Source organism: Nonomuraea sp. NPDC052116, assembly GCF_040680035.1.
GTDB classification, from domain to species: domain Bacteria; phylum Actinomycetota; class Actinomycetes; order Streptosporangiales; family Streptosporangiaceae; genus Nonomuraea; species Nonomuraea angiospora_A.
Map to the genome: position 1 here is coordinate 56,530 of NZ_JBFAWA010000001.1, position 451,963 is coordinate 508,492.

General features: G+C 71.2%; 411 protein-coding genes, 4 pseudogenes and 1 riboswitch (2 of these 416 running past the window's edge). Of the genes and pseudogenes, 178 read left to right on the plus strand and 237 right to left on the minus strand.

The genetic code is table 11. The features are described 5' to 3' along the window. Both AB0L65_RS00280 and AB0L65_RS00285 read right to left on the minus strand, forming a co-directional pair. Positions 1–715: the 5' portion of a lyase family protein gene (locus AB0L65_RS00280; RefSeq protein WP_364239044.1), read on the minus strand. Its footprint begins 551 nt before the window's first position; the window shows 715 of its 1,266 coding nt (coding positions 1–715); it begins with the start codon at positions 713–715; the stop codon falls past the left edge of the window. A gap of 29 nt (positions 716–744) precedes the next feature. Then, positions 745–1,899, minus strand: coding sequence for a 4-hydroxybenzoate 3-monooxygenase (locus AB0L65_RS00285; protein WP_364239045.1), 1,155 nt, complete (start codon positions 1,897–1,899; stop codon positions 745–747). An 80-nt stretch (positions 1,900–1,979) separates the two neighbouring features. Between AB0L65_RS00285 and AB0L65_RS00290 the strand changes: the two genes are divergently transcribed. Further along, complete coding sequence (locus AB0L65_RS00290) at positions 1,980–2,747, plus strand: IclR family transcriptional regulator (RefSeq protein WP_364239046.1); 768 nt, start codon at positions 1,980–1,982, stop codon at positions 2,745–2,747. Here AB0L65_RS00290 and AB0L65_RS00295 read toward each other — a convergent pair. Beyond that, a complete protein-coding gene (locus tag AB0L65_RS00295) occupies positions 2,716–4,476 on the minus strand; it encodes a thiamine pyrophosphate-dependent enzyme (protein ID WP_364239047.1) in 1,761 nt (586 codons plus the stop codon). The two genes, AB0L65_RS00290 and AB0L65_RS00295, sit on opposite strands and share 32 nt — an antisense overlap. 87 nt (positions 4,477–4,563) lie before the next feature. Here AB0L65_RS00295 and AB0L65_RS00300 point away from each other — a divergent pair, with 87 nt between their 5' ends. The 7 genes from AB0L65_RS00300 (at position 4,564) to AB0L65_RS00330 (ending at position 11,484) form a co-directional block, all read left to right on the plus strand. After that, a complete protein-coding gene (locus AB0L65_RS00300) occupies positions 4,564–5,457 on the plus strand; it encodes an NAD(P)H-binding protein (RefSeq protein WP_364239048.1) in 894 nt (297 codons plus the stop codon). 112 nt (positions 5,458–5,569) lie between these two features. After that, on the plus strand, positions 5,570–6,148 hold the full coding sequence (locus AB0L65_RS00305; RefSeq protein ID WP_319711353.1) for a cupin domain-containing protein: 579 nt from the start codon (positions 5,570–5,572) through the stop codon (positions 6,146–6,148). A gap of 33 nt (positions 6,149–6,181) precedes the next feature. After that, positions 6,182–7,300, plus strand: coding sequence for an ABC transporter substrate-binding protein (locus AB0L65_RS00310; RefSeq protein ID WP_364239049.1), 1,119 nt, complete (start codon positions 6,182–6,184; stop codon positions 7,298–7,300). A gap of 6 nt (positions 7,301–7,306) precedes the next feature. Further along, a complete protein-coding gene (locus tag AB0L65_RS00315) occupies positions 7,307–8,182 on the plus strand; it encodes an ABC transporter permease (protein ID WP_364239050.1) in 876 nt (291 codons plus the stop codon). Next, positions 8,179–8,973 (plus strand): ABC transporter permease, encoded by a 795-nt coding sequence (locus tag AB0L65_RS00320; RefSeq protein ID WP_364239051.1) that lies wholly within the window; start codon positions 8,179–8,181, stop codon positions 8,971–8,973. Before AB0L65_RS00315 ends, AB0L65_RS00320 begins: the two co-directional genes overlap by 4 nt. Further along, positions 8,960–10,069, plus strand: coding sequence for an ABC transporter ATP-binding protein (locus AB0L65_RS00325; protein ID WP_364239052.1), 1,110 nt, complete (start codon positions 8,960–8,962; stop codon positions 10,067–10,069). The genes AB0L65_RS00320 and AB0L65_RS00325 overlap by 14 nt, the downstream gene beginning before the upstream one ends. Beyond that, positions 10,066–11,484: an FAD-binding oxidoreductase gene (locus AB0L65_RS00330; protein ID WP_364239053.1), complete on the plus strand. Its 1,419-nt coding sequence runs from the start codon at positions 10,066–10,068 to the stop codon at positions 11,482–11,484. Before AB0L65_RS00325 ends, AB0L65_RS00330 begins: the two co-directional genes overlap by 4 nt. Positions 11,485–11,559: 75 nt before the next feature. On the opposite strand, the gene ligD (AB0L65_RS00335) is transcribed toward AB0L65_RS00330, so the two are convergent. Then, a complete protein-coding gene (gene ligD, locus AB0L65_RS00335; RefSeq protein WP_364239054.1) occupies positions 11,560–12,762 on the minus strand; it encodes a non-homologous end-joining DNA ligase in 1,203 nt (400 codons plus the stop codon). A gap of 62 nt (positions 12,763–12,824) precedes the next feature. Then, positions 12,825–16,007, minus strand: coding sequence for a BTAD domain-containing putative transcriptional regulator (locus AB0L65_RS00340; protein ID WP_364239055.1), 3,183 nt, complete (start codon positions 16,005–16,007; stop codon positions 12,825–12,827). Between the two features lie 54 nt (positions 16,008–16,061). On the opposite strand from AB0L65_RS00340, the gene AB0L65_RS00345 reads away from it, so the two are divergent. Continuing rightward, positions 16,062–17,342, plus strand: a complete 1,281-nt coding sequence (locus tag AB0L65_RS00345; protein ID WP_364239056.1) for an FAD-binding protein — start codon at positions 16,062–16,064, stop codon at positions 17,340–17,342. Between the two features lie 16 nt (positions 17,343–17,358). On the opposite strand, the gene AB0L65_RS00350 is transcribed toward AB0L65_RS00345, so the two are convergent. The 7 genes from AB0L65_RS00350 to AB0L65_RS00380 all read right to left on the minus strand — a co-directional run bounded on the left by AB0L65_RS00350 (position 17,359) and on the right by AB0L65_RS00380 (position 23,370). After that, positions 17,359–19,776 (minus strand): DUF4132 domain-containing protein, encoded by a 2,418-nt coding sequence (locus AB0L65_RS00350; RefSeq protein WP_364239057.1) that lies wholly within the window; start codon positions 19,774–19,776, stop codon positions 17,359–17,361. Position 19,777: 1 nt separating this feature from the next. Beyond that, a complete protein-coding gene (locus AB0L65_RS00355) occupies positions 19,778–19,933 on the minus strand; it encodes a hypothetical protein (RefSeq protein ID WP_364239058.1) in 156 nt (51 codons plus the stop codon). Between the two features lie 189 nt (positions 19,934–20,122). After that, a complete protein-coding gene (locus AB0L65_RS00360; RefSeq protein ID WP_364239059.1) occupies positions 20,123–20,872 on the minus strand; it encodes a crotonase/enoyl-CoA hydratase family protein in 750 nt (249 codons plus the stop codon). A 56-nt stretch (positions 20,873–20,928) separates the two neighbouring features. Further along, positions 20,929–21,492 carry a nuclease-related domain-containing protein gene (locus AB0L65_RS00365; RefSeq protein WP_364239060.1) on the minus strand — a complete coding sequence of 188 codons (564 nt, stop codon included), beginning with the start codon at positions 21,490–21,492 and terminating at the stop codon, positions 20,929–20,931. Between the two features lie 3 nt (positions 21,493–21,495). Then, entirely contained in the window at positions 21,496–21,984 is a 489-nt protein-coding gene (locus AB0L65_RS00370) for a hypothetical protein (RefSeq protein ID WP_364239061.1), read from the minus strand. Further along, positions 21,917–22,585, minus strand: a complete 669-nt coding sequence (locus tag AB0L65_RS00375) for a DUF433 domain-containing protein (RefSeq protein WP_364239062.1) — start codon at positions 22,583–22,585, stop codon at positions 21,917–21,919. Before AB0L65_RS00375 ends, AB0L65_RS00370 begins: the two co-directional genes overlap by 68 nt. A 284-nt stretch (positions 22,586–22,869) precedes the next feature. Next, positions 22,870–23,370 carry an ATP-binding protein gene (locus AB0L65_RS00380; RefSeq protein WP_364239063.1) on the minus strand — a complete coding sequence of 167 codons (501 nt, stop codon included), beginning with the start codon at positions 23,368–23,370 and terminating at the stop codon, positions 22,870–22,872. A 246-nt stretch (positions 23,371–23,616) separates the two neighbouring features. Here AB0L65_RS00380 and AB0L65_RS00385 point away from each other — a divergent pair, with 246 nt between their 5' ends. The 4 genes from AB0L65_RS00385 (at position 23,617) to AB0L65_RS00400 (ending at position 26,729) form a co-directional block, all read left to right on the plus strand. Next, a complete protein-coding gene (locus AB0L65_RS00385) occupies positions 23,617–23,883 on the plus strand; it encodes a GntR family transcriptional regulator (RefSeq protein WP_364239064.1) in 267 nt (88 codons plus the stop codon). A 169-nt stretch (positions 23,884–24,052) separates the two neighbouring features. Further along, positions 24,053–24,484: a hypothetical protein gene (locus AB0L65_RS00390; protein WP_364239065.1), complete on the plus strand. Its 432-nt coding sequence runs from the start codon at positions 24,053–24,055 to the stop codon at positions 24,482–24,484. Between the two features lie 61 nt (positions 24,485–24,545). Further along, complete coding sequence (locus AB0L65_RS00395) at positions 24,546–24,779, plus strand: hypothetical protein (protein WP_364239066.1); 234 nt, start codon at positions 24,546–24,548, stop codon at positions 24,777–24,779. A gap of 477 nt (positions 24,780–25,256) precedes the next feature. After that, positions 25,257–26,729: a hypothetical protein gene (locus AB0L65_RS00400; RefSeq protein ID WP_364239067.1), complete on the plus strand. Its 1,473-nt coding sequence runs from the start codon at positions 25,257–25,259 to the stop codon at positions 26,727–26,729. Between the two features lie 470 nt (positions 26,730–27,199). Here the strand turns inward: AB0L65_RS00400 and AB0L65_RS00405 are convergent, their stop codons facing one another. Next, positions 27,200–28,855, minus strand: a complete 1,656-nt coding sequence (locus tag AB0L65_RS00405) for an acyl-CoA dehydrogenase family protein (RefSeq protein ID WP_364239068.1) — start codon at positions 28,853–28,855, stop codon at positions 27,200–27,202. 31 nt (positions 28,856–28,886) lie between these two features. On the opposite strand from AB0L65_RS00405, the gene AB0L65_RS00410 reads away from it, so the two are divergent. Further along, positions 28,887–29,615: a PaaX family transcriptional regulator C-terminal domain-containing protein gene (locus tag AB0L65_RS00410; protein WP_364239069.1), complete on the plus strand. Its 729-nt coding sequence runs from the start codon at positions 28,887–28,889 to the stop codon at positions 29,613–29,615. Positions 29,616–29,621: 6 nt separating this feature from the next. On the opposite strand, the gene AB0L65_RS00415 is transcribed toward AB0L65_RS00410, so the two are convergent. The 3 genes from AB0L65_RS00415 to AB0L65_RS00425 all read right to left on the minus strand — a co-directional run bounded on the left by AB0L65_RS00415 (position 29,622) and on the right by AB0L65_RS00425 (position 32,857). Further along, positions 29,622–30,605: a hypothetical protein gene (locus AB0L65_RS00415; RefSeq protein WP_364239070.1), complete on the minus strand. Its 984-nt coding sequence runs from the start codon at positions 30,603–30,605 to the stop codon at positions 29,622–29,624. A 108-nt stretch (positions 30,606–30,713) separates the two neighbouring features. Continuing rightward, positions 30,714–32,111 carry a glutamate--cysteine ligase gene (locus tag AB0L65_RS00420; protein ID WP_364239071.1) on the minus strand — a complete coding sequence of 466 codons (1,398 nt, stop codon included), beginning with the start codon at positions 32,109–32,111 and terminating at the stop codon, positions 30,714–30,716. Between the two features lie 35 nt (positions 32,112–32,146). Then, the gene (locus tag AB0L65_RS00425) at positions 32,147–32,857 is read right to left on the minus strand and encodes an SDR family oxidoreductase (RefSeq protein ID WP_350722111.1); all 711 of its coding nucleotides are present in this window, start codon (positions 32,855–32,857) and stop codon (positions 32,147–32,149) included. Positions 32,858–32,960: 103 nt separating this feature from the next. Here AB0L65_RS00425 and AB0L65_RS00430 point away from each other — a divergent pair, with 103 nt between their 5' ends. Further along, positions 32,961–33,791, plus strand: coding sequence for a helix-turn-helix transcriptional regulator (locus AB0L65_RS00430; RefSeq protein WP_364239072.1), 831 nt, complete (start codon positions 32,961–32,963; stop codon positions 33,789–33,791). A 1-nt stretch (position 33,792) separates the two neighbouring features. Then, complete coding sequence (locus tag AB0L65_RS00435) at positions 33,793–34,830, plus strand: zinc-dependent alcohol dehydrogenase family protein (protein ID WP_364239073.1); 1,038 nt, start codon at positions 33,793–33,795, stop codon at positions 34,828–34,830. Here the strand turns inward: AB0L65_RS00435 and AB0L65_RS00440 are convergent. After that, on the minus strand, positions 34,808–35,302 hold the full coding sequence (locus AB0L65_RS00440) for a carboxymuconolactone decarboxylase family protein (protein ID WP_363965269.1): 495 nt from the start codon (positions 35,300–35,302) through the stop codon (positions 34,808–34,810). The genes AB0L65_RS00435 and AB0L65_RS00440 overlap by 23 nt on opposite strands. A 125-nt stretch (positions 35,303–35,427) precedes the next feature. Here AB0L65_RS00440 and AB0L65_RS00445 point away from each other — a divergent pair, with 125 nt between their 5' ends. After that, the gene (locus tag AB0L65_RS00445) at positions 35,428–36,033 is read left to right on the plus strand and encodes a response regulator transcription factor (RefSeq protein WP_350723215.1); all 606 of its coding nucleotides are present in this window, start codon (positions 35,428–35,430) and stop codon (positions 36,031–36,033) included. Here the strand turns inward: AB0L65_RS00445 and AB0L65_RS00450 are convergent. From AB0L65_RS00450 to AB0L65_RS00475, 6 genes are all read right to left on the minus strand, one after another. Next, positions 36,019–37,980 carry a prolyl oligopeptidase family serine peptidase gene (locus tag AB0L65_RS00450; RefSeq protein ID WP_364239074.1) on the minus strand — a complete coding sequence of 654 codons (1,962 nt, stop codon included), beginning with the start codon at positions 37,978–37,980 and terminating at the stop codon, positions 36,019–36,021. The genes AB0L65_RS00445 and AB0L65_RS00450 overlap by 15 nt on opposite strands. Further along, positions 37,977–39,689: an ABC transporter ATP-binding protein gene (locus AB0L65_RS00455; protein WP_364239075.1), complete on the minus strand. Its 1,713-nt coding sequence runs from the start codon at positions 39,687–39,689 to the stop codon at positions 37,977–37,979. Before AB0L65_RS00455 ends, AB0L65_RS00450 begins: the two co-directional genes overlap by 4 nt. Continuing rightward, positions 39,686–41,347 carry an ABC transporter ATP-binding protein gene (locus tag AB0L65_RS00460; protein WP_364239076.1) on the minus strand — a complete coding sequence of 554 codons (1,662 nt, stop codon included), beginning with the start codon at positions 41,345–41,347 and terminating at the stop codon, positions 39,686–39,688. The genes AB0L65_RS00455 and AB0L65_RS00460 overlap by 4 nt, the downstream gene beginning before the upstream one ends. Positions 41,348–41,411: 64 nt before the next feature. Then, positions 41,412–41,543, minus strand: coding sequence for a SapB/AmfS family lanthipeptide (locus AB0L65_RS00465; RefSeq protein WP_355195039.1), 132 nt, complete (start codon positions 41,541–41,543; stop codon positions 41,412–41,414). Between the two features lie 3 nt (positions 41,544–41,546). Next, positions 41,547–44,060 (minus strand): class III lanthionine synthetase LanKC, encoded by a 2,514-nt coding sequence (gene lanKC / locus AB0L65_RS00470; protein ID WP_364239077.1) that lies wholly within the window; start codon positions 44,058–44,060, stop codon positions 41,547–41,549. A 125-nt stretch (positions 44,061–44,185) separates the two neighbouring features. Next, positions 44,186–45,307 (minus strand): histidine kinase, encoded by a 1,122-nt coding sequence (locus tag AB0L65_RS00475; RefSeq protein ID WP_364239078.1) that lies wholly within the window; start codon positions 45,305–45,307, stop codon positions 44,186–44,188. Between the two features lie 226 nt (positions 45,308–45,533). Here AB0L65_RS00475 and AB0L65_RS00480 point away from each other — a divergent pair, with 226 nt between their 5' ends. The 5 genes and pseudogenes from AB0L65_RS00480 (at position 45,534) to AB0L65_RS00500 (ending at position 50,699) form a co-directional block, all read left to right on the plus strand. After that, positions 45,534–46,502 (plus strand): aldo/keto reductase, encoded by a 969-nt coding sequence (locus AB0L65_RS00480; RefSeq protein ID WP_364239079.1) that lies wholly within the window; start codon positions 45,534–45,536, stop codon positions 46,500–46,502. A 39-nt stretch (positions 46,503–46,541) separates the two neighbouring features. Continuing rightward, the gene (gene polX, locus AB0L65_RS00485; RefSeq protein WP_364239080.1) at positions 46,542–48,221 is read left to right on the plus strand and encodes a DNA polymerase/3'-5' exonuclease PolX; all 1,680 of its coding nucleotides are present in this window, start codon (positions 46,542–46,544) and stop codon (positions 48,219–48,221) included. Positions 48,222–48,283: 62 nt separating this feature from the next. After that, positions 48,284–48,834 (plus strand): annotated as a pseudogene (locus tag AB0L65_RS00490) (methyltransferase domain-containing protein); the annotation flags it as partial. Positions 48,835–49,045: 211 nt separating this feature from the next. Beyond that, a pseudogene (locus AB0L65_RS00495) lies at positions 49,046–49,461 on the plus strand (YciI family protein). Beyond that, complete coding sequence (locus AB0L65_RS00500) at positions 49,461–50,699, plus strand: DUF6596 domain-containing protein (RefSeq protein WP_364239081.1); 1,239 nt, start codon at positions 49,461–49,463, stop codon at positions 50,697–50,699. Before AB0L65_RS00495 ends, AB0L65_RS00500 begins: the two are co-directional and overlap by 1 nt. 56 nt (positions 50,700–50,755) lie before the next feature. Here the strand turns inward: AB0L65_RS00500 and AB0L65_RS00505 are convergent, their stop codons facing one another. The 3 genes from AB0L65_RS00505 to AB0L65_RS00515 form a co-directional block, all read right to left on the minus strand. Continuing rightward, positions 50,756–51,796 (minus strand): PP2C family protein-serine/threonine phosphatase, encoded by a 1,041-nt coding sequence (locus tag AB0L65_RS00505; protein WP_364239082.1) that lies wholly within the window; start codon positions 51,794–51,796, stop codon positions 50,756–50,758. A gap of 257 nt (positions 51,797–52,053) precedes the next feature. Then, the gene (locus AB0L65_RS00510; RefSeq protein ID WP_364239083.1) at positions 52,054–52,674 is read right to left on the minus strand and encodes an L-threonylcarbamoyladenylate synthase; all 621 of its coding nucleotides are present in this window, start codon (positions 52,672–52,674) and stop codon (positions 52,054–52,056) included. A gap of 250 nt (positions 52,675–52,924) precedes the next feature. After that, the gene (locus tag AB0L65_RS00515; protein ID WP_364239084.1) at positions 52,925–53,491 is read right to left on the minus strand and encodes a nucleoside deaminase; all 567 of its coding nucleotides are present in this window, start codon (positions 53,489–53,491) and stop codon (positions 52,925–52,927) included. Positions 53,492–53,641: 150 nt separating this feature from the next. On the opposite strand from AB0L65_RS00515, the gene AB0L65_RS00520 reads away from it, so the two are divergent. From AB0L65_RS00520 to AB0L65_RS00535, 4 genes are all read left to right on the plus strand, one after another. Next, the gene (locus AB0L65_RS00520) at positions 53,642–54,574 is read left to right on the plus strand and encodes an antibiotic biosynthesis monooxygenase (RefSeq protein WP_364239085.1); all 933 of its coding nucleotides are present in this window, start codon (positions 53,642–53,644) and stop codon (positions 54,572–54,574) included. 299 nt (positions 54,575–54,873) lie between these two features. Next, positions 54,874–55,986: a serine hydrolase domain-containing protein gene (locus tag AB0L65_RS00525; protein ID WP_364239086.1), complete on the plus strand. Its 1,113-nt coding sequence runs from the start codon at positions 54,874–54,876 to the stop codon at positions 55,984–55,986. A 499-nt stretch (positions 55,987–56,485) separates the two neighbouring features. After that, positions 56,486–57,532 carry a sulfite oxidase gene (locus AB0L65_RS00530; RefSeq protein WP_364239087.1) on the plus strand — a complete coding sequence of 349 codons (1,047 nt, stop codon included), beginning with the start codon at positions 56,486–56,488 and terminating at the stop codon, positions 57,530–57,532. 143 nt (positions 57,533–57,675) lie between these two features. Continuing rightward, positions 57,676–59,241 carry a wax ester/triacylglycerol synthase family O-acyltransferase gene (locus AB0L65_RS00535; protein ID WP_364239088.1) on the plus strand — a complete coding sequence of 522 codons (1,566 nt, stop codon included), beginning with the start codon at positions 57,676–57,678 and terminating at the stop codon, positions 59,239–59,241. On the opposite strand, the gene AB0L65_RS00540 is transcribed toward AB0L65_RS00535, so the two are convergent. Then, on the minus strand, positions 59,179–59,724 hold the full coding sequence (locus AB0L65_RS00540; RefSeq protein WP_350722143.1) for a TetR/AcrR family transcriptional regulator: 546 nt from the start codon (positions 59,722–59,724) through the stop codon (positions 59,179–59,181). The genes AB0L65_RS00535 and AB0L65_RS00540 overlap by 63 nt on opposite strands. 126 nt (positions 59,725–59,850) lie before the next feature. Here AB0L65_RS00540 and AB0L65_RS00545 point away from each other — a divergent pair, with 126 nt between their 5' ends. Next, a complete protein-coding gene (locus tag AB0L65_RS00545) occupies positions 59,851–60,780 on the plus strand; it encodes an aldo/keto reductase (RefSeq protein ID WP_364239089.1) in 930 nt (309 codons plus the stop codon). A gap of 25 nt (positions 60,781–60,805) precedes the next feature. On the opposite strand, the gene AB0L65_RS00550 is transcribed toward AB0L65_RS00545, so the two are convergent. Further along, the gene (locus AB0L65_RS00550) at positions 60,806–61,816 is read right to left on the minus strand and encodes a polyprenyl synthetase family protein (RefSeq protein WP_364239090.1); all 1,011 of its coding nucleotides are present in this window, start codon (positions 61,814–61,816) and stop codon (positions 60,806–60,808) included. Between the two features lie 297 nt (positions 61,817–62,113). Here AB0L65_RS00550 and AB0L65_RS00555 point away from each other — a divergent pair, with 297 nt between their 5' ends. Further along, positions 62,114–63,475: a cytochrome P450 gene (locus tag AB0L65_RS00555; RefSeq protein ID WP_364239091.1), complete on the plus strand. Its 1,362-nt coding sequence runs from the start codon at positions 62,114–62,116 to the stop codon at positions 63,473–63,475. 11 nt (positions 63,476–63,486) lie between these two features. Beyond that, entirely contained in the window at positions 63,487–65,010 is a 1,524-nt protein-coding gene (locus AB0L65_RS00560; RefSeq protein WP_364239092.1) for a prenyltransferase/squalene oxidase repeat-containing protein, read from the plus strand. Positions 65,011–65,027: 17 nt separating this feature from the next. Here the strand turns inward: AB0L65_RS00560 and AB0L65_RS00565 are convergent, their stop codons facing one another. Then, positions 65,028–65,909, minus strand: coding sequence for a terpene synthase family protein (locus AB0L65_RS00565; protein ID WP_364239093.1), 882 nt, complete (start codon positions 65,907–65,909; stop codon positions 65,028–65,030). 660 nt (positions 65,910–66,569) lie between these two features. Between AB0L65_RS00565 and AB0L65_RS00570 the strand changes: the two genes are divergently transcribed. The 4 genes from AB0L65_RS00570 to AB0L65_RS00585 are packed head-to-tail and all read left to right on the plus strand — an operon-like array spanning position 66,570 to position 70,273. After that, on the plus strand, positions 66,570–68,915 hold the full coding sequence (locus AB0L65_RS00570) for a nitrate- and nitrite sensing domain-containing protein (protein ID WP_364239094.1): 2,346 nt from the start codon (positions 66,570–66,572) through the stop codon (positions 68,913–68,915). After that, positions 68,912–69,331: a roadblock/LC7 domain-containing protein gene (locus AB0L65_RS00575; protein WP_364239095.1), complete on the plus strand. Its 420-nt coding sequence runs from the start codon at positions 68,912–68,914 to the stop codon at positions 69,329–69,331. Before AB0L65_RS00570 ends, AB0L65_RS00575 begins: the two co-directional genes overlap by 4 nt. Beyond that, on the plus strand, positions 69,328–69,705 hold the full coding sequence (locus tag AB0L65_RS00580) for a DUF742 domain-containing protein (protein ID WP_185077533.1): 378 nt from the start codon (positions 69,328–69,330) through the stop codon (positions 69,703–69,705). The genes AB0L65_RS00575 and AB0L65_RS00580 overlap by 4 nt, the downstream gene beginning before the upstream one ends. Then, a complete protein-coding gene (locus AB0L65_RS00585; RefSeq protein WP_350722156.1) occupies positions 69,686–70,273 on the plus strand; it encodes an ATP/GTP-binding protein in 588 nt (195 codons plus the stop codon). The genes AB0L65_RS00580 and AB0L65_RS00585 overlap by 20 nt, the downstream gene beginning before the upstream one ends. Positions 70,274–70,320: 47 nt before the next feature. Here AB0L65_RS00585 and pip read toward each other — a convergent pair whose 3' ends face one another. The 3 genes from pip to AB0L65_RS00600 are packed head-to-tail and all read right to left on the minus strand — an operon-like array spanning position 70,321 to position 71,845. After that, positions 70,321–71,253, minus strand: a complete 933-nt coding sequence (gene pip, locus AB0L65_RS00590) for a prolyl aminopeptidase (RefSeq protein WP_364239096.1) — start codon at positions 71,251–71,253, stop codon at positions 70,321–70,323. A 50-nt stretch (positions 71,254–71,303) separates the two neighbouring features. Further along, positions 71,304–71,543 carry a dihydrofolate reductase family protein gene (locus tag AB0L65_RS00595; protein ID WP_364239097.1) on the minus strand — a complete coding sequence of 80 codons (240 nt, stop codon included), beginning with the start codon at positions 71,541–71,543 and terminating at the stop codon, positions 71,304–71,306. Further along, positions 71,540–71,845, minus strand: a complete 306-nt coding sequence (locus AB0L65_RS00600; protein WP_364239098.1) for a hypothetical protein — start codon at positions 71,843–71,845, stop codon at positions 71,540–71,542. The genes AB0L65_RS00595 and AB0L65_RS00600 overlap by 4 nt, the downstream gene beginning before the upstream one ends. Positions 71,846–71,991: 146 nt before the next feature. Here AB0L65_RS00600 and AB0L65_RS00605 point away from each other — a divergent pair, with 146 nt between their 5' ends. After that, a complete protein-coding gene (locus tag AB0L65_RS00605) occupies positions 71,992–73,365 on the plus strand; it encodes a hypothetical protein (RefSeq protein WP_364239099.1) in 1,374 nt (457 codons plus the stop codon). On the opposite strand, the gene AB0L65_RS00610 is transcribed toward AB0L65_RS00605, so the two are convergent. The 4 genes from AB0L65_RS00610 to AB0L65_RS00625 form a co-directional block, all read right to left on the minus strand. Continuing rightward, entirely contained in the window at positions 73,260–73,727 is a 468-nt protein-coding gene (locus AB0L65_RS00610) for a hypothetical protein (RefSeq protein ID WP_364239100.1), read from the minus strand. The genes AB0L65_RS00605 and AB0L65_RS00610 overlap by 106 nt on opposite strands. Before the next feature lie 165 nt (positions 73,728–73,892). Then, positions 73,893–76,442 (minus strand): polysaccharide lyase family 8 super-sandwich domain-containing protein, encoded by a 2,550-nt coding sequence (locus AB0L65_RS00615; RefSeq protein WP_364239101.1) that lies wholly within the window; start codon positions 76,440–76,442, stop codon positions 73,893–73,895. A gap of 59 nt (positions 76,443–76,501) precedes the next feature. Then, positions 76,502–77,722, minus strand: a complete 1,221-nt coding sequence (locus AB0L65_RS00620; RefSeq protein WP_364239102.1) for a cytochrome P450 — start codon at positions 77,720–77,722, stop codon at positions 76,502–76,504. Between the two features lie 105 nt (positions 77,723–77,827). Next, positions 77,828–78,550: a TetR/AcrR family transcriptional regulator gene (locus tag AB0L65_RS00625; protein WP_364239103.1), complete on the minus strand. Its 723-nt coding sequence runs from the start codon at positions 78,548–78,550 to the stop codon at positions 77,828–77,830. A 94-nt stretch (positions 78,551–78,644) separates the two neighbouring features. On the opposite strand from AB0L65_RS00625, the gene AB0L65_RS00630 reads away from it, so the two are divergent. From AB0L65_RS00630 to AB0L65_RS00640, 3 genes are read left to right on the plus strand one after another with little or no spacing between them, the layout of a single operon-like run. Beyond that, positions 78,645–80,054, plus strand: a complete 1,410-nt coding sequence (locus AB0L65_RS00630) for an MFS transporter (protein ID WP_364239104.1) — start codon at positions 78,645–78,647, stop codon at positions 80,052–80,054. Further along, the gene (locus AB0L65_RS00635) at positions 80,051–80,398 is read left to right on the plus strand and encodes a nuclear transport factor 2 family protein (RefSeq protein ID WP_364239105.1); all 348 of its coding nucleotides are present in this window, start codon (positions 80,051–80,053) and stop codon (positions 80,396–80,398) included. The genes AB0L65_RS00630 and AB0L65_RS00635 overlap by 4 nt, the downstream gene beginning before the upstream one ends. Before the next feature lie 57 nt (positions 80,399–80,455). Next, positions 80,456–81,181, plus strand: a complete 726-nt coding sequence (locus AB0L65_RS00640) for a DUF998 domain-containing protein (protein WP_364239106.1) — start codon at positions 80,456–80,458, stop codon at positions 81,179–81,181. Here AB0L65_RS00640 and AB0L65_RS00645 read toward each other — a convergent pair. Next, positions 81,123–82,112 (minus strand): hypothetical protein, encoded by a 990-nt coding sequence (locus AB0L65_RS00645; protein WP_364239107.1) that lies wholly within the window; start codon positions 82,110–82,112, stop codon positions 81,123–81,125. The two genes, AB0L65_RS00640 and AB0L65_RS00645, sit on opposite strands and share 59 nt — an antisense overlap. Before the next feature lie 149 nt (positions 82,113–82,261). On the opposite strand from AB0L65_RS00645, the gene AB0L65_RS00650 reads away from it, so the two are divergent. After that, a complete protein-coding gene (locus tag AB0L65_RS00650) occupies positions 82,262–83,743 on the plus strand; it encodes an APC family permease (protein ID WP_364239108.1) in 1,482 nt (493 codons plus the stop codon). Positions 83,744–83,837: 94 nt separating this feature from the next. Here AB0L65_RS00650 and AB0L65_RS00655 read toward each other — a convergent pair whose 3' ends face one another. The 7 genes from AB0L65_RS00655 to AB0L65_RS00685 all read right to left on the minus strand — a co-directional run bounded on the left by AB0L65_RS00655 (position 83,838) and on the right by AB0L65_RS00685 (position 93,076). Continuing rightward, entirely contained in the window at positions 83,838–85,478 is a 1,641-nt protein-coding gene (locus AB0L65_RS00655; RefSeq protein ID WP_364239109.1) for a cation acetate symporter, read from the minus strand. Beyond that, positions 85,475–85,804: a DUF485 domain-containing protein gene (locus AB0L65_RS00660; protein ID WP_350722185.1), complete on the minus strand. Its 330-nt coding sequence runs from the start codon at positions 85,802–85,804 to the stop codon at positions 85,475–85,477. The genes AB0L65_RS00655 and AB0L65_RS00660 overlap by 4 nt, the downstream gene beginning before the upstream one ends. 165 nt (positions 85,805–85,969) lie before the next feature. Beyond that, positions 85,970–88,813 carry a Tat pathway signal sequence domain protein gene (locus AB0L65_RS00665; protein ID WP_364239110.1) on the minus strand — a complete coding sequence of 948 codons (2,844 nt, stop codon included), beginning with the start codon at positions 88,811–88,813 and terminating at the stop codon, positions 85,970–85,972. A 94-nt stretch (positions 88,814–88,907) separates the two neighbouring features. Next, complete coding sequence (locus tag AB0L65_RS00670) at positions 88,908–89,732, minus strand: carbohydrate ABC transporter permease (protein WP_357731727.1); 825 nt, start codon at positions 89,730–89,732, stop codon at positions 88,908–88,910. Further along, a complete protein-coding gene (locus AB0L65_RS00675) occupies positions 89,729–90,613 on the minus strand; it encodes a sugar ABC transporter permease (RefSeq protein ID WP_364239111.1) in 885 nt (294 codons plus the stop codon). The genes AB0L65_RS00670 and AB0L65_RS00675 overlap by 4 nt, the downstream gene beginning before the upstream one ends. Further along, on the minus strand, positions 90,610–91,866 hold the full coding sequence (locus AB0L65_RS00680; protein ID WP_364239112.1) for a sugar ABC transporter substrate-binding protein: 1,257 nt from the start codon (positions 91,864–91,866) through the stop codon (positions 90,610–90,612). Before AB0L65_RS00680 ends, AB0L65_RS00675 begins: the two co-directional genes overlap by 4 nt. A gap of 46 nt (positions 91,867–91,912) precedes the next feature. Next, on the minus strand, positions 91,913–93,076 hold the full coding sequence (locus AB0L65_RS00685; RefSeq protein WP_364239113.1) for a PLP-dependent aspartate aminotransferase family protein: 1,164 nt from the start codon (positions 93,074–93,076) through the stop codon (positions 91,913–91,915). Between the two features lie 11 nt (positions 93,077–93,087). Here AB0L65_RS00685 and AB0L65_RS00690 point away from each other — a divergent pair, with 11 nt between their 5' ends. Both AB0L65_RS00690 and AB0L65_RS00695 read left to right on the plus strand, forming a co-directional pair. Next, positions 93,088–94,122: a LacI family DNA-binding transcriptional regulator gene (locus AB0L65_RS00690; protein ID WP_364239116.1), complete on the plus strand. Its 1,035-nt coding sequence runs from the start codon at positions 93,088–93,090 to the stop codon at positions 94,120–94,122. A gap of 41 nt (positions 94,123–94,163) precedes the next feature. Continuing rightward, a complete protein-coding gene (locus tag AB0L65_RS00695) occupies positions 94,164–96,326 on the plus strand; it encodes a helicase-associated domain-containing protein (RefSeq protein ID WP_364239117.1) in 2,163 nt (720 codons plus the stop codon). Positions 96,327–96,374: 48 nt separating this feature from the next. Here AB0L65_RS00695 and AB0L65_RS00700 read toward each other — a convergent pair whose 3' ends face one another. The 10 genes from AB0L65_RS00700 to AB0L65_RS00745 all read right to left on the minus strand — a co-directional run bounded on the left by AB0L65_RS00700 (position 96,375) and on the right by AB0L65_RS00745 (position 104,041). Further along, positions 96,375–97,862 carry a cation acetate symporter gene (locus tag AB0L65_RS00700; RefSeq protein ID WP_364239119.1) on the minus strand — a complete coding sequence of 496 codons (1,488 nt, stop codon included), beginning with the start codon at positions 97,860–97,862 and terminating at the stop codon, positions 96,375–96,377. Next, positions 97,859–98,287, minus strand: a complete 429-nt coding sequence (locus tag AB0L65_RS00705) for a hypothetical protein (protein WP_364239121.1) — start codon at positions 98,285–98,287, stop codon at positions 97,859–97,861. Before AB0L65_RS00705 ends, AB0L65_RS00700 begins: the two co-directional genes overlap by 4 nt. Before the next feature lie 43 nt (positions 98,288–98,330). Further along, positions 98,331–99,077, minus strand: a complete 747-nt coding sequence (locus tag AB0L65_RS00710; protein WP_350722200.1) for a LytTR family DNA-binding domain-containing protein — start codon at positions 99,075–99,077, stop codon at positions 98,331–98,333. A 33-nt stretch (positions 99,078–99,110) separates the two neighbouring features. After that, complete coding sequence (locus tag AB0L65_RS00715) at positions 99,111–100,289, minus strand: histidine kinase (RefSeq protein ID WP_364239123.1); 1,179 nt, start codon at positions 100,287–100,289, stop codon at positions 99,111–99,113. Positions 100,290–100,364: 75 nt separating this feature from the next. Then, positions 100,365–100,769 carry an HIT family protein gene (locus tag AB0L65_RS00720; RefSeq protein ID WP_364239125.1) on the minus strand — a complete coding sequence of 135 codons (405 nt, stop codon included), beginning with the start codon at positions 100,767–100,769 and terminating at the stop codon, positions 100,365–100,367. An 18-nt stretch (positions 100,770–100,787) separates the two neighbouring features. Continuing rightward, on the minus strand, positions 100,788–101,504 hold the full coding sequence (locus AB0L65_RS00725) for a DUF1838 family protein (RefSeq protein ID WP_350722204.1): 717 nt from the start codon (positions 101,502–101,504) through the stop codon (positions 100,788–100,790). A gap of 26 nt (positions 101,505–101,530) precedes the next feature. Then, a complete protein-coding gene (locus tag AB0L65_RS00730) occupies positions 101,531–101,956 on the minus strand; it encodes a protease inhibitor I42 family protein (protein WP_364239712.1) in 426 nt (141 codons plus the stop codon). Positions 101,957–102,007: 51 nt separating this feature from the next. Beyond that, the gene (locus tag AB0L65_RS00735) at positions 102,008–102,646 is read right to left on the minus strand and encodes a DUF3618 domain-containing protein (RefSeq protein ID WP_364239127.1); all 639 of its coding nucleotides are present in this window, start codon (positions 102,644–102,646) and stop codon (positions 102,008–102,010) included. Further along, positions 102,643–103,023 carry a phage holin family protein gene (locus tag AB0L65_RS00740; RefSeq protein WP_364239128.1) on the minus strand — a complete coding sequence of 127 codons (381 nt, stop codon included), beginning with the start codon at positions 103,021–103,023 and terminating at the stop codon, positions 102,643–102,645. Before AB0L65_RS00740 ends, AB0L65_RS00735 begins: the two co-directional genes overlap by 4 nt. A 256-nt stretch (positions 103,024–103,279) precedes the next feature. Beyond that, the gene (locus AB0L65_RS00745) at positions 103,280–104,041 is read right to left on the minus strand and encodes a methyltransferase domain-containing protein (RefSeq protein ID WP_350722209.1); all 762 of its coding nucleotides are present in this window, start codon (positions 104,039–104,041) and stop codon (positions 103,280–103,282) included. A gap of 95 nt (positions 104,042–104,136) precedes the next feature. On the opposite strand from AB0L65_RS00745, the gene AB0L65_RS00750 reads away from it, so the two are divergent. Then, positions 104,137–107,112 carry a DEAD/DEAH box helicase gene (locus AB0L65_RS00750; RefSeq protein WP_364239130.1) on the plus strand — a complete coding sequence of 992 codons (2,976 nt, stop codon included), beginning with the start codon at positions 104,137–104,139 and terminating at the stop codon, positions 107,110–107,112. Then, positions 107,112–107,876, plus strand: coding sequence for an SWIM zinc finger family protein (locus AB0L65_RS00755; RefSeq protein ID WP_364239132.1), 765 nt, complete (start codon positions 107,112–107,114; stop codon positions 107,874–107,876). The genes AB0L65_RS00750 and AB0L65_RS00755 overlap by 1 nt, the downstream gene beginning before the upstream one ends. Positions 107,877–107,888: 12 nt before the next feature. On the opposite strand, the gene AB0L65_RS00760 is transcribed toward AB0L65_RS00755, so the two are convergent. The 8 genes from AB0L65_RS00760 to ctaD all read right to left on the minus strand — a co-directional run bounded on the left by AB0L65_RS00760 (position 107,889) and on the right by ctaD (position 116,963). After that, complete coding sequence (locus tag AB0L65_RS00760; RefSeq protein WP_364239134.1) at positions 107,889–108,827, minus strand: diacylglycerol kinase family protein; 939 nt, start codon at positions 108,825–108,827, stop codon at positions 107,889–107,891. A gap of 91 nt (positions 108,828–108,918) precedes the next feature. Continuing rightward, positions 108,919–111,663 (minus strand): immune inhibitor A domain-containing protein, encoded by a 2,745-nt coding sequence (locus AB0L65_RS00765; RefSeq protein WP_364239135.1) that lies wholly within the window; start codon positions 111,661–111,663, stop codon positions 108,919–108,921. A gap of 146 nt (positions 111,664–111,809) precedes the next feature. After that, entirely contained in the window at positions 111,810–112,151 is a 342-nt protein-coding gene (gene frdD / locus AB0L65_RS00770; protein ID WP_364239137.1) for a fumarate reductase subunit FrdD, read from the minus strand. Further along, positions 112,148–112,531: a hypothetical protein gene (locus AB0L65_RS00775; protein WP_364239139.1), complete on the minus strand. Its 384-nt coding sequence runs from the start codon at positions 112,529–112,531 to the stop codon at positions 112,148–112,150. The genes frdD and AB0L65_RS00775 overlap by 4 nt, the downstream gene beginning before the upstream one ends. Beyond that, complete coding sequence (gene sdhB, locus AB0L65_RS00780) at positions 112,528–113,262, minus strand: succinate dehydrogenase iron-sulfur subunit (protein ID WP_350722219.1); 735 nt, start codon at positions 113,260–113,262, stop codon at positions 112,528–112,530. Before sdhB ends, AB0L65_RS00775 begins: the two co-directional genes overlap by 4 nt. Then, positions 113,255–114,988: a fumarate reductase (quinol) flavoprotein subunit gene (gene frdA, locus AB0L65_RS00785; RefSeq protein WP_364239140.1), complete on the minus strand. Its 1,734-nt coding sequence runs from the start codon at positions 114,986–114,988 to the stop codon at positions 113,255–113,257. Before frdA ends, sdhB begins: the two co-directional genes overlap by 8 nt. Positions 114,989–114,992: 4 nt before the next feature. Further along, complete coding sequence (locus AB0L65_RS00790) at positions 114,993–115,226, minus strand: hypothetical protein (RefSeq protein WP_350722223.1); 234 nt, start codon at positions 115,224–115,226, stop codon at positions 114,993–114,995. Positions 115,227–115,259: 33 nt separating this feature from the next. Continuing rightward, positions 115,260–116,963 carry a cytochrome c oxidase subunit I gene (gene ctaD, locus AB0L65_RS00795; RefSeq protein WP_364239142.1) on the minus strand — a complete coding sequence of 568 codons (1,704 nt, stop codon included), beginning with the start codon at positions 116,961–116,963 and terminating at the stop codon, positions 115,260–115,262. A 269-nt stretch (positions 116,964–117,232) separates the two neighbouring features. Here ctaD and AB0L65_RS00800 point away from each other — a divergent pair, with 269 nt between their 5' ends. Both AB0L65_RS00800 and AB0L65_RS00805 read left to right on the plus strand, forming a co-directional pair. Next, a complete protein-coding gene (locus tag AB0L65_RS00800; protein WP_364239144.1) occupies positions 117,233–118,060 on the plus strand; it encodes a TIGR03619 family F420-dependent LLM class oxidoreductase in 828 nt (275 codons plus the stop codon). Between the two features lie 95 nt (positions 118,061–118,155). Further along, positions 118,156–119,361 carry an aminotransferase class I/II-fold pyridoxal phosphate-dependent enzyme gene (locus AB0L65_RS00805; protein WP_364239146.1) on the plus strand — a complete coding sequence of 402 codons (1,206 nt, stop codon included), beginning with the start codon at positions 118,156–118,158 and terminating at the stop codon, positions 119,359–119,361. Position 119,362: 1 nt separating this feature from the next. Here the strand turns inward: AB0L65_RS00805 and AB0L65_RS00810 are convergent, their stop codons facing one another. Then, a complete protein-coding gene (locus AB0L65_RS00810) occupies positions 119,363–119,932 on the minus strand; it encodes a hypothetical protein (RefSeq protein WP_364239148.1) in 570 nt (189 codons plus the stop codon). A 100-nt stretch (positions 119,933–120,032) separates the two neighbouring features. Between AB0L65_RS00810 and AB0L65_RS00815 the strand changes: the two genes are divergently transcribed. The 7 genes from AB0L65_RS00815 (at position 120,033) to AB0L65_RS00845 (ending at position 130,601) form a co-directional block, all read left to right on the plus strand. Continuing rightward, positions 120,033–121,394 (plus strand): FAD-linked oxidase C-terminal domain-containing protein, encoded by a 1,362-nt coding sequence (locus AB0L65_RS00815; RefSeq protein ID WP_364239150.1) that lies wholly within the window; start codon positions 120,033–120,035, stop codon positions 121,392–121,394. Positions 121,395–121,599: 205 nt separating this feature from the next. Beyond that, positions 121,600–123,918: a protein kinase gene (locus AB0L65_RS00820; RefSeq protein ID WP_364239152.1), complete on the plus strand. Its 2,319-nt coding sequence runs from the start codon at positions 121,600–121,602 to the stop codon at positions 123,916–123,918. Positions 123,919–123,984: 66 nt separating this feature from the next. Next, positions 123,985–124,626 carry a TetR/AcrR family transcriptional regulator gene (locus AB0L65_RS00825; RefSeq protein ID WP_364239154.1) on the plus strand — a complete coding sequence of 214 codons (642 nt, stop codon included), beginning with the start codon at positions 123,985–123,987 and terminating at the stop codon, positions 124,624–124,626. A 53-nt stretch (positions 124,627–124,679) separates the two neighbouring features. Beyond that, positions 124,680–126,212, plus strand: coding sequence for a carboxyl transferase domain-containing protein (locus AB0L65_RS00830; RefSeq protein WP_364239713.1), 1,533 nt, complete (start codon positions 124,680–124,682; stop codon positions 126,210–126,212). Next, complete coding sequence (locus tag AB0L65_RS00835; protein ID WP_364239156.1) at positions 126,209–128,083, plus strand: biotin carboxylase N-terminal domain-containing protein; 1,875 nt, start codon at positions 126,209–126,211, stop codon at positions 128,081–128,083. The genes AB0L65_RS00830 and AB0L65_RS00835 overlap by 4 nt, the downstream gene beginning before the upstream one ends. Next, the gene (locus tag AB0L65_RS00840) at positions 128,080–128,841 is read left to right on the plus strand and encodes an enoyl-CoA hydratase-related protein (RefSeq protein ID WP_364239157.1); all 762 of its coding nucleotides are present in this window, start codon (positions 128,080–128,082) and stop codon (positions 128,839–128,841) included. Before AB0L65_RS00835 ends, AB0L65_RS00840 begins: the two co-directional genes overlap by 4 nt. Continuing rightward, positions 128,838–130,601: an acyclic terpene utilization AtuA family protein gene (locus tag AB0L65_RS00845; protein ID WP_364239158.1), complete on the plus strand. Its 1,764-nt coding sequence runs from the start codon at positions 128,838–128,840 to the stop codon at positions 130,599–130,601. Before AB0L65_RS00840 ends, AB0L65_RS00845 begins: the two co-directional genes overlap by 4 nt. On the opposite strand, the gene AB0L65_RS00850 is transcribed toward AB0L65_RS00845, so the two are convergent. After that, entirely contained in the window at positions 130,590–131,462 is an 873-nt protein-coding gene (locus AB0L65_RS00850; protein ID WP_364239159.1) for an ROK family protein, read from the minus strand. The genes AB0L65_RS00845 and AB0L65_RS00850 overlap by 12 nt on opposite strands. Before the next feature lie 27 nt (positions 131,463–131,489). Here AB0L65_RS00850 and AB0L65_RS00855 point away from each other — a divergent pair, with 27 nt between their 5' ends. The 5 genes from AB0L65_RS00855 (at position 131,490) to AB0L65_RS00875 (ending at position 134,977) form a co-directional block, all read left to right on the plus strand. After that, positions 131,490–132,296: a GNAT family N-acetyltransferase gene (locus tag AB0L65_RS00855; protein ID WP_364239161.1), complete on the plus strand. Its 807-nt coding sequence runs from the start codon at positions 131,490–131,492 to the stop codon at positions 132,294–132,296. Between the two features lie 81 nt (positions 132,297–132,377). Beyond that, complete coding sequence (locus AB0L65_RS00860; protein ID WP_364239163.1) at positions 132,378–133,391, plus strand: phosphotransferase family protein; 1,014 nt, start codon at positions 132,378–132,380, stop codon at positions 133,389–133,391. A gap of 80 nt (positions 133,392–133,471) precedes the next feature. Next, positions 133,472–133,732: a hypothetical protein gene (locus AB0L65_RS00865; protein ID WP_364239165.1), complete on the plus strand. Its 261-nt coding sequence runs from the start codon at positions 133,472–133,474 to the stop codon at positions 133,730–133,732. A gap of 57 nt (positions 133,733–133,789) precedes the next feature. Continuing rightward, on the plus strand, positions 133,790–134,641 hold the full coding sequence (locus AB0L65_RS00870) for a helix-turn-helix transcriptional regulator (RefSeq protein WP_364239167.1): 852 nt from the start codon (positions 133,790–133,792) through the stop codon (positions 134,639–134,641). Positions 134,642–134,710: 69 nt separating this feature from the next. Further along, complete coding sequence (locus AB0L65_RS00875) at positions 134,711–134,977, plus strand: hypothetical protein (protein WP_192786285.1); 267 nt, start codon at positions 134,711–134,713, stop codon at positions 134,975–134,977. A 413-nt stretch (positions 134,978–135,390) separates the two neighbouring features. On the opposite strand, the gene AB0L65_RS00880 is transcribed toward AB0L65_RS00875, so the two are convergent. The 8 genes from AB0L65_RS00880 to AB0L65_RS00915 form a co-directional block, all read right to left on the minus strand. After that, positions 135,391–136,656, minus strand: coding sequence for a serine hydrolase domain-containing protein (locus AB0L65_RS00880; RefSeq protein ID WP_364239169.1), 1,266 nt, complete (start codon positions 136,654–136,656; stop codon positions 135,391–135,393). Positions 136,657–136,788: 132 nt separating this feature from the next. Beyond that, positions 136,789–138,312 carry a serine hydrolase domain-containing protein gene (locus tag AB0L65_RS00885; protein ID WP_364239170.1) on the minus strand — a complete coding sequence of 508 codons (1,524 nt, stop codon included), beginning with the start codon at positions 138,310–138,312 and terminating at the stop codon, positions 136,789–136,791. A gap of 284 nt (positions 138,313–138,596) precedes the next feature. Continuing rightward, positions 138,597–138,977 (minus strand): VOC family protein, encoded by a 381-nt coding sequence (locus AB0L65_RS00890; RefSeq protein ID WP_364239172.1) that lies wholly within the window; start codon positions 138,975–138,977, stop codon positions 138,597–138,599. 137 nt (positions 138,978–139,114) lie between these two features. After that, the gene (locus AB0L65_RS00895) at positions 139,115–140,002 is read right to left on the minus strand and encodes a LysR family transcriptional regulator (RefSeq protein WP_364239174.1); all 888 of its coding nucleotides are present in this window, start codon (positions 140,000–140,002) and stop codon (positions 139,115–139,117) included. 120 nt (positions 140,003–140,122) lie between these two features. Further along, entirely contained in the window at positions 140,123–141,088 is a 966-nt protein-coding gene (locus AB0L65_RS00900; RefSeq protein WP_364239175.1) for an ABC transporter substrate-binding protein, read from the minus strand. 14 nt (positions 141,089–141,102) lie between these two features. Next, positions 141,103–142,050 carry an ABC transporter permease gene (locus AB0L65_RS00905; RefSeq protein WP_364239176.1) on the minus strand — a complete coding sequence of 316 codons (948 nt, stop codon included), beginning with the start codon at positions 142,048–142,050 and terminating at the stop codon, positions 141,103–141,105. Continuing rightward, on the minus strand, positions 142,047–142,868 hold the full coding sequence (locus AB0L65_RS00910) for an ATP-binding cassette domain-containing protein (protein ID WP_364239178.1): 822 nt from the start codon (positions 142,866–142,868) through the stop codon (positions 142,047–142,049). The genes AB0L65_RS00905 and AB0L65_RS00910 overlap by 4 nt, the downstream gene beginning before the upstream one ends. Before the next feature lie 48 nt (positions 142,869–142,916). Continuing rightward, positions 142,917–145,289 carry a GMC oxidoreductase gene (locus tag AB0L65_RS00915; protein ID WP_364239179.1) on the minus strand — a complete coding sequence of 791 codons (2,373 nt, stop codon included), beginning with the start codon at positions 145,287–145,289 and terminating at the stop codon, positions 142,917–142,919. A gap of 157 nt (positions 145,290–145,446) precedes the next feature. Here AB0L65_RS00915 and AB0L65_RS00920 point away from each other — a divergent pair, with 157 nt between their 5' ends. The 3 genes from AB0L65_RS00920 to AB0L65_RS00930 are packed head-to-tail and all read left to right on the plus strand — an operon-like array spanning position 145,447 to position 149,416. Further along, entirely contained in the window at positions 145,447–146,508 is a 1,062-nt protein-coding gene (locus AB0L65_RS00920; protein ID WP_364239180.1) for a hypothetical protein, read from the plus strand. Continuing rightward, positions 146,505–147,434, plus strand: a complete 930-nt coding sequence (locus AB0L65_RS00925) for an acetoacetate decarboxylase family protein (protein ID WP_364239181.1) — start codon at positions 146,505–146,507, stop codon at positions 147,432–147,434. Before AB0L65_RS00920 ends, AB0L65_RS00925 begins: the two co-directional genes overlap by 4 nt. Positions 147,435–147,481: 47 nt before the next feature. After that, the gene (locus tag AB0L65_RS00930; RefSeq protein ID WP_364239183.1) at positions 147,482–149,416 is read left to right on the plus strand and encodes a peroxidase family protein; all 1,935 of its coding nucleotides are present in this window, start codon (positions 147,482–147,484) and stop codon (positions 149,414–149,416) included. Positions 149,417–149,434: 18 nt separating this feature from the next. Here AB0L65_RS00930 and AB0L65_RS00935 read toward each other — a convergent pair whose 3' ends face one another. The 6 genes from AB0L65_RS00935 to AB0L65_RS00960 all read right to left on the minus strand — a co-directional run bounded on the left by AB0L65_RS00935 (position 149,435) and on the right by AB0L65_RS00960 (position 156,708). Further along, entirely contained in the window at positions 149,435–149,953 is a 519-nt protein-coding gene (locus AB0L65_RS00935; RefSeq protein ID WP_364239184.1) for an N-acetylmuramoyl-L-alanine amidase, read from the minus strand. Between the two features lie 196 nt (positions 149,954–150,149). After that, on the minus strand, positions 150,150–152,174 hold the full coding sequence (locus AB0L65_RS00940) for a glycosyltransferase family 39 protein (RefSeq protein ID WP_364239186.1): 2,025 nt from the start codon (positions 152,172–152,174) through the stop codon (positions 150,150–150,152). Beyond that, positions 152,171–153,346 carry a bifunctional glycosyltransferase family 2/GtrA family protein gene (locus tag AB0L65_RS00945; RefSeq protein WP_364239188.1) on the minus strand — a complete coding sequence of 392 codons (1,176 nt, stop codon included), beginning with the start codon at positions 153,344–153,346 and terminating at the stop codon, positions 152,171–152,173. Before AB0L65_RS00945 ends, AB0L65_RS00940 begins: the two co-directional genes overlap by 4 nt. Before the next feature lie 24 nt (positions 153,347–153,370). After that, positions 153,371–154,744 (minus strand): HAMP domain-containing sensor histidine kinase, encoded by a 1,374-nt coding sequence (locus tag AB0L65_RS00950; RefSeq protein ID WP_364239189.1) that lies wholly within the window; start codon positions 154,742–154,744, stop codon positions 153,371–153,373. Then, positions 154,741–155,442 carry a response regulator transcription factor gene (locus tag AB0L65_RS00955; protein ID WP_350722270.1) on the minus strand — a complete coding sequence of 234 codons (702 nt, stop codon included), beginning with the start codon at positions 155,440–155,442 and terminating at the stop codon, positions 154,741–154,743. The genes AB0L65_RS00950 and AB0L65_RS00955 overlap by 4 nt, the downstream gene beginning before the upstream one ends. A gap of 63 nt (positions 155,443–155,505) precedes the next feature. Beyond that, positions 155,506–156,708 (minus strand): cytochrome P450, encoded by a 1,203-nt coding sequence (locus AB0L65_RS00960; protein WP_364239191.1) that lies wholly within the window; start codon positions 156,706–156,708, stop codon positions 155,506–155,508. Positions 156,709–156,794: 86 nt separating this feature from the next. On the opposite strand from AB0L65_RS00960, the gene AB0L65_RS00965 reads away from it, so the two are divergent. Then, on the plus strand, positions 156,795–157,352 hold the full coding sequence (locus AB0L65_RS00965) for a helix-turn-helix domain-containing protein (protein ID WP_364239192.1): 558 nt from the start codon (positions 156,795–156,797) through the stop codon (positions 157,350–157,352). Positions 157,353–157,371: 19 nt separating this feature from the next. Here the strand turns inward: AB0L65_RS00965 and AB0L65_RS00970 are convergent, their stop codons facing one another. Then, a complete protein-coding gene (locus AB0L65_RS00970; RefSeq protein WP_364239193.1) occupies positions 157,372–158,880 on the minus strand; it encodes an NAD(P)/FAD-dependent oxidoreductase in 1,509 nt (502 codons plus the stop codon). 221 nt (positions 158,881–159,101) lie between these two features. On the opposite strand from AB0L65_RS00970, the gene AB0L65_RS00975 reads away from it, so the two are divergent. The 3 genes from AB0L65_RS00975 to AB0L65_RS00985 all read left to right on the plus strand — a co-directional run bounded on the left by AB0L65_RS00975 (position 159,102) and on the right by AB0L65_RS00985 (position 163,407). Then, positions 159,102–160,028, plus strand: a complete 927-nt coding sequence (locus AB0L65_RS00975) for a pseudouridine-5'-phosphate glycosidase (RefSeq protein ID WP_350722277.1) — start codon at positions 159,102–159,104, stop codon at positions 160,026–160,028. Continuing rightward, entirely contained in the window at positions 160,013–160,990 is a 978-nt protein-coding gene (locus AB0L65_RS00980) for a PfkB family carbohydrate kinase (protein WP_364239196.1), read from the plus strand. The genes AB0L65_RS00975 and AB0L65_RS00980 overlap by 16 nt, the downstream gene beginning before the upstream one ends. An 83-nt stretch (positions 160,991–161,073) precedes the next feature. Further along, positions 161,074–163,407, plus strand: a complete 2,334-nt coding sequence (locus AB0L65_RS00985; protein ID WP_364239197.1) for a hypothetical protein — start codon at positions 161,074–161,076, stop codon at positions 163,405–163,407. A gap of 16 nt (positions 163,408–163,423) precedes the next feature. On the opposite strand, the gene AB0L65_RS00990 is transcribed toward AB0L65_RS00985, so the two are convergent. The 6 genes from AB0L65_RS00990 to AB0L65_RS01015 all read right to left on the minus strand — a co-directional run bounded on the left by AB0L65_RS00990 (position 163,424) and on the right by AB0L65_RS01015 (position 172,512). Continuing rightward, complete coding sequence (locus AB0L65_RS00990; protein ID WP_364239198.1) at positions 163,424–166,369, minus strand: AAA family ATPase; 2,946 nt, start codon at positions 166,367–166,369, stop codon at positions 163,424–163,426. 43 nt (positions 166,370–166,412) lie between these two features. After that, positions 166,413–166,847 carry a GNAT family N-acetyltransferase gene (locus tag AB0L65_RS00995; protein WP_350722284.1) on the minus strand — a complete coding sequence of 145 codons (435 nt, stop codon included), beginning with the start codon at positions 166,845–166,847 and terminating at the stop codon, positions 166,413–166,415. Positions 166,848–166,928: 81 nt separating this feature from the next. After that, positions 166,929–168,065 carry an acyl-CoA dehydrogenase family protein gene (locus AB0L65_RS01000; protein WP_364239200.1) on the minus strand — a complete coding sequence of 379 codons (1,137 nt, stop codon included), beginning with the start codon at positions 168,063–168,065 and terminating at the stop codon, positions 166,929–166,931. A 2-nt stretch (positions 168,066–168,067) separates the two neighbouring features. Then, positions 168,068–168,973 (minus strand): hydroxymethylglutaryl-CoA lyase, encoded by a 906-nt coding sequence (locus AB0L65_RS01005; protein ID WP_364239201.1) that lies wholly within the window; start codon positions 168,971–168,973, stop codon positions 168,068–168,070. Beyond that, positions 168,973–170,931, minus strand: a complete 1,959-nt coding sequence (locus AB0L65_RS01010; RefSeq protein ID WP_364239203.1) for a biotin carboxylase N-terminal domain-containing protein — start codon at positions 170,929–170,931, stop codon at positions 168,973–168,975. The genes AB0L65_RS01005 and AB0L65_RS01010 overlap by 1 nt, the downstream gene beginning before the upstream one ends. A 3-nt stretch (positions 170,932–170,934) precedes the next feature. Then, positions 170,935–172,512 carry a carboxyl transferase domain-containing protein gene (locus AB0L65_RS01015; RefSeq protein ID WP_364239205.1) on the minus strand — a complete coding sequence of 526 codons (1,578 nt, stop codon included), beginning with the start codon at positions 172,510–172,512 and terminating at the stop codon, positions 170,935–170,937. A gap of 62 nt (positions 172,513–172,574) precedes the next feature. Between AB0L65_RS01015 and AB0L65_RS01020 the strand changes: the two genes are divergently transcribed. From AB0L65_RS01020 to AB0L65_RS01035, 4 genes are all read left to right on the plus strand, one after another. Continuing rightward, on the plus strand, positions 172,575–173,168 hold the full coding sequence (locus tag AB0L65_RS01020) for a helix-turn-helix domain-containing protein (protein ID WP_364239206.1): 594 nt from the start codon (positions 172,575–172,577) through the stop codon (positions 173,166–173,168). Positions 173,169–173,251: 83 nt separating this feature from the next. Further along, a complete protein-coding gene (locus AB0L65_RS01025) occupies positions 173,252–173,866 on the plus strand; it encodes a PadR family transcriptional regulator (RefSeq protein WP_364239208.1) in 615 nt (204 codons plus the stop codon). A gap of 1 nt (position 173,867) precedes the next feature. Beyond that, entirely contained in the window at positions 173,868–174,845 is a 978-nt protein-coding gene (locus tag AB0L65_RS01030; protein WP_364239209.1) for an ATP-binding cassette domain-containing protein, read from the plus strand. Between the two features lie 2 nt (positions 174,846–174,847). Continuing rightward, complete coding sequence (locus tag AB0L65_RS01035) at positions 174,848–175,702, plus strand: ABC transporter permease (protein ID WP_350722296.1); 855 nt, start codon at positions 174,848–174,850, stop codon at positions 175,700–175,702. 50 nt (positions 175,703–175,752) lie between these two features. Here the strand turns inward: AB0L65_RS01035 and AB0L65_RS01040 are convergent, their stop codons facing one another. Then, on the minus strand, positions 175,753–177,042 hold the full coding sequence (locus AB0L65_RS01040; RefSeq protein ID WP_364239211.1) for a hypothetical protein: 1,290 nt from the start codon (positions 177,040–177,042) through the stop codon (positions 175,753–175,755). Between the two features lie 255 nt (positions 177,043–177,297). Between AB0L65_RS01040 and AB0L65_RS01045 the strand changes: the two genes are divergently transcribed. Continuing rightward, on the plus strand, positions 177,298–179,520 hold the full coding sequence (locus tag AB0L65_RS01045) for a thiamine pyrophosphate-dependent enzyme (RefSeq protein WP_364239213.1): 2,223 nt from the start codon (positions 177,298–177,300) through the stop codon (positions 179,518–179,520). A gap of 3 nt (positions 179,521–179,523) precedes the next feature. On the opposite strand, the gene AB0L65_RS01050 is transcribed toward AB0L65_RS01045, so the two are convergent. Further along, positions 179,524–181,284, minus strand: coding sequence for a protein kinase (locus AB0L65_RS01050; protein ID WP_364239214.1), 1,761 nt, complete (start codon positions 181,282–181,284; stop codon positions 179,524–179,526). A gap of 45 nt (positions 181,285–181,329) precedes the next feature. Beyond that, positions 181,330–182,028 (minus strand): M50 family metallopeptidase, encoded by a 699-nt coding sequence (locus tag AB0L65_RS01055; RefSeq protein WP_364239216.1) that lies wholly within the window; start codon positions 182,026–182,028, stop codon positions 181,330–181,332. A gap of 34 nt (positions 182,029–182,062) precedes the next feature. On the opposite strand from AB0L65_RS01055, the gene AB0L65_RS01060 reads away from it, so the two are divergent. The 3 genes from AB0L65_RS01060 to AB0L65_RS01070 are packed head-to-tail and all read left to right on the plus strand — an operon-like array spanning position 182,063 to position 184,555. Then, positions 182,063–182,947, plus strand: a complete 885-nt coding sequence (locus tag AB0L65_RS01060; protein ID WP_364239218.1) for an amidohydrolase family protein — start codon at positions 182,063–182,065, stop codon at positions 182,945–182,947. A gap of 7 nt (positions 182,948–182,954) precedes the next feature. Continuing rightward, entirely contained in the window at positions 182,955–183,422 is a 468-nt protein-coding gene (locus tag AB0L65_RS01065; RefSeq protein WP_364239219.1) for a nuclear transport factor 2 family protein, read from the plus strand. A gap of 14 nt (positions 183,423–183,436) precedes the next feature. After that, a complete protein-coding gene (locus AB0L65_RS01070; RefSeq protein ID WP_364239220.1) occupies positions 183,437–184,555 on the plus strand; it encodes a magnesium and cobalt transport protein CorA in 1,119 nt (372 codons plus the stop codon). 85 nt (positions 184,556–184,640) lie between these two features. On the opposite strand, the gene AB0L65_RS01075 is transcribed toward AB0L65_RS01070, so the two are convergent. Together AB0L65_RS01075 and AB0L65_RS01080 are read right to left on the minus strand one after the other, a co-directional pair. Beyond that, positions 184,641–185,408: a Clp protease N-terminal domain-containing protein gene (locus tag AB0L65_RS01075; protein ID WP_364239221.1), complete on the minus strand. Its 768-nt coding sequence runs from the start codon at positions 185,406–185,408 to the stop codon at positions 184,641–184,643. Between the two features lie 33 nt (positions 185,409–185,441). After that, positions 185,442–186,197, minus strand: a complete 756-nt coding sequence (locus AB0L65_RS01080; protein WP_364239222.1) for an IclR family transcriptional regulator — start codon at positions 186,195–186,197, stop codon at positions 185,442–185,444. A gap of 87 nt (positions 186,198–186,284) precedes the next feature. On the opposite strand from AB0L65_RS01080, the pseudogene AB0L65_RS01085 reads away from it, so the two are divergent. The 4 genes and pseudogenes from AB0L65_RS01085 to AB0L65_RS01100 all read left to right on the plus strand — a co-directional run. After that, positions 186,285–187,286 (plus strand): annotated as a pseudogene (locus AB0L65_RS01085) (cupin domain-containing protein); the annotation flags it as partial. After that, the gene (locus AB0L65_RS01090; RefSeq protein ID WP_364239224.1) at positions 187,283–188,107 is read left to right on the plus strand and encodes a fumarylacetoacetate hydrolase family protein; all 825 of its coding nucleotides are present in this window, start codon (positions 187,283–187,285) and stop codon (positions 188,105–188,107) included. The pseudogene AB0L65_RS01085 and the gene AB0L65_RS01090, both read left to right, overlap by 4 nt. Further along, complete coding sequence (locus AB0L65_RS01095; protein ID WP_364239225.1) at positions 188,100–188,771, plus strand: maleylpyruvate isomerase family mycothiol-dependent enzyme; 672 nt, start codon at positions 188,100–188,102, stop codon at positions 188,769–188,771. Before AB0L65_RS01090 ends, AB0L65_RS01095 begins: the two co-directional genes overlap by 8 nt. Positions 188,772–188,845: 74 nt before the next feature. After that, a complete protein-coding gene (locus tag AB0L65_RS01100) occupies positions 188,846–189,940 on the plus strand; it encodes an FAD-dependent monooxygenase (RefSeq protein WP_364239227.1) in 1,095 nt (364 codons plus the stop codon). Here AB0L65_RS01100 and AB0L65_RS01105 read toward each other — a convergent pair. The 8 genes from AB0L65_RS01105 to AB0L65_RS01140 all read right to left on the minus strand — a co-directional run bounded on the left by AB0L65_RS01105 (position 189,913) and on the right by AB0L65_RS01140 (position 200,374). Then, complete coding sequence (locus tag AB0L65_RS01105; protein ID WP_364239228.1) at positions 189,913–191,466, minus strand: heparinase II/III family protein; 1,554 nt, start codon at positions 191,464–191,466, stop codon at positions 189,913–189,915. The two genes, AB0L65_RS01100 and AB0L65_RS01105, sit on opposite strands and share 28 nt — an antisense overlap. A 54-nt stretch (positions 191,467–191,520) precedes the next feature. Further along, positions 191,521–192,270, minus strand: a complete 750-nt coding sequence (locus AB0L65_RS01110) for a hypothetical protein (protein WP_364239230.1) — start codon at positions 192,268–192,270, stop codon at positions 191,521–191,523. Next, positions 192,263–192,874 (minus strand): RNA polymerase sigma factor, encoded by a 612-nt coding sequence (locus tag AB0L65_RS01115; RefSeq protein WP_364239232.1) that lies wholly within the window; start codon positions 192,872–192,874, stop codon positions 192,263–192,265. Before AB0L65_RS01115 ends, AB0L65_RS01110 begins: the two co-directional genes overlap by 8 nt. 66 nt (positions 192,875–192,940) lie before the next feature. Next, positions 192,941–193,882: a winged helix DNA-binding domain-containing protein gene (locus tag AB0L65_RS01120; protein ID WP_364239234.1), complete on the minus strand. Its 942-nt coding sequence runs from the start codon at positions 193,880–193,882 to the stop codon at positions 192,941–192,943. 17 nt (positions 193,883–193,899) lie between these two features. Then, the gene (locus AB0L65_RS01125; RefSeq protein ID WP_364239235.1) at positions 193,900–196,065 is read right to left on the minus strand and encodes a DUF3488 and transglutaminase-like domain-containing protein; all 2,166 of its coding nucleotides are present in this window, start codon (positions 196,063–196,065) and stop codon (positions 193,900–193,902) included. After that, on the minus strand, positions 196,062–197,180 hold the full coding sequence (locus AB0L65_RS01130) for a DUF58 domain-containing protein (RefSeq protein ID WP_364239237.1): 1,119 nt from the start codon (positions 197,178–197,180) through the stop codon (positions 196,062–196,064). The genes AB0L65_RS01125 and AB0L65_RS01130 overlap by 4 nt, the downstream gene beginning before the upstream one ends. Beyond that, entirely contained in the window at positions 197,181–198,230 is a 1,050-nt protein-coding gene (locus AB0L65_RS01135) for a MoxR family ATPase (protein WP_364239239.1), read from the minus strand. Between the two features lie 14 nt (positions 198,231–198,244). Continuing rightward, complete coding sequence (locus AB0L65_RS01140) at positions 198,245–200,374, minus strand: hypothetical protein (RefSeq protein ID WP_364239241.1); 2,130 nt, start codon at positions 200,372–200,374, stop codon at positions 198,245–198,247. Between the two features lie 175 nt (positions 200,375–200,549). Between AB0L65_RS01140 and AB0L65_RS01145 the strand changes: the two genes are divergently transcribed. The 3 genes from AB0L65_RS01145 (at position 200,550) to AB0L65_RS01155 (ending at position 206,935) form a co-directional block, all read left to right on the plus strand. After that, positions 200,550–201,746 (plus strand): hypothetical protein, encoded by a 1,197-nt coding sequence (locus AB0L65_RS01145; protein WP_364239243.1) that lies wholly within the window; start codon positions 200,550–200,552, stop codon positions 201,744–201,746. Then, complete coding sequence (locus tag AB0L65_RS01150; RefSeq protein ID WP_364239245.1) at positions 201,746–203,536, plus strand: hypothetical protein; 1,791 nt, start codon at positions 201,746–201,748, stop codon at positions 203,534–203,536. The genes AB0L65_RS01145 and AB0L65_RS01150 overlap by 1 nt, the downstream gene beginning before the upstream one ends. Positions 203,537–203,602: 66 nt before the next feature. Then, positions 203,603–206,935: a chromosome partitioning protein ParA gene (locus AB0L65_RS01155; protein WP_364239247.1), complete on the plus strand. Its 3,333-nt coding sequence runs from the start codon at positions 203,603–203,605 to the stop codon at positions 206,933–206,935. A gap of 71 nt (positions 206,936–207,006) precedes the next feature. Here the strand turns inward: AB0L65_RS01155 and AB0L65_RS01160 are convergent, their stop codons facing one another. Further along, positions 207,007–208,470 (minus strand): citrate synthase, encoded by a 1,464-nt coding sequence (locus AB0L65_RS01160; protein WP_364239249.1) that lies wholly within the window; start codon positions 208,468–208,470, stop codon positions 207,007–207,009. A gap of 85 nt (positions 208,471–208,555) precedes the next feature. Between AB0L65_RS01160 and AB0L65_RS01165 the strand changes: the two genes are divergently transcribed. Beyond that, a complete protein-coding gene (locus AB0L65_RS01165) occupies positions 208,556–209,776 on the plus strand; it encodes a hypothetical protein (RefSeq protein WP_364239251.1) in 1,221 nt (406 codons plus the stop codon). A 143-nt stretch (positions 209,777–209,919) separates the two neighbouring features. Further along, entirely contained in the window at positions 209,920–211,206 is a 1,287-nt protein-coding gene (locus AB0L65_RS01170; protein WP_364239253.1) for a sialidase family protein, read from the plus strand. A 57-nt stretch (positions 211,207–211,263) separates the two neighbouring features. Here AB0L65_RS01170 and AB0L65_RS01175 read toward each other — a convergent pair whose 3' ends face one another. Further along, positions 211,264–212,553: an MFS transporter gene (locus AB0L65_RS01175; protein ID WP_364239255.1), complete on the minus strand. Its 1,290-nt coding sequence runs from the start codon at positions 212,551–212,553 to the stop codon at positions 211,264–211,266. A gap of 87 nt (positions 212,554–212,640) precedes the next feature. Between AB0L65_RS01175 and AB0L65_RS01180 the strand changes: the two genes are divergently transcribed. Continuing rightward, entirely contained in the window at positions 212,641–213,276 is a 636-nt protein-coding gene (locus AB0L65_RS01180; RefSeq protein ID WP_364239257.1) for an HAD family hydrolase, read from the plus strand. A gap of 4 nt (positions 213,277–213,280) precedes the next feature. Here AB0L65_RS01180 and AB0L65_RS01185 read toward each other — a convergent pair whose 3' ends face one another. The 3 genes from AB0L65_RS01185 to AB0L65_RS01195 all read right to left on the minus strand — a co-directional run bounded on the left by AB0L65_RS01185 (position 213,281) and on the right by AB0L65_RS01195 (position 218,854). Further along, positions 213,281–214,165 (minus strand): NAD(P)-dependent oxidoreductase, encoded by an 885-nt coding sequence (locus tag AB0L65_RS01185; protein WP_364239259.1) that lies wholly within the window; start codon positions 214,163–214,165, stop codon positions 213,281–213,283. A gap of 63 nt (positions 214,166–214,228) precedes the next feature. Next, positions 214,229–217,732: an AAA family ATPase gene (locus AB0L65_RS01190; RefSeq protein ID WP_364239261.1), complete on the minus strand. Its 3,504-nt coding sequence runs from the start codon at positions 217,730–217,732 to the stop codon at positions 214,229–214,231. Further along, a complete protein-coding gene (locus AB0L65_RS01195; RefSeq protein ID WP_364239263.1) occupies positions 217,733–218,854 on the minus strand; it encodes an exonuclease SbcCD subunit D in 1,122 nt (373 codons plus the stop codon). Between the two features lie 107 nt (positions 218,855–218,961). Here AB0L65_RS01195 and AB0L65_RS01200 point away from each other — a divergent pair, with 107 nt between their 5' ends. Then, complete coding sequence (locus AB0L65_RS01200) at positions 218,962–220,455, plus strand: prolyl oligopeptidase family serine peptidase (RefSeq protein WP_364239265.1); 1,494 nt, start codon at positions 218,962–218,964, stop codon at positions 220,453–220,455. Here AB0L65_RS01200 and AB0L65_RS01205 read toward each other — a convergent pair. Then, positions 220,428–221,351 carry an alpha/beta hydrolase gene (locus tag AB0L65_RS01205; protein WP_364239267.1) on the minus strand — a complete coding sequence of 308 codons (924 nt, stop codon included), beginning with the start codon at positions 221,349–221,351 and terminating at the stop codon, positions 220,428–220,430. The two genes, AB0L65_RS01200 and AB0L65_RS01205, sit on opposite strands and share 28 nt — an antisense overlap. Before the next feature lies 1 nt (position 221,352). Then, complete coding sequence (locus tag AB0L65_RS01210) at positions 221,353–222,240, minus strand: enoyl-CoA hydratase-related protein (RefSeq protein WP_364239269.1); 888 nt, start codon at positions 222,238–222,240, stop codon at positions 221,353–221,355. A gap of 89 nt (positions 222,241–222,329) precedes the next feature. Between AB0L65_RS01210 and AB0L65_RS01215 the strand changes: the two genes are divergently transcribed. After that, the gene (locus tag AB0L65_RS01215; protein ID WP_364239270.1) at positions 222,330–223,766 is read left to right on the plus strand and encodes an LCP family protein; all 1,437 of its coding nucleotides are present in this window, start codon (positions 222,330–222,332) and stop codon (positions 223,764–223,766) included. Between the two features lie 29 nt (positions 223,767–223,795). Here the strand turns inward: AB0L65_RS01215 and AB0L65_RS01220 are convergent, their stop codons facing one another. The 4 genes from AB0L65_RS01220 to AB0L65_RS01235 are packed head-to-tail and all read right to left on the minus strand — an operon-like array spanning position 223,796 to position 227,097. Then, entirely contained in the window at positions 223,796–224,740 is a 945-nt protein-coding gene (locus tag AB0L65_RS01220) for an asparaginase (RefSeq protein WP_364239272.1), read from the minus strand. Continuing rightward, positions 224,733–225,548 carry an amino acid ABC transporter permease gene (locus tag AB0L65_RS01225; RefSeq protein ID WP_364239274.1) on the minus strand — a complete coding sequence of 272 codons (816 nt, stop codon included), beginning with the start codon at positions 225,546–225,548 and terminating at the stop codon, positions 224,733–224,735. Before AB0L65_RS01225 ends, AB0L65_RS01220 begins: the two co-directional genes overlap by 8 nt. Then, positions 225,545–226,189, minus strand: coding sequence for an amino acid ABC transporter permease (locus AB0L65_RS01230; RefSeq protein WP_364239276.1), 645 nt, complete (start codon positions 226,187–226,189; stop codon positions 225,545–225,547). Before AB0L65_RS01230 ends, AB0L65_RS01225 begins: the two co-directional genes overlap by 4 nt. After that, positions 226,189–227,097 carry a glutamate ABC transporter substrate-binding protein gene (locus AB0L65_RS01235; RefSeq protein WP_350722363.1) on the minus strand — a complete coding sequence of 303 codons (909 nt, stop codon included), beginning with the start codon at positions 227,095–227,097 and terminating at the stop codon, positions 226,189–226,191. The genes AB0L65_RS01230 and AB0L65_RS01235 overlap by 1 nt, the downstream gene beginning before the upstream one ends. Before the next feature lie 106 nt (positions 227,098–227,203). Here AB0L65_RS01235 and AB0L65_RS01240 point away from each other — a divergent pair, with 106 nt between their 5' ends. The 3 genes from AB0L65_RS01240 to AB0L65_RS01250 are packed head-to-tail and all read left to right on the plus strand — an operon-like array spanning position 227,204 to position 230,396. Further along, positions 227,204–228,340 (plus strand): ROK family transcriptional regulator, encoded by a 1,137-nt coding sequence (locus tag AB0L65_RS01240; protein ID WP_364239278.1) that lies wholly within the window; start codon positions 227,204–227,206, stop codon positions 228,338–228,340. 23 nt (positions 228,341–228,363) lie between these two features. Beyond that, a complete protein-coding gene (locus AB0L65_RS01245; RefSeq protein WP_364239279.1) occupies positions 228,364–228,696 on the plus strand; it encodes a hypothetical protein in 333 nt (110 codons plus the stop codon). A gap of 23 nt (positions 228,697–228,719) precedes the next feature. Next, positions 228,720–230,396 carry a substrate-binding domain-containing protein gene (locus tag AB0L65_RS01250; protein ID WP_364239281.1) on the plus strand — a complete coding sequence of 559 codons (1,677 nt, stop codon included), beginning with the start codon at positions 228,720–228,722 and terminating at the stop codon, positions 230,394–230,396. An 88-nt stretch (positions 230,397–230,484) separates the two neighbouring features. Here AB0L65_RS01250 and AB0L65_RS01255 read toward each other — a convergent pair whose 3' ends face one another. Beyond that, on the minus strand, positions 230,485–230,619 hold the full coding sequence (locus AB0L65_RS01255) for a hypothetical protein (RefSeq protein ID WP_364239283.1): 135 nt from the start codon (positions 230,617–230,619) through the stop codon (positions 230,485–230,487). 81 nt (positions 230,620–230,700) lie between these two features. Beyond that, on the minus strand, positions 230,701–231,165 hold the full coding sequence (locus tag AB0L65_RS01260; RefSeq protein ID WP_364239285.1) for an Lrp/AsnC family transcriptional regulator: 465 nt from the start codon (positions 231,163–231,165) through the stop codon (positions 230,701–230,703). A gap of 103 nt (positions 231,166–231,268) precedes the next feature. Here AB0L65_RS01260 and AB0L65_RS01265 point away from each other — a divergent pair, with 103 nt between their 5' ends. Next, positions 231,269–231,796: an alpha/beta hydrolase gene (locus AB0L65_RS01265; RefSeq protein ID WP_364239286.1), complete on the plus strand. Its 528-nt coding sequence runs from the start codon at positions 231,269–231,271 to the stop codon at positions 231,794–231,796. 28 nt (positions 231,797–231,824) lie between these two features. On the opposite strand, the gene AB0L65_RS01270 is transcribed toward AB0L65_RS01265, so the two are convergent. The 4 genes from AB0L65_RS01270 to AB0L65_RS01285 all read right to left on the minus strand — a co-directional run bounded on the left by AB0L65_RS01270 (position 231,825) and on the right by AB0L65_RS01285 (position 237,693). Beyond that, positions 231,825–232,544, minus strand: a complete 720-nt coding sequence (locus AB0L65_RS01270; protein ID WP_364239287.1) for a hypothetical protein — start codon at positions 232,542–232,544, stop codon at positions 231,825–231,827. Continuing rightward, complete coding sequence (locus AB0L65_RS01275) at positions 232,541–233,908, minus strand: alpha/beta fold hydrolase (protein WP_364239289.1); 1,368 nt, start codon at positions 233,906–233,908, stop codon at positions 232,541–232,543. The genes AB0L65_RS01270 and AB0L65_RS01275 overlap by 4 nt, the downstream gene beginning before the upstream one ends. Before the next feature lie 132 nt (positions 233,909–234,040). Further along, positions 234,041–235,120, minus strand: coding sequence for a hypothetical protein (locus AB0L65_RS01280; RefSeq protein WP_364239291.1), 1,080 nt, complete (start codon positions 235,118–235,120; stop codon positions 234,041–234,043). A gap of 101 nt (positions 235,121–235,221) precedes the next feature. Then, positions 235,222–237,693, minus strand: a complete 2,472-nt coding sequence (locus AB0L65_RS01285) for a xanthine dehydrogenase family protein molybdopterin-binding subunit (protein WP_364239293.1) — start codon at positions 237,691–237,693, stop codon at positions 235,222–235,224. Positions 237,694–237,752: 59 nt separating this feature from the next. Here AB0L65_RS01285 and AB0L65_RS01290 point away from each other — a divergent pair, with 59 nt between their 5' ends. Then, positions 237,753–238,622: an FAD binding domain-containing protein gene (locus tag AB0L65_RS01290; RefSeq protein WP_364239295.1), complete on the plus strand. Its 870-nt coding sequence runs from the start codon at positions 237,753–237,755 to the stop codon at positions 238,620–238,622. After that, on the plus strand, positions 238,619–239,098 hold the full coding sequence (locus AB0L65_RS01295; RefSeq protein WP_364239296.1) for a (2Fe-2S)-binding protein: 480 nt from the start codon (positions 238,619–238,621) through the stop codon (positions 239,096–239,098). The genes AB0L65_RS01290 and AB0L65_RS01295 overlap by 4 nt, the downstream gene beginning before the upstream one ends. 31 nt (positions 239,099–239,129) lie before the next feature. Here the strand turns inward: AB0L65_RS01295 and AB0L65_RS01300 are convergent, their stop codons facing one another. After that, a complete protein-coding gene (locus AB0L65_RS01300; protein ID WP_364239298.1) occupies positions 239,130–239,795 on the minus strand; it encodes a GntR family transcriptional regulator in 666 nt (221 codons plus the stop codon). 129 nt (positions 239,796–239,924) lie between these two features. On the opposite strand from AB0L65_RS01300, the gene AB0L65_RS01305 reads away from it, so the two are divergent. After that, on the plus strand, positions 239,925–241,232 hold the full coding sequence (locus AB0L65_RS01305; protein ID WP_364239300.1) for an MFS transporter: 1,308 nt from the start codon (positions 239,925–239,927) through the stop codon (positions 241,230–241,232). Between the two features lie 91 nt (positions 241,233–241,323). Next, positions 241,324–241,527 carry a hypothetical protein gene (locus tag AB0L65_RS01310; protein ID WP_364239301.1) on the plus strand — a complete coding sequence of 68 codons (204 nt, stop codon included), beginning with the start codon at positions 241,324–241,326 and terminating at the stop codon, positions 241,525–241,527. On the opposite strand, the gene AB0L65_RS01315 is transcribed toward AB0L65_RS01310, so the two are convergent. The 4 genes from AB0L65_RS01315 to AB0L65_RS01330 form a co-directional block, all read right to left on the minus strand. Then, positions 241,528–243,516: a class I SAM-dependent methyltransferase gene (locus AB0L65_RS01315; protein ID WP_364239303.1), complete on the minus strand. Its 1,989-nt coding sequence runs from the start codon at positions 243,514–243,516 to the stop codon at positions 241,528–241,530. It abuts the gene before it with no gap. A gap of 23 nt (positions 243,517–243,539) precedes the next feature. After that, positions 243,540–244,544, minus strand: coding sequence for an enolase C-terminal domain-like protein (locus tag AB0L65_RS01320; protein WP_364239305.1), 1,005 nt, complete (start codon positions 244,542–244,544; stop codon positions 243,540–243,542). Positions 244,545–244,555: 11 nt separating this feature from the next. Beyond that, positions 244,556–245,929 (minus strand): MFS transporter, encoded by a 1,374-nt coding sequence (locus AB0L65_RS01325; RefSeq protein ID WP_364239307.1) that lies wholly within the window; start codon positions 245,927–245,929, stop codon positions 244,556–244,558. A gap of 73 nt (positions 245,930–246,002) precedes the next feature. Beyond that, the gene (locus tag AB0L65_RS01330) at positions 246,003–246,734 is read right to left on the minus strand and encodes a TetR/AcrR family transcriptional regulator (RefSeq protein WP_364239309.1); all 732 of its coding nucleotides are present in this window, start codon (positions 246,732–246,734) and stop codon (positions 246,003–246,005) included. A gap of 97 nt (positions 246,735–246,831) precedes the next feature. On the opposite strand from AB0L65_RS01330, the gene AB0L65_RS01335 reads away from it, so the two are divergent. After that, positions 246,832–248,277, plus strand: a complete 1,446-nt coding sequence (locus tag AB0L65_RS01335) for an MFS transporter (protein ID WP_364239311.1) — start codon at positions 246,832–246,834, stop codon at positions 248,275–248,277. Between the two features lie 42 nt (positions 248,278–248,319). Here the strand turns inward: AB0L65_RS01335 and AB0L65_RS01340 are convergent, their stop codons facing one another. The 5 genes from AB0L65_RS01340 to AB0L65_RS01360 are packed head-to-tail and all read right to left on the minus strand — an operon-like array spanning position 248,320 to position 255,838. Then, positions 248,320–249,459 carry a VWA domain-containing protein gene (locus AB0L65_RS01340; RefSeq protein ID WP_364239313.1) on the minus strand — a complete coding sequence of 380 codons (1,140 nt, stop codon included), beginning with the start codon at positions 249,457–249,459 and terminating at the stop codon, positions 248,320–248,322. Beyond that, positions 249,456–251,720: a DUF5682 family protein gene (locus AB0L65_RS01345; RefSeq protein ID WP_364239314.1), complete on the minus strand. Its 2,265-nt coding sequence runs from the start codon at positions 251,718–251,720 to the stop codon at positions 249,456–249,458. The genes AB0L65_RS01340 and AB0L65_RS01345 overlap by 4 nt, the downstream gene beginning before the upstream one ends. A gap of 58 nt (positions 251,721–251,778) precedes the next feature. Then, entirely contained in the window at positions 251,779–252,843 is a 1,065-nt protein-coding gene (locus AB0L65_RS01350; protein WP_364239316.1) for an AAA family ATPase, read from the minus strand. Beyond that, positions 252,840–254,279, minus strand: a complete 1,440-nt coding sequence (locus AB0L65_RS01355) for a DUF5691 domain-containing protein (protein WP_364239317.1) — start codon at positions 254,277–254,279, stop codon at positions 252,840–252,842. Before AB0L65_RS01355 ends, AB0L65_RS01350 begins: the two co-directional genes overlap by 4 nt. Continuing rightward, positions 254,276–255,838, minus strand: a complete 1,563-nt coding sequence (locus AB0L65_RS01360; protein ID WP_364239318.1) for an SWIM zinc finger family protein — start codon at positions 255,836–255,838, stop codon at positions 254,276–254,278. The genes AB0L65_RS01355 and AB0L65_RS01360 overlap by 4 nt, the downstream gene beginning before the upstream one ends. Before the next feature lie 112 nt (positions 255,839–255,950). Between AB0L65_RS01360 and AB0L65_RS01365 the strand changes: the two genes are divergently transcribed. From AB0L65_RS01365 to AB0L65_RS01385, 5 genes and pseudogenes are all read left to right on the plus strand, one after another. Continuing rightward, a complete protein-coding gene (locus AB0L65_RS01365) occupies positions 255,951–256,496 on the plus strand; it encodes a cupin domain-containing protein (protein ID WP_364239320.1) in 546 nt (181 codons plus the stop codon). Positions 256,497–256,623: 127 nt separating this feature from the next. After that, positions 256,624–256,835, plus strand: a pseudogene (gene tnpA, locus AB0L65_RS01370) (IS200/IS605 family transposase); the annotation flags it as partial. Further along, on the plus strand, positions 256,835–258,130 hold the full coding sequence (locus AB0L65_RS01375) for a transposase (RefSeq protein WP_364239321.1): 1,296 nt from the start codon (positions 256,835–256,837) through the stop codon (positions 258,128–258,130). The pseudogene tnpA and the gene AB0L65_RS01375, both read left to right, overlap by 1 nt. Positions 258,131–258,161: 31 nt before the next feature. Beyond that, positions 258,162–259,034 carry a UTP--glucose-1-phosphate uridylyltransferase gene (locus tag AB0L65_RS01380; protein ID WP_357731356.1) on the plus strand — a complete coding sequence of 291 codons (873 nt, stop codon included), beginning with the start codon at positions 258,162–258,164 and terminating at the stop codon, positions 259,032–259,034. Between the two features lie 77 nt (positions 259,035–259,111). Then, positions 259,112–260,650 (plus strand): aldehyde dehydrogenase family protein, encoded by a 1,539-nt coding sequence (locus AB0L65_RS01385; RefSeq protein WP_364239323.1) that lies wholly within the window; start codon positions 259,112–259,114, stop codon positions 260,648–260,650. Positions 260,651–260,711: 61 nt separating this feature from the next. On the opposite strand, the gene glnII is transcribed toward AB0L65_RS01385, so the two are convergent. The 3 genes from glnII to AB0L65_RS01400 form a co-directional block, all read right to left on the minus strand. Then, the gene (gene glnII / locus AB0L65_RS01390) at positions 260,712–261,731 is read right to left on the minus strand and encodes a glutamine synthetase (protein WP_364239324.1); all 1,020 of its coding nucleotides are present in this window, start codon (positions 261,729–261,731) and stop codon (positions 260,712–260,714) included. 160 nt (positions 261,732–261,891) lie between these two features. After that, on the minus strand, positions 261,892–264,858 hold the full coding sequence (locus AB0L65_RS01395) for an AAA family ATPase (RefSeq protein WP_364239326.1): 2,967 nt from the start codon (positions 264,856–264,858) through the stop codon (positions 261,892–261,894). A gap of 10 nt (positions 264,859–264,868) precedes the next feature. Beyond that, entirely contained in the window at positions 264,869–265,531 is a 663-nt protein-coding gene (locus tag AB0L65_RS01400) for a hypothetical protein (RefSeq protein ID WP_364239328.1), read from the minus strand. 298 nt (positions 265,532–265,829) lie between these two features. Between AB0L65_RS01400 and AB0L65_RS01405 the strand changes: the two genes are divergently transcribed. Next, positions 265,830–266,165 carry a carboxymuconolactone decarboxylase family protein gene (locus AB0L65_RS01405; protein ID WP_350722421.1) on the plus strand — a complete coding sequence of 112 codons (336 nt, stop codon included), beginning with the start codon at positions 265,830–265,832 and terminating at the stop codon, positions 266,163–266,165. Here AB0L65_RS01405 and AB0L65_RS01410 read toward each other — a convergent pair. Then, positions 266,125–267,306 (minus strand): PQQ-dependent sugar dehydrogenase, encoded by a 1,182-nt coding sequence (locus AB0L65_RS01410; RefSeq protein WP_364239329.1) that lies wholly within the window; start codon positions 267,304–267,306, stop codon positions 266,125–266,127. The two genes, AB0L65_RS01405 and AB0L65_RS01410, sit on opposite strands and share 41 nt — an antisense overlap. 34 nt (positions 267,307–267,340) lie before the next feature. On the opposite strand from AB0L65_RS01410, the gene AB0L65_RS01415 reads away from it, so the two are divergent. Then, positions 267,341–268,090, plus strand: a complete 750-nt coding sequence (locus tag AB0L65_RS01415; RefSeq protein ID WP_364239331.1) for an SDR family oxidoreductase — start codon at positions 267,341–267,343, stop codon at positions 268,088–268,090. Positions 268,091–268,250: 160 nt separating this feature from the next. Here the strand turns inward: AB0L65_RS01415 and ugpC are convergent, their stop codons facing one another. Continuing rightward, entirely contained in the window at positions 268,251–269,465 is a 1,215-nt protein-coding gene (gene ugpC, locus AB0L65_RS01420) for a sn-glycerol-3-phosphate ABC transporter ATP-binding protein UgpC (RefSeq protein WP_364239332.1), read from the minus strand. A gap of 178 nt (positions 269,466–269,643) precedes the next feature. On the opposite strand from ugpC, the gene AB0L65_RS01425 reads away from it, so the two are divergent. Then, positions 269,644–270,702: a LacI family DNA-binding transcriptional regulator gene (locus AB0L65_RS01425; RefSeq protein WP_364239334.1), complete on the plus strand. Its 1,059-nt coding sequence runs from the start codon at positions 269,644–269,646 to the stop codon at positions 270,700–270,702. Here AB0L65_RS01425 and AB0L65_RS01430 read toward each other — a convergent pair. The 3 genes from AB0L65_RS01430 to AB0L65_RS01440 form a co-directional block, all read right to left on the minus strand. Beyond that, on the minus strand, positions 270,699–271,832 hold the full coding sequence (locus AB0L65_RS01430; RefSeq protein ID WP_364239336.1) for a hypothetical protein: 1,134 nt from the start codon (positions 271,830–271,832) through the stop codon (positions 270,699–270,701). The genes AB0L65_RS01425 and AB0L65_RS01430 overlap by 4 nt on opposite strands. A gap of 68 nt (positions 271,833–271,900) precedes the next feature. Next, complete coding sequence (locus AB0L65_RS01435) at positions 271,901–272,683, minus strand: SDR family oxidoreductase (RefSeq protein WP_364239338.1); 783 nt, start codon at positions 272,681–272,683, stop codon at positions 271,901–271,903. 47 nt (positions 272,684–272,730) lie between these two features. Next, positions 272,731–273,216 (minus strand): glutathione peroxidase, encoded by a 486-nt coding sequence (locus AB0L65_RS01440; RefSeq protein WP_364239339.1) that lies wholly within the window; start codon positions 273,214–273,216, stop codon positions 272,731–272,733. Between the two features lie 213 nt (positions 273,217–273,429). Here AB0L65_RS01440 and AB0L65_RS01445 point away from each other — a divergent pair, with 213 nt between their 5' ends. Together AB0L65_RS01445 and AB0L65_RS01450 are read left to right on the plus strand one after the other, a co-directional pair. Then, positions 273,430–273,945 (plus strand): GNAT family N-acetyltransferase, encoded by a 516-nt coding sequence (locus tag AB0L65_RS01445; RefSeq protein ID WP_364239341.1) that lies wholly within the window; start codon positions 273,430–273,432, stop codon positions 273,943–273,945. 416 nt (positions 273,946–274,361) lie between these two features. After that, positions 274,362–274,811, plus strand: coding sequence for a lytic transglycosylase domain-containing protein (locus AB0L65_RS01450; RefSeq protein ID WP_364239343.1), 450 nt, complete (start codon positions 274,362–274,364; stop codon positions 274,809–274,811). Between the two features lie 27 nt (positions 274,812–274,838). Here AB0L65_RS01450 and AB0L65_RS01455 read toward each other — a convergent pair whose 3' ends face one another. Continuing rightward, entirely contained in the window at positions 274,839–275,486 is a 648-nt protein-coding gene (locus AB0L65_RS01455) for a TetR/AcrR family transcriptional regulator C-terminal domain-containing protein (protein ID WP_350722440.1), read from the minus strand. A gap of 89 nt (positions 275,487–275,575) precedes the next feature. Here AB0L65_RS01455 and AB0L65_RS01460 point away from each other — a divergent pair, with 89 nt between their 5' ends. Continuing rightward, on the plus strand, positions 275,576–276,688 hold the full coding sequence (locus tag AB0L65_RS01460; protein ID WP_363965588.1) for a ferritin-like domain-containing protein: 1,113 nt from the start codon (positions 275,576–275,578) through the stop codon (positions 276,686–276,688). On the opposite strand, the gene AB0L65_RS01465 is transcribed toward AB0L65_RS01460, so the two are convergent. Further along, complete coding sequence (locus AB0L65_RS01465) at positions 276,685–278,022, minus strand: HAMP domain-containing sensor histidine kinase (protein ID WP_364239344.1); 1,338 nt, start codon at positions 278,020–278,022, stop codon at positions 276,685–276,687. The two genes, AB0L65_RS01460 and AB0L65_RS01465, sit on opposite strands and share 4 nt — an antisense overlap. 52 nt (positions 278,023–278,074) lie before the next feature. Next, positions 278,075–278,548, minus strand: a complete 474-nt coding sequence (locus tag AB0L65_RS01470; RefSeq protein WP_364239346.1) for a nucleoside deaminase — start codon at positions 278,546–278,548, stop codon at positions 278,075–278,077. 178 nt (positions 278,549–278,726) lie between these two features. On the opposite strand from AB0L65_RS01470, the gene AB0L65_RS01475 reads away from it, so the two are divergent. Together AB0L65_RS01475 and AB0L65_RS01480 are read left to right on the plus strand one after the other, a co-directional pair. After that, positions 278,727–280,511 (plus strand): ABC transporter ATP-binding protein, encoded by a 1,785-nt coding sequence (locus AB0L65_RS01475; RefSeq protein WP_364239348.1) that lies wholly within the window; start codon positions 278,727–278,729, stop codon positions 280,509–280,511. Beyond that, positions 280,508–282,340: an ABC transporter ATP-binding protein gene (locus tag AB0L65_RS01480; RefSeq protein ID WP_364239350.1), complete on the plus strand. Its 1,833-nt coding sequence runs from the start codon at positions 280,508–280,510 to the stop codon at positions 282,338–282,340. The genes AB0L65_RS01475 and AB0L65_RS01480 overlap by 4 nt, the downstream gene beginning before the upstream one ends. A 4-nt stretch (positions 282,341–282,344) precedes the next feature. Here the strand turns inward: AB0L65_RS01480 and AB0L65_RS01485 are convergent, their stop codons facing one another. From AB0L65_RS01485 to AB0L65_RS01500, 4 genes are all read right to left on the minus strand, one after another. Further along, positions 282,345–282,665 (minus strand): hypothetical protein, encoded by a 321-nt coding sequence (locus AB0L65_RS01485; RefSeq protein WP_364239352.1) that lies wholly within the window; start codon positions 282,663–282,665, stop codon positions 282,345–282,347. Positions 282,666–283,251: 586 nt separating this feature from the next. Further along, positions 283,252–283,587, minus strand: a complete 336-nt coding sequence (locus AB0L65_RS01490; protein WP_364239353.1) for a DUF202 domain-containing protein — start codon at positions 283,585–283,587, stop codon at positions 283,252–283,254. A gap of 17 nt (positions 283,588–283,604) precedes the next feature. After that, positions 283,605–283,931 carry a DUF202 domain-containing protein gene (locus AB0L65_RS01495; protein WP_185077672.1) on the minus strand — a complete coding sequence of 109 codons (327 nt, stop codon included), beginning with the start codon at positions 283,929–283,931 and terminating at the stop codon, positions 283,605–283,607. A 45-nt stretch (positions 283,932–283,976) separates the two neighbouring features. Continuing rightward, on the minus strand, positions 283,977–284,366 hold the full coding sequence (locus AB0L65_RS01500) for a hypothetical protein (RefSeq protein ID WP_364239355.1): 390 nt from the start codon (positions 284,364–284,366) through the stop codon (positions 283,977–283,979). Between the two features lie 245 nt (positions 284,367–284,611). Here AB0L65_RS01500 and bla point away from each other — a divergent pair, with 245 nt between their 5' ends. Beyond that, positions 284,612–285,529 carry a class A beta-lactamase gene (gene bla, locus AB0L65_RS01505; RefSeq protein ID WP_364239357.1) on the plus strand — a complete coding sequence of 306 codons (918 nt, stop codon included), beginning with the start codon at positions 284,612–284,614 and terminating at the stop codon, positions 285,527–285,529. Positions 285,530–285,768: 239 nt separating this feature from the next. After that, entirely contained in the window at positions 285,769–286,182 is a 414-nt protein-coding gene (locus AB0L65_RS01510) for a hypothetical protein (RefSeq protein WP_364239359.1), read from the plus strand. A gap of 60 nt (positions 286,183–286,242) precedes the next feature. Here the strand turns inward: AB0L65_RS01510 and AB0L65_RS01515 are convergent, their stop codons facing one another. The 6 genes from AB0L65_RS01515 to AB0L65_RS01540 all read right to left on the minus strand — a co-directional run bounded on the left by AB0L65_RS01515 (position 286,243) and on the right by AB0L65_RS01540 (position 292,923). Then, the gene (locus AB0L65_RS01515; protein WP_364239360.1) at positions 286,243–287,532 is read right to left on the minus strand and encodes an ABC transporter substrate-binding protein; all 1,290 of its coding nucleotides are present in this window, start codon (positions 287,530–287,532) and stop codon (positions 286,243–286,245) included. A gap of 13 nt (positions 287,533–287,545) precedes the next feature. Continuing rightward, positions 287,546–288,646, minus strand: a complete 1,101-nt coding sequence (locus AB0L65_RS01520) for a branched-chain amino acid ABC transporter permease (RefSeq protein WP_364239361.1) — start codon at positions 288,644–288,646, stop codon at positions 287,546–287,548. A gap of 62 nt (positions 288,647–288,708) precedes the next feature. After that, complete coding sequence (locus AB0L65_RS01525) at positions 288,709–289,596, minus strand: branched-chain amino acid ABC transporter permease (protein ID WP_364239362.1); 888 nt, start codon at positions 289,594–289,596, stop codon at positions 288,709–288,711. Next, positions 289,593–291,413 (minus strand): AMP-binding protein, encoded by a 1,821-nt coding sequence (locus AB0L65_RS01530; protein ID WP_364239364.1) that lies wholly within the window; start codon positions 291,411–291,413, stop codon positions 289,593–289,595. The genes AB0L65_RS01525 and AB0L65_RS01530 overlap by 4 nt, the downstream gene beginning before the upstream one ends. After that, positions 291,410–292,174 (minus strand): ABC transporter ATP-binding protein, encoded by a 765-nt coding sequence (locus AB0L65_RS01535; RefSeq protein ID WP_364239366.1) that lies wholly within the window; start codon positions 292,172–292,174, stop codon positions 291,410–291,412. Before AB0L65_RS01535 ends, AB0L65_RS01530 begins: the two co-directional genes overlap by 4 nt. Further along, the gene (locus AB0L65_RS01540) at positions 292,162–292,923 is read right to left on the minus strand and encodes an ABC transporter ATP-binding protein (RefSeq protein ID WP_355194710.1); all 762 of its coding nucleotides are present in this window, start codon (positions 292,921–292,923) and stop codon (positions 292,162–292,164) included. Before AB0L65_RS01540 ends, AB0L65_RS01535 begins: the two co-directional genes overlap by 13 nt. A 125-nt stretch (positions 292,924–293,048) precedes the next feature. Here AB0L65_RS01540 and AB0L65_RS01545 point away from each other — a divergent pair, with 125 nt between their 5' ends. Beyond that, the gene (locus tag AB0L65_RS01545) at positions 293,049–293,306 is read left to right on the plus strand and encodes a UBP-type zinc finger domain-containing protein (RefSeq protein ID WP_185077683.1); all 258 of its coding nucleotides are present in this window, start codon (positions 293,049–293,051) and stop codon (positions 293,304–293,306) included. 19 nt (positions 293,307–293,325) lie between these two features. On the opposite strand, the gene AB0L65_RS01550 is transcribed toward AB0L65_RS01545, so the two are convergent. After that, positions 293,326–294,900: a Na+/H+ antiporter gene (locus tag AB0L65_RS01550; RefSeq protein WP_364239368.1), complete on the minus strand. Its 1,575-nt coding sequence runs from the start codon at positions 294,898–294,900 to the stop codon at positions 293,326–293,328. Positions 294,901–294,934: 34 nt separating this feature from the next. Beyond that, positions 294,935–296,230 (minus strand): hypothetical protein, encoded by a 1,296-nt coding sequence (locus AB0L65_RS01555; RefSeq protein ID WP_364239370.1) that lies wholly within the window; start codon positions 296,228–296,230, stop codon positions 294,935–294,937. Between the two features lie 230 nt (positions 296,231–296,460). On the opposite strand from AB0L65_RS01555, the gene AB0L65_RS01560 reads away from it, so the two are divergent. After that, positions 296,461–298,461: an ATP-dependent DNA helicase gene (locus tag AB0L65_RS01560; RefSeq protein ID WP_364239371.1), complete on the plus strand. Its 2,001-nt coding sequence runs from the start codon at positions 296,461–296,463 to the stop codon at positions 298,459–298,461. Between the two features lie 202 nt (positions 298,462–298,663). Here the strand turns inward: AB0L65_RS01560 and AB0L65_RS01565 are convergent, their stop codons facing one another. The 9 genes from AB0L65_RS01565 to AB0L65_RS01605 form a co-directional block, all read right to left on the minus strand. Further along, on the minus strand, positions 298,664–299,416 hold the full coding sequence (locus tag AB0L65_RS01565) for an SGNH/GDSL hydrolase family protein (RefSeq protein ID WP_364239373.1): 753 nt from the start codon (positions 299,414–299,416) through the stop codon (positions 298,664–298,666). Next, positions 299,413–299,847, minus strand: coding sequence for a type II 3-dehydroquinate dehydratase (gene aroQ / locus AB0L65_RS01570; RefSeq protein WP_185077687.1), 435 nt, complete (start codon positions 299,845–299,847; stop codon positions 299,413–299,415). The genes AB0L65_RS01565 and aroQ overlap by 4 nt, the downstream gene beginning before the upstream one ends. Continuing rightward, positions 299,844–300,914: a 3-dehydroquinate synthase gene (aroB, locus tag AB0L65_RS01575; protein WP_364239375.1), complete on the minus strand. Its 1,071-nt coding sequence runs from the start codon at positions 300,912–300,914 to the stop codon at positions 299,844–299,846. Before aroB ends, aroQ begins: the two co-directional genes overlap by 4 nt. Then, positions 300,911–301,411 carry a shikimate kinase gene (locus AB0L65_RS01580; RefSeq protein ID WP_364239377.1) on the minus strand — a complete coding sequence of 167 codons (501 nt, stop codon included), beginning with the start codon at positions 301,409–301,411 and terminating at the stop codon, positions 300,911–300,913. Before AB0L65_RS01580 ends, aroB begins: the two co-directional genes overlap by 4 nt. 44 nt (positions 301,412–301,455) lie before the next feature. After that, positions 301,456–302,637 (minus strand): chorismate synthase, encoded by a 1,182-nt coding sequence (aroC, locus tag AB0L65_RS01585; RefSeq protein ID WP_350722492.1) that lies wholly within the window; start codon positions 302,635–302,637, stop codon positions 301,456–301,458. Between the two features lie 43 nt (positions 302,638–302,680). Continuing rightward, complete coding sequence (locus AB0L65_RS01590; RefSeq protein ID WP_355194698.1) at positions 302,681–303,283, minus strand: A24 family peptidase; 603 nt, start codon at positions 303,281–303,283, stop codon at positions 302,681–302,683. Between the two features lie 237 nt (positions 303,284–303,520). After that, on the minus strand, positions 303,521–304,051 hold the full coding sequence (locus AB0L65_RS01595) for an SseB family protein (protein ID WP_364239378.1): 531 nt from the start codon (positions 304,049–304,051) through the stop codon (positions 303,521–303,523). 11 nt (positions 304,052–304,062) lie between these two features. Further along, complete coding sequence (locus AB0L65_RS01600) at positions 304,063–305,040, minus strand: HD domain-containing protein (RefSeq protein ID WP_364239380.1); 978 nt, start codon at positions 305,038–305,040, stop codon at positions 304,063–304,065. Next, positions 305,037–305,384, minus strand: a complete 348-nt coding sequence (locus tag AB0L65_RS01605; RefSeq protein ID WP_350722500.1) for a helix-turn-helix transcriptional regulator — start codon at positions 305,382–305,384, stop codon at positions 305,037–305,039. Before AB0L65_RS01605 ends, AB0L65_RS01600 begins: the two co-directional genes overlap by 4 nt. A 99-nt stretch (positions 305,385–305,483) precedes the next feature. On the opposite strand from AB0L65_RS01605, the gene AB0L65_RS01610 reads away from it, so the two are divergent. Beyond that, positions 305,484–305,669 carry a nucleotidyltransferase family protein gene (locus tag AB0L65_RS01610; protein ID WP_364239382.1) on the plus strand — a complete coding sequence of 62 codons (186 nt, stop codon included), beginning with the start codon at positions 305,484–305,486 and terminating at the stop codon, positions 305,667–305,669. 102 nt (positions 305,670–305,771) lie between these two features. Here the strand turns inward: AB0L65_RS01610 and AB0L65_RS01615 are convergent, their stop codons facing one another. Next, complete coding sequence (locus AB0L65_RS01615) at positions 305,772–306,863, minus strand: ring-opening amidohydrolase (RefSeq protein WP_364239383.1); 1,092 nt, start codon at positions 306,861–306,863, stop codon at positions 305,772–305,774. A gap of 168 nt (positions 306,864–307,031) precedes the next feature. Between AB0L65_RS01615 and AB0L65_RS01620 the strand changes: the two genes are divergently transcribed. The 3 genes from AB0L65_RS01620 (at position 307,032) to AB0L65_RS01630 (ending at position 310,069) form a co-directional block, all read left to right on the plus strand. Then, entirely contained in the window at positions 307,032–307,700 is a 669-nt protein-coding gene (locus AB0L65_RS01620) for an alpha/beta hydrolase (protein WP_364239385.1), read from the plus strand. Positions 307,701–307,804: 104 nt separating this feature from the next. Beyond that, positions 307,805–308,920: an FUSC family protein gene (locus AB0L65_RS01625; RefSeq protein WP_364239387.1), complete on the plus strand. Its 1,116-nt coding sequence runs from the start codon at positions 307,805–307,807 to the stop codon at positions 308,918–308,920. A gap of 51 nt (positions 308,921–308,971) precedes the next feature. Beyond that, positions 308,972–310,069, plus strand: coding sequence for an FUSC family protein (locus AB0L65_RS01630; RefSeq protein ID WP_364239388.1), 1,098 nt, complete (start codon positions 308,972–308,974; stop codon positions 310,067–310,069). 18 nt (positions 310,070–310,087) lie between these two features. Here AB0L65_RS01630 and AB0L65_RS01635 read toward each other — a convergent pair whose 3' ends face one another. The 3 genes from AB0L65_RS01635 to AB0L65_RS01645 form a co-directional block, all read right to left on the minus strand. Next, positions 310,088–310,468, minus strand: a complete 381-nt coding sequence (locus AB0L65_RS01635; protein ID WP_364239390.1) for a type II toxin-antitoxin system death-on-curing family toxin — start codon at positions 310,466–310,468, stop codon at positions 310,088–310,090. Next, a complete protein-coding gene (locus AB0L65_RS01640) occupies positions 310,465–310,668 on the minus strand; it encodes a CopG family transcriptional regulator (RefSeq protein WP_364239391.1) in 204 nt (67 codons plus the stop codon). The genes AB0L65_RS01635 and AB0L65_RS01640 overlap by 4 nt, the downstream gene beginning before the upstream one ends. Positions 310,669–310,760: 92 nt before the next feature. Further along, positions 310,761–311,777: an aldo/keto reductase gene (locus tag AB0L65_RS01645; protein WP_364239393.1), complete on the minus strand. Its 1,017-nt coding sequence runs from the start codon at positions 311,775–311,777 to the stop codon at positions 310,761–310,763. Between the two features lie 90 nt (positions 311,778–311,867). Here AB0L65_RS01645 and AB0L65_RS01650 point away from each other — a divergent pair, with 90 nt between their 5' ends. Beyond that, a complete protein-coding gene (locus AB0L65_RS01650; RefSeq protein WP_355195186.1) occupies positions 311,868–312,416 on the plus strand; it encodes a helix-turn-helix domain-containing protein in 549 nt (182 codons plus the stop codon). A 6-nt stretch (positions 312,417–312,422) separates the two neighbouring features. On the opposite strand, the gene AB0L65_RS01655 is transcribed toward AB0L65_RS01650, so the two are convergent. After that, positions 312,423–313,589 (minus strand): pyridoxal phosphate-dependent aminotransferase, encoded by a 1,167-nt coding sequence (locus AB0L65_RS01655; protein WP_350722521.1) that lies wholly within the window; start codon positions 313,587–313,589, stop codon positions 312,423–312,425. A 150-nt stretch (positions 313,590–313,739) separates the two neighbouring features. On the opposite strand from AB0L65_RS01655, the gene AB0L65_RS01660 reads away from it, so the two are divergent. The 7 genes from AB0L65_RS01660 to AB0L65_RS01690 all read left to right on the plus strand — a co-directional run bounded on the left by AB0L65_RS01660 (position 313,740) and on the right by AB0L65_RS01690 (position 320,431). Continuing rightward, positions 313,740–315,395 carry an alpha/beta hydrolase gene (locus tag AB0L65_RS01660; RefSeq protein ID WP_364239394.1) on the plus strand — a complete coding sequence of 552 codons (1,656 nt, stop codon included), beginning with the start codon at positions 313,740–313,742 and terminating at the stop codon, positions 315,393–315,395. After that, positions 315,392–316,312, plus strand: coding sequence for a DUF418 domain-containing protein (locus AB0L65_RS01665; RefSeq protein WP_364239396.1), 921 nt, complete (start codon positions 315,392–315,394; stop codon positions 316,310–316,312). The genes AB0L65_RS01660 and AB0L65_RS01665 overlap by 4 nt, the downstream gene beginning before the upstream one ends. Then, on the plus strand, positions 316,272–317,048 hold the full coding sequence (locus tag AB0L65_RS01670) for a carbon-nitrogen hydrolase family protein (protein ID WP_364239398.1): 777 nt from the start codon (positions 316,272–316,274) through the stop codon (positions 317,046–317,048). The genes AB0L65_RS01665 and AB0L65_RS01670 overlap by 41 nt, the downstream gene beginning before the upstream one ends. 26 nt (positions 317,049–317,074) lie before the next feature. Further along, entirely contained in the window at positions 317,075–317,521 is a 447-nt protein-coding gene (locus AB0L65_RS01675; protein WP_355194675.1) for a hypothetical protein, read from the plus strand. Between the two features lie 67 nt (positions 317,522–317,588). Then, a complete protein-coding gene (locus tag AB0L65_RS01680) occupies positions 317,589–317,987 on the plus strand; it encodes a hypothetical protein (protein ID WP_364239399.1) in 399 nt (132 codons plus the stop codon). Between the two features lie 33 nt (positions 317,988–318,020). Next, the gene (locus AB0L65_RS01685) at positions 318,021–318,518 is read left to right on the plus strand and encodes a SigE family RNA polymerase sigma factor (protein WP_318786948.1); all 498 of its coding nucleotides are present in this window, start codon (positions 318,021–318,023) and stop codon (positions 318,516–318,518) included. Continuing rightward, positions 318,515–320,431, plus strand: coding sequence for a hypothetical protein (locus tag AB0L65_RS01690; RefSeq protein ID WP_364239400.1), 1,917 nt, complete (start codon positions 318,515–318,517; stop codon positions 320,429–320,431). The genes AB0L65_RS01685 and AB0L65_RS01690 overlap by 4 nt, the downstream gene beginning before the upstream one ends. Here the strand turns inward: AB0L65_RS01690 and AB0L65_RS01695 are convergent. Further along, positions 320,428–321,930, minus strand: a complete 1,503-nt coding sequence (locus AB0L65_RS01695; RefSeq protein ID WP_364239402.1) for a carboxyl transferase domain-containing protein — start codon at positions 321,928–321,930, stop codon at positions 320,428–320,430. The two genes, AB0L65_RS01690 and AB0L65_RS01695, sit on opposite strands and share 4 nt — an antisense overlap. A gap of 74 nt (positions 321,931–322,004) precedes the next feature. Next, complete coding sequence (locus AB0L65_RS01700) at positions 322,005–323,162, minus strand: CoA transferase (RefSeq protein WP_192786409.1); 1,158 nt, start codon at positions 323,160–323,162, stop codon at positions 322,005–322,007. 77 nt (positions 323,163–323,239) lie between these two features. Between AB0L65_RS01700 and AB0L65_RS01705 the strand changes: the two genes are divergently transcribed. Further along, entirely contained in the window at positions 323,240–323,812 is a 573-nt protein-coding gene (locus AB0L65_RS01705) for a hypothetical protein (protein ID WP_364239404.1), read from the plus strand. Between the two features lie 40 nt (positions 323,813–323,852). Here the strand turns inward: AB0L65_RS01705 and AB0L65_RS01710 are convergent, their stop codons facing one another. The 5 genes from AB0L65_RS01710 to AB0L65_RS01730 form a co-directional block, all read right to left on the minus strand. Beyond that, entirely contained in the window at positions 323,853–324,512 is a 660-nt protein-coding gene (locus tag AB0L65_RS01710; RefSeq protein ID WP_364239405.1) for a histidine phosphatase family protein, read from the minus strand. Between the two features lie 47 nt (positions 324,513–324,559). Beyond that, on the minus strand, positions 324,560–325,786 hold the full coding sequence (locus AB0L65_RS01715) for a DegT/DnrJ/EryC1/StrS family aminotransferase (protein WP_364239406.1): 1,227 nt from the start codon (positions 325,784–325,786) through the stop codon (positions 324,560–324,562). A gap of 80 nt (positions 325,787–325,866) precedes the next feature. Next, the gene (locus AB0L65_RS01720) at positions 325,867–326,580 is read right to left on the minus strand and encodes an amidohydrolase family protein (protein WP_364239408.1); all 714 of its coding nucleotides are present in this window, start codon (positions 326,578–326,580) and stop codon (positions 325,867–325,869) included. Beyond that, positions 326,577–327,266, minus strand: coding sequence for an amidohydrolase family protein (locus AB0L65_RS01725; protein ID WP_364239409.1), 690 nt, complete (start codon positions 327,264–327,266; stop codon positions 326,577–326,579). Before AB0L65_RS01725 ends, AB0L65_RS01720 begins: the two co-directional genes overlap by 4 nt. Positions 327,267–327,285: 19 nt before the next feature. Next, positions 327,286–329,253 (minus strand): hypothetical protein, encoded by a 1,968-nt coding sequence (locus AB0L65_RS01730; protein ID WP_364239410.1) that lies wholly within the window; start codon positions 329,251–329,253, stop codon positions 327,286–327,288. An 85-nt stretch (positions 329,254–329,338) separates the two neighbouring features. Here AB0L65_RS01730 and AB0L65_RS01735 point away from each other — a divergent pair, with 85 nt between their 5' ends. Genes AB0L65_RS01735 through AB0L65_RS01745 form a run of 3 tightly spaced genes read left to right on the plus strand, consistent with a single transcriptional unit; the run spans position 329,339 to position 332,831 of the window. Then, entirely contained in the window at positions 329,339–330,112 is a 774-nt protein-coding gene (locus AB0L65_RS01735) for an amidohydrolase family protein (protein ID WP_364239411.1), read from the plus strand. Continuing rightward, the gene (locus AB0L65_RS01740; protein WP_364239413.1) at positions 330,109–330,837 is read left to right on the plus strand and encodes an amidohydrolase family protein; all 729 of its coding nucleotides are present in this window, start codon (positions 330,109–330,111) and stop codon (positions 330,835–330,837) included. Before AB0L65_RS01735 ends, AB0L65_RS01740 begins: the two co-directional genes overlap by 4 nt. Positions 330,838–330,881: 44 nt before the next feature. Beyond that, positions 330,882–332,831 carry a hypothetical protein gene (locus AB0L65_RS01745; RefSeq protein ID WP_364239414.1) on the plus strand — a complete coding sequence of 650 codons (1,950 nt, stop codon included), beginning with the start codon at positions 330,882–330,884 and terminating at the stop codon, positions 332,829–332,831. Here the strand turns inward: AB0L65_RS01745 and AB0L65_RS01750 are convergent. From AB0L65_RS01750 to AB0L65_RS01770, 5 genes are all read right to left on the minus strand, one after another. Next, a complete protein-coding gene (locus AB0L65_RS01750) occupies positions 332,828–333,712 on the minus strand; it encodes a dihydrodipicolinate synthase family protein (RefSeq protein ID WP_364239415.1) in 885 nt (294 codons plus the stop codon). The two genes, AB0L65_RS01745 and AB0L65_RS01750, sit on opposite strands and share 4 nt — an antisense overlap. A 10-nt stretch (positions 333,713–333,722) precedes the next feature. Beyond that, positions 333,723–334,589 (minus strand): carbohydrate ABC transporter permease, encoded by an 867-nt coding sequence (locus AB0L65_RS01755; RefSeq protein WP_350722559.1) that lies wholly within the window; start codon positions 334,587–334,589, stop codon positions 333,723–333,725. Beyond that, positions 334,586–335,452, minus strand: a complete 867-nt coding sequence (locus tag AB0L65_RS01760; RefSeq protein ID WP_350722561.1) for a sugar ABC transporter permease — start codon at positions 335,450–335,452, stop codon at positions 334,586–334,588. The genes AB0L65_RS01755 and AB0L65_RS01760 overlap by 4 nt, the downstream gene beginning before the upstream one ends. Positions 335,453–335,484: 32 nt before the next feature. Then, positions 335,485–336,726 carry an extracellular solute-binding protein gene (locus tag AB0L65_RS01765; protein ID WP_364239416.1) on the minus strand — a complete coding sequence of 414 codons (1,242 nt, stop codon included), beginning with the start codon at positions 336,724–336,726 and terminating at the stop codon, positions 335,485–335,487. Between the two features lie 87 nt (positions 336,727–336,813). Further along, a complete protein-coding gene (locus AB0L65_RS01770; protein WP_364239417.1) occupies positions 336,814–337,950 on the minus strand; it encodes a DegT/DnrJ/EryC1/StrS family aminotransferase in 1,137 nt (378 codons plus the stop codon). Positions 337,951–338,024: 74 nt separating this feature from the next. Here AB0L65_RS01770 and AB0L65_RS01775 point away from each other — a divergent pair, with 74 nt between their 5' ends. Beyond that, positions 338,025–339,230 carry a hypothetical protein gene (locus tag AB0L65_RS01775; protein WP_364239418.1) on the plus strand — a complete coding sequence of 402 codons (1,206 nt, stop codon included), beginning with the start codon at positions 338,025–338,027 and terminating at the stop codon, positions 339,228–339,230. 62 nt (positions 339,231–339,292) lie between these two features. Here AB0L65_RS01775 and AB0L65_RS01780 read toward each other — a convergent pair whose 3' ends face one another. The 5 genes from AB0L65_RS01780 to AB0L65_RS01800 all read right to left on the minus strand — a co-directional run bounded on the left by AB0L65_RS01780 (position 339,293) and on the right by AB0L65_RS01800 (position 346,187). Next, positions 339,293–340,348: a dihydrodipicolinate synthase family protein gene (locus AB0L65_RS01780; RefSeq protein ID WP_350722569.1), complete on the minus strand. Its 1,056-nt coding sequence runs from the start codon at positions 340,346–340,348 to the stop codon at positions 339,293–339,295. 49 nt (positions 340,349–340,397) lie between these two features. Further along, on the minus strand, positions 340,398–341,405 hold the full coding sequence (locus AB0L65_RS01785; RefSeq protein ID WP_364239419.1) for an NAD-dependent epimerase/dehydratase family protein: 1,008 nt from the start codon (positions 341,403–341,405) through the stop codon (positions 340,398–340,400). Positions 341,406–341,488: 83 nt separating this feature from the next. Further along, positions 341,489–342,373, minus strand: a complete 885-nt coding sequence (locus AB0L65_RS01790; protein ID WP_364239421.1) for a Gfo/Idh/MocA family oxidoreductase — start codon at positions 342,371–342,373, stop codon at positions 341,489–341,491. 12 nt (positions 342,374–342,385) lie between these two features. Further along, the gene (locus AB0L65_RS01795; RefSeq protein WP_364239423.1) at positions 342,386–344,194 is read right to left on the minus strand and encodes a hydantoinase B/oxoprolinase family protein; all 1,809 of its coding nucleotides are present in this window, start codon (positions 344,192–344,194) and stop codon (positions 342,386–342,388) included. Then, positions 344,187–346,187, minus strand: coding sequence for a hydantoinase/oxoprolinase family protein (locus tag AB0L65_RS01800; RefSeq protein ID WP_364239424.1), 2,001 nt, complete (start codon positions 346,185–346,187; stop codon positions 344,187–344,189). The genes AB0L65_RS01795 and AB0L65_RS01800 overlap by 8 nt, the downstream gene beginning before the upstream one ends. 65 nt (positions 346,188–346,252) lie before the next feature. Here AB0L65_RS01800 and AB0L65_RS01805 point away from each other — a divergent pair, with 65 nt between their 5' ends. Then, a complete protein-coding gene (locus tag AB0L65_RS01805) occupies positions 346,253–346,975 on the plus strand; it encodes a thymidine kinase (RefSeq protein WP_364239715.1) in 723 nt (240 codons plus the stop codon). Here AB0L65_RS01805 and AB0L65_RS01810 read toward each other — a convergent pair. From AB0L65_RS01810 to AB0L65_RS01820, 3 genes are read right to left on the minus strand one after another with little or no spacing between them, the layout of a single operon-like run. Then, a complete protein-coding gene (locus tag AB0L65_RS01810) occupies positions 346,947–347,351 on the minus strand; it encodes a MarR family transcriptional regulator (protein ID WP_350722579.1) in 405 nt (134 codons plus the stop codon). The genes AB0L65_RS01805 and AB0L65_RS01810 overlap by 29 nt on opposite strands. A gap of 34 nt (positions 347,352–347,385) precedes the next feature. After that, the gene (locus AB0L65_RS01815) at positions 347,386–348,282 is read right to left on the minus strand and encodes a hypothetical protein (RefSeq protein WP_364239426.1); all 897 of its coding nucleotides are present in this window, start codon (positions 348,280–348,282) and stop codon (positions 347,386–347,388) included. 42 nt (positions 348,283–348,324) lie between these two features. Continuing rightward, complete coding sequence (locus AB0L65_RS01820) at positions 348,325–348,942, minus strand: carbon monoxide dehydrogenase subunit G (protein WP_364239427.1); 618 nt, start codon at positions 348,940–348,942, stop codon at positions 348,325–348,327. Positions 348,943–349,058: 116 nt separating this feature from the next. On the opposite strand from AB0L65_RS01820, the gene AB0L65_RS01825 reads away from it, so the two are divergent. From AB0L65_RS01825 to cydB, 3 genes are all read left to right on the plus strand, one after another. Continuing rightward, a complete protein-coding gene (locus AB0L65_RS01825; RefSeq protein WP_364239429.1) occupies positions 349,059–349,919 on the plus strand; it encodes a polysaccharide deacetylase family protein in 861 nt (286 codons plus the stop codon). Between the two features lie 180 nt (positions 349,920–350,099). After that, positions 350,100–351,446, plus strand: a complete 1,347-nt coding sequence (locus AB0L65_RS01830) for a cytochrome ubiquinol oxidase subunit I (RefSeq protein WP_364239431.1) — start codon at positions 350,100–350,102, stop codon at positions 351,444–351,446. An 11-nt stretch (positions 351,447–351,457) separates the two neighbouring features. Next, complete coding sequence (cydB, locus tag AB0L65_RS01835; protein ID WP_364239433.1) at positions 351,458–352,354, plus strand: cytochrome d ubiquinol oxidase subunit II; 897 nt, start codon at positions 351,458–351,460, stop codon at positions 352,352–352,354. On the opposite strand, the gene AB0L65_RS01840 is transcribed toward cydB, so the two are convergent. From AB0L65_RS01840 to AB0L65_RS01860, 5 genes are read right to left on the minus strand one after another with little or no spacing between them, the layout of a single operon-like run. Then, positions 352,351–353,082: an ABC transporter ATP-binding protein gene (locus AB0L65_RS01840; RefSeq protein ID WP_364239435.1), complete on the minus strand. Its 732-nt coding sequence runs from the start codon at positions 353,080–353,082 to the stop codon at positions 352,351–352,353. The two genes, cydB and AB0L65_RS01840, sit on opposite strands and share 4 nt — an antisense overlap. Beyond that, positions 353,075–353,806, minus strand: coding sequence for an ABC transporter ATP-binding protein (locus tag AB0L65_RS01845; RefSeq protein WP_364239437.1), 732 nt, complete (start codon positions 353,804–353,806; stop codon positions 353,075–353,077). The genes AB0L65_RS01840 and AB0L65_RS01845 overlap by 8 nt, the downstream gene beginning before the upstream one ends. Beyond that, a complete protein-coding gene (locus AB0L65_RS01850) occupies positions 353,803–354,792 on the minus strand; it encodes a branched-chain amino acid ABC transporter permease (protein WP_364239439.1) in 990 nt (329 codons plus the stop codon). Before AB0L65_RS01850 ends, AB0L65_RS01845 begins: the two co-directional genes overlap by 4 nt. Beyond that, positions 354,776–355,657: a branched-chain amino acid ABC transporter permease gene (locus tag AB0L65_RS01855; RefSeq protein WP_364239441.1), complete on the minus strand. Its 882-nt coding sequence runs from the start codon at positions 355,655–355,657 to the stop codon at positions 354,776–354,778. The genes AB0L65_RS01850 and AB0L65_RS01855 overlap by 17 nt, the downstream gene beginning before the upstream one ends. Beyond that, positions 355,651–356,880 carry an amino acid ABC transporter substrate-binding protein gene (locus tag AB0L65_RS01860; RefSeq protein ID WP_350722598.1) on the minus strand — a complete coding sequence of 410 codons (1,230 nt, stop codon included), beginning with the start codon at positions 356,878–356,880 and terminating at the stop codon, positions 355,651–355,653. Before AB0L65_RS01860 ends, AB0L65_RS01855 begins: the two co-directional genes overlap by 7 nt. A 104-nt stretch (positions 356,881–356,984) precedes the next feature. Between AB0L65_RS01860 and AB0L65_RS01865 the strand changes: the two genes are divergently transcribed. The 3 genes from AB0L65_RS01865 to AB0L65_RS01875 all read left to right on the plus strand — a co-directional run bounded on the left by AB0L65_RS01865 (position 356,985) and on the right by AB0L65_RS01875 (position 361,170). Next, the gene (locus tag AB0L65_RS01865) at positions 356,985–358,016 is read left to right on the plus strand and encodes a LacI family DNA-binding transcriptional regulator (protein WP_364239443.1); all 1,032 of its coding nucleotides are present in this window, start codon (positions 356,985–356,987) and stop codon (positions 358,014–358,016) included. A 105-nt stretch (positions 358,017–358,121) separates the two neighbouring features. Then, on the plus strand, positions 358,122–358,832 hold the full coding sequence (locus AB0L65_RS01870) for a hypothetical protein (protein ID WP_364239445.1): 711 nt from the start codon (positions 358,122–358,124) through the stop codon (positions 358,830–358,832). Between the two features lie 28 nt (positions 358,833–358,860). Then, entirely contained in the window at positions 358,861–361,170 is a 2,310-nt protein-coding gene (locus AB0L65_RS01875) for a PQQ-dependent sugar dehydrogenase (protein ID WP_364239447.1), read from the plus strand. On the opposite strand, the gene AB0L65_RS01880 is transcribed toward AB0L65_RS01875, so the two are convergent. From AB0L65_RS01880 to AB0L65_RS01925, 10 genes are all read right to left on the minus strand, one after another. Then, positions 361,167–361,586 (minus strand): hypothetical protein, encoded by a 420-nt coding sequence (locus AB0L65_RS01880; RefSeq protein ID WP_350722604.1) that lies wholly within the window; start codon positions 361,584–361,586, stop codon positions 361,167–361,169. The two genes, AB0L65_RS01875 and AB0L65_RS01880, sit on opposite strands and share 4 nt — an antisense overlap. A gap of 50 nt (positions 361,587–361,636) precedes the next feature. Then, a complete protein-coding gene (locus AB0L65_RS01885) occupies positions 361,637–362,059 on the minus strand; it encodes a hypothetical protein (RefSeq protein WP_350722606.1) in 423 nt (140 codons plus the stop codon). Positions 362,060–362,125: 66 nt separating this feature from the next. Next, positions 362,126–363,133, minus strand: coding sequence for a leucine-rich repeat domain-containing protein (locus AB0L65_RS01890; protein ID WP_364239449.1), 1,008 nt, complete (start codon positions 363,131–363,133; stop codon positions 362,126–362,128). 159 nt (positions 363,134–363,292) lie between these two features. Beyond that, on the minus strand, positions 363,293–365,650 hold the full coding sequence (cutA, locus tag AB0L65_RS01895) for an aerobic carbon-monoxide dehydrogenase large subunit (RefSeq protein ID WP_364239451.1): 2,358 nt from the start codon (positions 365,648–365,650) through the stop codon (positions 363,293–363,295). Continuing rightward, positions 365,647–366,222, minus strand: coding sequence for a (2Fe-2S)-binding protein (locus AB0L65_RS01900; protein ID WP_364239453.1), 576 nt, complete (start codon positions 366,220–366,222; stop codon positions 365,647–365,649). Before AB0L65_RS01900 ends, cutA begins: the two co-directional genes overlap by 4 nt. Further along, complete coding sequence (locus AB0L65_RS01905) at positions 366,212–367,039, minus strand: FAD binding domain-containing protein (RefSeq protein ID WP_364239455.1); 828 nt, start codon at positions 367,037–367,039, stop codon at positions 366,212–366,214. Before AB0L65_RS01905 ends, AB0L65_RS01900 begins: the two co-directional genes overlap by 11 nt. Next, entirely contained in the window at positions 367,036–368,448 is a 1,413-nt protein-coding gene (locus tag AB0L65_RS01910) for a solute carrier family 23 protein (protein ID WP_364239456.1), read from the minus strand. Before AB0L65_RS01910 ends, AB0L65_RS01905 begins: the two co-directional genes overlap by 4 nt. Positions 368,449–368,596: 148 nt before the next feature. Further along, the gene (locus tag AB0L65_RS01915; protein WP_364239457.1) at positions 368,597–369,241 is read right to left on the minus strand and encodes an NYN domain-containing protein; all 645 of its coding nucleotides are present in this window, start codon (positions 369,239–369,241) and stop codon (positions 368,597–368,599) included. A gap of 150 nt (positions 369,242–369,391) precedes the next feature. After that, entirely contained in the window at positions 369,392–369,595 is a 204-nt protein-coding gene (locus AB0L65_RS01920) for an RNA-binding S4 domain-containing protein (protein ID WP_350722619.1), read from the minus strand. 11 nt (positions 369,596–369,606) lie between these two features. Next, positions 369,607–371,208, minus strand: a complete 1,602-nt coding sequence (locus tag AB0L65_RS01925) for a PucR family transcriptional regulator ligand-binding domain-containing protein (RefSeq protein ID WP_364239459.1) — start codon at positions 371,206–371,208, stop codon at positions 369,607–369,609. Between the two features lie 130 nt (positions 371,209–371,338). Between AB0L65_RS01925 and AB0L65_RS01930 the strand changes: the two genes are divergently transcribed. The 8 genes from AB0L65_RS01930 (at position 371,339) to AB0L65_RS01965 (ending at position 381,051) form a co-directional block, all read left to right on the plus strand. Then, positions 371,339–372,193, plus strand: coding sequence for a DUF2877 domain-containing protein (locus AB0L65_RS01930; RefSeq protein WP_364239461.1), 855 nt, complete (start codon positions 371,339–371,341; stop codon positions 372,191–372,193). Continuing rightward, positions 372,190–373,542, plus strand: coding sequence for an FdrA family protein (locus AB0L65_RS01935; RefSeq protein WP_364239463.1), 1,353 nt, complete (start codon positions 372,190–372,192; stop codon positions 373,540–373,542). The genes AB0L65_RS01930 and AB0L65_RS01935 overlap by 4 nt, the downstream gene beginning before the upstream one ends. After that, positions 373,539–374,915: a DUF1116 domain-containing protein gene (locus AB0L65_RS01940; RefSeq protein ID WP_364239464.1), complete on the plus strand. Its 1,377-nt coding sequence runs from the start codon at positions 373,539–373,541 to the stop codon at positions 374,913–374,915. Before AB0L65_RS01935 ends, AB0L65_RS01940 begins: the two co-directional genes overlap by 4 nt. A gap of 121 nt (positions 374,916–375,036) precedes the next feature. Next, positions 375,037–377,073 (plus strand): protein kinase, encoded by a 2,037-nt coding sequence (locus AB0L65_RS01945; protein WP_364239466.1) that lies wholly within the window; start codon positions 375,037–375,039, stop codon positions 377,071–377,073. A 41-nt stretch (positions 377,074–377,114) separates the two neighbouring features. After that, entirely contained in the window at positions 377,115–377,687 is a 573-nt protein-coding gene (locus AB0L65_RS01950; protein WP_364239468.1) for a TetR/AcrR family transcriptional regulator, read from the plus strand. A gap of 51 nt (positions 377,688–377,738) precedes the next feature. Beyond that, positions 377,739–378,923 (plus strand): Cmx/CmrA family chloramphenicol efflux MFS transporter, encoded by a 1,185-nt coding sequence (locus tag AB0L65_RS01955; protein ID WP_364239469.1) that lies wholly within the window; start codon positions 377,739–377,741, stop codon positions 378,921–378,923. Beyond that, entirely contained in the window at positions 378,920–379,735 is an 816-nt protein-coding gene (locus AB0L65_RS01960) for an MOSC N-terminal beta barrel domain-containing protein (protein ID WP_364239471.1), read from the plus strand. The genes AB0L65_RS01955 and AB0L65_RS01960 overlap by 4 nt, the downstream gene beginning before the upstream one ends. A gap of 47 nt (positions 379,736–379,782) precedes the next feature. Continuing rightward, the gene (locus AB0L65_RS01965; RefSeq protein WP_364239472.1) at positions 379,783–381,051 is read left to right on the plus strand and encodes an MFS transporter; all 1,269 of its coding nucleotides are present in this window, start codon (positions 379,783–379,785) and stop codon (positions 381,049–381,051) included. A gap of 63 nt (positions 381,052–381,114) precedes the next feature. Here the strand turns inward: AB0L65_RS01965 and AB0L65_RS01970 are convergent, their stop codons facing one another. Further along, positions 381,115–382,683, minus strand: coding sequence for a bifunctional 3'-5' exonuclease/DNA polymerase (locus AB0L65_RS01970; protein WP_364239474.1), 1,569 nt, complete (start codon positions 382,681–382,683; stop codon positions 381,115–381,117). A 21-nt stretch (positions 382,684–382,704) separates the two neighbouring features. Continuing rightward, positions 382,705–384,054, minus strand: coding sequence for a metallophosphoesterase (locus AB0L65_RS01975; protein WP_364239475.1), 1,350 nt, complete (start codon positions 384,052–384,054; stop codon positions 382,705–382,707). Positions 384,055–384,322: 268 nt separating this feature from the next. Here AB0L65_RS01975 and AB0L65_RS01980 point away from each other — a divergent pair, with 268 nt between their 5' ends. Further along, positions 384,323–384,742: a hypothetical protein gene (locus AB0L65_RS01980; RefSeq protein ID WP_364239476.1), complete on the plus strand. Its 420-nt coding sequence runs from the start codon at positions 384,323–384,325 to the stop codon at positions 384,740–384,742. A gap of 24 nt (positions 384,743–384,766) precedes the next feature. On the opposite strand, the gene AB0L65_RS01985 is transcribed toward AB0L65_RS01980, so the two are convergent. Next, entirely contained in the window at positions 384,767–386,359 is a 1,593-nt protein-coding gene (locus AB0L65_RS01985; protein ID WP_364239716.1) for an FAD-binding oxidoreductase, read from the minus strand. Between the two features lie 31 nt (positions 386,360–386,390). On the opposite strand from AB0L65_RS01985, the gene AB0L65_RS01990 reads away from it, so the two are divergent. The 4 genes from AB0L65_RS01990 (at position 386,391) to AB0L65_RS02005 (ending at position 389,816) form a co-directional block, all read left to right on the plus strand. Beyond that, a complete protein-coding gene (locus AB0L65_RS01990) occupies positions 386,391–386,900 on the plus strand; it encodes a helix-turn-helix domain-containing protein (protein ID WP_364239477.1) in 510 nt (169 codons plus the stop codon). 16 nt (positions 386,901–386,916) lie between these two features. Continuing rightward, positions 386,917–388,416: a glycerol-3-phosphate dehydrogenase/oxidase gene (locus tag AB0L65_RS01995; protein WP_364239478.1), complete on the plus strand. Its 1,500-nt coding sequence runs from the start codon at positions 386,917–386,919 to the stop codon at positions 388,414–388,416. A gap of 112 nt (positions 388,417–388,528) precedes the next feature. Further along, positions 388,529–389,404: a sucrase ferredoxin gene (locus AB0L65_RS02000; RefSeq protein ID WP_364239479.1), complete on the plus strand. Its 876-nt coding sequence runs from the start codon at positions 388,529–388,531 to the stop codon at positions 389,402–389,404. 100 nt (positions 389,405–389,504) lie between these two features. Next, positions 389,505–389,816, plus strand: a complete 312-nt coding sequence (locus AB0L65_RS02005) for a WhiB family transcriptional regulator (protein WP_080036407.1) — start codon at positions 389,505–389,507, stop codon at positions 389,814–389,816. Between the two features lie 110 nt (positions 389,817–389,926). On the opposite strand, the gene AB0L65_RS02010 is transcribed toward AB0L65_RS02005, so the two are convergent. Beyond that, positions 389,927–390,334 carry an NUDIX domain-containing protein gene (locus tag AB0L65_RS02010; protein ID WP_364239481.1) on the minus strand — a complete coding sequence of 136 codons (408 nt, stop codon included), beginning with the start codon at positions 390,332–390,334 and terminating at the stop codon, positions 389,927–389,929. 77 nt (positions 390,335–390,411) lie between these two features. Here AB0L65_RS02010 and AB0L65_RS02015 point away from each other — a divergent pair, with 77 nt between their 5' ends. After that, positions 390,412–391,053: a DinB family protein gene (locus AB0L65_RS02015; protein WP_364239483.1), complete on the plus strand. Its 642-nt coding sequence runs from the start codon at positions 390,412–390,414 to the stop codon at positions 391,051–391,053. Positions 391,054–391,082: 29 nt separating this feature from the next. Here AB0L65_RS02015 and AB0L65_RS02020 read toward each other — a convergent pair whose 3' ends face one another. Together AB0L65_RS02020 and AB0L65_RS02025 are read right to left on the minus strand one after the other, a co-directional pair. Beyond that, entirely contained in the window at positions 391,083–391,316 is a 234-nt protein-coding gene (locus AB0L65_RS02020) for a DUF397 domain-containing protein (protein WP_127935054.1), read from the minus strand. A gap of 135 nt (positions 391,317–391,451) precedes the next feature. Next, on the minus strand, positions 391,452–392,333 hold the full coding sequence (locus tag AB0L65_RS02025; RefSeq protein ID WP_364239484.1) for a helix-turn-helix transcriptional regulator: 882 nt from the start codon (positions 392,331–392,333) through the stop codon (positions 391,452–391,454). A 231-nt stretch (positions 392,334–392,564) separates the two neighbouring features. Here AB0L65_RS02025 and AB0L65_RS02030 point away from each other — a divergent pair, with 231 nt between their 5' ends. After that, a complete protein-coding gene (locus AB0L65_RS02030) occupies positions 392,565–392,936 on the plus strand; it encodes an ATP-binding protein (RefSeq protein ID WP_364239485.1) in 372 nt (123 codons plus the stop codon). 14 nt (positions 392,937–392,950) lie between these two features. Here AB0L65_RS02030 and AB0L65_RS02035 read toward each other — a convergent pair whose 3' ends face one another. Next, positions 392,951–393,583: a phosphoribosyltransferase gene (locus tag AB0L65_RS02035; RefSeq protein ID WP_364239487.1), complete on the minus strand. Its 633-nt coding sequence runs from the start codon at positions 393,581–393,583 to the stop codon at positions 392,951–392,953. A gap of 57 nt (positions 393,584–393,640) precedes the next feature. Then, positions 393,641–394,738, minus strand: coding sequence for a ribosome small subunit-dependent GTPase A (gene rsgA / locus AB0L65_RS02040; RefSeq protein WP_364239489.1), 1,098 nt, complete (start codon positions 394,736–394,738; stop codon positions 393,641–393,643). Positions 394,739–395,021: 283 nt separating this feature from the next. On the opposite strand from rsgA, the gene AB0L65_RS02045 reads away from it, so the two are divergent. The 3 genes from AB0L65_RS02045 (at position 395,022) to AB0L65_RS02055 (ending at position 397,760) form a co-directional block, all read left to right on the plus strand. After that, entirely contained in the window at positions 395,022–395,600 is a 579-nt protein-coding gene (locus AB0L65_RS02045; protein WP_350722658.1) for a sigma-70 family RNA polymerase sigma factor, read from the plus strand. Next, complete coding sequence (locus tag AB0L65_RS02050; RefSeq protein WP_364239491.1) at positions 395,597–396,310, plus strand: zf-HC2 domain-containing protein; 714 nt, start codon at positions 395,597–395,599, stop codon at positions 396,308–396,310. Before AB0L65_RS02045 ends, AB0L65_RS02050 begins: the two co-directional genes overlap by 4 nt. A 163-nt stretch (positions 396,311–396,473) precedes the next feature. After that, positions 396,474–397,760 (plus strand): CHRD domain-containing protein, encoded by a 1,287-nt coding sequence (locus AB0L65_RS02055; protein ID WP_364239492.1) that lies wholly within the window; start codon positions 396,474–396,476, stop codon positions 397,758–397,760. 240 nt (positions 397,761–398,000) lie between these two features. On the opposite strand, the gene glyA is transcribed toward AB0L65_RS02055, so the two are convergent. From glyA to AB0L65_RS02085, 6 genes are all read right to left on the minus strand, one after another. Beyond that, positions 398,001–399,251, minus strand: coding sequence for a serine hydroxymethyltransferase (gene glyA, locus AB0L65_RS02060; RefSeq protein WP_364239494.1), 1,251 nt, complete (start codon positions 399,249–399,251; stop codon positions 398,001–398,003). Positions 399,252–399,275: 24 nt separating this feature from the next. After that, positions 399,276–399,352: riboswitch (ZMP/ZTP riboswitch) on the minus strand. A gap of 43 nt (positions 399,353–399,395) precedes the next feature. Then, the gene (locus AB0L65_RS02065) at positions 399,396–399,788 is read right to left on the minus strand and encodes a hypothetical protein (protein ID WP_364239495.1); all 393 of its coding nucleotides are present in this window, start codon (positions 399,786–399,788) and stop codon (positions 399,396–399,398) included. Further along, the gene (locus AB0L65_RS02070) at positions 399,719–400,036 is read right to left on the minus strand and encodes a hypothetical protein (RefSeq protein ID WP_364239497.1); all 318 of its coding nucleotides are present in this window, start codon (positions 400,034–400,036) and stop codon (positions 399,719–399,721) included. Before AB0L65_RS02070 ends, AB0L65_RS02065 begins: the two co-directional genes overlap by 70 nt. A gap of 12 nt (positions 400,037–400,048) precedes the next feature. Then, positions 400,049–400,981, minus strand: a complete 933-nt coding sequence (locus tag AB0L65_RS02075; RefSeq protein ID WP_350722668.1) for a YihY/virulence factor BrkB family protein — start codon at positions 400,979–400,981, stop codon at positions 400,049–400,051. 61 nt (positions 400,982–401,042) lie between these two features. Next, entirely contained in the window at positions 401,043–401,417 is a 375-nt protein-coding gene (locus AB0L65_RS02080) for a YccF domain-containing protein (RefSeq protein ID WP_350722670.1), read from the minus strand. A 54-nt stretch (positions 401,418–401,471) separates the two neighbouring features. Next, positions 401,472–402,236, minus strand: a complete 765-nt coding sequence (locus AB0L65_RS02085) for a TIGR03084 family metal-binding protein (RefSeq protein ID WP_364239718.1) — start codon at positions 402,234–402,236, stop codon at positions 401,472–401,474. Positions 402,237–402,486: 250 nt separating this feature from the next. Here AB0L65_RS02085 and AB0L65_RS02090 point away from each other — a divergent pair, with 250 nt between their 5' ends. From AB0L65_RS02090 to AB0L65_RS02110, 5 genes are all read left to right on the plus strand, one after another. Next, on the plus strand, positions 402,487–402,573 hold the full coding sequence (locus AB0L65_RS02090) for a putative leader peptide (RefSeq protein WP_364239720.1): 87 nt from the start codon (positions 402,487–402,489) through the stop codon (positions 402,571–402,573). A gap of 106 nt (positions 402,574–402,679) precedes the next feature. After that, positions 402,680–404,368, plus strand: a complete 1,689-nt coding sequence (locus tag AB0L65_RS02095) for a nitrite/sulfite reductase (protein ID WP_364239498.1) — start codon at positions 402,680–402,682, stop codon at positions 404,366–404,368. Further along, a complete protein-coding gene (locus AB0L65_RS02100; protein ID WP_185077756.1) occupies positions 404,365–404,508 on the plus strand; it encodes an Insertion element protein in 144 nt (47 codons plus the stop codon). Before AB0L65_RS02095 ends, AB0L65_RS02100 begins: the two co-directional genes overlap by 4 nt. Then, positions 404,505–405,233 carry a phosphoadenylyl-sulfate reductase gene (locus AB0L65_RS02105; RefSeq protein WP_350722673.1) on the plus strand — a complete coding sequence of 243 codons (729 nt, stop codon included), beginning with the start codon at positions 404,505–404,507 and terminating at the stop codon, positions 405,231–405,233. Before AB0L65_RS02100 ends, AB0L65_RS02105 begins: the two co-directional genes overlap by 4 nt. Further along, on the plus strand, positions 405,215–406,009 hold the full coding sequence (locus AB0L65_RS02110) for a sirohydrochlorin chelatase (RefSeq protein WP_363965766.1): 795 nt from the start codon (positions 405,215–405,217) through the stop codon (positions 406,007–406,009). Before AB0L65_RS02105 ends, AB0L65_RS02110 begins: the two co-directional genes overlap by 19 nt. A 7-nt stretch (positions 406,010–406,016) precedes the next feature. Here the strand turns inward: AB0L65_RS02110 and AB0L65_RS02115 are convergent, their stop codons facing one another. After that, complete coding sequence (locus AB0L65_RS02115; RefSeq protein ID WP_364239500.1) at positions 406,017–406,766, minus strand: DUF1707 domain-containing protein; 750 nt, start codon at positions 406,764–406,766, stop codon at positions 406,017–406,019. A gap of 168 nt (positions 406,767–406,934) precedes the next feature. Between AB0L65_RS02115 and AB0L65_RS02120 the strand changes: the two genes are divergently transcribed. Further along, positions 406,935–408,272, plus strand: a complete 1,338-nt coding sequence (locus tag AB0L65_RS02120) for an ankyrin repeat domain-containing protein (protein WP_364239501.1) — start codon at positions 406,935–406,937, stop codon at positions 408,270–408,272. A 30-nt stretch (positions 408,273–408,302) separates the two neighbouring features. On the opposite strand, the gene AB0L65_RS02125 is transcribed toward AB0L65_RS02120, so the two are convergent. From AB0L65_RS02125 to AB0L65_RS02140, 4 genes are all read right to left on the minus strand, one after another. Beyond that, positions 408,303–408,875 carry an HD domain-containing protein gene (locus tag AB0L65_RS02125; RefSeq protein WP_357732042.1) on the minus strand — a complete coding sequence of 191 codons (573 nt, stop codon included), beginning with the start codon at positions 408,873–408,875 and terminating at the stop codon, positions 408,303–408,305. A 104-nt stretch (positions 408,876–408,979) separates the two neighbouring features. Then, positions 408,980–409,504 (minus strand): hypothetical protein, encoded by a 525-nt coding sequence (locus tag AB0L65_RS02130; protein ID WP_364239502.1) that lies wholly within the window; start codon positions 409,502–409,504, stop codon positions 408,980–408,982. A 241-nt stretch (positions 409,505–409,745) separates the two neighbouring features. After that, a complete protein-coding gene (locus AB0L65_RS02135) occupies positions 409,746–410,636 on the minus strand; it encodes a maleylpyruvate isomerase family mycothiol-dependent enzyme (RefSeq protein WP_364239503.1) in 891 nt (296 codons plus the stop codon). Beyond that, the gene (locus AB0L65_RS02140; RefSeq protein WP_350722683.1) at positions 410,636–411,193 is read right to left on the minus strand and encodes a sigma-70 family RNA polymerase sigma factor; all 558 of its coding nucleotides are present in this window, start codon (positions 411,191–411,193) and stop codon (positions 410,636–410,638) included. The genes AB0L65_RS02135 and AB0L65_RS02140 overlap by 1 nt, the downstream gene beginning before the upstream one ends. Positions 411,194–411,345: 152 nt before the next feature. Here AB0L65_RS02140 and AB0L65_RS02145 point away from each other — a divergent pair, with 152 nt between their 5' ends. Together AB0L65_RS02145 and glgX are read left to right on the plus strand one after the other, a co-directional pair. Continuing rightward, entirely contained in the window at positions 411,346–411,771 is a 426-nt protein-coding gene (locus tag AB0L65_RS02145) for an OsmC family protein (RefSeq protein WP_364239504.1), read from the plus strand. Between the two features lie 112 nt (positions 411,772–411,883). Next, positions 411,884–414,004, plus strand: coding sequence for a glycogen debranching protein GlgX (gene glgX, locus AB0L65_RS02150; RefSeq protein WP_364239506.1), 2,121 nt, complete (start codon positions 411,884–411,886; stop codon positions 414,002–414,004). Here glgX and AB0L65_RS02155 read toward each other — a convergent pair. Further along, positions 413,958–414,371, minus strand: a complete 414-nt coding sequence (locus tag AB0L65_RS02155; RefSeq protein ID WP_364239507.1) for a hypothetical protein — start codon at positions 414,369–414,371, stop codon at positions 413,958–413,960. The genes glgX and AB0L65_RS02155 overlap by 47 nt on opposite strands. Positions 414,372–414,534: 163 nt before the next feature. On the opposite strand from AB0L65_RS02155, the gene AB0L65_RS02160 reads away from it, so the two are divergent. From AB0L65_RS02160 to AB0L65_RS02175, 4 genes are all read left to right on the plus strand, one after another. Beyond that, positions 414,535–415,035, plus strand: a complete 501-nt coding sequence (locus tag AB0L65_RS02160; protein WP_364239509.1) for a GNAT family N-acetyltransferase — start codon at positions 414,535–414,537, stop codon at positions 415,033–415,035. A 100-nt stretch (positions 415,036–415,135) separates the two neighbouring features. After that, positions 415,136–415,870, plus strand: coding sequence for a pyrimidine reductase family protein (locus AB0L65_RS02165; RefSeq protein ID WP_364239511.1), 735 nt, complete (start codon positions 415,136–415,138; stop codon positions 415,868–415,870). Next, entirely contained in the window at positions 415,854–417,011 is a 1,158-nt protein-coding gene (locus tag AB0L65_RS02170; RefSeq protein ID WP_364239512.1) for an ATP-dependent DNA ligase, read from the plus strand. The genes AB0L65_RS02165 and AB0L65_RS02170 overlap by 17 nt, the downstream gene beginning before the upstream one ends. A 56-nt stretch (positions 417,012–417,067) precedes the next feature. Then, positions 417,068–417,388 (plus strand): hypothetical protein, encoded by a 321-nt coding sequence (locus AB0L65_RS02175; protein ID WP_364239513.1) that lies wholly within the window; start codon positions 417,068–417,070, stop codon positions 417,386–417,388. 252 nt (positions 417,389–417,640) lie between these two features. Here AB0L65_RS02175 and pgeF read toward each other — a convergent pair whose 3' ends face one another. The 3 genes from pgeF to AB0L65_RS02190 all read right to left on the minus strand — a co-directional run bounded on the left by pgeF (position 417,641) and on the right by AB0L65_RS02190 (position 420,369). Further along, positions 417,641–418,348: a peptidoglycan editing factor PgeF gene (gene pgeF, locus AB0L65_RS02180; RefSeq protein ID WP_364239515.1), complete on the minus strand. Its 708-nt coding sequence runs from the start codon at positions 418,346–418,348 to the stop codon at positions 417,641–417,643. A 23-nt stretch (positions 418,349–418,371) separates the two neighbouring features. Next, complete coding sequence (locus AB0L65_RS02185) at positions 418,372–419,142, minus strand: enoyl-CoA hydratase/isomerase family protein (protein WP_364239517.1); 771 nt, start codon at positions 419,140–419,142, stop codon at positions 418,372–418,374. A 183-nt stretch (positions 419,143–419,325) separates the two neighbouring features. After that, positions 419,326–420,369 (minus strand): class I SAM-dependent methyltransferase, encoded by a 1,044-nt coding sequence (locus AB0L65_RS02190; protein ID WP_364239519.1) that lies wholly within the window; start codon positions 420,367–420,369, stop codon positions 419,326–419,328. Between the two features lie 136 nt (positions 420,370–420,505). Between AB0L65_RS02190 and AB0L65_RS02195 the strand changes: the two genes are divergently transcribed. Beyond that, on the plus strand, positions 420,506–421,945 hold the full coding sequence (locus tag AB0L65_RS02195) for an aldehyde dehydrogenase family protein (RefSeq protein WP_364239521.1): 1,440 nt from the start codon (positions 420,506–420,508) through the stop codon (positions 421,943–421,945). Between the two features lie 19 nt (positions 421,946–421,964). Beyond that, entirely contained in the window at positions 421,965–422,840 is an 876-nt protein-coding gene (locus AB0L65_RS02200) for a tetratricopeptide repeat protein (RefSeq protein ID WP_364239523.1), read from the plus strand. Between the two features lie 50 nt (positions 422,841–422,890). On the opposite strand, the gene AB0L65_RS02205 is transcribed toward AB0L65_RS02200, so the two are convergent. Continuing rightward, entirely contained in the window at positions 422,891–423,271 is a 381-nt protein-coding gene (locus AB0L65_RS02205; protein ID WP_364239525.1) for a hypothetical protein, read from the minus strand. A 263-nt stretch (positions 423,272–423,534) separates the two neighbouring features. Between AB0L65_RS02205 and AB0L65_RS02210 the strand changes: the two genes are divergently transcribed. After that, a complete protein-coding gene (locus AB0L65_RS02210; protein ID WP_364239527.1) occupies positions 423,535–423,927 on the plus strand; it encodes an NUDIX domain-containing protein in 393 nt (130 codons plus the stop codon). 75 nt (positions 423,928–424,002) lie between these two features. Here the strand turns inward: AB0L65_RS02210 and AB0L65_RS02215 are convergent, their stop codons facing one another. Together AB0L65_RS02215 and AB0L65_RS02220 are read right to left on the minus strand one after the other, a co-directional pair. Beyond that, positions 424,003–424,392: an RNHCP domain-containing protein gene (locus tag AB0L65_RS02215; RefSeq protein WP_350722725.1), complete on the minus strand. Its 390-nt coding sequence runs from the start codon at positions 424,390–424,392 to the stop codon at positions 424,003–424,005. A gap of 1 nt (position 424,393) precedes the next feature. Next, positions 424,394–424,732 (minus strand): RNHCP domain-containing protein, encoded by a 339-nt coding sequence (locus AB0L65_RS02220; RefSeq protein ID WP_364239529.1) that lies wholly within the window; start codon positions 424,730–424,732, stop codon positions 424,394–424,396. Between the two features lie 348 nt (positions 424,733–425,080). Here AB0L65_RS02220 and AB0L65_RS02225 point away from each other — a divergent pair, with 348 nt between their 5' ends. After that, positions 425,081–427,303, plus strand: a complete 2,223-nt coding sequence (locus AB0L65_RS02225) for an acyl-CoA dehydrogenase (protein ID WP_364239530.1) — start codon at positions 425,081–425,083, stop codon at positions 427,301–427,303. On the opposite strand, the gene AB0L65_RS02230 is transcribed toward AB0L65_RS02225, so the two are convergent. Both AB0L65_RS02230 and AB0L65_RS02235 read right to left on the minus strand, forming a co-directional pair. After that, entirely contained in the window at positions 427,304–428,014 is a 711-nt protein-coding gene (locus AB0L65_RS02230) for a class F sortase (protein ID WP_364239532.1), read from the minus strand. Positions 428,015–428,216: 202 nt separating this feature from the next. Further along, positions 428,217–428,657 (minus strand): hypothetical protein, encoded by a 441-nt coding sequence (locus tag AB0L65_RS02235; RefSeq protein WP_364239534.1) that lies wholly within the window; start codon positions 428,655–428,657, stop codon positions 428,217–428,219. Positions 428,658–428,823: 166 nt separating this feature from the next. Between AB0L65_RS02235 and AB0L65_RS02240 the strand changes: the two genes are divergently transcribed. Further along, positions 428,824–429,018 (plus strand): hypothetical protein, encoded by a 195-nt coding sequence (locus AB0L65_RS02240; RefSeq protein WP_364239536.1) that lies wholly within the window; start codon positions 428,824–428,826, stop codon positions 429,016–429,018. Between the two features lie 6 nt (positions 429,019–429,024). Further along, a complete protein-coding gene (locus tag AB0L65_RS02245) occupies positions 429,025–429,834 on the plus strand; it encodes an MBL fold metallo-hydrolase (protein ID WP_364239538.1) in 810 nt (269 codons plus the stop codon). Here AB0L65_RS02245 and ligD (AB0L65_RS02250) read toward each other — a convergent pair. Then, a complete protein-coding gene (ligD, locus tag AB0L65_RS02250) occupies positions 429,831–430,832 on the minus strand; it encodes a non-homologous end-joining DNA ligase (RefSeq protein ID WP_364239539.1) in 1,002 nt (333 codons plus the stop codon). The genes AB0L65_RS02245 and ligD (AB0L65_RS02250) overlap by 4 nt on opposite strands. Before the next feature lie 105 nt (positions 430,833–430,937). Then, positions 430,938–431,078: a hypothetical protein gene (locus AB0L65_RS02255; protein ID WP_350722739.1), complete on the minus strand. Its 141-nt coding sequence runs from the start codon at positions 431,076–431,078 to the stop codon at positions 430,938–430,940. 106 nt (positions 431,079–431,184) lie between these two features. On the opposite strand from AB0L65_RS02255, the gene msrB reads away from it, so the two are divergent. After that, complete coding sequence (gene msrB, locus AB0L65_RS02260) at positions 431,185–431,586, plus strand: peptide-methionine (R)-S-oxide reductase MsrB (protein ID WP_364239541.1); 402 nt, start codon at positions 431,185–431,187, stop codon at positions 431,584–431,586. A gap of 154 nt (positions 431,587–431,740) precedes the next feature. Here msrB and AB0L65_RS02265 read toward each other — a convergent pair whose 3' ends face one another. Then, positions 431,741–432,436, minus strand: coding sequence for a hypothetical protein (locus tag AB0L65_RS02265; RefSeq protein ID WP_364239543.1), 696 nt, complete (start codon positions 432,434–432,436; stop codon positions 431,741–431,743). A gap of 333 nt (positions 432,437–432,769) precedes the next feature. Here AB0L65_RS02265 and AB0L65_RS02270 point away from each other — a divergent pair, with 333 nt between their 5' ends. Continuing rightward, on the plus strand, positions 432,770–433,525 hold the full coding sequence (locus tag AB0L65_RS02270; RefSeq protein ID WP_364239545.1) for an SDR family oxidoreductase: 756 nt from the start codon (positions 432,770–432,772) through the stop codon (positions 433,523–433,525). Beyond that, on the plus strand, positions 433,525–434,403 hold the full coding sequence (locus tag AB0L65_RS02275) for an ABC transporter substrate-binding protein (RefSeq protein WP_364239547.1): 879 nt from the start codon (positions 433,525–433,527) through the stop codon (positions 434,401–434,403). The genes AB0L65_RS02270 and AB0L65_RS02275 overlap by 1 nt, the downstream gene beginning before the upstream one ends. Here the strand turns inward: AB0L65_RS02275 and hemQ are convergent. Together hemQ and hemG are read right to left on the minus strand one after the other, a co-directional pair. Further along, positions 434,400–435,101 (minus strand): hydrogen peroxide-dependent heme synthase, encoded by a 702-nt coding sequence (gene hemQ, locus AB0L65_RS02280; protein ID WP_350722748.1) that lies wholly within the window; start codon positions 435,099–435,101, stop codon positions 434,400–434,402. The two genes, AB0L65_RS02275 and hemQ, sit on opposite strands and share 4 nt — an antisense overlap. Before the next feature lie 5 nt (positions 435,102–435,106). Beyond that, positions 435,107–436,510, minus strand: coding sequence for a protoporphyrinogen oxidase (gene hemG / locus AB0L65_RS02285; protein ID WP_364239549.1), 1,404 nt, complete (start codon positions 436,508–436,510; stop codon positions 435,107–435,109). Between the two features lie 103 nt (positions 436,511–436,613). Between hemG and AB0L65_RS02290 the strand changes: the two genes are divergently transcribed. After that, complete coding sequence (locus AB0L65_RS02290; protein WP_364239551.1) at positions 436,614–437,576, plus strand: DUF4349 domain-containing protein; 963 nt, start codon at positions 436,614–436,616, stop codon at positions 437,574–437,576. Positions 437,577–437,639: 63 nt separating this feature from the next. Here the strand turns inward: AB0L65_RS02290 and katG are convergent, their stop codons facing one another. From katG to hemE, 3 genes are all read right to left on the minus strand, one after another. Beyond that, complete coding sequence (katG, locus tag AB0L65_RS02295) at positions 437,640–439,868, minus strand: catalase/peroxidase HPI (protein WP_364239553.1); 2,229 nt, start codon at positions 439,866–439,868, stop codon at positions 437,640–437,642. 29 nt (positions 439,869–439,897) lie between these two features. After that, positions 439,898–440,320: a Fur family transcriptional regulator gene (locus tag AB0L65_RS02300; RefSeq protein WP_350722755.1), complete on the minus strand. Its 423-nt coding sequence runs from the start codon at positions 440,318–440,320 to the stop codon at positions 439,898–439,900. A gap of 123 nt (positions 440,321–440,443) precedes the next feature. After that, positions 440,444–441,472 (minus strand): uroporphyrinogen decarboxylase, encoded by a 1,029-nt coding sequence (gene hemE, locus AB0L65_RS02305; protein WP_364239555.1) that lies wholly within the window; start codon positions 441,470–441,472, stop codon positions 440,444–440,446. A 598-nt stretch (positions 441,473–442,070) separates the two neighbouring features. Between hemE and AB0L65_RS02310 the strand changes: the two genes are divergently transcribed. From AB0L65_RS02310 to AB0L65_RS02330, 5 genes are all read left to right on the plus strand, one after another. Continuing rightward, positions 442,071–442,667: a DUF3000 domain-containing protein gene (locus AB0L65_RS02310; RefSeq protein ID WP_350722757.1), complete on the plus strand. Its 597-nt coding sequence runs from the start codon at positions 442,071–442,073 to the stop codon at positions 442,665–442,667. A gap of 45 nt (positions 442,668–442,712) precedes the next feature. Further along, positions 442,713–443,939, plus strand: a complete 1,227-nt coding sequence (locus tag AB0L65_RS02315) for a ribonuclease D (protein WP_364239556.1) — start codon at positions 442,713–442,715, stop codon at positions 443,937–443,939. A 368-nt stretch (positions 443,940–444,307) separates the two neighbouring features. Continuing rightward, positions 444,308–445,453, plus strand: a complete 1,146-nt coding sequence (locus AB0L65_RS02320) for a Gfo/Idh/MocA family oxidoreductase (RefSeq protein WP_192786504.1) — start codon at positions 444,308–444,310, stop codon at positions 445,451–445,453. A 35-nt stretch (positions 445,454–445,488) separates the two neighbouring features. Continuing rightward, the gene (locus AB0L65_RS02325) at positions 445,489–446,619 is read left to right on the plus strand and encodes a dihydrodipicolinate synthase family protein (protein ID WP_364239722.1); all 1,131 of its coding nucleotides are present in this window, start codon (positions 445,489–445,491) and stop codon (positions 446,617–446,619) included. Further along, positions 446,616–447,488: a sugar phosphate isomerase/epimerase gene (locus tag AB0L65_RS02330; protein WP_364239558.1), complete on the plus strand. Its 873-nt coding sequence runs from the start codon at positions 446,616–446,618 to the stop codon at positions 447,486–447,488. The genes AB0L65_RS02325 and AB0L65_RS02330 overlap by 4 nt, the downstream gene beginning before the upstream one ends. Before the next feature lie 9 nt (positions 447,489–447,497). Here the strand turns inward: AB0L65_RS02330 and AB0L65_RS02335 are convergent, their stop codons facing one another. The 4 genes in view from AB0L65_RS02335 to AB0L65_RS02350 are tightly spaced (at most 60 nt apart) and all read right to left on the minus strand, a layout consistent with a single transcriptional unit that may run on beyond the window. After that, entirely contained in the window at positions 447,498–448,091 is a 594-nt protein-coding gene (locus AB0L65_RS02335) for a class I SAM-dependent methyltransferase (RefSeq protein ID WP_364239560.1), read from the minus strand. A gap of 4 nt (positions 448,092–448,095) precedes the next feature. Continuing rightward, positions 448,096–450,666: a PEP/pyruvate-binding domain-containing protein gene (locus tag AB0L65_RS02340; protein WP_364239562.1), complete on the minus strand. Its 2,571-nt coding sequence runs from the start codon at positions 450,664–450,666 to the stop codon at positions 448,096–448,098. Between the two features lie 60 nt (positions 450,667–450,726). Beyond that, entirely contained in the window at positions 450,727–451,653 is a 927-nt protein-coding gene (locus AB0L65_RS02345) for an alkaline phosphatase family protein (RefSeq protein ID WP_364239564.1), read from the minus strand. Between the two features lie 26 nt (positions 451,654–451,679). Beyond that, on the minus strand, positions 451,680–451,963 hold the final stretch of the coding sequence (locus AB0L65_RS02350; RefSeq protein WP_364239566.1) for a sugar phosphate isomerase/epimerase. It continues 490 nt past the right edge of the window; 284 of the gene's 774 nt are visible here — the last part of the coding sequence; its start codon lies beyond the right edge, outside the window — the gene reads right to left on this strand; it ends in the stop codon at positions 451,680–451,682.

Sequence of the window (451,963 nt, forward strand, 5' to 3'; positions counted from 1 at the left end):
TGACGGGAGAGCGCTCCGCGTGCCACGGCATCGGGGGCGCCGCCAGCCCGATCTCCTCGGCGAACACCTCGGCCAGCAGCAGCGCCGTGCCCGCATCGGCACCCCGCGCGCCCGCGTGCTCGGCGAACGCGGCCAGGGTGCCGGCCGCGCCGCCCAGCTGGGCCGGCAGCCGCAGCTCCCGGAGGCGGGCGCGGGCGCGCATGAGACCGGCCAGCCACCCCGCCGCCTTCAGCCCGAACGTGGTCGGCACCGCCTGCTGCCCCAGCGTCCGCGCGGCCATCACCGTGTCCCGGTGCCGCTCGGCCAGCTCGCCGAGATCCCGCATGATCGCGCTCAGATCGCCCACGATGCCGCGGATCGCCCGCGTGGCCACCAGCATGGCGGCGCTGTCCAGGATGTCCTGGCTGGTCGCCCCCCGGTGCACGGACGACGCCGCGCCCGGCACGGCCCGCCGCAGGTCGGCCACCAGGGGCACGACCGGGTTGGCCGACTGGCGGGCCCGCCGGGCCAGGTCGGCCGGGTCGAGCACCAGCGTGGCGGCCGTCCTGTCGATGGCCGCGGCCGCCTCCGAAGGGATGAGCTCCAGCCGTGCCTGGGCGCGGGCGAGCGCCCCCTCGGCCTCCAGCATGGCCCGCAGCCAGGCCGCGTCCGAGGTGATCGCCTCCGCCCGCGTCCCCGCCCAGACCGGGGCGAGCAAGCCGCCGTCAGAACCCACGCGGTCCACCTCCTCAGTCAGGCCATCATTCACGGCAGGCCCACGTAGTTCTCGGCCAGGGTGGTCGCCGCCGCCTCCGACGAGGTCACGTAGTCCAGGTACGACAGCTGCAGCCGCCGCGCGTACGGGTCCTCGTCCTCGAACGTGTGCAGCAGCGTCGTCATCCACCACGAGAAGTGCTGCGCCCGCCACACCCGCTTCAGGCACGCGTCGGAGTAGCCGTCGAGCAGCCCGGTCGAGCCGTCGGCGAAGTACGCGGCCAGCGCCTCGGTCAGCACGCGGACGTCGGCCACGGCCAGGTTGAGCCCCTTGGCACCGGTCGGCGGCACGATGTGGGCGGCGTCGCCGGCGAGGTAGAGCCGCCCGTACTGCATGGGCTCGGCCACGAACGCCCGCATCGGCGTGACGCCCTTCTCCATGATCTCGCCGGTCGTCAGCGTGAAGCCGGGCACGCTCTCCAGCCGGGCCTTCAGCTCGTCCCAGATCCGCTCGTCCGGCCAGTCCTCGACCCGCGCGTCCGCCGGGACCTGCAGGTAGAAGCGGCTGACGGTGGGCGAGCGCATGCTGTGCAGGGCGAAGCCGCGCTCGGTCCTGGTGTAGATCAGCTCTTCCGACGAGGGCGCCACCCTGGCCAGGATGCCCAGCCAGGCGAAGGGATAGTCCCGCTCGTAAACGCTCAGAACGCCCTCGGGGATGGCCGGCCTGGACACGCCGTGGAAGCCGTCGCACCCGGCGATCACGTCGCAGTCGAGCCGCTCGCCGCCGAAAGTCAGGTAGGGATCGGACTCCAGCGAGTGCGCCTCCACGTCCGTGACCTCGAACCTGATGTCGCCGCCCGCCGCCAGCCTGGCCGCGATCAGGTCCTTGACCACCTCCTGCTGCCCGTACACGGTGATGGACCTGCCCGGCACGAGCTTCTCGAACGCGATGCGGTGGCCCGCGCCGCCGTACCTGAGCTCGATGCCGTGGTGCGGCAGCCCCTCGCGCAGCAGGCGCTCGCCGACGCCCGCCTCGACCAGCGTGTCCACCGTGCCCTGCTCCAGCACCCCGGCCCGCACCCGCCGCTCGACGTAGTCGCGGCTGCGCTTCTCCAGCACCACGGAGGAGATGCCGCGCAGGTGGAGCAAGTGGGAAAGGAGCAGCCCGGCGGGGCCCGCCCCGATGATCCCGACCTGAGTTCGCATGAGGGAAGCATCCTGCCTCGACCCCTGTTCAGCCGAGATGTCCCTTCCGCTCAGTGGAAGAACCGTGCAGGATTGGGCGCATGGCAGGCGGGGCCCGGGAGGGCGGGCGCTCGGTGACGTCCAAGGTGCTGGCCATCCTGGGCGCGTTCGACTCCGCCCATCCGCAGCTCACGCTGACCGACGTGGCCCGGCGCAGCGGGCTGCCGCTGAGCACGACGCACCGGCTGGTCGCCGAGCTGGAGGAGTGGCAGGCGCTGAGCCGCGCGCCCGACGGGCGGCTGCGGGTCGGGCTGCGGCTGTGGGAGCTGGGCCAGCTCGCGCCCGGCCGGCTCCACGACCTGGCCCATCCGTGGCTGCAGGAGCTGTTCGCGACCACGCGCGAGAACGTGCACCTGGCCGTGCGCGACGGGCTCGAGGTGCTGTACGTGGACAAGGTGTACGGCCGGCGGGCGGTGCCGATCGTGTCGCGGACGGGCGGCCGGCTGCCGATGCACCCGACGGGCGTGGGCAAGGCGCTGCTGGCGTACGAGCCGGACTGGTTCGTGAAGTCCTATCTCGCGCGCAAGCTCGAACGGCCCACCCCGCACACGATCACCGAGCCGGGCCGGCTGGCCAGGGAGCTGGCCGTCGTGCGGGCCCAGGGGTACGCGCTGACGTACGAGGAGATGACCCTGGGCACCTGCTCGGCGGCGGCGCCGATCCTGGTGGACGGGCGGCCCGTGGCGGCCCTGGGCATCGTGCTGTCCTCGCGGCGCGCCCGCGAGCTGCCCCGGCTGATCGACCCCCTGCTGAGCACCGCGGCGGCGATCGCGGCGGCTATTCCCCCAGCCGCTGGATCCGGTCCTTGAACAGGGTCGTGGCGATGGCCGCCTTGTGCGGCTGCCCCTTGAGGAACGCCTGCGCGAAGCTCTTCGCCTGCTCGTAGGTGACCTTGGCCGGCATGGGCGGCTCGTTCGGGTTCACGTCCACGTCCACCAGCGCCGGGCCGTCGTGCGCGAGCGCCTGGCCGATCGCCATGGCGACGTCCTCCGACTTGGTGACCTTGGCCCCGAACCCGCCGCACGACCTCGCCCAGGCCGAGAAGTCGGCCTCCGGCTCGGGGAAGCGCACCCCGTGCTCCGGGTAGCCGAGCACCATCTGCTCCCACAGGATCTGCCCGAGCGAGTTGTTGTTGTTGATGATCACCTTGACCGGCAGCCGCTGCTGGACCGCCGTCAGGAACTCGCCCATCAGCATCGTGAACCCGCCGTCGCCGACGTACGCGATGACCTGCCGTCCCGGGTAGGCGTGCTGCATGGCGATGGCGTACGGGAGCCCCGGCGCCATCGTCGCCAGCGTCCCGGACAGGTAGAACTGGCGCTCGCCGCGGATCGTCCAGTGCCGGGCGGCCCAGGTGGCGATGGTGCCGCTGTCGCAGGTCATGATGGCGTCGTCGGTGGCGAGCTCGTCCACGATGGACACGACGTACTGGGGCGCGATGGGAGCCCGGTCCGGGTTCTCCAGAGCGTCCATGTCGGCCCGCCACTTGACCATCATTTCCTGATATTTCCGCAGGTGGGCGGTGCGGTCCCGGGCGGTGAGCAGCGGCAGCAGCGCCCGCAGCCCCTCCTTCGCGTCGCACACCACGGGCACGTCGGTCGCGATCCGCGCCCCCGCCCTGGTCGGGTCCGCCTCGAACTGCACCACCCGCGCCCGCTCCGGCAGGAACTTGGAGTAGGGGAAGTTCGTGCCGACCATGAAGAGCACGTCGGCCTCGTCCATCAGCTCCTCGCTCGGCCGGGTGCCGAGCAGCCCGATCCCGCCCGTCGTGTACGGCGAGTCGTCCGGGATGACCGCCTTGCCGGGCAGCGTCTTGGCCACGGGCGCGCCGAGCGCCTCGGCCACGGCCAGCACCTCCTGCCGGGCGTGCAGCGCCCCCTGCCCGACGAGCATGGCGGGGCGCCGGGCGTTGTTGAGCACCTCGGCCGCCCACTCGATGTCCTCCTGGCGCGGAAGGCCGGACGGGCGCAGGTAGAGGGCCGCGGTCTCCGGCAGCCGCGCCGGGGTCACGGCCCGGTACGGGGCCATCCCCGCCTCGGCCACCTGCAGGTCGTTGGGCAGGGTGAGATGGGCGACCCCGCGCCGCGCATAGGCGGTCCTGATCGCCAGGTCCACCAGCGAGGGCAGCTGCGCCGGGTTGGTGATCATCATGTTGTACTCGGCCACGTCCTCGTACAACCGGTCGAGGTGCACCTCCTGCTGGTAGCCGGTCCCCAGCACGGACGTCTCCTGCATGCCCGTGATCGCCAGCACGGGCACGTGGTCCAGCTTGGCGTCGTAGAGGCCGTTGAGCAGGTGGATGCCGCCGGGCCCCGAGGTGGCCAGGCACACGCCGATCCGGCCGGTGGCCTTGGCGTAGCCGGTGGCCATGAAGGCGGCCGCCTCCTCGTGATGGACGAGGACGAAGCGCACCCGGTCACGGTGGCGCCGCAGCCCTTCCATGATGCCGTTGATGCCGTCGCCCGGCATGCCGAAAACGGTGTCGACACCCCACTCGGCGAGCCGCTCTACCAGGGATTCCGCTGCGATTCGAGCCATGGGAGCCGCACTACCCCGCTCCGCGGGTCGCAGACGCCTTTACCCGATTCCTTGTCATTTCTAGGCATTCGCGGGTAGAGGGGCGTCATGCGCATTCTGGTCACGGGAGCAACGGGCACGCTGGGCGGCGCCCTGGTGCCCGCGCTGCTCAGGTCGGGCCACCGGGTGCGGGCGCTGAGCCGCACCAAGCGCGAGACCCGCGGGAACGTCGAGTGGATGTGGGGCGACCTCGTCTCCGGCAACGGCCTCGCGGAGGCCGTACGCGACGTGGACGTCATCGCGCACCTGGCCACCGGCGGCCGCAAGGGCCGCGGCGCCGTGGACGTGACCGGGACGCGCAAGCTGGTCGCCGCCGCCCGCCAGGCGGGGTACCCGCACCTGCTGTACGCCTCGTGCGTCGGGGCCGGCAGCGTGGCCAGCGGCCACCTCCGGCACAAGCTGGAGGCCGAACGGCTGGTCTCGGAGAGCGAGCTGGGCTGGACGATCCTCCGTTCCACCCACTTCCAGCAGACGCTCGACCGGCGGCTGAGCGACTTCGAGTCGCTCCCCGTGCTCGCCGTGGACCGCTCGATGCCCTGGCAGCCGGTCCACACGGGCGAGGTCGCGGCCCGCCTCAACGAGCTGATCGCCGCGGGCCCCGCGATGGACGAGATCGAGTACGGCGGCCCCCAGGTGATCAACACGGACGAACTGGTCAGAACCTGGCTGGAGGCCAAGGGCCTGCACCGCCCCTGCCTGCCCGTGCGCTTCCCCGGCAGCCTGTACGCGGCCCAGCGCGCCGGCGAGCTGCTGACCGACGCCGAGCCCAAGGGCCGGATCACCTGGCACGACCACCTCTTCCCGCCGCAGGCCGAGGTTTCCGACGACTTCGCCTCGGAGCACACCGCCTCGCCCACCAGCCCCGCCACCCAGCCGGAGCAGGACCCCGACCTGCACGTCTACGGAGGCGACGAGGGCTACGAGCGCCCCACGCGCGGCTGACTCCTTTACGTAGTCGTTACGTAACGCCCCCTTGATGGGCATTCGGCTACCTATGTACGGTCCTTTCATTGCCACTTAACAACTTGTTCAGTGCAGCCAATCGAGAGGTTCGATGACGGAGTCGGAGAACGCCCGCTTGGGTGCGCGAATCCGCGCCTACCGCAACATGCGCCGCATGACCGTGCGCGCACTCGCGGCGGAGGCCAGGGCGAGCGCGAGCTTCATCAGCCAGCTGGAGCGCGGGCAGACCAGCTCCAGCATCGGGATGCTCAGGCGAATCGCCTCGGCTCTCGGGCTCACGGTCGCGGATCTGTTCAACGAGGAGGACGAGGTCGGCCACCGGGTGGTGCGCCGCGACGCGCGTCCGGAGCTGCACACGGCTCCCGGCACGCGCAAGTTCCTGATCTCCCAGCGCCCGCTCCAGAACGTGGAGGTGTACGCCGGGGAATTCGATCCGGGCTCGTCCACCGGGGACGAACCGTACACCCACGGCGACTCCCAGGAGATCTTCCTGGTCATCCGGGGGCGGATCACTCTCTGGCTCGGACCCAACGGCTCTGCCGCCGCACACGTGCTGGAGCCCGGGGACAGCGTGGAGTACCGCACGTCGGTCCCCCACCGGATCGTCAACGAGAGTGACGAGACCGCCGAGGTCCTCTGGGTGGTCGCTCCACCTACTACATCCTCCTGAACCCCAGCTATACCTGCAACAAGGGGGTAACCCATGCCGAAGCACCCAGCGCGACTGGCCGCCATGGCCGGCGTCGCGGCTTCGCTCCTGCTCGCGACCGCCTGCGGAGCCGGCTCGGCGGCGCCCGCCTCGATCGATCTCGGGTCGGGGCCCGCCAAGTCGGGCACGATCAAGAAGGACGCCCTGAGCGGCCTCAACATGACCTTCGTCTCCTACGGAGGCGTCTACCAGGAGGGCCAGCAGAAGGCGGCGGTGGACCCGTTCGCCCAGGAGTCGGGCGCCAAGATCCTCCAGGACGGCCCGACCGACTACGCCAAGATCAAGGCCCAGGTCGACTCCTCCAACGTCACCTGGGACGTGATCGACTCCGACTCCATCTGGGCCGAGGCCCAGTGCGGCAAGCTGCTCCAGCCGCTGGACTACGCGATCATCGACAAGTCCAAGGTCCCCGAGGGCCTGTCCGGCCAGTGCACCGTCCCCGCGATGCAGTACGGCATGGTGCTCGTCTACAACAAGGACAAGTTCGGCGCCAACCCGCCCAAGGGCTGGAAGGACTTCTTCGACACGACGAAGTTCCCCGGCAAGCGCGCCATCTCCGGCAACCCCGGCGACTCGGCGCCCGGCCCGTTCGAGGGCGCGCTGATCGCCGACGGCGTGGCGCCCGACCAGCTCTACCCGCTGGACGTCGACCGGGCGACCAAGAAGCTGCAGTCGGTCCGCTCCAACCTGGTCTTCTGGAAGACCGGCGCGGAGGCCCAGCAGCTGCTGGAGTCCGGCGAGGTGGACATGGGGATGGTCTGGAGCGGCCGGGCCTACGCCGCCGTCAAGAACGGCGCGCCGTTCCAGATCGCCTGGGACCAGTGGATGCCGATCATGGACTCGCTGGCCGTGCCGAAGAACGCCAAGAACCCGAAGGCGTCGATGGCGCTGATCAACTACTACCTGGGCGCTCAGCAGCAGGCGAAGCTGACGGAGCTGACCTCGTACTCGCCGATCAACACCGACGCCAAGCCGAGCCTCGACCAGACCGGCCAGGCGTTCCTGACCACCGCTCCGGGCGTCCCGGAGAAGGCACTCAAGATCGACTCCAAGTGGTGGGCCGAACACCAGCCGGAGATGATCGAGAAGTGGTCGGCCTGGCTCGGCGGCTGATCGCGGATGGCCTCCACCCTGCAGGCGGTCGCCCCGCCCGCCGCCGCCAGGCAGCCGGCGGACCCTGAGCGCCGCCCGGCGCTCCTGGTCCTGCCGGCGCTGGTGGCGCTCGCCGTCTTCTTCCTGTTTCCGCTGATCTCGATGGTGATCAGCGCGTTCACCGACCCGGTGCCGGGTCTCGGGAACTTCACCTGGTTCTTCAGCGAGTCCCAGAACCTGCGGGTGCTCGGGCGCACGTTCACCACCGCCCTGTGGGTGACGGTGGTCGCGCTGATCCTGTCGTACCCGTACGCGTACGCCATGACGATCGCCGGCACGCGGGCCAGGGCCGTGCTGACGCTGCTGGTGCTGGTGCCGTTCTGGACCAGCCTGATGGTGCGGACCTTCGCGTGGGTGATCCTGCTGCAGGACACCGGCGTGGTGAACGACCTGCTCGGGACCATCGGGCTGGGTCCGTTCAGCCTGATCCGCACCCAGACGGGCGTCGTGATCGGGATGGTGCAGCTGCTGATGCCGTTCATGGTGCTGCCGCTCTACGCGGTGATGAGCGGGATCGACCGGCGGCTGCTCACCGCGGCGGGCAGCATGGGAGCGCGGCCCGTCAAGGCGTTCATCGACGTCTACGTGCCGCTGTCGCTGCCCGGGGTGTCGGCGGGGTGCCTGACCGTGTTCATCAGCGCGCTCGGGTTCTACGTCACGCCCGCGCTGCTCGGCTCCCCCACCGACGCGCTGCTCTCCCAGCAGATCTTCACGCAGGTCAACGGCCTGCTGAAATGGGGGCGCGGCGGCGCCATGGGCGTGGTCCTGCTCGGGCTCACGCTGGCCATGATCGCGCTGCTGGCGGTCACGCTGCGCCGCGCAGGGAAGAAGGTGACCGGATGAGCGCCCGGGTGGGACGCGGGGCGCTGTGGGCGTTCTGCGCGCTGGTCGGCGTCTGGCTGGTGGCCCCCGCGCTGATCGTGGTGCCGCTCAGCTTCACCTCGAAGGCGTCGCTCAAGTTCCCGCCGGACGGCTGGTCCACCCGCTGGTACGAGCACTTCTTCAGCGACCCGGCCTGGATGTCGGCCCTGTGGACCTCGCTCGAGGTGGGCCTGCTGGTCACCGTCGTCGCCACCACGCTCGGCACGGCGGCGGCGCTCGGCCTGACCCGGGCCAAGATGCGCGGGCTCGCGCTGGTCCAGGGGTCGATGCTGGCCCCGATGATCGTGCCCGGGGTCGTGCTGGCCATCGGCGTCTACGCCGTGTTCCTGAAGCTGCAGCTCGTCGGGACGCTCATGGGCTTCGTCATGGCGCACACCGTGCTGGCGCTGCCGTTCGTGATGATCCCGGTGACCGCGTCGCTGAGCGGGTTCGACCGGCGGCTGGAGAGCGCGGCGGCCAGCCTGGGCGCGGGCCGCTGGACCACCTTCCGCACCGTGACGCTGCCGCTGGTGGCCCCCGGTGTGGCCGCGGGCGCGCTGTTCGCGTTCGTCACGAGCTTCGACGAGGTGGTCGTCTCGCTGTTCATCCAGAGCCCCTACCTGCAGACCCTGCCGGTGAAGATGTACGCGAGCGTCACCCGCGAGACCGACCCGACCATCGCCGCGGCGGCCACGATGATCATCGTGCTGACCACGAGCCTCGTCCTGATCGCCACCTTCTTCGTCGCCAGGAGGTCACGTGCCCACCAGTAACGATCTCGCCGCCCGCGGCGCCGGCATCGAGCTGACCGGACTGACCAAGCGCTACGGCGACTTCGTCGCCGTGGACGACGTCTCGCTGTCGGTCAAGCCGGGCGAGTTCATCACGCTGCTCGGGCCGAGCGGCTCGGGCAAGACGACCACGCTGAACATCATCGCCGGCTTCGACCACCCCACCAGCGGCGAGCTGACCGTGGACGGGACCGCCATCGCCGCGACGCCCGCCCACAAACGGGACATGGGCATGGTCTTCCAGCACTACGCCCTGTTCCCGCACATGACGGTCGCCGAGAACATCGCGTACCCGCTCAAACAGCGCAAGGTGCCCAAGGCCCGCCGCGCCGAGCTGGTCGCGGCCGCGCTGGCCACCGTCCACCTCGGCGAGTACGGCCACCGCTACCCGCGCGAGCTGTCCGGCGGCCAGCAGCAGCGCGTGGCCGTGGCCCGCGCCATCGTCTACAGCCCGCGCGTGCTGCTGATGGACGAGCCCCTGGGCGCGCTGGACAAGAAGCTGCGCGACTGGCTCCAGCTCGAGATCAAGCGCATCCACGGCGAGCTCGGCACCACGTTCGTGTACGTCACGCACGACCAGGACGAGGCGCTGGTGCTGTCGGACCGGATCGCGGTCTTCAACCGCGGCCGCATCGAGCAGGTCGGGCCCGCCGAGGAGCTGTACGAGCGGCCCGCCACGCTGTTCGTGGCCCGCTTCCTCGGCGAGTCGACGATCCTGCGCGGCGACGTCACGCCCGACGGCATCGGCGTGTGCGCGCGGCTGCTGCGGGCGCCCGGTGAGCTGTCCGAGAAGGCGGGCGCGCTCGTCGTACGCCCGGAGCGGCTGGCCGTGCGGGAGGCGGGTTTCTCCCCCGATTCGGAATGGAACGCCCTGCCGGCCACCGTCACCGGCGAGATTTACCTGGGCTCCAGCAGGAAGCTGGAGCTGAGGCTGCCCGACGGCTCGTCCGCGCTGGTGCGCGAGCAGGCCGGCAGCCTCAGCGACGCCCGTGGCGGCGACGAGGTCACCCTCACGTGGCGCGTCGCCGACTCCGTCCTGCTGCCCGACTCGCCCGATGTGGAGGCTGTGCTCACGTGAAAGGCATCCCGCTCACCAAGGACTTCGCCAACGGCGGCGTCTCGTTCTGGTACCGGCAGATCGGCCTGCCGGACCGGCGTCCCCCGCTGCCGGGGCCGCGCTCGTACGACGTGGCCATCGTCGGCGGCGGCTACACCGGCCTGTGGACCGCGTACTACCTGAAGAAGGCCGAGCCGGGGCTGCGGATCGCGATCCTGGAGAAGGAGTTCGCCGGGTTCGGCGCGTCGGGGCGCAACGGCGGGTGGCTGTCGGCGGAGTTCGCCGGGTCGCGCAAGCGGCACGCCAAGGCCCGCGGCCGGCAGGCGATGATCGACCTGCAGCACGCGATGTTCGACGCCGTGGACGAGGTCATCGAGGTGACCCGCGAGGAGGCCATCGACGCCGACATCCACAAGGGCGGCCTCATCCACGTCGCGACGAACCCGGCCCAGCGGCGCCGGCTGCGCGCTGAGCTCGATGACCTGCGTACCTGGGGGTACGGAGAGGGCGACCTGCGGCTGATGGACCGCGACGAGCAGCGCGAGCGCGTGCAGGTGGCGGGCACCCTGGAGGCCACCTACTCGCCGCACTGCGCCCGCATCCAGCCCGCCAAGCTGGCCGTCGGCCTGGCCGAGGCGGTCGCCCGGCTCGGGGTGGACATCTTCGAGGACACCACGGTCACGAAGATCATCCCGCGGCGGGACGGCAGCCAGGCGGCGGCGGTCACCACGCGCGGGGCGGTCACGGCGGACTACGTCATCCGCGCCACGGAGGGCTTCACCGCCTCGCTGGCCGGGCAGCACCGGCAGTGGCTGCCGATGAACAGCTCCATGATCGTCACCGAGCCGCTGCCGCCCGAGGTGTGGCGGCACATCGGCTGGCAGGGCAACGAGCTGATCGGGGACGAGGCGCACGCCTACATCTACGCGCAGCGCACCGCCGACGACCGCATCGCGATCGGCGGCCGGGGGGTGCCCTACCGGTACGGCTCGCGTACCGACGTGCGGGGCGCCACGCAGCCGCAGACGGTCGCGCTGCTGTGGCGGATGCTGGTCAAGCTCTTCCCCGCGGCGGCGGACGCGCGGATCCAGCACTCCTGGTGCGGCGTGCTGGGCGTGCCGCGCGACTGGTGCTCGACCGTGCACCTGGACCACGCGACCGGCCTCGGCTGGGCGGGCGGCTACGTCGGCAGCGGCGTCACCACCACGAACCTGGCCGGCCGCACCCTGCGCGACCTGGTGCTGCGCCAGGACACCGAGCTGACGGCCCTGCCCTGGGTGGGCCGCCAGGTGCGCCAGTGGGAGCCCGAGCCGCTGCGGTGGACGGGGGTGCAGCTCATCTACGCGCTCTTCCGCGCCGCCGACCGGCAGGAGAACGACCACGGCACCACGACGTCGCCGTTCGCGCGGCTGGCGAACCTGATCTCCGGCCGCTGACGCGTCTCCCCCGGAGCGCGCTCAACGCTCCGGGGACCCGGCGCGCGCTCAGCGCTCCTGGTGCCCGGCGCGCGCTCAGCGTTCTGCGGGCCCGGCGCCGCGCCAGGGGTCGTAGTCGACCTCCAGCGGCTCCTGCGGCGGCCGCTCGGCCTCCGGCACGTGCTGGAGGTTGACCCGGATGCGATACCACACGCTGCTGCGCCCCCGCATGCCGTCGACCAGCACGTCGGCGGGCTCCAGCTGGGCGGCGACCGCCGGGTGGCGGGCCTTCCACCGCTCGAACCCGGCCAGCGCCTCCTCCTTGTGCTCCGCCCGCGCGATCTCGATGACGGGCATGGTCTGCTGCCTGCCCCCCGTGCCCTTGGGTGGCTTGGGCGCGGGCCCAAGCTCCTCGGCCAGCGCCAAGAGCCCGTCGAGCGAGCCCGGGTGCAGGTCCATGTCCTCCCACGGGTCGCCGGCCTCGGCCAGCCGCTTGGCCACGGTGTCGATCGTGAACGTCTCGGGGCGGCAGCCGGGCACCTCGTCCCAGGTCAGCGGCGTCGAGACCCGGGCGTCGGGCACGGCCCGCACGGAGTAGGCGGAGGCCACGGTGCGGTCGTAGGCGTTCTGGTTGAAGTCGACGAACACGCCGTGCCGCTCCTCCTTCCACCACCGGCTGGTGGCCAGCTCGGGCGCGCGCCGCTCGACCTCGCGGGCCACCGTCTCGGCCGCCTTGCGCACCTTGGCGAACGGCCAGCGCCGCTCGATGCGGGCGTAGACGTGGAACCCTCGCGAACCGGACGTCTTGGGCCAGGCGACCAGCCCGTGGTCGGCCAGGACCTCGCGCGCCACCTGCGCGGTGGCCAGCACGTCGGCCCACTCGACGCCCGGCACCGGGTCGAGGTCGATGCGCAGCTCGTCGGGCCTGGACAGGTCGTCGGCGCGCACCGGATGGGGGTTGAGGTCGACGCACCCGAGGTTGACCACCCACAGCAGCTGGGCCAGGTCGGTGCAGACGACCTCCTCCGCGCTCAGCCCGGAGCGGTATTTCAGCTCGGCCACCTCGATCCAGTCGGGCCGCTTGGCCGGGGCGCGCTTCTGGAAGAACGCCTCCTGCTCGATGCCGTGCACGAACCGCTTGAGCACCATCGGCCGCCCGTGGACGCCCCGCAGCGCCGCCTCCCCCACGGCCTGGTAGAAGCGGATCAGGTCGAGCTTGGTGTGGCCGGACTGCGGGAAGACCACCTTGTCGGGGCTGGTGACGCGGACCTCGTGACCCGCGACCTCGATGTCAGGCATACGGTCACGATACGCGGGGCCACCGACAAGGCTCGGAGCGCCGGCGCGGCGGGCGCGAAGGCTCAGGGCGCCAGCTCGGCGCGGCGGGCGCGGCTGCGCGACTCCAGGTAGGCCAGGCCGAGCCGCCGGTGCCTGGCGATGGCCGCCCGGTTGTGCTCGAGCGCCTGCTCCGTACGCCCGAGCCGGAGCGCCAGCTCGGCCAGCACGTCCTGCACGCAGCCCAGGGCCGCGCTGCCCGTGCCCAGGACGATGGGCTGGTCGGCGATCGGCAGCAGCCGCTCGTACATCTCCCCGGGGTCGGGGGTGCCGAGCTGGGCGGCCACCAGACCCCAGACCGGGAAGAAGAAGTCGGCCGACCAGTCCTCCCGCAGGTCCACGCCCCACCGCCCGAGGAGCTGCCGCGCCTGTTCGGTGCGGCCGACGTCCAGGGAGGCCAGGATGGCGAGCGGGCGCACCATGCTCATGAGCGGCTGATCGCCCGCGGCCACCAGCTCGTCCAAGAGCTCCGCCACCCTGCCCTGGCCGCGCCGGCAGGTGTAGAGGACGCCGAGGCGGCGGGCCTCCTGACCCCACAGGCTCGCCCCGAAGGAGATCTTGGGGAAGTGCTCGGCCAGCGCCTCGGCCTCCGCCCACCGGCCGTGCAGGGCGTGGTCGGCGGTCTGCGCGACGCGGACCATGGCCTCCAGCTCGGGCCGGGCGACCTCGTGCAGCAGCTGCTCGCAGCGGGCCAGGTCCCTGCTCCACTCGGCCAGCTCGCCCGCGCGCAGCAGGCACGCCATGCGCAGCACCCGCGCCACCAGCCTGGCCTCCCTGGGCAGGCCGGGGATGGCCAGCATCTCCTCGGCCGCCGCCAGCCGCTCGGGGTTGCGGCCGGGTACGAAGCTCGCGATCACGTAGTTGTTGAGCGCCCTGGCCAGCAGCATGGGGTCGCCGGCGCGGCGGGCCAGGCCGACCGCGTCGAGCGCCAGCCGCTCGCCCTCGGCGCGCCGGGGGCCGTAGTGCAGCTCGATGCCGAGCGTGCCCAGGAGCGCGGCCCTGGACCGGTCGTCGAGGTCGCCCGCCAGGAGGTCCTCCAGGATCGCGACCATGTCCTCGTCCACGACCCCGTACGGGCGCCAGTTCCACACCGACAGGCCGCCGAAGACCGAGACCGCCGCCACCAGCGCGTCCCGGTCGCCGAGCCGCTGGGCCTGGGCGACGGCCTCGGTCAGGTCGCGGTAGGTGCCTTCGGCGTCGCCCGTGGTGCGCCGGGCCTGGCCCAGCTCGGTGAGCACGTGGCAGCGCTCGGGCGAGTCGCCGGGCGGCAGGTGGTCGAGCGCCAGCTCCCACAGCTGCACGGCTTCCTGGTAGCCGTGGCGTTCCGCGGCCTGCGCGGCGGCCCGGGTGGCGTACGTGACGGCCTTGGGCGCGCCGCCCAGCCGGGCCGCGGCGGCGAAGTGGCCGGCCAGGATCGCCGGGTCGGCGCCGGGCAGGGTCTCCAGGTGCCCGGCGGCCCGCAGATGCAGGCGGGCGCGGTCGAGCCGGGTGAGGCCCTGGTCGAGCGCCTGCCGTACGAGGGCGTGGGAGAAGCGGTAGTCGGCGGCCCCGGCCGGCGGCTGGGCCAGCAGCCCGGCGGCCAGCGCGGGCTCCAGCTCCGACATGACCTCCTCGACGGGACGGTCCACGAGGGCGGTCAGCAGGTCCAGCTCCACCTCCCGGCCCGCGACCGCGGCGGCCTTGAGCAGGTCCCGGGTGGGCTCGGGGAGGCGGGCCAGGCGGCGTTCGATGACGTCGCGGGCGCCGGGCGGGACGAGGTGGCGCTCGCGTTCGGGCAGGCGGAGCAGCTCGGTCAGGTAGAACGGGTTGCCTCCCGAGCGGTCGAGCAGCTCCTGAGGGTCGGCCGCCACGTCGCGCAGGCGCAGGTAGTCGCGCACGCCCGAGGCGTCGAACGGCGCCAGCGGCAGCCGGCGGCCCTCCCTGGCCAGCGCGCCCAGGGTCTCGCGCAGCTGCTCGGGGTGGTCGCCCGGCTCGGGCCTGAGCGTGGCCACGACGAGCGCGGAGGTCCTGGCCAGCTCGCCGGCGACGTGGCCGAGCAGCTTCAGCGAGGAGGCGTCGGCCCAGTGCAGGTCCTCCAGCACCACGAGCAGGGGGCCGGTCCGCAGCTCCGCCAGCACGGCGTCGTACAGGTCGAACAGCTCGGCCTGCGGGGACGGCGGGATCAGGCCCGCGCGGGTCCACGGCCAGAACGCGGGGGCCGTGCCGCCGTCGAGGCAGCGGCCCCACTCCACCCGGAAGCCCCTGGCCGTGGCCAGGTCGGCGACGGCCCTGGCCAGGCTCGTCTTCCCGATGCCCGCCTCGCCGGTGACCAGCGCCAGCCCACCTCTGCCGTGCCGGGCCTGCGCCAGCAGCTCCTCCAGGACCCGCAGCTCGCCTTCCCTGGCCACGAGCCTGTCGGACCCCGGCCCTGCGGGGACGGGTGCGGGAGCGGGGTCGGGGACGCGCGCGCCACCCGGGTCGAGCTCGGGCGCCTGCTCGAACACCGCCTGCTCCAGCCGCCTCAGCTCGGGCCCCGGCTCGATGCCCAGCTCGTCGGCGAGCAGGGCGCGTACCCTGCGCAGCGCCGCGAGCGCGTCGGCCTGGCGGCCCGCCCGGTACAGCCCGAGCACCAGCAGCCCCCACGCCCGCTCCCGGTACGGGTGCGCCTCCGTCAGCGCCTCCAGGTCGGGCACGCTGGCCTCGCCGAGCGCCAGCCGGGCCTCCAGCCGGTCCTCCTCGGCCACGAGCCGCAGCTCGTCCAGCCGCGCGGACGCCGCCGGCGCCAGATCGGGGAACTCGGCCAGCGGCTCCCCCCGCCACAGCGCGAGCGCCCGGTCGAGCGTCCGCGCGCCCTCCGCGTGCCGCCCCTGCCTGACCAGGCGCGCCCCGTCGGCGGCCCACGCGGCGAAGCGGCCCACGTCCGTCTGGCCGGGCGTGACGTCCAGCACGTAGCCGGGCTCGCGGGTGAGCAGCACCCGGGGCGGCGTGCGCGGCTTGCGGTCCGGCTCCAGCACCCGCCGCAGATGCGAGACGTACGCCTGCAGCGTCGCCGTGGCCTTGGCCGGCGCCTCCCCCGCCCACAGCTCCTCGATCAGCCGGTCGAGCGGCACGACGCGGCCTGGCTCGAGCGCCAGCCTGGCCAGGACCGCCCGCTGCTTGCGGGTGCCGAGGTCGAGCCGGTTGCCGTCGCCGTCGTCCACCTCAAGCGGACCGAACAGTCTGAACTCCACGAACCCCAAGTCAACCTCAATTCCCCCTCAAGTGCCGAAACGCATGCTTGATCCATGAACGAGCTGAAGAGTCTGACGACCGGCCGCGTGCTCCTCCCCGGCGACGAGGGTTTCGACGAGGCGCGCAGGCCGTGGAACCTGGCCGTCGACCAGCGGGTGCGCGCGGTCGTCGAAGCGGCCGACGCCGACGACGTGGCGGCCGCGGTCGGCTACGCCCGCCTGCACGGGCTGGCGGTGACCGCGCAGCCGAGCGGCCATGGCGCCTCCGGCGACACCGAGGGCACGATCCTGCTGCGGACCGGCGGCCTGGGCGGTGTGGAGATCGACAACGGGGTGGCGCGCGTCGGCGCGGGTGTGAAGTGGGGCGAGGTGCTGGCGGCGGCGAGCCCGCTCGGGCTGACCGGCCTCGCGGGCAGCTCCCCCGTGGTCAGCGTGACCGGGTACACGCTGGGTGGCGGGCTGAGCTGGTTCAGCAGGAAGTACGGCTTCGCCGCCGACAGCGTGCGGGCCTTCGACGCGGTGGACGCCGAGGGCCGGCGGATCCGGGTGACGGCCGAGCGGGACCCGGAGCTGTTCTGGGCGCTGCGGGGCGGCGGCGGTGACTTCGCGGTGGTGACGGCGATGGAGTTCGGCCTGCGGCCCGCCCCCTTCCTGTACGGCGGGCGGATCACGTGGCCGATCGAGCGGGCGCCCGAGGTGCTGGCCGCCTTCCGCGAGGTCACCGCGAGCGCGCCGGACGAGCTGACGGTCTGGTTCGACCTGCTGCAGATCCCCGGCGGGCCGGGGTTCGTCATGATCGACAGCACGTACCTGGGCCGGGACCCGGGCACGCTGCTGCGGCCCTTCGAGCTGATCGGCGGCGCACTCAGTGACAACCGGCGGCTGCTGCCGGTGGCCGAGCTGGGCTCCATCTGCGACGAACCCACCGCTCCCCAGCCCGGCACCAGCCGGTGCGAGCTGCTGACCGGGCTCGACGACCAGGTGGCCGGCGTGCTGCTGGGCGAGCCGATCGACCCGTTGATCAGCGTGCAGATCCGGCACCTGGGCGGCGCGCTGTCCAGGCCCGCCGACGGGGGCGGCGCCGCGGGGCACCTGGACGAGCCGTACCTCATCTACGCGATCGGCGCGCCCACCGAGGCCACGGCCGAGCGCCTGGAGCGGCTTGGGAAGGCGCTGGTGCCGTTCAGCAGCGGGCGCAGGCCGTACACGATGCTGCACGGCGGCGAGCAGGCCGCGGCGGCGTTCCCGAGCGAGTCGCTGGCCCGGCTCCGCGACCTCAAGCGCTCCCGCGACCCGCACGGCGTCATCCGAGCCAACTTCCCCGTGCTGAGGTAGAGCCGGGCGGCGCCGCTCAGGGCCGGATCTGGTGCGTGATGGACGGGTCGGTGATCGCGGTGTCGGCGGCCAGGAGGAACGCCTTCGACAGGACGATCGACAACATGCCGCCGTCCTCCTCGAAGGGCAGGAAGACCGGGTCGCCGGAACCGCGGCGGGGGACGATGCACAGGTAGGCGTCGTTGGGTTCCATGAGGATGTTGCCCGAGCCGAGGTGGATCCTGTAGGTGCGCAGGTCACCGCGGACGCGCAGGAACCGGTCGGCGATGGTGCAGCGGTCGGCGATGGCCAGGCGCGGCAACAGCCGGGCCAGCGCGTCACGGCGGATGCGGGCGGTCTCGGTCAGGTCGCCGAAGCCGTAGGACTGCCAGTACTCGCCGTCCCCCTCGGGGTCCAGGCCGGTGGAGGTGACGCCGACAGCCAGGTCAGCGTCACGCAGCGCCTCCGACAACGTCAACGGGGCCACCTCGGCCAGCGGGACTCGGCGCCCGCCGGCGTCGGTGAAGTGGAGATCGCCGCTGACGCAGATGGACACCGTGCCCAGGTCATCTCGCTCGAACGAGCCCTCATCCAGATGAAAGCCCCAGTGGGCGACCAGGCCGCCGGGGAGCTCCTTGGCGGCTTCGGCCTGGTCGGAGCCGTACTCCCAGCCCCAGTGGCCCAGTGACATCCCGGTCCAGCCGCGTCCGGTCAGCAACGCCTTCGCCTGACCGTAACGCAGCAGATGACCGGTGAAGCGGCGCGAGTGGTCGAGAGTCTCCTCCTCGGCGGGGGTGAGCAGGTAGACCTCGCGGAACGCCTGCTTGAACGGCTGGCGCAGGCCGTACTCCATGAGGTGGTCGCGCCAGGCGCGCACTTCTTCCATGCTGTGGGAGATGGGGTGCCAGAGGAGCACCGGGGTGTCAGGGTCGGGCTGGATGCGGCGCCCTGCCGGGTCGGTCAGCTCCCAGGTGCCGTCCACGAGCACCGGGCGCCCGGCCGGTCCCTGGAGGATCTCCCAGATCAAGGTCCTGCCCATGGAACCGGTGACCGGGTGGTCGAGGTAGTACTCGCACACCTCGCTCCAGCGCCAGATGCGTTCGGTGGCCAGTGCGCGCTCGATCCGGAAGCGCTCGGCCGGCAAGACCTTCTTGATCTCCTTGGCGGTGGCCTTGAGCTCGGCCAGCAGCTCCTTGTGCTCCTCGCGGACGGCCTTGGGGATCGTCTTGCGGATCTTGCCGGAGGGGTCGACGAAGCTCACGACGCCATCGAGGGTCAGCCGCAGGCCGTGTTCGGTACGGGTGCCGTCGGTGCCCAGCCCGAAGGCCGGGACCGTGCGCTCCAGCAGTTGCTCGGGCGACAGCCCGCTCTGCCCGGCGACCGCGTCCAAGGTCTTGGCCACGCCCGCCAGGATGGTCTTCTTGCGCACCTTGGCCTGCACCCGGGCCAGCTGGGCGACCACCTCCAGCCCGCCGCGCCGGGCCAGCACCCCTATCGCGGCGTTGGCCAGCATCTCGCTGCGCGCGTTGGCACCGGAGCCGCCGATCCCGGTGCCGGTCGCCACGGCGACGTCGCCCAGCAGCGCGGTCACCCACGGCTCGTCGATCAGCTCGCAGGTCCACACCATGCCGCGCAGCGGTACGGCGGTGCGCTCGCGCAGGAAGACCGTCTCGGTCCACTCGCCGCTGCGGGTGGGATGCCGGAGCGTGACCTCACGGTGGGCGATGACCTGGCCGAGGATGTCTTTGATCAGTTCTGCGGCCTGCGGGGTCAGCAGCTCGGTAGCCCGCCGGGTCCACCTGACGCTGGGTTTGGAGGCGGTGGCGGTGGTCCAGTGCCGCAGCAGCGGCAGGACCTCGGGAGTGGTGAGGCGGGTCGCGTGATCGGCGATCATCCGGGTGGCGAACGTGTCGTCCTCCCACATGATGTTGCGGACCGTGGCGCCGGGATCGCCGGTCTCCGGTTCGGTGAGCAGCGCCTCCATCGGCTCGCGCAGGACCTCCCAGGCGGGCTTCCAGTGCTGGGCGAACCACCGGGGCATGGAGTTCAGCACCTGACGCCGCTCGTGATAGGAGAGCCGGGCGGTGGCGGCCAGGGGCAGCCGGTAGAGCTCGGCGTAGTTGGTGTGCCGCCAGGTCATCAGGCCGTTGGCCGCGTGCCAAAGCTGGGCGACCTCCGCCTTGGGAAGCTCCGGCAGCTGGTCGATCACCTCGCGGATGACGTCGAGCCGACGTTCGTCGTGGTCGTGGCCGCCGTCCCAACCGAGGTTGAGCCGCATCTGCGCCCACACGGCGAAGAGACGTAACTCGCTCTCGTCGCAGTCCTTGACCTTCAAGGCCTGATGAGCAACGAAGGCGGAGTCGAACCGCTCGAACACCTCTTTGTGGTCGTTGGCCAGATCGACGAAGCCGTACTGGTTGTTGAGTGGAGAGTCCTTAAGAATGTCCCAGTTCACGTCAGCCCCCGACCAGCGGGACGAGCTTGACGAAGGACACCACCGGATCGACGGTCAGATCGATCTCGGCGTCCAGGTCCTCGATCTGCCGGTCGCCCACCAGCAGCAGGAATCCGTTGGGGGCGAACGCGACCTCGGCCTGCTTCTCCCGGTCCAACCTGCGAGCGGTGCGCGTCTCCAGCTCCCTGCCTGTCGCAGTCTCATCGCGAAACGTTACTGATGCCATCGAACGCCCTGTTTCTCGAAATGTCAGATGATGACGCCATCTATAGCAACGCAGGGCGACAAAACGTCAGCGACGGTGGGCTCTGATGATCTTCGAGATGTGGGCGCGAACCCGGACGTCTCAGAGGTCGCCGAAGTCGCCGTGGCGGCCCGCGCCCGCGGCGAAGCGGGCGGCGCCGCCCACGGCGTCGGGCAGCGAGACGAGCCCGTGACGCAGCTCGTTCAGCATCGCCTCCTGCTCGCTCAGCCCTTCCTGCTCCAGCGCCGACAGCCGGTCGCCGCGCAGGCAGGTCTGCGGGAAGCGGGCGATCTCGCGGGCCAGCTCCTCGGCCTGCCGCCGGGCGGTGCCAGTGGGCACGAGCCGGTTGGCCAGCCCCCACTCGTACGCCTCCCGTCCCTCGACGGGCCGGCCGGTGAGGATCATGTCCATCGCCCGGGAGGCGCCGATGAGCCGGGGCAGCCGTACCGTGCCGCCGTCGATGAGCGGCACCCCCCACCTGCGGCAGAACACCCCGAAGACCGCCCCCTCCTCGGCCACCCGCAGGTCGCACCAGAGGGCCAGCTCCAGCCCGCCCGCGACGGCGTGCCCGGCCACGGCGGCGATGACCGGCTTGGACAGGCGCATCCTGGTCGGGCCCATCGGCCCGTCGCCGTCCTCGCCGACGTGGTTGTCGAGCGCCTTGAGGTCGGCGCCGGCGCAGAACGTGCCGCCCTCTCCCCACAGCACCGCCACGGCGGCGTCGGAGCCCTCGAAGTCACGGAACGCGGTCGCCAGCGCGTCGGCCGTCTTGCGATCGACCGCGTTACGCGCCTCCGGCCTGCTGATCACCACGGTGGTGACCGGTCCCTCGCGCTCCACGCGTACGGTCATGCGGCCCTCCTCGGGGAAACGTGCGGATATTCCTCGGGGACCTGCCGAGCGTACGCTTATGCGACGGCCCCTGCCAGCAGCGCGCCGAGGTAGTCGCTCACAGGCATGTCATTGCCACGCGGCGGGCCCTGCTCGGCGCATCGGCTGGAGTGCAGGCGAACAGTCAGTGGCTGCCGAGATGCTGCAGGCGGACAGGCTCCGTCAAAGTGGCCCTGGCTCTCTCGAAGTCCGCCAGGCGGATGGCGACGGTCGCTACCGCCAGCCGTTCGGGGAGCACAGTCGCGAATTTGGCCCCGCCGACCCAGACGCGTTTGCCATACCTGGCCGGGAGACGCGAGCTCCTTGGCCTTCTTGTCTGCCAGGTGGTGCGGGTTGCCGTGCGGCACCCGGCGGCCGTTGGGTGTGGTCTGCACCCAGGTGCCGTTCTCGGTGGTGACGCTGCCGTGCCAGTCCTTCGGCTCGATCAGGTGAACGCCACCGGGGGGTGACGACCAGCAGGTCGACCTCGCGGACGTGCCCCGCCCGGGCGGTGAAGGTGAAATTGGAGCAGGCCCGCCAGGGCTCGGAGTCGGGCAGCTTCGTACGGATGGATGACGAGCGAAAAGACAAAGCAGGACCATGCCTCACGTATCGCGGGTCCCGAGTCGCTTCTTTCGAGCTGCGGGCGCCGTGTACGTCTCCGCGCCATGTACGGTGAGTCGCCACACGCCGGCCTCTCTCTGACTGGCTGCGCTGCACATCGATGGCAGGCAAGCTTTTATCAGCTCGACGCGTTCCTCGATCTTCGACTCTGCAGGCATCAGGAAGACCGGCACACCCGCTTTGAGGTACGCCTCGTACTCATGCGGGCGTTCGAAGATCCGAAAATCTGTGGCGAGCACGACCCATCCTTGCCGGCCTACCTTCGGCAACCAGTCGTCATCATCGGCCCCCAGCGCCTGATCCCTTGACCCATACAACTCGGCAGGACTGTGGACGCGATATCCAAGTCCGGTGAGCAGTCTGCGGATAGTCCGGCAGACGCTGTTCTCGTCGAGGTAGAACTCAGGCGGCGTGGCCCACGAGGATGCGGGCGGCGGTTCGGACGTCTTCGATGGTGACTCCGAGCTCATCGGCGATCACCTCGAAGTCCTCTCCGGCCCTCACCATGGCGGCGACATCCGCCACGCGGGTGCGAGACTCCTCGAAGAAGGGTTGCCCGAAGGCTCTCAGCGGATCGACGATGATGTTCGAAGGCGACCAGTGCCGCAGGCGAAGCATCGCGGGGTAGCCGTCTTCCGCCCGCACAACGTACTGCAGGTAGTCGGTCACGATCTCGCGGATCACCTGCTGCCCGGTGCTGCCCTCGATCAGCCCTTCCCCTTCCGGAGAGGTCTTGGAGAAGTCCCAGAGAACGTCGATGCCGTCCGTGGCCAGTTCCGGGGCGACGAGAACATACTGCCCGAACTCCCGCTGGAGCCGCTCCAGCGCGGGACGGATCTTGCGCGGCTTCACTCCTGCGGCCCGCAGCGCATCCAGCACGTATGCCTCCGCCATGGCCACGAACGGGACGGTGGCCATGCGATGCTCGGCCGGCTGCGGAAGAACGTGCAGCAGCGGGTGGCCGCTTTCGTAGCCGCGCGCCCAGTGATTGAACGTCTGCTGAGGGATGCTCAGGAAGCGGGCGGCGTCGCTCTGGTTGAGCAGGCCGTTCCGAGTCCTGATGTCGTCCATGCCGCACACCTCCCCTTTGGCTCGCTGTCATCTTCTCTCACCGACTCGATGGGTGCACAGGGCGGCCCGCCGATTGGGCTCCTTCAAGGCCGCAACGTTACGCATTTCCAAAGGTTCTGGTGGGTGGTTCCGATTTTCAGGGCTCACCCACCTACATCACGGCCGCTTTCAAGATCAGGAGATCAGTCCAAGTCAGCTGAAGGGCCTGGCCATGGGCGTCCCGGTCCAAAGATTGCCGGACCGGGACGAGATCGCCCATGGTGGCGCCTTCGGCTGAGGACCTCTTATGAGCCGGCATGCATGTGAATCTTCGCCCATACCTTGTGGCCCACCTCGTCGTTGCCTTCATAGCCGACTTCGTCTGCGATCGCGGCGACGAGGGCCAATCCCCGGCCGCACTCCGCGTAGGTCCGGCACAGTGGACCGAGGCGAGGGACGCCACCCCAACCGCAGTCATATACCGCAATGGTGATCACATCGGTCGAGCGGGCAATCTCGACGATCAAGGTTCCATGAGGGAGACCACTCGCGGCGTGCTGGATGGCGTTGGCGGCGAGTTCGGCGACGACCTGTTCGGCGTCGTCCTGGCAGGAGGAATCCGTCAGGAGATACCGGGTGAAGTGTCGAGCGTGAGGGATGTGGTCGGGAGTGCCGAGAAATGTGCGTCGCCAGGTCAGACCTCCCGGGGTCAGGTCGATCATCGCGTCGACGAGCGCGCGCTGGACCGCTCCCGGCTCGCGTTGCTTGGGGACGAACACAGTGGCGGCCGCAGTGGTCTCGGGCATCGGTTCCTCCGTGGGCATGTCAGAGGCTTGCTCAGCATCAATACGCTGCCTTGTCGGGCACACCGTTGGAGCCCCACCGCAGCTTCATAGATCACGCACACAACATCGGTGGCTCGCGTGCGCGTGATCTTCCCTTCTGCTGGGGAAGCAGACTCGACAGCTCGTTCTTGACACCGCCATCGTAGCGCTCATCCACATGGTTCACCATAGTGAAGTATGGGTCTCCAGGGGTATCTTCGGTTCTGCATGGCGATCTATCGTGCCGTCGTGATCGAGTGGCGTCTCAACCAGCCCAAGTGGGTCCAGGTAGCGAACATCATCAAGGAGAGGATCGCCTCGGGCGACTACCAGGTAGATACGCCAGTGCCCAGCGAGCACCAAATCGTGCAAGAGTTCGGCATCGCTCGCGGCACGGCCCGCAAGGTTCTGCAGCGACTTCAGGAGGAAGGCGTCATCTACGCCGTTCGGGGTCTGGGCTCCTTCGTCTCGCCCTCACAGGAGGATGGTCGGTGAGATTCAGGCGAGGTTGCACTTCCCACCTAATCGAGGCGGCCTCTCCCCGGGCCACCTACGGCTCGATGCGGAAGTGGTCGCCGAGCTGAAAGCGCGGGCCGCGCGCAGATCGGCGCAAGCCTGCCAGCCGCCCTGCCACCGAGAGCAATGGTGTGGCTACGATCAGCTCATGAGCGGCTACGTCCGAACCATTCGCGAGTACATGCCCAAGCAACCGTCCCCAACCTGGACGGAACTGCCACTTGCGGGCGAACGCCTCTCGGAGATCGTCCTTTTTGGCCATGGGAAGGATGCCGATGTCATGGTGGAGCTGCTTGACGAGCGGCGATTCGTCTTCGGTTTGGGCGGCACTCTGCGAGTACACGGTTGCCCCGGGCTGAAAACCGAGGTAACCAGGTGGGATGACCGTTCGCTGATCATCCGGTATTTCGGCCAGAATCTGAAAGTGGTTGCCGTACGGCTTGGAGTTCGAGACCAAGCCGAAGCGGAGGAGCTTGCCGCTGATATTCATGAATGGCTGGCCACAGACGGGGTTGACGACTTGCTTTGGGGAGTGTCGATCGAGATTGAGGTCGCGCCGATCTTCCAAGCCGCTAATTGAGGGTCAGCGGTCCGTCACGAGCGAAGCGGCGCCGCCGTGCATACCGCAGCATGCTTGGTTCATGGCGGATACGACACGCATCACGGTGACGCTGCCGAGCGACCAGGTCGCCGAGCTCAGGAAGCCTACCGACAACGTCTCCGGCCATGTCGCCGAGGCGGTGGCACGCCAGCCTCGGCGCCAGTTCCTCGGCGCTGAGCTGCTGCGCCACCAGGAGGAGCACGGAGAGTTCACCGAGGAGGAGCCGGCTCAGGCCCGCTCCAGGATCTTCAAGGCGGCGGAACTCGGCGGATGAGCGGGCGGCTTGATCGAGCATGTCGAAACCGTCGCCCTGGGCTCCCCAGGGGTCTCCGCCTGGATCTGCACAGGGTCGCAAGGTTCTCGCGATGTTCCAGGTGTTCCACAGCATGGGCGCCAAATTTCGTCATCGGCGCCCACACCATCGTGGAAGTCAGCCGCACACGGGTGAACATGCCTCGACTGCAGCGGGCGCTCACCCACGTCAAGGTCGAGCCGGTAACTGAGAGCGCAGCAAAAATGGCCGCGAAGCTGCTCAAGGGAGTAGGTCTGCACGGCCACCTCGGCGATCGACGCGACGATCGCGGATTCTCACAATCGACGCAGCGGTCGATGACAGAATGTGACCATGTGGCAACCCCGAGCGAAGTACTTCAACACCACCGGACCGTGTGACCCGCAGCGCCACTACATGCTTCCGCCTACGCCGCGGATCCCGCAGGCTCGGGCGCTCATCGACACAAATCGTTACTTTATGCTGCACGCGCCCTGGCAGACCGGGAAGACGACCGCGCTGCACACCCTGGCGTCCGAGCTCACCGCCAAGGGCGACGCCGCCGCTCTGATGTTCTCGTGCGAGTGCGCCGTGGTGGCCGGTGACGACATCGCCGCCGCGGAGTCCATTCTGCTTCACTCCATTCGTGAGGCCGCTGCGCGGCCGGGATGGCCTGACGAACTGCTACCGCCGGATCCGTGGCCGCAGGCGCCGCCGGGTGCCCGGTTGAGCGCGGCGCTGAGGGAGTGGTGCCGCCGCTGCCCGCGCCGGGTGGTTCTGTTCTTCGACGAGATCGACGCCCTGCGGGGCAACAGCATGGTCAGCATTCTCAGCCAACTCCGCGGCGGTCACAACGCGCGGCATGAGGGCCATCCGTTCCCCGCGTCCGTGGCGCTGTGCGGGTTGCGCAACGTACGTGACCACAAGGTCGCCTCGGGCGGCGATCCCGACCGATCGAACCCAGCCAGCTCCTTCAACATCATCACCGAGTCGCTGCGCCTGGGCGACTTCACCGCCGACCAGATCGCCGAGTTGTACGACCAGCACACGGAGGCGACCGGCCAGGAGTTCACCAAGGACGCCGTGGACTGGGTCTTCGAGCTGACGCAGGGACAACCGTGGCTGGTCAACGCCCTCGCCTATGAGATCACCTTCCAGATGAGGGCGACCGGCGCCATCACCACTAGGCACGTGGAAGAGGCCAAGGAGCGGTTGATCCAGGCGCGCCCCACCCATCTCGACGCCCTCGTGGCCCGGCTGCACGAACCACGCGTGGAACGGGTGATCGAACCGATCGTGGCGGGCACGTCGCCGGGCACGGACGCTGCTTTTAACAATGACGTCTCCTACGTCCGCGATCTGGGCCTGATTAAGCAGAGACCACCGCTTGAGGTGGCGAACCCGATCTATCGGGACGTCATCCTGCGGGTGCTGGGAGGCCTATCGGAACATTACGTGATGGCCGATCCGCGCAGCTTCGTGCTGCCGAACGGCCGATTCGACCTGCCGCTGCTGCTGGAAGAGTTCGTCGTATTCTGGCGCGAGCACGGCGAGGTGCTCATCCAGCAGGAGGGCTACCACGAGGCCGCCTGCCAGATCATCCTCATGGCCTTCCTGCACCGGCTGGTCAACGGCGGAGGCCAGCTCGACCGGGAGTACGCCGCTGGCACCAAGCGCCTGGACGTGCTGGTCCGCTGGCCCTACACCGGCCCGGAAGGCGAACGGCTGATGCAGCGGGAGGCGATGGAGCTCAAGGTCTGGCGGGCGGGCGCCGACGACCCGTTGCCCGACGGCCTCGCACAGCTCGACCGGTATCTGGACCAGCTCAGCCTCGACACCGGCGTGCTGGTGGTCTTCGACCGGCGCCCACAAGCCCCACCCTGGAAGGAACGAGGCGCTTTCGAGCAGGCGACCACGCCCTCCGGCCGCCAGATCCCCGTTCTGCGCGTGTGACGGGCGCCCGAGTCTCCGGTGGCCGCCGGGGCGTCTCCCGCCGCCGCGTCGCCCCAGGACTGTGAGGGGGCGCCAACGGCTTCCGCGACATTTCCGACACCTTGCGGGGCACGCGGCGCCGGTGGCACCGGTCGGCATCTTCGGACGGACCACCGCCCTCTACTAGGGCCAGGTCGGTGGTGTCACCCGCGGTTGGGCTCCCCTGGGAGGGGGGTGACAGCGTATGGATGGACTGGACCAGGGACGGCGGCAAGACCTGGCTCCAGTGCGGTCCGTTCGAGGTGACCTCCGGCGGGCAGACGAAGACCAGCGCGGCACAGCGGACCAGCTCCGACGCCAACTGGCAGTTCCGAGCCTTCTTGAGGTGGGGTCGCCACGACCCACCTTCCATTCGCTGCACCAATTGGTGGTGATCGCCGGCTGAAAGCGCCGGGATGAGGCGGATCGAAGACCCGCTCACCCCACGTTCGTCAGAGGGTGACCGCTCCCGTCAGGAGATCCTCGAAGTGGTCGGCGGCGGGGGCGTCGATGCCGCGCAGCGGGCCGTGATCCACGAGGTGGGCTTCGGCGTAGAGCCGGGCCACCAGCGCCTTGCGGCCGTCGTCGAGCCCCCAGGCGGCCTGGTCCTCCAGGAGGGCGGCGGCGTACACGTCGGCCATGAACTGCGCCAGCGGATACAGCCGCTCCTCCGCCACCGAGGGCTCCAGCGCGGCCCACGCCGTGACGGCCTTGGCGAGGTCGTCGATGCGGGCGTGCACCAGGTCGGAGGTGGCCAGGTCGCGCAGGCGGTCGAGGAAGGGCAGGTGGGCCTGCTCCTTCACCATGGCCCGCCGGACGTCGAGGCAGAGGATGTTGTCGCCGCCCTCCCAGATCGGGTTGACCTGGGCGTCGCGCAGGAGGCGGGCCACCGGCCACTGCTCGATGTAGCCGTTGCCCCCGTGCACCTCGATCGCGTCGCTCGCCGCCGTCACGCCGAGGCGGGCGGCGCGCAGCTTGATCAGGGCGGGCGTGATGCGCAGGCGGGGGCCGGCGAGGCCGTCGAAGGCGAGCGCCTGGGCGGCCTCGACCTCGACGATCAGCTCGCTCAGCTTGCGGCGCATGAGCGGCTGGTCGATGAGCGGCCGTCCGAACGCCTCGCGGGACCGGGCGTAGCAGATCGACTCCACGAGCGCGCGCCTGGCCACGCCGACGCCCATCATGGCCACGCCGAGCCTGGAGGCGTTGGTGAGCTTCATCATGGTCCCGAGCCCGGAGCCGGAGCCCTCTCCCGAGAGCGGAAAGGCCTCCGCGTCGCTGAACTCGACCTCCGCCGAGGCGACCGAACGGGTGCCGAGCTTGTCCTTGAGCCGCCGGATCCGCAGGCCGTTGCGGCTTCCGTCCCGCCGGTCCCACAGCACGAGGAACGGCGACACGTTCCCGTCAGGGCGCCTGGCCAGCACCACGAACGCGGATCCGTTGGCGTTGGAGGCGAACCACTTGAAGCCCGTCAGCAGCCACGCGTCCCCCGCGGGCTCCGCCGTGGCCTCCAGCGCGGCCAGATCCGAGCCACCCGTCCGCTCGGTGAACATCTGAGCGGCCTCGCCGGAGTAGTAGCCGTTGGCGAAGATCTCCCGCACCCGATCGCGTACGTCCTCGGGCGCGTACTTCTCGGCGAGGGAGACCACCATGTCCCCTCCGGTGCCGAGCGCGCAGCCCATCCCGATGTCGGCCTGATCGAGCAGGTACGTCCAGGCGGCGGCGAGCGCGGCTGGATTCGCCCCGTGTGCCCGGGCCTCGGCGGCGAAGGACGGCGAGGTGAAGTTGTCCTCCATGAGCGCCCGCCGGGCCGCGTGGAACGACGGCGGCATGACGACCTCGCTGACGTCCCTGCCCCACTTGTCGTACTTCTCCAGCCGCGGCGGGTTGCGGTCGGTCTCCTCGGCGCACTCGGCCACGAGCCCGCCCATCAGCGCGCCCAGCCGGTCCAGGCGCGGCTCCGCCCAGGCGAAGCCCTCGCCCAGGTGGCGCCGCATGAGCAGGCGCAGCGTGGGATCGCAGGTCCACCAGTTGCGCCCGGCGGCGCCCTGGTAGCGCTCGGTGGCGTAACGGTCGCTGCGGTCGAAAGGTTCGATGAGATAGCGCCCCATACTCGCGAGTGTTACATATACTCGACACGCGATGGAAGAGCGTAACACTCTGAGTGCCAGATCGGCCGTGCTGAGCGCGCTGCTGGGCAGCCACCCGCCGCGGCTGCCGGTCCGGCAGCTGGTGCGCATCGGCGCGCTGTTCGGCATCGCCGAGGGCACCGTACGGGTGGCGCTGTCGCGCATGGTCGCGGCCGGCGATCTCCTCCAGGACGGCCGCTTCTACGCGCTGTCGGAGCGGCTCACCGAGCGGCAGGCCAGGCAGGACGAGAGCCGCGACCCGCACACCAGGCCGTGGGACGGGACGTGGGAGGTCGCCGTGGTCACGGCGGAGCGGCGCGCGCCCGCCGACCGGGCCGCGTTCCGGGCCACGATGACCGCGCTGCGCCTGGCCGAGCTGCGCGAGGGCACCTGGATGCGGCCCGCCAACCTGGTGCGCGCGTGGCCGAAGGCCGTCACGGCGCAGTGCACGCTGATCGACGGCCGCCCGCACGACGACCCCACTCCCCTGCTGTGGGACCTGGACGGCTGGGCGGCCGAGGCCCGCAAGCTGGAGCAGGCCCTCGACCGGGCCTTTGACCGGGCCGGCGGCCTGGCCGAGGGCTTCCTGGTCTCGGCCGCCGTGCTGCGCCACCTCCTGGCCGACCCGCTGCTCCCGGAGGAGCTGCTGCCGGCCGGCTGGCCGGGCGCGGAGCTGCGCGCCCGCTACGACGACTTCGACCGCCACTACCGCGAGGTGCTGTACGAGCACCTCAAGGACTGAAAACCCCTAGAGGGGCACGCCGAAGATGATCCGGCGGTTCCTGAACTCGGTGACGCTCCACAGCTTGCCGCCCTGCACCGTCAGGTCCTCCGGCCCGATGGGGAACCCCCGCGTCTCCAGCTTGCCGTCGGTCTGGACGAGCAGCTTGCCGTTGGCGTTCGCGCCGGCCGCCTGGCTCAGGTACCACTTGCCGCCCCACGAGACGGCCCCCTGGATCTTGGGCTGTCCCATCACGAAGGCGTCCTCGGGCTCGCCGCCGGCCAGGCCCAGGGGCCAGCGGCCCACCCAGCCGCCCGGGTCGTTCTCGCGGTACTCGCCGGTGACCAGCCGCGGCGTGCCGCCGCTGCGGTCGATCGAGACGAACGAGAAGAGCGGCCCCGGCTTCGCGACCTTCCAGAAGTCCGTCTGCGGCATCACGTACCGGTAGCCGAAGGCGTGGAACTTGCCGCCCTGCCGCCCGACCCGCGTGGGGTCGCCCAGGTCGTTCTGGGCGGTGCGCAGGTCGAGCACGTGCTTCAGGTCGAAGACGCGCAGCCCTCGCTTGGTGTCGGCGATGTAGACCAGGTCGCCGTCGCACGCGATGCCGCCCGCGTGGATGTTGATGGGTCCGTACGAGCCATCCGGCTTCGCCTCGACCAGCAGCGCATGCTGATATTTCAGGGTCTTGGGGCTGAGAAAGGACACCCTGATGCCCCGCTCACCCACCTCCGGCTTGAAGTACCAGGACGCCAGGAACGCCGGCACCCCGATCGAGCCCGACTCGTCCGAGCAGGTCAGCCCCTGCGGGTACCAGTCGACCGTGTCCTGGTCCTTGACGTCGAACGCGTACCACTCGGACGGTTTCGGGCTCATCGCCCCGAGCGCGCCCGATGCCCCCTTGCGGGTCGCCATCCTGTTCGCCTGCGCCAGCACCGCCTCGACACCGGCGCCGCCGATCTCCCCCGCCAGCTTCGCCGCCCCTTCGGCCAGGTCGCCCGTTTCCCTGCGCAAGGCGAAAGGTGCCTTGTTCGTGGGTACCATCCCCGTTGCCGCCATAACTTCCTCGCTTTGCCGTCCCTTGACCTAGTTTGACGGACGGAGTGCGATAGAAGTTTGCCTTCAGGGCCACAAATGCACCGGAAGCCCCGACAGTGACAGCTCACGGTAACGCTGTACGAGTCGTTCCCGGTCGCCCTGGAAACGTTCCAGAGCCTCCCGCTGCCAGGCCGCGCCCGTGCGGCGCAGCCGGGTGCGCTGCGCGATCACGCCCAGCGCGCCGTCGGCGTCCGACGGCGTCACCCCCGCCGCGAGCAGCCCCTCCCGCGCCTCGGGCAGCAGGCGGAGCACCAGGTCGGCGGCCTCGAAGTCGACGTCGGAGCCGGGCCAGGAGAGCTTGGCGTCCAGCCCGTGCATGGCGGCGCGGTAGAAGTTCTGGTACGCCTCCCCGAATCGGAAGCCGGTCAGGTCACGCTCCGCCTGCGACAGCGTGAGCCCGAGCAGGAACGCGGTGTTGGCCGCCATGTCCGCGCACGACGGGCCCGCCGGCAGCGCCCGCATCTCGATCCGCAGGTGACCGCCGTCGGCCGGGTCGTAGACGGGCCGGTTCCACTGCCAGATCGTGCCCTGGTGCAGCCGCAACTCCGGCACCTCGTACGGCTCCGCGTCGTCCCGCAGATCCGGCACCACGGGGTCGTAGTCCCGCACGTACCGCTCGAACAGCTCATACGCACCCTCGCGCACCCAGTCGGAGCCGAACGTGACCCGCCCGTCCCTGCGCTCGCGCCGCTGCACGTCCCGGTCGTCGGCGGCCTCCTCCATCAGCGCGATGCGCGTCTCCTCCCACAGCCGCCTGCCGAGGAAGAACGGCGAGTTCCCGCAGGCGGCCAGCACCGGGCCGATGGCCAGCTGGGCGGCGTTGAACAGCCGCGCGAAGCGGTCGGGCGGCGTGCGGATGTGCACCTGCCAGGAGGTGTTGGCGCTCTCGAGGATCACGTCCTCCACCGACAGCTCCAGGTCGTCGATCTTGACCAGGAACGGCTCCAGCCGCAGCCGCCTGATGCCCCTGCTCATGGCCCGGTAACGGTTCTGGTCACTCATCGCGCCGACCGTGAAGTCCTCGGCGTCAAGCGTGGGCAGGATGCCGATGGGCAGCGCGCCCCCGCCCTCCACCGCCCCGTCCACCTTGACGATCGTCTCCTGCACCTCGCCGCTCAGCCGCTCGAAGGGCCGGCCGGCCAGCGGCGTCGGGGTCAGGTTCACCTCGACGTTGAAGCGGCCCAGCTCCAGCACCACGCGGGGGTCGCCGAGGGCTTCGAGCACCTGGCTGTTGCGGGGCAGCGGCCGGCCCCGCTCGTCGATCAGGAACAGCTCCAGCTCGGCCCCGACCGTCGCCGGGCCCTGGCCGAAGCCGGGGGTGTCGAGCAGCTCGCGCAGGACGCCGAGCTGCTCCCGGATCCGCTCCCCGAAGGCGGCGTACTCCGCCTCGGAGAAGCGCTCCTTATCTAGATCTCGTCCCATCACCCCTCTCTGTCCTATTCACCTGGCTTGACACCTCACCAATGGATAGATCCCCTGTCCTCCAGGAACGCCCCGGTGGGGCCATCGGCGTCGAGGGTCGCGAGCCGCACGGCGATGGCCGCCCCCTGCTCGGCGGTCTGGAACCCGCTGTGCCCGTTGAGGTCGGTGGCGCAGTAGCCGGGGTTGGCCGCGTTCACCTTGATCGGGGTGTCGATCAGCTCCTTGGCGTAGCTGACGGTGACCATGTTGAGCGCGGTCTTGGAGGAGTTGTAGGGCATGATGTTGATGTCCCAGAAAGGGCTCTCCCGGTCCATCGCCATGGTCAGCGAGCCCAGCTCGGACGTCATGTTCACGATCCGGCCGGCCTCCGACTCCCGCAGCAGCGGCAGCATCGCGTTGGTGACCGTCACGACGCCGAACACGTTCGTCTCGTAGACCTCCCTGAGCACCCCGGCGGGGGTGGCGCTGGGGCGCGGGTCCATGAAGCCGCCGGTGATCCCGGCGTTGTTCACCAGGATGTCCAGCCGGCCGTACTCCTGCTCGACCCACTTAGCGGCCGCGGCCACGCTCGCCTCGTCGGTCACGTCGAGCCGCACGTACGGCTGCCCCAGCCGCTCCGCGGCGGCCCGCCCGCGCTCCTCGTCGCGCGCCCCCACGATCGTGGTGACACCCTGCTCGGCCAGCAGTCGCGCGATCTCGTAGCCGATTCCCTTGTTGGCGCCCGTGATGAGGGCAATCTTCGTCATGCGTCCACGTTCACCCAGGTCACAGCGGGTCCGGGAGAGGTCTGGAGAGGCTGGTATCACCGGTACCACCCAAGCGCGGCCGGACATCACTGAGGATGGAGGCATGAACCGCGACGAACTCGCCGACTTCCTGCGCGTCAGGCGCGCCCGTGTCACCCCCGCCGAGGTCGGCCTGCCGCCCGGCGAGCGGCGCCGCACGCCGGGCCTGCGCAGGCAGGAGGTCGCGCAGCTCGCCGGCATGTCGATCGACTACTACATCCGGCTGGAGCAGGGCCGGGGCCCGCACCCGTCCAGGCAGGTGCTCAACGCGCTGGCCCGGGCGCTCATGCTGGGCCGGGACGAGCGCGCCCACCTGCTCCACCTGGCCGGGCACGCGGTGGAGACACCCCGGATCAGGGAGGACCTGCCCGAGAGCCTGCTGCACCTGATCGGGTTCATGGAGGAGGTCCCCGCGTACGTGCTGGACGCCAGGTACGACATCCGCGCCTGGAACCCCCTGGCCAACGTGCTCATGGGCGGCCTCGACACCGTGAGCCCGGACGACCGCAACGTCATCCGCTGGGTCTTCATGTCCCCCGACATCGCCGAGTACCTCAGCGATGAGGAGAAGGGCCGCTTCGCCCGCTCCTCCGTCGCCGACCTGCGCGCCGCCGCGGGCCGCTACCCCGACGACCGCAAGATCCAGGCGCTGGTCGCCGAGATGCTCGCGCTCAGCCCGCACTTCGCCGAGCTGTGGGCCAGGTACGAGGTCGAGATCCGCAGGGAGCAGCGCAAACAGGTCACGCATCCGCTGGTCGGCACCATCGACGCGATCTGCCAGGTCATGCCCGTGCCCGACCGCGACGACCTCCGCCTCGTCCTCTACACCACCGAACCCGGTTCGCCCTCCCACCAGGCCTTGCGCGACCTGCGGCAACTGACCCTAAGCTCATGAGATGCGAGCGGTTGCATTTGACATCTTCGGTGGCGAGCTCGACGTGCGCGAGCTGCCCGACCCGTCCCCCGCCCCGCACGGAGCGGTGATCAGGGTCGAGGCGACGGGGCTGTGCCGGTCCGACTGGCACGGCTGGCAGGGGCACGACCCCGACATCAAGGTCCTGCCCCACGTGCCGGGCCACGAGCTGGCGGGCGTCGTCGAGGCGGTCGGCTCCGACGTGCGCGGCTGGCTGCCGGGGGCGCGGGTGACGGTCCCGTTCATCTGCGCCTGCGGCTCGTGCCCGTCCTGCGCCACCGGCGAGCAGCAGGTGTGCGAGCGGCAGACGCAGCCCGGCTTCACCCACTGGGGCTCGTTCGCCGAGTACGTGGCCATCGACCACGCGGACGTCAACCTGATCGCGATCCCCGAGGACATGGACTACGCCACGGCGGCCGGGCTCGGCTGCCGCTTCGCCACCGCCTTCCGCGCCGTGGCGCAGGTCGGCGAGGTGCGGCCGGGCGAGTGGGTGGCGGTGCACGGGTGCGGCGGCGTGGGCCTGTCGGCCGTGATGATCGCGACGGCGGCCGGGGCCCGCGTGGTGGCCGTGGACATCAGCACCGACGCCCTGCACCTGGCGGAGCGGGCGGGCGCCACGCACTTCGTCAACGGTTCGGCCGGGGACGTGGCGGCCCAGGTCAGGGAGCTGACCAGGGGCGGCGCCCACGTGTCGATCGACGCGCTGGGCAGCCCGCAGACCTGCGCCGCCTCCATCGAGAGCCTGCGCCGCAAGGGCCGCCACGTTCAGGTGGGGCTGCTGCCGGGAGGGCCGACGCCGGTGCCGATGGGCCGCGTGATCGGCCATGAGCTGCGGCTGCTGGGCAGCCACGGCATGGCCGCGCACGCGTACCCGCCGATGCTGGAGATGATCAGGGCCGGGATCCTCCATCCCGACCAGCTCGTCACCCGCACGATCGGGCTGGCCGACGCCGGCAAGGCGCTGGCCTCGATCGGCTCGGTGCCGGGCGTCACGATGATCACTCCTCGAGTTCCACTCTGAGCGTCCTGAGCACGAGCGCCAGCATGGTGTAGTGGGCCACCAGCACGACCAGCTCGATCCGGCCCGGCTCGTCGTAGCGGTCGCAGAGCGCCGTCCAGGTGGCGTCGGTCAGGTCACCGATGGAGTGGAGGTCGTCGGCGACCTGGAGGATGAGCTGGTCCTCGACCGGCCAGAGGGCGTCCGGGTGGCTCACCGAGGCGATCTCCAGGTCGGTGAGCCCGGCCGCGCTGCCCAGGCGCGCGTGGTGGGCCCACACGTAGGCGCTGCCGGTGTGGTAGGCGGTGCGCAGGATGGCCAGCTCGCGGTCGCGGGCGGGCAGCGTGCCGTCGAGCAGCGCGCCGCCGAAACCCAGCCACTCCTTGTAGAGCGCCGGGTGGCGGGCCAGCGTGGTGAACACGTTCTGCGGGTTCGCCTTCGTGAAATCGTCCCATTCTTCGGGCGGGAGGGGGCGTACGCGTGGTTCCATGTCCATGACCATTCCACAAAAGCGCATGTTTGGCCTGACGGTTATTTGGCAGGACTTTTCACATCCGGGTCAATAAGTCAGGATTAGGAAGCCCGCAGACGTTGCAAGCCGGCCGACCGCAAGGACGCATGGTGATTCGAACGTTGCTCGCTGAGGACATGAACCTGGTACGCGGGGCGATCGTGGCGCTGCTGGCTTATGAGGAAGACATCGAGGTCGTGGCCGAGGTCTCCAGGGGAGACCGCATCCTGGCCGCGGCCAGGGCCACCCGGCCCGACGTCGCCGTGATCGACATCGCGTTACCCGGCAAGGACGGGCTCACCGCCGCCGGCGAGCTGCACGCGAAGCTGCCCGAGTGCGGGGTGCTCATCCTGACCGGCGTGGGCACGCCGGGCCTGCTCAAGCAGGCGCTCGATGTGCACGTTCGGGGCTTCATGGCCAAGGACGCCCCGCCCGACCGGCTGGCGGACGGGATCCGCCGGGTGGCCGAGGGCGAGCGGGTCATCGACTCGGAGCTGGCCATCGCGGCCATGCGGCCGCCCGAGGCGCCGCTGACGCCGCGCGAGCTGGACGTGATCGGGGCCGCGGCGGACGGGGCGTCGATCGGGGAGATCGCGGCGTCGCTGTTCCTGTCGGAGGGCACGGTACGCAACTACCTGTCCAAGACGACGGCCAAGCTGGGCGCCCGCAGCAGGATCGACGCCATCCGCATCGCCAGGGAGTCAGGCTGGATCTAGGCCGATCACCTCCAGGCCCGTGTGCGCGGCCAGGAAGGCGAGGGCGTCCGCCGCCAGCGCGACCGACCTGCTGGCCGCCCGCGCGCCGTGGCCCACGTCCGGCTCGTGCCGGAGCAGGATCGGCCGGTCCCCGCCGGCCGCCCACTGCAGGGCGGCGCACATCTTGCGCGCGTGCATCGGATCGACCCGCGTGTCTCCCGCCGAGACCGTGAACAGCGTCGCCGGGTAGTCCGTCCCCTTTCTGACGTGGTGGTAGGGCGAGTAGGCGAGCAGCCAGCCGAGCTGTTCGGGGTCGTCGGGGTCGCCGTACTCGCCGGTCCAGGAGGGGCCGAGGCCGCCGAGGTGGTAGCGGGCCATGTCGAGCAGGCCCGCCGAGCACACCGCCGCCGCGAACAGGCCGGGCCGCTGGGTGAGGGCCGCGCCGACGAGGAGGCCGCCGTTCGACTCGCCCCAGATGCCGAGCTGCCCGGGGGTCGTCCAGCCGTCGGCGATGAGCTTGCCGGCGGCGGCCGCGAAGTCGTCGAAGACGTTCTGCTTGCGCTCCAGCATGCCGTCCCGGTGCCACTCCTCGCCCTCCTCGCCGCCGCCTCTGAGATTGGCGACGGCCAGCACGCCGCCCGCCTCGACCCAGGCCAGGGAGTCGGCGGCGTACCCGGGCCGCAGGGGGATGCCGAAGCCGCCGTACCCGGTGAGGATCGTGGGGCGGGGGCCGCCCGCCGACGGGCCCGCCACCACGACCATGCGGACGCGGGTGCCGTCGGCCGAGGCGTACTCGATGTGGTGGCTGCGCACGGCGGGCCGGCTCACGCGGCCCGGCGGGGCCGACCAGAGGGTGGTCTCGCCGGTGCGGACGTCGTGGCGCCAGACCTCGGGGGGTGTGACGGCGTCGGTGTAGGCGAACCACGCCTCGGAGCCGCCGCCGGGGCGCGAGGTCAGCGAGGCGATCGTGCCGCTGCCGGGCAGCGGCACGGAGCCCAGCCGCTCCCCCGTGCGGGCGTGGTGGACGGCGATCTCCCCCACGGCGTGGCGGGTCCGGGCGACGAGCAGCCGGTCGCCGTCGAGCACGGTGAACGCGCCCAGCACCGCCTCCGGGTCCTCCGGGACCAGCTCCCGCCACGCGCCGGGCTCGGCCGGATCGGCCACGCAGAGCCTGCGCCGCGGCGCGTCCCGGTCGGTGACCAGGTAGAGGCGGCCGTCGCAGGCCACCGCGGCGGCCAGGGCGTCCGGTACGGGGCGGGGCTCACCCCGGCCGGCCGGCTCGGCGAGCCAGAGCGAACCGCCCGCCGAGATCGTCAGCCAGCGGCCGTCGGCGCTGATCTGCACGCCGTACCGGACCGGCCCTCGCGTGAAGACGGGGACGTCCGCCGCGTCGCCGATCGTGTGCAGGTAGACGCCGTCGTGGAAGCGCACGTAGTAGAAGGCCGCGCCGCCCGGCAGCCAGGCGACCGCGGAGTAGCGGCAGCCGCCGATGGGCCCGTCCACGACGGCCCCGGTGTCGACGTCCCTGACGTACAGGTCCGCCTTCTCGTCGCCCCGGCGCGAGATCTGGTACGCCAGCAGGCGCCCTTCCAGGTCCGGCTGCCAGTCGTCCAGCGTCGTGAGCCCCGTGGGGTCGAGGTCCATGGGGTCGAGGACGACGCGGTCGCCGCAGTGGAGGACCGGGTGTTCCTGGGAGGTGGTCTGGCGCAGGTGGAAGCTCCGCCCGCCGCGCCAGACCGGCGGGGTGACCAGGCCTGTCTCCCTGAGCTCGGTGAGCCGGGCGAGGAAGCGCTCGCGCTGGGGCAGCCGGGCGGCGCTGTCGTGCCACAGCCGGTCCTGCTCGGCCAGCCAGGTCTTGGTGGCGGGGTCGTCGGGGTCTTCGAGCCCGCGGTACGGGTCGTCGATCTCCCCTGGCGTCGAGCCGCCGGGGAGGCGCTCGGCGCGCGGATACTTGTCCAGAAATTTCATGACACGGGCTCCGGATGCCAGTGGCCGGCCAGGTCGGCGTAGAGCGGAGAGGTCCTGATCAGTTCGTCGTGGGTGCCGATGGTCACCCGGGTTCCGTCCATGAGGAGGATGCGGCGGGCGCGCAGCGCGGAGGTGAGGCGGTGCGCGACGACGACGAGCGTGCCGCCGCGCCGCGCGAACGCGGTCTCCGCACGGGCCTCGGCGGCGGGGTCGAGGTGGCAGGTGGCCTCGTCGAGGATGACCAGGGGGGCGGGGGTGAGGTAGGCGCGGACGAGCGCGATGAGCTGGCGCTGCCCGGCCGACAGCGCCGCCGGGTCGAGGCGGGCCTCGTAGCCGCCCAGCTCGTCCACCAGCTCGCGGGCGCCGACGGCCGCGACGGCCTCGTCCAGCTTCCCTGCGAGATCGGGGGCGTCCGGCGTGCCGAGGGCGATGAGGTTCTCCATGAGGGTGCCGCGGAAGACGTACGCCTCCTGGGGGATCAGCACGCGGGCGGCAGGGTCGAGCCGGTCGGCGGGGACGCCGCCGACCAGCGCCTCGCCCGTATCCGGCCGGAGCATGCCGCTGACCAGGGCCGCGAGCGTGGACTTGCCGGCGCCGCTGGGCCCCACGACCGCGAGGTGGTCGCCCTCGGGGATGGCGAGGTCCAGGCGGTCGACGACGGGGGCCGAGTGCGGGCCGTACGCGAAGGTGACGGCGGAGAGCCGCACGTCGCAGGTGCTGGGGCGGATCCTGGGCCGGGGCGGCCCGATGGGCGGGGCGGACGCGACGATGCGGCCGAGCGTGGCGGCCAGCCGGATGCCGCTGACGCCGAGGCCCTGCACGAGGCCGCCGAGCGCGGGGGCCAGGGACTGCGTGACGTACGCGAGCGTGCCGGCGATCACGCCGGGGCCGAGGCCGGCGTCCAGCAGCCGTGGGGTGCCGGCCAGCACGAGGACGACCGGAAGCCAGCCGCCCACGGCGAGGGCCGCGGTGCGGGCGGCGGTCACCCGGGCGAGCGCGCGGGCGGCGGCGGCCTGCGCGCGGACCTGGCGGTCCAGCCGCGCGGCCACGGGTTCGCGCAGGCCGCACGCCTCGATGTCGCGCAGGCCGCCCGCCGTGGCCGTCATCTCGTCGGCCAGCCGTTCGTCGGCCAGCAGGAATGCCCGCTGCCCGCGTGCGAGGGCGGGCAACGAGGCCAGGAACAGCCCGAGCCCGGCGGCGAACGGCGGCAGCACGAGAGCGAGCGCCTGCGGGGCCAGCGTCGCCAGCCCCAGCACCACGCCGGCCACCGTGAACACGAACCCCCTGACGGTCGTGACGACGGCCGCGAAGGCGTCCCTGGCCAGCTCGACCTGGAGGGTCGCCCTGGCCACCGCGGCGCTGTCGCGGCCCGCGCCACCCCGGTTCAGGGTTCCCTCGACGACGTGCGTCAGGAGGTCGTCCCTGAACGGCTCCGCCACCGCCGCGACCCCCAGCACGACCTGCCGCGCGGCCACCGCCCCGACCAGCCACGCGACGCCGAGCGCGGCCAGCCACGCCAGTCCGGTCGCGGGCTCGGCCCTGGCGAACCCGTCCTCGATGGCCCGGGCGACGGCGTGCCCGATGAGGAACGCGGGCGCCGCCTCCAGCACGGACCAGAACCCGATCGCGGCCAGCCGCCGCGGCTCCCGCCCCAAGGCCCGCCAGAACACACCCCGCGCCGCCTGCCGCCGTCGGACGAGCGCCTTCATGGTGTCGTTCCCTGGAAGACGGCCCGGTAGGCCGGGTCCCGCCACAGCACGTCGTGCGGCCCCCGGGCGCGCACCCTCCCGCCCTCCAGCCAGACGACCTGGTCGGCGCGGGCGGCCGTGGCGAGCCGATGGGCCGCGATCAGCCGGGTACGGCCCCGCCGATCGGTGGTGAGCGCCCGGCCGACCTCGCGCTCCGTCACGGTGTCGAGGCTGGAGGTGGCGTCGTCGAGCACCAGCAACCGCTCCCCCTGCGCGAACGCCCTGGCCAGGCCGATCCGCTGCCGCTCGCCGCCGGACATCGGGGCCTCGCGCAGGGGTGTGCCGTAGCCGAGCGGCAGCCGCCGGACGAACGCGTCCGCGCACGCCGCCTTCGCCGCCTCGACGGCAGCGGGCCCGGCGGCCGTTGTGATGGCCTCCGCCACGGTCTCGCCCACCAGGACCGGGCGTTCGAAGGCGTACCCGATGGCCCTGCGCAGCTCCTCCCGCGACAGTTCTCGCAGCGGGACCCCGTCGAGCAGGACCGTGCCGCGCTCCGGATCGGTCAGGCGGCCCGCCAGGGCGGCCAGCAGGGACTTGCCCGCGCCGGACCGTCCGACGACGGCGGTCACCGAGCCCCCGGGCAGCGTGAGGTCGCCGACGGTCAGGCCGTCCACCGCCACGTCGCGGAACTCGACCGTGCCCGGACCGGGCGGGAGCGTCCGCGTGCCGTGCGCGACGGGAGTGAGTTCGAAGATCTCGGCCACCCGTCCGGCGGCGGCCCGTGCTCGGGCCAGCCCGCCGACGTAGCCCAGGGAGGTGCTCAGGGACGCCCCGAGCACGGCGTAGCGGGCGGCGGCGTACAGCTCTCCGACCGTGAGCCGGCCGGAGGCGAGCATGAACCCCCCGACGATCAGCACCGCCACCTCCAGCAGCGGCACCACGAGCCCTGACTGGACCGCGGCCCCGGCGTTGGCCCGCCACAGCGACATGCCGTGGGCCCGCAGCCGGGGCAGCGGCTCCAGGACGCGCCGCGCCTCCTGGGCGGCGGTCCCCGCCGCGGCGATCGTGCGCGCCCCCTCCATGGCGTCCACGAGCCGGGCGGCGATCTCCCCCTGCACCTCCTGGTACCCGCCCGAGATCACCGTCGTCGCGCGGAGGAAGGCGCGCAGCACGAACAGGATGGCGACGATGCCCACCCCGAGCGTCAGCGTCAGGACGGGCGCGATGAGCGTGAGCGCGACGAGCGCGCCGGCCGTGGGCACGAGCAGCGCGAGCGCGCCGGTCACCGTCTCCGGGGCCCGGCCCGCCTCCTCCGCGTTCAGTCCGGCCCGGGTGACCAGCTCGCCTTCCGGGAAACGCCGGGTGGCCGCCGGCCCGGCGCCGAGCACGTGGCGCAGGACGCCCAGCCGCAGCCTGGCCGCGGCGAACGCGCCGCAGGAGCCGCGGGCCCAGACGCCGAGGCTCTCGCAGAGCACGACGGCGGCGACGGCGTAAGCAGAGAGCGCCAGCCAGGACGAGCCGTCCGGCCGGCGCAGGACGAAGGCGTCCACGGTGCGCCCGACGAGGTACGGGACCGCCAGCTCACCGGCCGCGCCCACGAGCGCCGTGACGGCCAGGACGGCGGGCCAGGGGCCGCTGCGCCGTAGGGTCCCGATCACCAGCCGGTCACCCGCTAGCACCCGATGCCTCCTTGAAGTCGGCGTCCCCGCGCCGTGTGACACGGCGCGGGGACTGATATAGCGATCAGTGGCAAACCGCAACGCTGAGGTTGCTGGGCTTGCCCGAGTGACACGAGAGAACCGTCAGCGTGCTGCCACCACTGGCGACATCGCTGGCCGCGGGCGCCTCGAGACCCTGCAGGTCGAGAAGTACCATCCGTTACACCTCCTTCCGTGACTCGTAGGGGGCGGACCGCCCGGGAGCGGCCGCCAGGAACGGCAGGTGGCCAGGCTGGTCGCCCAGGGCCGTGCCGAGGGCGAAGAGCACGCCCGCCGTTCCGGTCGCGAAATCCATGGAGAGGCGCAGCAGCTGGTCGCCGGGGAACGCCAGTCCCCCGCCGTACGGCAGCGCGTGCCATCTCAAGCCCTTGATGTGCTCCCGCGGGTCGCCCGCGCGGGCCGCGAGCATGCCCGCCCGGCCGGTGAACAGCCCCGACTGGACGAAGAAGCCGGCGTGCCCGGCCAGCCGCAGCTCGGCCAGCGCCGTCGCGAGCTCCTCGTCGTGGTGGTGCGCGAGGTAGCGCTCCAGCACGAGGGCGATGCCGGCCGACCCTTCGTCCAGGTACGGCAGCACCCGCCAGCCCTGGTTCACCTGGAGCGAGCCGTCCGCGGCGTGCCGGCAGCGCCGCAGGTCCTGCCGGAGCGCGGTCGCCGCCAGGTCGAGCAGGGCCCGGTCGCCGGTGTGCTCGTACGCGTGCAGGAACAGCAGCGCGGGCCCCGACGAGCCGTACATGAGCCCGGCCCTCGGGTGGGGGCCGCCGCTGAGCTCGGGGACGGGTTCGGCGAGCCGCTCGGCGCAGATGTCCACCGCGCGCAGGGCGAGGTCGGCGCGGCCGAAGTCGAGGAGGTTCAGCCCGATGCCGGACAGGCCGGAGAACAGCGCCGACTCCATCCGCTCCCATTTCTCGCGCAGGCAGACGTCGACCAGCTCGTGCGCGTGCTCGTGGTGTCCGAGCAGGCCCAGGACGTACGCGATGCCGTGCAGCCCGTCGTACAGGCCGAGCCCGGAGCCCTGGACGGGGCGCAGCGCCCGGTCGCGTAACCAGCGCTCGTACTCGGGGAACGGCCCGAGGCCGGCCCGGTGGAGCGCGAAGAGCACGCCGGCCGCGCCGTAGGCCAGGTTGAGCCCGCCGCCCGGCCGGAACTGGGCCACGTCGCCGGGGAAGAGCCGGTCGTCGCGCGCGGGCGTGGCGCCGGCCACGATGGCCCGGCACATCGCGTCCCGCAGCTCGGGCCAGGTGTCCGGCATGATCACGGGGTCGCCGTCTCCACCGATGGCCGCGACGGCGGCGTCCACCGTCGCCTCCGGCACGGGGAACGTCTCCTTGACGATCTCCCCCAGCTGGGCCGCCTTCGCCCGGTGCAGCGGCAGCATGATCGTGCACTGCGGCGCGAACAGGCCGAGTCGCAGGCAGGCCAGCGCGTAGCGGTCCACGTCCACGCCCTGGCGGTCGGGGGGCGCGATGAAGGCGGGATGGGCCAGCGCGGCGCGGGCCCCGTCCGCGACGAGGGTGGCGACCTCGTAGTCGATCAGCGCCACCCGGCCCTCGGCGGTCAGCAGGATGTTGTCCGGGTGCAGGTCGCCGAAGACGACCCCGCGCTCGTGCAGCGACTCGACGGCCCGCTCCACGCTCTCCAGCGTCTCGACCGCCCACGCCGTGTAGTCGGCCAGGTCCGGCTCGGTGCGGTCGGCGCGGGTCAGCGGGTAGCGCTGCACGAGCCGCCGCTGCAGCGGCGTCCCGTCCACGAACTCCTGCACGAGGAACTCGTGCTCGCCCAGGGCGAAGTAGCCGAGCAGCGCGGGCACGGCGGGCAGGCCGTCCAGGCGCCGGAGGATGTCGCGTTCGTGGCGGAGCCGGCTGAGGGCGTCGCGTCCGGCCGCGTCGAGCCCGGCGTGCGGCCTGGCCTCCTTGAGGACGACCCGCTCCTCCGTACGCGTGTCCCGCGCGAGGTAGACGCCGCCGCCGTTGGAGAAGTGCAGCACGCTCTCGACCCGGTACGGCAGCCCGGTCGTCGTCACGGCGTTGCGCGCGGCCAGATGCGGCTCCAGGAACCCGGGCAGCGTCGTCCACGGCGGCACCGAGAACGTCGCTCCGCGCACGTCGGGCACCAGCCGCCCGTCGCCGTCCTCGACGGCCAGCACGCGCTCGCCGGAGCCGGACAGGCAGTGCCGCTCGGCGAACCCGCCGTACCTGACGAACAGGGGGCCGGCGCCGTAGCGCAGGTCGCTGAGGATGTACGGGCCTTCGACGCCGCGCAGCAGCTCGTCGAGCTCCTTCAGGACGAGCTCCAGCTGGCCCTCGTCCCTCGGGTAGACGGTGATCAGCTTGCCGCTGGACGCCCGGGAGGCGGCCTTGGAGTTGACCATCACGAGGACGGGGGTGCCGCGCAGGAACTTGAACGCGATCCGGCGCTGCAGGCAGTAGTCCCACACGGCGGCGATGGCCTGCTCGGCGTCCTCCACGCGGGCGGAGACGTGGATCTTCCAGCCTTGGGCGGGCAGGGGCGGCTCGTTGTCGGGGGCGTAATAGCACCACGTGTCGGTCAGGGCGGTGGACCAACCGTCGGGCAGGGGTTCACGCAGGATGGGAAAGTCGGCGTCTTCGGCCGTGCCGTGTTCGAGCGAGTCGTAGAAACGCGGATCCACCAGGCAGTACAGCTCGTACTTGTCCATCTGGCGCCGACCTCCAAGGCGTTGTCCCTTAGAGATTGCCGCCGGGGAGGCGATTCGGTCTAGTTACACGTAACAACACCGAAATATGGTTATTGAAATTGCATTTGTGTGTTTTTCACAATTGGCTATTTCTTTCGTGGAACGTACGCGCTGAAGGTGAACTGGCCGGTCCGGGAGGAGGTGGCCTCGAGCCAGCCGCCGAGGCCGGAGACGCGTTCGGCCAGGTTGAGCAGGCCCTGTCCCGCGTCTCCGGGGCGGCGCGGCGGGCGCACGCCGTCGTTCCTGATCGTCAGGCGGACGAGCTGGTCGCGTTCGAGGAGCTGGATCGAGCACTGCCGGGCCTCGGCGTGTCTGAGGACGTTCGTGACACCTTCACGCAGGGCGTGTGTGAGCGCCTCCTCCACATCGCCCGGGAGGTCGGGGCAGGACATCTTGATCTGGCAGCGGACCCGTACCGACTCCAGGAGCGAGCGCGCCGAGCCGAGCTCCGCCGCCAGGGAGGAGCTGCGCAGGCCGTGGGCGACGGCCCGGACGTCGGCGGACAGGCTGCGCAGCAGCTCCAGCGTCTCGGACGACTCCTCCCGCGCCCGCCGGTCGCCCTCGGCCACGAGCCGCTCCAGGAGCTGCGCCTTCAGCACCAGGACGGTGAGCCGGTGGCCGACCAGGTCGTGCAGGTCACGGGTGAAGCGGCGGCGCTCCAGGGCGACGGCCTTGCGCATGACCTCGGTACGCGCCTTCGTCAGCCGCGTGACCCGCCTGCCCAGCGTCACCAGCGCGTACTCGACCAGGCCGAGCACCGGGCCGGCGAGCGCCCAGGCGGGATCGATCATCGCCCGCTCCGGCGCGGCCAGCATCACCGGGCCGCAGGCCAGGGCCAGCGCCACCAGCACGATCGAGCGGATCCGGGCCGCCATCACCAGCAGCGCGCCCGACAGCAGGGCGCACACCGGGGTCCACGCCGCGCCGAACACCGTCAGCGGCAGGTACGTCACCCACGCCTGCACGGCCACGATCCACCACGAGCCCACCCGCCGTACCGGGGTCTCCATGATGAACCTGACGTGCAGTGTCAGCAGGACGAACAGCGTCACCCCGCCCGCGATCCCCATCCCCGACCGCACCAGCCCGAGCTGGATCGGCACCGTCACGCCGACCATCCCCGCCGCCAGCCCGAGGCCGCCCAGCCAGCCGGGGTTCTTCAGTTTGGAACGTGCCCACGACAGGAGTGCACGGTGTGTGCCTTCCACCTCACCCCCGGTATGCGGTTGGATCGCCGGATCCGGCCGTGTCGCGAGAGCCCGCCCGCCGTTGTCTCGCTTCTCCCTAATCGACCCGATCCGGCTCGCCCCTGTAAAGGTCATCGCCGCTTTTGGACACCCATGACTTCCCGTCGGGCCGCCCGTTAACCAGACCGATCCGTTCCCTCCTGGGGGGAGAGGCGAACCACCGCAAAGCCCACCCTATGGTGAGCACATGGAATACACCCGACTTGGCATCACTGGTTTGAAGGTCTCGAAGATCTGCCTGGGCATGATGAGCTACGGCGACCCCGCCAGGCAGGAGTGGGCTCTGGCGCGCGACGAGGCCGAGCCGATCATCCGCAGGGCAGCCGACGCGGGCGTGACTTTCTTCGACACGGCGGACGTCTACAGCCAGGGTGCGAGCGAGACCGTGACGGGCGAGGCGCTGCGCGCGATCTTCCGCCGTCGCGAGGACTACGTGCTGGCCACCAAGGTCTACTTCCCCATGGGCAGGGGCGCCAACGACCGGGGCCTGTCGCGCAAGCACATCCACGCGGCCATTGACGCCTCGCTCGATCGGCTCGGCACCGACTACGTGGACCTGTACCAGATCCACCGGTGGGACGACGAGACGCCCATCGAGGAGACCATGGAGGCGCTGCACGACGTGGTCAGGGCGGGCAAGGCCCGCTACATCGGCGCGTCGAGCATGTGGGCCTGGCAGTTCTCCAAGGCGCAGCACGTGGCGGAGCAGAACGGCTGGACGAAGTTCGTCTCGATGCAGAACCACTACAACCTCCTCTACCGGGAGGAGGAGCGGGAGATGCTGCCGCTCTGCGCCGACCAGGGCGTGGGCGTGATCCCGTGGAGCCCGCTGGCGCGCGGCGTGCTGGCCAGGGCCGGCTCGTCCGCGACGACCGCGCGGACCGGGTCGGACGAGCGCATCGACTTCCTGTACGACCCGGAGAACGACAAGACGATCCTCGACCGGGTGGCGCACGTGGCCGGTGAGCGCGGCCTTCCCGCCGCCCAGGTGGCGCTGGCCTGGCTGCTCCACCAGCCGGCCGTGACCGCGCCCATCGTGGGGGCCACGAAGGACCGGCACGTGGACGACGCGGTGGCGGCCGCGTCGGTGTCGCTCTCGGAGGCGGAGCTGGCCCACCTCGGCGAGCCGTACCGCCCCCGTGAGGTGCGCTTCTGACGGTCCTGGATTGTCGGGGCCGACCTTTAGGGTTGTGCCATGCGGGCAAATGAGGAGGCGGCGTCGGCGCTGCAGGAGTACGCGGAGCTGTTCGCGCTCTGCGGCGGCGACGCCTTCCGGGTGCGGAGCTACCAGAAGGCGGCCAAGGCCATCGCGGGGTTCCCCGAGGACATCTCGGTGGTCGACGTGCGCAGCGTCCCCGGGGTGGGCGAGGCGATCGCCAAGAAGATGGAGGAGTTCCTGCAGCGCGGGAGCTTCCGGCAGCTCGACGACCTGCGCGGCCGGGTGCCCGACGGCGTGCGCGCGCTGACGCGGGTGCCGACGCTGGGGCCCAAGACGGCGATCATGCTGTTCGAGGACTACGGCATCGACTCCACGGTGGCCCTGCGCGAGGCGATCACCTCCGGCCGCCTCGACGGCGTCAAGGGCCTCGGCCCCAAGACGCTGGCAAACCTGCTCAAGGGCATCGAGCAGCTCGAGCAGTCCGGCCGCCGCGTCCACGTCGGGGTCGCCATGTCGCTGGCCGAGCAGGTGATGGCCTCGCTGGAGGCCGAGCGCATCGCGTACGCGGGCTCGCTGCGGCGGATGAAGGACACCATCGGCGACATCGACATCCTGGCGGTCGCGCCCGAGTCCATCATGACCGCCTTCCGCGCCCAGCCCTACGTCGCCGAGATCATCGCGGCGGGCGACAAGAAGACCTCGATCCGCACGACGTCCGGCATCCAGGTCGACCTGCGGGTGGTGCCCGCCGGGTCGTGGGGCGCGGCGATGCAGTACTTCACGGGCTCCAAGGAGCACAACGTCGCCATCCGGGAGATGGCGGTGAAGAAGGGCTGGAAGCTGTCGGAGTACGGGCTGTTCGAGGGCGAGCGGGTGATCGCCGCCGCCTCGGAGGAGGACATCTACGCCGCGCTCGGCATGCAGTACGTGCCGCCGCCCATGCGCGAGGACGGCGGCGAGGTCAAGGCGGCCCTGCGCGGCGAGCTGCCGGAGCTGGTGGAGCTGGGCGACCTGAAGGGCGACCTGCACACCCACACCAACCTGACCGACGGCATCGCCTCGCTGGAGGACATGGTGGCGGCCGGGCACGCCCGCGGCTACGCCTACTACGCGGTCACCGACCACGCCCCCGACCTGGCGATGCAGCGGATGACGCTGGACAAGGCGCTGGAGCAGCGGGGGCAGGTGGCCGAGCTCCAACGGAAATATCCCGACATGCGGATCCTGCACGGCACGGAGCTCAACATCGCTCCCGACGGGTCGGTCGACTGGCCCGGGGAGGTGCTGGCCGGGTTCGACGTGTGCGTGGCGTCGGTGCACTCGCATTTCGGGATGTCGCGCGACGAGATGACCCGGCGTTTCATCGCCGCCTGCGAAAACCCGTACGTGGACATCATCGGGCACCCGACGACCCGCAAGATCGGCAAGCGTCCGCCCGTCGACGCCGACTGGGACGCGATCTTCCGGGTGGCCGCCCGCACCGGGACCGCCATGGAGATCGACTCCTTCCCCGACCGGTCCGACCTGCCGTCGGACCTGGTGCGGCTGGCCAAGCACCACGGGGTGAAGTTCTCGATCGACAGCGACTCGCACGCGATCCCGCACCTGGCCAACCAGCGGTTCGGGGTGGGGCTCGCGCAGCGGGCCTGGCTGACCACGGACGACGTCATCAACACCTGGCCCCTGGACCGGCTCCTGACATTCCTCGGCCGCTGACCGCCACCGCCCCCGCCCCCGCCCTCGGCCGAGCGGGGGCGGCGTCGCGGCGCGGGCGGTGGAGGCACGCGCGGCCCGCGATGTTGGCCCTCGCCGGAGACGTGGCCGGTCGCCGGATCCTGGACGCCGGCTGCGGCTCAGGCCCCCTGTCCGCCGCGCTACGCGACCGCGGTGCCGTCGTCACCGGCATCGACTCCAGCGCCGGGATGCTGCCGTTGGCCCGGCGGCGGCTCGGTGATGACATGGCCCTGCACGTGGCCGACCTGAGCGACCCCCTGCCGTTCGACGACGGCGCGTTCGACGACGTGGTCGCGTCGCGACCACCAGCTATGCCTTCGACTGGACGCTCAACGGGCGGTCCTTCCCGATGAGGCTCTGGCGCAGGCCGTTGCACGCGATGACCGACGCCTTCACCACCGCCGGCTTCCGTCTTGCCGTCATCAGCGAGCCGCAGCCCGACCCGGCCGCCCGTGAGCTGTTCCCCGACGGTTTCCATGACCTCTCGACCACGACCAGCTTCCTGTTCTTCGTCGTCGAGGTACCGCCGTCGGCTGCGGACTCGGACGGCTGGCGCGCCGAACGCGGTCTTCAGCCCGGTAGCGGAAAGAAGTGATCTGTGTGAGCATCGCCGCCTTCGAAAGATGCGACGATGAACTTTCTGGTCAGCCATCGCTCAGGGCCGCTCTGACGGGCGAAACGCGGGTCGGAGGGATCGGCCGCGTCGCTGCGAGAGATTTTTCCGGGGCCGTGTCGATCCGCGGGCCGCTCGTTCGACCTGTGGGTGCGAGGGCCGAGAGGCGGCTCCGCCGGACGAGGAGAACGCGATGCCGAAGTACCTGCTGATCATGCGGGGCACCGACGAGTCGAACGCGGCCATGATGGCGAACATCGACGAGATGATGGCCACGACCCGCCAGTTCATCGAGGAGATGGTCAAGGCCGGCGTTCTCCTCGCGGCGGAAGGGCTGGACGATCCGGGCCAGGGCGTCGTGGTCGACTTCAGCGGCGAGACCCCGGTGGTCACGGACGGGCCGTACGGCGAGACCAAGGAGCTGTTCGGGGGCTTCTTCCTGGTCGACGTCGCCTCGAAACAGGAGGCGGTCGAGTGGGCCAAGCGGGTCCCGGCGGCCCCCGGGTCCAAGATCGAGGTCCGGCGGGTGCCCGGGAGCGACGAGGTCCCGCAGGTCGGCGAGTGATCATCAAGGAATGGGCCGGACGCGAGAGCGACGGGCAGATCTGATGGGTACGGCCGATGTCGAGGCCGTCTGGCGGATCGAGTCGGCGCGGATCGTCGCCGCGCTGACCCGGTTCACCGGCGATTTCGGGCTGGCCGAGGACGCGGCCCAGGAGGCGGTGGCCGAGGCGCTGGTGTCGTGGCCGCTCGACTCTCCGGCGAATCCGGCCGGCTGGCTGATGGCCACGGCCCGGCGGCGGGCGATCGACGCGATCCGCCGCCGGACGGCCCTCCAGGACCGATACGCCCTGCTGGCGGCCGACTTGGCGGTCGACTTGGCGATCGGCTCGGCGGTTGACGGAGAAATCGATCCCGACAAGATCGATGACGACGTGCTGGCGTTGATGTTCGTCAGCTGCCACCCGGTGCTCTCCCCCGAGGCCCGGGTGGCGCTGACCCTGCGCGTGGTCGGCGGCCTGTCCAGCGAGGAGATCGCCCGCGCGTTCCTCGTACCCGTGCCGACCGTGCAGGCCCGCATCACCCGGGGCAAGAAGACGATCGCGGCGGCCGGGGTGCCGTTCGAGCTGCCGCCGGCCGCCGAGCGCCGGGAGCGGCTGGGCGGCGTGCTCAGCGTCCTCTACGTGATCTTCACCGAGGGGTCGACGGCCACGTCGGGCGACCGGCTGCTGCGCCCCGACGTCGCGTACGAGGCGATCCGGCTGGCCCGCACGCTGGCCGCGCTGCAGCCGGACGAGCCGGAGGTGCACGGCCTGCTGGCGTTGTGCGAGCTGACGGCCGCGCGTTTCCCGGCCCGGACCGCCCCGGACGGTTCGCCGGTCCTGCTCGACGAGCAGGACCGGCGGCTGTGGGACTTCTCGGCGATCCGCCGTGGGCTGGCCGCGCTGGCCAGGGCCTCGACTCGCGGCCTCGGCCCCTACGGCCTGCAGGCCGCGATCGCCGCCACCCACGCGTCGGCGCCCTCGGTCGAGGCGACCGACTGGGACCGGATCGTGGTGCTCTACGAGGCGCTCGGCCGGGTCGCACCCTCGCCGGTGGTCGAGCTCAACCGGGCCGTCGCCGTCGCCATGGCCTCGGGCCCGGCGCAGGCCCTGGCCATCGTGGACGAGCTGATCGCCTCGGACCGGCTCCCCGGTTCGCATCTGGTCCCGACCGTACGCGGTGAGCTGCTGGCCCGGCTCGGACGGCGACCGGAAGCGCGCGCCGAGCTGGAGCTGGCGGCCCGGCTGTGCGCCAACCAGCGCGAACGCTCCGTGCTGCTGCGCAAGGCGGCCGCGCTGAGCTGACTTCTCCAGCTCGTACCGTACTGATGCCGCGCCTTGTCGTTGCGAGGTGAGCGGATTCACGGGGCCGGTTCACCAGCACGCCGGGTGATCGCCAGAATCGCCATGTCGTCATCGCGCGGACCGCCGATCCAGCGCTCGACATCTCGTACCAGCACCTCGACCACCTCCTCCGGCTGCCGGAACGGGCCCCGGCCGGCGAGTCGGCTCACCGGGTCGTAGAACGTCCCGGAACGACCTCGGGCCTCCGTCACCCCATCGGTGACGAGCAGGAGCGTGCTCCCGGTGGGGAAGGGCCAGTGGTCGGGTCGTGCCCGCGGTATGCCCAGGCGGCTCATGCCCAGGGGAAGACTCGGCTCCGCGGGATCCAGGCAGGACACCGTGTCGCCCTGGAGGAGGAACGGCGAGGGGTGGCCGCAGTTCAGCAGCCGCATCCGGTCCGCGTCCGAGGTGATCTCGCCGAGCACCGCGGTGACGAACCCCTCCATCTGGACGTTTTCCTCGCGGGAGGAGGCTTCTTTGATCAGTGCGCGCTCCATGCGCTCGGCCAGCATCACGAGGTCGGCTTCCTGGTCTGCCGCCTCTCGGAATGTGCCCAGCAGGACGGCCACCGTGCCGACCGCGCCCAGGCCCTTGCCTCGCACATCCGCGATCAGGAATCTGGTGCCGTACGGCGTGTCCTGGACGGCGTAGGCGTCTCCGCCGATCAAGGCCTCGATCTGCGCGGCCTTGTAGACCGCGGCGATGGCCAGCGGACCCACCCGTGCCGGTGGTGCGGGCAGCACGGCGCGCTGGACGGCCTCGGCGACGGAACGCACCACCTGCAGCCGGCGGCTGTGGCCGGCGACCACGCGGTTCACCCCGAGGCCCACGAGCGCGGTGAACACCGCGCTGATCAAGGAGAGTGTGCCGATGGCATGACCGAAGTAGCCATCCTTGATCAACAACACCAGCTGGACCAGAACAACGGCCGCCGCGACCGCGATCGTGTGCCGTCGCGACAGCAGCGCCCCTGCCACCACGACCGCGGCGCCCAGCAGGTAGTCGCCCCAGTAGTAGCGCGGGGACAGCAGGTTGAAGACGGCGCCGATGACGATCATGGCGGCCGGTATGAAGGAGACGTACCGGGGCAACCTCGTGGAGAGTGGGTTCATCCGCGCCCCGATCCCGCAGCCGATCGACCTGTGGGGGAAGACCGTATGACGTCCTCTGGTGGTCCTTGCACGCCATTCCCACAGGTGCCGGATCTGATCCTTTTCTAGTGAATGTCGAATCGCCTGTCGAGGCGACACTCCCAGGGCGCCCTGGGAGCCGGCCCTTCAGGCATCGAACCCGGCCTGGAGATCGCGGTCGTCGCCTATTCGAACAGCGACGTGTCTCCCGTGCCCCGGCGGAGAATCTCGGGTTCCTCCTGGGAGAAGTCGATGACGGTCGTCGGAGTGGCGCCGCATTCGCCGGAGTCGATGACCGCGTCCACCACGTGGTCGAGCCGCTCCTTGATCTCCCAGCCCTGTGTCGAAGGTTCGGTCTCGTCGGGCAGCAGCAGGGTGCTGGACACCAGCGGCTCGCCGAGCTCGGCCAGCAGCGCCTGGGTGACGACGTGATCAGGGATGCGGACGCCGACCGTCTTCTTCCGGGGATGCAGCAGCCGCCGCGGCACCTCCTTGGTCGCGGGCAGGATGAACGTGTAACCGCCGGGAGTCGCCGCCTTGACCTGACGGAACAGCGCATTGCTCAGGTGAACGAACTGGCCGAATTGGGCGAAGTCACGGCATATCAGGGTGAAGTGGTGGTCGCTGCCAAGGCCGCGGATCTCCCTGATCCGGTCGAGGCCCTCCTTGTTGCCCGGTCGGCATCCGAGGGCATAGCACGAGTCGGTGGGGTAGGCGATGAGCCCGTCCGCCCGCAGGATCTCGACGATCTGACTGATCAGGCGAGGCTGGGGATTGTCCGGATGAAGATCGAAGTATCTGGCCACGCCTCGGATCCTAGGGTCCGGCAAACCGTGGCATGACAGGCGACCCCAAGTCTTGCCGCCCGGCAGGGTCTCCTGATTCAGGTGGTTGACGTCGGCGAGGAGGGCCAGTCCCCCGGTTCCATGGGGCCACGCACCCAAGCCCTGCGCGACGGCCCGTAACCTGGTCCGCGATGTCCTCGTCGCCGAGTTCCGCGAGCGCGCCACCGCCGCGCTCGCACATCTGGACGAGCCCGCCTGGGCGTCCGGCGGATCAGTACGGGTGGTGGTTCGGCTTGTTCGCCCAGGCGGCGTAGGCCTGGGCGCCGAGCTCGGGATAGATCTGCTCGATCCGGATCTTGCGCTGGTCGAGGGGCCGCTGGAAGTCCTCGTACTGGAAGGCGTCGTCGAAGCCGATCTTCCTCGTCGCCTCGAGGTCGGAGCTGAAGTGAACCGCGTCGATCCGGGACCAGTAGATGGCGCTCATGCACATCGGGCACGGAGCCCCGCTCGAGTAGAGGGAGTATCCCATGAGCATCCGGGCCCGCTCGGGCAGGAGGTCGGGGGATCCTTCCGGGCGCGGCACGAGTTCGAGCGTCGAGGCGTTCAGGCGGTCCTCCGCAAGGGAGGGTGCCTCCGGGTTCAGGATCTGGATGGCCTTGCGGATGGCCTCGATCTCGCCGTGCGCGGTCGGGTCGCCGGTGAGCAGGACGCGGTTCTGCCCGCGGGCGAGAATCTCCCCGCCCTTGGTGATGACCGCGCCGAACGGGCCGCCCCAGCCGTTCACAACGGACTCCGTGGCGAGTCGCACGGCTTCGGCCATGAATTCCTTCGGTCCCATCTCATAACCTCCGGCAGGTAAATTACGGCTGAAATCTCGTCATGATCGACTGCCGTGCAGGAGTCATTGCCGCCATGCTTATCCGGGCGGCCGTGGACTATACTTGCCCAGGTGAAGCCTGGTTCGAACCGTGGGGCCTCGGATCGCGGCGTGACCGTGGTCATTTCGTCAAAGGTTCGCGAAGGCCGCGAGGATGATTATCGCCGCTGGCAGCAGAAAACAAATGAGAGCATGCGCTCATTTGCCGGTTTCGAGGGGGCGGAGGCTTATCCGCCGATTCCCGGCGAGCAGCCATCCTGGGTGTCTGTTTTTCGTTTCTCGGATATCGCCCGGCTGACCGGGTGGCTGAATTCGGAGTCGCGCAGGGCTCTGCTCGACGAGGTCCGGCCACTGCTGGAGGAGCCGCCGGCGATGGAGGTCCTCGCGGGAAGGACGCCCGAAAGCGAAGCGGTCACGGCGGTGATCTCCCACGACGTGCGGCCGGGCCGCGAGGGCGACTACACGCGCTGGCAGGACAGGGTCCACAAGGCAGAGGAGAGGTTTCCCGGCTTCCTCGGATTCGAGGCGTTCGCACCCGTGCCAGGCGTACAGCCGCACTGGGTGGTCATGACCCGGTTCGACACCCGCGAACACCTTGAGAGCTGGCTCGCGTCCGACACCCGCAGAAAGCTCCTGGACGAAGGTCGCGACTGCGTCATCGACTTCGACGTGCGCACCGTCAAGTCGGCGTTCGGCGGCTGGTTCCGGTTCGGCGGCGGAGCTGCCGGGGAGGGCGTTCCACCCAACTGGAAGCAGGCCATGTGCGTGCTGCTGGCCCTCTATCCGACCGTGATGGCGCTGAACCTGACGGTGAGCCGGGTGCTGACCGGCGCGCGCCTGCCCTCCTACCTCGTCCTGTTCATCGGCAACGTGCTGAGCGTAGCCATCCTCACCTGGGTCCTGATGCCGCTCGTCAACAGGGCCTTCGCGGCATGGTTGCGCCCCGGCGTGCCCCGCTCGTTCCTCGCCGGCGCCGCCGGAGCGCTCGTGATCGTGCTGTGCTACGCGCTGTGCGTCGCCGCCTTCGCCGTGATCACCCGTTAGCGGCCGTGGCAGGCGGGATGTCCGACATGGAGCTGGGCCGCGACCTCGAGGGGCCGCTCGTCAGGCGAGGCGAGGCCGGCTACGGCATGGTGATGTTCCGTGTTCCCCGGCGGCGTAGCGACTCCGGCGCCAACGGCTGTCCGTGGGTTCCTCAACCCCGAGGTCGAACGGGAAGGCCAGGTAGGCGGCAGCGCCGGCCCACGACCCACCACCCTGTTGCCCCTCACCCCCGGCGGAAACCGTCAGGAAACACCCGCCGCCCTACAAAGGATCCCGCACATCACGAAGGGATCATCACCATGAGTCACGCCATTACGGCACGCCTCGCCGGTCTCGCCTGCGCGATGCTGACGCTGGCCGTCGCCGCCACGCCCGCGACCGCCGCCACCCCCGAGGTGGCCAATGTGCAGCAGGCCCTGGACGCACTCGCCCGGACCAGCGGGGTGGTGGGGACGATCGGGGAGGTGTACGTGGACGGGAAGCGCGTCGGCCAGGGCTCGGCGGGTTCGCGGCTGCTCAACGGCAAGGGCGGGCGCATCCCCGCCGGCTCCCGCTACCGGATCGGGTCGCAGACCAAGCTGCTGACGGGGACGGTGGCGCTCCAACTGGTCAAGGAGGGCAGGCTGGGGCTGGAGGACAAGCTGAGCGATCTCCTGCCGGAGGTGGCGAGCCAGGACATCGTGGAGCGGGCCGACGAGATCACGATACGGCAGCTCATCCGGCACACGTCCGGCATCCCGAACTGGTTCGCTCCCGATCTGGTCGACATATACGACTTCACCACCTATTACCCGCCGATCGACCTGGTGAAGAAGTCACGAAACCAGCCGCGTACCGGGGAACCGGGCGAGAAGTTCTCCTACTCCAACACCAACTACACGCTGCTCGGCCTGATCATCGAGAAGGTGACCGGCCACTCGCTGGCCTCCGAACTCACCCGCCGGCTCTTCGTCCCGCTCGGGATGAGCCGTACGTACCTGGCGGTCAAACCGCCGCAGGGCATCGAGGGCCCGCACGGGCACGGCTACAGCACCGACGACCAAGGCCAGGTGCACGACATGGACCGGCTCAACGCCAGCTACGGGAACGGCGCCGGAGGCGTGATCTCCACCTCGCGCGACATCAGCGCCTTCTACCGCGCCTTCGGCCAGGGCAAACTCCTCCCGCCGGCGCTACAGAAGCTGCTCACCGACCCGCCGGAGAACGCCCCTTCCCAGCCGCCCCTGTGCGGAGGCGAGCCGCAGCTGCGGGTCGTCGCGGGCGGCACCGCCAGCTTCACCTCCGTCACCTTCAGCTCCCCTGACGGCCGCATCCAGTTCGCGACCTCCACCACGACGAACACCCAGGACCCGGCCGCCATCGGCCGAGCCATCAACCAGACGGCGAAGGCCGTCCTCTGCCCCGGCAAGTAGAACGAACCGCCTGCCTGCCGCCCAGGCGCCCCCGCGAAAGCCAAGGCCCGTCGGCACTGGGCCGTCCCAGGCGATACCGAGCCCAATCCAGCCGAGCCCGATCCACCGAAGCCCGATCCAGCCGACGAGCAGGTGCGACTCTCCGGCCGAAGAGCGCAGCCGGCCCGCACCCCTGCGACACCCGCCAGCCGCCCCGCCTCTCGCACGTCGCCACCTCCGGCCCAGCGGGGCGGCCGGACGGGAGCCGGGCGGATGTGGAGCGGCCGGATCCGAGCGGGCGCGTGCGAGCGGACGAGCGCGAACGGGCGGGTGTGTGGGCTGGTGGGAGCGGGTGTCGGGGCTCGTTGTGGGAGGAGTGGGTGAGGGTAAGGGGCGGGGTGGAGGTGTGGAACGTTCCCGTACCGGTCGGACAGAATTCGGCAACGAGGGGCGCCACAGGACAGCCGGAAGGGATTAAATGGTTTACAGGTAGGAAATAGCTCTTACGGAGGCGGTGTCCATGAAGCAAGCACTGGCGACGATCGTGAAGCCGCTGCCCGACCACCTGTTCAGGGTGCACGGCGCGAGCGCGGAGATGCGGTGGGAGGCCATGTCGGGGCAGGGCTACCACACTCCGAACGACCGCTTCTTCGTGCGCAACCACACCGCCACACCGATCATCGACGTCACCACCTGGTGCCTCCTGGTGCACGGGGCGGGCGTTCGATGTCCGCGCGAGTTCGGCTACGACGAGCTGCGGGCCATGCCGTCCCGCACGCTCGACGTGGCGATCGAGTGCGCCGGGAACGGGCGGCGCTTCTACGGCACGCAGCAGCACGAGGCCGCGCCCGGCACGCAGTGGGGGCTCGGGGCGATCGGCGTCGCGCGGTGGCGCGGGGTGCCGCTGAAGTACCTGCTCAAGCAGGCCGGGGTGCTGCCGAGCGCCGTCGACGTGCTGCCCACGGGACTGGACGCGCCGTTCGAGGGGTACGGGCACGTACGCCGGCCGCTGCCGATCGACAAGGCCATGGACGACGTCCTCGTCGCCTATGAAATGAACGGCGAGCGCCTGCCGCCCGACCACGGATTTCCGGTGCGGCTGGTGGTGCCGGGATGGGTGGGAATAGCGTCGATCAAATGGCTGGGTGAAATAGAAGTTTCAACGAAAGAGCTCTTCACGCCATGGAACACGGTCTTTTACCCGGACGTCACGACGCAGCCGGTGAAGAGCGCGTTCGAACTCGCCTGGAATGCGCGCCTGCCCCGCTCCGGCCCGCACATCGTGCGCGGACGGTCATGGTCGGGGCAGGGCAGGATCGTCCGGGTGGAGGTCAGCTTCGACGCCGGGCTGAGCTGGCGGCCGGCCGACCACCACGGACAGCACCTGGTCAGCGCCTGGCTGCCATGGCACATTTCATGGGCCCCCCGGCGCACGGGGGCGCACGTGCTCATGGCGCGCGCCACCGACGAGACCGGGGCCACCCAACCCCTGGTCACGCCGCGTCATCCGTTCGGGTACCACTTCGACGCGGTCGTACGGCACCCCGTCGACGTGGTCAATGGATAGGTAATTGTCACTGACCGAGGCTGAGCTGGACATTCGCTAAAAGCTGGTACGGCGCACCCGAATTCATCTGAAAGACTCGCGCGGAAACCTTCCAGAAATCCCATCGTGCGACGCTGCACAGATCACGGGAAAAAGGAGAGCAGATGCGCCAGCTGACTGCACTCGACGCCCAGTTCCTCAATGTCGAGACCGCGACCACCGCCGCTCACGTGGCCGGGCTGGCGATCCTCGACCCGGCCGACGGCGCGGTCAACAGGGCCGCGCTGGCCGAGCTCCTCCTCGAACGCCTGCACCTGTCGCCCGCCCTCAGCCTCCGGCTCGCCGCGGTGCCGCTCGGGCTGGACCATCCGTACTGGGCGGAGGACCCCGCGTTCGACCTCGGCAACCACCTGTTCGAGCTGACGCTGCCCGCTCCGGGGGACGACTGGCAACTCGCGGACGCGGTGGCGGAGATCCACGCGCGACGGCTGGACCGGGCGCACCCGCTCTGGGAGATGCACCTGATCAACGGGCTGGTGGACGGCCGGGTGGCCGTCTACACCAAGGTCCACCACGCCGCCATCGACGGCGTCTCGGGCGCGGAGACGCTCGCCACCCTGCTCGATCTCACCCCGGACGGCCACCTCAAGAGGCGCGACATCCCGACCGCGAGCGCCGACCGCCTCCGCCGCCCCGCCCCCCGTCCGACACCCGTCCCCGTCCCCGTCCCCGTCCAGGTCGCGAACGACTCCCGCGCCCCGGAGGGCGTCCCAGGGTTGGCCGCGATGCTGGCCGGGGCGGCCATGCGGACGGCGACCCACCCCGTGCGGGCCGTCCAGTCGGTCGTCAGGGCGGCCGAGGATCTCGACGCCATCCCGCTGGCGGCGGGCATCCCGGGCGCGAAGCTGATCGCCAAGGCCGCGCGGCTGGTCGCCGGCGACCGGCACGACCGCCCCGAGCTGCCCAGCCTCGCCGTCCCCCGCACCCCGTTCAACGGCCCGATCAGCGCCCGCCGGCACCTCTCGTTCGGCTCGCTGTCGCTCAAGGACGTCAAGAACGTCGCCAAGGCCCACGGCATGAGCGTCAACGACGTCGTCATGAGCCTGTGCACCTCGGCCCTGCGGTCATGGCTGCGCGAGCGCGACGCGCTGCCGGAGGCGCCGCTGATCGTCGCCGTCCCCGTGGCGATCCGTACGGCCGGGGCCAAGGACCTGGTCGGCAACCAGATCTCCGCCATGGTCGCCCCCATGCCCACGAACGTCCCCGACCCCAAGGAGCGGCTGCAGGCCGTCGGCTCCGTCATGGGCCGGGCCAAGCGGCGTTTCGCGCTGGCCCCGGCGACCTGGCTGAGCGAGCTGTGCTCGGTGCTGCCCGCCCCGCTCACCAGCCTGGCCACCCCGGCGATCTTCCGGCTGGCGGGCATGGCGTTCCCGCCCATCAACCTCATCATCAGCAACGTGCCGGGCCCGCAGTTCCCGCTGTATCTGTGCGGCGGGCGGGTGCTGTCGTACTACCCGCTGTCCGTGCTGACCGACGTGAGCGGCGGCCTCAACATCACCTGTTTCTCGTACGACGGCATGCTCGACTTCGGCATCGTGGCCTGCCCCGAGCGGATGGACGACGTGTGGGGCCTGCTCGGCCACCTGCGCACGGCGCTGGAGGAGTTGCTAGACGAGCGAGTGGGCGATGAGTTCCGCGACGGCGTCGGGATCGATCTGGTGGCCCGTTAGCTGGCAGAGATTCTCCTGGTAGAGCAGGACGGCGGCGAACGTGGCCGCCGCCACCTCCAGCCGGGCCAGGTCCCCGCGCGCCCCGGGCAGCGCCAGCTCCAGCGCGAACCTGGAGCGCCTGATCAGCTCGCCGTTCAGCCGCCCGAGCCGTTCCTTGACCGAGCCGTGCGTGTCGGCCTCCCTGAACAGGATGCGCCGCATCGCCGGCGAGGCCCGCAGCGGCAGGCCGCGGGCGAGCTTGGACAGGGTCCGCGCCGGATCGCCCGGCACGGCGTCGACCTCTCGCCCCTCCTCGACCAGCGTGCGCTCGTCGACCAGGGCCACCAGGACGTCGATCTTGCGCGGGAAGTAGTGGAAGATCAGCCCTTTGGGCACCTTCGCGAGCCGTGCGATGACCGCGGTCGGAGTGGCCTCATAGCCACCGCCCGCGAACAGCTCCTCGGCCGCGTCCAGGATGCGCGTGCGCGCGTCACCGATCACCACAGCTCGCACCATAGCGTCACCCGCGACCGCCCCGCCATCCCGCGGAAGCGAGACACCCGTGTCCACCCGGCGCCGATCGAGGGGGTGCCATCGGGCCTGTTCAAGGGGGGTGCGGATAATGGCGGAATGAGATCGATAGGCACCACGGAGCTGTCCGTTTTCCCGATATCGCTCGGTACGAATGTCTTCGGCTGGACCGCCGACAAGGAGTCCTCTTTCGCCGTCCTGGACGCGTACGTCGAGGGCGGCGGCAACTTCATCGACACCGCCGACGTCTACCCGTACTGGGTGACCGGCGAGTCCACGTCAGAAATGATCATCGGCGAGTGGATGCACGTGCGCCGCAACCGCGACTCGCTCGTGCTCGCCACCAAGGTCGGCATGCTGGAGGGCCTGACCGGGCTGTCCCCCGCGACGATCCGGACGGCGGTCGAGGACTCGTTGCGCCGGCTGCGTACCGACTACATCGACCTCTACTGGGCACATGTGGACGACCACGACACGCCGCTGGTGGAGTCGCTGGCGACGTTCGACGCGCTGGTCCACGAGGGCAAGATCCGGTACGTCGGCGCGTCCAACTACGGCGCGGACCGGCTGGCCGAGGCCCTCAAGACCTCCAGCGACGAGGGGCTGACCCGGTATGTGGCGCTGCAGCAGCAGTACAACCTGGTCGAGCGCGGCTACGAGAGCGAGCTGCGGGACGTGGTGGCCCGGGAGGGGCTGTCCAGCACGCCGTACTTCGGGCTGGCGCGCGGCTTCCTGACCGGCAAGTACGCGCCCGGGGTGACCATCGACAGCCCGCGGGCCGGGATGGCGGCCGAGTACCTGCAGAAGGAGCACGGGCGCCGGGCGCTGGAGGCGCTGCTCAAGGTGGCGGCCGAGCAGGAGGTGGCCCCGGCCACGGTGGCGCTGGCCTGGCTCGCCGCCCAGCCGACGATCACGGCCCCGATCGCCAGCGCCCGGGACGTGACGCAGCTCCAGCCGCTGCTGGCGGCCGCCGAGCTGACCCTGACGGAGGAGGAGCTCGCCCTCCTGAACGAGGCCTCCCGAGCCTGACGCATCCGACGGGCCGTGCCTGCGGTCAGCGGGCGCGGTCCGCCAGGGAGACGCACAGGGCGCGCAGGTCGGCGGCGTCCGGCAGGTGCTCGTCCATCACCGCCACCGCCGAGGCGACGTACCGCTCCGCCTGGGCCTGCGCGGCGGCCCGGCCGCCGGTCTCCTCGACGAGGCGGGCGGCGTGGTGCACGGAGTCCTCGTCCGAGACCCCCTCCGCGAGCAGGTCGGAGAGCTCGCCGGCGGCGGGGTGGTCGGCGGCGAGGGCCGCGAGGACGGGGAACGTCTTCTTGTCGCGCCGCAGGTCGGAGTAGACGGGCTTGCCGGTGACGCGCGGTTCGCCCCAGATGCCCAGCATGTCGTCGACGATCTGGAACGCCACCCCCAGATCCCGCCCGGTCTGCCACATGAGGTCGCCCAGCTCGGGGGCGCCGCCCAGGGCCACCCCCGCCGCCGCGGCGGCGGCCAGCAGGCTGCCCGTCTTGCCCGCGACCATCTCCGTGTATTCGGCGATCGTGACCGCCTTGGGCCCGCGCCACGGCCGGTTCTCGAAGGCCATGTCCGCGGTCTGCCCGTTGACGAGCTCGATCAGCGCCGTCGACAGGTACGTCATCGCCTCGGGCCGTCCGGCGAGCTGGCCGACGGCCAGGGCCAGGAAGGCGTCGCCGGTCAGGAGCGCCGGCCCGACCCCGTACGCCTTCCAGAGCGCCTCCCGGTGCCGCCGCCGCTCGTCGTGGTCGATGATGTCGTCGTGCGCCAGCGAGAAGGCGTGCACCAGCTCCACCGCCACCGCCGCCGGGAGGGCCGACTCGGCGGTGCCGCCCACGGCCTCGGCGCTGAGCATCGCGATGGCGGGCCGCACGCCCTTGCCACCGTCGCCTTGGTGCGGCCTCCCGTCGGCATCCGACCAGCCCAGCGCGAACGCGGCCATCCGGGCGCCCTCCGGGTGCAGGACCGAGACAGCCTCGCGGAGAGCCGGTTCGAGCAGACCCCGGCAGCGGGCCACAGCGCCGCCGCCCAAGGGATGGCTGAGATTCAAACGGTGCTCCTACCCCGGTACGATCTTGAATCTACATGCACAAGCATGTGATACTCCACCCATCGATTGACATTTGTCAGGAAATGTCCACGGCGTGAGACGGACACGGTACGCGATGGAGGAAGCACTCGTGGCGATGGAGGCCGCCCCGCGCGACAGGCAGACCGCCACCCCCTCCCAAATAACGCCAAATCGGACAATTTATTATAAATCACTTTTTTCGCGATAAATGTCCGTCTTGCAGAGATCGCATCCTAGATCCGGGAGCGCAGCCATGCCGCACGCCAAGGAACGTCCGTGACCAAGCCCGAAGTCGTTCCCTTTTACCGGGCCATCCCCCGGCTGGTGAGGAACCCCGCCATCGAACTGGCCCGGATGGGCACCGACGCCGCCGGGCGGGTCGTCCGGCTCGACCTCGGCCCCTTCCGCCCTTACCTGATTTCGCATCCGGACCACGTCCAGCAGGTGTTCAAGACGGACTGGACCAACTTCGTGCGCGCGGGCATGTTCTGGCAGCCGCTCCAGCGCCTGATCGGTCAGAGCATCATGGGCGAGGGCGAGGCCTGGGCGTCCGCCCGGAAGATCCTCCAGCCGCTCTTCACCGCGCGCTACACGGCCGCACTGGCCGAGGACATGGCCGACATCATCGCCGAGCGCATCGTCGAGCTCGACGACTACGCGCTGACGGGCCGCCCGATCGACGTCGAGCACCAGATGACCTCGATCGTCAACCAGGCGGTCATCAACCTGCTGTTCGGCGGCCGGATCACCCGTGACACCGCCGAACGGCTGGCGCCCGAGTTCGCCACGTGCGCCAGCTCGATCGGCTTCCGCATGCTCTTCCCCTCCGCGCCGTACTCGATCAGGGTCCCGGGCGACCGCGCCTTCCTGCGATCCACGAGGAAGATCCACGAGATCATCAACCCCCTCATCGAACGGGCGCAGCGCGAGGACACCGAGGGCAAGGAGAGCAAGGAGGTCGTCTCGGCGCTGCTCGCGGCCAGGCTCGAGAAGGAGGGCAAGGCCGACCTGCGGCAGATCCGCGACGACCTGGTGAACGTCTACGGCGCCGCTTCGGAGAACACGGCGATGTCGCTGATGTGGCTGTGGGCCGTGCTGGACGATCACCCGGACGTGAACGCCCGGCTGCAGGAGGAGATCGACCGGGTGATAGGCGGCGGCCCGGTGCGGCCGTCGCACGTCGCCGAGATGCCGTATCTCCGCATGGTCCTGCAGGAGCTCGTGCGGGTCTACCCGAGCGCCTGGGTCGTCCCACGCCAGACCGTGGCGGACACGGAGATCGGCGGCGTCCGGATCAAGGCCGGCTCGCAGGTGCTGGTCAGCCCCTACGCCACCCACCGGCTGGAGGAGTTCTGGCCCCGGCCGACGGAGTTCGACCCCGAGCGCTGGGCCGGCGAGAAGGCCGGAAGCCGGCACCGCTACTCGTTCATCCCCTTCGGCGCGGGCCCGCACGTCTGCCTCGGCCAGCACCTGTTCTATATCGAGGCGTCTCTGTTGATCGCCAACCTGTTCACCAGGTACCGGCCGGCGCTGCCCTACCCGCAGAAGCTGACGCCCCTGGTGGGGGGAGCCACCTTGCGGCCCAAGGAGAAGCTCTTCCTCCAGCTGCACCCGACCGAACGGAATCGTGCGGCGTGAGCATCGGCGAAATGGCGGACAGCACCGCGGCAGCGGAAGAACTCGTCCAGAGCCTCATGCTCAGGCCGTGGGGGCAGGTTTCGCCCTCGGTCTACGAAACCGGCCGGCTGGTCTCGCTCGCCCCCTGGCTGACCGGCCACCTGGAACGCATCGAGTACCTGATCGACACCCAGCGGCAGAACGGCGCCTGGGGCGCACCCGACGGGTACGGCGTGGTGCCGACCTTGAGCGCCACCGAGGGGATCCTCTCCGCTTTGACGCGCGGAGACCCGGACACGGACCGCGAGCGCCTGGCGGGTGCGGCGGACCGTGGCCTGCTGGTGCTCGCCGCCTGGCTGAGCGGCCCGCTCGAGCTGCCCGACATGCCGGCGATCGAGCACATCGTCCCCTCCCTCGTCGACCGCATCAACCAGCACGTCGAGGGCTTACCGGGCCGGGCGCCGATTCCGTTGCCCGAGGCCATGAGCTACGACACGCTCCACGCCGTCAGATCCTGGGTCAAGTCCGGCATGGAGGTGCCGCAGAAGCTGCTCCACGCCCTGGAGATCGCGGCCGACGAGGCCGCCGGAGCGCCCGGCATCCGGCCCACGCCCATCGGCAGTGTCGGCGCCTCGCCCGCGGCGACCGCCGCCTGGCTGGGCGAGGGCGGGGGACCCGACGCGCACGAGCCGGCCCGCGGACACCTGGAGGCGGTGGTCCGGTTGTACGGCGGCCCGGTGCCCGTCGGGCTGCCCATCACCGTGTTCGAGCGAGGCTGGGTACTGAGCTGGCTGCTCCGGGCGGGCGTGCCCGTCGAGGTGCCGCCGGAGATGGTGGCCGACATCAGAGCGGCCATAGGTCCGGCCGGCACGCCCGCGGGATCCGGGCTGCCCGCCGACGCCGACACGACGTCCGTGGCGCTGTACGCGCTGGCGCTGCTCGGCGCGCCGCACGAACCGGACAGCCTGTGGGGGTTCCGCTCCGGCACCCACTTCTCCACCTGGCCCGGCGAGCAGGGCGTATCGGTCAGCGTCAACGCGCACGTGCTGGACGCCTTCGGCGAGTACGTCCGCCGCAGGCCCGCCGCCGCACCGCGCTACGACGAGACCATCGCCGAGCTGGCCGCCTGGATCCGGGATTGCCAGGGTCCGGACGGGAACTGGACGGACCGGTGGCACGCGTCGCCGTACTACGCCACCGTCAGCTGCGCGCTGGCGCTCGACGCCTTCAGCGGAGAGGTCTCGCGGGAGGCGGTGCGCGCGGCCGCCGAGTGGACGCTGGAGACTCAGCGGCCGGACGGCTCCTGGGGCCGCTGGGAGGGCACGGCGGAGGAGACCGCGTACGCGATGCAGATCCTGCTGCTGACCCGAGGACGTACGGATCCGCGGCATGTTCGTGCGGCGGATCGGGGTCACCAATACCTGTCACGCTCGACCGGCGGCGACCACCCCCCGCTCTGGCACGACAAGGACCTGTACGTCCCCCGCGCCGTGACCCGCGCCGCGGTGATCGCGTCGTCGCACCTCAGCCGGCAGGCCCGGGCGCAGGCGGTCTAGCTCCGATGAGCTCCGGCTCAGACGGTCCAAAAATCACCGCCGTCGAAGTAAAAGCCCCAGGTGATCATCATCTGGCGGCGAAGATCTTCCGCCACGCCCGGACAGGACTGCGCGAGCCGGTCCAGCGCCGGGTCACATGCCTTGCGTTCTTCGGCGATCAGTTCCCGCAGAGCCTGCTCGTCGAGCCCGAGCATCTGTGCGTTCAGGTCCGCCCATTGGCGGTCGCGGTTGACGGTGCGCAGGTCGTTGACCAGGCGCATGACCCGTTGAGTCGCGTTGGCGGCGTCGATGATCGCCGGCAGGTGCTCGCGAGTGGCTTCCGGTTCGTCGGTGCTGATCAGACGGGAGACCCCGACACAGGTGGAGCCGAAGTTCGCCGCATTACCCAGATACTCCTGCACGGTGGGTGCCGCGCCGGTCTGCCGGGCCGCGGTCTTCCAATCCCATTCCCGCGCCATCGCATCGAGCATCGCGGCCACCTCGGTGCGCCATACCGGTCCCAGATGACCGAACGCGGGCGCGTGAGCCAGGTCGTCGCGGATGTGAGCGAGCGGCCGGGCCAGGGGCGTGCGCGGGTCGTCGCCGGCGATGACGTCCTTGCATTCCTCGACGATGGCCTGCACCTGGGATCGCTGTGTCGCATCACGGTCGATGGCCGCGTCGAGCGGGAAAATCCAGAACGCCAGCCGGGAGGGGCTCCGCAACACGCCCGGAGCATGGCGCGGGGTGCCATAGACCATCATGTTCGCGATCTGGCCAGGGGTGTCGGCGAACTCACCGGTGTCGAAGAGCTCGGGGTAGGACGCGGCGGTGCTGCGAAGGTCACGGGCGCATTCCGCCGCGCGGGCGGACAGCGCATCGGACGAAAGCTCGTCGGGGAGGGACGGCGAGGGGCTCATGACGGCTCCTGTCAGGTACTCCCAGCCAAAAGGGATACCAGGGTTGGAAACTGTGCATTGTTCGGAATCGGTTAATGATCACACCGCGACTGAGATGACACAACGCGGACGGCGCCCACGGCACACTCCGATCCGGCGAGCAGGGGCCGAGCTCGCCGGGCAGCGTGGTGGTCCAGGTCTCGACGGCTCGTGCGGCCAGGGTGGTGGCGCCCTTGCGGACGCACGGCGCATCCGGGCTCGGTCGACGATGACGGCGGCGTCGCGGGCATCGGTCCTGCCCTCGCCGCGGAGGCGCAGGAGCGCAGAAGCCGTGACGCGTCGGGGACGGAGTCGAGTGCGACCCCCCCCCAGGACGTCGCCGCGGTCCTGCTGTGGCACGCCCGTCAGCTGGTGCGATTGTTCAAGAAGGCGGTCTGCGAGGTTGTTACGAATGCCGAAATGACTGGAGGCAGAGCTGGTCACTTGCGGTGCATACCGACACTAGACATCTTTGGGTGAAAAATTGACTAATAGGCTGTCAGAACCTGACATCTGTGATTAATGTTTCTTGAGAGGCGGTTTGCGAGTGCGCTAGAGTTCCTTGATCGATACTGTATGTAACCTCGCCGCACGTAAGGTGTCCGGCAGACCAGATATGACTTGCACAGGGTGGGTATGATAATGCGCTTCCGCAAGACGGGGCTGCGGACCAAGATCACGGCTCTGCTGCTCTCCCTGGCGGCCTTGTGGGTCTTCGCTGCGTGGGTCACCCTCCGTGAGGGAGTCAACCTCCTGTGGGTCTCCCAACTCGACTCCGCTATTGCGACCCCCAGCGATCCGGTGCTCTTCGGCCTGCAAAAAGAGCGCCGGCTTTCGGTCGTGAGGCTGAGCGAGAAGACCCCCCAAAACCGCAAAGAGCTCGAAACACAGCGTAAGCAGAACGACCGCGTCATCGCCGCTTTCCAGGAGTCGGTCAGCGCCGGGCTGGTCAGCTGGGCGTTGGACGATCAGGGCCAGAAGCGGCTCGCCGACCTGCTCAAGCAGCTCGAATCGGTCAAGGAGATACGCAAGGCCATCGACGCGGGCAAGCTCAGCCGCGTACAGGTGATGACCGAGTACAACGACGTCATCGACCCCATCGACCGTCTCTACGGGTCGATGGCGACGCTCGACGACAAGGAGGTCGCCAAGGACGTCCGTACCCTCATCACTCTGAGCCGCGCCAGCGAGCTCCTCACCCGGGAGGACGCGCTGCTCGCCGGCGCGCTCGCCGAGGGGCGGCTGACTCCCGCCGACCAGGCACAGTTCAGCCAGGCCGTGGGCGCCTGGCGGATCGTCGCCGGACAGGCCGCATCCGAACTGCCCGACTCCGAAAGGGCCGCCTACGACAGGCTGACCAAGAGTCGGCCGTTCGTCCAGCTCCAGACCATGGAAACGCAGGTCATGGAGCATGACCCGGCCGCTCTGAACCTGCCGTTCACCGGTGACGAGTGGAAGTCGGCGACCGAACGCTTCCTGACCGACTTCAACGGCATGGTGCTCGGCGCGGGCGACCGCATGGTGGACCGGATCGTGCCCGTCGCCGTCAACGTGATCGTCCGGCTGGTCCTGGCCGGTGGTCTCGGGCTCATCGCCGTCATCGCCTCGATCATCCTGTCCATCACCACGGCCCGCGACCTGCTCGCCCAGCTGCAGAAGCTGCGCGACGCCGCGCACGAGCTGTCCGACGACCGGCTGCCCGGCGTCGTCGAGCGCATCGGCCGCGGCGAGGACGTCGACCTGGCCAAGGAGGTGCCCGCGCTGGACTTCGGCGACGACGAGATCGGCCAGGTGGGCCAGGCGTTCAACACCGTGCAGCACACCGCCGTCAGCGTCGCCGCCGAGCAGGCCGAGCTGCGCCGCAGCATCCGCGACATCCTGCTGAGCCTGGCCCGCAGGACGCAGGGCCTGGTCCACCGGCAGCTCACCGTGCTCGACGTCATGGAGCGCCGCGAGACCGACCCCGAGGAGCTGAAGGAGCTCTTCCGGCTCGACCACCTGGCCATCCGCATGCGCCGCAACGCGGAGAACCTGATCGTCCTGTCCGGCTCGGCCCCCGCACGTACGTGGCGCCGCTCGGTCCCGATGGTGGACGTCGTCCGCGGCGCGCTGGCCGAGGTCGAGGACTACACCCGCGTCACGCTCATGCCCATGGGCGACGTCGTGCTCGTCGGCCGCGCCGTCGGTGACGTCATCCACCTGCTCGCCGAGCTGATCGAGAACGCCGTGTCGTTCTCGCCCCCTTACACGAACGTGCAGGTCAGCGGCCAGCTCGTGGCCAACGGGTACGTGATCGAGATCGAGGACCGGGGCCTGGGCATGAAGCCCGAGGACCTGGACTCCGCGAACGAGCGCATCGCGGACCCGCCCGAGTTCCGCATCACCGGCACCGCCCGGCTGGGCCTGTACGTGGTCAGCCAGCTGGCCAGGCGCCACGAGATCCAGGTGGTGCTCAAGGCCTCGCCGTACGGCGGGACGACGGTCGTGGTCCTGCTGCCGCAGGAGCTCGTACAGCTCGACCCCACGCCCGAACCGCAGGACGGCGGGCGGCGGGAGCGGCTGCCGCGCCGGACGACGGCGGTGGCCGCGGCTGCCACCGGGGCGGCCACCGCGTCGCGGCCGGTCACCGGGGAGAACGTGCGGACGCTCAAGCCCGCACGCCCGATGCCGGTCCCGGCGCCGACGCCGGTCCCCCAGCCTGCCCGCCCGATCACCGCTGTGGAGACACAACCCGAAACGCCAGCCGAACCGGAGCAGAACCCTGTGACCGAGTTCACGTCGAACGGGCTGCCCCTCCGGGTGCCCCAGGCCAACCTGGCGCCAGCGCTGCGGGACGACACGCCCACGCAGCCCGACTTCGAGGAGGACGATGACGAGCGCTCGCCGGAGGAGATCCGCGCGATGATGGGATCTCTGCAGTCAGGCACCCGTCTTGGCCGCACCGAAGCCGCCAAGATGCTGGATGAGCAGTCTGGAGATGAGGCATGACCCCTACCTCCGGCACCGACCTGAACTGGCTGCTCGATGACCTCGTCGGCCGTATCAAGGAGGTCGAGCACGCCATCGTGCTGTCGTCCGACGGCTTGCTGATGGCCTCCTCCGCCGCGTTGCAGCGGACCGACGGCGAGCACCTGTCCGCCGTCGCCTCCGGGCTGCAGAGCCTGGCGAAAGGCGTCTCGGACCACATTTCCGGCGGCTCCGTGCGGCAGACGGTCGTGGAGTGGAAGAACCAGTTCCTCATCGTGACCATGGCGGGCGAGCGCGCCTGCCTGGCCGTCCTGTGCGCGCAGAACGCCGACATCGGGCTGGTCGCGTACGAGATGGCGATGATGGTGGCCCGCGTCGGCCAGTACCTCACCTCGGGCGCCCGCAACGCCGAGGCCGTCGCCAGGAGCGACCGGTGAGAGGCGCGGACGAACCGACGGATGAGCACTGGGTGGATCCGGAGATCATCCGGCCCTACGTGGTCACCCGTGGCCGTACGCAGCCCGTGCACGGCCGGTTCGACCTGATCTCCATGGCCCTCGCGGTGGGCCCGCCGCCGGGCCCCGACGCCGGGCTCGACCCGGAGCACCTGCGCATCATCCAGCTCTGCCGCGAACCGAAGTCGGTCGCCGAGATCGCGGCATACCTCGACCTGCCGGCCGGCACGATCCGGGTGCTGCTCGGCGACCTGTTCGACCGCGAACTCGTCTCTGCCCAGGAACCACAATCCGAGGTGGACATGCACGACATGAAGATGTACAGGGCGGTGCTCGATGGTCTTCGCTCGCTCTGAGCGTCCGCGCCTGCCGACGGCGATCAAGATCCTGATCGCGGGCGGCTTCGGCGCGGGCAAGACGACGATGGTGGGCGCTGTCTCCGAGACCCGGCCGCTGCGCACCGAGGAGGTCCTGACCGACCGCGGCATAGGCGTGGACGACATCTCCTCGGTGGAGGCCAAGCGCACGACCACCGTGGCGATGGACTTCGGCCGGATCACGCTGGGCAACGACTACGTCCTGTACCTGTTCGGCACACCCGGCCAGGAGCGTTTCTGGTTCGTGTGGGACGAGCTGGCGGAGGGGTCGCTGGGGGCCGTCATCCTGGCGGACACGCGGCGCCTGGCCGACTGCTTCCCGTCGGTCGACTACTTCGAGCGGCGCGGGACGCCGTTCGTGGTGGCCGTCAACTGCTTCGAGGGATCGCCGTCGTTCGAGCTGGACGAGGTACGGCTGGCGCTCCAGCTCAGCCCCTCCGTCCCCATCATCATGTGCGACGCCCGCAAGAAGGACTCGAGCCGCGAGGTCCTGATCGCCCTGGTCAAACACTCGGCCCGGCTCCGCGCCGAACCGGTCGGCAGCTGACCCCCCGGGAGGCGCCCGTTCATCAGGGGCGCCTCCCCGAGGGTTTCTCAGCGGAAACGGTCCGTCGCGGCGACCACCTCCGCCACCATGTCCCTCCCGCCGTGTCTCTCGCCGCAGACCACGAGCTCGCTGCCCGGCCAGCTCTTGTGGAGCTCCCAAGCGGTCTCGAGCGGCCCGCTCACGTCGAGCCTGCCGTGGACCAGCACCCCCGGGATCCCCTTCAGCAGGTGGGCCCGTTCCACCAGGTCGCCCTTCTCCGGCAGGAAGCAGTCATTGCCCCAGTAGTGGGTCACCAGCCGCGCGAACGTCATGCGGAAGGCGGGATCCTGGAAGCGCGGGTTCGGCTGGTACTGCGGGTCGAGGCTCACGTGCGTGTCCTCCCAGTCGCACCAGTCGCGGGCGGCCTTCTCGCAGGTGCTCGGGTCGGCCAGGAGCCTGGCGTAGGCCGCGGCCAGGTTCCCGTCACGGTCCTGTTCCGGCACTGCGTCGCGGAAGCGCTCCCACTCCTGGGGGAAGACCCGTCCCACGTCCCGGGTGATCCACTCGATCTCCTTGCGGCGGCTCGCGGTGACCGCCATCAGGATCACCTCGCTCACCCGTTCCGGGAACCGCTGCGCGTAGGCCAGGCTCAGGGTCGAGCCCCACGAGGCCCCGACCAGCTGCCACTTCTCGATGCCCAGGTGCGCCCGCAGGAGCTCCATGTCGGCGATGAGGTGCTGCGTGGTGTTGACCGACAGGTCGGTCTCCGGCAGCCCGGCGTTCGGCGTGCTGCGCCCGCACCCCCGCTGGTGGAACAGGACGATCCGGTACACCTCGGGGTCGTGGAAGCGCCGCCAGTTGGCCGAGAACTCGCCCCCGGGACCGCCGTGCACGATCAACGCCGGCTTGCCCGCCGGGTTTCCGCTCACCTCCCAGTAGACCTGGTTGCGGTCGCCCACGTCGAGCATGCCCTGGTCGTACGCTTCGATCGGAGAATACATAGGCGCCAAGGTAACGCCCGCCGGGCTTGGGGACGGCGCCGTGACCGTCCTCAAGGCGCTTCGTAGCGCAGGTTGAGCACGCCGGTCTCGAACGTCTCGGACTTGACCAGCTTCAGCGCGTGGGTCGGGCCGTCCTCGAACAGCCGCTGCCCATGGCCGACGGCGATCGGGTGGACGAGCAGGTTGAGCTCGTCGAGCAGCCCGTCGGCCGGCAGCCACCGCACGGTCGTCGCGGAGCCGGACATCTGGAAGTCGCCGTCGATCCGCTCCTTGAGCCCCTGCGGGATCATCCGAAGTTGTTGGTCTGTTCGTTGTGGTCGCCGATCTGCACGCCCTTCCCCTCCTGGATGTGCACCACGGCCCCGGAGCCGGGCGGCGTCCGCGCCTCGCGCTCACCGTACCCGGGTGCCTGCCGCTGCCGGATGCAGCCGGTGACGGCGAGCGTGAGGGCGGCCAGCTCGCAGAACGCGGCGATCACCCCGGCCGGTCCCGCCGCCTTGTCCATCCCGGCCACCGCGACGTACGCGCCCAGCCCCGCCGCGACGACCGCCCCGGCCGCCACGGCGGTCCACATCAGCACCCGCCACTTCATATCTCGCATCATTCGCCCGGACCATGATCGATGCCTATACGGGGCTGGTTGTTAAGACCTTTCCGATACGTGGCGGCCACGGTTATCGCCTTGACGGCGGGCGGCGCGCGAGAGAAATGTGGAGAAGGCCAGGGGGGCGAGTCGGCGTGGGCGCGTACAGGGGATATTTCAGGAGGCCGGCGGCACGCTCGGAGGAGCGGGCCCAACCGGCGGCTCGGTCGCTCCGGCCGGACCCGGCGCCGCTCGGCGCGTCGGCGCACGAGCAGGCGGCACGACGCCTCGAGGAGCGGCGCAAGCAGATCGCCGCGGAGCTCGACCGGCTCACGGCGGCCGTGCGCGGGCTGGAGGAGCGCGCGCCGTCGCCGAGCCGGGCCGCTCGGGCGCGGAAGCTCCTGACCGAGATCAAGGGCCTGGAGGCGGAGCTGCGGCGGCAGCCCGCGCGGCACCCGTTGGCGGCCGTCCTCCTGCAGGAGGACACGCCTTCGGCGAAGGCGTCGCGCCTGAGAAGACGGGTGGAGACGGTCATCGCCCAGGTGCCGGGCTCGCGGCCGGAGCGTGAGCGGCAGCCGGTACGAGGCAAGACCACCGAGCTACCGAAGGGCGCCACGTCGCCGGCCTCGGCGGAGACCGAGCTACCGAGGCGCGCCAAGTCACCGGCTGCGGCGGAGACCGTGCTGACCGTCGGGCGGCAGTCCGCGGACGGCGTCACCGTCAAGGAGACCCTGCTGGGCGAGCGGACCCGCAAGGTGGACATCAGCGGCTCCTGCGGCGTGGTGGTCGGTTCGGGCAACCGGCAGCACAACCACTTCCACTACCAGCTCGCCGACCGCCCGGTCTCCCTGGCGGAGGTGCTCACCGCGACGCCCGCCCACGAACGCGCCCTGGCCAACCTCGTCGAGAACCCCGCCAGCGCCCGCGCCAACCGCGCCATGCGCTCCCTCCTCGGCAAGGAGGCGGCCAGGGTCATGGCCCGCGACGACGCCGTCACCGCGAGGTCGGTGCCGAAGCGCGTCCGCCTGTCGGGCGTGCTCGGTCCCGGCGGCGAGATCGTGGTACGCGGCTCCGCGGGCGTCGTGGTCGGCCGGGGCAACGTCCAGAACAACCACTTCCACTACCGCCTCGAACGGCCCGACGCGCTGCTCGCACGGGCCCTGGCCGAGAACGAGGGCGCCATGCGGGCGATCGGCCAGATGTACCGGGACCCCGCGGGCCGGATGACCGACCGGGACCTGGGCGCGATGTTGACGCGGCTCGTCACGGCGAAGAGGCCGGCGGCCGACCTCGTCCAGGGCCACGGCGGCCGGACCGAGCGCGTACCGGACGGCCGCGGCGTCATGATCGGCTCGGACAACGTCCGGATCGACGAGGTCCACTCCCCCGGCCGTTCCGGATGGCGCGTGATCCTCAGGGCCGGTCAGAACGTCCCGGCCAAGGCCGTCACCAGGCCGTCGGTCGACAGCGAATCGGGACAGAGGCGCCACTCGTCCTCGTCCCGCAACCTGAGCAGGGACCGGTGGTAGCCGTCGCGTAACACGCCGACCGCGAGCTGCGCCCGGCGTACGCCGAAGCTCTTGCCGCGCCGCCGTCTGCCGAGGCGGGTCACGACGGTCACCTCGGTCACCAGCACGCATCCGTGCACATCGTGCGGCCAGGTCACCTTGGCCAGCTCCGTCCCGAGATCGCCCGGGCCGAGCGGGGTGAGGGGGATGGCCAGGAGAGCGTCCGGCGGCACCTCCGCCAGCGGGTCCAGGGGGTAGGCGACCCCGAGGTAGGTGTCGCGATCGGTCAGGGCGTACATGCGGTGCGCCCCGTCCCACCCCTCACCGGCGGCGTCGCGTCCGGCCGCGATCACCGCGGCCGTCAACGCGTCGCGACCAGCCACGAAGGCATCATCCCCCTCGACGGGCGAGAGGGAAAGCGCGGCCCGTTTCGAGCACCACGCCCGCCGCCTACCGGCGCTCCTTCGGCCGCCGTGATCACCATAAGGGGCCGGTGGGCAGCCCCTGACGACGTCCGATCCGCGCGATGCAGGAGCGGGCTCGGCGCGTCAGCGCAGGGTGGCGGTGAGGGTGCGGCCGTGGGTGTGGCGGGTCGTCGCCTGGACGAGGGTGCCGCCCGGCACGCGCCGTACCGTCACCCCCTCGTCGGCCGCCTCCAGCCTGAGGGGCGCGCCGGTCAGGACGACGGTGACGCGGTCGCGTTTCATCGTGGGGTCCGACAGGGCGACGACCGTGCGCTCGCCGGACTTGACGATGACCGAGGCGGGGCCGTCGACGATCAGGTGCCCGGCGTGGCGGGGGCCGTCGGAGAAGACGTTGGCGGCGACGATCCCGAGCGTCTTGTGCCGGACGGCCTGCACGTGCCGGTCGTTGGCCAGGACGGTGAGCGGGCCGTCCGCGTAGCGGCGCAGGCGGGCCTCGGTCGCGTTCGGGACCAGGGCGTAGGCGAGGGCGGGGGCGTCGCCGGTGGCGGGGTGGGCGATCGAGGCGGTGAAGACGTTCTTGGTCACGCCGGTGTCGGGGTTGGACGTGCGCACGACTCTGCGGCTGCGGGTCACCGTCTCCAGCCCGGCCGCGACGGTCTGCCGGGTGAGGAAGGCGTACCCGATCGCGGTGGCGCGGGTGCCGTTGGCGTAGCGCAGCCAGCGCGGCGGCGTGGTGTCGCCCGGCTGCCAGGCCCGGCCGCCCCAGCTCTCGCCGGTGAGCGCGACCGCGTCGCCCGGGGCGGCGATGCGGCTGTCCACGGTGGTCACCGCGGCCCGGCCGCCCTCACCGGAGACGCCCGCGGCCAGCACCACGATCTCGTCGTCCAGCATGAACCAGGACTTGGTCGCGCGGGCGTTGCGGTAGGCGACGAAGTCGTCGGGCAGGATGCCCGCCTGTTTGGCGGTGTAGGCGGCGTCGTCGGACTGGACCATCCCCGCCGCGCCGTACGCGCCGAGCGTCGCGCCGCCGGAGAAGACGTTCCCGGCCTTGGGGAAGTACACGTAGGTGTTCTGGGACTCCGAGGAGGAGGTGAAGTTCAGCGGGTGGCCCGGGTTCTCGTACCAGAGCCGGCCGTACAGCTCGGGCACCGTGCGCCGCTCCTCGACCGGCGCGGTGATCCCGGCCAGCCGGTACGGCGAGACCGCCGTGTAGTAGTCGACGCCGAACACCTCGCGCTGGTCCTCCCCCGCGAGGTAGAGGTAGTACGCGCCGTCACCCTGGAACCAGGGCATGAGGTTCTCGCCGCTCATGTACTCGTATTTGCTGATCCGCTCGGAGCTGCGCGCCAAGGCGAAGGCGTAGCCGGGCCGCCGGTGGACGGTCCTGTCCATGGAGTTGAACGCCACGCAGCGCGCGGACGGATTGAGGTCGGCGGCCGGGATGGCGGAGTCGGCGCGGATGGCCGCGTACCGGGCGACGCTGACCGGGGAGACGAAGGCGGCCGTGTCGGCGGCCGGCAGGAACCTGACGTACTTCTTCAGCGCGAGGGCCTCGGCGCCCTCGACGTGGTCGGCCAGGTCGGCGACGGCCTCCACGACCACCCCGACGTCGGCGTAGCCGGTGGTGGTGCGCGAGGCCGCCCGCCCCTTGACGATCTCCATCATCCAGCCCTCGAAGATCAGCGGGGCGAAGCCGTCGGCGACCCAGCGGTACACCACGCCGGCCAGGTCCTCGGAGGTGCCGCCGCTCGTGGCGCCCTCCAGTGTCTTGAGGGTCTGGACGACGCGGGTGAGCAGGGCTTTCCCGTAGGAGCCGGTGTAGGCGACCGAATGGTGCTGGATGAAGGAGCCGTCGCGGTAGTAGCCGTCGGTGTTGCCGTGCTGGAGGTTGTAGGGGTCGATCGTGGCGAAGACGGTGGCCTGGTCGGAGATGGCCTTGCCGACGCGGGCGTCGTCGCCGGTGAGCGCGCCCTGCACGATCCGGTTGGCGGTGATGTCGGCCAGGTTCGCCCCGGTGTGGAAGCGCGAGTCGAGGTCGACGTCGCCGTTCTTGCCGTTGCGCAGGTAGGCGTCCATCGAGGCGATGTACGTCGCCGTCAGGTCGGGCCGGTCCTCCCGTACGCGGTTGGCCAGCAGGGCCAGGGTCCTGCTCACGTGCGTGGAGATGCCGATCTCCCAGTTGTGCCAGTTGCCGTAGTAGCCCGCCGGCTGGTCGCCGTAGTAGCGCTCGTGCAACCACTGCAGGCCGTCGAGGACCCGCCGCTGGACGGCGGTGTCACCGTCGAGCTGCCCGGCCGGCGTGCGGGTCGCGAGCGCGATCTCGAACAGGTACTGGTACGCCAGCCGCAGGTTGGCGTCGTCGGTGCCGAGCCTCAGCCCGGAGAACAGCTCCCCGGTGCCCGCCTGGTCCATGGCGGCCAGCCGCTGCCGGGCGGTCGCGGTGATCGACGCGAGCTTGCCGGCGACCTCGGGCCGGGCGTTGACCTCCGGGGTGCCGGCGAAGATCGCCACGGTGTTGGCGAGCAGCCGCGCGTGGTCGATCCCCGCGGCGGCGCGTACGGGGCCGGCCGCGGCGAGCAGACCGGCGGCGGGGAGCAGGGAGAGAACCTGGCGGCGGGACATGTGCGGCACGGCGAGCTCCAGGCCGTTGGGGGGATATGCCGGGCTCACCATACATGATCCCTTTCGCCGGACCAGGGAGGCGAAGTCCATGCTCCCAGCCCGGCGGCACGTCAGGGCTGAGCGACACCGAGGTTGACCGGCAGCGACAGCGGGCCGATCGTGAAGAACGACGGGGAGTACGGGATGTCGTCGGGGTCGACCGCGAGGCTGAGCCCCGGCAGCCGCCGGTACAGCGTGGCGAGCGCCAGCCGGCTCTCCAGCCGGGCCAGCGGCGCCCCGATGCAGTAGCGCGGGCCGTGGCCGAAGCCGAGGTTCCCGGTCTGCTCGCGGGTGATGTCGAACGCGTTCGCGCTCTCCCCGTACTCCACCGGATCGACGCCGCTCGCCTGGTAGACCACGCCCACGGCCTGGCCCTTGGGGATGTGCACCCCGGCGACGGTCACGTCCTCCGCCGTGAAACGGAAGCCGGTCATCATCACCGAGTGGCGGTAGCGCACGGTCTCCTCGACCACGTCGGCCCACCGCTCCCCCGCCTTGGCCAGCGCGAGCTGATCGGGATTCCGGGCCAGCGCCACGATGGCGTACCCGAGCAGGTGGACGGTGGTCTCGTGGCCGGCGACGAGCATGATCCACAGGACGCCGACCAGTTCGTCGGTGGTGAGCTTGGCGCCCTCGTCGCGCGCCTGGACCAGGCCGGAGGTGAGGTCGTCGCCCGGCTCGCGCTGCTTGCGCTCCACCAGTTCGTGCAGGAAGGCCTGGAGGTCGTTCTGCGTCGCGAACGCCACCTCCGGCGGGGTGGTGTGGGCGAGCAGCGTGGAGGTCCAGTTCCGCAGGCGGAGCCGGTCCTCGGCGGGGATGCCGAACAACTCGCAGATCACCCACATCGGCAGCGCCTCGGTGAAGGCGGGCACCAGGTCGACGCCGTCGCCGGCGGCCACCACCTCGTCGAGCAGCTCGTCGATGATCTGCTGGATCCGCGGCTCCAGGGCCTGCACCCGGGACGGTGTGAACGCGCTGCTGATCAGACCGCGCAGGCGCCTGTGGTCGTCGCCGTCCATGGTGGACAGGTGACCGCCCTGGACGATGGCGCGCAGCGGCCAGTCCTCGGGGATCGATCCGTCGTGCAGGGCGGGCCAGTGCCGGGGGTCTCTGAGGAAGGTCCTGTTGTCGCCGGCGAGGATCTCCCGTACGGCCTTGTGGGTCAGGGCCAGGTAGGCGGGCACACCCCCTGGGAACTCCACCTCGACCACGGGAGCGATCTCCCGGAACCGGATGCAGGTGTCGAGCGGGTTCTCGTCCACGGCGGGGAACGAGGGGAGGTTCGTTGTCATTTGCCGCCCTTGAAGTCGGTAAGTGACCAGCGCCCCCATCAAATATGCGTGGTGATCAAGAGACAACAGTGGCCGGTGATCAGTGACGTGATGGTTACCTTGCGTTCACCCGCGCTGGTGGGGAGTGGCGGGTGGGGTCAGGCCGAGGGACGTGATCAGGGCGATCATCTCGTCGCGGTAGATCGCGGCCGGATCGCGCGTGAGCGTGCGCAGGTGGCCGTAGATCTCCAGCGCGACCAGGCCGTGCATGCGGCCCCACACCCGTAGCGTGAGCGCCACCGCGTCCGGCGGCAGGTCCGGGAACGTGGCCCGGATGTCGGCCGCCAGGCCGGGGTCGAAGTCGGACCAGGTGTAGGAGCCCGGGCCCGGCCCGGTCCAGGCCGCCGCGACCAGGCCCGTGAGCCCCCGGCACGCCCGGTGCTCGGCCTCGTTCGCCGGGCCGTCCTCCGGGGGCTGATAGCCGGGGACCGGGTCGCCGTAGATGAGGCGGAAGCCCTGCGGGTTGGCCAGGGCCCATTCGCGTACGGTCTGCGCCCAGGCCAGGACGCGGCCGCCCGGGTCGGCGGCGGGAACGGCGTCGCGGGCGGACTCCGCCTCGTCCACCAGGGCCGTGTAGAGGTCGGCGATGAGCGTGGTGACCAGGTCGTCGCGAGTGGCGAAGTAGCTGTAGATCGCACCGGCCGTCATGCCCATGTCGCGGGCGATGGCGCGCAGCGAGATGGCGTCGGGGCCGCCGGCCGCCATGAGCTTGAGCGCGATCTCCTTGATCTCCGCCGTGGTCTCCGCGCGCAGCCGCTCGCGCCTGGTCATCGTCGTCTGATCACCCACGCTTGACAGTCTACAGCGTTGGGCTACTGTTCCCCGTGTACGAATTGAACGGCGTGTAGAAAGTTCGCGCCGTGTAAAGAGAGGAGATTCCCGAGTGACGCTTGCCACCTCTCGTGCGCCGACCGACGTGGGCCGTTCCGGGCCCAGGCTGGCGCTGCTGGCGTTCACCCAGCTCATCGTGGCTCTCGACTACAACATCGTTTACGTGGCGCTGCCCGACATCGGGACGGCGCTGGGCTTCAGCGCGCGATCCGTGCAGTGGGTGGTGAGCGCGTACGCCATCGGGCTCGGCGGGCTGCTGCTGCTCGGCGGCCGGGCCGTGGACAGGCTCGGCGCCCGGCGCACGTTCATGCTCGGACTGGCGCTGTACGGCGTGGCCTCCCTGGCCGGCGGGCTGGCCCCCGGCTCCGGCGTGCTGATCGCCGCCCGCGCCGTCCAGGGCGTCGGCGGGGCGCTGCTCACCCCGGCCACGCTCGCGCTGATCTACCGGGGGTTCGCGGAGGGGCCCGCGCGCAACCGGGCGCTGGGCGCCTGGGGCATGGCCGGCAGCGCCGGGCTGGCCGCCGGGTCGCTGCTGGGCGGCGTGCTCACCAGCGCCCTGGGCTGGGAGTGGGTGTTCTTCGTGAACGTCCCCCTGGCCGTCGGCGCCGTCCTCGCCGCGCCCCGGCTGCTCCCCTCCGACGGCCGTCCCGCGTCCGGACTGCGCGGGTTCGACGTGCCGGGCGCGCTGCTGGCGACGGCGGGGTCGACGCTGGTGGTGTTCGGCCTGGCGAGCGGGCCGGAGGCCGGATGGGGGTCGCTGCGCGGCGCCGGGTCGCTGGTCGCGGGCCTGGCGCTGCTGGGGCTGCTGGTCCTGGTCGAGGCGCGTGGCCGGGATCCGCTGATCCCGCTGCGGCTGGTCCGGCGGCGCGGCCCGGCCACCACGATGGTGGTGATCGCGGTGTTCCAGGGCACGCTGGGCGGCGCCTACTACGTGCTCACCACGTACCTGCAGCCGGTCCTCGGCTACAGCGCCCTGGAGGCGGGGCTGACGTTCCTGCCGCTCACCCTCGTCTGCATGGCCGCCGCGCTGAAGGCCGCCCCGGTGATGCTCGGCAGGTGGGGGATCCGTACGACGCTCAGCGCCGGGATGCTCGGCGCCGCAGCCGGGATCGCCCTGCTGACCGCGGGCATGCCCGCGGGCGGCGGCTTCTGGACGCTGATGCCGGGCAGCCTCGTCTGGGGATTCTTCGGCGGCGTGGCCTTCGTCGCCCTGTTCGCGGCGGCCGGCGCCGGGGTGGCACCGGAGGCGCAGGGCGTCGCGTCGGGCCTGGCCAGCACGGCCAAGGAGGTCGGCGGCGCGATGGGGCTGGCCGTCTTCGTCGCCGTCGCCACCGCCTCCTCCTCCGACCTGCTGGGCGGGCTGCACGCGGCCGGTTGGGCCGCCGCGGCCGCCACCGCCCTGGGCGGCCTCGCCGCCCTGGCACTCGAACCGAACCGAACCACGGAAGGAATCACGTCATGATCGACGACCTCATCGGCAGGTACCTGGACGTCTGGAACGAGCGCGACGCCGCCGCCCGGGACCTCCTGATCAAGACCGTGCTCACCGACGACTCCGTCTACTCCGACCCCGACTACGCCGGGCTGCGCGGGCACGCGGAGCTGTCCGAGGCGATCGGCCGGGCCCAGGAGAAATTCGGCGACCTGGTGTTCACCCTCGGCACGCTGGTCGGCGCCCATCACGACACGGCGCTGTTCACCTGGCGGCTCGGCGCGCCGGGCTCGGAGACGCCGGTGGCGACCGGCTACGACGTCGTGGAGTTCGCGGGCGACCGCATCAGCCGCGTGGTCGGTTTCTTCGCATGAGTTCTCCTTGTCAGGCTGGATTGACAGCGACCCGCCTGTCAGTCTAGCTTGACAAGCATGCGAACTCTCACACCTGCGGGCCCCGCCCCCATCGCGGGGCCCGGCGACCCGACGCCCAGGCGGCTGCTGCTGTGCGGGGTGGTCGCCGGGCCGCTGTTCGTCGTCGCGTTCCTCGTCGAGGGCGCCCTCCGCGCCCACTACGACCCGCTGCGCCACCCGGTCAGCTCGCTCGCGCTCGGGCCGGGCGGCTGGGTGCAGGCGGTCAACTTCGTCGTGGCCGGCCTCCTGACGCTGGCCTTCGCCGCCGGGCTGCGGCGGGCGCTCCACAAGGTCTGGGGCCCGGCCCTGGTGGGGGTCTGGGGCGCCGGCCTGATCGGCGCCGGGGTGTTCACCACCGACCCGGTGAGCGGCTACCCGCAGGGCACTCCCGACCTGCTGCCCGAGCACGGCAGCACGCACGCGGCGCTGCACGACTACTTCTCGCTGGCGGGATTCGCAGCGCTGATCGCGGCCTGCCTGGTCTTCGCGGTCGGGTTCGCGCGGGACCGGAAGCTCGGGTGGGCGGCGTACTCGGCCGCCAGCGGGGCCGGGTTCACGGTGGCGATGGCGCTGGCCACGATCGCCTTCAGCCAGAACCCGGCGCTGGTCGCCCACGGCGGGCTCTTCCAGCGCGTGGCGGTCACCATCGGCTGGGCCTGGCTGACCCTGCTGGCGCTCCGGCTGCTCAGGCGGCGACCCGCCGGGCCGCGAACACCAGCAGGACGACCGCGGCGACCGTCATGATCGCGTTGCTGGTCAGGTCGGCCGCCGGGCTCGCGGGCACGATCACCTTCCACGGGAACGAGTGCCACGCGTACGTGAGCATGGCCCCCGCCGCGAGCGCCAGCCGGTGCGCGTCCGACCAGCCGGACCCGTGCGACCAGCGTCTCACCAGGACGCCGACCCCGGCGAACAACGCCAGATAGAGCAGCACGCTCAGCCACGCCGGGACCGGCAGCCCGGCCAGCCAGGGCGACAGGCCGGTGGGGTCGCACGCGTACAGGAGCACGAAGAACGCGCCGGCCGCCAGGGCGAACGCGAACACCACCCACGGGCTCGGCGCCCGCCCCGCGACGGAGGGGGCGGTGCGGCGCAGGCGCAGGCCGAGCACGATGGGCGCGACGACCAGCACCCCGGCGCCGGCGTACTGGATCGGGGTGGCGAACCAGCCGCCGAGCGCGCCCGTGGCGAAGGCTCCGAGGCCGAAGTAGATCGCGAAGAACACGGCCACGGCCCAGAAGCCGCGCTTCTTCAGCCATGGCTCGGTGCGGCGCGGACCGGCCAGCGTCTCCATGACCGCGATCGGGACGCTGATGCTCCAGATCGTGTGCACGCCGACCATGAACAGCAGCCAGGGGACCCCGGTCCCCAGCGCGGGAACGTAGCCGTAGTCGAGGATGCGCACGCCGTACCAGTTCTGGTTCCACAGCGTCTGGGTGAAGAACGCCTCCTCGAACATCCCGTACGCCAGCCCGAACGCCAGCATGGCCGGCCAGCCGCGCCCGGTCCGCCGGACCGCCTCGCGGATGAGCAGGGCGCCGGTCCCGTAGAGGGGAACGGTGCCGACCACCACCCCGACATTGGTGATCGCCATGTTCCCCATCAGGAACTCGGCGGTCAGCGGCGCCAGGAAGAACAGCCCGATCGCGGGCGCCACGCGAGCGAGTAAGGGCATCTGGTGAGTCGTTGTCACGACCTCCAGATAACACCACTTCGAGTAAAGTTACAATTGATGTAAAGATATTCGCGATGTAACCACCCATCAGGCGCACGTGCTTGACGACGGCCGTGGCCCGGCGGATCTTTGCAGGTAGGAGGTCGCCCATGTCCGAGAACGAGCTGCTGTCCGAGCGGGTGGCCGGCGGGATCCTGCCGCGGGTGCTGACCACCTTCGACATGGTGGCGATCTTCGTATCGATCGTCCTGTTCATCACGAACGCCGCCGTCATCCAGTCCGCGGGCCCGGCCGCGTTCGGGTGGTGGATCATCGCGTTCGCGCTGTTCCTCGTCCCGTGCGCGATCGTCACGGGCCAGCTCGGCGCCATGTTCCCCGGCGAAGGCTCCATCTACCTCTGGACGACCAAGGCGTTCGGGCCGTTCTGGGGGTTTTTCGCCGGGTTCTGCGCCTGGTGGCCGGGCGTGCTGGTGATGGTGGCGACCGGGACGCTGACGATCTCGTTCCTCGGCTACGTCTTCCCCGCGCTCGGGGAGCTGTCCGTGGCGGCCCAGGGCGGGCTGATCGTGGTGATCCTGCTGCTCGCGGCCGTGCTGGCGGTCCTGCGCTTCCGGCTGACGCAGAACGTGGTGAACGTCGTCTTCCTGGCGTACGGGCTGGCGATCCTGCTGATGTTCGCGGCCGGGATCGCGCACCTGGCCCAGGGGCACCCGGCGGCCACGAACCCGTGGGACTTCGCGGCCTGGAGCCCGTCGGCCGAGCACGGACTCAACTTCGCGAGCTGGAGCTTCTTCGGCCTGGCCGTGCTGGCGCTGCTGGGCGTCGAGGTGCCGCTGAACATGGGGGTGGAGATCAGGCAGGAGCGGGCCGTGACCCGGTACCTGCTGTGGGGGTCGCTGGCCGTCATGGTCGCCTATCTGGTCGCCACCTGGGGCGTGATGGTGTCGGTGCCCGCCGGGGAGGCGGCGAACATCACCGCCGTGGCCGAGGCCGTGGGGATCGGGCTGGGCGACTGGGCGGGCAAGCTGGTCGCGCTCGTGCTGGCGGCCATGTTCTTCATCATCACCGTCGTCTACAACTACTCCTTCGCCCGGCTGATCTTCGTGTCCGGGCTGGACCGGCGGCTGCCGAAGGCGGTCAGCCACGTCAACGCGCAGAAGGTGCCGGACGTGGCGGTCTGGATCCAGACCGTGCTGGCCGGGGTCTTCACGGTGGCGGCGTTCGTGGTGGTGCCCTTCGCCTCGGCCAGACCCGCCGACGCGCAGACCGAGGTCTACAACGTCCTGCAGGCCGCGGTCACCGTGATCTGGTGCCTGTCGATCGTGGTGCTGTTCGTGGACGTGCTGATCATCCTGCGGCGCTACCGCGAGCAGTTCGAGGCGCGGCGGCTGGCCTCCCCCGCGGTGTTCTGGGTGGCCTCCGTCGTGGGGGCGCTGGCCTCGCTCGTGGGCGTGGTGGCCACGCTCTCCGGGTCGTGGACGCCGCTGATCTCCAACGACGCGGGCAAGGTCACGCTGTTCGGCGCCGAGATCGCGTACGGGATGTGGTTCTGGCTGGTCGGCGGGATCGCGCTGGCGTCGCTGCTGGTGGGCGCCCTGCTGTACCTGGTCGGGCGCCGGGTGCCCGCCTGAGGCGGCACGGCGAAGGGCCCGGCCTCCTGGGAGGCCGGGCCCTCGGGTGCAGGCGCCTTCGGAGGGGAGGGGTGAGGCGCCTTCGGGGGGAACGTCAGTGCTGGGTCGCCTTCTCCGCGCCGACGCCGGTGAGGGAGCGGACCTCCATCTCGGCGTACTTCGCCGCGTTGTACTCCTTGCTGAGGATCGTGCCGAGCCACCCGCACAGGAAGCCGATCGGGATCGACAGGATGCCGGGGTTGCTCAGCGGGAACCAGTGGAAGTCCACGCCGACGATCAGCGCGGTCGGCTTGACGCCGGCCGGGGGCGCCGGCGCGGAGACCACCGGCGAGAAGATGACCAGGATCAGGGCCGAGATCAGGCCGCCGTAGATGGCCGAGACCGCGCCCGTCGTGTTGAACCGCTTCCAGAACAGGCTGTAGAGGATCGCGGGCAGGTTGGCCGAGGCCGCGACCGCGAAGGCCAGGGCGACCAGGAAGGCCACGTTCTGGCCCTGGGCCAGGATGCCCAGGCCGATCGCGATGGCGCCGATGACCAGGGCGGAGATGCGCGCCACCACGACCTCCTGGCGCTCGCTGGCCTGGCCGCGCTTGAAGACGTGCGCGTACAGGTCGTGCGAGAAGCTGGAGGAGGAGGCCAGCGTGAGGCCCGCGACGACGGCGAGGATCGTGGCGAAGGCGACGGCGCCGATGAGCGCCAGCAGGATCGTGCCGCCGACCGAGCCGAAGATCTCCTGGCCGATGCGTTCGGCCAGCATCGGCGCGGCCGTGTTGCCCGCCGCGTCACCGGCGACGATCGCGGTCTTGCCGACCAGGGCCGCGGCGCCGAAGCCGAGGACGAGGGTCAGCAGGTAGAACACGCCGATGATGCCGATGCCCCACAGGACCGACTTGCGGGCGTCCTTGGCGGTGGGGACGGTGTAGAAGCGGATGAGGATGTGCGGCAGGCCCGCGGTGCCGAGCACCAGCGCCAGGCCCAGGCTGATGAGGTCGATCTTGCCGGCCAGCCCCTGGGCCTCGGTGCCGTACTTCAGCCCGGGGATCAGGAAGTTGCCCGGGTTCGCCTTGGGGCCGCTGGTGGTGGCGGCCTGGCCGAGCAGGGCCGACAGGTTGAAGCCGAACTTGCCCAGCACCAGCACCGTCACCAGCGCCGCGCCGCTCATCAGCAGCACGGCCTTGACGATCTGCACCCAGGTGGTGCCCTTCATGCCGCCGAAGACCACGTAGACGATCATCAGCGCGCCCACGCCGACGATGGTCCACGCCTTGCCCGCCGGGGAGGTGATGCCGAGCAGCAGGCCGACCAGCGCGCCCGCGCCGACCATCTGGGCCAGCAGGTAGAAGATGCTGACCACGATGGTGGACACGCCCGCCGCCGTGCGCACGGGACGCGGGCTCATCCGGAAGGCCAGCACGTCGGCCATGGTGAACTTGCCCGAGTTCCGCATCAGCTCGGCGACCAGCAGCAGCGCGACCAGCCACGCCACCAGGAACCCGATCGAGTACAGGAACCCGTCGTAGCCCGACAGCGCGATGATGCCGGCGATGCCGAGGAAGGAGGCGGCGGACATGTAGTCGCCGCCGATGGCCAGCCCGTTCTGCACGCCGGTGAACGACCGCCCGCCGGCGTAGTAGTCGGCGGCCGTCTTGGTCTGCCGGCTCGCCCAGAACGTGATCCCCAGCGTGGCGGCGACGAAGGTGAGGAAGAGGATCATCCCCAGGGTGTGGGAGCTCACTTGGTCTTCTCCTCAACCTCGTGGCGGAGCTTGTCAGCGATCGGGTCGAGCTTCTTCTCGGCGTGCCTGGCGTACGCCCACGCGATGAGGAACGTGGAGACGAACTGGAGCAAACCGAAGACGAGGCCGACGTTGATCTCACCGAGCAGCTTGATCCCCATGAAGCCGCGCGCCCATCCGGACAGCACCACGTAGAGCAGGTACCACGCGAGGAACGCCACGGTCATCGGGAACGTCCAGGCGCGGAATCGCCGTTTCAGGTCCTGGAACTCACTGCTCTCCTGAACTTCCTCGTAGACCGATGCGTCATGTTCTTTAGTAGTCACGAGACCTCCACTGTGATGCGGATCACGCCCAACGTAAGAGCGCAACCTACCCGTCGTGGAGGCCCCTGGTGACGTTGTTCGACGAGTCGCTGGGGTCCGGCGATTAGTTGGAGATGGCTTGCGGTGAAAGGTCTGTTACGTGCGACGAGCGGTTGATCGCTCGTTTCATCGGGGCGCTTCCACGGAGAGCGCGAACAGGTGGAGCTGGGGCCGGGTGAGCGCGGGCAGGGTCAGCGAGCGCAGCTCTCTGGCCGGGTCGAGCGCCGCCTGCACCTCGAACAACCCGACCCGCAGCGAGTTGGCGCCCGTGCGGCCGTGACGGTGGGTGCAGCGGAGCACCTCGGAGGCCCCCGCCCCGGGCTGGCCGCCCCAGTCGGGCAGGACGAACGGCACCTGGGCGGTGGTCCCGTCGGCGTACGCGGCGGTCAGCGTGGAGGTGACGGCCCCGGAGCTGGCCGCGCCCAGCAGCCGGACCTTGGCGTACCTCCCGGACGGCACGGCGATCGTCTGTCCCTGGCCGGCGACGTTGTTCCCGGCCCCGTCCCCGTACGCGGGGAAGACGAAGCTCAGGCCCTCGTGGACGAGCGGCCCGGCGGGCGGCAGCTCCTCGGCCGGATAGGTGTAGCCGGACCCGTCGAAGTCGCCGTCCGTCATCGCCTCATGCGTGGAGACGCCGTCGTTGCCGAAGTACGCCGACAGGTCCACCGGCGTGGTGGGCCCGGGAGGCGGGATCGGCGGCAGCCCCCAGGCGTCCCCCGGCTTGCTGACCGGCACAGGTCCGATGACCGGGTCGGGCCGCGCGCCCGTGTGGACGAGCACCTCGCTCCCCTTGCCCAGGGCGATCTCCACGACGCCCTCCCCCAGGTCCTTCACCCGAGCGGGACGGCCGTCGGACAGCACGGCGGTGACCGGCCCGTCGAGCCCGTGCCTGAGCCTGAGCGGCGCCCCCGCCACGCTCCTGACGCGGATGAACGAGGTGCGGCCGCCCTTGCGCACGGCCGAGACCAGGAACGCGCCCTGCGTCCGGAAGTCGTGGATCGCGACGTCCGCCCACGAGGCGGGCACGGCCGGGAAGACGCGGACGATCCCGCCCCAGCTCTGGCAGAGCATGTCGTGGAGAGACTGGGCGGCCGACAGCGGCGTCTCGATGACCGGCCCGGCCTCGGCGTAGTGGGTGTTGGCCGTGCACGGGTAGCGGGCGGCCGGGTCGAAGAACCGGTCCAGATACGACAGCGCGGTGTCGCCCCGGCCCATCATGGCGTAGAGCGAGGCCGCGCCGGTGTAGCTGTAGCCGCGGTGCGCGCCCGTCAGCGACTGCCAGTGGGCGACCGACTTCTCGATCAGCTCGCGCTGCTCCGGCTGGTCCCAGTTGACCAGGTAGAGGGGGTAGATCATGAGGAGGTGGGAGTAGTGGCGGTGCGACTGCGCGTACGGCGTGCTCGCGCCGATCATGAAGCCGTCGGCGTCGGCCGGGTAGTCCACGAGCGTGTCCAGCACCTCCCGCCACTTCGCCGCGAGCGGGTCGTCGATCCCGAGCCGCTCGGCCGACTCGATCAGCGTCCGGCAGCCCCACCGGATCAGCGCCAGGTCGTAGTTGGTGTCCTGGGGCGGGGTGACCGGGTATTCCGGTGAGAGCGTGCTGGGCAGGTGCAGCTTGCCGTCCGCGCCGGCGGCCAGGAAGTGCAGGTAGTAGTTGATCGCGCGCCGCAGCAGCGGGAAGACCGTATCACGCAGCAGCCTGTCGTCCATGGTGTGCCGATAGGTCAGCCACACGTTGTGCAGCGCCCACGTGAGGTCGCCCACCTCGGCGCCCGTGCCGGGCGTGCCGACGCTCCGGTTGCAGAACATGTCGGAGCTGCGTCCCAGCCCGGCCGAGTCGGCGCGGTAGGCGGCCGGCACGTTGGCGACGAGCTGGTCGCGGTTGCGGTCGAGCGTGCTGGTGAGCGAGTCGAGCTCCAGGTGGTTGGAGCCGTGGATGAGCCAGTACTCGAGCTGCACGTTGAGGTTCCACCACACCGCCGGCCACGGGGTGGACTCCAGCCAGGGGCCGGTGGTGGCCATGACGGGGCCGCCCGTCCGGCCGGCGGAGGCGACCTTGTAGAGCTGGATCCAGTAGAAGCTCTGCAGCCGCTGGTCGGGCAGGGAGACGAAGCTCTTGCCGTAGAAGTCGTGCCACCAGTCACGGTGCCGCTTCCGCGTGATCCCGTACGGCGGCGCGTTCCGGATCCTGGCGAGCGCGCTCTCCTGGGCCTCGGTCGCGGACGGGAAGCTGTGGCCCACGGTGGCCAGGAGCGTCCCGTCCTTGACGCGGTAGGCGGTGGCGGTCTGGCCGCCCCCGGTGAGCGGCTGGAGCACCTGCTCGACGTCGCCCGCGGTCGCGGTGGTCCAGGGCGGGTTGGGCGTGTAGCCGCTGGGCGGGGCCTCGGAGACGGATCGGGGGCTGACGGCCTCCTCGGGGTGGAAGGTCCAGCGCACCTGCTCCTCGCCGCCGGCCTCCGCCTTGGCGACGAGGACTTCGTCGTGGATGAACGCGGAGAAGGACAGCTTGCCCCTGTCCGTGGTGACGGTGCCGGTGATCTCGGCGTCCCACAGGCTGAGCCGCAGGTCGACGGCCGTGATCGTGCCGACCGGGTCGAGGGTGACGTGGCCGACGGGCAGGCGGCAGGTGCCCCAGCCGCTGCCGAACTGGGGCCGGTGGTCCTGGACGCGGCCGTGCTGGACGGTGAAGCGGATCTTGTTCTGGCCGGGCTCCTGGTAGACCATGCTGCCCAGCAGGCCGTCGCCGAGGAACGGGCCCTCGGACCAGGTCCTGGGCATCCTGCCCCAGAGCAGGTCCTGGCCCTTCATGAACTCGGTCCAGGGCACGCGCTGCCGGAGCTGCCAGCCCCGGGCCGCCCCGGCGGGCTCGGCGGGCTCGGTTTCCGCGAGCGCCGGGGCGGCGGGGACGAGGGCGAGGCCTAAGCCGCCGAGCACGGCACGGCGGGTCGGGTCGTGAGAGGGGGGTGTCATGCGGGACCTCACAGACGAGACATCGGGTCTTTCGCCTGTATGACACGCAAGATGACCTTAGTCAAGGGCGGTCAACCTAAATTCATCGGATGCATCACCCCTTAACGGCGCCAGCGGTGAGCCCTTCGACGATGTAGCGGCGGATGGCGGCGAACAGGACGAGGGTCGGCAGCACCGAGATCACGGTGGCCGCGGCCATGGAACCCCAGTCGATGTCGTACTGGGTGATGAAGGAGTTCATGGCGACCGGGATGGTCTTGGCGTCCTCGCTGTCGATGAACGTGATCGCCAGGAACAGCTCGTTCCAGCACTGCACGAACGCGAAGATGAACGTGGCCGCGATGCCCGGCAGCATGACCGGGATGACCACCCGCACCATGGCCACCAGCCGCGAGGCGCCGTCCACCTGCGCGGCCTCCTCCAGCGCGACCGGCACCCGCTCGTAGAAGCCGCGCATGATGATCGTGGCGAACGGCACCAGCATGGCCACGTACACCAGCATCAGCCCGGCCAGCCGGTTGAGCAGGTCGAGGTCGGACATCAGCAGGTAGAGCGGGCCGAGCGCGATGAACAGCGGGATCATCTGCGTGACCAGGAACGCCAGCATCAGCGCGCCCCGGCCGGGGAAGGCGAAGCGGGCGAGCGTGTAGCCGCCCAGCACGCCGATCGCGGTCACCACGCCGGCCGCGACGAGCGAGACGAGCAGGCTGTTCAGCAGGTACGCGCCGAAGTCCGCGAACGAGAACAGCTCCTCGTAGTGCTCGAACGTCAGGTTGCCCGGCCAGTACCTGAGCGGCATCGAGAAGATCTCGGGCTTGGGCTTGAGCGAGGTGACGACGATCCAGTAGAGGGGGAAGAGGGTGATCAGCAGCCAGGCGCCCAGCACGACGACCTTGGCAGCGGTGGCGACGCGTCTCATCTGGCCTTCTCGAATCTCGTCGCGTTCAGGTAGAAGACGCTGAAGGACAGCAGCAGGCCCAGGATGAGCAGGCCCACCGCGCCCGCCCGGCCGTAGTCGCCGCCGATGACCTGCTGGATGAGGAAGGTCGTGATGATGTCGGTGCCGCCGGCCGGGCCGCCGCCGGTCATCGAGTAGATGAGGTCGGGGAAGTTGAGGATCCAGATGATCCGCAGCAGCACGATGAGGGCGAGCGTGGGCCGGATGTGCGGCAGCGTCACGTGCCAGAACTGCCGCAGCCGCGACGCGCCGTCCACGGCCGCCGCCTCGTACAGCTCCTTCGGCACCGACTGCAGGGCGGCCATGATCATGATGGCGAAGAACGTGACGCCGTACCAGATGTTGGCCACGATCACCGACGTCATCGCCCACCCGGGGGTGGCCAGGAAGCCGATGCGCTGGTCGATGAGGCCGGTCCTGAGCAGCAGGTCGTTGATCACGCCGAACTGCCCGTTGAACATCCACCGCCACAGCAGCCCGATCAGGAACCCCGACATGGCCCAGGGGAAGAACACCCACGCCTGGTAGAGGCCCCGCCCGCGGAAGTGCCGGCGCAGCAGCAGCGCCAGCCCGAAGCCGAGGAAGAACTGGAAGAACAGCGAGACGACCACCCACGTGCCGGTGTTCCGCAGCGCCGTCCAGAACCGGTCCTCGGCCAGGACGGCCCGGAAGTTCTCCAGGCCGACGAAGGGCGTCGAGGTGATGTCGAACAGGTTGTAGCGCTGGAAGGCGATGACCGTGCCGCGGATCATCGGGTAGTACGTGAACACGGCCACGAAGACCACGCCGGGCAGCAGGCACAGAGCGATGAACCTGGCCCGGCGGGCGGTGAAGAGCCTCATGAGACCTTCTTGGCCTGGTCCGTCCAGAAGGCGTCCCACGACTTGAGCACCTCGGCCGTGGTCTTCTTGCCGGTGATCAGGGCCTGGACGTCACGGTCGGAGTCGACGAGGAACTGGCTCCAGCCCGGGTAGTCGACGGGCCTGATCGTGATCACCTGCTTGGGGTCCTGCTGGGCCTGCAGGTACGCCTTCCACGCGCCCTGCGAGAACTGCGGGTCGCTCTGGGCCTGCTTGGAGATCGGGATGAGCGAGTTGCCCTTGGCGAAGGCGATGCTCTGCTTGGCCTCCGACAGGAACTGGACCAGCTTGACCGCCTCCTTCGGGTGCGTGGTGAAGGAGGTGGCGCCCCATCCGGCGTAGCCGACGGGCTGGAAGGCGTATCCGGACGGGCCCTTGGGGATGGGGGCCGTCGACCAGGCCGACATGCCGCTCTCCTGGACCGTCTTGATCACTTCGGGGTCCTGGATGAGCATGCCGGTGACGCCCGAGGTGAACCCCTGGACCATCTCGGGGTAGCCCCAGGAGACGGAGTCGGGCGGCGACGCCTCCTTGAAGATCTTCACGTAGAGGTCCATGGCCTGGGCGGCCTCGGGGGTGGAGAAGATCGTCCGCTTGTCCTTGAGATAGAACGATTTTTCGGGATTCAGGGCTTCGCCGTTGTACGCGCTGACCATCATGACCGCGTAGTCGGCCCCGCCCTTGCCGCCCCGGAACGAGTAACCGAACCGGTCGCCCGAGGTCATCTTCTTGCCGGCCTCGTAGAGCTCCTGCCAGGTGGCCGGCGGCTGCGTCATGCCCCGGTCCGTACGGTAGAAGATCGTGCGCTCGTAGAAGCCGTACGGGATCAGATACGCCTTGCCGCCGACCTCGACGGCCTTCTTCTGGGCCAGCTCGGTCAGGTCCGACCAGCCGGGCCACTCCGTGGTGGGCAGCTCGGCCAGCCAGCCGTTGTTGGAGAAGGACTTGGCCGTGTGGTCGCGTACTTCCAGCACGTCCAGGTCCTTCTTCGTCTGCAGGATCTGGGTGATCTTCTGGTCGGCGCTGTCGAGCGGCGGCGAGATCAGCTCCACCTTGATGCCCGGGTTGGCCGTCTCGAAGTCCTTAAGCAGCGTTTTGATGAGCTTCGTGCGTTCGGGACTGGTCAGGCTCTCGATCATGCGGAGCCGCACCTCGCCGGGGGACGACGAGCCGGAGCCGCAGCCCGCGAGCAAGAGCGTGGCGGCGACCGCGGCCGCCAGGAGGGGGGTTCTCATGCTGAGCCTCCAGCTTCAGACAGCGCTGTCAGTCACGCGCTGTCAGTCACGCTAGGCGACCGACCCCCTCCAGCGCTAGACCGAGATCCTTGATCAACGTGTCCGCGGGCTCCAGGCCGACCGAGAGCCGCACGAGGCCGACGGGGATGCCCATCGTGGCCCGCACGCTCTCCTCGGTGGACAGGGCGGGCGCGTTCACCAAGCTCTCAAAACCACCCCAAGACACCCCAATCCTGAAATGTCGCAACTTGTCGAGGAAGAGTCCGACCTCCTGGCGCGATTCCGTGTCCAGCACCAGGCTGAACAGGCTGGAGAACCCCGACATCTGCCGCTTCGCGAGGTCGTGCCCCGGATGGGACGGCAGCCCGGGGTGGTTCACCGCCCGCACGGCCGGATGCCCCGTCAGGAACTCGGCCACGGCCAGCCCCCGCTCCTGGTGCGCGGCCATCCGCACGGGCAGCGTGCGCAGCCCCTTGATCACCTTGGCCGCGTCGTGCGGCGACATGGCGGCCCCGTACAGCTGGTACTCGGTCAGCGCCAGCGGCCTGATCAGCCGGGACGGGCCCACCACGACGCCGCCCACGAGGTCGCTGTGCCCGCCGATGTACTTCGACAGCGAGTGCACGACGAGATCGACGCCCATGGTCAGCGGCTTCTGGAAGATCGGCGTGGACCAGGTGTTGTCCATCACGCTCACCAGCCCGCGATCCCGCGCCCACGCGGTGACTTCGGCGATGTCGACCACGGCGTAGGCCATGTAGGACGGGGACTCGAAGTAGAGTAGACGGGTGCTCGCCCTGATAGCGCTGTCACACTCCGCGAGGTCGTTCACGTGCGTATGCGTGACCCCGAACTTCTCCAGGTAGCGCAGGAACTGGGTGGTCGGCCCGTACACTGCGCCCAGCACCAGCACGTGGTCCCCGGCCTTGACGAGCGAGGAGATGGTCGCCGAGATGGCCCCCATTCCCGACCCGAAACACTTGGCACGCTCTCCCCGCTCGAGCGCGGCGAGCTTACGCTGAGCGAGGTCGACCGTCGGGTTGGTCCCCCGCCAGTAGACGTACCTCTCGTCCTCGTTCCTGATCGCCTCGCCGAGCTCCTGCGCGCTCCCGAACGTGAACAGCGAGTTCTCGAACACCGGCGGGTTGACCGCGCCCAGCGCCCAGGGCTCGTCCTCGCCCAACCGGCCACAGATCCATTCGTCATCCATGGGGGCAGACTATGACAGCCAGGGATCTGGGTGACCGGGCGGCCTCCCGGGGTGAAACCACTCGCAAGCCGACCATGGCCGACGTGGCCCGCCACGCGGGCGTGAGCCTCAAGACCGTCTCCCGCGTGGTCAACCAGGAGCCGCACGTCCGGGCCTCGCTGCAGGAGCGCGTGCAGGCGGCCATCAGCGCGCTCGGCTACCGCCGCAACGAGGCCGCCGCCCGCCTGGCCAGGGGCGCGACCATGCTGACGCTCGGGCTGGTGATGGAGAACATCTCCAACGAGTTCTACTCCCGCCTGGCCGCCGCCGTGGAGTCCGCCGCGGCCCGGTACGAGGCGCTGGTGGTGTTCGGCTCGTACGAGGAGAGCGCCGACAAGGAGCGCATGCTCATCGAGTCCATGTACGCCCGGGGCGTGGACGCCCTGATCGTCGTCCCCTCGGCGGCCGATCACTCGTGGCTGGCCGAGCACGCCTCGCTCACCACGGTGTTCGTGGACCGCGTGCCCCCGGGCCTGGAGTCGGCGGACGTGGTGCTGCTGGACGACGTGCGGGGCGGCCGGGCCGCGACCGAGCACCTGCTGGCCCGCGGCCACCGCCGGATCGCGCTGGTCTCGGACGACGAGGGCATCAGCTCGGTGCACGACCGCGCGACCGGCTACCGCGCGGCCCTGCGCGCGGCCGGGCTGACGGCCGACGACGCGCTGACGGTCCGCGGGCTCTTCGACCCGTGGCGGGTCTCCCACGAGGTGAGCCGCCTCCTGGACCTGCCCGACCCGCCGACGGCCTTCTTCGCCACCAACAACCGCGCCGCGATCGGCATCCTGCAGGCGCTGCGGGAACGTCCGGAGCGGCCCGCGTACGTGAGCTTCGACGACTTCGCCCTGGCCGACGTGTTCAACCCCGGGGTGACGGTGGTCCGCTACGACACGGCCCGCCTGGCCCGCAGCGCGGTGGACCTCCTGCTGAACCCGTCGCCGTCGCCCCGCCGCGTCAAGGTCCCGGTCGAGCTGGTGGCCAGAGGCTCGGGCGAGCTGCCGCCCTCCTGAACACCATGCGTGAGCGGCGTTCGTCTCGCTAGGGTCGAGTTGTGCCTCTTCCCGCCGCCGACCTCGCCCGGCTTCTTCGCAACCGGCCGGAGCTGGCCGCCGTCCCCTCCGCCGAGGCGCTCGAACGCCTGCTCGCGGCGCCGGAGCTGGCCGTGCCCGCCCTGCTCGCGCTCGACGCCGACTGCCACCTCGTCAGCCAGGCGCTGCAGATCCTGGGCGGCGAGGCCGGCCGCGCGGCGCTGGCCGAGCTGCTCCACGACCCCGGCGACCGGCTCGGCGAGACGATCGAGACCCTGGCCGCGTGGGGTCTCGTGACCCTCGACGGGGGCGGTGACGGGGGCGGCGACGGGGGCACGGTGAAATCCCCGCACCCGCAGGGGCTGTGGGCGAACCCGTTCGGGCTGGGCCGGCCGTTGCGCGAGCTGACCGCCGAGGACCTGAAGTCCCTAGTCAAGGGGCTGGGCGGCAGGCCCAAAGGCCGCAGGTCGGAGGTGCTCGCCCAGGCGGCGGAGATCGTGCGCGACGGCCGGGCCGTCCGCGCCCGCGCCGCCGCGTTGCCGCGCGAGGCGGTGGCGCTGCTGGAGTCGATGGCGGACGGCCAGCCGGTCTTCCGGCACGCCGTCTGGTACGGCACCGGCGATGCGGACCATCCGGTCACGCGCCTGGCCGAGGCCGGGTTCGTGGTGCGGGACGGCTGGGAGTACGAGATGCCCATGGAGGTCGCGCTCGCGCTGCGCGGCGACGGCTGGAAGCCGGAGCTGACCGGCCAGCCGGACGTGCCGTCCGTGGAGCTCACCGGGCACGCGGACGGGCTCGCCGCCGCGCTGGCCGCCGTGGACCAGGTGGAGGCGCTGATCGAGCTGACGGGAACGCAGCCCATCGCCGAGCTGAAGGCGGGCGGGGTGGGCGCGCGGGAGCTGAAGCGGGTGGCCAAGGCGCTCGACGTTCCCGAGCAGGCGGTCGTGCTCTGGCTCGACGTCGCCTTCGGCACCGACCTGATCGCCTCCGAGGCCGGCGAGAGGCTGGCCGGCACCACGCTGGCCGACGAGTGGCTGGGCCTGGATCCGGCCTCGCGCTGGCAGGCCCTGGTGGAGTCCTGGCTGGCGATGCCGCAGGCGGCCACGTTCAGGGTGACGGGCTGCTGCGAGGAGCACATGACGCCGCAGGCTCCGCCATACCAGTTCGAGTCCGGGGCCGGCGAGATCCGGCGGGCCGCGCTGCGCGTGCTCCAGACTCTGTCTCCCGGGCGGGGATCGAGCCCTGAGGGGATGCTCCCGGCCGTGGGCTGGCGGACGCGGGCGATCAAGGAGTTCGCGCCGGCCGCCGCCGAGTTCGTGGCCGCCGCCCTGCGCGAGGGCGAGCTGCTCGGGATGGTCCAGGAGGGCGCGCTGACCGAGCTCGGCCGCGCCCACCTCGACGGCGCCGGCGTGGCCGGCCGCTTCCCCACGCCGACCCACACCGTGACCCTGCAGAACGACCTGACCGCGATCGTGTCGGGGGTGCCCGCGCCGCAGCTGACCGCGTTCCTGAACGGCTGCGCCGACCTGGAGTCACGCGACCGGGCCAGCGTGTGGCGCTTCTCGCACAAGAGCGTGCGCCGGGCGCTGGACGCGGGGGCGACGGCCGACGGCCTGCTCGAGGAGCTGGCCCGCGTCGCCGCCAAGGCCGTCCCCCAGCCGCTGCGTTACCTCGTCACCGACGTCGCCCGCAGGCACGGCGCCGTCCGCGTCACCTCCGCCGCCTCCGTGGTGACCGCGGAGGACCCGGCGCTCATCACCGAGCTGTGCGGGACCAGGGCCCTGCGCAAGCTGGCGCTGCGCGCCATCGCCCCCACGGTCGCCCTCAGCGCCCTGCCTCCCGACGAGACCCTCCAGCTGCTGCGGCAGGGCGGCCACGCCCCGGTCGCCGTGGCCCCCGACGGCACCATCAAGGCGGAGCCGCCCCAGCGCCGCCGCCTGCCCGTGGAGCCCGACCCGGCATGGGACGCCACCGCGATCCTCCAGGGCGGCGAGCCCGGCACGCCCGCCGAGGCCCTGTCCGTGGCCTCCGTCACCGGCGAGCCGATCGTCATCGTCTGGCAGCGGCGTGAGCACTACATGGAGGACATCGAGCTCACCCGCGGCACGGTGTCCGGCTACTGCCACGACTGCGGCACCGAACACACCTTCCAGCGGGCCCGGATCAAGGAGGCGCACCTGCCCTGACCACCGGCGGGATCACTGGCGGGGTCACTGGCGGGATCACTGGCGGGGTCACGACGAGCGCGGGCGCCAGTCGCCGCGGTCGAGGTCGAGGTCCTCCGGGGTGTGCAGCCTGACCATGGTCCTGGCGACCCCGGGCGGCACGCGGTGCGGGGTCAGGAAGGACACCGACACCATCACCGCGAACGCGATCGGCACCGTCCAGGCCGCCGGCTGGCCCAGCAAGGCGCCGGCGGGCCCGTCGTACGGACCGGCGACGATCGTGACGAGCACGGCCGCGCACGCCAGCCCGCCGCCCACGAACAGCCCGGCCAGCGCCCCCGTGGTCGACAGGCGGCGCCACCAGATGCCCAGCACGAGCAGCGGGCAGAACGACGAGGCCGCCACCGCGAACGCCAGCCCCACCACGTCCGCCACCGGCAGCGCCCGCGCCCACAGCGCCAGGGCCAGCGGCACCGCGACCGCCATCAGCGTGGCGATCCTGAACGAGCGCACGCTGCCCTTGAGCAGGTCCTGCGCGATCACCCCCGCCACGGACACGGTCAGCCCCGACGACGTGGACAGGAACGCGGCGAACGCCCCCGCCGTCACCAGCGCCGTCAGCAGCTCGCCCAGCGTGCCGCCGACCATCCGCGCGGGCAGCGTCAGCACGACCGTGTCCGTGCGGACCAGGTCGGGCGCGTAGAGGCGGCCGAGCCAGCCGTACACGGCGGGCATCAGGTAGAAGGCCCCGAGCAGCGACAGCACCACCAGCGTCGTGCGGCGGGCGGCCCGGCCGTCCGGGTTGGTGTAGAAGCGCACCAGCACGTGCGGCAGCCCCATGGTGCCCAGGAACGTGGCCAGGATCAGCGAGTACGTCGAGTACAGCCCGTACTCCTTGCCCCCGGCCAGCGGCACCTGCCAGGTGGCCGCGTCCTGCGGGCCGACCGCGGGCGCGCCGTCGGCCTTCCACGCCATCAGCAGGAACACCAGCGGCAGGGCCAGCGCCGTCAGCTTGAGCCAGTACTGGAACGCCTGCACGAACGTGATCGACCGCATGCCGCCGGACAGCACGTTCACCGCCACGACGACCGCGACCAGCAGGCCGCCCACCCACACGGGCGCGCCGGTGATCTCCCGCAGCACCAGGCCCGCGCTCTGGAACTGCGGCATCAGGTAGAACCAGCCGATCAGCACGACGAGCACGCTCGCGGTGCGGCGCACGGCCATCGACTCCAGCCTGGCCTCGGCGAAGTCCGGCAGCGTGTACGCCCCCGAGCGCCGCAGCGGCGCCGACACCAGCACCAGCAGCACCAGGTAGCCGCCGGTCCAGCCGACGGGCAGCCAGAGCATGTCCACGCCGAACGACAGGATGAGCCCGGCGATGCCCAGGAACGAGGCCGCCGACAGGTACTCGCCGCCGATGGCCGAGGCGTTCCAGAGCGGGCTGACGGTGCGGGAGGCCACGTAGAAGTCGGAGGTGGTGCGGGAGACCCTGATCCCGAACGCCCCGATCAGCACGGCCGCCACCATCACGATCAGGACCGCGGTCAGGCTCATCGGCGCTTGACCAGTTCGGCGAAGTGGCGCTCGTTGCGCTCGGCCTGGCGCACGTACAGCCAGGCGCCGATGACGAAGGCGGGGTAGATGAGCCCGGCGAGCACCGCCCACGGGAGCGGGACGCCGAGCAGGTGGACCGAGCGCAGTTCGGGGATGAGCAGGAACAGCAGCGGCAGCCCGCCGACCACGCACGCCAGCACCGTGCAGACGAACAGCGCCAGCCGGACCTGGGTGCGCAGGAACGAGCGCATGTAGACCTCGCCGAGCCGGGTCTGCTCGTCGATCTCCCGGGTGGCCGGGTAGCGGGGCCGGCGCGCGGCGGCCGTACGCGGGCTCATCACGGCCACCCGGCGCAGGATCTCGCGCCGGGACGCCTCGGCGCGGGGCAGCGGGGCCCGGCGCCCGGGACGCGGTTCGGGGCTCATCTCGGCGCTCCCTCCCCGGCCGGGCCTCCCAGGATCGCGCTCATCACGACCTCGCCTTCCTGGCTCTGCGCACCAGCAGGTCGCGCAGCTCGCGCGTGTGGCGGCGGCTGACCGGCAGTTCGGTGTCCCCCACCCGCACCGTGCACTTGCCCGAGTCGATGTGCAACTCCTCGATGTGCTTGACCGCCACCAGATGGCTCCGGTGCACGCGGACGAACCCGGCCGAGGCCCACCGCTCCTCCAGGGTGGCCAGCGGGATGCGCACCAGATGGCTGCCCGTCGCCGTGTGCAGCCGCGCGTAGTCCCCGTGCGCCTCGACGTAGATCACGTCGGCGCTGGACACGAACCGCGTCACCCCGCCCAGTTCGACCGGGATGGTGTCGGTCTCCCCCGCTTCCGCGGGCACGTCGGCCGAGACCGCCACCCGCCGGATCGCCTCCGCCAGCCGCTCCGGGCGTACCGGTTTGAGCAGGTAGTCCTCGGCCTTGATCTCGAACGCGTCCACGGCGTGCTCCTCGTACGCCGTCACGAACACCACCCGGGGCGGGTTCGCGAACTGCGACAGCAGCCGCCCGAGCACCACGCCGTCGAGCCCGCGCATCCGGATGTCGAGGAACACCGCGTCGATCGGCCGGCCGTCGGCGATGGCGCGGTCGAGCAGCCGCAGCGCCGCCGCGCCGTCCCTGGCGGTGGCCACCTCGCCGATGCGGGGGTCGGCACGCAGCAGGTACGACAGGTCTTCGAGGGCAGGCAGCTCGTCATCGACCGCGAGGACCCGTAGTTGCGCCATAGACAGTGATAAAACCGACAAGAAAGATCGAGGTCAACGGGCAGAGACACCTGGGTGATATTTCGGCAACCTGATGTTGACCTTGGTGCCCGCTCCCTGGGCGGTCTCGACCACGAGGCCGTACTCGTCGCCGTAGACCTGGCGCAGCCGTTCGTCCACGTTCGCCAGCCCGACGCCGCCCGTGGGGGCGATGTCACCTGCGAGGATGCGGCGCAGCCGGTCGGGGTCCATGCCGAGCCCGTCGTCCTCGACGCTGATGCGGCACTCCGCCCCGGCGTCCTCGGCGATGATCGTGATGCGGCCGACGCCGTTGCGGCTCTCCAGGCCGTGCCTGACGGCGTTCTCGACGAGCGGCTGCAGGCACAGGAACGGCACCGCGACCGGCAGCACCTCGGGCGCGATCCGGAGCGTCACCTGGAGCTGGTCGCCGAACCTGGCCCGCTCCAGGATCAGGTAGCGGTCGATCGAGCGCAGCTCCTCGGCGAGCGTGGTGAACTCGCCGTGCCGGCGGAAGGAGTAGCGGGTGAAGTCGGCGAACTCCAGCAGCAGCTCCCTGGCCCGCTCCGGGTCGGTGCGGACGAAGGAGGCGATCGTGGTGAGCGAGTTGTAGATGAAGTGCGGCGAGATCTGCGCCCGCAGCGCGCGTACCTCGGCCTCCATGAGCAGCGTGCGCGAGCGGTCCAGCTCGGCCAGCTCGAGCTGCGAGTCCACCCACCCGGCCACCTCCTGCGCGGCCCTGACCAGGCCGGCGGAGGCGTCCTGCCCGTAGGCGGCCAGGGCGCCCACGACCCGGTCGTCGGTAGTGAGCGGCACCACCACGGCCTGGCGGATCGGGCATTCGAGCAGCTCGCAGTCGATGGTCAGCACCTGGGTGCGGCCGTCCTTCAAGGTGGCCGCCGCGTGCTCGAACGCCTGGTCGGCGTGGTGCTCGCCGGCGCCGTCGTACACGAGCAGCCGCTCGCCGTCGGTGATGGCCAGCGCGGCCGAGCCGAGCAGCGCGCGCAGGTGCCGCGAGGCCCGCTCGGCGCCGTCGGCGGTCAGCCCGGACCGCAGCGGCGGCCCGGCCAGCGAGGCGGTGTGCAGGGTCTCGAACGTGGCCCGCTCCGCCGGGCTGGTGCCCAGCTCGCGACGGCCCCGCATGACCCGCCAGAGCACGATCGCGGGCACGCTCACGAGCACCGCGACCACGGCGACGCCCACCACGTACTCCACGCCGCCAGAGCTTAACTCAGAGGCCCTCCTTCGTCGGTCCTCTGAGCAACTCCCGTGTCCATTGGCTCGCTTCGCTCACAGAGCCTTCGCTATCAGGTCCGCGTACGACTCCGCCTCCTCGGTGGAGTCGTACTTGGTGCGCGGCCAGAAGAAGCCGCGCAGCCCGTCCTTCCTGTTGCGCGGCACGATGTGCACGTGCAGGTGGGGCACGCTCTGGCTGACGCGGTTGTTCATGGCCACGAACGTGCCGGCGACCTGCAGTCCCTCCTCCACCGCCCGGGCCACGGCCTGCACCCGCTCGAAGAACGGCCCCACGTCGGTCAGGTCGGCGAGCGTCTCCACGTGCATCCTCGGCACCACCAGCACGTGCCCCTTGAAGACCGGCCGGACGTCCAGGAACGCGACCGCGACCTCGTCGGAGTGGACCATGGTCGCGGGTCGCTCACCCGCGATGATCTCGCAGAACAGGTCAGTGCTCACCGCCCGACCCTATCCACCTCATCCGCGAGACTGCCCCGCCCGCTCGGCGAAGGCCGTCCAGCTCGTCACGTTGGGCGCCGACCACTCGGCGGGCGCGTGCAGGAAGTGCTCACCCACCCGCTCGCGCAGCCGCTGCGGCACCTCGGCCACCTTGGCGCCCCGGCAGTGGTAGACCAGCCCGCCCGCGCGCTGCCCCATCGCCATCCACGGCAGCCACGGCGAGACCCGGCACCACGAGAACACGCACGGCACGTCCGGCACGCCCGAGTCCAGGTCCTTGGCCGAGGCGAAGAACTGGAACAGCTCCATCGCCCGGTAGGTGTCGTTCGCCGAGTTGTCGGGGTAGTCGGCGACCTTCAGGGGCGAGGGGTAGGCCAGGCGGATGTCGATGTTGTAGACCACCTGGTCGCCCAGGCGGGTCGTCGGCACCGGGTAGGCGCCGAGCCGCTGGTTGACCGGGTCGTTGAAGACGTGCTGCACCTCGACCGTCCGCTCCGTGAGCGGGTTGTCCCAGGTGTCGAGCACCTCCCTCGTCTTCGGGTCGAGGTAGAGGGCGGCCTCCCTGGTCAGCAGCTGCCAGCCGCCGTCGGCCTCGACCGCCCTGGCCACGTTCAGCCCCTCGAACCCGAACAGGTGGTGCGGCCCGCCGTCGTCCTGCCAGCCGTACACGTCGCCGGTCCAATAGGAGATGGTCTCCGCGCCGTCGGAGGAGGCGCGCACCCGGATGAAATCCATGATCCCCACAGTAACCGGGCGACGCTCTACTTGACCGATACGGTGAAGACGGCCTCGCCCGACTGCTGCCTGCTCTGCTCGTCCGGCGGCGTCGTGGCCTGGCCGCACCGCCAGCAGTCGTACAGTTTGATCTCCGTCGTGCCCGGGCGCTTGCTGTTGAAGACGAAGTAGGTCGTGCCTCCGGCGCCGACCCCGCCGCCACCCTCGGTCTTGTGCTCCTCGCTGATGAACGAGGCGACCTTCGGGTCCGGCACGGCGACCAGCTTCCACTCGTCGCCCACCGACGGGTTGTCGGCGACGGCCAGCGAGAAGCGCTGGCCGGGGCGCAGCTCGACGGGCACGGTGGTGCCCTTGGTGCCCTTGACCACCGTGCCGAAGTCGCTCACCGCTGAGCCTCCGCCGCACCCGGCCGCCAGCAGGGCGAGCGTGGCGGCGGCGATCGTTCGACGCATCACCACGGCAGGGTATCGGCCCGTGCGGGCGCCGGCCGTACCCGTCCCCTTCTACCGGTGCGTGTGGCGGTTCCGCCGCATCATCATGCGGCGGACGACGAAGGCGAGCACGGCGCCGGCCGCGGCGACGAGCAGCACGGGCCGCTTGCGCGCCTGCCCGGCGGCGTCCTTCACCTGGTGCGGCGTGCCTTCGCGAACCTTGCCCGCCACCTCGGACGCCTTCTCCTTGACGGATCCGGCCATGCCCGCGGCCCTGTCCTTGGCGGTCTCGGCCACGTGGGCGGCCCTGGCCTTGACGTCGGCCTTGGCCGCCAGCGCCCCGACGGTCTCGCCCAGCTCCCTGCGGGTTTCCTCGATCTCTTTACGCACATTGCCCTCCTCGTGGTGACCTGTCCCGCGTGCCGTCTCACGCGTGTGGTGCGTCCTGCTGTGATGGTGATGACGCGGCGACTCCGCCTCGGCCCACTCGCGTTCCAGGGCCTGGGCACGCTCGTCGTCGTGAGGGGGTTCGGGGGCGAATGTCTCGTGTGCCATCCGCTCCTCCTCCACCCGCCGGGCGTTCTCGGCCGCGCCCGGCCTGGTCGGCGGTACGTTGATGGACTCCCGTTCGGTCGGCGTGCCCACGGTCTGCCTCCGGGCGCCGACGTTTCCGGCATATTGCTCGCTGTATCCAGGGTCGGTCTCGCTCATCGCCGCGCCCTCTCCTTGACCATGTCGATGTCGGCCCTGACGCTCGCGAGGGTCTCCGACGGGACCGGCGACCCGGCGCGTCGCACCTGTCCCTTACCGACCAGGCCGAGCAGCGCGGCGACGACGAAGAGCAGGCCCGCCACGATGGCGGCGGCGGCCCACGCCGGCAGGACCAGGGCCAGCAGCAGAATGACGGTGGTCACGAGTGCGGCGCCGCCGAAGAACGCGGCCATTCCCGCCGCGCCGAACAGCCCCGCGCCGAAGCCCGCGCGCTTGCCTTTTTCCGCCAGCTCCATCTTCGCCAGGCGGAATTCGTCCCTCACGAGCCTGGAGAACTGCTCGGAGAGGTCGTTGACCAGCTTGTGGGTGTCGTTCACAACGCTCGCCTCCTCCGCTGAGGAAGGCGACTACCCAAACAAACGGCCTTCTATCATGCGGTTTTACCGCTTGGCGACCTTGAGCAGAAATCCGAGGGCCGACAGCACCGGGTCTTTCTGCACTTCGCACCAATTGTCCGGCTGCTTGGGCTTGCTCCACGGAGACGGGAGCTCGCACGAGGGAGCCTGCGGCTTGGGCCGCTCACACCACGATCCGGGAGGGTTCATACCAATATGCTACAACTTCAGGTGTGGCTTATATAAGCCTTTCCTCACCTCTTGCGCAGATGAGGTGGATTAGCGCCGCCACCCTCCGGTAGGGGTCGGTCCGGCCCGCGCGTTCCTCCACCGCCAGAATTTCGTCGATTTCCTCGGGGACCGGCGCTCCGTCCGGCGCGGCGTCGCAGAACACCCGCACGCCGTACCACTGCGGCACCTCCAGCCCCTGTACGGCCAGCCGCCGCGTGAGCTCGTCGAGCCGGTCGGCCCTGGCGGGGACGCCGAGCCGGTTGACGTAGCCGGTGCCCTCGAACGCCTGCAGCGCCCCCGCCCAGTCGCCCATGAGCCCGTTGCGCATGGCGAGGGCGTCGCCGTTGCGCACGAGGAGTGAGAGCCGGCCGCCGGGCGCGAGGAGGCGGGCGAGGTCGGCGAGCAGCGGGTCGGGGTCGTCGAAGTACATCAGCACGCCGTGGCACAGGACGATGTCGAAGCTCCCCGGCCCGAACAGCTCCCGCAGCCGCCCGGCCTCGGCCTGGACCGTCCGGATGCTCATGCCCGGCTGGATCCCGGCCTCCAGGAGGCGGAGGAGGTCGCGGGAGGCGTCGAGGGCGGTGACGTGGTGGCCCCTGGCGGCCATCCTGAGCGCCTGCGTGCCCTGGCCGGAGCCCACGTCGAGGATGCGGCAGGGGGTCTTGGGGAGGTGTGCGGCGAGCTGGCGGGTGACGAGGTCCTGCCGGACGACGTCCCGCAGCGCCCCCAACCGGGCCGCCCACCTGCCCTCTGCCCCTGAGAACCTCATGTGCAGGATCCTAGGCGGACCCGATCTTCCCCTCCTCGCGGGCCCCCGGCCGCAGGCGCGGCGGCGGGGCGGCGCCGACGCGGTAGCCTGCCGGGGTGCTGGTACACGGGGTCTGGGCGGCCGGCGGGCTCGCCTTCTGGGCGGAGACCGCCGAGGCCGGCGACGCGTCCCCCGGGGCCGCCCCGCGCCGGCCGCAGCGCCGTCCGACGGGGCCCGCGCCCCACCCGTTCGCCTCTCCCGCGTCCGGCGTCGCCGCCGCGCTCGGCCTCGACGACCCGCCGTCACGGACGCTGGAGCTGCTCCTGCCGGGCTCGGCCAAGGAGCCGCTGCCCTCGCCGGAGACCGGCCGGCTCGCGGAGACGACCCGGCCGCGGCTGCGCCTCTGGCAGGTGCCCGTCGTGGTGCCGCCCGCCTCGGAGGCCCTGTACGTGCTGGACGGGCACACCGGGACCGCGACCATGCGCCACTGGGCCGCCGTGGCGGCCTTCGCCCGCGACCTCGTACGCCGGGGCCGCGTCATCCCGCAGCTCGTCCCTTCCTCTGCGGGCGGCCGTGAGCCCGAGGACGCGATGGCGATGTGGGCCGTGCCGGAGGCCGACGCGCGGGCCGTGTGGCGGCCGGTGGTGACCGGGGCCGACGCCGGCTACTTCCGGGAGCTGGCGCTGGCCATGCCGCCCGCGTGCCGTACCTCCCAGGTCGAGCGGCCGTCCGCCGGCGTCCTGCTCGACGCCTTGGAGACCTTCGCCGACGCCCTCGTCCGCCAGACCCTCACCGAGCCCCTGGTCGCCCGGCCCAGGACCCTTCACGAACGCTGGCTGGCCGCCCTGACCGGCGCCGCTCCGCAGTGCCCCGACGTGCCCGGCCTGCGCGAGGAGCTGGAGCGGTGGCACGAGAGCGTCGCGTCGGCCGAGGGAGCGACCCGCGTGTGCTTCCGGCTGCTGGAGCCCGCCGACACCGAGGACTGGCGGGTCGAGCTGGCGCTGCAGGCCGCCGACGACCCCAGCCTGTACGTCCCCGCGGCCCACGTCTGGACCGGCGAGACGGTGACGGGGCTGCCCGGCAGGCCCGAACGCGACCTGCTGGCCGGGCTCGGCCGGGCCGTCCGGCTCTACCCGGAGCTCGACCGCGCCCTGCGCGGACCCACGCCGAGCGAGCTTGCGCTGGACACGGCCGGCGCGTTCGGGTTCCTGCGGCAGGCCGCGCCCCTGCTGCAGGCGGCCGGATTCGGGGTGCAGCTGCCCCGGTGGGCCGGGCGTACGAGGCTGGGGCTGAAGCTGACCACCAGGGCCAAGGCGCAGACGGCGGCCACCGGGCAGGGGTTCGGCATGCGGGAGCTGGTCGACTTCCGCGTCGACCTGGCGGTGGGCGACGAGACGATCGGCGAGGCGGAGCTGGCCGAGCTGGCCCGGCTGAAGGTGCCGCTGGTCCGGGTGCGCGGCCAGTGGGTGGAGCTGGACGACCGGCAGCTCAAGGCCGCGCTCAGGGCCGTGGAGGGCGCCCGTACGGGGGAGGCGAGCGCCGCCGACCTCCTGCGCCACGTGGTGCAGGAGGACGACGCCGAGCTGCCGCTGCTGGAGATCGACGCCGACGGCGTGCTCGGCGACCTGCTGTCCGGCCAGGCCGAGCGGCGGCTGACGCCCATCGCGACCCCCGCGGGGCTGGACGCCACGCTCAGGCCCTACCAGGAGCGCGGCCTGGCGTGGCTCAGCTTCCTGTCGGAGCTGGGCCTGGGCGGCGTCCTGGCCGACGACATGGGGCTGGGCAAGACGATCACCACGCTGTCCCTGCTCGTCCACGAGCGGGCCGGTGCGCCCACGCTGCTCGTCTGCCCGATGTCCCTGGTCGGCAACTGGCAGCGGGAGGCCGCCAGGTTCGCGCCCGGCCTGCGCGTCTACGTGCACCACGGCAGCGGGCGCGACGCGGCGCTGATCCCCGGCGCCGATCTCGTGATCACCACGTACGGCACCGCCCAGCGCGACCTCGAGACGCTCAAGCGGCACGAGTGGCGCAGGGTCGTGTGCGACGAGGCGCAGGCGATCAAGAACAGCGGCACGCTCCAGGCCCAGGCCGTGCGCTCGATCCCCGCGGGCGGCCGGCTCGCCCTCACGGGCACCCCGGTCGAGAACCACCTGGCCGAGCTCTGGTCGATCATGGAGTTCGCCAACCCGGGGCTGCTGGGGCCGCGCTCGCGGTTCAGGACCCGCTTCCAGGAGCCCATCGAGGCCCAGCAGGACGAGCAGGCCGCGCGGGCGCTGAAGCGGGCGACGGGGCCGTTCATCCTGCGCCGCGTCAAGACCGACAAGTCGATCATCTCGGACCTGCCGGAGAAGCTGGAGGTCAAGGAGTGGTGCCCGCTCACCACGGAGCAGGCCACGCTCTACCAGGCGGTCGTGGACGACATGCTGGCCAAGATCGACGACAGCGAGGGCATCGAGCGGCGCGGCCTGGTCCTGGCCACCATGGCCAAGCTGAAGCAGGTCTGCAACCACCCGGCCCACCTGCTCAAGGACGGCTCCCGCCTGGCGGGCCGGTCCGGCAAGCTCACCCGGCTGGAGCAGCTGTCCGAAGAAATCCTGGCCGAAGGCGAAAAGGCCCTGCTTTTCACGCAATATGCCGAGTTCGGCACCATGCTGCAGCCGTACCTCGCCCAGCGGCTCGACACCACGGTCCTGTGGCTGCACGGCGGCCTGCCGAAGAAGACGCGCGACCGCCTGGTGGACCGGTTCCAGAACGACGAGGAGCCGATGCTGTTCGTGCTGTCGCTCAAGGCGGCCGGGGTCGGGCTCAACCTGACCGCCGCCAACCACGTCGTCCACGTGGACCGCTGGTGGAACCCGGCCGTCGAGGACCAGGCCACCGACCGGGCCTTCCGCATCGGGCAGCGCAAGAACGTGCAGGTGCGCAAGCTCATCTGCGCGGGCACCCTTGAAGAGCGCGTCGACCAGATGATCGAGCGCAAGAAGGCCCTGGCCGAGCGGGTGGTCGGCACCGGGGAGGACTGGCTGACGGACCTGTCCACGGAGGAGCTGCGCGAGGTGTTCAGGCTCACGGCGGAGGGGGTGGGCGGATAGTGCCGGACTGGTTCCAGGCCACCAGGCCGATCAAGGTCGAGGGCGGCATCAGGGCCCGCACCCAGCGCGGGACCATCGGCTCCACGTGGTGGTCCAGGCGTTTCATCGACATCCTGGAGCGCGTCTGCGACAAGGGACGGCTCTCGCGGGGCCGCGCCTACGCGCGCCAGGGCCAGGTCCTGTCGATCGACCTGTCCCCCGGCGAGGTCAGGGCCGCGGTCCAGGGCTCGCGGCGGGAGCCGTACGCGATCGTGGTCAGGATCGAGGCGTACGACGAGCGGCGCTGGGCCCTCATCGAGGAGGCGATCGCCGAGCAGGCCGTCCACCGGGCCAAGCTGCTGGCGGGAGAGATGCCGCCGGAGATCGAGGAGCTGTTCGCGGCGCTCGGGATCGACCTGTTCCCGCGCGATCTCGACATGGACTGCTCGTGCCCCGACTGGGGGTTCCCGTGCAAGCACCTGTCGGCGGTGCTCTACCTGCTGGCCGAGTCGTTCGACGACGACCCGTTCCTGGTGCTGGCCTGGCGCGGCCGGACCCGGGAGCAGCTGCTCGGCTCGCTGGCGGAGGACGCGCCCGGGCTGGAGGTGCGGGACGTGCCGTTCGCCGACCGGCTGGCCGACTTCTACGCGCCGGGCGCCACGGCGCACCGGCCCGAGCGCCGCCCCGCGGCCGCCGCCCCGGACCTGCTCCTGCGCGTCTTCCCGCCGCCCGCCGACCTCGCCCGTACGCTCACCCCGGCGTACCGGCGGCTCGCCGGCTCCTGAGGCCCCGGGTGGTCAGCGGTCCTCGAAGGAGGCGGGCACCATCACGCGCACGCCATTGGGGACCACGCGCAGCCGGATCGGGGTGCGCAGCCGTACCTCGCCGTCCACGTCGGCCGCCATCGGCGGGTCGGTCTCCAGCAGCATCTCCCGCCCCACCACGAACGGCCCGCCGGCCATGCTGCGCCACCGCCCGGTGGTCGCCCTGATCAGGGTCTCGCCGAGCAGGCGCAGCTTCTTGCCCGAGCCGAGCTGGTAGGCCACCAGCATGCCGTTGTCGATGCTGATGTCCTTGGCCACCTGCCAGCCGCCGTGGAAGCGGCCGTTGGCGATGTTGAGCTGGTGGGTGAGCAGCTCGTGGCGCTGCCCCTCGACCGTGATGTACGCGCGGAACGGCGTGTGCCCCGGCAGGATCGTCAGAGCGGTCAGCGGGTAGGCCGGGCGCCCCACGATGCGCTTGAGCCACGGCTTGACCTTGCCCGCCACCTCGACGGACACCCCGAAGCTGGCCAGGTTGGCGAACGGCCGGTCGTCGGCCATGCCCAGGTCGATGTCGGCCACCTTGCCCTCGGCGAACACCCTGATCGCCCCCGCCAGGTCGAGCGGCAGGCCGAGGCTGCGGGCGAAGTTGTTGGTGGTGCCCAGCGGGAGCACCCCGAGCGCCACGTCGCGGTGGGCCACATGGCGCACGGCCGAGGAGAGCGTGCCGTCGCCGCCGCCCACGACGAGCAGGTCGGGCTCGGTGGCCAGGGCGGCGTCGAGCAGCTCGCGCAGCCGCTTGGGGTTGTAGACCGACAGCTCCACCAGCGGCTCGAAGCCGAGGTTGTGGATCTGCTCGATCACCTCGAAATAGTGGCGGCGGCCGCGGCGCGAGCGAGTGTTCACCACCACTGCCACCTTGCGATCTCTCCGGATCGCCTCGGTGTGCTCGTCTTTGGTGCGCAATTCGCTCATGGTCACCAATGGTAGGTGCAGACCGCGCTGCCTATGGTCGGCCGCCGGAACGCGGAAGGCCGCCGGGACGCCCCGGCGGCCTTCTTGATCGTTACTTCTTCGGCGGGACGACCTGGACGATGGCGCCCAGGTTGCCCGGCAGCGGGCTCACCAGCTTGAACTGCACGCCCAGCGCCTTGCCCTCGTCACCGGGGTTGCCGGTGCCGAGCACCGAGCCGGCGGCCACCTGGCCGTACAGCTCCGTGGCGGGGGTTCCGTCCGGGTGCACCACGCGGCTGCTGTACGTCTGGTCGCCCTTCGACGGCACGACCGCCGAGGCGTCGAAGTCACGGTAGTAGAGACCACTGCCGATCAGCTCGAGGCCCGGGTACCAGGTCTTCGCGTCGGTGAAGGCCGGGACGCCCTTCTGCGCGGGCAGGTCCGTGCAGTACTCGCTGAACGGCTCGTCCGCCGCCTCCAGGCACTCCTTGAACGGGTACGTCTTGCCGAACCCGAACGCGGCGTTGGACGACTGGACGCGTCCCTGGAGGTTCTTCTGCAGCGTCGGGTCCTTCTCGGCCGCGGTCCCGGTGCGGCGCAGCGGGTCGAAGTGCGAGTCCACGACCAGCAGGCTGCCCTTGGGCCCGAGGCTCGGCGGGAGCCGCAGGGTGTCGCCGACGTTGTTGTTGATGAACGTCGAGTCGCGGTACCACACCAGCAGGCCCGGCGCGTTGTACTTCAGCTTCTGCACCTTCCACGCCCCGTCGCGGAGGTAGTCGGTGTCGTAGGTGTACTGCAGGCCCTTGTCGAAGCCGTCGAAGTTGCGCCACTCGGCCAGGTAGAACCGGGAGATCTCGCGACTGCCGTTGTTGCGGGTCCAGCCCGTGCCGCTGGTGTTGGTGAACGTGCCGCCGACGGCCTTCCACCCGTTGTCGCCGTTCTCGACGTCGTCGCTCCAGACGGCCGTGCCGCCGTTGGTGAGCTGGAAGTCGTCGGCGTGCCAGCCGCGCTCCTGGAAGGCGGCGTCGGTGTTGTACGTCATCCGCAGCTTGATCGTCTTCCCGGCGAACGGCGTCAGGTTGACGTAGTCGTGCCGCCAGCCGCCGCTGTCACCGGTGAGGCCGTACTTCTTCTCGCCGAAGGCGTGCAGGTTCTTGTTCGGGTCCGGGTAGTCGTCAGGCGTGCTGACCTCGGCGCCGGCCTCGTCGAAGACCTTCTGCTGGGCCCAGGTCTGGCCGCCGTCGGTCGAGACCTCGACGAAGCCGAAGTCCCAGTCCTGCTCGATCACATAGTTGTTCCACATCCAGAACCTGAGATCGGTCCCGGCGGGGACGGGCAGGTCGCGGGTCACCGTGAGGTTGGCCCAGTCCTGGTCCAGACCGCTCCACCAGGCGTTCGAGCCGCTGTGGACGTCGATCATCTTGAGCGGGGTGGAGGCCAGGTTCACCCGGACGCCGTCCTCGGTGAGCTTGGGCGTGCGCGAGGACTGTCCGACCGTGACGAGCTTGGAGGCGTCGCCGGGATCGAACGTCTTCGGGTTCGCCCAGCCGAGCACCCACTTGTCCCACAGACCCATGTGGGACGGCATCGACTGGAAGATCGGGCCGGAGTGGGAGCCGCTGGACATCAGGTCCCAGAAGTCCACGGCCGAGCTGGCCTGGCCCGAGGTGTCGTACAGGTCGGGCAGGCCAAGGTCGTGGCCGTACTCGTGGGCGAAGACGCCGACGCCGGAGTCCTCGGGCTGCACGATGTAGTTGGAGATCTTCTTGTCGGTGCCGGGGATCTTGTAGCCGCCGGCGACCGCGCTGGAGTGGGCCCAGATCGCGTACGTGCCCTCGGCGCCGCCGTCGGACGACTTGTCCTTGCCGGCGTGCACCAGCACCAGGTGGTCGATCACGCCGTCGGGCTCGTTGAAGTTGCCGTCACCGTCGGCGTCGGCGACGTCCTCGACGTCGTAGTCCGCCCACGGGAAGCTCGGCTGGGCCTTGACCAGGCTCTCGACCACGTCGATCGGCAGCTGCTGGGCGCCGCGCGGGTTGTCGGGGTGGCCGGACATGTCCTGCGGAGGAGCGCCGCAGGCCGCGGCGCCGTACCAGGCCTCGGAGTGCGGGACCTTGATCCAGCCGGCCGCCGAGCCGGTGACGGAGTAGGCGCCCTTGGACATCTCCTCGTACATCTTCTTCATCGTGTAGCCGGAGATGTCGATGCCGGGCTTGCCGTCGCGCGGGTCCTTCAGGTCGGGGCGGACGCGCTCGGTGATGCCCTTGTCGGTGTAGAGCATCTTGTTGAAGTGCTCGGGGCTGAAGTCCTTGACCCAGAAGGAGTTGTTGTCCTTGTGCGGCAGCGTGGCCGGGTTGGGGATCTTGTTGTGGAGCGGCCCGTTCTTGAGCGTGCCGGGCGGCTCCACCACGCAGTCGTTCGCGTCGCTGTCGGTCGTGCGCGGCCGGTTGAAGCCCGAGAAGTCGTCGTTGGCCTGCTCGTTGAACTCGACGAGGATCGTCAGGAGCTTGGCCGTGCGGGTCTGCTTGGAGTTCTTGAAAATCCATTCAGCGGGATTGCGGCCGGTCCTGATGGCCTCGTTCTCGCGGGCGGCGAGAATGCGGCCGGCGGCCGGATTTCCACTGGTGAACTTGCGGTCGAACTTCTGTGCCGGACTGAGCGAGCGCTGGTTCTTGTCGTTGACCGACGGCTCCTGCGGGTCCTTCTCGACCGCCGGAGGAGCGTAGTTGATGTAGTAGTCCGCGGCGGTGGGCTCGTAGTTCGCGACGGACGCCGCCTGAGCCGTGGGCGCGGACAGGGCGGCGCCGAGAAGGGCGACCGCCGGCAATGCTGCTAATAAGCGCTTCGTGCTGGGCACCAGGAACCCTCTCTGCCCGGGGTCGCCGGGCGCATGGCCATAGGGGTGTGCAATGCCGGACGTTAGAGGGTGTTTCAACGAATAGTAAAGTACGTCGTTGAAATGTGATCAAAGGGGGACATTTAGCGCACTGTTGGCATAAGGAATCAGAACAATACGAGCCCCGCCACGATCCCGCCCGCGACGGCGCCCCCGTAACAGATCACCGCGATGACCGGGTCGAACCTGGCGATGCCGAGCACCTCCTCGCTGGTGAACCTGATCCGGTGCGCGGCGTGGAAGAGGCACAGCACGGCGACCCCGAGCAGCGCGAGCCGTACCGGCACGGGGTCGAGCAGCGCGCGCAGCTGCTCGGGGGCGGGCCAGTCGACCACGCCGAGCGGCATGAGCACCCCGAAGAGCAGCACGAGCACTGGCAGCACGAGCGCCGCCACCACTCCTCCGCCGCTGAAGAGCAGCCACAGGTACGGCTCCAGGGTGCGTCTCATGGCGACCTCAGGATGAAGTAGGCGATCAGGAGGGAGGTCGCCACCCACGCCGAGTGGTTGCCGCCCTGGATCATCCAGGCGGGCACCCGCCAGCCGTCCAGGCGGACGACCGTGGCCTTGGGGGCGAGGTTGAGGAACGTGATCGTGTGGAAGACGGTCGCGGCCAGCGCGAGCACGTTGATCGCGATCATCCACGGCCGGGCGGCCAGCGCGGCGAACTCCTGGAGGGTGCCGCCGCGCACCGCGTCGGCGAACATCAGCACGAAGACGATCGACCAGGCCACGAAGACGCTGGTCAGCTCGCGCAGCACGAACACCGCGCAGTGGCGGCTGCGGACGAACCAGAGGCTGTCGCGCGGCGGGCGATAGGCGGTCGTCATCGCCTGCTCCACGGCAGGACCGAACGCAGGGCGGCGGTCAGCTTGTAGCGCTGGATGGCCTCGGCCGGGTCCACGTGCTTGGGGCAGACCCGCGTGCACTCCCCGACGAACGTGCATCCCCAGACGGCGTCCTCCTGGTTGAGCACGTCGAACCGGTCGCCCATGTCGCGCGAGTCCAGGTTGTAGCGCTGGGCGAGCGCGATGGCGGCCGGGCCGAGGAAGTCGGGGTCGAGCACGTAGACGGGGCAGGCCGAGTAGCAGAGCAGGCAGTTGATGCACATGCTGTACTGCTTGTACGCCTCCAGCTGCTCGGGCGTCTGGGCGTACTCGGCGGTCAGCGGCAGCTCCTCACCCTCCCTGATCAGCCAGGGCCGCACGGACGACAGCTTGGCCAAGAACCCGTCGATGTCCACGACCAGGTCCCTGATGACCGGGAAGCCCTTCAGCGGCTCGATCCTGATCGGGCCCGCGCCGAACTCGGTGAGGAAGGTGCCGCAGGTCAGCCTGGGCTCGCCGTTGACGGTCATGCCGCACGAGCCGCACACGCCCATCCGGCACGACCAGCGGTACGACAGGCTGCCGTCGAGCTGGTCCTTGATGTGGTTGAGGCCGTCGAGGACCGCCCAGTCGGCCATGAGCGGCACGTCGTACCCCTGGAACACCGGCTCCTCGTCCTCGCCGGGCCGGTACCGGGCCACCTCGACCCTGATCGTCGCCGTCCCATCAGTCACGTCCGTACACCCTTTCTCCCGGAGGCCAGCGGGTGATCGTCACGGGGAGCAGCCCGACGGACGGGGTGCCGTCGGGTGCGCGGTGCACCAGGGAGTGCGCGAGGTAGGCGGCGTCGTCCCTGGCCGGGAAGTCGGTGCGCTGGTGCGCGCCGCGCGACTCCTGCCGGTTCAGCGCGCAGGCCACGATGGTCTGCGCGACCTCCAGCATGGTGTGCAGCTCCTGAAGGTTGATCAGCTCGGTGTTGAACGCGGTGCTCGTGTCGTCGATGCGGACCTCCTCGGCGCGCTCGCGCAGCTCCGCGAGCGTGTCGACGGCCTTGGTGAGCACGTCGCCCGTGCGGTAGATGCCGGCGGCCCCTTCCAGGGTGTGCTGCATCTCCTCGCGCAGGTCGGCGATCCGCTCACCGGTGCTGCTGCCCTCCCGGACGCGTTCCAACCGGCGCCGCTCGTCGGCCCCCTGGCTCCGCACGGCGGCCGGCTCGCCGTCTCGGTGCGACCTGGCGAACTCGGCGGCGGCGATCCCGGCCCGGCGGCCGAAGACCAGGCACTCGGGCAGCGAGTTGGAGCCGAGCCGGTTGGCGCCGTTGATGCTCACGCAGGCGGTCTCCCCGGCCGCGAACAGCCCGGCGACGGGGGTGGCGCCGTCGATGTCGGTGTGGACGCCGCCCATCATGTAGTGCACGACCGGGCGCACCGGGATGAGGTCGGTGGCCGGGTCGAGGTTCTGGTAGCTGCGGCACAGCTCGCGTACGAACGGGATGCGGGCGTCGATCTTGCTCTCGCCCAGGTGGCGCAGGTCCAGGTAGACGACCGGGCCGTACGGGGTGTCCACCGTGCGGCCCTTCTGCTGCTCGTGCACGAACGCCTGGGAGAGGCGGTCGCGCGGGCCCAGCTCCATGCTGCGCAGCTTCGGGGTGGGCGTGGGCTTGCCGAGGTCGTAGTCCTGCAGGTAGCGGTAGCCGTCCTTGTTGATCAGCCAGCCGCCCTCGGCCCTGGCCGCCTCGGTGATGAGGATGCCGGTGAACGGCAGGCCCGTGGGGTGGTACTGGACGAACTCCATGTCCTTCAGCGGCGCTCCCGCCCGGTAGGCCAGGGCCATGCCGTCGCCGGTCTTGATGGCGGCGTTCGTGGTGAAGGGGAAGACGCGGCCGCAGCCGCCGGTGGCCAGGATGACGGTCCTGGCGGCGATGGTCTCGATGCGGCCGGTCCTGATCTCGACGGCCACGACGCCGTGGACGCGGCCGTCGTCGACGACGAGCTTGGTGACGTACCACTCGTCGTACCGCAACACGTCCTGATATTTCAGGGTTGTTTGGAACAAGGTGTGCAAGAGGTGAAAGCCCGTTTTGTCGGCCGCGTACCAGGTGCGCATCTTCTTCATGCCGCCGAACGGGCGGACCGCCACGCGCCCGTCGCCCTCCCGGCTCCAGGGGCAGCCCCAGTGCTCGAGCTGGATCAGCTCCTCGGGCGCCTCGGCCACGAACGCCTCGACGGCGTCCTGGTCACACAGCCAGTCACCGCCGGAGATCGTGTCGTAGCAGTGCTCGTCGAGCGTGTCGCCGACGCCGATCACCCCGGCGGCGCCGCCCTCGGCGGAGACGGTGTGGCTGCGCATCGGATAGACCTTCGAGATGACCGCCACCTTCAGGGACGGGTCACTCTCGGCGACCGCGACGGCCGCCCGCAGGCCCGCTCCGCCTCCTCCGACGATGAGCACGTCGATCATTACGTCACTTCCCGTGGTCGGGTTGTATCGGGTCCTTCACCCGTTTGCCGTCGTGCCGGATGGCGGACAGGTGGATGCTGCCGTCGTGGTACTCGTGCCGGATCCGGCGGCAGCCGCAGTCGAAGAACTGGTCACGGATCACCAGGCCGTAGCCGTCGTCGTCGACGAGACGCTCACCGCCGGACTTCTTCCCGCAGGGGGCCGTCTCGGGGGTGAAGGGGATTCGCGTGCCTGACATCGCCGATCTCCCTAGATAGGCGAAATTTCATGATCAGTCGGGATTTTCCGGGCGAGGCACGGCCTCGGAGGCTTCGTCGTGCTCAACCACTGAAGGCAGCTCCGCCTGCTCGCGGGGGTAGTGCAGGTCGAAGGCGGGCCGTTCGGAGCGGATCGGGGGCATGCTGACGAAGTTGTGGCGCGGCGGCGGGCAACTGGTGGCCCATTCGAGGGAGCCGCCGTACCCCCACGGGTCGTCGAGGGTGACCTTGGGCGCGTGCCTGGCCGTCTTCCAGACGTTGTAGAGGAACGGCAGCGTCGAGGCCCCGAGCAGGAACGCCCCGGCGGAGGAGAACTCGTTGAGCGCGGTGAAGCCGTCGCCCGGGCTGTAGTCGGCGTAGCGCCTGGGCATGCCGAGCATGCCGAGCCAGTGCTGCACCAGGAACGTGGTGTGGAAGCCGATGAACAGCGTCCAGAAGTGCACCTTGCCGAGGCGGTCGTCGAGCATCCGGCCGGTCATCTTCGGCCACCAGAAGTAGAAGCCGGAGAACATCGCGAACACGACCGTGCCGAAGACGACGTAATGGAAGTGCGCGACCACGAAGTACGTGTCGCTGATGTGGAAGTCGAGCGGCGGCGAGGCCAGGATGACCCCGGTGAGCCCGCCGAGCAGGAACGTCACCAGGAACCCGACGGCGAAGAGCATCGGCGTCTCGAAGCTCAGATGGCCCCGCCACATCGTGCCGATCCAGTTGAAGAACTTCACCCCGGTCGGCACCGCGATGAGGAACGTCATGAGCGAGAAGAACGGCAGCAGCACCTGGCCGGTCGGGAACATGTGGTGGGCCCACACGGTCATCGACAGCCCGGCGATGGTGATCGTCGCGCCGACGAGCCCCAGGTAGCCGAACAGCGGCTTGCGGCTGAAGACCGGGATCACCTCGGAGATGATCCCGAAGAACGGCAGCGCGATGATGTAGACCTCGGGGTGGCCGAAGAACCAGAACAGGTGCTGCCAGAGCAGCGCGCCGCCGTTCTCGCTGTGGAAGACCTGCGTGCCCAGCTTGCGGTCCGACTCCAGCACCAGCAGCGCCGCGGCCAGCACGGGGAACGCCATCAGCACCATCATGCTGGTCAGCAGCACGGTCCAGGTGAACAGCGGCACCCGGAACATGGTCATGCCGGGCGCCCGCATGCCGATGATCGTGGTGATGAAGTTGACCGAGCCGAGGATCGTACCGAGACCCGACAGCGCCAGACCCATGATCCACAGATCGCCGCCGATCTGCGGCGAGTACAGCGCCGTCGACAGCGGCGTGTAGGCGAACCAGCCGAAGTCCGCCGCCCCGCCCGGGGTGAAGAACCCGGCCACCACCATCAGCCCGCCGAACAGGAACATCCAGTACGCGACCGCGTTCAGCCGGGGGAAGGCCACGTCGGGCGCGCCGACCTGCAGCGGCATGACCACGTTCGCGAACCCCGCGAACAGCGGGGTGGCGAACAGCAGCAGCATCACCGTGCCGTGGATGGTGAACAGCTGGTTGTACTGCTGCTGGTTGACCAGCTGCATGCCGGGGGAGACGAGCTCGGCCCTGATGACCATGGCCATGAGGCCGGCCACGAGGAAGAACCCGAACGAGGTGATCAGGTAGAGGTACCCGATGACCTTGTGGTCGGTCGTCGACAGCCAGGAGGCGAGGACGGTCCCGGTGCGGCGGCGCCTGACCTGCTCGATCGAGGTCTCGCGAACAGTCGTCACGGCTGCTCCCTCCAGTGCGGAGTGCTACCTGCGACGGACCGCTGGACGCCGCCCACCTCAGGCGCGATTCGGCTACCTGCGGCGGACCGCCGGATGCGGCCCACCATGGCCTGCCCCGATCTACCCATTCCACGCCAAGCGGCGCCGCTCGGGAAGACGTTCTTTGACATTCGCACCGGAAGGTTTGACATGCGGGCGCGGCATGCGACCCATGCGTGATCGTCGCTGGTGGATCGCTTGGATCCGGCCTAGCGTTTCCAGGCGTGCCCATGACGCTCGGATTTCACATGCCCAACGGCTACGCCGGCGCCGACCGGCGCGGCGCCGCCAGGATCGCCGCGCTGGCGGAGGAGCTGGGCTACGACTCGCTGTGGACGGCCGACCACGTGGTCCTGCCCAGCCCGCGGGTCGAGCCCTCGCCGCTCGAACCCGGCGCGCCGCTGCTGGACGCCGTGGTCTCGCTGGCGTTCCTGGCCGCGCACACCGAGCGGATCCTGCTGGCCACCGGCTGCGTGGTGCTGCCCCAGCGCGACCCGCTGGTGCTGGCCAAGCAGCTGGCGAGCGTGGACGTGCTCAGCGGCGGACGGCTGGTGTTCGGGGCCGTGGCCGGCTACCTGGAGCCGGAGTTGCGCGCGCTCGGCGTGCCCCTGGAGGGCCGCGGCGAGCGCACGGCCGAGTACCTGCGCGCGATGCGCGCGCTGTGGGAGCAGGACGAGCCCGCCTTCCACGGCCGATATGTCTCGTTCGAGGGCATCGACGCCCACCCGCGCCCGCTCGGACGCGTGCCGGTCGTCATGGGCGGCCACACGCGCGCCGCGCACCGGCGGGCCGCCGAGCTGGCCGACGGCTGGTACGGCTGGATGCTGGGCCTGCGGGCGGCGGCGGCCCAGATCGAGTCCGTACGCGCCGAGGCCGCGGCGGCGGGCACCACCCCGCATATTTCGGTCACCCCGGCCCGCCCCCTCGACCCCGCGACCGTGCGCGCCTACGCGGACGCGGGGGTGGACCGGCTCGTCCTGGCCCACCGCCCCGGGCTGTCCCTGGCGGAGGTGGAGGACTTCCTGCGCCGCAACGCCCCCGGCCGCCTCCTCGCCTGACGCGCCACATGTCCCACATTGCGGATATCCGCGGGCTCACCGGGTGAGGTCTTCTATCCTTCGTAGCCGGACCCGACTTCGGAGGAGAAGATCCCGTGACTGCTCAGGCTGACTACGCCGCCCTCGTCCAGCGAGGGCTCTCGCTCGACCTCACCAGGGGCAAGCCGTCGCCGCGCCAGCTCGATCTCTCCAACGACCTGCTCAAGCTGCCCACGTCCTACCGGGCGGCCGACGGCACCGACGGCCGCAACTACGGCAACCTGCAGGGCCTGACCGAGCTGCGCGAGCTGTTCGCGCCGCTGGTCCAGGTGCCCGCCGGCCAGCTCGTCGTCGGCGGCAACTCCAGCCTGGCCCTGATGCACGACACGATCGTGCACGCGCTGCTGACCAGGGTGCCGGGCGCCGCGCGGCGGTGGGTGGAGGAGCCGGAGGTCACGTTCCTGTGCCCGGTCCCCGGATACGACCGGCACTTCACGATCACCGAGCGGTTCGGGATCAAGATGGTGCCCGTCCCGATGAACGCCGAGGGCCCCGACATGGACGTGGTCGAGCGCCTGGTGGCCGCCGACGCGAGCGTCAAGGGCATCTGGTGCGTGCCGAAGTACAGCAACCCGTCCGGCGTCACCTACAGCGACGAGACGGTCCGCAGGCTGGCCGCCATGCCGGCCGCCGCGCCCGACTTCCGGATCTTCTGGGACAACGCGTACGCGGTGCACCACCTCACCGACACCCCGGACGAGCTGGCCGACCTGCTCGCGCTCGCCGCCGAGCACGGCGACGCCGACCGCGTGTTCGTCTACGCCTCCACCTCCAAGGTGACGCTGGCGGGCTCCGGCGTGTCCTTCTTCGGCTCCTCGCCCGCGAACGTCGAGTGGTTCCTGCACAACACGGGCAAGCAGTCCATCGGCCCCGACAAGCTCAACCAGCTCCGCCACGTCGAGTTCCTGGGCGACCCGGCGGGCGTGGCCGCGCACATGCGGCGGCACGCGGAGCTGATCGGGCCGAAGTTCGAGCTGGTCGACAAGGTGCTGACCGAGCGGCTCGGCGACCTCGGCACCTGGACGAGCCCCGCGGGCGGCTACTTCATCAGCCTGGAGGTGCCGCACGCCGCCGAGGTGGTGGCCAGGGCCAAGGCCGCCGGCATCGCGCTGACGCCCGCGGGCGCGACGCACCCGTACGGCAAGGACGCCGCCGACCGCACGATCCGGATCGCCCCGACCTTCCCCGGGCTGGACGAGCTGGAGCAGGCCATCGAGGGCCTGGCCGTCTGCGCCCGCGCGGTGGCGGAGGAGCTGGGCTGAGCTAGCGGCCGTTCCTGAAGCCGAAGATGTACTCGCGCGTCTCGCTCGGATGGAACGAGACGCCGACCCCCGGCTCGAACACGACGTTGTCGCGCGCGCAGTAATAGAGGCCCTCCCACACGGCCAGGGCCTTCTCCCTGGCCGGGGCCTCGATGGTGTCGCGCTTCCTGGCGCCGTACGAGCCGAGCACGTTCAGCAGCCCGAGCCCCCAGAACAGGCCGGTCAGGCAGAACGGGGCGAGCAGCACCTCGCCCCACTTGGGGTCCTGGCCCATGGCGATGACCAGCGACACGACCAGGTGCACCAGGGCCGCCACCAGCAGCAGGAGATAACCCTGGTTCCTGGCCCACGGGGTGTAGTGGCGGCTGGGGAACGACAGCCAGACCGCGAGCTGCGTACGGCTCATGACATGTTTCGAGGCGCCCAGCGCCGCCGCCGTGGGCAGATCGGCGACCTCGCGCACGCCGGGCAGCCGCACTCTGCCGATCTTGTACGTGGTCCCGGAGGCCACCGCTCCGGGGACCGCGGCGACCTGGTCGGTCTCCGAACACACCGGGCACCTGACTTCCACCTGGGCAGTTTGGCCTTAAGTAACGACCTGCGCAAACCGGGAGGCGGAGCGTGTCCGGCCGGACCCTCCGGCCGAGTGATTTCGACCTAAAGTGCATGATGTGAAGCCGATTGATGCGTTGGTGAGCTCTCTGCCCGAAGGTCGCGTCCTGACCGACCCGGATGTGATCGACTCCTACGCCCGCGACCGGACGTTCGTGGCGCCGGGCAAGCCGCTCGGCGTGGTGCTGGCCACCTCGCGCGACGACGTGGTCACGACGTTGAAGTGGGCCACCGAGCACCGGGTGCCCGTGGTGCCGCGGGGCGGCGGCTCTGGCCTGGCGGGCGCCGCCGTCGCCGGTGACGGCTCGATCGTGCTCTCGCTGGCCAGGATGAACGCGATCAGGGAGCTCTCCCCCGCCGACGAGATCGCCGTCGTCGAGCCCGGCGTCATCACCGCCGACCTGGACAGGGCCGCCAGGGAGCACGGGCTCATGTACGCGCCGGACCCCTCGTCGTACGAGATCTCCACGATCGGCGGCAACCTGGCCACGAACGCGGGCGGGCTGCGGTGCGTGAAGTACGGCGTGACCAGGGACTCGGCGCTCGGGCTCGAGGTGGTGCTGGCCGACGGCCGCGTGATCGGCACCGGCCGGCGCACGATGAAGGGCGTCACGGGCTACGACCTGACCGGCCTGTTCGTCGGCTCCGAGGGCACGCTCGGCGTCATCACCGCGGCCACGGTCCGGCTCAGGCGGGCGCCCACGGCGCCGCCGGCCACGTTCGCGGCGGAGTTCGGCTCGCTCCGGGACGCGGGCGCCGCGGTCTCGGCGATCATGGCGGCGGGCTGCCAGCCGTCCCTCATGGAGCTGATCGACCGCGCCTCGCTGGAGGCCCTCGACGACTGGCTCAACATCGGGCTCGAACCGGACACGCAGGCCACGCTGATCGGCCAGTCCGACGCCACCGACAGCCAGGCCATGGTCGAGCGCATGGAGCGGCTGTGCCTGGAGAACGGCGCCTCGTTCGTGGCCGTGTCCTCCAGCCCGCAGGAGGCCGAGGAGCTGATCAAGCTGCGCCGGCTGGACTACCAGGCCAAGGAGCGGCTCGGGGCGTGCCTGGTGGAGGACGTGTGCGTGCCCCGGTCCCTGCTGCCCGACATGATCACCGCCATCGAGGAGACGTCCGCGCGGCACGGGGTGAGGATCCTCACGGTGGCGCACGCCGGCGACGGGAACCTGCACCCGGTCTTCATCTTCGACCGCGGCATGCCGGAGCCGCCGGCGGAGGTGTGGGCGGCGGCGGACGAGGTGTTCACGCGCGCGCTGGAGCTCGGGGGCACGCTGACCGGGGAGCACGGGGTGGGCCTGCTGAAGCGGCGCTGGCTCGACCTGGAGTCGGGGCCGGTGGTCACCGAGGTCCAGCAGGGCATCAAGGCGGTCTTCGACCCCCTGGGGATCCTCAACCCGGGCAAGGCGATCTAGCTCTGGCCTGGAGAATCTCGAACTGTGGGCACCTTGACCAAGCCGTGACATTGGGGCCGGAAGCCCGTCCGACCTGCGAAGAAGGGCTTACAGCGGCCTGACTTTCTTCGTCAAAACATGAAACTTCTGACAGGTCCGGCAGACGTCCCAACCATCACGCTGGTAGCGTTTTGCCCCATCTAATGGGTTGTAATGGGGGTCCGACGTGAATCAGTTCCAGCCGTTGGCGGCGGACGATCCGCGGCGGCTGGGGGCGTATGAAATCGTCGCCCGGCTCGGCGAGGGCGGCCAGGGCGTTGTCTATCTGGGTAAGAGTGATTCCGGGGAACAGGTAGCGGTCAAGCTGCTGCACAACGCCCTGGTGGCCGACGCCGACGCCAGGACGAGGTTCCTGCGCGAGGTGGCGGTGGCACAGCGGGTGGCCAGGTTCTGCACCGCTCCAGTGCTCCACGCCGACCTGGATGGCAGCCGTCCGTACATCGTGAGCGAGTACGTCCCGGGGCCGTCGCTGCGTGAGATGGTCATCAACGAGGGGCCGCGGCGGGGTGCGGCGCTCGAACGGCTCGCGATCAGCACGGCCACCGCGCTCGCGGCCATCCACCGCGCCGGCATCCTGCACCGCGACTTCAAGCCCGCCAACGTCCTGATGGGGCCCGAGGGTCCCGTCGTGATCGACTTCGGTATCGCCCGCGCCCTGGACTCGCCCGGCGCGACGGCCACGGGGATGGCCATGGGCACGCCCTCGTACCTGGCGCCCGAGCAGCTCAGCGGGGCGGCGGTGTCGGAGGCGGCCGACGTGTTCGCCTGGGGCGTCACGATGGTGTTCGCGGCGACGGGCAAGCCCGCCTTCGGCGCCGACTCCATTCCCGTGGTGATGAACCGGATCCTCAACGAGGAGCCGGAGCTCGGGCGGATGGAGGGCATGCTCGGGGAGCTCGTCGGCCTCTGCCTCTCCAAGGACCCCGCGCAGCGGCCCAGCGCGGACGAGCTCATCGTCCGCCTCACCGGCCAGCCCGCCCCGAAGTCCGCCATCGAGCCGGTGACGGGCCAGCAGCTGATCGGCGGCGCCGTCGCCGCGGCCGGTGCGGGCGTGGAGGGTGGCGCTCCTGCGGCGAAGGGCCAGGACGTCTACCCGGGCCCCTGGACCCAGCCCACCGGCCCCGTCCCGACCGTCCCTCAGACGGGCCCGTACGGCCGCCCCGCCGCGGCCGCCGCCCAGGCCGCGTCCCCCATGCCGGGCAACCAGCCCCAGGGCACCCCGCAGCCGGGAACGCCCGGTGGACCGGGAGCCCCCGGTGCGCCTCAGCCTGGGATGCCCGCCGGGCCGGTCGGCGCCCAGCCCGCAATGCCCGGCAACGCCACGCCAGGGGCGCCGGTGCCGGGAAACGGCCCGCAGGTGCCTCAGGGCGGCCCGCAGGCGCCTCACGGTGGCCCTCAAGCGCCTCAGGGCGGCCCGCAGGGTCCGGGCGCGCCCGGAATGCCACCGCAGCACGGCGCGGCCGGGCAGCACGGTGCGGGCGCCTCCGGGATGCCGCCGCACGGCCCCGGCACGCCTCAGGGCCAGTCGCCCTTCCAGGGGGGAACGCCAGGCGGACCGGGCAGGCCCGGAACGCAGGGCGGCCCCACCCGTCCCGGCGGCCCGTCGGGCCCCGGTGACGGCGCACCCGCGAAGCAGCGCCGGACGTTGATGCTCGCTCTGTCCGGAGCCGCGGCCGCCGCCCTCCTCGTGGTCGTCGGCGCCGTGGTGGTGCAGGCCAACACCAAGGAAGTCCCGGTGGTGGCCGTCGGCAACTCCTCCAACAAGACCAGCAGCGACGGCTCCGGCGGCGGCCAGCCCGTCGACCCGCCGCCGGGCGACCAGACCCCGGTGCCGCTGCCCACGGACACCTCGGTGTCGGTGCCCACCCTGAGCGTCGATCCGACGGAGAGCAAGAAGGCCAAGCACACCAAGCAGCCGGAACCCATCGCCGAGGTCCCGAACCCGGTCACCCAGGCACCCCAGCCCCAGACCACGACGAAGCGGCCGCACCCCACGCCCAAGCCGTCCGAGACCAAGACGAAGAAGAAGTCGTCCGACATGGTCGACCCCGTGGTGGAGCCGACGCTGAGCGACTCGACCGGCGAGCCGTCCTCCGGCCCGACGAGCAACATCCCCTCCACCGCCAAGCCGGGCAAGACGTACACCCCGCGCAAGCCGAACCCGTACAAGGCGACGAGCGTGTGCGGCTCCGGCTACAAGGTCATCGACTCGCGCTCCATCGCCGGCGGCAACGCGACCGTCTACCTCCTGTACAACTCCGCCGCGGGCAAGAACTGCGTGGTCACGATGTCGCGCATGCTGTTCCCGGAGAAGGCGCAGATGAACGCCATCCTCCAGGTGAAGGGCGGCTCCAGTGCCAGCAACCCGGGCAACTTCACCGCCTACGCCGGCCCGATCCGTCTGCCCGGAAAGCAGAAGTGCGTGATCTGGGGCGGTTCGTGGGGCGGCCAGAGCTGGAAGTCCGGCTGGAGCCACTGCACCTGACCTGACGACGACATCCGCTGAAAAGGGCCCCTTGTGCGGGGCCCTTTTTGCGTTAGCGTAGTTGACGTGATCGTCAGGTCTTCGGTGCCGACGTCCAGGGGCAGGCGGACGCGGGCCGCGCTCCTGCAGGCTGGGCGGGAGGCGTTCGAGGAGCACGGGTACGACGCCGTGCGGATCGACGACGTGTGCGGGCGGGCCCGGGTGTCCCATGGCACGTTCTACACCTACTTCGACTCCAAGGAAGCGCTGTTCGGCGAGGTCGCGGCGGCCGTGGTCGGGGAGATGTTCGCGGCCAGCGTGGTCGGCGCGGCGGCGGACCCGGACGACCCGTACGCCCGGATCGAGGCGGCCAACCGGCTCTACCTGCGGGCCTGGGCGGCGAACTCGCGGCTGGTGCGGATGGTGGAGCAGGCGGCCACGTCGTCCGAGGAGAGGTTCGGGCGGTTGCTGCTCGAGCTGCGGGAGGTGTTCGTGCGGCGGGGCGCGGAGGGGCTGAAGCGGCTGCAGGAGCAGGGGCTGGCCGATCCGGAGCTGGATCCGCGGCTGACCGCCGTCATGCTGGGCGGGATGGTGGAGCACTTCGCCCACGTGTGGCTGGATCTCGGGGAGCGGGCCGACGAGCAGGTGGCGGTCGATCACCTGACGCGGTTGTGGGCGAGGGCGATCGGGTTGACGGGAACGTCAGGTTCGCGGGAGGAGGGCGCGTGATCAGGAGCAGGCTCGACACCGAGGGCGACGACTACCGCGGGCGCCGGGAGGCCATGCTCGCCAAGCTGGGCGAGCTCGACGCCGAGCACGCCAAGGCGGTGGCCGGGGGCGGCGAGAAGTACGTCGAACGGCACCGCAGGCGCGGCAAGCTCCTGGCCAGGGAGCGGATCGAGCTGCTGATCGACCCCGACTCACCCTTCCTGGAGCTGTCGCCGCTGGCCGCGTGGGGCAGCGAGTTCCCGGTCGGGGCCGGAATGGTGTCGGGGATCGGGGTGATCGAGGGCGTCGAGTGCGTGATCACCGCGAACGACCCCACGGTCCGCGGCGGCGCGTCGAACCCGTGGACGCTGAAGAAGTCCCTCCGGGCGGCCGACATCGCGCTGCGCAACAGGCTCCCGTACGTGAACCTGGTCGAGAGCGGCGGCGCGGACCTGCCGACGCAGAAGGAGATCTTCATCCCGGGTGGCCAGATATTTCGTGACCTGACCCGGTTGTCGGCGGCGGGCGTTCCGACCATCGCGTTGGTGTTCGGGAACTCCACGGCAGGCGGCGCGTACGTGCCCGGCATGAGCGACTACGTGGTGATGGTGCGGGAACGAGCGAAAGTGTTCCTGGGCGGCCCGCCCCTCGTGAAGATGGCCACCGGGGAGGAGTCGGACGACGAGTCCCTGGGCGGGGCCGAGATGCACGCCAGGACCAGCGGCCTCGCCGACTACCTGGCCCAGGACGAGCACGACGCGCTGCGGATCGGGCGGCGGATCGTCCGTTCCCTCGACTGGCGCAAACAGGGCATGAGCCCGCAGGCGGCGCGGGAGCCCGGATATCCGGCCGAGGAGCTGCTGGGCATCGTCCCCGAGGACCTGAAGGTGCCGTTCGACCCCCGCGAGGTGATCGCGCGCGTGGTGGACGGGAGCGAGTTCGAGGAGTTCAAGCCGCTGTACGGCGCCTCCCTCGTGACCGGCTGGGCGCGCGTCCACGGCTACCCGGTGGGCGTGCTGGCCAACGCGCGCGGCGTGCTGTTCAGCGAGGAGTCGCAGAAGGCCGCCCAGTTCATCCAGCTCGCGAACCAGTCGCGCACTCCGCTCCTGTTCCTCCAGAACACGACCGGTTACATGGTCGGCAAGGACTACGAGCAGGGCGGCATCATCAAGCACGGCGCCATGATGATCAACGCGGTGTCCAACTCGACCGTCCCCCATCTCACCGTCGTCATGGGCGCCTCGTACGGGGCGGGCAACTACGGCATGTGCGGGCGCGCGTACGAGCCCCGCTTCCTGTTCAGCTGGCCGAGCGCCAAGTCGGCGGTGATGGGCCCGGCGCAGCTCGCCGGGGTGCTGTCCATCGTGGGCCGCGCGTCCGCGCAGGCCAAGGGGCAGGTGTACGACGAGGAGGCCGACGCGGCGATGCGCGCGATGGTGGAGGCCCAGATCGAGGCGGAGTCGCTGCCGTTCTTCCTGTCGGGCCGCCTGTACGACGACGGGGTCATCGACCCGCGCGACACCCGTACCGTCCTGGGCCTGTGCCTGTCGGCCGTCAACAGCGCGCCGGTGCCCGAACCGGCGGGATTCGGGGTGTTCCGGCCATGATCACGCGCCTGCTCGTCGCGAACCGGGGCGAGATCGCCCGCCGCGTCTTCCGCACCTGCGGGTCGCTCGGCATCTCGACGGTCGCCGTCTTCTCCGACCCCGACGCGGACGCGCCGCACGTGGCCGAGGCCGACCTGGCCGTACGGCTGCCGGGCGCCCGCCCGTCCGATACGTACCTGAACATCGGCCGCATCGTGGACGCCTGCCGCGCCTCCGGTGCCGACGCCGTGCATCCCGGATACGGCTTCCTGTCCGAGAACGCGGAGTTCGCGCGGGCCGTGCTGGACGCCGGGCTGGTGTGGGCCGGGCCGCCGCCCGAGGCCATCGCGGCCATGGGGTCCAAGGTCGAGGCGAAGCGGCTGATGGCGGAGGCGGGGGTGCCCGTGCTCCCTTCGCTCGACCCGGAGGCGCCCGGGGAGTTCCCGGTCCTGGTCAAGGCGTCGGCCGGTGGGGGCGGGCGCGGCATGCGGATCGTCCGCGAGGCCGGGGAGCTGGCGCGGGAGGTCGAGTCCGCGCGGCGGGAGTCGGCGGCGGCGTTCGGCGACGGAACCGTGTTCGTGGAGCCGCTGCTGGAGAACGCCCGGCACGTGGAGGTGCAGGTGCTGGCCGACCGGCACGGCACGGTGTGGACGCTGGGCGAGCGCGAGTGCAGCGTGCAGCGGCGGCACCAGAAGGTCGTCGAGGAGTGCCCGTCACCGGGGATCTCGGCCGAGCTGCGGGAGCGGCTGTGCGAGGCGGCGGTCAGGGCCGCGCGGAAGATCGGCTATGTCGGGGCCGGGACCGTGGAGTTCCTGGTCAAGGGGGATCGGGTGGCGTTCCTGGAGATGAACACCCGGCTCCAGGTCGAGCATCCGGTCACCGAGCTGGTCTACGGGGTCGATCTGGTGCGGCTGCAGCTCGAGGTGGCCGAGGGGGCCGCGCTGCCCGCGACGCCGCCCGAGCCTGCCGGGCATGCCGTGGAGGTGCGGCTTTATGCGGAGGACGGGGACTATCTGCCGCAGAGCGGGGTGTTGCGGCGGTTCGAGGTCTCCGGGGAGGTGCGGGTGGATTCGGGGGTGGAGTCCGGGTCGGTGATCTCGCCGTACTACGACCCGATGCTGGCGAAGGTGATCGGGTACGGGCGGGTACGAGCGGAGGCGGTGCGGAAGCTGGTCACGGGGCTCCGGCGGGCGAAGCTCCACGGGGTCACGACAAATCGCGATTTACTGGTAAAAATCCTGACAAGTCAGGCTTTCGGGGCCGGTGACACCCACACCGGCTTCCTCGCCCCCGGCGGCCCTCTCGACGGCAGCTCCCCGGACGGGCCCGGCGAGCTCCCGGTGCTGGCCGCCGCGCTCGCCATGGCCGCCGAGAACCGCCGCCGGGCGACGGTGCTGGCCGGCCTCCCGAGCGGCTGGCGCAACGTACGCTCCCAGCCCCGCCGGGCCCGCTTCGAGGAGGCCGAGGTCGTCTACGACCCGCTCCCCCAGGGCGTCACCGTGATCAGCGCGGAGCCGTACGAGGTGATCCTGGAACGCGACGGCGTCCGGCACACCTTCGAGGTGGCCCGCTACGACGAGGACGGCAAGGTCTACGTCGACCACGTCGGCGGGTGCGCCGAGCTGACCCCGCTCCCCCGCCTCCCCGAGCCGGTCGAGCACGTCGCTCCCGGCTCCCTGCTGGCCCCCATGCCGGGCAGCGTGCTCCGGGTCGAGGTGGAGCCCGGCGACCGGGTGACGAAGGGGCAGCCGGTGCTGGTGCTCGAGGCGATGAAGATGGAGCATCGGATCGCGGCGCCGTCCGACGGCGTGGTGTCGGACGTACACGTCGAAAAGGGCCGGCAGGTCGAAGCGGGCGCGGTGCTGGCGATCATCCAGGAGGAGACTGCATGACGAGCCTGGTGCACAAGGACCTGGCGGCGGGCGTCGCGACCGTCACGCTGGACTCGCCGCCCAACCGCAACGCCCTGTCCGTACGGCTCCTCGCCGACCTGTCCGACCGGCTCCACTGGGCGCTGGCCGAGCCGGAGGCCAGGGTGATCGTGCTGACCGGCACCGGGAACGTGTTCTGCTCGGGCGCCGACCTCAAGGAGCAGAAGGCCTCGGGCGCGGCGGTGACGGCCTCGTTCCCCGACGTCCTCACGCTGATCTGGGAGAGCCCGAAGCCGGTCATCTGCCGGCTGAACGGCACGGCGCGGGCGGGCGGCCTGGGCCTGGTGGCGGCGTGCGACTTCGCGATCGCGCCGCTGACGGCGTCCTTCGCCTTCTCCGAGGTACGGCTCGGCGTCGTACCCGCCATGATCTCGGTGCCGGTGCTGCGCCGGGTCGAGCCCCGGGCGGCGGCCGAGTACTTCCTGACCGGCGAGGTGTTCGACGCGGCCCGGGCGGCGGAGATCGGGCTGCTCTCGCGGGCCGTCCCGGAGGACGAGCTGGACGCGACGGTCGCGCACTACACCGAACTGCTGATCAAGGGCGGCCCCGAGGCGCTGGCCGTCACGAAGCGGATGGTGCGGGAGGTGCCCGCGCTGTCGTTCGAGGAGGGGCTGCGGCGGATGACCGAGCTGTCGGCCGAGCGCTTCACCTCGGAGGAGGGGCAGGAGGGCATCGCGGCGTTCAGGGAGAAGCGGCCGCCCAGGTGGGCCGCCCGATGACGCTGCGGATCGCGAACTGCAGCGGCTTCTACGGCGACCGCCTCTCGGCCGCCCGGGAGATGGTCGAGGGCGGGCCGATCGACGTGCTCACCGGCGACTGGCTGGCCGAGCTGACCATGCTCATCCTCGCCGGGAACCGCCTCAAGGGCCGCCCCGGGTACGCGCCGACGTTCCTCCGGCAGTTGGAGGACGTCCTGGGCCCTTGTCTCGATAAATCCATCAAAATCGTGACGAACGCCGGCGGCCTGGACCCGGCCGGCTGCGCGGAGGCCGTACACGACCTGGCCACCCGCCTCGGCCTCTCCCCCACGATCGCCCACATCACGGGCGACGACCTCACCGGCCGCCCCCTGGACCTGACCAACGCCGACACCGGCGAACCCCTCAACGCGACCCCCCTGACCGCGAACGCCTATCTCGGCGGCCGCCCCATCGCCACCGCCCTCGCGTCGGGCGCGGACGTGGTGGTGACCGGCCGCGTGACGGACGCCGCCCTGGTGACCGGCCCCGGCATCTGGCGGTACGGGTGGGGGCCGGGCGACCTCGACCAGCTGGCCGGCTCGGTGGTGGCGGGACACGTCATCGAGTGCGGCTGCCAGGCGACCGGCGGGAACTACGCGTTCTTCCAGGACGTACCGGACCTGGCGCACTGCGGCTTCCCCATCGCCGAGCTGAACGCGGACGGCTCGGCCGTGATCACCAAGCACCCCGGCACCGGCGGGCTGGTCTCGGCCGGCACGGTCACGGCGCAGCTCGTGTACGAGCTCGGGGGCCCGCGCTACCTGGGGCCTGACGCGGTGGCCCGCTTCGACACGATCACGCTCACGGACGACGGGCCCGACCGCGTCCTGATCTCGGGTGTCCGGGGTGAGCCGCCACCCGACACCCTCAAGGTGGCCGTCAACTACCTGGCGGGCTACCGCAACACGATGACCCTGGTGCTGACGGGCCTGGACGTGGAGGCCAAGGCCCGGGCCGCCCAGGACGCCCTCTGGGCCCGCGTCCCCCGGGACTCGTTCGACCGGGTGGACGTGGAGCTGACGGACTCGGGCCTGCTGCGGATCACCGTCATGGACGCCGACGAACGCCGGGCGGGACGCGCGTTCTCCTCCGCCGTGGTGGAGACGGGGCTCGCCAGCTACCCGGGCTTCTACGCCCTCACCCCACCGGGCAACGCCACGCCGTACGGGGTCTACTGGCCCGTCCTCGTCCCCGCCTCGGAGGTCCGCCCCCGGATCTTCCTCAACGGCAACGAGCTCCCTCCCACCGCCCCCGACACGCCAGAAGCCAGGCCCGCGACGGGGAGCGGCGGGCAGGGGCTCGGGCCCTCAGGCGCCGAGCAGGCGTCGGTGGTCGGGCCCCAGACGGCCGAGCAGGCGTCGGTGGTCAGGGCTCAGGCCGCCGAGCAGGCGTCGGTGGTCGGGGCTCAGGTGCGGGTGCCGTTGGGGTGGATTGCCGGGGCGCGGTCCGGGGACAAGGGCGGGAACGCGAACCTGGGCGTCTGGACCGACACCCAGGAGCGGTACGACTGGCTGGCCGCCCACCTCACCCCCGACACCCTCCAACGCCTCCTCCCAGCCCTCGCCCCGCACCGCGTCGACCGCTACGAGCTCCCCAACATCAAGGCGCTCAACTTCGTCATCCACGGCCTCCTCGGCAGGGGCGTGGCCGCGAGTCCGAGGATGGATCCGCAGGCGAAGGCGTTGGGTGAGGAGCTGCGGGCGAAGGAGGTGGACATACCTCCGCACCTACGAGATTGATCGCCAGCCCAGCAGCCCGGCCCCGAGGAGCCCGGCGCGTACGCCGAGGGACGACGCCACCACCTCCGGCGCCCGCCGGAAGGCCAGCCGCCCCGCCAGCCGTTCCCGCAGCGGCGCCAGCAGCGCGTCCCCCGCCAGCGAGACCCCGCCCCCGATGACGATGCGCGCCGGGTCGAGCACCAAGGTATACGTGGCCAGCGCCAGGGCGAGCGTGTCCACGGCCGACGACCACACCTCCGCCGCCCGCTCGTCCCCCTCGGCGGCCAGGCGCACCACGTCCGCGGAGGTGCCCGAGCCGTAGCGTGCCGCGATGGCCCCGCCCGACGCGTACGCGGCCAGGCATCCCCGCTGCCCGCACCCGCACGCCAGACCGTCGGGCCGGACCGGGATGTGACCGATCTGCCCGGCGAAGCCCCCGGCGCCCCCGTACAGCGAGCCCGACAGGACGACCGCGCCCGCGATACCCGTACCGATGGGGAGGAACAGGACGTCGTCTCCGCCCGCCCCATAGGCCAGCTCGGCCTCCCCGGCCGAGCGGACGTCGTGCCCGAGCGCCACCGGCAGGTCCACGTCCGCGAACGACGAGGCGGGCACGTCCCGCCACCCGAAGGCCGCGGAGTAGACGGCGTGGGTGGGCGTGACCAGCCCCGGCACCGCCAGCCCCACGGCGAGCGGGCGGCGCCCGGCGCGGGGCCGCGCGAGGTCGGCGACGAAGGCGGAGATGGCCGCGATCACCTGGTCGGCGCCGCGAGGCGTCGCACGTCGCTCGAAATGAAGAATTGTCCCGTCACGGGCGACAAATCCGCCTTTGAAGGTGGTGCCGCCGACATCGACCGCAACGACGTAATCCAATCGTGCCATCGTGCCATCGTCCCCTAGGGTGCAACCATGACCGTCCGCCGACTCACCCAAGAGGACCTCGACGACTGCGCCCGCCTGGCCAAGGACCGCGACTGGCCCCTCGAGCGCCACAAGTGGGGCCTCCTGCTCGAGGTCGGCGAGGCGTACGGCATCAACGCCCCCGACGGCGACGGCCTGGCCGCCACGAACGTCCTGACCTGCTACGGCGATGACCACGCCGTGATCAGCATGGTCCTCACCGCGTCCAGGTACGCCAGGCAGGGGCTGGCCCGCCGGCTCATGGAGCACGTGATGGAGCGGGCCGGCAGCCGTACGGTCTCCCTCTTCGCCACCGACAACGGCCGCCCCCTGTACGAGCAGATGGGGTTCCGGGCCGTCGGCGGGGTCGTCAAGCACACGGGCGTGTTCGCGGGCGAGCCGTCGGGCCGGACCCGCCCGGCCGCTGAGGCCGATCTGGACGAGATCATGAAGCTGGACGCGGAGCTGTTCGGGACGGACAGGTCGGCGCTGCTGCGGCGGATGTTCGACTTCGGCGAGCGGGTGCGGATCGCGGACGGCGGCTTCGGCCACTGCTGGCGCAACGACGACAACACCGTGATCGGCCCGGTCGTGGCGCGGGACGAGGAGACCGCGCGGGCGCTGATCGCGGACCTGGCGCTGGACGTGGGCGGCGAGGTGCGCATGGACCTGGACGAGGCGATGGACGGCCTGGTCGCATGGGCGGTCGCGCACGGCATGGGCCACCCGTGGCGGACCGCGAGGATGGTGCACGGCGGCGACCTGCCGGGCGAGCGCGCCTGCCAGTTCCTGCCGTTCATGCAGGCGCTGGGCTGACCGCACGGCGTTGGGTTGACCGGGTGTGCGGGGCTCTCGTAGGGTCGGGCGGCCAGAATATGATTCTGCCGAAGGGCGATCATGACCTCCACCCACATCGACGTCAGCGCCATCGACCTCGCCGCGCTCGGCACGTGGATGGACGCCCAGGGCCTGCCCCGCGGCCCGATCACGGGCGTCGCGCCGGTCCTGGGCGGCACGCAGAACGTGATGGTCCGCTTCGAGCGCGGCGGCCGCCCGTACATCCTGCGCCGTCCTCCCCTGCACGCCCGCAGCAGGAGCAACGAGGTGCTGCGCCGCGAGGCGCGGGTGCTGGCGGCGCTGCGCGGCACGGCCGTGCCCGCGCCCAGGCTGGTGGCCGCGCAGACCGAGCGGGAGCCGGTGTTCTACCTGATGGAGCGGGTCGACGGGTTCAACCCCTCGACGGGCCTGCCGGAGCCGCACGCCTCCGACGCCGCGATCAGGCACCGCATGGGGCTGGAGGCCGCGGCCGCGCTGGCCGAGCTGGGGCGGGTCGATCCGGGGGTGCTGCCGGGGTTCGGCAGGCCGGAGGGGTTCCTGGAGCGGCAGGTGCCGCGCTGGCTCAAGGAGCTCGACTCGTACGGCGAGCTGGACGGCTATCCGGGCCCCGACATTCCGGGTCTGTCCGAGACGGCCGACTGGCTGGCGCGCAACCTGCCCCGGACGTTCACCCCGGGGATCATGCACGGCGACTACCACTTCGCGAACCTGATGTTCGCCTGCGACGGCCCCCGCGTGGCCGCGATCGTGGACTGGGAGATGAGCACGATCGGCGACCCGCTGCTCGACCTCGGTTGGCTGCTGGCCACCTGGCCCAGCAACAACGGCCACGTCCCCGGGCTGCCGGAGCCGCGCGAGCTCATCGAGTACTACGCGGCGCTGTCGGAGCGCGACCTGTCGGCCATCGGCTGGTACGCGGTGATGGCCTGCTTCAAGCTCGGCATCGTCCTGGAGGGCTCGCACGCGCGGGCGTTCGCGGGAAAGGCACCAAAGGACATAGGGGACGTACTACACGAAACCACCCTGCAACTGTTCGAACGGGCACATCAGTTTATGGACGGCGTTCTCGGCTGATTTCCGGAAAAACGATCACTTCTTAATCCTCGAGTCGTACAATTGCGCGCAATTGCACCTGTTATCGGGGAAGGATCGTCATGCGAATGCGGTTCCTCGGCTCCACCTCGGAGGCGGGCGCCTGTCCCACCCTGTACGAGACCGACCGCGGCACCATCGTCGTGCAAGGTCTGCAAGTCACCGACGCGGAGGCGCTCGCGGACCTCCGTGACGTGCTCGACGGCGAGACCGCGGTCGAGGTTCCGCGCGAGCTCATCACCGAAATCGCCCGCCGGGTCCTCCCCGACGGCCCGGCAACCGCTTTCCCGACCAGCGGAGGAACACCCTCGGCCACCGCTTGATCACAATTGCGATTGACACTGGCATGATCCACGCAAGCAGGGCTAGCCTCTTGCGGCGTGACGTCGTTTCAGCAGGCGCGCATCGACCTCGGCGGCCAGTTACGACAGCTGCGCGAAGCCGCGCACCTGTCGGGCAAGGAGCTGGCCCAGCGGCTGGGCTGGCAGCCGTCCAAGGTCTCCCGCCTGGAGAACGCCCGGCAGACCGCCACGGAGGATGACGTGGTCGTGTGGGCGCAGGCCGTACGCGCCTCGCCCGACACGACCGACGAGCTCATCAGGCAGGCCATCGCGCTGCTCGAACGGCACGACGACTGGAAGCAGCGCCACCGCAGCGGCCTGGCCGCCCTCCAGGAGGACATCCCCGACCTGGAGGCGCGCACGAAGCTCTTCCGCGTGTTCGAGCCCGGCATCATCGTGGGCCTGCTGCAGACCTCCGAATACGCCAGGCACGTCTTCCGCAAGGTCAAGCGCCTCTACAGCGCGGCCGACCAGATCGACGCGGCGGTGCGGGTGCGCATGCAGCGCCAGGAGATCCTGTACGACCGGACGCGCACGTTCAGGTTCGTGGTGACGGAGGCGGCACTGCGTACCTCCCTCGCCCCGCCCGAGGTGATGCGCGGCCAGCTCGACCGATTACTCGCCGTCAGCACGCTGCCGAACGTCGAGTTCGGCGTGATCCCGTTCAGCACGGAGCTGCCGTCGAGCCCGATCAACGGCTTCTGGATCTACAACGAGGCCATGGTCGGGGTGGAAACCATGACGAAGGACCTGATCCTTCGCGATCCCGATGACATCGGCTTCTACGTCCGGGCCTTCGATGACTATGCGAAGGTGGCGGAGTTCGACGAACCCGGGCGGGAGGTCATCATCGGAATTCTTCACGATTACCGCAAACAAACATCACATTAACCGCAGCAATTGCTTGCCTCCCCACCCAAGATCGTGCAATTCTGTCGCGAGACGTTGCGGAGGTGACGCATGATGCTTGATACCGCGCTCTGCCTCGAGCGATTCGCCTGGCACGCAGGTCGTCACGCTGACCTGACCATCCAGAGCCTCGCCCTGTCGAGCGACCCGGCCTACGTGTCGGTCCGCAATCGTTTCTCGGCCACGCTGACGGAGACGGTGACGTGCTCGGACGAGGGCGCGTACATCACCTCGTGGGGCTACCGCCTGGGCACCGCCGAAGACGTCGAGTCCGCCGCCGCCCGCCTCGCCTTCCTCCTCGCCGCCCTCCCCGCCTGACCGTTCCCCCCGCTCGGCCCGAAACACGGCTTACGGCCTCCGACGCGGAATTTCGGCCCACACGTCTTCCAGGCACCATCGGCCCTGGCTGTACTGAGCGCGCCGCCAACCGAGCACCCGCCTCGGCAGGCGCCCGCCGGCGGCGGCAGAAGCGCCCCTCCGGCACGGACGCCCGCCACAGGCCCCCGCCAAACGCCGCCGCCCACCCCCACGCCCGCCAGAGCACGCCCAGCGCCCCGGGACACCCCTCGCGAGAGGCGTGCCGACGACGGTCAACGGCGGCACCGCGCCGGCGTCCGCGCATGTGAACCGGGCCACGCCGAGTTCGGCGTGGCCCGGTTCACGCTCTGCCTGGTGCACGACCGCAAGGAGCCCATCCTCTAGGCGTACGGGGCCGCGGTGCTCGGCCCCGTCTACCGAGCCGGCTTGGCCTCGACAGCCGCCCCGGCCTGCCCGCCGCAGAACACCTCCTGGACGAGCTTGTCCACCAACTTCTTGTAGTCCTTGGCCGGGCCCCTCGTGGCCTCGTCCACCCAGGTCACCGAGGCGGTCAAGGTCTTCCTGCCGTCAGGTGAGCTGTACATGAACGCCCCGTAGCCGTGCGGAGGGCTGCCGTTGTGCTGGTAGACGGTGCCGCAGCCCGGGCCCAGGTCCTGCACGAACAGCCCGAGGCCGTAGCCCATCTTCGGGTGCGGCTTACGCATCTCGCCCAGCAGCTTGGCCGGCAGGAGCTTGCCGCCATTCAGCGCCGAGGCGAACCTGGCCAGATCCTGGGTGGTCGAGATCAGGTCACCGGCGCCGGCCAGCAGGGAGAGGTTCTGGCGCGAGATGTCGACCACCTTCTCCTGGCCGTCCTCCTCATACCGGTAGTAGCCGTGGGCGTGCGGCCCGGGGAGCTGCGTCCGGATACCCGCCACCGTGGTGCCCCGCATCTTGAGCGGCCGCAGGATCCGCCGCTGCAGCTCCTCGGCGTACGAGCGGCCGGTGACCTTCTCGACCAGCAGCAGGGCCAGCGTGTAGTTGGTGTTGGTGTAAATCTGGTCCGTCCCCGGCTCGAACCGCGCCGGCTTGGACAACGCCAGCCGTACCAGCTCTTCGGGCCGGTAGCTGCGGAACCGGTTGTCCAGCCACTCCTTGCCCGCGGCGGGGATCCCCGGCACGTACTTCCCGTCGGGGTCGAAGTCACCGGTGTAGTTGAACAACCCGCTGGTGTGCTGCAGCAGCATCCGCACCGTGATCCGCCGGTCCAGCCCGAACTCGGGCAGGTAACCGGCCACCGGGGCGTCCAGCCCGATCTTGCCCTCGGCCACCAGCTGCAACGCCATGGTCGCGGTGAAGGTCTTGACGATACTGCCCGCCCAGAACGACCCGTTCGTCGGCGGCTTGGCGCTCTGGCCCAGCTTGCGCACTCCGGCACTGCCGACCCACTCGCCCTGCTCATCGTGCACGCGCACCTGCACCCCGGCGAAACCGGCGTCGACGAACGCCTGCGTGGCCTTCTGCAGCTCCGGACGATCCTGCCCGGCCGTGGCCTGCGGCACGGCCACGCTGCTGTCCGCTGCGGCCACCCCGGGTGCGGCCACAGCCGCCCCGGCCAGCAACGCGGCAGCCAGCGCCGTAACCGCCACTCGCCGCGAGACCCTGGTCTGCGTGATCGCTGATGGGGATTGGGTTTTCATGGTTCCTTGTCTTTCGGTGTCACGCTCAGGCGAACAAGCCGCCGAGCAATTCGGGGTCGATGAGGATGGGGGCCCGGGCGGAGGGCAGGCGGGTGCGTGCCCATCAGGAAGCCCAGGCGCGCCTGCCCGGCTCTACAGGGTCTCCCCGCCGCCGAACACCTCCTCGACGAGCCTCTGCGTCGCCTTCTGGAACGCCTCTCCCATGGACAGTGCGGCGTCGTCCACGTAGTTCAGAGAGGCGGTCAGGGTCCTGCCGCCGTCGGGCGTGCTGTACATCAGCGCCGCGTGGCCCGTGATGCCGCCGTTGTGGGTGATGACGGTGCCGCCGCCCGGCGCGTCCTGTACGAACACCCCCAGGCCGTAGCCGATCTCCGGGTACGGCGTGCACATCTCGGCCAGCAGCTCGGCCGGCAGCAGCCTGCCGCCCACCAGCGCGGAGATGAACGTGTGGAGGTCCTGGGTGGTCGAGATCATGTCGCCGCCGGTGGAGATCCAGGACGGGTTCTGTCGGGTGACGTCGGCCACCTTCTCCTGGCCGTCCTCCTCATACCGGTAGTAGGCGTGGGCGTGCGGCTCGGGAACGTCCGTCGAGGTGTCCGGCACCACCGTGCCCGACAGCCCGAGCGGCCCCAGGATCAACCGCTGCGTCTCCTCACCGAGCGAGCGGCCGGTGACCTTCTCGACCAGCAGCCGGGCCAGCACGTAGTTGGTGTTGGAGTAGCTCCAGCCGGTCCCCGGCTCGAACCGCGCCGGCTTGGACAGCGCCAGCCGGACCAGCTCCTCCGGCTGGTAGGTCCTGAACCGGTTCTCCACCCACTCCCGGCCCTGATAGACGATCCCGGGCACGTACTCGGGGTAGTGGTCGCCGGTGAAGTTGAACACCCCGCTGGTGTGCTGCAGCAGCATCCGCACCGTGATCCGCCGGTCCAGCCCGAACTCGGGCAGGTAGTCATCCACCGCAGTGTCCAGCCCGATCTCGCCCTCGGCCACCAGCTGCAGCACCACGGTCGCGGTGAAGGTCTTGGTGTTGCTGCCGATCCGGAAGTGCCCGTTCGCCGGCGGCTTCTCGCTCTGGCCCAGCTCGCGCACCCCGGCGCTGCCGACCCACTCGCCCCGCTCATCGTGCACGCGCAGCGTCACCCCGACGAAACCGGAATCGACCATCTCCTGGATGAGCTTCTGCAACTCGGGGCGATCCTGCCCGGCAGGCGGCATGGCCAGGCTGCTGTCCGGGGTGGCCGCTCCCGGCGTGGCCGAAGCGACGTCGAGGGCCTCGGTGATCTTACGGGCCATCTCCGCCATGGTGGGGCTGGCCTCGCCCTTCTGGGGCCGGGTGGCTGCTTCGATGGCGACGATGACGGTTCGGCGGAAGTTGTCGGCCTCTGCCGGAGCCTGCTCCCTGAGCAGGGTCATGGCCGCGGTCAGGGCCGGTAGCACCTGATCGGCGAGTGCCGCGGTGGATTTGACGTTCAGGCCCTTGGGCGCCTTGGCGAGCACGTGCCCGACCAGGCCGGTCGCGGAGGTCAGGGCGATGGAGCCTTCGGTGGCGGCCTTGTGAGGCGAGCCGGCGGCACCGGCGGCCGACATCAGCGACACGGCGCCCCACGCGGCGATCCGCAGGGTGAGCTTGTTCTGCTCATCAAGGGTGACGGACATGATTGCATGCTCCTTTGAACCAATGAGAAAAATTCACTTCGACAGACCATGGTGAAATGCGGTCCCGCTGATGCCCGGGGTGTCGGGATTGCTCAGGTGGGGTCGCCCGAGAAGATCGCCCCCAGCTTCGAGGACGCAATCGCTGAACCGTTCATGGCGTCCACCATCGCCGACCGCTCTGACACCGGGCCGTTGCCGTCCTGACGCGGCCGCTGACACGACACCGCATGGTCGGTGGTGATGCCGGTGACGGCGAACGACGCGACCAGGTCGCCGGTCCGGAGTCAGCCCGTGATCGGGGAAATCCACTCGGTGAGCTGGATCGCCACGCCGTTGGGGTCGGTGAGCTGCATCAGCAGCTCACCCCACGGCTCCAGCCGGAGCGGGATGGTGATGGTGGCGCCTTCACGCCGCAACCGCTCGTACTCGGCAGCAAGGCCGGTGACCGTGAACACCACGATCGCGTCTGCCAGCCCCTGTCCCGGTTGCCACCGCTCGAGGTCGCGCTCCACCAGGATCAGATCGACAGCCGCGTCGTCACGGCCCAACGCGATGAACTGCTCGCCGACCAGGATTTCGCGGAAGCCGAGATGGCTGGTGAAGAACCGGCTGGAAGCGATCGGGTCGGCGACGGTCAGGGATACCGCGGACGAGACGATGTTCATGCCATAGCACCAGAAAAGGACATATCTCCATTCACCTCCCGACAAGCGTGCTCTTTGGCTGGATCAAGCATCACGCCGGGCGGTGCTGCGGATCAACGGCGACTATCGCAACGGTCGTTAACCCCTGGTTGACGGTCTCAGCCGGGCAGCGGTCCCAGGTCGCGCACCACGCGGGCGAGGGCGCGGATGAGGTCGTTCTCCGCGTCGCTGCGCCACACCATCCCGTACGGCAGCGCCTCCATGTCCGTGACAGGCAGATAGACGATGCCGGGGCGCGGGTAGTACCAGGTCACGTGCGTCGGGAAGAGGCAGACCGTATCCCCCATGGCCGTGAGCAGGAAGACGTCCTCGATGGTGTCCACGTGGCCCATCCGGTCGATCGACCGGCCCTTCGGAGTGAGCTTCGGAATGTAGTGGTCGAACCAGTGATCAGGCGCCGGCCCGATGGTCACGTGCTGATAGTCGCTGATCGCCTCCAGGGAGGTCGTGGACCGCTTGGCGAGGGCGTTGTCGGCAGCCACGGACAGCACTCTCGGCTCGGCGAAGAGCAGGGGACCCACGGTCAGGTCGGGTTCCTCCACGGGTAGCCAGGTGACCAGGACGTCGGCCTCACCGTTGCGCAACTGGGCGAACGGATCCGCAAAGCTCGACATCCGCAGGCGCAGCTCCCACTGTGGGTGGCGGGACCGGAAGGTCTCCCAGTACCGGCGCAGCTCCTGGACGTTGACGGGAAACAGGCTGACCCGGAGCCTGCCGGTCTTGCCCCGGCCCGCCAGCCGGGCCCGCTCCAGGCTCTGCGTCAACCCCTGATGCAGCTGGCGCAGGTCGTCGCGGAGCTGCTCACCCACCGGCGTGAGCCGTACATTGCGGCTGTCCCGGGCGAAGAGCGCGACGCCGATGGCCCGTTCCTGCTTCTTGAGCGCCTTGCTGACCGCCGCCACGGAGACGTGCAGCCGCTCCGCCGCGCGGCCGAAGTGCAGTTCCTCGGCAAGGGTCAGAAAGATCTCAATGTCGCGCAGCTCCACACGACCCCTCTCGGTCGATCTCACCATCGAGACCGTTCATTCGGGGCGTAAGTATGACATGTCGGCCCTGTTGGAGCGGTCACCGCGAGTATGACGCGCGTCCGCCAGTCCTCGGGTCGGTCAGCAGCCGGCCTTGTAGAGGATCTTCTGCACCTCCGGCTGGTCCACGTTCTGCGCGGTGACGATGGTGGCGTCCGTCGGGATCGACGGCGTGACCTGCTGCCCCTTGACCGCCGCGACCGCCTGCTCCACCCCCTTGGCCCCGATGTCCCCGGGCAACTGCGCGATGAGCGCCTGTACGACGCCGTCCTTGAGCTGCTTCACCTGCGCGGGCCCCGCGTCGAAGCCCACCATCTTGACCTGACCCAGCTTGCCCGCCTGCTGGAGGGCGGACCCGGCGCCGGTGGCGGAGTTGAGGTTCGCGGCGAAGATCCCCGCCAGATCGGGGTCCTTGGCCAGAGCGGCGTTGACGATCTTGGAAGCCTCGCCGACATCGTTGTGCGAGTACTGCACGCCCAGGAACGTGATCCCGGGATGCGAAGCCTTGATCTCCTCCTCGAACCCCTTGATGCGGGCGTCCACGGTGCTCACGCCCGGGTCCGTGGAGATGACCAGCGCCTTGCCCTTGTCGCCGATCTGCTCCGCCAGCGCCTTGGCCGCCGCCGCCCCGCCCTTGACGTTGTCGGTGCTGATCCTGGACAGGCCGATGCCCGGGTCCTCGACCACCGTGTCCACCAGGATGATCTTTATGCCCTGCTGCTTGGCCTGCGTCAGCGGGGCGATCATGGCCTTGACGTCGGTCGGCGCGATGAGCATGGCGTCCGGCTTGCTCGCCACCACCGAGTTGACGATCGGCGTCTGCAACGTCGGGTCGAACTTCTGCGGCCCCTGGACGTCCAGCGCCACGCCCAGCTCCTTGGCCTTGGCCTTCGCCCCGCAGGCCATGGTCTCGTAGAACTCCTCGCCCGCCAGCCCCTGCACGAGCGTCACCCTGACCTGGCCGCCGCCTCCGCTCTGCCCGCCCTGCCCGCCGCAGGCGGCGATCGTCAACAGCAGCGTTCCCAGAGCTGCCACAGCCTTGCGCATCGTGGTGCCTCCTCCTACTGGTCCCGGGCCCTGCGCCTCCACTGGTCGACGTAGACGGCGGCGACGAGCACGGCGCCCACCACCACCTGCTGCCAGAACGGCCGCACGCCCAGGATCTGGAAGCCGTTCTGCAGCACGACCGGGATGAACACCCCGATGACCGTCCCGGCCACCGTCCCCACGCCGCCGAACAACGAGGTGCCGCCGATCACCACGGCGGCGATGGCCTGCAGGTTGTCGGTGGAGTGGGCGGACACGCCGGTGATGCCGTACTTGGCGAGCGACAGCTGCCCGGCCAGCCCGGCCAGCAGCCCCGCCAGGCCGTATACCTTGATCAGGTGCCGGCGCACGGCCACGCCGCCGCGCCGGGCGGCCTCGGCGTTGGACCCGATCGCGTACGTGTGCCGCCCGAAGCGGGTCCAGGCGAGCATGAGCGCGAGCGCGGCCGTGATGGCGGCGCAGATCCACACGATCAGCGGCACGCCCAGCCAGCGCGCCAGCCCGAGACCGAGGTTCAGGTCCGTGGGGGCGCGCAGATCGACCCCGCCGGTGAGCAGCAGGGCCCCGCCGAGCGACATGCCCAGCGTCCCGAGCGTCACGATCAGCGCGGGGATGCGGCCCAGGGCGATCAGCACGCCGTTCAGCACGCCCCACGCCAGCCCTGTCACCAGGGCGGCCAGGGTGCCGAGCGCGAGCGAGCCGGTGGCGTCCATGACCTCGGCGGCCGCCACGGCCGAGAACACCAGCACCCCGCCCACCGACAGGTCGATCCCCGCCGTGATGATCACGTACGTCATGCCGGTGGCGAGCAGCAGCAGGATGGCCGCGTCGCTGACGAGGTTGAGCAGGTTGAACGAGGTGGGGAACGTGGTGGGCGCCAGGATCGAGAACGCCGCCAGCAGCGCGACCAGCACCAGGCCGATCCACACGACCTGCAGCTCCCCCAGCCGCACCCCCTTCATACGCCGCCCTCCCGCCCGCCGGGACCAGGGCCGTCCGGCGCGCCGTCCCCGTCCGGCGCTTCCTCCCGCGCTTCGATCGCGCCGGTCATGGCCCCGACCAGCTCCTCCATCGAGACGCGCGCGGTCTCGAAGCGGGCCACCCGGCGTCCGAGCCGCAGCACCTCCACCCGGTCGGACACCGCCATCACGTCCTGCATGTTGTGGCTGATCAGCACCACGGACACGCCCGAGTCGCGCACGCCGCGGATGAGGTCGAGCACGCGCTGGGTCTGCACGACCCCGAGCGCGGCCGTGGGCTCGTCCATGAACACCACCCGCCGCGCCCACGTCACCGCCCTGGCCACCGCGACGCCCTGCCGCTGCCCGCCGGACAGGCCGGAGACCGGCGCGGTCTGGGACGCGAGCCGCACGCCGAGCCGTTCGCACGCCTCGCGCGTGGCCCGGCGCATGGCGGCGTTGTCCAGCACGCCGAGCAGGCCGAGGAGGCCGGGCCTGAGCAGTTCCCTGCCGAGGAAGAAGTTGGCCGCGGGGCTGAGGTCGGCGCAGAGCGCGAGGTCCTGGTAGACGGTCTCGATCCCGGCGCCCCTGGCCTCCTCGGCGGAGCCGAACGCCACCGGCTCGCCGTCGACCTCGACCGTCCCGGCGTCCGGCCGTTCGACGCCCGAGAGGATCTTCGCGAGCGTGGACTTCCCCGCGCCGTTGTCGCCGATCAGCGCGACCACCTCGCCGGGCCGCAGGGTGAAGTCCGCGCCGCGCAACGCCTCGACGTGGCCGTAGCTCTTCATGATCCCGCGGGCGGCGATCAGTGGTACGGCCATAAGAACATCAAGAAGCCGATTGACATCGTTGTCAAGGCCGCGCGGCCGTCAGGGCACCCGCGACCCCGCCGCGAGATCGTGGTAGGCCTCCCACAACTCGCCCAGGAACAGCCGGCCGAACCGCACCAGCCCCGCGGCCCCGTCGGGCCCCCACGTGCGGAATGTCGTCAGCTGGTGCAGGAAGTCCGGCAGGTGGATGCGGATGATCCCCGCGGCGACCACCTCGGCCTCCGCGTCGTCCACCGGGCGGGTGTGCCCGCGCAGGATCCGGACGTACAGGGTGGAGGTGTCGGACCACAGGTCGGCCCCGGGGTCGTCGTGCACGTCCTTGACCCCGGTGAGCGTCAGCGGGACGTCCCCGTCGCCGGTGAAGTGCAGGCGGTAGAGCATGCGCCGCCGGGCCGGGTCCTCGCCCGCCACGAACAGGTTGAACGACCCGCCCTCCACCCGCAGGCGGCCGCCTCCGAGCACGGGACAGCTCACCCACCCGGCGGCGGACGCCTCGTGCCCGGCGTCGGCCACGAACCGTTCGACGTCGCCGGCGGTGATGGTCAGGTGGACCGCCAGCGGGTGCCCGTTCGCGCGTCCCAGCCGCTCGCCCTCCTCCGGGTCGGCGGAGCCGGGCATGACGTGGCCGCGCATCTCCTCGGTGAAGCTCAGGCCGGACGAGACCTCCGCGCGCCGCGCCGCCGTCCGGGGCGCGGTCTCCAGGACGTGCTCGCAGGCCCGGTCCGAGATCGCGGCGATGGTCAGGGAGGGGTTGACGCCGACCGGGCCGGGCACGCAGGCCCCGTCCAGGACGTACAGGCCCGGATGCCCGAACACCTCGCCGTACTCGTCCACGACGCCCTCCGCGGGGTGGCGGCCCATCGGGGCGCCGCCGAGCGGGTGCACCGTGATCACCTTGCGGGCCAGCCACAGGGGGTTGTCGCGGTAGTCGGCCCGCAGGATCCGCGCCATGTCCCGCATGACTCCGCGCATCGTGGTGAAGTACGGCATGGACGTGGCGGTCGTCCAGTCGACGTCGAGGTAGCCGCGGCGCAGGCGCATGACGCCGTCGGGGATGTCGCGGCCCATGCCGAGCAGGCCCAGCGACCCGTCGGACAGGTGCCCGTCGCCGAGCAGCGCGGCCAGTTCGGCGTTGATCCGGCTGCTCGGCGAGTGGCTCAGCAGGGCCCCGATCCTGCGCAGCACGAACCTGCCGGCCCTCCTGGCCTGGCCGCGCACCCCCGCGAACTCCCCCAGCCACTCGGCGAAGGGCGGGTAGCCCGCGTCCTCGACCAGGAAGCCCCGGCGGTCCCCGTGCCCCGAGTCGGCCGCGTCCGGCACCCGGATGGCGCTGGTGATCACGGGTCCGCGGCTGCCCTCCAGCGAGCGGTGGCGGCCCGCGCCGTCGCGGGCGTCCGTGACCAGCGTGAGGAGGTCGCCGTTGCCGCTGAAGCGGGCCCCGAGCATGGGGCTCAGGCCGGGGAACTCCGATCCGCAGGTCAGCAGCAGGTACGTCGTCCCGAGCGTGCCCGCGGCCAGGACGAGCCGGTCACAGGTGATCGTGCGCTGGGCCAGCCGCCGGGTGTTGACCCGCCGCCGGTCCTCGCGCGGTTCGTGCACCACGTAGCTCACGGCGTAGCCGCCGCCGGGAGCGGGGGCGAGCCACCGTACCTCGTGCAGGGTGCGCAGGTCGGCGCCGGCGTGCCGGGCCGCCGACAGGTAGGTGTGGTCGAGGGAGTTCTTGGCGCCGTCGTTGCAGCCGAGGTCGCACTCGCCGCGCAGCCGGCACGTCGTACGCGGCAGGCCGTGCAGGTTGCCGTACTCCGGGTCCGGGATGGGCAGGCCGGGAGCGGGATGGCCGCCGGGCTCCGGGGCGAAGGCGACGGCCAGCGGCGGCAGCTCCCACTCCAGCCCCAGCCGCCCGGCCGCCTCGCGCATGGCGAGGGTCTTGGCCGTGGTGTCGTACGGCGGCTGGCCGAGGGGGTAGCGCTGCGGCTTGAGCATCCGCTCCACGGCGTCGTAGTGCGGGTCGAGGTCGGCCCGCGTGACGGGCCAGTGCTCGTGGCCGCCGCCGGGCAGCGGGCTCTCCTTGACGAACCACCGCTCCGGCTTGCGCAGCAGCACATTGGCGTAGATGAGGGAGCCGCCGCCGAGCCCGCTGGAGACGGCCGCGCCGAGCCCGCGGAAGCTCCACAGGTCGAACAGGCCGTACAGGCCCTCGCTCGGATCCCACAGGTTGCGCGCCATCGCGGCGGGCGCGCGCGGGAACGACCCCGGCGGGTACGGCCGGCCGCGCTCCAGCACGACCACCCGCAGCCCCGCTTCCGCGAACCGGTAGGCCGCCACCGCGCCGCCGAACCCCGAGCCCACCACGACGACGTCGGCGTGCTCGCGGGCAGGACGTCTTGCCTGGTCAGAACCGTTATGGCGCATTGTCTCCCCCTCGTCGGGACAGGTCCGAAAAGTCGGGGAGATGTAGAATGCAAGAGTAACCGATCGGTGAGCTGACCACCGGAACCAGGAAGTCCAGGAGTCCAGACCAGGTCTGCCGGCCCGGGGCCGGCAGCGGCCCGAGATCGTGGCGATCGGTATGCATGGACGACCCGCTACACACGAACGCGTCGTACCCTTCACCGCCGGAGACGGCAAGAACCTGCGCCTCGTCAACGTGCGCGGGCACGCCCCGCCGGCCAAGGCCCCGGTCCTCCTCGTGCACGGCGCGGGGGTCCGGTCCAAGGTGTTCCGTGCGCCGGTGCCCGCCAGCGTCGTCGACATGCTCGTCTCGCAGGGCTACGACGTCTGGCTGGAGGACTGGCGGGCCAGCATCGACCTGCCGCCCAACCCGTGGACCCTCGACCAGGCGGCGGGATACGACCACCCCGCCGCGGTGCGCAAGGTCGTCGAGGAGACCGGGGCCGACCGGATCAAGGCGATCATCCACTGCCAGGGCTCGACCTCGTTCATGATGTCCGCGTGCGCGGGCCTGGTGCCCCAGGTTGACACGATCATCACGAACGCGGTGTCCCTGCACCCGATCGTGCCGCGCTGGTCGCGGGCCAAGCTCCGGTACGCGGTGCCGGTCACGCGCAGGTTCCTGTCCTACCTCGACCCGTCCTGGGGCGACCACCCGCCGCCGGGCGCGGCCGCGCTGATCACCCAGCTGGTCAAGGCCGCCCACGCCGAGTGCGGGAGCACGGTGTGCAAGCTGGTCAGCTTCACGTACGGCAGCGGGTTCCCCGCGTTGTGGCGGCACGAGAACCTCGGCGCGGCCACGCACGACCTCTGGATCCCGCACGAGTTCGGCCCGGTGCCGCTGACCTTCTTCCGGCAGATGGACAAATGCGTGCGCAGCGGCCACCTGGTCAGCTACGAGCACATCGACGGCCTGCCGGACGACTACACGGCGCAGGAACCGCGTACCGACGCCCGGATCGTCTTCCTGGCGGGCGAGCTGAACCGCTGCTTCCTCCCGGAGAGCCAGCGCCGGTCCTACGACTTCTTCTCCCGCTTCGCCCCCCACCACTCCCTGCACCTTCTCTGCGGCTACAGCCATCTGGACGTGTTCTTCGGCGAGCGCGCCCACCGCGACGTCTTTCCGCTGATCATCGAGGAGCTGGCCGGCACGCCGGCCCGGCACAGGGGGGACCGATGACCTTCACCGCACGACGCCGGCGCCCAGCCGGCAGAGTCGCCGGCCGATTCGCCAACGTGGACGGCATCCCGTTCCGGATGCCGGTGGGGACGCGGAGCAGCCCGGCGTTCATCGCCGCCTACCCGATCGACCCGCGCGGCGCGCGTGAGGCGCTGCCGGAGGAGCTGAGCCCGTACCGGATCCGCGGCGAGGGAGTGCTGCTGATCGCGGTCGTGGACTACCAGGACACCCCGATCGGCACGTACGTGGAGTTCTGCACCGGGATCCTGTGCACGCAGGGCGGCCGGCCCGCTCCGCCGCTGCTCCCGCTGCTGTTCCGCTCGGCCTTCGGCACCGGCGTCCACATCGGCGACATGCCGGTGAGCACCGAGATCTCCGTCAAGGGCGGCCTCGGCATCTGGGGCATGCCCAAGCGGCGCGCCTCGCTCGACTTCGTCACCGACGGGTCCACGGTCAGCAGCCAGTACGACCTCGACGGGCGGCTGGTCATGCGCGTGGACGTGCCGCGCCCGGCGCGGGCGTGGCTGCCGATGCGGTTCACCGGTGTCGGCTACGCCTCCTTCCGCGGGATGCTCTGGAAGTCGTCCGTCACGCTCTGCGGCCGGATGGGCCTGTCGTGGGGCGGCGGGCCGGAGAGCCGGCTCCTGCTCGGCGACCACGAGCGGGCGGACTGGCTGAAGCGGCTGGACATCCGCGACCGGCCGTTCCTGACCGCCTTCATCCCCTCCGTGCGCGGGGTGCTCCACGACCACGTGGAGGGCTGGTTCCGCACGTCGGATACACCGCCCCCGCCGCCCCGGGAGGGCCTGGAGTCCGTGGTCGGGCTGGGGCTCGGGCAGGACCGGCTGCCGCCTCCCGACCGCGCGGCGACGGACCGCCTCCTGGGCCTGCCCCGGCCGCGCGAGTACGCGGCGCCGATGCCGTAGCCGACCACTCACAGAAACCCGCTGCCGACCGCCCACGGGGAGATCCGATGAAGCACCGACTCCGTACCGCCGCGCGCCTCACCGCCGCCTCCGCCCACGCCACCGCGCCCGCGCCCGAACGCGCCGAAGCGCCCGAGCGCGTCCGGCCGCCCGCCGGGCGGGAACCGCCGGTCGCCGGGGCGGGCTATCGCCGCTCGTGGTTCTGGACCGCCTACGACGCGCTGGCCCGGGCGCTCGACCACCGCTTCGGCTGGGACCGGCTGCCCACCCCGCTCGGCCTGGCGGTCCTGGTGGGCATCCGCGACCGGCTGCGCAAACAGAACCTGTACGACACCGGCCACCTGCCCTCCGTCGGCCCGCCGCCCCCCGTCCCGGACCCGAAGGGCCACGACGTACGGCGGACCGCAAACGGCTCGTACAACGACCTGGACCATCCGGCCATGGGCATGGCCGGGACCCGGTTCGGGCGGAACGTCCCGTTGGACCACGCGTTCGCCGAGCCTCCCGAGCGGGTCATGACGCCGAACCCGCGCACGATCAGCCGGCGGCTCATGACGCGGACCGAGTTCCAGCCCGCGCGCTCCCTCAACGTCCTGGCCGCGACCTGGCTGCAGTTCATGATCAGGGACTGGTTCAGCCACGGGATCAGCCCGTCCGAGGACCCGTGGACCATCCCGCTGGAGCCGGGCGACGACTGGCCCGAACCCCTGCTGAGGATCCCGCGGGTCCCTCCCGACCCGACCCGCCCGCCCGGCTACGAGGGCCCCGCGACCTCGCTCAACACGCTCACCCACTGGTGGGACCTGTCGCTCGTCTACGGACTGAGCGACGAGGAGCAGCGCGCCCTGCGCACCGGAACCCGGGGGAGGATCCGCCATCGCCCGTCCGGGACCCGGGCGATGGCGGGCGGCAAGGCCGACCCGACCCGCGAACCGGGCTTCTGGCTCGGCCTGGTGATGATGCAGGGGCTGTTCGAGCACGAGCACAACGCCATCTGCGAACGGCTGCACGCCGAGTATCCGGCCTGGGGCGACGACGAGCTGTTCGAGCGCGCCAGGCTGATCAACGCCGCGCTCGTCGCCAAGATCCACACCGTGGAGTGGACGCCCGCGGCCATCAGCCACCCCACGGCGGTGACCGGCCTGCGGGCGAACTGGTGGGGCCTGGCCTCCGAGCCGATCAACAGAGCGCTGGGCAGGATCAGCCGGAGCGAGACGATCAGCGGCATCCCGGGTTCACGCACCGACCACTTCGGGGTGCCGTTCAGCATCACCGAGGAGTTCGCGGCCGTCTACCGGATGCACCCGCTGATCCCCGACGACTACAGCCTGCGCCACCTGCGCGACGACTCCAGGATCCGCGACACCACGCTGCGCGAGCTGTCCGGCCCCGCGGCGCTGCGGGTCGCCTCGGCCATCTCGGCCGCCGACCTGCTGTACTCCTTCGGGACCGAGCACCCGGGCGCGATCGTCCTGCGCAACTTCCCGCGCCTGCTGCAGGAGTTCGAACGCCCCGACGGCAAGCTGGTGGACCTGGCGGCCACGGACCTGATCCGCTGCCGGGAGCTGGGCGTGCCCCGCTACAACGAGTTCCGCAGGCTGCTCGACCTGCCGCCGGCGAGCGGGTTCGACACGCTCACGGACGACCCGGCGCTGGCGGAGGAGCTGCGCGAGGTGTACGCGGACCGGCTGGAGGACGTCGACCTGGTCGTGGGCATGTTCGCCGAGAAGCGCCCGGAAGGGTTCGCCTTCAGCGACACGGCCTTCCGGGTCTTCATCCTCATGGCCTCGCGGAGGCTCAACAGCGACAGGTTCTTCACCCCTGACTACGCCGAGCGCGTCTACACGAGGGCAGGGCTGGACTGGATCGCGAACAGCAGCATGGCCTCAGTGATCCTGCGCCACCATCCGGAGCTGCGTCCCGCCCTGCACCACGTGGGCAACGCGTTCGCGCCGTGGCGCCGGTCCGGCGTCACGGCCTGAGGCGCCGTCCCCGCCGCGTCAGGCGAGCCGGTCGTCGTCCGACGGCAGATTGACGCCCGCCGCGGCGGGGACCGGCATCCCGGCCTCCACCCAGGCCAGCAGCTTCGTGCCGGGGCAGTCGGTGTTGCCCACCTGAAGGTGGGCGCGCTTGGCCAGCGTACGGCCGGCCTTGGCGCAGGCCTCGTCGTACAGGGCGCGGATCGCCATCTTCACGGCGTCGGTCGGGCTGTTCATCCCGATGTAGGCGCAGCCGATGCCGCTGACGTTGTGATCCGTGGCGTGGGCTCCCCGCACGTCCCAGCCGCGGCCCTCGTACACGGTGCCGTCGTCCCGTACGAGGAAGTTGTAGCCGATGTCGTTCCACCCCCGCTCGTCCATGTGGAAGTCCTGGATCTGCCGCGGCGTCTGCGTCGTCGGTCCCTCGCTGTGGTGGACGACGAACTCGGTGCGCTTCGCCCACGGGACCTTGACGACGGCGTCCGGGTCTCTCGGCGGGCGGGCGTTCCAGGTACCGCGCTTGACGATCTTGATCGCCATGGTCTCCCCCTAGTTAAGTGCTCGACTTTCGCAGGTTAGGCAGCGGAGGAGCGGGTGAGAGAAATGCGACGCGCGGGGATGCCGGGATCGTTGGCCATATTTCATCCTGTCTTGGGCGACTTGGGCCTTGATGGGCAGATGGCCCAAGAATGTGCTGGTTGATGGGTAGGGGCACCGTCAAGGCGCCCCTTTCCCGTTACGCGGTGCAGTCGTAGAGGCCGTCCTGGCCGTCCACGGCCTTGCAGTTCTGCTGGACCCAGGTGGTCACCTCGGTGTTGCCCCGGCCCGGACCGCCGCGGTCGCCGCCCGACAGAACGTAGCGGAGTTGCCCGGAGGAGGTGAGCTCTTTGAGGCGATCCACGGTCATGGCGGCGTCGCTGCCGGTGAAGCCGCCCATGGCGAGCACGGGCTTGCCGGTGGACAGGATGGTCGGCGAGGCCTGCATGGCGCTGTTCACGGCGACCAGCCAGGTGGCCTTGCCCTGGTTCGCCAGGAGGTACTTCACCATGGAGTCGCTCATCCCGCCGCCGGGGCCGCCGCCCATGAAGCCCGCCCGGCCGGTCCGTCCCGTCCCATCGCCAGCGTCCTGCCCGCCGGGCATCTCACCGTCAGGCATCTGCCCGGTGGGCATCTGGCCGCCGGGGAACTGACCGCCCGGGAACTGACCGCCCCGGAACTGGCCGCCCATCCGGCCGAAGCCCATCTGTCCCGCGTTCGGGCCGGCTGTCGGGTTCGTCCCGTTCACCTGCGACCCCAGTGGTGTGACGGCGTACGCGGCGGGCCCGGCCAGCCCGGCGACCACCGTGGCCGCCAGCGCGAGGGCGGCGATCCTGACCGTCACCTGCGCCCGTACCCTTGCCAGCACCAGCACCACCACGGCCGCCAAGGTCGCCCCGAGCACGACCCAGGCCAGCCACGGCGCCCAGTCGGGCGTGCGGCGCAGCACCACGAACGACCAGCCGCCCGTCAGCGCCACCGCCAGCGGCAGCACCCAGGCCCAGGTCCGCGAGCGGCGATACTCCTGCCACATGGCCACCCCGCCCAGTCCGCACAGAGCGGCCACGGCGGGCGCCATCGCGGTCGTGTAGTACGGGTGGAAGGTGCCGCTGGAGAAGCTGAACACGACGTAGTGGACGACCAGCCAGCCACCCCACACCAGCCACGCCGCCCCGGACGGGCCCTCGATCCGGCGCACCCGCATGACCGCGGCGAACGCCAGCGCCACCACGCAGAACGGCAGCAGCCAGGAGATCTGCCCCGCCAGGATGTCGTTGAACAGCCGCCCGGCCCCGGACTCCCCGCCGAAGCCGCCACCGCCGCCACCACCGGGTCCGCCGCCGGGGCCACCGCCCTGGCCGAAGATCCGGCCGAGCCCGTTGTAGCCGATCACCAGGTCCCAGACGGAGTTGTCCGTGGAGCCGCCGACGTACGGCCGCGAGTCACGGGGCCAGAGGTCGACGATCACCATCCACCAGGCGCTCGACACCAGCATGACCAGACCGGCCGCCAGCAGGTGCCCCACCCGCCTGAGCCACGGCACGCGGGCGCACAGCAGGTACGCCGACGCGAAGGCCGGCACCACCAGGTACGCCTGGAGCATCTTCGCGTTGAAGGCCAGCCCCACGAAGAACGCGCACACCAGCAGCGACCGCAGGCGCCCGGTACGCAGCGACTCCAGGCAGAACCAGGCCGCCAGCACGAGCAGCAGCACGAGGATCGTGTCGGGGTTGTTGTCCCGGTTGATGGCCACGGTGATCGGGGTGAGCGTCATGACCACGGCCGCGACCAGGGCCGCCGCGTCGGCGTACGTCCTCCCGGAGCAGGCGCGGCGCACGGCCGAGTAGACGAGTCCGACGGCGGCCACCCCCGCGAGGGCCTGCGGGAGCAGCATGCTCCACGTGCCGTAGCCGAAGATCCGCGCGGACAGCCCCATCACCCACAGCGCCAGCGGCGGCTTGTCCACGGTGATGAACGACCCGGCGTCGAGCGCGCCGAAGAAGAACGCCTTCCAGCTCTGCGTGCCGGACAGGACGGCGGCGGCGTAGTACTCGTTGGCGTTGCCGCTCAGCCCCCACGCGTACAGGACGAACGCGACGGCGAGCACCGCCCACATGGCGGGCCGCGACCAGCGCGGGTCCTCCTCGGCGCCCAGCAGGACGCGTGCGGGCAGGCTGCGGCTCGTTGCGGCCCGGTGCCCGGGCCGCATGGCGGTGGCGGTCATCGTGCCGTCCTCCGCCTGGGGTTGAAGACCCACACCCGCAGCAGCAGGAAGCGGACGAGCGTGGCCGCCGCGTTGGCGATGATGACCGCGACCAGCTCCACCCCGTGCGAGACGCCGGCGGGCAGCAGCGCGAGGCTCCCCGAGGTGAGCGCCAGCCCGACGAGGAACGCGATCAGGCCCTCGAACTGGTGCCGCATCGCCCCGACCGAGCCCTTGACGCCGAACGTGAAGCGGCGGTTCGCGGCGGTGTTGGCCACGGCCGTGACCAGCAGCGCGACCGCGTTGGCGGCCAGCGGCGAGACGATCTGCCGCAGCAGCGAGAACAGCGCCAGGTACGCCAGCGTGCTCACCACGCCGACGATCGCGAACCTGGGCAGCTGCTTGGCCATCCCCTTCGGCAGCTCGGCCCGCTCGACCCGGGCCGGCACCGGGATGCGGGCCGCCCCCGACAGCGTCTTACGCGCGACCCTGGCCAGGCCGCGCAGGTCGTCGAGCGCGGTCTGGATGATGTCGACCCGGCTGTCCGGATCGTCCACCCAGTCCACGGGCACCTCGTGGATGCGCAGCCCGTGCCGTTCGGCGAGCAGCAGCAGCTCGGTGTCGAAGAACCACTGCTCGTCCTCGACGCCGGGCAGCAGCGCCTGCGCGATCTCCGTACGGACGGCCTTGAACCCGCACTGCGCGTCCGAGAACCCGGCCCCCATCACCGAGCGCAGCAGCAGGTTGTACGAGCGGGAGATGAACTCGCGCTTCGGCCCCCGCTCGACCCGGGACGCCCTGGCCAGGCGGGTGCCGATGGCCAGGTCGCTGTGGCCGGACAGGAGCGGCGCGACCAGCGGGAGGAACGCGTCGAGGTCGGTGGACAGGTCCACGTCCATGTAGCTGACGACGTCGGCCTCGCTCTGCGACCAGACCAGCCGCAGCGCCCGGCCGCGGCCCTTCTCGTCGAGGTGCACGGCCCGCACGTGCGGGAGCTCCTGAGCGAGCTCCGTGGCGATCTGCCAGGTGTTGTCGGTGCTGGCGTTGTCGGCGATCGTGATGCGGAAGCCGTAGGGGAAGTTCCCGGTGAGGTACGTCTGCAGCCGGGTGATGCTCTCGCGGAGCGCCCGCTGCTCGTTGTAGACCGGGACGACCACCTCGACCAGGCGCGTCCTTACTGCTGTTATCTCCATGCAGCCAGCTCACGGGTCGGGTCTTTAACGGGACTTATCCGATTCTGAGTTACGCATGAGAGTTCCGGGAAGGTCCATTGTCGCGATCGCTCCACCACCGGGCGCGTTCGCCAGACGTACCTCTCCCCCGGCCTCCGCGACGGCCTGCGCCACGATCGCCAGGCCCAGCCCGGATCCGGGCAGGCCACGGGCGGACGGGGAGCGCCAGAAGCGCTCGAAGACGTGCGGCAGCTCCTCCTCCGGCAGTCCCGGGCCGTGGTCCCGCACGGACAGCCGGCCGTGCCACAAGGACACCTCGACCTGGCCGCCGGGACTGAACTTTGCGGCGTTGTCGATGAGGTTGAGCACGGCGCGTTCGAGGGAGGTGGCGCTGCCGACGACGTACCAGGGTCTGAGGTCGCTGACCACCTCGGCGCCGCGCAGCCTGGCCCGCTCGACGGCCGCCGTCACGACCTCGTGGAAGGGCAGCTCGACGTGCGGCTCGTGCTCGGTGTCGCCCCTGGCCAGCTGGAGGAGGTCGGCGACGAGCGTGGACAGCTCGGCGAACTGGGCCTTGACGTTGGTGAGCAGGCGTTTCTTGGCGTCGGGGTCGAGGCTGCGGCCCGTCTGCTCGCTGCGGAGGAGGAGGTCGATGTTGGTGCGCAGGGTGGTCAGGGGGGTGCGCAGCTCGTGGCCGGCGTCGGCGACGAGCTGCTTCTGACGCTCGCGGGAGCCGGCCAGGGCGGTGGTCATGGCGTTGAAGGAGGATGAGAGCCGGGCGATCTCGTCGTTGCCTTCGACGGGGATGTGAGTGTCGAGGTCCTCGGTCTGCGCGATGTGCTCGACCGCCTTTGTCAGGCGACCCACGGGACGCAACGCGGCCCGGGCGATGAGCAAGCCGGCGGTCGCCGCGGCCAGCACGCCCAGCGCGGCCACCGCGCCGAGAAGCAACGCCACCATCTTCAGCGTGTTGCGCAGCTGACCGAGTGGGACGGCATCCATCACAGCCATGCCCGGCCCCACATTCTCGGTGAGGATGCGCATCTCCGTGCCGTCGTCGGTAACCCCGTTGTGCCAGTGCTTCGCCCCCGGGCTGGCGGCCACCCCTTTGTCCTCCTCGGTGACCACGAGAGCGGCGCTCGTGTAGCACGGAGGACGGTCATCGGCGAAGATGAGCTGGGTGGTGCCCGGCGGGCCGTAATGGTCCTGGGGGTTCGGGACCGGGCCACACTCGCGCTGGAGCCACTCCAGCTGCCCGCGTGGACTCTTGCCGGGCGGGTTGCCGAGCTGCCGGTCCACCTGCTCGTACAGCTGGTGCCGGACGATCATGAAGCACGCACCCGCGCTGACCGCCACCGCCAGGGCGACGGCGACCGCGACCAGGAGTGTGAGGCGGGTGCGGAGGCTGCGCCAGATCACGGCGTGGCCCGTAGGACGTACCCCACCCCGCGCACCGTGTGGATCACGCGGGGCTGCCCCCCGGCCTCGGTCTTGCGCCGCAGGTACATGACGTACACGTCGAGCGAGTTGGACGTCGGCTCGAAGTCGAACCCCCACACCTCGCTGAGGATCTGGTCCCTCGTGAGCACCTGACGCGGGTGCGCCAGGAACAGCTCCATCAGCAGGTACTCGGTCCGCGTCAGGTCCAGCCGGCGATCGGCGCGCGTGACCTCCCTGGTCGCCAGGTCCATGCGCAGGTCGCCGTACGTGAGCGTGTCGGCGCCCTCGGCGGGACTCGAGCTCAGCGCGCCCCGCCGCAGCAGCGCGCGGACGCGGGCCAGCAGCTCGTCCAGCTCGAACGGCTTGACGAGATAGTCGTCGGCCCCCGCGTCGAGCCCCGAGACCCGGTCGCCCACCGCGTCGCGGGCGGTGAGCATGAGGACCGGGATGTGGTTGCCCGAGGCGCGCAGACGCCGGCACGCGGTCAGCCCGTCGAGCCGGGGCATCATGACGTCGAGCAGCACGGCGTCGTAGGTGTCGGCCGCGACCGCGTCCAGCGCCGCCTGCCCGTCGTTGGCCGTGACGACCTTGTAGCCCTCGAACTCCAGGCTCGACTGCAGCGCCTCGCGCAACGCGGGCTCGTCGTCCACCACCAGCAACCGTGCGGGCTCACTCATGCGACAAACGCTAGAGGCTCATCATGAAAACCTGATAAACGCCATCATGCGCGTTCCATGAGATCACCACGCCACCGGCATCGCCTTGAGCCCGAAGATGGGGCCGTCGCTCTTGATCGGCAGCTCCTCGTCCGCCGCGGTGACCCGCAGGCCGGGGATGCGCTCGAACAGCGTGCGCAGCGCGATCTCCATCTCGGCCCTGGCCAGGTTCTGGCCGAGGCACTGGTGGACACCGTACCCGAACGCCACGTGGTGGCGGGCCCCGCGCTCGACGTCGAACTCGTCCGGCCGCTCGAACGCCCGCTCGTCCCTGTTGGCGGAGGCGCCGAGCACGAAGATGCCCTCGCCCTCCCTGACGAGCTGTCCGTCGATCTCCTGGTCCTCGACGGCCACCCGGTCGAACGCCACCCAGTCCACGATCGAGTGGTAGCGCAGCAGCTCGTCCACCGCCATGGGCCACTTGTCCGGGTTCTCGCGCAACGCGGCGAGCTGGGCGGGGTGGCGCAGGAGGGTGAGGGCGGAGAGCGGGATCATGTTCGCGGTGGTCTCGTGGCCCGCGACGAGCAGCAGGAAGGTCACGCCCACCAGCTCGGCATGGGTGAGCTGACCGCTCTCGATCAGCCGCCCGAGCAGGTCGTCCTTGGGCTGCTGCTCCGCCTTGGCGACCAGGGTGTCGAGGTAGTCCCTGAGCGCCATGATCGCGGCGAAGCTCGCGTCGGGGCCGTCGGCGCTGGAGAGCATCTCGCGGGTGCGCGACTGGAAGAACTCGCGGTCGTCGAGGGGGACGCCGAGCAGCTGGCAGATGACCAGCGACGGCAGCGCCAGCCCGAACGCCTCCACCAGCTCCGCCTCGTCGCCCTTGGCCAGCATGTCGTCGATGAGCTCGTCCACGGTGCGCTGGATGCCGGGCCGCAGCTCCTTGACGCGCCTGACGGTGAACTCGGGGATGAGCAGCCGCCGGAACCGGCCGTGCTCGGGCGGGTCGAGGTCGATGAAGTGTCCGATCGCGAACTCCTTCGCCGCGGCCCGCTCCTCGGGGGTGGGCGGCTCCGGCCTGAACGCCCAGTTGGGGTGACCGGGGGTCGCCGGGTTGGTGCTGATGCCCGTGCCCGACAGGACCTGTTTGGCCGCGGCGTGCCGGGTGACGAGCCAGACGTCCCCGCCGGGGAGCGAGGCTCGTACGAGGGGGGCCTGCTCGCGCATCCGCTCGTACTCGGGCGGGGGCGCGAACGGGCAGGTGCGCTGGGCAGGGAAGGTTTCGGCCATAGTCTGCTCCCGTACAAGCCGGATCGCATTGCTTACTTACGTGAAAGTAAGCAATCGCGGGCCGGCCGTCAAGTGATGGGAGCGGGATGGCAGGGCGGCGGACGGACACCAGGGACCGGATCCGGCAGGTGGCGCTGGAGCTGTTCGCCGAGCAGGGGTACGAACAGACCACGCTGCAGGAGGTGGCCGAGCGGCTGCAGATCACCAGGCCGGCGCTCTACTACCACTTCAGCACCAAAGAGGCGATCCTGGAGAGCGTCGGCGAGCGGCTGGCCGAGTCGATCGACGAGCTGGTGGAGTGGGGGCACGCGCAGCCCAAGACCCCCGGGTCCAGGCAGGAGATCCTGCGGCGGATCGGCGAGCTGCTGGAGGGGCAGTGGCGGCCCCTGTTCAAGTTCGCTCAGGTCAACCAGGGCGTGATGCAGGGCCTGCCGGCCGGTGAGCGGATGCAGGCCGGGATCGTCAAGATGGTGTCCCTGCTGGAGGATCCGGAGTCCGGCCCGGTGCGGAAGTTCGAGGCCCGGCTGGCGGTGTTCGCGGTGATCCTGGGCAGCGTGCCGTTCCTCTTCGACCTGGACGTGCCGGAGGCGGAGCGGTCGGCCGTGGCCATGGAGGTGGCCACGAGGCTGATCTCGGAGGATTAGCCCGAGGGGATCAGCGGGATCAGCGCTTCAGCACCGACATGGCCGCGTTGTGGCCGGCGATCCCGCTCACGCCGCCGCCCCTGCGGGCGCCGGCGCCGCACATCAGGATGCGCTCGTGCTCGGTCTCCACACCCCACCGCTCGCCCTCTTCCGCGTACGGCCAGCTCAGGTCGGTGTGGAAGATGTGGCCGCCGGGCAGTCCGGCCTCGTTCTCGAGGTCGACCGGGGTCTTGGCCTCGGCGCACAGGCTGCCGTCGGGGGCCCTGAGCAGGCATTCCTCGATGGGCTCGGCGAGGACGGAGTTGATGGAGGCGAAGGTGGCGTCCAGGGCGGCTTTTCTCGCTTTATCCGGATTTTTCCGGAAAAGGCGGGCGGGCATGTGGAGGCCGAACAGCGTCATCGTCTCGGCCCTGCCCCTCAGCTCGGGCCCGAGGATCGACGGGTCGGTCAGCGAATGGCAGTAAACCTCGGCCGGCGGCAACTCCGGGATCTCCCCGCGCGCCGCCTGCTCGTAGGCCGCGGCGAGCTGGTCGCGGCTCTCGTTGATGTGGAACGTGCCGCTGAAGGCCGCCCGCGGGTCCACGGACGCGTCCTTCAGCCGGGGCAGCCTCGTCAGCACCATGTTGACCTTCAGCTGCGCGCCCTCCGGGACCTCCCCGGGCCTGCCCAGCACCCGGTCGAGCACGGCCGGCGGCAGGTTGACCAGCACGTGGCCGCCGTTCACCGTGTGCTCGCCGCCCTCGTCCGCGAACGTTACCTCGCCGGACGGCGAGATCCCGACGATCTCGGCCCCGGTCCTGATCTCGGCGCCCGCCCGCCTGGCGGCCGCCTCCAGCGCCCCCGAGACGGCGCCCATGCCGCCGACGGGGACGTTCCACTCGCCGGTGCCGTCGCCGATCACGTGGTAGAGGAAGCACCGGTTGGCGAGCAGGTCGGTGGCGGGGTCGGCGAACGTGCCGATGAGCGCGTCGGTCAGCACCACACCGCGCACGGTGTCGTCCCCGAACCGTTCCTCCACGGTCCGCCCGATCGGCCGCCGGAACAGGTCCCGCCACGCCTCGGGGCCGACGAGCCGTTCGACCTCGGCGGCGGACGGGAGGGGTTCGAGCAGCGTGGGCGCCAGCGCCTGCGCCACGCGCGCGGTCATGGCGTAGAAGTCCTGCCACGCCTGGTGGTCGGCCGCGCCGCCGGTGACACCCCTGAACGAGGCCGCCGTGGCCGCCGCGTCCTCGTTGTCGACGAGCAGGCCGGTGCCGCCCTTGGGCGTGTACGAGGCGTAGCGGCGGCGGCGCAGCTCCAGGTCCAGCCCCAGGTCGCGGACGATCGCGGAGGGCAGGAGGCTGACGAGGTAGGAGTAGCGCGACAGCCGTACGTCGACGCCGGGGAAGGCCCGCGTGGAGATCGCCAGGCCGCCCACGTGGTCGTGGCGTTCCAGGACGAGCACGCTGCGCCCCGCTCCGGCCAGGTAGGCGGCCGCCACCAGCCCGTTGTGCCCGCCTCCGGCCACGATCACGTCATACGACCCCATCTCCGCACCATACGACCCCACCCACACCACCCGTCAACGCTGACTTTCGGACATTTCTCCCGATCCGCCGGGCCACTGGCGGGCGCCGCACCCCCTGTGTGATCCTCAGGTGAACCGCCACCTGATCAGCACCGCAAGCTGCTGAGTTCCACACAAAATCCCGTAAAATACATCTTTCGCCCTAGTAGGCCAGGACACACCCAAGGAGCACGAAACTCACCATGCGCAGCACCCCCGACTCCGTTCTGCAGCCGTCCGACGAGGTCGCCGAGGCCCTGGCGAGTGGCGCGCCCGTCGTCGCCCTGGAGTCCACGATCATCTCCCACGGGCTGCCGCAGCCGCGCAACCTGGAGGTGGCGCGCGAGCTGGAGGGGATCGTACGGGCGGCCGGCGCCGTCCCGGCCACGATCGCCGTGCTGGACGGCGTGCCCCGCATCGGCCTCAACGAGGTGGAGCTGGAGCGCATCGCGACCGAGTCCGGCCTGCGCAAGCTGGGGCAGCGGGACCTGCCCGTGGCGGCGGCGCTGAAGGCCAGCGGCGCCACCACCGTGTCGGCCACGTCGTTCCTCGCCGCCCGCGCCGGCATCCGCGTCTTCGCCACCGGCGGCCTCGGCGGCGTGCACCGCGGCTGGACCGAGGACCAGGACGAGTCCGCCGACCTCGACACGCTGGCCCGCACCCGCATCACCGTCGTCTGCGCCGGCGTCAAGTCGATCCTCGACGTGCCCGCGACGCTGCAGCGCCTGGAGACGCGCGGCGTGACCGTGGCGGGCTACCGTACGGACACCTTCCCCGGCTTCTACCTGCACTCCTCCGGCCAGCCGATCGAATGGCGGATCGAGTCGCCCGCCGACGCGGCGGAGATCATGCGGGGCCAGGACGCGCTCGGCGGCCAGGAGACGGCGCTGATCGTCGCCAACCCCGTCCCCGTGGACCAGCAGCTCGACCCTGAGCTCCATGACCGCGTGCTGGCCGAGGCGCTGGCCGCCGCCGAGCGGCAGGGCGTCAAAGGGCAGGCGATCACGCCGTTCCTGCTCGGCTACCTGGTGGACGGCACCGGCGGGGCCTCCCTGGAGGCCAACCTGGCCGCCGTGCGCGGCAACGTCGCCCTGGCCTCGCAGATCGCCCGGTCATGGGCGCGCCCGTGACGGACGGGATGTCGGACGGAGTGACGGGCAGCGTGACAGGCGGGGCCTTGCTCGTCATCGGTGACGTGGTCACCGATGTGGTGGCGTTGCATGGTTCGCCGGTCATGTCGGGCACCGACACGGCGGCCGACATCGTCCTGCGCCCCGGCGGCTCCGGCGCGAACACCGCCGCCTGGGCCGCCCGCCTCGGCGCCGAGGTGCGCCTGCTGGCCAGGCTCGGCTACGACAGCAGCGAGTGGCACACCACCGAGCTGGCCAAGACGGGGGTCCGGCCGCACGTCTCGGTCGATCCCGACCGCCCCACCGCCGTCGTGATCGCGATGGTGGACCGGAGCGGCGAGCGTACGATGCTCACCAACCGCGGCGCGGGCGGCCTGATCTCCGAGGCCGACTGGGACCCGGCCCTGCTCGACGGCGTCGCCCGGCTCCACCTGTCCGGCTACCTGCTGTTCGCGGAGGGCGGGCTGCGGCTGGCCAGGCTGGCGATGGCCGAGGCCGCCGCCGCCGGGATCGCGATCAGCGTCGACCCGGCCTCCACCGGCCCGCTGCGCGACTTCGGGGTCGAACGTTTCATCCGCGAATCCGCCCCCGCCGCCCTGATCCTCCCGAATCTTGATGAGGCCCTCTTGCTGAGTGGAGCCACGACGGCGGAGCGCGCCGCCGTACTCTTGAGTGAGACATACGGCACAGCGATCGTGAAGCTGGGAGCACGGGGCGCGCTGGCCGCCGTGGACGGCGAGGTCGTCGCGGCGGCGGCAGGTGTGTCCACCGAGGTCGTGGACTCGACGGGAGCGGGTGACGCGTTCGCCGCCGGGTACCTCACCGGGGTTCTGCAGGGTGTCGGCGAGGAGGCGGCTTTGGAGGCAGGTTGCCGTGCTGGTGCCGCATGTGTGGCCCAGGTGGGCGGTCGGCCACGGTACGGTTTGGATCTGAACCGTCTTTACCCTATTCACACTGATTGATAGCTTGCCGCGTAAGCTACACCATTAGCCACACGCGTTTCGGTCAGCACCACGCGGCTCACTGGGGAGGATAAGGTCCGCCGATGGAAGTCGAGTCATCGATCTGCCTGAGCGACCTAGTCCCTGCGCTGCGCTGGAGCCGCCCGCAGCAGGTGGCCGAAGCACTGGCCGATCCGCGGCTGCCGGCAGGATGGTGGCACTCCCTCGCACTGTCGAGGGCGCTCGGCACGGCGGGGCTCGACTGGATCTGCGAGCGGCTGGCGCGGCTGGCCTCCTCCCGCTGGGACCATCTGCCGCTGGCCGACCTGCTGCCCGCGCTGACCGTCCACCACATCGATCCGGCGCTGCCGGGCTGGCCCGAGGACACGCGTACGGCGATCACCGGGCTCGGCGGCTGGCAGCGGCTGCGCCGCCTGTCCCCCAGCGACCTGGGCACGCCGTCGGCGACGCCCGAAGTGGTGATCGGCTCCGTCTTCCGCGAGATCCTCGGCCGCATCCCGGCCCAGCGTGCAGCCCCCGCGGCCGATCACCCCGAGGTCACCCGGCCGCTCATCCGGGGCACGGGCTCCTTCCCCGTCCAGGCCGATCCGGTGCCCCAGACCGGCATGTTCGCCGCCCAGAGCGGCGCCGAGCAGCACCCGGGCCAGGCCGACGCCGCGCCGCAGCGCCCGGCCGCCGCCGCGGACCAGCGCCAGACGGGCTCGTTCCCGTCCCAGCAGCCCTCGGGCACCGGCCCCCAGGCCGCCCAGGGGCCGGACAGCGGCCGCCAGACCGGCTCCTTCCCCTCGATATCCGACCGCCCTGGCGGTCCCTCCCAGGACCGCCAGGTCGCCCCCACCCAAGACCGCCAGACCGGCTCCTTCCCGGCCCAGCCGGCGCCGGACGGTGGGCCGGCGCGGCAGACGGGGTCGTTCCCCGCGCAGACCGGCTCGTTCTCCGCGCAGCCGCAGAGCGGCTCGTTCCCGGCGCAGGGGTTCGCCGGCGAAGGCCGCCCGGCCCCCGGCCAGCCTGGCCAGCCCGACCGCGCCCCGCAGCGCCCCGCGAGCCCTCAGTCCGGACGCCAGGACAACAGCTCCGCCCCCGGCGGTCCCAGCACCGGGTCCATGCCCGCGATCCCGGGCGGCCCCAGCACCGGGTCGATGCCTGCCGTCCCCGGCGGCCCCAGCACCGGCTCGATGCCCGCGATCCCGGGCGGTCCCAGCACCGGGTCGATGCCCGCGGTCCCCGGCGGCCCCAGCACGGGATCCATGCCCGCCGTCCCCGGCGCGCCGGGCGCCTCCAAGAGCAACGGCACCCCGAGCTACGCGGCGCCCGTTCCCACCGCTCCGCCGGCCCCCAGCAGCCCCGTGCCGACCGACGCCGACCACGCGATGGTGCGGGTCGTGGACAACCTGTTCCGCAGCCTGGACAAGCTGGAGCTGGCGGTGGCCGTGCACCGGCTGTTCGCCGAGGACCCGGTCAGCCTGCGGACGCTCGCCCACAAGATGCTGGTCGACCGGGACGCGCTCTCCCAGGCCCAGCGCACGGCCGAGGAACGCGTCCTGCACTGGCTGCGCTCCTCGGAGTCCGCGCCGGTCACGGGCCACATGTTCCGCCTGACCGAATGGCTCGGCGCGGCGGCCACCGAGGACCAGCTGATCGGCGCCGACCCGGCCCACCCCGTGACGGTCCCCTCGCTGCGCACCCCGCTCTGGCGCGTGCTGGTGACGCTCATGCCCGACCGCCGCTTCCAGGACGGCTGGCTGGTCGTGGGCGACCTGCACCGCCTACAGGACCGTACGAAGCAGCTGCTGGCCTCGAGCCCGCCCGACGCGGACGTCGTGGAGCTGATGGGCGAGCTGGGCATCCGCGCCCACTCCGCCAGAGCCTGGTACGACGCCCTGCCCCAGGAGACGAGCGGCGACCCGGTGGCCGAGGCCCCGTCACCCGCCCAGCCCCTGCCCCGCCGCACGCCGGGCGCCAACGGCCACCACCACCGGGGCGGCCAGCCCATCCCGCCGACCCCCGCGAACTCGATCGACCCGTCCGCGGCCCTGGCGACGCTCTCGGCGCTGTCGGGCGGCCGTTCGCCGATGCTCTCCGGGAACCTGGCGGGCACTCCCCCGACGCCGCCTCCGCCGCTGCCGAGCCCATCCTCGGACCCGCGCCGCTGGCAGCGCATCGAGGTGACCCCGGAGCACCTCAGGGGCGGCCCCGTGCCGGTGCCGGAGGGCTACGCGGCCCAGCTCGGCATGCGCCCCGGCACCCTGCTGTCGGTGACCGGGCCCGGGGACAACGCCATCGTCCTGGTCTGGCAGGGCCACCAGCCGGTCTTCGACTCCCTCCAGCCGGTGCTGATGCGCCTGAACGCGCGCCCCGGCGACCAGGTCTACGTCACCGTGGACGGCTACCGCCTGGAAGCCCAGCTGACGGGCTGAGCACTCGCCCTGCCGTTCAAAGGGGCGCGTCGAACAGCCGCAGCCGATAGGCGGTGGCGGCGGCCTCGCCCCGGGTGGCGACGCCCAGCTTGGCCAGGATGTTGGAGACGTGCACGCTCACGGTCTTCGCCGAGATGAACAGCGCCTCGGCGATCTCCCGGTTGCTCCGCCCGTTCGCCACCTCCCGCAGCACCTCCAGCTCGCGGGCCGTCAGCCCCAGCGGAAGCCCGTCGGCCGCCTCCGCGGCGCCCCCGATCCTGGCCCGCCGCCCGAAGGCGTCGAGCTGCTCCAGCAGCGGTGTCGCGCCCAGCCGGGCGGCCAGCTCCCGCGCGCGGCCCAGCCGCTGCGCGGCCTCCTGCCGGTCGCCGTCCGCCAGCGCCGCCTGCGCCGCGCCCACCAGGCACCGCGCCTCGGCGTACGGCTGCCGCAGCGCCGCCCACGCCCCCGCCGCCCGGTCCCAGGCCTCGAACCGCCACCCGGGCGGCTCGGCGGCGCCGTCGTCCGGCTCGGGACCCGTCAGCGCCGTGAAGGTGAGGTGCTCGGCCCGCTGGAGGTCGCCGTCGACCTCGAGCTCCCGCCCCAGCGCCCGCAGCCGCGTCAGGAGGGCCGCGCCGAGCCGCGCCACCGGCGTGCCCACCCCGGACCCTTGCTGCGGCACCACGGAGCCGAGCAGGTCGGCGACGGTCACCAGCACCGGCCAGGAGTAGCGCGCGGTCTCCACCAGATCGCGCTCCTCCAGGGCCTTCGCGGCCACCTCCACCGCGGCCTCGAGCTCCCCGCGCGCGTGCAGCAGCCGCACCTCCCTGCACAGGTGCGGCAGGACCGTCTGGTCGCGGAAGGTCCCGCGCGACAGCACGCCCCGCGACGACCCCAGCAGCCGCTCGGCCCGGTCGAACTCCCCGCGCGCCAGCGCGATGTCCGTGGCGAACCCCTGCAGGCTGGCCTGGTAGGGAGCCGGCGGCGCGAGGTCGAGCGCGTGCTCGACCACCTCCAGCGCCTCGTCCCACTGCCCCAGTGACACCAGCGGCTCGGCCAGGTTGATCGACAGGAACGCGCCGGACGTGCGGGCCAGCCCGTACTGGCGGGCCTCCTCGATGCCGTCGCGGGCCACCTGCGCGGCCCGCTCGTGGCGGCCCGCCCCCTCCAGCGCGTCGGACTCGGAGATCGCGCAGCGCATCAGCGCGTTGTAGGCCTCGTCGCCGCCGGCGAGCCTGCGCGCCTCCGCGAACGCCTCCAGCTGCGCCTCGATCTCGGAGAAGCCGAATCGCGCCCAGGTGAGGTCGATCAGCGCGTGCGCCTCCACCTTGCGGTCGCCCAGCTCGTGGCCGATCTTCATGGCGAGCCGGCTCGTGGCGAGCCGCTCCGACCAGACCTCGCGCCCGTGGAGCATGCGGGACAGGGTCTCCAGGACCTGGGCATGGAGCTTGGTCGGCCGGTCGGAGGCGACCAGCGCGGCCGCCTCGCGCAGGTCGTCGACGAAGCCGGAGCGGCCCAGGTCGTAGCGGGTCAGGCCGCGCTGGCGCAGCAGCTTGGCCGCCCTGATCGGGTCGGCGTCGTGGTCGATCTCGGCGAGGGCGGCGCCGGCCAGGGCGATGGAGCGTTCGTACTCCCCGGCGAGGTGCGCGACCGTGGCCGTGTTCCTGAGCACGTCGATGCGGTCGCTGCCGATGCGCTCGGACGCGTCGGGCACCTGGTCCCACAGCTCCAGCACCCTGGACAGCATCCTGAGCTGCTCGTCGTAGGCGGTGGACCTGCGGGCGACGCCGGCCGCCTGCCAGGCGCTGACCAGCGCCCAGGTGGCGTCGTGGGCGGAGTGCCAGTGGTGGGCCAGCTCGATCGCGCCGCGCGGGGCGGGCAGGATCGACAGGTCGCGCTCCAGCGCCTCGGCGAAGCGGGTGTGCAGGCGGGTGTGCTCGCCGGGCAGCAGGTCGTCGTGGAGCGCCTCGCGGATCAGCGCGTGCCGGAAGCAGTAGCCCTCGCCGTCGACGGTGAGCACGTTTCCCGCCACGGCGGGCCGCAGCGCGCTGGAGAGCGCGTTCTCGTCGAGCCCGGCGACGGCGGAGAGCAGGTCGTGCTCGATGCGCTGCCCGCCGGCGCTGGCCACGCGCAGCAGCTCCTGCGTCTCGGCGGGCAGCCGCTCGACACTGGCCAGCAGCAGGTCGCGCAGCGACTCCGGCAGCGCGACGCCGCCTCCGTCGCTGAGCAGCGCCTCCACGAACAGCGGGTTTCCCTCGCTGCGCGCGTAGATCAGGTCCATGTCGGCGGGGGACGGCTCCCGCTCCAGGATGCCGGCCGCCTGCGCGACGGCCTCCCTGCGGGTGAGCCTGCGCAGCTCGACCCTGCGCACCCGCTCGACCCGGCCCAGCTCGGCGAGGAGCGGGCGCAGGGGGTGGGTGCGGTGCAGCTCGTCGGTGCGGTACGTGACCACGATCAGCAGGCCCGCCGCGGTCGGCTGGTAGCGGACCAGGAACGACAGCAGGTCGCGGGTGGACCGGTCGGCCCAGTGGGCGTCCTCGACGATCAGCAGCACGGGCCGCTCTTCGGCCAGCCGCTCCAGCAGCCCCAGCACCTGCTCGAACAGCCGCGCCCTGGCCTCGGGCCCGTCTCCGTCCGGCTCCCCGAACTCCGGCAGGAGCCGCGCCAGCCCGCGCGTGGTGCCGCCGGGCACGAGCGCCGCCACCCCGTCGCGGCCCAGCTCGCGCACGAGCCCGCGCAGCACGGCGGTGAACGGCGCGAACGGCAGGCCCTCGGTGCCCAGCTCCAGGCACCCGCCGACGAGCACCAGCGCGTCGTCGGCCCGATCGGTGAACTCCTTGATCAACCGGGTCTTGCCGACCCCGGCCTCGCCGCCGACGAGCACGGCGGACGACGCCCCGGCACGCGCCCCGACCAGCGCGTCGCCGAGAGCGGCGAGCTCACGGGCGCGCCCGACGAAGCGGGGACTGACGGCATGGATACTCACGCCCTAAGAATGCCATCAGATCACGACAGAATTCCCGGCCGGGCTAGCGCAGGACCTTGCGGAAGAACGTGGCAGAGGCTTCGTAGCCCAGCGCGTGGTAGAACTCGGGCGCGCGCCGCGTGGCCATCGCCACGTAGCCCGCCTCCCGCGTGCGCGCCCACCGCTCGAACTCCTCCAGCAGGGCCCGGCCGATCCCCTGCCGGCGCGCCCCGGAGCCGACCATGGCCTCCTCGACCCAGGCGACCGGCCCGTTGGCGAACAGGGTCAGATGCACGAACCCCAGCAGGTAGCCCTGCACACGCCCGCCCACGACGGCCGCGAGCAGCAGGGCGTCCTCGTTCGCCAGCAGCTCGGGCAGGGCGGCGTCGAAGGCTCCGCGCTCCGGTCTGAACGTCAGACCGAACTCCCGCGCCAGCGCGAACACCTCGTCCGCGTCCGCCTTCTCCGCCCTCCTGATGAGAAGATCGTCAGCCGTCATGACTGACGACACTAGATCGTCCGAGGTCGCGGACGCAAACTCCCTCGATTCGCCCCGCCGAAAACGTTCGGCCGGAAACGGTCAGAGGTCGCCCAGGCCGAGCTGCCGGGCGATGAGCATGCGCTGGACCTCGCTCGTGCCCTCCCCGATCTCCAGCACCTTGGCGTCGCGGTAGAAGCGCCCCACGGGGAACTCGTTCATGAACCCGTACCCGCCGAACACCTGCGTGGCGTCCCGCGCGTTGTCCATGGCCGCGTTCGACGAGACCAGCTTGGCGATCGCGGCCTCCTTCTTGAACGGCTCCCCGGCCAGCATCTTCTCGGCCGCGTGGTAGTAGGCCAGACGGGCGGTGTGGGCGCGGGCCTCCATGTCGGCGATCTTGAACTGGATGGCCTGGTAGTGGCCGATCGGGTGGCCGAACGCCTTCCGGTCCCTGACGTACTTGAGGCTTTCGTCCACGCACCCCTGGGCCAGCCCCACGCTGAGCGCGGCGATCGCGATGCGGCCCTCGTCGAGGGTCTGCAGGAACTGCGCGTAGCCGCGGCCGCGCTCGCCCAGCAGGTTCGCGGCGGGGACGCGGCAGTCGCTGAAGGACAGCTCGCGGGTGTCGGAGGCGTTCCAGCCGACCTTGGAGTACTTCTTCGACACCGTGAACCCGGGCGTGCCGCTCGGCACGAGGATCGTGGAGATCTCCCGCTCGCCGGTGATCGCGGCCACGCCGACGACGGCGGTGATGTCGGTGCCGGAGTTCGTGATGAAGGCCTTCGTCCCGTTGATCACCCATTCGGGCCCGTCCAGCACGGCGGTGGTGCGCATCCCGCCCGGCACGTCGGACCCGCCGCCCGGCTCCGTCAGGCCGAACGCGCCCAGGGCCGAGCCCGAGGTCAGCTTGGGCAGCCAGTGCTCGCGCTGCTCGGCGTCGCCGAACCGGTAGATCGGCATCGCGCCCAGCGACACCGCGGCCTCCAGGGTGATCGCCACGCTGGAGTCGACGCGGGCCAGCTCCTCCAGCGCCACGCACAGGGCGAAGTAGTCGCCGCCCATGCCGCCGTACTCCTCCGGGAACGGCAGCCCGAACAGCCCCATGGCGCCCATCTGCCGCACGATGTCGTACGGGAACTCCTCCCGTTCGTAGTAGTCGCCGATCACCGGCGCGACCACCTCGCGGGCGAACGACTCGACGGTCTTGCGCAGCTCTTCGTACTCGTCCTTGAGCATGGTCAGCCTTTCGACAGCGCCTGTACGACGCGGGAGGGGCTGGGCCGGCCGAGCAGCTCCGCCAGCCAGGTGCTGGTGGACACGAGCTTGCCCAGGTCGAGCCCGGTCTCGATGCCGAGCCCCCGCAACATCCAGACCAGGTCTTCGGTCGAGAGGTTGCCGGTGGCGGACTCGGCGTAGGGGCAGCCGCCGATGCCGCCCGTGGAGGCGTCGATCGTGGTCACGCCCGCTCTCAACGCGGCCAGGGTGTTGCCGAGGGCCTGGCCGTAGGTGTCGTGGAAGTGCACGGCGAGCCGCTCGGGGCGGCGGAACGCCTTGATCAGCGCGGTCACGTGCCCGGGCGTGCCGACCCCGATGGTGTCGCCGAGCGACAGCTCGTAGCAGCCGAGCCCGAGCAGCCGCTCCCCGACCGAGACGACCTGGGCGATCGGCGTCGGCCCCTCCCAGGGGTCGCCGAAGCACATCGACACGTACGCGCGCACCCGCACGCCGTTGTCCAGCGCCCTGGCCACGACCGGCTCGAACATCTCGAACTGGCTCTCCAGGCTGCGGTTGAGGTTCTTGGCGGCGAACGTCTCGGTGGCGCTGGCGAAGATGGCGATCTCGTCCACGCCGCGTTCCAGGGCCCGGTCGAGGCCGCGCAGGTTGGGGACGAGGACCGGGTAGCGCACGCCGGGCTTCCTGCGCAGCCGGGCCAGCAGCTCGTCGGCGTCGGCGAGCTGCGGCACCCACTTCGGGTGCACGAAACTGGTCGCCTCGATCACCTTGTGCCCGGCGTCCGCGAGGCGGTCGATGAACTCGGCCTTCACCTCGACGGGCACGATCGAGGACTCGTTCTGCAGGCCGTCGCGCGGGCCGACCTCGTAGATCGTGACCTGCTGCGGCAACCCTTCCATGGGGTACGGCATCAGCCCTCCTCCCTCACCACGGCGAGAACCGCGTCCATGTCGACCGGCTGGCCCGCCTGGACCGCCAGCTCGGAGACCACGCCGTCGCGCGGGGCGGTGACCGTGTGCTCCATCTTCATGGCCTCGACGATCATCAGCGGCTGGCCTTCGGTGACCCGGTCGCCGGCCTGGGCCTTGACCACCAGGACGGTGCCGGGCATGGGGCTCCTGACGACGCCGTCGCCCGTGGCCGCCGCGCCGGGCCGGTCGCCGGGGTCGCCGATGAGGTGCCGGGTGAGCGCCCACGCCGCGCCGTCCTTGCCGAGCCAGAGCGTGTCGTCGTGGCGTACGCGCAGGTAGTGCTCGGTACGGGCGCCGATCGTGACGGTCAGCTCCCCGTCGCCGAGCCGGATGCGCGCGGGCACGATCTCATCGTTTATCCGGACTTCGGCGGATTCTTCGGGCAGGCCGCGGACCTGGACCGCGTGCACCCCGTCCCTCGACTCCAGCCGCCACGTCGTCCAGGCCCGCTCGCCGACCCGCCAGCCGTCCGTAACCTCCCACGGGTCGTCGCCCCGGGGCAGGGTGTGGAAGGCGAGCGCCGCCGCCGCGAGCACCTCGGCGGGCACGTCCGCGGACGGGAGCAGCTCGGGGAGCACGCGCTCGACCAGCCCGGTGTCCAGCTCGCCCGCCTTGACGGCCGGATGCCCGGCGAGGGCCCGCAGGAACGGGATGTTGGTGACCACGCCGAGGACGGCCGTGCGGGCCAGGGCGCGGTCGAGCGTCCTGAGCGCCGAGGCCCGGTCCGGCGCCCAGGCGACGACCTTGGAGAGCATCGGGTCGAACTCGCTGCCCACGACGCCGCCCTCGACCAGCCCCGAGTCCACCCGCACGACGGGTGCGGGACCGCCCGGGACGCCGCCGTCCGGCTCGCGCAACGCCAGCACGCGGCCGCCCGTCGGCAGGAAGCCGCGGGCCGGGTCCTCGGCGTAGACGCGGGCCTCGACGGCGTGCCCGTCGATCCGCACGTCGCCCTGCCCGAACGGCAGCGGCTCCCCCGCCGCGACCCGCAGCTGCAGCTCGACCAGGTCGAGCCCGGTCACCAGCTCGGTGACGGGGTGCTCCACCTGAAGGCGGGTGTTCATCTCCATGAAGTGGTAGGAGCCGGTGGTCCCGTCCACGATGAACTCGACCGTGCCCGCCCCCACGTAGCCCACCGAGCGCGCGGCCTCCACCGCGGCCGAGCCCATGCGGGCGCGGGTCTCGGGGTCGACGAACGGCGAGGGGGCCTCTTCGATGATCTTCTGGTGCCGGCGCTGCAGGCTGCATTCGCGCTCGCCCAGGTGCACGACGTTGCCGTGGGTGTCGGCCAGGATCTGCAGCTCGATGTGGCGTGGGCTCTCGACGTACCGCTCGATCAGCAGGGTCGCGTCGCCGAACGCCGCCCGCGCCGTGCGCCGGGCCGACTCCAGGGCGTCGGGCAGCTCGGCGGCCGACCGCACGAGCACCATGCCCTTGCCGCCGCCGCCCGCGGAGGGCTTGATCAGCGCGGGGAAGTCGCGCCAGGTCTCCAGCGAGTCGCCGGGCTCGGCCCCGCCGGGCACGACGGGCACCCCGGCCGCCGACACCGTGGCCTTGGCGCGGATCTTGTCGCCCATGGCGTCGATGGCCTCGGACGGCGGGCCGACGAACACCAGCCCGGCCTGCGCGCACCGCCGCGCGAACGCGGCGTTCTCGGCGAGGAACCCGTACCCGGGGTGGACGGCCTGCGCCCCGGACGCCAGCGCCGCCCCGACAATTGCCTCAATATCCAGATATTTCGGCACTTGGTGGGCTACGTCGGCCTCCAGCACGTGACGGGCTCCGGCGTCCGACGCCGTGTGCACGGCCACCGACGTGATGCCGAGCCGGCGCAGCGTGCGGATGACCCGTACGGCGATCTCGCCCCTGTTGGCGATCAGAACACGGTCGAACAGCATGCGTCACATCCGGAAGACGCCGTAACCGGCGGGCTCGAGCGGGGCGTTGGCCGCCGCGGACAGCGCCAGGCCGAGGACGGTGCGGGTGTCGAGCGGGTCGATCACGCCGTCGTCCCACAGCCTGGCCGTGGAGTAGTACGGGTTGCCCTGGTGCTCGTACTGGGCCCTGATCGCGTCGGCGTCGGCGGTGCCGACCGTCGTGAGCACGTTCGCGGCCTGCTCGCCGCCCATGACCGAGATGCGGGCGTTCGGCCACATCCACAGGAACCTGGGCGAGTACGCCCGCCCGGCCATCGCGTAGTTCCCCGCCCCGAAGGACCCGCCGATCACGACGGTGAACTTGGGCACCCGCGCGCACGAGACGGCGGTGACCATCTTGGCGCCGTGCTTGGCGATGCCGCCCGCCTCGTAGGCCTTGCCGACCATGAATCCGCTGATGTTCTGCAGGAAGACGAGCGGGATCCGGCGCTGGTCGCACAGCTCGATGAAGTGGGCGCCCTTCATGGCGGACTCGCTGAACAGGATGCCGTTGTTGGCCACGATCCCCACCGGATGGCCGTGGAGGTGGGCGAACCCGGTCACGAGGGTCGAGCCGTACTCGGCCTTGAACTCCAGGAAGCGCGACCCGTCCACGATCCTGGCGATCACCTCGTGCACGTCGTAGGGCTGGCGCGTGTCGGCGGGCACGATCCCGTACAGGTCGCGCGGGTCGTGCCGGGGCGGCTCGGGCGCGACCGTGTCCCAGGGCCGCGCGGCCGAGCTCCGGCGCGGGGCCAGGGTGGAGACGATGTCGCGGACGATGGCCAGCGCGTGCGCGTCGTCCTCGGCCAGGTGGTCGGTGACGCCGCTGACCCGCGCGTGCAGGTCGCCGCCGCCCAGCTCCTCGGCCGTGACCTCCTCGCCGGTGGCCGCCTTCACCAGCGGCGGGCCGCCCAGGAAGATCGTGCCCTGGCCGCGCACGATGACGGCCTCGTCACTCATCGCGGGCACGTACGCGCCGCCCGCCGTGCACGAGCCGAGCACGGCGGCGATCTGCGGGATGCCGCGGGCGGACATGGTGGCCTGGTTGTAGAAGATGCGGCCGAAGTGCTCGCGGTCGGGGAACACCTCGTCCTGCTTGGGCAGGAACGCGCCGCCCGAGTCGACGAGGTAGACGCACGGCAGGTGGTTGTGCAGGGCCACCTCCTGCGCGCGCAGGTGCTTCTTGACCGTGAGCGGGTAGTACGTGCCGCCCTTCACGGTGGCGTCGTTGGCGACGATCACGCACTCGCGGCCGGAGACCCGGCCGACCCCGGTGATGATCCCCGCGGCGGGCGCCTGGTCGTCGTAGAGGCCGTTCGCGGCCAGCGGCGACAGCTCCAGGAAGCGGGAGCCGGGGTCGAGCAGGCCGTCGACGCGGTCGCGCGGCAGCAACTTGCCGCGCTCGACGTGGCGCAGACGCGAGCGCTCGGGGCCGCCCCGGGCGGCGGCCTCCAGCCGCTCCAGCAGCTCGGCGGCGAGCCGCTCGTTGAGCTCGGCGTTGCGTTTGAACGCCTCGCCGCCGGGATCGGCGGACGACTTCAGCACCGGCCACTCGCTCATGACGCCCCTCTCATAGCACGAGATGTTAGTCATCATTAACGTAGTCGTCTAGCATGTGAGACGTGACCACTACCGCCCCTACCCGGAATCGCCGCAACAGGCGCGGGGAGATCCTGGAGGCGGCGGCCCGGCTGTTCGCCGCGCGCGGTTTCCACGGCGTCTCGATCGAGGACATCGGCGCCGCGGTCGGCGTCTCGGGCCCCGCGCTCTACCGGCACTTCAGCGGCAAGGACGCGCTGCTGTCGGAGATGCTGCTCGACGTCAGCTCGCGGCTGCGCGAGTCGGCCGCCGCGGTGGTCACCTCGTACCCGGATCCCCAGGAGACGCTGGACGCGCTGCTCAACGCGCAGATCACGTTCGCCCTCGAGCAGCCGGCGCTGATCACCGTGCACGACAGGGAGCTGGGCAACGTGCCCGAGCCCGAGCGGCGCCAGATCAGGCGGCTGCAGCGGCTCTACGTCGAGGAGTGGGTCACCGTGCTGGCCGAGCTGCACCCGGCGTGCCCGGCGGCGCGACTGCGGGCCGCGACGCACGCCGTGTTCGGGCTGCTCAACTCCACGCCGCACAGCGCGGGCGAGCTGGGCGCGGGGGACATGCGGCCGCTGCTGCACGCCATGGCGCGCGCGGCCGTCACCGCTGCTGTTAGCGCTCGCTAACTTTCAGGGATCTGCCTGAAATGGCCTTCCCGTGCCAACTATCTAGATATATCGTCAAGATATCTCGATAGTTGGAGGTAATCATGGAAGAGCCCGACTTCTGGGATGCCCCGCACCCCCACCACCCGTTTCCCCCGCACCCGCCCGGCCCACCGCCCGGTCCACCGCCGGGGCCGGGCGGCTTCGGCCCGCCCTACCCGCCGCCCCCGCCCGGGCCCCACTTCGGCACCGTGGTCCACTGGGAGACGCCCGCTCCGCGGGTGCGCCGCGGCGACGTCCGGGCCGCCCTGCTGGCGCTGCTCCTCGAAGGGCCGCAGAACGGCTACCAGATGATCCAGGGCATCGAGGAGCGCAGCCACGGCGTCTGGCGGCCCAGCCCCGGCTCCGTCTATCCAGCGCTGCAGCAGCTCGAGGACGAGGGCCTGGTGTCCGGCGACGAGTCCGGCGGGAGCCGTACGTACCGCCTGACGGAGGAGGGCCGCGGCCAGGCGGCCAGGTACGCCGACGAGGCGCCGTGGGACGAGGTCGCCCGCACGGCCGTGCCGCCGGACCACCACGAGCTGCGCCTGCTCTGGGCCCAGCTCAACGAGGCGTTCTCCCACCTGGTCCGCACGGCCGACGAGCGTCAGATCGCGGCGGCCAAGGAGCTGATCAAGAAGACGCGCAAGTCCATGTTCCAGATCCTGGCGGAGGGCTGAGATGGCGGCGGACGCGGCGGTCGCCGTGCGCGGCCTGCGGAAGACGTACGGGAAGGTCGAGGCCGTCAAAGGCGTCGACTTCGAGGTGCGCCCGGGCGAGGTGTTCGGCTTCCTCGGGCCGAACGGCGCCGGCAAGACCACCACCATCAGCATGCTCTGCACGCTGGTGAACCCCACCGGCGGCAGCGCCACCGTGGCGGGCCACGACGTGGTCAGGGACCGTGACGAGGTCCGCAGGAACATCGGCCTCGTCTTCCAGGACCCCACCCTCGACGGCTACCTGAGCGCCGAGCAGAACCTGCGCTTCCACGCCGAGCTGTACGGCGTGCCCAAGGGCATGGTCGGCGACCGGATCCGGCAGGTCATGGAGATGGTCGCGCTGTGGGACCGCAAGGACGCCAAGGTGATGACGTTCTCGGGCGGCATGAAGCGGCGGCTGGAGATCGCCCGCGGCCTGCTGCACTCCCCGCGCGTGCTCTTCCTCGACGAGCCCACCGTGGGGCTCGACCCGCAGACCCGCTCGGCCATCTGGGGCTACATCAACCAGCTGCGGCTCCTGGAGGACATCACCATCTTCATGACCACGCACTACATGGACGAGGCCGAGTACTGCGACCGGATCGCGATCATCGACCACGGCGAGGTCGTCGTCATCGACTCGCCCGAGGCGCTGAAGGCCAGCGTCGGCAAGGACCGGGTGCAGATCCAGACCCCCGACGACGCGGAGGCGATCAAGGCGCTGCGGGAGCGGTTCGGGCTGGAGGCGGCCGTGCGCGAGGGCGCGGTGACGTTCGCGGTGGCCTCGGGCGAGGAGTTCGTGCCGAGGCTGTTCGCCGAGCTCGGCATGCCGATCAAATCGGTGAGCGTGTCGCGGCCGTCCCTGGACGACGTGTTCATGTCCTACACCGGCTCCACGATCCGCGACGCCGAGGCCGGCGACGGCAACACGGCGTTCATGAGAGCGATGGCGAGGCGATAGTCATGGCGACAGAGGCCATCAGCGTCCGCGTGCCGGTCCGCAGCGCCGGTCACGACCTGCGGGCGATCAAGGTCGTGCTCCACCGGGAGATGCTGCGCTTCGTCAACGACCGCACCCGCATGGCGTCCATGCTGGTGCAGCCCGTGCTCTGGCTGTTCGTCATGGGCACGGGGCTCGGGTCGCTGGTGCGGGGGGCGATCCCCGGGATCGACTACCGCACGTTCATGTACCCCGGCATGATCTCCATGACCGTGATCATGACCGGGATGTTCTCGGCCGGGTCCATCGTGTGGGACCGCGAGTTCGGCTTCCTCAGGGAGATGCTGGTCGCGCCCGTCTCACGCGGGGCGATCGTGGTCGGCAAGTGCCTGGGCGGCGCCATCGTGGCCACCGGGCAGGGCATCCTCATCCTGGCCATGGCGGGGCTGGTGGGGGTTCCCTACTCGCCCGCGCTCTTCGTGACGCTGCTGGCGGAGATGTTCCTCGCGGCGTTCACGATCACGGCCTTCGGGGTGATGCTGGCCGCCCGGATGAAGAACATGCAGACCTTCTTCGGGCTGATGCAGATGGCGATCATGCCCATGATGTTCCTGTCGGGGGCGATGTTCCCGCTGGCCAACCTGCCGTCGTGGCTGCACGTGCTGACCGTGGTCAACCCGATGACGTACGCGGTGGACCCGCTGCGCCAGGCGGTCTTCTCGCACCTGGACGTGCCGGCGCAGGTCGACGCGGTGCTGAACCCCGGGGTCCGGTGGTTCGACTTCCAGGTGCCGGTGATGCTCGAGCTCGGCCTCGTGGCGGCCCTGGGGCTGGCGCTGCTGGGGGTGGGGATCGCGGAGTTCAGGCGGGCGGAGTAGACGGAACGAGGCCCGGGGCGGCGTGCCCCGGGCCTCGGCCTCACATCAGATCAGCGCTTGACCCGGACGTAGTCCGAGCCGCTGGTGGCGCCGTAGGTGTCGTCGTCACCGCCGAACACGAACCGCCAGCGGCCCGAGTTCCAGCCCTTGACCTTGGTGTAGAGCCCGCCGCCGTCGTTCGACCAGGTCGTCTTCACGTACTGCCACTTCTTCGAGCCCGCGGGCTTGAAGAACAGCGCGACCTTGCCCGAGTAGCCCTCCCAGGAGCCCTCGTCGAAGACCTGCAGGCGGCCCTTGAACTTCAGGTACTTGCCGCGCTTGACCGGCTCGGGGTACGCGTTGAACTTGATCAGCCGCGTGTCCGCCTTGGACGCCGTAGGAGGCGGCGCCGGCTCGTTGACCTTGACCCAGTCGGCGTCGCTGACCGAGCCGCGGACACCGCGGGTGCCGCCGTACTCGGCCCGCCACCAGCCCGAGGTCTGCGCGGGAGCGGAGGCCCAGAAGCGGCCGTCACGGCCGGTCACGTCACTGGTGACGTACTCCCACCTGGACGAGCCGTCGGCCTTGAAGAAGATCGAGACCCGCTCGCCGGCCACGCCGCCGCGGTCCTCGACCAGCAGGGCGCCGCTGAACGTGAGCCGGTCACCCTTGTCCACGGGCTCCGGGCGGGCGTCGAAGCCGGCGATCCTGCTGCTCAGGACGCCGCGCCTGACGTCGACCCGGTCGGTGTCGCTGACCGAGCCCTTGGCCGCGGAGGTGGCCGCGAACTCGGCCCGCCACCAGCCCGTCTCGTCGGCCCGCACGGTGGCGCTGAACCAGCCGTTGCCACCGGTCGTCACCTTGGTGACCTGGCGGTAGGCGTCGGTGCCGCGCTCGCGGAAGGTGATGGCGACGCTCTGGCCGCCGTACCCCTTGCCGTCGGCGAGGAGCTGGCCGGAGACCTTGATCAGGTCGCCCTTGTCCACGGAGTCGGGGCTGGCGTCGAAGTCGACGATCTTGGTGTCGAGGACCTTCTTGACCGAGACCTCGAACGTGCCGCCGCGGGAGGCGCCGCCGGCGACGGCGAGCCAGCTCCACGTGCCGACGTTCGTGGAGTCGAAGGACCTGGTGCCGGACCACTTCGTCCAGTCGCCGTCCTTGGCGGACGTCAGGTCGACGGGCTTGCCGACGCTGATGTCGCCCGGGGGCTTGAGCTGGAGCTCGGCCTTGTCGGCCCCCTTGGTGGCGAAGCTGAACGTGGCCGTGACCGCGCCGTTGGTGACGTCGATCGGAGAATTGGGACTGATCCCGACTTGGGTGATGACGGGATCCGCGGCCGCCGTCGCAGCGGAGGGAGCCATGACCAGGGCTCCGGCTCCGAGCGCAATGGCAAGGGCGGCCACACGAATGCGTTGTAACATGCGGGTTCCTTCCAGATACCCAACGGTTCAACGCGGCATTGAGGGTGCCACGTGTGTCAATTAAGTAGACGTACGCGCCGACCGGAAGGTTTAGGAATCTGACAAACCGTTATATGTCGGGGTCAAACGGACCGGTCCACAACATGTCAGCCACGTCCGGCAGACGTCGGCGCCGATGAAAGACATAATCGAGGTGTGGCGCGCGACACAGTTGAGACTCATTTCACCCAGGCGGTTGCGACGCTGAAGGCGGGCCCCGCGCGAGATCCGGGGCTGCCGGTCCGCGAGGGCAGCTCGCTGACCGGCGAGCAGTGCATGAAACTGTTCCAGCGTCAGCTCGACAGCCGCCTGCTGGACATCGCGGCCCGCTGGCTGCGCGAGCGGGACGAGGGCTACTACACGATCGGCTCCGCCGGCCACGAGGGCAACGCGGCCGTCGCCGCCGCCCTGCGGCCCACCGACCCCGCCCTGCTCCACTACCGCTCCGGCGCGTTCTACCTGACCAGGTCCGAGCAGGCGGGCAGGCTGCCCGAGCAGGGCATCCGCGACGTGCTGATGGGCCTGGCCGCGGCGGCCGACGAGCCGATCGCGGGCGGCCGGCACAAGGTGTTCGGCCATCCCGACCTGGCCGTCATCCCCCAGACCTCCACGATCGCCAGCCACCTGCCCAGGTCCGTCGGCGTGGCGTTCGCCATCGAGCGGGCCGCGGCGGCGATCGGCGATCAGGCCCGCTGGCCCGCCGACGCGGTCGCGGTGTGCAGCTTCGGCGACGCCTCGATCAACCACGCGAGCGCCCTGAGCGGCTTCAACACCGCCTCCTACGCCACCTATCAAGGCAAGGCGATGCCGCTGCTGCTCGTGTGCGAGGACAACGGCATCGGCATCAGCGTCCGCACGCCCAAGGGCTGGGTGGAGTCGGCCCTGCGCCGGCCCGGGATCGAATACTTCGCCGCCGACGGCTGCGACCTCGCCGCGGCGTACGACGCCGCCGTCAGCGCGGTCCGGCACGTACGCGAGCGCCGCTCCCCCGCCTTCCTCCACCTGACCACCGTGCGGCTCATGGGGCACGCCGGCTCCGACGTCGAGCAGGCCTACCGCACGCAGCGCGAGATCAGGGCCGACCTGGAGCGCGACCCGCTGGTGCGCACGGCGCAGCTGCTCGTGGAGGCGGGGCAGAGCACGCCGGAAGAGCTGCTCAGGACGTACGAGTCCCAGCGAGAGCACGTGCTGCGGGTCGCGCTGGAGACGACGCGCAGCCCGCGGCTCGGCTCCGCCAAGGAGGTCATGGAGCCGATCGCGCCGCGCAAGCCGGAGCTGATCGCCAAGATCAGCCCGATGGCGGCCCCGGCCCCGGAGCGGGAGAAGGCGTTCGCCGGGGCGCTGCCCGAGCACGACAAGCCGATGACGCTCTCGCAGGCCATCAACCGCACGCTCGCCGACGCGCTGGCCGTCTACCCCGAGATGACCGTGTTCGGCGAGGACGTCGCCAAGAAGGGCGGCGTCTACGGCGTGACCAGGGGGCTGCAGAAGCGGTTCGGCGCGGCCCGGGTGTTCGACACGTTGCTGGACGAGCAGGCCATCCTGGGGCTGGCGCTCGGCGCCGGCGTGTCGGGGCTGCTGCCCGTGCCGGAGATCCAGTACCTCGCCTACCTGCACAACGCGCTCGACCAGATCCGGGGGGAGGCGGCCACGCTGTCGTTCTTCTCGCGCGGCTCCTACACCAACCCGATGGTGGTCCGGGTGGCCGGGTACGCCTACCAGAAGGGGTTCGGCGGCCACTTCCACAACGACAACGCGGTGGGCGCGCTGCGCGACATCCCCGGCCTGGTCATCGCCTCGCCCGCGCGCCCCGACGACGCGGCCGCCATGCTGCGCACGTGCCTGGCGGCGGCCCGCACGTCCGGGTCGGTGTGCGTGTTCCTGGAGCCGATCGCGCTCTACCACACGCGCGACCTGTTCGAGGAGGGCGACGGGGGCTGGCTGGCGCCGTACGCGGCGCCCGGGCGCTGGCCGGAGACGCACGTGCCGATCGGGCACGCGCGCTCCTACGGCGACGGGCGCGACCTGACGATCGTGACGTTCGGCAACGGCGTGCGGATGAGCCTGCGGGCCGCGGTGCGGCTGACCCAGGAGGGGTACGGCTGCCGCGTGCTCGACCTGCGCTGGCTGGCGCCGCTCCCGATGGACGACCTGCTGCGGGCGGCCGAGCTGACCGGCAACGTGCTGATCGCCGACGAGACCCGGCACACCGGCGGCGTGTCGGAGGGGATCATGGCGGAGCTGGCCGACGCCGGGTTCACCGGGAAGCTCGCGCGGGTGACCTCGTCCGACAGCTTCATCCCCCTGGGCGGGGCGGCCGAGCACGTGCTGCTGTCGGAGGCGGAGATCGAGCAGGCGGCGCGCAAGCTCCTGGGGTGACCGCTACGGGTTCGAGCGGGCGACGGCGCCCCTGATGCACGTGGGCTTCGACCAGGCGACCGTCGAGCTCTCCGAGACGCGCAGCAGGACGCCCACCAGGAAGCAGTAGCCGGTGCCCGGGTCCAGTCCCGCGACGCGGGTCTCGGTGCTGCCCTGGCCCAGGGCGGTGACGGCCTGCTCGCCCTTCTTGAGCGGGGAGCGCTGGAGGACCACCGGATAGCGGCGGGCGGCCGCGGGGAGCGTCCACTTCAGCTCGACGAGGGCGCCCTGGTCGGCGGTCACCTTCAGGCCACGCGGGGTCAGCGCGGCGACGGACTGCTTGTCGATGGCCTCGGTGTCCCGGGTGCCCGGCTCGGACGCCGAGGGCCGGGTGGTCTGTGATGGCTCGTTCTGCTGGAGCGACAGGTAGACGGCCGCGCTCGTGCCGCCCACGACGACGGCCGCCACGGCGGCGCCGATCACGAGGCCCCGCGGCAGGCGCCCCCCTCCGCCCGGCGCGGTCGTCCCGCCCCGCCCCGGCGGAGTGGTGGCCGAGTTGATGGACGGCGGTGCGGGCGCGCCCGTCGCGCTGTAGCCGGGCTGCCCGCCGCCCGGCACCTGCGCACCGGTGGCGTGCATGCCGCCGGTGCCCGCCGCCCGCGCTTCCGGAGCGAACGGCGACGGCCGCGCCTCCGGCGCGAAGGGCGACGGTCTCGCCTCGGGGGCGAACGGCGACGGCCGGCCGGGGCCGCCGGGCAGGTGGTTGCCGGTGGTCGGGAGATGGTTGCCGGTGGACGGCAGGTGGTTGCCCGTGGTCGGGAGCTGAGGGCTCCCCGTGTGCTGGGGGCTCCCCGTGTGCTGGGGCTCGCCGGTGGGCGGGTCGTCGAGGCGGGGGCGGGGCACCGTGGACATCGCCGGTCCCGGGCCGGGGTCCTGGCCCACCAGGTCGGTCACCGGCAGGCCCAGCTCGGCCTGCACCTCCTGCAGCCGCCGGGCGAGCTCCCGCGCCGACCCGTACCGCACCTCGGGCTGCTTGGACATCGCCCGCATGACCGTCTCGAGGACCGGCGGCGGCACGTCGGAGCGGTTGATCGGGGGCGGCTCGACGCTGAGCACCCGGTACATCAGGGGCGCGATCGACGGGTCCGTCGGGTTGTGGAAGGCGGGCTGGCCGGCCAGCAGGTGGTAGAGGGTCGAGCCGAGCGAGTAGATGTCGGTCGAGGCCGAGTGCGGCTGGCCCGTGAGCACCTCGGGGGCGGCGTGCAGCGGGGTGAACGCCTGCGACGTGGCCGAGATCTCCGAGGAGTCCACGACCCGGGCCACGCCGAAGTCGGCGATGGCGGGCTCGCCGTACCGGGAGATGAGGATGTTCTGCGGCTTGATGTCGCCGTGCAGGACCCCGGCCTCGTGTACGGCGGCCAGCGCCCCGGCCAGCTTCACCCCGGCCCGCAGCACGTCGGGCACCGGCAGCGGCCCCTCCTTGCGGACCCTGTCGCGCAGCGAGCCGTTCTCGAAGTAGTCCATCGCGATGTACGGCTTGCCGGAGCGGGTGACGCCGGTGTCGAAGACGGTGACGACGTTGGGGTGGCCGGTCAGGCGGCCGGTGAGCTGCAGCTCGCGCTGGAACCTGCGCATCGTGCGCTGGTCGACCCGGTCGACGGACAGCACCTTGAGCGCCACGACCCGGTCGAGGCGCTCCTGGTAGGCGCGGTACACGACGGCGAAGCCGCCCTGGCCCGCCTGATCGAGTACCCGGTAGCCGGGCGCGTCCTCGACTGGCAGCACGGCACTCCCCCCTGTTGCAGGCGAGTTTAGTGCGAATTTTGGGGGTTAGAGCGGATTCATGAGGTACGCGCCGAAGGCCGCGGACGCGACCGACACCAGCAGGAAGAGGAACACGTAGAACCCGCCGGGCAGGAACGTCAGCCTGGCCAGCTGGTCCGCGTCGGAGTCTCGCGCCTGCCGCCTGCTCCGCTTGCGCTGCAGCTCGATGATCGGCCTGATCCCGCCGAACAGCAGGAACCAGACCGCGACCAGGGCGACGACCTGCTGGACCTCGGCGGGCGCGTACATGATCAGGGCGAACACGGCGCCGCCGGTGGCGAGCAGGATCAGCGCGCCGTACAGGTTGCGGATCAGCAGCAGCATGCAGACCAGGAACAGCAGCACGCTCCAGATCAGCAGCGTGATGTGCCCCATCTCGGTCAGCCAGGCGGCGCCCAGCCCCAGCAGCGGAGGCGCCACATAGCCGGCGAGCGCGGTCAGCACCATGCCGGGCCCGGTGGGCCTGCCTCTGGTCAGCGTCACGCCGGAGGTGTCGGAGTGGAGGCGGATGCCTTCGAGTTTGCGCCGGGTGACCAGCGCCATCAGCGCGTGGCCGCCCTCGTGGGCGATCGTGATCAGGCCTCTGGTCACCTGCCAGGGCATGCGGAAGCCGACGAGCACGAACGCGGCGAGAGCCGAGACCCCCACGACCCAGGGGTCGGGGTCAGGCTGAACCTTGATCAGGTGGGCCCAGAGCTGTTCCATCGAGGAGAAACCCTATCCAGGTAGAGTCTCCTGCGTGGCCACAGAACAAGATTCTGACGCCCGGATTCCGGACTGGTGGCGCGGGCTCGGGCTGCCCGGTCTGATCGACCTGCACGTCCACTTCCTGCCGGAGCGGATGGAGCGGCGGGTTTGGCACCACTTCAGGCACGGCGGCCCGCTGATGGGGAACGGCTGGAAGATCGAGTACGAGTGGCCGGCGGAGGAGCGGGTCGCGCTGCTGCGGGCCATGGGCGTGCGCACGTTCCCCGCTCTCGCCTATGCGCACAAGCCGGACATGGCGCTCGATCTCAACGCCTGGACGCTGGAGTTCGCCCGCCGTACACCCGAATGCCTCCCTTCGGCGACCTTCTACCCCGAGCCTGGCGTCGTGGAGTACGTGCGCCGCGCTCTGGAGGACGGGGCCAGGATCTTCAAGGTGCACCTGCAGGTCGGCGGGTTCGACCCGCGGGCCGCCGAGCTGGACGAGGTCTGGGGGCTGCTGGCGGACGCGGGGGTGCCGGTGGTGACGCACGCCAGTTCGGTGCCCGTGCCGGGCGGGCACATCGGCCCCGGGCCGATCGGCGAGGTGCTGCGCAGGCATCCGCGGCTGCGGGTGGTGATCGCGCATCTGGGGATGCCGGAGTACGACCCGTTCTTCGAGCTGGCCGCCCGCTACGAGCGGGTCGCGCTGGACACCACGATGGCGTTCACCGACTTCGCCGAGCTGGGCATGCCGTTCCCCGCGCGGCTGCGGCCGGCATTGCTTGATCTGGGCATTTCAGGCAAGGTGGTGCTCGGTAGTGACTTCCCGACGATTCCGTATCCTTACGCCCATCAGCTCGACGCGCTCGCCCGGCTCGACCTGGGCGATGCCTGGTTGCGGGCGGTGTGCTGGGGCAACGCAGCGGCCATGATCTGATAGAGGAGTGAACGATCGGCACGTCGCGCTCATCGGCGCTTTCTACGACGCTCTGGGGCGCGCGGACTTCGCGGCCATGGAGCGCTGCTACCACCCCGAGATCAGCTTCGGCGATCCGATCTTCCAGGAGGTCGAGGGGCGTGACCGCGTGATGACGATGTGGCGGCTGCAGCTCGGCGTGCGCGACGGCCTCAGATCCACCTACGGCGACGTGACGGCCGACGACTTCACCGGCACCGCGCGCTGGACGTCCCGCTACACCTTCTCCAGGACCGGGCGCCAGGTCGTCAACGAGATCGACGCGCTGTTCAGGTTCGAGGGCGATCTGATCGTCCGCCACCACGACGAATTCGACTTCAAGCGCTGGTCGAAGATGGCGCTGGGCAGGCCGCACGGGCTGCTGTTCGGCTGGACGCCGATGTGGCGCAAGACCATCAGAGACCGCGCCACGCAACGGCTCGACGAGCTCTCTTAGGTCCAAGGAGGGCCATGGCCAGGGTGAAGGGGTTCAGGCGCAGCGGCGACGTCCACGAGGAAGCGCCCGAGCACTCGATGGACCCGCGTGCCACGGAGGAGCGGCCCTACCGGCCGACCGTCATCGACAACGCCATCTACCGCGACGGCAGGCGCGTCGACACGCCCGGCTCCCTGGGCGCCGCCTTCGAGTGCCTCAAGGAGATCCCGCGCAGCATGGCCTGGATCGGCCTCTACCGGCCGAAGGAGTGGGAGCTGGTCAAGCTCGGCGAGGAGTTCGAGCTGCACGAGCTGGCGCTGGAGGACGCGATCGTCGGCTCCCAGCGGCCCAAGGCCGACCGCTACGGCGACACGCTGTTCGTGGTGCTGCGGGCCGCGCGCTATCTGGACGACGTGGAGGAGGTCGCGTTCGGGGAGGTGCACGTCTTCATCGGCCCCAACTTCGTGATCACCGTACGCCACGCCGAGGCCCCCGACCTCCAGGCCGTCCGCAAGCGCATGGAGTCCGAGCCCGAGCTGCTGAAACAGGGCCCGCAGGCGGTCCTGTACGCCATCCTCGACGCGGTGGTGGACGGCTACGCCCCGGTGGTGGCCGGGCTGCAGAAGGACATCGAGGAGATCGAGGTCCAGGTCTTCGGCGGCGACCCGTCGGTGTCGCGGCGGGTCTACGAGCTGTCCGGCGAGGTGATCGAGTTCCAGCGGGCCACGGCGCCGCTGGTGGGCATGCTCCACGCGTTCATCGCGGGGGCCTCCAAGCACGGGATGAACGACGAGCTGCAGAGCTACCTGCGTGACGTGGCCGACCACGCGATCACGGTGTCGGAGCGGATCTCCGCGTTCCGGCAGATGCTGCAGGACATCCTGATCGTCAACTCGACGCTGGTGACGCAGGCGCAGAACGCGGAGATGGCCCGGATGACAGAGGCGAGCATCCAGCAGGGCGAGGAGGTCAAGAAGATCTCCGCCTGGGCCGCCATCCTGTTCGCTCCGACATTGGTCGGGACCATTTACGGGATGAATTTCGATTTCATGCCCGAAACGCACTGGGCATTCGGGTATCCATTCGCGATCGTGCTGATGGCGGCCGTCTGTCTGACCCTTTATCTCGTCTTCAAAGGCCGCGACTGGCTCTGAACGTCACCACATGGCCCCGATCACGATCCCGACCACGATCAGGGCCACCAGGGTGACGCGGATGGCGGCGGACACCTCGTGACCCTCAGGCGTCCAGTCCCACGTGCGCTTCCAGCCGCTCGAGCCGCTGGACGAGGGGCTGCAACTCCTGGCGGACGGCGGCGGACAGCATCGCCTGGACGGCGGCGGGCCGGCCCTGGTCTCCCTGCGCCTCGACGTCCTGCTGCGTCTGCGCCCGCAGGTGGACGTACCCGGCCAGGGCCGCCACCACGGCGCGCCTGGTGAGCCTGGGCTCGGCGCCCAGCCCGCGCAGGACCTGGCCGGCGGTCCCGTCGGGCTCGGCGACGAGGCCGAGCAGGAGGTGCTCGCAGCCCACGTAGTTGTGGCCGAGTGAGGTCGCCTCCGTGACGGCGAACTCCAGCGCGTTGGCCGCCGCCCCGCTGAAGTTGCGCGGCTCCGAGCCGCCGGCCGCGCCGGGGGCGGGCTGGTGGCGGGCGAGGTCGCGGCCGACCTGCTCGGGGTCGATCTCCACGGCCCGCAGGACGTGCAGCGCCAGGTTGGTCCCCTCGCTCAGCATGGCGCCCAGCAGGTGCTCGGTGCCGACGGCTGCGGCCCCTTCCGCCCTGGCCTGGTCGGCGGCCAGTTTGAGGACGGTGCGCGTCCTGGGCGTCAGGTGCCTCAGCGCCCCGGTCGGCTCTTCGAGGTCGAGGTCGCTCAGGACGGTCTCCCTGATGGCGGTCACCCGGCGGACCGCCTGCTCCAGCGCGCGCTGGCACACCGCCGACACCGGCACCCCGGCCTGCTTGACCGCTTCCGCGAGTTCGTCCGGCAGGTAGACGTTGATCTTTGGCATACCCCTATAGTAACCCTCATGGGGTTACACTCGTCAAGCGTCAGGGAAATCGGTCAGCGCCTGTTCGGCCTCCCCCACCGCGGCCTTCAGCCGAGCCGCGAAGAACCCCACCCGGTCCGGCCCGAAGCGGGCCGAGGGGGCCGAGATCGACAGGGCGGCCAGGGCGGCGCCGTTCCCGTTGCGCAGGGTCGCGCCGATGGCGGAGACGCCGCGTTCCGTGCCGTCGATGTTGAGCGCGTAGCCGCGGGCCCTGACGTCGTCGAGCTCGCGGGTCAGGGTCGCGCGCTCGTGGTCGGAAAGGTCGGGGTAGAGGTCGCGGAGCTGGTCGGGGGGCAGGGTGGCGAGCAGGACCTTGCCGCCGGAGGCCCGGCGGGCGGGCAGGATCGTGCCGCGGCGGTCGCCGACGTGCAGGATCTGCGACGACTCCACGCTGTCCAGGAAGCGCACCTCCGTACCGACCCGGAGCATGAGGTTCACGGTCTCCGCGGCCCGCGCGCACAGGGCCTCCATCGCGGGCCTGACCCGGGCGCGCAGCTCGCGCAGGACCGCCCCGCCCGCGCCGGCCTGCGTCGAAGTGAGGAACGGCCCCGGCAGGTACGTGTGCTGCTCGTCCTGCACGGCGAAGTCGCGGTAGACGAGCATGGCCAGCAGGCGGTGGGCGGTCGAGCGGGCGATGCCCAGCTCCCTGGCGACGTCGGCGACCTTGAGGCGGCCCTGGTCGCGCAGCATGTGCAGGAGCAGCAGCACGTTGTCGACGGAGCCCAGGGCGTAGGCGGGCCTGTTCTTCATAGCAGAATGCTAGTGCCGTATGCAGAATCACCTCCTAGCGTGGGCTCCATGAACCCAGAGGAGAGGCTCTACGCCGACTTCGCGGCGGAAGACCTCATTCCGTTGTGGACGCAGGTCGGCGATCTGATGCCGGAGCACCCGAAGCCGAAGGCGCGGCCGCACGTGTGGGAGTGGAAGACGCTCTACCCGCTGGCCGAGCGGGCCGGCGAGCTGGTGCCGGTCGGGCGCGGCGGGGAGCGGCGGGCCATCGCGCTGGCCAACCCCGGGCTGGGCGGGATGCCGTACGCGACGCCGACCCTCTGGGCGGCCATCCAGTACCTGGGGCCGCGCGAGGTCGCCCCCGAGCACCGCCACACCCAGAACGCCTTCCGCTTCGTCGTCGAGGGCGAGGGTGTCTGGACCGTCGTGAACGGCGACCCGGTCGCCATGCGGCGCGGCGACTTCCTGCTGACTCCCGGCTGGCACTTCCACGGGCACCACAACACCACCGACGCGCCCATGGCCTGGATCGACGGGCTGGACATCCCGCTCGTGCACTACACCGACACCTCGTTCTTCGAGTTCGGCCCCGACCAGGTCACCGACGTGACGACGCCGAGCGTGTCGCGTTCGGAACGGCTGTGGGCGCACCCCGGGCTGCGCCCCGTCTCGGCGCCGCAAGCCACGCCCAGCTCGCCGATCGCCGCGTACCGCTGGGAGCACACCGACCGGGCGCTGGACGAGCAGCTGGCGCTGGAGGACGAGGGCCACCCCGGGACCGTCGAGCCCGGCCACGCCGCCGTCCGCTACACCAACCCCACCACCGGCGGCGACGTCATGCCGACGATCAGGGCCGAGTTCCACCGGCTGCGGGCGGGGACCGCGACGGCCGCGCGGAGAGAGGTGGGGTCGTCGGTGTACCAGGTGTTCGACGGTGAGGGGTTCGTGACCCTCGACGGCGCGGAGCGGCGGCTGTCGCGCGGCGACCTCGTCGTGGTGCCGTCGTGGTGCGCGTGGTCGTTCCGCGCCGAGACCCGTTTCGACCTGTTCCGTTTCGCTGACACGCCCGTTTTCGAGGGCCTGCGTCAATATCGAGAGGAGTTCGTGTGAGGCTCGCGACGCTGCGGCTGCCGAACCGTACGACCGCCGCCAGGATCGACGGCGACCTTGCCGTGGAGGTCGGCGCGCCCGACGTCGGGGCGCTGCTGGCCGATCCGCGCTGGCGGGAGGTGGCGGCCGCCGCCGACGGGCCCCGGCATCCCCTGTCCACGGCCGACCTCGCCCCCGTCGTCCCCCGGCCGGGGAAGATCGTCTGCGTGGGGCTCAACTACCGCAACCACATCCTGGAGATGGGGCGGGAGCTGCCGGAGCATCCGACGCTGTTCGCCAAGTTCGCCGAGGCGCTGGTGGGGCCGTACGACGACATCGCGCTGCCCGCCGTCTCCGACGCCGTCGACTGGGAGGCCGAGCTGGCGGTGATCATCGGCACGGCGGCCCGGAACGTGTCGCCCGAGCAGGCGGCGGCCTCCATCGCCGGCTACTCCGTGATCAACGACGTGACCGCCCGCGACTACCAGTACCGCACGCTGCAGTGGCTCCAGGGCAAGACCTTCGAGTCGAGCACGCCGTTCGGGCCGTACCTCGTCACCCCGGACGAGCTGGAGGGCGTGACGATGACCATGCAGTGCGAGGTGGACGGCGAGGTGGTGCAGGAGACGGACACGTCCGACCTGGTGTTCGGCCCGGCCGAGCTGATCTCGTACGTGTCGCGGATCATCACGCTCCAGCCCGGGGACGTCATCGCCACCGGCACGCCCGGAGGCGTCGGCCACGCCCGCAAGCCTCCTCGCTACCTCGCCGACGGGAACAAGGTCGTGACCCGGATCGCGGGCCTCGGCGAGCTGGTCAACGTGGCACGCCGAGATGCCTGACCTGGGCTGGATGGACGCCGGCACCGCGTACTTCGAGGCGCAGGTACGCGGTGCCGACCTCGGACGGCCGAGCCGGCTGCCCGGGTGGTCGGGACGGCACGTGGTGGCGCACGTCGCCGCGAACGCCCGCGCTCTCGGCAGGCTGGTGCATTGGGCGCGTACGGGTGAGGAGCGTCCGATGTACGCCTCGGCCGAGGCTCGTGACGCCGAGATCGAGGACCTGGCCGCCCGGCTGGACGCCGCCGCGCTGGAGAGCCTGGCCAGGGAGACGTCCGAGGAGCTGCGCGACGCCCTGGACGAGTTGTCCGGGGACCGGTGGGACACCCGGGTGCGGACCGCTCAGGGGCGGCTCGTGCCCGCGTCCGAGGTGGTGTGGCTGCGGACCCGCGAGGTGTGGGTGCACGGCGTGGACCTGGGCGGGCGGTTCGAGGATCTGCCGGGCGAGCTGGTGGACGCGCTGGTCACGGATGTGACGGCGCTGTGGGCGAGGCGCGGTGAGGAGCCCGCGATGGTCCTGCGCCCCACCGACCGCCCCACCACCTGGCCGTCCGATGGGGACGGCCTGCCGGAGGTGCGGGGGACGGCCGCCGAGCTGGCCGCCTGGGTCACCGGGCGCGGCCCCGCCCCCGACCCCGCCGCCCCCGCCATCGGCCGCTGGCTCTGAAGGCTCGGGCTCTGAAGGCTCGGGCTCTGAAGGCTCGGGCCGGGCGCGGGTGTCGTCGGTGGAGAGGAGGGCTCGTGGTCGAGGTGGTCGTCGTCGGAGGCGGCATCGGCGGGCTGGCGGCCGCCTTCGCGCAGGCGAGGGCCGGGCGGACGGTCCGGGTGCTGGAGCGGTCGGCCGAGTTCGGCGAGGTGGGCGCCGGATTGCAGCTCGGCCCCAACGCCACCCGTGTGCTCCACCGCTGGGGCCTGCTGGACCAGGTGATCGAGAGGGGTGTGCTCCCCCGGCGGCTGGTCTTCAGGGACGCCCTGACCGGCGAGGAGCTCACCCACCTCGACCTGGGCGAGGGGTTCCGGCACCGCTACGGCGGGCCCTACGTGGTGGCGCACCGCGGCGACCTGCACGCCGTCCTCCTGCGGGCCTGCGCGGCCGCGGGCGTGGAGCTGCTGAACGGCCGGCACGTCGAGCGGGTGGACGCCGGACGCGCCAGGGCCCATTGCGCGGACGGCGAGGTGCACGAGGGTGACGTGGTGGTCGCGGCGGACGGCCTGCAGTCGGTCCTGCGGGCACAGCTCGTCGCCGACCAACCCCACGATTCCGGATTTGTCGCTTATAGGGGCACCCGTCCGCTCCCCGGGGACTTCGATGTCTCCGACGTGGTCGCGTACCTGGGCCCCGGCTGCCACTTCGTCCAGTACGCCCTGCGCGGCGGCGAGCTGCTCAACCAGGTGGCCGTCTTCCGCGGCCCCGGCGACCTGGAGGCGGCCTTCGACGGCTGCTGCGACGCGATCGGCAAGGGCCTGCCGTACCTGTGGCGCGAGCGCCACTGGCCCATGCTCGACCGCCCGCCCGTCGGCACCTGGGTGCGGGGCAGGCTCGCCCTCCTGGGGGACGCCGCCCACCCCATGCTCCAGTACCTGGCCCAGGGCGCCTGCCAGGCCATCGAGGACGCCCACGAGCTGGCCGAGCAGTCGGCGGCCGGCGACTGGGACCGGGCGCTGGCCGCGTACCAGGAGATCCGCGTGCCGAGGACGGCGCGCGTGCAGACGACGGCGCGGCTGTGGGGCGACATCTGGCACGTGGACGGCGTGGCCCGGGTGCTGCGCAACGAGCTGTTCCGGACCAGGGACCTGGCCGCCCACGACTACGTCGACTGGCTGTATGGGGGGTGAAGCGTGACGGGGCCGTCCGGGGTGTGGACGGTCAGCGCGTCGCCGGAGACCGACACGCGCGGATCGGCCGCGCCCGGCACGATCACGGTCAGCACACTCGGGGCGGCGGGGGACACGACGGTCGCCACCTCGGCGGTCCGCAGGTAACCGGTCGAGACCAGCCCGGGACGCACCCCCAGCCCCGCCCCCGGGAGCTGCAGCAGCGTCACCCGCCAGTCCCCGTCCCCGAGCACCACCCGGCCGTCACCCCGGGAGACCACCTGCAGCGACGGGTCGAAGTGCCACAGGCTGCGCAGGGTCCCGACCTCGACGGAGTCGTGCACGGCCAGCAGGTCGGGCCCGTGGTTGACGAGGACGCGCCGGGTCCTGGTCGCCCCGTAGGCGTCGTCGGCCAGCTCGAAGGACTGGCGCGACGGCTCGACGGACGATCCGGCGAGCCGCGTGGCCGTCCCCGGGCGGAAGGTCCCGGCCACGACGGGCACGTTGTGCGCCTCGGGCGAGCGCGTCCACTCCACGTACCCGGTGCGCTCGTAGGAGTGGAACCCGGCCTCGACGAGGATCCGGCGGCCCTGGGCGCTGTAGGTGACGCCGAGATGGTCCTCGTGCCCGTGCAGCCGCCGCCCGGGCCCGAACCTGATCGAGTAGAACGCGGACCGCGGGTCGTCCCAGGCGGTCCTGCCGAAGACGTACCCGCCGTCGAACACCCGCACCACCGGCCCCTCGTGCGGAAAGCCGTCGGCGCGGGTGTCGGCCGGGCTGTCGCCGATCGGGGCGAGGCGGCCGTCGGGCTGGGTGGCGTGCGCGACGTACGCCTCCAGCGCGGCCCGCCGGGCGATGAGCCGCTGGGGTGGTGCGGCGCCGCTCTCGGCGATCGCCCGCAGCGCCGTGCCGAGTCGCCGGTGCACGTACAGGCCGTAGCGGGGGGCCTGCTCCTGGAGCACCCCCTGGCTGTCGATGGCCAGCTCGGCGGAGGCGGTCATCCTGCGGATGGCCAGATCGCGCCAGCGTGCCCGGCCGAGCCGGCAGCCGACGACGAGCAGCCCGATGTCCTGGTCCAGGCCGTGGTTGTGGCCCGCGCGGTAGAGCGACGAGTCGGCCAGGATCTCCCCGTGCTCGGCGAGGCTGCTCCACAGTGCCCGGCTCCGCGCGTGCTCGCTGAGGCACACGAGCGCGGGGGCGCGTAACGCGACCGCGTGCTCGGCCCACGCCCACGGGCTGACCCCGCGGCCGCCGTGCGGGTTCTCGCGGATCCAGTGCTCGGCCAGGGTGCTCGCGCGGTCGAGGTACGCGGGCTCGCCCGAGCGCTCGTACTCGGCGACCAGCCGGCCCATCCAGCGCAGCGCGTGCAGGTTCAGCGCCCAGGAGCGGTTGCCGTGCGGGTTCGCGGTCCAGTCGACGTCCGTGCCCAGCTCGACCGGCGGCAGGCCGACGAACGTGACCTGCCCGCGCATCACCTCCTCCACCTTGATCAAGGGAAACTGGTCGCTCAGGCAGATGGCTTTGCCCGAGATCGCACGCCAGAACACGTCGGGACTCCTGTTTCAGGGCGCGCGAAACCCACGCGCCGGCGTCGGAATGCTCTAGCGGGGACCCCGGTCGGTCCAGCCCGCCTCGATCACGCGCTCCGTGCCCGGGGACGGCCCGTCGTCGGTGCGGGAGAGCACCTGCGAGGTCGCCGGGTCGATGACGAGCGTCCGCTGGGTGCCGTCGGGCAGCGCGTACGAGAACGCCTCACCGCGGTCGCGCTCGCCCAGGTAACGGACCTCGGGCAGGTCGGCGAGCGCGCGGTAGGCGGCGGCGCGCACGGCGGGCGGGGACGGCTTGGTCCACAGCAGGCCGCTGAGCGCGTCGGCGAGCAGGCCCTTGGACGGCAGCATGCCCGCCACCCGCTCCCTGAGCGCGTCCGGGTCCGTGGGAAGGCTCTCGATCTGCTGGAACGTCAGGTCACGCCCCGCCATGCTGAACGCCGACCGTCCCTTGACCTGCGTGATCCGGCCCTGTTCCAGGGTCCACGCCCGGCCGTCCCTGGCCGCCCAGAGCCCGACCACCTGGGACCCGTCCCGGACCTTCTTGATGTGCCAGTACGTCCCGTCCGGAACGTGGCCGGACGCGGCGGTGCCGGCCGCCGCCAGCAGCACGGAACGTCCGGAGGGTGCCGATTGATGGATCACGAACGCCGCCGCCAGGGCCGTCGCCACGGCGGGGAGCACCAGCCACGACAGCCGCCTGCGCCTGCGTGCCGCCATCACCCGCCGCCACACCCTGGCCTGGGCGTCCGGGTCTGGTCGCGGCCGGCCGTACAGGTCTTTGATGTGCTCCATCTCATCCACGGACGAACACCTCGATCTCGCCGAGCAGGGCGCGCAGCTTCTTCCTGGCCCGGTTCAGGCGGGACCCGACGGTGCCGTACGGGATGCCGAGCGCGGTGGCGATCTCGTCGTGGCTCAGCCCGGCGAGCGCGACGAGCAGCAGGACGTCGCGGTCGCGGCGGTCGAGCTCGGCCAGGGCGGCGGCCAGTTCGGGGCGCAGGCTCTGAGCGCTGACGCGGCGGGCGACCGAGTCCTCGTGCCCGGGGTACTCGGGGTCGGGGGCGCAGCGGCCGAGCGCGCGCAGGGTGCGGGCCTCGAGGCGGCGGTGCTTGCCGATGAGGTTCGTGGCGATGCCGTACAGCCAGGCGCGCACGTTCGCGCGGGCCGGGTCGTACCGCGCCCGCTTGCGGAACGCGGTGAGGAACGTCTCGGCCACGACGTCCTCGGCGTGGTCGGGGCCGAGCCGCTGGGCGACGTAGGTGTGGATCTCGCCGAAGTGGGCCCCGAACACCGCGGCGAAACCGTCGGCGTCGTCGAGAACGTTCGGCGGCGAGCTGCGCGTCCCCCCGTGGACGTGCGCGCGAGCCGTCCATGCCGCCGGCGTCGCGATGGTCTCCCCCGTCATGCGCTGCCTTCCGGTGAATCAGTGGTCATCTCTTATCACCCGATGCACCGGTTTGCTTTCACGCTCTCATTCCAGAAATCGGCGGACGTCGGCGATCTCGGCGTCGAGCAGGCCGTCCGGCAGCTCGTCGAACGGCTCGACGCTCGCCCGCGCGCCCTTGCGCCCCCACACGCCCCTGATCACACCGCCCACCAGCACGACCGGCCGCAGGACGCCTCCCCCCGGGAACACCTTCCTGGCGTGCTCGGCGGCCAGGATCGGGTCGCGGCTGCGCCAGCCCATCAGGTACTCGTCGAAGGCGGGCGCGAGGCGGGCCACCGGCTCCTCCTCTGTGCTGGCGGGCGGTGGAGGGGCGGCGCTCAGGCGCCAGGCCGTGCGGGCCTCGCCGAGCGGCAGGCCCGACCAGGCGGCCAGGTCCTCGGGCTCGGCGGGCCGGTGGGCGCGGCGGTAGCGGGCGCCCAGCTCCTTGAGCGCGCGGTCCCGGTCGGGCTCGGGGGTGATCGGGGCACCCAGCCAGTCGGCGGCGTGCACGTACGTGGGCTTGCCCGCGCGGAGCGGGCCCAGCACGGCCAGGCCGTGGTGGGCGGCCAGCCCCACCAGGTGCACGACGCCCTGGCCGGTGGCCCGGCCCGCCAGGCGCTCCTCCAGGTCGGCCTTGGTGAGCGGGCCCTGGCCTTCGAGGGCGCCCGCGATGAGCCCGAGCAGGTCGTCGCCGGTGACGCCTTCCTCGTGGAGGCGGCGCAGGGTGTTCGTGGCGCGGGCGGTGAGGGCGTGCAGCCAGGGCAGGTCGTCGGCGTGCGCGAAATGGAGGGTGCCGCGCGGGCCCCAGGTTCTGACGATCTCGCGGGAGGTCACCGCGGCCTCGATGTCCTGCCTGGTGAGGGTGGCGGAGCGGGCGCGGAAGGCGAGCAGGGCGGAGGGGACGTCCTGGGCCTGCATCGCCGCCAGATGTCTGACGATCTCGCCGGCCGCCAGGCCCGGGGGGCGGTGCAGGAGCTGGGACTCCACGCTTCTCATGGTCACCGTCATCTCAGCAGGAGGCGATTGCGCAGGCGGGTGGTCAGGGGGGTTCTGGCGCGTACGGCTCTGCGGATGGCGTCGCTGCGCTGCCAGGCCGCGGTGGCGGCGTCCTCGGTGATGGCGTCCGGGGCGTACCGGACGAAGTTCGAAATTTCAGCCAATGGCTGGATGTGAGTGGAAATATCGCCCAAGCCTGCCTGTCCGGCGACGACGTCCGCCGCCGTCAGAGCGTACCGGCCCCTCAGCCCCAGGTCGTCGCAGGTCTGCCGCCACGCGCCGAGCACCCGCTGCTCGGGCCCCTCGGCCCGGCGGCGCTTGCGCCTGCGCCACCCCGGCAGGGCCACCACCACCCCGGCGTACGCCACCAGCAGCGCCCCGCCCGCCACCGACGCGATCAGCCAGATCGCCGGGCCGTTCGACGACTCCTGGCCGTCCCCCGTGGCCTGCGGCCGGGAGGTCTTCGGCCGGTCGCTCCCGCCCTGGGTGAACTCGCCCTCCAGCTCCTCGCTCTCCTCGATGGCCGAGGACACGACGTCATGGTCGTCCTTGGCGCCGCTGCGGCCCGGCGTGGGGTAGAACGGCCGCCAGCCGAGCCGGTCGAACTTGATCTCCGCCCACACCATCACATGGCCAGATTTAACGTGATAAATCCCGCCGGACGCCTGACCCGGCCTGAACCCCACCACCACCCGCGACGGCAGCCCGAGCGTCCTGGCCATGAGCGCGAACGTGGTCGCGAACTGCTCCGACGTCCCCCGGTGCGTGGTCTGCAGGAAGAACTCCAGCCCCTTGAGCGAGTGCCCCGGCGGCGCGGTGACGTCGTAACTGGCGTTGGTGCGCAGGTACTTCTGCAGCCGGTACGCCCGCGTGATCGGCGCGGTCGCGCCCTTGGTGGCCTCCTGGGCGAGCTTGCGGAACAGCCGCTGCTGCGGCCCGGCCGGGAACGCGGTCAGCCCCGGGTCGGCGGCGGGCGTGGCGTCGAGCAGCTCCTGTTTGGACGGCCGGGGCACCTTCGAGGTCACCTCGTAGCTGAACCCCTTGGCGGGCTTGGCACCGGCCAGCAGCGCGCCGCTCTCGGGGTCCACCACCAGCCCCCGCACGCCCTCGACCCGCTCCGGCCGCTCGGCCGCGGGCAGCCAGGTGCCCGGGAGCCCGTCGAACGTCACCTTCTGATGGACGACGTCCGCCTTGCCCGTCCAGTCCGCCTCGGGCACCCGGCCGCCGGTGGGCTGGAACCGGGCTCCGGAGGTCCATCGGACGCCGTCGTACCGGTCGAGCACGGCCAGCCGCCAGTTGAGCGGTTTGTCGGCCTTGACGGTGAACAGTTCCCTGTCGGGGATCTGCAGCCACGCCGAGACCCGGTCCAGCGGGCTGACGCTGTCGACGCGCCGCGGCGGAGGGAGGTCGGCGTCCTGCCGCGGGTTGTACGGCTGCGCGGCGATGGGCAGCAGCGGGCCCACGACCAGCGCCAGCGCGGCCAGCGCGGCGGCGGCCGGCAACCCGGCCAGGAGCCAGAGCGGGGAACGGTCGTCGCGCAGCAGGGCCAGCGCGGCGATCAGCACGAACAGCGCGCCCGCCACGGGGACGTTCGAGCCCTCGCCGTCCACGCCCAGCACGAGCGCCGTGCCGTAGACGACCAGCGCCGGGACGGCGGCGGCGATCCTGGTGCGGGTGCGGGCCAGCGTCTCGGCGCCGATGACGGCGGCCGCCCAGACGAGGGTGTGGACGAGGACGAGGAGGTGCGGCTCGGGCTGGGCGGGGAGGAGAGTGGTGAGCAGGGCGTGCCAGGAGTTCGCCACGTCGGCGAACACACCCGGGTTCGCGGCCTGGTAGAGCAGGACGGTGCCGGCGAACCAGAGGATGACGTCCAGGAGCAGGGCCAGCCAGAGGGGGCGGCGGCCGAGGGTCGCGGCGACGACGGCGGGGGCGATGGCCGCGGGGATCACGGCGGTCAGCAGCTCGGTGCCCGGGAACACCCGATGGAACCCCCACCCGGCCACCCCGGCGACGGCCGCGACCAGCGCCGCCCCCGCCATCCGCCGCCACAACGCCCCACCGGCCACACCCCCGGACGGCACGCTGCCCGCTCGTCCTCCGGCCGCCTCGCCAGGCGTGGCCGCGTCCGGCGCGCGCCCGTGCCGGCGGCCGCGCCTGGGGGTCTGGGTGGTCATCGGGATCCCCAGGCGAGCGGGAGCGCGTCCAGGGAGCCGATCGGCAGGACCGCCACCCCGGGGACCGCGACTGCCCCAGGGCCGACGTAGACGCAGATGACACGGTCGAAGCGGCGGCGCACCCCTGCGACCCGCCCCGCCTCCGCCGGGTCCGAGGTGACCAGGACCAGGGAGCCGCCACCCCTGGCCAGGCGCGTCGGCTCCGCGACGCCGCCCGTGCCCGTCGACACCAGGGCCAGGCGGTCCAGCACCGTCTCAGGGTCCTTGGCGTCCGGTACGGGCCCGTCGCCGGTGACGAGGCGTACCGGGAAGCCCGCCGTGGCGGCGGCGAGCGCGACCGAGGCGGCGGCGTCCACGGCCAGCTCCGTGAGGTCGCGGGTGTCCAGGACGACAGTGGTGGTGGGGAGGCTGGCGTCGATGAGCTGGCGGACCATGAGCGTCCCGGTGCGGGCGCTCGACCGCCAGTGGACGTGCCGCAGGTCGTCGCCGACGACGTACTCGCGCAGGGTGTGGAAGGTGACCGTGCCGCTGGGGGCGTTGTCGCTGGTGGGGCCCTCCAGGTGGTGGGCCCGGCCGGACGGGGGGACGGGGAGGGCGACCGTGCGGGGCCGTACCAGGAGGGTGACGGGCGAGCCGTACGCTCTGACGCGGCGCGTGAGCCCGAACGGGTCGGCCCGGACGAGCAGCAGCGGCCCCACCGGGATCTCGCCGCGGGCGTCCGTCGGCAGCGGGTACGACACCGTGCGGACGGCCCCCTTCGGCAGCCTGGGCAGGTCGACGGTGTGCTCCGCCGCGCCGATCCGGTCCTGGGCGCGCAGGCCGGACAGGCCCCGGCGGCCGAGGTTGGTCACGTTCAGGACGGCGACGGCGGCGTCCCCGCGCGGCACCTTCAGGGGCGTGACCTCGCGCCGCACCTCCAGCCTGGGCCTGGGGGCGGTCCACGCGAGCGCGGCGGCCAGCGCGAGCAGGCCGCCGGTCGCCAGCACGACGGGCTCGGGATAACCGAGCGCGAACCCCGCCGCGTACAGCGCGAGGGACCCGGCGAGGGTCCCCCAGCCCAGCGGGGTCAGCACCGCGGTGAGCCGCTGCCAGGGAGCCGGTGGCGGGGTGGGCACCTACGCCGCCTGCGGCACCGGCATCCCGGCGAGGATCTCGCCGAGCGCGGCCGCGGCGGTGACCTCGCGCAGCTCGGCCTCGGGCGTGAGGATCAGCCGGTGCGCCAGCACGGGCGCGGCCAGCGCCTTCACGTCCTCCGGCACGACGTAGTGCCGGCCGGCCGCGGCGGCCCTGACCCTGGACGCGCGCAGCAACGCCAGGCTGCCCCGGGGGCTGGCCCCGAGCCGCAGGTGAGGGCTGGTACGGGTGGCCGAGCACAGCGCGACGATGTAGTCGTACACGGCATCGGCCACGTGGATCCGGGAGGCGAAGTCGATCATCCCGGCCACGTCCGACGACCGCGCCACCACCGGCAGCCGCTCGACCTGCGGCCCCGTCGGCATGCCCTTGAGCACCTCCACCTCGGAGACGTGGTCGGGGTAGCCGACGGAGATCTTCATCAGGAAGCGGTCGAGCTGGGCCTCGGGCAGCGGGTACGTGCCGTCCATGTCGACCGGGTTCTGCGTGGCCACCACCATGAACGGCCTGGGCACCGGATGCGGCTCGGCGTCCACCGTGACCCTGCGCTCCTCCATGACCTCCAGCAGCGCGGCCTGGGTCTTCGGCGAGGCGCGGTTGATCTCGTCGGCGAGCACGATGTTCGCGAAGACGGGCCCGTGGTGGAACTCGAACTTCTGGTGCGCCTGGTTGAAGATCGACACGCCGGTGATGTCGCTGGGCAGCAGGTCAGGCGTGAACTGGATGCGCCGCCACTCGGCGTCCACGCTGGCCGCGAGCGACCTGGCCAGCGTGGTCTTGCCGGTGCCGGGCACGTCCTCGACGAGCAGGTGCCCCTCCGAGAACAGGCTGATCAGCGCCAGCTCGATCGCCTCGTGCTTGCCCCGGATGATGCGCTCGATGTTGCCGGCGAGCAGCTGGAAGCGCTGCGCGAACTGCCCGGCCAGCTGCGCGCTCTGCTGCGGCTGCTGCTGGTAGGACTGCTCCAGCCCCTGCTGCTGGTACGGCTGCACGGTCTGCTCGAACTGGTCCTGATAGTTGTACTGGGTCAACTGAGCCCCCCTCCTCAGTCGGTGCACTCGAAGAGCGGCCCCTCGGGGAAGCCGCCGTCCGGAGTCGCCACCAGAGTGTCGCTGAGCCACCCGTTCCCGTACTGCGTTTCAACTTTGTTCCAAATGTCACTGGTGCTGCCGTCTTGCGACTCGGCGACAGACTGGCCCTTGACCTGGCAGATCACGGTCACCGTGATGTACTGGTCCTTCGGGATCTTTCCCACGTTGTCGTCGCCGTTCTTGGCGGGGGTGGGCCGGATCAGGGTGTTGGTCTGGGCGTTGTTCTTGTTCTTGTACTGCTGCCTCGGGTAGGCCAGGTCCACCTCGGTCGTGGCCACGTCGGGGCTCTCCCCCGCCGCGTTCCTGGCCTTGAGCTTGAACGCGTGCTTCTGGTTGTTCTTCAGCCCGTCCACCGTGAACGACGTGCCCTTGATGCCGTTGTCGGTCGCCGCGCCGGTCAGCTCGTACGTGACGCCGTCGTCGGCGTTCTCGGGGGCGCTCCAGCTCAGCTCGGCGCCCCGGTTCTTGGCCTTGGCGGCGAAGCCGGTCGGCGAGCCGGGCGCCACGCAGGGCTTGGCCCCGGCGCTGGGCTGGGACTCGACCTCGCCGCCCGCCCAGTGCGCGACCACCACGAACGTGTACTCGTTCGCGCAGTCCCCGCCCGTGAACTCGAACTGGAACGGCCCGTTCGCGTCCACCGACTGCGGCACGGACCGGCCGGCGCCGGACGAGGTCTTCAGGGTGTACCGCTCGACCTTGCCGCCGGTGGCCGGGCTGAAGGTCACCGTCACCTTGCCGGGCCCGGACCTGGCGCTGACGGCGCCGGGCGCGGACGGCGCGCTGGGCGACGGGGTCGGCGTGGGCGACCTGGTGGGCTCGCGGCTCGGGGTCGGCGTGGGCTCGGCCTCGCGGGTCGGCTCGGCCTCACGGGTCTCCGTGGGGCGCGGCTCCGTCCTCGTGGGTACGGGGTCGGGCCGGGCGTCCGTCTTGGACGGGTCAGGGCGCGGCGTCTGCTTGGGCTTGGGCGTGCTGGTCGGTCCCGGTACGTCGGAGTCGTCCTTGTCGACGTCGTGCTTGCGGCCCTCGGGGTCGATGACGACCGCCTTGTCGCCGTTCTCGTCGTTGGCCCAGAGCAGGCCGTCCTTGACGAACACGTCCACCGGGCCCGGCGCCTGGGCCACCTGGAGCGTGGTGGGCCGGCCGCCGGCCGCGCTGTCCCAGACGATGAGAGAACCCTTGCCCTGGTCGGGCACGTACACCTTGCTGCCGAGCACCTGCGGCACCCCGAGCTTGGCGGCGTCCTGCGACTCGAACTTGGTGCTCAGCACCGAGTTGGACGAGGTGTCGATCACGACGAGCAGCCCCGAGCCGCCGGGCGTGAGGATCGGGACCAGCGGGCCTTCCGTCGTGGCCGGGGTGAGCGCGCCGCCCTTGGCGGCCTGGGCCACGCCCTTGGGCAGGGTGATCTCGCCGACCCCGCCGTCCGCGCCGATGACCGTGGCGGTGGCGGCCCGGCTGTTGACCACGACGGGCAGGCCGCCGGCGATCGTGATCGCCAGCTCCTCGCCCGGCTCGCCGACCTTGAGCGGGCTCGCCGCGGCGCCGTTCGACACCGGTACGACCTGGCCCTTCGCGGTCACGGGGACCCACAGGCGGCCGCCGCCGTCGATGCGGGCCGCGCCGAGCGGTCCGGGGAGGGTGATCGGGGCGCCGACGGAGTTGAGCGTGGCCGGGTCGATCCGCTGGACCTTGCCGGAGGCCGGGTCCACCGCGTACCCGGTGTCGCCGGACACCGCGATCTGCAGGCCGGCCGCGCCGAGGTCGCGGGTCTGGGAGACCGTGAGCTGGCTGGGTTCGACGCGGCTGACGTAGCCGGTGGCGTCGTCGACGAGCAGCACGTTGCCGCCGTCCTGCACGACGCGCAGCTGCCGGCCGGCCTTGTCGCCGAGGTAGCCGTCGACCTCGCCGGACAGGCCGTTGACGTGCACGATCTTGCCCTTGGCCCGGGTCCAGAGCCAGGCGCCGACATCGGCCAGCTTCGGGTTGGCGCTGGACACGCCCACGCCGAACCACGCCGCCGCGGCCACCAGGACCACGGCGGCCACCCCGGCGATCACGGCCGTGCTTCGGTCACCTCGGAGCATGCGCAACTGCACGCGTAACTCACCCCGTATGTACGATTACAGAGCGTTTGCCCCCGTATTATCGGGCATCACACTAGCGCTCACCGGTCGCTTGTGCGTATGTACCGGCTGGTAGGGCTCGTGAGGTGGTTGTGGTGTGCCGAGACTGTCGGCGCGAAGCCGTACCTTAGTGCCCGTGTCCGAACAGCCCCTGACCCTCGACGCCGTCCTCACCGACGAGGCGGTCCTGTCGACCTACCGCCGGATGTTCGCCGCGCTGGCGCGCGACAGCGGCGCGGTCGTCGACGACCCCGCCCTGGTCGACATCGCCGAGACGCTGTTCTCGGCGTTCGCGGAGGCGGGCGAGGAGTGGATGACGCACGAGCAGATGCGCTTCGTGTGCCGGGCCTATCCGGGCGACCAGTTCGACAACCGGCTGCGGGTGCTCAAGGGGCTCGGGGCGATCCGCGAGGTGTTCCCCAAGCCCAACCAGCTGCGTTACCGGGCGTCGTTCACGAGCGTGGTCGGGCTGATGTTCATCCGGCGGATGATGTCCGACGGCGGGCAGTCGGAGATGCACCGGCTGCTGGCGCTCGAAGACCTCAACGTCGCCGACCCCCGCACGACGATGGAGGAGGCCAGGCAGAGCGCGGTCAACCTGGCGCGGGCGTTCCGGCTGTGGGCGCTGGAGCTGATCACGCTCACCACGGGCACCATCGAGGAGCTGCGCGAGCAGGCGCCCAAGCTGTGGGGCACCGAGGAGATCGCCCGGCGCGCGCAGGGGCTGCACGGCACCATCCTGACCCGATGGCCGGAGCTCGACCGGGTCTGCACCGACCTGCGGGCGGCCATCTACGCCTACAGCGACGCCTCCCGCCGCGCCGCCGGACGCCTGGCCGACTCGGCGGGCACCACCCGCAACCTGACGTTGCTGCCCACGGAGACGTGGCGCACGTTCTCGCAGACCGCGTCGCGGGAGCAGCTGGCGGCGGTGCTCGACGGGTTCGTGTTCGACGTGCCCGCGCCGTGGCACGATCCGGCCGCCATCGCCCGCGCCGTGGACGAGGCCCCGCGCCCGGCTCCCGCCCAGCCCACTCCCCCGCGCTCCAACCTCCCCGACCCCGGTCCCGGCGACTCGCTCGACACCTCGCTCAGCGCGGCCATGGAGCGGCTGCGGGAGGTGGCGGAGTCGCTGCTGGGCGGCGCCCCGCAGGTGGCACTGGCCGACGTGCTGGGCTCCGACTGGCCCTCGGCGCGTCGCGTGCTGGCCGACCTGACGACCGTGGACCTGCGGCCTGAGCTGCCTTACCGGCTGAGGTGGTCCGACGGGATCTCGATCGACCCGGACCGCGAGCCGACCTGGCTCTCCCAGGGCTACTTGGAGCGCACCTGATGCCCACCCCGAACCACCCGGACCCCACCCACCCGGAAGCGGCCGAGCCGGACGCTCCTGCGCTCTCGGCGGGCGACGCCCCGGCCGTACGGACCGAGCCCCGGCCCGCCGACCACCCGGCACCGCATACCCCGGAGACGCCGCACCCCTCGGAGGCGGGCACGTCGGCGCGCGGGCACGACGGCGCCCGTGCGGGGGCTCGTTCGAAGGGCGTGGCGAAGGCGCGGGCTCGGGCGGGTGCCATTGACGGGCCCGCCGCGCATGTGCGGGTGCGCTCGGGTGGGCCGCTGTGGCTGGCGGCCGGGGAGCCCGCGCCGCCGGGCATGGCGCGGCTGACGCGACCCGACTCCACCGGCCAGGCTCTGCCGGTGTGGCCCGACGGGGTGACGCCGTCGCTGCTGGAGGAGTACCAGGTGTCGCCCGTTCCGGTGGAGCGGTCCGGCGAGACCAGGCGGGTGCTGGCGGCGGTGCTCAAGTGCTGCTGGACCGACCTGTCCGTGGACCCGTGGCCTGGTGAGCCCGCGCCCGTGGAGCTGGTGCTCGACACGTACCGGGCGCTGATCGGCCGCGCCGACGACCTGATGCGCAACTGGGCGATCGGCGCGATGCGGCGCCTGCACGACTCGGCGTGGGTCGTCGTGGACGACGGCGTGGTCACCCTCGGCCCGCGCTGCGCGCTGTGGCCGGTCGAGTCGCACGCGCAGTTGCAGGAGCTGGTCCGCCGCCTGCCCGAGCCCGAACGTCCCGAGCTCACCGTGGTCGGCGACGCCGACATCGTGGCCGCCGCCCACCCGGCCGCACCCGTCCCCGACCCGGACGCGGAGCTCGGGGGGCGGATCGAGGGCGGGTCCGCGGAGTTCGACGACCTGCTGGGGGCTTATGACGAGCGGCGACGGGCTGAGCTGGTGGCGGCGTTCATGGTGGTGGAGCACGCCGCCGAGCCGGTGCAGGAGGTCCGCTTCGCCGCCCTGCGCGACCCGGCGCTGCGCCATACGGTGAGCGAGATGCTGGCCAGGCGCGGCCGTACGCTGATCCAGCACCGCGACCGCTGGACCTCCGGCTACGACGACACCCGAGCCGCCACCCTCACGACGTCCGCACCCGAGGCCCCGCACAAGGACACGCACGAGATCCCGCCCGGGGCCCGGCGCGAGGTCCCGGGCGAAGCCGCGCACGGGGCTTCTGACGGTGCCGGCTCGGCTCCGGTGGAGAGTCCCGCGAGCCCGGCCGTCGCCAGTGAGGGGGACGCCACCCGCGTGGCCGTCGCCAGAGCGGCGAGCGCCGCGGGCGTGGCCATCTCCGGGGAAGCGGGCGCGGCTGTCGTCGGGGAGGCGGGCGAGGGTGGCGTTCGGGCGGGCGGTGGCGATCCGGTGGCCGTGCGGGCGGTGGCTCCCGGCGTTCGGTCCGCTGTCCCGGCGGGCCCGCGGCTGGGGGTGAGCGAGCGGGCCGTGCTGACGCTCGTCCTGGTGCACTCCGTCGCCATCCCGAGGGCCGAGGGGCTGTTGCCCGAGGACTCGTGGTTGTCGCCGCACCCCACGCCGGTGGACGAGCTGCGCCGCCACACCCAGCTACCGATCGGCGAGCTGGAGGCGGCGCTGCGGACGTTGCGGCACGCGGGGCTGATAGGGCAGGTCAAGGCCGGTGAGGAGGCGGGCGGTTACGTGCCGGGGCCGCAGTTCCACCGGCTCACTCCGGCGGCCCGGCGGCGGTTGCAGGAGGAGCTGATCCTGGCGGCCGGGCCCAACACGCCGCTGGCGGCCGCTGTACGAGCCCGAAGATCGGCGAAGTGACCGCGACGGCACACAGATTCAGCGTCATGACTGATGGAAGGACTACGGGGGTAACAGGTGTCGCAGGTGGAGAACGTCGTCGGAGACCGGGTGCTGATCGCTGTGCAGGCGGTCAACATTTCGCGGCTCTCGACCCATCCGGTGCCTACCGTCCCCGGCACGCTCATCGTCGTGGCGGGTGCCGGGCCTAAGGACTCCAACGGCGCGGGCAAGTCGTCGTTCATCGCCTCGATCACGGCGTTGCTCGGGGACGAGCAGTGGCGCTTCGCCTCGGGCGCCAAGGCGGTGTCGGAGCTGCTCTTCAACGCCGAGCTGGCCAGCGGCGCCGGATCCCGCCAGTGGGCGAGCGCCGACCACGGCTACATCGTGGGCGTCTTCGGCCCGCCCGGCATGGACGGCTTCGCCCCGTACGACGCGGCGGAGGCTGCGGGCGCTGGTGCGGAGGACGGTGACTCGTCGGACCGCGCCCGAGCCGGCACCACAACCCAGGGTGGCGCGACCTCGACCGGCGCGGCAGGCGACGGAGCGGCCACGGGTGGCGGGGGCGGCGAGTTCGTACTCGAGAGTCAGGTGGCCGGGGATGAGCTGAGCGGTGAGCTGTTCGAGGTGCCCGACACCTCGGGCGGGGCACTCACCGTGTGGCTCAAGGTCAACCAGGAGGCGCCGCACCTGGAGATCCGGTGGCGGGAAGGGGTGCATCTGGCGGCCTCCCCGTCCGAGGCCGAGCGGGTGGCACGGGCCGACGAGATCTGGGCGACGCTGCCGAAGTCGGCCGGGCGGCGCGACGTGGTGGCGCGCGACCTCACCAAGGTGCTCTACGGCGACCGGGTCAGGTGTGTGTCGTTCCTGTCCACCTCCGTACGCAGCAAGGTGGCCACGAACCTGCTCTCCCAGCCGCTCAACGAGATCTCGCCCGAACGCGTCTTCGAGGCCATCGCGGCCCTCACCGGCCTCGACGCCGAGCTGGAGCAGGAGCGGGAGGCCCGCCGCGACGAGCACGCCAAGCGGGTGCGCGCCGCGCAGGCGGCCGAACGGCTGGCGGAGTTCGAGACGGAGTCGAAGGCGCTGGTGACCACGTTCGACCGGCGTGATCAGGCGAGGATCCGGTTGGCGGACGCGCTGCGGTGCTGGCGCGGCAGGCAGGCGCGCAAGCTGGCCGACGCGGCGGGCAAGGACGAGGCGCTGGCCGCCGACCTGGAACGGCACCACGCGGCCGGAGAGGCGGCGGCCGAGGCGATCGCCATGGTCAAGGCGGAGATCGGCACGCTGCGGGAGGACACCCTCGACAGGCAGGTCTCGCAGGCCCGCAAGGAGCTGGCGGCGCAGCAGGCGCGGGCGGCCAAGCTGGACGCCGACCGCGCGGTGGCCGAGAACTCCGCCGACGAGCTGCGCGGTCTGATCCCGGCGTTGGAGGAGACGCGCAGGTTCGCGGACGGGCGTGACGTGCCCACGGCCGAGCGGGAGCTGCGGGAGGTCCGGCTGCGGCTGAACGAGGCGCTCAAGGCGCTCGGGGTGGCCGACCAGGAGGTGTCCTCGGCGCAGGCGGCGCTGGACGACGCCGAGGGCGGTCCGGCGGCGGCCCAGCTCAACGCGCTGGCGGCGGCGGGCATCGGCGCGACCGGCCTGCTGGACGCGCTGGACGTGGCCGAGCAGGCGCGCGACGCCGCCCACACACCCCCGGCAGAGTCCGCCGGCGGAGGCCGGGCACTACGCGGGACGACCGGAACGACCTCGGCCGCCGCCGGGGCGACCGGGGCTGCTGCTGGGTCGGGTGATGCCGACGCGCTCGGCGCCGCCCTCAAGGCACGCTACGGGAAGGCACCTGGCGACGGCGCGGTGAGTGGTACCGGTGGACAGTTGGCCGGGGTCGCGTTGGGGGATTTGCGGGGGTGGCCGAACGAGCATGCGGTGATCGTGGATGCCGCGCAGCTCGACGCCGCCGCTGCCGCCCTGGCCGAGTTGCCCGGGTCCGTGCTGGTCAGCTCGGCCGGGGTGAGCGTCGTCGGGGCGTTCGACGGGGTGGCGACCGGGCGTGAGGCCCGGATCAAGGCCGCCGAGCTGCGGCTCAACCGGGCCAAGGATGTCCAGGAGACGGCGGCGCAGGCCGTACGCGACGGAGAAGAGGACGTCGCGGAGGCGCAGCGGCGGCTGGAAGGGGCCAGGGCCGGGGTGCGCCTGGCCGAGCTGGAGGCGAAACTGGGCGAGCGGCGGGCCAGGCTGACCGAGCTGAACGCGGCGATCGGGGAGCTGGCGCCGAAGGTGGCCGAGGCCGAGCGGAACGCCGGTGCGCTGGACTTCCGGGCCAGGACCAGGGACATGGAGATCGAACGCCTGGAGGGGCGGCGGCACCGGCACGAGGCCGAGCGAACGCAGGCCCGCGACCAGGAGACCAAGGTCGGCGCCGAGCGCGAGGCGCTCAAGCTCGACGCGCTGGCCGCCGACTGGGGCGGCACGGTCGAGACGGCCCGCGAATGGCTGAACGCGCTGCCCGAGGAGGAGCGGCCACGTGCGGCCGAGGAGTGGTGGCGGGTCGCCGAACGCCACTTCGACCAGGCCTTGCGCGACACGTTCCCGGAGGAGGACGCCGAGATTCCCGAGGAGCTGCGGTTCCTGCTGAGCGAGCGGGGCGGGAGCACGGCGCGGGAGCAGGCGACGTTCGCGGCGGTGTGCGGGGCGCTGGCCTCATACCTGCGGGGCCAGGAGGAGTACGAACGGCACCAGCGCCGCCAGATCGAGGCGCAGGTCGTCACCCGGCAGCGCGACCTGTCGGCGGCGGCCAGGGGCGCCGAGGAGGCGGCGCAGTCGACGGCCGTGCACCGGGCGGCGCTGACGGCGGCGATCAAGGCGCGGCTCACGCGGGTGGCCGAGGAGTTCGAGAAGCTCGACACGTCGTACGGGGGTTACGGGGCGACGCTGGAGTTCCCGGTGCCGCCCGCGCCGGCCGATCCCGAGCAGCGCTGGCAGTGGCGGGTGACGCCGAAGTGGCGGCGCGGCGAGGGGCAGGGGTTCGTGCCGTACAACCGGCGGGCCAACACCGCGCTCATGGACGAGAAGGCCGTCAAGCTGGTGTGCGCGGCGGCCATCGCCTCGTCCGGGGGCGGTCACCTGTGCCTGGTGCTCGACGAACTGGGCCGCAACCTGGGCAAGGAGCACCGCAGGGAGGCGGTCGCGCTCTTCAGGCGGATCGGGGAGACGTACGGGATCACGGTGATCGGGGCACTGCAGGACGACATGGAGCCGTACGCGATCGACGCCTGCGGGCAGTACATCAAGCTGCGGCGGTCGTCGGACGCGATGCCGTACAACGAGCCGCCGGTGATCGTCGGGCACGACCAGCACGCCGACCGGGTGCGCGCCCTGGCCGCCTACGTCGACAGGACGACGGCGGCGCTCACTTGACGGCCGGCCCTGAGGGTGGCTACTTGACGGACGGCCCTAAGGCGCTCACCTGACGGGCGGGCCCGAGGCGGTCATTTGACGGGCGGGCCCGTGTAGGAGGCGCGTAGGCGGAGGAGGGTGCCTCGGTCGTACTCCTCCATCGCGTGCGCCAGCCACCCCGCCGCCCTGGCCACCGCGAAGATGGCCTCGCCCGCGCCGCTCACCATGCCGCTGACGGCGGTGAGGGTGGCGAGGGCGAAGTCGACGTTGCGCTCCGGGAGGCGGCGCCTGCGCATCTCCTCCAGCACGGCCACCCCGGCGGCGATCCGGTCGTGCCCCGGCGCCGCCTGCTTGACCAGGTCGAGCAGGAGGGCGCCGCGCGCGTCGCCGTTCTTGTAGACGCTGTGGCCGAAGCCGGGGATGCGCTCGCCACGGCGTACCCGCTCGGCGATCGCCCGGGCGGCCTGGTGTGGCTCGGCGACCTCGGCGAGCAGGCGTTCGGCGCCGTACGACGCGCCGCCGTGCAGCGGGCCGCCCAGCACGCCGAGCCCGGTCAGCACGACGGCGTACGGGTCGGCCTTGGCGGAGGCGGCGACCCTGGCGGCCAGGGTGGAGGCGGCGAGCTCGTGGTCGGCGAGCAGGACCAGGGCGGCCTGGACGGCGTTCAGGAGGCCGGGGGTGGCGGGGTGGGGGCACAGGCGGGACCAGAGCCGCTCGGCGATCGAGTCGCCTTGGGGCTCGCTGAGCTGCGGGAGCGCGTCGACCAGGCCCGCGATCATGCGGCGGCCGGTCGCGGCTACGGAGGCGGGGTCGAGCTGGTAGCGCAGGGAGTCGGAGGCGCCCAGGACCGTGGTGATCACCTGCAGCCGGTCGAGGGGCAGGAGGTCGTCGGGGAGGCCGCGCTGGGCGGTCACGGCCGCCCGCAGCGCATCGTCCTCGCACCGCCACGGCTCCGGCCATCGGATCCGCACCCCTTGGGCGCTCGGCCCTGTGGTGGGGTGAGGGGCCGCATGAGAGCCGGAGGCGGCAGGTTCCGCCACGCGACGCGGATCCCTTTGGTGATCGGGCGGGCGCGGGTCCCCTTGGGCGGCGGAGGGTTGTGGGTCCCCTTGGCGGGCGGGGGTGGCAGACGGGCGTGGGTCCGCCGGTGTGGTGGGCGGGCGTGGGTCCGTCGGCGTGGTGGGCCGGTGGGGGTGCGGCGGCGTGGTGGGGGTGGGAGGGAATGGGGAGTGCCAGAGGGAGGGGTCGGCGGTCCAGAGCCAGGCGGCGACCGTTTCGAAGTCGCTGGTGAGCGCCAGCCCCAGCGCGTCGAGGCCCCGGTAGTGGGGCCGGTCCACGCCCAGAGCCGTGATGGCCGACTCGATGACGAGCTCCGGCGGCTGGCTCCGGGGACGGCCGCGGCGGGCGAGGCGCTCGATCTCCTCCGCCGAGAAGAGGCTGCGCCGCCCGTCGTCGCTGTGCCGCCGCTGCAGCACCCCCCGGCTCACGTACGCGTACAAGGTGGCCGGTTTGACGCCGAGACGCTCGGACGCCGTGGCCGCGTCGATCCACTCCACGCCGGCGAGTCCCTCCGAACCCCAACAAGATGGTTGATGAAAATCAATATTGATACACGTTGAAAGAGCATGTCAACGTGAAGGCATGCCAAAAGTTCACTTCCTCGATGTGACCAACCGGGACGGCGTGCAGACCGCGCGCACCGGCCTGTCGAAGTTCGGCAAGACCATGGTCAACTTCTATCTGGCCAAGCTCGGCGTGGCGCAGTCCGAGATCGGGTTCCCCTTCCTGTTCCACGAGGTCCCGTACGTCAAGGCGCAGGTGGCGCTGGCCGAGGCGGGGGCGTTCGGCGGGTTGCGGCTGTCGGGCTGGTGCCGAGGCGTGCCGCAGGACGTCGAGAAGGCGGCTCCGCTCGGGCTCCGGCACTACAACCTGTCCATCTCGACGTCCGACTACATGATCCAGAACAAGTTCCGGGGACGGCTGGACAGGGGCGCGATCATCAGGGAGATGACGGCCGCCGTGCGCACGGCCAAGGCCGCGGGCGCCGAGACGGTGGGGGTCAACGCCGAGGACGGTTCGAGGACGGACGACGGGTTCCTGCTGGAGTTCGCGCTGGCGGCCAAGGAGGCGGGCGCCGACCGGGTGCGTTACTGCGACACGATCGGCGGCGACACACCCGACAGGATCCGCGAGCGCCTCGCCAAGCTGGCCGCCGCCACCGCGATGCCGGTCGAGACCCACTGCCACAACGACCTGGGCATGGCCGTGGCCAACTCCGTCTCGGGCGCCCTCGGCGACCTCGACGCCGGGCAGGACGCGTGGATCAACACGTGCGTGAACGGCATCGGCGAGCGCTCCGGCAACGCCGACCTGCTCTCGACCATCCTGGCCTTCAAGCACGGCTTCGGGCTCGACGCGGAGATCGGCGACGCCCTCGACCTGTCGTGGGCCCGCCGGTTCGGCCTGTGGGCCGGTTACGCGTTCGGGCAGCCGCTGCCGTACAACCAGGTCGGGGTGGGGCGCAACGCGTTCGCGCACGAGAGCGGCATCCACGCCGACGGCGCGCTCAAGGACCACGGCAACTACGAGCTGTACGACGAGGCCACGCTGGGCCCGTTCCCGCAGGACTGGCACGCGCGGGACGGCCGGGTGGTGCTGACCGGCGAGTACGGCGGCAAGGCCGGCTTCCGGCACGTCATGGAGGGGCTGGGCGTGGAGGTCCGCGAGGAGGACCTGGCGTTCCGGCTGGTGCAGCTCTGCAACGCCATGACCGGCCGCCCGCTCACGGACGACGAGCTGCGCCTGATCGCCGCGTACCCGCGGGAGCTGTCCCTGCTGTTCCCCGGCTACGACAACCCCTAGCCGGGCGCACGCGCAGGAAGACGAACGGCGAGCTCACACCCCGACCCCGAGCGTGCGGGAGTACCGCCGCGCCGCACACCTAGTTGTTGTCCTCTTCTGTCCCGGACTTCCCACGATCAACAGGTAGTTGTACTTTTCGCACGGTGAGACCTTTACGTGTCCAATCGCTCGCGGCCATCGCGCTGGTCGCCGCGAGCCTCCTCGTAGCGACTCCGGCCGATGCGGCGTCCACGCCCTCCGCGGAAGTGCTCTTCGACGGAGGCAACGAGGCCTACGTCAACGGCGCCTACCGGGTCGACTACCACTCCTTCCGCGCGCCGGCCGTGATCCGTACCAAGGGGAACACGGTCATCGCCTTCGCCGAAGGCCGGGTCGGCGACAACGACGACTACGGCAACATCGACCTCATCTACAAGACCTCCAGGGACTCCGGCAAACCCGGCACCTGGTCCGGGATCAAGGCGGTGGCCACCGGGTGGCCGGACGCCGTCGGCAACCCCACCGCGGTCTTCGACGGGCAGACCGTCTACCTGTTCTTCAACCGGATGGCGGCCAGTTGGACGAGCGTCGGCGACTTCGACAGCTGGGACGACCGCGCGGTGTGGGTGGCCTCGTCAGCCACCGACGCCAACGGCCTGCCCACCGGCGGCTGGACCCTCACCGACAAGACCGACACGCTCAAACCGCACAAGGACCCGAGCGATCCGTTGAACAGGAGATGGTTCAACGACTCGATCGGCCCCGGCGCCGGCATCAAGATGACCGACGGAACGCTGGTCATCCCGGCCAAGTGGCGCAACATCTACAAGCGGCCAGGGGATACTGACTGGCGCTACCAGGAGTTGACGAACACCGACGTCACCAAGACCGACGAGGCCACGATCCTGCAGCGGTTCAGCGGCGACCTGTATCGCAACGATCGTGCCAGGTTCGCCAACGCCGGCGATCCGCCGCTGCTCAAGCGACTGGTCGCCACCGGCACCCTCGACGGCGGCTTCTCCGGCTACGCCGATCACCTCGAGCCGGACGGCCGTGTCCTGCCCGATCCCGACTGCCAGGCCTCGACGCTGCGCTTCGCCGGGACGCCGAACCGGATCCTGTTCCTCGGCCCCCACCCGGGCAGCGGCTCCCGAAGCCGGACCCCCATGCGCGTCTGGATGAGCTACGACGACGGCGTCGGCTGGCCGTACACCCGCCTGCTCGGCGACTTTCCCGCGCCCCTGCCGAAGGGACGGGACGGCAGGCCGAACGTGAACGGGGTCGAAGGGGGCTACTCCAGCATGCTGCAGACCGCCGACAGTCAGGTCGGCGCGGCCATCGAGTGGGGCGAGCAGAACAGTTCGGGCAGCGACAAGAACATGAGCATCATCTTCCGCCGCTTCCACCCCACCTGGATCGCCAACGGCCGCCCGGAACCGCCGCCGGCATAGCCGTCGCCTTGGCTGCCGCAGCGTTCACTGCCCACGACGCGCCGACCTGACAAAGCACTACTGGAGGCTGTCCTCGCCCGTCTCGGGGAGGGCGAGCAGGCAGAGCAGGCTCAGCAGGGCCATCGCCGAGACGTACGCGCCGACGCCCATCACGCCCACCCCGCCGGCCTGCAGGCTCGTGGCGACCAGCGGGGGCACCGCGCCGCCGAGCACGCCGCCCAGGCTGTAGGCGACCGACGCGCCGCTGTAGCGGTACTGGGTCTTGAAGAGCTCCGGCAGGTAAGCGCCCATCGGCCCGAAGACCAGCCCCATCAGGCCGAGCGCCCCCGCCAGCGCCACGCCCACCAGGAACACGGACCTGGTCTCCATCAGCGGGAACATCACCAGCCCCCACACGACGGCCGCGCCCGTCCCGGTGAGCAGGGTGCGGCGGCGGCCCAGGCGGTCGGAGACCATCGCGGAGACCACCGTGCCCGCGGCCATGAACACGACCCCGACCATGGTCAGGCCGAGCATGGTGGTCTTCGGGATCTTGAGCGCGGTGGTGCCGTACGCCAGGCAGTAGGTGGTGGCGGTGTAGAAGAGCGTGTAGGCGACGGTCATGGCGCCGGCGCCGAGGAGCACGCGCCGCCACTGCTGCCGCAGGAGGGCCACGATCGGCACCTTGGCGATCCGGTGCTGGTCCATGGCCGCCTGGAAGACCGGGGTCTCGGAGATCTTGAGCCGTACGTACAGGCCGACGATCACCAGCAGCAGGCTCGCCACGAACGGCAGCCGCCACCCCCACGCCCCGAACTGCTCATCGCTGAGCGTCTCCCCCAGCACGAGGAACAGCCCGTTCGCGACGATGAACCCGGCCGACGGGCCGAGTTGCGGGAACATCGCGTACAGCCCGCGCCTGCCGGGCGGCGCGTGCTCGGTGGCCAGCAGCGCCGCGCCACCCCATTCGCCCCCGAGCCCGATGCCCTGCGTGAACCTCAGCAGCACCAGCAGCACGGGCGCGATCACGCCGATGGCCGCGTAGCCGGGCAGCAGCCCGATCGCGACAGTGGAGAGCCCCATCACCAGCAGCGACACCACGAGCATGGACTTGCGGCCGACCCGGTCGCCCCAGTGCCCGAACAGGGCCGAGCCGAGCGGGCGCGACAGGAACGCCACCGCGAACGTCGAGAACGCCGCCAGGTTGCCCGCCACCGGGTCCATGCCGGGGAAGAACGCGCTGTTGAGCATCAGGGCCGCCGCGGTGCCATAAATGTAGAAATCATAGAATTCGATCGCCGTGCCGATGAGGCTGGCGGCCGCGATCCTTGACCGGCTGGGTGCGGCGACTTGGGGGGACGTTGTCACATTTGTCTCACTATGCGGAATAGCGTCTTGTGAAGCGATACGAAGAAGCTATCACCAGCGGAAAGACACCTCTGAAGGGAACGGGTTTTGGCTGTCGATCTTGTCATCTTCGACTGCGACGGAACGCTTGTGGACAGCGAGCCGATCTCCGTACGCGTGGGCACGGCGGCGCTGCGCCGCCTGGGCTGGTCGATTGACGAGACGGAGTACATCGAGCGGTTCGTGGGCTGCACGAACGACTACTGGGAAGAACAGGTGGGCGAGACGCCGCCGGGCTGGCGCGATCAGCTCAGAGCCGAGTACACGGCGGCGGTCAAGGCCGAGCTGCGCACGGTCCGAGGCATCGAGGAGGCGCTCGACCGGCTCACCGTGCCGAGCTGCGTGGCCTCGAACGGCCGGCACAGCGTGATCCGCAACAGCCTCGAGCTCGTGGGGCTGGCCGGGCGGTTCGACGGGCGGGTGTTCAGCGCCGAGGACGTCGCCAGGGGCAAGCCGGAGCCGGACCTGTTCCTGCACGCGGCGGCCACGCTGGGGGCCGAGCCGGAGCGGTGCGTGGTGGTGGAGGACAGCCCGTTCGGGGTGACCGCGGCGATGCGCGCCGGCATGCGCTGCCTGGCCTTCGCCGGCGGCCTCATCCCCGGCGACCGCCTCGCCGGTCTGGGCGCCACCCTGTTCCACGACCCGGCCACGCTGCCGGAGCTGATCACCTCACTCGAACGCTGAGTCGTCACCCCTGACGGGTACGGCCGTTCTCGTCCAGGTAGTCGCGCCACGACCGCTTCGGGGTCCAGCCCAGCAGGCGGTGGGCCTTGTCGCACGAGATGCCCGAGGAGTCCGGGCGGGAGATCGGCCGCAGCTCGATCCGGTCGCCGTAGTGCTCCCGCAGCTTGACGGCGAAGTCGTGGCCGCCCGCGTTGTCGGGCGCGGCAATGTAGAACACCTCGTGCCCGGGCAGGTCGGACTCGACGGCCAGGACGATCGCGTCCGCGAGGTCGTACACGTCGGTGTAGCTCCACAGCCCCGCGCCGATCAACGAGGCGTCGCGGACCTGCGGTCCGATGTTGCGCTCGTAGTTGCCCTCGTGCTGCACCCAGCTCGGCCGCAGCGAGATGCACTTGATGTCGGAGCGGCGCACCGCGGCGTCCATGAGCTGCTCGCCGAAGTGCTTGGACAGCGCGTACGGGTCCTGCGGCCGGGCCGGGTGGTCCTCGTCCACCGGCGCGTAGTCGGGCAGGAAGGGCCGGTCGGCGAAGAAGTAGCCGGGGACGGTCTCGCTGGAGATGTTCACGAATCGGGGGACGCCGAGGCGGATCGCCGCCTCGATCATGTTGAACGTGGCCATCAGGTTGTTCTGGAAGACCACGTGCGGCGCGTTGGCGGTGGGGTCGGGGATGGCGGCGGCGTGCACGACCGCGTCGGCCCCGTAGACCACGGCGTACGCCTGCCCGGCGTCGGTCAGCTCGGCCTGCTTGTAGGCGGGTTCGCCGGGCTCGTGCCGCTCCCAGATCGGGCGCGTGAGATCCACGCCGGTCACCTCGTGACCGGCCTCGGCCAGCGCCTTGACGGCCGCCCGGCCGACCTTGCCATGGGCTCCGGTGACGACGACGCGCATGGGTTCCACTCCTTCATGGGGTTCGTGCGAGCAATCTACGCGAGATCGCTCCGCCGTCGCCGCTCAGCCCACCCCTGTCAGCGACACGGTGGACCCGGCACGGGTCTTGGTGACCTTGAGCTGCGCCGTGATCCTCGACCGCAGCTCGGCGACGTGGCTGACGATGCCCACGGCCCGCCCGCCGTCGCGCAGCCCGTCGAGGATGTCCAGCACGCCGTCGAGGGTGTCCTCGTCGAGCGTGCCGAAGCCCTCGTCCACGAAGAGCGTGCCCAGCTCGGTGCCGCCGGCCTCGGCCGTGACGACGTCCGCCAGCCCCAGCGCCAGCGCCAGCGACGTGATGAAGCTTTCACCGCCGGACAGCGTGGCCGGGTCGCGGTCGACACCGGTCCACCCGTCGGCCACCCGCAGCCCCAGCCCGCCCCCGGAACGCCCCCGGGACCCGGCCGTCTTGCGCAGGTCGTGGCGCAGCAGGTAGCGGCCTGCCGACATGTGGTCGAGCCGTTCGTTGGCGGCGTCCACCACCTGCCGCAGCCGCTCCCCCAGCACGTACGACGACAGGCTCATGCTCCACTGGTTGTCGCCGGACGTGCCGCTGGCCAGCGCCGCCATGCGCTCGGCCAGCCGGTGCCGCTCGGCCGCCGGGCGCCAGCGCTCAATGCGATCGGACAGCTCGCCGTGCAGCTGGGCCAGCCGCTCCGCCCTGGCCACGGCCCGGTCGCGCGCGCTGGACAGCCTCGTGTGCGCCTCCTCCAGCCGGTCGCGCTCGCTGCCGATCGAGGCCAGGTCGGGCGCGGGCGCGGCGGCGGCCGCGACCAGCTCGGGGTCGGCCAGGACGCTCGTGACGGCGGCGTGCTCGTCGTCCAGCCGCCGCAGCGCCTCGGCCCGCCGCTCCCGCTCCAGGGGACTCCGGAACGCCGCCTCCGCCTCCGGCACGTCGGCGAAACCGGCCTCGGCCGCCGCCTCCTCCGCGGCCCGCCGGGCCCTGCCCAGCTCGTCGATCGCCGCCACCGCCGCCTGCGTGGCCTCCAGGGCCTCCCGCAGCAGCCCGGCCTCGTCGTGCAGTCTCGACAGGCGCGCGGTCAGGGTGGGGTCGTCGCCCCGCGCCGCGTCCAGCCGGGCGCCGAGCCGCCCGGCGTCGCCGCTCAGCTCCTCGTGGCGGGTGCGGTACGAGGCCAGCCGCGCCTCGACCCGGCGCCTCTCCTCCTCCAGCTCCAGGCGCTCCCGGCCGAGCGCCGCCGCCTCCCGGGCCAGCACCGGCTCCCCGTCCGCCGACGCCCGCAGCCTGCGCAACTCCCGCTCGGCCCGCGCCAGCACAGCCGGCCCGTCCAGACGTGCGGACTCCGGGTCTTCGGTGGGCAGGGTCGTCTGGAGGAGGCGGGTGCGTTCGGACTCCAGGTGGGTGTGGTGGGCGCGGTGGCCGGCGAGGGTCTCGGCGATCTCCCTGGCCTGGTCCCTGACCCGTTCGCGCTCGATCTCGACGCGTTCGAGCGCCGCGGCCAGGGCGGGCTCGCGGTCGGCCACCGCCTCGAGGCGGGCCAGCTCCTCCTCCGCCCCCAGCACCTGCGCCTCGGCCGTCCCGACGTCCAGACCCCCGGTGGCCTCGACCGCGTCGGCATGCCGGGACTCCAGGGAGGCCAGGGCGCGTTCGGCGGCCTCGCGCTCGGCCAGGGCGGCTTCGTGGGCGCTCTCGGCCTCGTGCTCGTCATCGGCCGACGGCGCGCTGGGGACCGGGGAGGCGGGATCGGGGTGGTGGTCGGAGCCGCAGACCGCGCAGGGCCGGCCGTCGGACAGGTCACGGGCCAGCTCCGCCGCCATGCCGTCGATGCGCGCCTGGCGCAGGTCGAGCCAGCGTTCGCGGAGCGCCTGGGCGTGGTCCACGAGCGCCTGGTGGGCGGCAGCGGCCGCCTCCAGCTCAGCGGCGAGGGTGTCGCGGCGGTGGGTGGCCTCCAGCGCGGCCCGGGCGGCGTCGAGGCCCGCAGACGCCGCGGGGATGGCCGCCGCCTGCGTCTGCACGTCGGCGAGGGCCGCGGCGGCGTCGGCGATCCGCACGGGCAGCTCGGCCTCGGCGGCGGACACCTCGGCCTCGCGCTGGGCCAGCGCGTCGAGCTCGGCCGCCAGCCTGGCCAGCTCGTCGTCGATCTCGATCAGGTGGGCGGCGGCGTCGCGTACGGCCTGCGCGGCCGGGATCCTGGCGGCGTCCATGCGCGCCTCGGCCAGCCTGCCCTCGGCCCGCTCGATGAGGGCGGGCAGGGCGGCCAGCCGCGCGCTGACGGCCTCGTCGGCGCCGACCAGCTCGGCCAGCTCCTCCTCCACGCGCAGCAGGTCACGCCGGACCACCGACAGCCGGGCCTCCTCGGTGAGCAGCTCCGACAGCCGCGCGATCTCGGCCTGCCGCTCCCGCTCCAGCGCGGCCAGCTCGACCGCCGACGGCTCACCCGTCGGCCACCCGCCCGGCACGGGCCCGACGACAGCTGAGCCGCCCGGTGAGTGGCCGGTGGCGTCGGCCGCCTGCCGGGCGAGGAGGGGGCGGGCTCGGGCGAGCGCGTCGGCGGCCAGGGCGCGTGCCTTGGCGGCGGCCTCCGAACGCTGCCTGACCGCCGTGATCAGAGGCAGCACGCGATCGGCCCTGGCCGCGTCGTCGAGGATGGCCTGCAGGTCGGCCCGTTCGTCCGCCCGCTCGTCAAGGGTGCGGCGCATGGTGAGCGCCTCGGCGTGCCGACGCTGCCGGTCGGCCAGCGCGGCGGCCTGCTCGAACCGCAGCCGCGCCGAACGCGCGGCCTGCCCGGCCGCCTCGTGCTCCTCGCCCGCCCGGCCCACGACGGCGCGCGCGGCGTCGAGCAGCGCCCCCGCCCACCGCAGGGGATCGTCCTCGGGCTCGGAGGCCCCGTCCAGGTCGTCGCCCGCCGCCTCCTCGACCCGCTGGACGGCGAAGTCGACCTCCTGCCGGAGCTCCTGCGCCTCCCGGAAGGCCAGCTTGCGGTGCTCGGCCAGCCACGACTCCGCCTGGGTGAAGACCTTGACCGAGAAGAGCCGCTCCAGCAGCCTGCGGCGCTCCTCCCCCTCGGCCCGCAGGAACTTGGCGAAATTGCCCTGAGGCAACATCGCCACCTGGCAGAACTGGGCGGCGTTCATGCCCAGCAGCCCGCCGATCAGGTCGCCCGCCTCGTCCAGCCGGGTGGTCAGGCCCTGCCACTCCGACCCGCGCCACTCCGAGACGACGACCTTGGGCTTCTCCTCGGTGAACCCCGTCCCGCGCAGCTTGGGCCGCTGCCAGGACGGCGAACGCTGGATGCGGAGTAACCGCCCGCGGATGGACACCTCCAGCGTGACCGAGGGCCCGGCCGACGGCGGGGCGTGGTCGCAGCGGAGGCTGCGGGCGTCGTTGCGCTGCGGGTCGGGCACCTGACCGTAGAGGCCGAAGCAGAGCGCGTCGAGGATGGTGGTCTTGCCCGCCCCCGTGGGCCCCTGGATCAGGAACAGGCCCGCCTCGGCCAGCGCGTCGAAGTCGACCGTCTCGGTGCCCGGGAACGACCCGAACGCCGTCAGCGAGAGCCGGTGCGGCCGCATCTACGCCATCGTCTCCTTCACCCTCGACGCCTCGATGGCCTGTCTTAGCAGGTCTTCCTCGTCACGTGCGGCAGGCTCGCCGCGTACTTCCCTGACGAAATCGAGGGCCACCTCCGCCTCCGGCCGCCCGCTCACCTGAACGGGCTGGGCGGCGGGCGCGGCGCCGACCGGGTCGAAGGAGAGGGCGAGGGTGTGGGGGAAACGGGCGCGCAGCCGGTCCATGGCCGATTTGGGGCGGACGGCGTCGGTGAGGGTGACGTGCAGCCAGTGGTCCTCGTACGGCGTGTGCCGGGCAGAGGTCAGCAGCTCCTCCAGGTCGCCCCGCAGCCGCCCCACGGGCCGCGGCACCGGCGCCGGCACGAAGTCGGCCGCCGCGTCCGTCCCCGGGCCGAGCGTGACCAGCCACGAGCCCTTGACGTGGCCGACCTCCGAGAACGAGTACGCCAGCGGCGACCCCGAGTAACGCACCGTCTCCGACATGCGCTGCCGCCCGTGCAGGTGGCCCAGCGCGACATAGGACGCCCCGTCGAAGGCCGACAGCGGCACGTGGGCCACCCCGCCCACGCTGATGTCGCGCTCGCTGTCGCTGGCCTGGCCCCCGACGACGAAGCAGTGCGACAGCACCACCGAGGCGCGGCGGCGGGCGGCGTCGGCCCTGACGCGGTCCATCGCGTACGTGAGGGCCGCCGTGTGGCTGCGGTCGGGCAGCTCCCAGGCGTGGCGGACCAGCTCGGGCTCCAGGTAGGGGATGCCGTAGAAGGCCACGTCGTCGATCAGCACCGGCTCCCAGGAAAGGTCGGGCGAGGTGCGCACGTGCACCCCGGCGGCCTCGAAGAGGCCCGAGCCGAAGCGCAGCCGCAGCGCCGAGTCGTGGTTGCCGCTGATCAGCACCACCCGCGCCCCCGCCGCGCGCAGCCGCCCGAGCGCCGAGTCCAGCAGCGCGACCGCGTCGACCGGCGGCAGCGCGCGGTCGTAGACGTCGCCCGCGACCGCCACGACGTCGACCCGCTCCGCCCGGACCGTCTCCACCAGGTGGTCGACGAACGCCTCCTGCGCCGAGAGCAGGCTCTCGCGATGGAACGAGCGCCCCAGATGCCAGTCTGAGGTGTGCAGGATCCGCATGTCGCAGGAAGCTAACAGCTCTCACCGACAAATGCGGCCTCATCTGTCCCGCAGGCCGGGAGTAGGCTAGAAGATCGGCGGGCAAACCAACGCACATGGGGAGGCCGATGCGCACTGGCCGTGGCACCTTGAGCGTCGCCGCCGGTCTGGTGCTGGTGGCTCTCGCGACGGTCGGATACGTGCTGCCGCCCGCGTTCGATCCGCCGCCGCTCAAGGTGGATCCAGCCTTCCAGACCATCCCGGCGCAGCCCACGAGCGAGCTGCGGCCGGTGGTGGCGGTCGATCCCGTCCGCAGGGAGGAGATCTCCGTCTCGGCGGAGGGTCAACGCCTGGACGGAACGCTCCGGTTGCCGGTGACGCCCGGGCGGCACCCGGCGATGGTGTTCGTGTCGGGGTCGGGCAACGGGTCGCGGACGGAGTTCACGCCGCAGGCGGAGTTCCTGGCCAAGGCGGGTGTGGTGACGATCGCGTTCGACAAGCGCACGATCGGCTACAACTTCCGCCAGCGGGACTTCTCGCTGCTCGCCGACGACGCCCTGCGCATGGTGGAGCTCCTGCGCACGCGTCCCGAGGTCGACCCGGCCCGCATCGGCCTGTGGGGGGTCAGCGAGGGCGGCTGGGTGGTGCCGATCGCCGCGGCGAAGAGCACGGCGGTGGGGTTCGTGATCCTGGTGTCGTCCCCGAACGTCTCCCCGCTGCGCCAGGTCGCCTGGGCGCTGAACGAGCAGCTGCTCCGGCTGCGGGCCCCGATCGGCGCCCGCGACCTGCTGACCCGGGCCATGGGCGGGGTCGGCTTCAACTTCCTCAGATATGACGCGCTGCCGGCATTAAGCGGGATCAGACAGCCGGTCCTGGCCTTCTACGGCACCACCGACCCCTCGATCCCGTTCGTCGAGTCCACCCAGGCGCTCGTCAAGGGCATGAACAAAGCGGGCAACGACGACTACACGATCCGCTTCATGGCCAAGGGCGACCACGCCATGCGGATGAACGGCGGCCCCTTCACCAAGGGCTACCTGGAAACGCTGGCCAACTGGATCACCGGCCTGCCCGGCACCGCGCGGCCCGCCCTGCACATGGCGGGCGCCACGCCGGTGCAGCGGTTCGAGGCCAGCGACGTGCCGGCCGCCCCCTGGTACGCGGGCGGCACGATGCTCGGGCTGACGATCTGCCTGGCCGCCGTCGGCTACGTGGCGGGCCCCGTCGCGGCCATGGTCGTACGCCTGCGCGGCCGTCCCCAGGTCCCCGCCGAGACGAACGCCAGGCTGTGGCCCCCGATCAGACGCCGGCTCAGCCGGATGGTCTGGACGGGTCTGGGCCTGCTGGCCTCGGTGATCGCGTTCATCACGTTGCTGGTGCTGTTCTCGGTCAACCAGGCGGGCGCCTGGCCGGCCGTACTGGCCGGCTGGCTGATCGTGCGGCTGCTCGCGGCGCTCATGCTGATCCAGGAGGTGACGGCGGTGGCGGCGTTCGTGTCGGCCCTGCGCGAGGGCATGCGGCCGGGCCGCTGGCAGCACGTGGCGGTCGCCGGCGTGCTGGGCGGCACGGGGCTGCTGCTGGTGGCGGCGGCCTACTACGGGCTGTTCTCCTTCCCCTGGTAGACATAAGCGTCCATCCAGCGGTCCAGTTCGGCGAAGACCTGCTTGCGTGCCGGCTCCGCCGACAGCACCAGGTCGTGCAGGCCGTCCGGGATGCGCACGCACGTGACGTGCGGGCCGAGCGAGGTGGCCCAGCGGGCGATGTGCTGGGGATCGAGCACGATGTCCGCCGAGCGCGCCTCCGGGACGAGGTCGCGTACCCGCAGCCCGTTGGTGGAGGCCAGCACGAGGACCGGCACGTCCACCGCGAGCCCCGCCTGCAGCCGCCGCTGCGCCCGGCGGATGGCGGCCAGCCACATGGCGTGCACGGAGAAGCCGCCCAGCGGCTTGAGCTCCAGGTCGTAGTCCCACTCGCCGCCCTCGCTGCGGTGCAGCGTCTGCCCGTAGACGGTGCTGACCCCCAGCGGGAGCGCCCACCGCGTGTACGACAGGGGCGTCTTGAACAGGTCGGCGGCCATGCGCAGCGGGGCGGGCACGTTCAGGTCGAAGAACGGGCTGTTGAGCACCATCCCCTGCACCAGCCCCCGCCCGCGGACCCGGTCGGCCCACAGGGAGGCGACCAGGCCGCCGGTCGAGTGGGCGTTGATCGTCAGCTCGTCGTGGTCCTGCCTGACGATGCGGACGGCCTCGTCGATCTCGGGGAAGTAGTCGGTGACGCTCCTGATCAGGCCCCTGGTCTGGTGCGGCAGCAGCGAGCGCCCGTATTTGCGCAGGTCGAGAGCGTAGAAGTCGATGCCGCGCTGGACGTAGTGGTCGGCGAGGTGGTCCTGGAAGAAGTAGTCGGTGAACCCGTGCAGGTAGAGCACCGCCCTGCGGGATCCCGTCTTCCTGGAGACCAGCGTCGCGACGACCTCGCCCTCGAAGTCGTCCGGCAGCTGCAGCACGGTGGTCTCGTACATGCTAGACACCATAAGGATTGTCCGGCCATGACGGGACACCGGGCGGCAGATCCTCGCTCACCCGCATCGGGAAGTCCGCCGGGCGCTTCTCCAGGAACGCCGTCACCCCCTCGACCGTGTCGGGCGCGCCGCCCAGCTCGGCCATGACGCGCGAGTCGGCCGCGTGCGCCTCCCACGGCGAGGACGCCGACAGGCCCGACCACATCAGCCTGCGGATGGCGGCCACGGAGACGGCCGAGGTGTTGTCGGCGATCTCGCGGGCCAGCGCGTACGCCGCCGGCAGCAGCTCCTCGGGCGGATACACCCGCGAGACCAGCCGCCCTTCGAGCGCCTCGGAGGCGGGGAAGATCCGGCCGGTCGCGGCCCATTCCATGGCCTGGGCGATGCCGGCGATCCTGGGCAGGAACCAGCTCGACGCGGCCTCGGTGACGATGCCGCGCCGCGCGAACACGAACCCGAACCGGGCCTGTGCCGAGGCCAGCCGGACGTCCATGGGCAGCGTCATCGTCAGCCCGACGCCCACGGCGGGGCCGTTGATCGCGGCGATGACCGGCTTGAGCGAGCGGGCGATCCGGAGCGCGACCGTGCCGCCGCCGTCGCGCGGCACCCCGTCCACCAACTCGCCGCGGGTGCCGTCCGCGCCGTGCGCGAAGGTGTCCCCGCCGCCGCTCAGGTCCGCCCCGGCGCAGAACGCGCGGCCCGCCCCGGTGACCACCACCGCGCGCACCCCGTCGTCGGCGTCCGCGCGGTCGAACGCCGCGATCAACTCTCCGCGCATCGCAAAGGTGAAGGCGTTCAGCCGCTCCGGGCGGTTCAATGTGACGGTGGCGATCTGGTCGGTGACTTCGTACGCGATTTCGGTGAAGTCTGTTCGGCTACTGATGTTCATCCTCCGATAAAGACATATTTCGTATTAGGTGCGTAGGCTGCCGCCTCTGTAAGAGGCCTAGGGTTGTAATTCGGGGAAACGGGGAAGGCGTGCGGCAGGCAAAGGAACCCTCGAGCGCCGGAGCGGTTCTCGGATGGCTGGCGCTGGCGGCGCTGGCGCCCGGGGCGGCCCATCTGCGCACCGGTTGGCGCAAAACCGGCCTCGCCCTGATCTCCTGCTACATCGTCGGCCTCCTGGCGCTGGTCGCGTTCGCGCTGACGACCGACAACCTGGTGGGCACGCTCATCGAGCGGATGACGACGATCATCGTGAGCGCCGCCGTGCTGGGCGTGACCTGGTTCGCCGTGATCGTGCACTCGTTCATCGTGCTGCGGCCGGGGCGGCTGCCACAAGGCGGGCAGATCGTCACCGGGACGCTGGCGGGGCTCCTCGCCGTCGCCGTGGTGCTCCCCTTCGGCGTGGTCACGCAGTACGTGTGGACCTTGCAGAGCACGGTCAACGACATCTTCCAGGAGACCCCGTCCGACGCCCCGCCGTCCGACGCCGCCGCGGCGGAGCGGCCGGAGGACCCGTGGGCGGGGCGGCAGCGGGTCAACATCCTGCTCCTGGGCGGTGACGCCGACGACAACCGGATCGGCGTACGCACCGACAGCATGAACCTGGCCAGCGTCGACGTGAAGACCGGCAACACCGTGCTGTTCAGTCTGCCGCGCAACCTGGAGAACGTGCGCTTCCGCCCCGGCACGCCGATGGCCCAGCACTTCCCCAACGGCTTCCGCCTCCCGCCCGACCCCGGCGGCGGGCGCAGCGACCTGCTCAACAGCGTCTGGGAGTACGCCGACGCGCACCCGGAGATCTTCGGCGGCAAGCAGCACCAGGGCCCCAGGGTGCTGATGGACACGATCGGCTACACCCTCGGGGTCAAGGTCGACTGGTACGCCCTGGTCAACATGTGGGGCTTCGCCCGCCTCATCGACGCCATCGGCGGCATCACGATCACCGTCGAGCAGGACGTGGTGTTCGGCAAGTACAACGAGGGCCTGGTCAAGGCCGGCACGCGCAAGCTCAAGGGCGCCGACGCCATGTGGTACGCCCGCTCGCGCACGTTCAGCGACGACTACACCCGCATGCGCCGCCAGCGCTGCGTGCTCGGCGCGCTGCTCACCCAGGCGGACCCGGCGACCGTGCTGGCCCGCTTCAACCGGATCGCGCTGGCCACCAAGGAGCTGATCAGGACCGACATCCCGCGGGGGATGCTCAAGAACCTGGTGCCGCTGGCGCTGAAGGTCAAGAACGCCAAGGTGACGAGCGTGCAGTTCGTGCCGCCGCTGATCAGCACGGGCTATCCCGACTGGGAGAGGATCCGCACCATCGCGGCGAAGGCGATGCGGGACTCGGGCGAGACCAAGCCGCCCGTCGCCGCCACCGCCTCCGCCAGTCCTTCTCCCAAGAAGACGGCGGCCGCCAAGAAGGCCGGCCAGAGCCCGGCGAAGGGCATCACGGACGGCTGCGACGGCTCGCTCTGACCTCCCGCGATGCTCTGACCTTCCGCGACTTACCCGCGGGCGACGATCCGGCCCACGGGGTTCCCGCCGCCCAGCACGTCCACCTGCTCGAACGCCGCCGCCGTCGAGACGTCGCAGCCCATGCGCCGCAGGACCGCCAGGGCGACGGCCGTGGTGGCGCGCGGGCTGCCGTCGATGACCTTGACCGCCACCGAGTGGCCCGACTCCAGGGCCACCACCAGCACGCCCTCCGCCCCGCCCTTGGCCACGGCGCCGGGCAGCGCCCGCATCAGCTCGGTGTTCTGGTGCCCGGTCCCGCCCACGTACTCGGGGTGCGCGCGCATGGCGTCGGCGACCTGGTGAGGCGCGCTGCCCGGCGCGGCCAGCACCAGGCCCTGCACGGCCCGCGCCAGCCCGGTCAGCGACAGGCCGAACAGCGGCGCGCCACAGCCGTCCACCGCCACGTGCGCGGTCTTCTCCCCCGCCAGCTCCTCGGTGACCGAACGGACCTGAAGCTGCAAGGGATGTCCGGCCGACAGGTAGCCGGGCACGTCCCAGTCGTTGGCCACGGCGGCGGCGAGCATGGCGGCGTGCTTGCCGGAGCAGTTCATGCGCTCGCGGGACTGGTCGGCGCCCTGCCTGATGAGCCCGTACATGGTGGGGGCGTCCTCAGGCCACGACGGCGGGCACGCCAGCGCCCCGAAGTCCAGGCCGTAGTCGTCGAGGATCTCGCGGACCAGCTCCACGTGGAAGTCCTCGCCCGTGTGGCTGCCCGCCGCGATGGCCAGCCGCGGCCCCGCCAGCGCCGCGCCGGCGGTGAGGCAGGCCAGCGCCTGGAACGGCTTGGCGGACGAGCGCGGCAGCACCGGCGCGTCCACCTTCCCGAGGGCCACCTCGGCGCGCCCGGACGGATCCAGGCCGACGGCGCTGCCGTAATGGACGCTCTCCACGAATCCGGAGCGGATCACCTCGGCGAGCACGGCGTAGTCAGGCACGAGCGGTTCTCCTCCTGAAAGTGACGGGCTGGCGCGCTTCCAGCGTGCGGGCCAGCTTGGACAGGGACACGTTGACCGCAAGATAGACCAATGCGACGACCAGATACGTCTGGATGAGCAGGCCGTTATAGGCCGCCAGCACCTTGCCGCTGTAGAGCAGTTCGCCGTAGCTGACGACGAAGCCCAGCGAGGTGTCCTTGAGCAGGCCGACGGACTGGCTGACGATCGACGGCAGCACGCGGCGGGCCGCCTGGGGCAGCACGACGAGGCGCATGGTCTGGAGCGGCGTGAGGCCGACGGCCAGGCCCGCCTCGGTCTGGCCGCGTTCGACGGAGTTGATGCCGGCGCGGAAGATCTCGGCGAAGGCGGCCGCGTTCGAGGCCGTCAGGGGCACGACCAGCTTCCAGAACAGCGGCAGGTCCAGGCCGTAGCGCGGCAGCGCGAACAGCACCACGTACACCAGCAGCAGCGCCGGCACGACCCTGACGACCTCGACGTAGGCGGCGGCCGGGAGGCGGATCCACCTGCGGTGCGAGAGCCGTCCCAGGGCCAGGACCAGGCCGAACGCCATGGACAGCGCCGCCGACACGATCGCCGCCAGGAACGTGGACCACAGTCCCGTCAGGAGGTAGCGCCACATCGGCCAGGTCGCGTACGGCTGCCAGCGGGCGGCGTCGAGCTGCCCGTTCGCCGCGAACTGCCGCACGGCCAGGACGGCGAGCGCGACGGCGGCCAGAACGCCGAGCACGGTCGCGACACGGATGCGCCTGCGCGCCTTGGGGCCGGGTTCGTCGAAGAGGACGCTCACCGCAGGATCACCAGCTTGCGTTCGAGCCGGCCGGTCGCGAATCCCACCGCCGCGGCGATCAGCGCGTACGCCAGGCCCGCGCCGACGAAGATCGGAATGGGCTGCGCCTCGACGAGGTTCACCCGGTTGGCGGCGGCCGTCAGGTCCACGACGCCGACGGCGGCGGCCAGGGCGGTGTTCATCGTGGTGGCGATGAAGATGTTGCCGAGCGGCTGGACGACCGTGCGCAGCGCCTGCGGCAGGACCACGTGCCTGAGCGACTGGCCGAACGTCAGCCCGATCGCCCGCGCCGCCTCGCCCTGCCCCTTGCCCACCGAGTTCACGCCGGAGCGCAGGGCCTCGCCGACGTACGCGGCCTCGTACACGGCGATGACCACGATGGCGGTGACCAGCGGCTCGGCCTTGACGCCGATCTCCGGCAGGCCGAAGAAGGCCAGGACGAGCAGGACGAGGAGCGGCAGGTTCTGGAAGGACTCCACGTACGCGGTGCCGATGGCGCGCAGCACCCGCACCGGGCTGACGCGCAGCGCGCACACCAGTGCCCCCAGCACCGCCGCGCCCGCGAAGGACGCGGCGGTGAGCTGGAACGTCACGATCAGCCCCTGCCACAGCTCGGGCAGGTGATCGAGGAGAACGGACATCAGGACCCCGGCACGGAGCCGATCTGCGGCGGCTGCGGAGCGTCGCCGGTCACCACGGTGCCGATGGACTTCTTCCAGATGTCCTGCCAGACCCCGGTGTCCTGGGTCTTCTTCAGCCAGTCGTTGACGAACTTCTTGAACTGGTCGTCGCCGTGCTTGAGCCCGATCCCGTACGGGTCCACGGTGAACGGCTTGGTCACGATCTCGATCGACGGGTCCTTCTTGGCGTCCGCGATGAGGATCGTCTCATCCTGCACGTAGGCCACGCCCCGGTCCTGCTTGAGCGCCTGGACGCACTCCGGGTCGCTGCCGAAGGTGATGATCTCCGCCTGCGGCGCCAGCTTCTTGATCGCGGGGATGGCCGGGGTGTTCGCGCCCGCCAGGACCTTCTTGCCGTTCAGGTCCTCCGGCTTGGCGATGCCCGTCGCGCCCTTCTTCACCGCGATCGTCAGCCCCGAGGTGTAGTACGGGCCCGCGAACGCCACCTGCTTCGCCCGCTCCTCGGTGATCGTGTACGTCTGGAAGACGACGTCCACGGTCCCGTTGGCCAGCAGCGCCTCCCGGGTCTCGGACGCCGAGTTGACGATCTTCACCTTGGGCTCGCCCAGGATGTACTTGGCCAGCGCCTTGCCCATGTCCGCGTCGAACCCCTCGACCTCGCCGGTGGCGGGGTTCTGCTGGGAGAGCAGGGGCGCGTCCAGCGAGCCGCCCACGAGGAGCTCGCCGCGCTGTTTGATCTTCTCCATGGTGGAGCCGGGCAGGATGTCGGCCGCCGCCGCGACGGGCGCCTTGGCCAGGACGTCGCTGCCCTTCTCGGACGGCGCTCCGGGCACGGCGGGACTACTCGACTCACCACAGGCCGCCAGCCCTAACAGCGAGACGGCGACGAGGGCGACAAACCTCTTCATGAACGGTCACTTCCTTCGATTTCGAAGATAGGCCGGACCGTAGTGGGAGATTTCGTAGCAAGTCAATACGTTGTCGGCCTAAGTCTGGACATGGTAGGTATCTCACATGAAGCAGCGGCTGCCCGTGCAGGGGGCACAGGGCGACCTGCTGAGACTCGTCGCCACCGGCAGGGCCGAGTCACGCGCCGACCTCGCGCGCTTATCGGGCCTGGCGGCGTCCAGCGTGTCGCTGCGCGTGGAGGAGCTCATCGACGCGGGCCTGCTGGCCGAGGAGGGCTCGGGCACCTCGCGCGGCGGCCGCCGTCCCCGCCGGCTGCGGCTCTCCCCCGGCGCCGGCGTGCTGGCCGTCGCCGACCTGGGCGCCCACCACGTACGCCTCGGCCTGCTGGACCTCAGCGGCACGCCGCTCGTGATCGAGGAACGCGGCTGCGAGATCGCCGACGGCCCGCAGGTCACCCTGGACCACATCGCGGACGCCTTCGACGAGCTGCTGGCCGCCCACGTTCCCCCGTCGGTCCCCCTGCGGGGGGTCGGCACCGGCATCCCGGGCCCGGTGGACCCGTCGAGCCTGCGCGTGGTGACGCCCTCGCGCATGCCCGGCTGGAACGAGTTCCCGGTGGCCGACCACCTGGCCGCCCGCTACGACCTGCCGATCCTCGTCGAGAACGACGCCAACCTGATGGCCGCGGGCGAGGCGCGCTGGTGGCCCGGCAGCCAGAACCTCATGATCGTCAAGGCCGGCACCGGCATCGGCTGCGGCGTCATCGTCAACGGCCACCTGCACCGGGGCAGGGGCGCGGCCGGCGACATCAGCCACGTGCGGGTGCGCTCGGACTCCTCGGTCGTGTGCGCCTGCGGGCATCCGGACTGCCTGGAGGCGTACGCGAGCGGCGCCGCCCTCATGGCGGCTCTGCGCGAGTCCGGCATCGAGGTGACCCGCACGGCCGACATCGTCACCCTGGTCAACGACGCCATCCCGGAGGCGACGAGTCTGGCCCGCACCGCGGGCCGCCGCATCGGCGAGGTCCTGACGGTGCTGGTGAACTTCTTCAACCCGGACGTGGTGGCGGTGGGCGGCAGCCTGTCGGCGGCGGAACCGCTGATCACCTCGATCAGGGCGGCGGTGTGGGAACGCTGCCTGCCGCTGGCGACGCGCGACCTGGAGATAGCCCCGGCCCGGGGCGGCCGGGACGCGGCCCTGCTGGGCGCCGGCACCCTCCTGCTGGAGGCCGCCCTGGCCTGAAGGAGAACCCTCCCCCGTCCGCGGTGGCCAACCTCCAGACGTACGTCGCCCGGCTGCGCAGGGGGCTGCCGCCCGGCGCGCGCATCCTCACCAGGGGATCCGGCTATGTCCTGCGGACCGCCCCCGAAGAGGTCGATCTGCTCGCGTTCGACGAGGAGGTGCGGCAGGCCCGGCTGAAGGCCGAGCGGGGCGAGGCCCGGGCCGCGATCGAGAACCGCCGGGTGTTACGGGCGGGATCCGATGCCGCCGGCGGCCTGACAGCCCTCCTTGCCCGGCCACCTCCGTGTCCAGCGGTCGAATTCCTGGTGAACGGTTCGCACCGCCCGGCTCGCGTGTCTCGGCAAAGTGAGAATTGAACCAGTTTGCGAAGGGAGCGTCAGTGGCGCTGCTGCGGCTGCTGGAGCAGCTGGTCGACTTCCTGGGAGGCGTGGGGCCGGTCCTGTTCGGGATCGCGCTGCTGCTGGTGGCGCCCTATGTCGACCGGCTCGTCGTACGCCGCAAGCGGATCAGCTTCCGCGTCCTCTACAACTCCAAGATCGGCGTCGGGCCCGAGACGCTGAGCGACGGCGAGGGCCCGCCCCAGCTGCACCAGGTGGCGCGGCTGCTGGAGCGGATGAGCATCGTCGTCATCCGCCTGCGCAACAGCGGCAGCTATGACATCGACCCGGACGACTTCGACCGGCCGCTGTCGTTCACGTTCGGCGGCCGGGTGGTGTGGAACGCCCGCGTGTCGGACGCCAGCACCGCCGACCTGCGCAAGCTGCTGCGCGAAGGGCTGCGGTTCTTCCCCGAAGAGGACAAGCCCGCCCGCGACAACCTGGTCACGGTACGCCGGCGGCTCACCGACCGGCTGGCCCGCTGGATCGGCGGATCCGCGACCAACGGCACGGAGGCCGCCGAGCCGACCTGGCACGGCGTACAGCTGACCAAGCTCGAACTCAAGCGCGGCGAGAAGGCCAAGCTCGTCGTGGTCCTGCGCGAGCCGGTCCTGACCGAGCAGGACCAGGGCGAGCAGGACCAAGGCGAGCCGGACCAGCGCGAGATCACCAAGCTCGTCAAGCACACCGGCAAGCTCAAGGACGCCGGCGTGATCAGGGACGAGGGCAAGGTCCGCAGGGTCACGCTCCCGCGCGTCAGCGGCGCGCTGGTGATCGTGCTGAGCGCCCTGCTCGTGCTCAGCCGGCTCGCCCAGCCGGAGGACCGGTCCATCGCGTGCGGGTCGGGCCAACTGCGGATCGAGGGCTCCAGCGTGTTCATGTCGACGATGCGGACGATCGCCGACGAGTACGTCAAGGCCTGCGGCGACGCCCGGATCGAGACCACGCCGAACGGCTCGCTGGGCGGCGTGCGTACCGTGCTCGAGTCGGGCTCGCCCGACGTGATCGCGCTGTCGGACGGCAAGAGCAACTACCACGACCAGCTGTACGGCGAGAAGCTGGCCATCGTCGTCTACTTCGTCGTGGTCAACAAGGAGGTCGGGCTGAGCACCATAGGCATCGACGACCTCCGCAAGATCAACGACGGCACGTGGGTCGACTGGAAGCAGGTCCGGGGCGGGGCGTCCCTGCCGATCCGCATCATCAGCCGGAACCAGAACTCCGGCACCCGCCAGCTCTTCGAGCACCAGGTGCTGGGCACCGGCGAGAACATGCTCTCCTCCGACGAATGCCGCGAGAAGGACCGCAACCCCGCTGCCCCGGTCATCCGCTGCGAACGCGACGACAACGCCGAGGTCATCCGGCAGGTGGCGGCCGTACCCGGGGCGATCGGCTACGCGGACGCGCTGTCGATCGTCGAGGAGCGCAAGTCGGGCAGCATCGTGGCGCTGACGCTGGACGGCAAGGCGTTCGACGTCTCGACCGCGGCGACGTCGGGCTACCCGTTCTGGACAGTGGAGTACCTCTACACCAAGACCCGGCCGAAGCCGGGCTCGCTCGCGGCCGATTTCCTCCAGTTCGCCCGCACGCACGAACGAGCCCAGCTACGACTGACCGAGTCGGGCTTCCGACCGTGCGCGACGAAGCAGGGCCTGCTGGAGCCCTGCGTACTGCGCTGACCTCTTGGACCCGCGGTGCCGACGAGGTCTCGCGCCTCGGGCCCCGGCGTGGTGCACGTTGCCCTCGACCAAGCTCACGGCGGCTGACTCAGCGCGGCTGCGCCGCCCCGCCCGGCAGCTTGTACGGCTCACCGCAGAAGTAGCGGTTGAGCGCGTCCACGGCGGCCGGCAGCATCCGCGCCACCGCCCGGTCGTTGCGCTGCACGTTGACCGACAGCGTCATCCGGCGTTCGCCGGCGACCGCGGTCGCAGCCCCCGTACTCCCCAGGCTGACCCCAGCCCGGATCACCGTCGCGTCGGCCGCTCAGGCCGGGCGGGGCGGTGTGATCGCCTTCGTTTCGTAGCTCCGCAGCACCAGCGACGTCGTGACGGGCCCGAAGCGGGCGATGCCGTCGACGATCGTCTCAAGACGCCCGGCGCCGGAGGCGTGTACGTCGATCAGGAAGCAATCCTCGCCGGTGAGCCGATGGACGTTCGTGACCTCGGGCAACCGCGCGAAGTGGTCGAGGCACGCGGAGATGCGGGCATGGGTGGTGCGCAGCCTGATCACCGCGTGGATGCTCAGGCCGAGGCGGGCGGGGTCGACCACGGCGCGGTAGCCGGTGATGACACCTGACTGTTCCAGGCGTTTGATGCGCGCCGACACGGCCGGCTGCGAGAGGTTGACCCGCCGGCCGATCTCGGTGACACCGAGCCGCCCCTCGGACTGCAGGATGTCCAGGATCGCATGGTCGACCGAATCCAATGAAACCGTCGTCTCGCCCGTCATCGACCTTCCATCCATCAGCGGTAGGCGACTCTACTCGACCGTTCGCACATACTGACGCCCTGGACGCGGACGAACGCCGCGAACGACGAAGGAATGACAAGCCATGCGCTACGTGATCATCCCTGGGATCAACGGCTCCGACGCGGACCACTGGCAGACCGTCTGGCAGGCGGAGTGGGGAGCCGCCGCTGCACGGATCTCCCCCTCCTCCTGGGACGAACCGGATCTGGACGACTGGTGTCACGCCATCGATCGGACCGTTGACGAGCGCCCATCGGCCGACGTGGTGCTCGTCGCGCACAGCCTGGGCTGCCTTGCCGCCGCCTGCTGGGTCGCCCGGCGTCAGCCGGACATCCGCGGAGTGTTCCTCGTGGCCCCACCGGACAACACCGGACCGAACTTCCCTGCCGAGGCCCCTACCTTCACCGCGGTGGACGCGACCCCTCTTCACGTGCCCGGCCTGGTCGTCTCCAGTGACGACGACCCCTACTGCTCCCCGGAGGTCGCGTCGCGGCTGGCCGCCGGCTGGCGGCTCCACCATGTCAGCGTCGGCTCGGCGGGCCACATCAACTCCGCGAGCGGGCTGGGCCGATGGGATTCCGGGCGCGAACTGCTCGCTCGCCTTCCCTGACCTTCGACGGTGAAGGGCCAGGCGCTCGTCAGGCCGGCGTCTGGATGTCGGGAAAGGCCTGTCCGGCTGACAGCCGTTCGACGAGAGTTCGTACGGCCTCCTTCCCGCCGTTCGTCCCCGCCCAGCGACTCACCTGGCAGGCGGCCTTGGCGTACATCTGGGGATCCGCCGATGCCGCCCGCAGCCACTCGTCCAGCGTGACCGGCAGGGGCTGACGGGAGTCGGCCAGGCACCGGTCGCCGGTCGGCGCGAGGTAGCGGGGGTCGTCGCTGACCACGACGGCGAGACCCTCGTCGAACCACTGCGGAACGTCGGCACCGTTGAGACGGGCGTGCAGCTCCACGTGGGTCATCTCGTGCGAGGCGATCACGGGATCGACGCCGCGCGGGGACAGCATCACCGCCCGGTTGAGCACGGCGATGCCGCGTTCTCGGCCGCCGCCGATCCTGCGGTAGCAGTCGTCGGACAGGCACACGAGGAGGTCCGGAGCGCTCTTCCGTCCGCCGAAGTAGTCACGCACCCGCTGGTTCGCCTGCTCGACGACCTCGCTCACGTGCCGGCGCCGGTCCGGCGGCAGGCCGGGTTCGGCGTACACGCCGGGCTGGAGCCGTTCCAGGCCGTAACAGCCGGGGCAGGTGGTGGCCGCGACGGACGGGAAGGCGATCGCCGTCACCACCACGGCGGCGGTGAGGAGGACCGCGACGGCGGCGCCCGCGATCCACCAGCGTCTCCCTTTGCGTCGTTTCACGGGCACGTGGTCCCCTGGGGCGGCAGCCGGCGTTCGGTGACGTACGTGCTGACGAGGTCGATGACGCAGGGGTTGGCCATCGCGCCGAAGAGGTTGTGGCCGGGGCCGTCGTGTTCGATCGTGCGGCTGCCGGGGATCTGCTCGACCACTCGGCGGGTGGACCCGTGGTCCTGCCAGGTGCCCGCGCCCAGGAGCGGCGGCAGCGTACGGGGCATCGGCGTGGGCGGGTTGGTCACCCGGGTCGGCCAGCCGGCGCAGGTGAGCGGCAGGTGCCAGGCCAAGGGGAAAGCGGCGCCGGTATTGGGCGCGATGGCACGCAGGCGCTTGACCGTGCGCGCGACGTCCCGCTGGGCGGCCGGGCGCGGGAAGTCCAGGCATTCCTTGACCCCGCCGCCGGGCAGGCCCGGGTAGGGCTGGCGGCTCGACAGCGCGAAACCTGACGCGTCGCCGGCCTCGGCCGCCGTGATGGCCGCCACGACGTCGCCCCATCGGGTGGGGCCGGGCCGGAGCTTGAGGAACGCGAGCGAGCGCAACTGCGTGCCGTCGTAGCGGGCGTCGGCTTTCGGGGCGGGGATCGGCTCGCGGTCCGCCTTGGCGATCAGCGCCCGCCAGCGCTTCTCCGTCCCGGCGGGCGCCCAGGCGAAGAACCGGTCCATGAAGCGCTCGTTGTCGAGGGCGATGGAGTCGAGTTCCCGGTCCCAGTCGCGCGGGCTGTGGTTGCCGGCGCCGTCGAGGTACATCGTGCGGACGCGCTGCGGGAACAGCCGGGCGTAGGACTGCGCGATCGTGCTGCCGTACGACAGGCCGAGGAAGTTCATCCTGTCCTCGCCGAGCGCTTCGCGGATGGCGTCGGCGTCGCGGGCGTCGGAGGCCGCGTCCATGTGGTCGAAGAGCTCGGGGTCGGTGGTACGGCACTTGTCGCCCCTGGCCTTGTTCGCCGCGGCGAGCTGGTCGAACCCGGCCTGGTCGGCGGGGAACGCCGGGGTGCGCACGAAGCCCCAGTCGCACTGGAGCACCGCACCGCTGAGCCCGGGATAGCCGCGCGGGTCCCAGGTCACGACGTCCATCGACGTACGGATCTTGTCGAAGATCTGCGTACGCGAGCCCAGCGAGGTGATCTGGTACCCCTGGGGGCCGCCGAAGTTGACCAGCACGGACCCCTTCTTGACGCCGGTGGCGGGCAGGCGGGCCACCTTCAGGGTGATGGTGCGGTCGCTCTTGGGCGACAGGGCGACGGACAGGTCCGCGCACTGGAGCTCGGGCGCGTTCGCGACCGGGCAGGAGCTCCACGGCAGGGACGGCTGCGGCGTCGCGACGCTGACCGGCGTCGTGAGGACGGCAAGCGCCATGAGTGGGTTGAGCATGCGCAGAACGTTAGAGGTCTCGGGTGGCCGGGGTCTGCCCGCGAAAGTCATCGATGGCTGTTCACCAAAGTTGACTATGAGCGCTGTCGCGGTTCAACGAAGGTCGGCGCGGACAGCGAGCCGGGTCCGTCGTCAGAGAGCGTGCGGAGTCGAACCCTGGTACTCCTCGGGGAGGAATGCCTGAGCTCTCTCGTCCGGCCACCAGCCGGCTCTCCGGGAATTCACGCGGGACGGCCTTCCGCTGCCGGCCATGGGCCAGGCCGGACCGGTCAGCCAATCGAATATCCGGCGGCTGATCAAGATGTCCATGGCTCCCCACGGGGCGGCGAGAAACCAGTCAGCAGGCGTCTCGGGACGCGGGTAGAGCGGATAGACCAGGAAGTCGGCATCCACACAGCCGCATTTCGAGCAATTCCGCCCCGTCGGGTGAGGCCCATAAGGAGTCGCCATCGGACCCAGCCGCGCCGTCGGCAGAATTCCGTAATAACTTCCTGTGCCCTTGCGCGATATATCGATGTCGAAGAACTGCAGGCCGGTTGCCAACGACTCTCCGACCAGGTGCTCGCGCAACTCGGCAGAAACCGCCCCGAACAGCCAGGGTGCCGGACCGCTGTGCATACCCCTCTCGTTCGCGAGGTAGATCAGCCCGGCCTGCGGCCGCTTGTGGAATCGGAGCTTCACGGGATGGGCGGCGAGCGCCGCGAAGCCCTCGGCTTCGCATTCGAGACATCTCTGGTGAGTCACCGGGTGCTCCCCGATGATCTCCGCGTAGCGAAACTGCGCATAGGGCACGCCCATCAGTGTGGCGTCCCATGCCCGCCCGCCGGTCACGTCCGGCGCGATACCCTGCTCTTCGAAATCCACGCCGATGTCACGCAGTCGCGCGCGAACACGTGGCAGGACATCAAGGTTGGAGCTCGATAATTCGATCCGGCCTTTACCCAAGGGGATTTCGCCGAAATTTATCGCCCTCTCCCGGAATTCCGCAAGCGCTGAAGAGGTTTCGGCCGTCCAGGGGAACGTCACGTGCCACTTGTAGGGCTCTCGTTCACCGGAAGAAGGCATGGACATCCTCGAAGTGCTCGTGAATACGATCTCCAACGTAGTGTGCAGCGTATCGATCCAGGCTGCGAGGGGCATGAGAGGAGGCCGGTGGTCGCGAGCGATGCCGAGCGCATCGACGCAGAGGTGATCGAGTGCCTGCTGTCCCAACGCGTGACGGGGTATGAGCCGCTGAGCGCGTTCCCGGCATCGAAGCGGCGCTCGCCACGATCTAGACGCGTCGGCGAGCCACGCGGGTGGTTCCGGCTCGCCTACCGGGTTTCGGTGGTGGCCGCCCATACCGCGGCGGGGGTCAGGGGCATGTCGATGTGGTCGATGTCGAGGGCGTCGCAGACGGCGTTGACGATGGCCGGGGGGATGCCGATGCAGCCGGCCTCCCCCGCGCCCTTGGCGCCCAAGGGGGTGTTGGGGTTGGGGGTGACGGTCTCCAGGAGGGTGACCGGGGGCATGTCGGCGGCGGTGGGCAGGAGGTAGTCCAGGAGGGTCGAGGCGTAGGGCAGGCCGTCCTCGCCGATGACCGCCTGCTCGTAGAGGGCCTGGCCGAGACCCTGGGCGATGGAGCCGTGGCCCTGGCCCGTGACGATCATGGGGTTGACGACCACCCCGTAGTCGTCCACGGCCACCAACTGGCGTACGTGGACGGTGCCCAGGTCTGGGTCCACCTCGACCACGGCGACGTGGGCGCCGTACGGGAAGGCCTGGGGTGGGGCGACGATCTCGTCGGCGCGCAGGGGGCCGGTGCGGGCGACCAGTTCGCCGATGGGCAGCCCGGGGAGGGGGCCGACCTCGACGTTGGGCAGCCCCGCCGTCTCGCCGGTAGGTAGGCGCGGGAGAGGGCCGGTCTCGGCGAGGGGCCGCCCCGGGAGAGGGCCGGTCTCGGCGAGGGGCCGCCCCGGGAGAGGGCTGGTCTCGGTGAGGGGCGGGCCCGGGAGGAGGCCTGTCTCGGCGAGGGGTACCGGGCCCTCCTCGGTGTCGCTCTGGAGGCCCGCGTGAGGGGCGCCGCCCACCATCAGGCGGCCCGCGTTGTACGAGACGTCCTCCTCCCCCACCCCCAGGAGTTCGGCGCAGCGGCGGCGGGCGGCGGCCACGAGGGCTTCGGCGGCGCGCCACAGGGCCGCCCCGCCCACCTGCATGGACCGGCTGCCGAAGGTGGCGAAGCCGTAGGGGACCTCGCCGGTGTCGCCCTCGACGACGCGGACCCGGCCCACCTCCACGTCCAGGACCGAGGCCACCACCTGGGCGAACGCGGTGAAGTGGCCCTGACCGGTGGACGTCGATCCGACGCGGGCGATGAACGTCCCGTCCGGGCACGCCTCCACGCTCCCGAACTCGTCGCTGTCCGGCGGTCCTCCCGAGCGTTCGACGTACGTGGCGATCCCCACCCCGAGCGGCCGTCCACCGTCCTCGCGGCGGCGGGCCTGCTCGGCGCGGACCTCGTCGTAGCCGACGGCGGCCAGGGCCCGGTCGAGGGCGGCGGTGTAGTCGCCCGAGTCGTAGGTGCGGCCGGTCGGCGTCAGGTAGGGGTACTGGTCGGGGCGGATGAAGTTGCGGCGGCGCAGCTCGGCAGGGTCCAGGCCGAGCCGGCGGGCGAGCCGGTCCACGGTGCGTTCGAGGGCGTAGGCGGCCTCGGGGCGGCCTGCACCGCGGTAGGAGGTCGTCGGAGCGGTGTTGGTGAGCACGCACCTGACGCGCGTGTGCACCCGGGGCGTGCGATAGGCGCCGGTGCTCATCGCTCCGGTCATCATGGGGACGAAGGCGCCGATGTGCGGGTACGCGCCGATGTCGGCGTCGACGAGCAGTTCGTACGCGAGGAAGGTGCCGTCCTCGTCGGCCGCCAGCCGTACCCGCTGGTGCTGGCCACGGCCGCGCGGGCCCGCCAGCATGGCCTCGGCGCGGTCCTCGCACCAGCGGACCGGGCGGCCGAGGTGGAGGGCGAGCAGGGCTGCGACCAGATACTCCGGGTAGGTCTGGCTCTTGGCGCCGAACGCTCCTCCGGTGGCCGGGACGATCACCCGGATCCGCTCCCGGTCGAACCCGAGCGCCGTGGCGAGCGCGTCGCGCAGCCGGTGCTGGGCCTGGTGGGAGACCCACACGGTAAGGCGGTGCGCGCGTCCCGGGTCCACCAGGATCGCCCGTGGCTCCAGGGACGTGGGGAGCAGGAGCTGTTCGCGGTAGGCGGCCTCGACGACGACCGGGGCGGTGGCGAACACGTCGTCGGCCGGGCGGCCGAAGGTGCGTTCGGCGGCCAGGTTGTCGCGGCCGTCGAACAGCCGGGGCGCTTCCGCCGCCAAGAAGCCGCCGGGGGCGCCGGACGTGCGAGGGGTGTCGGTGCGGGTGAAGGGCAGGAGCTCGAGGTTCAGCCGGACGGCTTCGGCGCCGTCCTCGGCCTGGGCGCGCGTGCCGGCCGCGACCACCGCGAGCGCCTCCCCCGGATAGCGGACGCGACCCGTGGCGAGCAGCGGCCACGACGGCATGCCCTCCTCGCCGGGCACCGCCCGGGCGGCGAGGTACGGCAGGTCGGCGGCCGACCACGCGCCCGCCACCCCCTCCTCCTTGAGCGCGGCGGCGACGTCGACCCCGCGGATCACCGCGTGCGGCACCGGGCTGCGGGCGAACGCGAGCTCCAGCGTGCCCGGGATCTCCAGATCGGCGACCCGGCGCGCCCGTCCGGTGACCAGGTCGCGATCCTCCCGCCGCGCGAGCGGCATCCCGATGTACCGCAATGTTTGGACACCCCCGCTTTCGGTACCAACGTCGATATCGGATGCCCGGGATGGGGGACATGAAACCGGCACAATTCGACTACGTCGCGCCTGCCTCCGTACCGGAGGCGGTGGCCGTCCTGGCCGAGCACGGCCCGGAGAGCCGCGTGCTGGCCGGCGGCCAGAGCCTGCTCATCGAGCTGCGCTACCGGACCACGCGCCCGGCCCTGGTGGTGGACGTCAACCGCATCCCCGGGCTCTCGCAGGTCACGGTCGAGAACGGCTCCGTGCACGTCGGCGCGCTGGTCCGGCACGCCCAGCTGGAGCGCGCCCGGTTCGACGACCCGCTGGCCGAGCTGTTCCGCCAGGTGGCGCCGTACGTCGGCCATCCGCCCATCCGCGCCCGCGGCACCTTCGCGGGCAGCCTGGCCTGGGCGCATCCGGCCTCGGAGTGGTGCGCGCTGGCCATGGCCCTGGACGCCGGGATCGAGGTGAACGGCCCCGCGGGACCGCGTACGGTGCCCGCCGGCTCATGGTTCCGCGGCGCGTTCGTGACCGCCTGCCTGCCGGAGGAGCTGGTCACCGGCGTCCTGCTGCCGCGCCCGCCGGCCGGGGCCGTCGCGGCCTTCGCCGAGCACCGCCGCACCCACAGCGGCTTCGCGCTGGCCGCCGCCCTGGTGATGCTGCGGCTGGCCGAGGGCCGCGTCGCGTGGGTCCGCATCGGGCTCGCGAACGCGGCGGACGTCCCCCTCCGCGCCGTCGGGGCCGAGCGGCTGATGACGGGTGAGCGGCCGGAGCAGGAGCTGTTCGCGGAGGCCGGAGCGCTGGCCGCCGCCGAGGCGGACCCGCCCGTAGCGCCGCACGCGCCGGCCGCCTACCTCAAACACGCGCTGTCCACGCTCGTACGGCGCTGCCTCGCCCGGGCCGTCCACCACGCGGGGACCCCATGAACGTCCGCCTCACGGTCAACGGCCGGACCCACCGGATCGAGGTGGAGCCGCGGACCAGCCTGGCCGACGCGCTGCGCGACCGGCTGGGCCTCACCGGGACCACGTTGGGGTGCGAGCACGGGGTGTGCGGCTCGTGCACCGTACTGGTGGACGGCACGGCCATCCGCTCCTGCCTGGCCCTGGCCGTACAGGTGGAGGGCGCCGACATCCGCACCGTCGAGGGGCTGGCCGACGGCGACGGGCTGCACCCGCTGCAGGAGGCGTTCGCGGCCGAGCACGCGCTGCAGTGCGGCTTCTGCACCCCGGGCTTCCTGATGCTGCTCGCCGGCGCGCTGGCCGAGGAGCCGGAGCTGGACCGGGACGAGCGGCGGCTCGACGCGGTGCTGGCCTCCAACCTGTGCCGCTGCACGGGGTACGCGGGCATCCGCCGCGCCGCCGCCCGCGCGGCGAAGAGCATGCGCGCGGACGGCGGCTGAAGCCGCCTCGGCGCGCACGATCTTCGTCAGGTCAGGGTCCCAGCTGGAGGAAACGGTCGCGGGCGGCGGCGAGGTGGGCCCGCATGGCCTCGGAGGCGGCCTCCGCCCTGCCCGCCACGACGGCCTCGGCGATGCGGGCGTGCTCGGCCAGCGTGGGGTCGCCGTCGCGCCGGCCCGCGTACTCGATGCGGAACAGGTGCAGGTGGCCGTGGGTACGCCGGAGCGACTCCCGCAACGCGCCGCTGCCCGAGAGCTCGGCGATCAGGTCGTGGAAGCGGGCGTCGTGGTCGGCCAGGCCGTGGTAGTCCTCGTACCTGGTGCCCTGGGGCGCCTTCGGGACGCTGGCCAGCTCGGCCCGTACGCGCTCCCCCGCCTCGGCCGTCACCAGCTCGGCCGCGCGCCCGGCCGCCCACGGCTCCAGGAGCAGCCGGAGCTGGTAGAGGTCGGCGATCTGGCCGGGCGTGAGCAGGGGCGCCACGGAGTAGCCGCGCAGCGCCTCCTTGGTCAGCAGGCCCTCGGACTCCAGCGCGGACAGCACCTCGCGCACCGGCGTCTGGGAGACCTCGAGCAGCCTGGCGAGGGCGTAGATGTTGACGCGGACGCCGGGCTCCAGGTCGCCGTTCATGATCAGGCTCTTGACGCGCTCGTGGACGTCCTCGGTGAGAACGCTCCGCCGGGCGGCCGGCACGCGGCCCATCAGGCGCTTTTCGAGCTCACTGGCCAACCTTCACGCTCCGGTCCGAGTTCTTGACGGGTCTTGACGGGCATCGTGCGATGTATGCAACATAGCGGAAATATCCAATAGGAAATATTACTGAGGATCGCGATGGCCACAACCCTCCGAACCACTGTCCGCGGCCGGTTGCGCTGGTACATGATCAGCTACGTCTTCGCCGGGCTCGTCATCAACTACCTGGACCGGGCGAGCCTGGGCGTGGCCCTGCCGTTCATGGGCGAGACGTTCAAGCTCTCCAAGACCGAGGAGGGCATGATCCTGGCGGCCTTCTTCTGGTCGTACGACTTCTTCCAGCTCGCCGCCGGCTGGTTCGTGGACCGGTACGGCCCGCGCAGGACGTTCACGTTCGCCTCCGTGTGGTGGTCGCTGTTCACCTCGCTGACGGCGCTGGCCAGTAGCTTCGCGGCGCTGTTCGGCGTACGGCTGCTGCTCGGCATCGGCGAGAGTCCGGCCGCCACGACCAGCGCCAAGGTCGTGGGCCGGTGGTTCCCCCGGCACGAGCGGGCGCTGGCCACCGGGATCTGGGACTCCGGCTCGCGCGTCGGAGGCGTCATCGCGCTGCCGGTGGTCACGGGGCTGATCGCGTGGCTGGGGTGGCGGTGGACGTTCGCGATCATCGGGGTGATCGGGCTGGCGTGGGCCGTCGGATGGTGGCGGACGTACCGGGATCCGCAGGACCACCCGAAGATCACGGAGGAGGAGCTGGCGTACCTGCGCGAGGGCGGGGCCCGCTTCGAGGGCGACGACGACGGGGACGCGGCCAGGATGCGCTGGCGCGACCTGTTCCGCTACCGCACGATCTGGGCGATGATGCTGGGCTTCTTCTGCCTCAACATGGTCGTCTACTTCTTCCTCACGTTCTTCCCGACCTATCTGGTGGAGGAGCGCGGCTTCAGCCTGCTGAAGCTCGGCCTGTTCGGCGCGCTGCCCGGCCTGGTGGCGATCGGCGCCGAGTGGCTGGGCGGCTGGCTGTCCGACCGCCGCATCGCCAGGGGCGACTCGCTCACCCGGGTCAGGAAGACGTTCATCGCGAGCGGGTTCCTGGTCTCGACGGTGATCGGCGTCGCGGTTTGGGTGCCGGAGGCGTGGATGGCGCTGGCCCTGCTCTCGGTCGCCTACGCCGGCTCGACGTTCGCCGCCTCCAACATCTGGGCGCTGCCCGCCGACGTGGCCCCGGCCGACCGGTACGTGGCCTCGATCGGCGGCATCCAGAACTTCGCCTCGAACTTCGCCGGCATCATCAGCCCCATCATGGTCGGCTTCCTGGCGGACAGGACGTCGTCGTTCGCCGTGCCCCTGACGGTGATCTCGTGCGTGGCCCTGCTGGGCGCCTTCACGTACGCGGTGATCCTGAAGCGGGTCGAGCCCATCGGCCTTCCGCGGCGGGCCGAACCGTAAAGATCCGCTCTTGCCCCTGTGGCGGCGCGGCCCTCCCCCGACCTGCCGTGATCTCCTGAGCGGTGTTCGAACCATCACTCAGGAGGTCCGCATGCGCCGACGCGCTCACCTGCTCGCCACCGCCGTCCTGTTCACCGCTCTCGGCTCGGCCGTCACCCTAGGCTCGGCCAGCCTCATCCCGAGCGGCGGGTACCCCACCGTCAGCCAGCGCATCGTCAACTCCCTCGCCCTGGCGAACGGCTACGTCTCGACGCTGAACGCCATCCTGAGCGACCCCCTGGGCAACCTCGTCTGATCACGCGGGCCGGTGGAAGGCCGCCCGCCAGCGGTGACGCTCGCCGTCACGCAGGTCCTCGACCTTCCCGCTCTCCAGTCCGCCGGTCGCGAAGCCCCCGATCTCGGACGGGGTCAGCGGCCACGGCGGCGCGAACACCGGCCCGCCCTCCTCCCGGCCCGACGCGATCACCAGCAGCGTGCCGCCGGGCCGGACGAACTCCGCGATCGCGGCGATGGCCCTGCCGTGCAGAGGCTCCGGCAGGGCCTGCACGGTCATGATCTCGACCACCAGGTCGAACGCGTGCCGCCACTCCGGGGGTGGCGCCAGCAGGTCGGCGACCTGGTAACGCACCTCGCTCCCGGGGAAGCGCTCCTGGGCGAGCCGGACGGCCGACTCGCTCACGTCGAACGCCACCGTCTCGTAGCCGAGGCCCGCCAGATGCTCGGCGTCGTCACCCAGCCCCGCGCCCACGACCAGCGCCCGCCCGTGGCCGGGGTGGGCCCACTCCGTCAGCAGGAAGTGCGGGGACCGCGAGTCCCACGGCACGATCGCGTCGCCACTGGCCGACTCGGCGTAGAGCCGCTCGAACCAGCCGGTCGGGTCGCCGTGCGCGAGCGACTCGGCGGCCAGCCTGCCGGCGTCGGCGTCCGCGTCCCGTCCCGTCATCAGTCCTCCCAGCAAGATCCCGTACGGCTCGCCACGCTCCGCCTTGGCGGCCAGCTCCACCAGGCCGACCCGGTCCCCGAGCGGGCCGACCAGCTCGCGCTGGGCGAAGGTGTGCTCGTGCACATATCCCTTGCGCCGCAACGCCACGTCGAACAGCGGGAGCAGCGCGCAGACGCCCGGTGTGGGATGCGGGCAGGGCTGCTCCTTATGCCACCATTCAAGCTCATTTGCGCGCCCGGCGACCACGAGCTCGACGACGTCCAGGTTGGTGGCCTGACGGCCGATCAGCTTGGCCGCCGCCTCCAGCACGACCTCACGCTGGTGCGCGCCGACCCGCGCCCAGGCCTCCACGGGGAGGTCCGCCATGCGGAACGGCCTCATGCCCAGCGCGAACCCGCCCCGGCCGATCAGCTTGTGCGAGACGACCTTCCCGAGCCTGGTGGCCAGCTTGGGGGGCACCGTCGACATCACGCCCGAAGGCACCGGCATGAGCGCCACCCCGTCGCCGATCGGCTGAGCGGTGTCCCAGTCGATCACCTCGACCATGCCGGGAAGAGCGGGCGCGGGCCGGACGCGGGTCAGCAGCCCATCCCTCTGGATCTTCCACAGGAAGCTCTCGTAAACGTCCGCGGCGCCGCCGCTGCCCGAGAACGGCGCGACGTAACGGGTCGTGTGCCAGCCGAAGGCGCCTGACAGCAGCCGCTCGGCCCGCATACCGGCGGCGAAGCGCTCGCTCCCGACGATGGAGCGGGTCTCGGCCCAGAGCGCCTCTCGCAGCGACACGGTCTCCTCACCCAGCCAGGACCACTCCGGATGGTGTGCCACGAACAGGTGGACGGCCCAGCGCTCGTGCCAGCGCCACCGCCTGGCGGCGAGCAGTTCCCCGACCATGAGCGTGTGCAGCTCCGCCTCATCCGCCGCCAGCAACAACGGCAGCCCCACCAGCAGGATCGGTTTGCCCCGCCTGGTCCGGCTCGCCCGCACCTCGGCCCAGGCGGACACGTGCACCTTGGGCACGGCGTCGAAGCCCGCGAGCCGCGCCGCGTCCGCGACCAGCTCGCGCAGCCGCGGCTGGTCATCCAGCGGCAGCGCGGGACAGCGCCACCGGAACCGGCGCCGCCATCGGTCCGTGGCGAAGGCGACCGCGCAGGCCCCGAGCCCGAGGCTCACGAGGAGCACTCCCACGATGCTTCCGTCCTCCAGGCTGAGGAGCGTGCCCGCGACGCCGGCGCCGAGGATCACCGCCAGGCCGATGAGGAGCTTCGCCCATTCAGGAAGGAAGCACGACAGGAAATTCTTTGTCAGCAGGATCCATAACATCCGCCACCGCGTCAGTCGCACGGCCTAATGATCGAGCAGGACCCTTACGCGTGGAAAGTGTCCTTCGCCAGCCTTCGCACCCGCGCCTCATCGATGTCGTGCCCCAGCCCCGACTGGGTCAGCGGCACCGCGATGACGCCGGCGTTGGCGCCCACGATCGGCGTGACGATCTGGTTCTGGCGCGGCGGCTGCGTCACGTCGCACGGCAGCGTGCAGCCCGGCAGGCTCGCGACCGCCACCGTCGCCGCCCTGGCCAGCCCCGCGCCCTGGCCGCCCGCGCACTGGATGTCCAGGCCCGCCGCCGCGGCCCGGTCGTGCGCCCGGCGCGCCTCCGTCAGCGAGGGGAACGCGTTCGGCCGCAGCAGCAGCACCCTGGCGGCCCGCAAGGTCAGGTAGTCGTCCAGGTGGGCGGTGGAGGCGACCTCGACCGCGACCGAGGCGGAGATCTGGTCCTGGAGCGAGGCGTGCGCGTAGACGTCGCCGACGGCGAAGGGCCGCTCGATGACCTCCAGCCCGTAGGAGTCGAGGGCGACGAGCTGGCCGAGGTCGGTGTAGGCGTTGCCGCAGTCGACGGCCAGGGTCAGCGCGGGGTACGTCTGGCGCACCACCCGCACGGGCTCGACGTCCCAGCCGGGCCTGATGTCCAGCGTGACGTGGCCGTACCCGGCGCAGATCTGCTGGTTGACCCGGGCCACGAGGCTCTCCACGGACGGGTCGGGGGCCAGCCGGACGGTGGCCATGAGCGAGGTGCGGGTGCCGCCGATCGCCTCGGCGAGCGGCACCCCGCGCATCCTGGTCCACAGGTCCCAGCAGGCCATGTCGACCGCCGGGTCGCCGCTCGACACCGTGTCGGGGTGCTCCCAGTCGACGCCGATGAGCAGGGCGGCCAGCGTCTCCTCCAGCCTGGACCACGTCTTCGGCTGGGGGCCGATCGACTCGCCCCAGCCGGTCATGCCGCCGTGGTCGGTGAGTTTCACGAGCAGGGTCTCCGACTTCCTGCCGAACGGCAGGACAAGCCGGAAGACCTCAAGCTCCCGCACTCGCGGCATGTATCCCCCTTTTATGACGCGGCTCCCTCCATAGTGCCTGCTGTACGGGACTGGGCAAAACGGGGAGCCAGCAGAAAGGCCACGGCCGCGAGCACGGCGGTGAAGGACAGGCCGATCGCGTAGTTCTCGGCGGTGGCGGTGAACAGGGCGCCGCTGATCGCGACGGCCACCACGGTGAAGACCGACTCGCCCACGCCGACCGCCGCGCTGTTCTGGCCCTCCTCGCCCTCCTTGGACATCTCCAGCACCAGTACGGACACCGTCGGGTGCAGCGCGCCGATGCCGAGCCCGGCGATCGCCATCGCCACGAACGCGAGCGCGAGCGGCAGTGAGTCGATGAGCACGAGCGTCATCAGCGCGATGCCGACGGTGATCATGGCGGCGCCGCCGCGGATGGCGGCCAGGTGGCTGATCGTGCCGCGGCCCTTGATCCAGGAGCCGGTGGACCAGCCGAGGGCGCCGACGGTGAGCACGAGGCCCGCGCCGGTGGGGGTCAGGCCGCGCTCGTTGATCAGCATGAGCGGGATCAGCACCTGGGCGGCCGTCAGCGAGCCGAAGGCCAGGCCGCGCAGCACAGGCGCGGTCGGCAGGCCGGGGGCGGCCCTGAGCGAGCCGGGCAGCAGCAGCCTGGGCAGGGCCACGGCCAGCAGGACGATCCCCCCGAGGAGCAGGGGCAGGCCGGCGAGCCCGAGCGCGCTGCCGTACTGGATCAGGGCGGCGGCCACGGCGGTCAGCGTGGCCCAGACGAGCTTGCGGCCGAGGCCGGGGGCGGGCGCGGCGATGCCGTCGCTCACCTCACGCCCCGCGGTGCCGCGCCAGAGCAGCAGCGCCGACGGGATGACGATCAAGGAGACGCCGATGAAGATCCACCGCCAGTCGATGTTCTGGGCCACGAACCCGGCGATGGCCGGGCCGACCATGGACGGCACCACCCAGGCCGCCGAGAACAGGGCGAACACCTTGGGATGCATGGTTCCCGGATAGACCCGGGCGACCAGCACGTACAGCGACACCTGGATCAATCCCGCCCCGAGACCCTGCACGAACCGGCCCGCGACGAACACCTCCATGTTCGGCGCGAACCCGGCCAGCAGCAGCCCGGCCACGAAGCCCGCCACGCCGGCCGCGATCGGCTGCAACGGGCCGCGCACGTCGCTCCACCGCCCGCCCAGGACCGTCGCGATCACGCTGGCCGCCAGGGTGGCGCTGAAGGCCAGGTTGTACAGGTGCATCCCGCCCAGCTCGCGGGCCACCACGGGCATCGCCGTGGCCACCGCCATCGCCTCGAAGGCCACCAGCATGACCAGTGCGACCAGCCCGATGCTGATCGCCCGGTACTGCGGCGACAGCACACCTGCCGCGGACCTCTCAACTGTCATCGTCATACCGGGCAAGGTATGGCGAACCCCCACGTCAGCACCTCCGGCGGGGGTCCTAGGCCGCTCTCGGCAATTGGGCCTAGGGCGTGCGGGGCATGCGGGCCTCGATGCCGTCGAGGAGCAGCTCGAGACCGTACCGGAAGCGCTGCTCGCCGTCGTCGGCGACCAGGTCGTCCACGAACTTGGTCATGTGCGGGAACCGCGCCGCCGGCAGCGCCCGGTAGTAGCCGGCGATCTGCCCGATGAAGGACTCGAAGTACTCCTGCGGGTCGGTCATGCCGGCCGCGCGCATCCTGGCGAAGTGGACGGAGCCCTCGTACGCGTCGCCGACGATGTACAGGGAGATGCGGTCCATCGACAGGGACGCGTCCCTCGGCGACATGCCGGCCTCGATCAGCAGCCCGAAGACGAACTCGCCCATGCGGATCGAGTTCTCCCCCGTGGGGATGTTGGCCAGCGCCACCCGGGCCAGGTCGCTGTGCTTCGCCAGCACCCGGTGCACCTCCAGCATGTACTCCCGCAGTTGCTCCTTCCAGCGGCCCGGATCGCGCTCGGGCAGCCGGATCTCGCCGAGCACCCGGTTGTAGATCAGCTCCAGCAGCTCGTCCTTGTTCGCCACGTGCGCGTAGAGGGAGGCGGGCCCCGTGTCGAACTCCTGGGCCACGCGTCTCATGCTCAGTGCGTCGAACCCTTCCGCGTCGACGATCCGCAGCCCGGCCTCGACGATCAGGTCCTGGCTGAGCTGCCGCCTCAGCTGGGCCGGCTTGCGCGACTTACGCCACGGGGGGAGCGGGACGTCCTCGGTTGCCATACGAACACTGTACTTGACACGAACGATGTTCGCCACTAAAACAGTGTTCGTAGCGAACAGCGTTCGTTAATAGAACACCGTTTATAAGGAGCCCCCCATGACAGTCACCGCCTCAGCGGCGACGACCGAGACCCAGCCCTACCGCTGGCGCTGGGTCGCACTGTTCGTGATCCTGGCCGCCGAGGTCATGGATCTGCTCGACGCGCTCGTCACCACGATCGCCGCCCCCACGATCCAGAAGGAGCTGGGCGGCAGCGACAGCATCGTGCAGTGGCTCGGCGCCGGATACACCCTGGCCATGGCCGTCGGCCTGATCACCGGCGGGCGCCTCGGCGACCTGTTCGGCAGGAAGCGCATGTTCGTGATCGGCGCGCTGGGCTTCACCGCCGCCTCGCTGTTGTGCGGGGTCGCGATGAGCCCGGAGATGCTGATCGGGAGCCGGGTGCTGCAGGGCCTGTTCGGCGCCGTCATGCTCCCGCAGGGCCTGGGACTGATCAAGGAGATGTTCCCGCCGCAGGACCTGGGCAAGGCTTTCGGCATGTTCGGCCCGGTCATGACGATCTCGTCCGTGGGCGGTCCCGTGCTGGCCGGCTGGCTGGTCGACGCCGACTTCTTCGGCACGGGCTGGCGCATGATCTTCCTGATCAACCTGCCGCTCGGCCTGGCCGCCGCGCTGGCCGGCATGCGTTTCCTGCCCGAGTACCGCCTCTCGAACGCCACCAGGCTCGACCTCGTCGGCGTCCTCCTCGTCTCCCTGGCCTCGTTCCTGCTGATCTACCCGCTCATCCAGGGCCGCGAGCTGGGCTGGCCCGTGTGGACGTTCGTGTCCATGGCGGCCTCGATCGTGATGTTCGCGATCTTCGCCCGGTACGAGTCCCGCCGCGCCAGGTCCGGCAAGGACCCGCTGGTCACGCCCGGGCTCTTCCGTAAGCGCGCCTTCACCGGCGGTCTGGTCGCCGGCCTGGCCTTCTTCTCCGGCATGATGGGCCTCGGCCTCGTCTTCAACCTCTACACCCAGCTCGGCCTCGGCTTCACGCCGCTCGAGGCCGGTCTCACCGGGCTGCCGCAGGCGCTCGGCGGCGTCGTCGGCTTCGGGCTGGCGATGTCCGGCCTGCAGGAGAAGCTGGGCCGCGGCCTGCTGCAGATCGGCACCGCCGTCATGGCCGCGGGCGCGGCCGCGCTCGCCCTGACCATCCACCTGGCCGGGGTCGACGTCAGCGGCTGGCAGCTGGCTCCCAGCCTCGCCTTCGTCGGCATCGGCATGGGCCTGACCATGGCGCCGTTCTTCGACATCGTGCTCGCCGGCGTCGAGCCGCACGAGTCGGGGTCGGCCTCCGGCACCCTGACCGCGATCCAGCAGCTCGGCGGCGCGCTCGGCACCGCCGTGCTCGGGACGCTGTTCTTCAACCTGCTGGCGCGCCAGTGGAGCTTCGGCTCGTCGATGCAGGTCACCGTGTGGGTCGAGGTCGGGCTGCTGGCCCTGACGTTCGCCCTGTCCTACCTACTGCCGCGCAAGGCCAGGCCGGGCGAGGCCGGCCACTGACGCCCCGTGGCGGGGCGCACGGTGAACCGGCCGCATGACGGCTCACACCGCGAGGTGACGCTCGGCCCACTGCGCGATGTCGCGCCGCTCGATCGCGGCGGCCATCAGGTCGGGGAAGGCGTCGGGCGTGCACGCGAAGGCGGGCACGCCCATCGCGGCCAGCGCGGCGGCGTTCTCGTGGTCGTAGAACGGCGCGCCCTCGTCGGAGAGCGCCAGCAGCACGATCACCTGGACGCCGGCCTGCGTCATCGCGGCCACCCGGCGCAGCATCTCCTCCCTGACGCCGCCCTCGTAGAGATCGCTGATCAGGATGAAGATCGAATCGGTGGGCCGCGTGATGAGGCCCTGGCAGTAGGCGATGGCCCGGTTGATGTCGGTGCCGCCCCCGAGCTGGGTGCCGAACAGCAGCTCCACCGGGTCGTGCAGCTGGTCGGTGAGGTCCACCACCGCCGTGTCGAACACCACCAGGGACGTCTTGAGCGACCGCATCGAGGCCAGCACCGCCCCGAACACGCTCGAATAGACCACCGAGGCCGCCATCGACCCGCTCTGGTCGATGCAGAGCACCACCTCGCGCTGCACCGACCGCTGTCTGCGGGCGTAGCCGACGAGCCGCGAGGGGACGACGGTGTTCTTCTCCGGCAGGTAGTTCTTGAGATTGGCCCTGATCGTCCGGTCCCAGTCGATGTCGGCCACCCGTTTGGGGCGGTTCGTCCTGGCCGAACGGTCGAGCGCGCCGGTCACGGCGGCCCTGGTCTTCTGGGCCAGCCTGCGTTCGAGCTCGTCCACCACCTTGCGCACCACGGCCCTGGCCGACTCGCGGGCCTGGTCGGGCATGACGCGGTTGAGCGCGAGCAGCGTGCCGACGAGGTGCACGTCCGGCTCGACCGCCTCCAGCATCTCGGGCTCCAGGAGGAGCCTGGTGAGGTTGAGCTTCTCGATGGCGTCCCTCTGCATGACCTGGACGACCGTGGAGGGGAAGTACGTGCGGATGTCGCCGAGCCAGCGGGCCACCCGGGGCGCGGACGCGCCGAGCCCGCCCTCCCTGCCGCCCTGGTCGTAGACGGCCGACAGCGCGGCGTCCATCCGCGCGTCCAGGCCCTCCAGCCCGAGCCCGGTGCCGTCGGCGTCGCCGCCGCCCAGCACCAGCCGCCACCTGCGCAGGCGCTCGTCGTCGGTCATCCGTCGTCCTTTCCGAGGATCGCGAGCACGGTCGCCACGGCCGCCGCCGCGCGCCGCTCGTCCACGTCCTGCCGCCCTTCCCGCGCGCCGCTCCCGGCCGAGCGGACGCGCTCCCCGATCGCCCTGCGCTCGGGCGTGGCGAACCCGCCGAACGTACGGCGCAGCAGCGGCAGCACGTCGGTGAACTGATCGCCGGACAGCCCCGTGAGCCACCCGTCCACCAGGCTCAGCAGCCGCGGATCGTGCACCAGCAGCAGCCCGCCGCCCGCCAGGAACCCCTCGACCCACGCCGCCGCCCTGACCGGGACCTGCCCCCTGGACATCGCCCTGGCCATGCGGTCGCCCGCGTCGTCGAGCTCCCCCGCGTCCAGCAGGATCCTGGTGAGCCGCCCCTCGATGAGCCCGTGCAGGTCATGCCGGTCGCTGACGCCCCGCAGGGTGACCAGCCACCGGCAGCGCGGCGACACCTCGTCGCCGGTGCTCTCCGTTTCGAGGAGCGCGACGGCCGCGTGCACGGCGTCCACGTGTTTGAGCAGGCCGGCCGCCGCGTCGTCGTCCAGCCCGGTCACCGCCACCGGCAGCCCGACGCAGATCCGCTCCAGCATCGAACGGACGATCACCGCCAGCCCCTCGGCCGAGGTGCCGCGCACGTCGCCGTAGCGGTGGGCGCGCACCATCGCGGGCAGCGCCGCCATCAGGTGCGTCACGTCGGTGTCCAGCGCCGCCCTGGCCGACAGCGCCGCCAGCACCTCGGGCAGCGCCTGCGGCAGGTCGGCCAGCAGGCACTGCTCGACCAGCGAGGTCAGGTCCGCCAGGGCCGTCCGGTCCGTCGCGGCCAGGTCCCTGGCCCGCTGCGCCGCCGCCCCGGCCACGGTGGTGCCCAGCGCGGCCTGCTCGATGAGCGCCAGGTCGTGCTCGGGCCGCCACCGCAGCGTCCACGTCTCCCTGAACGTGCCCTTCCCGCGCGACTCGCCCAGCGCGCCCCAGTCGACGCCGAGCAGCCCGAGCCGGTGGAGCAGGTGGCTGCGGTCGAGGTCGAGCGGCTTGCGCAGGTCGAGGTCGATCTCGCGGTCGAGCGCCTCCGGCCTGAGCCGCAGCCGCCGCTGCTGATCGCGCAGGTCCCGCTGGAGCGGCACCATCGGGGTGCCGTCGGTGACCTGGCCGAGCCGGTCGCCGACGACCATGCGCCGCTGGATCAGCTCGACGGCCAGGTCGTCGCCCTCGCACAGCACGGCCCTGGCCGCCTCGGTGACCTCGCCGAGCCCGGCCAGGGGCCTGCCGCGCAGGGTGGCCAGAGTGTGCGCCAGGCGTACGGACTCGATGACGTGCGCGGACGACACGGCCAGCCCTTCGTCGCGCAGCACCGCGGCGGCCTCGGCCAGCCACCGCTCCACGGGCCGGTCGGGCGCGCCGAACAGGTGGTGGTACCAGCCGGGCGAGGTGATCCCCGCGCCGTAGCCGCTCCACGAGGCCAGCCGCCCGTACGTCCACGGCACCCACGTCAGCTCGGCCTTCACCTTGGGCAGCCCGCGCAGGGTCGCGTTGTCCCTGGCGGCGGGCGGGAGCGGGCCGGTCAGCGCCGGGACGTGCCAGGCCCCGCAGATCACCGCGATCCGCCCGTAGCCCTCCTTGAGGGCCGCGCGGAGGGTCTTGCGCATGTACGCCTCGCGCCTGGCCTCCCGCACGTCCGGCTCGTAGCCCTCGCGTACGGCGGCCATGGCCTCGGCGATCACCTCGAAGGGCGTGTCGCCGCGGTGCTCGACGACGTCCTCCCACCAGCGTTCGGGGTCGTCGTACCCGGCGGCCGCGGCCAGCGAGCCGATGGGGTCGGCCCGCAGGCCGGACGTTTCGGCCCGGTCTTCGTCCCCGGTCTCGCCCCGGTCCTCACCCTCGGTCTGGCCCCGATCTTCGTCCTCGGCCAGCGAATGGGCCGCAGGGAGGTCGCAGAAGCGCACCGGGACGCCGGCCTCGGTGCCGTAGAGGATGGCCTGCCATTCGGGCGAGAACGCGGCGAACGGCCAGAACGCGGCCCGCGCCGGCGCCCCCGGCACGTGGGCCAGCAGCGCGACGGGCGGCTCCAGCTCGGGCGCGAGCGTGACGATCGGGTCGGCCTCGGGCGGGCCCTCGATGAGGATGGCGTCGGGGCGCAGGCGTTCGAGCTCCTGCCGCACGGCCCGCGCGGAGCCCGGCCCGTGGTGCCGCACGCCGAGCACCGAGACGATCGGCCCGCCCGCGCCGCCGGGGACCGGGAGGGTGCTCATGCGTCCTCCTTCGTCGGCCGCATGAGCACTTCGCGGCTGTGTCCCATGGGTCGCTCGCTCATGACACCTCGCGGCAGGCGCGGTAGAAGTCGCGCCAGTCGGAACGCTCGCGTACCACCGTCTCGAGGTATTCGCGCCACACGACCCGGTCGGAGACCGGCTCCTGGACCACGGCTCCCACGATCCCGGCCGCCACGTCGGCGGGCCGCAGCACGCCGTCGCCGAAGTGGGCCGCCAGGGCGATGCCGCTGGTGAGCACCGAGATGGCCTCGGCCGTGGACAGGGTGCCGCTGGGCGACTTGACCTTGGTGCGCCCGTCCTCGGTGACGCCCGTGCGCAGCTCGCGGAACACCGTCACCACCCGCCGGATCTCGGCCAGCCCGGTCGTCGTCTCCGGCAGCTCCAGGGCGCGGCCGAGTTGGGTGACGCGGCGCGCGACGATGTCGACCTCCTCCTCGGCGGTGGCCGGGACCGGCAGCACGACCGTGTTGAACCGGCGGCGCAGGGCGCTGGACAGCTCGTTGACGCCGCGGTCGCGGTCGTTGGCCGTGGCGATCACGTTGAAGCCGCGCTCGGCCTGGACCTCGCGGTTGAGCTCGGGGATCGGCAGCGTCTTCTCCGACAGCACGGTGATCAGGGCGTCCTGCACGTCGGACGGCATGCGGGTGAGCTCCTCGACGCGGGCGACCCGGCCCTCGGCCATCGCGCGCATCACGGGCGACGGGGTCAGCGCCTCGATCGAGGGGCCCTCGGCCAGCAGCCTGGCGTAGTTCCAGCCGTAGCGGATGGCCTCCTCGGCGGTGCCCGCGGTGCCCTGCACGAGCAGCGTGGAGTCGCCGCTGATGGCGGCGGCCAGGTGTTCGGACAGCCAGGTCTTCGCCGTGCCGGGCACGCCGAGCAGCAGCAGCGCGCGGTCGGTGGCCAGCGTGGCGACGGCCACCTCGACGATGCGGCGCGCGCCCACGTATTTGGGGGTGATGCGGTCTCCGTCACCCAGGATGTACGTGGTCACGGCCCACGGGGAGAGCTTCCAGCCGGGCGGCCTGGGCCGGTCGTCGTCCTTGGCCAGGAAGGCCAGCTCCTCGGCGTACTGGTCTTCCGCGTGCGGACGCAGAACAGTCATGGGTGAAGCTCCTTGTACATGTCGGCACGGAAACGCAGCAGGGCGGCCACCTGCTGGACGGACTCCACGGGCGAGTAGCTCAGCGCCAGCGGGAACAGGGCCGGGTCGATGCGCTCGCCGGCCAGCTTGACCAGCTCGCCGAGGTTCCACGGCTGTGTGGTGGCCACCTTCACGATCTTGCGGAGGACGGCCGTGGCCAGGCCCTCGCGCCAGTGGGACGACACTCCGCCCAACACCATGATCAACTGGCTGTCCAAATCATGCTTTTTCACGAAATCGGCGGCAAGTTCCTGCTGCTCGTCGGGCGGCAGGGACTCCAGGAGGTCAGCGATCGGGTCCCACCCGAACATCGCCCGCGCCCACTCCGGATCCTTCTGCAGCACCGCGGCGCGCACCCAGGCGGCCTTCACCTCGGCGTCCCAGTCGGGGATCTTCATCTCGAGCAGCGCCGCGGGCGGGTGACCCCAGATCGACAGCGGGGCTCGGGCGAGGATCTGCTGCAGCCACCAGGCCCGCTCGCCGATGCCCCTGGGCGGCTTGGGACGGATGCCGTCGCGTTCCATGGCCTTGTCGCAGTCGTGGGGGGCCTCGACGGCGATGACCTTCCGGGAGATGGTCACGCAGGCCCGCGCCCTTTCGGCCATGCGCTGGGACATGCGCGAGCCGGGCAGGCGGGTGAGGAGGTTGGCGGCGGCCTGGCGCACCTCCCGTCGGCGGTCGTCGAGCGCGCTCTCCAGGAACGGCTCGTCCTCCATGCTCAGCCCGTCGGCCAGCACCTCCACGAACTCGGCCCGGTCGTCGGGCGTCTCACGCTCCCACGTGCTCTCCAGCAGCCGCCTGGCCTGCTCGGGATCGGCCGTCCTGAGCGTGCGCAGGTGCGCCCGCCGGTCCGCGGCGCCGCCCAGCTCCCACGTCTCCCCGGTCGGCTCCTCGAGGAGGTAGTCCCAGGCGGGATTGAGCCCGGCCAGCCACCGGCCCCGTTGCCCGGCCAGGACCCCCAGGTGCACCCGGATCGAGCGGTCCCGCCGTCCTTTCTCCAGGAGCTCGGGCAGCACGTACGGCGGCACCCTCCGGCCGGTGGCGGCGGCCGCGGCCAGCCATTCGGGCAACAGCCGCTCGTGCTCGCCGCCCATGATCCGCACCAGCCGCTCCGCCGCCCGCCTCCCCACAGCCACCCGCTCCTCAGCAGGAGCCGCCTGGGCTTCGAGGGACCCTTCGGAAGCCCCGGCCGTCTGCTCCCGCCGATCGGCCCCGCTGGGCACGTGTTCCTGTGGCCCGGCGCCGGGCACCTGCTCCGGCGGCCCGGCCGCGCCGGTCTTGCGGCCCGCTCTTCTCCGCGCCACCTCCACGGCGGCGTCATCGAGCAGATCGCCCTGGTGCGGCCTGCGATCGGTCCCCACGAGCGCCGTCGAGGCCAGCTCCTCCCAGCCCGTCACAGGATCACCGCCGTTCCTTCGTCGTCCCAGGTGGTCAGGGGCCGCAGCCCGCGCGGCGTCCATTCGACGGCCACGGTGACCGGACGCCCTCCGGAGACGGCGATCAACCGCCAGGGGTCGCGGGCCGCGCGATGCAGCGGCAGGCCGCCGATCGAGTCGCGCCCCGGGACCACCCCGGCCAGCACAAGCGGCCACGACTCGGTCCACGGATCCTCGCCCAGCACCCCGGCCACCTCGTCCAGCGCCTGCTCCGGCGACACCCCAGGCGGCGTCCCCGCGCCCGCGCCACCCGCACCACCCGCGCCACCCGCACCGCCCGCGCCGCCCGCGCCGCCCGCGCCGCCCGCACCGGAGCCGTACCGGGCGGCATCGTCAGCGCCGGAGCCGCCTTGGGCTGCGCCACCCGCACCGGAGCCGTACCGGGCAGCGTCGTCCGCTCCCGAGGCGGGCCACGCGGCGCCACCCGCGCCGGGGCCGTACCGCATGGCGCCGCCCGCGCCGAGGTCGTGCCGGGTGGCGACGAGCGCGCGCAAGGGGGCGGCGCCCGGGTAGTACGTGAGATCGGCCTCGATCGTCGTCCCCGTGACCAGGGAGGCGTCCAGCGGCTGCCCCTGCGGTGCGAACGAGAGCACCAGAGCCGCCCGCCCGCTGCGCCGCCCCCGCAGCCAGACGCGCCGGGAGGTCAGCCGGTCCTGCTCCTCGTCCCGCCTGCCCAGCACGTCCCACTGGTCGCGCACCGCGGCCCCGGCCAGCACCTCCTCCTTGGCGACCGGAAAACCGACCCGGCTCAGCACGGTCTCGGCCAGCGCCCCGGGCAGCTCCGCCCGCCGGCGGTAGGCGACGGCGAGCAGGTGGATCAGCGCGTATTCCTCCAGCAGCCGCCCCGGCCAGTCGTCGTCCGCCCGGACCCGGACCAGCCTGGAGACGACCCCCGCCACGCCGGGCGCCTGGGCGTCGATGAGCCGCTTGGCCAGCCCTTCCCATTCGTGCTCGGCGGCCCCCGCCAGCCCCTGCCGCACCTGGTCGTCGAGCCACCGCTCCAGCTCGCTCAGCCCGGCGGCGACGCGCCCGTGGCGGACGGACTCCGCGCCCGACCGCGACGATCCACCGGACCGCCCGGCGCCGTGAGCCCCACCGTCGGGAGCCCCGCCGTCGGCCTCGCCCGAGGACACCTCGGCGGCCTTCTTCGCCCGCGCCTCCTCGATCTTGGCCGCTTCCTTGGCGACGCGCTCGGCCCGTGCCTCCACCCACTCGGTCACCCACTGCGGCGCGCCCTGCTCGACGGGCACCCCGTCGGCCGCCCACATGAGCAGCAGCCCGAGCGCGTGCTTGCACGGGAACTTCCGGCTCGGGCAGCTGCACCGGTAGGCGGGCTCGGTCAGATCGACGCAGGCGAGGTAGGGCCTGGCGCCGCTGCCCTCGCACTCGCCGTACACGACCGTGCCCGTCGTGCCGCACGCCGACCATTTCCCGGGCGCCGCCACCTTCTGCGCAGCCGACCGCGACGCCGCGTCCGGGGCCAGGGCGAGCACCTGATCACGGCTCCACCGTTCGATCACCTGCCGCAGACTAGCCACCTCCACCGACATTTCGCGCCCCGTCGGCGAGATGCCCATCGACCGGAAAGGAACCACCCATCTTGTCCCGATTTATCGGCATAAACTCTCCAAGATGGAGCTGCGAACCTACCCCGAAGGCCCGTCCATCCAGGTGCCCGACGAGGCGGCGGCCCTGGCCAGCCCGCTCGACGGGCAGCTCGTCCTGGACGGGAACCTCTTCCTGCGCAGGGACGTGACGGGCGCACCCGTGGCGTTCGTCGAGCGCCCGCCCGTCGCGGCGGCCCTCGACCTGCTCCCCCACCCCGAAGGCGGCTGGTTCAGGGAGACGTGGAGATCGTCCGTGACCTTCCACCCGGACGGTTACCCCGGGCCACGGGCCAGCGCCACGGGCATCTACTTCCTGCTGCAGCCGGGCGAGGAGTCGGTGCCGCACGTGGTCAGGTCGGACGAGGTCTGGCTGTGGCACCGCGGCGGCCCGCTGAGCCTGACGATCGGCGACTCCGTGGTCACGCTGGGGGCCGACGTGGAGAAGGGTCAGGTGCCCCAGGCGATCGTGCCCGGCGGCGTGTGGCAGTCGGCCCGCCCGGCCTCCGACGAGGCGGTACTGGTGAGCTGCGTCGTGTCCCCAGGCTTCGATTTCGCCGACTTCACGGCCTAGCCGCGTTTTCGCACGTCACTGCGGCCGATCGAAGATCTAGAGCGCTGCCCCCTGATTTGCGCCATGGGGTAGGCCCTTCTTTCGAAACTTCATACGGTAGAGAGTCGAGTGCCGGATACTGATCCGCGTGGCTGTGACGCTGCGGATCAACAGCAAGATCGCCTTTCAGTGCGCGTTCCATGTGGCGTGGCGCCCCAAGTACCGACGCCGCGTACTGGACGGCCGGGTCGAGGAGCGGTTCAAGCAGCTATTCGTGAGGTGATCGAGGAGAAGGGGGCATGGCTGGTGGAATTCGACGTCGTGCCCGACCATGTGCACCTGCTGGTCGAGGTAGACCCATGCTGACCGGCCGCAAATACCTCCTGGACCTGACGCCCGAGCAAGCCGCCTTCGCCGAGCGGATCAGCGGGGCCTGCCGGGCGGTGTGGAACACCGCCTTGGAGCAGCGTCGTACCTACCGGCGGCGGGAGGCGTTCATCGGCTACCACGAGCAGGCCCGCCAGCTTGTGGAGGCCAAGCGCGAGCCGGAGCTGGAATGGTTGGCCGAGGTTCCTGGCCACTGCCTGCAACAGACGCTCATCGACCTGGATGCCGCATGTACTCGGCATGGGACTTGGAGGGTGCACTGGAAGTCCAAAACGCGTACCCGCCCGTCGTTCCGGTTCCCTGAGGGCGGAAAGATCACGGTGGAGCGGCTCAACCGGCGCTGGGCACGTGTCAAGCTGCCCAAGCTGGGCTGGGTTCGCTTGCGGTGGACCCGGCCGCTGGGCGGGGCGGTCAAGAACGCTACCGTGCTGTGTGAGGGCCAGCGGTGGTTCGTCAGCTTCCTGGTCGACGACGGTATCCAAACTCCCGTCCGGCACGCCATACCCGAGACCGCCATCGGGGTGGACCGCGGCGTAGCGAAGATCGTGACCACCAGCCAGGGGCGGTTTCATCACAAGGTGTTCGCGACTGGCCGTGAGATAGAACACGCCGCCAAGCTGCAGCGGGACTGGGCCCGCACCCGCAAGGGGTCCAATCGCCGCCGTCGCGCCGCGCGCCGGGTGGAGGCGTTCGCCGCGAAGATCCGCAGGCGGCGGGCAGCCTTCGCCGCCAAGACCGCCCATATGCTGACCCTCGACCACGACCTGATCGTGTTCGAGGCGCTCAAGACCAAGAACATGACCGCGACGGTTGCGCCTAAGCCGGACCCCGAACGGCCCGGGGCGTTCCTGCCCAACAAGGCCGCTGCCAAGTCCGGACTGAATCGGGCCATCTTGGATAAGGGGTGGCATCGGATCGAACTAGCCGTCCGGTCCAAGGCCCGGTACACGGGCACCTCTGTGATTACTGTAAACCCGGTGAACACGTCCATCACGTGCCATGAGTGCAAGCATGTGGAAGCGAAGTCCCGCAAGAGCCAAGCGGTCTTCGTCTGCGCCTCGTGCGGGCACCGTGACCATGCGGACGTGAACGCCGCCAAGAACATACTCACCGCTGGGAGGGCGGAGCTCGCGCAGGCCAGACCGGCAGCGCGGGTTGGGGCGCGCAAACCACGCAGCCGCGTGGGCCGGAAGGCGAACCGTCAAGCAACAGCAGTGCAGGACCTCGCTACGGCAAGTCCCGGACTGGCTGGAATCTCCCGGCATTAGCCGTGGGGAGCGCTTCAACAAGGAGAGACGCATGGTCCACAAAGCCGTCATCCCCGTGGCCGGACTCGGCTCGCGGCTGCTGCCGCTGACCAGGGCGCTGCCCAAGGAGATGCTGCCGATCGGCGACAAGCCCGTCATCGAGCACACCATCCGGGAGCTCGTGGACTCCGGCATCGACGAGATCACCATCGTCACCTCGTCCCGCAAGGACCTCATCCAGCGGCACTTCGCGCCCGACGCCGACCTCGAGCTCCAGCTCCGCGCCGCGGGCAAGGACGACCTGGCCGACGCGGTGGCGGAGCTGTCGTCGCTGGCCCACATCACGTACCTGTACCAGAACGGCCCCTACGGCAACGGCACGCCCGTGCTCAACGCCGCCCGCGTCATCGGCGACGAGCCGTTCATGGTGTTGTGGGCCGATGACGTGTTCGTGGCCGAGGTGCCCAGGGCCAAGCAGCTCAAGGCCGCGTACGACGCCACCCACGCCCCCGTGCTGGCCCTGATGCCGATGGCCGTCGAGGACGCCTCGCGGTACGGCGTGCCGATCGTCAAGGAGGATCTCGGCGGCGGCCGCCTGCTGATCTCCGGGCTGGTGGAGAAGCCGTCCCCCGAGCAGGCCCCCTCCCGGTACGCCGCCATCGGCGGATATGTCGTCACCCCGGGCGTCGTCGAGGAGCTCCACGAGCAGACGCGCAGGTGGCACGAGAACCCGCAGGGCGAGATCTACCTCACCGACGCCCTGCACCGGCACGCCGCGGACCACCCGGTGTACGGGCAGGTGATCGACGGCACCTGGTGGGACACGGGCTCGCCGCTCAACTACCTCAAGGCCCAGTTCGCCGCCGCGCTGGCGCACCCGAGGTTCGGGCCGGAGCTGCGCAAACTCGCCCAGGAGAGCGGCTGACGTCTTGGGTTTTTTCCGGTTGGGCTTTTTCCTGGCGAGATGATTGTCTGACCGAAGGAACTACGAGGAGGACACCGGTGAGCCGTCAGATCGTTTCCATCGTGGGTGGCAAGGAGACGGGAAGCGCCACCACGTACCCGTCGACCAACCCGGCGCGCCCCGGCGAGGTCGTGGCCCACGTCGGGCTGGCCGACGCCGGCACGTTCGCGGCCGCCTGCCGCACCGCCAAGGAGGCCCACCGCGAGTGGGCCAAGGTGCCGGCGCCGGTGCGCGGCCGGGTGATCGCCTCCATCGGCCGGCTGGTCGAGGCCAACGCCGAGCGGCTGGCCCACCTGGTGACGGAGGAGATCGGCAAGCCGTACGCGGAGGCCCTCGGCGAGGTGCGGGAGATCGTCGACACGTGCGACTTCTTCCTGGGCGAGGGCCGCAGGCTGTACGGGCAGACGGTCCCGTCGGAGATGCCGGCCAAGAACCTGTTCACGTTCCGCAACCCGATCGGCGTGGCGGCGGTCGTCACCGCGGGCAACTTCCCGGTCGCCGTCCCCTCGTGGTACCTGGTCCCGGCGCTGCTCTGCGGCAACGCCGTCGTCTGGAAGCCCGCCGAGTACGCCGCCGCCTCCGCGCACGCCATGTACCGGCTCTTCGTGGCCGCCGGGCTGCCCGACGGCGTGCTGAACATCGTGTTCGCCGACGGCGCCGCGACGTACGAGGGCCTGGAGCAGGCGCTCAGTGAGGGGAGCGTGCAGAAGGTCGGGTTCACCGGCTCCAGCGAGGTGGGCCGGAAGATCGGCGAGCTGACCGGGCGGCACCTGCAGTCGGCCTGCCTGGAGCTGGGCGGCAAGAACCCGATGGTGATCATGCCGGACGCCGACCTCGACCTGGCCGTGGAGGGCGCGCTGTTCTCCGGCTTCGGTACGGCCGGTCAGCGCTGCACCAGCCTGGGCACGGTGATCGTGCACGAGAGCGTGCACGACGAGTTCGTGGAGCGGTTCGCGCGGGCCGTGGGCGAGGCCAGGATCGGCGACCCCGAGGAGGACGTGCTGGCGGGCCCGCTGCTCGACCAGAAGTTCGCAGATCGGTACGAGGAGTACCTGACCTGGATCCAGCCCCACCACCAGGTCGTGTCCGGAAATATCGGGAAAATTACGGGGGACAACCCGCGCCATGACTTCGACGGCGGTCAGGGCCTCTATTATCACCCGGTGGTCGTCGACGGCGTCCGGCCCACCGACCGCCTGTTCCTGGAGGAGACGTTCGGCCCGATCGTCGGCGTCACCACCTTCAGCACCCTCGACGAGGCCATCGAGCTGGCCAACCTGCCCGGCTACGGCCTGTCGAGCTCCATCTACACCACCGACCCGCAGCACGCCTTCCGCTTCCGCGAGGGCATCTCGGCGGGCATGGTCAGCGTCAACAACTCGACCTCGGGCGCCGAGGCCCACCTCCCGTTCGGCGGCAACGGCAAGTCCGGCAACGGCAGCCGCCAGTCCGGCATGTGGGTGCTCGACCAGTTCACCCGCTGGCAGGCGATGAACTGGGACCATTCGGGCCGCCTGCAGAAGGCCCAGATGGACGTCGCCGAGATCGAGCCCGACCTGGCCTTCCGCCTGCCGTGATCAAACGCGAGAACGGGCCCCTCGGAGGCGAGGGGCCCGTTCTTCGTCGCTTGCGGGCGGGTCAGACCTGGCCGGCCTTCGCCAGGGCCGAGCAGCAGGTGTTCACCAGCAGGCGGGTGACCACGTACGGGTCGACGTTGGCGTTCGGGCGACGGTCCTCGATGTAGCCCTTCTTCTCCACCTCGACCTGCCACGGGATGCGCACGGACGCGCCGCGGTTGGACACGCCGTAGCTGTACTTGTTCCACGGGGCGGTCTCGTGGGCGCCGGTCAGGCGGCTCTCGACGCCCGCGCCGTACTGCGTGATGTGCTCCATCGGCTTGTCGCCCTCACCGAGCGCCTCGCAGGCGGTGATGATGGCGTCGTAGCCCTCGCGCATGGCCTTGGTCGAGAAGTTGGTGTGCGCGCCGGCGCCGTTCCAGTCGCCGCGGGCGGGCTTGGCGTCGAGGGTGGCCTCGACGCCGAACTCCTCGGCGGTCCGGTAGAGCAGCCAGCGGGCCACCCACAGGTGGTCGGCGACCTCGAGCGGGCCCGCCGGGCCCACCTGGAACTCCCACTGGCCGGGCATGACCTCGGCGTTGATGCCGGAGATCGCCAGACCGGCGGCGAGGCAGCGGTCGAGGTGGAGCTCGACGATCTCGCGACCGAAGATGGCGTCGGCGCCGACACCGCAGTAGTACGGGCCCTGCGGGGCGGGGAAGCCGCCCTCGGGGAAGCCGAGCGGGCGGCTGCCCTTGAAGAAGGTGTACTCCTGCTCGATGCCGAACCAGGACTCCTGAGCGGCGTACCTCTCGGCGATCGGGCGGAGCAGGGCGCGGGTGTTGCTGACGTGCGCGTCGCCGTTGATCTCCTCGACCTCGGAGAGGACCAGGACGTTGTCACCGCCGCGAATCGGGTCGGGGCAGACGAACACCGGGCGGAGCACGCGGTCCGACGAGTGGCCCTCGGCCTGGTTGGTGCTGGAGCCGTCGAAGCCCCAGACCGGCGGCTCGGCCCCGTCGGCGAGGATCCTCGTCTTCGAGCGCAGCAGAGCCGTGGGCTCGGTGCCGTCGATCCAGATGTACTCAGCCTTGTAGCTCACGGCGGTCCTTTTCTTCACGGTGTTCACAGCCACGCCGAGTCTTACGGACGGCCGTTTCCCGGTTTTTGCCCGAATGTGAACGCCGTGTTAATCAGGCAACCCAAAGGTAAAAGATGGCGTGGCGCCGAGGGCGCCACGCCATGCGGTCAGAGACGTCGTGTCAGGTGCGGCCCTCCGTCCCGTTCCCGTCGTAGCCGAGCAGCCGCATCGCCGTGTCGGGATCCATCGCCGCCGCCAGGAGCTGGGCGCGGGCGTGGGCCTGGTCGCGTTCGCGTTCGGCCTTGGCCTGCGCGGCTCGTACCCCCTTGATCGCGACGAGCGCGAGCCCGGCGCCCACGATCACCGCGACCACCACGACGAACAGCAGGAGCAGCAACCCCGGCGAGGCCACGGTCGAGGTGGCCGCGTTCGTGCCGACGCCCGCCACCGTGCCCGTCACCGCGAGCGCCGCGATGATGGACAGCGCCACGAGCCCGAGCAGGCTGGCGACGACCAGCCAGACCCGGCCCGCGCGCCGCGGCGCCGGCGGCGGGACCGCGGCGGCGGCCGGTGTCCCCACCACGACGGGCACGGGCGAGGGAGACGGCGAGGCCGCCGCCCACGGCACGAACTCGGGGCGTTCGGCCGCCTCTCCGTTCACCTCGTGCGTGATGAGGGGCGGAGCCTGGATCACCGAGGGCTGCGCCGCCAGGGATGCCGGCTGGACGGCCGACACGCCGGGACCGCCGTGGGCGACCGGCTGCAGCTCGACCGGCTCCTCCACCGGCCCGGGAAGGTCCCGCTCGATGTGGCTGTGCTCCTTGTGCGCCCTGGCCGCGTCGCGGTGGTAGTCCTCCAGCTCCTGGCAGAGCTCGTCGGAGGCGTAGATCGTGCCGTCGATGAGCGGCCCGGGCTCCCGGCGGATGATGGCCACCACGTCGTCGCCGTTGAGCGTCTTGTGCGTCTCCAGCGCGTGCGCCACGCAGAGCACCTCCCTGCGGTGCTCCTGCAGCAGCTCCTCGGTCTTCTCCAGCAGCCGCACCAGGTTGAACTCGATCCGCTCCCCCAGCACGTCGGGGGTCAGGTCGGGCTGGTTCCTGGCGGGCTCCCGCTCGGTGATGCCGATCGTGCCGCCGGCACCCGGACGGGCCTTGCGCATGGCCTTGCCGCCCATGATCTCCAGCTCCTGGAGAGCCGGCAGCGAGGTGACGCCGGAGCCCATCCCCCAGTACGACTCCATCATGGCGGTCAGGTACGTGGCCGAGTACAGGTCGCCGGAGACGCCGGAGGAGTTGTCCTCCCCGAAGAACATCCGCTCGCCGGCCAGCGAGGCCAGGGAGACCATGATGTCGGCCTCGTGCTCGGACTTCCACCGGGTGAACTGGTCCTCGGGCTTGATCGAGGCGACCATGCCCAGGTAGTCGGCGCCCTTCTCGATGGTGGCGATGTCGATCTCGAGGTGGAAGCGGGTCACGTACGCCACGACGGCGTGGCAGGCCTCGTGCACGGCCACGGCGTGCCGCTCGCGCTCGATGTACTCGACGTCCTCGGGCGGGCCGAGCTGCTTGAGCCGCTTGGCCCGCAGCACGTCCGACCAGGTGATGATCTCGCGGCTGTCCCTGATGGCGGTGATCAGCGACTCGTTGACCAGGTCCTTGATCGTGGCGCCGGTGGCGTACGGGGTGATCGTGGCCAGCTTGTCGATCTGCTCGGGGGTGAGCTCGTGCCACACCTTGTCGAAATAGCCCTGGTACGTGCGGACCCGCCCGGCCTTGGACGGGTAGCCGACCTTGTAGATGCGGTCGATACGGCCCGGCCGCAGCAGCGCCTCGTCGAGCGCGTCGGGCCGGTTGGTGGCCATCATGACGAGGATGCGGTACTTGGGCGGCGGCTTGGGCCGCATGCCGAGCAGCCGGCGGACGAGCCGGTTGAAGAACCCGCGCGGCTTCTTGAGCCCGGACAGCTCGGTGAGCAGCGCCTGCAGCGTGCCCGGGTCGCCCGAGCCGTTCATGCCGCCGCCCATGAAGAAGCGGTTGCGCCGCCCCGGCTCGTCGGGCGACTCGCGCCCGGCCCGGAAGGCCAGCACCTGGCGGGTCTCCTCGGACAGGTAGTTGAGCCCGTGGCAGCCGTTGGCGCCGGACAGGCCGGAGAAGCCGCCCTGTCCGGGCGGGCCCTGCTGGGCGAGGCGGCCGCGCTTGCCGAGCGAGTCGGCCTCGTCGAAGAAGACGATCACGCCGCCGTACCGGAGCGCCAGCTTGCGCAGCTTCCTGAACAGCCCCTTGACCTTGAGGATGCCGACGCCCATGAACATGTTCGTGAACGCGCCCGGATCCACGAACACGTACGGCTTGCCGGTCTCACCCGCGACGGCCTCGGCCATGAGGGTCTTGCCGGTGCCCGGCGGCCCCCACAACAGCAGGCCGCTGGGGACGTACCCGCCGCGCCGCTCGATCTCGTCGGGGCGCTCGAGGAAGACGATGTTCTCCCGGACGCGCTCGACCACGTGGTCCTGGCCCCACACGTCGTGGAAGCGGGTCTTGATGTCGTCGGGGAAGTACGTCTCCACGCCGCCCCTGGACAGGAACCAGAACAGGCCCACGAACTGGATGATGACCACGAAGAACAGGAAGACGATCTGGATCAGGAACGGCATCGCGTTCCAGAGCAGCGCCGGCGCCTGCATCACCGCCACGAACGGGCTGACGTCCAGCACCGCCCCCAGCACCAGGGCCGTCAGCACCACGAAGAAGGTGACCTTGAGCGCCCGCGAGAGCCGGTACCTCGTCCAGTCGTCGAAGCGCCGGTGCGTCCAGCGCTCGAAGCCGCCGAACACCCGGTGGCTCCAGAAGCGGTGGTAGGCCGACCAGTGCTCGCTGACCAGGAAGTGGAGTTGCCGCGCGACCTCGACGCCGAGCAGCCAGAAGATCCATGGGTATTCGTAGGCGATCCTCTGGGCGGCCTCGGGGAACAGGACGACGCCCTGCCAGTCGGCCATCACCTTCCACGTGAGGATGAGGTAGGCCACCACCAGGGCGATGAGGAATTTGCTCCGGTCCCAGAACTGCATCTTCTTTCTGGTCACGGATTCGGGGTCGGAGGGCCCGCTGCCGGGGGCACGCAGCCCTTCATGGTGATTGGTCGTGGTCAATGGTGCTCCCTCATCCAGGCAGCCGGAGCAGCTTGAACGTACTCTCGATCTTGTCGAACTCGGCGGCGCGCTTCCGGAAACAGACGGATTGGCAGCCGATGAGCATGACGGAGACCGTGGCGCCCTTCTCGTCGAGGATGGCGGTCTGGTCGAACGTCTGGACGTCCTCGCCGATCTGGTATTCGAAGCGGACCCGGACTCCCCTCGCGCCGTTGTCCATCGTCGTGACCTCGTCGTTGAGGAGGACGAAATTCTTGAACATCGACGGCTGCCCCGTCGCCATGGCCTGCTGCGCGTAGAGCTCGCGCATCTGCGAGGTCACCGGCAGCACGAAGTCGCGCAGCCGGTTCAGTGAGATCGCGTCCCGCTGCTCCTCCGTGAGCTGGTGCACGGTGGCGTAGACGAACGGCTCCGTCGAGCCCAGCAGGTGGTTGACCGACGGCTCCGCGGACTGGTCGAAGGCGGTCGACCACACCCGCTGGGCCCGGAGGAGGGCCGCCACCGAGTTCGGCTGGTCTCCGGACAGGTACAGCTCAATGGGGTCGGCGTTGAGCTGCGTGAACGAGGACGGCACCTTGAAGTAGGTCGTGCCCGCCGAGTCGCGTACGTAATGGAATTCGGGCTGTCCGGCGCACGCGGACAGCATCAGGATCGCGACCGTTACCGCGATCAAACCCCGTGCCTTTTTCACCAGGGCTTACCTCCGCTTTACGGACCAACGGAGTTGTTGTGCCCGCTTTCCGACACAATGAGCGCGAAGCGGAGGGAAAAATCTTGACCAAATCTTGGCCGTGCCTTGGCTTTACTTGTTACAGATCAATTAAGGCATTGTGCACGGTCCGTAGCGCTCCGTGGCGGGCCATCTCGGAGGGCGGTTCAGGTGGCTACAACGTTCATGCAACCCCCATTGGTTCATCTGGGGAAGTAGCGAAAGATATGAGGATCCCTTCCGACCGCCCCGGGAGCGCACAATGTCAGAACCCGCAATGGAGACCGTCGACTCCTTCGGCATGACGGCGGAACGGCAGTTCGCCGAAGTCTGGTCGAGGACGGTCCTGTCGGTGCGGGAGCGCCGCCTGCTCCTTCTCGGGCTGCTCGTCGGCCAGGGGCTCCACGAGCAGACGGACGTCCATCTCGACACCGCGCTGCGCTCGTGCGAGCTCACCGAGACCGAGTTGCGCGAGGTGGTCGTCTTCCTCACCCTTTACGCGGGCTGGGCCCGGGGCAGCAAGCTGAACGACCAGGTCGAGGGGCTGATCGAGCGGGTCAGGCAGGCTCGATCCGGTAGATCGGACCACGCAGGCTGAGCGCGTACAGCTCGCCGTCATGCCCTTCCCCGAACGACGAGAGCTGCTCGACCTTCCCGACCTCGACCCCGTCCTGCGGGGCGTCGGCCGGCGCGGCTTTGATCCAGCCGGCGCAGAAGTCGCCGTACAGGAACCGGCCCCGCAGCCAGGGGATCTTCTCGCCGCGGTAGACGTATCCGGCGATGACGGAGCAGTTTCCACCCTCGCCCAGGGGATACGTGAGCACCGGGTCGACCATGTCGCGGCCCTTCGCGCCCCGGAAGCGGCTCTTGCCCTCGCGGGCGTTCCAGCCGTAGTTCTCGCCGCCCCGCGATTCGGCCGGCTGGTGGTCGACCTCCTCGAAGGCGTTCTGCCCGACGTCGCCGATCCACAGGTCTCCCGTGCCGCGGTCGAAGCCGAAACGCCAGGGATTGCGAAGCCCGTAAGCCCATATTTCGGGCTTTGCGCCTTTCTTGTCGGCGAACGGGTTGTCCTCCGGGATCTTGTACGGCCGGCCGCCGCGCGGGTCGATGCGCAGGATCTTGCCGAGCAGGGTCGTCAGGTCCTGGCCGTTGCCCTGGGGGTCGCCGGCGCTGCCGCCGTCGCCGAGCGCGATGTACAGGTAGCCGTCGGGGCCGAAGGCGAGCTGGCCGCCGTTGTGGTTGGGATAGGGCTGGTCCTGGGTGAGCACGTCGCGCCTGGCCGTGGCCCTGGAGCCGTCGAAGGCCCATTCGGTGACATGGGTGTCGCCCCGCGCGTCGGTCCAGTCGAGGTAGACCCAGCGGCCGGAGGGGTGGAACGCGACGCCGAGCAGGCCCTGCTCGTTGGCGCCGCTCACCTCGCGGGACAGGTCGATCACGACGTCTCCGCCGGAGGTGCGCAGTCTGCCGGTCTGCTCGGCGACGTAGAGGCGGTCGTCGCCTTTGCGCACGGCGAACGCCACCGGCTGCTCCAGCTTGGCGATCTGCCTGAAGCGTAACTTCCCGGGCTCTGGGGACTCCGTATCTGTCTCCGTGGGCGCTGTCTCCGTGGACGCCGCCTCGGTGGGCTCCGGCGTCGGGGCGGTGCTCTCCACGGGGTCGAGCGGGGCCGGCGCGGGCCCCTGCGCGCACGCGGTGAGGGTCACGAGGACGAGGGCCGTCGAGGCCGCCACGAGTCGCACGAGGCCCATCCTCGCACGGCATTAGGGTTCAGGTATGCCTACCGCATTGATCACCGGCGCGACCTCCGGCCTCGGCGCCGCCTTCGCCCGGCGCCTGGCCGCCGACGGCTTCTCGCTCGTCCTGGTGTCCCGCGACGAGCGACGGCTCTCCGAGAGCGCCGACCAGCTCAAGCTCAGGTACGGCGTCGGCGTCGAGGTGCTGCCCGCCGACCTCGCCACCGAGGAAGGGCTGGCCAGGGTGGAGTCCAGGGTCGCCGGCGGCGTCGACCTGCTGGTCAACAACGCCGGGTTCGGCCACCCGGGCCGCTTCCTGGAGGTGCCGGTCGAGGACGAGGTGCGCATGCTCAAGGTGCACTGCGAGGCCGTGCTGAGGCTGACGCTGGCCGCGCTGCCCGGCATGCGGGAGCGCGACCGGGGCGCGATCGTCAACGTGGCCTCGGTGGCGGCGTTCTTCCCGCGGGGCACGTACAGCGCGTCCAAGGCGTGGGTGGTGAACTTCAGCGAGTCCGCCGCGAGCGACGTGCGCAACCCGCGCATCAAGATCATGGCGCTCTGCCCCGGTTTCGTGCGGACCGAGTTCCACCAGCGGGCCTCGATGGACACCTCGGGGATCCCCGGGTTCCTGTGGCTGAAGGCCGACGACGTGGTGCGGGAGACCATGCGCGACCTGGCGCTGGGCAAGCGGGTGAGCGTGCCGGACCTGCGTTACAAGGCCATCGTCGCGATCGGCAGACTCGTGCCGCGCGGCCTGCAGGCCCGCGTCTCGTCGAGCATCGGCCGCTGACCCCGTACCGGGCTCCCAGACGGGCCTCTGCCGCTGAGCCCGTACCGGTCCCCGGGGCCGGTGCGGGCTCCAATGGAACGGGCCCCCGCCGCGGGAGGGGGTCGCGGTGGGGGCCCGAGCGGTCGTGAGCGGGGCTCACGGCCGGGAATGCAGGAGTCGGCTAGCGGTTGGCCTCGTGGCCGATCGACAGGCCGCTCTCGGGGTCGAAGAAGTGCAGGTTGTGCGTGTCGAGGACCAGGTCGATGTTCTGGCCGGGACGGGCGTGGCTGCGGGCGTTGACGCGGGCGGTCCACAGGGACTTGTCGCCCGACAGCGGCAGCGCGGCCTCTTCGTCGTCACCCGCGTCGGCGGCGGCGACGGTGTCCTTGTGCTCGACCGGCGGGGCGTCGATCAGGAACAGCACGTTGATCTCGGAGCCCAGCTCCTCGGTGACCTCCGCCTTGACCGGCAGCGTGGCCCAGCCGTTGGCGTGGTTGCCGGCCGAGGCCGCGTCCTCGAAGTCGGAGGGGCGGATGCCGAGGATGATCTTCTTGCCGACGTACTGGTCGAGGCCCGGCTTGTCGGTGAAGGTCGAGTCGGGGATCGGCAGCTTGATGTCGGCGAAGGTGACGGCGGCGTCGCCGCCGTCGCGGACGAGCTCGGCGGTGGCGAAGTTCATCGAGGGCGAGCCCATGAAGCCGGCGACGAACAGGTTGACCGGCTTGTCGAACAGGTTCTGCGGGGTGTCGACCTGCTGGAGCAGGCCGTCGCGCAGGACGCAGACGCGGTCGCCGAGGGTCATGGCCTCGACCTGGTCGTGGGTGACGTACACGGTGGTGACGCCGAGGCGCTCGTGCATCTGGTTGAGCGAGGCGCGCATGGAGACGCGGAGCTTGGCGTCCAGGTTGGACAGCGGCTCGTCCATGAGGAAGGCCTGCGGCTCACGCACGATGGCGCGGCCCATGGCGACACGCTGGCGCTGACCACCGGAGAGGGCGGCCGGCTTGCGCTTGAGGTACGTCTCGAGGCCGAGCATCTTGGCGGCCTCGTTGACCCGCTTCTGGATCTCCGCCTTGGGCATCTTGCGGAGCTTGAGGCCGAAGGCGAGGTTCTCCTCGACCGTCATGTGGGGGTAGAGCGCGTAGTTCTGGAAGACCATCGCGATGTCGCGGTCCTTGGGCGGCAGGTGGTTGACCACCTTCTCGCCGATGGCGATCTCGCCGCCGCTGATGTCCTCGAGGCCCGCGATCATCCGGAGCGCGGTCGACTTACCGCAACCGGATGGGCCCACGAGTACCATGAACTCGCCGTCCTTGATCTCAAGGTTGAGCCCGTTCACGGCCTTCACGCCACCGGCGTAGACCTTGTCGACGTTCGTCAGAACGATGGATGCCATGACATTCCTTCGCGCTCCAGGGCGGTGGCCCGGACGTTGTTACCGTGACCCACTCACGTGGATACGTTTTCAAGCATCTCACCCGAAACGGACATCGGTGTCAAGGGTTGCCGTGTGACCAGCCCTTGTGGGAACGCGCGTCTTCCCGTTTTCCGGAAACCATGATGGAATCGTTTCCATGGAGAAGCGGGCGACGATCAAGGATGTGGCCGAGGCGGCCGGTGTGGGCGTCGCTACCGTGTCCAGAGTACTGTCGGGCGGCTCGGCCAGCGCGGCGACCAGGGAGCGCGTCCTGGCCGTCGCCGCCCAGCTCGACTACCGCCCGAGCGCCCTGGGCCGCAACCTGCGCCAACGCCGCACAGGCGGCATGGGCCTGCTCGTCCCCGACCTGACCGACACCTTCTACGGCCAGCTTTCCGAGGGCGTGCTCGCCTGCGCCCGCTCGGCCGGCGAGCCCGTCGTGATCGGCTCCACGGGCGGCGACCCCGAGCAGGAGGCCGACCTGATCGGCATGCTCCTGGAGCAGAGCGTGGACCGCCTGATCGCCGTTCCGTCGGGCGACGCGGACGCCTGGTCCCCGGTGCTCCGCGCGGGCATGACGGTGGTCTTCGCCGACCGCCTCCCGCTCCTGTCCTCCCCCGAGGACGTGCGGGCGGCGGCCGTGGCCGACCTCATGGCCCTGGACGGCCTCTCCGCCGCCGCACCGGCCCGCCCGCTGGACATCCCCGCCGTGGTGGCCGACGACCGGGCCGGCATCCGCACGGCCGTGCGCTACCTGCGCGGCCTGGGCCACAAGCGCATCGCCTTCCTCGGCGGCCCCGGCCAGGAGAGCCGGGTCAACGCCTTCAGGGAGGCCGTGGGGGCGCCGGTGGACGAGGAACTCGTCGTGTTCGGCACCGGCAGCCGCGACTCCGCCTACGCCGCCGCCTCAGGTCTCTTCCAGAGCCGCCCCGACCTGTCGGCCGTGGTCGCCGGGGGCAACGTGCTGGGCGAGGCGGCGGTGCTGGCGGCCAGGGAGCTGGACCTGCGGGTGCCCAGGGACGTGTCGCTGGTGATGTACGACGACGTCCCCTGGGCCGAGCTGTGCTCCCCGCCCCTGACGGTGATCGCCCAGCCGGGCCGCGACATGGGCTACCGGGCGGCGGAGCTCGTGCTCCGGGCCGGCACCAGGAAGCCGCGCAGCGTGGTCCTGCCGACGGAGCTCATCATCCGGGGCAGCTGCGGCCCCCACCGCTAGCGGGCTGCACCACCTGTGTAGCGGCGGGGCAGGATCATGATCGGGTTGTCGTCGAGGATCACGTCCGGCGGGCCGAACCGCGCCGCGACCTCCCTGATCTCCGGCTCGTCCAGCATCAGCAGGCGCCCGTTCTCGATGAAGAGCTCCCCGTCCACCAGCACGGTGGGCCGGTCGACCTGGCAGTCGCAGTGCGCGAAGCCCGGGCCCGTCGTGACCGGCTGCCCGTCGGTCAGGCCGTCGATGCCGCAGTAGAAGGCCCCGGCGTGCTTCTCCCGCTCGAACTGGTTCCCCCCGGCCACCCGCACCTTCGGGTTGAGCCCGATCAGGCCGTGGCGCATGTAGAAGCCGCCGGGCGCGTAACGCCGCAGCTGCTCGGCCGCGACCCCGCCCTCGATCTTGCGTACGAGGTTGCCCTCCAGGGTGATGCGCAGGGACTCCTCCGGCACGCCGGTGACCGTGCTGTCCTCGATCATGAGGACGCCCTCGGTGTCGGCCGGCCAGAAGTTGGCGCCCCCGTACGGGAAGGGCCGCCAGTCCCCGGGCCGCATCGCGCCGGGGTCCGGGTCGAACGCCAGGCCCGAGAACGTCACGTCCGTCCCCCGCGCGGACGTCACCCGGATCGAGCGGGCGCCCGCCATCTGCCGAAGCGTCCGGCGCAGCAGCGCGTAGAAGACCTCGGCGGGCAGCCGCCCGCCGGTGAGCAGCGCTCCCGCGGTGGCCGTCATGTGCAGGGACAGGAAGCGGGAGGAGCGTGACTTGATCTGGTCGAAGAAGAGCGGCGCCGTGTGCACCTCGCCCCACCAGGTGCCGCTGATCACCAGGTCGGCCTCGCGGAAGGCGGCCGTCTCGATGTGCAGCGACGCCTCCCTGTCCCACCCGCCGGGGCTGAACGGCGGCACGGACAGGATGCGCACGTCGGCGTCCCGGTAGGCCGCGGCCGCCGCGATGGCCTGGACGACGACGGGGTCGACGGTGTGCTCCATGAGCAGCAGCACGCGCTCGCCCGCCTGGAGCCCGGTGTAGTCCAGCAGGTTCCGGACGCCGGGCATCAGCTCCACGATCGAGTACGGTCCCACGGCCGGCTCGGTGGCATAGCTGAAGGGCGAGCCGGCGTACGGATTGATCGTCATCGCGTGCTCCCTGCGGGACGTCAGGCCAATGCCTGGACCCCTACCCGTCACGGAGTGAAATCACACGATTACGGAACCCAGCGGCGGAACCCTCCCTCGGAGTTGATCACCTGCCCGGTGATCCAGGCGGCCTCGTCCGAGGCCAGCCAGCGCACCACCCGGGCCACCTCCTCCGGCCGCCCCCAGCGCCCGGCCGGGAGCGAGCGGCCGACCCGCCGCGCGAGCTCGGGGCCGGCCCAGCCCGTGTCGACCGGGCCCGGATTGACGGTGTTGACGGTGATGCCCCGGTCCGCGAGCGCGTCGGCCAGGCTGGCCGTCATCTGGTGGATCGCGCCCTTGCTGATCGCGTACGGCAGCTCGTCCGGCATCGGCGCCAGATGCTGGCCCGAGGTGAACATGATCACCCTGCCGCCGGACCGCCGGTCGTCGTGCTGGGCCGCGAACGCCTGCGTCAGCAGCGCGCTGGCCCGGGCGTTCACCGCCCACGACAGGTCCAGCTCGGCGGCCGTCAGCTCCGCCAGCGACTGCCGGTTGCTGCGGGCATGGTTGGCCACGAGCACGTCCACGTGCCCGAACCTGGCGACCGCCTGCTCCATCACCCACGCCGGCGCCGCCGGGTCCGCGAAATCGGCCTCGACGTGGTGCAGCCGGTCGCCGACGCCGCCCAGCGACTCCAGCACGCCGTCCATGCCCGCGGGGTCGCTGCCCCACGGCTGCTCGGCGTCGTGCGGGGTCCACGACTGCGCCAGCACCTTCGCGCCCGTCGCCAGCAGCTCGCGCGCGATGGCGTAGCCGATCCCGATCCGCCTGCTCACGCCGGTCACCACGGCGACCCTCGTCTCGGACATCATCCGATCATCCTCGCCGACCGCTCGCGAGGCGTCGAAGGATTTTCCGCTCAGAGGAGCTTCTCGATGGCGGACGTGACCGCGGGGTCGTCCGGGGTGGTGCGAGGGCGGAAGCGGGCCACGACGGCGCCCTCCCGGTCCACCAGGAACTTCTCGAAGTTCCACTGCACGTCGCCCGCCTCGCCCTGCTCGTCGGCGGTCCGCGTCAGCTCCTCGTAGAGCGGGTGGCGGTCGGGGCCGTTGACGTCGGCCTTCTCCAGGAGCGGGAAGTCCACGCCGTACGTCGTCGAGCAGAACGCCTGGATCTCCTCGGCCGTGCCCGGCTCCTGGCCGGCGAACTGGTTGCAGGGCATGCCGACCACCGTGAAGCCGCGCGGGCCGTACTGCTCCTGAAGGTTGACCAGGGCGCCGTACTGCGGGGTGAGGCCGCATCGCGAGGCCACGTTGACGACGAGGACGGCCTTGCCGGCCGCCAGCTCTCCGAAGGTGGTGGGGACGTCGTCGAGGGTGTGGAGCTGGATGTCAGTGAGGCTCATGAACCGCACCCTACGCCTCCGGAACGTGATTCGGTCTCGCGCCCTCCCCCGTCGCGGGACTGCTAGGCTCGCGGCGGCGCGAGAGGCGCCTGATCGCTCCGGAGCGAAGGAGGTTGATGAATATGGCTGCCGGCAGTCGTCATCAGCGTGCCCTTCTCCGGTCCGCGCGAGCCTAGAGCGCCGACCGGTCGTATCAACGACCTGGAGTCACAAGTGTCTTCTTTCTTCTCGGTGGCCGGCACCGACCTGACCACCGACCGCCTCGTCCTGCGTTCCTGGACCTCCGGCGAAGCCGACGCCGTCCTGCACGGCACCCGGTCCGCGCACTGGGCCGACGACTTCCCCGCCGAGGGTGACCACGTCATCGCCGGCCTGTTCGCCGAGCACCCCGCGTGGCTGGACGAGTACGGCCACCGCCAGATCATCGAGCGCGACGGCGGTCTCGTGGTCGGCTCCATCGGCCTGTTCTGGCCGCCCGCCGACGGCACCCTGGAGATCGGGTACGGCATCGTGGCCTCCCGCCGGGGCCGCGGCTACGCTCCCGAGGCGGCGCGCGCGCTGACGGAGTTCGCCCTCACGGCGCCGGGCGTGCACACGGTGTGCGCCGGCGTCGAACTGTCGAACCCGGCCTCGATCAGGGTCCTGGAGAAGGCGGGCTTCCAGCGGTCACACACGGACGCCGAGGCGAACACGGCCCGGTACGTGACCACGTCACCGGCCCAGCAGTAACGGCCCGGCGGGAGATCGGCGGCACCCCACCGCCGATCCCCGTCGGTGGGAGGCCGTGCTTACCCGCGGGTCGCACCCGGCCAAACCCCATAGTTGGTCGCGGTTTGCGGCAAGGCCCGTTCAGCCGGACGGCGGGGCGGGCAAGGCCGGGCCTGCGAGAGGGACTTTTATCCGCCACGCTCGCGCAAACACCTCTCCACCGCGTGTCGAGATGGACGACCCGCGGTGACCGAACGTAATAGGAATCGTGCTAGAGGACACGTCGCGGCGCCCTTCGGGCCGCCCAGCGGGATCGGGCGGTGCCAGATTCCCGGAGGGCCGCGCGGACCCTCCGCGTCCGAGCCACGGACGCGGACCGGCAAGGGCGCCCGATGCAAGTGCGCCTGTCCGCACGCGACCCGACAGCAAGGATCGATTTGGACAGCAAACGCGCGCTCATCAGTGTCACCGCGCTCACCGCGTTCACCGCGATCGGGGCACCCGCGGCCTGGGCCGACCGCCCGCCCGTGGTGCGGATCGGGACCTGGACGACGAAGGCGCAGCCCAAGGTGGCGGTGGCGACGCCCAACAAGAACAAGAGGATCGCGCTGGGCCAGGTGGTCCAGCGGTCGTGGAACCTACAGGAGTTCCGCTGCCTGGACAGTCTCTGGACCAGGGAGAGCAACTGGAACCATCACGCACTCAACCGCTCGTCCGGCGCGTACGGCATCCCGCAGGCACTGCCCGCGGGCAAGATGCGCGGCGCCGGCCGCGACTGGAAGTCCAACCCGGAGACGCAGATCCGGTGGGGGCTGTCCTACATCAAGGGGAGGTACGGCAGGCCGTGCGGCGCCTGGGGACATTGGAGATCGCACAACTGGTACTAGCCGAAGGCGGGAGAGGGCACCCGGGGCTCACCGGGTGCCCTCCCTGCGCGCCACGTGCACCTCGATCGCCTGGATGAGCAGCTCCAGCCCGAACTCGAACTCCGCCTCGTGATCGCACTGGTCCAGCAGCGGCGCCAGTGAGTGGACCTCGGGGAACAGCGCGGGATCGACGCCCTCGGCCTTGACGAGCCGGTTGTGGACGGGCGCGAACGTGGGCGTCACCCCCACCTCCCGCAGCAGCGAGCCCACGATGTACGCGATGAACATCCGCAGCATCCTGACCGCGTCCGCCCCGTCGAACCCGGCGCCGCGCAGCGTGGCCAGCGCCCGCTCGACCGGCAGCAGCCCGGCCGTGGAGTGGAGCTGGCGGCTGACGACCACCATGGTCGAGCGCGGGTGGTCATGGGCGATCTGGCGGAACGCCCGAGCCTGCATGCGCACCCGCTCGGTCCAGTGCGCGCCGGGGTCGTCGGTGAACTCGATCTCGCTCAGCACCGCCTCGGCCACCCCGTTGAGCAGGGCGTCCTTGTTGGGCACGTGGTTGTAGAGGGACATCACACCGACGCCGAGCTCGGCCGCGATGCGCCGCATGGAGACCGCGTCGGCGCCCTCGCGCTCGATGAGGTCGATGGCCGTGGCGACGATGCGGCCTCGCGAGAGGGGCTCCGTAGGCATACCTCATTCTATTGACGTACGTACGGTGTACGTGGAACTCTCGGAAGGCGGACATACGTACGGTGTACGTAACCCCCTTGGGAGGTTCCATGTCGACCCACGACCTCTACACCATCCCCGCCGAGCTCTCCACGTGGAACGTCGAGATGGCCGGGGCGAGCCGATTCACCTGGGAGTACGACGACGGCCGGGATCGCATGCTGGCCCTGTACCAGAAGGGCAAGGACAAGCAGTGGGACTCGACCAAGCGCATCGACTGGGACCTCGAGGTCGATCCGTACGACGTCCTGGGTGTCCCCGACCAGACCATCGCGATCCACGGCACCCCGCTCTGGGAGCGGATGAGCGAGCAGACCCGTAACGAGGTGCGGCGGCACGGCGCGGCGTGGCAGTTCTCCCAGTTCCTGCACGGCGAGCAGGGCGCGATGATCTGCTCGGCCAAGATCGTGGAGTCGGTCCCCGATCTCGACTCGAAGTTCTACGCCGCCACCCAGACGATGGACGAGGCGCGCCACGCCGAGACGTACGCGCGCTTCCTCCAGGAGAAGGTGGGCCTGGCGTACCCGATCAACGAGCACCTCAAGGCCCTGCTCGACAGCACGCTGAGCGATTCCCGCTGGGACATGCCCTACCTCGGCATGCAGGTGCTCATCGAGGGATTGGCGCTGGCGGCGTTCGGGGTGATGCGCGACATCACGACCAAGCCGCTGCCCAAGCAGATCCTCGCGTACGTGATGCAGGACGAGGCCAGGCACGTGGCCTTCGGCCGGATGGCGCTGCGCGACCACTACCGGAACCTGTCGGAGAGCGAGCTGCGCGAGCGCGAGGACTTCGTCATCGAGGGCTGCTACCTCATGCGCGACCGGCTGCGCGGCCGGGAGACCTGGGAGAACCTGGGCCTGTCGAAAGCCGAGGTCGACGAGGCTATGGAGGCCACCGACCACTCCGAATACCTGCGGCTGTTCAGGTCGCTGCTGTTCAGCCGGATCGTGCCGTGCGTCAAGGACATCGGGCTGTGGAGCCCGCGGCTGCGGCAGGCGTACGCGGAGATGGGCGTGCTGGAGATGGCGGGCCAGTCCCTGGACGCCCTGATGCGCCAGGACGAGGACATCGCCGACAGGCTCGACGCGGAGCGGTTCACCCAGGAGGAGGCCGAGCGGCACGCCGAGGTGGCCGAGACCGTCGAGCTCGGCAAGTCCTAGAGTCGCGTCGCGTCGGGGGCGGGCAGGCTCTGCGGCAGGCGCAGGATCATCCGGGCCCCGGGGCCGTCCCCGATCTCCAGCGTCCCGCCGTGGGCCTTGGCGATGTCGCGGGCGATCGGCAGCCCCAGCCCGGTGCCCCCGGTGTCCCGCGACCGGGTGTGATCGAGGCGGGTGAACCGCTCGAACACCTGGTCCCGCATCTCCGCCGGGATCCCCGGGCCGTCGTCCAGCACCTCCACCACGGCCTGGTCCGCCCACCCCCGCACGGAGATCCACACCCGGGATTCCCCGTAGCGGTCGGCGTTGGACATCAGGTTCGTCAGCAGCCGGGCGAGCCGGAGCCGGTTGCCGCGGACGAAGAGCCCCGGCTCCACGTCCATCGTCAGCGGCAGCCGGCGGGGGTGTCGCGCGACCTCCTCCTCAACCAGCTTCCCCAGCTCGATCCGCTCCTGCTCGGGCTGCACCCCCGCGTCCAGCCGGGCCATCAGGAGCAGGTCGTGGACGATGTCCGACAGCCGCTCGGCGTCCTTGATCGCCGCCCGCCAATCGCCTTCGTGCGGGTCCGCGAGCCCCGCCTCCAGCCGCACCAGGAGCCCGGTGATCGGCGTCCGCAGCTCGTGGGAGGCGTCGGAGACGAAGCGCCGGTGCCGCGCCACGGCGCCCTCCAGTCGCTCCAGGGTCTCGTTGACCGTGGCGGCCAACTCGGCGACCTCGTCCTGCGTGTCGGGCACGTCGACGCGCCGGCTCAGGTCCTGCGCGCTGATGCGTTCCAGCCCCGCCCTGATCCGCTCCACGGGGGCCAGCACCCGGCCGACCCCGTACCAGGCGCCCCATCCCGTCAGCGCCACCAGCACCGCGCCGAAGGCGGTCAGTATCAGGGGCAGGAACGGCGAGCTCAGCAGGAACGGCTCCCGCAGGGCCGCGTAGGCGATGACGGACCCGTACGCGCTGGCGGAGTTGCTCGTCCCCACGACGACCATGCACCTACCGGAACACACCCGGGTCTGAACCCGCAGGTCGCCCGGCCCGGGCCAGGCCCGGGTGATCGCCGGCTGGCCGGCGAGCCCGGTGCTCGCGGCCAGCACGTGGCCGTCGGAGTTCACGACCTGAAGGAGGTAGACGCCCTTCAGCGGCGGGATGGGGCCGCTGAACCGGTGCTCGGTGATCCTCGTGGACAGGTGCCGGCTGGCGTCGTCAGCCTGCTGGACGAGGTCCGCCCGCGCCCGCACGGGGTAGGTCAGCAAGATCGCCAGGATCCCCAGAAGGACGACGGCCCCGAAGACCACCACCGTCGCGATGGTCATCCGGGCCCTGATCGAGCGGCCGAACACCATGGTCGTACTCTGTCACGGAGAGTACAAATCCCAGGTAAAACGGCATATTTGCTCAGCCGTGGAAACGGCGATGCAGCTCGTGGACCTCCTCGGCCAGCTCGGGCACCGGGCCCTCGACCACCACCCCGGGCGCGACCTCGTTGACCGGGAGCGTGCGTACGGGCGGCTGCGGGACGCCGAGCTCCGACAGCCACGCGGCGAGCTGCTCCGACGAGGCCACGTACACGATGCGGCCCAGCCCGACCCACGCGTGGGCGGCGGCGCACATCGGGCAGTGCTCGCCGGAGGTGTAGACGGTGGCGGCCGCCCGCTCCCCGGGCGTCAGGTGCGCCGCCGACCAGCGGGCCAGCGCGAACTCCGGATGCTGCGTGTTGTCGCCGGCGGCCACCCGGTTGTGGTCCTCGGCCAGCACGGCCCCGTCGCCGGAGACCAGCACCGACCCGAACGGCTCGTCGCCCACCTCCAGCGCCCGCGCGGCCAGCTCGACGCAGCGGCGCAGGTGCGGCATCTCCGATTCGGCGATCATGAGTCCCCCATCCTAGACGGCCGCCGAGCAGGGCCAAGAACATACCCCAACAGATCACAACAAAAGTAACGGTCAGCCGAATGTGCAAGATCTTTCACTGTTTCCGCACGTCACGTACAAGAACCGCACTCTTCGGGCTACTGAAAATCGGTTGAACCCTCGTAATAGCCTAGAAGGGATGCCTCCCGATACGCACATACCTCAACGTCCCCTGCTCTCCTCCAACTCCCTGTGGCGGATGAAGTCCTACCTCCGCCCCTACGTCGTCAGATTGGTGTTCATCTGGCTGGCGGCGATCGTCGGCATCGCGGCCGGCATCGCGCTCCCGCTCATCAGCGAGAAGGTCATCGACGGTCCCGTGGCCCACGGGGACTCCGGCGCGCTGCTCCCCCTGGGGCTGCTCGCGATCGGCGTCGGCGTCGTCGAGGCCCTGCTGATCCTGCTGCGGCGGTGGGCCCAGGTGAAGCCGGTGCTCGGCCTGGAGACCGCGATCCGCGACGACCTCTACGAGCACCTGCAGCGGCTGCCCATGGGCTTCCACGGCGACTGGCAGTCCGGCCAGCTGTTATCCCGGGCCACGACCGACCTGTCGACCATCCGGCGCTTCCTCGGCTTCGGCATGCTCTTCCTGGTCATGAACATCCTGCAGCTGATCACGGTGACCGTGCTGCTGCTGAACAAGTACTGGCCGCTCGGGCTGCTGGTGCTGGCCTCGGCCGTGCCGATCGTGTGGCTGTCGCTGCGGTTCGAGAAGCGCTACATCAAGACCTCCCGCCAGGTGCAGGACGAGCAGGGCGACCTGGCCACGCTCGTCGAGGAGTCCGCCCTCGGCATCCGCACGATCAAGGCCTTCGGCCGCCGCCACTACGTCTTCGACCGCTACGACGAGGGCGCGCTCAAGGTCTACGGCACCTCCATGGACAAGGCCAGGCTGCTGGCCAGGTTCTTCGCCTTCCTCGAGATCATCCCCAACATCACGCTGGCCCTGGTGCTGCTGCTGGGCGCGCTGGCCGTCGGCACGGGCTCGCTGACGCTGGGCGCGCTGGTCGCGTTCACCACGCTGATGCTCCAGCTCGTCTGGCCGATCGCGAGCCTGGGCTACATCCTGGCCATGGCCCAGGAGGCCATGACCTCCGCCGACCGCCTCATGGAGGTCATGGACACCGTGCCCGCCATCGAGGGCGGCACGCGGACCATCGACGGGCCCCGCGGCCACCTGCGCTTCGAGGGCGTCGGGTTCCGCTTCCACGACTCCGAGGAGCCGGTGCTGCGCGACGTCTGGCTGGACGTGCGCCCCGGTGAGACGGTGGCCATCGTGGGCGCGACCGGCTCCGGCAAGACCACGCTGACCGCCCTGGTGCCGCGGCTGATCGACCCCACCGAGGGCCGCGTCACGATCGACGGGTACGACGTGCGCGACCTGGAGCTGACCAGCCTCCGCTCGGTGGTGGCCACGGCGTTCGAGGAGCCGACGCTGTTCTCGATGAGCGTGCGGGAGAACCTCACGCTCGGCCGGCTCGACGCCACCGACGAGGAGCTGGCCGAGGCCATCCAGACCGCGCAGGCCATGTTCGTGTACGACCTGCCGTGGGGCCTCGACACCCGCATCGGCGAGCAGGGCCTGTCCCTGTCCGGCGGCCAGCGGCAGCGCCTGGCCCTGGCGCGGGCCGTGCTGAGCCATCCGCGCATCCTCGTGCTCGACGACACCCTCTCCGCGCTCGACGTGGAGACCGAGGCGCTCGTGGAGGAGGCGCTGCGGCACGTGCTGCGTGACGCGACCGGCATCGTGGTAGCCCACCGCGCCTCGACCGTGCTGCTGGCCGACAAGGTGGCGCTGCTGCGGGGCGGCACGATCACGCACGTCGGGCAGCACCACGAGCTGCTGGCCCAGGTGCCCGAATACCGCGAGCTGCTGGCCCAGGACGCCGACTTCGACGACGCCGCGGAAGGAGCGCTGCGATGACCACGACCACCACGGCGTCCTGGCGGGGCGTGTCCTCCGAGGACCAGGACGAGCTTCCGGAGAAGGTGTCCGTCCTGCTCCGGGAGCGCTCCCGGCGGCTGCTCGGCGCGCTGCTCAGGCCGTACCGGAAGAAGATCGGGCTGCTCGTCGCGATCGTCGTCGTCTCCAACGCGGCCGGGCTCTCGATCCCCTTCCTGGTCTCCATCGGGATCGACGAGGGCATCCCGCCGATCACGAGCGGGTCCGGCCCCGCCGTCCTGCTGACCGTGGTCGGGGTGATCCTGGCCGCGGCGATCACGCAGGCGCTCACGCGCCGGGCGTTCCTGACGCTGTCCGGCCAGATCGGCCAGGGCACCCTGCTCGAACTGCGCAGGAGGGTGTTCGACCACTTCCAGCGCCTGTCGCTGAGCTTCCACGAGCAGTACACCTCCGGGCGGGTCATCTCGCGGCTGACCTCGGACATCGAGGCCATCGCGGAGCTGCTCCAGTCGGGGTTCGACGCGCTGGTCAAGGCCGTGCTGACCATGGCGGGCACGGCCGTGCTGCTGCTGGTGCTGGACGTGCACCTGGGCCTGCTGGCGCTCGTCCCGCTGCCGTTCCTGCTGCTGTTCACCCGGTGGTTCCGGACGCAGTCGGCGATCGTCTACCGCCGTACGCGGGAGACGGTGGCGCTGGTGATCGTGCACTTCGTGGAGTCGATGACCGGCATCCGCGCGGTGCAGGCCTTCCGCAGGGAGCCGCGCAACCAGGAGATCTTCGAGCAGCTCAACGACGACTACCGGGGCGCGAACGCGCGCAGCATGCAGCTCGGCGCGACGTTCATGACCGGGATCAAGCTGATCGGCAACCTGACGATCGGCGGCGTGCTGCTGTACGGCGGCTGGCTGGCGCTGCAGGACGAGGTCAAGGTCGGCGTGCTGGCCGCGTTCCTGCTCTACCTGCGCCAGTTCTACGAGCCGATGCAGGAGGTCAGCCAGTTCTACAACACCCTGCAGTCGGCCGGCGCGGCGCTGGAGAAGCTGTCGGGCGTGCTGGAGGAGGAGCCCTCCGTGCCCGAGCCGCGCGAGCCGGCCAGGCTGCCGGACGGCCGGGCACGCGGCAAGGTGCGCTTCGAGGGCGTCAGGTTCGCCTACGTCGAGGAGATGCCGATCCTGCCCCGGCTCGACCTGACGGTCCCGGCCGGGCAGACCGTGGCGCTGGTCGGGGCGACGGGCGCGGGCAAGACGACGCTGGCCAAGCTGATCTCCCGCTTCTACGACCCCACCGACGGCCGCGTGCTGCTCGACGGCGTCGATCTGCGCACGCTGGACGAGCCGGCGTTGCGCGCGGCCGTGGTCATGGTGACGCAGGAGAACTTCCTGTTCAGCGGTACGGTCGCCGACAACATCAGGTTCGGCCGGCCCGACGCCACCGACCGGGAGGTGCGCGAGGCGGCCAAGGCCATCGGGGCGCACGAGTTCGTCTCGAGCCTGCCCGACGGCTACGACACCGAGGTGGGCAAGCGCGGCGGCCGGATGTCGGCCGGGCAGCGCCAGCTCGTGGCGTTCGCCAGGGCGTTCCTCGCCGATCCCGCCGTGCTGATCCTCGACGAGGCCACCTCCAGCCTCGACGTGCCGAGCGAGCGGCTGGTGCAGCGCGCGCTGCGCACGATCCTGGCCGACCGGACGGCGCTGATCATCGCGCACCGCCTCTCGACGGTGGAGATCGCCGACCGGGTGCTGGTGATGGACCGGGGCGAGATCGTCGAGGACGGTCCGCCTGACCGGCTCATCGCGGCCTCGGGCCGGTACGCCGGGCTGCACCAGGCGTGGCTGGAGAGCCTCAGCTAGCTCCCTAGTGGTGCGCCATGGCCACGGCGTTCGCGTACAGCTCGTACCCGACGAACAGCGCCAGGGGCACCCCGAGAGCGATCAGCAGCCTGCCGGGCAGGTGGGTCCGCGGCGCGGACACCCTGCCCGGCTCCGGCGTCGCCGCGGCGAACACCGGCTCGGGCTCCGGATCGGGGGCGGGCACGAGTTCGGGATGCCGCGCCAGATACCCCCTGGGGAACGAGGTCACGTGGTACGCGCCGCAGGTCGGGCAGCAGGTGCCCGACCAGGGCGGCGGCACGGTCACTCCCGAGCTGAGCCAGAGGTCCACCTCGTTGCCGTGCACGTCTGTGAGATGTCTGACGACGAAGTTCTCTTCCCAGACATGTAAGCAACGAAGGCATTCGAAAGGCCACGTCTCGCGGGTGTCGAATCCTTCGGTCACTGGGACCACCCCCCGGCTTCCGATCGCCGTCGATCCCGAGTGTCCGCTTGACTTCGCGCGCCCGCAAGACGGGCCTTATGACACTTTCCGCTATGGAATGCTCACCAAGTGTCAGGTTAGTCGTTCGTAGATGGACTTCCGAACCGGGCTGAGCAGCGGAGTCGCGTCCGGCACGGGGGGCTCCGCGGGCGGGATCAGCTCCGGATGTCGGGACAGGTAACCGTCCGGGAAGGTCGTGGCCTGCTGACAGCCGCACCTCGGGCACATGACGCCCCCCGGTGACGGCGGCAGCACGGGGAGCCCCGCGTGCAACCAGATCTCCCGCTCGTTTCCGTGACGGTCGTCGATGTGCCTGACGAGGTACTCCTCTTCCCATACGTGCCAGCAACCGCGGCACTCGAAAGGCACGATCCTGTGTTCTTCTTCCAACGAGGTCACCCCCTCACCTCCGAGTGTGTGCCTCCTTCTCCGGATCTGGCAACCGCGCTTACCGAATCGCCAGAACAAAGACGATGGCGCCGGCCACCACGCACATGGTGCCGAGCCAGGCGAACAGCACGTCGAGCCCCGGGTTCAGCGGCTTGCCGCCGTGCAGGGCCTCCTGCACGCGGCGGAACCGCGCCCGGGTCCTGATCAGCAGCACGGCGCCGCAGAGCGCGGCCAGCGCGAACACCACCATCGAGGCCACGGGCAGGCCGTGCCTGAGGGACAGCCCGGCCGCGCCGAGCCCGCCGGTGGCCAGCGCCACGGCCGTGCGCACCCAGGCCAGCCGGGTGCGCTCGCTCTGCAGCCCCTCGTCCCAGATCTCCTTCTCCGGGGTCACCTGATCCGACCTCCGGCTCAGGCGGCCAGGATGATCAGCACCAGGGCGATCACGGCCACGGCCGCCACGCCGTACCCGAAGACCGCCGCGAGCGCGGGGGGCGGCAGCGGCGCCTGCTGCCGCAGGGCGCGCTGGATGTTGCGCCAGCGCGGATACGCCATGCCCGCCGCGAGCGCGGAGAGCGTCACCAGCACCACGGCCAGCGCGGTACGGATCCACGGCACGAACACGTGCTCGGGCACCGCCGCCATCGCCACCCCACCCGCACTGAGCGCCAGCGCCGTGCTCAGCCAGGTGAGGAAGGTTCGTTCATTGGCCAAGGTGAAACGCGGGTCGGGTTCCATGGGAAAACGGTAATTCGTCCCCATTTCCCCTAGAGAAGTTGGGATTCAGCCAGTACAGGCCTTGGCCACCTTCTCGGCATAGGCCGCGCTCTCGGTGAGGACCTTCTGGGTGGCGTCCACGGCGTCGTTGACGTTGGTGACGCTGATGCCGCTCAGCGTCTTGGCCAGGTCGTCGGAGGCTTCCTTGATCGTGGTGTTGGCGGCCTTGTCGGCCACGTCGTTGAGCTTGGTGGCGGCGTCGTCGAGGGCCTTGTCCATGGCCTTGGGATCGTCGGCGAGCGTCTTGAGCTGGGCACCCAGGTCGGCGACGATCTTCGGGGCTTCGAGGCACGCTTGGGCCTTGTCGATGGTGCTGTTGACCTCACCACATCCGGCGGCGAAGACACAGACGGCGAAGGCGGCCAGGGGCACGAATCGGCTCTTGAGGAGTCGCATACCTCGACCCTACCCAACGCATTCCAAAGGCTCTCTTGACATCTCCGGCGCTGGGCGGCATGAGGCCGGAGGTCGTGCCCGCGTTGTGCGTGCATGCGGCCGGGCTGATCGTCGCCGGAATCATGGTTCTGACCAGCGCTCATGCGTGAACCGATATCGACTTCTTCGCGATATCGCTATTAGACACGTGGTGATCGCATCTGCTTTGCTCCTTGCCCATTGACGGACGACCGTAAGGACAAAGCATGCGAAACCGCCGCTTCACGGCAGCAGCCACGTTGACCATCTCCTTCCTGACGGGCGGGGCCCTCCCGGCGGGCGCGGCCTCGGCCACGAGCTCCGTGCAGGCGCTCTCGGGCGAGGCCCAGGCCCGCAAGGAGCTGCGCGCGCTGGAGGCGTCGTTCAAGGGGCGCATCGGCGCGTACGCCATCGACACCGCCACCGGCAGGACGATCGGCTACCGGTCGAACGAGCGGTTCCCGCTGCTGTCCACGTTCAAGGCGATGGCCTGCGCGGCCGTGCTGCACAAGGCGCGCACCTCCGACCCCGGGCTGATGGAGAGGGTCGTGCGCTGGACGGCCGACGACCTCAAGCCGAACTCCCCCACCACCGAGAAGCACGTGGAGGACGGCCTGACCGTCAACCAGCTGTGCGAGGCGACCATCACCCTGAGCGACAACACCGCGGGCAACATGGTGCTCAAGCAGATCGGCGGACCGGCCGGCCTGACGCAGTACTTCCGCACGCTGAAGGACCCGATCTCCCGCCTGGACCGCTGGGAGACCGAGCTGAACGACTGGACGCCCAAGGAGAAGCGCGACATCACGACGCCCGCGTCCATCGCCCGCGACCTGCGCGCGGTCACGACCGGGAACGCGCTCACCGCCAAGGACCGGGAGCAGCTCAACGCCTGGATGATCGCGACCAAGACGGGTGACGCCCGCATCCGCGCCGGCCTGCCGAAGACCTGGACGATCGGCGACAAGACCGGCACCAACTCGGCTTTCGGCGGGGCGAACGACATCGCGGTCATCTGGCCCAAGAAGGGCGCGTCTCCCATCATCATGACCATTTACACGAACCGCGCGGCGGGCGAGACCGGCGACGACACGGCCATCGCCCGCACGGCCACCATCCTGGCCCGCGGCCTCGGCAAGCTCTGACGACCGGCGGGGCGGCGATTTCGATACCCCATTCGCACTCGCGCTTAACCTGAAAATAATTCTTTCAAATTCAGGGGGATAATTCCGGACTTAAGGTGCCAGTTGCCCTCCGACCAGGGGAATCTTCATTCGATTCCGCTTCTGATCGCCGATTGAAGGGGTATCCTCTTGGCAAAGAAAGCGGGACCGGAGATCCCTAACATCCCCGGTCCCTTACCCCAAAGGTAAGGGAGATCAACATGACCTTCAAGGAACTCTGCACCGAATTGGACAGCGAGTTCATCCGGCTCCGGGCCGACCAGGCGGAGCTCGGCCAGCAGCTCACCGAGCGGATCAACGGGGTGGCCAACCACGTCAAGACCCTCGACGCGAAGGTGACCCTACTGGACGCCAAGGTCATCGTCCTCGACGAGCGGGTTTCGGCGCTCGACACCAAGGTCACCGCCCTCGACACCAAGGTCACCGTCCTCGACACCAAGGTCACCGTCCTCGATGAGAGGGTTACCGCGCTCGACACCAAGATCGACACGAAGTTCGAGGAGATCGACGCCAGGTTCGAGTCCATGGACGTCAAGATCAACAACCTGCAGGGCAACCAGAACGACATGATGAGCATCCTCATCGACATCCAGCGCAAGGTCAGCGCCAACTAGCGCCTGCCCCTCGGTGAAAGGGCGGACTCGTGAAGCACACGGGTCCGCCCTTCGCGTTCGCTAGAGCTTGTTGTAGCAAGGGCCGTCGAAGGTGTACCCCTGCGCCGTCGGCCCCGTGAAGAAGTCCTTGACGATCGTCACGCCCGTCGGCGCCTGCTCGTCGACCTTGTTGATCAGCGTCTGCCTGAACACCGCGGCGCTCGACGCATCCGCGTAGTTGCCCGCCTCCGGCGGGAGCATGCCCTCGTAGTCCACCGTCCTCAGCGTCTTGACGGCCGCCAGCAGCCCCTTGCGGCTCACGTCCCCGCCGGCCACCATCGCGTCCAGGGCCGCCTTCATCGGGTACGCCCAGGCCCATCCCGAGGTGTACCCGTCGTTGGGCGTCACGCCGGGCAGCGCGTCGCGCATCGCCTTGTGCCCCGGCGTGTCGGCGCCCCACGGCTTGCCCGGGGCCGACTGCTCGTACAGGGCCTTGAGGGCGGGGGCGGCGGGGGACTTCAGCAGGGCCGGGTTCCAGGTGGGGCCGGTGCCGATGAAGCGGCCCTTGTAGCCGGCCGCGGCCGCCTGGCCGATGATCGTGGCGGCGTCGGCCGGGCCGGTGGTGAGGATGACCAGGTCGGGCTTGTTCTTGGTGATCTCGGTGATGGCCCGGCCCTGCTCGGTGGCGCCCGAAGGGGTCTCGACGTTGGTGAACTTCAGGCCGTTGCGCTCGGCGGCGATCTTGGCGCCGGCGGCGGCGTCCGCGCCGTAGTCGCCGGCCAGGTGGACGGCCATGACCGACTTCGGCTTGTACGTGTCCATCGCGTAGTCCACGGAGTTCATGGCCTCGACGCAGTAGTTGGAGCCGCTCTCGATCATGACGTCCTCGAACTCCCAGGCCGAGGTCCACGAGGCGGGGGCGGCGACGACGCTGTTGGCCTTGAGGTCGCCGAGGATCGCGGCGGTCGTGGGCGAGCCGAGCGTCTGGGCCAGCGCGAGCACGTGGTCCTTGATCTCGTTGTAGACCTGGCGGTGCACCTCCGGGTTGTACTTGTTGTCCCGTACGTACTTGGTGACGTCGACCTCGTACTTGCCGCCGACGCCGCCGGCCTTGTTGACGCGGGCCCAGAACGCCTTCTGGGCGTCGGTGATCGGCACGGCCAGCGCGGCGAAGGGGCCGGAGGTCAGGTCGGAGATCGTGCCGAGGTAGATGCAGCCCTTCTTGGCGTCCACCGCGGTGGGACAGGGTGCGGTGGTGACACCTGGAGCCTGGGCGCCGCCCTTGCTGCCCTCGTCGTCCCCCCGGAAGACGCCGCACGCGGACAGAAGGGCCACTATCGCGATAAATCCCGCTGCATAGCGACTCTTCATGAAAAATCACCTTCTAGTAGGAGAAAGGCCAGGACTTCCAGTAGTTGCGGACCCGAATCCACAGGCCGAACAGGCCCCGTGGCTCGAAGATCAGGAACACCACGATGAGCAGCCCGTACAGCACGGTCTCGACCTGGAACACGTTCGGCGTCAGCGTGGTGTCCGCGCTCACGAACGGCATCAGCGCCGGCAGCGCCCTGGTCAGCGGCTGCAGCAGCGAGATGAACAGCGCCCCCGCGATCGACCCCGACACGGTGGCCACGCCGCCGATCAGCACCATCGCGATGAACTGCACCGACAGCAGCAGGCTGAACGACCCGGGCTCGACGTACCCGGAGATCGTGTAGAGCAGGCCCCCGGCGCAGCCCGCGTAGAACGACGAGATGCCGAAGGCCAGGACCTTGTAGCGGGTGAGCGGCACCCCGATGACCTCGGCCGCGATGTCCCGGTCGCGGATGGCGGCGAAGGCGCGGCCGACGCGCGAGCGGGCCAGGTTGCGGGCCGCCAGGGCGAAGACGACGAGCAGCGCCAGCATGAGCACGTACAGCGACTGCTCCCTGGTGCCGAGCGGCCCGTCCTGGTCGAGGCGCACGCCGAAGAGCTGCGGGACCGCCGCCTCGCGCCCGACCCCCGGCCCGCCGGTGAGGTCCTGCCACTCCTTGAAGACGTGCTCGCCGAGGAACACCAGCCCGAGCGTGACGACGGCCAGGTAGAGGCCGCGCAGGCGGGTGGCCAGGGGCGCGACCAGCACCCCGGCCACGGCGGCGACGAGTCCGGCCGCGGGCAGCCAGATCCAGATCTCCGCGAGGCCGAAGCCGATGCGCTCGCCGTCCACGGGGCCGGACACGGCGGCGGCGGTGTAGGCGCCGATGGCGACGAAGAACGCGTGGCCGAGCGAGACCTGCCCCGCGTAGCCGGTGACGATGTTGAGGCCGATGGCGCCGATGGCCAGCGCGTACGCGCCCGCCAGCACCTCCAGCGACCGGTCCTGCAGCAGCACCGCCAGCCCGAACGCCAGCAGCACCAGCAGCCCCGTCCACACCCGCTTCGCCGGGGTGTCGAGCAGCGCCATGTCCTGGGCGTAGGAGGTGTAGAGCAGCGGCCGCCCGCGCACCCGGCGAGACCGTCCGGTCGGTATGTCAGGAACGGCGGAGCGCGCCGCGGATCGCGTCCCGGTCATACCCGCTCGACCTCCCGGGTCCCGAACAGGCCGTACGGCCTGACCAGCAGGACGATCAACATCACGATGTACGGCGAGACGACCGCTACATTCTGCCCCAGCCAGGGCGCGAACTCCCCCTGGTACGACTGGAACAGCGACTCCACGACCCCGACCACCAGCCCGCCCACGACCGCGCCGCCGAGCGAGTCGAGCCCGCCCACGATGATCGCCGGCAGCGCCTTCAACGCGACCACCCAGGTGAGCTGCTCGATCCCCTGCCCGGTCCCGACGAACATCCCGGCCACGGCCGCCAGGAACCCGGCCAGCGCCCACGACAGCGCGAACACGGCCCCCACCGAGACCCCCTGCGCCAGGGCGGTCTCCTGGTCGAACGCCGCCGCCCGCATCGCCAGCCCGTACCTCGTGTAACGGAAGAACGCGAACAGCAGCGCCACCAGCACCGCCGTGACCAGGAGCATGGCCAGCCAGCGCCGCTGCACGACCAGCGACCCTAGCGACACCTGCGTGAACCCCCACGGGTCCCCGACCTGCCGCACGTCCCGGCCGATGAAGCCGTTCACCACCACCCGCACCACCACGTCGATGCCGAGCGTGATGATCGCCACGACGAACACCGGCCGCCCCACCATGGGCCTGATCGCGACCCGCTCGATCCCGAGCGCCACCAGGGCGATGAGCAGCGCCGACAGCAGGACGGCGGCGTAGAAGCCGGTCACCTCGGCCAGGTAGCTCACCGCGACGGCCCCGGCCAGCATCAGCGCGGGCTGCGCGAAGCTGATCACCCGCGTGGCCTTGTAGATGATCACGAACCCGAGCGCGAGCAGCGCGTACACCGAGCCGTTCCCCAGGCCCCTGATCACGGTCTCGAGCAGCCCCTTCACCGGGCGTACATCCCTTCCACCAGGTCCTCGAAGAGCTTGGCGACGGCGGCGCGCTTGACCTTCTGGGTGGCGGTCAGCTCGCCGTCCTCGTGGTCGAGCTCCTTGGGCAGGAACGTGAACCGCCGCACCTGCTCGACCCGGGCGAAACGGGTGTTCACCTCGTCCACGATCCCCCGGACCAGCTCCCGCGTCTCCGGCTTCTCCGACAGATCCCGATAGGTCGTGTACGGCAGCCCGCGCCGCCGCGCCCACTCCCCCACCGTGTCCGGCTCGATCCCGATGAGCGCCACCAGGTACGGCCGCCGGTCCCCGATCACGATGGCTTCCTTCAGGTACGGCGACGCCTTCAGCGCGTTCTCGATCTCGCTGGGCGCGACGTTCTTGCCGCCGCCCGTGATGATGATGTCCTTCATCCTGTCGGTGATCCGCACGTGCGTGCCCTCGACGAACTCGCCCACGTCCCCTGTGTGCAGCCAGCCGTCCTCGTCCAGCACGTCGGCCGTGGCCCGCGGGTCGCGCCAGTAGCCGGCGAAGTTCCCCGGATGCCGGGTCATGATCTCGCCGGTGGCCTCGTCGATCTTCAGCTCGACGCCGGGGTGCGGCTCGCCGACCGTGCCCAGGCGCACCCTGCCGGGCCGGTTGGCGGTGGCGATGGCGGTGTTCTCGCTCATCCCGTACACCTCGTGCATGCGGATGCCGATCCCCATGTAGAACTTGAGCACGCCGGGCGCGATCGGCGCGGCCCCCGAGGCCGCGTACCTGACCCGCCGCATCCCGAGCCGCTCGCGCAGCGAGCGGTAGCAGAACACCCAGCCCATCCCGTACGCCAGCCGCGTCCCGAACGTGTGCCGGCCGCCCGTGCGCACCAGCGCGTCGCCGATCCGGTCGGCCACCCGCAGCCAGAACCGGGTCACCGCCCGCTTGACCGGCGAGGCCGACTCCAGCCGGATGTCGACCTGGGCCAGGACCTTCTCCCAGATCCGCGGCACCCCGAACAGGATCGTCGGCTGCACCTCCCGCAGGTTGGCCTGCACGGTGTCGATGGACTCGGCGAAGTTCACCTGCACGCCGGCGGCCGAGTTGAACCACACGGTGAACGCCCGCTCGGCCACGTGGCACAGCGGCAGGTACGACAGCGCCAGGTCGCGTTCGGAGGGCGGCGGGGAGGTGAAGCCGCCGCCCAGGACGAGCGTGCTGACGGCGAACTCCACGTTCCCGATCGTGAGCATGACGCCCTTGGGCGGGCCCGTGGTGCCCGAGGTGTAGATGAGCGTCATCACGTCGCCGGGCTCGGCCTCGGCCATGCGGCGCTCCACGGCGTCGGGGTGCCCGGCGCGGTGCTCGGCCCCGAGGGCGAGCAGTTCGGGCCAGGACATCAGGACGTCGTCGTCGTAGCGGCCGCGGATGCCGCGCGGCTCCAGGTAGACGATGCGCCGCAGCTCGGGGCACTCGTCGAGGACCTTGAGCGCCTTGTCCACCTGCTCCTGGTCCTCGGCGATGAGGATCTTCGCGCCGGAGTCCGCGAGGAGGTAGGCGACCTCGGCGGGCGGGTTCGTGGGGTAGAGGCCGACGGTAATCCCCCTGACGGCGACCGTGCCGAGATCGCCGTAGAGCCATTCGGGGCGGTTCTCGGAGTGGACGGCGACGCGGTCCCCGGGCTCGACGCCGAGGGCGAGCAGGGCGTGGGCGACGAGCTCCACCTGGGTCCAGTACGCGGCCCAGGTGACCTCCCGCCAGATGCCCAGGTCCTTGTGCCGCATGGCGACCGCGCCGGGGGTGCTGCGGGCACGGTCCCGCACCCTGGTGACGATGCTCATGCGGCTCCTCCCAGGTACGCCTCGATGACTTTGGGGTCCTGCTGGACCTCGGCCGGGGCGCCGAGCGCGACCGGGCGGCCGAAGTCGAGCACGAGCACCCGGTCGGCCAGGTCCATCACCAGCCCCATGTCGTGGTCCACGAGGACGACCGGGATGCCCAGCTCGTCCCGGATGTCCAGCACGAACCTGGCCATGTCCTCGGTCTCCTCCAGGTTCATGCCGGCCACCGGCTCGTCCAGCAGGAGCAGCCGGGGCTCCATGGCCAGTGCCCGGCCCAGCTCGACCCGCTTCTGGATCCCGTACGGCAGCAGCCGCACGGGATGGCGCCGCCAGGCCTCGAGTTCGAGGAAGTCGATGATGTCCTCGACCTGGGCGCGGGCGGCCAGCTCCGCGCGCCTGGCCCGCCCGTACCAGAGCAGCGCGGGCAGGGCTCCATACCGGAAGTGGTGGTGGCGGCCGAGCATGAGGTTGTCCAGGACGGTCAGGTTGTGGAACAGCTCGACGTTCTGGAACGTCCTGGCCAGGCCCATGGCGGCGATCTCGTGCGGCCGTTTCGGCAGCAGGTCCTCGCCCAGGAACGTGACCCGGCCGCGCTGGGGCCGGTAGACCCCCGAGAGCACGTTGAAGATCGAGGTCTTGCCCGCGCCGTTCGGCCCGATGATCGCCAGCAGCTCGGCCTGCCGGACCTCGAACGAGACGCCGTCGACGGCCTTGACGCCGGCGAAGCTCAGGTGCACGTCCTCGAACGTCAGGAGAGCCATCGTTTCCTCCGCTTGTAGTGCTTGACCTCGCGGAAGGACCTGACGGCCCCCAGGTAGAACTCCTTGATGTCCTCGTCGGCGAGCAGTTCGCCGGACGGCTTGTCCATCACGACCTTGCCGGTCTCCATGACGTAGCCGTGGGAGGCGATGGACAGGGCCATCGTGGCGTTCTGCTCGACCAGCAGGACCGTGGTGCCCTGCCGGTTGATCTCGACGATGAGGTCACGCACCTGGGCGACCAGCGACGGCGCCAGGCCCAGGCTCGGCTCGTCCAGCAGCAGGTACTTCGGCCCGGCCATGAGGGCGCGGCCGACGGCCAGCATCTGCTGCTCGCCGCCCGACAGGTAGCCGGACACGCTCCTGCGCCGCTCCCGCAGCAGCGGGAACAGGCCGTAGACGCGGTCCAGGTGGGACTCGGCCGCCGTGTGGCCGCCGACCTTGAGGTTCTCCTCGACGGTCAGCTCGGCGAGGATGCGGCGGCCCTCCATCACCTGGCTGACCCCTCGCCGCACGATCTGGGCGGGTCTGAGGTGGTGGATGGGCTCGCCCTCCAGCGTCACGCTGCCCTTGGTGATCTCGCCGTCGTGCACGTCGAGCAGCCCGGACACGGCACGGAGCAAGGTCGTCTTGCCCGCGCCGTTCGCGCCGAGCAGCGCCACGATCGCCCCAGGCGGCACGCTGAGGCTCACGCCGCGCAGCACGAGCATCACGTCGTCGTAGACGACTTCGAGGTTGCGGACCTCCAGCACACCCGACTCCTCGGGATGGTGTGGCGTATGTCACTCCCTGATGAGCACAATGTCCACGCTTGCCCGGCGGCCGACAAGAGGGGCGGGCGAAATTTGATCGTGCTGCTGGTCCTAGGATTTCTCCTATGGCAATTTGCGAGCATCTTTCCCAGGCGGACGATCCGGCCGCGAAGACGCCGGAGGGCTGCGAGGAGTGCCTGGCCGTCGGGGGCCGCTGGGTGCACCTGCGGCGCTGCCTCGAGTGCGGCCACATCGGGTGCTGCGACTCCTCACCGGCCAAGCACGCCACCCAGCACTACCACGAGACGGGCCACCCGGTGATCCAGTCCTACGAACGCGGCGAAGACTGGCGCTGGTGCTTCGTCGACAGCGCGATGGGCTGAGCGGCGCGGCTCTTCCCGGCTAGCGCTCCAGGATCGCCTCCTCGAAGTCGAGCTGCGCCATCACGTCGCGCATCACCTCGTCGTCGAGGCGGCGTTCGTCGCGCAGCCGGACGAAGACCTGCCGCTCGGCCTGGAGCATGTCACGGCGCAGGCGGCGGTAAAGGGCACTGGGGGTCTCCGCGCCCCCCTGCCCCGTGCCGCCGCCCAGCCGTTCCCAGGCGCTCAGCGAGCGGCGCCAGGACTTCTCCCTGAGCTGGTCGATGACCTGCTTCTGGATCTCGTCGGGCTCGCCCTGCTCGGCGATGAGCCGCGTGAGCTCCTCCAGACCCGCCTCCAGCGCGGCCTGCTGGGCCGCCGCCTCGGCCAGGCGGTCTTCGTACTGCTCCTGCTCGCTCGACACGCGCAGCCGCCTGATCAGCGCGGGGAACGTGGTGCCCTGGATCAGCAGCGTGCCGATCACGGTCGTGAACGTCAGGAACAGCAGCATCGCGCGGTCCCGCGCGGGGATGTCCGGCGGGATGGCGAAGGCCGCCGCCAGCGACACCACGCCGCGCATGCCGGCCCAGCCGAGGATCACCGTCTGCGGGCCGGTGGGCACGTTGCTCCTGCGCAGGAGCTTCATCAGGCGCGTCACCACGAACAGCCACACGAACCGGCTGACGATCGTCACCGCCAGCACGGCGGCGGCGTAGCCCGCGACCGCCCACGGGTCGTAGCCGGAGATGCCCTGGATGACGGTCGTGAGCTGCAGCCCGATCAGGGCGAACACGACCGCTTCCAGGAAGAAGTCGGTGACCTTCCACACGGCGTCGGACACCAGCCGGGTGCCGAAGCCCTGCAGGTGCATGCGGTTGCCCAGATAGAGGCCGACGATCACGACCGCGATCACGCCCGAGGCATGCACGCTCTCCGCCGCGAGGTAGGTGGCGAACGGGATCAGCAGCATCAGCGTGTTCTCGACCAGGGAGTCGCGCGTGTGCCTGAACAGCCAGGCCATCACGAACGCCACCACCAGCCCGATCGCCACGCCGCCCGCCGCGGCGAGCGCGAAGTCGCCGAGGCCGTGCCACATGTCCAGAGTGCCGCCCAGCGCGGCCCCGACGGCGACCCGGTAGAGCGTCAGCGCCGTGGCGTCGTTGAACAGGCTCTCGCCGACCAGGATCGTCAGCGCCCTGCGCGGCAGGCCCAGCCGTCGGCCGACCGCGACGGCGGCCACGGCGTCGGGCGGCGCGATGATCGCGCCCAGCGCGAACGCCAGCGCGAGCGGAAGCTGCGGCAGCAGCAGGTGGACGACCAGCCCGACGGCGGCGGTGGTGAACAGCACGAGCCCGATCGACAGCAGGGCCACGGCCCGCCTGACGTCACGCAGGCGCAGGTAGGAGCTGTCGAACGCGGCGGAGTAGAGCAGCGGCGGCAGGAACACGTACAGCACGAGCTCGGGCTGCAGCGGCACCGCCGGCACCAGCGGCGACACCAGCAGGCCGGCGGCCACCAGCAGGAGGGGAGCGGGCCAGCCCTTGCGCCGGGCGACGGCCGCGACGCCGATGGCGCCGCCCGCCAGCAGCAGCAACTGCAGGCCCATGGTCGGGTTCACGGGAGGAGCGTACCTGGCCCCCGGACCCGGCGTGTCACCACTCCCTGCGGTCGCTCCGCTCGTGGTAGTCCGGCTGCTCGCCGGGCCGCAGGCGCTCGCCCGTGGAGAACATGGGGTCCACGACGTACGGGCGGGACAGCGCGTCGGGCTGCTGGTGCTCCTGGCGGCCCATGGACATCAGCGGGTCCACCGGATTCGGCGCGGGACTCTGCTGGTAGGCGGCGTAGTCGTCGCGGACGGGCTGCGGGGCGGGACGGCGCCGGCCCGCGCCCGGGATGCCGTGCATGGGGGTCCCCAGGCCCGCGGCGGCCGGAGCCTGCTGCTGCGGTGGTGGCGGCGGTTGCTGCTGCTGGTAGGCGTAGGGATCGGCCGGGTAGGGGTCGTTCTGGTACGGGTCGTTCTGATAAAGGTCGGGCCGGTGCTGCGGCGGCTGAGGAGGGGCCGGCTGGTGGGGCGCGGCCGCCTGGGAGGGGAAGCCGAGCGGGTCGGTGCTCAGCGGCGCCGGGCGGCGCTGGTCGCCGGGCATCTGGTAGACGGGCTCGTTGTCGATGTACTGGGGACCCATGAAGGGGTCGGCCTGGGCGGCGGGGCCGCCGTACTGCTGCGGCTCGGCGGCGTACTGCGGGCCGCTGTAGGCGTCACCGGTGTACTGCGGACCGCTGAGCGGGTCGCCGCCGTACTGCGGGCCACTGAGGGGATCGCCGGTGTACTGGGGCCCGCTGAAGGGGTCGCCGGTGTACTGCGGGCCGCTGAGCGGGTCGCCGGTGTAGCGCTGCTGCGGGGCCGTCGTCTCCACGTACTGGGGGCCGGTGAAGGGGGCCCGCTCGCCGTAGGCGTCCCTCGGAGCCTCGCCGTAGGCGTCCCTGGGCGCCTCGCCGTACGCCGGGGGCATGGTCTCCCTGGGGGCCGTGGTCTCGCCGTACGAGGCGACCAGCTTGTCCTGACGGGCCGGAGGGGCGCCCCTGGCCACGAGGACGTCGTTGGGCGACAGGGCGGCCGTGGGCCGTTCCTCGGGCTGGTGCTGCGGCGGCTGCTGGACGGGCGGGGTCGGCCGCTGGTACTGGCCGGTGCCGGGCATGACCTCGGTGCCCGGGTCGTGCGCGGGCACGGCGGGCTGCTCGCCCGTGGCCTCGGCGAAACCCTCGTCGAGAGTGTCGAGCAGGCGCCCGACGTCCTCCATCGGCATGCGGAAGCTCGCGGTGCACATCTCGCCGCGCCAGAGGCTCAGGACCAGCGTGCCCTCATGCCACGTGACGCGGAGACACCGCTCCTGACCTCGCGCATCGAAGAACACTTCGCCGAACGACGGCAACGGGACAACTTCCGACATGGCAGACATACTGCTTTAACCAGCCTTTTCCCGTCCACTCAACCCCGGAAAACCCTCTTGAACCGGCCTTCCCATCTACACCGGGAACCCCTTTGATCACTCTGCGTGAAGGTCTTCTCTGACCCGTCGGAGTCCCGACCGCCCAGTGTGCCACGGGTGCCGACGCGAGAGTCCGGGAACGCCGGGATGCATCTGGCCGATCACACCGCGTTCGGCACGGCGACCCTGGAATGCGGGTAGCGTTTACTGCCGTGCCGGACTCCCATCTCCCGTCTGCGGACGAACTACTCATGGTTGCGGTAAACGCTCTCGGAGGGAGCGAACGGCAGGGCCAGCTGACCATGGTCCAGGCCGTGCAACAGGCCATCGACGGTGAGGAACACCTGGCGGTCCAGGCCGGCACGGGCACCGGGAAGTCGCTGGCGTACCTGGTGCCGTCGATCCGCCACGCGATGGACAGCGACTCGCCCGTCGTGGTCTCCACGGCCACGATCGCGCTGCAGCGCCAGCTCGTCGACCGCGACCTGCCCCGGCTGGCCGAGACGCTGGGCAAGGAGCTGCCGCACGAGCCGACGTTCGCGATCCTGAAGGGCCGCCGCAACTATCTGTGCCGTTACAAGGCGACGGCGGGCTGGCCCGAGGAGGACGAGCAGGACCAGCTCTTCGACCCCCGCGAGGTGAGCGCGACCGGCCGCATGGTGCAGCGCATCCAGGAGTGGGCCGACGAGACCGAGACCGGCGACCGCGACGAGCTCGTGCCCGGGGTGAGCGAGCAGGCGTGGCGGCAGTTCTCCGTGAGCGCCCAGGAGTGCCTCGGGGCCGGCCGCTGCCCGAGCGGGGCCGAGTGCTTCGCCGAGATGGCCAGGGCGCGGGCGGGCGAGGTGGACGTCGTGGTGACCAACCACGCGCTGCTGGCCATCGACGCCATGGGCGACTTGCCGGTGCTGCCCGAGCACGAGGTCGTGGTCGTGGACGAGGCCCACGAGCTGGTCGACCGGGTGACCTCGGTGGTGACCGGCGAGCTGTCGGAGCTGACCGTGGCGCTGGCGGTGCGCCGGGTGGGCAGGCTGATCGAGCAGGCGATCGCCGATCAGCTCATGGAGGCGGGCGAGGACCTCAAGGCGCTGCTGGTCGCCGCGCCGCCCGGGCGCATCGACGAGCTGCCGCAGGTGCTCGGCCTGACGCTGGCGCTGGTGCGCGACTCGGCCGCGCGATGCGTCACGGCCATGGGGCCGCGCGGCGCCGACAAGGACGACCCCGACAAGGCGGGGCAGCGCAAGGCCGCGTTCTCGGTGCTGGACGAGGTGCACGACACGGCGGTGCGCATGCTGGAGGCGTACGGCCACGCCTCGGAGTCCGACCGCGCCGAGGTGGTCTGGCTCGACGGGGGCACCGACCGGCGCCCGCCCACGCTGCGGGTCGCGCCGCTGACGGTGAGCGGCATGCTGCGCGACAAGCTGTTCGGCGAGCGCACGGTGATCCTCACCTCCGCCACCCTGGCCCTGGGCGGCACGTTCGACGCGCTGGCCGCGCAGTGGGGGCTCGGCGACGGCAAGGGCTGGCAGGGCATCGACGTCGGCTCGCCGTTCGACCACCCCCGCGCGGGCATCCTGTACGTCGCCAAGCACCTCCCCCAGCCCGGCCGCGACGGGCTGCCGCAGCAGTACCTGGACGAGATCGTCGAGCTGATCGAGGCGGCCGGGGGGCGCACGCTGGGCCTGTTCTCCTCGATGCGCGCCGCCAAGGCCGCCACGGAGGCGCTGCGCGAGCGGCTGGACGTGCCGCTGCTGTGCCAGGGGGACGACTCGACGATGCTGCTGGTCAAGCAGTTCGCCGAGGACGAGCCCACGTGCCTGTTCGGCACGCTGTCGCTGTGGCAGGGCGTGGACGTGCCGGGGCCCTCGCTGCGGCTGGTCATCATCGACCGGGTGCCGTTCCCGCGCCCGGACGACCCGCTGACGTCGGCCCGGCAGCGCCACGTGGCGGCCAGGGGCGGCAACGGCTTCATGGCGGTCGCGGCCAACCACGCCGCCCTCCTCCTCGCCCAGGGCGCCGGCCGTCTCCTGCGCGCCCAGGACGACAAGGGCGTCATCGCCGTCCTGGACCCGCGGCTCGCCACGGCCCGCTACAGCGGCTTCCTCCTGGGTTCCCTACCCCCGTTCTGGCGCACCACCGACCCGGCCATCCCCAGGGCGGCCCTGAAGCGCCTCGCGTCCGAATCCCCCGCCTGACCGCGGGCGCCGGCGCCGGTGCGGCGAGCAGCCGTGCGGTGGGAAGGGGGGAAGCCCGGAGCCGGTCCGGCTTTTCGGCACCCAGCCGGTCAAGCATGCGCACCGTAACGGCGCTCAGCCGGTGAAGGGTCAGCGGCCGTTCCCTGGAAGGCCACCAGCCGAAGTACGGCGGGTGGCCTGCCCGTGCGCAGCCGTAAAAGACTTAAAAGGGGGTCAGGTCAGGACGCTTCGGGGAGAGCCCGTCGCCGGAGGAGACGCCGCGCAGGCGGCGGGACATCCAGGGGACGAGGTGCTCGCGGATCCATTGGGCGTCCTCGCGCCGCCGCGCCCGGGGATCGACCGTGCGGGACGGCCAGTCCTTGCGCCAGTCCTCGAACGGCACCCCCAGCACGTCCAGCACCCGCGCCGCCACCAGCCGGTGCCCGTCCTCGTTCATGTGCAGCCGGTCCGCGCTCCACGCCCGCCAGTCGCGCAGCCCCTGCATCGACCACTGATCCACCAGCCGGCACCCGTAGAGGTCGGCGATGGAGCGCACGTGCAGGTAGAAGACCGCGAAGCGGCCGCGCAGCCGCCGCATCAGCGGCGTGTCGCGCGGGTCCACCCCCGTGAACAGCAGCACGTCCGAGCCCCCGGCCCGCAGGTCGCGCACGGCGCGGGCGAGCTTCTTGGCCATCACGTCGGGGTCGGTGCCCGGTCTGAGCAGGTCGTTGCCCCCGGCGCAGAGGCTGACCAGGTCGGGGGCCATCTCGACGGCCACCGGCACCTGCTCGGCGACGATCTGGTCGAGCAGCTTCCCGCGCACGGCCAGGTTGGCGTAGCGGAAGCCGGGTGCGTCGGCGGCGAGCCGTTCGGCCACCCGGTCGGCCCAGCCACGGTAGTGACCGTTATGACCGGGGTCGTTCAGTCCTTCTGTGAAGCTGTCGCCGAGGGCGACGAAGGACTTGTAGTGCCTCATGAGGTGGTGTTCATCTCCGCGATAGCGTGCAGCGCAAGGACGTATGACTGTAGTCCGAAGCCCGCGATGGTGCCCGTCGCCACCCCGGCCACGACGGAGTTGTGGCGAAACTCTTCCCTGGCGGCCGGGTTGGAGATGTGAACCTCGACGAGCGGTGCCGTACGCATGGCGATCGCGTCGCGCAGGGCGTAGGAGTAGTGGGTGAAGGCGGCCGGGTTGAGCACGACCGGGATGCGGCCGTCGGCGGCCTCGTGGATCCAGCCGATCAGCTCGGCCTCGTCGTTGGTCTGGCGCACCTCGACGTGCTCGCCGAGCTTCCTGCCGGTGTCGCGGCAGAGCGTGGCGAGGTCCTCGAACGTCTCGGCGCCGTAGATGTCGGGCTCGCGGGTGCCGAGCCTGCCCAGGTTGGGCCCGTTGAGCACGAGGATCATGCGGAGATCTCCTTGTAGGCGGCTTCGAGCAGCTCTTCCGAGGGGCCTTCGAGCCGGCCCGGCTCGGCCAGGCCGTCGAGCACGACGAACCGCTGCTTGGCGCCGCGGTTCTTCTTGTCCAGCCGCATGTGGTCGCGCAGGGACTTCCAGGCGTCGGCGCGGTAGGCGGTGGGCAGGCCGACGCTCGTGAGGATGGATCTGGTGCGTTCGACCAGGTCGGCGCGGCCGGCGAGCTTCGACAGCTCGGCGGCGTAGACCATGCCGATGGCGACGGCCTCGCCGTGGCGGATGGCGTAGCGCTCTTCGCGTTCGATGGCGTGGGCGAGGGTGTGGCCGTAGTTGAGGATCTCGCGCAGGCCCGCCTCGCGCAGGTCGGCGCCCACGACGTCGGCCTTGACCTGGATCTTGCGCTCGATCAGCTCGCGGGTGTGGGGGCCGTCGGGCCTCGTGGCGGCCTCCGGGTCGGCCTCGACCAGCCTGAGGATCTCCGGGTCGGCGATGAAGCCGCCCTTGATGATCTCGGCCAGGCCGGCCACGTAGTCGCGCCTCGGCATGCTCGCCAGCGTGGACAGCTCGCACAGCACCCCGGCGGGCGGCAGGAACGTGCCCACGAGGTTCTTGCCCTCGGGCGTGTCGATGCCGTTCTTGCCGCCGACGGCCGCGTCGACCATGGCGAGCAGCGTCGTGGGCACGAGCACGACCTGTACGCCGCGCAACCACGTGCCCGCCACGAACCCCGCCAGGTCGGTCGTCGCGCCCCCGCCCACGCCCACCACGGCGTCGGAGCGGGTCACGCCGCTGCGGCCGAGCGCCGACCAGAGCCCGGCGGCCACCTCGACGGTCTTGGCCGCCTCGCCGTCGGGCACGGGCAGCTCGACGACCTCGTAGCCGGCCTCGCGCAGCACCTCGCCGACCGGGCCGGAGATCTCCGGCAGGGTCTCCGGGTGGATGACGGCGACCGTGCGCACGCCGGGCTTGAGCAGCGTGGTCAGCTCGGCCAGCACCCCGGTGCCGACCACCACGTCGTACGGGCTGTCACCGCGTACGTGGATCCTCGTGGCACTCATGCGGGCAGCCCCTCGATGATCTCGTCGGCGAGCTCCTCCGGCTCCCGCTTGTCCGTGACCACGGTCGCCACCGCCAGCCGCTCGTAGACCGGCCGCCGCTCCTCCATCAGCTTCTTCAGCTGGCTGCGCGGGTTGAGCACGAGCAGCGGCCGGGCCGAGGCGAGCCCCACCCGCTGGACCGCGTCCGCCAGCCCCACCTGCAGGTAGACGACGTGGTGGCCCGCCAGCAGCGCCTGCGTCTCCTCGTTGAGCACGGCGCCGCCGCCGAGCGACAGGATCCCGTCGTGCTCGGCCAGAGCGCGGCGCACGGCCTCGTGCTCCAGCTCGCGGAAGCGGGCCTCGCCGTCCTCGACGAAGATGTCGGAGACGGGCTTGCCGGCGACGGCCTCCACGTCGGCGTCGGTGTCGCGGAACCCGACGCCGAGCCGCTCGGCGAGCAACTGCCCGAGCGTCGTCTTACCGGACCCGGGGGGACCGATCAATACAACCCTGCTCATTTGGTCGCTCACCACTCCTCATTCGCTCCCTGCTCGTCGGTCGCTCATTTGATCACCATCGAAGACAGGTAGCCGGACAGGTTGCGGGCGACCTCCTCGACGGAGTCGCCACCGAACTTCTCGAGGGCCGCGTCGGCCAGCACCAGCGCGACCATGGCCTCGGCCACGATGCCGGCGGCCGGCACGGCGCACACGTCGGAGCGCTCGTGGTGGGCCTTGGCCGCCTCGCCGGTCTTGACGTCGATCGTGGCCAGCGCCCTGGGGACGGTGGAGATCGGCTTCATGGCGGCGCTGACGCGCAGGATCTCGCCGTTCGTCATGCCGCCCTCGACGCCGCCCGCGCGGTTGGTGATGCGGCGCACGCCGTCTTCGGCGGTGTATTCGATCTCGTCGTGGGCCTGGGAGCCGGGCCTGCGCGCGGTCTCGAAGCCGTCGCCGACCGCCACGCCCTTGATCGCCTGGATGCCCATGAGCGCGCCCGCGAGCCTGGAGTCGAGCCTGCGGTCCCAGTGGGTGTAGCTGCCCAGGCCGGGCGGCAGGCCGTACGCGAGGACCTCGACGACGCCGCCGAGCGTGTCGCCGTCCTTGTGGGCCTTGTCGATCACGGCGATCATGGCCGCGCTGCCCTCGGCGTCGGAGCAGCGCACCGGGTCCTCGTCGATCCTGGCCAGCTCGCCGGGGCCGGGCAGGGTTTCCGCCGGGCTCTTCGCGCCGCCGATCTCGGTGACGTGGCTGACGATGTCGACGCCCAGCGCCTGCTTGAGGAAGCGCCTGGCGACCTCGCCGAGCGCGACGCGGGCGGCCGTCTCGCGGGCGCTGGCCCGGTCGAGCACCTGCCTGGCGTCGTCGAACCCGTACTTCTGCATGCCCGCCAGGTCGGCGTGGCCGGGGCGCGGCCGGGACCGGGGCGCGTTGCGCGCGAGGCCCTCCAGCTCGGCCGGGTCGACCGGGTCGGCCGCCATGACCTTCTCCCACTTGGGCCACTCGGTGTTTCCGATCCGGATCGCGACCGGGCTGCCCATCGTGCGGCCGTGGCGGACGCCGCCCACGATCGTCACCTGGTCCTGCTCGAACTTCATCCGGGCACCCCGGCCATAACCGAGCCTGCGGCGGCGCAGGGCCTCGTCGATGGCGGCCGTGGTCACCTCCACCCCGGCCGGCAGGCCTTCGAGGATGGCGACGAGTTCGGGGCCGTGGGACTCTCCGGCGGTCAACCAGCGCAACATGCGTACAAGTCTTCCATGTGCTGCCTAGTGAGATGTCCCGCGTTCACCAGCCGAGACAGAGTGTCGTGAACGCGCCCAGCAGCATGAACGGCCCGAACGGGAACTGGGTGTGCCTCGTCCCGCGCCTGGACAGCAGGAGCGCCAGGCCGTAGAGGGCGCCGAGCAGCTGGCCGCCGAAGGCCGCGACGATCCACGCCTGCCAGCTCAGCGCCGCTGCGGCCATCCCGATGAGCCCGGCCAGCTTGACGTCCCCCAGGCCCATCGCCTCCGGCCTGATGAACCAGAGCAGCCCGTACACGGCCGTCAGCGCCACCCCGCCGGCCAGCGCCCTGGGCAGCTCCCCCGTCGGTGCCAGGGCCAGGGCCATGATCGGGTACGCCGGGAGCGTGATCGCGTCGGGCAGCAGGCTGGTACGCCAGTCGACGACCGCCAACGCGGTGCCGATGAGGGCGAAAGGCACGTACGGCAGCCCGAACCGCCAGGCGACCAACGCGGCCACGGCGGCGGTCACCAGCTCGACCCCCGGGCCGGGTCGCTGGATCACCGCGCCCAGATCGTAGTGGACCGGGCCCTCGTCGTAGGAGTCGGCCAGCCCGCGGATGTGGCGTCCGCAGATCAGCCCGGCGAGCGCCATGAGTGCGACCACGAGCCGACCTTAATGCGCCACCCCGCCCACGCGGGGCCGTATCAATCCACCTGCTACGGCTTTGCCGCGTGCCCGTCAACCCCCCGCGGACGGACGACGCGCGCCCGGCCATCGGCCCTCCGCGGGCGGACGACCCGCGCCCGGCACGGCAAACGCCATCGGCCCGCCTCGGCCGGACCGACCCCACGCCCGGCACGGCTCCGCCGATCGGCGCTCGGCCCCGCGGGGCGTACGTCATCAGCCCTTTCTGGAGAACCACCGGCGGCGCCGGACGGGCTCCACCTTGGCGACGGTCACACCGTCGAGCCGATCGACGGTCCCCGACTCGACGGCCGCCAGCGCCTCCAGCACCGCTCCCTCGATCACGAACTGCACCGGCCCCGCCACATCCACCACGACCGCCGCCGCCTTCTCCTGCACCGCAGCCCGGCACACCTGCAACGCCGTGGCCTGGATCGGCCGGGCGTCGGGCCGCCATCGGGCCAGCGCCTGGCTGCCGGTGAACGCGAGCACCGCCTCCCTGCCGTCCGCCCCGACGAGCTTGGGCAGCGCCATCTCGCTCTCCTTCTCCTGCCGCAGCCCGTGTGCGCCGACCTCGCTCTCGGTCAGCAGCGCCACGACGGGCACCAGCAGCCTGGCCCCGCTGAGGGCGTTCAGCACCTCGGCGGCGTCGGCGGTGCCGGCCTGATAGGAGGCCAGGGCGGCGGCCACGGCGGGTGCGGCGCCGCCGTCGTCGTCGGGATCGAGAGGTCGCGGGATGCTCGGCACAACCCCCGAGACTACCCGCGCCCGCCCCTGCCCCCGAGCCTGGCCCGCAGCGCCCGCACTCCGGCGGCGAGCACCGGGGGGACGGTGATCAGGATGGTCACCGCGTCACCGGGCCGCTCCCTCGCCGTGTCGAGCACCAGCCAGGCGACCAGCGGCATGAGCAGGCTCCAGGTCCGCACGTCCGACTCCAGCACCCATCTCAGGCACCGTACGGCGCCCACGCCCGGCCGGTGGCGGCCGGACCGGCTGTCCCACCGCCGCAGGGTCATCGCCAGCCACGGCGTCCCGCTGAGCACCTGTACGGCGAACCGTATCCTCGACCACCTGCCCGGGAGCGTCCGCAGTTCACCCAGCCACTCCTCCAACCAGCGGGCACGCCATTCGCGTGGAAGCAGGATCGCGCCCGCGGCGATGACGCCGAAGGATGCCTGCATGCCTTCCCGGCCGGGGAGGTTGGCGATGGCGAGCCGTTCGAGCTCTTGTTCGAGGTGGCCCAGACCGAGCCTGCCGGCGACCGGCGCGAAAATGTCCAGCGTCTGCTGCGCTGTCCGCCGGCGCTTCGCCTCGGGCAGCCAGCGCAGCGTCCGCAGGTTGTGCAGCCGATCTGCCAACTTGAGCATCAGCACGCGCTCGCCCGTCTCACTCGCCCAGATCACGGGCACTTGCCGGGGATCCCGCAACGCGGTCATGTCGCGCACCAAGCGCACGATCGGCTCGCCGAATTCGCGCACCAGTTCCCGCTCTGGGCAGTCGGTGTCCTCCAGCACGTCGTGCAGGAGGGCCGCGCACAGCACCTCGTGGTCCATGCCCAGCTCGGCCAGTATCGTGGCGACGGCGACCGGGTGGCTGATGTAGGGCTCGCCACTGCGCCGGCACTGACCGCGATGCCAGTGGGCGGCCGTCAGGTGGGCCTGTTCGACCATCCGCAGCCGCTCGCCGTTCAGCGTGTCACCGACGGCCTCCAACAGTGGCCGAAGCGAGCCGTTCATAACCCGCCCCCGGCCGGGCCCGGGCGGTTCAGCCAACCGGGCACCTGTTGCCTGCGTGACCGGTACGCCCGCGCGACGGCGTCACGCGCCTGCTCCGCGCCGTCCGCGGTGATCCGGTAGTAGCGGCGGCGCGGACGTCCCTCCGCGACGTGCGTCTCCGGGTCCTCCCATCGGCTCTCCACCCAGCCGATCTGCTCCAGTCTGGCCAGGATCGGGTAGACCGTGCCGCTCGGCAGCTCCGCCAGCTCGCACACCTCGAGCCCGTAGCGATCGTGCCCGGGATCACGGAGCAGGGCTCGGAGGACAGCCTGGGTCGGCATGGTCATCCGCAGGCTTCTCTTCATATCTCGTACTCTACATAGCCAGAACAAGGCCCACCCTCCCGCTCCGGCGACATGCTCGTACCCACCGACGATGCCGGTTCCGGCTGGTAGACAGGTGCGATGTGGATCGGACGCCTTCCCCTGGACGAGCAGCTCGCCGTCCTGCCGACCGTGCTCGGCGTTAACCCTGCGTTCGGCCTGGTGCTGCGGCCCAATCCCAGGCAGGCGCCCAGGCACGTGTACGAGGCCAAGGTGGCCCGGTGGACCGAGGAATGGCCCGAGCTCACCGCCCTCCCCTGGCCCTGAGCGCGAGCTCCCGCCCCTGCCCTGAGCCCGGGTTCCCCGGCCCCGCCTCGATCCCACGGGCCCCGATCCCACGGGCCCCGGCCCCCAGAGCCCTATGGCCGTCTATCCCAGGTCGGCGATGGCCGCCACCGGGCCGCCGCCCGAGGGACCCTGGTGGACGGCCGCCACCGAGACGAACACCGCCGGGTCGCCCGTGACCGAGGCCGCCACCCCGCCCACCGTCGCCTTGATCTGCCGGTGCCAGTGCACGTCCGAGTCGTCCAGCATGATGTTGCGCCGTCCGCGAACCCGTCCCGACGGGTCGGCCTCGCACTTCATGAACACGTTCACCAGCCGCCCCCCGAGGTCCGACGGGTGCGGGCGCTCCGGCAGCGGCAGCCCCGAGTCCCTGATGGCCTCCCAGATGCCGTCGGCGTCCAGGGCGTCCTTCATGACGCTGTGGCCGACGCGGTAGCGCCCGCCGATCCCCCGTACGTTCCCCACCAGGACGATCTGCGCCCGGTCCAGCTCCACCCCGGACGAGCACGAGGCCACGGACGAGTACAGCGACAGGTCCTTGTGGATCTGGTCGGCGCTCGGCATGTCGATCTCGCCGAGGGCGACGGCGATGCCGAGGGCGGTGGTCGAGTTGGACAGGTCCATGGAGGGGCCGGTCTCCTCGATGGCGGTGTCCTGGCCGCGGCTCTTGGCGTCGGTGATGGTGGCCAGGGTGAGCAGCGGCGTCTTGGTCTGTACGTAGTGGACGTCGCGCGGGTCGTCGATGCCGGCGATCTTCATGGCCTCGCGTACGCCCGCCGCGACCTTCTCCACCATGGCGGGCCTGCCGATGTCCTCGGGCAGGATCACCTCGCTCATCGCCACGCCCACCGACAGCCGCGGCTCGTCGGACGGGGGCGCGTCGGCCGTGGTGGCGAAGATGGTGGCGTGCGGGCTGAGCACGCCGTCCGTGCCGCCCGACCACACCAGCGGCACGCTCTCCGGCGCCGGATGCCCGTGCTCCGCCAGCACCTCGCGGAAGGCCCGGTCGGCGAGGATGCGCGTGTAGTCGTTCACGCCGCCGTTGCCCTCGGTCTTGCCGACGACGGCGAGCACCCGGCGCGCCTCGATCACCCCGTCGGCGATGAGCCGGGCGAGACCGGAGGCGTCGGTGACGCTCTCGATCGGCACCTTGCGTACTTCAATCGGGTCCGGCATATGACGCCCCTTCTCCGTTACCGGTCCTCCCCGCCCTCGCGACGCTATCCGAGCCGGTCAGCGGGGTTCATGGTCAATGTCTGCCCATGAAGCCCGCCGACGATGTCAAGGTGCGCTCAGCGCCACGGGCCGGGAGCACGTCGGACGCCGGGCGGTATGGTCGCCGGTGTGATTCGCGAAGCACACGTCAACGGGATCAAGCTCGTGTACCGGGAGGAAGGCGACCCCACCGCTCCCCCGCTCCTGCTCATCCACGGCCGGACCGCCAACCACAACGACTGGAACGGCATCACCCAGCACTTCGCGGCGCGCTACCACGTCATCGCCCCCGACCTGCGCGGGCACGGGGCCAGCGACTACCAGGGCCCGTACGAGGTTCCGGAGATGGCCGAGGACGTCGTCGCGCTGCTCGACCACCTGGGCATCGGGCGCGCCGCGCTGGTCGGGCACTCGCTCGGAGGCGTGGTGGCCTACCACGCGGCCATGAACCACCCGGACCGGGTCGAGCGGCTCGTGCTCGAGGACGCGCCGCCGCCACTCCCCTTCAAGAACCGCCCGCCGGTCGTCGAGGACGATTCGACCGGGTTCGACTGGCGCATGATGCACGACACGGAACGGCAGCTGGCCGGCCCCGATCCCGCCTGGCTGGAGGGGCTCGGCAAGATCACGGCGCCGACGCTGGTGTTGAGCGGCGGGGAGCAGAGCCCCGTCGGCGCCGGGGAGGTGGCGGCGCGGATCCCGGGGGCGCGGCTGGTCACGATCGACGTCGGGCACCTGATCCACACCACGGCCCGCAGCCGGTTCCTGCAGGCGGTGGACACCTTTCTGGACGGCTGACGGGCCGCATCTCATCACGCCGTAACCCTGGTGTCACGTATGCACGGCAGGGTAGGGGCGTGGTTGACATGCACGTACATCAGCGTCTGGGCAGACTGAGGCTGATGGCCCCCACGATCGGCCAGTGCGCGATCGGAGCCGCGATCGCCTGGCTCGTGGCCAAGAATCTGCTGGGCCACAGCCGCCCGTTCTTCGCGCCCATCGCCGTCGTGGTCTGCATCGGCGTGGCGCTGGGCCAGCGGCTGCGGCGGGTGGTGGAGCTGGTCGTCGGGGTCACCCTCGGCGTCGGCGTCGGCGACCTGCTGGTGTCGCGGATCGGTTCGGGCGCCTGGCAGATCGCGCTGGTGGTGGCGCTGGCGATGGCCGTGGCGGTGCTGCTCGACAGCGGTTCGCTGATCGTCCTCCAGGCGGGTTCGTCGGCCGTGCTCGTCGCCACGCTCCTGCCGCCGAGCGGCAGCGGCGGGTTCGACAGGATGGTCGACGCCCTGGTCGGCGGGCTCATGGGGCTCGCGGCCGTCGCCCTGCTGCCCACCAGCCCGGCGGCGCTGGCGAGGAGGCACGCGAAGGGGACGTTCGGCGCGCTGGCCGACGCGATGCGGCAGATCGCCGAGGCCATCGAGAACCGCGACGCGCGCGTGGCCTCCGACGCGCTGGAGGAGGCGCGCGGCAGCCACAAGAACGTGGAGGAGTTCAGGCAGGCGCTGGAGACGAGCAGGGAGATCGCCACCATCTCGCCGCTCCACCGCCACCGCCGACCCTTCCTGGACGGGTACGAGCAGGCGGCCGTGCCACTCGATCACGCGCTCAGAAACGCCAGGGTGCTGGCCAGGCGGGCCATCGTGGCACTCGACGGCCCCGGCGCCCTCCCACCCCGGCTGCCGCGCGAGCTGCGCGACCTGGCCGACGCGACACTCATGCTGCGGGACGACCTCGCCGCCGGACGCTCGCCGGAAAGGGCGCGCCGGGCGATCCTGTCGGTGGCCTCGCGGCAGGGCGCGGAGCGGTGGGGCTTCTCGGCGGACGTCATGACCGCCCAGCTCAGGTCCATCATCGTGGACCTCCTCCAGGCGACCGGCATCGATCGGGACGAGGCGGTCGCGACCCTGCCGCCGCTGGACGTCCACCCCGACGACCCGTCAACCGACTCGCCCGACCCCGACGCGGAGAGCGATCCCCCAAGCTCCGAAAAATCCCCACAACGCCCGACGAAAAGGACGTAGCTGGGGCAAACGTGACCTCAATGTCATAGAGATCCGCCTTAAGGTAGAGGGGTGCGAACCAGGCTCAGCGATCATGTGAAGGAACGACTGGGCACGTTCGGCCTGATGGCGCCCTCCATCGCGCAGTGCGCGGTGGGCGCCGCATTGGCCTGGATCATCGCCATGGAGCTGCTCGGCCACCCCCGCCCGTTCTTCGCGCCGATCTCGGTGCTGATCTGCGTGGGCGTCGGGCTGGGGCAGCGGCTGCGCAGGGTGGCCGAGCTGGTGATCGGCGTCAGCCTCGGGGTGGGCATCGGCGACCTGCTGGTGTCCTGGATCGGCTCGGGCGCCTGGCAGCTCGCGCTCGTGGTGGCGCTGGCGATGGCCGTCGCGGTGCTGCTGAACAGCGGGGCGCTGTTCGTCGCGCAGGCCGGGTCGTCGGCCGTGCTGGTGGCCACCCTGGTGCCCGGCGACGGGGCCGGCGGGCTGGACCGGATGGCCGACGCGCTCACCGGGGGCATCGTCGGGGTCATGGCGGTCGCGCTGCTGCCCGCCAGCCCGTTCACGATCGCGGCCAAGCACCTGTCCGGGGTGCTCGACGCGCTGTCCACGGTGCTGGAACGAGCGGCGGAGGCGATCGAGAAGCGGGACGTGGAGCTGGCGGCGGAGGCGCTGGAGGAGGCGCGGAACACGCAGGAGGCGGTGGAGGAGTTCGAGCACGCGCTGGAGACCGCCAAGGAGATCACGATGCTCTCGCCCCTGCACTGGCACCGGAAGGCCAGGCTGGCGCGCTACGAGACGGCCGCCGTACCGGTGGATCTGGCGCTGCGGAACGCCCGGGTGCTGAGCAGGCGTACCCTCGCCTCGCTCGGGGAGGCCAGCCCGCCGCCCACCGCCCTGGCGGAGGCCCTGCGCGAGGTCTCGGAGGCGGCGCTGCTGCTGCAGCTGGAGCTCGGCGCCGGCCGGGAGCCGACGCTGGCGCGCCAGGCGCTGCTGGCGGTGGCGGCCCGGGAGCGGCCCGACGGGCTCGGCTTCTCGGCGCACGTGATCATCGCGCAGCTGCGTTCGGTGGTCGTGGACCTGCTGCAGGCGACCGGGATGGAGCACGAGGCGGCCACGGACACGCTCACCCCGTTGGACGAGCCCCACGACGAGACCAGCCGCCGCTGACCCGGGGCAGGCTGCCGGTCAGGGCCGGGTCGTGAACGTTCGCAGGACGTCGGCGATCTCATCGACCTCGGTGAGCTTGCCGGCCGCGACGGCGACGACGAAGTCATAGGCATCGTCGTCGGCCGGATCGAGCTCGATCCCGTTCTTCGCGAGAAAGACATACGTCGTCAGCCAACCCGCTCGTTTGTTGCCATCCACGAGAGGGTGGTTGGTGACGATCGAATGGAGCAGGGCCGCGGCTTTCACGAACGGATCGGGATAGGCGTCCTGGCCGAACAGGGAAGTCGCCGGCCGGAGCAGCGCCGCCTCCAGAAGCCCGAGGTCACGCACCTGGATGGCGCCGCCCACGGCAGCGCGGGCAATGCGCAGCCCCTGCTCGAGGGTGACGTAACGGGTCACTCCCCCAGCCTCCGCAACAGATCGGCGAAGCGCCGGGCGCCCTTCTCCGCGAGCGCGTCGGTGAGCTCGTCGTCGGAGACGTGCTCGAGGTAATAGTCGATCGCGTGCAGAGCCACCTGCTGCATGCTGCGCCCCTCGAACTCGGCGCGCTTGCGGAGGGCCTCGGTCTGCTCGTCGGTCAGGCGAAGGGTCATAGCCATGCCCTCATCGTAGGTCGAGGGCGGTATCACGGCGATACCACTACAGTCAGTTTACCATTCGCTACTCTCCGTTTTACTTGAACGCGGGAGGCTCAGCGGGGGACGAGGTGGAAGAACGAGCCGTCCCTGGGGCCGAGGTCGTGGTGGGAGATCTCGTCCAGCCGGGCCGCCGCCTCCTCCGGGAGGTCGAGGTCGAACGCCGCCAGGTTCTCCCGCAGTTGCTCCACCGATCGCGGGCCGATCAGCACCGAGGCCACCCCGGGCCGCCGCGCCACCCAGGCCAGGGCCACCGCTGCCGGTGCGGCGCCGAGTTCGGCCGCGACCTTGACGAGTTCGTCGGCGATGTCCAGATTGCGGTCGTTGAGCAGCGAGCGGGCCCAACGGTTCGCGCCGGGAAGGGAGTGGCCGAGCAGCCTGCCCATGCGGCTGTCGGGGTCGGGGGCCTCGCCGTGCCGGTAGCGGCCGGTCAGCACGCCGCCGCCGAGCGTCCCGTACACGACGGCGCCGATCCCGTGACGCTCGCACGCGGGCAGGATCTCCGCCTCGATCACCCGCTGGATGAGCGAGTACTGCGGCTGCAGGCTCACGAACGGCGTGCCGCCCACGCGGGCGGCGGCCCACTGCGACTCGACGAGCTGGGTCGCGGTGAAGTTGGAGCAGCCGAGGTAGCGGACCTTGCCCGCCCTGACGAACCCGTCCAGCGTGGCCATCGTCTCCTCGATCGGCGTCGCCGGGTCCCACTGGTGGCACTGGTAGAGGTCCACATAGTCGGTGCCGAGCCGGCGCAGGCTGGCGTCGAGGGCTCTGGTGAGGTGGCGCCGCGACAGGCCGCGCCCTTCCGTACCCACCGGCATGGCGCCCTTGGTGGCCAGCACGACCCACTCGCGCCTGCCCTTCAGCGCACGGCCGACGATCTCCTCGGTCTCGCCCCGGTGGTACAGGTCGGCGGTGTCGATGAAGTTGCCGCCCGCGTCGAGGAACGCGTCGATGATCCGGCCCGCCTCGGCCTCGTCGCTGGCGGCCAGGCCGTACTCGGTGCCGAAGTTCATGGTGCCCAGGCAGGCCCTGGAGACGCGCAGGCCGGAACGGCCGAGATTCAGGTAGTCCAAGGGAATCCCCCTAGAATCGGAATGGTTGTTCCGGATGTTGACCATACGGAACAACGGTTCCGGTTGTCAACGAGGAAGGGGCTCTCTGTGATGCGTGCGGACGCGCGACGCAATCGCGCCCGGGTGCTGGAGGCCGCCGAAGTGGTGCTGGCCAGGGACGGGCTGTCCGCGTCGATGCGCGAGATCGCCTCGCTGGCCGGGGTGGGGGTGGGGACGATCTACCGCCAGTTCCCCACCAAGGAGGACCTCTACCAGGCGATCGTCGTCGACCGGATGGCGCGGCTGGCCGCGCTGGCCGACGAACTGGCCACGGCCCCGGACGCCGGGGAGGCGTTCTTCGAGTACTTCACGATGATCGTGGAGGATTCGACCGTCAAGAAGGTGCTCGTGGACGCCCTGGCGGCGGCGGGGATCGACGCCAAGGCCGGGATGCCGGACATCCGGGGGGCCATCGAGACGCTGCTGGTGCGGGCGCAGGGCGCCGGGGCGGTGCGGGGGGATGTGGGGATGGCGGAGTTGCTGGCGTTGTTGAGCGCCACGTGTCTGGCGGCGCAGCACAACGGGTGGGACGAGGGCCTGCGGACGAGGACCCTCGCCATCGTCTTCGACGGCCTCCGCCCTTCGCCCCCGACCCGATGACTCCCGTCAGGTGGAGAGGCGTTTGAGGCGGGTCACGGCCTCGTCGATGACCTCGTCCTTCTTGCAGAACGCGAACCGGACGAAGTGCCGCCCCCGATCGGCGTGGTCGTAGAAGACCTGGGTCGGGATGGCCACCACGCCGGCCAGGTCCGGCAGGCGGCGGGTGAGTTCGAGGCCGTCGGTGAAGCCCAGGGGGCGGATGTCGGTCTGGACGAAGTACGTGCCGGAGGGCCGCAGGACGGAGAAGCCGGCGGCCGCGAGGCCCTCCATGAGGCGGTCGCGCTTGTCCTGGAGGCCGGCGCGCAGCGCGGACACCCACTCGAGCTCGTGCCGCAGCCCGTACGCCACCGCCATCTGCCACGGCGCGCTCGACGTGAACGTGAGGAACTGCTTGACCGTCTGCACTGCCGTGACCAGGGCGGGAGGGGCGCAGATCCAGCCGGTCTTCCAGCCGGTGACCGAGAACGTCTTGCCCGCGGACGAGATCATCACCGTGCGCTCGCGCATGCCGGGCAGCGTGGCCAGCGGGATGTGCTCGACCCCGTCGAACGTCAGGTGCTCGTACACCTCGTCGGTCACCGCGATCAGCCCGCGCTCCTGGCAGAGCTCGGCGATGACCTCGAGCTCGGCGCGGGTGAAGACGGTGCCGGTGGGGTTGTGCGGCGAGTTGACGAGGATGACGCGGGTGCGCGGGGTGACGGCGGCGCGCAGCTCGTCGGGGTCGAACGTGAAGCGCCCGTCCACCGGGCGCATCGTGACGGCGACCAGGCGGGCCTGGGCGAGCGCGATCGAGGCCGCGTACGAGTCGTAGTACGGCTCGAAGGCGATCACCTCGTCCCCCGGCTCGCAGAGGGCGAGCACGGCCGACGCGATGGCCTCGGTGGCCCCCACCGTGACCAGGATCTCGCCCGCCGGATCGTAGGAGAGGTCGTAGTGGGCGGAGCGGTGTTCCGAGATCGCCCGGCGCAGCTCCAGGACCCCCGGACCCGGCGGGTACTGGTTGGCGCCCGAGGTGATCGCCTGGACCGCGCGGTCGAGCATGGCCGCGGGCCCGTCGGTGTCGGGGAATCCCTGGCCGAGGTTGATGGATCCGGTCTCGGCGGCGAGCGCGCTCATCTCCGCGAAAATCGTCGTGCCGAAGGCGCGCATCCTGGCAACAAGTGGTTCGGTCACGGCACTTAGGCTATGCCCGGCGGGAAAGCCGCCCATCATTCCGCCCCCTGATGTCGCGAAGGGCATGGGCGGTTCGCCGCGCCTTGTCGGTAGTCTCGTCCCGTGATCATTCGGGTCGTGCTAGCCCTCGCTTTAATGACGCCCCCTGTCATGACCCCGTCGGACGCCGGCCCGAGCGCCTGCCCGGTCGCCATGCCACCCCGTACGACGTGCGGTTTTCTCGAGGTCCCCGAGCGCAGGGACGCGCCGGAGCGGAAGATCAAGGTGGGGTACGCGGTCCACGCCTCCACAGCCAAGGACCGCAAGTCCGACCCCGTGGTGTACATGAGCGGGGGCCCGGGGTCGGCGTCCATGCAGCTGACGGGGTTCCTGAGCCAGATGTTCCCCGATCGCGACGTGGTGACGATCGAGCAGCGCGGCAGCAAGTACTCCGAGCCGGTCCTGGGGTGCCCCGAGACGGCCGAGGCGCTGCTCGGGCAGCTCAGGCGGCCCCCCGCCGACGTCGGCGCGGCGGCCGTCCGCTGCCGTAAGAGGCTCCAGGAGCAGGGTGTCGACCTGCGCGGATACAACACGAAGGAGATCGCGGCCGACGTGGTCGCGTTACGGGAGAAGCTCGGGTACGACTCCTGGAACCTGTTCGGCGTCAGCTACTCCACCAGGGTCATGATGGACGTGGCCGCCGCGGACCCGAAGGGTGTGCGGTCGGTGGTGCTGGACTCGTACCTGCCGGAGAGCGTCAACTGGTACGACGACGCCGACCGCAACCTGGCCGACACGGCGGCGCGGCTGAACATGAAGGACGCGTTCGAGGCCATGACGGCCCGGCTGAACGCCACGCCCGCGCAGGTGACGACGACCGACCCGCTGCTCGGCAAGGCGTTCGAGGCGCGGATCAGCGGTGACGACGTGGCCACGATCATGGCGGAGGCGCTGCACGAGGCGGACTTCGCGGCGGTCGCGCCCGCCATGGTCGGCGCGCTCGCGAAGGGCCACGACGAGCTGCTGCGGGCGCTGGCCGACGCGGTGGGCGAGGGGCTGGTGTCGCACGAGTTCGGGCTGTATCACGCGGTGCAGTGCCAGGACGAGGTCCCGTTCAACGCATACACCACCAAATCACGACTTTTCACCGTAAATGGGGACAAGGCGGTGTGTGATGCGTGGCAGCTCCCCAAGTCCAAGCCCGTCAACGCCACCACCAAGGCCCCCGTGTACGTGGTGGGCGGCCAGTACGACCCCACCACCCCCACCAGGACCACCAAGCCCGCCACCGAGGCCCTCCCCGGCGCCCGCTTCGAGGAGTTCCCCCGCGCCTCCCACGCCGTCTTCCTGACCAGCCCCTGCGCCCGCCGCAAGATCGTGGAGTTCCTCGATGCACCGGCCGGCGGCACGGCCTCGCCGTGCGTCGACGACGCCGCCGGGCAGCCGGGCGACCTGCACGTGACCGCCGCCCCGTACCAGATCTCGAAGTCGCCCTGGCTGGCCGCGCCCTTCGCGCTGTTCGCCCTCGTCTCCCTGATCCAGCTGGTCGCGGGCGCGCTGAGGGGCCGGGCGCTGGCGGCGTTCGGCGGGCTGGCCGGCGTGGCCTTCGCCGGGCTGGCCGGGCAGTCGGTGTACGCCCTGGTCACCCGGAACGAGACCGCGCTCGCCGTCGGCGTGCCCGGCACGGCCGTCCTCTACACCTGGATCGCCGCCGCCTCGGCCGCGCTGACCGCCGCCGCGCTCCTGCGTGACCGGCGCTGGCCGCAGATCGCGGCGGCCGCCGTCGGCGCCGGATTCCTCGTATGGTGGTTGACCTGGTTCCTGTGACGCGCATCCGTGAGCTCGACGCCCTCCGCGGTTTCGCGGTGGGCGGCATCATGCTGGTCAACACCTGGCAGCACACCGCCAAGGACCCGCGCAACGGCGTCGACTGGGTCGTCGAGGCGCTGTTCCAGAGCCGGTTCTACCCGATCTTCTCGCTGCTGTTCGGCATCAGCTTCATGCTGTTCCTGCGCGGCAACAGCCGCTGGGCGCTGCTGAGCAGGCTGTTCTGGCTGTTCTGCCTCGGGATGGTCCAGCACACGTTCTACGAGGGCGAGGTGCTGACCGACTACGCCGTCTTCGGCGCGGCGGTGCTGCTGCCGGCCTCGTTCCTGATCGGCGGCCTGCCGGTGCTGGTGCTCGGGGTGGCGGTGCTGACGTGGGGGCTCCAGGGGGATGGCGGGGCGATGCTGATCCCCGGCCTGTTCCTGATCGGCATGGGGCTGTGGCGGCTGAGCCCGTCCAGGTCGCTGCTGCTGCCCTCGTTCGCGGTCACCGCGCTGGCCGGCGCGCTGCTGACGGCCGCCTGGGCGAGCCAAGGCGGGTGGATCCTCTACAGCACGGCGGCGCTGGCGGGCGCGGCGGCGTACTCGCTGGGGCTGCTGCTGGCGCTGCGGCCGTGGTTGTCGGCGGTACTGGAGCCGCTGGGCAGGATGGCGCTGACGAACTACGTCACGGGCACCGTCGTGATCGTCCTGGCCACCCCGATGCTGGACACCGACCCGACGCGCTGGTCGGTGGTGGCGCTGGCGGCGGTGACCGTGGCGGCGCAGGTGCTGTTCAGCAGGTGGTGGCAGGCCAGGTTCAGGTACGGGCCTCTTGAGTGGATCTGGCGGTGCCTGACCTGGTTTCGAGTGGTACCCAACCGGTTAGAGTCGGGCCGTGACCGAAATCGCCCTCTGCCAGATCCCGGTGTCTCCTGACCCGGCCACGAACCTGAAACGTGCCCGGGAGGCGCTCGCCAGGGCCGAGGGGGCCGACTTGGCGATCTTCCCCGAGGCCACGCTCACCCGCTACGGGCGGCGCATCACGGACCTGGCCGAGCCGCTGGACGGGCCGTTCGTGTCGGGCCTGGCGGAGGCGGCCAGGAAGCACGGGCTGGCGGTGATCGCCGGGGTCTTCGAGCCGGGCGACGACCGCGTGCACAACACGGCCGTGGCCATCGACGCGCAGGGGGCGGTGCGGGCGGCGTACCGGAAGATCCACCTGTTCGACTCGTTCGGCGCGAAGGAGTCCGACCTGGTCGCGCCCGGCGCGGAGCCGACCGTGGTGGAGCTCGCGGGGCTCAGGGTCGGCCTCGTCACCTGCTACGACGTGCGTTTCCCCGAGCTGGCCAGGGCGCTCGTGGACAAGGGCGCCGAGCTGTTCGCGGTGATCGCCGCGTGGGGCTCCGGGCCGCTCAAGGAGGACCACTGGGTCACCCTGGTCAGGGCCCGGGCGCTGGAGAACACGATGTGGACGGCCGCCGTCGGCCAGGCGCCCAACCCGGCCGAGTCGTCCGACGGCTACGGGGTGGGCCGCAGCATGCTGGTCGATCCGCTGGGCGTGATCCGCGCCGACCTCGGCACCGCGCCCGGCGTGCAGACCGTGCGGGTGGATCACGAATGGACAACAGCGGCCAGGGCGACCCTGCCGTGCCTCCAACACCGGGTTCTCTGAGGTTCAACCGATCGTAAAGTAGTACCGTGAGCGGAACGCAGATGCAGAAGGTTGTCCCGCCGCGTCTGCTCGTGCCATACCTGTCGGGCAAACGCACGGTGATCTCGGGTTACGTCTACCGCGTGCAGGACTGCGTCAGGCTGACCACGCCTGAGTCGCTCTACCACGGGCTCGACCTGTCCTTCGACGGGTCGGAGCTGTTCGGCGAGGTGCCCGAGCTCTACGTGATGCGCTGGTACGCGCGCGACGTCGACACGTACGCGGTGCCGTACGGGCCCCACATGGGTGGCGACTGGAGCGACGCGCCGCCCTTCGCCGGCAACGGTTTCACAACATCGTCGGATCACGTGGTGCCGCAGTTCCACACCGTTCCGATGCCGATCCCGGCCGGGACGGAGATCGTCCACGTCACCGCCGACGGCGAGCGGCCCTTCGCCGAGTACGACGGCCTGACTTGGCGGCCCGCGGCATGAGCGAGCGTAGCGAGCGACCCGTCAAACACAGCCGATTCTCGCTCAGGCGACCGACGAAGGAGGGCGCATGAGCGATGAGGAGATCATGCCGGTGGCGTCCGGCTTCGTGGCACGCTTCGACGGTCGCACGCTGCCCGCCGCCCTGGGCCCCGACAACGACCAGGTGGTGCTGTTCAGCGAGGTCGAGCTGGACGGGTTCGATCCCGCGTCGGGCTACTGGCGCCGGGTGGTGGCCAGGTCGCAGGTGGAGTGGCTCGTGCTGATCCGCACGGTGGGGGCGTTCGGCGGCGAGCCGTGCATCGTGATCGACGAGGACGACGACGGGCTGCACATCGCCTACACGGGGCACAGCGGGATGAAGGCGGAGGCGCTGGGCTACTGGCTGGTCGACCACGGCGCCTACGAGGTCGTGGTGCCCCGCGAGGAGGTCTTCTCGATCCGCGTCGAACGGATTCCGGTCCCCTAGTCAACCGGCCGCCGTTCCGGGTGTCTCTAAGACGTGACCGAAACAGCGACCATGGCGCAGCCGTCGTTCGCAGACCTGTTCGCGGCCCAGTACCACTCCCTGGTACGCCTGGCCGGGCTGCTCGGCGCGGACGACCCTGAGGACATCGCCCAGGAGGCGTTCGCCCGGCTGCACACCAGGCGGTTGCGCGACGACGGGGCCGCCCTGGCCTACCTGCGCTCCACCGTCTGCAACCTGACGCGCAACCGCCTGCGCCACCTCAGCCTCGTACGACTGCGCCGCCCCGACCCTCCTGAACCGGCGCGCAGCAGCGAGCACGCCGTGCTCGTCTCCGAGGAGCACCGCGAGCTGCTGGCCGCCGTGGACCGGCTGCCGCGCCGCCAGCGTGAGGCGCTCGTCCTGCGCTACTGGCTGGACCTGTCGGAACGCGAGATCGCCGACGCCATGGGCGTCTCGCCCGGATCGGTGAAAACGCACGCGAGCCGGGCCCTGGCGGCCCTGGGCAAGGCGCTGAAGGAGGAGGACGCGTGAACGACCTGGAAGAGCGCCTTCGAGCCGCGTTCGACGCCCGCGCCCGGGCCTACGAGCCCGACCCGCACGCCTGGGCGCGCATCATGGAGCGCCGGCCGCGGCGGCGGCCGGCCCGGTGGCTGCTGGCCGCGCTGCCGGTGGCGCTGCTGACCGTGTTCGTTCCTGCGCTGCTCAACGGGGGCCTGGGCAGGAACACCGCGATCGACCCGACCGGGATCTACCAGCAGCTCATGAAGGAGCGCACGCCCCTGGGCAAGGAGACGTCCGTCGACAACCCCTCCGAGGGCAAGCCGCTGCGGATCTGGTTCGCCAAGGCGAAGCTCGGCTATCCCGAGCTCTGCGTCATCGTGGAGCGGGCCGCCGCCGAGCCGTACGGGAAATGCTCGGATCTCTATCAGGGGGATTTCTCGGACGCCTGGTTCGTGGGCAGCACCCTGCGGGACGGGGCGGCCACCGCGATGGACTGGGGTGTGGCACGCCACGACGTGGGCGCGGTCACGGGTGTCACGGAGGACGGGAAGGAGTTCGCCGGCACGCTGCGGAGCCTGGACGGAGCGCCGTACCGGATCTGGACCGTGACCTATCCGGCTCAGGAGACGCTGTCCAAGGTGGAGATCGCCGACGTCAAGGGCAGAAACGTCGGCTGGAGACCTCGCGCCATGATATCTCCACCGACCCAGCCCGCCCTGGGCGCGTCCATGGAGCTGCCCGAGGGTGTCTCGGTGCGGCCGGTCCGGTCGAAGCAGGGGCAGGAGCTCACCTGGACGCGGGCCGGCGCGTATGTCTTCAGCCTGACGGTCCCCCCGCGGTTCGGGCTCACGCAGACGATCTCGCATTCCGGCGTGATCGTCGGCGTCACGCGCAAGGACGTCGCCAGGATCGAGGTCTCGGTCAACGACGGAGGCACGATGACCATGGAGACCAGACCCGATCCGTGGAACCTGGGAGTGGCGCTGTTCGCCGGACCGTCGCCGGCTGATACCCGCGAGAACGGCTATCGCGTGATCGCCTATGACGCGTCAGGCCAGCAGATCCACGTGGACATGGTGGGAGGGACCGACGATGACCCCCGCCAGGTGGTCGGCGAGGTGATGACCATCCCGGGCACCGAGAACTCCGGCCGTCCGATGCGCGTCTGGTTCAGCGGGGACAACAAGTTCTGCTACTTCGGAGGCGTCGTGCCGGACGACTGGAGCTCCTCCAGCACCTGCGTGGAGAGCTTCCGGGAGGGCTCCTTCGGTTACGAGGAGACGACCAGCTACCTGCCCGAACCCGGCGTCGTCAGCTACTACGGCCCGGCCGGCGAGGACTGGGAGTCGGTCGACGCGGTGCTCTTCGACGGCCGGCAGATCCGCGGCTCGTTCCTGCGTGGCACCGGCGCCCCGCGCCCGGTCTGGCACGTCAACGTCCCGCTCGGAACCGAGGTCGGGGGCTTCCTCATGAAGCTGAAGGACAAGCCGGTCAAGCAGGTCCCGATATACGCCAAGGACTGCGACGGGCGAGCCGCGAGGTCCGACGCCACCCGCCACACGCTCCCCGCGGGCGTCACCACTCTCCTCGCCCCGAACTGCGTGGCCTTCTGGGAGCTCGGCGAGGTGGTGCCGTCAGTGCCCGGGCCGCTGCCGGGCGGAAAGCTGAGCGACCTGCTGGACGAGGAGCGGCCGGCCCGGTGGATCGACGGATACAAGTCCTGGTACGGCTACGCCCTCGCCGGCACCGTCAAGGTCGAGGCCACGATGAAGAACGGCATCACCGCCACGGCCGACGCGGCCCCCGATCCATGGGGACAGGGAGTGGCGCTGTTCGCCGCCCCGAAACCCACGGCCAAGGAGTTCACCGGCTCGAACGTCGTCCTGAAGGGTTACGACGCCGACGGCAAGGAACTGTGGCGGAAGGGTCTTCCTCCCTCCTAGCCGAGACCGTCTCCGACGCCGAGGTTGCGGAAGCGGGCCCGGCGGGCCGCGAAACGGTCCGCCGGGCTCAGCTCCAGCAGCCGGGCGATCTCGTACTCCAGCGCCCGCCCCACCCGCTCGCAGAACTGCCGCGGCTCGTACGCGGCGTCCGGCACCTCCGGGACGACCCGGTCCACGATGCCGTCGCGGCGCAGGTCGGTGGCGCGGATGTGCTGGGCCTGGGCGATCTCGGGCGCGAAGTCCACCGAGCGGTAGAGGATGGCCGAGGCGCCCTCCGGCGGCAGCGGCGACAGCCAGGCGTGCTGGGCGCAGAGCACCCGGTCGGCGGGCAGCAGCGCCAGCGCCGCCCCGCCCGCCCCCTCGCCGAGCAGCAGGCACACGGTCGGCGCGTCGAGCATGACCAGCTCGGCCAGGCAGCGGGCGATCTCGGCGGCCAGCCCGCCCTCCTCGGCCGCCTTCGACAGGTCGGCGCCCGCCGTGTCGATGACGGTGATCAGGGGCAGGCCCAGCTCGGCCGCCAGCCGCATGCCCCGCCGGGCCACCCTGAGCCCGGCCGGGCCGAGGGGCGAGTTGGTCCGCTGGACCCGCCGGTCCTGGCCGAGCACCACCGCCGGCGCCGTGCCGAACCTGGCCAGCGCGAGCAGCAGCCCCGGCTCGTTCTCACCCTCCCCGCTGCCGCTGAGCGGGGTCACGTCGGTGGCGGCGAGCTTGAGCAGCGTACGCACGCCGGGCCGGTCGTCGCGGCGCGAGCGGGTGATCGCCTCCCACGCTTCCACGGGCCGCAGGTCCTCCTCCGGAGGAGTGCCCGCCTCCACCCGCGTCCTGTCGTCGGCGAGCACGCCGAGCGCCCTGATCGCGATCTCCCGCGCCTCCTCGGCCGGGACCACCGCGTCGATCAGGCCCTTGCGGTGGAGGTTCTCGGCGACCTGCACGCCTTCGGGGAACGGGTAGCCGTGCAGCGACTCGAACACCCGCGGCCCCATGAACCCGATCAGCGCACCCGGCTCGGCCGCCGTGACGTGCCCCAGCGACCCCCACGACGCGAACACCCCGCCCGTCGTCGGGTGCCGCAGGTAGACCAGGTAGGGCAGGCCCTCGCTCCGGTGCAGCTGGATCGCGGTGGTGATCTTCACCATCTGGACGAACGCGAGCGCGCCCTCCTGCATCCGCGTGCCGCCCGACGCGGGCGCGGCCAGCACCGGCAGCCGCTCGCGGGTGGCCCGCTCGACGGCGGCCGTGAACCGCTCGGCCGCCGCCACCCCGATCGAGCCCGCCATGAACGAGAACTCGCACGCCACCACGGCCACCCTGCGGCCGCCGAGCAGCCCTTCGCCGGTGATGACGGACTCGTCGTAGCCGGACTTGGCGCGGGCCGCGGCCAGCTCGTCGGCGTAGGGGGAGCCGGGCTGCGCCGGGTCGGCGGGCGGCGCGTCCCACGACTTCCACGACCCCCGGTCGAGGATCGTTTCGATCAGTGTGCGCGCGTCCGGACGGCTCACTATCGCTCCCTAAATGTCGGCCAGCCTTGCAATGTTGACGCATGAAGAGAACGTCCGGTGCCGCGAAATGCGGATCATCGTTCACGCTCTTCGAGCCAGGCGAGCACGGCGTCGCCGTCCTGGCCGAGGGCGGGTGGCGCGGTGTGCTCGAACCCCTCGAGACCGTCGAAGCGCAGCGGCGGCCCGGGCAGCTCGATCGTGCCCAGCACCGGGTGCTCCACCTCGACGACCAGCCCCTGCGAGCGGGTCTGGTCCCAGGCGTAGACCTCGTCGAGCGTCCTGATCGCGCCCGCGGGAACGCCTTCCTCGCCCAGCCTGGCCAGCCAGTGGGCGCGGTCGTGGGCCGCCAGGGCCTTCTCCATGTCCGCGATCAGCTCGTCCCGGTGTGCGAACCTGTCCCGGTTGGTGGCGTACTTCGCGGCGTCCGGGTCGATGCCGAGGAGCGTGGCGACCTTCTTCCACTGGCCGTCGTTGGCCGCGGCGATCTGCAGCATGCCGTCGGCGCAGCGGAAGGCGCCGTAGGGGGCGATGGAGGCGTGGTGGTTGCCGCCGGCCGCCGGCACCTTGCCGCCGACCGTCCAGGCGGTGCCGTGGTAGGCGTGGACGCCGGTGATGGCGGCCAGCAGCGAGGTGCGTACGACGCGGCCCCTGCCGGTGCGCTCGCGCTCGTAGAGGGCGCCGGTGACGCCGTACGCGCCGTGGATGCCGGCGAGGAGGTCGGCGATGGAGGCGCCGACGCGGTAGGGCTCGTCGGGCGACGGCCCGGTCAGCGACATCAGGCCGGCCTCGCCCTGGGCGATCTGGTCGTAGCCGGGCCGCCCGCCCTCCGGGCCGTCGTGGCCGAAGCCGGTGATCGACAGGATGACCAGGCGGGGGTTGAGCTCGTGGAGGCGCTCGACGGAGAAGCCCAGGCGGTCGAGCACGCCGGTGCGGAAGTTCTCGATCAGGACGTCGCTCTGGCGGACGAGGCGCTCGATGAGCCGCTTGCCGTCGGCGGACTTGAGGTCGACGGCGATGGACTGCTTGTTGCGGTTGGCCGCCAGGAAATAAGTCGAAATTTCGTGATCCGGTCCGACGAACGGCGGCCCCCACCCGCGCGACTCGTCACCCCCGTCCGGATGCTCCACCTTGATCACCCGAGCGCCCAGATCACCCAGCATCTGCGCCGCGTGCGGCCCGGCCAGGGCCCTGGACAGATCGAGCACGACGATGTCACCGAGGGGTCCGAGCAAGATCAACCTCCTGCTTGCATTCGGGGCGAAAGAACATTCTCTCAGTAGCCCACACCACGTCTTCTACCCTGGGTCCGGTGAACCACCTGGCCGATCGCATCATGACCCTGCGCCCCTCGTGCGGCCCCGTCCGGCTGGTGGCCGTGGACGGGCCGGCGGGGGCGGGCAAGACGACGTTCGCGGGGCGGCTGGGGGCGGCGCTCGGGTGCCAGGTGATCCACAGCGACGACTTCCCCGTGCCGTGGGAGGAGGGGCCCGGCGGCTGGTTCCACGCGCTGGAGTCGCAGGTGCTGGTCCGGCTCCGAAACGGCCTGCCCGGAGGTTTCCGCAGGTACGACTGGGTGCGCGGCGAGTACGCCGAGCACGTGGCGGTCCCGGTCGCGCCGGTCCTGGTCATCGAGGGCGTCGGCACGGCCCGCGCCTCGATCGCGCGCCTGCTGGCCTTCACCGTCTGGATGGACGCGCCGCGGGCGCTGCGCTTCGCGCGGGTCATGGAGCGGGACGGGGCCGAGCTGGAGCCGCGGTGGCTGGAGTGGTTCGCGGCCGAGGAGAAGTGGTTCGCCGAGGACCGGACGCGGGACCGGGCCGACCTGATCGTCGAGACCGGCCCGGACCGGCCAGGGACGGGCGACGCCGCCGAGACCGGCTGATCAGAGATCGGCTGAAGGTGACAGACGCCGTCGAGACCGGCTAGAGGTGGCCGACGTCGTTGAACCGGACGAGCCCGGAGCCGTCCCACACGGAGACGGAGGCGTTCAGCACCGGCGCGAACGCCAGGACCGCGGCCAGGTCCGTGTCCGGGCCGCCCGCGAGGACGTGGCGCAGGCCCAGCACCACCGAGTCGTGGGCGACGATCAGCACCCGCCGCCCGGCCGCGTGCTCGCGCAGGTCGGCGAGGAGGTCACGGAGCCGCACCACGACGTCGGTCAGCGACTCGCCACCGGGCGGCCGGAAGGCGTAGGCGCCCTCGGCCTCCCGCCGCGCCATCTCCTCGGGGAAGCGCTCCCTGATCGCGGCCAGGTTGTAGCGCGCGAACGCGCCCGCCTCCTGGTCCCTGAGCCGCCCGTCCACGGTGAGCGGGAGCGGGCCGGCGCCCCACGCCAGCAGGGCCACCCGCCACGTGTCGATCGCCCGCAGGTAGGGCGAGCACCACACCACCTCGGGGGCCTCGGCGTCGGGCAGGCCCGCCAGTGACCGCCCGAACGCGGCGGCCTGCGCCCGGCCCAGGTCCGTCAGCGTGACCTCGTCGTCCCCGCGCTCGTAGACCAGGGGCGCCGACCCGGCCTCCCGGTGCGCGAGGTTGGCCTCGCTCTCCCCGTGCCGCACCGCCATGATCCGTGTCGGTCCCATCCCGACATCTTGTCACGGCACCCTCCGGCGAATTACGGTCAAGCCCGTTAAATCGCTCTGGTAGGTCGTACGTGCGGACCATCCTCGCAAAGCTCCTCGTTGCCGGACAGCACCTTCGCGAGGGCCTCGGCGACGTCGCCGGCCGCCTCGGGAGCGTCCATGAGCATGGCCTGGCGTACCCACACCACGGTCCTGGCGGCCTCCTCGGCGCCCGGGCACGGCTCGACGCGGGCGCCCTCGGCGGTGAGGGCCTCCATCGTGCCGAGCGGCGGGTAGCCGGCGTCGAGCGGCACCCCCTCCGCGGCCATGGCGGCCAGCACGAACTCCCGGTCCACCCCGGCGTCGAGGCGCAGCATGAGCAGGTGGCGCGAGTCGCGCGTCGTGCCCTCCGGCGGCGGCACCACGGTCACCTCGGGGACGTGGGCCAGCTCGCGCTCCAGGGCGGCGCAGAAGGCGTTCCTGCGGTCGATCTCCTCGTCGAGGCGGTCCAGCCAGGGCAGCAGGAGCGCCGCCTGGATCTCGGTGAGGCGCAGGTTCCAGCCGACGGACGGGTGGCCGTACCAGCGGCCGCCGGGCGCGCGGCCGACGTTGCAGGCCGACCAGACGCGGTCGTGCACGGCCTGGTCGCGGCAGACGATCAGGCCACCCTCACCGGCGGTCATCGCCTTGCTCGCCTGGAAGCTGTAGACCCCCGCGTCGCCCAGGCCGCCCACGGGACGGTCCCGGTACGTGGCGCCGTGCGCCTGGGCGGCGTCCTCGACGACCGCGAGGCCGTGCCGGGCGGCCAGGTCGTTGAGCGGGTCCATGTCGGCGGGGCTGCCCGCCAGGTGCACGGGCATGATCGCCGCGGTCCTGCCGGTCACGGCGTCCTGCACGGCTCGAGAGGACAGGTGCAGGTCCACCGGGTCCACGTCGGCGACGACGGGGACGGCGCCGGCCAGCAGCACGGCGGTGGCCGAGGCCACGAACGTGTACGCCGGGACGATCACCTCGTCCCCCCTGCCCACGCCGAGGCCGCGCAGCGCGGCGAACAGGCCCAGCGTGGCGTTGCCCACGGCGACGCCGTACGGGACGCCGGAGCGGCGGGCGAACGCGCCGGTCAGGTCCGCCACCACGGAACCGCCCTGCGTGGCTCCCCACAGGCCGCTCTCGAGCACCTTGGTGACGAGCTCGCGCTGCGCGGGGTCGAGGGGCGGCGGCCAGGCGGGCCAGGGGGCCGAGCGGACAGGAGTGCCGCCGTGGATGGCGAGCGTCACGGGGAGACGTCCCTTCACGAGTGGACCTTCACGGGTGGACCTCACGGGCGGGCCCTTGCGAGCGGGCCTTCACGGGCGGGCCCCTTGCGAGCGGGCCTTCACGAGTGGCCGAGCAGGCGGGCCAGGTTGGCGCCCTGGATGAGGGCGCGGTCGGGGTCGGTGAGCGGGGCCAGGGCGACGCGCCCGTAGCCGGTGCGCAGGTCGAGGAAGCAGGCGTCCGAGCCGAACAGCACCCGCTCGGCCCCCGCCAGGGCGGCCAGCCGGGCGATCCACCGGCCGGTCATCCTCGATCCGCACGTCTCCAGGTAGACGTTCGGCAGGTCGGCCACGAGGCGGGCCGCGCGGCCGAACCCGTACGCCCAGAGCCCGGTGTGCCCCATGATCAGCGGAACGTGCGGGTGCCGGGCCGCGACTGCGGCGAACTGGGCGGGGTCGCTCCAGGGCGAGTCCGTCTGGCCGTGCGCCAGGACCGGCAGGCCGAGCCGCCAGACCGGCTCGTACAGGGGGTCGTCCAGGCGGCACTGGTGCACGTCGGGGTGGAGCTTGACCCCCCACACGCCGTCGCCGGCGAGCGGGGTGCGGTGGTGCGGGTTGTAGACCTGCCACACCCCGAACCGGCCGGGGAAACGTCCGGCGATCTCCATGGCCAGCTCGTTGCCGCGCACGGCGTCGGGGCCGACGGCGAGCAGGTGGCTGATGCCCATCGCGGTGACGCCGATCCGGTCCATCGCGGCCACGAGGTGTTCGGCGGTGGGATGGGGGATGAGGAAGTCGGGCCAGGTGCCGACGTGGCCGTGCGCGTCGAGGATCACAGCAGCTCCTCCAGCGTCCCGGCGGCGATCCGCTCGATGTCCTTCTGGGGCAGGTCGAGGTGGTCGAGCAGGAAGCGGGGACCGCAGTCGTCGGACACCGGCGCGCCCGTGCCGAACACCAGCCGCCCCGCCCCGAACAGCGCCGCCAGCCACTCGACGCCGCCCTGGGTGTTGACGGTGCCGATCTCGGCCCGCACGTTCGGCGCCTCGGCCATCAGCTCCGCCAGCGCGCGCAACCGGCGGTAGCCGGGGTTGAGGACGAGCACGGGCAGCTTGGGCAGGCGCTCGGCGAGATGGCGGAGCTGGGCGATCGAGGTCTCGTCGAGGTCGATCGCGACGGGCAGGCCGATCTCGGCCAGCCACCGCAGGGCCCACGGTCCCGTGAGGTCGAAGCGGTGGCGTTCGGGGCAGAGCCTGATCATCCGTACGCCCCACGCCGCCACCTCGTCCGGCCCGTCCGGCTCCCCGGCCCCCGGCACCACGACGGGGACGGGGATGAGCCGGGGGTCGTCGAGCGCGAGCAGCGCCTCGTTGCCCGCCTTCGGGTCGGAGTAGAGGCTGAGCGTGTGGGTGACGCAGGCCAAGCCGATGCCCAGCCGGTCCATCTCGTCCCGGGGGTCCGTCGGCAGGTCGTCGAACGGCACGGGACCGATGAGCCGGTGGGCATCGATCACATATTTCGGCACAGACCGAAACTAGCAGAGATTACGGAGTGACGGTCAAGGACGGGCAGCGCGGATCGAGCCGGATCCTGGCCAGGTCGCGGCCCACGAGCCCCCAGGCCCGCCAGGAGCCGGGCTCGAAGTGCAGCTGCGGGTTGGTGTACCACTCGTCGCCGAGCCCGGTGGCCAGCAGCTTGGCCTCGGCGCCCAGCTCGTACGCGTTCCCGCCGCCGAAGAACGTGGACGCGAACACCCTGCCCCGGTGCACGGTCAGCTCGCCGTACCCGGAGAGCTTGCCCTGCCGCACCACTGCCTTGGTCGCCAGGTCCATGGCGATCCAGGTGCCCGAGTCGCGCTTGTAGACGCCGTACAACAGTCCGTCGTGCACCTTGATGTCCTGGAACGTGCGGTGCCCGGGGATCGGGTCCACCTGCCAGAGCACCTTGCGGGCGCGCAGGTCGAAGGCGGCCACGGACGCGGACGTCTTCACCGGCGGGGTGCCGCCCCCGCCGAGCACGTCGCCGCCCAGGTAGACGACGCCGCCCCGGGGATCGACCGACAGGCTCATGAGGCTCTGGTCGGGGATGACTCCCTCGTAGACGTCGATGCGGCCGGTCCGGGGGTCGATCACGGACAGCGCGCCGTTCAGCTTGGCGCCGAGCGGGGCGCTGGCGACCACGAGCTTGTCGGTGGCGGGGTCGTACTCGATGTCCCAGGGGCGCTGCTGGCCGTGGCCCAGGTAGCCGACGCTGCGCACGCGGTCCGTACGCAGGTCGACGGAGACGATCTGCCCGCTCGGGTAGATGGCGGCGTAGATCTTGTTGCCCTTCCGCACGAGGTCCTTCGGCTCGCCGGGCATCCGGAACCTGCGCTTCTCGCCCGTGCGCAGGTCGCGAACCTCCATGGAGAAGTGGCCGCCGATGTAGACGGCGCGGTTGGGCACGACGAGCATGCTCTGCGGCCGCTCCGGGCCGCTGGGCAGGCCGGCGTCGATGAGGTCGACGAACTCGGACTTGCCGGTGCGCAGGTCCAGCCACCACATGCCGCCGCTGCCCGAGAAGCCGAGCAGGGTGTTGTCGTCGAGCTGCTGCAGCCGTCTGGTCTCGTCGCCAGGGGACGGCGGTTCGGCGACCTTGGTGAACGCGGTCTCGCCCACGCGGTAGCGGTGGACGGCGCCATCGGGCCGGGAAGTGGCGTAAACGGTGTCATCTGCGGCCACGGTCAGCATGTCGATCGTGCCGCCGGTCAGGGTCGCCCGGCGCTCGTCCGTGCCGTCCGAGCGGATGTCGATCAGCGTGTCGCCGGCGGCGGCCAGCACCCGGTCGCCGTGCACGGCGACGGCGCCGATCCCGGTCGGGGCGGCGGCCAGCTCCTTCACCGTGCCGTCCGCCCGGGTGATCCGGACGAGCCGGCCCTTGTCGAGCAGCCCCGCGTACACGTAGGTGGCGTCGGCGGCGACCGCGCGCACGTACCGCTCGCCCTGGACCAGCACGCCGAAGTCGCGCACCGCGCCCGTGCCGGGCACGTACTCGCGGACCCGGCCGTCCGGGTAGGTGCCCACGTAGAGGGTGCCGTCGGGTGCGGCGGCGAGGCTCCAGACGAAGCCGCCGTTCTTCCCGAACGACGCCAGCCGCTCCACGGCGCCCGTGGCCGGGTCGAAGCTGTAGAGGTCGGGCACCGGGTAGGTGCCGACGTAGATCTTGCCGCCGGACACGGCCGTGGCCCAGGCGCCCTCGGGCTCACCGGCGGCCGGGCCGTCGGGCAGGGTGACGCTCCTGACGACCTTGCGGGTGGCGAGGTCGATGTCGGCCAGCACGGGGGGCTTCAGGCCACGGGTCACCACGTAGGCGTGCCCGTCGAGCACGGCGGCGCCCACGATGGCGCCGGTGACCGACGCCGGGCCGAATCGCTCCACGGCCGGGGTGTCACAGGCCGTCGCCGCCCGCGCGACCGGGCCGGTGAGGAGCGCGGGTAAGAGCGCCGACAGAATTACCAGGAGGGATCGGAGCATGGGCGCACCTCGCGTTCATTGCTGAGCAATTATGGGCCAGACCGTAACTTTATAAGCACAGTTCGTCAATGGCATGATGTGCGGCATGGCGATTGAGGATGGGTCCGGTATTCCGTTCGACGCATGGCGCCTGGTCGGCGGGCTGGAGGTGGCGCTGGACGTGGACGTGCTGTTCGGGGCGTACCCGGACCGCGACGGCCCGCCCGGCGCCCCGGACCAGGTGCTGCGATTGCTGGGAGAGCACCGGATCAGGGCCGCGGCGGTGGCGAGCCTGCGGGCCGGGCTGTTCGACGTGCGCTCGGGCAACGACGAGCTGATCGCGCGGGCGGCCCCGGAGGTCGTCCCTGTCGGGGCCGTGGACCTGCGCGACCCGATCGGCGCCGCGCGCGAGCTGGAGCGGCTGGCCGCCGGAGGCGTCCGGGCCGTCCGGCTGTTCCCCGACGAGCAGGGCGTCGAGGCGGGCTTCCCGTCCGTCAGGCACGTCGCGCGCCGGGCGGCGCGGCTCGGCCTGGTGATGCTCACCGGCGGTGACGTGCGCAGGTTCTGGCAGCCCTTCGCGGGGCTCGGGGCCACCGTGGTCTTCCTCGACACGCACTTCTACCACCTGGGCGACTTCCTGGTGGCCGCCGCGGACGAGCCCGGCTTCCACACCTCCACCCGCCTGCTCAACTCCCCCGACGCGCTGGAGCTCGCCGCCGCCGAACTCGGCGCCGACCGCCTCCTGTACGGCTCGCGCGCCCCCCACTACGAGCCGCTCGTGCCCCTCCTGCGCCTGGCCACCAGCGGGCTGAAGCCGGAGGAGATCGCCGCCGTGGCGGGCGGCAACGCGGAACGGCTCCTGAGGAGGCCACAGTCATGATCATCGACGTGCACGCCCACTGGGGCCCGTGGTTCTTCACCATGGACGTGGCCGAGGCCAACCTCGCCACCATGGACCGCTACGGCATCGACCGCGCGATCGTCTCCGCCACCGAGGCCGTCATCTACGACGCCGCCGCCGGCAACCGAGCCCTCGCCGCCTACCTGGAGACGCAGGACCGCCTGCTCGGCTACGTCACGGTCAACCCGCGCCGGCTGCGCGAGGCGGAGGCGGACCTGGCGGCGTACCTGCCGGGCGGCCGGTTCGTCGGCGCCAAGATCCACACCGACTACACGGGCTCGCCGGTCGGCTCCGCGCAGCTCCGCGAGGCGCTCACGCTGGTGGCCGCGACCGGGCGGCCCGCGCTCGTGCACACCTGGGGCACGTCCGTACTGGCCCTGGCGGAGGTCTGCGCGGACATCCCGGACCTGCGGGTGATCGCCGGGCACATGGGAGCCGACGGGTTCCGGTACGCCGTCGAGGCCGCGAACGCCTGCGACCGCCTCTACCTGGAGCCCTGCTGGTCGCACTTCCCCGCCGGCCGCATCGCGGAGGTGGTGGCGGCCGTGGATCCGGCGCAGCTGCTGTTCGGCACCGACGCGACGCTGATCGACCCGTCGTCGGCGTTCGGGGCGGTCGCGGCGGCGGGGCTCACCCGTGGGACCGCCGAGCGGATCGCCTGGCGCAACGCCGCGGCGCTCTTCGCTCTGGACATTACGGCCTAGCCCGTTATAGCGTGCGGCCCAAACTTCACCAAGGGAGCCCGCGCATGATCCCCCGCCGTCGTTTCCTCCAGGCGGCCGCCGCGACCACGGCGGCCGCCACGTTCACGACCACGCCGGCCCGCGCCGCGACCCACCAAAAAGCCCAGCCCGAGGGCACCCTCACCGACCTGGGGCCGGCGAGCGTCGCCAGCCCGCTGGGCAACGGCGAGTTCGTCGGCGGCGTGCTCTACGCCGGCTCGCGCGGCCTGTCCCCCAACGTGGTCGGCGCGTTCGACCTCGGCCAGGATTCGGTCACGACCCATTTCGACATCCCGACCGGCGTGGGCATCTGGGCGATGTGCAAGGTCGGCACCGACGTCTACGTCGGCACCCACGCGAGATCCGACCTGTACAAGATCGACACGATCGCCGGCCAGGTCACCAAGGCCGCCGAATACCCCGACCACTACATCTGGACCATGGCCTCCTCCCCCGACGGCAAGGTCTACCTGGGCACGTCGGAGCCCGGCCGCGTCTGGGAGTACGACCCGGCCACCGGCACCAGCCGCGACCTGGGCCAGCCCGCCCCCGGCGAGGCGTACGTCCGCAGCATCCAGGCCGACGACGCGTACGTGTACGCCGGGATCGGCGCCAACGCCCACCTGATCGCGATCGACCGCAAGACCGGCGAGAAGCGCGAGCTCCTGCCGGCCGCCGTGGCCGACCGCGACTGGGTCTCCAGCATGGGCATGTCGGAGACCCACCTGGCCGGCGGCATGAACTCGCTGGGCGAGCTGCTCGTGCTGGAGAAGGCCGCGCCGCAGAACTACAAGGTCGTCAAGGCCACCGCGGCCGGCGAGAAGTACATCGTCGCGGTCCTGATCCACGACGGGTACGTCTACTTCGCCGGCCGCCCCTCCGGCACGTTCTACCGCTACCACCTGGCCACGGAGAAGCTGGAGGTGCTCGGCGTCCCCTACTTCGAGGCCCTGACCCACCGCATCCTGGCTCACGAGGGCCGGATCTACGGCATCCAGGACAGCGCGGTCTTCGTCTACGACCCGGCGACCGGCGCGATCGACTACGTCAACCTCGTCCAGCGCGGCTTCAAGGCGGCACCCGAGGAGCCGATGTCCGTGCACTCCGACGGCCGGCGCGTCTACGTCGGCGGCAAGGGCGGCGCCGACGTCCACGACCTGGCGACCGGCAAGGTGACCCGGCTGGGCATCTCGGGCGAGCCGAAGACGCTGCTCACCGTCGGCGACACCACGTACCTGGGCATCTACACCCAGGCGGCCCTGTACGCGCACCACCGCGGCAAGACCGAGGCCGACCTGATCGCCCGCACCGGCAACCAGCAGGACCGCCCGCGCGACCTCGCCTACGACGCCACGACGGGCCTGATCGTGATGCCCACCCAGCCGGAGCCCGGCCACATGAACGGCGCGCTCTCGCTGTACTCGCCCCGGAGGGGCACGTACGAGACCTACCGGCCGGTGGTCGAGCGCCAGACCGTCTACTCGGTCGTCGCCCGGCACGGCGTCGCCTACCTGGGCACCCTCATCCAGGAGGGCCTCGGCCTGCCGCCGGTCACGACGACCGCCCGCCTGGCCGCGTTCGACCTGCGCACGCGCAAGCTGCTGTGGCAGCTGGAGCCGATCCCCGGGGCCCGCATGATCTCCTCGCTCGCCCTCGGCAGGAACGGCACCCTGTACGGCATGGCGAGCACGGGCGAGGTGTTCGAGTTCGACCTGCGGAGCGGGAAGGTCACCAGGACGATCAAGGTCGGGGCGAAGGGCGGCGAGCTGTTCGTCACCGGCCGGGTGGCGTACTGCACGGACGGCGGGTCGATCTACAAGATCGACCTGGTCGCGTTCACGTCGAAGGCCATCGTGGACGGGCTGGCCGGGCAGTGGTTCGGCGGGGAGCCCAAGCTGGCGCTCGACCCCTCCCGCCGGGCCCTGTACGCGGTGCGCGCCCGCAACCTCGTCCGGGTGGCCATCGCGGGCCGCTAATGAGCCGCCTGGCTCATCGCCACGATCACGGCCCGCTCCTCCGCCGGGAGGGGCGGGCCGTACGGGTCATGGGAATGCGTCTCGGGCACGCGGCCCTCGGCGGCGGCCAGCCAGAGCATGCGCTGCACGTAGCCCTCCATGGGCTCGGTGAACGTGACCTGCGCCAGCCGGTCCAGCCGGCCGGACGCCTCCTCGAACGCGCGCAGGTCCTTGCCCGCGAACGCCTCCAGGACCGCGGCGGTCACCCCGACGCTCGCCGCGGCGATGCCGACCAGGGCCGCCTCGGCGCCCCACAGCAGGGACGGGCCGAACATGCGGTCCTCCCCCGTGATCGCCAGCCGGTCCGCCTCCCTGGCCAGCGCGATGGCGCGCTGGCAGCCCATCGCGTCCGACAGCAGCGCCGTCTTCAGCCCCGCCACGCCGGGATGCGCCAGCAGCTCGCGCAGCGTGCCGGCCGGGCACGGGCGCGTGTAGAGGTCGAAGGCGATCATCGGCAGCCGGGCCGCCCGCCACACCTCCTCGTGCAGCGCCACCCGGTCGCCGTCCGACGGGAAGACGAGCACGCCGTCCGCCCCCAGCTCGGCCGCCACCCGCGCCTGCGCCGCCGGGTCCTCCGCACCCCCGCCCACCCCGACCAGCACCGGAACGCCCAGAGCGACCGCGCGCTCGATGACGCCGGCGCGGACGTCCGGGGCGAGGTACGGGCCGCGGCCCGTGTGGGCGAGCACGGCCAGGCCCGTGGCGCCGTCGGCCACCAGGCCGGCCAGATAGCGGGAGACCAGGTCGAGGTCCACCTCGCCGGATGCGGTCATGGGGGTGGCCGCGGCGGGGATCAGCGCGCCGCGGAGCCGGTCACGAAGGTTTCGTACAGCGATGTCCACCCGCACGACCCTATTTCAGGCCGGTCATCGCGATGCTGTTGACCAGGTACCGCTGCAGCAGGAAGAACACCAGCAGGCACGGCACCACCGACACGGCCGCCGAGGACATGAGCACCGACAGCTGCAGCTCCTCGGTCCGCAGCGTGGTCAGCCCGACGGTCAGCGTACGGGTGGCGTCGCTCTGGCCGACGACCAGCGGCCACAGGAAGTCGTTCCAGTGCCACAGGAACACGAACACGCCCAGCGTCGCCAGGATCGGCCGGGTCAGCGGCACCACGATCGTCCAGTAGACCCGCCACTCGGAGGCCCCGTCGACCTTGGCCGCGTCGAACAGCTCGTCCGGCAGCCCCAGGATGAACTGCCGCATGAGGAAGACGGCCTGCGAGTTCGCCAGCGTCGGCACGATCAGGCCCCAGAACGTGTCCACCCCGTCCAGGCTGTTGACCAGCACGAACGTCGGGATGAGCGTGGCCTGGAACGGCACCATCATGGTGGCGAGGAACGTCCAGAACATGGCCTCGCGGCCGGGGAAGCGCTTCTTGGCGAACGCGTACCCGGCCATGGACGAGGTGAGCAGGATGATCACCACGGAGACCACGGCGTAGATCAGCGAGTTGATCGTCCACGTGACGAACCCCGACGACTCCAGCACCCGCGCGATGTTGTCGAGCGTGAGCGAGTCCGGCCACCGGGCCGGCACGGTCGGCCGGCCCGCCGGCGAGAGCGCCACGATGAACATGGCCACGAACGGGCTCACGGTCAGCACCGACAGCACCGCGAGCAGGGCGGCCAGCGGCCACTTGCCCCGCCACCACCGGCGGCGGGCCGCGCGGGCCGTCCGCACCTCGGTGACGGGCCGGGACGCGGTGATCGTCATGTGTTCCCCCGATCCAGGAAGCGGCGCTGGACCAGCGACACGATCAGCACGATCGCGAACAGCACCATGCCCCACGTGGCGGCGTAGCCGAAGTCGAACGATCGGAAGCCGTGGTCGTAGATGCCGAAGATGAGCGTGTAGGTGGCCCTGGCCGGGCCGCCGCCCGTCATCACGTACACGGTGTCGAACGTCTGGAAGGCGCTGATCGTCTCGATCACCACGACGAAGAAGATCGTGGGCTTGAGCAGCGGCAGCGTGATCCTGCGGAACCGCTGCCACGCGCTCGCCCCGTCCACCGTGGCCGCCTCCAGGTAGGAGGACGGGATCGACTTCAGCCCGGCCAGCAGGATCAGCATCGAGTAGCCGAACCCCTTCCACACCGACACGACGGCCAGTGCGGGCAGGATCACGGCCGACTGCTCCAGGAACGCCACCGGGCCGAGGTCCGCCTTGGCCAGCAGGCCGTTGATCAGCCCGTCGAACTCGTAGATCCAGCGCCAGATGATGCCCGCCAGCACGAAGCTGGTCACGTACGGCAGGAACAGCATGCCGCGGAACAGCCCGCGCATGAAGACCACCTGGTTGAGCAGCAGCGCCGTGCCGAGCGCCACGAGCAGCGTGAGCGGCACGTAGATCGCCACGTACACGAGCGTGACCCGCAGGCTCAACCAGAAGTTCACGTCGTCGAGCAGCCGGGCGTAGTTGTCCGTGCCGATGAACTCCCAGTCGCCGCCGATGTTCCAGTTCGTCAGGCTCATCCCCGCCGCGCCGAGCGACGGGAAGATCCGGAAGATCAGGAACAGCACGAGCACGGGCAGCACGAACAGCAGGCCGGTGACCGGGTCACGCAGGCGTTGACGCACCGGGTGTTTCCTTTCTGGCGGTGTGCGGGGGCTCAGCCGGTGCCGAGCAGCTGGTTGGCCTCCTTGGCGGCCGCGTCGAGCGCGGTCTTGGCGTCCTCCTTGCCGAGCAGCGCCGCCTGGATGTGCGGCGCGAGCACGCCCATGACCTGGCGGGCCTTGGGGTGGGTGTCGCCGGGGAAGGCGTACTGCAGGGACTTGGCGAACTCCTTGGAGGCCGCCGACTGGTCGGGAACGGTCACGTCCGTGCGGGCGGGGAAGAAGCCCGACTCCTTGGCCAGCCCGCCGGACACCTCGGGCGAGGCCAGGTAGGTGGCGAGCTTCTTGGCGGCGTCCTTGTTCTCGGTGTGCTTGGCCAGCACCAGGGCGCCGGGGATGCCGAACGCGACCCGCTTGGTCCCTTCGAGCGGCAGGCCGATGCCGACGTTCTCGGCGCCGATGGCCGCGCCGAGCTGGTCGGCCATGCCGGCGGTGGCCGCGTGGTACATGGCGGTCTTGCCGGCTGCCAGCGGGCCGCCCTCGACGTCGTTGGCCTTGCTCGCGGTGTTCTCCGGCAGGCCGCCCACGGCCTTCAGGTCGAGCAGGAACTGCAGGCTGGCCACGCCCTCCTGGCCGTTGAAGGCGACGCTCTTGCCGTCGGCGGAGAAGACCGTGCCGCCGTTGGCCCACAGGATCGGGTAGAAGCTCTGGTTGAGGCTGACGTCGGGCTTGCCCGGGTAGTCCAGTACGGCGACCTTCTTGGCGGCCAGCTTGGGCGCGGCCTCCTTCAGCTCCGCCAGCGTCTCCGGCACCTTCTCGACGCCCGCGTCGGCGAACAGCTTCTTGTTGTAGATGGGCGCGGTGATCGTCTGGTAGATCGGCACGCCGTACAGCTTGCCGTTGACGGTGAGGGCGGCCAGGGAGTTGGGCAGGTAGGAGGACTTGGCCGGGGCGACGATGTCGTCCACCGCCTCGACCGTGCCCTGCTGGGCGTACTGGGGGATCTGGTCGGGACCGAGCACGACCAGGTCGAAGCCCTTCTTCGACACCAGTGCGGTGGTGACCTTCTCCTGGCGGCCCTCCCAGGGCTGCTGGTCGATCTTGACGTCGATCGTGGGGTTGGCGGTCTCGAAGTCCTTCTCCACCTTGCCCCAGAACGCCTGGGCCTTGGCCTGGTCTCCGATGACGGGATACATCCACAGGGTCACGGTGCTCTTGTCCGAGCCGCTGCTGGATCCGCACCCGGCGGCCGCGAGGCTCAGGGCGGCCGCGAGGCCGACTGCCGCTGCCTTCTTCATCGGCGGCTTCCTTTCAACTAATACCGGTCCTGACCGAAACCTAATGAGCGCGTCTTGACCGGGTCAATCCCTGATACATGAACGTAACTACGGTCGAGCCCGAAATTTCGTGATTTCCTGGGCGATCAGCTCGACGTGCTCGGGGGTGTAGGCCTCGTTCCAGTCGATGACCAGCAGCGTACGGTCCACCATGAGCTCCGCCTGTGGGCAGGGGTTGGGCCGGTAGTCCTCGAGCGGGTAACGGGAGGAGCCGTAGATGGCAGCGTCCCACACGGGCGCCCTGTTCAGCGGCTCGGCGAGGTAGCCGGCCCGCGCCGGGATCCCGGCCGCGGCCAGGTGGGCGGCCAGCTCGGGCGCGTCGCCGTCCGGGCACACGATCGGGAACAACCACCAGGCGTGACCGTCCGGACGCGTCAGGCGTAGCCCTGGGAGGCCTTTCAGCGCGTCCAGGAGCTGTCCGGCGGTGCGGCGGCGGGCCGCGACAACGCCGGGGAGTTTCGCGAGCTGAGCGCGTGCCACGGCGGCCTGGAGCTCGGTCATGCGGTAGTTGATCCCGAAGGCGGCGTGCGACCGGCCGGCCGCGCGGTCCCAGCCCTTGTCCGAGAACAGCCGCATCCGCCTGGCCAGCTCGTCGTCGTCGGTGATCGCCACCCCGCCGTCGCCGCAGGTGATGTGCTTCCACTGCTGCAGGCTGAGGCAGCCGACCTGGCCCGCCGTGCCCGCGAGCCCGCCGCCGGGCAGCTCGGTCAGCCAGGCCTGCGCGCAGTCCTCGATCAGCGTCAGGCCGTGCTCGTCGGCGAGCGCGCGCAGCTCGCCGACCCTGGCCGGCGCGCCGAACAGGTGGACCGCCATGATCGCCCTCGTACGGGGGCCGATGAGCGCGGCCACCGCGTCCGGATCGAGATTGCCGTCGGAGGGATCCACATCGGCGAAGACAGGGACGGCGTTCTGCGCCAAGATGGGGGCCACGGTCCCGAAATCCGTGATCGGGGTCGTGATGATCTCGTCTCCGGGGTCCGGCGCGGCCGCGACGACCGAAAGGTGGAGGGCCGCGGTGCCGGAGCTGCAGGTGATCGCGTGACGGGAGCCGTAGACTCGGGCGATCTCACGCTCCAGCGCCCGCGCCTCGGTCCCCCAGACGGAGTTGAGCATGCCCGAGCGGATCACCCGCTCGGCGGCGGCCACCTCCTCGTCGCCGAGCGTACGGCCGTCCGCCTCTGCCATGGACGGGAACTTCACCGGGCACCTCACAAGATATGATTGCGGTCTTGACCGAAAATAGCGAGAGGGAGGCGTGGGTGGGAATCGTCATCGGGGTCGTCGGCCCGCACGACCTGGTCGACGACGTCGCGGCCGTCTGCGAGGAGCAGCCGGGCGTCAGCACGCTGCGCCTCGACTATGACCACGAGTCTCAGGCGCCCGCGATCGTCGAGGCGCACGCCCCCTCCGTGGAGGGGTGGCTGTTCACCGGCATAGTGCCCTACATGCTCTCGCGTGACGCCGACGCGCTCACCCGCCCGGCGGCGTTCGTCGACTACTCGGGCGCGACGCTGCTCAGCGCCCTCGTACGCCTCCAGCACGAGGGCCAGGACATCACCCGGCTGTCGATCGACACCCTGTCGGCCGCCGACGTCCAGACCACGTTCGCCGAGGCCGGGCTGCCCACCGGCGATCTGCGCACGCTGCCGTACCGGCCGGAGATGACCTCCAAGAAGGCCGTCACCTTCCACCGGAAGGGCCCCGCGCACGCGGTGATCACCTGCCTGAGCTCCGTGCACGAGGCCCTGCGCGACGAGCGCCCCGTGCTGCGCCTGGTGCCCTCCGTCCATTCGGTACGGGTGGCGCTGCGCCAGCTCATGCTGACCGCCGAGGGCCAGGCCCAGGAGGACGCCCAGATCGCGATCGGGCTCGTCGAGGTGGCCAACGAGGAGGGCCTGCTGCGCGAGGCCACGGCGCTCGGCGGCACCCTGGCGGCCTTCCGTGGCGGCACGCACCTGCTGGTGACGACCCGCGGCCCGCTCCACGACGCCACGGGCGGCTTCACCGGGCTGCCCATGCTGGCGCGGCTGGCCGGCCAGAACGACGTCGTACGCGTCGGCTTCGGCCTGGGCCGCAGCGCGGCGGAGGCCGAGAGCCTGGCCCGCCGCGCCCTGGCCAGGGCCCGCCGGATCGGCGAGGTGGCCGCGGTCCTGTCGCTGCGGGCGGACACGGACATCGTCCTGGAGTCGGTCACCCCGGCGCCCACGGGGGCGCAGAACCTGTCGGTCATCGCCCGCCGCGTCGGCCTGTCGGTGCCCACGCTGGAGAAGCTCCTGGAGGCGCGGGCGGCGGCGGGGGACGAGCCGCTGACGACCCGCGAGATCGCCGAACGGCTGGCCGTCCAGCAGCGCACGGCCCGGCGCATGCTTCATCGGCTGGAGCTCGCGGGCCTGGCGGAGCGCACCGGCAACCTCACCAGCGGCACCAGCGGCCGCCCCCTGACCCTCTACCGCCTGACCCTCTGACCCACGCACCCCGGGCGCAGGGGTGGTGGGTGTGGGGGTGGTGGGGAGGAGGGGCATGGGGGTCAGGAGAGCCAGCGGTCGAGTCCGGCCGAGACGAAGTCGTCGTCCCGGAGCCACGGGTACGCGCCCCAGATCCGATCGATCTCCGCGAGCTGCCCCGGCGAAAGCTCCTCCGCCGGGTCCAGGCACCATCGCCCCGCCAAGAGCCCCTGCCGCCGCAGCACCTCGTGGATGCCCGGAATGCACCCGTGGAACCCGTTGGCCGAGTCGAAGATGGCCGCGTTGGCATCCGTCAGGTGCCCGTCCAGCGTGAGCAGCCGCCGTACCACCGCGTCGTCACCGCCCCGGGCGAGCTTGGCCTCCTCCAGCAGTTCCACGGCCCGCCGCACCCACACGGCCCACTGCCCGAGCAGCCCGCCGACGAACTCGACCTCCACCTCGCGCCCGTCCACGACCACCCGGTGCGAGGTGATGAGGTCGGCCAGGATGTGGTCGTCGTTGCCCGTGTAGAGCGCCACCTCCCCGGCCCGCCCCGCCCGTACGACGCCGTGCAGCACGTCCAGCGTGCGATAGCGGTCGAAGGGCGCGACCTTGATGCCGACGACGGACTCCACGGCGGCCAGCCGCGTCCAGAAGTCACGGGACAGGGTGCGCCCGCCCACCGCGGGCTGCAGGTAGAAGCCGATCACCGGCAGCACCTCGCCCACGGCCCTGGCCCGCTCGATGAGCGCGTTCTCGTCGAGCTCCCGGTAGGGGCTCAGCAGCACCATGTGGTAGCCGAGCGACCTGGCCAGCTCCGCCTCGGCCACCGCCTGGGCGGTGGGCCCGGTCGCCCCGGCCACCAGCACCACCTCGCGCTCGACCTCCTTGGCGGTGCGGGCGGCCAGTTCGAGCACGGGCGGCAGCAGGCCGGTGCCGTGGATGGCGAACTGCGTCGTGTGCACGCCCACCGCCAGCCCGCCCGCGCCCGCCTCGACGTAGTAGCGGGTCAGCGCCCGCTGGCGGCGCTCGTCCAGCTTCCTGTCCTCGGTGAGCGCGAGCGGGTGCGCCGGGATCACCAGGCCGCGCCTGAACAGGTCGCGAACGGACGTCTGCGCCTGTGGAGCCGTGCTGAGCACGTGAGGTCCCCCTTGGTCGTTGATATGGCGTGCGAAGTGGCGGAACCGGTCAGAAGCGGCCGTCACGGCGTTCGAACTTGGTGGGTTTGCCGAGCAGCGGCCCGCCGTCGGCCACCCATCGCGCCGTGTGCTCGATGAGCTCGGCGGGCGTGAGCTCGGGGTAGCCGAACAGGCGGTGGCAGCGCCCCGCGTTCGACAGCAGCGCGGTCGGCGCCTCCTCCCCGGTGAACACGGGCTCCTTGCCCAGCGCCGCGCCGAGGTCCAGGGCGATCCGCCGCACGGAGAGCAGCTCGGGCCCGGTCACGTTGAGGACGTACGGCGGCGCGGAGGCCAGGGCCAGCGACCGGAGCGTGACCTCGTTCGCGTAGCCCTGCCAGACCACGTTCACCTGGCCCGTCGACAGGTCGACGGGCTCCCCGGCGAGGATCTTCTGCGCGAGGTCGATGAGCACGCCGTAGCGCAGCTCGACCGCGTAGTTGAGGCGGACGAGCGACAGCGGCGTGCCGTACGTCTCGGAGAAGTGCGTCAGCACCCGCTCGCGCCCCAGGCAGCTCATGGCGTAGTCGCCCACGGGCCCCGTCGGGGAGTCCTCCGTGCTGCCGCCGCCGGTGACGGGGACGAGCGGGTAGACGTTCCCGGTGGACAGGGCGGCGATCCGGCTGTGCCGGAAGCGGTCGGCGACCCTCCCGGGCAGGTACGCGTTGGTGAACCAGGTGGCGTGCTCACGCCCCTGCGTGCCGAACTTGGCGCCGACCAGGAAGACCACGTTCGGCGCGTCGGGCAGGTCGCGCAGCGCCTGCTCGTCGGCCACGTCGGCGGACACCACGGTCGCGCCGTCCTCGGCCAGCGACTCGGCGAGCCCCGGCTCGGAGAAGCGCGAGACCGCGATGATCCGCCGGTCCCCGTTCGTGGCGTTGAGGGCCAGCCGTACCAGGCTCGGCCCCAGCTTGCCGCCGGCGCCCAGGATCAGGATGTCGCCGTCGAGCCCGCTGAGATCGTCCACCAGCCCGGCGCCGGGCCGGGCCAGGCGCTCCTCGAGTTCCGCTGTCGTGCGCACGCGGGTATCTCCTCCGTCTGTTATTTACGGTCCAGACCGTAACTCTCGCAGACTTAGGCTGTCAACGGGTACGCACAACTGGGTCAGGCGACCTCACGGGCTGTGACCAGCACATCGAGGATCGCCCTGGTCTGCTCCCACGGCACCGGGCTGGGCGCGCCGCGCACCATGGAGAGGAACGCGTCGATCGTCCCCTCGTACCCGAGCCCCTTGACGGGGTCGTCGCCGCTCTCGATCACGATCGACTCGGAGCCGTCGCGCCTGTGCACGGTGACGGTGTAGGCCTCACCCTCGGAGACGCCGAGGATCTCCACCGTCCCCGTGACGCCGCTCCCCCACCGCAGCGCCATCACGCCGGTGTCCTCGGAGCGCAGGCCCTGGTAGTGCCGCTTGGCCCCGGCGGCGCCCACCAGCCGCACGTCCGGCCCCAGCAGGGCGACCAGCAGCTCGACGCCGTGGATGCCCATGGTCACCATGGTCCCGCCGCCCTCGCCGGGCGTGTCCTGCCAGGCGTTGTAGCCGTCGGCCCACAACCCCACGTCGTGCCGTACGGTGGCCCGCACGGCCAGCACGTCGCCGGGATCGACCCGGACCCCGGCGAACGCGGGGGCGAACCTCAGCACCGAGCTCGACAGCACCCGGTCGCCGATCGCCAGCCGGTCGAGCGCGTCGAGCTGGACCCGGCTGGCGGCGGCCGGCTTGTTCACGAAACAGGGCGCGCCGGTCTCCAGGACCCGGGCCAGCGCCTCGGGCACCTGCGGGTTGGGCACGGTCAGCACCACGCCGTCGGGCCCGGTGGCCAGCGCCTCGCCGAGGCTGCCGGCCACCTTCGCCGCCGGGTGCCGGTCGGTGAAGCGCCGCAGCCGCTCGGGGTCCTGCTCCCACACCACCAGCTCCGCGTGGCGGGCCAGGGTGTGGGCGTCGGTGTACGGATGACTGGTGGCCAGCCCGGCCAGGACAATGCGCACGACGGTATCTCCCTAAAGCTCGTCCACCTCGGCGTACGCGCGTCCGCCCGACAGCTTCGCGTACCCGGGCCCACGGTCGAAGAAGCGGTCGCCCGGAGGGCGCAGGCGGGCGCGGAGCTCGGCGGTGCCCTGCTCGTCGATGCGGTCGCCGTCGAGCACCACGCCGTAGTCGCCCAGCGCGCCCGCGATCGACACCTTCCCGTCCCGCACGTCGGCGGCCACCGCCCGGGGGTCGCGGTCGTACGGGGAGCCCCAGCCGCCGCCCCCGGTCGTACGGATGCGGATCAGCTCACCGGCCTGCACCGGATGGTCGTCGACCAGGCCCTCCATCTCCTTGCCCGCGATCTCCACCCGGAACGGCCGCCCCGCGAGGCCGCCGTTGACGCCCCAGCAGGACAGGATCGAGCGGTCGGCGATCGACATGTAGGAGGCGTCCCTGAGCATCCTGATGTGCTTGTCGTAGCCCAGCCCGCCCCTGAACATGCCGGGCCCGCCGGAGTCGCAGGCCAGTGCCAGCCGCTCCACCCGGAACGGCCAGCGCGCCTCGGCGAACTCCACCGGGATGTTGCGCGAGTCGGGCACCACGTGGATGGTGTCCTCGCCGTCGGCGTACCAGCGCCCGCCCGAGCCGCCGCCCAGGACCTCGCGCATCAGGTACGGCTGGTCGTCGGCGTCCGTGCCGTACACGCCGGTGTAGCGGATGGTCTCCTGGTCGGCCGGCATGCGGCCGTTCGTGGCCTTGGCCAGCACGCCGGCGAGCACGCCGAGCAGGCGCAGGATGACGAACGTGCGGGCGTTCGTGGGGGCCGGGAAGACCGGGGTGAGCAGGGTGCCCTTCTCCGGGAAGACCATCTTGATGAGAGGCACGACGCCCTCGTTGACGTCCAGCTCGGCCATCCGCTCGGGCGTGTCGGCCAGGTTGCGCAGCACCGGGGCCAGCCACTTCTTCAGGAAGACGCCGTCGGCGTAGTCGCCCGCGTGGTTGATCGGCCCCTTGGCCTGCGGCGACGTGCCGGTGAAGTCGATCGTGAGCGGGGAGTCGGCGGCGTGGTCGACCGTGAGCGTGATCCGCTGGGCGTGCAGGCGGGGCTCGTCCACGCCGTCGTGCTCGGCGTAGTCCTCCCACACGTACGTCCCCTCGGGGATCTTGGCCAGCAGCTCCCTGCGGAACGTCTCGGTGGTCTTGGAGATGATCGCGTCGAAGCACTCCTCGACGGCCTGCCTGCCGTACCGGTCGAACAGCTCGCCCAGCCGCCGCGCTCCCATCAGGCAGGCCGAGCACTCGGCGTCGAGGTCGCCGGCCAGCGAGTCGGGCATGCGGGAGTTGCGGGTCATGATGCGCAGCGCGGCCTCGTTCGGCACGCCCTGGTCCCACAGCTTGATCGGCGGCACCATCAGGCCCTCTTCGAACACCGACCGGGCGTGCGAGGGCATGGAGCCGGGCACGGAGCCGCCGATGTCGTCGTGGTGGCCGAACGCCTGCACGAACGCCACGACGGCGCCCTCGTGGAAGACGGGCACGGTCACGCACAGGTCGGGCAGGTGGCCGATGCCGCCCTCGGAGAGGTAGACGTCGTTGTGGAAGTACACGTCGCCGGGCTTCATCGTCTCGACCGGGAAGTCGCGCACCACCGGCTGGACGAGCGCGCTGTAGGAGCGGCCGGTGAGCTTGCGCAGCCGTACGTCGTGGATGCCCGCGCGGAAGTCGTGCGCGTCGCGGATCATCGGCGAGCGGGCCGTGCGGGCGATGGCCGTCTCGACCTCCTTCTCGACGGACGCCAGCGTGCCCTCGACGATCTCCACCAAGATCGGATCAGTCACGGCGGACCTCCACATTTCCGTACTCGTCCACCTTCGCGGTGAAGCCTGGGTGGATCGGGATCGTCGAGCCGTACTCCTCGATCACAGCCGGCCCGGTGACCGTGGCGCCGGGGCCGAGGGCGGAGCGCTGGTGGATCGCGGTGTCGCGGGTCTCGTCGAAATGCACGGGACGCACCGAGGTGGCGCCCTCGCCGGCCTTGTCCAGGCGGCGGATGGCCGGGCGGGTGATGGGGCCGATGCCGGAGACGCGCAGGTTCACCCATTCGACGCCGTGGCGGGGGTCGTCCCGGTACGCGTACCCGTACAGCTTCTCGTGGGCCGCGTGGAAGCGGTCGACCACCTCGGCCTGCCAGTCCTCGTCGATCTCACCCGCCGGGGCCGGCACCCGCACCTCGTACGCCTGGCCGTAGTAGCGCAGGTCGGCGCTGCGCAGGTAGACCGGGTCGTCGAAGCCCTCGCGGTCGAGCGCCTCGCCCGCCTGATGCTCCAGGTCGTGGAAGATCTCGACGGCCTTGCCGAGCGAGAGGTCGCGGGTGACGTACGTACGGACGTAGTCGTTCTTGACGTCCACCGTCAGCAACCCGAACGCTGAAACGTTCCCGGGGTCGCGCGGGACGATCACGGCCGGCAGGCCGAGGATGTCGATCAGCCGGCACGCCAGCAGCGGCCCGGACCCGCCGAACGTCACCAGCGGGAAGTCACGCACGTCCAGCCCGCGCTTGACGGTGAGCTGCCTGATCGCGTTGCTCTGGTTGAACGCGCTGATCTCCAGGATGCCCGTCGCGGTGCGCTCGGGGGTGAGCCCCAGCTTGTCGGCCAGCGCCTCGATGCCGCCGCGCGCGGCGTCGGCGTCCAGCGGGATCTCGCCGCCGAGCAGGTGGGGCGGGATCCGGCCGAGGAACACGTGCGCGTCGGTGACCGTCACCTCCGTCCCGCCCCTGCCGTAGCAGATGGGGCCGGGGTCGGCGCCCGCGGACCTGGGGCCGACCTTGAGCGTGCCCTCGGGCGAGATCCACGCGATCGAGCCGCCGCCCGCGCCGACGGTGATGATGTCGATCATCGGGATCTTGCACGGGTAGCGGCCCACGGAGCCCTCGGTGGTGATCGAGGGCTCGCCGTCGATCACCACGGCCACGTCGGTCGAGGTGCCGCCGCCGTCCAGCGTGATCACCGACGGGTGCCCCGCCGTGGAGGCGATGAGCGCCGCGCCGAGCGCGCCCGCCGCCGGGCCCGACAGGACGGTGGTGATCGGCTGGTTGACGACCTCGCGGGCCGACAGGATGCCGCCGTTGGACTTCATGACGGAGAACGGCTTGCCGAGCCGGTTGGACAGGCTCGCGATGTAGCCGCGCATGGCGGGCTTGACGGCGGCGTCCACCAGCGTGGTGACCGAGCGCTCGTACTCGCGGTACTCGCGCAGCACGTCGCTCGACAGCGAGATCACCGCCTCCGGGTGCTCGCGCCACAGCACCTCGCGCATGCGGCGCTCGTGCTCGGGGTTGGCGTAGGAGTGCAGGAAGCAGACGCCGATCGCGTTGATCCCCTTGGCCCGGAACCAGCGGGCCACCTCCACGGCCTGCTCCTCCGAGAACGGCCACACCTCCTGCCCCAGGTGATCGAGCCGCCCCCCGACGGTCTTCACCAGGTGCACGGGAACGATCCTGGGCGGTTTGACCCAGAAGTAGGAGTTGCCGTAGCCGTCGGGCACGCTCTGCCTGGCGATCTCCAGGACGTACTCGAAACCTTCGGTCGTGATGAACCCGAGGTTGGAGATCCGGTCCTCGAGCAGTTGGTTCGTGGCCACCGTGGTGCCGTGGACGATCGACCCGATGTCGGTCGCGCCGAGCTTCTCGATGCCCGCGACGAACCCGTCCGCCGGGTCGGCGGGCGTCGACGGGGTCTTGGTCGTGAGGATCTCACCGGTCTCCTCGTCCACCGCGACCACGTCGGTGAAGGTTCCTCCGGTGTCCACTCCGATACGCACGCTACGCATGGCTCCTCAGCTCGGTGACCACTGTTCTTCCTGCGAACTCCAGAGGAGAAATGTCCCACGAGGTCATGGAACAAGCCAAGCCACTAAGCTGGCCCCCCGTGACTGAACTGTCTGCCTTGTCTGCCGTGCCGTCTGGCGCCCGGGATGCCGTGCTCAAGTTTTACTTCGGCCCCATGGACTGCGGGAAGTCCACGTTGGCACTCCAGATGAATTACAACCACGGACGCCAGGGTAGGCGTGGTCTGGTGCTGACCAAGCACGACCGCTCCGGCGGCCCCAAGATCACCAGCCGGATCGGCCTCGGCCTGGAGGCCATCGAGGTGGAGGACTCCCTCGACATCGTGGAATTGGTCACCTCCCACGACCGCATCGACTTCCTCATCTGCGACGAGGCCTGCTTCTACACCGTCCCGCAGATCGAGCAGCTCGCGGACCTGGTGGACGAGCACTGCGTGGACGTCTACGCGTTCGGGCTGGCCTCGGACTTCCGCTCGGTGATGTTCCCGGCGGCGCAGCGGCTGTTCGAGCTGGCGGACGAGGTGTGCCGGCTGCAGGTCGAGGTGCTGTGCTGGTGCGGCCGTCCCGGGCAGCTCAACGCCAGGGTGGTGGGCGGGGTCATGGCGCGTACGGGCGAGCAGGTCGTGATCGGCGACACCGACGCCTCGCCGGTGCGCTACCAGGTGCTCTGCCGCCGCCACCACCGCTCCGGCCGGCTCGGCGAGGGCGAGGGCCAGGGCGAGGGCCAGGGCCGGAGCGTCCTCACACCAGGCGGTCCAGCAGGTCTCTGAACAGCCGCCGATCCTCCTCCGGCAGGTCCGCCAGGAACTCCTCCTCCGCCACGCCCACGGCGCGGGTGGCCGCCTCCAGGACCTCGCGCCCGTGGCCGGTCAGCTCCACCATGTTCTTGCGCCGGTCGGCGGGATGCGGCCGGCGCCCGACGAGCTTCTTGCGCTCCAGGCCGTCCAGCAGCGCGACCATCGTCGTCCGGTCGATGCCCAGGCGCTGGGCGGCCTCCAGCTGGGAGAGCGGCTCCGGCGTGCGGAGCACCGACATGACCCCGAACTCCCGCCCGTCGATCTCGTACGGCTCCAGCGCCGGCCCCGTCAGCTCCCCCAGGCGCAGGTTGGCGTGCTTGAGCAGATAACCGAGGCGACGTCGCGACACGCCTCGATTGTCACACAACCCTTTCGCCGGGCGGCTATCCGGCGGCCAGCTCCTCCAGGCGGTAGGGAAGGTACGCCGAGTCGTCCACGAGCGCCGAGGCGCCCCGCCACCACCCGAACCACTCCCCGCTCCGCCACATCCAGTCCACGCGTTCGATGGCGGCCACCACGTCGCCGACCGTCTGCCACCGCTCGCCGAGCTGCTCCCGGGTGGCGCCGTGCCGCACCGCCCAGGCCCGCAGGACTCCCCCGGCGGCGGCCGGAACCTCGCGGGCGTACGGGTCGGGGTCCTCGCCGGGCAGCCGGTGCGGCCCCAGCCCGGCCGCCACCCCCCAGCTCCACTGCGCCTCGGCGGGCCGGGAGTAACGCAGGGAGTGGAAGTCGAGGTTGGACCCGAGATCCTCGTCGGGCCTGCGGGTGACGACCGCGTCGAGCCGCCCGCCGGCGTCGAAGTGAACGACCAGCCGCTGCCCCGGCTTCACCCCGGGCGGCAGCCGGAAGCGGTCCTCGGCATGCCACGAGTTGAGATCGACCTCGGCGACGGGCCGGCCCCACAGCTGGTCGGCGGCGTCGTCGGAGATCCAGGCGGCCAGCATCTCCAGCGCGGTCAGATCGGTCCAGGGCTCGATCGCGACCGCCGTGCGCACCACCTCGTCGGGGGCCGGCAGCTTGCCGCCCCTGGGCCGGATCCACCACTCCTCGCCCAGCTCGCGGGTGCCCACGAGCAGCGCGGCGATGGCGGCCAGCTCGGCCGAGCGCCGGGTGAGCGAGGCTCCGAGCGCGAGCTCCAGCGTCCGCTCGGTCCGCTCGTCCCCGAGCACCGGGCGCACGTCGACGATCAAGGTCTCGGCTGTGGGGCGCTCGTCGCCCAGCAGGTTGCGAACGACTCTCCTGGCTTCGGTTCGTGCGTCTTCCGCGTGTGCCTGCCGCATACCAGCCACGCTACGCCTGGAGATCCTTTTCCGCGAGAGCCCTCATGGGCGCCGGGAGGCCCGTCCGATGAGCCAGCCCACCGCGACGCCGGTGAGCGCGATGCCCGCCCCCATCCCGAACGACGCCAGCATCACCCACGGCCGCGTCTGCGTGTGCGGTCTGGGGGCCCGCCCGTACACGGCGCCGCCCGCCGGGCTCACCGCTTCCGCCTCGGCGGGCACCTGCGCGCCGGCGGGAACGGCCGCCGCGCACAGGTGATCCTCCACGGCCGCGAAGAACTCCCCCGCCGTCCGCTTGGCCACCGACCCCAGCATGCGCTGCCCGACCCCGCCGATCATCCCGCCGATCACCGCGTCGGCGTCGTAGTCGACCCGGGTCCCGTCCTCGACCTCGCTCAGCCGCACCACGACGGTGGCGTCCACCGTCCCGGGCGCGCCCTGCCCGCGCGCCTTGAGCGTGAAGCTCTCGGGCGCCAGCGGGTCGGTGAGCGACACCTCCCCCTGGTAGACGCCCTTGATGGACGCGACGCCCGCGTTCACGGTCATCCGGTACGTGTCCGGCCCGGTCTCCTCAAGGCACTCGCATCCCGGAATGGTGCTCGCCAGCACCGCCGGATCCTGGAGCGCAGCCCACACCCGATCCCTCTGAACGCCGATCACGGCAGTACCCGCCACCTTCATGTCGCCACTCTAAGCAGCCGGGACCAGGTGGATAAGGGCAACACCTGCCAGAGGAAGACAAGACTTGAGGATCATGCCTGGCAAGATGGGGCCCCATGCGCGCGTTGAAGATCATGCCCCGTCCGGCCGCCGTCGCCTGCGTGCTGGCCCTCGTCGCCGCGTGCACCCCCGCCGAGACCGCGAGCGTCCGCCGGCCCGGCACCACCTCCGCGCCGAGTTCCCCGTCCGCACGGCCCAAGGCCACCCGGCACGGCCCGCCGGGCGAGCAGCCGCGCACGGGCGAGGTGCGCCCGGTCGGGCGCGCCGGCGACCTGCCGCCCGTGATCAGCTCGATCCCCACCAAGCGCAAGGTCGTCTTCCTGACCATCGACGACGGCTGGGAGCAGGATCCGGGCTTCGTCAAGCAGGTACGCGACCAGCACATCCCCATCACCGCCTTCGCCATGCGCGACGCCGTGGAGGCCAAGGGCACCCCGGACCCGGCCGGCGGCCCAGGGAAATACGTAGGTGCTGGTAAATGGGGATATTTCCGGCAGCTCCGCAACGCCGACGTCGCCATCGAGAACCACACCCTCACCCACCCCAACCTCCGCCTGCTCTCCCGGGACGCCCAGCGCCGCGAGATCTGCGGCTCCTCCCAGGTCATCAGGAAGGAGCTGGGCGCCAGGCCCACGCTGTTCAGGCCCCCGTTCGGCAACTACAACACCGACACGCTCAGGGCCGCCAAGAGCTGCGGCATCGAGGCGGTCCTCCTCTGGACGGCCACCGTCCAGCCGGGCGGCAAGATCGCCTACCAGGTGCCCGACAAGCGCCTGCGCCCGGGCGACATCCTGCTCCTCCACTTCCGTCCCAACCTGGCCGGGGACTTCCGCGTCCTGGTCAACAAGATCAAGCGCCGCGGATTCGAGCTGGGCAACCTCCAGGCGTACCTGGCCGCCATGACCGTCGACCGGTAGGCGTACCCCTGAATCACCCCGGCGGCGGACGCGCCGGGGCCCGCCCGCACGGGATCCTCGATGCGGCAACAACCAACGGGGAGCGATGTGACCAAGCTCGCATCGCGTTGCTCTACGAGCTGTAGTACTACTTCAAGTAGATAAACTACACGCTGTAGAGCTCAGGGAGTCGGCGGGGAGATGGACGCACTTGACCTGGCACGGTGGCAGTTCGGGGTGACCACCGTGTACCACTTTCTGTTCGTGCCCTTGACCATCGGTCTGGGGATCTTCGTGGCGGGCCTGCAGACGGCCTGGCACCGGACAGGGAAAGAGCACTACCTGAAGCTCACGAAGTTCTTCGGGAAGCTGTTCCTGATCAACTTCGCCATGGGCGTGGTCACCGGCATCGTGCAGGAGTTCCAGTTCGGGATGAACTGGAGTGAATACTCAACGTTCGTCGGCGACGTCTTCGGAGCGCCGCTGGCCATGGAGGCGCTGCTGGCCTTCTTCATGGAGTCCACGTTCCTGGGGCTGTGGATCTTCGGATGGGACCGGCTGCCGAAGAAGGCGCACCTGGCGTGCATCTGGGCGGCCGCCATCGGGTCCAACCTGTCGGCGTATTTCATCCTCGCGGCCAACGCCTGGATGAAGCACCCCGTCGGCTACGAGGTCGTGGACGGCAGGGCCAGGATGACCGACCTGTGGGCCGTGCTGACCAACTCCACGGCGGTGGCCCAGGTGCCCCATGTGATCGGGGCGGCGTTCATCGTGGCGGGCGGCTTCGTCCTGGCCGTGAGCGGCTACTGGCTGCTCAGGACGCGCGCCCCGATGTGGCGCAGCGCGGCCCGCGCCGCCCTCGTCATGACGGCCCTCGCGGGCGCCGTCGTCGCGGGCACCGGCGACATGTCGGCCAGGCTGATGTACGAGCAGCAGCCCATGAAGCTGGCCTCCGCCGAGGGCCTGGAGCGCGACACGGCCGGCGCGGCGTTCTCCCTCGTCCCGGGCGTCGAGATCCCCAAGGTCCTCAGCTTCCTGTCCGCCCACGACCCGAACGCCACCGTCCAGGGCACCGAGGACCTGCAGCGCCGCTTCGAGCAGCAGTTCGGCCCGGGCGACTACCGGCCGAACGAGCCGGTCGTGTTCTGGTCGTTCCGGGTGATGATGGGGTTCGGGATGGCCACGGTGGGCCTGTCGGTGCTGGGCCTCTGGCTGACCCGGCGCAGGCGTGAGTTCCCGAGATGGCTGTCGCGGGCGATGCTCCTGGCGGTGCCGCTGCCGCTGCTCTCGGTGATCGCCGGGTGGCTGCTGAGCGAGATCGGCCGCCAGCCGTGGACGGTCGCGGGCGAGCTGCTCACCGCCTCCAGCGTGTCGCCGGGGGTGAGCCTGGCCGAGGTGGCCACGTCCCTGACGATCTTCACACTCCTGTACGGCGCGCTCGCCGTGGCCGAGGTCGTCCTGCTGACCAGGCATGTCCGCAAGGGCGTCGAGGAGCAGGCGCCCACCCCCGCCGCCGCCGAGCGGCGCGAGCCGTCGCTGATGTACTGAGGGAGCAGACAATGATCGAGTTGTGGTTCGTCATCATCGCCTTCCTCTGGACGGGCTACTTCGTGCTGGAGGGCTTCGACTTCGGCGTCGGCATGCTGGCCCCGCTGGTCAGCCGCAATCCCGGCGAGCAACGGCAGAGCCTGCAGACCATCGGCCCGGTGTGGGACGGCAACGAGGTGTGGCTGATCACCGCCGTCGGCGCCATGTTCGCCGCGTTCCCCGCCTGGTACGCGGGGGTGTTCAGCTCGTTCTACCTGCCGGTGACGCTCGTCCTGGTCGGCCTGATCGTGCGCGGCGTCGGCCTGGAGTGGCGCGGCAAGGTGAACGACCCGCGCTGGTGCGACCTGGGCATCGTGGTGGGCAGCGCGCTCCCCGCGTTCCTGTGGGGGGCGGTCTTCGCCGACCTGGTGTTCGACAGCGTGCCGGCCGCCCTGCTGGGAGGCGCGTTCACGCTGGCGGTGTGCGCCCTGCACGGCGCCGTCTTCCTGGCGCTCAAGACCACCGGCCCGGTACGCCGCCGCGCCCGCGTCGTGGCGATGGCCGCCAGCGGCGTGGCCGTCCCGGTGGCCGTGGCCGCGCTGTCGAGCCTGGGCACGTTCCCCGCGCTGGCCGCCATGGCGGCGCTGGCGGCGGCCACGGCGCTGATCTGGCGCCGCCGCGAGGGCTGGGCCTTCGCGGCCACGGCGGGGGCGATCGTGCTGTCGACCCTGGCGGTCTTCATGGAGCTGCGCCTGCGCCCGTTCCCCGGCCTGACGCTGGCGGAGGCGGCCTCCGGGCCCTACACGCTGACGATGCTGAGCTGGATCGGCCTGATCACGCTCCCGTTCGTGCTGGTCTACCAGGGGTGGACGTACTGGGTGTTCAGGAAGCGGGTCCGGGTGGAGGGCACCCTCCTCACGCACGGCTAGGTGACAGGGGCGCCGCCGAGGTAGAGGCGGCCGAGGCGGGGGTCGGCGGCCAACTCGCGGGCGGGGCCGGAGATGTGGACACGGCCGAGGTCGAGCACGCAGCCGACGTCGGCCATCTCCAGCGCCCGGCGCGCGTTCTGCTCCACCAGCAGCACGGCGACACCCGTACGGCGCATCAGGTCGATCTGGTCGAAGACCACCTGCGTGTTACGCGGGTCGAGCCCCATCGACGGCTCGTCCAGCAGCACCACGGAAGGCTCCAGCATGAGCGCCCGCGCGAACTCCACCTGCTTCTGCTGTCCGCCCGACAGCAGCCCGGCCATGCTCCCCCACCGCTCGCCCACCACGGGGAACAGCTCCTTGACCGCCTCCATCCGGGCCTGGAGCTTCGCGGAGTCGCGCACGGTGAAGCCGCCGAGCCGCACGTTCTCGGCCACGGTCATCTCGCGGAACACGCTGTGCCCCTGCAGCACGTGGGCGAGCCCGCGCCCGAGCAGGCGCTGCGGCGACAGGCCCGTCACGTCCTGGCCGGCCAGCAGGACCCGCCCCGACCGGGGCGCGAGCAGCCCGCTGGCGACCTTGAGCGCGGTGGACTTGCCCGCGCCGTTCGGCCCCACCAGGCAGACCACCTCGCCGGCGCGCACGGTGACGGTCAGGCCGCGCAGCACCGGCGCCGCCCTGCCGTAGCCTGCCTCGACGTCTTCCAGCGCCAGGATGGTCTCAGACACCGAGGTACGCCTCCAGCACGCGCGGGTCGTCCCGCACCTCGGCGGGCGGGCCCGCCGCGATCGGCGCTCCCCGGTCGAAGACGATCACGTGGTCGCACATGCCCATCACCATGTCCATGTTGTGCTCGACGACGAGGAACGTACGGCCCTCCGCGTTGAGGTCGCGTACGAGCGAGACGATCCGGTCGATCAGCGCCGGGTTGACCCCGCCCGCCGGCTCGTCCAGCAGCACCAGCTCGGGCTCGGCCATGAGGACGGCGGCCAGCTCCAGCAGCTTCTGCTGGCCGTAGGACAGGTCGCGGGCCTCGGCGTCCTCCAGGTGCTCGATGCCCATGCGCCGCAGCCAGTGCCGGGCCCGCTCGACCTCGCCCTGGTCCCGCAGCCCGGCCAGCAGCTCGCGCAGGCGGGTGCGGCGGACGGCGACCAGCATGTTCTCCAGCACGGTCAGGCGCGGGAAGACGCGGCAGAGCTGGAAGGTGCGGCCGATGCCGGCGTGCGCGATGCGGTGCGGCGAGTGGCGGGTGATGTCGCGGTCGCGGTAGAGCACCCGGCCGGAGTCCGGCTTGATCATGCCGGTGACGATGTTGAAGAACGTGGTCTTGCCGGAGCCGTTGGGTCCGATCAGGCCGTTGATCCTCCCCTCCTGGAGCTCGACGCTCGCGCCGTCCACGGCGAGCACCCCGCCGAACGACTTGGTCAGCCCCTCGGTGCGCAACGAGGTCATCGGGCTGCCCCCTGGAGGCGTTGTTCGGCCGTCTCGTCCGGGATGGAGGGCCCGGCGCGCCTCCTGGTGAGCCGGGCGAGGATGCCGTCCGGCATGAACAGCACGACCAGCACGAGCAGCAGGCCCGTCGCGGTCAGGTGGATCTGCGTCTCGCCCAGCGCGATCAGGAAGTACTCGCCCGCCGGGGCCACGATGAGCGCCCCGAGCAGCGGCCCGAACAGGTGCCTGACCCCGCCGAGCAGGCTCATCAGCACCATGTACGACCCGATGAGGATGGAGAAGACGAAGATCGGGTCGAGGCTGCCGAACCAGACCGCGTAGAGCCCTCCGGCGAGCGACACGAACAGGGCCGACAGGGCGAAGGCCGTCACCTTGTACGCCCCCGTCGGCACCCCCAGGGACTCGGCCTTGTCCTCGTCCTCCCTGATCGCCCGCAGGCCGGCGCCGAACCGGGAGCGCGAGACGTACCACCAGGACAGCAGCGCGAGCCCGAGCAGCGCCAGGAACAGGTAGAAGAACACGATGTGCGTCTGCCCCCGGTGCAGGTCGGGGAAGGGAGAGGGGACCTGCAGGCCGGTGGAGCCGCCGGTGAGCGAGCGCCAGCCCTGCACGACGAGGTTCATCATCGACACGAGCGCGATCGACACGATCACGAACGACGCGCCGCGCACCCGCACGGCCGCGACGCCGACGAACACGGCGAACGCCGTCACGGCGACGGCCGACACCAGCAGGGCCGCGACCCACGGCACGCCCAGGCGCACGATCAGCAGGCCGGTCCCGTACGCGCCGAGGCCGAAGAACGCCGAGTGGCCGAGGGAGACGTATCCGGTGAAACCGCCCAGCAGGTTCCAGGACGTGGACATGGCCGCGTACATGACGGTCAGCGCGCCCGCGTACACGAGGTAGTAGTTGGGGACCAGCCACGGATAGGCCAGCGCCAGGCAGGCGACCAGCAGCGGGATCCCTCTAGAAGCGATGCGCAAGCCGGCCTCCGAAGAACCCCTGGGGGCGCGCGAGCAGCGTCAGGAAGAGGAAGACGTAGAACATCATCGTGGCCCAGGTGGCGTCCACGGTCACCAGCACGAGGCCCTCGACCACGCCGAGCAGGACGGCCGCCAGCGCCGCGCCGATCACGCTCCCCAGCCCTCCGACCACGATGATGGCCATGAGCTTGCCGATCCACACCCAGTGCGAGGCGGGGAAGAACGGCGTGATGAGCGCGAGCACGGTGCCGCCGACGGCCGCGGTGGCGAGGCCGACGCCGAAGCCGTACCCGGCGACCCGCTCGGTCTGGACGCCGACCAGCCGGGCCGCCTCCCGGTGCTGGATGGTGGCCCGCAGCGCCTGCCCGAACCGGCTCCTCACCAGCACCGCGAACAGCACCGCGAGGGTGAGCGCCGCGACGAAGAACGCGATGATCTTGTCGTACGGGAGGTGCACGCCGCCGATCGTCAGCGACTTGGTCGCGTACTCCATGCTGACCGACTTGTAGGACCCGGTGTAGATCGTCCCGAGCAGCCCCTCGATCGCCAGCGCGATCCCGAACGTCAGCAGCACCGACATCATCGCCAGGTTGTCCGGCGCCAGCCGCGCGACGAGCAGCCGCTGCACCGCCACGCCCAGCGCGAAGAAGAGCGGCACGGTGACGGGCAGCGCCAGGAACGGGTCCACGCCGAACGTCGTGTGCACGGTGTAGGTCAGATAGGCGGCCAGGAACAGGAACGCGGGGTGGGCCACCATGACCACCCGCATCACCCCGAAGTACAGCGACAGGCCGGAGGCCAGCAGCGCGTAGAGGCCTCCGGTCAGCACGCCCAGGGCCAGCCCCTGCAGGAGCAGGCTCACCATGGTTTCTTCGGGTAGACGAGGTCGGCCGTCTTGGCCTGCTCGGGGAGCACGATCTCGACCTTTCCGCCGACGTACTGCTGGATCATGTGGGCCTGTTCGGGCCTGCCCTGGTCGTCGAAGGAGAGCTTGCCCACGACCGTGTCGAACGTGCCCTGCCTGATGTGGTCGGCCAGCTTGTCCTGGCACTCCTTGGTGGCGTCGACGCACTTGGCGGCGTTCACGGCGGCCTCGACGACCTGGCCGACGGTGAAGCCGTTGGCGGTGTCCTCGTTCGCCTCGCCGTTGAACATCTCCTTGTGGCGTTTGATCATCTCCTGGTTGCCGGTGAAGGTGGCCGTGGCCGACCAGCCGACGGGCGAGATGATGCTCTCGGCCGCCCCCTTCACCGCGGCGGGGAACTCCGGCTCCGTCGGACCCGTCGAGAACGCCGCCAGCTTGGGCTGCACCTTCAGCTCCTGCAGCGCCCGCACCAGGCCCACGGAGTCCTCGAACTGCGTGCCGCCCACCACGATGTCCGGCTTGGCCGCGGCGATCTTGGCGGCGATGGGCGAGAAGTCGGTGGTCTCGGGCGGGTAGACCTCGTCCACGACCGTCTTGATCCCGGCCGCGGCCAGCTTGTCCCGCAGCCCGTACGCGGTGCCCTGCGCGAACGGGTCGTCCAGGCTCGCGTACGCCGCCGTCTTCGGCCGCTTGTCGGCCGGCAGCTTGATGATGTAGTCGGCCAGGTAGTTGTAGTGGTCGCTCGCGATCGCCGGCGCCGCGTAGAACAGCCGCTTGAAGCCCTGCTCGAAGACCTCCTTGGCGGCCCCGGCCGGCTCCACGAACAGCATGTTGTACGACTCCGCGACCTTCGCCGCGGGGATCACCAGCCGCGACGAGAACGGTCCGAAGACCAGGTTGACCTTGTCCTGCGTGATGAGCGACTCGTAGTCGGAGCTGACCCGGTTGGGGTCGGAGGCGTCGTCGCGGAAGATCAGCTCGACCTTCCTGCCCAGCAGGCCGCCCTTGGCGTTCACCCGGTCGGCCCAGACCTGGTAACCGTCCTTGATGCCGTTGCCGGGCTCGGCGAAGTCGCCCGTGAGCGGAAGGGAGATGCCGATCTTGACCGGACCCTGCTGCTGTCCCGCCGGCTGAGCCGTCCCCGGCTCGTCGGTCTTGGCGCAGGCGGTCAGGGCCAAAGCGCACATCGAAGTGATCGTCAGGCTCTTGAGAACTCTTGCCATCGAGGAAATCCCCCGTCAGAAGAGGCGCCACGAAAGCGCTTACGTAAGCGCTTTCGGTTACGATTACACGAGATTCAGCCCCGGACAAGGGGGGTTCTCAGCGCATGACCGAGCGATCCCATCCACCCCGCCTCGTCGACGTGGCCAAGGCCGCGGGGGTCTCGCTGGCCACGGCCTCCCGGGCCCTGACGGGCAGCAGCGGCGTGAGCGCCGAGGTCGCCGCCCACGTCCAGGCGGTCGCGTCCCAGGTCGGCTACGTGCCCAACAGCCACGCGCGGGCCCTGGCCGGCGGGCAGGCGTCCATGGTCGGGCTGATCGTGCACGACGTCGGCGACCCCTACTTCGGCGAGATCGCCAGGGGCGTGCTGCGCGAGACCGAGAGCCGCGGCTACATGGCGCTCATCAGCCAGACCGAGCGCGACCCCCGTGCCGAGCTGGCCCGGGTCCGGGCGTTGCGCGCGCACCGCGTGACCTCGATCGTGCTGGCCGGATCCGGCTACGTCGATGCGGCGACCGAGGCCGACATCGCCACCGAGGTGCGCTCGTTCACGGCGGCGGGCGGCCGGGTGGCCGTCATCGGCCGCCACCACCTGCCGGTGGACGCCGTGCTGCCCGACAACGCGGCCGGCGGCTCCACGCTCATGCACCACCTGCTCGACCTGGGCCACCGCCGCCTCGGCGTGCTCGGCGGCCCGGCCAACCTGACCACGGTGGAAGACCGGCTGGCCGGGCTGCGGGCGGCGCTGGCCGCGGCCGGGCTCGACTGGCGCTCGTTCCCCGTCGTGCACGGCGACTTCACCAGGGAGGGCGGCGCGGCCGCCACGGCCCGGCTGATGCGGGCCCACCCCGACCTGACGGCGGTGGTCGCGCTCAACGACCCGATGGCGGTGGGCGCGCTGTCGTGGCTGCTCAACAACGGGCGCAGGGTGCCCGGGGAGATCTCGGTGGCCGGGTTCGACGACGTGCCGGTGGCGCGCGACGTCTATCCGGCGCTCACCACGATCAGGCTGCCCATGGTCGAGATGGGCAAGCAAGCGCTTGAGCTCGTTCTCAAGCCGCCCGCCTCGCGCCCGCGCCGCCGCCGCACCGCGCACGAGCTGGTCGTACGCGCCTCCACGGCCCCACCGCCGCCTTGACACCGGTCCACCGACCCTCTTGACAGCCGGATCTTCCGGGTTAGTTTCTTTACGGAAGCGCTTTCGGAAGCGCTTACGTTGAGCCATCCGGCGAGAGGATCCTGGATGTCAGCCTTTCGCACCCTCCTCCTGACGGCCGTGCTCGCACTGGCCGTACCGATCCCCGCGCAGGCCGCCACCGCCACGGTGGCACCGGAGTGCGGCCCCGGCCATGCCAAGGTGAAGCAGGTCAACGACGGGCGCAACTGGGCGCCGGTGACACCCGCCAAGTGGCAGTTCCCCGGCGACCAGGTGATCCTCGCCGAGGCCGGCGTCGCGCGCCCGGGCCCGCGCCGGCCCTTCGAGTACGCGGTGCTGAAGACGGGCCCCGAGTTCGGCTCGGTGCGGATCGACGCGCAGGTCCGCCTGGACACCCCGACCAGCGTCAGCAACCGCGACGTGATCATCGTGTTCGGCTACCGGTCGGACACGGAGTTCTACTACGTCCACCTCTCGCAGGACAACACCATCTACCCGCACAACGGGATCTTCGTCGTCAACAACGCGGACCGTCTGCGCATCGACGACCAGTGGAACGGCCAGGTGGGCGCGCCGCCCGCGGTCACCGACACGGCGTGGCACCGCGTCCGCGTCACCCACTGCGTCGAGACCGGCCGCATCGCGGTCTACATGGACGGCGCCACGACGCCGCTGATCACGGCCACCGACCGCACGTTCGCGTCGGGCCGGGTCGGCTTCGGCTCTTTCGACAACATCGGCAGGATGCGCGACATGACCGTCAAGGGCACCCCTGCCTGCGACAGCGCCGATCAATAGCCCTCGACTCCCCTGGTGGTGAGCAGGTATGCCGAAAACCCTCCGGTGCCTGATCGCCGCGGTGCTGGTGACCGCGTTATGCGCGCCGCCGGCAGCCGCGCAGGCCGACCCGACCCCCGTCGACGACCCCATCCCCGAGAAGCCGACCGCCTCGGGGCTGACGCTGACGCTGGAGGAGTTCGCCTCGTTCCCGAAGACGGAGACGACTCCCGAGCCGACCGACCCGCGCCTGGTCCGCACGGCCAGGATCAACTACCTGGGCGAGCTCCCCGACGGCTCGCGCCGCCTGTTCGTCAACGACCTCAACGGCAAGCTCTACTTCCTCGACAAGGGCCAGCCGCGCGAATACCTGGACGTCGGCGCCACTTTCGCGCCCGACTTCGTCTCCGGGCGCGGCCTGGGCAGCGGGTTCGGCTTCGCCGCCTTCCACCCCGAGTTCGCCAGGAACGGCAAGTTCTACACCGTGCACACCGAGTGGGGCAACGCGCTGACCACGAAGACCCCCGACCTGACGCCGCAGCCCAGCACCAAATTCCACGGCGTCATCACCGAGTGGACGGCCACCGACCCGAAGGCGAACGTCTTCTCCGGCACCCGCAGGGAGGTGCTGCGGCTCGGCTTCAGCGGCCAGATCCACGGCATCCAGCAGATCGACTTCAACCCGACGGCCCGCAAGGGCGACAAGGACTACGGCCTGCTGTACGTCGCCGCCGGTGACGGCGCCCGCGGCGTGTCCAGCGACGACCCGCAGAACCTGGCCATCCCGCAGGGCAAGATCCTCAGGATCGACCCGGCCGGCACGAACGGCGCCAACGGCAGGTACGGCATCCCCGCCGCCAACCCGTTCGCCGGCCAGGCCGGCAAGCTCGGCGAGATCTACGCGTACGGGATGCGCGACCCGCACCGCTTCAGCTGGGACCCGCAGGCCGGCAACCGGCTGTTCCTCGGCCACATCGGCGAGCACGCCATCGAGGCCATCTACGACGTCGGCGCCGGCGACAACCTGGGCTGGAGCGAGCGCGAGGGCTCGTTCGTGTTCAACAAGTCCGACCGCTGCCACCTCTACACGCTGCCGGACGACGACGCGCAGTACGGCTACACCTACCCGGTGGCCGCCTACGACCACGACCCGCCGCCCGGACACTCCTGCACCTCCGACAGCGGCCACGCCGTCACCGGCGGGTTCGTCTACCGCGGGCAGAAGCTGCCGCCGCTGTACGGCAAGTACCTGTTCGGCGACATCGTGGACGGCCAGGTCTTCTTCACCGTCGCCTCCGAGATGGACGAGCGCACCGGCCGCCGGGCCACGATCCACAAGCCGCGGCTGGTGGACGCGTCCGGCAGGCAGCTGACCATGCAGGACCTGGCCGGGAGCACCCGCGTGGACCTGCGCTTCGGCCGGGACGGCGCGGGCGAGCTCTACGTGCTGTCCAAGGCGAACGGGAAGATCTGGAAGATCACCAAGGCCGGCTGGACCCCGCCGAACGTGCTGCCGACCCTGCGTGACCACGTGGTGGCCGCGTACGACTTCGAGCACCCGCTGCCCGCCGACCCGGCCCAGGAGCAGGACCAGGGCCTGTCCGGCACGAACATCACGCTGGTCAACGGCGGCGCCGCCATGCGCGTGGCCGACCAGGCCTACCGGGGCAGCACGTACGCGCTGCAGACCCGCCAGGTCGATCCGGCCACGACCGGCAACGACGACTGGAAGGCCGGCGTCTACGGCGCGGACGGCGTGCCGACGCTGCGCGCGTTCAACGGCGTCAAGGGCGCGACCGTCATGGGCTGGTTCAAGATGCTGGGCGACGGCCCGGCGCCCAACTCCAACACCGAGGACCCGGCCGACTTCTTCAACGCGATCGGCCTGGCCGGGGTGCTCAGCGGCAACTCCCAGGGGCACGACGTCCGGGCCCTGCTCGAGCTCATCACGGTGAACGGCGAGATGAGGGTCGTGGCACTCGCCCGCCGGGTGGACGGCAGCGCCTCCCAGACGTTCGCCGCGAACAAGCCCTGGCGGGAGGTGCTGCCTCGGGACCAGTGGGTGTTCCTGGCCGCGACGTTCGACTTCGACAAGGGGACGATGAAGCTCTACAGGAACGGCCGCCCGCTCGACGGGTTCTACTCGGTCACCGGCGACCCGTGGGGCGTCGAAGGGGACCCCGAGCCGGACGTCACCTCGGCGACGGACCCGAGAGGCATCAAGATCGGCGGTAGCTATCCGCAGAACACCAGGGAGCAGAACCCCTGCGACTGCCGGATGGACGGCCTGATGTTCCTGGACCGCGTCGCGGCCCCGGCCGAGGTGTGGGCCCAGTACGAGCTGCTGAAGCTCCGCTAGCCGATGGTCTTCATCTGCTTCGTACGGTGATCGGTGAGGTGGAGGTCGCCGCCGAGCCGCTCCTTCAGCAGGTCGAGCACCTTGCGACTGGACAGCACGGTCCAGAGGTTGCCGACCAGGTGGGGGTTGTACTCGGGGGCGGCGTCCATCCAGGCGTCCTTGCCCGCCTGCGTCTTGAACGTCGTGACGAAGAACTCGCCATCGGGGGTCTTGCAGTAGCCGGTGCGGATCTCGGCGGCGTTGACCTGCATCTTCGGCTTGCAGCCGACCTTGGCCGAGAGCTGCTCGACGGTGAGGGGGGCGGCGTGGCCCTGCTTTCCGGCTGCTGCGACATAGCCGCCTCCGCTCCCTGAGGAGCATCCGGCGACCAGTCCGGCCAGCAGCGCGAAAGCGGCCAGACGTGGAAGTGTCGTCATGTGCGAAGGTACGCGGGCCCACCAGCCCCGGTTCACCTCATACCGATTGGTTACTTCGGTGGCGCAGGCGTCTGGGAGACCCTGTGGTCCATCAGGTGCAGATCGCCGCTGAGCGGCTCCTTGAGCTGCTCCAGCACCGGGAGCGGGCCCAGGACGGTCCACTGCGGGCCGACCAGGTGCGGGTTGTACTCCGGCGCCCGGTCCATCCACTCGTCCTTGAGCTTCTCGCTGGCGAACGTGTTGACGAAGAACTGACCCGCCTTGGTCTTGCAGTAGCCGGTGCGGAGGTCGGAGGCCTCCACCTGCATCTTCGGCTTGCAGCCGACCTTGGCGGAGAGTTGCTCGACGGTGAGGATTGCGGCTGGTTTCTGCGTTTCGCCCGCTGCGACGTAGTCGCCCCAGCCCCCTGAGGAGCATCCGGCGACCAGTCCGGCCAGCAGCGCGAAAGCGGCCAGACGTGGAAATGTCGTCATGTGCGGAGGTACGCACCCTCGATCACCCCGGTTCACCCCGAATCAGCCCAAACCTGAGCGATTCCATCAGCGCAGGATGACGCAGCCCTGATCGCTGAGCCGTCGCAGCACCTCAGGCTCGCCGTCGAGCTTGTTCCACCGCAGGTCGAGCTTCTCCAGCGGGGGCAGGCTCGCGGGCAGCTCACGCAGCCGGTTGTTGCGCAGGTCGAGGTGCCTGAGCCCGGGCGGCAGGCGGTCCGGGAGCTCGCGGAGGTGGTTGTTGCGCAGGTCGAGCACGCGCAGCTCGCCCAGCTCGGCGATGGAGGCGGGCAGCCGGGTCAGCCGGTTGCCCTGCGCGTGCAGCTCCCGCAGCCCGGCCAGGCCGCCGATGGCCTCGGGCAGGGACTCCAGCCGGTTGTTGTAGAGGCGCAGCTCCACCAGCGCGGCCATCCGCCCCAGCGACTCGGGCAGCCGGATGAGCCGGTTGTCGGTGAGGTTGAGGTAGGCGAGCCGGTCCAGCCGCCCGATCGCCTCCGGCACCTCGGTGAACCGGTTGTCGCTCAGGTAGAGGTAGTCGGTCAGGTCCAGGTCGCCCAGCTCGGGCGGGACGGAGTCGAGCCGGTTGTGCCCGAGGTCCAGCATGCGCAGCCGGGTCAGCCCGCCGATCGCGGCCGGGACCTCGGTGAGCGCGTTCTCGGCGAGGTTGAGGGATTCGAGGCCGGTCAGCTTCCAGAGCGAGCCGGGCACATCGGTCAGCCCGTTGCCGCCCGCCGCGAGGTGCCGCAGGGCGGGGCTCAGCCGGTCGGGGATCGCGCCGACGCGGTTGCCGTACAGGAAGAGCACCTCCAGGCGCGGCGGGCAGCCGGGGAAGGACGTCAGCTCGTTGCCGTCCAGGTGCAGCGCGCGCAGCGCGGTGAGCCCCGACAGGTCGGGCAGCGAGCGCAGCCGGTTGCCGTCGAGCCTGAGCTCCTCCAGCGCGGTGAGCCCGGCCACCCAGGCGGGCACCTCGGCGAGGTCGTTCCAGGCCAGGTCGATCAGGCGGACGTCGGCGGGAACGGCGGGGAATTCGGTCAGACCGGAAGCGGGCGCACGCATGGCGCCGATCATCCCACGGCGCGGGTCGCTGTGCGGCGGGTCATCGGTCGGCGCGGATCATCGTGCAGCGGGCCATCGTGCAGCGGGCCATCGGTCGGCGGGCCATCGGTCGCAGGTCATCGGTCTGCGGGTCATCGGTCGGCGGGTCATCGTCGGCGGTCATCGGTCGGCGGCGCGCAGGTCGAAGAGCTCGGACGGGGAGATCGGCATGCGGTCGATCTCGATGCCCTCGGCGTCCTCGATGGCCGAGGCGATCACCGCGGAGACGGGGATCACGCCGGCCTCACCCGCACCCTTGACGCCGAGCGGGTTGAGCGGCGACGGCGTCTCCAGGTGGGCGGTCTCGACGCGGGGGATCTCGGTGGCGTACGGCATGAGGAAGTCCATGAAGGAGGCGTTGACGAGCTGGCCGTGCGAGTCGTACACCATGCGCTCGTAGAGCGCCCCGCCGATGCCCTGCGCCACTCCCCCGTGGATCTGGCCCTCCACGATCATCGGGTTGATCAGCCGGCCGCAGTCGTGCACGACCGCGTAGCGCACCACCTTGATCTCGGCCGTGTCCGGGTCGGTCTCGACGATCGCCGCGTGCATGCCCGACGCGAACGTGGACCTGATCGGCGAGTAGTAGTCGCGCCCCTCCAGCCCCGGCTCCTCGCCCTCGGCGACCGGCGGCCGGTCGGGCGACGCGGTGCCGGAGAACTGGGTGGCCTTGGCCGTCTCGTCGTCGAAGGCGTAGCGCAGCGGGTTGGCCAGCACCGCCACCGTGGACAGCGGGATGGACGCGCTCGGCGTGCCGGCCACGTGCACCATCCCGTCGGTGATCTCCAGGTCGGCCGGGTCGGCCTCCAGCGCGTCGGCGGCGATCCGCAGCGCCTTCTCGCGTACTTTCCGGCAGGCCAGCGCGATGGCGTTGCCGCTGACGACGGCCGCCCGCGAGGCGAACGTGCCCACGGCGTAGCCGAACCTGCGGGTGTCGCCGGTGACCACGCTCACCCGTTCGATGGGCACGCCCAGCTCGGTGGCGACGATCTGCGCGAAGACCGTCTCGTGCCCCTGTCCCTGCGAGGTGAGCCCGGTGGACACGTGCACCCGCCCGTCGGAGGTCACCTGCACGTGCCCGCCCTCGTACGGCCCCACGCCGGTGCCCTCGACGTAGCACCCGACGCCGATGCCCCTGCCGGGCCGCGCCTCGAAGGAGTCCCAGCCGATCAGCTCCTTGATCATGCGGAGCATCTCGGGATAGTCGCCGCTGTCGTAGATCAGCGGCCGCCCGTCCTGGAACGTCATCCCCTGGTCGTACGGGAACTCGTCGGGCCCGATGAAGTTGACCTCGCGTACCTCGGTGCGGTCCTTGCCCAGGTAGCGGGCGATCTTGTCCATGGTCCGCTCCATGCAGAACACGCCCTGCGGCCTGCCGGCCCCCCGGTAGGGGGTGACCTGCACGGTGTTGGTGTAGACGGCGGTGAACTCGACCCGGTACGCCCCGATCTTGTACGGCCCCAGGAGCTGCGTGGAGGTGACGATCGGCACGATGATCCCGTAGGGCGTGTAGGCGCCGTGGTCGTGCAGGATCGTCACGTCCAGGCCGAGCACGCGGCCGTCGTCGTCGAAGCCGACCCGTACGTACTGGACCTGGCCGCGCTCGTGCGCCGAGGAGATGAAGTGCTCCCTGCGGTCCTCCGCCCACTTGATCTCGCGCCCGAGCGTCATGGCGGCCCACGGCACCAGCACCTCCTCGGGCCACGGGTGCACGATCTTCACCCCGAAGCCGCCGCCCACGTCGGGCGCGATCACCTCGACCTGCGGCAGCGGCAGCTCCAGCGCGGCGGCGACGGCCATGCGGACGCTGGTGGAGGTCTGGGTGCTGGAGTAGACGCGCAGGTCCCGGCCGTCCCACCGGGCGTACACGCCGCGCCCCTCCAGCGGCATGCTGGCACTGCGCTCGATGTCGAGCCGGAAGGCCAGCGTGTGCGGCGCGGCCTCGATCGCCTCCCGCGCGCCGCGCCCGTCCGTCCCCGCGACCTCCTGGACGAGGTGCGCGCCGACGTTGCCCGGCACGTCCTCGTGCACGAGCTGGGCGCCCTGCACGGCCTCCTCCAGGCCGACGACCGGCTTGAGGAGCTCGTAGTCGACCTCGATGAGCGCGCAGGCGTCCTCGGCGGCGTACCTGTCCGCCGCCACGACCATGACCACCGGCTCGCCGACGTGCCTGACGATGTCCCTGGCCAGCGGGTACGCGGTGCGCCCGTGGGTGAGCGCCGGGTGCGGGATCAGCAGCGGCAGCGGCCGGCCGACCCGTCCGGGCAGGTCCTCCCAGGTGTAGATGGCGACGAGCCCTTCGACGTCGAGCGCGGGGCCCACGTCGATGTCGCGGATGCGGGCGTGCGCGTGCGGCGAGCGCACGAACGCGGCGGCCAGCGCGTCGGGGCCGAGGTCGTCGAGGTAGCGGCCCCGGCCGGTGAGCAACCTGGGATCCTCCCGCCGCTGCACGGGCTCCCCGAACAGCCTCGTCGTCATGCTTCCTCCGCCAGCAGCTCGGCGGCCCGGTGGACGGCCTTGACGATGTTCTGGTAGCCGGTGCACCGGCACAGGTTGCCCGAGATGCCCTCCAGCACCTCGTCGTCCGTGGGGGTGGGGTTGTCCCGCAGCAGGGCGGTCACCGTACACAGGAACCCCGGCGTGCAGAACCCGCACTGCAGGCCATGACACTCGGCGAACGCCCGCTGGACCGCGCTCATGGCCTCACTCCGTGAGGCGGGCTCGGTCGCCCTGGTGCCGTCGCCTTCCCTCGTCACTCCGGTCGCTGCGCTCCCTGCGCTCCTCAGTCCAGGCGACGGCGCTCCCTCGCCAGCCAGCCCCTCGACGGTGGTGATCTCGGAGCCGTCCACGCTGACCGCGAATGTCAGGCACGACCGGATCGGCTCCCCGTCGAGCAGCACGGTGCAGCAGCCGCAGACGCCGTGCTCGCAGCCGACGTGGGTGCCGGTCAGGCCGAGGTCGTGGCGCAGGCAGTCGGACAGCAGGCGTCTGGCGGGCACGCCGACCCGCCTGGCCGTGCCGTTCACGACGAGCGTGATCTCATGCTCCACGATCCCCTGCCTCCCTGGTCGCGTTCCGTACGGCCCGCTCGGCCAGCACGCCCACGAGGTGGCGGCGGTAGGCGGCCGAGGCGTGGATGTCGCCCTCGGGTTCGACCCGGTCCCGTACGATCCGCGCCGCGTCCGCGGGGCTCCCCGTCACGTCCACGACGACCGGCACGGGGCCGACGCCGATGCAGGCGAGCCTGGCGGCCTCAACCGCGCCGTCCTCGTCGAGCGTGACGACGGCGCAGACGCCGGCCAGCGCGTAGTCGCCGTGCCGTCGGGCCACCTCCTCGAAGGCTGCCCCGGTACGCGGACCCAATGCCGGGAAATATGCCGACACGGCCAGCTCGCCCGGCTGGACCGCCGACTCCATGGGCCCGACGAAGAACTCCTCGGCGCCCACGTCGCGTACCTGCCCCTGCCGGGCCACCCGTACGGAGCCGCCCAGGACGGCCAGCACGGCCGGCAGCTCGGCGGCCGGATCGGCGTGCACGAGGCTGCCCACCACGGTCCCCCGGTTCCGGATCACCGGGTGGGCGACCAGCCGCAGCGCCCGGCTCAGCAGCGGATGCGCCCCGGCCCGCTCCGCCTGCGAGTGCCGGACCGTCGCCCCCACCCGGACACCGTCCCGCTCCGTCTCCATGGCCGACAGCCCCCGGACGCGGTTGATGTCGACGAGATGCTCGGGAGCGGCCAGCCGCATGTTGAGCATGGGGATCAGGCTCTGCCCTCCGGCCAGCACCTTCCCGCCTACCTCCGCGAGGGCCCGGAGCGCCTCGTCGAGGTCGCGGGGGGCGTGGTACTCGAACTGGGGCGGTTTCACCCGGCCTCGCTCCCGGCCGGCCGGGCGGGTCGTCCGGCGATGGCCCGCAGCAGGTGGTATCCGCCCAGCACCACGATGGTGCCGAGCGCGATCCCCTCAAGGGTGAAGTCGCCGCCGATGAAGTGGCTCACAGGTCCGATGGCCAGGATGATGCCCGCGCCGATCGGAACCATGTTGACGGGGTCGGAGAAGTCGACGCGGTTCTCGATCCAGATCCTGGCGCCGAGGAGGCCGATCATCCCGTACAGGATGACGGTGACCCCGCCCAGCACGCCGCCCGGGGTCGCGGCGACCAGCGCGCCGAACTTGGGGCAGAGCCCGAACAGGATCGCGATGATCGCGGCGATGTAGTAGGCGGCGGTCGAGTAGACCTTGGTGGCCGCCATGACGCCGATGTTCTCGGCGTACGTGGTGGTGGGCGAGCCGCCGACCGCGCTGGCGACCATGGTGCCCACCCCGTCGGCCATCACCGCCCGGCCCACGTACGGGTCGACGTCCGCCCCGGTCATCTCGCCGACGGCCTTGACGTGCCCGATGTTCTCGGCGATGAGCGCGATGACGGCGGGCAGCACCAGCAGCACGGCGGAGGTCTTGAAGTCGGGGGCGTGGAAGTTCGGCACCCCGAACCAGGGCGCCGACGCCACGGAGTCGAAGTTCACCCGGTCGTGCGGGAAAGCCGTGGCCACGCAGTACGTCCCCTCGGCCGGGCAGCTCGCGCCCGCCGCGTCCCGCAGGTTGGCGCCGGGCAGCACGGACGTGACGGCCCCCGCGGTCTTGTCCAGCACCCACGACAGCACGAACCCCGCGATCAGCCCGACCAGCACCCCGATCCGGCCGACGAACCCCTTGAAGAACACGATCACCAGGAAGGTGACCAGCATGGTGATGAGCGCGACCCAGTGGTCCTGCGGCCAGTAGACGTCCGCCACCACGTACGCCAGCCCGAACCCGATCAGCATGACGACCGCCCCCGTGACCACGGGCGGGAAGACGCGGTGGATGATCTGCACCCCGAGGAAGTGGACGGCCAGCCCCGCCAGCGCCAACACGAACCCGGCGACCAGGATCGAGCCGGTCACGATCGCGTCCGCGCCGGCCGTGTCACCGCCGTAGGCGGCCCTGATGGCCAGCACCCCGCCGACGAAGGACGCGCTGGTGCCGAGGTAGCTGGGCACCTTCCCCTTCACGATCAGCAGGAACAGGATCGTCGCGACGCCTGACATCATCACGGCGACGTTCGGGTCCAGCCCCATCACCAGGGGGAAGACGAACGTCGCGCCGAACATCGCGATCACGTGCTGCGCCCCGAAGCCCACCATCCTGGGCCAGCTCAGCCGTTCGTCGGGTCTGACCACCTCTCCGGGCGCCAGGTGCTTGCCGTCACCGTGTTTGGTCCATCCCAAAACCATGAGAGCCCCTCTTGTCCTGGGCCGGCGACACGTTCCGTTGCGGGCACATTAGGCCCGCCGCAACGCTCCTACACGGGCATGATCTGCCAAATCTACGCGCAGGGCCAGTGAAAACCTCGCGCACACGCGATCCGAATTCACTGTGAGGTCAGTTCCAGTGCTGCGGGCGGTGGTAGACGCACCCGTCGGATGCCTGGACGACGTCGGGAAGCTGGGACCGGCGGATCACGGCATGACCCAGCGGGAACCACGCGTCGCTGACGCGCTGCAGAATCTCGGAGCGCCTTCGGGGCGGGAGCACGGTGATCACCCGTGTCTTGGTCGCAAGCTCGTCATTCAGCCGCCTGATGGCATGAACCGCCGCGCACAGGTCAGAGTCGGCCGACACGAGCATGACCGCGTCCACCTGGCGTGTCGCGACATCCGCCACCATGGCCGCGCCGAGCGCCACATCGGACTGCTTCTCGGCGTAGGTCCGGCGCGTCGCTCCGCAAGAGTGGCACTGCACCGACTGCTGCTGGTATCTCCCCATGACGACCTGCACGCCGAGGCTTGCCGTCGCGGCCAGATACGTCTCCTGCCGCGCCACGGCCGGGGGATCGTTGCGGATCGCCGCGGTGAAGTAGCTGACACCCACAAGGCGCTGATGCTGACGCAGCAGGTGCGTCGCCATGGCACGCAGATCGAGCCAGAGATGCCGTCGTCTCCCGAGCTCCCTCAGGCCGTAGTACAGGTTGAACCCGTCGACATAGACGCCGACCCGCTCGATTCCGGGATTCGACTTGTCGCTCACCGCTATCACGCCCTAACATGGAGTCACCCGCCCGGGGGTACGTTCCCGGGTATGACGGCCCCCGACAGGGGGCCGTTTCTTTTTGCCGGTGCGCCCGATGTTAGTAAACAGTGAGTAAGCATGCGGTGACTTTTCGTCAACAGGTTCCCACTACTCCACGTGGATGGAGAACCCCTCCCCGCTGACCACCTGCCCCGAGCGGATCTTGGCGCGCTTGCGCAGCTCCACCTCGCCGTCCACCAGCACCAGCCCCTCGGCGATCAGCAGCTTGGCCATGCCGCCCGTCTCCGTGATCCCGCAGTACTTCAGCAGGTCACACAGCGGGATGTACTCGGAGCGCAGTTCGAAATCCACAAGCCCCAACCCTAGATGCCGCGCATCCGCAGCACGTGCAGGGCCAGGGTCAGGTTGAGGCGCAGGTGCGGGTCGTCGGTGAAGTTGCCGAGCAGGCGCTCCAGCTTCCCGATCCGGTAGCGGAGGGTGTTGTAGTGGAAGTGGAGGCGCCGCGCCGTCTCGGCCACGTTCATGTTGGTCTCCAGGAGCACCTGCAGGGTGCGGCGCAGGTCGGCGTTCTCGGCGTCGGCGTCGGCCGCCAGCGGGCCGAGCGTCTCGCGTACGAAGGCGTGCAGTTCCTCCGTGTCGTTGACCAGGGACAGCAGCCGGTAGACGCCGAGCTGGTCGAAGTGGGCGACGGCGCCGGGCCCGTGCAGCTGGCGGCCCACCCGGGCCGCCTTCAGCGCCTGCGAGTACGCCTCCGGCAGCGTCTCCGCCCCCGGGCTGGGCCGGGAGGTGCCGGTCGAGAACGTCGCGGGCGGCACGTCGGCGAAGCCCGAGGCCGCGTCCTTGGCGACCCGGGTCGCGTCGATCGAGGCGTCCACCACGGCCACCACCTCATGCGAGAACCCCGCCACCGCCCCGCGCGGGTCGTGCCGGCGCATCGCCGCCGTCCAGCACGCCACCAGCCGGTCCTGGGCGCTGCGCTCGTCGCCGTCCGGGTCCAGCTCGGCCACCAGTACGGTCACCGGCCGCGCCAGGTCCCACCCGAACGCCCGTGCCCGGGCCGTGACCCGCTCCGCCGTGCCCGCCCGGCCGGTGAGCACGTCGCGCAGGAAGTCGGCCCGGTACTTGCTCTCGACGGCGTTGACCGCCTCCTGCCGGGTGACGACCAGCGCGGCGACGGTGGCGGCGCGTTCGAGGATGCCGACGTCGCTGTCGCGGATCGTCCCCGACGGGCTGTAGGCGACGATCCTCCCGTGGTGGTGGCCCCCGGCCAGCACGGGCACCGAGGCGAACGACCGTACCCGTCCCGAGGCGGACGTACGGGGCGGGCCCTCCCGGGAGATCGACTCGCGCAGGACGGCCACCTGCTCGGCCGGACCCGCGGTGGCCAGCACCCGGCCCGAGCCGTCCACGGCCGCCACCGACACGTCGAGCAGCTGGGCCACCTCCGCGGCCACCTCGTTGAGCCCGCCGCCGGCCAGCACCACCTGCACCAGCGCCCGGTGCGCCTCCTCGGCACGGGCGAGCACGGCGGCCTGGCGGTTGAGGATGTCGGTCAGCACCTGGTTGAGGATGTCGTCGAACCCGACGTCGTTCGGCAGCAGGATGAGCGGGAAGCCGAGCCGGTCGGCCTGCTCGACCATCTCGTCGGGCAGCTCGTCCACATATCGGCCGAGTTTGATCGCCAGCGCCGACAGGCCGCGCTCGTCCAGGTCGGCGACCAGCCGGCCGAGCGACTGCGGCGTGTTGCGCAGCGGGTAGCCGGTGGTCAGCAGCAGCTCGTGCGGCTTGACCCAGGCCAGGATGTCGGGGACCTCCATGACGTTCAGCCGCTGAACGATGCGGCCCAGCCCGCTCTCCCCCGCGATCAGCCTGGCCTCGGCGAGGGTGGAGACGCCGAGCACCTCTCCGACGGAAACGCCGTGAATGATCGTCCCGGTGCTGGCGAGACGGACGGGGGGCTCCATGTGGAGATTGTGACCCCAGAAACCGTCTGTCAGGAAGAGCCAACCTTCCCGCTGACTGTTGGCAAATTTACCCGTACGGAGGGTTCCCCGACCGTTTTACGGTCAGGTCCAAGGTCGGATGGGAGGTTCGGTGACCGTAAGTACTCATGCGAGGCGTACCCGCATCCACGTCACGGGCGCGGCCAGCACGGCGGTACGCCCGGTCCTGGAGTCGCCGCGCCGCCCCGCGCGGGTGCTCGCCGCGTTCCCTGCGGGGGTCTATCTCGAGGTCAGGACCGATCTGGAGCCTTCGGTGATCGCCGTCATCACGGGGGCGGCCACGCGGTTGCCCAACTCCGTGCTGCTGGCCGGCGCGCTGCCGAGCGTCACGGTGGGTGACGAAGCCTCGGTGGGCGACCGCAACATCGAGCTGGGCCCGCTGAGCCTGGGCGTGCGCCGCTGGTGGGACCCGGCCCCGCCGCTGGGCCGGATCGATCTGGCCCGGCTCGAACAGGCCGCCGCCCGCTTCGGCGACCCGCCGCAACCCGGGCTGGCCGGGAACGGCGCCGTCGAACTGCTGGCCGACAGCTGCGCGAAGGGCTGGCTGCTGGGGGCCGTGACGGCGGCCGAGCAGCTCATGGGCCTGGGGCCCGGCCTGACGCCGAGCGGCGACGACGTCCTGGCGGGCCTGCTGGTGACGCTGCGGCACCTGGGCGCGGCGGCCGGGGCGGAGCGGGCGGTCTGGCTGGCCGACTGGCTGGCGGCGACCGTCACGTTCGACGCGAGGACGCGTACGACGCCCATTTCGGCCACGCTCCTGCACTGCGCGGCCAGAGGCGAGAGCAGCCCCGAGGTGACCGCGGTGCTGCGCGGCATCACGGGCGGGCAGCCCTTCGAACCGGCCCTGCACCGCCTCCACGGCCTCGGCCACACCTCGGGCTCCGACCTGGCCCAGGGCGTCGCCATCGGCGTGACCGCCGTCCTCGCGCTGAGCAGGCCCCGATGAGCGCCGACACCGTGGCCGACATGGTGCTGGTACGGAAGGGCGCGTACGTCGACTCCATCTCCCTGATGCGCATAAGTCGTGCGCTGACCGAAATGTCGGGTGTGGAGGCCGCCATGGTCGCCATGGCCACCGACCTGAACCTCGCCGTCCTCCGCGACCTGGGCTTCACCGTCCCGCAGGCCGGCCCCGGCGACCTCCTCATAGCCGTACGCGCCCGCGACACCGGCGCGGCCGTCGAGGAGGCCGACCGGCAGCTCGCGAGCTTCGGCCGCCCGGAGACGACCACGGCCGACCAGCCCCCGCTCACCACCCGCTCGGCCACCGGCACCCCGGCCGACCTGGTGCTGGTCTCCACCCCGGGCGAGCACGCCTTCGCCGAGGCGCTGGACGCCGTCCAGGCCGGGCTCCCCGTCATGATCTTCAGCGACGGCGTCCCCGTGGCCCAGGAACGGCGCCTCAAGGAGCTCGCGGAGGCCGCGGACGTCCTCGTGATGGGCCCCGACTGCGGCACCGCCGTGATCGGCGGCGTCGGCCTGGGCTTCGCGAACGTCCTCACCCCCGGCCCCGTCGGCGTGGTGGCCGCGTCCGGCACCGGGGCCCAGCAGGTGACGTCCCTGCTCGACTGGGCCGGCACCGGCGTCAGTCACGTGCTCGGCGTGGGCGGCAGGGACCTGTCCGCCGAGGTGGGCGGCCTGTCCACGCTGCGGGCCCTGCGCATGCTGGACGAGGACCCGGCCACCGAGCTGATCGTGCTGATCTCCAAGCCGCCCTCCCCCGAGGTGGCGGCGACCGTACGGGAGGCCGTGGGACGCCTGCGCACGCCGGTGGTGCCCGCGCTGCTCCCCGAGTCCGACCTGACGGAGGCGACCGAGCGGGTCCTGCGCGCGCTCGGCCGGCCGGTGCCCGAGTGGCCCTCCTGGCCCGCGTGGTCGGGCAAGCAGAGCCGGACCAAGGCCATCAAAGGCGTCTATTCCGGCGGGACGCTCAGCACCGAGGCCGCGCTGGTGGCCGGCAAGGGCGAGTTCGTCGACTACGGGGACGACGCCTACACCAGGGGCCGGGCGCATCCCATGATCGACCCGACCCTGCGCGTCGAGGCCCTGGCCCGCGCCCAGGAGACGGACCTGGTGCTCATGGACGTCGTGCTCGGCCACGGCGCCGACCCCGACCCGGCCGCCTCGCTCGCGCACGCCGTCGCCCGCACCCCCGCCACCGTCGTGATCGCGCTCATCGGCACCGAAGGCGACCCCCAGGACCTGCACCGCCAGGCCGCCGCCTTCCGGGAGGCGGGCGCGGCCGTCTTCACCTCCAACGCCCAGGCCGCCCGGCACGCCAGGAGTCTCGTATGAGCCCGCTGTCCGTCCCGTCCCGCGTCATCACGGTGGGCGCGGGCCTGCTCGACGAGGCGCTCAGGGCGCAGGCCGTCGAGACGACGCCGGTGTCCTGGCGCCCGCCGCTGCCCGGCACCGCCGAGGCCCTGGCCGCGGTGCTCGCCGACCCGCGCAGGCAGGCCGCGAACGAGCTGGCCGTGAGCCGGCTGACCTCCGCCCGCCCGCACCTGGTGGGGGTGCGCCGGGCCTCGGAGGTGCTGGCGGCGGGAACGTTCCTGCACGCGGGCCCGCCCATCACATGGGAGCGCGCGTCGGGCCCGATGCGCGGCGCGCTGATCGGCGCGATGCTGCTGGAGGGCCTGGCGGGCGATGAGCACGAGGCCGGGCGCAGGCTGGCGGCGGGCGAGATCGCGCTGCGGCCGTGCCACGAGCACGCCACCGTGGGCCCGATGGCGGGCGTGGTGAGCCCGTCCATGTGGCTGTTCGAGGTGCGCGACGACGAGCACGGCGGCACCGCGTACTGCTCGCTGAACGAGGGCCTGGGCAAGGTGCTCCGGTACGGCGCCTACGGGCCCGAGGTGCTGGAGCGGCTGCGCTGGATGGACGCGGTGCTCGGTCCCGCCCTGGCGGCGACGCTGGAGCGCACGGGGCCGATCGACCTGCGCTCGCTGATGGCGCAGGCCCTGCAGATGGGCGACGAGCTGCACAACCGCAACCGCGCCGCCACCTCGCTCCTGCTGCGCGAGCTGGCCCCGGCCGTGGTCGAGGCCGCCCCGGGCGCGGCGGCGGAGGTGTTGCGCTTCATCAACGGCAACGACCACTTCTTCCTGAACGCCGGCATGGCCGCCGCCAAGGTCAGCACGGACGCGGCCCGCGACGTGCCCGGCTCGTCCATGGTCGTCGCCATGGCCAGGAACGGCACCGACTTCGGCGTCCAGGTCTCGGGGCTGGGCGGGCGGTGGTTCACGGGGCCGGCCGGCGTGCCCGACGGGCTCTATCTCGGCTCGTACGGTCCGGACGACGCGAACCCGGACATCGGCGACTCCACGATCACGGAGACCTCGGGGCTGGGCGGGTTCGCGATGGCGGCGGCGCCGGCCATCGTGCGGTTCGTGGGCGGCGAGGTGGCCGACGCGGTGCGGGCCACCCGTTCCATGTACGAGCTCACGCTCGCCGAGCACCCGGGGTACCAGATTCCGGGGCTCGGCTTCCGGGGCACGCCGGTCGGCATCGATGTAACTCTCGTCGCGAGAACGGGCCTGCTGCCCGTGGTCAACACCGGCATCGCGGGCCGCGTCGCGGGAACCGGTCAAGTAGGAGCAGGCCTGGTCAAACCCCCTGTAGAGGCATTCACTACGGCATTGATCGCATTGGCGGAACAAGCCATCTGAATGGCGATATTTCCCCAGGTCAAAGCTTTTGTAAGGATGCTTCAGCTTCCCTTGCGCATGCCCCGCCGATATCGTAACGAACCACTTTAAATTGCTCGTAGCGCGGGATGGGGGCGGGATCATGGCAGCCGACCGCTTGCTCAGCGGCCCCGGCGCGGAAGGGGGCGCCCCGAGCGGCGCCCCGCAGAGCCAGGGCCGTCTGATCGGCCGGCGTTACCGGCTCATGTCACCTGTCGGCAGGGGCGGCATGGGCATGGTGTGGCACGCCCACGACGTCCTGCTCGACCGGGACGTGGCGGTCAAGGAGCTGATCCTCCCGTACGGGCTCGACCACTCGGGCATGCAGGGGGCCCACCGGCGCGTGCTGCGCGAGGCCAGGTCGGCCGCGCGGCTGACGCATCCCGGCATCGTCACCGTGCACGACGTGGTCGAGGAGGACGGCCGCCCGTGGATCGTGATGGAGCTGGTCCGCGCGTGGTCCCTGGAGCAGGCCGTACGCCAGAGCGGGCCGCTGCCGGTGCTGCAGGCGGCCGAGATCGGCATCCGGGTGCTCGACGCGCTCAGGCACGCGCACTCCGCGGGGATCCTGCACCGCGACATCAAGCCCGGCAACGTGCTGCTGACCCAGGATCGGGTGGTGCTGACCGACTTCGGCATCGCGGCCATCGAGGGCGACGTGGCGATCACGCAGACCGGGCTGCTCATGGGGTCGCCCGCGTACATCCCGCCGGAGCGCCTGTCCGGGCAGCCGATCACGCAGGCGGCCGACCTGTGGTCGTTCGGCGCGACGCTGTACGCCGCCCTCGAGGGGCGGCCGCCGTACGAGGGGCCCGACCCGGTGGCGGTGCTCGGCGCGGTGCTCACGCAGGAGCCGATCGCGCCCCAGCGGGCCGGCTCGCTGATGCCGGTGGTCGAGGGCCTGCTGCGCAAGGACCCGGCCCAGCGGCTGACCTCCGACCAGGTCATCGAGATGCTGGAGGCGGTCCTGCGCGCGCACGGCTCCGTCCGGCCGCGCCCGGCCGAGTCGCTGCCCGCCGCCGGGCCCGCCCCGGGGGACATGCCGGCCTCCGGGCTGCTGGACTCCCCGTCGGGGCCGATGCCGTCGCGGATCGTGGAGACGCCCTCGGGTCCGATACGCGTGCCGTACGACCCGATGAGCAGCCCGTCCGGTGGTCACTCGATGCCGTTCGACGGCCTGACGAGCCCTTCCGGCAGCCACCGGACCGACCAGCTGGTGCCGCCGCCGCCCGAGTTCGGCGGTCCCTCGGGGGCCCAGCCCGCTTTCGGCATGCCCTCGGGTCCGCACCGGGCCCCCAGGGGCCGCGGCGACGAGTCCGGCCCGCAGCCGGCGCCGATCCTGCCGCTGACCACGGACAGCCGTACGTCGTCCGCCGCCACGCCGTGGCCGCTGGCCTCCGCCGAGGACCTGCGCGAGCAGTCGCGCGACCTGTCCCGCGACCTCGGCCACAACCGCCTGGCCACGCTGCCCAGCACGGCGCCGCGCACCGGCAAGAGCCGGCGCAGGCCCGACGAGGACGACGGGATGTGGGTGCGCCGCGGGCGGCCGACGCCGCTCACGATCATCAGCGCGATCGTGGCGGTGGCCGCCGTCGTGGGCGCCGTCATGCTCCTCATGCCGGGCGGGTCGCCGTCCCCGCAGACGGCCACGTCACAGGTCGCGACGTCCCCACCCGCCAAATCCGGGAACGCCGAACCCTCGGCGATACCGTCGGGCTACACCGAGCACGGCACGGCCGGGTTCGCCGCCGCCGTGCCCGGGAGCTGGAAGCCGGCGACGTCGGGCGGGGTGACCACGTTCAGCGGGCCGAAGGACTCCGGCATGCGGATCATGGTGCAGAAGGTGAGCCCGCAGACCGACGGAGGGCTGTCCGAGCTGGGCCGCCAGGAGGCCAAGGGCGGCGTGGAGGGCTACATCCAGGTGCAGCTGCAGGCCGTCGACTACCGCGGCTGGCAGGCCGCCGACTGGGAGTACACCTACACCACGGCCAGCGGCGTCCCCATGCACGCGCTCACCCGGTACGTCACGATCGACGACATCACCGCGTACAAGATCACCTTCGACCTGCCCGAGCTCAAGTGGGACGACCAGGCGGAGACCCGCAAGGTGTTCCTGGACACGTTCCGGCGGGATGGCTGACGTATTGCACCGCTCAGTCCAAAACGGGTAATGTTCGACATATGGGGCGACCGAGGAAGTTCGAGGAGGAACGCGCCGTCGAGGCCGCGATGCGCGCGTTCTGGTCCGCGGGCTTCGAGGCCACCTCGACGGCGGACCTGTGCGCGGCCACCGGGCTCGGGCGCAGCAGCATCTACAACACCTTCGCCAGCAAGCACGACCTGTTCGTGAAGGCCCTGACCCGCTACATGGACCAGCGCAACGCCACGCTCGCCGAGACGCTGGACGCCGACCTGCCGCTCAAGGAGAAGATCAGGACCGTCCTGTGGTGGGCCGTCGACCCCGAGCCCGGCGAGCCGCCCGGCTGCCTCGTGGTCAACTCGATGACCGAGCTGGCCCCGCACGACCCGGAGATCGCCGAGCTGCTGCGGCGCGACAACGACCGGCGCCGGCAGATGGTCCAGGCCGCCATCGAGACCGGCCGCTCGCGGGGCGAGATCGCCCCGGACAGGGACCCGCTCGCGCTGGCGCACTTCGTCTTCGCCACCGTCAGCGGCCTGCGCGTGGCCGCGCGGGGCGGGACGGACCGGGACGGGCTCGAGTCGATCGCGAAAACCGCCCTGGGCGTTTTCTGATCTTTTTTACGCTCTCATTTTGAACCGTTCAATCCAAAAAGGAGAAGCACCATGCCCTTGGCCATCTACATATTGGGGCTTTCGATCTTCGCTCAGGGCACTTCGGAGCTCATGCTGGCCGGGCTGATCCCGGAGATGGCCGCCGACCTGCGGGTGTCGGTGCCCGAGGCGGGGCTGCTGATCTCGGCGTTCGCCATGGGGATGCTGGTGGGGGCGCCGGTGCTGGCCGTCCTCACGCTGCGCTGGCCACGGCGTACGGCGCTGCTGACGTTCATGGCGGTCTTCGTCCTGTCGCACGTCGCGGGCGCGCTGACGTCGAGCTACACCGTGGTGTTCGCCACCCGCGTCGTGGGCGCGTTCGTGTACGCGGGCTTCTGGGCCGTGGCGGCGAGCACGGCGGTCGGCCTGGTGCCCGCCAACGCCCGCGGCAAGGCGATGAGCGTGCTCGCCGGCGGCCTGACGGTCGCCACCATCGTCGGGCTGTCCCTGGGCACGGTCATCGGCCAGCACCTCGGCTGGCGGGCCGCGTTCTGGGCGGTCGCGGTGTTGTCGGCGCTGGCCGGGGCGGGCGTGCTCGGCACCATCCCGGGCGGCCGCCCGGAGGCCGGCGCGACCCCGCGCGTCTCCGACGAGCTGCGCTCCATGATCAACCCCAGGCTCTGGCTCGCGTACGGCACGACCGCGCTGACCACGGGAGCCCTGCTGGCCTCCTTCAGCTACCTGAGCGTGCTGCTGGTCGACACCACGGGCCTGGCGCCCGCCTGGGTGCCCGCGGTCCTGGCGCTCTACGGCGTCGGCTCGCTGATCGGGATCACCATCGGCGGCCGGACCGCCGACGCGCGGCCGTTCCCGTCCCTCTACCTCGGCGTCGCCGGCCTGATCGTCTGCTCGGTGGCGCTGGCCCTGACCGCGTCCGTCCCCGTGGCGGCCATCGCGCTGATCTTCCTGCTCGGCGCGTTCGGCTTCGGCATGAACCCCGCCCTGAACACCCGCGTCTTCTCCCTGGCCAAGGACGCCCCCACCCTGGCCGCCGCGGTGAACGTCTCCTCCTTCAACGTCGGCATCACCGTCGGCCCCTGGCTCGGCGGGCTGGCCATCGGCGCGGGCCTCGGCTACCCGTCCGTCGCCTGGATCGGAGCCGCGATCGGCGTGCTCGCCCTGGTGACCGTGGCCGTGGCGGGCGCTCTGCACCGCTCGCCGGCGCCGGAACGCGGTGGGGTACGTTCGGCCGTATGAAGCTGGCGAGCATCCACTTTTACCCCGTCAAGTCCACCGCGGGGCACCAGGTCCACGAGGCCGAGGTGCAGCCGTGGGGGCTCGCCGACGACCGCCGCTACCTGATCACCGACGAGCACGGCGAGCTCCTGACGGCCCGTCAGGAGCCCCGCCTGCTGGCCTGCGTGGCCCGGGTCGACGGCGGTTCGCTCACGCTGACCGGCCCGCACGCCGCCCCGCTGCGGGTCACGCCGACCGCCGTCATGTCCACGGTCAGCGTGGGCCGCACCCCCGTGGAGCTCACCGACTGCGGCGACGACGCGGCGGGCTGGCTGTCCGGGCTGGTGGGCCGGCCCGTCCGGCTCAAGTGGCTCGACGACCCGACCCGCCGGCCGGTCGATCCGGAGTACGGGCGGCCGGACGACCGGGTGAGCCTGGCCGACGGCTATCCGCTGCTGCTCACGTCCAGCGCCTCGCTCGCCCTGCTCAACGACTGGATCGTGGAGACCGCGCTGGAGCGCGGCGAGGAGGCGCCGGAGCCGCTGCCCATGCACCGGTTCCGGCCGAACGTGGTGATCGACGGCGTCGGCACGCCGTTCGCGGAGGACGAGTGGAAGCGGGTACGCATCGGCGCGGTCGACTTCCGGGTGAGCAAGCGGTGCGACCGGTGCGTGCTGACCACGATCGACACGTCCACGTACACGAAGGGCAAGGAGCCCATCAGGACGCTTTCGCGGCATCGCAGGTGGGACGGCAAGGTGTGGTTCGGCGTCAACCTGATCCCGGACATGCCCGGACGCATCGCCCAAGGAGATTCAGTCACCATTCACTGAAATATCGCCCTTTGGGGTGATGTCAGGGGCTATGCGAGACTTCACGAGTGACCAGTGCCCCCACAACGCCCACTGTCTCGTCCTCTGACCGAATTCGCGGCGTCCAGCGCCGCACCCTGACCGTCCTGTCCGCGACGCAGATCGTGAGCGGGGTGGGGGTCGCCGTCGGGCTCGCGCTGAGCTCGGTGGTCGTGGACGAGCTCTCGGGCTCCACGGTGATCAGCGGCTTCGCGGGCACCGCGACCGTGCTCGGCGCGGCGCTGCTGGCCCTGCCCACGGCCAAGGCGTCGGGCAGCGGCGGCCGCCGGGCGGGCCTGTCGCTGGCGTACGCGGCGGCGCTGGCGGGCTGCCTGATCTCGGCGCTCGCGATCAGCCTGCGTACGTGGCCGCTGCTGCTGGCGGGCCTGGTGCTCGTGGGCGGCGGGAGCGCGGGCAGCCTGGCCGCGCGTTACTCGGCCACGGACCTGTCGCCCAAGGGCCGCTCGGCCAGGCACCTGTCACTGGTCGTCTGGGCCTCCACGATCGGCTCCGTGGCCGGCCCGAACCTGGCCAAGCCCACCGACCAGATCGGCATGCGGCTGGGGCTGGTGGAGAAGGCGGGGCCGTTCGTGTTCGCGGCGCTGGCGTTCGCGGTGGCGCTGGCCCTGATCTTCTGCCTGCTGCGCCCCGACCCGCTCACGCTGGCCCGCTCCCTGAACGACGGCCCGGACGCCGGCCGCGGCCCCAAGGGGACGATCCGCACCGCCTGGCAGACCCTCCGCACCACCCCGACGGCCCGCCGCGCCCTCGTCATGATCGCGGTGAGCCATACGGCGATGGTGTCCGTCATGTCCATGACCCCGGTCAAACTCCACCACGACGGCTCGAACCTGGACGTCATCGGCCTCGTGATCAGCCTGCACATCGCGGGCATGTACGTGCTGTCGCCGGTGGTGGGCTGGCTGGCCGACAAGGCGGGCAAGGTGCCGGTGCTCATGCTCGGCATGGCCCTGCTGCTGAGCGCCGCCACGCTCGCCGGCACGGCCGGGCATGCGATCTGGCAGGTGACGGCCGCGCTGGTGCTGCTCGGCCTCGGCTGGTCGTGCGGCCTGGTGGCGGGCTCCGCCCTGGTCACGGAGTCCGTCCCGCTCGAACGCCGCCCCGCCGTCCAGGGGCTCTCGGACCTGCTGATGAACGTCTGCGGCGCCACGGGCACGATCGTCGCGGGCGCCATCGTGGGGATGCTCGGCTACGGCGTGCTCGGCCTGGTCGTGGGCATCATGGTGGCGCTCGCGGGCATCTGGCTGACCATCACCTGGCGCGCCGACCGCTCTTAGGCACTCGACGCGACCGTCACTTCGCGTCGGCGTAGGACGACACCGCCACCGGCGGGACGGTCATCACTTGGCGTCGGCGTAGGACGACACCGCCACCGCCTCCATGGGAAAGCGCACCGGCGTCGCCCCGAACAGCAGCCGGGTGGCCTCGACCGCGGCCGACGACACCGCGGCGATCACCTCCTCCGCCTGCTCCGCCGGGCAGTGCACCATCACCTCGTCGTGCTGGAAGAACACCAGCCGCGCCGGCTCCGGCAGCAGCCCGCGCAGCACCGCCAGCAGCGCCAGCGCCCACTCGGCCGCCGTGGCCTGCACCACGAAGTTGCGCGTGAACCGCCCCCGGTCCCGCGCCGCCCGCGTGCCCTCGGGCCCCGACACCAGCTCCTTCCACCGCGGCGAGGGCGGCGGGCTGGTGCGCCCGAGCCAGGAGCGCACGAGCCGCCCCTCCTCCCCGTCCTTGGCCGCGTCCTCCACGAACTGGTAGGCCCTGGGGAAGCGCTGCCGCATCACCGCCAGCAGCTTGGGCGCGTCACCGCTGGTGCCGCCGTACATGGCGGACAGCATCGCGATCTTGGCCTTGTCACGCTCGCCGCCGAACGACTGCGCCAGCGCCGAGTACAGGTCGATCTCCCCGGCGGCCCTGGCCAGCCCCACGTCGCCGGCCATCGCGGCCAGCACCCGCGGCTCCAGCTGGGCGGCGTCGGCGACGACCAGCACCCACCCCTCGTCGGCCACCACCACCCGGCGCATCACCTTGGGGATCTGCAGCGCCCCGCCGCCGCTGGTGGCCCAGCGACCGGACACCACGCCGCCCACCACGTACTCGGGCCGGAAACGCCCGCCCCGCACCCACTGGTCGGCCCACACCCACCCGTGGAAGCTGTACAGCCGGGCCAGCTCCTTGTAGGCCAGCAGCGGCTTCACGGCGGGGTGGTCGATCTGCTTGAGCTCCCACGACCGGGTGGTCTTCAACGCCACCCCCGCCCCCTTGAACGCCTTGACGAGCTGCTGCACCGAGTCGGGGTTGACCGGCTGGCCGAGGGCCGAGGTCACCTCGTCGGCCAGCGCCTGCAGCTTGGCCGGGCGCATGCCGTGGACGGGCCGCGGCCCGAGCAGCTCGGTCAGCAGCTCGTCGTGCACGTCGCGCCGCCAGGGCATGCCGTCGTACGACATCTCGGCCGCGATGAGCGCCCCCGCCGACTCGGCCGCCACCAGCAGCCGGAACCTGCCCGGCTCGGGCAGCGCCTCGATTCGGCGCAGCTGGTCGGCCAGCACCTCCGCCACGGCCTCGGCCGCGAGCGGCTCGGGCGCGAACAGCGTGCCGGGCGCGCTCGGCTGCTCCTCCGGCACCGGCAGCCCGTGCAGCCGGGCGTGGGCGGCCCTGGCCGAGCGGCTCTCGCCGTAGCGGCCCTCGTACGCGAGCAGCAGCCCCTCGGTGAGCGCGACGTCGTGGCAGCGCGAGACCCGCGCGCCCGCGCTCAGCAGGTCGGGATAGACCTCCCGCGCGTCGGCCCACACCCACCGCGGGCGCTCGGCCTCCTCCAGCTCGCGTACGGCCCCCGCCAGGTCGGCGGGACGCCGAGCCGAGCCGCCCACGGGCAGCAGCGTCTCTCCTGCGACCACGACATGCACGTGGTCAAGAGTGCCAAACGGCTACGACAAAGCGATGCGCACCTCGTCCTCCATCGGCGGATCGACCTCCTGGGCCCGGCACCCCGTGGCGGCGAAGCACCGCACGGTCAGCTCCTCGGGCGTGACCGACAGGTGCAGGAACTGCTTGAAGAACGGCGGCGTGTCCCAGTCGGACAGCTCCGACAGGTAGCGGTGGAACACCTTGTCCACCGGCAGCCTGAGCGGCCACGGCCACGCCCCGAGCAGCCGCGCCGCCCACCGCATCCTGCGGGTGATCGTGACCGGGCCCTGGGGGGTCCGGACCGGCTCGTTCTTGATCTGGTCCGACATGACGCACAGGGCCTCGGAGGGTGTGAGGTAGATCCACTTCATCCGCAGGCGGTGCGCGTACAGTTGGCTGTAGAAGGACAGCGAGTCGCCGCGCAGCGGGTAGCACCTGAAGTCGTCCTCGTGCACGCCCTTGACGTCGACCCGCTGGATCGTGTGCGTGGCGTGCATGAAGGCGCCGCCGCCGCCGGACACGATGTACTGGATCACCCGGTCGCCCACTTTGACGGGGTAGCGCTGGTAGTTGTGCACGTCTCCGCCGATGGCCGCGACGTACCGGTTCGCCGGGTCGCGCACGATGTCGTCGATCGTGCCGCCTTCCTCCAGCGGTGAGGGCTTGTAGACGTTCCCGGTGTAGATGGGCTTGCCCGTGACGAGGATCTTCGGCCGCGGATCGCGCGAGACGCGCCGCAGCCACGCGGTCTGCTCCTTGTCGATGATGTTCTTGATGCCGGTGTCGACGCCGACGATCAGCAGGCTGTCGCTCTCGATCACCCAGTACGGCCCCGGCTGCGTGACCTGCTGGGACGGCTTGCCCCTGAGCTCGCGCGCCTGGGCCAGCCCTTCTTCGTCGATGGCCTCCGGCTTGCGCCACAGCAGGCCGCGCAGCCAGCGGTCCGGCTTCGGCTTGAGCGCCGGCGCGTCACAGAAGACCCGCATGAAACCGCCGAGCCCGTCGTACCAGTCGTGGTTGCCGGGGACGGCGTAGATCGGGGCGTCATAGTCCTTGTACGGACGGAAGAACTTGTCCCCGTACTCGTTTCCTGATCCCGTCGGATAGATCACATCACTCGCAATGACGGCGAACGACGTGTCTTCCCCCACCTTCAACATCCCCGGAACAACGGCGTACTGGGACGCGTCTCCCTCGCCTGTATCACCGAGCAGGAGGAAACTGAAATTTCCCCCGACCGGCGGGTTTATACGAAATTCCGGATCAATCCCCCGCGCTTCCTGAGCCGCCACCCATCGCGCCCGAACCTCTCCCGACGGATCCCCGAGCAACCCCGCGAGGATGTCGTTACGCGATCTCCACAGCGTCACCAAATTCAGCCAGGTAAACCCGTGATCGTTAGGTCTGAGCTGCGCGAACGTCCCCGTTTGTGTGCAGGCCCATCCTGCTCCCTCCTCTGACACCCTTGAGGAAAGCTGCTTTCCCCGCTCGGCCGCGACTTCCACCATGACCACATACTTACCGCGATCACCCATTCGTGCACCCGGAACGCTCCGTACCGTAAGGAACACAGAAGGTTCGCAATGGTGTACCCTCAACCCCCCAAGCAAGCGGTAGGGACGTCGAGGGGAGTGCTCCATGAGCCGTAACGGCCCTGACGACACGACCCGGAGCGGCACTTCCGACGTTGAGGCCATCGAGGGTCTGCTGGCATACGCGCAAACCCGGTCATCCCGCTGGAGCGGGGCGGCCCTCAAACGGGTCGGCGAAGCGGTCGCGCGCAGCCGGGCCCTCGACGCACGTGCTCCCGGCACGCACACGACCCTGCTGGCCCGCAGCCTGCTCGCCAAGGCGAAACTCCTGCTCAAGCGGGACCGGGCGGCGGAGGCGCTCCCCCTGGCGCAGGAGGCGGTGGCGCTCACCCGGCTGACGGGCGGCGCCCCGCTGGTGGCGGCCCTGTACTGCCTGGCCACCACCCTCGAGTCCCTCCACCGCTACAGCGAAGCCGCCGCCGCGATCGCGGAAGCCGACCAGATCCTCCCCCCGCACGAACCCTGACCCATCCGAGCCGACGGGGGCGGGCTACGCGGCCGGGGGTGGGATGAGGGCGCCGGGGTTGAGGATGCCGGCGGGGTCGAGCCGGTCCTTGACCGCCCGCAGGATGCCCACCCCCACCGGCCCCACCTCGGCCGCATAAGCGTCCCGATGGTCGCGTCCGACCCCGTGATGGTGGCTGATCGTGCCGCCGGCCGCCACGATGGCCGCGTTCACCGCCTCCTTGGCGTGCTCCCACTGCCCCACCGAGTCCCCCTCCTGCGCGACGACGACCGTGAAGTACAGCGAGGCGCCGGTCTCGTACACGTGGGAGACGTGGCACATGACGAGCGGCGAGCCGAACGCGCCCGCCAGGGCAAGCCGCACCGCGTCGTAGAGCCGTGGCAGGTTGGCCCAGAAGCCGGCCGTCTCCAGCGTCTCGACGGTGGCTCCGGCCCCGAGCAGCGAGTCGCGGAGGTACGGCGCGGAGAAGCGTCCGTGCTCCCACGCCTCCCCCGGCTCGGCGCCCAGCGGCTCGCCTCCCATTCGGGTCAGCACGGCGGCGGTCCCGGCCTGCCGGGCGGCCGCCGAGCCCCATCCGGAGACCGAGGCGGGGGTGCTCTCGTAGCCGGCGATCAGGAGGCAGCCCGAGCCGCCCGAGCCGATGGCGTCCGGCTTCGCCAGGCCGATCATGGTCTCGGTCTCGTCCGAGAGCCGGAGCACCGTCGGGAGCGGCCCCTCCTGGGCGAGTGCGCGCACCGCCGCCGTCCCCTCCGCGAACGTCCCGAACCGCCACCCCTCGTACCGCCGCTCGTCAGGGGCCCGCCGCACCCTCAGCCGCAGGGACGTGATGACCCCGAAGGCGCCCTCGGAGCCCAGCACGAGCTGGCGGAGATCGGGCCCGGCCGCCGACTTGGGGGCGCGCCCGAGGTCCAGGGTGCCGGTGGGCGTGGCCACCGTGAGGCCCACGACCATGTCATCGAAGCGCCCGTACCCGGCGGAGGCCTGGCCGCTGGAGCGGGCCGCCGCGAAGCCGCCGAGGGTGGCGTACTCGAAGGACTGGGGGAAGTGGCCCAGCGTGAGGCCGTGCGCGGCGAGCAGCCGCTCGGCCTCGGGGGCGCGTACGCCGGGCTCGAAGGAGGCCACGAGGGACTCCGGGTCCACGGAGAGCAGGCGGTCGAGCCGGCCCAGATCGAGGGCGATCACCCCCGTGAATCCCGCACCGGAGCCGGTGAGGCCGCCCACCACGGAGGTGCCGCCGCCGAAGGGGATCACGGCGACGCGTTCGGCGGAGCACAACCGCAGCAGCTCGGCCACCTCCTCGTGCGAGCCGGGCAGCACCACCGCGTCGGGCGCGGCCGAGCCGTCCCCCGCGCGCATCCGCAGCAGGTCGGGGGTGGACTTCCCGCGCGTGTGGCGGACGCGGGCCTCGTGCGAGGTCAGCACGTACGCGGAGCCGACCACCCCGGCCAGCGCGCCGAGCAGCGGCTCGGGCAGGGCGACCGGCGGCAGGCGCACCGATTCGAGGCCGACGGCGGGGACGTCCGGAGCGCGGACGCCGAGGAAGTCGCGCAGGAGCGCGCGGACCTGCTCGGGCAGTTCGCGGGCGAGAGCCGGGTCGCCCCAGCCGGACCACAGCATCGGTTCTCCAGTCACGTTTACACTGTGACACATGACGTCGATTCGTCACAATGATGGAGTGCTGGACGCGGCCCGCGACTGCGTGCTGGCCTATGGCGTGCGCAGGACGACGCTCACCGACGTGGCGCGCCGGGCGGGGGTGTCGCGGATGACGATCTACCGCCGCTGGCCCGACGTGCGCACGCTGGTCGCGGACCTGATGACCAGGGAATGGGTAGGGGTGGTCGAGGAGCTCGACCTGGCGGACCCCGTGCGCGCGGTCGTCGAGGGGGTCAGAGGGCTGCGCTCTCACCCGCTGTGGCGGAAGATCGTGGAAGCGGATCCGGAGTTGCTGCTGCCGTACCTGCTCGACCGACGCGGCGCCAGCCACGAGGCGATACTCGAGGTCCTGGAGCGCGCCGTCGGGGATCCGGGCAGGGCGCGTGCGGTGCTGCTGGTGGCGCAGTCGTTCCTGCTGTCGGCGCCCACGATGCTCGGCCCGGTGACCATGGACGAGCTCGACGCCGAGCTCACCGCCCTGCTGGAGGCCTATCTTGGATAGCTCGCATGGAGGCACCTTGGACAACAGCTCGCTGAACGCCCGCAGAAGATCCCGTGAGCTGCGCCGCGTCGCGGAGGAACGGCTCGACGTGCTGGTGGTCGGGCTCGGCGCGACCGGCGCCGGCGCCGCGCTGGACGCCGCGTCCCGTGGGCTCAGCGTAGCGGCGATCGACGCGCACGATCTGGCTTTCGGGACGTCCAGGTGGAGTTCCAAGATGATCCACGGCGGCCTGCGCTATCTGGCCAAGGGGCAGGTGGACGTCGCCTACGAGAGCGCGGTCGAGCGCGGCATCCTGCTCCGCACGACGGCTCCGCACCTGGTCGCGGCCCACCCGTACCTGCTGCCGCTGACGAAGGCGGTCTCGCGGCGGCAGGCGGCGCTCGTGATGAGCGGCTACCGGCTCGGCGACGGCCTGCGGGCCGCCGCGCGCACGCCGCGCCGGCTGCTGCCCGGCCCGACGCGGCTGAGCGCGGCCCGCACGCGCACGCTGGCGCCCGTGCTCGGCGGCGACGGGCTGCGCGGCGCGCTCCTGTCGTGGGACGGCCGGCTGCTGGACGACGCCCGCCTGGTCGTGGCGATCGCCAGGACCGCCGCCGCGCACGGCGCCCGCGTGCTGACCCGCTGCCGCGCCCTGCGGCTCACGGGGCAGGGCGCGCTGGTACGCGACGAGCTGACAGGCGAGGAGTTCGACGTCCGCGCCAGAGTGGTGATCAACGCGGCCGGGGTCTGGGCGGGCGGGCTGGATCCCGAGGTGAGGCTGCGTCCCTCGCGCGGCACCCACCTCGTGCTGGCTCAGGGGACGCTCCCCGGGCTGATCGCCGGCATGCATGTGCCCATTCCCGGAGAGACCAACCGATTCGCGCTCGTACTCCCCCAGCGTGACGGCCGCGTGTACGTCGGCCTCACCGACGAACCGGTGGACGGGCCCGTCCCCGATGTTCCGGAAGTGCCCGAGGAAGACGTCAGAACGCTCCTGGAGGTGCTGAACGGGGTTCTTGAGACTCAGGTGACCCGGGAGGCGGTCGCGGGCGCGTACGCGGGCCTCAGGCCCCTTCTGGCGGCCGACGGTCACACGGCCGACATCTCGCGTAGACACGCCGTTCTCGCGCATGACGGGATCGTCACGGTCGTCGGCGGCAAGCTCACGACATATCGGCGGATGGCCGAGGACGCGGTGGATGAAGCGGTCTCGTCCGGGAAACTCCGGGCGCGCCGGAGTCGTACAAGAAAGATCCCGCTCGCCGGGGCGGGCCCGCGGCCGTCCGGAGTGCCGCACCGGCTGGCCGAGCGGTACGGCAGCGAGGCCGAGGCCGTGCACGAGCTCGTCAAGGCGTACCCGGAGGAGGTCGGGCTCGGCATCACCGAGGGCGAGCTGGTCTGGTCGGTCCGGCACGAGGGCGCGCTCGACGAGGGCGACCTGCTGGACAGGAGGACCAGGATCGGCCTGGTCAAGCAGGACAGGGACCGCGCGCTGCCCGCGACACGGGACGTGTTGCACCGAACCACCCGCGACTGACCCCACCAATCCGTTAGGTTAGTCTTACCTAATTCGGGTTGAGGAGGGAGAACAGGCGTTGGCAAGGGGCTGCGGGCATCCGAACGGGTGCCACACCGGAGGGGTTCCGACGTTGGCCAGCGCCACCGTGGGAGCCCGGCTGTGGCTGCTCGTCGAATACACCGGCGCCTGGCCGTCACACCTGGAAAACTTCGAACTTCCTGAAAAAATCTCCGAACTGGTCCGCCGGGCGCTCGAGCGCGGTATCAGGCCCCAGTTGATCCGCCGGCCGGGAAAGCGAACCCGCCCACAGGAGCAGGGGATCCGTGTGCTACTCGCGTACGCGGTAGGAGACCGGCCCTGGTTGGCGAGCGGTGTCGTCGCAGGTCCCGACGATCTTGACCTCGACGCGCTCGTGGCGGGAGTGGTCCCGGAGTCCTGCATACTTGAAGACGAGCCGGTATTTCTGGTCTGCACGCACGCCAAGCGCAATGCGTGCTGCGCCCGCATTGGACTACCCCTCGCTCGCACGCTGGCCGATTCTTTGCCGGACAGAGTGTGGGAAACGTCACACGTTGGCGGCGATCGCTACGCCGCCAACCTGGTGTGCTTGCCACACGGAATTTTCTACGGCAGCATGTCTCAGGCTGCTGCACTGGCAGCGGCTAACGCGTACCGGTCGGGCGAGGTCATTCTCGACCGCTACCGGGGACGCGCAGGCATCCCTGAGCCATTGCAAGCCGTGGAGCACTTCGCCCGAGCCCATACGGGAGAGTGTTCCGTCGGCGCGGTGGCCGTGGAATCCTCCAGGTCGGACGGCGACGTCACCGAAGCCATCGTGCGGGTCAACGCGCGAGGCCGCGGCGACGTCCGGTTCCAGGTTGTGGTTGAGCCATCGGCGTTCACAGCGCCGTGTGGTACGGCTTGCGCCGAGACGATCACCACCTACCGGCTGGTTTCGCTGGACAGGCTCACGCCTGTGCGGTACGCCACGCCCGCTCTCGCCTGAACAGGGAACATCGCGGCCCAACGTTGCGTTGGAACAGTGACGCCATAAGCGTCCAATGCGGCCCAATTACCGAAATACCTCTCACGAAGGTGGTTTTCTCATGTCTCAGGTACGTCGGCAGCTCGCCCGCCCGCGCCCCAGCTGGGGTTGGCAGGATGATGCCGCGTGCCGGGGTGAGGACCTCGTGCTCTTCTTCGGCCCCGACGGGGAGCGGCAGCCCGAGCGTGACGTACGTGAGCGGAAGGCCAAGGCGATCTGCGCCCAGTGCCCCGTCCGCAACGAGTGCCTTGACTACGCGCTGTCCCGTCCGGAGAAGTACGGCACGTGGGGCGGTCTCAACGAAGACGAGCGCGCCTCCGAGCGTCGTCGTCGCATGCGCCGCGCGGCCAGCGCCGGCATCTCCGCCGCCTGACATACCCGGCAGCGTCACCATCATCGCGTGATCAAGCAGTTGTCCCGATGAACCGGAGCCTGGCCCTCCATGCACAGGCTCCGGCGAACCCGGTCGGGACAACTGCCTGATCAGGCAGCACCTCCGAGAACACCGGCCCGCACGAGCAGCGGCACCACCTGGTCGCGCACGGCAGGCGCGAGACGCGGCACGTAAGCGTCACGCCCGTCCGTCCACCCCAGCGCCGCCAGCTCCGCGGCCGGTCTCGGATCCCCCGAAACCCCGGCGGTGAAGACCGTCATGCGCATGGGCACGCCCTCCAGCGCCGCCACGTCCTCCACGTGGTCGAGCAGGGCCAGGTCGTGCGGGGTCACCCCCAGCTCCTCGGCCAGCTCGCGCGCGAGCGTCTCCTCCGGCTCCTCCCCCGCCTCGGGCTTGCCCCCCGGCAGGTAGAAGACGTCCGGAGCGGCCTGCTTGCTCACGACGAGCAGCCGCCCCCGGTCCACGACCGCCGCGGCGACCACGCGCAACACATCCATGCCCGACAGCATCCCACGCGCCACCGACAAACCGGGCTCTCCGGAGATTGTCACACCCGGCCGATAGGGTGCCCGGCATGACAGAATCCGAGCTCTCCCCCGTGACCGCCGACGACCTCGACGAGGCCGTCCGGCTGGCCGTCGGCGCCCTCCGCGAGGCGCCCGAGACCGCGTGGGACCGCAAGGCCGGCACGCTGCAGTGGACGTGCTGGGAGACGGTCGAGCACCTGGCCGACGACCTGTTCGCCTATGCCGCCCAGCTCGGGCTCAGGATGCCGCCGCTGGACACGTATGTCCCGTTCATCCTGGAAAGTCGCAGGCCGGAAGGCCCCGCCAACACCATCCACGCCGACCCCAAGGCCGGTCCCGTCGGGCTGCTGCAGGTGCTGGAGTCGTGCGGCGCGATGCTGTCCGCCATGGTGCGGACCGCGCCGCCGGAGGTCCGCGCCCACCACGGCTTCGGCGCGGCCGACGCCGAGGGCTCGGCGGCCATGGGCATCGTCGAGACGCTCGTCCACACCCACGACCTGGCCGACGGGCTCGGGCTCGGGTGGGCGCCGCCGGCCGGGATGTGCGCCCGGGTGCTGGCGCGGCTGTTCCCCGACGCCCCGCGCGACAAGGATCCGTGGACGACCCTGCTGTGGGTCACCGGGCGCGCCGACCTTCCCGGCCGTGAGCGCCCGGTGAAATGGCGCTGGTACAGCGCGCCGCGGTCCTGAGCGGCGCGCGCTCCGCCAAACGTCAGACCTCAGACGATCAGATCGTCGAACTCGCCGTCCTTGGCCCCCAGGACGAACGCGGTGATCTCCGCCTGGGTGTAGACCAGCGCGGGACCTTCGGGAAAACGTGAGTTACGCATGGCTATCTCCCCCGTGGGCAGGTTCGCGACTTCGACGCAGTTGCCGTTGGGGTTGCTCCGCTTGCTCTTGCGCCAGACGACAGGAAGGCGGCCGGCGGGCGTTCCGTTCCGGAACTCATGCATGGGGGCAGCTCCTCGCGATCTTACGGATGCACGTGCATCCGCGTTTGCGAGGAGACAATACGGTAACGCGTCGGTCTCCATATAGCGGACGACCAAAAAGCCAGATATGGGGTGGGTCACAGGGATATCAGCAGCTCATCGGGAAAGCAGGCGTTCCAGGAAGCGCCTGGTCTCCTTGGGCTCCTCGGCCTGGATGCTGAGCCGGTCCATGACTTCCAGGTAGTTGTCGGAGTCGGCGGGTTTGTCCAGGTAGAGGGCGCTGGTGAGCTGCTCCATGTAGACGACGTCGGGCAGCTCGGGCTCGGGGAAGCGCAGGATGCTGAACGGGCCCCCGGCCGCCGCGTGGCCACCGCGGTCGAACGGCATGATCTGCACGGTGACGTTGCGCTCGGCGGTGAGGTCGAGGAGATGGGCGAGCTGCGCGCGCATGATCTCGGAGCCGCCGATCGTACGGCGCACGACGGCCTCGTCGATCACCGCCCAGAGCGTCAGCCCGCTCTCCAGCCGCCCCTGCCGGGTGGTGCGCACCGCCACGCGGCGGTCGAGCTCCACCCTCGGGGCCTTCTCGTGGGCCAGTTCGATCACGGCTCTGGCGTAGTCGGGGGTCTGGAGGAGGCCGGGCACGAACTGGTTCTCGTACGTACGGATGCTGGAGGCCGCGCCTTCGAGGCCGATGTAGACCTCGAACCAGGGCGGCAGCACGTCGCCGTACTTGTGCCACCAGCCGGGGGCGTTGGCCTGCTTGGCCAGGGCGAGCAGCGGCTCGCGCTCGGCGGGGTCGGTGACGCCGTACAGGGTCAGCAGGTCGGCCACGTCGCGCTGCTTGAAGCTGACCTGGCCGAGCTCCAGCCTGCTGATCTTGGCGTGAGATGCGCGAATCGAGTACCCGGCGTCCTCGCGCGAGATACCCTTCTCCGTGCGGAGCCTGCGCAGCTGGGTGCCCAGCAGGATCCGCAGCACCGTCGGGCTTCCCGGCGAATGGTTGAGAAGCTTCCCTTCCGCGCTCTCTGCGCTCACCCTGCCACTCCTAGGTCATCTGCACGTGCAGATGCGATTCGCATCCGTAAACGATGAAAAGTCTTGCATCGGTTCGCACTCCCCGTAAAGATGGGCATTGGATCACCAGACCGCGCTTCGGGGGCCAGAATGACGACTTTCGACGCTCGGCCGCAAGCCGCCATCGGTTCCCGGCCACCAGGATGGCTATTTTCCATTCTGGTCGAGGGGCATGCCTGGGAGTGCGACGCGGTGTTCCCCTTCCATCAGCGGGTCGCGCTCGAGCCCGCCTGTGTGGCGACGGCGCGGCGGTTCGTCGATCAGACGCTGACCACGTGGGGGGTTCCGGGGCCGGCCTTCGACGCTCAGCTGGTGGTGTCGGAGCTGGTGACCAACGCGATGCGGCACGGCGGCGGGGCGGCGCAGCTCCGGCTGCTGTCGCACGGGGCGGAGCTGGCGTGCGTGGTGACCGACCACAGCCGGACCGTGCCGGTGGCGACGGCTCCCGACGTGTTCTCCGAGTTCGGGCGGGGGCTGCGGCTGATCGACGCCCTCTGCACCGCCTGGGGCTGGCTGTCGCCCGGCGGCGCCCGCAAGCTCGTCTGGGCCGTGCTCGCCGCCTGACTCCCCGTACGTCCTCATCGCCGCGCCCGGTCGAGCAGTTCGAGCACGTCGGCGTCGGTGAGCTGGTCGAAGTGCTCGTACCACTGCCCGACCGCCCTGAAGTCGATCGGCGTCAGCAGGACCACCACCTCGTCCGCCTCCCGCCGCAGCGAGCCGACCGTCTCACGGGCCCCGACCGGCACGGCCAGCGTCACCGTGGCGGGCTTGGCCGTGCGGACCGCCCTGAGCGCGGCCCGCGCGGTGCCGCCGGTGGCCAGGCCGTCGTCCACCACGATGACCTCGCGCCCCTCCAGCGAGGGCAGCGGGCGGTCGCCGCGGTAGGCGAGCACCCTGCGCGCCAGCTCGCGCCGCTCCTTCTCCACCACGTCCGCCACTGACTCGGGCGTCATGCCGAGGCGGCGCAGCAGCGTGTGGTCGAACACGGGTTCGCCGCCCTCGGCTATCGCGCCCACACCCAGCTCCGGGGTGGGCGGATAGCCGATCTTCCTCGTCACGAGGACGTCGAGGGGGGCGCCGAGCCTGCGCGCGATCGGCAGGGCCACCGCCACGCCGCCGCGGGGCAGGGCGAGCACGACGGGGTCGCGCACGTCCTCCAGGCGCTCGGCCAGCAGCTCCCCGGCCTGGGCACGGTCTGCGAAGAGCTCCATGACCAGTGCCCTACCCGCTCAAACGCGCTCCTCGCCTCACCCGCGGCGGCCGGGCCGCTAGGGCCGGCCGCGACCCGAGCGGCGCATCTCCTTGGTGATGAGCTTCCACTTGTTCAGCTGCTCCTTGCGCAGGCGGGCATCGGTCCTGGAGGCCATCCAGGCCGCCTCCCGCTGCAGCTTGCGCCAGCTGTCCAGCCGCCGCTCCGGCAGCTCACCGGTCTCCAGGGCGGCCAGCACCGCGCAGCCCGGCTCGCCGGAGTGCCCGCAGTCGCCGAAGCGGCAGAGTCCGGCCAGCGCCTCGATGTCGGAGAAGACCAGGTCGACGCCGTCGGCGATGTCGTACAGGCCGATCCGCCGGATCCCGGGCGTGTCGATGACCAGCCCGCCGCCGGACAGCGGGATGAGCTCCCGGTGCACGGTGGTGTGCCGGCCCCGCCCGTCGGCGGCGCGCACCTGCTGGGTCTCCATGACGCTCTCCCCGGCCAGCGCGTTGACCAGGGTGGACTTGCCGGCTCCCGACGGGCCGAGGATCACGGCCGTACGCGATCCCTCCAGGTAGCCGGCGACCAGCGGGACCCCGTCGCCGTGCAGGGACGAGACCGCGTGCACGTCCACGCCGGGCGCGGCCACCCGGACGTCGTCGAGCAACTGGTCGAGCCCGTCCTCGAACAGGTCGGACTTGGTGATGAGCACCACGGGCGTGCCGCCGGACTCCCAGGCCAGCGCGACGAGGCGCTCGATGCGGCCGAGGTCGGCGAAGTCCGTGGAGTGCATGGACGGCTCGGCCACGAAGACGACGTCGACGTTCGCGGCGAGCACCTGGCCCTGGCCGTCGCCGGACAGGCCGCCCACCGAGTCGCGGCTCACGCCGCCCCTGATGAACGCGGTCGTCCGCGGCAGGACCTCGTCGAGCTCGTAGCGGCCCTCCGGGAGCAGCCTGAGCGCGACCCAGTCGCCCACGCACGGCAGCGCGACCGGGTCGGCGGCCGACGCCCTGCGGACGCGGGCGCCGTACTTGACGTGAAGCTGACCCTCGGCCGCGATCACCTCGGCGGCGCCGCGGTCGACGCGGGCCACGCGGGCGGGGACGGTGTCAGCGGGCAGCTCGGCGGCGCGGAGAGCGGTCCAGCCGAGCAGAGAAAGATCGTGATTCAACGCAGTGAAACCTTTGATCGAGAAGGGAAACCCGGCAGCTCAGCGGAGCCCGGGGAGGTGGACGAAGGGCACACGGAACGCGATGACCCGCATAGTCCTCACCTCCTCGATCAGTTGCCGCAGACTCTACGCACCTCTCCCGCAGGGACGCAATCGGATTAAGTATGGCGATCTGTTGAACCCTGCCTGGGCGGCTGGCCGTACCACCTGCCGACGGACCCGAGAAAGGGGAATGATGCACACCAGCACTTATCCCCCGCCCTCGGCCGAGGGAGCCGCCCCCATGGGGAAGCCGCGTTTTCGACACTGGATCCGCCGCGTACGGCCGGATGACGGGGTGCCAAATGACGGGGTGTCAAATGACGAGGCGGCAGTGTCCGCGCTCTACCGGGAGTATCACAGGCCGCTGCTGGCCTTCGTGATCAGGTTGACGGCGGGCGATCGGCAGTGGGCGGAAGACGTGGTGCAGGAGACCATGATCCGGGCTTGGCGCAGTGCGGAGCAGCTCGATCCCGAGTCGGTCTCGCTGATGCCCTGGCTGGCGACGGTCGCCAGACGTATCGTGATCGATGACCGGCGGCGCCGGGACGCCCGCCCTCGGGAGTCGGGTGACGGGCCGCTGGAGACGATGCCCGTGCCTGACGAGATGGAGGGCCTGCTGCACCAGGTGGTCGTGTCAGAGGCACTGAAGACTTTGTCGCCGGCACACCGCGAGATCCTCAACGAGACGATCTTGCGAGACCGGTCGGTCAACGACGCCGCCGAGGCGCTTGGCATCCCGGTCGGCACCGTGAAGTCCCGGGTCTATTACGCCGTTCGCGCGCTGCGGATCGCACTTGAGGAGAGGGGTGTGACGGCGTGACTTCGAGAGTCGAGCACACAGACGTGGGCGCGTACGCGCTCGGTCTGCTGGAGGAGGACGACAGGCACGCCTTCGAGGCCCATCTCCTGGGCTGCGCCCCCTGTCGCGCCGAGCTGTCCGATCTGTCCGGCATGGCCAGCGTGCTGAGCGGGATCGGCCCGATGGAGGACTACGGGGCGCCGTCCCCCGAACCGGTGATCGACCTGCTCCAGCGCAAGAAGAGGACGGACAGGAAGACCCGCAGGGGGACGTTCGTGATCGGGATGGCGGCGGCGGTCACGCTGGTGGCCGGCGGCCTGACGGTCGGCACGCAGCTCTCCGTCGGCGACGTCCCCCCGATGGCCGCCCCGGGGCACGGCAGCCACATGGGCCCGGCCGAGCAGTTCTTCGCCGACGGCACGCCCATCGAGGGGAAGGGCGTCGACGGGGTCACCGGCGGGCTGGTGGTCGAGTCGAAGGCCTGGGGCACGCACGCCGCGCTCAAGCTGGCCGGGGTGAAGGGGCCGCTCGAGTGCGAGCTGGTCTCGGTCGGCAAGTCGGGTGAGCGCCGGGTGATGACCGGGTGGTCCGTACCTCCAGCCGGGTACGGAGTGCCGGGTTCGCCCGATCCGCTCTACATGCACGGCGGCAGCGCGACGCCGCTGAAGGACATCGATCATTTCGAGGTGGTCACTTCGGCAGGCAAGAAGCTGCTCACCATCAACGCCTGACCCAACAGGCGCTCCAAGCCCTCCCGCCGCTGGTGGGAGGGCTTTTTCAGGTCTTCCGGCCTGTGTGCAAAATTACGGATTCGCGGGTTGAACCTCCTCCGATGCCCGGCGCGTACTGCCTGCCGTACCAACCGGAATATCAAACCGTTTAAGAGGTTTAGCCATGTTCATCCGAAAGTTCGCGATTCCTGGCACGCTGCTCGCCGCCGCCCTGCTCGCCTCCCCCGCTTCGCCGGCGAACGCCTCCGGTGACGACGTCTACCTCGCCGCGGGCCTGCGCGGCGACAACGAGGTGGGCGTCAAGGGCGACGCCGACGGGCGTTCGACGGTCGTGATCAGGATCAGCGGGAACGAGGTCACGTTCGCGGCCCGCTGGAACAAGATCGGCACCCCCACCGCCGGCCACGTCCACCTGGGCGCGAAGGGCGCGAATGGGGACGTCAGGCTCGAGTTCTTCACCAAGCCGCTGCCCGCCGGCGTGCTCGGCGTCACCGGGACCGTCAGGGCCGACAACGAGCTGGTCAAGGCGCTCATCGACAACCCCGGCAGCTTCTACGCCAACCTGCACGACGCCGACCACCCCAAGGGCGCGGTCCGCGGCCAGTTCCACCGGCTGAACAAGCCGATCGACCTCAACGGCGTGCTGCAGGGCAGCAACCAGGCCACGCTCTCCGCGCGCGCCGACGGGGCGCAGGAGGTGCCGGAGAACGACGGCAAGAAGCGCGGCGACCAGGACGGCCAGGCCGGCTGGTGGCTGCGTCCCGGCGGCTCGTCCATCGCGTACACGGCCTTCTGGTCGGGCCTCGGCGCGGTCACCAACGGCCACCTGCACAAGGGTTCCGCAGGCGGGAACGGTCCAGTGGTCGCCGACCTGTTCGCGGGCGCCCTGCCGGAGAACCTCACCGGCGTCGCGGGCGAGGCCCCGGTCGCCGCCGGCGTCGTCAAGCGCATCGCCGCCCACCCCGGCCGCTACTACGCGAACCTGCACACCTCCGACTTCGACGGCGGCGCCGTACGCGGCCAGCTGTCCGACCGGCCGTTCACCCACCCGCGCGCGCTCACCGCCGAGGTGCTGCGCGGCGCGCAGATCTACTCCTGCACGGCGCAGCCGAGCGGCGGGTACGCCTTCACCCAGCTCGGCGTCTCGGCCAGGCTGCGGCGCGGGATCGACCACTCGTTCGTGACTCCCGCCGCCGGACCGCCGCAGTGGATGGCTCCAGACGGGAGCGCGGTGCGCGGCTCGGTCGTCACCAAGACGCCCAACGGCGACGACAACATCCCCGAGCTCGTGCTGGACGCCACCCAGGCGGGCAAGGACAGCGGGCTGCTCGCGCACGCCACGCAGATCCTGCGCCTGAACACCACCGGCGGCGTCGCGCCGTCCGGCGCCTGCACGCCGGGCTCCGAGGCCCGGGTCCCGTACGGGGCCGACTACCTGTTCCTGGGCTGAGGCTTCCGGGGGACGATTCGGTCCCGTCCCCCGGAACGCCTTCCCCGGTCGATCCGGCCCACGTCCCCCGGGCCGCCGGTCGGCCGACCGCGAGCGGGGCACTCCGGCCCGCCCCGCTCGCACCGAACGCCCCGCCGCACTCCGGGAGCCCGTGCGGCGGGGCGTTCGCCGTCTTGCCCGCAGCCGCCCCGCACCGGCGTCTCCTCCGAGGAGACGCCGGCCCGGCGGAAGGTGGGCCGGTTACAGGCCCGGGGCCGGGAACTGGGCGGTGAGCTCGCTGACCTCGTGGTGCACGCGCGTGATGACGTCCTCCGCGTCCCCCTTGGCCAGGGCCGTGACGACCTCGTCCATCCAGGCGCCGATCTGGCGCATCTCGGCCTCGCCCATGCCCCGGGAGGTGACGGACGGGGTGCCGATGCGGATGCCCGACGGGTCGAACGGCTTGCGGGGGTCGAAGGGGACCGTGTTGTAGTTGGTCTCCAGCCCCGCCCGGTCGAGCGCCTGGGCGGCGGGCTTGCCGCCGATGCCCTTGGGCGTGAGGTCGAGCAGGATCAGGTGGTTGTCGGTGCCGCCGGAGACCAGGTCGAACCCGCGGGAGGCGAGCTCGTCGGCCAGGGTCCTGGCGTTGGCGACGACCTGGTGGGCGTAGTCGCGGAACGACGGCTGGGCGGCCTCGTGGAGCGCGACGGCGATGGCGGCGGTGGTGTGGTTGTGGGGCCCGCCCTGGAGGCCGGGGAAGACGGCCTTGTTGAGCGCCGTGGCGTGCTCGTCGGCCGTGGCCATCAGCATGGCGCCGCGCGGGCCGCGCAGCGTCTTGTGCGTGGTCGTGGAGATCACGTCGGCGTGGCCCACCGGGGACGGGTGCGCGCCGCCCGCCACCAGGCCGGCGATGTGGGCGATGTCGGCGGCCAGCACGGCCCCGACCTCGCGGGCGATCGAGGCGAAGCCCTCGAAGTCGATGGTGCGCGGGATCGCGGTGCCGCCGCAGAAGATCAGCTTCGGCCGGTGCTCGAGGGCGAGCTGCCGCACCTCGTCGAGGTCGATGCGGCCGGTGTCCTTGCGTACGCCGTAGCGGACCGGGTTGAACCACTTGCCGGTCGCGGAGACGGACCAGCCGTGGGTGAGGTGGCCGCCGAACGGCAGGCCCATGCCCATGACGGTGTCGCCCGGCTGCAGGAACGCCATGTAGATGGCGAGGTTGGCGGGCGAGCCGGAGTAGGGCTGGACGTTGGCGTGGTTGACGCCGAACAGCGACTTGGCCCGCTCGATGGCCACGGTCTCGATCTGGTCGATGACCTGCTGGCCCTCGTAGTAGCGCTTGCCCGCGTAGCCCTCGGAGTATTTGTTGGTGAGGACGGTGCCGGTGGCCTCGAGCACGGCCTTGGACACGTAGTTTTCGGACGCGATGAGCTTGACGGTGTCGGCCTGGCGGCGCTCTTCCGCCTTGATGAGCTCGGCGATCTGCGGGTCGACGCTCGCGAGAGAACTCATGATTCTCCTGTCATCGTTGACAATTGCGAAGACCCAGGCGCACGGCCTCCGCTCCTTTCGCTCCCCGGTGGTCGATCCCACCAAAATGCGCCAGTCGCGTCTCCTCGTAGACGATAGCGGATGTCACGGGGCCCATCCGTCGTGTCACGATGAGCTGACCGCCACGTTCCTGATGACCCCGAGCAGCACCAGATCGACGTCGGGCGTGGAGGGCAGGGGCGTCGGGCGCGAGGGCGTCCCGGGCGTCGGGGATAAGGGCATCACGGGGGGCGGGCTCTGGGGCACGACCGGTGTCCAGGTGTCGGAGACGACCCTGGTGGCCGTGCCCACCGCCACCTCGGCGCGGCCGAGCATCCGGTCCATGAGCTGCTGGGCGGTGGGGCGACGGGCCGCGTCCTTGTCGAGCGCCCGCTCCACCAGCGGCCTGATCCGCTCGTCGAGCCCGTCGAGCACGGGCGCGTGGTTGATCACCCGGTAGACGACCTCCGCGACCCCGCCGGTGCCGAACGGCGGCCGGCCCGTGCCCGCGTACGCCACCCCCAGGTGCCGCCGTCGAACCCGGCGTCCAGCACGGGCGCGGTGCAGAACCTGGCGACCCGCCGCGCGGCCTCGGCTTCCTTGCCGAACCGGCGCCTGAACTCCTCCCGCGCGGCCAGCTCGGGCCGCATCGTCTTCACGGCGACCCGCCGTCCGTCAGGGTCCTCGGCCAGATAGACGAGGCCCATGCCGCCCTCGCCCAGCTTGCGCACCAGGGTGTACGGCCCGACTCTCCGCTGCGCCTCCATATCGGGGGGACTCTATTTGGTACGGCTGACGCCCGGCCAGAGCCGGTCCACCTCGGCGTTCAGGATGGCCCCGATGAGCACGGCCAGGGCGGTGATGTAGAGCCAGAGGAGCACGGCGATGGGCGCGGCCAGCGACCCGTAGACGGAGACGGGCGAGAACCAGGCGGCCAGCACGGCCCGCAGCACCGCCGCGCACACGATCCACAGGAACAGCGCCAGGATCGCGCCGGGCAGCTCCCGGTACCACTTGGTCCGCACCGGCACGCTGACGTGGTAGAGCACGGTCAGGAACAGGACCGAGCCGATGATCACGACCGGCCAGTAGAGGATGTCGATGAGGACGCCGTACTGGGCGGGCAGGGCGTCCCTGAGCAGGGTCGGCCCGATGACCAGGATCGGCATGACGATGATGCCGATGATCAGGCCGACGACGTAGAGGCCGAACGACATCAGCCTGGTACGGATAATGCCGCGCTCCTCGCCGAGCCCGTAGGCCACGGAGATGAGGTCGACGTACACGTAAAGAGCCCGGGAGCCGGACCAGAGCGACAGCAGGAAGCCGACCGAGATGATCGACACCTTGCTCGCGTCGTCGCTGAGGACGTCGGTGAGGAGCGGGTTGATCACCTTGTTCACGGCCTCTTCCGTGAACAGCACCCCCGCCTGCGCGATCACCCAGGCCTTGACCTGAGCGACCACGCTGGAGCCCAGCCAGGTGCCGAGCTTGGCCAGCACGCCGATGAGGCCCAGCACGAACGGCGGCAGCGACAGCAGCGCGAAGAACGCCGCCTCACCTGCCAGGCCGGTGACCCGGTAGGTGACGCCGGCGTTGGTGGCCGCGCGGACGATCGCCCACGACTTCGTGTCGAGCACCCAGCTCAGCCTGGCCCTGGCGTTGGAGACGAGCCCTCTCTTCGGCCGGGGAGGCGCATCGGTGGACGTCATGGCACCCAACGGTATTCGCAGTGACTCTTCGGGACAGCTTACGTCCCCGAGACTGCCTGCCCTAGTCGTTGTCAACGATGCGTGCGCCCAGCGGAAGCAGGGAAACGGGGACGAGCTTGAGGTTCGCGATGCCCATCGGGATGCCGATGATCGACAGGAACAGCGGGATCGACGTCACGACGTGCCCGATGGCCAGCCAGACGCCGGCGACCACGCACCAGATGACGTTGCCGATCAGGGAGAACGCGCCCGCGTCGGGGTCGCGCACCACGGTCCTGCCGAACGGCCACAGCGCGTACGCCGCGATCCGGAACGACGCGACGCCGAACGGGATCGTGACGATCAGGATGCAGCAGATGATCCCGGCCAGCGCGTAGCCGGCGGCCAGCCAGAGTCCCGCGAAGATCAGCCAGATGACGTTCAGAATCGTGCGCATACCTGAAGGATCTCACCGGCCGGGCCGCCCGCGTCATCCGGCAAGACCCTGACTTCACCCTGACCTGGGCGCCCGCCCCTTGCCGGGCGGCCCGGCGAATGCCTGCGCGATCTCCATCCAGGCCCGCGCGGGCTCGCCGGTCAGCTCCAGCGCGGTGTCGGACAGGTGGACGCGCTGGGTGACGGCCAGGCAGAAGTCGAGGACGGTACCGCGGACGAGGCCGTCGGCTCCCTCGGGCCCCGCCGTCCACGTGGTCCCGTCCGGCATGGCCAGCTCGGCGCGCACGGTCTCCTCGGGCACCGGCAGGCCGCGCACGGCGAAGCTGAAGGGACGGGCGCGGAAGCCCATCATGGCCACGTGGCGCAGCCGGGCCGTCGGCTCACGGGTGACGCCGAGCGCGTCGGCCACGTCCTGGCCGTGCGCCCACGTCTCCATCAGCCGCGCGGTCACGAAGGAGGCGGCCGACATGGCGGGGCCGAACCACGGCACCCGTTCGCGCGCGTCCAGCGTCGCGAACACCTCCAGGCTGCGGGAGCGGGCCGCGCGGAACCACGCGCGCAGCTCGGCCGGCGGCATCCCGCGCGACTCGAGGGTGAGGTCGTCCACGGACGTGAAGCCCGCCGGCGAGGCCTGGAAGCCGCCGGGGTCGGTGGCCGCGCGCACGGCGGCCTCGTCGAACCAGGCCAGATGGCTCATCTGGTCACGGATCGCCCAGCCCTCGGCGGGCGTGGGCCGCTCCCAGTCCTCGTCCCTCAGAGGATCGAGCAGAGCTTCGAGGGACGCGGTCTCGGCACGCAGGTCGTCGAGCAGCTCGGCCATGAGATCCACGCCCGCCAGCCTAACCCGAACAACGTTCTAGGAGAATAATCGTCATGTGATCTGTGAGAGCTGCAAGGACAAACGCCACGAGGACTGCCGCGGGGGCTCCTGGTGCGATTGCCAGCACCAGGTCCAGGAGAAGCCCCACGAGCCCGACCTCAGCTGGAAGAGCCAGGGCTGAGCGAGCTGGACAGTCCCACACTCTGGACCCTGTCTTGGACAAACGGGACGGCCAGAGTATCTTCTAGGTATGCCAGCGGACCCCATGCTCGTCGGTCGACGCCACGTCGACCTTCAGCGTGTCCGCAGTGCCATCTGTTGCGACGCCCGCCAGTAACCCATCCTTTTCACCGCTGAGCGCGTCGCACACCTCCTCTCCACCCCTGCCCTCGACGACGAGGCAGGAGGAACCCTGCGCGCGCCCATGAACCGAAGGACGCGCAATGAGCACCCCTGCCAGCCGCACTCCTGCCAGCCGGCACCACAAACGCCCGCGCGGCGAAGGCCAGTGGGCTCTCGGTTACCGTGAGCCGCTCAACAAGAACGAAGAGAACAAGAAGAACGACGACGGCCTCAACGTCCGCCAGCGCATCATCGACATCTACTCCAAGCGGGGCTTCGACTCGATCGACCCGGCCGACCTGCGCGGCCGCATGCGCTGGTACGGCCTCTACACCCAGCGCAAGCCCGGCATCGACGGCGGCAAGACCGCCATCCTGGAGCCGGAGGAGCTCGACGACCGCTACTTCATGCTGCGGGTGCGCATCGACGGCGGCCAGCTCGACCTCGCCCAGCTGCGCACGATCGCCGACATCTCCAACGAGTACGGCCGCGGCACCGCCGACCTGACCGACCGCCAGAACATCCAGCTCCACTGGATCGAGATCGAGTCGGTGCCGGACATCTGGGAGCGCCTGGAGGCCGTGGGCCTGTCCACCACCGAGGCGTGCGGCGACACCCCCCGCGTGATCCTGGGCTGCCCGCTGGCCGGGATCGACGCCGACGAGGTGCTCGACGCGACCGAGCAGATCCACGAGGTGCAAGAGCGGATCGTGGGCAACCCGGCGTACTCCAACCTGCCCCGCAAGTTCAAGTCGGCGCTGAGCGGCTGCACCGCCCACTGCACGGTGCACGAGATCAACGACATCGCGTTCGTCGGCGTGGTCAACGAGCAGGGCGAGGTCGGCTACGACCTGTGGGTGGGCGGCGGGCTGTCGACCAACCCGATGCTGGGCAAGCGGATCGGCGTGTTCGTCCGGCCGGAGCAGGCGGTCGACGTCTTCGAGGGCGTGGTCGGGATCTTCCGCGACTACGGCTACCGGCGGCTGCGGCACCGGGCCCGCATCAAGTTCCTGGTCAACGACTGGGGAGTCGAGAAGTTCCGCGAAGTTCTCGAACAGGAGTACCTCAAGGAGCCGCTGCCCGACGGGCCCGCCCCCGAGCTGCCGCGCGGCAGCCGCCGCGACCACGTGGGCGTCTTCCCGCAGAAGGACGGCAACTTCTACGTCGGCTTCGCGCCCAAGGTGGGCCGGCTCGACGGCGACAGGCTGCACCTGATCGCCGACATCGCCGAGCGGCACGGCTCCGGCCGGGTCCGCACGACCGTCGAGCAGAAGATGGTCATCCTCGACGTCGCGCCCGACCAGGTCGACTCGATCGTGGCCGAGCTGGAGGCCAACGACCTGCGGGTCCGGCCGTCCACGTTCCGCCGCCAGACGATGGCCTGCACCGGCATCGAGTACTGCAAGCTGGCCATCGTCGAGACCAAGGCCGCGGCCGCCGACCTGATCGACGAGCTGGAGCGGCGGCTGCCGACCTTCGAGGAGCCGCTGACGATCAACGTCAACGGCTGCCCCAACTCCTGCGCCCGCATCCAGGTCGCCGACATCGGCCTCAAGGGACAGCTCGTGGTGGACGAGAACGGCGACCAGGTCGAGGGCTTCCAGATCCACCTGGGCGGCTCCCTCGGCGTCAATGCCGGCTTCGGGCGCAAGGTGCGCGGCCTCAAGACCACCGCCAAGGCGCTGCCCGACTACGTGGAGCGCGTCGTCAAGCACTTCGACGCCCAGAAGAAGGAAGGCGAGTCGTTCGCCGACTGGGTGCAGCGGGCCGACGAGGCGGACCTCAAATGAGCGAGCGAGCGGTCCCGTTCCACTGCCCGTACTGCGGCGACGAGGACCTCGAACCCTACGAGGGGGACGGCGGCTGGTACTGCCGCGCCTGCGCCCGCGCCTTCAAGCTCAAGTTTCTCGGGATCGGAGTGAAGATATGACGCTCGTGGACATCGAGGTCGGCCTGAAACAGCAGCGCGGCACCCTTGACCTGCAGGACATCGTCGAGTCCGCCGCGACGTTCCTCGAGGGCGCCCCCGCCCGCGAGATCATCCGCTGGGCGGCGGCGACGTTCGGCGACCGGCTGTGCCTGACCTCCTCGATGAGCGACGCCCTCCTGATCGACCTGGTGAGCAGGGTCAAGCCCGGCGTGGACGTGCTGTTCATCGACACCGGCTACCACTTCGCCGAGACGATCGGCACGCGTGACGCGGTGCGCCAGGTCTATGACGTCAACGTGATCGACATCAAGCCGTCGCGGACGGTCGAGGAGCAGGATCGCGACCTCGGCCCGCGCCTGTTCGGCCGCAATCCCGACCTGTGCTGCTTCCTGCGCAAGGTCGAGCCGCTCAACCGGGCGCTGGAGCCGTACCTGGCCTGGATCTCCGGCATCCGCCGCGACGAGTCCTCCAGCCGCGCCGACTCCAAGGTCGTCGAGTGGGACGCCAAGCGGCAGATGGTCAAGGTCAACCCGATCGCGGCCTGGACCCAGGAGGACGTCGACAACTACATCGCCGACAACGGGGTGCTGATCAACCCGTTGCACTACGACAACTACCCCTCGATCGGCTGCGCGCCGTGCACGCGGCAGGTCGCGGAGGGAGAGGATCCGCGCAGCGGACGCTGGGCGGGCCTGGGGAAGGTCGAATGCGGCATTCACCTGTGATCCCCAGCAGGGGACCCGTCCCGTTGGCAGGCGGGGCGGCCCCCGGCCGCGTGCCACTGGTGGCGGTGGCGCACGGGTCGCGAGACCCGCGTGCCGCCGCCACCGTGGCCGCGCTGCTCGACCGGGTACGCCTGGCGCGCCCTGAGGTGCCCGTACGGGTGGCGTACCTCGACCACTGCACCCCGGCACTGGGACAGGCGCTGAGCGGCCTCCAGGAGGCCGTTGTGCTGCCGCTGCTGCTCACCGAGGCCTACCACAGCCGGGTGGACCTGCCGGCGGCGCTGAACGAGGTCCGGGCGCGCGAGCCGCGCCTGCGCGTGCACTATGGCAGCACGCTGGGGCCGCACCCGCTGCTGCTGACGGCGCTGGAGCGGCGCCTGGCCGAGGCGGGCGTGCGCGCCGGGGACCCGGAGACCGCGGTCGTGCTGGTGTCGGCGGGTTCGAGCGACGCCAGGGCCAACGCGGTGATCGCGGGGCAGGCGCGGGCGTGGCGGCGTTCCGGCTGGTGGACGGTGTCCGCCGGCTACGCGTCGGCCGCCGATCCGTCGCCGGCCGAGGCCGTGGCCGCGCTCAGGCGGGCGGGCGCGCCGAAGGTCGTCGTCGCCCCGTACCTGCTGGCGCCCGGCTACTTCGCGGACAAGGTACGGCAGACGAGCCTGGAGGCCGGGGCCGCGGTCGTGTCGGACGTGCTCGGACCGGCGCCGGAGCTGGTGGAGGTGCTCCTGGAGCGTTACGAGGCGGCCCAGCGGCAGCCGGTGTCCTCCCTGGTCGGCTGAGCCGGGGTCAGTAGCCCCACCGGTCGCCGCGGCGGTCCCCGCGCGCCTGCCTGCCCAGCTCACGGGCCTGCCGGTTCAGCTCGCGGGTCTCCTGCCGCACCTGCCGGCCCAGCGCCCGCCAGTCCTCGCCGTGCAGCCGCCGCCAGTGCTCCCGCCAGGCCGCGAACGCGCGCTGCACCGGCTGCGCCTGCGAGTCGCCGATCACCTTGACGTCCCCCATCACGGCGTACGCGCGCACGCGCACCACCGGGACGTTCATGCCGGGGGCCGCCTGGAGAACGTCCACCCGCTTGTCGCCCATGACGGCCACGCCGTCGAGGTCCACGTTCACGCCGTCGGGGACGATGATCTTGACGTCGCCCATCACGGAGACGGCCATGATGTCCACCATGTCCGTGCGCACCTCGGCCTCGCGCAGGTCGAGCACCACGTCGCCCATCACGGCGACCGCGCCGAGCTCCTGGTCGATCCGCCAGGTCCCGCGCCGCTTGGAGTCGCCCATGAAGCCCACGAACCACCGCCGCTTCCTGCCCGTGGGCACCGGGGCGGGCGCCGGCGCCGGCGCGGGCGTGACTCCCCCCGGCAGGTCCTGGGTGAGCAGGGCCAGCTCGGCGTGCGTGGTCGCGGAATAGGCGGCCTCGGTACGGTCGGTCAGCTCGGCGAGCGTCAGCCTGCCCTCCACCGATGCGACACGCAGCTGCTCGACGACGGCCTCGCGCTCGGCGTCCGAGGCGCGGAGCCCACCGGGATCAGTCATACTCGCAACATATCGCGTCTTGCCGGGAATGTGACTCCTCCCCGAGAAGGAAAACATGTCATCCCTTGTAGGTGTTTGAACCTAGACGCCGCTTTGGCGCGTACCAAGCGATGACACGGGGCTCTGGCTTGGCCCGGGGCGCGGCCGGACCAGGCTAGGGTCCCTGTCATGCATGAGGAACAGCTCTACCGCGCGGCGTTGAACGGCGAGACCGAGACCGTGGGCAAGCTGCTCACCGGCGGCGCCGATCCCAACAGCCCAGGTGAGGAGGGGTTGCCGCTGTGCGCGGCCGCCGCCTGGGACCGCGTGGAGGTGGCCGGCGCGCTCCTGACGGCCGGTGCCGACGTGAACGGCCGGGAGGAGGGCGGCTGGACGGCGCTGCACTGGGCCGCCTCCAACGGCCACGCCGCCACCGCCAAGGCGTTGATCGAGGCGGGCGCGGAGGTCGACGCGGCCAACGAGTCCGGTGACACCCCGCTCACGCTGGCCGTCCGGCGCGGCGCGCTGGGCGTGGTGCAGGTGCTGCTCGAAGCGGGCGCCGATGCCGAGAAGTACGACGGCGACGGCGACACGCCGCTCGAGATCGCCGCCTCCTGGGTGGGCGTGCACCTGGAGAGCGCGCTGCTCGACCAGATCGAGAAGGAGGGCTGGGAGTACGTCGTGGCCCGCCAGTACGCCAAGGACGGCACCGAGCTGGTCACGGTGGCCGGACGCGCGGCCGACGGCTCGGAGAGCGAGCAGGTGCAGGCCCAGCGCGGCCACGCCGCCGTCGCGACCCTGCTGGAGGACGCGACGGGCACGTACACGCCGGTGGAGCAGCTCGTGGCGCGGGCCGTCGCGCACCGCGACATCGACGAGGACGCCGAGACCTGGTGGATCGTGGCCGACTCGCTGGGCAAGCGGGCGGACGACGAGACGTACGAGGCGCTGGTCCGGCTGTGCGGGAGCGAGGACGCCAGGGAGCGGGAGTTCGGGGTCGACGCGATCGCCCAGTTCGGGTTCGCGGAGGGGGAGAAGCCCTACCTCGACACGACGCTGCCGCTGCTGCAGAAGATGGTCACCACCGAGGGCAACCCGCAGGTGCTGCGGTCGGTCCTGGCCGCGCTCGGGCACCAGGGGGACGCCCGCGCGCTGCGGTACGTGCTGGACGTCATCGGGCGTCCCGGGCACAAGCGCACGATGACGGACGCGATCGCGCTGGCCGACGTGCTGCCGCCGGGCCACGAGGAGGGCCTGGCGCTGCTGATCGCGATGACGGAGGACGAGGACACGGAGGTGCGCGACTGGGCCACCGCCGGGCTCGCCGGGCTGTCCGAGGACACGCCCGTCATCCGTGAGGCCCTGGCCGCCCGCCTCGCCGACGCCGACCTGCGCACGGTGGCCGAGGCCACGCGCGGGCTGCTGACGCGCGGCGACGAGCGCGCTTCGCAGGGGGTGGAGCGGGTGCTGGCGGAGAGCGACGACGAATACGAGCGGGACCTCGTCAGCCAGCCCGTCACCGGCTGACCCGCACCCTCCCGCCGGTCCGGGGAGTGCTCAGTCGCCGTTGAGCACGCGCGTCACCCATTCCAGGGTGCCGGTGCGCAGGGCCTCCTCGGCCAGCCGTTTCCCGGTCGGGGTCGTCAGGGCGTCCAGGGAGCTGTCGATCCAGCCCTGGACGTTCTGGTGCCCCTGTTCCCGGTATTCGACCGCCTGGATGAGGCATTCCAGCTTGTCCGCGTCCCGGGCGCAGACGGCTTCGAGGCTGGCCTTCTCCTCGTACTCCCCCACCGCGTCGCCGACCATGTCCGCCACCTCCGCGGGCAGGCCGCGCATCTGGTCGGCGGTGACGTCCTCGTTGGAGGCCGCCTTGAGGTAGCGCTTGCCGATGTACGGGATGTCGGTGATGCGGGTCTCCTGGGTGTCGTGGAAGAGGCTCATGAACGCGGCCCGCTCCGGATTCGCGCCTTCGAGCCTCGCGATCACGCCGGCAATGACGGCCGCGCGGAACGAGTGCTCGGCGATGCTCTCCGGGTCCCGTACGCCCGCCACCAGCCACCCGGTCCGCTTGTAGCGCTTGAGCAGCCCGAACTCGTACAGAAGCCCCGCCAGTCCCGTCGCGTCGTCCATCACGGGGACCCTCCTCTCCTACGGCAAATGCCGTGGCCGTTTCGCCGGCCACGGCATTTGTCATCGACCGTTCTCCGAAAACGGGAGCTGTTTCAGCTCACCGGTTAATTCTCGCCGCCGAAGATATCCCGCCAGTCGTCCCCGTTGGGCCACCAGCTGTCGTTCTGGCCCGTCTCGTCCTGGCCCGTCTCTTCGGGGGCCTCGAACTGGTCGTCGTCCTTGACCGGATGCTCCTTGACGGGTGGCGCCACCACCGTCGGCCTCGTCTCCTGCACCGGATGGTGGTGGTGATGATGGGGACGCGGCTGACGGATGCGGATGATCTCTTCGTCGTCGCGACGGTGGTGGTGGCGACCGCCCCAGCCGCCCCAGCCCCACGGGCCACACCAGGGGCGCCAGCATCCTCCCCCGCCCCATCCGCGACGACCGCAGTGCTTGCCACAGAGCGGCGGCTTCTCGTTCGAGATGACCCCGACGCCCGCCGGGACGGCGGCGCTGCTGGGCACCGCGCTCGCCGCGGCCGCCAGACCCGTGGGCAGGAACAGGGAGCCGACGATGGCGCCGGCCAGCGTTAGTGTCGCGGCCCGCCCATGGCGAGGCGTCCGCGATTGCCGACTTTCAGTGTTCACGTGCATTCGTTTCCGTTCATGGGTAGATCGGCCCGAAATCCAGTGCCCACTATCTCCGCAGGCACTCAGACAGGGGCAGACGTACCCATGTGAATATTCTCGCCTAACTATGTAAACCCAAATAACCTGTCAAAACCCGGCGGGGTCATTAAACGATGGTTTTGCGAGTTACTTAAAGGACCTCGCGCTATATCCCAGGGCATTTCCCGCCCAATTCTCCCAGAATGGACAGCGCCGCCGGTCAGGGGCCGGAAAGCGCCGGGGCCGCGGTCAGGACGTCCCTGGCCAGCGGCAGGTCGCCGGCCAGCTCGGCCGGGAACTCGGCGGGCTCTCCCCTGCCGCCCAGCAGGAAGCAGAACGCGACCACGTCCGCCGTGATGTGGGCGTCCGGTGTGCCGGGCCGGGTGTCCTCCACGCCCAGCGGCACCTGCCACTCGCCCCCGCCCGCGCCCGTCAGCGTGAGGTGGAGGGTGCGGCCGGAGCCGTCCATGCCCGACAGGAGCATCGTCCAGGGCAGCAGGCGCGCGCACAGGTCAGCGGTCGGGTGGATGTGGTCGGCGATGGGGTCGGGCAGGCGCAGCCGGGCGGTCCGGGCGGCGTCGGCCGTGTGGATCCAGGTCTCCAGGCAGCGCGCCAGGAGCTGGTCGCGGACCGGGACCTCCATGCCGTCCAGGGTGGCCGGGGTCGTGGGCGGCAGGTCGGCCAGGTGGCGGCAGAGGGCGTCGGCCTGGGCCCGCCAGTCCCTTCTCGTCTGCTCGGGGCTGCGGGTGCGCTCGTACGCCTGAACGTCGCTCGTACGTCCCGTCGAATCGGTCGCGCCCATGGGCGGCCCCAGCACGGGGGCGCCGACGGAGGCGGCCAGGAGCCCGTCCTTGGCGGCCAGGTGGGCGACGAGCTCCTGGAGGGTCCAGCCCTCGACGATCACGCGCGACCAGTCGTCGTCCACGGCCGAGGTCAGCAGCGCGTCCATCGCGGCCACCCGGCCCGCGTACGGCTCCGCCCAGGCCGCGGTGGGGGCCGCGGGCCTGCGCCGGGCCCTGGCCCCGGCCAGGAGCTGGGGCCGCAGTGAACGGGCCGGCACCTCCGGGTCCTCCATCATCGCGTCCAGATAGAGGCGCTCGATGGGGTCCATTACACCTCTTCCTCCGCAAGCGCGTCCGCCAGGCGTCTCAGCGCCAGCCGGATGCGCGATTTGGCCGTGCCCTCGGGCACGCCCAGCTCCTCGCTCACCTGCCGATAGGTCCTGCCGCCGAAGTAGGCGAGCTCCACCGCCTCCCGGAGGCCGTCGGGCAGCGAGGTCACCGCCTGCCGCACCCGTTTGGCCTCGTCCGAGGCCAGGACCGTGTCCTCCAGTCTGTCAGGTTCGCGCTCGAACAGCCTGGGTCCGAGTGCCGACACGCGCCGCCGCTCCTCGGCGCGCACGTGGTCGACCGCGCGGCGGTGCGCGATCGTCGCGAGCCAGGCGCGTAAGGTGCCGCGTTCCGGGTCATAGGACAGGGGGCGCTCCCAGAAGACCAGGAACACCTCCTGAGTGATGTCCTCGGCGATCACCCGGTCCCTGGTGACCCGCAGCGCCAGCCCGAAGATCAGCGAGGAGAGCCGATCGTAGACCTCGCCCAGCGCGGACTCATCGCCGCCGACCACCCGCTGGTGCAGCAGGCGGTCGTCGTACGGTGCCTCCACTGGCACCACACTCCCGTGTAATCCGGACCAGAAGGCGGCGGGTGCGCCGCGACCCGAGCATGTCATTATTCGCCGGAAAAGTAGAGCCGGATGACCGAGAGGCAGGGAGTTTGCCGGCGCGCGATAAGGTCGGAGGACCAATACGGAGGGAGCACGTCATGGCCACCACTCGCACCGCCACCACCCAGTGGAAGGGCAATCTGATCAACGGTTCGGGCACCGTGTCGCTCGACACCTCGGGGGTGGGCACGTTCGAGGTCTCCTGGCCGTCCAGGTCCCAGGAGGCCAACGGCAAGACGTCCCCGGAGGAGCTCATCGCGGCCGCCCACTCCTCCTGCTTCTCGATGGCGCTCTCGCACGGGCTGGCCGGCGCCGGCACCCCGCCGGAGTCGCTAGAGACCAGCGCCGACGTGACGTTCCAGCCGGGTGAGGGCATCACGGGCATCGTGCTCACGGTGAAGGGCCGCGTCCCCGGCATCTCGGCCGAGCAGTTCGCGGAGGCCGCCGAGACGGCCAAGGCCAACTGCCCGGTCAGCAAGGCCCTGACGGGCACCATGATCACGCTCGACGCCGAGCTGCTCTGACGGTCGCCGCGACCTGCCCGGCCCGGAGGCCGGGCACGTGGAGACCCCGGTACGGAGGGCGATCGGCGCATTGAGCGACCAAGAGCGTGTTCGCGTGCGACAATTGGGCCACATGCGCGAGGTCTGGCCGGGCGAGCCCTATCCACTCGGCGGCACCTGGGATGGCGTTGGCACCAGCTTTGCGGTGTTCTCCGAGGTCGCCGAGCGAGTCGAGCTGTGCCTTTTTCATGACGACGGCACCGAGGAGCGCGTCGACCTGCCCGAGGTCGACGGGTTCGTCTGGCACGGCTACCTGCCGGGCATCCAGCCGGGCCAGCGCTACGGCTACCGCGTCCACGGCCCGCACGACCCGTCGCAGGGCCACCGGTGCAACCCCGCCAAGCTGCTCCTCGATCCCTACGCCAAGGCCATCGACGGCGAGCTGACCTGGAACCAGGCGCTGTTCCCCTATTACTTCACCGATCCGACCCGGCGCAACACCGAGGACAGCGCCCCCTACATGCCGAAGAACGTGGTCATCAACCCGTTCTTCGAGTGGGGCAACGACCGGCCGCCGCGCATCCCGTACCACCAGACCGTGATCTACGAGGCCCACGTGCGCGGGCTCACCATGCGCCACCCCGACGTGCCGCCCGACCTGCGCGGCACGTACGCGGGCGTGGGGCATCCGGCGATCATCGATCACCTGCTGTCGCTGGGGGTGACGGCGGTCGAGCTGATGCCGGTCCACCACTACATCCCCGAGCACTTCCTGGTCGCCCGCGGGCTGACCAACTACTGGGGCTACAACACCATGGCCTACCTGGCGCCCCACGGCGGCTACTCCAGCGCGGGGACGCGGGGGCAGCAGGTGCTGGAGTTCAAGGCGATGGTGCGGGCGCTGCACGAGGCGGGCATCGAGGTCATCCTCGACGTCGTCTACAACCACACGGCCGAGGGCGACCACATGGGGCCCACGCTGGGGTTCCGGGGGATCGACAACGCCGCCTACTACCGGCTGCACGACGGCGACCGGCGCTACTACCTCGACTACACCGGGTGCGGAAACTCCCTCAACGTACGCTCGCCGCACGCGCTGCAGCTGATCATGGACTCGCTGCGTTACTGGGTCCTCGACATGCACGTGGACGGGTTCCGGTTCGACCTGGCCTCGGCGCTGGCCAGGGAGCTGCACGACGTCGACCGGCTGAGCGCGTTCTTCGACCTGATCCAGCAGGATCCGGTGATCTCGCAGGTCAAGCTGATCGCCGAGCCGTGGGACGTGGGGCCTGGCGGCTACCAGGTCGGGAATTTCCCGCCTTTGTGGACGGAGTGGAACGGCAAATATCGCGACATCGTGCGCGATTTCTGGAGAGGCACGCATTCCGCGCTCCCGGAGTTCGCCTCCCGCCTGACCGGCTCCGCCGACCTGTACGAGTCCTCCGGCCGCCGCCCGGTCGCCTCGATCAACTTCGTGACCTGCCACGACGGTTTCACCCTCAGCGACCTGGTCTCGTACGACCACAAGCACAACGAGGCCAACGGCGAGGACAACCGCGACGGCACCAACGACAACCGCTCCTGGAACTGCGGCGCCGAGGGCCCCGTGGAGGACCCCGGCATCGTCCAGCTCCGCCACCGCCAGCGCCGCAACTTCCTGGTCACCCTGTTCCTGTCGCAGGGGGTGCCCATGCTCTCCCACGGCGACGAGCTCGGCCGCACCCAGCGCGGCAACAACAACGCCTACTGCCAGGACAACGAGCTGGCCTGGGTCGACTGGTCGATGCTGCACACGGAGCCGGAGCTGCTGGAGTTCGTCAGGGCGCTGTCGAAGCTGCGCCGCGAGCACCCGGTCTTCCAGCGCCGCCGCTTCTTCCACGGCCGCCATCCCGAGGACGGCAAGCGCGACCTGGTCTGGCTCACCCCGGGCGGCACGGAGATGACGGCGAGCGACTGGCACATCGGCTACGCCAAGTCGCTCATGGTCTACCTCAACGGCGAGGCCATCACCGAGCCGGGGCCGCGCGGCGAGCGGATCGTGGACGACTCGTTCCTGCTGCTCATCAACGCCCACCACGAGAACATGTCGTTCACGCTGCCGGGCGAGGAGTGCGGCACCGGATGGGTGCCCGTGCTCGACACCAGCCACGAGACGATGGAGGACGCGTTCGTGGACGAGGGCTGGCAGGCAGGCGACCTGGTCGCCGTCACGGCCCGTTCCCTCCAGGTCCTGCGCCGGCCGCGCTCGCGGTGAGCAGCATCAGCGCGAACGTCGCCACCCCCGCCAGGCCGTGCAGCGTCACCGCCAGCACCGGGAACCGGCGCCCGCACGTCGTGTGCCGCCCGGCCCCGAGCCAGCGCGTGGACATCGTGAACCCCAGCAGCGCGGCCACCGCCAGCCCTCCGAACGCGGCCCACGCCAGCGCCCTGCTCCCCGTGACCAGCCCGCCCACCCAGCACACCAGCGCCGACACGGCCAGCGCCGGGTGGGAGAACACGAGCGCGGCCGGGAAGCGGGTGACCTTGGCCCGGCGCAGCCCGTCCCCGGAGAGCCAGAAGTAGAGCAGGTACACCCCGGCCAGCGCGGCGACCGCCCATGCCACAGCGGTGATCAGACCCACAGGGCCTCCCTCCCCCGATCCCCTTCCGCCACGTAAGCACGTGAACGCCCGCGCGTCCTTGGATACACAAAAGTGCTATACGCCCCATATACCGAAATGCCCGCTCGCATCTGCTAGCTTTACCTTTCCGGCCGGATGTTGTTTCCGGCCGGAAAGTGGTTGTATGACCATTTCTCTGGCAACCGTGCGGCCCGTGTGCGCCGCCGACCACCCCACCGTCGAACGGCTCTGGCTCATGTTCCGCCACGACATGGCGGAGTTCCAGGGCGGGCTGCCCAACCCCGACGCCACCTATCACAGCGACCGGCTGCGCTCGGCGCTCGAGGACGACGACTGGGCGGCCTACCTGTTCACCAGCGACGACCGGCCCGTCGGGTTCTCGTTCGTGCGCGCGCTGTCCGGCCCGGCGCGCGTGCTGAACAGCTTCTTCGTGGTACGCGGCGCGCGCCGGTCCGGGATCGGGATGGAGGTCGTGCGGGAGGTGATCTCCCGGCACCCCGGCCCCTGGAAGATCGCCTTCCAGGACTCGAACGCGGCGGCCGTCGCGTTCTGGCGGCGCGTCGCCACCGAGATCACCGGTGAGGCGTGGACGGAGGAGCGCCTGGCCGTGCCGAACCGGCCCGACGTCCCCCCGGACGCGTGGATCTCCTTCACCACGGCCTGACCAGCCCAGGAACAGGGGCGGGGCCCGCGACGAGCGGGCCCCGCCCCCGCGCGAGCTCCCGCGCGGGCCGACTGTCGGTGGGGTGTGCCAAGGTAGAGGAGTGCGGCGCATCTATCCCGACATACAAGACAACCCGGACATCGTGCAGGCGTACGCCTACCCCGAGGGGCGGCCCTGGCTGCGGCTCAACATGGTGGCCAGCGCCGACGGCGCGGCGTGGCTGAAGGGCCGCTCGGGCGGGCTGTCGAGCGCGGGTGACAAGCGGATCTTCCAGACCCTGCGCGGCCTGGCCGACGTCGTCCTCGCGGGCGCCGCGACCGTGCGCAAGGAGGGATACGGTCCCGTCCCCCCGCGTGACTGGTGGGGCGAGATCCGCGCGGGCAGGCCGGAGGTGCCGCCCATCGCGGTCATCACCCGCAGCCTGGACTTCGACCTCGACGACGAGCTGTTCACCGAAGCGCCCAGCCGGACGATCGTGATCACCTGCGAGGCCGCCCCGCACGAGCGGCGCAAGGCGGCGGCCAGGCACGCCGACGTCATCGTGGCCGGGGGCGAGAGCGTCGACCTGGCGCCGGCCGTCACGGAGCTGCACGCGCGCGGGCTGACCAGGATCCTGTGCGAGGGCGGCCCCAGGATCAACGCCCAGCTCGCGGCCCAGGACCTGGTCGACGAGATGTGCCTGTCCATCAGCCCGCTGCTGGTGGGGGGCGGCGCGGCGCGCATACTCAACGGCGAGCCCTCGGAGGTCTCGCTACGCCTCAGCCAGGTGCTGGAGGAGGAGGGGGTCCTCTTCTGCAAATACGACAGGGAGCAGAGCCATGACCGAGCCGACTGAGCCGACCGGGCCAGCGGAGTCCGCCGAAGAGCAGCCGGTGCCCAACCTGCCGGTGCGCCCGCCGGTGCCGCCCATGCTGGCCAAGCCGGTCAAGGCCATGCCCAAGCAGAACGGCTCGCTGTTCTACGAGCCGAAGTGGGACGGTTTCCGGTGCATCGTGTTCCGCGACGGCGACGAGGTCTATCTGGGCAGCCGCAACGAGCGACCCTTCACGCGCTACTTCCCGGAGCTGGTCGAGGCGGTCAGGGCGGAGCTGCCGGACAGGTGCGTGGTGGACGGCGAGATCGTGCTGCCGAGGGGGTCGCAGCTCGACTTCGACGCGCTGCAGCAGCGCATCCATCCGGCGGCCTCGCGGGTGAAGCTGCTGTCGGAGCAGACGCCGGCCCAGTTCGTCGCGTTCGACCTGCTGGCGCTGGGCGACGAGTCGCTGATGGAGACGCCGTTCTCGGAGCGCCGCGCGCGGCTTGAGGGGATATTTTCGGAAAAGGGCGAGTCCATTCGGCTGACCCCGGTCACGACCAACGACGAGCAGGCGGCCGAGTGGTTCGAGATGTTCGAGGGGGCGGGGCTCGACGGCATCATCGTCAAGCCGGGCGACCAGCCGTACATCCCCGACAAGCGCACGATGTTCAAGGTCAAGCACGAGCGCACGGCCGACGTGGTGATCTGCGGCTACCGCGAGCACAAGTCGGGTCCGATCGTGGGGTCGCTGCTGCTCGGCCTCTACGGTGACGACGGCCGGCTGCACCACGTGGGCGTGGCGGCCTCGTTCCCGATAGCGCGCAGGGCCGAGCTGGTCGAGGAGATCAAGCCGTACCTCGCGGAGCTGAGCGAGCACCCCTGGGGCCACTGGGCCCAGCAGGCGGCGGCCAACGTCGGCCAGCCCGCCGCCGGGCCCGCGACGGGCGGGCAGCGGGTGCCCGGAGCGGTGTCGCGGTGGAACGCCAAGAAGGACCTGTCGTTCATCCCGCTCAGGCCGGAGCTGGTGATCGAGGTGGCCTACGACCAGATGGAAGGCGACCGGTTCCGGCACACGGCGCAGTGGCGGCGCTGGCGGCCCGACCGCACGCCGGAGTCATGCACGTACGAGCAGCTCGAACGTCCCGTGAGTTACAACCTGGACGACATCCTTGCCCGGTAGCCACGCCACCCGTTATATCTCGACATATGAGTACAGGGGATGAGTTAAAGGCAGCTGTGTCCGCCCGCCGGGACCTCGGGCCGGAGTTCGAGGACGCCGTGGTCGAGTCCTTCCTCGACAAGATGGGGCAGGAGGTCGACCGGCGGGTGGATGAGCGCATCGCGCAGCGGGCGTCGAAGGCGCCGGCACGCGACCGGGCGCCCGACGGGCAGCGGCTCGCCCTGGCGATCGTCTCGCTCAGCCTTGGCACCATCTCCACCCTCCTGCTGGTCCTGCTGGGGGACGGCAAGGCGGGCTATCTGGTGCCGATCTGGCTCGGGATCATCATCATCAACGTGATCTTCAACTCGGGGAGGTCGAACGACAAGAGCGGCTGACTCCGGCGGCCCGCGCCTGTCCTTCACTCCGGGGAGGTGTCGGTCTCCACCGACCAGCTCCGGCGCGCGTTCAGCGTGGCGGGCCGGCGCCGCTCCTCGTAGAGCATCGGACCATCCAGGCCGGACCGGAAACCCGCGGGCGTGAGGGACCCCGCCCCCACATCACCGGACCACGGACACGATCCGTGCCGCCCGGACGCGGCGAGAACGCGGGCGACCTGATCCCGTCACCACCGCCTCGGCGCCGAGGTCCTATGTGAGCCAGATGAGTCCGGCGAAACGGCCGCCCGGCTGCTCCCTGCGGTGCGAGTAGAGCTCCGCCGACTCGATCGTGCAGCGGGCGTCATGGCGTACGTCCTGGACCCCCGCGGCACGGAGCTGGGCCTCGATCCCGGCCCGCAGGTCGAGCGCGGGCGTCTCCCACGACGTCGTGGACCACGTCTCGGGGACGCGGGAGGCCACCCGCTCGCGCAGGTCGGCGGGCACCTCGTAGCAGCGGCCGCACGCGCCGGGCCCGACCAGCGCGACCATCCGGCCCGGCACCGCGCCCTTGGCCGCCATGGCCGCCACCAGGGCGCTCGCGATGCCCGCCTCGGTGCCGGGGCGGCCGGAGTGCGCGGCGCCCACCATGCGCGCCACCGGATCGGCCACCAGCACCGCCGGGCAGTCGGCCCCGAGCGAGGCCAGCGCCAGCCCCGGCGCGGTGGTGAACACGCCGTCGAGCGCGGGCGGATCGTCCCCGAAGGGCTCGCTCACGTACGCGACATCGGCGCTGTGAACCTGGCGCATGAACACGACGCCCCGCACGCCCAGCTCGGCGGCCACCCCCGCCCGGTTGGCCCGCACGGCCTCCGGGTCGTCGCCGACCATCCCGCCGAGGTTGCGCGACCCGAACGGCGGGACGCTGATCCCCCCGTGGCGATCGGTGACGGCGACACGCACTCCAGGGGCCAGCTCCATGGCTCGATCTTAGAGCGCGAGGCTCACCGGCCCTGCCAGGTGGCCCGCTCCTTGGCGAGGAAGGCGGGCACGGCGGCATGGAAGTCGGCGCTGCCGAAGACCGTGGCCACGATGTCGTCCCCGTCCGGCAGGCCGGCCACGCGCAGCCGCCTGACCGCCTCCTTGGCCGCCCACATCGACAGCGGCGCGTGGGAGAGCAGCCGCTCCTCCACCTCCGCCTGCCGCGCGGGCAGGTCGCCGGGAGCACACAGCTCGGCCACGAACCCGGCGGCGTGCGCCTCCTCGGCCGTGTACATGCGGGCCCGCAGCAGCATGTCCAGCGTGCGGGCGGGGCCGAGGTGGTGGACGAGCAGCGAGTACGTGTTCATCGACAGGCAGTTGCCCAGCGTCCTCGCGATGGGAGCCCCGAACCGGGCACCCGGCACGGCCAGCCGCAGGTCGCAGGCGGCGGCCACGACCAGGCCCCCGCCCACGCAGTAGCCCTGGACGACGGCCACGGTGGGCACTTTGACGCGTTCGAGCCGGTCGATGATCCGCTGGACCTTGCGCTCGTACGCGATCCCATCGTCCCCATCAACAAAGGTGGAAAACTGCGAAATATCGGTGCCCGCGACGAAGGCCCGCCCACCGGCCCCCGACAACACGAGCAGCTTGACGGCGGGATCCGCGTCGGCCCGCTCGCAGGCGTCGTAAAGGCCGTCCCACATCGCCCAGGTCAGCGCGTTGTGCTGCTCGGGCCGGTTGAACGTGACCCGCAGCACGGGCCCGTCGGCGTCGATGACGAGCTCGGTCACACCGTCTCCTTGACTCTCCGTGGGATGAGCAGCGGCGCAATCGGCAGATCAAACTTTACGTTCCCGCTGAAGAACGAGGCCGGCAGCCCCCACACCCAGCTCCGGCTGCTCGTCGAAGAGCAGCGGCGCTGCGGGGCGAGGACGACACGGGACGCCGCGCGGAAGTGGTCTAGGACGAGGAGTTCAGCGGCTGAGGCGGTGGACGGTGAGCGGGCCGCCGCCCCAGCGGCCGATCGCCTCGTCGTCGGCGAAGGCCAGCACGCGCATCATGTTGCCGCCGTCGCTGAGGTTCACGTTGCGGCGCAGCCTCCGCCGCAGCGGGCGCGGCAGGGCGGTCGTGCCGGCCTCGACCGTGTCGCCGTAGTGCGGGGCGAAGGAGACGCCCGCGAAGCCGGTACGACTCAGCAGCCTGCGCACGGTCCACGGGGAGTAGAACATCAGGTGATTCCTGGTGAAGCCGCTCCACGCCGGCCCGTACGCCTTGAGCAGCAGCGACTGGGCGTTCACGGTCAGGATGAGCAGCACGCCGCCGGGCGCCAGCAGGCGCCGGAAGCTTCGGAAGTCGTCCAGCGGCCTGGGCAGGTGCGCGAGCACCGACCAGAGGGTGATCACGTCGAACCCGCCCGCGGCGATCTCCGGCACGTCCTCGGGGGCGCCCAGATACGCGCGCGCCCTGCTCAGCCGCTCGTTGGCCTGGACGACGGACTCCGGCGACAGGTCCACGCCCCAGGCGTCGAACCCGCGCCGCTCGGCCAGCTCCAGGAACAGCCCGGTCCCCGAGCCGAAGTCGAGCAGCCGGCGCTCCTTGCCCTCGTCGAACACCGGCGAGAACGCGTCCATGGTCAGCTCGTACCGGCGCTGCCGTTTTGCGGCGTATGAGCCGGTCAGGAAGGTGTTGTAGCCGGTGGCGTACAGGTCGCCGAGGCGTTCGGGCAAGATGTTGGGGTTGCGGTAGAGGAAGCCGCACGAGGGGCAGCGGACGACGTGATAGTGCCAGCCGTTGCCGGAGGGCTCGAACATCGGCTGCTGGCGCGACTCCCCGCACATCATGCAGGCCAGGAACTCCTCGTTCGCCTTCAGCGGCCTGAGCCTGCGGTAGTCCGTCAGCTCCATGACCGGGGCCCGCGTGGTCAGCAGCTGCCACTGCGCCTCGCGCACCAGGCGCTCCCCCGGACGGACGTACACGCGCTGCGCCCAGGGAATGCGGTCGTATCGGGAGCCATACACCAACCGGCTCAACAGTCGATATGCCATGCGAAGCGTCATCCCCGACGCCAAGGACCGCTATGCGTGAAGATCCGGGCACTTTACGTGATCTTAGGGCTTCATGGCGAATGATGACAAGCAAGCATATGCTTGGTCCGTGTCTGACTATCGCAATCTCGTCGGCGGCGAGCTGGTCCCCGCAAGCGACGGCAGAACCCTCGACTCGGTCAACCCGGCGACCGGGGAGGTGTGGGCGCGGATCCCGGCGAGCGGAGCGCCCGACGCCGAGGCGGCCGTGGCGGCGGCCCGGCGCGCCTTCCCAGGCTGGTCCGCGCTGCCCGCCCTGGCCAGAGCGGGTTACCTGCGCAAGGTGTCGGAGGTGTTCGCCCGCAACGCCGAGGAGCTGGCCAGGCTGGAGACGCGCGACAACGGCCGGATCCTGCGCGACACGCTGAAGAAGGACCTGCCCGGGATGGCGTACCTGTGGCAACTGGCCGCCGGGCAGTGCCTGGACGCGGCCAAGGGCGACACGGTCATCCTCGGCCCGGACACGCTCGGGCTGACGCGGCGGGAGCCGTACGGGGTGGCGGTCTGCATCATCCCGTGGAACTCGCCCATCTCCACGTTCTCGGCCAAGGCGGCGTACGCGCTGGCGGCAGGCAACACGGTGATCGTCAAGCCGGCCGAGCAGGCGAGCGCGTCGGTGCTGCGGCTGGGCGAGCTGCTGGCGGAGGTGTTCCCGCCCGGGGTGCTGAACATCGTCAGCGGCCTGGGCGAGGAGGTGGGGGACGCGCTCGTACGGCACCGCGACGTCGCCAAGATCAGCCTCACCGGCTCGACGGCCACCGGCCAGGCCATCACCCGGGCGTCGGCGGACGCGCTGAAGCCGCTGACGTTCGAGCTCGGGGGCAAGTCCCCGAACATCGTCTTCCCCGACGCCGACCTGGACGCGGCCGCCCAGGGCGTCACCGTGAACTCCGTCTACACGGGCAACGCCGGGCAGGTCTGCGTGGCGGGCTCCCGCATCCTCATCCACCACTCGATCTGGGACGAGATGCTGGACCGCATCGCGCGCATCTGCGCCGAGCTGGTCCTGGACGACCCGCTCGACCTGCGGACGACCATGGGCCCGATCGTCTCCTCGGCCCAGTACGAGCACGTGAGGTCGTACCTGGAGCTGGCCGAGAAGGAGGGGGCGAGCCTGCTCTTCGGCGGGCGTACGGGGGCGGAGGTGGTGCCCGGCCTGCCGGGCGGCTACTGGGTCTCCCCCACCCTCTACACGACCACGGACAACTCGCTCCGGCTCTGCCAGGAGGAGATCTTCGGCCCGGTGGCGGTGGCCATGCCGTTCTCCTCCGACGAGGAGGCCCTGGAGATCGCGAACGACTCCCGCTACGGCCTGGCGGCCGGCGTCTGGACGCGTGACCTGGGGCGGGCGCACCGTTTCGTGCGCGATCTGCAGAGCGGGACGGTGTGGGTGAACACGTTCCGGCAGATGCCGCCCGGCCTCCCGTTCGGGGGCGTCAAGGACAGCGGGTACGGGCACGATTCGGTCCTCGAGTACACCCGCGAAAAGGCGGCCATAATCCAGATTTAGTCGGATAGATTTACGCCTCATGAGCGAGGGGATCAAGGACGAATCCGAGCTGCCGGACGCAGCCGCGCAGTCCCGTGCGTCCGTACTACGCAGTCGTGCCGAATCGTACATCGCCCTGTCGAGGTACGACGCCGCGATCGCGGATCTGACGGAATCGATCGCGTTAGTACCGGACAACGCCCGCGCCTGGCGGCTGCGCGGCGAGAGCCACCGCGTCATCGAACGCTACGAGACCGCCCTGGAGGACTTCGACGAGGCGCTCAAGCTGGAGCCGGACAGCGCGTACGCGCTGGGCTCCCGGGGCCAGACGTACGCCGCGATGGGCCGCCTGGACGAGGCCATGACCGACTTCGAGCACGCCCTCACCCTCTCCCCCGACTCCCTGTGGATCCTGGAGGCGAAGGCCGACGTCCTGGTGGACCTGGACCGCCTGGACGAGGCCCTGGAGGAACACGCCAAGATCATCGCTCTGAACGCGGACCTCCCCTACTCCTGGGCCGCCCGGGGCGACCTGTACCAGCGCATGCACCTCTACGCCGAGGCCATCGAGGACTACACGAAGGCGCTGGAGGCGAACCCGGAGTACGTGCGCGCGCTGAGCCGGCGGGGCGAGGCGTACCGCATGATCGACCGGTACGACGAGGCGCTGGCGGACCTGAGCCGCGCGGTGGAGCTGGACCCCGAGAACGACCGGGCCTATGGCAGCCGGGGGGCGGTGCTGAGCGAGCTGGGCGACAACGAGGCGGCGCTGAGCGATCTGAACCGGGCGATCGAGCTGGATCCCGAGTACATCTGGGCGTTCCGCGTACGCGGGGAGATCCTTCAGGAGACGGACCGCCACGAGGAGGCGATCTCCGACTTCACCCGGGCCCTGCACCTGGAGTTCGGAGACTGATCTCGCGGGCGGGAGTGGCGGCCAGGTGCGTGACCTGGCCGCGCCCCCGTCTATGCGTTGCGGGTCTCCAGCAACCGGTCGAGCCTGCGGCCGAGGTCGACCATGTCGTGCCGCAGGGAGTCGAATACTCCGAGGATCTCCGCGCGGGCGGAGATGAATTGATCGTTGCTCTGCCGTCGAAGACCTGTCAGTTCGTCGCCCAGGGCCGCGAAGTCCTGGGAGATCTCCAGCTGAACATCCGCGATCTCGGCCCGCATCTCGGCGACGGCGATGTCCGCCGAGGTGATCTTCGAGCCTTTCGCGCGTGTACGTCTCCCCGTTCGCAGGTGGGCATGGCTGTAGTCGTCAGAATCTGCGTCACCGGAACGCACGATCGCTTCGAACGCGTCGATGCGGAGCTTCAAAGCGCGGATCTCCGCCTCAATGTCCACGTACTCCTGCCTTTGCATGTACTCGGAAGGGATTCCGTGCCCCGATGACGCGGATCTCCGCTTCCTCTGAGGACATCGTCGCAGGTAGCGCGAGATTGCGAGGCTCGGCGAGAACGCTCTGGGTGTGGTTTTCTCTGTCTCGGGAGTGCCAGAGATCTCTGCGGGGATGACGTATGTAAGCCGCGCGGTCGCAGGAAATGACCAACCATCCGATGACTCTCCAAGGGGGATAAATGCGGATGGATCTGTGCATGATGGTCGGCATGATTGACAAGATCGCGTGGATCCACCTGGCGGACGGCAAGATCCTCAGCACCCGGTCACGGGGCAAGACCGTCTACTACCTCCCCGGCGGCAAGCGCGAACCCGGCGAGAGCGACCTCGACACCCTCGTCCGCGAGATCGACGAGGAGCTGTCGGTCGCCATCGTCCCCGCCACCGCCGTCCACCTGGGCACGTACCAGGCTCAGGCGGACAGCCACGCCGAGGGCGTGATCGTGAAGATGACCTGCTACACCGCCGACCACGAGGGGACGCCGACGCCCAGCAGCGAGATCGAGGAGGTCGTCTGGCTCACCTACGCCGACCGCGACCGCGTGGCGCCCGTGGACCAGATCATCTTCGACGACCTCCACCAGGACGGCCGCCTGCGCTGACCCGATGTCCGTCCGGGGGCTGCCCGGACGGACATCGGGCAGTCCGGGTGTGACCCCGGACGGCCGTCGGGTCGCCTACCCCGCCCAGGCAGGCAGGGGGAGGCGGGGCGCGGACAGGGGGCGCATGGCGATGCGGAGCAGGGCCAGCGCGTTGTCGTCGCCCGCGATGCGGTTGGCGCTGAGCTCGTCACAGGACTGGCAGTGGTGGATGATCAGCCACTCACCGTCCGGCCGGACGGTGATGCTCAGCGCCGCCATCCTGCCCCGGCAGGCCGCGCGGCGATCCCCCGGGATCCGGTGGTCGACGTGCAGGCTCGTCAGGCAGTGCGGGCAGTGGTTACGGTGGGCGGTGCCCGGCGCGATCATCGGGACGTCCAGCCTGCAGGAGACACAGCGGAACGCGTCCGGGTGATGCGCCTTCTTGCGTTGCCGGGCCCTGTCCCGGGCCGGATTCCTCCTGGGCATGTCACAGACCGCCGAACGCCTCGAGCGGGAACGGCGGCTGCGCCAGCGGCCGTACGGCCATGCGCATGAGGATGAGCTGGTTGTCGTCCCCGCAGATGGGGTTGGACGTCAGCTCACCGCACCGGGTGCAGCGATGGATGAGCATCCAGTCGCCGGTGCGCAGGACCGCGATCGAGATCGGGATCATCCGCGCCCCGCACTCCGAGGGGCCGCCTTCGGCACGGTCGAGCACGTGCTGCGAGTGCAGGCAACTCGGACAGTGGTTGCGGCGGGTGCCGTCCGGTGCGGTCACGGCCACGGTCAGGCCGCAGCGCACGCACGGGAAGGTGTCGGTGTTCACGATGGAACGAGGTTTGCCGTTGGTGGACAACCTGGGTACTCCTTGCCGGAATGACTTTGTCGAAAGGCAGCAAGAGAGCGCCGAGCGAGCCTCGCGGTGTATGCGGGCATGCTGGTGCGGCAGGCGGTCCGGCCTGTCAGGGGTGGTGTTTCAGAGGCAGGATCCGCCCACGGCACGACGAGGCGCGCAAGGCGCGGTGCCAGGCATTAATCCACCCCTCCCCAGATCACGAGTTCCATCGTCAGGACATCAGGGAGATTAGCGGGGCGAGTCCGGCGGCCGCCAATGGTTTTCCTGGCCGCCTGGTTTTCCTGGCCATCGACCGAACGATCTTCTAGGTTCGGACGTATGGGCATCGGGACCACCGAGGAACACCAGGCGCTGGCCGACTCCGCACGGGGGCTCGCCACGCGCACGACCGAGCACGCGGCCCTGGCGGGGCAGGGGATTCTGGGGCTGCATCTGCCCGAGGAGGGCGGCGGGCAGGGGTACGGGCTGCTGGAGTTGTGCGTCGCGCTGGAGGCGCTGGGTGAGCGGCGGGTCCCGGGCCCGTACCTGCCGACCGTCCTGACCTCGGCCGCGCTCACCTGGCCCGGACCAGCCCACCCGACCGCGCTCCCTGAGCCGGAAGCGGCCCACCCGGCCGGAGCCGCTGTGGTCGCCGGGCCGGGGGTGGGCCGGTCGTCCGCAGTCGGCGCGTCGCTGATCGCGGGGCTCGCCGACGGGTCAATGACCGCCGCCGTCGCGTTCCCCGCCGAGGGTGGCGATCCGGGACGCGTCCTGGCGCTGGGCTCTCCGGAGGCCGACCTCTTCCTCGTGGCGGTGGACGGCCGGGGATGGGCTGTGCTCGACCGTGCCGACGTCGTCGCCGAGCCCGCCGACGGCGTCGACCCCGACCGGCCGCTCTGCTCCGTCACCGCACGTACCGTGCCCGCCGACCGGATCCTCGGCGAGGTGCCGGTACGGGAGCTCGCCGCCGTACTGCTCGGGGCGGACGCGTGCGGCGTGGCGGCGTGGGCTGTGCGGACGGCGGCCGAGTACGCCAAGGTACGCGAGCAGTTCGGGCGGCCGATCGGGCAGTTCCAAGGGGTCAAGCACCGGGTGGCCGCCGCGCTCGTGACCCTCGAACAGGCACGCGCCGCCGTATGGGACGCCGCCAGGGCCCTGGACGCCGTACCCGGGGGCGGACCTGGGGGCGAGATCCGGGCGGAGGACGCCACCGGAGGCGGGCTCGGGGACAAGGCCCGGGCGGAGGACGTCACCGAAGGCGGGCTCGGGGGCGAGGCCCGGCTGGCGGTGGCGGTGGCCGGGGTGCTGGGGACCGAGGCGGCCGTGCGGTGCGCGGCGGATGCGATCCAGGTGCTCGGCGGCATCGGCTACACCTTCGAGCACGACGCCCACCGCTACTACCGCCGGGCCCTGTCCGACCGCATGCTGGCCGGCGATCCGGGACCGTGGGCCGAGGAGGTGGCCGGGCTGGCGGTGGCCGGGGTTCGGCGGACGATGGAGCCGGACCTGCCCGAGGAGGCGGCCGCCGTCCGGGACGCCATCAGGGCGGAGGCCGGGTCGCTGCGGGCCGAGGAGCCGCTGGCCCGGCTGGGCAGGTTCGCGAGGGAGGGGTGGATCATGCCGTACCTGCCCAGGCCCTGGGGCAGGGACGCCTCGCCGCTGGAGCAGGTGATCATCCACCAGGAGTTCCGCGACCTCAAACGGCCGAACCTGGGCATCGCGGCCTGGGCCGTCCCCTCCATCGTCCGGTACGGCACGCGGGAGCAGCAGGAGCGGTTCCTGCCGAGGACGTTCACCGGGGAGATCGTGTGGTGCCAGCTGTTCAGCGAGCCCGGCGCCGGGTCCGACCTGGCCGGGCTGGCGACGAAGGCCACGAGGGTGGAGGGCGGCTGGTCGCTGACGGGTCAGAAGATCTGGACATCCCTCGCGCAGTTCGCCCATTGGGGCATCTGCCTTGCCCGGACTTCTCCCGAAAAAGCGAAACATAACGGGATCACGTACTTCCTGGTGGACATGGCGTCCCCGGGGGTCACCGTCAGGCCGCTCAAGGAGATCAACGGGGACGAGGTGTTCAACGAGGTCTTCCTCGACGACGTCTTCGTACCGGACGACCTGGTCGTCGGCGCGGTGGACGAGGGCTGGCGGGTGGCCCGCGACACGCTCTCCCACGAACGCGTCGCGCTCGGCGACTCCTGGGGCCCCGGCTCGCAGCACACCGACATGGCCGAGCTGATCGCGACGCTGCCCCCGCTCCGGCAGTCGCAACGCGAGCAGGCCGGTCGGCTGTGGGCCGAGGGCCAGGCCATCTCGGCACTCGGCCTGCGCGTGACGCTCTCCAAGCTGTCCGGCGCGGACGCCGCGACCGCGTCCAGCGTGCGGAAGTTGCTCGGCATGCGGCACGCTCAGGCGATCTCGGAGTTCTGCTGGTCGCTGGCCCCGGCGAGCCGCCGCTGGAACCGCATGATCCTCGCGACGCGGGCGTTCACGATCGGCGGCGGCACCACGGAGGTGCAGCTCAACATCATCGCCGAACGCGCCCTCGGTCTGCCGCGCGACCCGTGATCAGCTCTTGGGGTAGTACGGCGCCGCCAGGTGCGCGTACACGATCGTGTTGTCCCGGTAGCTGTGCGCCTGCCGGTCGAACGTCCCGCCGCAGGTCACCAGCCGCAGCCCGGGATAGGCGAGCTTGCCGTACACCTTCTTGACGGGGAAGCTGCGCTTCGGCGTGTGCTCGACCTTGTCGACGACGAACACGGCCACCGAGCGGTCGGCACGCAGCACCTGCACCTGGTCGCCGCGCTTGACGTTCTTGAGGTTGGCGAAGACGGCGGGGCCGGACCTGGTGTCCAGGTGGCCGGTGATCACGGCGGCGCCCCGCTGGCCGGGTACGGGGCCGTAGCGGTACCAGCCGGCCAGGTCCGGAGGGTCGAACGGCGGGTTCTCGATGGCGCCCGCCGCGTCCAGGCCCAGCTCCATGAGCGAGGCGGCCACGCCGATGGACGGGATGTAGACGGCGGTCGGCTTGGCGGCCCGCATGGGCGCGGCCACCTTGCCGAGCGGCAGGCCGGTGACCGGGGCCGCGCCCTCGACGGGTCCGCGCCGCGTGGCGGCGACGGGCTCCGGCTCGGGCTCCCCACCCACGATGCCGCTCAGCCCGAGCCCGACCAGCAACGCCCCGGCCAACGACACCGCACCGGCCACGATCAGCATTCCCCGCTGCCCGGACCTCCGGCCACCGCCCAGGTCCCGCCCCTCACCAGGCTCCCGACTCATGCGTGACTCCCGACCTCAGCGGCCACCCGGCCCGCCACCTGCCTGCTTCCGGCCCCTGCGCGATACCTGGTCCTCAGCCGAGCCCCAACGCTCGACTGGGTACCGGCGCGCGGTAGAGTCCCGGCGCGCGGTGGGCTCTCGACGCGCGGATGGGTCCCGACGCGCGGATGGGTCCCGGCTCGGGGTTTTCGCTGCGGCCAAGCTAGGCGACACCTCTGCGGCGTCGTACCGCGGCTCCGGCCAGCCCCGCGCCCGTCAGCAGCGCCACCCCACCCAGCGCGAACGGCCATATCGGGTCGTCCGGGACGAGCCCGCCGCCACCGGTCTCCGGATGCCCCCTCGGCACCCGGTGCTGGTCCTCGGCAGCGGGCCGCCACGGCTGGGCGGACTCCTCCGGCCCCGGCCAGGATTCGCCGGGACCGGGCTCGGCGGAGGGCGGCGGGCTCGGCTCCTCAGGCTCGGGTTCGGGCTGCTCGTCGCAGAGCAGCGGCAGTGGAAGCAGGCAGGTGGGCAGATCGACAGGTAGGTCGACGGGCAGGTCGGGACCGGTGCGGGCGGAGGCGTGGGACGGGCCCGCCGCCAGGGTCACTCCTCCGACCACGAAGACGGCCACCAGCGCCGCGAGATGTCGCGCTTTTGCCATGAGAGAAGGCTCCAGAATCAGTTGTCGCCCCCGATACACAAGAGAGCCTTGCGAATTATTAGATAACGAGTCAAGTAATGTGATCGAAGTGAAACCAGCCAGACACGGAGGGTTTAAGCACGTCCCAATGTGGCAGGAAATAACCGCATAAAGGGGGACAAATGCCATGAGCAATCCACAGCAGCCCGAGATTCGCAGATCAGGCAAATCGCCCACCGAGTTCAAGTCCACCCACCTCGTCTCCGACAAGCAGCGCGGCGCCAGGCGCGCCGACCACCCGCACTCCACGGACAAGGGCAACAAGGGGGGCGGCAAGGGCGGAGGCGTGCCTCCCGACCAGCGCTCGCCGTACCCGGGGTGAGCCGAGGTGAAAGGCAGCCTGCAGTTCATCGGCAACGCGACCACGCTGATCCGCTACAACGGCCTCACGCTGCTGACCGATCCCAACTTCCTGCACCGGGGCCAGCGCGCGTACCTGGGCTACGGCCTGTCCTCACGCCGCCTCATCGACCCGGCCCTGGAGATCGAGGACCTGCCGCCACTCGACGGGGTGGTGCTGTCGCACCTGCCCGGTGACCACTGGGACCGGGTCGCCCGCAGGAAACTGGACAAGGGCACGGTGATCGTCACGACGACCGCGGCGGCCCGCAGACTCCGGCTCCAGGGCTTCCGCCGCAGCGTGGGGCTGGAGGAATGGCACACGCACGAGCTACGCGGCCCGCACGGCACGGTCACGATCACCGCCCTGCCCGCCAAGCACGCGCCGGGCCCGGCCGAGGCGCTGCTGCCGCCCGTGATCGGCACGATGCTGGAGTTCCGCAACCTGGACGAACGGCTGGAGCTGACCGTGCACATCAGCGGCGACACGCTGCTCGACCGCCGCCTGGACGCGATCCCGCGCCGCTTCCCCGACATCGACCTGGCCATCGTGCACCTGGGCGGCACCCGGCTGCTCGGCCTCCTGCTCGTCACGATGGACGGCGAGCAGGGCGCGTCGTGGTGCGACCTGATCAACCCGCACGCGGTCGTACCGGTGCACTACGACGACTACGCCGCCTTCAGCTCACCGCTGGAGGACTTCCGCCACCACATCCAGCAGAACGGCCTGGCCGACCGGGTGGTCTACATGCGGCGAGGCGAGATCCGCGAACTCGCCCCGCACCACCTCGTCCGCTAGTCGGCGTTCCGGGCCCGGCTCGGCTGGACGCGCATGGGCTCGCCCGGCATCTTCGGATAGTTGGGCGGGTACGGCATGTCGCCCCGGTCGTCCTTGGCGTAGAGCTCCAGCAGCGGCTCGATCGAGTACGCCACGTCGTCGATGGCCGCGTGCACGTCGCCCACCTCGGCGAACCGGGCCGGCACCGTACGGATGTCGAAGTCACGCGGGTCGGCGTCGACCAGCTCGTCCCAGGTCAGCGGGGCCGAGACGGGGGCGTGCGGCTGGGCCCTGACGGAGTAGGCGCTGGCGATCGTACGGTCCCGGGCGTTCTGGTTGAAGTCGATGAACACCCGCTCCCCGCGCTCCTCCTTCCACCACGCCGTGGTCACCAGCCCCGGCTCCCGGTCCTCGACGGCCCTGGCCAGGGCGATGCCGGCGTGACGTACCTGGATGAAGTCCCAGCGCGGCTCGATGCGCACGGCGATGTGCACGCCGCGGTTGCCCGACGTCTTCACGAACCCGGTCATCCCCAGCTCCCCCAGCACCTCCCTGGTGAGCAGCGCGGCCTTGCGGGCGGCGTCGAAGTCCAGGCCCGGCTGCGGGTCCAGATCGACGCGCAGCTCGTCGGGATGCTCGACGTCGGAGGCCCGCACCTGCCAGGGGTGGAAGTCGATGGTGCCGAGGTTCGCGCCGTAGGCGATGGCCGCCACCTCGGTGACCCGCAGCGACTGCGCCGTACGGCCGCTCGGGAACCGCACGGTCACCGACTGGAGCCAGTCGGGGTGCTTGGGCGGCATCCGCTTCTGATAGATCGCCTCGGTCTGTACGCCGTCGGGGTGGCGCTTGAGGTTGGTGGGCCGGTCCTTGAGCGCGCGCAGGGCGCCCTCGCCGACACTCACGTAGTACTCGACCAGCTCCCGCTTGGTGGCGCCGATCTCCGGGAAATAGACCTTGTCGGGGTTGGTGACCTTGACGGTCCGCTCCCCCACCTGCAGCTCGATGTACGGCGATGCCATGCACCGAACATACTCTCCACTCGTGGAGGGAGCGCGCCACGGCCGAGGTGGGCCCGTCCCGGAGCCGCCTCGGTGGCGGGACCGAGGGCTCGACGGGACGGGCCGCTAGATCACCCGCCGCCGTTCCGGGCGCTGGCGCGCCACCCGGCCGGCCGTGGCGATCCCCAGCGGCTCCAGCACGGGCGTGGGCTGTGCCGCCTGGCGGGATCTGCGGATGATCTCACCCCTGACAGGAGGCGATGACACCCCCTTGCCTACAAAGACGCGAATTCACCCCAGAACAGATGCTTCAGCCTGCGAAGATCTCTTTTTGCCTGATCTCTCATCGCCTCCGATCTCGTACGCTGGACGCATGGAGAAGGTGGTCAAGAGCGAGGCCGAGTGGCGGGTCCAGCTCTCGCCTGAGGAGTTCCACGTCCTCAGGGAGGCCGGGACCGAGCGCCCGTTCACGGGCGAATACGTGGAGACCAAAGCGGAGGGCGTCTACTCGTGCCGCGCGTGCGGGGCGGAGCTGTTCCGGTCGGACACGAAGTTCGAGTCGCACTGCGGGTGGCCGAGCTTCTTCGCGCCGGGCGACTCCGACGCGGTCCGGCTGATCGAGGATCACAGCCATGGAATGGTGCGTACGGAGGTGCGGTGCGCGCGGTGCGACTCGCATCTGGGGCACGTGTTCCACGGAGAGGGATATCCCACTCCGACCGACGATCGTTACTGCATCAACTCGATCTCCCTTAGGCTTGAACCCAAGGGGTGATCGGCCAGCGACAGCGCGTACTGATCACCTGCCTCGGGTAGGAGTTTTGTGTGCGCTTTGTCCATCTGCGCCATCGCTGGGTGACAATTGAGGCCATCGGGCGGGTCGTGACGCAACGGTGTGAGGTGTGCGCCAAGACCCGCGTCCGGGTCCGTTAGTCAGGGGCGGGGTGGGTGACGCGACAGCTGGGGTCGGACGGGCCGAGGATGTTGGCGAGCACGGGATTGCCGTTCTCGCCGAACTCTGCCTGTACGAAGACGACCGGATGGGCCACTCCCCGCGCGCGCAGGTAAGCGAGCCCGCGCTCGCACAGCGTGATCGCCTGGGACGAGTTCCCCGCCGTTTCCGGTAGATCCGTGTAAATGCGCAAATATCCGCCGACCGTGCGGATGTCCTTGAGGCGTTTCAACGCCTTGTCGTCCGGGCCCCAGTGCGTACGGAAATACTCGGCCGCCTGCTGATCGGTGTGCCGCGACGGGCCGTTCGCCTTGTACCCCTCCGCCTCGCCGGGGTCGGGACCGCCCGCCAACAGGTCCTCCGCGTCGGTGGTGCCCGGCACCAGCCCCTGCTCGACCGTACCGGGAGAGACCGCACCCGGGCTCGGAGCGGCCTGGGACGGCGACTTCGGCAGCGCACGCGTCCTGACCTCCGCGCTCACCCCCGCGCTGGTGGTGCCGCCGCCCCTTCCGGGCAGCGCCGCGGAGCCGTTCTCCGGCTCCACCCGGGCCTGCGGCGCCGATCGCGCCTGCTGGGACGAGGCGGCGGTCAGCGCCCCGCCGAAGGTCCCGTTCGCGCCGAGCACCGCGGCCACGCCGCCGGCCAGCGCCACGGCCCCGACCGCGCCGACCACCCACCGCCGGCCCCGACTGCGCCGCCGCGAGCGCGTCGCCGCATGACGGCCGGCCCCGCGCCGCCGGCTCCCCCGTTTTCCCGATCCACCCATCACCCCGCCCTCCCCGCCACCGTGGGACGCCGCCATCAAGCGCCCGGAGCGCCTTGGAACGTGCCACCGCAAGCCGCCCGTACGAACAGAGGATTTCCCTGATTGTGACAAAGCGGATAGATCAAGTCGCCTGGATCGCCAACTTCGGCCTCGCTCTTTCTGCCGTTATCCGGACAGCCCTGGGGGCATCAGGGAAGAGCAGGGACAGTCCAGGCCGCAGGAGGGGCAGGGGGTGGGCCCGTGGCTGAGGCGACCGGCAGGGTGGCGTTGGTGACGGGGGCCGGCAGCGGAATCGGCGCGGCCACCGCACGGCTTCTGGCCGAGCGAGGGATGCGCGTGGTGGTCAACTACCTCCGCAGTGCCGGGGCGGCCGAGGAGGTCGTGGCCGGCATCGAGGCCGCAGGCGGCCGGGCCATGGCCGCGCAGGCCGACGTACGGGAGGCGACGGCGGTCGGGCGCATGGTCCGGCAGGCCGAGGCGGCATGGGGCGGCATCGACGTGCTCGTGCACAACGCGCTCACCCCATATGTGATCAAGCCTTTCCAGGACATGACATGGGAGGAACTGGGCGGGAAGCTCGACGACGAGATGCGTGCGGCGTTCACGGTCACCAAGGCCGTCCTGCCCGCCATGACCGAACAGAGCTGGGGACGCATCATCTATCTCGGCACCGGCCTCAGCCGCCGGCCCCGGGAGGGCATGGTCGCGCTGGGCACGGCCAAGGCGGCACTGGCGCAGTTCGCCCGCTACCTCGCCCAGGAGCTGGGCCCGCGGGGCATCACGGTCAACGTCGTCGAGCCCGGCCCGGTCGCGGGCACCCGGATGGCGAACGTGCTCGACGAGGAGCTCGTACGGCGGCAGGTGGCCGCCACCCCGCTGGGCCGCCTGGCGGACCCGGGCGACGTCGCCCAAGTGGTCGCCTTCTACGCCGGCGAGGACAACGCCTTCATGACCGGCACCACGGCCGCGGTCAACGGCGGGATGGCCATGTACTGATGTACACGATCGATCTCGCCTACGTCGGGCGCGGCCTGCACGAGGAACTGGTCGCCTACATCGCCGACCAGCAGGGCTACTACGCCGACGAGGGCGTCCACGTCGCGCTGCGCGACGGCTGCTCCTGGGACGAGGAGCGGCTGCGCCACGTCGCCACCATCGGGCTCGGCCGGGCGCTGCTGTCCCGGCTGGCCGACGGCGTGCCCTGGGTCGCGCTGAACGTCAACACCCACCGCCCGCTGTTCTGGTTCCTCGCCCGCGCCGGTCTGACCTCCCTGGCCGATCTGGCCGGTCGGCGGGTCGCGGTGCACGCCCCGCAGACCGCACCGGGGTGCTTCGCCCGGATCGTGCTGCGCCGGGCCGGCCTCGACCCGGATCTCGACATCCGCGCCGTCGTCCGCCAGCCCGGCGACTACGGCATGGACCTGCGCCGGCTGCACGCGGGCAGGATCGACGCCGCCCTGGTCGGCAGCACCATGGCACCGGAGGCGGTGGCCGCCGAGAACGGCTGGCGGGTGCCGGCCTGGGTCGGCGACCACTTCCAGATCCCCACCGTCGGGGTGGCCGTCGATCCCACCCACATCCCTCCGGACGACCCCGCGGTCCAGGCCGTCGTACGGGCCCACCGGCGCGCCCTGCGGGTGATCCACGACGACCCCGACACCGCGGTGCGGCACATCCGGACGTTCCTCGGCCGGCACACCGCGGACGAGGCCCGAGCCCACTACGAGACGTTCATCGCCCCGTATTTCACCACCGAGGGCCAAGCCGACCTCGCCGTCGGCGCCGCCGCGATCACCGCGGTCGCCGCCGAGCTCGGCGTCCCCGCCACCCTCACCGCGGCCGAGTTCTACCGCACCGCGACCACCGCACCCTAGGGCAGGGCCGCGATCAGCTCCCGCACCGGCTTGCGGGCGCCCGTGTAGAACGGGATCTCCACGCGCGTGTGGCGGCGGGCCTGGGCGCCCCGCAGCGTACGCATCAGGTCGACGATCCTGTGCAGCTCGTCGGCCTCGAACGCCAGCATCCACTCGTAGTCGTTGAGCGAGAAGCACGCCACCGTGTTGGCCCGCACGTCGGGATAGTCGCGCGCCATCCTGCCGTGCTCGGCCAGCATGGCCCGGCGCTCGGAGTCCTCGAGCAGATACCACTCGTACGACCGCACGAACGGATAGACGCTCACGTAGGCCCGCGGCTCCTCCTCCGCGAGGAAGGCCGGGATGTGCGACTTGTTGAACTCGGCCGGCCGGTGCAACGCCATGGCCGACCAGACGGGCCTGCTGTGGCGGCCCAGCTCGGTGCGCCGGAACCTGGAGTAGACGTCCTGCAGGTCCTCGGCGGTGGGCGCGTGCCACCAGAACATGAAGTCGGCGTCGGCCCGCAGCCCGGCCACGTCGTAGACCCCCCTGGTCACGACGCCCTTGCCGGCGGCCTGGTCCAGCAGCTCCTCGACCTCACCCGCCAGGCCCTCGCGGTCGGCGGGACACGGCTCGGTCACCTGGAAGACCGACCACATCGTGTAACGGATCACCTGGTTGAGATCGCGGGCCTTGGGCCGCGGGGCTGCCTCTGTCATAGCCTCTATTGTCCTCTCAGGGACAGGTGGTCCAGAATCCGGGCCGCGGCCGTACGCGCCGTGCCGATGCAGGCCGGAATGCCGATCCCGTCGTACGCGGCGCCGCAGACGGCCAGCCCGGGCTGCACGGCCACCGCCGCGCGCACCCTGGCCACCCGGTCGAGGTGACCCACGTTGTACTGCGGCAGCGCGCCGCCCCAGCGCGTGACCCGGGTGTCCAGCGGCAGCCCGCTGGTGCCCATCACCTCCGCCATCTCGGCGGCGGCCAGTGACACCAGCTCGGTGTCGTCCCGCTGGAGCAGGTGCTCCTCGCCGACCCTGCCGATCGAGCAGCGCAGGATCACCATGTCCTTGGTCAGGTGCGGCCACTTGACCGAGCTGAACGTGACCGCCTTGACCGCCCGGCCCTCCACGGGCGGCACCAGGTAGCCGCTGGAGGAAGGCGGCTCGGGGAAGGCGTCGATCGGGTAGGCGAGCGTGACGATGGCCATGCTGGCGTACTCGATCCTGGCCAGCTCGCTCGCCGCCTTGGGCACCTCGGCCTTGAGCAGCCGGGAGGCCGCGGGCCCCGGCGTGGCCACGATCACCGCGTCCGCCTCGACGACCTCGGGCCTCGGGACCGGGCCGGTGACCAGCTGCCATCCGTCGCCGGTCCTGCGCAGCTCGCGTACGGTGACGCCGGTCCTGATGTCCGCGCCCGACGCCTTGGCGACCGCCTCCGCGAGGCTGCCGACGCCGTTCTTGAGGGTCGTGAAGACCGGCCCGGCGTCCTTCGGCGCCTCCTCGACGAGCTGCCTGGCCCCGGTCAGCAGCGAGCGCTCGGAGCGTGCCACCGCCGCCACCCGCGGCATCGTGGCCTCCAGCGACAACATGTCGGACCGGCCCGCGTAGACGCCGCCGAGCAGCGGCTCGACCAGCCGCTCCACGACCTCGGCGCCCATCCTGGCCCGGATGTACGCGGCCACGGACACGTCGGTGCGGACGAGCGTCGCCGGCAGGATCTGGTCGAGCGGCACGCGCAGCAGGCCGCCGGGCGAGACGATGCCGGACTTGGCCAGCTCGGTCAGGTCGGCGGGCACGCCCATGACCTGGCCCTTCGGCATCGGCCGCAGCGTGCCCCTGCTGTAGATGGCCGAGCCGGCGGCGCCTGGGAAGACCAGCTCGTCGCCGAGCCCCACCGCTCCGGCCAGCTCCTTGCCCTCGGGCCGCCTGGCCAGCATGGCCTCCGCGCCCGCGTCCACGCTCACCCCGGCGACCTCCGAGGCGTACAGCTTGCCGCCGATGCGCGAGGCGCCCTCCAGCACGGTCACCTTGACCCGCTCGCCCCCGCTCTGGCGGAGATACCACGCGGCGGCGAGACCCGAGATCCCCCCGCCGATGACGACCACGTGGGCCCGATTCCCTTCCACGCCTCCTGACGCTACCGCCTCAGCGCCCTGCCTCCATAAACGCAGTGACCTTAACGTGATTCATCCCGTCAAACCGGGGCTATCCGGCGTCCGTCTTATGGGCATGAGGAGAATCCGGTACGGAATCGCACTCGCGACCGCCTGCTCAGCCTTACTCCTGGCCGGCTGCGGCAGCGGCAGCAGCCCGAACGTCCTCACCAGCGACGCGGGCGGCGAGGCGGCCGCACCGGCCGCGGCCTCCGCGGCGTCGGGTCAGGCACAGGAGCAGGACGTCGGCAAGCAGCCGAGACCCCAGCGCAACGACGACGGCGGCCTGGTCTCGAATGTCAAGCTCACCCAGCAGGACCGCCAGGTCATCTACACCGGCAGCATGACCGTGCGGGCCAAGCAGGTCACCGCCGCCGTGCAGCAGGCCAAGCAGATCGTGACGTCGGCGGGCGGCTACCTGTCCAAGGAGGAGACCAGCTCGGCCAGTGACAGCGAGGACACGGCCATGCTGGAGTTCAAGGTCCCGCCGGACAAGTACGCCGAGGTGCTCGGCCGGCTCGGCAAGGACCTGGGCAAGCAGCTGTCCATGAACCAGGGCACCCAGGACGTCACCATGCAGATGGCCGACGTCAACAGCCGGCTCAAGTCGGCGCAGCAGTCGCTGGACTCGCTGCGTACGCTGCTGAAGAAGGCCGACACGATCGGGCAGGTCCTGCAGGTGGAGCGGGAGATCTCCACGCGCGAGGCCGACCTGGAGTCGCTGCAGGCGCAGCAGAAGGAGCTGACCACGCAGGTCGCCATGGCCACGCTGACGCTCCGGCTGGTCGGGCCGGTCACCGAGGTCCAGGATCCCGAGGAGGAGCCCGCGGGCTTCCTGGGCGGGCTGAAGGCGGGCTGGAAGGCGCTGGTGTCGTTCACGAAGATCGCGCTGACGGTGCTCGGCGCGCTGCTGCCGTGGCTGATCGCGTCGCTGCCCCTGATCGCGCTGGTGATCTACCTGGCGCGGCGCAATCGCGTCAGGCGTCCCACCGTCCCCACGCCTCCGCCGGGCCCCGGCCCCGGCCCCGAGACGGCCTGACCGCCCAGAGGCCGGGTACGCCGTCCGGGCCGGCCCGGCGTGGGCCGACCCGGACGTCGATCATCAGACCAGGTCGAACCGGTCGAGGTTCATGACCTTGTTCCACGCCGCGACGAAGTCCGTCACGAACTTCTCCTTCGCGTCGTCGCTCGCGTAGACCTCCGCGACCGCGCGCAGCTCGGAGTTGGACCCGAAGACGAGGTCGGCCCGGCTGCCGGTCCACTTGACCGCACCGGTGACGTCGTCCTTGGCCTCGAACGTGTTCGCGTCCTCCGACGTCGCCGTCCACGTCGTGCCCAGGTCGAGCAGGTTGACGAAGAAGTCGTTGGTCAGCACCCCGGGGGCCGCGGTGAGGACGCCGAGCTGCGACTGCTGGTAGTTCGCACCCAGGACGCGCAGGCCGCCGACGAGGACCGTCAGCTCGGGAGCGCTCAGGGTCAGCAGGTTGGCCCGGTCGATGAGCAGGTACTCGGCCGGCAGCCGGTTGCCCTTCCCGAGGTAGTTGCGGAACCCGTCGGCGGCCGGCTCGAGCGCGGCGAACGACTCGACGTCGGTCTGCTCCTGCGCGGCGTCCACGCGGCCCGGCGTGAAGGGCACCTGGACGTCGAAGCCGGCGTCCTTGGCGGCCTTCTCCACGGCGGCGGCACCGGCCAGCACGATCACGTCGGCCAGCGAGACCTGCTTGCCGCCGGTCTGGGCGCCGTTGAACGTCTTCTGGATCCCCTCAAGGGTGCCCAGCACCGCCGCCAGCTGGTCGGGGTCGTTGACCTCCCACCCGCTCTGCGGCTGCAGGCGGATGCGCGCGCCGTTGGCGCCGCCGCGCTTGTCGCTGCCGCGGAAGGACGCGGCCGACGCCCACGCGGTGGAGACGAGCTGCGACACCGACAGGCCCGAGGCCAGGACCTGGCCCTTGAGGGCGGCGATGTCGGCGGCGTCGACGAGCTCGTGCGTCACCGCGGGCAGCGGGTCCTGCCACAGCAGCGTCTCGGACGGGACCTCCGAGCCGAGGTAGCGCACGATCGGGCCCATGTCGCGGTGGGTCAGCTTGTACCACGCGCGGGCGAAGGCGTCCGCGAACTCGGCGGGGTTCTCCAGGAAGCGCCGCGAGATCGGCTCGTAGACCGGGTCGAACCGGAGCGACAGGTCGGTGGTCAGCATCGTCGGAGCGTGGCTCTTCGACGAGTCGTGGGCGTCGGGGACGGTGTCCGCGCCCGCGCCGTCCTTCGGCCGCCACTGGTTGGCGCCGGCGGGGCTCTGGAACAGCTCCCACTCGTAGCCGAACAGGATCTCGAAGAAGCTGTTGTCCCAGGTGATCGGGGTGTTCGTCCAGATGCCCTCGAGACCGCTGGTGATCGCGTCGCCACCCTTGCCGGTGCCGAAGCTGCTCTTCCAGCCGAGGCCCTGCGCCTCGATCGGGGCGGCCTCGGGGTCGGCGCCGACGTTGTCGGCCGGGCCGGCGCCGTGGGTCTTGCCGAAGGTGTGACCGCCGGCGATCAGGGCGACCGTCTCCTCGTCGTTCATCGCCATCCGGCGGAACGTCTCACGGATGTCGCGGGCCGCGGCCAGCGGGTCGGGGTTGCCGTTCGGGCCCTCCGGGTTGACGTAGATGAGGCCCATCTGGACCGCGCCCAGCGGGTTCTCCAGCTCACGGTCGCCGGTGTAGCGCTCGTCGCCGAGCCAGGTGGTCTCGGGGCCCCAGTAGACGTCCTCGTCGGGCTCCCAGACGTCCGCGCGGCCGCCGGCGAAGCCGAAGGTCTCGAAGCCCATCGTCTCCAGGGCGACGTTGCCGGCGAGGATCATGAGGTCGGCCCACGAGAGCTTCTGGCCGTACTTCTTCTTGACCGGCCAGAGCAGGCGGCGGGCCTTGTCGAGGTTGCCGTTGTCGGGCCAGCTGTTGAGCGGGGCGAAGCGCTGCTGCCCGGCCCCGGCGCCGCCGCGGCCGTCGCTGATCCGGTACGTGCCCGCGCTGTGCCAGGCCATCCGGATGATGAACGGGCCGTAGTGACCGAAGTCGGCCGGCCACCAGTCCTGCGAGGTCGTCAGCACCTCCGCGATGTCCCGCTTGACGGCCGGGAGGTCCAGGCTCTTGAACGCCTCGGCGTAGTCGAACTCCTGGCCGAGGGGGTTGGTCTCGGCGGGGTTCTTGGCGAGGATCCTCAGGTTGAGCCGCTCCGGCCACCACTGGCGGTTTCCGCCGCCCTGAGTCGGATGCGGGGCGCGCTGGTGCGCGACCGGACAGCCTGCGCCTTCCGCCTTCGCGTCAGTGACGATTGCATCATGGTTCTCAGACATGGGAATCCTTCCGGACTTGATCACGGTGCTCAGGAACTGCGGGCGGTGGAACATGCGGGGCACAGGCCCCAGTAGATGACCTCGGCCTCGTCGATCATGAAGCCGTGGGCGTCGGACGCGGTCAGGCAGGGCACCTCGCCCACCGCGCAGTCGACGTCGGCGACGACACCGCACGAGCGGCACACGACGTGGTGGTGGTTGTCGCCGATGCGTCCCTCGAACCGGGCCGGGCTGCCGGCCGGTTCGATACGACGTACGAGTCCCGCTGCGGTGAGCGCGTGCAGGGCCTCGTAGACGGCTTGAAGGGAGACATGGCCGACACGGTCGCGCACCCCGGAGGCGATCGCCTCGACATCGAGGTGATCGCCCTCCCGGACGGTCTCGAGCAGCGCGACGCGGGCGGCCGTCACTCTCAGGCCTACACCGCGCAGCTCCTCGGCGGTGGTCTTCATAAACACGAACTATACAAGATAATGAATGATCCAAGTCTAGTGACGCGCCGGGAAACCTTCCGTGACATGCGAAAAGGCCTGCCCCGCGCGCTGCGGGACAGGCCTCGGATCTGCGGCCGGGCGTCAGCCGGTGACGCTCGCCTCGTGGACCAGGTCGGTGAGGCGCTTGAGCTGGTCGGGGTCGGTCGAGGGCAGCACGCCGTGCCCCAGGTTGAACACGTGCCCCTCGGCCGCCCGGCCCTGGCGCAGCACCTCGCGCGCCTTGCGCTCGACGACCTCCCACGGCGCCAGGAGCACGGCCGGGTCGAGGTTGCCCTGGAGCGCCTTGCCGGGGCCGACCCGGCGGGCCGCCTCGTCGAGCGGCACCCGCCAGTCCACGCCCACCACGTCGGCCCCGGCCTCGCCGAGCACGCCGAGCAGCTCGCCCGTGCCGACGCCGAAGTGGATGCGCGGCACGTCCGTCACTCCCTCGAAGATCCGCCGCGTGTACGGCAGGACGAACTCCCGGTAGTCGGCCGGCGCCACCGCCCCCACCCAGGAGTCGAAGAGCTGCACCGCCGAGGCCCCCGCGTCGATCTGGATGCGCAGGTGCTCCAGCACGATCGTGGACAGCCGCTCCATGAGCGCGTGCCACAGCTTCGGCTCGCCGTACATCATGGCCTTGGTGTGATCGTGGTTCTTGGACGGGCCACCCTCGATGAGGTAGGAGCCGAGCGTGAACGGCGCCCCGGCGAAGCCGATCAGCGGCGTGCCGCCCAGCTCGCCGGTCAGCGCGCGGATGGCCTCGGTGACGTACGGCACGTCGTCCGGCTCCAGCGGGCGCAGCGCGTCGATGCCCTTGGCGTCGCGGATCGGGTCGGCCACGACGGGGCCGACGCCCGGCTTGATGTCGAGATCGACGCCGATGGCCTTGAGCGGGACGACGATGTCGGAGAAGAAGACGGCCGCGTCCACGCCGTAGCGGCGCACGGGCTGCATGGTGATCTCGACGATCAGATCGGGCGTCGCGCAGGCGGTGAGCATCGGCACGCCCCCGCGAACCCTGTGGTATTCCGGCAGCGCCCGCCCGGCCTGGCGCATGTACCAGACCGGGGTGTGCGGGACGGGCTGGCGGCGGCAGGCACGCAGGAACGCTGAGTCGGCGAGGTTCACCCCACAAGGGTGCCATGTCCGGGCGGCGGTCCCGACACTGGTGCGAGGTGTCGGAAAAACATCGATCGAACACCCCAAGTCATGATCAGATAGCCAGATGAAGGTTTACCGGTCTGCTCGGCATCGGCATCGCACGAGGGTCGAACACACCCCATGCCCGGCCAGAGTGCCGGTCTCGACTGGGCCAAATGTTCACCAACCCCCCGCGCGGCATCGATTCAGAGACCACTTTCGGGACACGCCGAGCGCGTTGCGGGGAAATGTCAGCGGCTCGTGCCAACGTCGGAGCCACGACCCGAAGAAAGGCCCCGGTTCGATGACTCGTGCGACTACCGCGTTGTGGACTTCCCCAGAGCGCCGCAATGAGCGCTGCCTGTCCTGTGCCGGCGAGCGGCTGTTCGAGCAGCCGCCGTGCCTCGACGGGCACGAGCCCGGCCACTGCCCGGAGTGGGCCTGCGTCGAGTGCGGTCACGCGATCGTCATCGGCACCGCCGAGTCCGTCCGACAGGTTCGCCAGCTGGTTACGGCAGCGGCTTGATCACGAAGGATGAGCACCCCTGTGGTCCCCTTCCGTCCGACTTCGACCTACGCTTCCGCTATGACACTCAGTGACCAGCCTCCTCCGCCCGCGGCGTTCACGCGCGCGGCGGAGAGCATGCGGTTGACCGAGGTCAGGCCGGAGATCGAGCTGGAGGAGCTGCCCGCGCCGCAGCGGCTGGCCCCCTACTCGTCGGCCATCGGCGCGTCGGTCTACCGCGACGACGAAGAGCTCGCGGTGGGCAGGCTGATCCTGCTCTACGACCCTGACGGCCAGCGCGGGTGGGAGGGCCCGTTCCGGCTGGTGGCCTACGTCAGAGCCGACATGGAGCCGGAGATCACCTCCGACCCGCTGCTCGGGCCGGTCGTCTGGAGCTGGCTGACGGAAGCTCTGGAGGCCCACCAAGCCGACTACTCCGCCGCTGGCGGTACCGTGACAAGAGCCGTGTCAGAGGGGTTCGGCAACAAAGCCGAAGACCCGGTCACGACCGAGCTCGAGCTGCGGGCTTCCTGGTCACCCGCGCAGGAGGACCTCTCCGGCCACGTCGCCGCCTGGTGCGACCTCATGTGCCTGGCGGCGGGGATCCCGCCGCTCCCGCCCGACGTGGCCGCCCTTCCCCGCCGCCGTGATGATCCGGAGAGTGACCGTACGAAGTGAGGGCACCAGTCAAGACAGCACAAGCGTCATGAGGTCGGTGAACTCGTGACAGAAGAAGGTACCGTCGTGCCGCTCCTGGAGCCGCGCGAGGGCATTCCAGCGGTCATCGCGGACGCCGACGCGCTGACTGAAATCGTTTCGCGTTTCGCCGCGGGCAAGGGTCCCGTGGCGGTCGACGCCGAACGCGCCTCCGGCTATCGGTACGGCAACCGCGCCTACCTCGTACAGCTGCGCCGGGCCGGGGCCGGGACCGCGTTGATCGACCCGATCGCCTGCCCCGACCTGTCCGCGCTCGACGCGGCCGTGGCCGAGGCGGAGATCGTGCTGCACGCCGCCTCCCAGGACCTGCCGTGCCTGCTCGAGGTGGGGTTCAGGCCACGGGAGATGTTCGACACGGAGCTGGCGGGGCGGCTGCTCGGCTACGAACGGGTCGGACTCGGCACGATGGTCGAGACGGTGCTCGGGCTACGCCTGGAGAAGGGACACTCGGCCGCCGACTGGTCCACCCGGCCGCTGCCGGAAGACTGGCTGCGGTACGCGGCCCTCGACGTGGAAGTGCTGGTCGAGCTCCGCGACGTGCTCCACCAGGAGCTGGCCGACAGCGGGAAGCTGGAGTGGGCGCGCGAGGAGTTCGCCGCCGTGCTCAACACTCCGCCGCCCGTGCCGCGGTCCGATCCCTGGCGGCGTACGTCGGGCATCCACAAGGTCCGGAACGTACGCGCGCTGGCGATCGTGCGGGAGTTGTGGACCATGCGCGACAGGATCGCCCGGGAGTCCGACCTGGCGCCGGGTCGGGTGTTGCCCGACGCGGCCATCGTCACCGCCGCGCTGGAGGGACCCCGTACCAAGAAGGCCTTGACCGAAATATCAGCATTCACCGGGCGTAGCGCACGCCGCCACATGGGCGACTGGCTCGCCGCCGTCACCCGGGCCCGCGGACTGCCGGACAACCAGCTCCCGCAGCCGAGCACCCCGGGCGACGGACCGCCACCGCCCAACCGCTGGGCCGACCGCGACCCGGCCGCCGCCAAACGCCTCGCCGCCGCGCGAGCGGTGGTGGCGGGGCTGGCCGAGCAGCACCACATGCCGACCGAGAACCTGCTCCAGCCGGACGCGGTACGGCGGCTCACCTGGGAGCCGCCGGAGGAGGTCACCGAGGAGACGGTGACGGAGCGGCTGCGCGAGCTCGGGGCCCGCGAGTGGCAGCTCTCCCTGACGGCCCACCCCATCACCAAGGCCCTGGGCCGCCTCGAAACCCGCGGCGACCTCTAACACCCCACGCCTCACCGCGACGCGCCCCGACCCACCCGAACCCGGGAGGGTCGGGGCGCGTCGCACACCCCCGTCCGGCTCCGCTCACGGCCCGCCAACGCATCAGCGCGCCGCAAGACGCCAACGACCCACGACGCCGACACCCGCCTCGCGCCCAAATGCCCGACCGAGCACCGCGTCCGAATGCCCTTGCGCCGCCGGGCACCGCGTCCGAACACACCGTGCCCGAGCGTCCTTGCGGGCCCAGGTATTGGGCTCGGGGGTGGGTTTTCGGGTGTGTCGGGGTTGGGGCTACTTGACGGGGTTGGTGGGGCGGCCGTACGGTTCGGGAAAGCGCTTTCCCCATGTTTGTCCTGAAGGGATCCTCAATGAGCGTGCGCACCATCGGCGTCGTGATGAACGGCGTCACCGGGCGGATGGGCTACCGTCAGCACCTGGTCCGCTCCGTCCTGGCCATCAACGAGCAGGGCGGGGTCACGCTCTCGGACGGCGGCAGGGTGAAGATCAAGCCAGTACTTGTCGGCAGAAATGCCGATAAATTGGCAGATATCGCGGCGAAGCATGGGATTTCGGATTTCACTACGGAGCTCGACTCCGCCCTCGCCGACGACGACAACCTGATCTACTTCGACGCCCAGGTCACCAGCGCCCGCGTCAAGGCCGTCTTGAAGGCCATCGAGGCGGGCAAGCACATCTACGCCGAGAAGCCCACCGCCGAGTCGACGCAGGAGGCGATGGCGCTGGCCGAGGCGGCAACGGCCAAGGGGGTCAAGAACGGCGTCGTGCAGGACAAGCTGTTCCTGCCCGGCCTGCTCAAGCTGAAGCGGCTGATCGACGGCGGATTCTTCGGCCGGATCCTGTCGGTGCGCGGGGAGTTCGGCTACTGGGTGTTCGAGGGCGACTGGCAGGAGGCGCAGCGCCCGTCGTGGAACTACCGGGCCGAGGACGGCGGCGGCATCGTGCTCGACATGTTCCCGCACTGGCACTACGTGATGGAGAACCTGTTCGGCCGCGTCCAGTCCGTCTACGCCCGCGCCGTGACCCACGTCCCCGCCCGGGTGGACGAGCAGGGCAACACGTACCAGGCCACCGCGGACGACGCCGCGTACGGGATCTTCGAGCTCGAAGGCGGCATCGTCGCCCAGATCAACTCCTCCTGGACCGTTCGCGTGAACCGCGACGAACTGGTCGAGTTCCAGGTGGACGGCACGCACGGCAGCGCCGTGGCCGGCCTGCGCAACTGCCGCGTGCAGCACCGCTCCGCCACCCCCAAGCCCGTCTGGAACCCCGACCTGCCCGCCACCGCCCGCTTCCGCGACGGCTGGCAGGAGGTGCCGGACAACGCCGAGTTCGACAACGGGTTCAAGGTGCAGTGGGAGGCGTTCATCAAGCACGTGCTGGAGGACGCGCCCTTCCCGAACGACTTCGCCTCCGGCGCCCGCGGCGTGCAGCTCGCCGAGCTGGGGCTGCGTTCGTCCGCCGAGGGCCGCAGGATCGAGGTGCCGCAGCTGTGACGACGATCGACCTGCCCGGGATCGGCGCCTACACCCTGCGCGAGCCCGTCACATGGGAGGTGCCCGGCGGCCCGCCCGCCGGCCGCGTCGTGTACGCGGCCGCGCACGTGGTGGCCGACCCGCTCGGCGACAACACGCCCGGCTCCCCCGCCGCCGTCGACTGGGACGCGACCCTGCGCTTCCGCCGCCACCTGTGGACGCACGGCCTGCGCGTCGCGGACGCCATGGACACCGCCCAGCGCAACATGGGCCTGGACTGGGCGGCGACCAAGGAGCTCATCCGGCGCAGCGCCGCCGAGGCCCGCTCGTACGGCGACCCGGCGACGCTGGTCGCCTGCGGCGCGGGCACCGACCACGCGCCCCAGGCCGCCGACCTCAACACGATCACGGCCGCGTACGCCGAGCAGATCGAGACCGTCCAGTCGGCCGGCGCCGGGGTGATCGTCATGGCCTCCCGCCAGCTCGCCAGGGTGGCGGCGGGTCCGCAGGACTACCACCAGGTGTACGGCAAGCTGTTCGGCCTGGCGGACCGGCCGGTGATCCTGCACTGGCTGGGCGAGATGTTCGACCCGCAGCTGGCCGGCTACTGGGGTTCGGGCGACGTGGCGGCGGCCACCGAGTCGTTCCTGGAGCTGATCCACGCGCACGCCGCGATGGTGGACGGCGTCAAGGTGTCGCTGCTGGACGAGGAGCACGAGGTGGGGCTGCGCGCCGCGCTCCCCGAGGGCGTCCGGTTGTACACGGGGGACGACTTCAACTACCCGTCGCTGATCAAGTCGGGCTCGCACGCGCTGCTGGGCATCTTCGACGCCATCGCCCCGGCGGCGACGGCGGCGCTCCAGGCCCTGGACGCGGCCGAGGCGGCGCAGGACGAGGAGGAGGCCGCCCGGCAGCTCGCCCGCTACGACGAGATCTTCGCCCCGACCGTCCCCCTGTCCAGGAAGATCTTCGAGACGCCGACGTACAACTACAAGACCGGCATCGTCTTCCTGGCCTGGCTGAACGGCCACCAGGACGCGTTCGCCATGGTGAACGGCGCCCAGTCGGCCCGCTCGCTGCGGCACCTGGCTGAGGTGTTCCGCCTCGCCGACCAGGCCGGGCTCCTGTCCGACCAGGAGCTGGCCATGGGCCGGATGAAGGCGCTGCTGGCGGTGAACGGCCTGTGAGCCTGGCGCTGAACCAGTGGACGACCCGGCGGTGGTCCGTGGCCGAGGCCGTGGACGGGTGCGTGCGGCACGGCCTGGAGGCGGTCGGGCTGTGGCGGGAGAAGGTCGCCGAGCAGGGCCTCGCGGAGAGCGTGAAGCTGGTGCGCGAGGCCGGCCTGCGGGTGTCCTCGCTGTGCCGGGGCGGCTTCCTCACGGCGGGCGGGCTGCCCGGCGAGGAGGGCCGGCGGGCCTTCGCGCAGGCGCTGGACGACAACCGGCGGGCCATCGACGAGGCGGCCGAGCTGTCGGCGGCCTGCCTGGTGATGGTGGTCGGCGGCCTGCCCGGGGTGAAGCCGGGCGAGGCCCTGCCCCCGAGCGGGTTCTCGCGGGACGTGGCCGGGGCGCGCGAGCGCGTGGCGGAGGCGCTGGCCGAGCTGGCCCCGTACGCCGGGGAGCGCGGGGTCAAGCTGGCCCTGGAGCCGCTGCACCCGATCTACTGCCCCGACCGCGCCGTCCTGTCCACCCTGGGCCAGGCGCTGGACCTGAGCCTGGCCCACCCGGAGGAGCAGGTCGGCGTGGTGGTCGACACGTTCCACGTGTGGTGGGACCCGAGGGTGTTCGAGGACATCGCGCGGGCCGGCCGCAGGATCGCCTCCTACCAGGTGTGCGACTACCTGCACCCGCTGCCGCAGGACATCCTGCTCGGGCGGGGCATGATGGGCGACGGCGTGATCGACTTCCGGCCGATCACGCAGGCCGTCCTGGACGCCGGTTACGCGGGCGACGTCGAGGTGGAGATCTTCAACGCCGACGTCTGGGCCGCCGACCCCGACGAGGTGGTGGCCACGATGAAGACTCGCTACGAGGACGTGGTGCTCCCCGTACGGTGACGTCCGGCGCTACCTCGGCCTGTCCCAGACCAGCAGGTAGCGCCGCAGGAGGAGGCGGCGGAAGCGGCAGCCGGGCAGCAGCCGGCGGGCCGCCCGCCCCACCTCGCCCCACGACATGACGGGGTCCATGGCCGGCACGCCGGGACCGCGCTTGCCGCCGTGGAACAGCTTGAGCACGTGCGAGACCGCCTGGCCCGAGAGCCGGACGACCCCGTCCAGGAGCGTGCGGTCCCTGGCGTTGCCGACGATCACCAGCCGGCCGCCCGGCGCCAGCAGCCGCACCAGCGTGTCCATGGCCTCGCCGAAGTCCGCGTGGTGGACGACCGCGACGGCGGTGACGAGGTCGTACTTGCCCTCGGGGAGCCGGCCGTCGAGGTAGTCGCCTTCCAGGAAGGAGACGTTGCCGGGGCGGCGCTCGCGGGCCATGGCGATCGCCGCGGCGGAGCGGTCGACGCCGGTCACGTAGGGGACGCGGGCCGCGAGCTTGCCCGCCAGCAGTCCGTCACCGCATCCGACGTCGAGCGCGTGCGCGCAGTCCTCGGGAACGAGCTTCAGGACGAGCCTCTGGTAATGAACGTTGTGATTCCAGTAGGTCTCGGACATTTGATCACGATAGCGTCACGGTCCCCGCGGCGCCGTTCACTTCGATCTCCTGCCCCGTCGTGATGCGGTGGGTGGCGTCGGGGACGCCGACGACGGCCGGGATGCCGTACTCCCTGGCCACCACGGCGCCGTGCGACATCGCGCCGCCCATCTCCATCACCAGCCCGCCCGCCGTCAGGAACAGCGGCGTCCAGCCGGGATCGGTCGAGGGGCAGACCAGGATCTCGCCGGGCTCCAGGTGCGCGCCGATGGGGTCGAGCACCACTCTGGCCACGCCCTTGATGGTGCCGGCCGAGGCGGCGGTGCCCGTCAGCGCGCCTTCCACGGCACTGGTCGCGAGCGCCTCGGGCTCGGTGCCGTCGGACAGCAGGATCCTCGGGACGTGCCTGCGGCGCGACTCCCGCTCGTACGTCTCCCGCCGCTCCGCCACGACCGCGCGCAGGTCGCCCCCGTCCAGGGCGGCCCTGGCCTCGTCGAAGCCGAGGAAGTACACGTCCCGCGCCGAGTCCAGGACCCCGAGGCCCACCAGGTGCTCCCCCACCGCGAGCATGCTCCGCCGCACCCCGGCGAGGGTCTTGACCAGGTAGAACTTGGGCAGCTCGCGCAGCCCCGCGAACTCCCTGGTTCGCCGGAGCCCGAAACGCACGACCGCGGCCCGCCAGCGGCCCTTACGGCGGGCCTCGGACGCCACGTGGGCGATGGCGGAGCGCGCCGCCTCGGCCCCCTTGCCGAACAGCGCGGAGGGCGCGAGGTCGGCGCCGCCGTCCATGCGCAGGTAGTTGGCCAGCACGCCGAGGATGTGCGCGGGCTCCTCCGACCAGCGGGGCACGCCCAGGTCGATCTCGGCGACGCCGCGGTGGCCGTACTCGTCCAGGAACGCGGTGATCTCGCGCTGGGCGACCGGCGGGAGCTTCCCGGCCTCGAAGAGGCGGACCAGCTCGGCCACCGGCTCCTTCCTGAACGGCTCCGGCTCGATGCGGGTGGCCAGGTGCCACAGCTCCAGGTCCATCTCCGTGGTCGGGTTGTGCGGGACGCTGCGCAGGACGTCCTGCATGTCGGCGATCGGCACTCCGGAGAGCCTGGAGGCCAGCGCGAACAGGCCGTAGCCGGTGAGCACCATGGGCATGATCGAGAGGATGACCGGGAAGGTGGCGGCGAGCAGGCGTTCGGCGTGGTCCAGGCGCTGGGCGGGGGTGGCCGCTTCGGGGAGCCGCAGGCGCCGGTCCAGCTGCTCGCCGAGGCGGGCGGCGTACGCGAGGCCCTCCTTCGGCCGCGTGAGGGCGAGCAGGACCCGGGAGGGCGCGTGGATGCGGCGGGCGAACCTGCGCAGGCCGCGCAGGACCGGGCGGGGGGACGTGTGCACCACCGAGAGCCTCGGGTCCTCCACCAGCCGCTCGAAGACGGGGACGGTGCGCGCCTCGCCCAGAGCGAGCATGCGCGGCAGGACCGCGCGGCCGAAGCGGCTGCGTACGGCCGTGGTCAGGTCCAGCCACAGGCGCTGGCCCGACACGGTCATGAACGGCGCGCCGTCCCGCGGGTCGGCCGGCCCGTAGCCGGGCAGCCCCGCCGCCCCGGAGGAGATCAGCCGGAACGCCGACAGGCCCATCGGGGTGAGCGGCCCCATGACGCCCTGCACGACGTTGACCGAGAAGTACACCCGCAGGCCCGGCCGGGTCCGCTCGGGCAGCGGGTAGAGGGTGGTGATCGGTCTCGCCTGGGTGAGCCAGAGCCGGCCGTCGCCGTCGACGGCCCACTCGGTGTCCTGGGGCGCGCCGTAGTGGTCCTCCACGCGGGCGCCCAGCTCGGCCAGCGCGCGCACCTGGTCGTCGGTCAGGCAGAGACCGTCGTGCGTGGTCTCGACGCGTTCCGTGCCGCCGCCGGGCACGGAACGGATGGTCAGGCGCTTGTCGCCGGCATGGCGTTCGAGGATCTCGCCGCCGTAGACGACGAACCGGTCGGGGTTCACGGCGCCGGAGACGACGGCCTCGCCGAGCCCGGGGTTGGCGTCGATGACGGCCTCGCGCCGCCGCCCGGTCACCGGGTTGGCGGTGAACATCACGCCCGCCACCCGCGCGTCCACCATCTCCTGCACGACCACCGCCAGCCGGACGGCGGCGTGGTCGATGCCGTTGGACTCGCGGTAGGCGACCGCGCGGTCGGTCCAGAGCGAGGCCCAGCAGCGGCGCACGGCCTCGACCACCGCCTCGGCGCCGACGACGTTGAGGTAGGTGTCCTGCTGTCCGGCGAAGCTGGCGAACGGCAGGTCCTCGGCCGTGGCGGACGAGCGCACCGCCACGGCCACGTCGTCACCGAGCGCGGCGTAGGACGTCACGATCGTCTCGCGCACGTCGTCCGGCACCGGCGCCTCCAGCAGGTGCCGCCTGGCCCGCTCGGCGAGCCCGTCGCCGCTCGTCTCCAGGCCCTCCGCGATCCGCCGGTACGCCTCCGTGGTCAGCACCCATCCCGGTGGGACGGGAAGGCCGGCCCTGGCCAGCTCGCCGAGGTTCGCGGCCTTGCCGCCCACCTCGGCGAGCATCCCGGCGTCGATCTCGGAGAAGGCCAGTGCCGTCTTCATCGTCTGCTCCCCTGCCGTTCAGCTTCCTGTCACTCAGTGTGGCTCTTCCGGGAGAGAAATTCAACGGTTGATGAAAAGATCCGCGCCGTCCAGCTCCCAGGCGGGATCGACCCCGACGTCCAGCACGCCCAGCGCCGTCGGTCCCACGTCGACCAGTCGCGGCTCGCCGAGCGAGCGGCCGCCCAGGTCCTCCTCCAGCCGGTTCGCGATCACGAACACCGTGCGCTCCTCGTCCGACGTCCCGCCGTGACCGCCCTCGTCCACGTGCCCGTGGTCGGTCGTGATCAGCACCGTCCATCGCTCGTCGAGGTACGAGGACCGCCCCCGCACCGCGTCGAGCAGCTGCCCCAGGTAGGCGTCCTGGGTCTGGAGCGCGTCGGAGTACTCGGGGCAATGGGGGCCGAGGTCGTGGGCCACCTCGTCGGTGTCGCCCAGATACACGAAGACGGCGTCGGGCTCGGCCGCCGCCAGGTGCCGCTCGGCGGCCGCGGCGACCTGCTTGTCGGCCTCGGCCCAGGAGCCGAACCCGTAGCCGTCCAGGACGAACCGGTGGTCGATCGCCGGGCCGAACGCGCCGTGCTCGTCCAGCGCCGCCCAGGAGAAGAACGCGGCGGTGCTCAGCTCCGGCCGGGCATGCTTCGCACGAGTCAAGAAGTCCGGATATTTCATGAATCGGGGGTTGGCGAAGCCGTTGTCCACCACGCCGTGTTTGTCCGGCCAGACTCCGGTGGCGATCGACGACCAGCCGGGACCCGAGTCCGTCCGCGAGGCGATGACGCGACCGCCCGACTCGGGGTCCTTGGGGACGACCTGGCCGGGCGACTCCGTACGCGGCGTTCCCGCCTCGCCGTAGGGGAGCTTGCTGGTGCCGTACGCGCCGGAGGACATGAGCGAGCCCAGCACGGGCGCGCCCAGAGCCTGGAGGCGGTCGAACCGCAGGCCGTCCATCCCGACGACCAGCACCTTGTTCCGCTTAGATAGGGGCATCCCCCTATCTAAGCGGCGAAAGGTATCTAAAGGGCGAAACGCCGCACCCAGTCAGCCGCCCCCGGGAGGATCTCCTCGACCGGGGCGACCTGCGGATACCAGGTACGCTCCCACTCCAGCGACACCCATCCGTCGTAACCGGCCGCGCGCAGCAGCTCGCCCGACTCCTCCAAGGGCACCGAGCCCGTCCACATGGGCACCGGCGTGGTGTCCTCGGCCGAGACCGCGTCCTTGACCTGGACGTAGGAGAGGTACGGGCCCAGCGCGGCCAGCGTTTCGGCCGGGGGCTCGCCGTGGCGCCACGGGTGCA

What these genes read in the sequence shown, in the direction of transcription:
- AB0L65_RS00285 (WP_364239045.1), bottom strand. Translation starts at nt 1,899, where the DNA reads ATGCGAACTCAGGTCGGGATCATCGGGGCGGGCCCCGCCGGGCTGCTC.
- AB0L65_RS00290 (WP_364239046.1), top strand. Translation starts at nt 1,980, where the DNA reads ATGGCAGGCGGGGCCCGGGAGGGCGGGCGCTCGGTGACGTCCAAGGTG.
- AB0L65_RS00295 (WP_364239047.1), bottom strand. Translation starts at nt 4,476, where the DNA reads ATGGCTCGAATCGCAGCGGAATCCCTGGTAGAGCGGCTCGCCGAGTGG.
- AB0L65_RS00300 (WP_364239048.1), top strand. Translation starts at nt 4,564, where the DNA reads ATGCGCATTCTGGTCACGGGAGCAACGGGCACGCTGGGCGGCGCCCTG.
- AB0L65_RS00305 (WP_319711353.1), top strand. Translation starts at nt 5,570, where the DNA reads ATGACGGAGTCGGAGAACGCCCGCTTGGGTGCGCGAATCCGCGCCTAC.
- AB0L65_RS00310 (WP_364239049.1), top strand. Translation starts at nt 6,182, where the DNA reads ATGCCGAAGCACCCAGCGCGACTGGCCGCCATGGCCGGCGTCGCGGCT.
- AB0L65_RS00315 (WP_364239050.1), top strand. Translation starts at nt 7,307, where the DNA reads ATGGCCTCCACCCTGCAGGCGGTCGCCCCGCCCGCCGCCGCCAGGCAG.
- AB0L65_RS00320 (WP_364239051.1), top strand. Translation starts at nt 8,179, where the DNA reads ATGAGCGCCCGGGTGGGACGCGGGGCGCTGTGGGCGTTCTGCGCGCTG.
- ligD (WP_364239054.1), bottom strand. Translation starts at nt 12,762, where the DNA reads ATGCCTGACATCGAGGTCGCGGGTCACGAGGTCCGCGTCACCAGCCCC.
- AB0L65_RS00345 (WP_364239056.1), top strand. Translation starts at nt 16,062, where the DNA reads ATGAACGAGCTGAAGAGTCTGACGACCGGCCGCGTGCTCCTCCCCGGC.
- AB0L65_RS00360 (WP_364239059.1), bottom strand. Translation starts at nt 20,872, where the DNA reads ATGACCGTACGCGTGGAGCGCGAGGGACCGGTCACCACCGTGGTGATC.
- AB0L65_RS00365 (WP_364239060.1), bottom strand. Translation starts at nt 21,492, where the DNA reads ATGGTCCTGCTTTGTCTTTTCGCTCGTCATCCATCCGTACGAAGCTGC.
- AB0L65_RS00370 (WP_364239061.1), bottom strand. Translation starts at nt 21,984, where the DNA reads ATGAGCTCGGAGTCACCATCGAAGACGTCCGAACCGCCGCCCGCATCC.
- AB0L65_RS00375 (WP_364239062.1), bottom strand. Translation starts at nt 22,585, where the DNA reads ATGGACGACATCAGGACTCGGAACGGCCTGCTCAACCAGAGCGACGCC.
- AB0L65_RS00380 (WP_364239063.1), bottom strand. Translation starts at nt 23,370, where the DNA reads ATGCCCGAGACCACTGCGGCCGCCACTGTGTTCGTCCCCAAGCAACGC.
- AB0L65_RS00385 (WP_364239064.1), top strand. Translation starts at nt 23,617, where the DNA reads ATGGCGATCTATCGTGCCGTCGTGATCGAGTGGCGTCTCAACCAGCCC.
- AB0L65_RS00390 (WP_364239065.1), top strand. Translation starts at nt 24,053, where the DNA reads ATGAGCGGCTACGTCCGAACCATTCGCGAGTACATGCCCAAGCAACCG.
- AB0L65_RS00395 (WP_364239066.1), top strand. Translation starts at nt 24,546, where the DNA reads ATGGCGGATACGACACGCATCACGGTGACGCTGCCGAGCGACCAGGTC.
- AB0L65_RS00400 (WP_364239067.1), top strand. Translation starts at nt 25,257, where the DNA reads ATGCTGCACGCGCCCTGGCAGACCGGGAAGACGACCGCGCTGCACACC.
- AB0L65_RS00405 (WP_364239068.1), bottom strand. Translation starts at nt 28,855, where the DNA reads ATGGGGCGCTATCTCATCGAACCTTTCGACCGCAGCGACCGTTACGCC.
- AB0L65_RS00410 (WP_364239069.1), top strand. Translation starts at nt 28,887, where the DNA reads ATGGAAGAGCGTAACACTCTGAGTGCCAGATCGGCCGTGCTGAGCGCG.
- AB0L65_RS00420 (WP_364239071.1), bottom strand. Translation starts at nt 32,111, where the DNA reads ATGGGACGAGATCTAGATAAGGAGCGCTTCTCCGAGGCGGAGTACGCC.
- AB0L65_RS00425 (WP_350722111.1), bottom strand. Translation starts at nt 32,857, where the DNA reads ATGACGAAGATTGCCCTCATCACGGGCGCCAACAAGGGAATCGGCTAC.
- AB0L65_RS00430 (WP_364239072.1), top strand. Translation starts at nt 32,961, where the DNA reads ATGAACCGCGACGAACTCGCCGACTTCCTGCGCGTCAGGCGCGCCCGT.
- AB0L65_RS00435 (WP_364239073.1), top strand. Translation starts at nt 33,793, where the DNA reads ATGCGAGCGGTTGCATTTGACATCTTCGGTGGCGAGCTCGACGTGCGC.
- AB0L65_RS00440 (WP_363965269.1), bottom strand. Translation starts at nt 35,302, where the DNA reads ATGGACATGGAACCACGCGTACGCCCCCTCCCGCCCGAAGAATGGGAC.
- AB0L65_RS00450 (WP_364239074.1), bottom strand. Translation starts at nt 37,980, where the DNA reads ATGAAATTTCTGGACAAGTATCCGCGCGCCGAGCGCCTCCCCGGCGGC.
- AB0L65_RS00455 (WP_364239075.1), bottom strand. Translation starts at nt 39,689, where the DNA reads ATGAAGGCGCTCGTCCGACGGCGGCAGGCGGCGCGGGGTGTGTTCTGG.
- AB0L65_RS00465 (WP_355195039.1), bottom strand. Translation starts at nt 41,543, where the DNA reads ATGGTACTTCTCGACCTGCAGGGTCTCGAGGCGCCCGCGGCCAGCGAT.
- lanKC (WP_364239077.1), bottom strand. Translation starts at nt 44,060, where the DNA reads ATGGACAAGTACGAGCTGTACTGCCTGGTGGATCCGCGTTTCTACGAC.
- AB0L65_RS00480 (WP_364239079.1), top strand. Translation starts at nt 45,534, where the DNA reads ATGGAATACACCCGACTTGGCATCACTGGTTTGAAGGTCTCGAAGATC.
- polX (WP_364239080.1), top strand. Translation starts at nt 46,542, where the DNA reads ATGCGGGCAAATGAGGAGGCGGCGTCGGCGCTGCAGGAGTACGCGGAG.
- AB0L65_RS00500 (WP_364239081.1), top strand. Translation starts at nt 49,461, where the DNA reads ATGGGTACGGCCGATGTCGAGGCCGTCTGGCGGATCGAGTCGGCGCGG.
- AB0L65_RS00505 (WP_364239082.1), bottom strand. Translation starts at nt 51,796, where the DNA reads ATGATCGTCATCGGCGCCGTCTTCAACCTGCTGTCCCCGCGCTACTAC.
- AB0L65_RS00515 (WP_364239084.1), bottom strand. Translation starts at nt 53,491, where the DNA reads ATGGGACCGAAGGAATTCATGGCCGAAGCCGTGCGACTCGCCACGGAG.
- AB0L65_RS00525 (WP_364239086.1), top strand. Translation starts at nt 54,874, where the DNA reads ATGAGTCACGCCATTACGGCACGCCTCGCCGGTCTCGCCTGCGCGATG.
- AB0L65_RS00530 (WP_364239087.1), top strand. Translation starts at nt 56,486, where the DNA reads ATGAAGCAAGCACTGGCGACGATCGTGAAGCCGCTGCCCGACCACCTG.
- AB0L65_RS00535 (WP_364239088.1), top strand. Translation starts at nt 57,676, where the DNA reads ATGCGCCAGCTGACTGCACTCGACGCCCAGTTCCTCAATGTCGAGACC.
- AB0L65_RS00545 (WP_364239089.1), top strand. Translation starts at nt 59,851, where the DNA reads ATGAGATCGATAGGCACCACGGAGCTGTCCGTTTTCCCGATATCGCTC.
- AB0L65_RS00560 (WP_364239092.1), top strand. Translation starts at nt 63,487, where the DNA reads ATGGCGGACAGCACCGCGGCAGCGGAAGAACTCGTCCAGAGCCTCATG.
- AB0L65_RS00565 (WP_364239093.1), bottom strand. Translation starts at nt 65,909, where the DNA reads ATGAGCCCCTCGCCGTCCCTCCCCGACGAGCTTTCGTCCGATGCGCTG.
- AB0L65_RS00570 (WP_364239094.1), top strand. Translation starts at nt 66,570, where the DNA reads ATGCGCTTCCGCAAGACGGGGCTGCGGACCAAGATCACGGCTCTGCTG.
- AB0L65_RS00575 (WP_364239095.1), top strand. Translation starts at nt 68,912, where the DNA reads ATGACCCCTACCTCCGGCACCGACCTGAACTGGCTGCTCGATGACCTC.
- AB0L65_RS00585 (WP_350722156.1), top strand. Translation starts at nt 69,686, where the DNA reads ATGGTCTTCGCTCGCTCTGAGCGTCCGCGCCTGCCGACGGCGATCAAG.
- pip (WP_364239096.1), bottom strand. Translation starts at nt 71,253, where the DNA reads ATGTATTCTCCGATCGAAGCGTACGACCAGGGCATGCTCGACGTGGGC.
- AB0L65_RS00595 (WP_364239097.1), bottom strand. Translation starts at nt 71,543, where the DNA reads ATGATCCCGCAGGGGCTCAAGGAGCGGATCGACGGCGACTTCCAGATG.
- AB0L65_RS00600 (WP_364239098.1), bottom strand. Translation starts at nt 71,845, where the DNA reads ATGAAGTGGCGGGTGCTGATGTGGACCGCCGTGGCGGCCGGGGCGGTC.
- AB0L65_RS00615 (WP_364239101.1), bottom strand. Translation starts at nt 76,442, where the DNA reads ATGGTGAGCCCGGCATATCCCCCCAACGGCCTGGAGCTCGCCGTGCCG.
- AB0L65_RS00620 (WP_364239102.1), bottom strand. Translation starts at nt 77,722, where the DNA reads ATGACAACGAACCTCCCCTCGTTCCCCGCCGTGGACGAGAACCCGCTC.
- AB0L65_RS00635 (WP_364239105.1), top strand. Translation starts at nt 80,051, where the DNA reads ATGATCGACGACCTCATCGGCAGGTACCTGGACGTCTGGAACGAGCGC.
- AB0L65_RS00640 (WP_364239106.1), top strand. Translation starts at nt 80,456, where the DNA reads ATGCGAACTCTCACACCTGCGGGCCCCGCCCCCATCGCGGGGCCCGGC.
- AB0L65_RS00645 (WP_364239107.1), bottom strand. Translation starts at nt 82,112, where the DNA reads ATGCCCTTACTCGCTCGCGTGGCGCCCGCGATCGGGCTGTTCTTCCTG.
- AB0L65_RS00650 (WP_364239108.1), top strand. Translation starts at nt 82,262, where the DNA reads ATGTCCGAGAACGAGCTGCTGTCCGAGCGGGTGGCCGGCGGGATCCTG.
- AB0L65_RS00665 (WP_364239110.1), bottom strand. Translation starts at nt 88,813, where the DNA reads ATGACACCCCCCTCTCACGACCCGACCCGCCGTGCCGTGCTCGGCGGC.
- AB0L65_RS00670 (WP_357731727.1), bottom strand. Translation starts at nt 89,732, where the DNA reads ATGAGACGCGTCGCCACCGCTGCCAAGGTCGTCGTGCTGGGCGCCTGG.
- AB0L65_RS00675 (WP_364239111.1), bottom strand. Translation starts at nt 90,613, where the DNA reads ATGAGGCTCTTCACCGCCCGCCGGGCCAGGTTCATCGCTCTGTGCCTG.
- AB0L65_RS00680 (WP_364239112.1), bottom strand. Translation starts at nt 91,866, where the DNA reads ATGAGAACCCCCCTCCTGGCGGCCGCGGTCGCCGCCACGCTCTTGCTC.
- AB0L65_RS00685 (WP_364239113.1), bottom strand. Translation starts at nt 93,076, where the DNA reads ATGGATGACGAATGGATCTGTGGCCGGTTGGGCGAGGACGAGCCCTGG.
- AB0L65_RS00690 (WP_364239116.1), top strand. Translation starts at nt 93,088, where the DNA reads ATGACAGCCAGGGATCTGGGTGACCGGGCGGCCTCCCGGGGTGAAACC.
- AB0L65_RS00700 (WP_364239119.1), bottom strand. Translation starts at nt 97,862, where the DNA reads ATGAGCCTGACCGCGGTCCTGATCGTGATGGTGGCGGCCGTGCTGATC.
- AB0L65_RS00705 (WP_364239121.1), bottom strand. Translation starts at nt 98,287, where the DNA reads ATGAGCCCCGAACCGCGTCCCGGGCGCCGGGCCCCGCTGCCCCGCGCC.
- AB0L65_RS00710 (WP_350722200.1), bottom strand. Translation starts at nt 99,077, where the DNA reads ATGGCGCAACTACGGGTCCTCGCGGTCGATGACGAGCTGCCTGCCCTC.
- AB0L65_RS00725 (WP_350722204.1), bottom strand. Translation starts at nt 101,504, where the DNA reads ATGGATTTCATCCGGGTGCGCGCCTCCTCCGACGGCGCGGAGACCATC.
- AB0L65_RS00730 (WP_364239712.1), bottom strand. Translation starts at nt 101,956, where the DNA reads ATGCGTCGAACGATCGCCGCCGCCACGCTCGCCCTGCTGGCGGCCGGG.
- AB0L65_RS00735 (WP_364239127.1), bottom strand. Translation starts at nt 102,646, where the DNA reads ATGAGCGAGACCGACCCTGGATACAGCGAGCAATATGCCGGAAACGTC.
- AB0L65_RS00745 (WP_350722209.1), bottom strand. Translation starts at nt 104,041, where the DNA reads ATGAGGTTCTCAGGGGCAGAGGGCAGGTGGGCGGCCCGGTTGGGGGCG.
- AB0L65_RS00760 (WP_364239134.1), bottom strand. Translation starts at nt 108,827, where the DNA reads ATGAGCGAATTGCGCACCAAAGACGAGCACACCGAGGCGATCCGGAGA.
- frdD (WP_364239137.1), bottom strand. Translation starts at nt 112,151, where the DNA reads ATGAGACGCACCCTGGAGCCGTACCTGTGGCTGCTCTTCAGCGGCGGA.
- AB0L65_RS00775 (WP_364239139.1), bottom strand. Translation starts at nt 112,531, where the DNA reads ATGACGACCGCCTATCGCCCGCCGCGCGACAGCCTCTGGTTCGTCCGC.
- frdA (WP_364239140.1), bottom strand. Translation starts at nt 114,988, where the DNA reads ATGATCGACGTGCTCATCGTCGGAGGAGGCGGAGCGGGCCTGCGGGCG.
- AB0L65_RS00790 (WP_350722223.1), bottom strand. Translation starts at nt 115,226, where the DNA reads ATGTCAGGCACGCGAATCCCCTTCACCCCCGAGACGGCCCCCTGCGGG.
- AB0L65_RS00800 (WP_364239144.1), top strand. Translation starts at nt 117,233, where the DNA reads ATGACGCTCGGATTTCACATGCCCAACGGCTACGCCGGCGCCGACCGG.
- AB0L65_RS00830 (WP_364239713.1), top strand. Translation starts at nt 124,680, where the DNA reads ATGCTCGCCAAGCTGGGCGAGCTCGACGCCGAGCACGCCAAGGCGGTG.
- AB0L65_RS00835 (WP_364239156.1), top strand. Translation starts at nt 126,209, where the DNA reads ATGATCACGCGCCTGCTCGTCGCGAACCGGGGCGAGATCGCCCGCCGC.
- AB0L65_RS00840 (WP_364239157.1), top strand. Translation starts at nt 128,080, where the DNA reads ATGACGAGCCTGGTGCACAAGGACCTGGCGGCGGGCGTCGCGACCGTC.
- AB0L65_RS00845 (WP_364239158.1), top strand. Translation starts at nt 128,838, where the DNA reads ATGACGCTGCGGATCGCGAACTGCAGCGGCTTCTACGGCGACCGCCTC.
- AB0L65_RS00850 (WP_364239159.1), bottom strand. Translation starts at nt 131,462, where the DNA reads ATGGCACGATTGGATTACGTCGTTGCGGTCGATGTCGGCGGCACCACC.
- AB0L65_RS00855 (WP_364239161.1), top strand. Translation starts at nt 131,490, where the DNA reads ATGACCGTCCGCCGACTCACCCAAGAGGACCTCGACGACTGCGCCCGC.
- AB0L65_RS00860 (WP_364239163.1), top strand. Translation starts at nt 132,378, where the DNA reads ATGACCTCCACCCACATCGACGTCAGCGCCATCGACCTCGCCGCGCTC.
- AB0L65_RS00865 (WP_364239165.1), top strand. Translation starts at nt 133,472, where the DNA reads ATGCGAATGCGGTTCCTCGGCTCCACCTCGGAGGCGGGCGCCTGTCCC.
- AB0L65_RS00875 (WP_192786285.1), top strand. Translation starts at nt 134,711, where the DNA reads ATGATGCTTGATACCGCGCTCTGCCTCGAGCGATTCGCCTGGCACGCA.
- AB0L65_RS00880 (WP_364239169.1), bottom strand. Translation starts at nt 136,656, where the DNA reads ATGAAAACCCAATCCCCATCAGCGATCACGCAGACCAGGGTCTCGCGG.
- AB0L65_RS00885 (WP_364239170.1), bottom strand. Translation starts at nt 138,312, where the DNA reads ATGTCCGTCACCCTTGATGAGCAGAACAAGCTCACCCTGCGGATCGCC.
- AB0L65_RS00890 (WP_364239172.1), bottom strand. Translation starts at nt 138,977, where the DNA reads ATGAACATCGTCTCGTCCGCGGTATCCCTGACCGTCGCCGACCCGATC.
- AB0L65_RS00900 (WP_364239175.1), bottom strand. Translation starts at nt 141,088, where the DNA reads ATGCGCAAGGCTGTGGCAGCTCTGGGAACGCTGCTGTTGACGATCGCC.
- AB0L65_RS00905 (WP_364239176.1), bottom strand. Translation starts at nt 142,050, where the DNA reads ATGAAGGGGGTGCGGCTGGGGGAGCTGCAGGTCGTGTGGATCGGCCTG.
- AB0L65_RS00910 (WP_364239178.1), bottom strand. Translation starts at nt 142,868, where the DNA reads ATGGCCGTACCACTGATCGCCGCCCGCGGGATCATGAAGAGCTACGGC.
- AB0L65_RS00915 (WP_364239179.1), bottom strand. Translation starts at nt 145,289, where the DNA reads ATGCGCCATAACGGTTCTGACCAGGCAAGACGTCCTGCCCGCGAGCAC.
- AB0L65_RS00920 (WP_364239180.1), top strand. Translation starts at nt 145,447, where the DNA reads ATGCATGGACGACCCGCTACACACGAACGCGTCGTACCCTTCACCGCC.
- AB0L65_RS00925 (WP_364239181.1), top strand. Translation starts at nt 146,505, where the DNA reads ATGACCTTCACCGCACGACGCCGGCGCCCAGCCGGCAGAGTCGCCGGC.
- AB0L65_RS00930 (WP_364239183.1), top strand. Translation starts at nt 147,482, where the DNA reads ATGAAGCACCGACTCCGTACCGCCGCGCGCCTCACCGCCGCCTCCGCC.
- AB0L65_RS00935 (WP_364239184.1), bottom strand. Translation starts at nt 149,953, where the DNA reads ATGGCGATCAAGATCGTCAAGCGCGGTACCTGGAACGCCCGCCCGCCG.
- AB0L65_RS00940 (WP_364239186.1), bottom strand. Translation starts at nt 152,174, where the DNA reads ATGACCGCCACCGCCATGCGGCCCGGGCACCGGGCCGCAACGAGCCGC.
- AB0L65_RS00945 (WP_364239188.1), bottom strand. Translation starts at nt 153,346, where the DNA reads ATGGAGATAACAGCAGTAAGGACGCGCCTGGTCGAGGTGGTCGTCCCG.
- AB0L65_RS00955 (WP_350722270.1), bottom strand. Translation starts at nt 155,442, where the DNA reads ATGAGTGAGCCCGCACGGTTGCTGGTGGTGGACGACGAGCCCGCGTTG.
- AB0L65_RS00960 (WP_364239191.1), bottom strand. Translation starts at nt 156,708, where the DNA reads ATGGCCGAAACCTTCCCTGCCCAGCGCACCTGCCCGTTCGCGCCCCCG.
- AB0L65_RS00965 (WP_364239192.1), top strand. Translation starts at nt 156,795, where the DNA reads ATGGCAGGGCGGCGGACGGACACCAGGGACCGGATCCGGCAGGTGGCG.
- AB0L65_RS00970 (WP_364239193.1), bottom strand. Translation starts at nt 158,880, where the DNA reads ATGGGGTCGTATGACGTGATCGTGGCCGGAGGCGGGCACAACGGGCTG.
- AB0L65_RS00975 (WP_350722277.1), top strand. Translation starts at nt 159,102, where the DNA reads ATGCGCAGCACCCCCGACTCCGTTCTGCAGCCGTCCGACGAGGTCGCC.
- AB0L65_RS00980 (WP_364239196.1), top strand. Translation starts at nt 160,013, where the DNA reads ATGGGCGCGCCCGTGACGGACGGGATGTCGGACGGAGTGACGGGCAGC.
- AB0L65_RS00985 (WP_364239197.1), top strand. Translation starts at nt 161,074, where the DNA reads ATGGAAGTCGAGTCATCGATCTGCCTGAGCGACCTAGTCCCTGCGCTG.
- AB0L65_RS00995 (WP_350722284.1), bottom strand. Translation starts at nt 166,847, where the DNA reads ATGACGGCTGACGATCTTCTCATCAGGAGGGCGGAGAAGGCGGACGCG.
- AB0L65_RS01000 (WP_364239200.1), bottom strand. Translation starts at nt 168,065, where the DNA reads ATGCTCAAGGACGAGTACGAAGAGCTGCGCAAGACCGTCGAGTCGTTC.
- AB0L65_RS01005 (WP_364239201.1), bottom strand. Translation starts at nt 168,973, where the DNA reads ATGCCGTACCCCATGGAAGGGTTGCCGCAGCAGGTCACGATCTACGAG.
- AB0L65_RS01010 (WP_364239203.1), bottom strand. Translation starts at nt 170,931, where the DNA reads ATGCTGTTCGACCGTGTTCTGATCGCCAACAGGGGCGAGATCGCCGTA.
- AB0L65_RS01015 (WP_364239205.1), bottom strand. Translation starts at nt 172,512, where the DNA reads ATGAGCGAGTGGCCGGTGCTGAAGTCGTCCGCCGATCCCGGCGGCGAG.
- AB0L65_RS01025 (WP_364239208.1), top strand. Translation starts at nt 173,252, where the DNA reads ATGGAAGAGCCCGACTTCTGGGATGCCCCGCACCCCCACCACCCGTTT.
- AB0L65_RS01030 (WP_364239209.1), top strand. Translation starts at nt 173,868, where the DNA reads ATGGCGGCGGACGCGGCGGTCGCCGTGCGCGGCCTGCGGAAGACGTAC.
- AB0L65_RS01035 (WP_350722296.1), top strand. Translation starts at nt 174,848, where the DNA reads ATGGCGACAGAGGCCATCAGCGTCCGCGTGCCGGTCCGCAGCGCCGGT.
- AB0L65_RS01040 (WP_364239211.1), bottom strand. Translation starts at nt 177,042, where the DNA reads ATGGCTCCCTCCGCTGCGACGGCGGCCGCGGATCCCGTCATCACCCAA.
- AB0L65_RS01055 (WP_364239216.1), bottom strand. Translation starts at nt 182,028, where the DNA reads ATGGAACAGCTCTGGGCCCACCTGATCAAGGTTCAGCCTGACCCCGAC.
- AB0L65_RS01070 (WP_364239220.1), top strand. Translation starts at nt 183,437, where the DNA reads ATGGCCAGGGTGAAGGGGTTCAGGCGCAGCGGCGACGTCCACGAGGAA.
- AB0L65_RS01075 (WP_364239221.1), bottom strand. Translation starts at nt 185,408, where the DNA reads ATGCCAAAGATCAACGTCTACCTGCCGGACGAACTCGCGGAAGCGGTC.
- AB0L65_RS01080 (WP_364239222.1), bottom strand. Translation starts at nt 186,197, where the DNA reads ATGAAGAACAGGCCCGCCTACGCCCTGGGCTCCGTCGACAACGTGCTG.
- AB0L65_RS01095 (WP_364239225.1), top strand. Translation starts at nt 188,100, where the DNA reads ATGCCTGACCTGGGCTGGATGGACGCCGGCACCGCGTACTTCGAGGCG.
- AB0L65_RS01115 (WP_364239232.1), bottom strand. Translation starts at nt 192,874, where the DNA reads ATGACGGGGGAGACCATCGCGACGCCGGCGGCATGGACGGCTCGCGCG.
- AB0L65_RS01125 (WP_364239235.1), bottom strand. Translation starts at nt 196,065, where the DNA reads ATGACCACCCAGACCCCCAGGCGCGGCCGCCGGCACGGGCGCGCGCCG.
- AB0L65_RS01140 (WP_364239241.1), bottom strand. Translation starts at nt 200,374, where the DNA reads ATGCTCCGAGGTGACCGAAGCACGGCCGTGATCGCCGGGGTGGCCGCC.
- AB0L65_RS01150 (WP_364239245.1), top strand. Translation starts at nt 201,746, where the DNA reads ATGCCCACCCCGAACCACCCGGACCCCACCCACCCGGAAGCGGCCGAG.
- AB0L65_RS01165 (WP_364239251.1), top strand. Translation starts at nt 208,556, where the DNA reads ATGCCAAAAGTTCACTTCCTCGATGTGACCAACCGGGACGGCGTGCAG.
- AB0L65_RS01185 (WP_364239259.1), bottom strand. Translation starts at nt 214,165, where the DNA reads ATGCGCGTCGTCGTCACCGGAGCCCATGGCAAGGTCGGCCGGGCGGCC.
- AB0L65_RS01190 (WP_364239261.1), bottom strand. Translation starts at nt 217,732, where the DNA reads ATGCGGCCGCACCGGCTCTCGCTGACGGCGTTCGGGTCGTTCCCGGGC.
- AB0L65_RS01195 (WP_364239263.1), bottom strand. Translation starts at nt 218,854, where the DNA reads ATGCGGATCCTGCACACCTCAGACTGGCATCTGGGGCGCTCGTTCCAT.
- AB0L65_RS01200 (WP_364239265.1), top strand. Translation starts at nt 218,962, where the DNA reads ATGCGCACTGGCCGTGGCACCTTGAGCGTCGCCGCCGGTCTGGTGCTG.
- AB0L65_RS01205 (WP_364239267.1), bottom strand. Translation starts at nt 221,351, where the DNA reads ATGTACGAGACCACCGTGCTGCAGCTGCCGGACGACTTCGAGGGCGAG.
- AB0L65_RS01210 (WP_364239269.1), bottom strand. Translation starts at nt 222,240, where the DNA reads ATGAACATCAGTAGCCGAACAGACTTCACCGAAATCGCGTACGAAGTC.
- AB0L65_RS01230 (WP_364239276.1), bottom strand. Translation starts at nt 226,189, where the DNA reads ATGTCCGTTCTCCTCGATCACCTGCCCGAGCTGTGGCAGGGGCTGATC.
- AB0L65_RS01235 (WP_350722363.1), bottom strand. Translation starts at nt 227,097, where the DNA reads ATGAAGAGGTTTGTCGCCCTCGTCGCCGTCTCGCTGTTAGGGCTGGCG.
- AB0L65_RS01240 (WP_364239278.1), top strand. Translation starts at nt 227,204, where the DNA reads ATGAAGCAGCGGCTGCCCGTGCAGGGGGCACAGGGCGACCTGCTGAGA.
- AB0L65_RS01255 (WP_364239283.1), bottom strand. Translation starts at nt 230,619, where the DNA reads ATGACGCTGTCGGTCAACGTGCAGCGCAACGACCGGGCGGTGGCGCGG.
- AB0L65_RS01260 (WP_364239285.1), bottom strand. Translation starts at nt 231,165, where the DNA reads ATGACGGGCGAGACGACGGTTTCATTGGATTCGGTCGACCATGCGATC.
- AB0L65_RS01265 (WP_364239286.1), top strand. Translation starts at nt 231,269, where the DNA reads ATGCGCTACGTGATCATCCCTGGGATCAACGGCTCCGACGCGGACCAC.
- AB0L65_RS01275 (WP_364239289.1), bottom strand. Translation starts at nt 233,908, where the DNA reads ATGCTCAACCCACTCATGGCGCTTGCCGTCCTCACGACGCCGGTCAGC.
- AB0L65_RS01290 (WP_364239295.1), top strand. Translation starts at nt 237,753, where the DNA reads ATGAAACCGGCACAATTCGACTACGTCGCGCCTGCCTCCGTACCGGAG.
- AB0L65_RS01295 (WP_364239296.1), top strand. Translation starts at nt 238,619, where the DNA reads ATGAACGTCCGCCTCACGGTCAACGGCCGGACCCACCGGATCGAGGTG.
- AB0L65_RS01300 (WP_364239298.1), bottom strand. Translation starts at nt 239,795, where the DNA reads ATGGGCCGCGTGCCGGCCGCCCGGCGGAGCGTTCTCACCGAGGACGTC.
- AB0L65_RS01305 (WP_364239300.1), top strand. Translation starts at nt 239,925, where the DNA reads ATGGCCACAACCCTCCGAACCACTGTCCGCGGCCGGTTGCGCTGGTAC.
- AB0L65_RS01310 (WP_364239301.1), top strand. Translation starts at nt 241,324, where the DNA reads ATGCGCCGACGCGCTCACCTGCTCGCCACCGCCGTCCTGTTCACCGCT.
- AB0L65_RS01320 (WP_364239305.1), bottom strand. Translation starts at nt 244,544, where the DNA reads ATGCCGCGAGTGCGGGAGCTTGAGGTCTTCCGGCTTGTCCTGCCGTTC.
- AB0L65_RS01325 (WP_364239307.1), bottom strand. Translation starts at nt 245,929, where the DNA reads ATGACGATGACAGTTGAGAGGTCCGCGGCAGGTGTGCTGTCGCCGCAG.
- AB0L65_RS01330 (WP_364239309.1), bottom strand. Translation starts at nt 246,734, where the DNA reads ATGGCAACCGAGGACGTCCCGCTCCCCCCGTGGCGTAAGTCGCGCAAG.
- AB0L65_RS01335 (WP_364239311.1), top strand. Translation starts at nt 246,832, where the DNA reads ATGACAGTCACCGCCTCAGCGGCGACGACCGAGACCCAGCCCTACCGC.
- AB0L65_RS01340 (WP_364239313.1), bottom strand. Translation starts at nt 249,459, where the DNA reads ATGACCGACGACGAGCGCCTGCGCAGGTGGCGGCTGGTGCTGGGCGGC.
- AB0L65_RS01345 (WP_364239314.1), bottom strand. Translation starts at nt 251,720, where the DNA reads ATGAGCACCCTCCCGGTCCCCGGCGGCGCGGGCGGGCCGATCGTCTCG.
- AB0L65_RS01350 (WP_364239316.1), bottom strand. Translation starts at nt 252,843, where the DNA reads ATGACTGTTCTGCGTCCGCACGCGGAAGACCAGTACGCCGAGGAGCTG.
- AB0L65_RS01365 (WP_364239320.1), top strand. Translation starts at nt 255,951, where the DNA reads ATGGAGCTGCGAACCTACCCCGAAGGCCCGTCCATCCAGGTGCCCGAC.
- AB0L65_RS01375 (WP_364239321.1), top strand. Translation starts at nt 256,835, where the DNA reads ATGCTGACCGGCCGCAAATACCTCCTGGACCTGACGCCCGAGCAAGCC.
- AB0L65_RS01380 (WP_357731356.1), top strand. Translation starts at nt 258,162, where the DNA reads ATGGTCCACAAAGCCGTCATCCCCGTGGCCGGACTCGGCTCGCGGCTG.
- AB0L65_RS01405 (WP_350722421.1), top strand. Translation starts at nt 265,830, where the DNA reads ATGTCAGAACCCGCAATGGAGACCGTCGACTCCTTCGGCATGACGGCG.
- AB0L65_RS01415 (WP_364239331.1), top strand. Translation starts at nt 267,341, where the DNA reads ATGCCTACCGCATTGATCACCGGCGCGACCTCCGGCCTCGGCGCCGCC.
- ugpC (WP_364239332.1), bottom strand. Translation starts at nt 269,465, where the DNA reads ATGGCATCCATCGTTCTGACGAACGTCGACAAGGTCTACGCCGGTGGC.
- AB0L65_RS01425 (WP_364239334.1), top strand. Translation starts at nt 269,644, where the DNA reads ATGGAGAAGCGGGCGACGATCAAGGATGTGGCCGAGGCGGCCGGTGTG.
- AB0L65_RS01430 (WP_364239336.1), bottom strand. Translation starts at nt 271,832, where the DNA reads ATGACGATCAATCCGTACGCCGGCTCGCCCTTCAGCTATGCCACCGAG.
- AB0L65_RS01435 (WP_364239338.1), bottom strand. Translation starts at nt 272,683, where the DNA reads ATGATGTCCGAGACGAGGGTCGCCGTGGTGACCGGCGTGAGCAGGCGG.
- AB0L65_RS01440 (WP_364239339.1), bottom strand. Translation starts at nt 273,216, where the DNA reads ATGAGCCTCACTGACATCCAGCTCCACACCCTCGACGACGTCCCCACC.
- AB0L65_RS01455 (WP_350722440.1), bottom strand. Translation starts at nt 275,486, where the DNA reads ATGCCTACGGAGCCCCTCTCGCGAGGCCGCATCGTCGCCACGGCCATC.
- AB0L65_RS01460 (WP_363965588.1), top strand. Translation starts at nt 275,576, where the DNA reads ATGTCGACCCACGACCTCTACACCATCCCCGCCGAGCTCTCCACGTGG.
- AB0L65_RS01465 (WP_364239344.1), bottom strand. Translation starts at nt 278,022, where the DNA reads ATGGTGTTCGGCCGCTCGATCAGGGCCCGGATGACCATCGCGACGGTG.
- AB0L65_RS01470 (WP_364239346.1), bottom strand. Translation starts at nt 278,548, where the DNA reads ATGATCGCCGAATCGGAGATGCCGCACCTGCGCCGCTGCGTCGAGCTG.
- AB0L65_RS01475 (WP_364239348.1), top strand. Translation starts at nt 278,727, where the DNA reads ATGCCTCCCGATACGCACATACCTCAACGTCCCCTGCTCTCCTCCAAC.
- AB0L65_RS01480 (WP_364239350.1), top strand. Translation starts at nt 280,508, where the DNA reads ATGACCACGACCACCACGGCGTCCTGGCGGGGCGTGTCCTCCGAGGAC.
- AB0L65_RS01495 (WP_185077672.1), bottom strand. Translation starts at nt 283,931, where the DNA reads ATGGAACCCGACCCGCGTTTCACCTTGGCCAATGAACGAACCTTCCTC.
- AB0L65_RS01500 (WP_364239355.1), bottom strand. Translation starts at nt 284,366, where the DNA reads ATGCGACTCCTCAAGAGCCGATTCGTGCCCCTGGCCGCCTTCGCCGTC.
- bla (WP_364239357.1), top strand. Translation starts at nt 284,612, where the DNA reads ATGCGAAACCGCCGCTTCACGGCAGCAGCCACGTTGACCATCTCCTTC.
- AB0L65_RS01510 (WP_364239359.1), top strand. Translation starts at nt 285,769, where the DNA reads ATGACCTTCAAGGAACTCTGCACCGAATTGGACAGCGAGTTCATCCGG.
- AB0L65_RS01515 (WP_364239360.1), bottom strand. Translation starts at nt 287,532, where the DNA reads ATGAAGAGTCGCTATGCAGCGGGATTTATCGCGATAGTGGCCCTTCTG.
- AB0L65_RS01530 (WP_364239364.1), bottom strand. Translation starts at nt 291,413, where the DNA reads ATGAGCATCGTCACCAGGGTGCGGGACCGTGCCCGCAGCACCCCCGGC.
- AB0L65_RS01535 (WP_364239366.1), bottom strand. Translation starts at nt 292,174, where the DNA reads ATGGCTCTCCTGACGTTCGAGGACGTGCACCTGAGCTTCGCCGGCGTC.
- AB0L65_RS01545 (WP_185077683.1), top strand. Translation starts at nt 293,049, where the DNA reads ATGGCAATTTGCGAGCATCTTTCCCAGGCGGACGATCCGGCCGCGAAG.
- AB0L65_RS01555 (WP_364239370.1), bottom strand. Translation starts at nt 296,230, where the DNA reads ATGTCGGAAGTTGTCCCGTTGCCGTCGTTCGGCGAAGTGTTCTTCGAT.
- AB0L65_RS01560 (WP_364239371.1), top strand. Translation starts at nt 296,461, where the DNA reads ATGCGGGTAGCGTTTACTGCCGTGCCGGACTCCCATCTCCCGTCTGCG.
- AB0L65_RS01565 (WP_364239373.1), bottom strand. Translation starts at nt 299,416, where the DNA reads ATGAGGCACTACAAGTCCTTCGTCGCCCTCGGCGACAGCTTCACAGAA.
- aroQ (WP_185077687.1), bottom strand. Translation starts at nt 299,847, where the DNA reads ATGATCCTCGTGCTCAACGGGCCCAACCTGGGCAGGCTCGGCACCCGC.
- aroB (WP_364239375.1), bottom strand. Translation starts at nt 300,914, where the DNA reads ATGAGTGCCACGAGGATCCACGTACGCGGTGACAGCCCGTACGACGTG.
- AB0L65_RS01580 (WP_364239377.1), bottom strand. Translation starts at nt 301,411, where the DNA reads ATGAGCAGGGTTGTATTGATCGGTCCCCCCGGGTCCGGTAAGACGACG.
- aroC (WP_350722492.1), bottom strand. Translation starts at nt 302,637, where the DNA reads ATGTTGCGCTGGTTGACCGCCGGAGAGTCCCACGGCCCCGAACTCGTC.
- AB0L65_RS01600 (WP_364239380.1), bottom strand. Translation starts at nt 305,040, where the DNA reads ATGAACGGCTCGCTTCGGCCACTGTTGGAGGCCGTCGGTGACACGCTG.
- AB0L65_RS01605 (WP_350722500.1), bottom strand. Translation starts at nt 305,384, where the DNA reads ATGAAGAGAAGCCTGCGGATGACCATGCCGACCCAGGCTGTCCTCCGA.
- AB0L65_RS01610 (WP_364239382.1), top strand. Translation starts at nt 305,484, where the DNA reads ATGTGGATCGGACGCCTTCCCCTGGACGAGCAGCTCGCCGTCCTGCCG.
- AB0L65_RS01615 (WP_364239383.1), bottom strand. Translation starts at nt 306,863, where the DNA reads ATGCCGGACCCGATTGAAGTACGCAAGGTGCCGATCGAGAGCGTCACC.
- AB0L65_RS01625 (WP_364239387.1), top strand. Translation starts at nt 307,805, where the DNA reads ATGGCCCCCACGATCGGCCAGTGCGCGATCGGAGCCGCGATCGCCTGG.
- AB0L65_RS01640 (WP_364239391.1), bottom strand. Translation starts at nt 310,668, where the DNA reads ATGGCTATGACCCTTCGCCTGACCGACGAGCAGACCGAGGCCCTCCGC.
- AB0L65_RS01650 (WP_355195186.1), top strand. Translation starts at nt 311,868, where the DNA reads ATGCGTGCGGACGCGCGACGCAATCGCGCCCGGGTGCTGGAGGCCGCC.
- AB0L65_RS01660 (WP_364239394.1), top strand. Translation starts at nt 313,740, where the DNA reads ATGACCCCGTCGGACGCCGGCCCGAGCGCCTGCCCGGTCGCCATGCCA.
- AB0L65_RS01680 (WP_364239399.1), top strand. Translation starts at nt 317,589, where the DNA reads ATGAGCGATGAGGAGATCATGCCGGTGGCGTCCGGCTTCGTGGCACGC.
- AB0L65_RS01710 (WP_364239405.1), bottom strand. Translation starts at nt 324,512, where the DNA reads ATGGGACCGACACGGATCATGGCGGTGCGGCACGGGGAGAGCGAGGCC.
- AB0L65_RS01730 (WP_364239410.1), bottom strand. Translation starts at nt 329,253, where the DNA reads ATGCTCCGATCCCTCCTGGTAATTCTGTCGGCGCTCTTACCCGCGCTC.
- AB0L65_RS01735 (WP_364239411.1), top strand. Translation starts at nt 329,339, where the DNA reads ATGGCGATTGAGGATGGGTCCGGTATTCCGTTCGACGCATGGCGCCTG.
- AB0L65_RS01740 (WP_364239413.1), top strand. Translation starts at nt 330,109, where the DNA reads ATGATCATCGACGTGCACGCCCACTGGGGCCCGTGGTTCTTCACCATG.
- AB0L65_RS01745 (WP_364239414.1), top strand. Translation starts at nt 330,882, where the DNA reads ATGATCCCCCGCCGTCGTTTCCTCCAGGCGGCCGCCGCGACCACGGCG.
- AB0L65_RS01755 (WP_350722559.1), bottom strand. Translation starts at nt 334,589, where the DNA reads ATGACGATCACCGCGTCCCGGCCCGTCACCGAGGTGCGGACGGCCCGC.
- AB0L65_RS01765 (WP_364239416.1), bottom strand. Translation starts at nt 336,726, where the DNA reads ATGAAGAAGGCAGCGGCAGTCGGCCTCGCGGCCGCCCTGAGCCTCGCG.
- AB0L65_RS01770 (WP_364239417.1), bottom strand. Translation starts at nt 337,950, where the DNA reads ATGGCAGAGGCGGACGGCCGTACGCTCGGCGACGAGGAGGTGGCCGCC.
- AB0L65_RS01800 (WP_364239424.1), bottom strand. Translation starts at nt 346,187, where the DNA reads ATGCGTAGCGTGCGTATCGGAGTGGACACCGGAGGAACCTTCACCGAC.
- AB0L65_RS01805 (WP_364239715.1), top strand. Translation starts at nt 346,253, where the DNA reads ATGGAACAAGCCAAGCCACTAAGCTGGCCCCCCGTGACTGAACTGTCT.
- AB0L65_RS01815 (WP_364239426.1), bottom strand. Translation starts at nt 348,282, where the DNA reads ATGCGGCAGGCACACGCGGAAGACGCACGAACCGAAGCCAGGAGAGTC.
- AB0L65_RS01825 (WP_364239429.1), top strand. Translation starts at nt 349,059, where the DNA reads ATGCGCGCGTTGAAGATCATGCCCCGTCCGGCCGCCGTCGCCTGCGTG.
- AB0L65_RS01830 (WP_364239431.1), top strand. Translation starts at nt 350,100, where the DNA reads ATGGACGCACTTGACCTGGCACGGTGGCAGTTCGGGGTGACCACCGTG.
- cydB (WP_364239433.1), top strand. Translation starts at nt 351,458, where the DNA reads ATGATCGAGTTGTGGTTCGTCATCATCGCCTTCCTCTGGACGGGCTAC.
- AB0L65_RS01845 (WP_364239437.1), bottom strand. Translation starts at nt 353,806, where the DNA reads ATGACCTCGTTGCGCACCGAGGGGCTGACCAAGTCGTTCGGCGGGGTG.
- AB0L65_RS01855 (WP_364239441.1), bottom strand. Translation starts at nt 355,657, where the DNA reads ATGGTGAGCCTGCTCCTGCAGGGGCTGGCCCTGGGCGTGCTGACCGGA.
- AB0L65_RS01860 (WP_350722598.1), bottom strand. Translation starts at nt 356,880, where the DNA reads ATGGCAAGAGTTCTCAAGAGCCTGACGATCACTTCGATGTGCGCTTTG.
- AB0L65_RS01865 (WP_364239443.1), top strand. Translation starts at nt 356,985, where the DNA reads ATGACCGAGCGATCCCATCCACCCCGCCTCGTCGACGTGGCCAAGGCC.
- AB0L65_RS01870 (WP_364239445.1), top strand. Translation starts at nt 358,122, where the DNA reads ATGTCAGCCTTTCGCACCCTCCTCCTGACGGCCGTGCTCGCACTGGCC.
- AB0L65_RS01875 (WP_364239447.1), top strand. Translation starts at nt 358,861, where the DNA reads ATGCCGAAAACCCTCCGGTGCCTGATCGCCGCGGTGCTGGTGACCGCG.
- AB0L65_RS01880 (WP_350722604.1), bottom strand. Translation starts at nt 361,586, where the DNA reads ATGACGACACTTCCACGTCTGGCCGCTTTCGCGCTGCTGGCCGGACTG.
- AB0L65_RS01885 (WP_350722606.1), bottom strand. Translation starts at nt 362,059, where the DNA reads ATGACGACATTTCCACGTCTGGCCGCTTTCGCGCTGCTGGCCGGACTG.
- AB0L65_RS01890 (WP_364239449.1), bottom strand. Translation starts at nt 363,133, where the DNA reads ATGCGTGCGCCCGCTTCCGGTCTGACCGAATTCCCCGCCGTTCCCGCC.
- cutA (WP_364239451.1), bottom strand. Translation starts at nt 365,650, where the DNA reads ATGACGACGAGGCTGTTCGGGGAGCCCGTGCAGCGGCGGGAGGATCCC.
- AB0L65_RS01910 (WP_364239456.1), bottom strand. Translation starts at nt 368,448, where the DNA reads ATGGTTTTGGGATGGACCAAACACGGTGACGGCAAGCACCTGGCGCCC.
- AB0L65_RS01925 (WP_364239459.1), bottom strand. Translation starts at nt 371,208, where the DNA reads ATGGAGCCCCCCGTCCGTCTCGCCAGCACCGGGACGATCATTCACGGC.
- AB0L65_RS01935 (WP_364239463.1), top strand. Translation starts at nt 372,190, where the DNA reads ATGAGCGCCGACACCGTGGCCGACATGGTGCTGGTACGGAAGGGCGCG.
- AB0L65_RS01940 (WP_364239464.1), top strand. Translation starts at nt 373,539, where the DNA reads ATGAGCCCGCTGTCCGTCCCGTCCCGCGTCATCACGGTGGGCGCGGGC.
- AB0L65_RS01945 (WP_364239466.1), top strand. Translation starts at nt 375,037, where the DNA reads ATGGCAGCCGACCGCTTGCTCAGCGGCCCCGGCGCGGAAGGGGGCGCC.
- AB0L65_RS01950 (WP_364239468.1), top strand. Translation starts at nt 377,115, where the DNA reads ATGGGGCGACCGAGGAAGTTCGAGGAGGAACGCGCCGTCGAGGCCGCG.
- AB0L65_RS01955 (WP_364239469.1), top strand. Translation starts at nt 377,739, where the DNA reads ATGCCCTTGGCCATCTACATATTGGGGCTTTCGATCTTCGCTCAGGGC.
- AB0L65_RS01960 (WP_364239471.1), top strand. Translation starts at nt 378,920, where the DNA reads ATGAAGCTGGCGAGCATCCACTTTTACCCCGTCAAGTCCACCGCGGGG.
- AB0L65_RS01980 (WP_364239476.1), top strand. Translation starts at nt 384,323, where the DNA reads ATGAGCCGTAACGGCCCTGACGACACGACCCGGAGCGGCACTTCCGAC.
- AB0L65_RS01985 (WP_364239716.1), bottom strand. Translation starts at nt 386,359, where the DNA reads ATGCTGTGGTCCGGCTGGGGCGACCCGGCTCTCGCCCGCGAACTGCCC.
- AB0L65_RS01990 (WP_364239477.1), top strand. Translation starts at nt 386,391, where the DNA reads ATGACGTCGATTCGTCACAATGATGGAGTGCTGGACGCGGCCCGCGAC.
- AB0L65_RS02005 (WP_080036407.1), top strand. Translation starts at nt 389,505, where the DNA reads ATGTCTCAGGTACGTCGGCAGCTCGCCCGCCCGCGCCCCAGCTGGGGT.
- AB0L65_RS02010 (WP_364239481.1), bottom strand. Translation starts at nt 390,334, where the DNA reads ATGGATGTGTTGCGCGTGGTCGCCGCGGCGGTCGTGGACCGGGGGCGG.
- AB0L65_RS02015 (WP_364239483.1), top strand. Translation starts at nt 390,412, where the DNA reads ATGACAGAATCCGAGCTCTCCCCCGTGACCGCCGACGACCTCGACGAG.
- AB0L65_RS02020 (WP_127935054.1), bottom strand. Translation starts at nt 391,316, where the DNA reads ATGCATGAGTTCCGGAACGGAACGCCCGCCGGCCGCCTTCCTGTCGTC.
- AB0L65_RS02035 (WP_364239487.1), bottom strand. Translation starts at nt 393,583, where the DNA reads ATGGAGCTCTTCGCAGACCGTGCCCAGGCCGGGGAGCTGCTGGCCGAG.
- AB0L65_RS02045 (WP_350722658.1), top strand. Translation starts at nt 395,022, where the DNA reads ATGGGGAAGCCGCGTTTTCGACACTGGATCCGCCGCGTACGGCCGGAT.
- AB0L65_RS02055 (WP_364239492.1), top strand. Translation starts at nt 396,474, where the DNA reads ATGTTCATCCGAAAGTTCGCGATTCCTGGCACGCTGCTCGCCGCCGCC.
- glyA (WP_364239494.1), bottom strand. Translation starts at nt 399,251, where the DNA reads ATGAGTTCTCTCGCGAGCGTCGACCCGCAGATCGCCGAGCTCATCAAG.
- AB0L65_RS02070 (WP_364239497.1), bottom strand. Translation starts at nt 400,036, where the DNA reads ATGGAGGCGCAGCGGAGAGTCGGGCCGTACACCCTGGTGCGCAAGCTG.
- AB0L65_RS02075 (WP_350722668.1), bottom strand. Translation starts at nt 400,981, where the DNA reads ATGACGTCCACCGATGCGCCTCCCCGGCCGAAGAGAGGGCTCGTCTCC.
- AB0L65_RS02080 (WP_350722670.1), bottom strand. Translation starts at nt 401,417, where the DNA reads ATGCGCACGATTCTGAACGTCATCTGGCTGATCTTCGCGGGACTCTGG.
- AB0L65_RS02085 (WP_364239718.1), bottom strand. Translation starts at nt 402,236, where the DNA reads ATGGCCGAGCTGCTCGACGACCTGCGTGCCGAGACCGCGTCCCTCGAA.
- AB0L65_RS02090 (WP_364239720.1), top strand. Translation starts at nt 402,487, where the DNA reads ATGCCAGCGGACCCCATGCTCGTCGGTCGACGCCACGTCGACCTTCAG.
- AB0L65_RS02095 (WP_364239498.1), top strand. Translation starts at nt 402,680, where the DNA reads ATGAGCACCCCTGCCAGCCGCACTCCTGCCAGCCGGCACCACAAACGC.
- AB0L65_RS02100 (WP_185077756.1), top strand. Translation starts at nt 404,365, where the DNA reads ATGAGCGAGCGAGCGGTCCCGTTCCACTGCCCGTACTGCGGCGACGAG.
- AB0L65_RS02105 (WP_350722673.1), top strand. Translation starts at nt 404,505, where the DNA reads ATGACGCTCGTGGACATCGAGGTCGGCCTGAAACAGCAGCGCGGCACC.
- AB0L65_RS02110 (WP_363965766.1), top strand. Translation starts at nt 405,215, where the DNA reads ATGCGGCATTCACCTGTGATCCCCAGCAGGGGACCCGTCCCGTTGGCA.
- AB0L65_RS02115 (WP_364239500.1), bottom strand. Translation starts at nt 406,766, where the DNA reads ATGACTGATCCCGGTGGGCTCCGCGCCTCGGACGCCGAGCGCGAGGCC.
- AB0L65_RS02120 (WP_364239501.1), top strand. Translation starts at nt 406,935, where the DNA reads ATGCATGAGGAACAGCTCTACCGCGCGGCGTTGAACGGCGAGACCGAG.
- AB0L65_RS02125 (WP_357732042.1), bottom strand. Translation starts at nt 408,875, where the DNA reads ATGGACGACGCGACGGGACTGGCGGGGCTTCTGTACGAGTTCGGGCTG.
- AB0L65_RS02135 (WP_364239503.1), bottom strand. Translation starts at nt 410,636, where the DNA reads ATGGACCCCATCGAGCGCCTCTATCTGGACGCGATGATGGAGGACCCG.
- AB0L65_RS02145 (WP_364239504.1), top strand. Translation starts at nt 411,346, where the DNA reads ATGGCCACCACTCGCACCGCCACCACCCAGTGGAAGGGCAATCTGATC.
- glgX (WP_364239506.1), top strand. Translation starts at nt 411,884, where the DNA reads ATGCGCGAGGTCTGGCCGGGCGAGCCCTATCCACTCGGCGGCACCTGG.
- AB0L65_RS02160 (WP_364239509.1), top strand. Translation starts at nt 414,535, where the DNA reads ATGACCATTTCTCTGGCAACCGTGCGGCCCGTGTGCGCCGCCGACCAC.
- AB0L65_RS02170 (WP_364239512.1), top strand. Translation starts at nt 415,854, where the DNA reads ATGACCGAGCCGACTGAGCCGACCGGGCCAGCGGAGTCCGCCGAAGAG.
- pgeF (WP_364239515.1), bottom strand. Translation starts at nt 418,348, where the DNA reads ATGGAGCTGGCCCCTGGAGTGCGTGTCGCCGTCACCGATCGCCACGGG.
- AB0L65_RS02200 (WP_364239523.1), top strand. Translation starts at nt 421,965, where the DNA reads ATGAGCGAGGGGATCAAGGACGAATCCGAGCTGCCGGACGCAGCCGCG.
- AB0L65_RS02210 (WP_364239527.1), top strand. Translation starts at nt 423,535, where the DNA reads ATGATTGACAAGATCGCGTGGATCCACCTGGCGGACGGCAAGATCCTC.
- AB0L65_RS02215 (WP_350722725.1), bottom strand. Translation starts at nt 424,392, where the DNA reads ATGCCCAGGAGGAATCCGGCCCGGGACAGGGCCCGGCAACGCAAGAAG.
- AB0L65_RS02225 (WP_364239530.1), top strand. Translation starts at nt 425,081, where the DNA reads ATGGGCATCGGGACCACCGAGGAACACCAGGCGCTGGCCGACTCCGCA.
- AB0L65_RS02230 (WP_364239532.1), bottom strand. Translation starts at nt 428,014, where the DNA reads ATGAGTCGGGAGCCTGGTGAGGGGCGGGACCTGGGCGGTGGCCGGAGG.
- AB0L65_RS02235 (WP_364239534.1), bottom strand. Translation starts at nt 428,657, where the DNA reads ATGGCAAAAGCGCGACATCTCGCGGCGCTGGTGGCCGTCTTCGTGGTC.
- AB0L65_RS02240 (WP_364239536.1), top strand. Translation starts at nt 428,824, where the DNA reads ATGAGCAATCCACAGCAGCCCGAGATTCGCAGATCAGGCAAATCGCCC.
- ligD (WP_364239539.1), bottom strand. Translation starts at nt 430,832, where the DNA reads ATGGCATCGCCGTACATCGAGCTGCAGGTGGGGGAGCGGACCGTCAAG.
- msrB (WP_364239541.1), top strand. Translation starts at nt 431,185, where the DNA reads ATGGAGAAGGTGGTCAAGAGCGAGGCCGAGTGGCGGGTCCAGCTCTCG.
- AB0L65_RS02275 (WP_364239547.1), top strand. Translation starts at nt 433,525, where the DNA reads ATGTACACGATCGATCTCGCCTACGTCGGGCGCGGCCTGCACGAGGAA.
- hemQ (WP_350722748.1), bottom strand. Translation starts at nt 435,101, where the DNA reads ATGACAGAGGCAGCCCCGCGGCCCAAGGCCCGCGATCTCAACCAGGTG.
- AB0L65_RS02290 (WP_364239551.1), top strand. Translation starts at nt 436,614, where the DNA reads ATGAGGAGAATCCGGTACGGAATCGCACTCGCGACCGCCTGCTCAGCC.
- katG (WP_364239553.1), bottom strand. Translation starts at nt 439,868, where the DNA reads ATGTCTGAGAACCATGATGCAATCGTCACTGACGCGAAGGCGGAAGGC.
- AB0L65_RS02300 (WP_350722755.1), bottom strand. Translation starts at nt 440,320, where the DNA reads ATGAAGACCACCGCCGAGGAGCTGCGCGGTGTAGGCCTGAGAGTGACG.
- AB0L65_RS02310 (WP_350722757.1), top strand. Translation starts at nt 442,071, where the DNA reads ATGACACTCAGTGACCAGCCTCCTCCGCCCGCGGCGTTCACGCGCGCG.
- AB0L65_RS02320 (WP_192786504.1), top strand. Translation starts at nt 444,308, where the DNA reads ATGAGCGTGCGCACCATCGGCGTCGTGATGAACGGCGTCACCGGGCGG.
- AB0L65_RS02335 (WP_364239560.1), bottom strand. Translation starts at nt 448,091, where the DNA reads ATGTCCGAGACCTACTGGAATCACAACGTTCATTACCAGAGGCTCGTC.
- AB0L65_RS02340 (WP_364239562.1), bottom strand. Translation starts at nt 450,666, where the DNA reads ATGAAGACGGCACTGGCCTTCTCCGAGATCGACGCCGGGATGCTCGCC.
- AB0L65_RS02345 (WP_364239564.1), bottom strand. Translation starts at nt 451,653, where the DNA reads ATGCCCCTATCTAAGCGGAACAAGGTGCTGGTCGTCGGGATGGACGGC.